The organism is Mesorhizobium sp. BR115XR7A (assembly GCF_020165315.1).
Lineage (GTDB): Bacteria > Pseudomonadota > Alphaproteobacteria > Rhizobiales > Rhizobiaceae > Mesorhizobium > Mesorhizobium australicum.
Genome location: NZ_JAIUHW010000001.1, coordinates 1 through 443,722, shown reverse-complemented (window position 1 = coordinate 443,722; position 443,722 = coordinate 1). Strand labels below are relative to the sequence as shown.

The following is a 443,722-nucleotide window of genomic DNA, read 5'->3' as shown; positions in this document are numbered from 1 at the left end:
CAATCTGAAGAAGCTGGTCGATCTCGGCTTCATCAATCACCAGCGCTCGCGCATCGACCGCCGTTCGGTCCGTGTCTCGCTGACGCCGAAAGGCAATGAAGTGGCAGACGTGGTTGCCGGTCTCTATGAGCGCCATGTCGGCTCGATCGAACAGGTCGGCGGCATCAACACCGACGAGTTCAAGCAGATGAACCGCGCTTTGCAGCGCCTCGACCGCTTCTGGAACGACACGATTGCCTACCGGATGTAAGAGCATCCTGGAAACGGAGCCCCGCCGCAGAAGCGTGGCCGAAACAGCGACCTCCAGTCTGGGCCGGTGCCGAAAAGCACCGGTCTTTTCTTTTCGCGCGTTCGGCCAAAGCAAATTACGGGCCAAGGCCACGTTGCCGCCATATTCCAATGGAACCGAGAGCGGCAGTGATGCTGTGGTGAAGACCATGCGTCCACCCGCAACCGTGTCGCGCCCCTTGCCTTGGTCGCCAATGTGATACGGACCATGGTTGGCTAATTGTTAAGATTGCCGATTTTAGAGTGCGGGCGAGATCGCGCGATGGTCGACGCAGCAAGTGATCGAACCGCTACAAGAATGTCTGGAACGTCCATGAGAACCAGCCGCCGCTTTTTCCTTTCCGGAGCCTCCGCGCTCGCCGCCGCCGTGATGGCTGGGCGTGCGAATGCGCAGGATGTGATCGGGGATATCCTGAAATCCTCGGCCCGCGGCAACTGGGACGATCAGTTCGATGCCCGCGCCAGCGAAGGCGGCAAGGTGGCCTCGACGCTGCCCATCTTCAGTCCCCAGACCGTCGCCTTCACCGAGCAGGCGGTCGCGCAGTATCAGAACATTGTCGGGCAGGGCGGTTGGACGGACGTTCCCGCGACCAAGAAGCTGCAACTCGGCGTCGACGATCCGGACGTGGTGCCGCTGCGCAAGCGCCTGATGGTTGCGGGCGACCTGTCGCAGAGCGCCGGCATTTCGACAGCGTTCGATTCCTATGTTGACTCGGCGGTCAAGCGTTTCCAGTTGCGCCACGGCCTGCCGGCTGACGGTTCGATGGGCAAATACACCTACGCCGCGATGAACGTTTCGGCGCAGATCCGGCTCGGCCAGTTGCAGACCAATCTGCAGCGGCTGAAGGAAAAGGCCGGCACGCTGGGCAGCCGTTACGTGTTGGTCGACATTCCGGCGGCGCAGATCGAAGCGGTCGAGAACGACCGCGTCGTGCTTCGCCACACCGCGATCGTCGGCAAGATCGATCGGCAGACGCCGATCGTCAATTCCAAGATCAACGAGATCATCGTCAATCCGTACTGGAACGCCCCGGTCTCGATTGTGCGCAAGGACATCATTCCGCTGATGCGGAAGGATCCCGATTATCTCAAGAACAGCCATATCCGCCTGTTCGCGCCCGATGGCAGCGAAGTCGATCCGATGAATGTGGACTGGTCGACGGACGATGCCGCCAAATACCGTTTCCGCCAGGATCCCGGTTCCGAAAACGCCATGGCGTCGGTCAAGATCAATTTCCCGAGCCCGGACGGCGTCTACATGCACGACACGCCGCAGCAGAGCCTGTTCGGCAAGATGATGCGCTTCGATTCCTCGGGCTGCGTGCGTGTCCAGAACGTGCGCGATCTCGTCACCTGGATCCTTCGCGACACGCCCGGCTGGGATCGCCAGCATTTCGAGGCGGCCATCAAGACCGGCCAGAACACGCCGATCCAGGTCACCAACCCGGTGCCGGTGCATTTCCTCTATCTCTCTGCCTGGTCGACAGGACCCGGCGTCGTCCAGTTCCGCGACGACGTCTATGCGCTCGACGGCAACAGCGAACTGCAGATCACGTCTTCGCTGTAACGAGCTGATATTTTTTCCAAAAAGCCGCTCTCAGGGGCGGCTTTTTTGTTGCGGACGCCGTCAGATCCACTCATTCGGCTGGCTGGACGAAGCTCAGGCGATTGGCGATGGTCGGCAAACAGCCGGGATCGTGCCATGGACGTCGCCATCTTCATTCTCGTCGTGCTCGTCTTCGTTGCGCTGTCGGGCGCGCTCGTCCGGCTGGTTCGGGTGCCGCTGCCGGTGCTGCAGATCGCCATCGGCGCGGCCCTTGCCTGGCCGGCCAAGGGCCTGCATGTCGAGATAGATCCGGAGCTTTTTCTGCTGGTGTTCATCCCGCCGCTCCTGTTCGGCGACGCCTTCGCGGCGCCCAAGCGCGAACTCGTCGCCTTGCGCGGACCCATACTCGATCTCGCCGTCGGGCTCGTCTTCTTCACCATTGTCGGCTTCGGCTATGCCTTGCATTGGCTGGTGCCGAGCATTCCGCTCGTCGTCGCATTCGCGCTGGCTGCCGTGCTGTCGCCGACCGACGCCGTGGCGGTGTCCGCGATCGTCGACAGGAATGTGGTTCCGTCCCGGCTGATGCACATATTGGAGGGCGAGTCGCTGCTCAACGACGCGTCGGGCCTGGTCATGTTCCGCTTTGCGGTGGCGGCGGCATTGACCGGCAGCTTCCCCTTCGCGGGAGCCTCGCTCAGCTTCCTCTACGCCGTCGCCGCCGGCATCCTGGCCGGTGTCGCGGCGCTGTTTATCGCCGCCAAGGCGCTGCAGCTGCTCAACCGCATCGGCGGCGTGCCAGCGGAGGCGCAGGTTCTCGTCATGATCCTGCTGCCTTTCGTCGCCTATCTCGGCGCCGAGCATGTCGGTGCTTCGGGCATCCTGGCGGCGGTCACTGCCGGCCTGTTGACCGGGGCTTCCGGCATGTACCGCTTCCTCGGTGTGTCGGCGCGCATGCAGACCCTGTCGCTTTGGGCGACGCTCACTTTCGTCTTCAATGGCGCTCTGTTCATCCTGCTCGGCCTGCAGCTTCCCGACATCATCCGCAAGGTCCCACCGGAACTGTCCAGCCGTCATTGGCTGATCGAGCCGGTGGCGACGGTGCTGATCCTGACGCTCTGCCTGATCGGACTGCGCTTCCTGTGGATCTGGGTCGGCGACATCGCCCAGGCGATCGCGGCGCGCATCGGCAAACGCGAGGCCGAGCCGTTCGGATTTCGCGTCCGGCTTGCCGGCTCCGTGGCCGGCGTGCGCGGCGCCATCACATTGGCGGGCATCCTGTCATTGCCGCTCGCTTTGCAGGACGGCTCTCCCTTTCCGGCACGCGATGTGGTGATCTTCCTTGCCGCCGGCGTCATCATCTGCTCGCTTCTGATCGCCAGCCTTGCCTTGCCCAGGGTCGCGCGGGGGCTGGTCGAGCCGGGCCAGGATCCGGCGGCGGCTGAAGAGCGCCGTGCGCGCGTCGGCGCCGCCAATGCGGCGATCGCCAGGATCGAGAGCATCGCCAATGAGGCGGGCGAGGGCGAAGCGGTCCAGGCTCGGCTGGCCGTCGCCGACAGCATCGTGGCAGGTTACCGTAGACGCATCGCGGCTTCGGACGAAGCCGACGAGGCCCGCGCCGAGGCTCGCGAGGCCGGCAGGCTGGAACTGGAACTCAGGGTGGCCGGCATCGAAGCCGAGCGCTCCGCGCTGCGCGCCATGTTCCGCAGCCAGGAGATCAACGATCACACGATGCGCGCGCTGTTTTCTGAAATCACCTTGACCGAGGCCTTGTTGAAGCAGCGGCGGGACAGGAAATAGCGATCCGCCGCGATCCGTTGGCGCAAACCGGCCAGCAAATTTCGCGCTGCAAACGTGGCGAGCCCAAAACAACTGTGTTAATGGCCCGGCGAACGCAATGCATGTCGCCCAAGGCCGTTGAGTGGTTCGGGACGACGGCGTGCACGAATTTGCCCTTCCAACCCTAGGGGAACTCAGGCCATGGCAACAGCAGCGGCGGCGTCCAACAAATTCGAATCCTTCTTCGAAACCACTTTGGAAGATGCCGATCCGGAGATCTTCGGCGCCATCCGCAACGAGCTCGGTCGCCAGCGCCACGAGATCGAACTGATCGCCTCCGAAAACATCGTCTCGCGCGCCGTGCTCGAGGCGCAGGGGTCGATCATGACCAACAAATATGCCGAGGGCTATCCGGGCAAGCGCTACTATGGCGGCTGCCAGTTCGTCGACGTGGCCGAGGAACTGGCCATCGAGCGTGCGAAAAAACTGTTCGGTTGTAACTTCGCCAACGTCCAGCCGAATTCCGGCAGCCAGATGAACCAGGCGGTGTTCCTGGCGCTGCTGCAGCCCGGCGACACTTTCATGGGCCTCGACCTCAATTCCGGCGGACATCTCACCCATGGCTCGCCGGTCAACATGAGCGGCAAGTGGTTCAAGGTCGTCTCCTATGGCGTGCGCAAGGACGACCATCTGCTTGACATGGACGCCATCGAAAAGACCGCGCACGAGACCAAGCCGAAGCTGATCCTGGCCGGCGGCACAGCCTATTCGCGCATCTGGGACTGGAAGCGTTTTCGCGAGATCGCCGACGCCGTCGGCGCCTATCTGATGGTCGACATGGCGCACATTGCGGGCCTCGTTGCCGGCGGTGTGCATCCCTCGCCCCTGCCGCACGCCCATGTGGTGACGACCACCACGCACAAATCGCTGCGCGGCCCGCGCGGCGGCATGATCCTGTGCAATGATGAGGATATCGCCAAGAAGATGAACTCGGCGGTGTTCCCCGGCCTGCAGGGCGGACCGCTGATGCATGTCATCGCCGCCAAGGCGGTAGCCTTCGGCGAAGCGTTGAAGCCGAGCTTCAAGGTCTATGCCGAAAGCGTCGCCGCCAATGCCAAGGCGCTTGCCTCCAGCCTCAAGGAAACGGGCCTCGACATCGTCTCCGGCGGCACCGACAACCACCTGATGCTGGTTGATCTCAGGCCCAAGAACGCCACCGGCAAGCGCGCCGAGGCGGCCCTTGGCCGCGCCAACATCACCTGCAACAAGAACGGCATCCCCTTCGATCCGGAGAAGCCCTTCGTTACCTCTGGCGTGCGGCTCGGCACGCCCGCCGGCACCACGCGCGGCTTCGGCCAGGCCGAGTTCCGAGAGATTGGCAAGCTGATCGCCGAGGTGCTGGATGGGCTCAAGGTCGCCAATTCCGACGAAGGCAATGCCGCGGTCGAGGCGGCGGTCAAGGCCAAGGTCGTCGCATTGACCGATCGATTCCCCCTCTATCCCTATCTCGGTTGATCGCTTATCTCGGTTGACCGGGCGCGAAGCGTCATCTTTTATCCACCGGCATCGCGTCACCCCTGATCGGGTGGCGCATCGAACCGGAGAATTGATGATGCGCAATTTCTGTCTTGCTTCTCTCGGCGCCTTCGGTTGGCTGGCCGCGTGCGGCCCCGTTTTGGCGCAGACGCAGCCCTCTGCGGACATGCCTGCCACCAGCACTTTCGGCCGGTGGACGACCATGGTCGATACGCTCGACACCGGCCAGGACGCGCACAAGACCTGCGCGGCTTCCACAGCCTTCTTCGATGCGAGTGGCAATTCGGGCACGCTGACATTGTCGATCTCGACCGGCGACGCGCTGCCGCCCGATGCTTATCCGGCAATCTTGATTACCATCGACAACAAGAGCCTGCTAACCGGCAAGAAGATCGCGGCGACTTTCGGCGATCCCGGCGTCAAGGTTTCGACGACTGTCTATTCCAATGACGCCGTCAACGGCCGTCCGAGCTGGACGATCGACAACCAGGCCAAGACCAGTCTTGCGCTGCTGCGGGCCATGCGCCAGGTTACCTCGCTCGATGTGGCTTTCGGCAAGCAGGCTGTCGCCAGCATTCCGATGGACGGTTTTACAAAGGCCTATCGCAATCTCGGCGCGTCTTGTGGCTTTCCAACCAAGGACGTGGCGCCATAGCGGGCTGGCCGGCGCAACTGCTTGCCGTGCTGGCAATCTTCCTCGCGCCTCGCTATCTCTGAGGTACGGCAGGCCGTGGAAAAGCGGAACTGCTTCAATCCGCACCGGAAAGGTTCTAAGCCTTTCACCCCACCAGATTCGCGAACCCAAGGCTCTCCATGCGCTGTCCCTATTGCCAGTCCGAAGATACGCAGGTGAAGGATTCGCGCCCCGCCGAGGATGGCGCGGCGATCCGCCGGCGGCGTGTCTGCCCCGATTGCGGCGGCCGTTTCACGACATTCGAGCGCGTGCAGTTGCGCGACCTCGTCGTGGTCAAGAAGTCGGGACGAAAAGTGCCGTTCGACCGCGACAAGCTGTTGCGCTCGGTCGAGATCGCGGTGCGCAAGCGCAATGTCGACCCCGAGCGCATCGATCGCGCGGTGACCGGGATCGTGCGCCAACTGGAAAGCTCCGGCGAAACGGAAGTGGCCTCGGGCGAGGTCGGCCGGCTGGTCATGGATGCGTTGAAATCGCTCGACGATGTCGCCTACGTGCGCTTCGCCTCGGTCTATCGCAATTTCCGTGAGGCCAAGGATTTCCACGAGCTACTCGGCGAGCTGAAGGGGGACGAGGAAAAGAGCGAAGAGGACGCCGGCTGAGCATGGCAGCACCGCAACGCAGCGAGGCCGAACAAGCGGCCCTTGACCGCCGTTTCATGGCCGCGGCCTTGCGGCTATCGCGCAAGAACGCCGGACGCACCTCGACCAACCCTTCCGTCGGCACGCTGATCGTGCGCGATGATGGGACCGGGCCGATGATCGTCGGAACCGGCGTCACCGCCGTCGGCGGCCGGCCGCACGCCGAGACCGAGGCGCTTGCCGAGGCCGGCGAACTCGCGCGTGGCGCCACCGCCTATGTCACGCTCGAGCCTTGCGCCCATCACGGCCGCACGCCGCCTTGCGCCAACGCGCTGGTCAGTGCCGGCATCGCGCGTGTCGTGGGTGCGGCCAGTGATCCCGATCCGCGGGTCTCCGGCAAGGGTTACGCCATCCTGCGCGAGGCCGGTGTCGAAGTGGTCGAAAAGGTCCTCGCCACGGAAGCTGCCGAACAGATGGCGGGCTATTTGATTCGCTCTCTGAGAAAGCGCCCGGAAGTAATTCTGAAGCTTGCGCTTTCCAGCGACGGCAAGATCGGCAGGGAAGGCGCCGGCCAGGTCGCGATAACAGGCGACATGGCGCGCCGCGAAGTCTACCTGATGCGCGCCGAGGCGGACGCCATCCTGGTCGGCATCGGCACGGCGCTGGAAGATGATCCGGCACTGACGGTGCGTTTGCCCGGACTGGAGAACCGGTCGCCGGCACGCATCGTGCTCGACCGCCAGATCAGGCTGCCGGAGGGCTCGAAGCTGGTGTCGGGCGTCGATCGGGTACCTCTTTATGTGGCGGCTCGCCTGGAGGCCGATCCGCAGCGCCGGGCCGCGCTCGAGCGCGCCGGCGTGCGCTTCATCGGTACGGAGACGCACGAGGGCGGCGTCGCATTACCGGAGCTGCTCGAGGATCTGGCGGCGCTTGGCATGGCAAGCGTGCTGGTCGAGGGCGGCGCCAAGGTGGCGAGCGCCTTCCTGGCCGACGGGCTGGTGGACCGCATCGTGCTGTTCCAGGGTCCGGAAGCGATCGGCCAAGATGGCATTGCATCGCCTGTCGACGCTGACCATGTCCCCGTGGGTTTTCGCAAGCTGCGCGAGATGCGGTTCGGCGAAGACGGTTACGCCGAATGGATCAGGGATTTTCAGGGATAGCGATCGATGTTTACCGGGATTGTCACCGATATCGGCACCGTGGCCGCCATCAAGCCGCTGCGGGAAGGGGTGGGACTGCGCATCGACACCGCCTATGATCCCGAGACCATCGCCATCGGCGCGTCGATTTCCTGCGGTGGCGTCTGCCTGACGGTCACGGCTTTGCCCGACAGCGGCTCGAACGCGCGCTGGTTCGAGGTCGAGGCCTGGGAGGAGGCGCTCAGGCTGACCACGGCGTCCGGTTGGAAGTCCGGCACCAGGATCAATCTGGAACGGGCGCTGAAGATCGGCGACGAGCTTGGCGGCCACATCGTTTCGGGCCATGTCGACGGTACCGCCGAGATCATTGAACGCCGGGATGAGGGCGATGCGGTGCGCTTCACACTGCAAGCGCCGCGCGATCTGGCGAAATTCATCGCGCCGAAAGGCTCCGTCGCGCTCGATGGCACCTCGCTCACGGTCAACAGGGTCGAGGGCACCCGCTTCGACGTGCTTCTGATCCATCATTCGCTGACCGTCACCACCTGGGGCGAGCGCAAGGCAGGCGACCGCGTCAATCTCGAGATAGACACCATGGCCCGCTACGCTGCCCGGCTGGCGGAGGCCGCGAAAGAGGGGCTTTGATCGCCTGCGGGACAGTCCGACCCACGGCAATCTGATACGCGTCGGGCAATCTTCCGCTTGCGATCAAACCGGCTTCGGCCTAAGTCACCGGCGACTCCGGAGACATCTATGGCTGGCACATCCCAACACGGCAAGGCGTTCATTCGTCCCAAGAAGAAGGCTCACCTCCTCGTCATCGAGGCGCGCTTTCACGACGATCTTGCCGACGCACTGCTCGATGGCGCGACAAGCGCGCTCGACGAAGCGGGCGCGACTTACGACGTCGTCACCGTTCCCGGTTCGCTTGAAATTCCCGCGGTGATCACCTTCGCGCTCGACGGCATGGCCGAAGGCGGGACGGGCTATGACGGCTTTGTCGCCCTCGGCACCATTATCCGTGGCGATACCTATCATTTCGACATCGTCGCCAATGAATCCAGCCGTGCGCTCATGGACCTGTCCGTGCAGGACTCGGTCTGCATCGGCAACGGTATCCTGACCACCGAGAACGATGTGCAGGCGTGGACGCGGGCCAAGCGCTCCGAAGGCGACAAGGGCGGCTTTGCCGCGCGCGCGGCGCTGACCATGATCGCGTTGAAGGAACAACTGGGAGCGCAATCGTGAGCGAACCCGCTTCGCCCGGACAGCCCGCGGCGCGCCACGCCAACAAGCGCGGCGCTGCCCGTCTGGCCGCCGTGCAGGCGCTCTATCAGATGGATGTCGCCGGCAGCGGCGTGTTCGAGATCACCGCCGAGTACGAGGCGTTCCGTCTCGGCAAGGAAGTCGACGGCGCGCTCTATCGCGAGGCGGACGCGCAGTGGTTTCGCGCCATCCTGACCGGGGTCGTCGAGAACCAGAAGACCATCGATCCGATCATCCGCCAGGCCCTGACCGACGACTGGCCGCTGTCGCGCCTCGATTCGACGCTGCGTGCCATTCTGCGCGCGGGCGTCTACGAACTGATGAAGCGCGAGGACGTTCCTGTCGCGGTCATCGTCACCGAATATGTCGACATCGCCAAGGCCTTCTACGAGGAAGACGAGCCGAAGCTGGTCAATGCCGTGCTCGACCGCGTGTCACGCCGGGTGCGTGGCGAGGGACGCGGCAAGGACGCTTCGTGACCGCCATCGCCGTCGAGGCGGGCAAGGAGGCGCGGCGCACCGCGCTGATCCTCGCCGCCTCGCAGGCGATCATCGGCTCGGCGGCTCCCATCGCCATTTCCATGGGCGCGCTGGCCGGGCAATATCTGCTCGGCGCCGACAAATCCCTGGCGACCGCGCCGATCACCGGCTTCAATCTCGGTGTGGCGCTAGGGGCCTTGCCCGCGGCCGCCATTATCCGCTGGCTGGGGCAGCGTGGCGGTTTCATGACCGGAACCGTGGTCACCGCGCTCGGTGGGCTGGTCGCCACCCTGGCTTTATTCCACGGCAGCTTTTGGCTGTTCGCGTTCGCGCTGCTCGTCATCGGTGTCGGCGGCGCCTTCGTCCAGCAGTTCCGTTTTGCCGCGGCCGACAACGCGCCGCCGGCGTTCAAGGCCCGCGCCATCTCCTTCGTGCTCGCCGGTGGCATCATCACCGCCATCCTCGGGCCGCAGATCGTCATCTTCACGCGCGAATTATTCGCACCAGTCATGTTTGCCGGTTCCTTCGCCTCGATCCTGCCGCTGGCGGTTGTCGGCGCCGTGATCCTGTCGTTCCTTCGTTTGCCGTCGAGGACCGCGAGCAAGGTGGACGTTGCCGACGGCGATGCCCGACCCCTTTCCGAAATCGTCACCAAGCCGCGTTTCGTCGCGGCGCTCTTCTGCGCCGTCGGCAGCTATGCGCTGATGAGTTTCGTCATGACCGGCGCGCCGCTCGCCATGGTGGGCTGCGGCCTGTCGGAGGACGATGCGACGCTGGGCATCTCCTGGCATGTCATGGCGATGTTCGGGCCGAGCTTCTTCACCGGCTCGCTGATCCATCGCTTTGGCGCCGAGCGCATTGTCGCCATCGGCCTGCTGTTGCTGATCGGCTGTGCCGTCGTTGCCTTGTCGGGCCTGGCGCTGTGGCAGTTCTGGACGGCGCTGATCCTGCTCGGCCTCGGCTGGAATTTCAGCTTCATCGGCGCCACCGCCATGGTGGCGGCCAGCTACCACCCTTCCGAAAAGGGCAAGGTGCAGGGCTTCCACGACTTCGTCCTGTTCGGCTCCGTCGCCTGTGCGTCGCTGATGTCGGGCATGGTCTACAACGCCTGGGGCTGGACCATGCTCAACTGGATGATCTTTCCCGTCGCCGCACTTTGCTTCGTGGCACTCGGCGCGCTGAAGATCACAAGCTTGCGGCCGGCTTGACGCGAATTTGAAAGCTATGCGTCCGGCGGCAGAACCTGAAGCACCCGCGCTATGAACATATGGAACTCAGCCATGTAATTGCGCAGGAAATCCTCAGTGGATTCAACCGTCACCTCGCCGTCATCCGTGATCAGTCCCGGCGTGAACTGGATATAGGCTTCGGGCGCATTCATCTGCGGTGAGTTGCAGAAACTCAGCACGCTGCGGAGGCTTTGTTGGGCGACAGCGGTCGCGATCGCGCCCGGCGATGTTCCGATGACGGCCGACGGTTTGCGCGCGAATGAATTCTTGCCGTAGGGGCGGCTGGCCCAGTCGATCGCGTTCTTCAGTCCGCCGGGGATCGAGCGATTATACTCCGGGGTGACGAACAGCACGGCCTGGACGGAGGCGATCGCCTTTTTGAAAGCCTGGGCGGCCGGCGGGAAATTGGCGTCGTAGTCGTAACTGTAGAGAGGCAGATCCTTGAAGCCGATTTCCGTCATTTCGAGCTCGGGAGGGGCAAGTTGAACAAGCGCCTTCGCGAGCTTGCGGTTGATGGATGCCTGGGCAAGGCTGCCGATGAGATAACCGACCTTGTGTATGGCCATGACACGCTCTCCGTGTTTGCCGCCACCCTCGTGGCATTATTCACCCGATAGCGGCCAATCGCCAGCCCGCTGTTGCCGCCAAGCCCAAATCGGCGCGTCCGGAACAAAAATATTGCGCTGGTCCCCCTTCTTATGAAACCGTGTGCCCCGACTGGCCGTTGAAGCCATGCTCATATGCGGCCACCGCATTCCGGTTTACAGCAAGGGGTTTCACAATGTTTTCAGTCAAGGTTCTGGCCAGCGCGGCGATGGCGCTCGCCATCACGGCGGCTTCCGCGAGCGCTCAGGTCGTCGTCTCCTCGAAGATTGACACCGAGGGTGGCGTGCTCGGCAACATTATCCAGCTCGTCCTCAACGCCAACAACATCAAGACCACGGACCGCATCCAGCTCGGCGGCACGCCCGTGGTGCGCAAGGCGATCACCGCCGGTGAGATCGACATCTATCCCGAATACACCGGCAACGCCGCCTTCTTCTTCGAGAAGGCCGATGATCCCGTGTGGAAGGATGCCGCCAAGGCCTATGAGACGGCCAAGAAGCTTGACTACGACGCCAACAAGATCGTCTGGCTGTCACCGGCGCCGGCCAACAACACCTGGGCGATCGCCCTGCGCAAGGAAGTGACGGACGAGAACAAGCTCGTCACGCTGTCGGACTTCGGCAAATATGTCGCTGGCGGCGGCAAGGTGGTCCTGGCGGCCTCCGCCGAGTTCGTCAATTCGGCGGCAGCCCTTCCGGCCTTCCAGACTACCTACGGCTTCACGTTGAAGCCGGACCAGCTGATCACCCTCTCTGGTGGCGATACGGCGGCAACCATCGCGGCCGCCGCCAACCAGACCAGCGGCGCCAATGCTGCCATGGTCTACGGCACCGACGGGGGCATCGCGCCATCGGGCCTCGTGGTGCTGACTGACGACAAAGGCGTGCAGCCGGTCTATCAGCCGGCGCCGATCATCCGCGAGGCGGTGCTGAAGGAGCATCCCGAGATCGAAACGCTGCTGAAGCCGGTCTTCGCCAAGCTCGATCTCGTCACGCTGCAGGAGCTGAACGGCCGCGTGCAGGTCGGCGGCGAGCCGGTCAAGGGCGTCGCCGAGGACTTTTTGAAGAAGAACGGGTTTTTGAAATAGCGACGCGTCGATAGCGACGTCAGGGCGAGGCGCCTTATGACCCCGCGTTTCGATAAGCTCGGCGTGGTCATCGCTGCACTCGCTGCTTACGCCGCGTTTCTCGCGCCATTCGCCACCTTCCGCGCCAACCGCATCGTTCCCGGCCAGGCACGCTCTATCGTCGAGACGCTGCCGCAGGCGATAGGGCCGTTGCTGCTCGCAATCGTTGTCGCGGCGGCAATCATCGCACTCCTCAAAACGCCGCTCGTCTTGCGCCTTGCAGCGAGCGTCGTGACGCTTGTCGCGCTGGCGCTGCTCATCGGCGTCGCCGGCACATTCCTCACTCCAGCCGGCAATACCTTTGCTCGGGTCTCGCCGGCATCCGGCTTCTGGATTCTCATCTTCGCCTTCACGCTTTTGCTCGCCGACGTGCTGACCCGGCTCAACCTGTCGCCCTCTGCGCGCGTCGGCGTGCTTGTCGTTGCGGCGCTGGCCATCGGCTTGCTGCTGATTTCGGGACGCTGGGACAGCCTCTCGATCCTCAAGGAATACTCCAACCGCGCCGACAGCTTTTGGGCCGAAGGCTCCAAGCATGTGACCCTTGCTCTCGGCTCGTTGCTTGCCGCCGTAATCGTCGGCCTGCCTCTCGGCATCCTGTGCCACCGTGTCGAGAGCCTGCGGGCCGGCGTCCTCAACGTCTTGAACATCATCCAGACCATTCCCTCGATCGCGCTGTTCGGGCTGCTGATCGCGCCGCTTGGCTGGGTCGCGGCCCACGTTCCGGGGGCCGCCGCGCTCGGTATCAGGGGCATCGGCACGGCGCCCGCCTTCGTCGCCCTGTTCCTCTATTCGCTGCTGCCGGTGGTGGCCAACACCGTGGTCGGCCTTGCCGGCGTGCCGCGTGCCGCCAATGACGCGGCGCGGGGCATGGGCATGACGGACCGCCAGCGCCTGTTCGGTGTGGAGTTTCCGCTGGCCTTTCCGGTGATCCTCACCGGCATCCGCATTGTGCTGGTGCAGAATATAGGCCTTGCCACCATCGCCGCGCTGATCGGCGGCGGCGGTTTCGGCGTGTTCGTCTTCCAGGGTGTCGGCCAGACGGCGATGGACCTGGTGCTGCTTGGCGCAGTGCCGACCGTGGCACTCGCCTTTGCCGCCGCCATCATCCTCGACGCCGTGATCGAAATGACCGCCACCAAGCGCAGGGTTGAAACGGCATGATCGAAATCGAAGGCATCACCAAGCGCTATGACGCGACCACTGTCGTCGACGACGTCTCGATGGTCGTCGAGCCGCGCACGGTCTGTGTCATTGTCGGCACCTCGGGCTCCGGCAAGACGACTCTGCTGCGCATGATCAACCGGCTGGTCGAACCAACCGCCGGCGTCATCAAGCTCGATGGTACCGACAATCGATCGGTGCCGGGGTACGAACTGCGCCGCAGCATCGGCTACGCCATCCAGGGCCACGGCCTGTTTCCGCATCGCACGGTGGCGCAGAACATCGCTACCGTGCCGGTGCTGCTTGGCTGGGACAACGCACGCATCAAGTCCCGCGTCGACGAGCTGATGACGCTCTACCAACTCGACCCCCAGGAATTTGGGCCGCGCTACCCGCATGAACTGTCCGGCGGCCAGCAGCAGCGCGTCGGCGTTGCCCGCGCGCTCGCCGCCGAACCCAACGTGCTGTTGATGGACGAGCCGTTCGGCGCACTCGACCCGATCATCCGTACCAAGGCGCAAGAAGATCTGCTGGCAATCCAGAAGCGCTTCGGCACCACCATCATCCTCGTCACTCATGACATGGAGGAGGCCGTGCACATGGGGGACAAGATCGCGGTGATGGATGCCGGCAAGCTCGTGCAATATGCAAGGCCGGCGGAGATCCTGGCGAACCCGGCCAGCAGCTTTGTCGAAACCCTGGTCGGAGCCAGCGAAAAACCATTCAGGCTGCTGTCGCTGGGGCGGGTACGCGATGCGGTGGAGCAGGGCGGTGCCGAAGGCGAGGCGATCCCCGGTGACGCCAGCCAGCGTGACGCGCTCGCGGAACTTCTCTGGTCCGGCAGGCCGGCGCTGCCGGTGAAGGGTGCCGACGGCCAGCCGATCGGCCGCGTCACCGTCGACGGACTGGTCAAGCGCGCGGCGAGGCCGGCATGAAGGCCTGGCTGCCGCTGCTGCTCAGGCTTGCGCTGGTGGTGTTGCTTGTTGCCTTCATCACCAGTCCGGGGTGGTTCGAGCCGTTGCTGAAGCCGCTGACCGAAAACAACGCTCCCGTAATCTACAATCAGGGCAGCCTGCTGACGCTGACGCTGCTGCATCTGCGCACCGTGTTGATCGCGACCGTCGCCGCCACCATCGTCGCGGTGGCGCTCGCCATCCTCGTCACCCGGCCGGCTGGCGCCGAATTTCTGCCGTTGTCGCGCAGCCTGGTCAACATCGGCCAGACCTTTCCGCCCGTGGCGGTGCTGGCGCTCGCCGTGCCGGCAGTCGGCTTCGGCGAGAAGCCGACGCTGATCGCGCTGTTTCTCTATGGACTGCTGCCGATCTTCGAGAACGCACTGACCGGGTTGACGACGCTGCCGGCTAACGTCGTCGAGGCGGCGCGTGGCGCCGGCATGACCGGCTGGCAAAGGCTCACCAAGGTCGAGTTGCCGCTCAGTGCACCGATCATCCTTGGCGGCATAAGGCTCTCCGTGGTGATCAGCCTGGCCACGGCCACCATCGGCTCGACGGTGGCCGCCAAGACACTCGGCGAGGTGATCATCGCCGGCCTGCTATCAAACAATCTCGCCTTCATCCTGCAGGGCGGCCTGATCGTGGCGGCCCTTGCCGTGCTGATCTATGACGGACTGTCGGCTGTAGAGCGCTATACGGCGCGCCGGATGGGCCGCGAAGCGGAATAATCCTTGGGGAGACCGGAGGTCTTGCCCTGGATGGTTCCCTAGCGCGATTCAATCGATCTAAATCGAAGGCTCTTTCGGCTCCGCCGTCGCGGTTTTTGTCTTTTGGGCGAAAGCCGGGCAAAAACCGAACAATATCTTGACGTTCGCGGCCCTGTTTCGCATACACCGATGCGAAGAGGCGGATTCCGCGCGCGGAATCCGGTCTTTGTCTCAACGGCCCAGGGAGGGGTTCTTTTGGGCCAACAATCGAGGAAAATTCGGCAATGACCATTATTTCCGCCGTCATCGCCTGCGGCCTGCTTTCAATCCTATACGCCATCTGGGCGACACGTTCGGTCCTCGCGGCCGATCAGGGCAATGCACGCATGCAGGAAATCTCCGCCGCCATCCGCGAAGGCGCCCAGGCCTATCTGGCGCGCCAATACACCACCATCGCCATCGTCGGCGTGGTCGTGCTCGTGCTCGCCTGGTGGCTGCTGTCAATCACCGCCGCCATCGGCTTCCTGATCGGTGCCGTTCTGTCGGGTGCCGCCGGCTTTATCGGCATGCATGTTTCGGTGCGGGCCAATGTACGCACCGCGCAAGCGGCTTCCAACAGCCTCGCCGCCGGCCTCGACATCGCTTTCAAGTCGGGCGCCATCACCGGCATGCTGGTGGCCGGCCTCGCTCTGCTGGGCGTTTCCATCTATTATCTCGTCCTGACCCATTTCATGGGTCTTCAGCCAAACGATCGTATCGTCATCGATTCGTTGGTCTCGCTCGGCTTCGGCGCCTCGCTGATCTCGATCTTCGCCCGTCTCGGCGGCGGCATCTTCACCAAGGGTGCCGATGTCGGCGGCGATCTGGTCGGCAAGGTCGAAGCCGGTATTCCGGAGGATGATCCGCGCAACCCGGCCACCATCGCCGACAATGTCGGCGACAATGTCGGCGATTGCGCCGGCATGGCCGCCGACCTGTTCGAAACCTATGCGGTGACGGTTGTCGCCACCATGGTTCTCGCCGCCATTTTCTTCGGTGGCACCGCTGTCCTCGGTGCGGCGATGCTGTATCCGCTCGCCATCTGCGGCGCCTGCATCCTGACCTCGATCGTCGGCACCTTCTTCGTCAAGCTCGGCTCCAACGGCTCGATCATGGGCGCGCTCTACAAGGGCCTGATCGTGACCGGCCTGCTGTCGATCGTCGGCCTCGGCGTCGCCACCTCGGCCACGCTCGGCTGGGGTGAGGTCGGCACCGTCGCCGGCATGACGATCACCGGCAAGAACCTGTTCATCTGTGGCCTGATCGGCCTCGTGGTGACCGGGTTGATCGTGGTGATCACCGAGTACTACACCGGCACCAACAAGCGCCCGGTCAACTCCATCGCCCAGGCGTCGGTGACCGGCCACGGCACCAACGTCATCCAGGGCCTCGCGGTCTCGCTGGAATCGACGGCGCTGCCGGCAATCGTCATCGTCGGCGGCATCATCGCCACCTACCAGCTCGGCGGCTTATTCGGCACGGCGATCGCCGTCACCACCATGCTCGGCCTCGCCGGCATGATCGTGGCGCTCGACGCCTTCGGCCCGGTCACCGACAATGCCGGCGGCATTGCCGAAATGGCGGGCCTTCCCAAGGAAGTGCGCCACTCCACCGATGCGCTCGACGCCGTCGGCAACACCACCAAGGCGGTGACCAAGGGCTACGCCATCGGTTCGGCTGGCCTCGGCGCGCTGGTGCTGTTCGCGGCCTACTCGAACGACCTGAAGTTCTTCGCCGCCAATGGCGACAAATATCCCTACTTCCAGGGCATGGGCGAAATCTCCTTCGATCTCTCCAACCCTTACGTCGTCGCCGGCCTGATCTTCGGTGGCTTGATCCCCTATCTGTTCGGCGGCATCGCCATGACGGCGGTCGGCCGCGCGGCGGGCGCCATCGTCGAGGAGGTGCGCAAGCAGTTCCGCGAGGATCCGGGCATCATGGCCGGCACGTCCAAGCCGAACTATGCGCGTGCGGTCGACCTCCTGACCAAGGCGGCGATCCGGGAGATGATCATCCCGTCGCTGCTGCCTGTGCTGGCGCCGCTCGTCGTCTATTTCGGCGTGCTGCTGATCTCGGGCTCGAAGGCGTCCGCCTTCGCCGCGCTCGGCGCCTCGCTGCTCGGCGTCATCGTCAATGGCCTGTTCGTCGCCATCTCGATGACCTCGGGCGGCGGCGCCTGGGACAACGCCAAGAAGTCGTTCGAGGACGGGTTCACCGACAAGGACGGCGTCAAGCACCTCAAGGGCTCCGAGGCACACAAGGCTTCGGTGACCGGCGACACCGTCGGTGATCCCTACAAGGACACCGCCGGCCCGGCGGTCAACCCGGCGATCAAGATCACCAACATCGTGGCGCTCCTGTTGCTGGCCGTGCTCGCGCACGGCTGAGCGGGAGCGGTTGAAAAAACCCGCGGGGAGCGATCCCCGCGGGTTTTTTCATGTCAGCTGACTGGTCGCTTGGTCCGGCATCTGGGCGCCGCGTGCGCGACAGCCGCTATTCTCCGGTTTCTTCCCGCTTGCTGCCTCTGCGGTACATAGCCAACAGATCATCCACGGTCGGCTCCCGTTCAGGCATGGGCGGCAGGCCGCGTACCTTTCGAAGCATGGAGACAAAAGCACCGCGTTGGTATTTGCGGCGAAACTCGACGGATCTCGGATGAATGCCGCATGCAGCCCAAACCCTTCGTTTCAGATAACTGGATTTCTTCAGGCGAGACGGCACCGCCGCCGCGGCAAGAACCTTGACACGCAGGTCGTCCGGTATGCGCATGCGGTCGATGAGTTCCTCCTGCTCCATTGCCGTGTCATCGAGATAACTGCCGCTGCGCTGGCCGGAGAAGATACTCAGCACCGTCAGGTGCGGCATGGTCGCGATCACGGCTCCCTTTCGCCAGGCCCGGAAGAGCCAGTCCTGCGAACTTTCGCATGAGCATTCGCTGGCAGGCCGCCAGGGGCCGAGCCAGTCCAGCGACGCCCGCCTGACCACCTGTGCCGATCCGTATCCGGCCGTGACGACGGGATCGTAAAAACCGTCTTTGCCCATTCCGTAAATCGAGGTCTTGAGAGCATCGTCTCTCGTCCGCACCGGTTCGATGATGGCGCCACGAGCGATGACGACATCCGCGCCGGTCGCATCGATCCATCCCGTGGTTGCCGCCAGATGATCCGGAAACCAGAGGTCGTCGTGATTGAGCACGGCGACAAGCCGGCCGCGCGCCCTGGCAAAACCGATATTGTTGGGGCCGGATTGCTCGCCGAAATTGACGGGCAGGTCGATATAGAAGATGCGCGGATCGGCGAATTCGGCGATGATCGCTGGTGTCTCAGGGCGACAGTCGTCGCCGATCACCAGAATTTCAAAATCCTGCAGTGTTTGGCGCAAGACGCTGAACAGCGTCTGTCGCAAGGCTGCGGGACGATTGTGGGTGGCGATCACCACCGAGACGAGCGGCACGCGCTGCCCTGTTGCATCGAACAAGCGCGATCCTTCCACGCTACACCAGCTTGTAGGGGATTTGTTCGGTGTCCGGTGGCAGGCGCCAATGGTCGGGCGCGTCGTAGGCATAGGCCTTGTCGACGAGATTGAGCAGCAGGGCGATCTCCGGCCCGAGCGCCGTCACGCCGTGCCACACGCCTGGCGGGATTATGACGATCGCCGGCCGCAACGCGCCGAGTATCTTGTGCCACACCGTGCCGAAACTGGGCGAAGCCTTCCGGCCGTCATAGAGCGATATGCGGACGCTGCCGGCACAGCAGAAGAGCCGATCCAGCGTCACCCTGTGCGCATGCCAGCCGGTTACCGCGCCTGGATACATCGTGCGTTGAAACACCTGGCCGACAGGCGATGGATCAAGTCCCCACTCATCCCGAAAGACCTCGGTCAGATAGCCGTTGGATGTAGCGACCGGCCTGATTTCCTTGATTGTGACGCCATCGATCGACGGCGGATCGATGGCAAGCCAGTCTGATGTCACCGTCTGCCGGTCGGGTGTCCCGGTCGCCATCCAGCCAACCGGCATCGCATGGTCGTCACTGCTCATGTCCAAATCCCCCAGCCTGACGGTTTGATATGGGTTTGCCCCATCACTGGCAAGCCGGGCCCCGTTAACAAAAACCCGTGGGATCGCTCCCACGGGTTTTTGGTCGCCTGAGACATTTCTGTTCCCCAAAGTCAGGGAAGCAGGATTCTAGGGATCAGGGGGTGCCGCCGCCGGGAATGCCGGGCGCCAGCTTGCTGGCGCCGTTGATGATCTGGCTGAGGAAGTTCTGGTCCTTGCCGCCGGTTGGCGTGGTGCGCGAAATGAAGTCGAAGATCTTGCCGTCCTTCAAGCCGTAATTGGCGATCTGGGTGACGCGGCTGTCCGGGCCGAAATAGACCGCCAGCACTTTCTGGTCGACCAGCCTCGGCTTGTCGAACGCGACGTAGCGCTTGCGCGTCTGCGAAATATAGTAAAACGCCTCATTGTCGAAAGTCGCCGTGGTCGACGGCGTGCCGAGTGCAAGGAGCACCTGCTCGCGGCTGGAACCGACCGGCACGGAATCGATCGCCTGCTGATCGAGGACATAGCCTTGCGTGAACGTCTCGCTCGGATTGAGGTCGCCGATCATCTTGTTGGTGTGGCATGCCGACAGCGCCGCTACGATAGCCAGCAGCGAGATCGCGCCGGCAGCCCTGGAATTGAAACTCGACTTGAAATTCAGCGCGCGCAACAACAATTCTCCATTATATCACCGCAACTTGCGCTGGGCCGCAAAACCGGTAAACCAGCTTGCTTGCCGATGCAACAAGGCCAATTCAACAAACGGTCCCCGGAGACCATCCCCATGTTCCAGCGCCTTTTTGGCCGCGAACGCCACGCCAACCGCGCCATCACCGACGCGCTTTACGCACAAATCGTGGCGGCGGCGCGGCAGACCGTTTTTTATTCCCACTGGAATGTGCCGGACACGCCGCTTGGCCGTTTCGAGATGCTTTCGCTGCACATGTTCCTGGTCCAGCACCGCTTGCGCGGAGAGGACGGCGTGGCGCAAGAGATCGCGCAGGTGCTGATCGACGAATTCTTTCTCGACGTCGATCATTCGCTGCGGGAACTGGGCATTGGTGACGTGGGTGTGCCAAAACGCATGAAGAAGCTGGCGAAGATGTTCTATGGCCGCACCGCCGCCTATGATGATGCGCTGGAACGAAACGACCATGACGGTCTGACCGCGGCACTTGCCCGCAATGTCCGTCCCGACGCCGGCGGCTGGCCGGAAGCGTCACGTTTGGCCGGGTATGTCGCCGACGCCAGCCGGCAACTGAGTGCGCAGCCGACCGAATCGATCGTTGCCGGCACTGTGGCGTTTCCCGTAGCCAACGGAGGCTGATCGATGAAAAACGTGGATATGCAAAGTCCGGTATCCTTTTTCGCCAATGTCGCGCGTCTGCCGCACAAAGGGCTGCCGGTTGTGATCGAGGCCGATGCCGCGCAGCGCGCGGCACTTGCCGAGGCCCATGGGCTGCTGTCGGTCGAAGCCTATCGCGCCGAACTGCTGGTTACGTCATGGAAGCGCAACGGCGTTAAGGTCAGCGGCCGTGTCGAGGCGGACATTACCCAGGCCTGCATCGTCACGCTCGACCCCATCGAAGCGCATGTTGAAGAGCCGTTCGAGGCGCTGCTCTTGCCCGAGGACTCCAAACTCGGACGGCAGGGATTCGAAGGTGGCGGCGAAATCCTGCTCGATGCCGACGGCCCCGACAGTCCCGAGACATTTTCGGGCGACACCATCGATGTCGGGGCACTTGCCGAACAGTTCTTCGGCTTGGCCATCGATCCGTATCCGCGCAAGCCCGGCGCCTCGATCGGCGCCGATGACGACACCGGACCGGCCGAGAATGAATTTCAGCAAAAACTGCGATCCTTGCTGCGAAAATCCTGAAAACCTCGCTCGCGACGGAAAAGTCGGTTGTGCGACAGCCTAAAACCGCTATTTTCGCCGAACCTTTGCGATCACTAAAACGACTTGCCGCCTAACCGTGAGATGAATACCGCGTGATCAGGATTTCCATCGATGCCATGGGCGGCGATCACGGACCAGCCGTGGTCATTCCGGCGCTCATGACGGTCGCGACCCGCCGTCCCGACATCCGCTTCGTCATCTACGGACGTGAGGAACTGGTGCGCCCGGAACTCGCCAAATTCCCCAAATTGTCCGAGGTCAGCGAGTTCTTCCACTGCGAGATCGCGGTCAGGATGGATGACAAGCCGAGCCAGGCGCTGCGCCATGGCCGCTGGAAATCGTCGATGTGGAAGGCGGTCGAGGCGGTGAAGTCGGGCGCTGCGGATGCATGCATCTCCGCCGGCAATACCGGTGCGCTGATGGCGATGTCTAAATTCTGCCTGCGCACCATGGCGACCATCGACCGCCCGGCGATCGCGGCATTATGGCCGACATTGCGCGGCGAAAGCGTGGTTCTGGACGTCGGCGCCACCATCGGCGCCGACGCGCACCAGCTCATTGATTTTGCCATTCTCGGCACCGGCATGGCGCGTTCCGTGTTCGGCATCGCCCGACCCACGGTTGGCCTGCTCAATGTCGGTGTGGAGGAGATCAAGGGCCAGGAAGAGGTCAAGGAGGCGGGACGCATGTTGCGCGAAGCCAATATGGCCTCGATGAATTACCATGGCTTTGTCGAAGGCGACGATATCGGCAAGGGTACGGTCGACGTCGTCGTGACGGAAGGCTTTGCCGGCAATATTGCTCTCAAGACGGCGGAAGGCACCGCGCGCCAGATAGCTGGCTATCTACGCGCCGCGATGAGCCGCACCCTGATGGCCAAGATCGGCTATGTCTTTGCCAAGGGCGCCTTCGACCGCCTGCGCGAAAAGATGGATGTCGGCCGCTCCAATGGCGGCGTCTTCCTGGGGCTGAACGGCATCGTCGTCAAAAGCCATGGCGGTGCCGACTCGGACGGTTTCGCCGCGGCGATCGAACTCGGCTATGACATGGTGCGCAACAATCTGCTTGATCGCATCGAGGCCGACCTCGACCTGTTTCATGCGCGCAACCCGCATGCCCTGACATCAAGGAAATCCGACGTCGTTACCGACGCAAGGGAATAGGAAAGAATTTTGATCAGATCAGTTGTGCGCGGCACGGGCGCCGCGCTGCCCCGCCGCATCATGAAGAATGCCGATTTTGAAGGTATGGTCGAGACCTCCGACGAGTGGATCGCTCAGCGCACCGGCATCCGCCAGCGCCATATCGCGGCTGATGACGAGACGACGGCTTCGCTGGGCGAGGCCGCGGCGCGTGCCGCCCTTGCCGATGCGGGATTGACCCCGGGCGACATCGATCTGGTCGTACTGGCGACCTCGACCCCCAACAACACGTTCCCGGCTACCGCGGTCGAGATCCAGAACCGGCTCGGCATGCAGCACGGTTTTGCCTTCGACATGCAGGCGGTATGCTCGGGTTTCGTCTATGCGGTGACGACAGCCGATCTCTACATCCGCGGTGGCCTTGCAAAGCGCGTGCTGGTGATAGGCTCGGAGACCTTCTCACGCATCCTCGACTGGAGCGATCGCTCGACCTGCGTGCTGTTCGGCGATGGCGCCGGTGCGGTCGTTCTGGAAGCCGGTGAGGGGGCCGGCACGATCGCCGATCGCGGCGTCCTGGCGGCCAGCCTGCGTTCCGACGGCTCGCACAAGGAAAAGCTTTTCGTCGACGGCGGACCGTCGACGACGGGCACGGTCGGTCATCTGCGCATGGAGGGACGCGAGGTCTTCAAGCACGCGGTCGGCATGATCACCGATGTCATCGAGGCGACCTTCTCGGCCGCCGGTATTACCGCCGACGATCTCGACTGGTTCGTGCCTCACCAGGCCAATAAACGGATTATTGACGCTTCAGCCAAAAAGCTCGGGATAGCTGAGCAAAAGGTGGTGGTGACCGTCGATTTGCACGGTAACACGTCGGCTGCTTCCGTACCGCTGGCGCTGTCGGTGGCCGTCGCCGACGGCCGCATCAAGAAGGGAGATCTGGTGCTCCTGGAGGCGATGGGCGGCGGCTTCACCTGGGGCGCCGTTCTGGTTCGCTGGTAAGTGCAGAACGGTCCGGTTTCGGTCCTTGACCTTGCCGGATCAATTACTTAGGCTCTGCCGTTGTTGTGCCGATTTTATGTTTGAGCTGATGGGACGGTCGCATGGGGGGAAAGACACTTACGCGCGCCGACCTTGCCGAGGCCGTCTACCGAAAGGTCGGTCTGTCGCGCACTGAATCCGCCGAACTCGTCGAGGCGGTGCTGGACGAAATCTGCGAAGCGATCGTGCGCGGCGAGACGGTGAAGCTGTCGTCTTTCGCGACATTTCATGTCCGCTCCAAGAATGAGCGGATCGGGCGCAATCCCAAGACCGGGGAGGAAGTACCGATCCTGCCGCGCCGGGTGATGACCTTCAAATCGTCCAACGTCCTGAAGAACCGCATCCTGCGTTCCCACCAGAACAGCAAGGCCAAGGGCGGCAAATAGCCTCCATTGCACGGTTGAAAACCGGCTCCGCGACAACGGCGGACTTGAATATTGCTTCACAAACCGCTGAAATAAGGCCCGATTCGGCAGCATGGCCGGATGGGTGTTCTGGCTTATGATCGATTCCGCACCTGCGGAACAAGCTCTTCTCATTGTTGAGCGGGATCTCGTCGGAGCACCGTTCCGGGCTACACGCCAGCGTGAGGATTTCGCCCATGGACAAGAGCCCTGACGCCTTCCGCACCATCAGCGAGGTCGCTGAAGATCTCGACCTGCCACAGCATGTGCTGCGTTTCTGGGAGACGCGCTTCAACCAGATCAAGCCGATGAAGCGTGGCGGCGGCCGCCGCTACTACCGGCCGCAGGATGTCGAACTGATCAAGGGCATCCGCCATATGCTCTATGACCAGGGCTACACCATCAAGGGCGTGCAAAAGCTGCTGCGGGAAAACGGCAATCATTTCCTGGTCGCCATCGGCAATGGCGACATGGCCGCCGTCGAGGCGATCTCGCAGCGCAAGCAGGCCGATCAGGTGCCGCTGACGCCGGCAGCCCAACCGCGCGGCGGAGATGACGAACTGGTTGGCCAGCCAAGGGTCAAGCCCAGCCGCCGCTTTTTCGGCCTGGGCAAGGGCGACGAGGAAGGTCCGGTTGCGCCGGACGCGTCGAAGCTCTCGCGTGACAACCGCGCGCTGCTGCAGGAAGCGCTGTTTGACCTCCTGGAATGCAAGCGCCTGCTCGACCAGGTGCGCTGACCGCCGCGAAGCGCTTTAAAGCCTCGAAACTGGAACTCGCTTTGGGGTGAGGCGTTACGTTTCCTTCTGCAAGACAAGGAAACGCATGATGGCATCATTTTCGACCCTTTCGGACATCGACCTCGAAAAGCAGGTCGCGGCTCTCTCGAGGGAACTCGCCGCGTTGCGCAAGGCAGTGTCGAAGCGGGGTGGCGCTTACTATGAAGACGGCCGTGATGCTGCTCTTGATACGTATTCGGATCTTGCGGAGCGTCTGCGCGATGCCATGCCGGCAATCCGCAAACAGGGCAGGGTGATCGAGAAATCGGCACGCGAACATCCGGCGGCGGCCGCAGCGGTCGGCCTTGTCGTACTCGGTCTGGTCGCCAGCCTGCTGTTCAGCCGGCGCTGACTGCTACCCAAGAATTTCCAGAGAGAAAATGGCGGCTCGCCCTTCGGGCGCGGCCGCTATTCCCATTGACGTCAGTCGTTTGCGATACCGCTCCGGAATCTGGCCGAAGCGCGTCGGCGTAGAGGCGCACGGCACCGCTGTGCTGCCGGTGCAGAAAGGCGGATCGATCGATCCGCCACAGCCGCTCGATTCCGAGCGATCGCCGGGTTTGTCCAGTAGTCCCGGCCTGGCATTGTGACCAGGAGAAAACCAGCCTTGGACAAGAAGCCAGGGCTGGTCTTCTCGTTGCGGTGCTTAGGCCTTGTTGCCCATCTTCTTCATGTGATGATGGTGGTGGCGATGATGGTGACGGTGATGATGGTGGTGACGATGGTGATGATGCTTTGCCATTGAGGCCGCGTCCGCGCTTGTCGCGCCGACCACCGGCACCGCGAAAGCGATTGCAGCTGCAAGCCCGAGGGCCGAGAGGAGGGATTTCTTCATTGGATCGTTTCCTTTTTCGCAAGCAGGTATCGATCGGGCCGATATCCCGACCGCCGCGAACGGAATTACGCTCCCGAATTTTTTCGTCAGTATTTCCCGATTGTAGAATCTTGTTTCTGAACTGTTTCCCAGGAACCGGCTTCCTGCCCCATGATTGCCAGGGCCGAAGCCGGCTGCTTTGGCTTACATGGGCGGGATCACACCATTGTTTCCGACCACGACGCGGCTGGAACTCAGCGTGCCGTCCGCCTCGCGCTGAGCGGTAACGAAGACCGTCGCACTTGGTTTGAGATCGGTCGGGGCGGCCGGCGCGAAAGTCACGACAGGCGTGCCGTCGGGGATCGAGATATTCTTCGTCTGCCCATTGTCATAGGTCAGCGTCACGGCACGCCCGTTTATGTCGGTGACGTCCGCGACGGTGCCGTTGGTCATGCGGCTGTTCGGCTCCAGGTCCCAGGGGCGATCACCCTCTCCAGTGCCTTTCAAGGCCGCTGGAAAGACCACCACTTCCAGCGCGCCGCTGCCGCCGTCAGCCTTGGAGACGGAGGCGATGCCGACGAAATCGCCCTGCTTGATGTCTTTTACCGATGCGTTGGCGACGCCTGAAAGCTTCCAGCCGTCTTTCAGCTTGATCGCGGCCGTGTCGCCTTGACGGGTTTTCACGGTCAGCAGCGACGGCTCGAAACTGACCACCGTGCCGCGCGCGCGCAATGTGTCCGCCGCGTGCGCGCTGGCTACACCGATGCCGGAAAGCATGGAAATGGTGCCGAGCACGAGGAGAGGTGTCTTGAGGTTCATTGGAGTATCCTTTTGGGAAAGGCTGGCCGGAAGGAATGGTTTCACGCCAGCGACGTCGAGATAACGAACGGGTGGGGCGAAACTGCCGGGCAAAACCCGCTCGCGCGTTCAAAACAACTTGATCGGGACAGGGCGTGGCAGCCCCATGGGCATCCGGGTCACGATGCCGTGACGGCCAGATTGGCGCTTGGCAAATCGCTGGCGAGAGGGCATCTTCCTGCTCGTCTCAGGCAACATCCCATTTTGATCAAACGCTTTCAGCCAACGGAGTTGCCAATGCCCAACAATGCAAAAAGCCACGCCCCCTCCGAACCATTAGCCAACGAGATCGGACCGGACTACAACGCCCTCAGGGCAATGCGGGAAACGCGCGGGTACAGCCTCGAAGCGCTTTCGCTGACCTGCGGCCTCTCGGTCGAAGAAATCGAGGATATCGAGAGCGGCCGGGCGGCCGACCCGGCGAAGCTGCGTCGTATTGCGTCCGCGCTTCGTCTGCCGCAGGAAGCTCCTATTGCTTCCGCCGTACCGACGCTGGCCGCACAAGGCCGGCCTCAGGCATAGAATCGGCGCCAGGCATGCGCGAGAAACCCGCCAAGGTCCGCTTGGCGGGCTTCTTGTGGATGCCATGGCGTTCGCCTGCAGGCCGGGCTTGCCGATTTGCAGAACTTGCCGATTTGCAGATTGCACGTGTCCATATGCGCGGCACCCATCCGCGCCAATCGCATCCGCCGTGCAGCGGGTCTGAACCGTGAGTTTTTCGACATGAGCCTGGATTCCGTCGGTGCCTTCTTCGCGGCTCGCGCGCCTGATATCGAGGTCGTCGTCACGCAATCAAGTTCGGCGACAGTGGCGCTGGCGGCAGAGGCGCATGGTGTGTTGCCGGCGCAGATCGCCAAGACGATCTGCCTTCGCGTCGGCGAGCGCACCATGCTGGTCGTGACCAGCGGCATCGCCAGGCTCGACAACCGCAAGTTCAAGGACCAGTTTGGCGGCAAGCCACGCATGCTGGACGCGCAAGAGGTTGTCGCTGCCACGAGCCATCCGGTCGGCGGCGTCTGCCCGTTCGGCCTGCCGTCGCCGCTGCCGGTTTATTGCGACGTCTCGCTGCGCCAATTCGACGAAGTCGTCCCCGCCGCCGGCGCCACCAATGCCGCTGTCCGGATTGTACCACAGCGCATGGCCGATCTTACCGGTGCCGAGTGGGTCGATGTGTGCCAAGCGTAGTAGCCGGAGCTTGAGCCGGACAAAGCGGGCGATTCGACAATCGAGTGATGCGGCAGGGCGGACTTTTGGGGACAAGTCCTGCTTCGAAATGGTCGGAGTGGCCGGATTCGAACCGACGACCCCTTGACCCCCAGTCAAGTGCGCTACCGGGCTGCGCTACACTCCGGACCGGTCGCGATGTATCGTGATAACCCGGCTCGGGTCAACCGAAATTCGGCGTTAATCGTACCGGTGCCGATGTGATGGCCGGTGGACCCGGCAATACCGGCCGCAATAGCCGCTGATGGCGGTATTCGAGCGCTATGGCGCCCCAGATTAAGCCGAGCAGCAGATACATATGGCGCCAGTGGTCGATGTCGATGAAGGTGCCGAGCCCGACATTGCCGATGAAGGCGACGTAGGCGCACAGGAGGTAAGGCTGCCACGGCCGGTCACGCAGCAGGATGCGAAATCCGGCTGAGATCGTCCAGACGACCAGCGTCAGGAACGAGACGAAGCCGAGCCAGCCATAGTCCATCAGCATCTTCAGCCAGATGTCGTGTGTGTCCTCGCCGAAGATCGTGCCGAAGACCAGCGGCCCGATGCCGAATGGGTGCTCCATCGCCATCTGGAAACCGAGCGTGTAGCGGGCGAAGCGGCCCAGGCGTGCGGTGTCGTAGCTCTGTTCCAGATGCGCGCGGCTGGAGAACATCTCCGACACACCGGGCAGTTGCAAGATGACGATGATGGCGATGGCCAGCAGCGACAGCGCGGCGATCGTCATGATCACCACCCGGAGCCGGAACATGCCGCTGGCGCTCTGCAGGAACAGGCAGCCGGTGAGCAGGATGGCCGAGACCGCGAACATGCCCCAGGCACCACGCGAGAAGGAGAAGAAAATGCCGGCGCTGATGATCAGCAGCGGCACAGCCAGCAGCGGCATGCGCGTGACTGGGCCCGTCAGCAGCAAATAAAGCAGATAGATGCCGGGCAGCACCAGGAACGGCCCGAACACATTCGGGTCCTGGAAGGCGCCGGCGGCGCGGTCGTATTTGGTGAAAATTTCGGCACCGGGGAAGGCGTGGAAATAGCCCGCTATGCCAAGCAGCGACGTCGCCACCGCTGAAACGACATAGGCATTGAAGATCAGCCGGTAGAGGTTCGGCTGCGTGGCCGTAACCGATGCGAAAAACACCGCGCTGAAAGCGAGAAACAGCGACACGGCAAGATAAAGCGGGGTGTTGGCGAGATCCGCCATCTGCGTCATGGAAATCATACCGCCGATGTTCATCGTCACCAGCAGCACCAGAAGCGGCATGGCCGCGCGCGATATCCTCAGGCCGAACAGCGCCCAGATGGCGATCAGCGCGGCCATGTAGATTTCGTAAGGCGCCGGCTCGCTGATGACGAAGCCGGACAGAAGAATGCCGAGCACGACCGCGCTCGAGGAGATCAGCGTGATCAGCTTGGCGTTGACCGCCGCACGCGGCAGATCATGGCTGATCGCGCTCAATAGGCGTTTTCCGTGTTCAAGAGCCGGACCGGCGTCAGGAACAGGATCCGCAGGTCGAAAAGCAGCGACCAGTTCTCGATGTAGTAGAGGTCGTATTCCGTCCGCATGCGGATCTTTTCATTGGTGTCCATCTCGCCGCGCCAGCCATTGATCTGCGCCCAGCCGGTGACCCCGGGCTTGACCTTGTGGCGCGCGAAATAGCCGTCGACCACCTCGTTGTAGAGCAGGTTGTGCGACTGCGCGGCAATGGCGTGCGGACGCGGACCGATGAGCGACAGTGAGCCCAGCAGCGAGTTGAAGAACTGCGGCAGTTCGTCGATAGAGGTCTTGCGGATGAAGCGGCCGACACGGGTGACGCGCGGATCGTTCTTGGTCACCGTCTGCTTGGCGGTCGGATCCGACCGGTCGGTGTACATGGAGCGGAACTTGTAGACCTCGATGATCTCGTTGTTGAAGCCATGCCGCTTCTGCTTGAACAGCACCGGTCCCTTGCTGTCGAGCTTGATGGCGATCGCGGCGGCCAGCATCACAGGCGAGAACACGACGATGCCGATGAGGCTGAAGATGATGTCGAAGGCGCGCTTGGCGACCGAATCCCAATCGTTGATCGGCTTGTCGAAGATGTCGAGCATCGGTACTGAACCGATGTAGGAGTAGGCGCGCGGACGGAATTGCAGCGCGTTGGAATGCGCCGACAGCCGGATGTCGACCGGCAGCACCCACAGTTTCTTCAGCAATTGCAGCACGCGCGATTCGGCGGTCAGCGGCAACGACACGATCAGCATGTCGATGCGGGCAATGCGGGCGAATTCGATCAGTTCCGAAATCGTGCCGAGCTTGGGATAACCGGCGACGAGGGATGGCGAACGCTTGTCGTTGCGATCGTCGAAGATGCCGCAGATGCGGATGTCGTTGTAAGGCTGCTTTTCCACCGAGCGGATGAGCACTTCCGCCGCCTTGCCGCCGCCGACGATGACGGCGCGCCGTTCCATGCTGCCATCGCGCGCCCAGCGCCGGATCAGCCTCGACATCACCAGCCTGAGACCGTAGAGGCAGATGAAGGCGACGACGAACCAGGTGCCGAACAGCAGGCGCGAATAGTCTTGCGACATCTTCATGGCGAATGCCGTCAGCGCCATCAGCGCGAAGGTGCCGGCCCAGACCAGCAGGATGCGCCCAAAATTGGCGAGCGGCCGCATCAGGGACACCACCTGGTAGCAGTCGGTGACATCGAGCAGCACCACGGCGAGGAACGATGCGGCGGCGATCGTCAGCGGATATTGCCAGGCGAGATAATTGAAGAATCCGACATAGTAGAAATAGACGCCGAGCCCCGAGACGAACAGCACCGCGAATTCGACCATGCGCAGCACGCCGCTGACCATGATCGGCGACATCGTATCGCGCCGGTATTGCGACGCGACCTGCCGGGCAACGTCGTTCATGCCGCCGGGCTTGTCGCCATCGGCAGGCCCGTCGAAGTGACGCACCGCTTCTGATGAAAAGCGGTGCGCGGGGTCGATCTCGTTCATGGAACAGTCCGCAAGCTTCCCAGGGTGATTAGCAAAAGAGAGCTAAGAAACCCTTGAAACAACCTGTGGCTTTGGACGGGCCTGAGCTAACTTTCGAGCGCGGCGAAGTAGGCCTTCTCGATTTCGGCGGCCATGACGTCGGCGCCGAAGCGCGCCCTGAGCGTGGATTCGTCAGGCATCAATCGGCGATAGGTGGCAAGGTCGCCCAGCGCCTGGCTCATTTTGTCGGCGAGCTCGGCCGGATCCGGGCGAATCAGGGCGGGGGAGCTTGAACCGAAAATCTCCGGTATGCCGCCGACCGAGGTCGCGATAACAGGTCTTGCCGCGGCAAGTGCCTCCAGCACGGTATAGGGCATGGCTTCCGCGCGCGAAGGAACGACGACGAGCGCCCCCAGCACAAAGGCCTCCCGGGCCGGCATTGGCGGCAGGAAACGGACATTGTCTTCAAGCCCGAGGCGTTTCACCTGCGCGCGGTAGCGGGGCAGGTCGTCGCCGTCGCCGACCATCACCGCACTCGGTGCGCGGCCGAGCCGGGGAGCGGCGGCGGCCAGGGCATCGATGAAGATATCTGGGCCCTTGAGGTCCCGCATCATGCCAATATAGAGCAAATCAGCCGCATCGGCCCTGGCGGCTACCGGCTCGAATTCGGTGGTGCGAAGTCCATTGTAGACCAGCGTGTTCGGGATCGGCGGTTCACCCACCTTCCTGCGGTAGGTCCGCCGCTCGTAGTCGGAGACGAACAGCAGGCAATCGGTGAAGCGCGCCATGAGATACTCGAGCGCGAAGAACAGCTTTCCGGTGGCTGTGTTCTCGTCATAGTGGAGAGAGCCGCCATGCGGCGAATAGAGGCGGGCTACGCGAGACCTTGATACCCGCAACAATGAGCCGAACAGACGGGCATAGGCGCCACCCTTGGCGCCATGTCCGTGCAGCACGTCCGGCCGCAATTCCTTGATGATCCTGTAGGTGCGCCGGGCCGAGGCGAGGTCGCCCGGGCCGACGTGACGCTGCATTGGCGTACGATGAACGCCGAGCGCCAGCATGTCCTTCATCTGCCCGAAAAGATGCTCCTCGAATTCACCGCCGGTGGTCGAGTCGCAGACGATGCCGACCATGTGGCCGGCGGCGACCTGCGCTTCCGCCAGGTCGCGCACGTGCCGGAAAATTCCTCCCACGGGTGAGCGAAAGCAGTGGACGATCCTGAGCTTGTCCGCCACGAGGTGTCTGTCAGAACAGACGTTCGCGGACGTAGACGGTATCTCCCGGCAGCAGGGGATCGGAGGTGACCACACGGCCAGTTATCACCTTGCCGTTGATATCGCGGGTGATGTCGACGCTCTCCTGGTTGGCGCGTGGCGTGAAGCCCCCGGCAATGGCGATGGCCTTCTGCACCGTCAGGCCGGGCACGTAGGAATACTGGCCGGCGGCGCCCACTTCGCCCATGACGAAGATCGGCCGGTAACGATCGATCTCGACCGAGACGTCGGGGTCGCGCAGATAGCCCTGCCGTAATTTGTCGGCGATCTCCTTTTCCATCTGCTGCGCGGTATGGCCCCGTGCCGGTATGGCGCCGACGAGCGGGAAGGAAATATAACCGGACTGGTCGACGCTGTAGCTGTTGGTCAGGCCCTCCTGTTCGAACACAGTGACGCGGACCCGGTCGCCTGCGCCGAGGCGATAGGGCTGTTCGAGGACCTCGTGGAAGGCGGCCGGCGTCGGCCGGTAACTGGAACAGCCGGCGAGCATCGAAACGGCAAGCAGTGCGCGAAACAGGGAAGCAGTGCTTTTCATGACCGGACAGGTACCTTCGACTGGCCGCTGCGATGTCGCAGCAAACATCTGGGATCGGGTCCGTTATCATCCTGTTAGGGTTAATGGCCGGTAAAGGAGCGCGCCAATAGCGTTTTAGCAGGCAAGGTTTTGCTATTTTATCGATTTTTTTGTCGGCCCCGGCAAAATCCTAACGGAAGCTTACCGTGATCTTAACGGCTGGGTTACCATAGTTGTTTACGGTGCATGCTGATCCAGTTTCGGAGTGGGATGCATGTCCGTTCAATCCGCGGCCGCAGACGTCGACGTTGATCTTAGGCAGCTCTTCGCCAGCCTGGGACGCAACTGGCTGCGGATTCTGGTCTTCGTTCTGGTGGTGACGGGGCTTGCCTTCGTGGCTGCGTCGTTCGCGACCCGCCATTACAAGGCCCAGACGCAGGTGGAGATCGCCCCGCGAGAATCGGTCTACACGCGGCCCGCCAGCAGCAATCCGGACAGCGACAAGCCGATCCTCGACGAGCAGGGCGTTGCCACCCAGGTCCAGATAATTTCGTCCAACGAGATCCTCAAGCAGGTCGCGCAGAAGCTCGGCCTGTCGCGACTGGCCGAGTTCGACGAGACGATCAACATGTCGTCGCTGAGCCGCGTGCTGATCCTGCTTGGCCTGAAGAACGACCCGATGGATGTTCCGGCCGACGAACGTGTCCTGAAGAAGATGCGCGAGAAGCTCAACGTCTACGGCGTTGAAAAGACTCGCATCATTGCCATCGAGTTCTCCTCGGAAGATCCGAAGCTCGCGGCCGCCATCCCCGATGCCATTGCCGCCGCGTACATTGCGGGGCAGGGCGCGGCTAAGAGCGAATCGAACACCGCCGCCGCCGACTTCCTGGCGCCCGAGATCGCCGACCTGTCCAAGCAGGTCAGGGATGCCGAAGCCAAGGTCGCGGCTTATCGCTCGCAGTCCGACCTCCTGATGGGCGGCAACAATTCCACCCTGGCCACCCAGCAATTGGCCGAACTGTCGACCGAGTTGTCGCGGGTGCGGGCCAACCGGGCCGCGGCCGAAGGCACGGCCGAGAGCGTGCGCAAGGCGCTGCAGAACGGCGGATCGCTGGATTCGCTGCCGGAAGTGCTGTCTTCCGATCTGATCCAGCGCTTGCGGGAGCGCCAGGTCGAGCTGCGCGCCAACATCGCCGATCTGTCGACGACGCTGCTCGACAATCATCCGCGTGTTCGCGCGGCCAAATCGCAACTGGCCGATCTCGACGCGCAGATCCGCAGCGAAGCCCAGAAGATCATGAAGGGCTTGGCGATGCAGGCCGATGCCGCCAAGGCGCGCGAAAGCCAGCTCGTCGCCGACGTCAACACGCTCAAGGCTGCTTCGGCGCAGGCCGGTGAGCAGCAGGTCGGTCTCGACGCGCTGCAGCGCGATGCCGCCGCCAAGCGCCAGCAGCTCGAACTCTACCTGACCAATTATCGCGAGGCGGCGTCGCGTCAGGATCGCAACTATATCCCGGTCGACGCCCGCATCGCCTCACCGGCTTCGGTCCCCGCAGAGCCATACTTCCCCAAGGTCGGGCCGATCGTCGGTGCTGCCGCCGCGGCTTCCCTTCTGCTGGCGGCCGTGTTCACGCTGCTGCGGGAGCTTTTCTCGGGCCGTGCCATGCGCCCAGCCAGGGGCGCGCGATTTGAGCCGATCGACGAGGTGACGATGCCGCCGGCCGCCTATCAGGAGCCGTCCACCCGCCTCGAACCGGCTGTCGCCACTGAGCGCGCCACTCGCACCGCCGACGTATCATGGCCCGAAACGGTCACGGAAACTCCGGCGCAGCCGCGGTCTGCCGCCGAGTTCGAGCCCGTCGCCAAAGCGGAGCCTATCGCCGAGCCTGAACCGTTGGCCAAATCCGAATCCTTGACCAAATCTGGACCCGTGGCAGAGCCTGAGCCCATGGCTGAGCCGGAACCCGTGGAGGTTCGGCGGCCGCGCTCCGTGCTCGGCGAGATCGACGTCGAGAAGGCAGCCGAGAAGCTGATCGCCAGCGGGGCCGCGCGCGCCATATTCGTTTCCCCCGAGGGCGATGAAGCGGCGGCGTCGGCGATCCTGGTGGCGCGCGAGGTTTCCGACGCCGGACTGCGCGTCCTGCTGCTCGACCTCACTGCCTCAGGGGCTGCCTCGCGCCCGATGCTGGACAGCGGGCTTTTCCCCGGCATCACCAATCTGCTGGCGTCGCAGGCGCAGTTCAGCGACGTGATCCATGGCGACCTCTATTCCGACTGCCATGTCATCCCCGTCGGCACCGCCGATCCGATCCGCGCCATGCGTGCCGCCGATCGGCTGCCGATCATCATGCAGTCGCTGACAACAGCCTACGATCTGGTGGTGGTCGAGTGCGGGCCGGCCGATGCACAAGGCATCAGCCGTCTGGGCGGTGAGGCCACCGAGGTGTTCTTGTCCATGCTTGAGGCCGACGACGAGGTGACGCAGGCCGCGGTCAAGCTGATCGAGAGCGGCTATCCCGACCTGACGCTGGTGACGCCGCTCGGCCACGAGCCGCCAGGCAATCCGGTGCCGGGGCGGCGTTCGGCTGCCTGAGATAACAGCTGTTCAGAGGCCCATCAGATCTATTCGAGTTCCTGCGTCGTCACATCGAATATCCTGTTGGCGTATTGAGGCTAGTTTTCGTCTTCCGTGGGCACGGGCGCTGTCTGTCCAACGGCCTTGCGGCGCAGTAGCTTGGTGAGCTTCCAGATTGTCGGGCTGCTCTTGACAAAGGCCTTCAGCCGCGCGCCCTGGCGAAGCACTTGTCCCAGCGCACGGCCCTTGAGCGTCAGCGGGACGAGGACCTCGAAATGCCGGGTTTCGATATCGCACCATAGCCGCTTGTAAGGTTCGTCTCCGACGGAGAAATCATAAACCGCGAACCCGCTCCGGCAGGCATCCTGGATGTTGTCGAAGAACAGGAAGTCGCCCGGGCTGGTGTGGGCAAGATCATCCTCGGCGATCGCTCCGAACTCGCAGATCAGCCGCCTGCCCGAGCGGCTCGCTCCAGTGACGGCGCGCAGCTTGCCGGCGACTTCCAGCCCGTGCAGCACGAAGCAAGGCTTGTCCTCGGCAAGTGCTTGCTTGAACAGCCCGCGGAAGAAGGCGCGTGTCCGGCCGTCACCGAAGACGTTGGCGATGCCCATCTTGCGGAAGCGCTGTTCCTTCATCTCGAAGAACGCGTCGAGCAGCCTCTCCACATCGCCGTCGCTGCTCGCCTCGACGCGCCGGTAGCTACCGACAGCCTCGAACTTGCGCGTCTGCGAACGATGCTTCTTGCGTTTGCGCTTGCCGCTGGCGCGCAGCAGCAGCGCATCGAATCCGCCGCTGAGATCGACGGCCAGTGAAAGATTGGGGCTGGCGAAGTGATCGAGCGATGCCAGCGGATTGGCGGTGCCGTCGAGATCGGGCAGCAATCTTTCCAGCGCGATGAGATCGATATCGGGCCGGAATCTGGCGATCGCCGCGAGCATCGACTGGATGGCTGTGAGGTCGCCGCTGGCCAGCCATTGCGGTTCGGCGGCGCAGAAATTGCCATTGGCGTGGCGGCCGCCCATGAACTGGGCGACCCGCAACGGGCCGCGCTTGACCACCTCCAACGCCAGTGCGAAGGCCGGCTTGCCCTCCAGTTCCAGCGTGGCAATGAGCAGATCGGGCCTGACCTCGGCGGCCCAGTTCAACACCCATGCCGCACTTTGCGCTGGAGCACAGAGCGCCGAACGACAGAACGTCGCATATGCCGCGAGCCCCTCGGCGGCGGCGATGGAAACCGACGGCCCCGCGGCATTTCTGGGTAGTGTGCGTGGCGTGGCCTGGCTCGCCGCGAGCCGCTTGCCGTCAAATGACGCGGTTGCGTCAACCATACCTCAATCCTTAAGGCGTATTGATCCCGATTTGGGGGGCGCTCGGGCGTATTCCGTGCTTGGTTAGCCTAGGCGCAAAAGGTGAATGAATGATCGACGGTGGGGAGGCAATCCGGAAACTGGCGCTCAACGTCGCCCGTTATACCGGCCTCGCACCGCTGGCCAGGCCGTTTGTCGGCGGCATTGGCGCCATCCTGATGCTGCATCGCGTGACGGCGACGCCCGAAAAGCCCGACAGCGTCAACCGGCACCTCAACATCGCGCCCAGTTTCCTCGATGCCGTGATCGCCGACATGAAAGCGGGCGGCTATGCCTTCGTTTCGATGGATGAAGCGGTGGAGCGTATCGAGGCAGGCGGCAAGGGCGGCCGGTTCGCCACCATCACCGCCGACGATGCCTATCGCGACAACATGACCGAGGCCCTGCCGGTGCTGGAAAAGCATGGCACGCCGCTCACCATCTATGTGGCGCCCGGGCTGATCGATGGCTCCGCCCACCTTTGGTGGGATGTGGTGGAGGATATCGTCAATGCATGCGACCGCCTGACTTTGGCCACATCGAACGGCCCTGCGGTGATCGATTGCGGGACCCCCGCCAGGAAACATCAGGCCATTGCCCGCTTGCATGCCTATTTCACCACCGAGGTCCGCGAGGAAGACCTGCGGACCGTGCTGCGCGGTCTCGCCGCGTCGCATGGTGTCGACGCCGACGCCCCGCGCCTGCGCACGCTGATGAACTGGGATGAGATCCGCGCCGTCGCCGCGCACCCTCTGGTGACGATAGGCGCCCACACGATCAACCACAGCAATCTGAAGCGGCTTTCCGAGGCCGATGCGCGGCGCGAGATCGGCGCCGTCAAGGACATGCTGCGGACCGGACTTGGCGAGGAGCCGCGCCATTTCGCCTATCCCTATGGCTATGCCAGCGCCGTCGGCTGCCGCGAAGTGGGCTTTGCGCGCGACGCCGGCTATGCCTCAGCCGTGACCACCCGCCACGGCGTGCTGCGCGCCGAACATGCCGGCTTCCTGCATGCCTTGCCGCGCATTTCGGTCAATGGCCGCTACCAGAGCCTCGCCCACATCCGCACCATGCTGTCGGGCGTGACGACCCCGCTCGCCAATGCCGGCAAGATGCTCGTTACTATCTGACATACGGCCTGGCCGGGCAGGGCTCAGCGCTTAGTCCGCGGCTCCAGCATCAGCCATTTGATGATGCCCATTGCCGGCAGCACCCAGAGCAGGCCGCTGACGAGGAAAAACAGGAATTGCACCAGTGCGCCCGATTCCGACAGGCGGGCGACGGCGAAGATCGAGGCGACCAGCGCGTAGATGATGACCAGCGCCAGCAGCAGGAACATTCCGATCAGTTTTTTCAGGCGAATGGGCATGTCTTAGCCTCGTTGATGGCTACCGCTTAGGCCGAACGCAAGGCACGCGCAACCCACGACACCGGGCGCGACGGCGTGCCGCGCTGCGCGGCCTTGCCAGCAGGAGTGCGATGGTTCACCAATCCGCGACATTCAACCTGCCGGGACATATCCATGGCCGCCATCACCGCCGCCGCGCCCTATCAGGCCCGCGACCGCGACCTGCACAACCGGGCACTCGTGCGCGGCTGGCTCTACGTCGTGCTCCTGGTGCTGTTCGCGCTGGTGCTGGTTGGCGGCGCCACGCGGTTGACCGAATCCGGCCTTTCGATCACCGAATGGCAGCCGATCCATGGCGTCGTCCCGCCGCTCAACGACACCGAGTGGCAGGAGGAATTCCAGCGCTATCAACAGATCCCGCAATACACCGAACTCAACAAGGGTATGAGCGTCGAGGCGTTCAAGTCGATCTTCTGGTGGGAATGGGCGCATCGCCTGCTGGCGCGCAGCGTCGGCCTGGTCTTTGCCTTGCCGCTGCTGGTCTTCTGGGCGACGCGTCGCATCGAGCGCGGCCTTGGGCCGAAATTGGTCGGCATCCTGCTTCTCGGCGGCCTGCAGGGGGCCATCGGCTGGTGGATGGTGGCGTCCGGCCTGGTCGACCGCGTGTCGGTGAGCCAGTACAGGCTGGCGACGCATCTCACGCTGGCGGCACTGATCTTCACCGCGACCATGGTCGTCGCGCGTGGCCTTGCGCCGCATTCCGAGCCCGCGGCCGATCGCTCGACGCAGCGGCTGGCTGGTTTCATCGTGCTTCTGGCGCTGATCCAGATCTATCTCGGCGGCCTGGTTGCCGGTCTCGACGCCGGCATGAGCTACAACACCTGGCCGCTGATGGACGGCCGGATCATTCCCGGCGATCTGCTCGTCCTCGAGCCGGCGTGGCGCAATTTCTTCGAAAGTCCGAAAACGGTGCAGTTCATCCATCGGCTTGGCGCCTATACGGTCTTCGCCGTCGCGCTCTGGCACATGATCGCCACGCGTCTGCGTCTGCCCGGCTCAACGCATGCGCGACGCGCGACACTGTTGTTCGGTCTGGTGCTGGTGCAGGCTTCGATCGGTATTGGTACGCTGCTGATGCAGGTGCCCCTGCACATGGCGCTGACCCATCAGGCTTTCGCGCTCGTTGTGCTGGGCTTTGCCGCCGCGCATTGGCGCGGCACCAAGGGCGCCTATCCCTTACCCAACGAGATTGCCGTCGGACGTTGAGTGCAGCCGATCACATCCAGAATTCGTTCGACTGGGTCGTCTTCTCGCCGTCGAATTCAGCCTGACGCAGTGCGGCGGCGGATGGTGCCGATTTGTCCTGGTCGGCCTGGCCGCCTGGTCCTGATTTGCCTTGGCAACCCTGTCAGCGGCCTTGAGCGCATCGAGCCTGGCCTAGGCGACGGCGATATGCACCTGGCGGTCTGGGGAGCCGTCCTCGAGCCGCACCTTCCAGATGCCGCTCGAAAAGGTCTCGGCCATGAGTTCCGGTTCGCTGACCTTCCAGCGCGCTGGAAAGGCTGGTGCATCCATCAGAGACCGAGCATCAGGTCCATGTTCTGGACGGCCGCACCCGAAGCGCCCTTGCCGAGATTGTCGTAGACCGCCAGCAGCAGCGCCTGGGCTCTGCTGTCGTTGGCAAAGACATAGACCTTCATACGGTTGGTGCCGTTGTAGATCTCCGGATCGATGTCAGGCACGCGTTCCAGATGCGTATAGGGCGCCACCTCGACCACGCCGCCCTGGATCGCGGCGAAATGGTCCGCAATGGCGGCGTGAAGTTCGGCACCCGTCGGCACGCGGTCGAGGCCACCGAGCTGCAACGGCACCACCGTAATCATGCCTTGCGCGAAATTGCCCACCGCCGGCTGCATGATCGGATCATGCGACAGCTTCGCATAGGCCCTCAATTCCGGCACGTGCTTGTGCTGCAGGGTCAGGCCATAGGGCAGGAATTCCGAAGCGTCCTCGCCCTTGGCGACATAATCCTCGATCATCGGGCGCCCACCGCCCGAATAGCCCGTAATGCCGTTGACCGCGATCGGGAAACTGGCCGGCAGCAGGCCTGCGGTGACCAGTGGCCTGAGCGTTGCGATCGGCCCCTGCGGCCAGCAGCCGGGATTGGCGACGCGCTTGGCCGTGGCGATCTTTTTCGCCTGCTCCTTGTCCAGTTCGGCGAAGCCATATTCCCAGCCTTCGGCCACGCGATGCGCGGTCGACGCATCGATGACCTTGGTGGTTTCGTTGGCGATCAGCGAGACGCTTTCCTTGGCCGCATCGTCGGGCAGGCATAGGATCGCGATATCGGCGGCGTTGAGGAATTCGGCGCGGGCGGCCGTTTCCTTGCGGCGCTCGACCGGGATGGAAATGATCTCCAGATCGCCGCGCTCGGCAAGCAGCGCCCGGATCTGGAGGCCGGTGGTGCCGTGCTCGCCATCGATGAAGATTTTCGGTTTCATTGCCTGATCAAATTCCCTGATATCTCGAAACTATATGCCGTTGCCATGATTGACCGTGGCGCCATTGTGGTTGCCGTTGTTCAGCTCCTCGAGCCGGGCCTTTCGCTCGGCCAGCAGACCGAGATATTGCATGGCCACCATCGAACCGGCGATCGCCGTTATATCGGCGTGATCGTAGGCCGGCGCAACCTCCACGACATCGGCCCCGACAATATCGACCTGGTTCAGCTGGCGCAGCGTCGACAGGATCTTCGCCGACGACGGGCCACCCGAAACCGGCGTGCCGGTTCCCGGCGCATAGGCCGGATCCAGGCAGTCGATGTCGAAGGTCAGATAGGTCTTCTTGCCACCGGTGCGATCGACGATCGCGTAGGCGATGTCGGAGGCGCGCATTTCCTCGATTTCATGACCATGGAGAATCTTGATGCCGAATGTGTCGGGCGCATGGGTGCGAATGCCGATCTGGATCGAGCGATCGGGATCGATGATGCCTTCCTTGACCGCGCGGCCGACGAAGGAACCATGGTCGATGCGCTTGCCGTCATCGGGCCATGTGTCCTGATGGGCGTCGAACTGCACCAAGGCCAGCGGTCCGTGGATGGCGGCGTGCGCCTTGAGCAGCGGCCAGGTGACGAAATGGTCGCCACCAAGCGTCAGCAGGAAGGCGCCCGATTTCAGGATCTTGGCCGCCTCGCGCTCGATCGTGCCGGGCGTCTTCTGATGGTTGCCCGAATCGAGCAGGCAATCGCCATAATCGACCACGGCAAGGTGTTCGAACAGATCGCGCGAGAACGGGTATTGCGGGTCGTTGTCGAGGATCGCGGAGGCGCGGCGGATCGCCTGCGGCCCAAACCGGGCGCCCGGTCGGTTAGTGACGGCGGCGTCGAAGGGAATGCCCCACACCACCGCATCCGCGCCCTTCACGTCCTTGGTGTATTTGCGCCGCATGAAAGACAGCGCGCCGGAGTAGGTCGGCTCGAGGGCACCACCCGTTTTGGAGCGGGCGGTGAAGGCATGGTCGATGGTGTTGGTCGCCATTACGGGTCCTCGTTTTCATCGGGGTGCAACAACTACAGAACCGGCATGGAAGATGCCAGTCACGGCTTGGGGAGACGAAAGCGCGCCGCCCGGGTGCCACGGCAAGACAGGACTTGTATCATCATGACGCAGACCGCGTTTCTTAATCCGTCGGATGCCGTGGTGTCGACCCACACCGGTACGATCGCCGGCGATCGGTTCCGGGTTCTCGATTCGTGGCGCGGCATTTGCGCGCTGCTGGTGGCGCTGTTTCATTTCCCGACCGCCTCGACGATCTCGCAGAGCAGCTTTATCGGTTCGTCCTATCTCTTCGTCGACTTCTTCTTCGTCCTTTCCGGCTTCGTCATCGCCTCCAGCTATGCCGATCGGCTCGGCCGCACTCAGGAGGTCTGCCGCTTCGCGCTGGTCCGTTTCGGCCGCATCTATCCGCTGCATCTGGTCATGATTGCCGCCTTTGCCGCCTTCGAGCTGTTGCGGCTCGTGCTACCGCAGCTGCATGGCACGGGCGCTGCTCCTTTCACCGGTGGCTTCGACCTCAAGAGCTTGGCTGCCAATCTCCTTTTGCTGCAAGGTGTCGGCTTCGAGGATCGGTTGACCTGGAACGCCCCGAGCTGGAGCATCTCGGCCGAGTTCTTTGCCTATCTCCTGTTTGCCGGGGCGGTCTTCGTCGCCGGCGCGCGGGCCTGGATATGGTTGGTCGCCGCCGCTGTCACCGCGCCGCTGTTCCTGCTCGGCTTCTCCACGCATCATATGGATGTGTCCTATGATTTCGGCTTCATCCGCTGCCTCTACGGCTTCTCGCTGGGCGCCCTGCTGGCCTGGTTTCAGCATGATTCCATTGCAGGAGCGCGACAGGTTCTGGCCGCAAACGGCCCGAGGATGAGCTGGACTGTTGCCGAAATCGTCATGGTGGTCGTCATCGCTCTCTTTGTCTCGCTGGCGGGCGACAATGACGCCGGCATCGCCGCGCCCCTGGTGTTCGCCTTGGCACTGTTTCTCTTCGCTCATGAAGGCGGCTGGATCAGCGCGTTGCTGAGGACGCCGTTCATGCTGACGCTCGGCGCGCTGTCCTATTCGATCTACATGGTCCACATCTTCGTTCAGGCGCGCCTGATCAATGTCGCCGGGCTGGTCGAGCGCAAACTCGGCCTCGGCCTGGTTGGCGACATCGTACTGCGTGGCGAGCCCGCGACCGGCTTTGGCGCTGGCTGGACGGGGTCCATGGCGATCGTCGTCATGCTCGCCGCCACCATCGCCGTGTCGTGGGTGACCTGGCGCCTGGTCGAAATGCCTGCGATGGCCTGGTTCCGCCGGCTGTCGAAGCGCATCTGACCCGCATCCAACCGCTAATGCATGTCGCCCAAAGTGAGCTCGGTTTGGGCAAGACGACATGCATAAAATCAGGAGCTTACAGCGGTCGGGCGAATCCGATTCGACGCGACGTGCTGTAAAGCGCGGCGCCTGAATCCGTTTCGATGCGACGCGCCTTAGCCGGCTTCGTTCACCGGGATGTCACCGATGTCGCCTATCCCCGGCTCGATCCGGCAAGGAGCGATTCTCGATGCGGACGATCTGGCTGAGCCTTCTGTTTTCCACGGCGCTTTCCGCCGCTTCCGGTCAAGCCTTGGCCGGCGAAACCCGCGCCAGGCAGATCCTCGACCGCTTCGAACATGCCAACCAGTGGCGCGACCATGTCATGGTGGCCGCCCATCGCGCCGGCAGCATGCAGGCCGGCAAGACGCTCTATGCGGAAAATTCGCTTGCCGCCGTGGAGGGCTCGATCGCGATCGGCGCCGAAATCGTCGAGGTCGACATCCGGCGCTCGAAGGACGGCGCGTTCATCGTCATGCATGACAGCTGGCTCGACCGCACGACGACCTGCAAGGGCGAGGTCATCAACTACACGCTGGCCGAGTTGAAGAGATGCCGGCTGGTGATCGAGGGCACCCATGCCGTCACCAACGAGACCGTCTCGACATTGCGCGAGATGCTGATGGCGACACGGGACAGAATCCTCATCAATCTCGACAACAAGCTCGAGGTCGGCGACCTCCCGGGCATGATCGCGGTGGCGCGCGACCTCGGCATGGCCGAGCAAGTCATCGTCAAGGAAAACCTTTGGAACCAGAACAGGATCAGCACGGTGAAGGCGGCCATGACTGCCGCAGGCGGGGGCTTCCAGTTCATGCCGATCATCGCCGATGACGCGGTCCATGATGCGGGCTTCGCCTCGACGGTCGACCACGCTTTCGCGCCGCGCGCGATCGAACTGATCAACTGGCGGGCGGGCGCCGAGACGCTGACCGAAACCGGCGGGCCGCTGTTCAGCACGCGCATGCGCGCCGAGGCGGTAAGGGGCGACTGGCATATCTGGGCCGACACCTATGCCATCGTCAACAAACCAGGCGGCTTCCTCGCCGGCGGCCGTGGCGACGAACTGGCGGTCCAGGCCAGCCTGCCGCGCGAAGTCTGGGGCTTCTGGGCCGATCGTGGCGCCACCATCATCCAGACCGACGAGCCGAAAGCGGCGATCGGCTGGCTGGCGGCGAATGGTTATCGGGTGCCCTATGCCGGCACGGGCGAACGCATCGAGCCAGCCGCGACCGCCAGCATCAATTGATCCGCCGCGTTCAAGCAAAAAGGCCGCACGGAGGCGGCCTTTTCGACTGTCCGAAAATTCGAAACGGTTAGCGCTTCGAGAACTGGAAGGAACGGCGGGCCTTCGCCTTGCCGTACTTCTTGCGCTCGACGACGCGGCTGTCGCGGGTCAGGAAGCCGCCCTTCTTGAGCACGGCGCGCAGCGCCGGCTCGTAATAGGTCAGCGCCTTCGAGATGCCGTGACGCACCGCGCCGGCCTGGCCGGAAAGTCCGCCGCCGACGACGGTGGCGATGATGTCGTATTGGCCCGAGCGGTTGGACGCGATGATCGGCTGGTTGAGGATCATCTGCAGGACCGGACGCGCGAAATAGGTCGCGAATTCCTTGTCGTTGACAACGATCTTGCCGGAACCCGGCTTCACCCAGACGCGCGCGATGGCGTTCTTGCGCTTGCCGGTGGCGTAGGCGCGGCCCGACTTGTCGAGCTTCTGGACGTGGACGGGGGCGGCGGCCTGCGTGTTGGTGTTGCCGGTGGCGGCGCCCAGTTCTGCGAGCGAGGAAAGCTCAGCCATCTTATGCGACCTTCTTGTTCTTGGAATTCAGCTTGGCCACGTCGAGGACTTCTGGCTGCTGGGCGACATGCGGATGCTCGGCACCTGCATAGACGCGCAGGTTCTTCATCTGGCGGCGGCCGAGCGGGCCACGCGGAACCATGCGCTCAACGGCCTTCTCGACGACACGCTCGGGGAAACGGCCCTCGAGCAGCTGACGCGCGGTGCGCTCCTTGATGCCGCCGGGGTGGCCGGTGTGCCAGTAATAGACCTTGTCGGTGAACTTCTTGCCGGTGAATACCACCTTGTCGGCATTGATGACGATGACATTGTCGCCGTCGTCGACATGCGGGGTGAAGGTCGGCTTGTGCTTGCCGCGAAGATGATTGGCGATGACAGTGGCGAGACGGCCGACGACGAGACCCTCGGCGTCGATCAGGATCCACTTCTTCACCACATCCGCAGGCTTCTGCGAAAAGGTTGTCATGTTTTCTGCTCTCGGTTCTGACCTTCGGGAGTGAAGGCGTTTCTTGTTGCTTGGATTGGCGAAAGACGCTTGTCATCAGCCAATAACAAAACGGCGGCCTTTGCGGGCCGCTGCTTCGTGAAGGCTTATAGGCGAGCGGAGTAACAGCGTCAAGGTAGCGGAAAAGTCCTGTAGCGCAGAAAAGGCTGTAGAAACAGCATGTTGGATTAAAGGTATTATTTTACCACATTGGCGGCGCTCTGCGGCGGGATCGAGTAGGTGCCCGTGGCATGCGCGATCGTGTGTCCTTCCGGGCCGGCGACGATGTCAATGTCGAACACCATCAGGCTCTTGCCGAGCTTCAGGATGCGGCAATGGCCATCGATCGGCCCGGCCTCGGCCTTGCGCACGAAATTGATGTTGAGGTTGGTGGTGACCGAGAGCGCATCCGGCCCGGCATGGCTGAGCACGCAGACATAGCCGCCAATGTCGGCCAGCGTGAACAGGGCAGGGCCGGACACCGTGCCGCCGGGACGCAAATGCCGTTCACCGGCATTGAGCCGTACGATGCAGCCGCCTGGAAACACATCGATCGCCTCGTAGGCGGCGGCACTCTCGTTGAGTTGGGGAAAGACCGTTTCCATCAACAAATTGATCTGCGCTGCGGTCAGCACCGGCTTGAGGTTGGTCTGGGCGGGCATCTCGGTCTCTCGTTCTGCGCCAAGCCTGTATGGGCGCAGCCGGGTGTTTCTGGCAACATATACATCATGCTGGCGCAAGCGATGGGTGTTGGACGAAACCCGATCCGATATTAGATACTCTGCCTGCACGACCGGAATCGCGGAGATCTTAGCCATGGCCGAAATCCTTGCCATCAAGCCTGCTGCCGCCGACGAGGGCCCGGTCACGACAAGACGGGAGAAGGGCGTGCTGCGCCTGACGCTCGCCAATCCGCCCGCCAATGCCCTGTCGCTTTCGGTGATGGCGGCGCTCGTGGCGGAGTTGGAACACGCCAAGGCGGACAAGGCCGTTCGCGTTATTGTGCTGTCGGCGGCCGGCAAGGTGTTCTGCGCCGGCCACGACCTCAAGGAAATGACCTCGCGGCGTGCCGATGCCGATCGCGGCAAGGCCTTCTTCGAAGAGACCTTTGCCGCTTGCGCCATGCTGATGCAGACGATCGTGCGCCATCCCTTGCCTGTCATCGCCGAGGTGGACGGCCTGGCGACAGCCGCCGGCCTGCAATTGGTCGCCAGCTGCGATCTGGCGATCGCCTCGCATGAGGCGACCTTCTGCACGCCGGGCGTCAACATCGGCCTGTTCTGCTCGACGCCGATGGTTGCGCTGTCGCGCAACGTCTCGCGCAAGCAGGCGATGGAGATGCTCTTGACCGGCGAGACGATCGACGCCGCGACCGCCAAGGAATTCGGCCTCGTGAACCGCGTCGTGCCGCGCGAGTACCTGAATCAGATTGTCACCAAATACGCGCAAACCATTGCTTCCAAATCCTCTTTGGTGATCAAGGCCGGCAAGGAAGCTTTTTACGCGCAGGCCGAGATGGGCTTGGCCGATGCCTATGCCTATACCGGCCGCGTCATGGTCGAGAACATGCTGGCGCGGGACGCGGAAGAGGGCATCGGCGCTTTCATTGGCAAGCGCAAGCCGGAATGGACGGACGAATAGGATCATGGAACCGCGCATTTCCATCATCACCATCGCCACCGAAGATCTGGATCGCGCCGTGCGCTTCTACGAGGCGATGGGTCTGAAGCGCCACGCGGGGATCACCGACGGTGTCGCCTTCTTCCAGATGGGCGGCGCCATCCTCGGCCTGTTCCCGCGCCCCAGCGCCGAGGAGGACTCCGGCATCACCTTCGCCCAGGCGCCCTCGGCCGTCTATCTCGCCTACAACACCCGCTCCGATGCCGAGGTCGACGAAGTGCTGGCGCAGGCGGAAAAGGCTGGCGGGCGCATCATCAAGCCGGCCGGCCGCGCCTTCTGGGGCGGCTGGTATGGGTACTTCGCCGATGCCGATGGGCATGTTTGGGAGGTGGCTCATAACCCGGCCTTTCCGATCGCGGACGACGGCACGATTTCGCTGCCTGATTGATGGCCTACCGCAAGCAACTGACACGGCTCAAGGCACCGTACCTCAAACGGATTTTGCTCGACCGGGAGCGGGTTACGGACTGGGAGAAGTATCCGTGGAACCTGCCGCTGTTTCGCGGCCACGCGTTCGAGCTCGAATTCACCACGCCCATCACCATCATCGTCGGCGAGAACGGCACCGGTAAATCCACGCTGCTCGAGGCGATCGGCGCGCTGGCCGGCTATGACGAAGCGGGCGGCGGCAAGGGCTACCGGCCGGTCGACCATTCCGGCGCCATCGACGAGAGTGGCGCCGCACTGGCCAACACATTCCGTGGCCACTGGTTGCCAAAAGTCACCGCCGGCTGGTTCTTTCGCGCCGAATCCTTCTACTCGGTGGCCCGCTACCTCGACCAGGCAGCGCTGGAAGATCCGTTCAAGCCACCGCCGCCGGATTTCCTGTCCTGGTCGCATGGCGAAGGCTTCATCCGCTTCTTCGAGGAGCGCTGCCGCAGGCAAGGCATCTATATCCTCGACGAGCCCGAGAGCGCGCTTTCGCCGACGCGCCAGATCGAATTGCTGAAGATGCTGCGGCGCATGGACCAATCGGGCACCGCGCAGGTGATCATGGCGACCCATTCGCCGCTGTTGATGGCCTGTCCCGGCGCGCAGCTGTTCCGCATCAGCCGCTTTGGGCTCGAGCTTGCCGACTTTCGCGATACGGACCACTTCCGCATGCTGCGCGATTTCAGCAATGACCCGGATGGTTTTCTCGCCGAGGCGTTGTATGAGGACGAGACATGAATCACGATAGCTACGACAACACCTATATCGGTGGCATCCTCAATTCGGTGAAGTCGATCGCCATGGTCGGGGCGTCGGCCAATGATGTCAGGCCGAGCTATTTCGTCCTGAAATACCTGCTGGCCAAGGGGTTTTCGGTGTTCCCGATCAATCCTGGCCAGGCCGGCAAGGAAATCCTCGGCCGAATGACCTATGCCAGGCTGGCCGACATACCGGGGCCGATCGACATGGTCGATATTTTCCGTAATGCCGCGGCGGTCCCAGGGATCGTCGACGAGGTGTTGCAACTCGATCCCTTGCCGAAAGTCATCTGGATGCAGCTTGGCGTGCGCCATGACGAGGCAGCCGCTCGCGCCGAAGCCGCCGGCATCAAGGTGGTGATGAACCGCTGCCCCAAGATCGAATATGGCAAGCTCTCCGGCGAGATCGGCTGGACCGGCGTCAATTCCGGCGTGCTGTCGTCCAAGAAGCCGCTGATGCGCCAGGGTTTTCAGAGTTTCGGCGTGCGCCAGAAATAGACGCGGCGTAGAGGCGCAAAATTATTCCGCGTATTGCCGCATTATCCTGCGGTGTGATCGAAGGATCGGCGCCGAAAGGTATTTTCTTCTTTGCATTCGCACGCCGCCTTCGCCAAGAATGCGCGGCCAATTTAGGAAGTTCAAAGGGAGGTTTCAGTGACCCGTTCGCCCGGTTTCAACACGCTCGCCGTCCATGCCGGCGCCAAGCCCGATCCTGCCACCGGCGCGCGCGCCACGCCGATCTACCAGACGACCTCCTTTGTTTTCGATGACGCCGACCACGCCGCTTCGCTGTTCGGGCTAAAAGCTTTCGGCAACATCTACACCCGCATCATGAACCCGACCCAGGCAGTGCTCGAAGAACGCGTCGCGGCCCTCGAGGGCGGCACGGCCGCCCTTGCGGTCGCTTCCGGCCATGCCGCGCAGGTCATCGTGTTCCACAATCTGATGCAGCCCGGTGACAATTTCGTCGCCGCCAACAAGCTTTACGGTGGTTCGATCAACCAGTTCGGCCATGCCTTCAAGAATTATGGCTGGGAGGTGCGCTGGGCCGAAACCAACGACATCTCGACCTTCGAGAGCCAGATCGACGACAGGACCAAGGCGATCTTCATCGAGAGCCTGGCCAATCCGGGCGGCACCTTCGTCGATATCGAGAAGATCGGCGACATCGCCCGCAAGCACGGCCTGCCGCTGATCGTCGACAACACGCTGGCCTCGCCCTATCTGATCCGGCCGATCGAGCATGGCGCCGACATCGTCGTCCACTCGCTGACCAAGTTCATGGGCGGCCACGGCAATTCGATTGGCGGCGTCATTGTCGACGGCGGCACCTTCGACTGGTCGAAGTCGGGCAAATACCCGATGCTGTCGGAACCGCGCCCCGAATATGGCGGCCTCGTGCTGCACGAGACCTTCGGCAATTTCGCTTTTGCCATCGCCGCGCGCGTGCTCGGCCTGCGCGATCTCGGCCCGGCGATCTCGCCGTTCAATGCCTTCCTTATCCTGACCGGCCTCGAGACCTTGCCGCTGCGCATGCAGCGTCATTGCGACAATGCGATCACCGTCGCCGGCTGGCTGTCCAACCACCCCAAGGTCGCCTGGGTGAATTATCCCGGCCTGCCCAGCGACAAGAACAGCGCGCTGCAGAAGAAATATTCGCCGCTGGGCTCCGGCGCCGTGTTCACCTTCGGCCTCAAGGGCGGCTACGAGGCGGGCATCAAATTCGTCGAGGCACTCGAACTGTTCTCGCACCTGGCCAATGTCGGCGACACCAAGTCGCTGGTCATCCACCCGGCATCGACCACGCACCGCCAGCTTTCCGACGAACAGAAAGTCAAGGCTGGTGCCGGGCCCGACACGGTGCGGCTGTCCATCGGCATCGAGGATGTCACCGACATCGTCGCCGACCTCGAACAGGCACTCGCCAAGGTGTGACCTGATATGACCGCGTTTCTTTCCGTCGACACCAAAGGCGTCGAACCCGAATCCGGCGCGCCGGCGCCGGATCGCCTGATCTCGGGCGATCCGAAATTCCGCACCTGGAATGTCGAGGATCGCGACAGCGGCCTCTATGCCGGCATCTGGGAATCGACCCCGGGCAAGTGGCGCATCGTCTATGAAGAATGGGAGTTCTGCCACATTCTCTCAGGTGTTTCGGTAATCGCCGAAGAGGGCGGCCAAGCGCGCACCGTCAAAGCCGGTGACAGCTTCGTGCTGCGGCCGGGCTTCAAGGGAAGCTGGGAAGTGCTTGAAACGACTCGCAAGGAGTATGTGATCAAGGTTTGAAGCTTGATCACATATCGAGAATCCGATCGGATTTCCGGGCAACTCGCTAGCTAAAAATCGACGGCAAGTCGTTCCAGCCCATGGAAATGGTAAGTGTCGCGGAAGCGTGGCTGTTCGGCGAGATGCAGTTGCGGGTGCCGCTCGAACAAGGTCCTCAGCGAAACCTGCAGTTCGAGGCGGGCCAGCGGCGCACCGATGCAGAAATGGATGCCGGCGCCGAATGATACATTCTTCTGGTCGGTGCGCTCCGGCCGGAAGGTCCGCGGTTCGGCGAAGGCGTGCGGATCATGATTGGCCATGCCAAGCAGAAGTCCGATCGTCTGGCCCGGCCCCACGACGATGCCGGGCGCGATTTGGATTTCCTCATAGGCATAGCGCATGAACATGTGCAGCGGCGCGTCGAAACGCAGGCATTCCTCGACCGTCGCCGCCGTCGCCTCTGGCGAGGTAAAGAAGCGGCGCGGGTCGCCGCCTTGTGCCAGGATGGAGTGGATGGCATTGCCGGTCTGGTGCACGGTTGCTTCGTGGCCGGCGTTGAGCAGCAGGATGGCCGAGGAGACCAGCTCGTCCTCTGACAGTTTCTGGCCGTCCTCCTGGGCTGAGATCAGCAGTGACAGCAGGTCATCGCCCGGCTTCTTGCGCCGCTCGGCGACGTAGCCGCGCAGGAAATCGGAAAATTCGCCCGCGGCACGGTTGGCCGTCTCCTCGGTCTCACGGGTGCGGCCGTGGATATACATGGCGACCATTTGATGCGACCAGTCGAGCAGTCGCGGCCCCATCTCCACCGGCACGCCAAGCATTTCGGCGATGATGGTGATTGGCAGCGGGGAGGCGAAGGCCGGCAGGAGGTCGACGGCCTTGCCAGGTTCGAAACGATCGATCAATTCGTTGGCGAGCGCCTCGACGCGCGGCCGTAACCGTTCGACCTGACGGGAGACGAAAGCCCGGTTGACCAGTGTTCTCAGCCGCGTATGGACCGGTGGCTCCAGCTCGAGCATCGAATTGGCTTCGATGCCGTCGAATGCCTTGAGATGGGTCCTGTCTTGTCCGACACCGCGGCTGTCGGGGATGCCGGCCGGGTTCTGGCGGCCGAAACGGCGGTCGCGCAACAGCCGGTTGACATCGCCGAAGCCGCCAAAGCACCAGAAGCCGAACTCTTCCCAGAAAAACGCATTCGAGGCTTCGTGCAGGAGGCCGTACGCCTCGTAAGGATTCAGGAAGAAAGCCGGTTCGCGCGGGTCGAGTCTGAGCCGGCGAGTGGCTGGATCAAAGGCCAGATAGGAGAGCGTCGATTTGGTCATGCCAGACCCATAGCGCGGCTTGCCAGCCCGGTTCCAGACCGTATGTTGCGTCCGGCAGCCCGATGCATTGAGCCAGCCAGCAGGGTTGCGGAAGGTCTGAACGGATGAATGTGATCGTTGTCGGCGCGGGTATCGCCGGTCTGTCCACGGCGTGGTCGCTGGTCAAGGCGGGCCACGCCGTGTCGGTTGTCGAGCAGGGGCCGATCCCCAATCCGCTGGCGGCATCGGGCGACCATCACCGCATCATCCGCCGCGCCTACCGCGCTGGAACCGGCTATGGGCTGCTGATCACTGAAGCCTACGAGGCCTGGGACGAGCTGTGGGCCGATCTCGGCGAGAACCACCTCGACGCGCGGGGCTTCGTCTGCGTTTCGCGCGAGCCCGGCGACGAGGCCGAGGAATACCGCGAGGGCCTGGAAGAGGGAAAATTCCCTTTCGAATTGCTGGGACCGGAGGCAGCCGTCGAGCGCTGGCCGTTCCTTGAGGCCGGCTCGTTCCGCTACGCCTATTTTTCGCCCGAGGGCGGCGCGCTGCATTGCCGCAAAATAGCGGCCGGGCTGGCCAAATGGCTGCGTGCCAATGGAGCCAACGTCTACGAGCACAGCAAGGTGACGGAGATCGATGGTGAGGCCGGCCATATCGTGCTCGAATCCGGCGAGACGATGCAGGCCGACCGCATCGTCGTTGCCGCTGGCGCCTGGGTGCTGAAACTATTCCCCGAACTCGGCGGCGAATTGAAGACCTTTCGCACCGCGCTCGCCTATGTCGAGCCGCCGGCCGATCTCAAGGCCGCTTGGGAGGCGGCGCCCGTCATTCTCGATGTCGGCGGCACGACCGACGGCTATATGATCCCGCTTACGCGGGGCGCCGGCATGAAATTCGGCTCGGGCCTGCACAAGGTGCCGACCAGCGACGCCGACTGGAACCGCGAGCCGGTGCCCGGCGAGGGCGAGGCGATCCGCAACCTGTTTTCGCCGCCGATCGCCCGCATCGAGGAGTACAAGGTGACCGAAGTGGTCACCTGCGCCTACACGTTCACCGATGACGAGAAATTCCTGGCGCATGAGACCGGCAAGTGCCTGGTCGTCTCGGCGTGCTCGGGTCACGGCTACAAGTTCGGCGCGGCGGTCGGGCGTCGTGTGGCCAAAGCCATTGGCGATGGCGATGTCGTCGGTCTTAAGGCCTGGCTGCGGGCCGAGGTGGCCTAAGCCTAGTCCTGGCAGTGCCTTGGAATATGCACCCGCCGCCAGCCGGATGAGCCTTCGCGCACCAGCAAGCGGCGCGGGACGGTCTGGTACGCGGCGGGAATATCGATGACGCGCCTTTGCTCGGGCCGCACCAGCACCTCCTCGGCGATACTGTCATATTGCGCCGGAATGACGACGCGCCGCGTGCGCTCGGGCTGGATCACCACCGTCTCGGCGACGCGTTCAAAGCGTGCCCTGCGCCAAACCTTGCACAGCACGCGGCGGCCGTGGATGACGCGCCATTCCCAGGAATAGCCGCCGCCATCGACTCTGACGGTGTGGTAGACGGTCCTGGTGGCCGCAGGCACCACTTCATACCGAATCTGGGCCGGCACAGTCACCACCACTCGCTCGCGCGTGCCATAGATCGGCGGATCATAGTCGACGATCTGCTGGCCGGGAGGGCTGACCATGACGTCTTCGTAGACCGTGTCGTAAACGGCCGGTGTGTGGACGGGCTCGTAGCATTCGACGGCGCGACCACCAGCCGCCGTTTGCGAAATCGAGCCGAGCATCGTTAGCCCTGCAATGGTGAAGCATGCGGTTTTCCCGGACATGGCACTCCCCGTCTGAACTGTAGGCACAAGTTCAACGTTGGATTGTAGGGGAAGCCGTTGCGGAGAAAAGCGGTTTTGGCGCATTTCGTTAAGTGACGAGGTTAAGAAACTGCTACCCTGGCGGAGCCGGTCGGTATTTGGGGTCGGCGTGGCATCAGCTGCTGCTAATTCTTGCCCGAAAGCTTGATTCGACTTACCCAGATGGCTAGGACGGGTCGGCCTTGCACAAGGATGAGCCGGCATCCTATTTACATCTTAACGATCCAGAACCGATTCTGCCCGAGCTGCCAGCCTGTCCGGCGCCGGAATCCCACCGCGAGACAAGAGATAACTGATGAAGAATCCCGTCGAAACCTACATGAACCTCGTTCCGATGGTGGTCGAACAGACCAATCGCGGCGAGCGGGCCTACGACATTTTCTCGCGCCTCCTCAAGGAGCGCATCATTTTCATCACCGGTCCGGTCGAGGACGGCATGGCGACGCTGGTCTGCGCGCAGCTCCTGTTCCTCGAAGCGGAGAACCCGAAGAAGGAAATCAACCTCTACATCAATTCGCCGGGCGGCGTCGTCACCTCGGGCATGGCGATCTACGACACCATGCAGTTCATCAAGCCGGCCGTGTCGACGCTGTGCATCGGCCAGGCGGCCTCGATGGGCTCGCTGCTGCTGACCGCCGGCCACAAGGACATGCGTTTCGCCACGCCCAACGCCCGCATCATGGTTCACCAGCCGTCCGGCGGCTTCCAGGGGCAGGCGTCCGATATCGAGCGTCACGCCCAGGACATCATCAAGCTGAAGCGTCGCCTCAACGAGGTCTATGTCAAGCACACCGGCAAGAGCTATGAGGACATCGAGAAGACGCTCGACCGCGACCATTTCATGACCGCCGACGAGGCCAAGGATTTCGGCCTGATCGACAAGGTCATTTCGTCGCGCGAGGCGGCCGAGGGGGCGTTGGCATAAAGGCTAGTTGGCAGTTGGATGGCACCATCACGCGCTTTTGGCGTGTCTTGCGTCATTTCGGCCACAATTGGCTGTTCCCTCGGAGGTCGGGATTGCCTACGTTAAGGCTATGTTGATTTTCGACGGCTTAGCTTTGCGTGGGGAAGCTGCGAATCATTGCCACGTTTTCTGATTTGTGTTTCGTACGGAATACGTTGCGGGAGCCGGAAGACTGGCGGCGGCGGATTCCCGCGATAAATAGAGTATGCGCCCTTTCAGCCAGACCATCGGCGGGCGGCCATGAAAGGACATGAAAATGAGCAAGGTCGGCAACAACAGCGGTGATTCCAAGAACACGCTTTATTGCTCGTTTTGCGGCAAGAGCCAGCACGAGGTGCGCAAGCTGATCGCCGGTCCGACGGTGTTCATCTGCGACGAGTGCGTCGAGCTGTGCATGGATATCATCCGCGAGGAGAACAAGACCTCGATGGTGAAGTCGCGCGAGGGCGTGCCGACCCCGCAGGAGATCCTCAAGGTTCTCGACGACTATGTCATCGGCCAGCCCTACGCCAAGCGCGTGCTGTCGGTGGCCGTCCACAACCACTACAAGCGCCTCGCGCATGCCGGCAAGAACAACGATGTCGAGCTGGCCAAGTCCAATATCCTGCTGATCGGCCCGACCGGCTGCGGCAAGACGCTGCTGGCACAGACGCTGGCCCGCATCATCGACGTACCCTTCACCATGGCCGACGCCACGACGCTGACCGAGGCCGGTTACGTCGGCGAGGACGTCGAGAACATCATCCTGAAGCTGTTGCAGTCGGCCGACTACAATGTCGAGCGCGCCCAGCGCGGCATCGTCTACATCGACGAGATCGACAAGATTTCACGCAAGTCCGACAATCCCTCGATCACCCGCGACGTGTCGGGCGAGGGCGTTCAGCAGGCGCTGCTCAAGATCATGGAAGGCACGGTCGCCTCCGTGCCGCCGCAGGGCGGCCGCAAGCACCCGCAGCAGGAGTTCCTGCAGGTCGACACCGCCAACATCCTGTTCATCTGCGGCGGCGCCTTCGCCGGGCTGGACAAGATCATTTCGGATCGCGGCAGGAAAACCTCGATCGGCTTCGGAGCTGTCGTCGCCTCGCCGGAGGATCGCCGCACGGGTGATGTTTTCCGCCTGGTCGAGCCCGAGGATCTGTTGAAGTTCGGCCTCATTCCGGAGTTTGTCGGCCGTCTGCCGGTCCTGGCGACGCTGGAGGATCTCGACGAGCCGGCACTGATCCAGATCCTGACCGAGCCGAAGAATGCGCTGGTCAAGCAGTACCAGCGCCTGTTCGAGATGGAAAATGTCGATCTGACCTTCCACGAGAACGCGCTTTCGGCGATCGCCAAGCGCGCCATTGAGCGCAAGACCGGCGCGCGCGGCCTGCGTTCGATCATGGAAGCGATCCTGCTCGACACGATGTTCGAACTGCCCGCGCTCGAAGGCGTGCGCGAGGTTGTGATTTCGGAAGAGGTGGTGACCGGCAGTGCCCGGCCGCTCTACATCTATTCCGAACAGAAGGAAAAGAAGGGCAATGTCAGCGCCTGATATGGCACTTGGCCCTATATTTTTATGGAACGGCGCCCCTGCGGCGCCGTTTTGCTGTGAGGAACCGGCACAGCGTCGCGATGGAGTGGATTGGGGACGATGTTAACTCTTGATCTTTGCCCTGCCTGCCTCCACCTAACACGAGAAGGCCGAGGTGCCCGATTTCTGTGCTGTAAAACTCCCGTCATAAACGGTGGTAGGCGGAACGATCCCCGGTCGTTAATATGAGATTCGCGGTTGGCCTGATGGTGGCCGCGACATGAAAGGTTGGACAATGGCCAAAATATCCAAGGCTCCCAGCGACGGCGTCTTCGCGGTCCTCCCACTGCGCGACATCGTGGTGTTCCCGCATATGATCGTTCCGCTCTTCGTCGGGCGCGAAAAGTCGATCAAGGCGCTGGAAGAGGTGATGGGTCAGGAAAAGCAGATCCTGCTTGCCACCCAGATGAATGCCGCCGATGACGATCCCGAGCCCGATGCGATCTTCGACATCGGCACGCTCGCCAATGTGCTGCAATTGCTGAAGCTGCCCGACGGCACCGTCAAGGTTCTGGTCGAAGGCGCCTCGCGTGCGAAAATCGTCTCCTTCACCGACCGTCCCGACTTCCACGAGGCCAAGGCCACGGCGCTGGTCGAACCGGAAGAGGAGGAGGTCGAGGTCGAGGCTCTGGCCCGCTCGGTCGTCACTGACTTCGAGAACTACGTCAAGCTGAACAAGAAGATCTCGCCCGAAGTGGTGGGTGCCGCTAGCCAGATAGACGACTATTCCAAGCTCGCCGACACGGTTGCCTCGCATCTTGCCATCAAGATCCCTGAAAAGCAGGAAATGCTGGCCACGCTTTCCGTCAAGGAGCGGCTGGAAAAGGCGATGGGCTTCATGGAAGCCGAAATCTCCGTCCTGCAGGTGGAGAAGCGCATCCGCTCGCGCGTCAAGCGCCAGATGGAGAAGACGCAGCGCGAATACTACCTCAACGAGCAGATGAAGGCGATCCAGAAGGAGCTCGGCGAGGGCGAGGACGGCCGCGACGAGGCCGCCGAGATCGAGGCTCGCATCAAGAAGACCAAGCTCTCCAAGGAGGCTCGCGAAAAGGCGGATGCCGAATTGAAGAAGCTCAGGACGATGTCGCCGATGTCGGCCGAATCGACTGTCGTGCGCAACTATCTCGATTGGCTGCTGTCGATCCCGTGGGGCAAGAACTCCAAGGTCAAGCAGGACCTGGCCTATGCGCAGAACGTGCTCGACACCGATCACTTCGGCCTCGACAAGGTCAAGGACCGCATCGTCGAGTATCTTGCCGTGCAGAGCCGCCAGAAGAAGCTGAAGGGGCCGATCCTGTGCCTCGTCGGCCCTCCCGGCGTCGGCAAGACCTCGCTCGGCAAGTCGATCGCCAAGGCGACCGGTCGCGAATTCATCCGCATGGCGCTTGGCGGCGTGCGTGACGAGGCCGAGATCCGTGGCCACCGGCGCACCTATATCGGCTCGATGCCCGGCAAGGTCATCCAGTCGATGAAGAAGGCCAAGAAGTCCAACCCGCTTTTCCTGCTCGACGAGATCGACAAGATGGGCCAGGACTTCCGTGGCGATCCGTCGTCCGCGCTGCTCGAGGTGCTCGACCCCGAACAGAACTCGACGTTCATGGACCACTACCTCGAGGTCGAATACGACCTGTCGAGCGTGATGTTCGTGACGACGGCGAACACGCTGAACATCCCTGCGCCCCTGATGGACCGCATGGAGATCATCCGTATCGCCGGCTACACCGAGGACGAGAAGATCGAAATCGCCAAGCGGCACCTGATGCCGAAGGTGATCCGCGATCACGCGCTGCAGCCAAAGGAGTTCTCCGTCGGCGAGGACGCGATCCGCACCATCATCCAGACCTACACCCGTGAAGCGGGCGTCAGAAGCCTGGAGCGCGAGCTGATGAAGCTCGGGCGCAAGGCGGTGACCGAGATCCTGAAGACGAAGAAGAAGACGGTGAGCATCACAGCGGCGAACCTCGCCGACTATCTCGGTGTTCAGCGCTACCGCTTCGGCCAGGTCGAGGCTGACGATCAGGTCGGTGTCGTCACCGGTCTTGCCTGGACGGAAGTCGGCGGCGAGCTGCTGACGGTCGAAGGCGTCATGATGCCCGGCAAGGGCCGCATGACGGTGACCGGCAATCTGCGCGACGTCATGAAGGAATCGATCTCGGCGGCGGCCTCCTATGTCCGCTCGCGCGCCATCGATTTCGGCATCGAGCCGCCGCTGTTCGACAAGCGCGACATCCACGTGCACTTGCCGGAAGGCGCCACGCCGAAGGACGGTCCGTCCGCCGGTGCCGCCATGGCCACGGCCATCGTGTCGGTGCTGACGGGTATTCCGGTGCGGGCGGATGTGGCGATGACTGGCGAGATAACGCTTCGCGGCCGCATCTTGCCGATCGGCGGCCTCAAGGAGAAGCTGCTCGCCGCACTGCGCGGCGGCATCAAGAAGGTGCTGATCCCGGAAGACAACGCCAAGGATCTGGCGGAGATCCCGGACAACGTGAAGAACGGCATGGAAATCATTCCGGTCTCACGCGTCGGTGAGGTGTTGCGCCACGCACTGGTCCGGATGCCGGAGCCGATCGAATGGGTCGAACCGGTCAATCCGCCGGCTTCCACGGACACGAGCGATGACGCTGGAAAGTCGCTTGCGCATTAGTTTTTTCTAAGGTTGCAGCGCACAAACAGAAAGCCGGGCCTCGCGCCCGGCTTTTTCATGTGAAAAACCCCGGAATTCCGGGCTTTTTCCGCTTTTTTCCTGCCTTTTCGACTTGGTTGCGGGAACGCTTCTTTCTAAAGTCCGTTTCCTGCCGGATGAGTCGTGAGTTCCGGTGTTCTCATGGAAGGGAATTTTTATGAACAAGAACGAACTGGTGTCCGCTGTCGCCGACGCCGCGAGCATTTCGAAGGGTGACGCGCAGTCTGCGGTCGATGCAGTGTTTTCTGTCATCTCCGGCGAACTGAAGAAGGGCGGCGATGTCCGGCTTGTCGGCTTTGGCAATTTCACCGTGTCAAAGCGCGCCGCATCCACCGGCCGCAACCCGCAGACCGGCGCCGAAGTGAAGATCCCGGCGCGCACCGTGCCGAAGTTCTCGGCCGGCAAAGGTCTCAAGGACGCCGTCAACTAAGCGTGTTTTTATTTTTGAAAAAACCAGAAAAGCCGGGCTTGCCCGGCTTTTCTTTTTCGGCGTATTGGGCCGGACGGTAGCTCCTCAAGCTGTCGGGGCGTCGGCGCGCATGAGGCCTTCGTTCTTGAGGTCGGCCCAGAGCGCTGCAGGGAGTTTGGCGTCCAGGAGCGAGCGGTTGCTCTCGACCTCTTCAGGCCGCTGACCGCCGGGGATGACCGAAACCACCGACGGGTGCAACAGCGGGAACTGCAGGGCGGCTTCGATCAACCTGACCCCATGGCGCTTGCAGACGGCCTCGATGCGCGCCACGCGATCGAGCACATCCTGCGGCGCCTCGGAATAATTGTAGTAAGCGCCGGGCTTCGGTCCGGTGGCCAGGATGCCGGAATTGTACGGGCCTCCGAGAACGATGCCGATGCCGCGTTTCTGGCATAGCGGCAGGAACGATGTCAGCGCCTCCTGTTCCAGCAGCGTATAGCGCCCGGCAAGCAGGAACAGGTCGAAATCGCCGCGCTCGGCCAGGGTCTGGGCCACCTGCCATTCGTTGATGCCGCCGCCGAACGCCTTGATGACGCGCTGGTCGCGCAAGGCGAGCAGGCCATAATAGCCCGAGCGCATGAACTCCTCGATGCGCCGGTCGGACGCCTCTTTGCTGCCGTGGGTGAAGATATCGACATCGTGTACGAACAGGATGTCGATGCGGTCGACGCCAAGCCGCTCCAGCGAGGCCTCGAACGAGCGCATGACGCCGTCATAGCTGTAATCGTAGACCTCCTTGCGCGACGGCGTTTCGAAGAACTTGCCGATGCCGGTGCGCTCTTCTGGCGGGCAGGCGCGCATGATGCGGCCGACTTTGCTCGACAGTACATAGTCGTCGCGCTTCCTGGAGCGCAGGAACGGGTTGAGACGTGTCTCCGACAGGCCGAGCCCATAGAGGGGCGCGGTGTCATAATAGCGGCAGCCGGTCGCCCAGGCGGCCTCCAGCGTCGCATTGGCATCCTCGTCGGAGACGGCGCGGTAAAGATTGCCGAGCGGCGCTGTACCGAAACCCAGCTCCGTGAAGGTGATGCCGCCATTGCCGATGCGGTCGAAATGCCGTGTCTTCATATCTTGAAATTTTCCCGGATTGATTTGTCTGACATGACACTATCACGCTCGTGGCTTGGCAAAAGCGCCGCTGAGCGTTGGACACGCATTTTCCCGGTTGCTAGCATGAACGAAATCAAGCTGTTCCGGGGAAAAGCGTGATCAGGAATTGCCAATCCAATTCGATTGCCGGCGCGCAGGCGCGGCCGTGAGCAACTCCAGCTCGGAGATGTTCAAGACCGCGCTCGACGAGCTTGGCGCGGTGCTGGCGCGCGTCGATGTCGATCGGATCGACGCCGCCTGTGGGATGCTGGTCGGTGCCAGACAGATCGTCGTCTTTGGCTGCGGCCGCGAGGCCTTGCAGGTGAAGGGCTTCGCCATGCGGCTCTATCATCTGGGCCTGCCGGTTTCGGTCGTCGGCGACATGACCACCCCGCCTGTAGGGCAGGGCAATGTCCTGCTTGTCAGTTCCGGACCCGGCGAAACCTCGACCGTACTCACCCTGATGCGCATCGCGCGCGAGGCAGGCGCCACCGTACTGCTCCTGACCGCCCAGGCAGGCGGCAGCGCCGCAGGGCTGGCCGATTTGACGCTGCTGATCCCGGCGCAGACCATGGCCGACGACCAGGGGCCGCAAAAGACGTCGGTGCTGCCGATGGGCTCGGTGTTCGAGGGCGCGTTGTTCGTGCTGTTCGAGATCATGGTGCTGAAACTCAGGGAGATGACCGCGGCGTCGCCGGAAGCCATGCGCGCCCGCCACACCAACATGGAATAGATCATGCGCTATGAACTGATGCTGCCGCACCAGATCCGAAAGGCAATCGCCCAGAATTGGCCGGTCGCGCTGCCGCTCGGCGTGCTGGAATACCATGGCGAGCACATGGCCGTCGGCATGGATACGCTGGCAGTCATCAAGACGCTGGAGCTGTTCGAAAAAGAGAGCGATGTCGTCATCCTGCCGCCCTTCTACTATGGCGCGGCGAGTTACGCGGTGGCACCGCCGGAAGGCAGCGGCTCCGTCCAGGTCGGCGGCAATCAACTGGCGCCATTCGGCGAGGCGCTGTTCTACAGCCTGCTGCGCATTGGGTTTCGCAACATCCACGCCATCATTCATCACCAGACCGAGAATTTCGCCGCCGGCATGCCGACGGATCTCGCCTTCAAGACCGCAGGCAGACAGGCGATCTTCCGCTTCCTCGAGAAGCAGCGTGGCGAGGGCTGGTGGGGTTCAGAGACGATGGCCGACTATTATGCCGGACATGCCGAGGGCGAAAACTTCTTCAACTGGGTGCAGGTGCACCCGCTGATGCCGACCGCCATGAACGGCAAATATCCGTTCGACCATGCCGGCATCGGCGAGACATCGCTGATGCTGGCGCTATGCCCGGAAGCGGTGGACGCCGCGCATTTCGCGGACAACAAAAGCTGGTATACGGCAACTGCGGCGGAAGCCTCGGCAGCACTTGGACAGAAGGGCGTCGCCATGATCATGGATCATCTGCGCGCGATCCTGAAGGCTTAGATTAGCGCGACCTTTCTCCGACCGAGGGGAGGTGAAGACGCCCGGTCACTTCACCGCGCCAGCGGTCATGCCCATGATCAGGTAGCGCTCCAGGGCGATGCCGATGACGGCAAGCGGCGCGATCGCGGCCGTGGCAAGCGCCGCCATCGACCACCAGTTGATGCCTTGCGAGCCCGTCTGGCTGGCGACCATGACGGGAATAGTCTTGGCGTCCGTCGAGGTCAAAAGGGCGGCGAAGAAGTACTCGTTCCAGCACAGCACCATCGCCAGGATGAAGGCGGCCACCATGCCCGGCAGCGCGATCGGCATGACGATACGGAAAAAGGCGCCCCAGATCGACAGGCCGTCGACGAGGGCTGCTTCCTCGAGTTCGACGGGGATGGAATTGAACTGGTCGCGCATGATCCAGATGACGATCGGCAGCACCATCAGCGTGTAGAGCAGGATCAGTCCGACGCGGGTATCGAGCAATCCGACTTCACGGTAGAGCACCAGGAAGGGCAGGGCCAGCACCACCGGCGGCAGGATGAGCTGCGACAGGAAGAAGAAGGAGATGTCCTCGTTCTTGAACCAGGCGAAATGGTAGCGGTAGCGGGTCAGGCCATAGGCGGCGAGGCTGCCGATGATGATCGCCAGGCTCGACGCGCCAACCGAGGTGATGACGGAATTCATGAAGCGCTTGAGGAATTCGTCGCGCACCGTCGATGTCTGCAAGATCGAGTCCGGCGACAGGCCGAGCGATCGCCAGCCTTTCCAATCCGGCTGGAAGTCGACGAACGGGATCAGGTGGCCCTGGGTGACATCCACCGCCGTCTTGAAGGATGTGGTGATGGTCCAATAGATCGGAAACAGGCAGATGAAGCCCCAGCAGGCGAGCGCACCATAGATGAAGACGCGGCTGGCGAGGAAGCTCGCCGGCGAGCGGATTTCGGATGCGACGTAGTCGGTGGTCTGAACGCTCATCTCTACCTAATTCACATTGCGCACGAAACGGCTGGCGAACTTCAACAGCCAGGTCACGAACACCACGATGATGACGAGATAGGCCATCGCCAGCATGGTGCCATAGCCAACATTCGAGCGGTCGCGGTACTCGCGGTAGATGAAGCTCGAGACCGAATCGGTGGCGCCGCCTGGACCGCCCGAGGTGACCGTGATGATGATGTCGGCAAGCTTCAGCTTGAAGATGATGCGCAGGATCACCGCCGTCACCGACACCGGCAGCATCAGCGGGAAAGTGACCTGCCAGAAGGTTTGCCAGGCCGTGGCGCCGTCGACCCGTGCCGCCTCCAGCACCTCACGCGACATCGCCTGCAGCCCCGCCAGCAGCATGATCATCATGAACGGAATGAAGGTCCAGGCGTCCAGCAGCATGATCGAGATGCGGGCGGTGATCGGGTTCGAGAAGAAGGCCGGGTCTTCCCAGCCGAGATGGCGCGCCAGCGTGGCAGCGGGTCCAAAGCGGTATTCCATCAGCGACTTGCCGATCATCCACGACACCGCGACCGGCGACAGCATGAGCGGCATCAGGAACACCACCCGGAAGAACTTTCGAGCCCGGATCTGCGCGTTGAGGAGCAGTGCCAGGCCAAAGGCGATGACATATTCGACCAGCACCGCCAGCACATAGAGTACCATGTTGAACAGGGCGTTGCGGTAGTAGGGGTCGGCGAGCATCTGCCAGAAATTGTCGAGCCCGTTGAACCTGCGGCCGCTGAAGGAGGAGAGGTTCCAATCGGTCAGCGCGATGTAGAAGCCGAACAGGGTCGGGAAGATCACCATCGCAATGGTGAACAAAAGGGCCGGCAGCAGGAACAGCGCGCGCTGGCCGTCCTCGCCGCGTGTCAGAACCTGGCCGATGCCGATCGCCACACCCCACAGCACATAGGCGTAGACCACGGGCCGCCATGTCTCGAAGCCGATCGTATCGACCTCGGTCTTGTAGAGGATCTGCACCACGATCGTTGCCAACAGGCCGAGCGTGGCAATCGCCATCAGCGCCCAGCCCAGACGCCTGCGGCCCGGCGGGATCAGATCATAGGGGGCGGCGTCTGCCGGCCACTGGGTCGCGGTCGAAGTCTGGTCAGTCACAAATCTCGCCCGTTTGGAAGGGAAGGCTGTGGCCCGGCGTTGCCGCCGGACCACGGTTCACAGGGCAGCCTACATGCCGAGCGAGGCCTTGTAGAGCTTGATCTGCTTGTCGCGGCCAATCTGGTCGGTCAGCTTCTCCCAGGCGGCTGCGATGGCATCGGCGCCTTCCTGCGCCTTCATCTTGCCGGCGAAGGTGTTGGCCAGGATATCCTCGGCGGCGCTGTAATACTGGAAGATGCCGGGGATGCGCGGCTCGATCGCCGCGTTGGGATGGTTGTAGCTGTCGCCTTCCGACTTCAGGTATGAGGTGATGAACGCCTCGTCGTAGCCGGCCGCCACCCACTCCGGAATGTCGAAGTGCGAATTGCGGTAGGGCTGGAAGCCCGACGGATACATCGCCGTCCAGATCGACAGGTCCTTGCCGCCGAGATGGGCGGCGGCCGACCATGCCGCCTTCTTCTTCTTTTCGTCGCTATCGACGCGGGCCATGACATAGACGCCCCAGCCGAGATAGGCGCAGTTGGGCGAATAGTTCGGGCCGCTGGCGAGCTTCTCCCACTTGCCGGTCTTGGAGTTGTAGACATCGTCGGAGCCCGGCAGGATCGAGAAGCCGGTGACATCGCCGATGACCGAGCTGTCATTGGTCTTGACGTTCGAGCCGACGTCGCCCCACCAGGGGATCATCGAGCCGGTGCCGGCCAGGAACTGCTGGAAGGCGGTGGTGTTCGGGTCGGCATTGATCTGGTCGGCCGGCTCCGACGGCAGGGCGTCGATGACGTCCTGGATGGCGCGTACCCAGGCCGGATTGTTGATGCGTGGCTTCATCGTGTCGGCGTCGAACAGCCAGGCCTTGTCGTCGGGATGCTTGGCGTAGGCGGTGGCACGGCTGCCCAGGAAATAGAAGCCGAACCCACCCCAGGGCTTGGGCGCGTCGAGGTAGCCGTAGACATCCTGGCCCTTGAACTTCTTGCCTTTCAGGAACTTGGTCACGGCCTGAACCTCTTGCCAGGTCTTAGGCACGCCCCATTCGCTCGTCGCCCCGCCATCCTTCCACTGCTTGGCGAGGTCGGCATCGGCAAACACGTCGGTGCGGTAGTTGAAATTGTGCGCGTCGCCGTCGATGGTGACCCGGTACTGCTTGCCATCCCACGTGCCGACGGGCGGCTTGAGGTAGTTGACGAGATCGTCGAAGTCGATCTGCTTCTTGACCCAGTCGGGCATCTCCGAAGTCAGGCCTTTGCCGCAGACGTCGCCCTCGAACGGCGCGCCCATCTCGATGATGTCGAAGTCGACGGTGCCGGTGGCGATCGACTGCTGCAGGCGGGCGTTGTAGTCGGCCTGCGCCAGGTCGATCCAGCTGATCTTGGCGCCCGTATAGGTCTCCCATGGCTTCAGGAAACCACGGAACAGCACATTGTGCAGGTTCTGGTTGTTGAGGCCCATGAAGGTGAGCTCGACGCCGGCGAACTCGCCTTCCTTGACATTGGCCTTGGTCGCCTCCAGGCAAAGCTCGCCGACCTTCTGGAAGTCGGCGTCTGTCGGCTGGCCTTTGCCAACCCCGGGGATCTGCAGGATTTTCGAGCGCAGTTCGCTTGCGGCGGAAGCCGGGCGCGTCAGCGCGCCAAGTCCGGCGCCGGATGCGGCGGCGATCGCGGCCATCGAGGCCGCGCCCTTCAATATGTCGCGCCTTGTGGCGCCGGCACGTACCAGTTTGTCGTAAAGACCTACTCGCATGGACTATTTCCTCCCAGAACGTTAGTCGTGAATCGAAAGTGCCAATCGTGCCGGGCGCTGGCCTTTTTAGAAGCGAAATCAGGACCCCGACCTGCGTCGCTTCGCGTTCCGTTTTTTCGGGTAGAGTACCGGCGTTCGGATTGGCGCTCGTCACTATTCTCACAACCAAACGCCGTGTCAACGAGGACGGGTTTTTATCTATAAGAGACCGACTTGCCCTGACCGGTCGCGTTGGTTAGCTTCTGCGCCTACGGCCAGTGGAGCCGATGGGGGAACGATGGCTCAAGTCGCGATCAGCAATGTGGCCAAGGCGTTTGGAACCGTCAAGGTTCTGCACGAAGTCAGCGTCGACATTGCCGATGGCCAGTTCGTCGTGCTTGTCGGCCCGTCCGGTTGCGGAAAGTCCACGCTGCTCAGGATGGTGGCGGGGCTGGAGACCGTCTCCGGCGGCACGATCGCCATCGGTGACCGTGTCGTCAATCACCTGCCGCCCGCAAAACGCGACATCGCCATGGTGTTCCAGAACTATGCGCTCTACCCGCACAAGACGGTCGAGCAGAACATGGCCTTCGCCCTCAAGCTGCGCAAGACCGATCCGGCCGTGGTTGCCGAGCGGGTCAAGCGCGCCGCCGACATCCTTGACCTCAGCCCCTATCTGAAGCGCTACCCGCGCCAGCTTTCCGGCGGCCAGCGTCAGCGCGTCGCCATGGGGCGCGCCATCGTGCGCAATCCGCAGGTATTCCTGTTCGACGAGCCGCTTTCGAATCTCGACGCCAAGCTGCGCGTCCAGATGCGCACCGAGATCAAGGAACTGCACCAGCGGCTGAAGACCACCACCATCTATGTCACCCACGATCAGATCGAAGCCATGACGATGGCCGACAAGATCGTCGTCATGCGCGATGGCCGCATCGAACAGGTCGGCGCGCCGCTGGAGCTTTTCGACCGGCCGGCGAACCTTTTCGTTGCCGGCTTCATCGGCTCGCCGTCGATGAACCTGCTCAAGGGTACCGGGCGCAAGGGCGGCGTCGAGATTGCCGGAACGCTATTCCCGGTCGCTCCGAACAACACCGTCGAGGAAGGGCGCTCCGTCGTCTATGGTGTGCGCCCCGAACATCTCGAAATCCATCCCGAAGGCGTGCCGGCGAAGATTTCCGTGGTCGAGCCGACCGGCTCGGAAACCCTGGTGTTCCTCCGCTTCGGCGACGGCGAGATGGTGGCGCTGTTTCGCGAGCGCCATGACTTCAAGCCCGGCGATACGCTGAAGCTCCGGCCAAGGCTCGACCATATCCATCTGTTCGACGCCGAGACCGGCAAGCGTCTCTGATCTCAAACGCACTCCACGAGGACCATCATGCTCAAAGGGATCGATCCGTTGCTCAATGCCGACGTGCTCCAGGCATTGCGGGCGATGGGGCATGGCGACGACCTGATCATCGCCGACACCAACTTCCCGTCCGATTCGGTGGCGCGCCAGACGGCGCTCGGTCGGGTGCTCCGCATCGATGCGCCGGCGGCGCAAGTGGTCAAGGCGGTGCTGTCGCTCTACCCGCTGGACACCTTCGTCGATGATTCCGCCGCCCGAATGGAGATCGTCGGAAAGCCGGACGAGATCCCAGCCGTGCAGAAGGAAGTGCAGAAAGAGATCGACGCCGCGGAGGGCAAGTCCTGGCCGATGGTGCCGGTCGAGCGTTACGCCTTCTACGAGCGCGCCAAGCAGGCCTATTGCGTCATCCAGACCGGCGAACGCCGCTTCTACGGCTGCTTTGCCTTCCGCAAGGGCGTCGTGCCGCCGGATGCGGAGTAGCGGCATGGCCTCGGGCAAGCCGGTCGTCATCCTCGGTGTGTTTGTCGCCGACACGGCCTACAGGGCCCAGCGCCAGCCGCGCATGGGCGAAACGATCCTTGGCAATTCCTTCAAGCTGGGGCCAGGCGGCAAGGGGTCGAACCAGGCCGTGGCCGCTGGCAAGCTGGGGGCCGACGTCGCGTTCCTGACCCGCCTCGGTGTCGATGCCTTCGCCGACATGGCCAAGCGGACCTGGAAGGATGCCGGCGTGAAGAGCGCCGCCATCGACACGCCGGACAGCTACACCGGTGCCGCCTACATCTTCGTCGAGGAGGGGAGCGGCAACAACGCCATCATCGTCAGCCCCGGCGCTGCCATGCTGATCACGCCCGAGGACATCGAAGCCAATGCCGACCTTATCAGGGGTGCCGGTGTTTTCGTGACGCAGCTCGAACAGCCGATCGATGCCGCGCTGCGGGCATTGGAGATCGCACGCGGGGCCGGGGTGACGACCATCCTCAACCCGGCACCGGCGGCAAAGCTACCCGACCGCATCTACGCGCTCTGCGACTATCTTACACCGAACGAGACAGAGACGGAGGAGTTGACCGGGCTGAAAGTTTCTTCGGTCGAGGAGGCTCGTGCCGCCGCCGGCAAGCTGCTCGAAAAGGGCGTCGGCACGGTCATCGTCACGCTGGGCGAAAAGGGCGCGCTCCTGCACACGAAGGATCGCTCCGAGCATGTTTCCGCCATCAGTGCCGGCCCTGTCGTCGAAACCACCGGCGCGGGGGACGCCTTCAACGGCGGCTTGGCCGCAGCACTTTCGCGCGGCGTGGAGCCGCTGGAGGCGGTGCGCTTCGCCTGCGCCGTGGCCGGCATTTCGGTGACCCGTCCAGGCACGGCACCGTCTATGCCGACATCGCAGGAGGTCGAGGCGTTGCTGGCCAAGCGCTGAGGCTGCTCAGGGTTCGCGGGGTCCCGGAGCCCAGACCGTTCTGGCCTCCGGGTCAGTGGGCGTTGAGAAGCTACTGCATGACGTAGCAGCGCTTTCCCTGGTCGGGAGCGGGATCGCCGAATGCATCGTTGTCGCATTGGACGCCATTGCGGAACACGTCCTGCGTGAACCGGCCGCGGGCGCCATACCTGACCACCTTGCGGCCATAGAAATCGCAGAATTCGCCTTCCTCGGCGCAGACCGCCCACTTCTCGCGGCGTGGCTGATCGTAGTCGTCGTTCGACTCGTCACGGTCGCGCTTCACGATGAAGCAGAACTTTTCCTTGCCCGGCGCGGGATCGCCGAAAACGCGGTTCGAACAGGGTACCGCGTTGCGCTCGATGTAACGCGAGGTCGTGCGGCCCCTGGCGCCGTAGACGACCTCGGCGGGATAGGGCAGGCGGCAGATCTCACCCTCGCGAGCGCATCGCTGCAGCCGGTCGGCCGACGCGGCGGCGGGAAAAAGGACGGATGCGGCCGTCGTCGCGCCACCCAGGCAAATCAGCGTGAATATCGTGCGCGTGGAAATGTTCGGTGCAATTGACATTACGTCCTCCATGCCATTCCGGCAGCATACTGCAATCTGGCTGCCTGCGGCATGAATCGAGCGTTTTGTGGGCGATTGCGCAAGCAGATTCGCAATGACCAAGTCGTCCGCTGTCCGCAGGGCCTCTTCGTCCGTTGCTTGGCGACCCACACGAATCGCGTCGTGGATTCCAAGGCATCGCTCATGCAAGAGTGATTTTGGAGCCGAGAAGAACCGGGCCGAAGAAGGTCTTCGGACGCTGTTCCTGGAGAGATCTTTGACAATTTTGTCGGCATTTCCCCGGAGCCAAGGATCATCATCCTTGAGGGGAAATGGCGCGAGTGACGGGGCTCGAACCCGCGACCTCCGGCGTGACAGGCCGGAAGATTGATGTTTTTCTTTAGCAAAAGTTTCAACTATCGCCGCGCCGTAACGCGCAGCAAAAACCCCGATAGTTGAAACCATAAAAGACGCCGGATCCAACCGGCGCCGCAACCCCATACGTTAACGGGAACACAAACCTTTGCAGATCCTGAGAATTACCCGCGAGCCGCCTGGCGGTTCGGGGAACACACTCGCGCGCTTTGATATCGCGTTGAACGACGACATTCGCCTATTCGGCTTGCGCATCACTGAGCGCTCCGCTGGCGGATATTCGGTTTACGGACCGAACGCTCACGGCACGCGCATCGTGACGTTTTCATACGAACTGGTTGATCAAATGGCCCGCGCTGCACTCGCTGCGCTTGAGGAGCAGAAGCCGAATGACAAAAGCGCAGCCTGAAGACACCCGTCGCGAACGCGCGTCCGAATATCAGCTAAAGTTCGGCGGCCACCTTGTCGAGCAGATGGACGGTGACTGGCTGGTCATCGGTTCGATTACGGCACTCGGCACGCCGCAGACGATCCGCTTCCACGTGGGCGGCTTGAATAGAGTTAAAATCGCAGCCGGCACCAAGTCCAAGCCTGTGGAAGCCAACGACAACCTGCCGATCGTCAATCCCGCCGAATGGCACGGCAAGCCAGTGCCTACACGCGAATGGTTTCTTGAAGGCCTAGTGCCGCGGCGCCAGGTCACCATCCTGAATGGCGATGGTGGCGTCGGAAAGTCGTTGCTCGCACTGCAGATTGCTGCCGCAAGCGCCTTAGGGTGCGAGACCCTTGGCCTTCGGCCATTGGCGGGCCGCGTGGTGTACTTGGGGGCCGAAGACGAGGCGGAAGAGTTCCACCGTCGACTTGCCGACATCACCTATCAGCATAGCCGTGAGCTTTCGGATCTTGACGACTTTCGGTTGATTCCCATGGCCGACCGCGACGCATTGCTAGCCGTTCCCGACAAGGCCGGCGTGATGCAGCCAACTGCCAACATGGCCGCGCTAATCAAACAGATGACCGACTTTCGGCCAGGATTGTTGGTGCTCGACACCTCCGCAGACTTGTTCGGTGGGGACGAAATCAAACGCAACCAGGTCCGCCAGTTCATTTCGATGCTGCGTAAGCAGGCCATCGAGTTTGACCTGGCTGTCATCTTGCTCAGTCACCCGTCAGTTGCCGGCATACAAAGCGGAACGGGCTCATCTGGCAGCACCGCATGGAACAACAGCGTGCGCAGCCGCCTCTACCTAACCAAGATGGAAGGCAAGGAAGACGTCGATCCTGACGGCCGTGTGCTGACCAACAAGAAATCTAACTACGGAAAGACCGGAGCCGAAATCCGACTGCGATGGGAGGACGGCGTGTTCGTATTGGATAACGGCAGGCCGTCGCCGACCGTTGGCGTGGCAAACATGCTGGCCGAGAAGGCGTTTAAGGACATCCTGTCCCTTTTCAATCGGACTGGGCAGCACGTGTCAGACGTTACAGGCACAAACTATGCGCCTGCCAAGATGGCCAAGCATCCAGACGCGAATGGTTTGACCAAGCGCAGTCTAGCCGATGCAATGCAGCGATTGCTCGATTCCGGCCAGGTAAGGATCATAATGGAAGGCCCGCCGTCTCGACAGCGGAAACGGCTCATTCTTGCGTCTGAAGACTACGGGCCGGAAAGAGGTGTGGCTTAGATTCCACCGTACGCTACCACCGCACTACCACCGCACTTCCACCGCCTACCACCGGGGTTAGCCACCACCCCCTTATACCCCCCCGTGCGGTGGTAGCACCGCTTGCCGGTGGAAACCGGCAGGCGCGACCACCCACCAAAAACCAACCAGAGGAGATATTACACAGAATGGAACTACCAGTGATTTCACTAGCCACCCAATTCGACGCCGTAAATCCCGACACAGGCAAGACCGTGAAGGTTGTCGGCATCGACATGACTAGCGCCTTCGGCCCTAAGTTAATCGTACTCGTCACGAGCGTGGACGGCACGCATGCCGAGCTATTGGATTACGTCGAGAACAAACGGGCCTGAGCAGCGCATGACAGCACTAGCACCCACCGACAGCGACAAACCATTCCGCGGCCGACGAATGAGTTGGGGCGAATTCGAACGGATCCTTGCCGACAATGACAACAGCCAGCCTGGACAACCTTTATCAGACGAGACGTTGGCGCACCCTACGGCGCAACCACATAACGGCGAACCCCTTGTGCGAGCAGTGCCTGCACGATGAGATCGTCCAGCCCGCCGTTGCCGTTTGCCTGGCCAGCGGCCACCACGACGGCAATGTCGACGCGTTCTGGGCAGGTCCGTTCGTGTCCCTCTGCAGTGGCTGCCGCTTCGAGCGACGCGAGGCGATGGTGCACCGCACAACGGCCGATGGTGCAGTGCGGTAGGGGGGGGCGGATCAAGGGCTTGCCGGAGCGCCGACTAAGGACCGCCGCGCCCCCACAGTAACCATCGGCCTTGCCCCCGTTCAAAATATATTCGGCCATCGTCTTGCCCAGCAAGGCTTTGCGGCCAGGAACATAGGAAAATCACCATATGAAAACCGGCGATAATCAACCGAAACCGCCCGCTCACCTGCGTGCAGCTACGAAAAGATGGTTCAAAAGTGTGCTGGATGAGTACTCGCTCGAGGGCCACCATATCAGACTGCTCACTCTGGCCGCGGAGGCTTGGGACCAAAGCCAAACCGCCCGCGAGGTGCTCGACAAGGACGGCTTGACCTTCCTAGATCGCTTCGGTCAGCCAAAGGAACGCCCGGAGTGCGGCATCCTTCAAAACGCCCGGATCGCGTTTGCTCGCCTTGTCCGCGAGCTTGCTTTGGACGTTGATGTACCCGATGCGCCGCGATCGGCTCGAACTCGAGACTACGGGAGCCGAGCCTGATGCCCGTCCGTCGTAAAGTAGACAGGCGCCGTGACGGCATGCCGGTCGACGATCTCCGTCGCGTCTGGTCGCTTTGGCACCGGCCGGACCTAACGAAGACGGAGGCCGATGAGTTGGCGCGTCTGATAGAAGAATGCGAGGCGGCCGGTTACGACCCACTGCTCGCATGGTGTTCGGAGCGACCCAATGCCGGTTAGAAAGCGACTCGACCGCCGCCGGAAACGCGAAATCCCAATCGAGGACGCGGACCTACTCATGCGTGGTGGTCGCGACTATTTCGAGGTGCTGCCAAGCTTCGGTTTCGATCCAGCGCCTCGGCCTGGGATGATCGAGGACGAGACGATGTTGGCGATTTGGGCTGACTATTCCGACGAGTTAGAGACGGTTTGGAAGGATCCGCGTTCGCCCTTTTACATGTGGCCGGAGCAATCGGAACCGCACATTTATCAGGTGCTGCGCGACCACGACATGCTGGCGACGAACGGCAAGCGACAGGCGGGCGCCCGACGACATTGACGACGCCAACCGCCGCGGCCTTCATGGCCTAGACTGGAATAAAACCGCTGTCTCTACTAGCTCTAGTGTTTGCAGGGCGCTTCGGCGCTAGATAATGCGAATGCCGCCTCAGGCGGCAGGCCGGGTGCCGAGGGGCGCCCCACGTAGACCTCCAAAATCGAGCTTCCATTGACACATAATATGCAGACCGCTTCGGCGGATGGCTCTATTGCGGCCAATGATAACCCTCGCTTTCGCGGCGGCTACCCGGCACTCAATTGGTTGGCAAACCAAGATAGGAGGGCGGCGCGTGCCGTCCTAGTTGAAGTTGGCAACTCGCGCCACCAAACACACTCTGCGGGGGCGCCAGCCGCCAACGTAGGCGACGACATAGAGGTGCATGATGTGCCCGCCGAAGAGTTGTCGTCAACAACCATGGCCGAGCCTACACAGGATGGGCCCGACGAGATATGGCCGGAGATGTTGCACGAGATTAAGCCTTCGGTTCACGCTCTGCTTCGCTCTGCGGGTGGCGTGGCCTGGCCATGGTGCGGCCGGCGCCGAAAGAAGGACGGCAAAGAAATCTGGAGTGGCGAGCCGTGGCAATATTTCTATTGCCTTCTGCCCCTATTCGGTGACGAACAAACTACGCTGCTGGGCGGCCTGACGTTCTACACAGAACCAAAGGCGTGCCGCGAGTCGGAAGGCGGCATGCTCGTCACCTACACTGATGCGACCGACAACGCGCACAGGCCGGAGTACAAGGCATCAAAGCCAAGAGGTGGCAAGCGTCCACGACGGACGAAGGCCGCCGCAGAGGAATACGTGCGCGGTAGGGCTGCCATCTCGTCACCACTACGCGTTGAAGGATATCAGCAGCCTTTGAGCGATGAGCCTACGCTGATACCCATGTTCACCCCGCAGCTACGCCGCGAGCCCGGCAAAGGTCTAGATATCTATGGACAGGTCGATAGGCTTGGCCGGTATGGTGTCGCTGAGGCGCGGGCAGAGATAGCTAAATGCATGGACGTCGCACCGCCGGCCACTCGCTGTCCCACCGTCATCGCCAAGGGTGCCTGGTTTATGGGCGGAATAAGCAGCAGCAAAGAGACGGCAAGCGTGCCTGCACCAAACTGGCAAGTCCCTGAAGCCAAACCATTGTCGCCAGCCCTTGAGGAGGCTGCCAGCCGCGGCGATCTGGCCGACATAGGGCGGGCGCTTGGCGACAAGACTACAAGGCAAGACAGACTCGGCAAGCGCGTGTTGCTGGCCGAGGCCCGTGCACTTGTGGCGGCAAACGACAATACTCTGAAGAAAGTTGCTGCCTAGCGTCCAAATCGTGCCCGCTCGGCGCGTATACAGTGAAGGCTGCAGAGCCAACGTTCATTCGGCCTTCGGGTTTTTGCTCGATTCCCGATCGCTAGCCGCACGATTCCCTCGTCGTTCGGCAACCCGCCATTGTGGAAGTACCGCAGGCGGGACCAATCGCTCGTGCGCTTCGGCGCACGGGCTTTTCTTAAACCCATCACACTTGCAATTCCAAACAATGAAAGGAGGCCAAATGCATGGCCACCCTTAACGCCAGCTTGCGATCGATCGATCAGCATTTGGGCTTTCCGCAGTCACGATCGCGCACCGTCGCACGCCGCCTTCAGGAACGGAATGCCATTCCTCTTGGCGCGCCAGGCGTCGCGCCTGAACTTGAGCCGCATCATGTCGTGTCGCTGATTGTCGCCCTTGCCGGCTACACCGTGCTGCATGAGGCGCCAGACGCCGTTCGGACCTATCGCGAACTGACGCCAGCCGGCGCCCCGATCGATGCCCTTCCGGCCAGCCTTCAATTCTCGGCGGGTAACTTCCTCGACGGGCTAGCCGACGAGCCTGAGAACGCACTCAAACTCAAGATCGAGTTCGTATCGTCCTGGCCCGAAATCGCAATCCACTCTGACGGCACCGTCCGACGCTTCGTTTTGCCTGGCTTTGATCCAAACCATTGGCAGCATTCTGGCCACCGTCGATCGACCACAATCAACGTCGCGGCCTTTGCCGACGTCATCACCGAGCTTTTTGGAGAACAATCATGACCACCACACCCTACCTGGCCATTGAGCACAAAGGCGGCGAACCGCTCGTTCTTTTCGGATCCGGCGCCCGCTTCACGGCCGCGGCCGATGGCATCTTGACTGTTCGGCCTGTCGGCGACGTGCCGGTCCCGGTTCGCTTCCTGAGCCGCGGGACCAACTTGCGGATGAATGGCGGCGAGTCGCTTTCCATCACCGTCGCCGCTGGCGATATCATCGAAATTTTCTGAGGAAATGCCAATGTCTAAAGCAACGCTCACCATCCCGCCCCTCACTATCGATGCCGAGTACAAGGACTTCGACGATCGCGAACTAGCGCTAAATAGTAGCATTAGATGCATCCGCGCTGAAAAAGCCGAGGTTGAGTCGGCAATTGCTGCGGAGCGCGTCACCGAAGGACCGCGGCTCCGCAGTTCTGTCGCGACGCTCGTCGGCGATGAGGACACAGCAGTCGTGGATCGCCGCAAAAAGCTGCAAGAATTGCGGCATGCCGAGCACGACCACGATGAAGCTTTGGTCGTTGTGCAGCGTCGAAAACACGCGCGGATTAGTCATGCGTCCCGTGTTGTGATTGCCGCAGTTCAGGGCGAGATTGATAAGCGCGTTGCCGCTGTTGTAGCCGGAACTGAGGCCGCACTTACCGCGCAAGCTGATCTTGAGTCGCTCATCCGCGACCTAGAGGCAGAAGGCGTCGAAGCGGACTCCCTGCGTTCGGGCGTTGTGCCTTTCTTCCTTACAAGCGGACAGGCAGCCCGGTATGTGGCTGAGCATGGTAGTAAAAATGGTTGAGCGTCGCGAGTATGAAACAGCTACCGGCGATACCCTTAACAAGCGCCGGAAGCTGGTGAGGATGCCTGGTGAGACGCGGCACAGGGAATGCTCCGACAGCGCCGAGGTTATTGCCCGCAAGATCCGCCTAGACAAAGCTGAAAGGCGCCTCAGGAGCCTAAAGTATGGCTGACCCATTTATCTCGGGATATGCGATACAATGGGGTAAGCCCGCCATCATTGGCGGGCTGTGGGAAGAGCGGTTTGCCAGGGGTTCCTTGGATAAGTCATTGCGTGATTATCCTGATGTTGTAGCGCTCTGGTCTCATGATCGAAGCAAACCACTCGGCCGCGTCGGCAATGGTACGCTTACGGTGAAAGCTGACAACATTGGTTTATGGTACGCACTCACACCAAACCCCGATTCACCGAATGGGCAGGAGGCGTTGGCGACAGTCGGTCGCGGCGATCTTGATGAGGTAAGCATTGGCTTTTTTTGTGAAGTCTCCGAATGGGACGACTCCGCAGAGATGCCAACCAGACTTGTCACTCAGGCGCAACTGATGGAACTGAGCCTGGTCACATGGGGCGCCTTTGGCAAGGACACGTCAGCCGTTTTGAGCTCCGACAACGCCGCCAGCGCTCGCCGCAGGGTGGTAGCAAAAGCCGAGGCGGCTATGCGGTTGCGGGGGATCTAAGGGCGTGTCGCCAAGTAGTCGCGGATATTCTTGAATGTGTCAGGGTCGTGAATCGCATTTTGAAGACGTTCGCTAAGTACCGCGTCGTCCTCGATCATGCGCAGCATATCTCGGATCAGCGAATGGGCGAATTCGCCAGTCCTACCAACAACTGGGCTGTCCAAAACAATAGCGCAAGCCAACTCGAGATCGTTGAATAGATCATAAAATGCAGCTTCGCGGGTGCTGTCGTCAACGGCTAGCACCGAGGAAATATGATCAACGCGAGACCGAACGCTCTCGTGGATGCCGACCACAGCCGATGCGGATCCGGCTAGCTTGTCCCTCCTTATTTGGAAGAACACTATCACCAGACCCGTAATAGCAACCGGAAAGCCGACTATCGTCACTACGTTTGCAGCATAGCTGATCACAGTCGCATCAAAGATGCTCACTCCTTTTTGCCGCCAGCAGCAGTTGAGTTGCCGCCACCACTCGCACCGGAATTGCCGCCCGTTGCGGCAGCGCCTCCTCCTGCCGAGGATGCCCCCGTGAGCTTCCCCTGGTAATGCGCAGTCGTGGCGGATTTCTGCGCCACATCAATGGTCACGGTCGTGATCGTCGATTGGCCTGAAGACTTCTCAGTCATTGTATGACCCTTTGGTTGTGATCTGAACAAAAACGGCGGGACATAGCCCGCCGCCAATCACGAAGCTACCTGCACTCAGGCAGCGCCAACAGATTATCGTTGTACGTCCCGTCCGCATGAGTGCGGACGTATTTCCCGTTCGGTCCGTTGACGACGCCTAAGTTCGCTCTCCTGCCACCAACCAGGGTATGGAAGGAGTGAGTGCCAGTCTCTATCCAACTGATGATATCAGCTCGGGGTGACTTGCCGTGCACACTCCCCAGATGGGTGATGCCCTCGTGTTTGTTCTCACGAGGAATTTTGTTGATACAGATTATCTCGATGTCTGCCATTAGAGTTGCTCCTTTCGAGCGCATTGGTGGAGCACTCGATCAGGCAGAGCAGCTTGGGAGGATGTCTAACCATTTCTAAGCTCCTGTGGCTTGTCAAAGCAGCCTCAGGACGCTAGTTCCGCACTTGTTCAGAGAGCAGACTCGCGGTCTTGGTCGTTCACTCGGCACCACAACAACCGCGAGTACGCAAAGACAGAGGCAGGTACGAATCAGTACCTGCCTCTTTTTTACGGAAAATCCATTCGCAAGTAAATCTGCGGTAACTATTTGTTAACCGCTAGAGATATGTCAACGTTACTGTCTTATTGGTGGTTGCCGGCGGCGTTCTCAGCTTGCGATTCTGATACTAAAAGTCGAACGCCAATTGGCGCGGCAAGGAACGAAAATGAGCACACACATGCTCAAGACGCCCAAGTCGGAAGCGGAGATAGGCCCGCACACTAACGACTCTAGACCTCAACGTTTTCATTGTTGACGCCATCCTTCTTGTTGAAACGGGAATAGGCCCGTCACTCCAGCCAAGCCTAAGCGCTTGACCGCACCTCGCATTGAATACGGCCGAAGCCGCTCAACTCAAAGGTTACCGCCGGCAACCACCGTTAGAGCTATCTGATTCAGATGCATTGCGCAGCCGACACGTGCGCCATGCCCGCTATTCACAGGATTCACAGACATGCCCACAAAACGCGCCTCGGCGCGGCGCATCCGTGCGCCAAAAATCAACAGAGACCAGGCGGCCATCGACGCCATCGAAAACGCCGTCGCCTCAGCCGCTATTACTGGGTTAGTGGACGCCTTACGCGCCGCAGCGTTCTCTGACGCGTACATAGCGGCAAGCCTGCTTGCCGGCGCTACCAGCCTGATACGCGTTATGCCGAATAGAGAGCCCTTCGCGGCACTCCTTGCCGGTATGGCGCAGGAGGTGACGCATGTCGGATAAGACCGATGATCTCCTCATATCGGTAAGCACCGACCTCAGCACCGTCAAACGGCAACTGCGCCAGCTTACGCAGGATATCGGGCAGACCACTTCTGGCATCCAGAAGCAATTCGATGGCCTCGGTAAAGGTATCGACCAGTCGCTTTCGCCAGTGCAGAAGCGCATTAACGCCATGGTTGGCCTGCCAGTCGGGCCGAAGTTGAAAGAGTGGCAGGGTGCACTTGCCAGTGTAGAGGCGACATCAAAACTAACCGCTAACCAGATGTTGAACCTGTCGCGGCAGGGCAATGATGTCGCGACCATGTTCGCGCTCGGGGCGCCGCCGATGCAGATATTTGCGTCGCAGGCTGGCCAGATTTTCGATGCACTAGAGAGCGGTCCTGGTGGTGCCCTGGCTTCGGTTAAGGCGCTTGGCGAGGGTGCGATTGGCCTCGCGACCAAATTCCCGCTGGTTACGGCTGCTATTGCCGCGGCCGGCGTTGCGTTTATCGCCTACGAGGCAGTCGGCGGGTCGCACCTCAAGACGCTAGATGAGATCACCAAGACGCATGAGGCCAACGTTAAGTTGCTTGGCGACGCTTGGGACGAGGCGGCAGGGAAAAAGAAAAACTATGCCGCCCTGGCGGTCAACTCTGTCAACGCCTTGAACGACAAGGATGTCCAGAATGCAAAGGATCTGCTTGCGACTCAGATCAAGGGCATTTTCGACCAAGTTTACCAGACGATCGGCGCTGGTGGCGGCGCACAGGGGCCGCTGCAAAAACTTCTCCAGTCGCAGTTCGAACCCTTCAAGCAGGCGCTTTCCGACCTGGCTAACACCAGTGACGTCAAGTCGTTCATCAGCCAGATCGACCAGATTGCCGAGGCCAACCCGAAGCTCTCATCTGCTCGCGATGAGCTCAAGGGGCTGGCACTGGAGGCGGCAAACACGGCTGCGGCCATTCCGGGGCTGGCGGAGAAAGCATCAGCACTCGGTGATTCTATTGACGCCTTCAACCGTGCGATGGCAGGGGTCGATTCAAAGCCGATCCAGAAGGAGATGCAGGACCTTTTTGATAAGGCGGCTGAGGGTCGCGAGCCAATCGACGCCATCCTCCAGTCGCTGGCCGCGCTTGAGCAGGCGAACCCAAGCTTCGCGGGCATCTTGGCTGGCTTTAAGAGCATCCTCGATGCGGCCGCAATGACCGATGCGGCGCTAGACAGGCTTGGAGCCAAATACTTCGCTAACGCGGGCACACCAACCAACGGCAGGCAAAAGCTGCCTGTCGGTCTGTTACCTGACTCGGTCGACGTGCTTCCCGAACACGTCAATAAGGAGGACTTGGGCGCCTCCTCGGACAAAGCGCACGCCAAGGCGGCCAGAGCCAACCGTTTCCATGCCCCCGCCAAAACTGCCGACGACAGGTTTTTCGAGGACATAGAAGCCATTCGTCAGCGGACGATTGCCCTGACTGAAGAGCAAAGCGTACTCGGCCTGTCGTTCGAAGCCCAAACCAAGCGCAAGGTTGCGTTTGATTTGGAAACCACCGCACTCAAGCAGGTCCGCGAGGAAGCCCGAAAGAAGGGCGATGCCGATTGGCAGAATGCGCAGCTAACGCCAGACCAGATCGCTAAGATCGATGCCGTTTCCGCTGCCTATGCGCGCCAGGCCGACGAACTGCGTAAGGCGCAGGAAATTCAAGCCTTGCAGCGCGACGTGCTGCAAACGGCGTTCGATGATCTGCGTTCTTCGCTTGAGCAGGGCCAGTTAAACTGGCAGACCTTCGGTAAAATCGCCGAAGACGTCCTAGACAAGATCATTGATAAGATCGAAGGTGATCTTATCGACTCCATCATGCAGGCGTCTTCTGCCGGCGGCGGTGGCGGCAGTTTGCTTGGCTCTGCGCTTGGCTGGTTGACTGGCGGTGGTGGTGGCGGCTCGTCCTTCGGCACGCCTGGCGGCTTCGCACAGATGCTGGATATCCCTGGCTATGCGGACGGCACCAACAACCATCCGGGCGGCCTGGCCATCGTTGGCGAAAGGGGGCCGGAGCTTCTCAACCTCCCGCGTGGCTCGCAGGTGATGCCGAATATGGCCAGCTTGCCGCGTTTGCAAGCGCCGGCAAACCAGAACAGCCCTGCCTACCAAGACAATCGAAAAATCTCGATCGACGCCCGCGGTGCGCAACAAGGCGTAGGCGAGGAAATCAAGCGCGCGCTGGCGGAATACGACAAGCAATCGGTGCCGCGCACTGTTGCGGCGCTGCGTCAGGCGAAAACGCTGGGGTATTCGTGATGGAAGCCACAACCCCCAACACGGCGCAACCACAACCCATTACGCAGGAAGAGGCGCTCGCAACGATCGAACGCACGCTTGCTGAGATTGTAGCACGGACTGCAGAACTTCGCGCCAGGCGCGCCAAAAAGTAAGGAATTCCCCATTGTCTATCTACACAACCGGCACCGTCACGGTGTCGAATGGCAGCGCTGCGTTCGTAGGTACGGGCACGGCTTGGGCTGTGGCTCTTGTCGCTGGCGGTACGCTCTACGTAGAGGCCCCTGGCAATCCGATGCCGATCGCCTCTATTACGGATGACACACACGGTACTAGTGCCGTTGTGTGGACAGGCACAAGCGGCACGTACAATTATGCAATCGACCGCGACACCTCGGGGGCGGCAAGCATGGTCGATGTCTACGACCGGATGTCGCGTATCCTTGTCACGCTCTCCTTGGCCGGTATCCATCCAGATGCTTCCGGCTCGCTTGCGGACCGCGCCGCCATTAGTCTTGGCGTTGGCGACAAGGGCTTCCTTTTCCTGCACGCAGAGATCAGTGTAGCCTTCGCCTTCTATCGTTGGACCGGTACTGCTTGGGAGGGACCTTTCCCGGTCACTGCCGGCGGCCTGAGCACTGTTGCGTCGGGCGTGGGAATTGACATCGATATCACGAACCCGTCGATCCCAGTTGTGAAGTTGGACGGCACTTTCCAGAAGCTTCAATATGACGCCACCCTCAGTGCGTTTGACGACACTCCGCTGTATCTCGAAAACCTCGACATGCAGACGGCGGTCGGCGATGCCGGCCAGCAGATGGTTGTCTATGGCGAAGCCCATAACCAGAGCGTGGTCAATGCAGATTTCCGGCTGATCCACCACGGCGTGACAGCGACGCTTATTGACAGTGGTGCGATGCGGGCTGTTGCCCAGCAGCTTGGCACATCGCTCGGCTTCACCGCGAATACACAAGCCGCGCATTTACGCGCCGGCGAATTTCAGGTGCTGCGCGGTGCCGGCGTCCCCGATGGCGGCAAGTCTTGGGCCGTGGAGATTGGGGTTCACTCGCAAGTTGCGCAGGCCAGCCCTTATACCAATATGGGCATCTATCTAGCATCCAGTCACACCGGCTGGTTGTCGAGTGGCGTTCGAAACGGGACTGGCATTCTCATCACGGGCGAGGACGGTTGGACCCACGCTCTGACCTATCTCGATGTCGATGGGACGACAGTTCTTTTCGACGTTGACCAGAACGGCGTTTTGCAAACCAAGGGGGCTTTGCTTCCTACGGTTTCTGGCGCTGCCGCGCTCGGTAGTGCCAGCAAGCCATGGTCCGACATTTACCTCAAAGGCAACGGTACGCTTAACTTCGGCAACGGCGACGTCCTGATAAGTGAGTTCGCCAATTCGTTGAATTTCACGGGCGCGGCCAATGGGTTTGCTTTTGAGACGGCTGTAATTCCAACCACGAATGGCGGTGCAATCCTTGGCTCACCTTCCCTTGCGTGGTCCAGTCTTGCCCTGGCATCGGGCGCTGTCATCGATTTGGGCAACTCCAACTACAAGCTCACGCACTCGGCTGGTGCGCTCTCAGCGAATGGCAAGTTCCTCGTCAATCTCAATGCTGCAGCGCTTCCGGCGCCATCGACCGGAACCGTGCTTCATCTGGCTGCAGTGGATGGCACCAGCACCCGGTTGACCATCGATAGTTTCGCCAATGCCGGCAACGTCGTCCAGCGCCGCGCCAACAACACTGCGGCTTCTCCGTCCGCGCTTGCCTTCGGCGATGCTATCGGCGGCCTAGTGGGCTTCGGGTATGGCGCGACGGGCTATTCCGCAGGTTCCCGCGTTGGCCTGACCCTGTATGCTGATGAGGCGTGGACCGACACCGCACATGGAACGCGTATCGACGTCATCACCACGCCGCACGGCTCGACAACACCGCGTGTCACGGCGAGCCATAAAAGCGACGGAACCTTCGACGTTCTCACAGCCCTGAGCGTCAATGGGACCAAGGTTGTCGGCGCTCGCGATACCGGCTGGACAGCCATGACCGGCAGCGCAGACAAGGCAACAGCCTATGCGACCAGCACCGTCACGCTGGCGCAACTCGCCGGCCGCGTCATGGCGTTGCAGGCCGCCCTCAACACGCACGGCCTCATTGGAGCATAGAGGAGCAAATATGGACTACACTTTGAAATTCACGCATCAGCAGATGCTACGGCGACTGGCCTGGCGTAGGCGGGACTGTAGGTTATAGAATGGGTAAAATGAACACGAGCGAGCAAACGCCTTAGCGATGCTCAGGACTGGCTCGAGCTGGCAAGAGGCGTCTGATGCAACGCGTGTCCCGATAACTCGGCTTCGGGAGATTTGAGCAAAGCGCCCCGCTTTATCAGGTCGCGCGCAAACTTGTTCATTGGTTTCTCGACAAGTCTCGTCACGAGAAAGGCTGCCAGCACGCTTGCCGACACACCGGCAGCAAACAGCCATATTGGCCCTAAACCGAGCGAATAGCCCACGCTCATCGTAATGCATCCCACAGGCAAGTGTAGGAGGTAAAGAGCGTAGCTGATGTCAGCAAAGAAGGACAAGATCGGATGCACAGATCGGAAGCCCGCGCGCATGAACGCATAGAACACGACGATGGCGAAGAGATAGGTCCAGATAGCCTCGGTCGGCCCTTCTAGCAGAAGACCTGGAAACCTAAACTCATACATGAGCGCGAATACCAGGAGGTTCGCAGCCAGCAGCGTAACCGCTTCTCGCCCCGCAATCTGCTTGGCGTGATCCAGATAGAAGATGCGACCCACCACGAAGAGCGGCAGATAGATCGAGAAATAACCCAGATATGACAGGTCGGCACTCGCTTTGAATGGCAGTACTAGAACCAGTTCCGCAGCCGTCAGCACCCACGTCGCCGCGACCGGTCGGGTTTTGATAAGTGGGATCACTGCCACCACCAAAGCGTAGAACAAGACCTCTGCCCAAAGGCTCCAGGTAATCGCCAGGGCAAGCGGGCGGCGATCTACCGGGAAGTTGAGCATGATCGCGCTCATGAGATAGTCGCGCAGACTTTTGGCCTCATCGCCAAGCATCGGCACTAGCCCAAAACGGGACGCAGCGGCGGTGCCGATGGCCATGGCACCGGAGGCGATGAACAGTGTCGGCAACAGCCGAAACGCGCGTTTGATGACGAACTCACGCCGCGATTCGGACTGCGCTACATGACTGATGATGTAGCCACTGACCAGGAAAAAGATCGAAACGCCAAAATGCGCGCCACCCTGTTTCAGCCGAAAGCCGTCCACAATGGCGGACTGGTAGACTGTCCACGGAGCGAACGAGATACCCCGTTCCATGAACCACCAACCGCCAAGATGACACCACATCACCAGAAGCGGGGCCGCGCCCCTGAGCACGTGAATGAAGGGGATCAGGTGTTTGTCCTGAATTTCTGTTGCAGGCCGGCGACCGCCGCCTAAAGCAAAAACGAACAAAGGCAATCTCCCATCATCGATGTGAGACAGGAGGATTATCGCATCGGTCCGCAATCTTCAATCACCCGAATCGGTAAGACAGATCTGAATATGCAGACCACTCCTTGCCGACGATCGCGAGTGCGTAATGGGTCGGGATGCTGCTGTACGGTTACATCGCATTTGAGGAAAGTAAGGCGAGGTACGAGGGAAGACTGCCCGCCGGCTTCGGTCGGCGGGGCTTTTTGCGTTTAAGGCGTCAGCTCAAGCTTGGTCATCGCGTCCTGCCTTTCATACTTGCCCTCAAAGCTTCCCGCGCCTACTGTTCTCCCATGAACTGGATATCTCCACCTGTCCATGTAAGGGACATCAATAGCGCCGGTTTGACCATTATTTGGGTGAATTCGGTAGAGCGCTGTATCGAGGTGCTCCAGACTTGGTCTGTAAACCCCAGCCCCCCACCCAAAATGCTCAGGGCCCGTGAGGTCTGCTACGGCGCCGCCGAAGATCCACCCACATACTCGGCCGAGCAGGCACGAGAGGCTTTCGAGGCCGCCGCAAAAGAGGCGAAGGTGCTGTTCTAAAGCCAGTCGGCGTTTCTTCTACCTATGCTTTGATGCTCGGCCCGCATTTCTATATCGAATAACAGACCCTTATTGGATCGTGTATCTCATCCGCGATGATGTCCCCGACATCAGGCACAAAGCCAAATCGGTCAATCTCGCAGGTTCTGGCAAGTTGAAACTCACCATCCATCCAGAATGGGCTCGCCGTTCATTTTTTGCCCGTCTCTTTATCCTTGGTTGAAGCAAGTCGCTGCTCACGCTCCTTGCGGAGCATCTCTTTGCGCTCGAATGTCCAGTAAGCAGGATCGCGGTTGGTGCGGTCCAGGTCGGCAAGCGTTTCTGTTGGATGCGTTACGCGTGATGGCTCCACACTCAACCACAATCGAAGGTCAGCTTTATAGATTTCCATCAGCGACTCATCGAGATCGTCGCGATAATCGGGCTCGACCTCTTTAACTATTAGGAGCCAAACCAAGAGTTCGTTATTGGTCGCTTCCTCAATGTAATCGAGAAAATATCGCTCGACGACCTCTACGATGGACGTGCCGGCGCCATCGATCAGTAGGGCTATGCGATCCCCGAACACCGGAACAGTGTTACGAAACGACTCCAGAGGGATCGTGTCTCTCAAGCTGAACTTCCCGTCATTGCCACGCTCTAAGAGAATCACGCTGTCAGCAACGTCGTACCCCATGAGCTACGACCGCAGCAACGCATGGCAGGATCCCAGTAGCATTTCGATCATGGTAGCCAGCATAGCAAAGACGCTGCCAGAGTTCAAACTAGGCGTTTACACAATTTTACTTTTCTAGAACTTGCGTAAACGCCTATAGACTCCGCGTTTGCTGATGATATCGTAGCGACCGGCTCGCGGAGATCGGGTGGGCTGGCTCGGATGGCCGGCTGCGTCGCTTCGCGGTCAGGGCGCGCCCTGAACTTGATAATAGGGGCGCGCCTTTTTCTATTCGGCTTTTGGCAGGAAGCCTTTGGCCTCGAGATCAGCAACAATCAGGATCTCTACGTATGAGGCCACGGTCCGCCGGTCGGCCTTGGCGGCGCGCTCTAGTGCCTCCTTTACGGCCGGCTCGATCCTTAGTCCGAGTGGGGCGGTTCTGGCCATTTCGCTTCCTGTTTGCAATTGTTAGCAGATGCTAGTTGACACTCAACTTGCATTGTTTTACCACTGCTAACATCAACTAGCAACGAGGAGTCGCCCACATGCTTAACATCACCGACACTGAAGAGCATTTCCAAACCGCGCGGAGCATGTTGCGTGCCATTATGATGTCGGCCAGCACGATCGTTATCGACCCGCGCGACGGTGTGATGCTCACCGACCTCACATGCGCAATCGACACCGAGCTCGACGCTATCGAAACGGCCCTTCAGTTTGCGGCCTGAACTGGAGAAATTGCGGTCTGGACAATACATATCCGAGCGCAAGAATTGGGGAGGAACAATGAAAGCCGCCAACGACAACCGTCCGCACGGAGCATCCGTCCGCTTCGTGGTGAATCCTCGCCTCGTGCCTCTTGCCAAGGCGGCTCGTCGCCTTCATCTCACTCCCGCAGAGTTCGAAGCCAAGCTGACGGCCTTTCATCGCCACGGCTTCCCGTTGCCCTGTCCGCTAACCGGCCACTACGATTTGGTCGCGATGGATGTCTGGCTCGACAGGATGCACGGTGTCTCCCACCACGAGAACAGACCGCCGTGTCCGACCGGCGCGGCTAGCCTTGTAGACGCGAGGCTTGCGGCAATTGGCTGAAATCAAGTTGAAGCACTATCACGTTCGCAAGGGGCGCGGTTACTGGCTCGTGACGCCAAAGATGCGCGCCCATGGCTTCGACAACGTGCGCTGCGGGGCAGACGGACCGCAGGCGTGGGCGGTCGCGCAGGAGTGGGAAGGTCGTTGGCAGCGTGCTCGCAAAGGCCTGGAGGCGTCTTTACGCAAGGTCTATCCGCGAAACAGTGTAGGTCATGCCTTCGAGCGGTTCCGCCTTACCAATGAATGGGCACGAAAGCCCGTACGCACACGTGAGGATTGGGACCGCGGCTGGCGATACATTGAGCCGGTTTTCGGCGACCTCAACCCGTCCGTCATCACTCTAGAAATGCTAGACAGGTGGTATTCGAAGTGGACGTCGGTGAAGGGCGTTGGTGAGGCTGGCCGCGCGATGAAGACTTGGCGCGCGCTGTACAACGTCATGGCGGCGATGAAGCTATGCCCAGCCCAGCAGGATCCCTCCCTAGCGATTCGCAAAACCTCAGTGCCCGGCCGGAGAGAGACTTGGACCGAAGGCGAGGCCGTTCGCATCGTCAAAGGCGCCTGGCGCGCGGGATACAGAGGGCTGGCGTGCATCGTGGCGGTTGCTTGGGATACGAGCTTCTCGCCGGTCGACGCGCGCACCTTGACGCCAGGCCATGCCTTTGAGGCCGGTGGAGATTGGGTCTTTAAGATCCAGCGCGGGAAGACGGGGGAAGAGGCTTTCGGTTTCTTGTCCGCTCGCACTCAGCGATTGGTGGAGTCGTATCTAGCGAGTCTGGACTATGAATTGCACGATGCCGCTCCGATATTTCGCACAAAGGGTTTTGCGCCGAAAGAAAGGGGAGGGCGTCCGAGGATTGCCGTTCCCTATCAAAAGAACTCGCTGGTTGATGATTTTGCTGAGGTCCGAAGGCTTGTTTTCGGACCTAGCGAAAAGCGCCGTTTGATGGATATGCGTCGCACAGGAGCCGTGGAGGCCAACGCCGGCGGCGCCAGCGTCGAATCGATCGCTGCAAAAATGGGAAACAGCATTGATCAGAACAAGACGCTTCAGCGAACATATATGCCGGTCAACTCAGCGGCCGTAAGGGCAGCCGATGAATCGCGGAAGATAGGGCGCCGCAAGCTCGGATCGGAACAGAACGAGTTCAAAAAGTTGAAACTCGCTTCGGAAAAAAGTTGAAACGTATTCATCGCGATAAGCGCCAAGTCCATGAAAAGACTTGGCGCGAGTGACGGGGCTCGAACCCGCGACCTCCGGCGTGACAGGCCGGCACTCTAACCAACTGAGCTACACCCGCGCATTGACGAGCACGTGTCAGCCGTGTTCGTCGTTGGGGCGCTGGATAAGGGGTTCGCTACCGGGTGTCAAGCGCACCAAACCATCATAACGCCAAACAGGAGAAGGTTTTTTGACAGCCGGCATTTTGTTCGCAAATCCGGCCTGCGAACAGGGCATCCCGCACTCATTTGGCCTTGCGAAGCAGGTCCCGACCGCTTAAAGGTCCGGCCCGGAGCGGGCGATTAGCTCAGTTGGTAGAGCGCTTCGTTTACACCGAAGATGTCGGCGGTTCGAGCCCGTCATCGCCCACCATTCAAACTCACATTTCAAGTCAGCTGAGAGCCGGCCGCTGGCGCGTCGCGGTATCACGGCGGCACCATACGGAAATCCTTCCCCTCGGGCAGCAACTGTCCGCCATCGACGACAATGGTCGTGCCGGTGATGTAGCTGGCGTCGTCCGAGGCGAGGAACAGGAAGGCGTTGGCCACGTCGCGTGGGCTGCCGAGCCGGCCGAGCGGGATCGAATCTTCCATGTTCTTGATATAGGCGGCGCCGCGATGCTCCTGGATGGCTTCGGTGAGGATATTGCCGGGTTCGACGCCGTTGACGGTGATGCCGTAGCCGGAGAATTCCAGCGCTGCGGCGCGAATGAAGCCGTTGATGCCTGCTTTCGTCGCCGAATAGTGGCCATGGCCGGGGCTGGTGACATGCGGGCCGGTGATGGAGGAGGTGTAGAGCATGCGGCCAAAGCGCTGCGCCTTCATCGGCACCAGGGCCGCGCGGCTGGCGTTGAAGGTGCCGCGCAAATTGACCGCCATGACGCGGTCCCAGTCGTCGGCGCTGGTGTTCTCGATCAACTGCCAGGGATAGATGCCGGCATTCTGGACGATGACGTCGAGGCGGCCATGGTGTTTCAGCGAAAGCGCCACGGCGGCCTCGGCGTCGCTCATTTGCGAGATGTCGGTGCGGATGAAGGGGACGCCAAGCTCATCCGCACTTGCCCGCCCGGCCTCGGTCTCGGAGTCGGCGAGCACCAGCCTTGCACCTTCCTCGGCGAAGCGCAGCGCGATGCCCTTGCCGATGCCGCGCGCGCCGCCGACGATCAGCGCCACCTTGCCTTCCAGTCGTCCTGTCATGCGAGCCGTCCTGTCACGCCAATCCCCGTCTCACGCCAATCTTTGGCGAATGGTTTGCTTGAATGCATCGAGCAGCACGGCCGCCAGCACCAGCAGGCCATGGATGACCTGGGTGAAGTTGGCGGGCAGGCCCATCAGGTTAATCGCCGTGTTGATGGCCGAAAGCAGGAGCACGCCGGCGTACACGCCGGGCAAGGTGCCGACGCCGCCCTTCAGGCTGACGCCGCCGATAACCACGGCCGCGAAGGCGTTGAACAGAAGGCCGACGCCCAGATTGGCGGTGGCGCCCGAGGTGCGGATCGCCAGCAGCCAGCCGGCCAGCCCTGCGATGGCGCCGGCGAGTACGAAGGCGATGATCAGGTTGCGGTTCACCCGGATGCCGGCACGGAAGGTCGCGGTTTCATTGCCGCCGATCATCACCAGGTGCCTGCCGAACGGGGTCTTGGCCATGATCAGCGAGAACACGACGAAACAGGCCACCGCGATCCAGGCGGTAAGCGGCAGACCGATCAGGCGCTGGATGCCGAACCAGCGGATGGCGGGTGCCAGATCCTGCGCCGAGCGGCCGCCCGAAATGACCAGCACCAGGCCGCGCACCCAGATGTAGGAGGCGAGCGTGATGATAAAGGCGCTCATCTTGACCTTGACCACGAGATAGCCGTTGAAGGCGCCGATGAGGCCGCCGACGGCCAGCGCCAGCAGCAGCGAGACCGGAACCATCAGCCATCCCGGGTGCAACTGCACGCCGAGGCCAATGCCCGAGGAACAAAACAGGATGCCCACCGCCATGGCGCTGAGAGCGGCGACGGATTCGACCGACAGGTCCATGTGCCCGGCAATGATGACCAGCGCCAGGCCGATCGACATCACGCCGAGCACGCTCGACGCCTCGATGATGTTTGCGAAGATGCCGAGCTGGAAATAGTTCGGGATGAACAGCGAGAAGACGACCAGGACAAAAAGCAGCATGAACCAGACGAGGTTGTCGAGGACGAACTCCAGGGCGTGGCGTGTGCGAGGGTTCATGTGTCGATCCGGTTGGCGTGCGGGATCAAGGCCGCGGCAGGTTGCCTGCGTCTCGTTTCATGCGGGCAGGGCAGGGCTCCGGGCCTGGTATGGCCCGGAGCGGTCGGGCCGCCTGTCTATTCGACCGGCTTGACGGTATCCGTCGGCGGCTTCTGGTTGCCCCAGAAAGCCGGGTTGTCGACGTTTTCCTTGGTGATGGCGGCACCCGGGATCTTGATGTTGGGGCCCCAGGCTTCCTTGGTGAGGGTCGATTTCAGGCCAAGCACATCGTATTCGCCGGGCTTGATCTCTTCCTTCTTGACGACCTTGTCCATGAACATGGCGACGGCGGCGGCCTGTGCGTAAAGCGGCTGCTCGACCTCGACGTTGAGCCAGCCCTTGCGGATCAGGTCGAGGCCGACCGGTGCGCCGTTCGAGCTCATCAGCATGACGTCGCCCGGCTTCTTGCCGGCGGCCTCGAGCGAGGCGACGGCGGCGACCGACAGGTGTGCGGCATGGCTGAAGATCAGGTCGATGTCGGGATTGGCCAGCATCTGGTCGGCAACGATGGTGCCGGCGTTGCTGGCCTCCCACTGCATGGCCGGCAGCGAGATGATCTTGACGTCCGGGAACGCCTTCATCTTCTCCTCGAAACCCTTCTGGATGTCGAGCGTGTAGGGATCGCCGGGATCGCCAAGTACCTGCAGGACCTTGCCCTTCACCGAGCCGTTCTTGGCTTTCAAAAGCTTTTCGGCCTGCTCGGCGGCGACGTAGCCGATCTCGACGGTGCCCGCGACCGACGTGAAGTCGGACGGTGTTGATGTGATCTGGCGGTCGAACTCAACCACCGGAATGCCGGCGGCGCGCGCGGCCTCGATCGATGGTTTCAGCGCATTGAAATCGACGGCGGCCAGGATGATCGCCGCCGGCTTCAGCGCGATGACGTCGTTCATCTGCGACTGCTGCGCGTCGGTCTTGTTGTCGGCGTTCAGCGTCTTCATCTCGTAGCCGGTCTGTTTCAGGAACAGCTCCAGCGCGCTCACCGAGCCGGTCTGGAACTCGTCGAGCAATGTCGGCACCATGTAGTAGACAATACCCTTGGACTGGGCGAATGCCGGCGTGAGCGTGGCAAAGGCCAGTGCCAGGATACCGAAGACAGCAAGAAGTATTCGCTTCATGTCGTTGGCTCCCTGTTAAGCCGGACCCCTCTTTGTCCCTCAGCCCGCCGGTCCGGCACCGGCAAGCGTCTCTCCGGTGATCATGTTGATCACCGCATCGGGACTTGTCTTGTTGCGGGCGACATCGCCCGCCACGACGCCTTGCCGGATGACCACGATCCGGTCGGCGACCTGAAAAGCCTGCTGCATGATATGGGTGATGATGACGACGCCGATGCCCTGGCTCGCCACCTGGCGGATCATTTCGAGACCGCGCCGGGTTTGCTCGACGCCAAGTGCGGCGAACGGCTCGTCGAGAAGCACCAGCTTGCCGCCCCAATGCACGAAGCGGTTCAGCTCGATGGCCTGCCGCTGGCCGCCCGAGAGATGCTCGACATTGGTGCGCAGTGAAGGAATGCGGGTCCCGGCGCTGGCCAGCGCCTTGCCGACGACGGCTTCCATGGCGCGCTCGTCGAGCACCGGAATGCCGAGCACCTTTCTGGTGATCTCGCGGCCCATGAAGAAATTGGCCACCACATCGACATTGGTGCACAGCGATAGGTCCTGGTAGACGGTCTCGATGCCTGCCGCCTTGGCTTCCGCCGGGGACCGGGCCAGGAATTCCTTGCCCTCGAACAGCATGCGGCCGGAGGTCGGTTCGAGACCGCCAGCTATGATCTTGACCAGCGTCGACTTGCCGGCGCCGTTGTCGCCGAGCAGCGCCACCACTTCGCCCTTGCCGACGGAAAAGCTGATCCCCTTCAGCGCTTCGATCGCGCCGTAGTTCTTGGTCACGTTGTCGAGCACCAGCAGGGGTTCGCTCATGCGGCAATCTCCCTGCCCGAAAGTATGTCGCGGCCGCGCTCGCGTTCGGCGGCGAACATCTGCCCGAAGCGTGGCGACAACACCCCTGAAACGGCGAGCGCCGCCGCGCCGCGCAGCACGGCATGCTGGCCGCCGCTGGCGACGATGACGCGCGGCGTCTTGCGGTCCGCGCGGGCCGAAACCGAATTGTGCAGCGGTTCGGCCGCGTCCGCCAGGCGCTCGAGCAGTTCCGATGCCGCCAGGCCGCCGAGCACGACCGTCTCTGGATCGAAGAGGTTTTCGATGATGGCGATGGTGTTGCGGAAGATCGGGCCGACTTGCGCTACCCAATCGGCGTCGCTGCCGGCCCGGCGGCCCCGCGCCTCAAGCGAGAGATAGCGCTCGAGGCAGCCTCGGTTGCCGCAGGGGCAAAGCTCGCCATCGGGGACCACGGGAATGTGGCCGATCTCGCCCGCGTTGCCCCAGGCGCCGCGCAGAACGCTGCCGTCATGCATCATCGCGCCGCCAAGCCCGACGCCGAAATAGAGATAGTAATAGTCGGAATGGCGGGCTCCGATGCCATAGAGCCGCTCGCCCATCGCGGCCGCGGCCATGTCGCTCTCGAAGAACGCCGGCAATCCTGTCGCGGCCGTCAGCCGCTCACGCAGCGCCACATGCTTCCAGCCGGTCATCGTGGTCGGGCCGACAAAGCTCATGGAGTCCACATCGAACGGGCCGGGAAGCGCCATGCCGACGCCGATGACGCGGCCGCCGGGCCGCTTGCCCGTCAGGTCGCGGACCATGGCGCCGATCTGGTCGAACGCGTGATCGGGCGTCGCGTTGGACGCTTCGCGGCGTGAACTCTCGATAACGTCGCCGCTGAGATTGATCAGCGCGGCGTCTATTCCAAGCGGCGTCAGGTGGATGCCGACGGCATAGCCGCCTTCCGGGTTGATGCGCAGCGTTGCCGGTGGCAGGCCACGTCCCTTCGGCTCTTCGCGCACGGACAGGATGTAGCCCTGTTCCTCCAGTTCGCGAACGATGGTCGACACGGTCTGCACGGTGAGCCCGACGTGCCTGGCGATGTCGCCTCGTGCAATCGGGCCATGACGGCGGATGGACTCAAGCACGATGCGCCGATTGTATGGCCGCCCGAACTCCTGATTGGTCCCCCGCAATGCCATGCCTTGCGCCCCCACTTGACGTAAGGTTCGCATCAAATATTTATTCAGTCAAATGGAATTCAAAAATAATCCGGAAGCTGAGGAGCCGCGATCCTATGGCGGTTTACGGCGTGCGGGATATCGCATGACGGGGAGAGGTGTGCTCGACCGGGACCGACGGCTCCGGATTCAGCAAGCGAGCGGCTGATCTTGCTAGAGATACTGGGCGACTTTCTTGCCGACGGTCAGGAAGCGCAGCGGATCGATCGCCTCGCCATTGTGACGCACTTCATAGTGCAGATGCGGGCCGGTCGAGCGCCCACTGCTGCCGGTCTTGCCGATGACGGCGCCGGCGTCCACTTTCTCGCCTACCGTCACGTCGATCTCGCTGAGATGTCCGTAACGCGTGGCAAAGCCATTGCCATGGTCGATCTCGACCATGCGGCCATAGCCGCCATTCCAGCCGGCCTTGGTGACGATGCCGGGCGCGGTGACCTTGGCCGCCATGCCGATCGGCGCCCTGAAATCCATGCCCGAATGCAACGCGGCCGTGCCGAGAATGGGATCGGTGCGCACGCCGAACGGACTGGTGACGGAGTGGCCAGGGGCAGGGTTTGCAAGCGGTAACCGACGCGCTTCCTTCTTGAGATGATCGAGCGTATCCAGCGCCTCGTCCAGTTCCTTGACCTTGCTGTCGAAGATCATCGACGAGTCGAGCGGAATCAGCGGTCCGCCGACATCGCTTTCGTTCTTGCCGAAATCACTGTCGACCGGCAGTCCGGCCGTCTGCAGCGCCTGCTGGATGGCATCGGCGCTTTTGTAGGCATTGTCCGCGAGCGTGTTGATGCGGCTGAGCTGTTCATTCTCGATGGATTTCAGCGACTGGTTGATCGAGACGAACAGCCTGTCCGCGCGATCGGCGGCTGAGTCGCTGGGCAGCGGATCGGTGCGGGTCGACCACAAGGAGAAGGGCCTTGTATCGGCGGTGCCGAGGTCCGCGCCCAGGCTGGCAACCGCGTAGTTCCGCGCTGGCTGGCTGATGCTGCCGGTCACCTCGGCGCGCTTGTCCGGCTTGGCGGCCGCGGCCGGATCTTCGGCGGGCACCGTTCCGATATCACCTTCGGCGCGTTCGAGCAGTGGGCCGAGACGGCCATGCCGCTGGCTGAGCTGCGTCTGGCGCTCAAGCAGTTCGCTGACTTTGGTCTCCATCAGTTGCTGGTCGAGCAACTGCCTGCTGGTGATGCGGTCGACCTGGGCGCGAAGCGCCGAAATGCGGTCCTCGTAGGCCTGCTGCATGCGCGCCTGGCGCGCCGTGGTGGCGCCGATCAGGTCGTCGCGTAGCACGAGATAGGATGTGGCCAGGAGGTAGCCGATGACAATGGCGGCGAGTGCTGAACCGATGAATGCCGCCAGCCAGGGGCGGATCGTGAAGTGCCTGATCTCGTTGCCCCGGGCGATGATGATCGTGTGCGGTTCCTTGCGCCTGCCGAAGACTGCGGACTGACCGGTTGCGTTCACGGGACCAAGCTTTCGTTACGACACCACGACCGCCTGATTACACATTATTAGGGTTAACAAAGGCTTGCCGTATCGGCAGCGCGACGCCGAATGCACGCAATGCAGGCGAGAGGTTGCATGGAAATCGCCAGCTACGGCCGCTACGTCGCGAAATCGTTGGCGAGGAGCACCAATGTTCCGCCAGCAGCGGTCAGTCACGCGCTGAGCAAGCTCCAGGTTTCTTAACTGTATTCGATTGCATTTAATTGACTCTTTTCGAGTAAAGACCTGCTGGTATTTCGGATTCACCGTGGCGGTAGGAATGCTGGACGACCTGGTTGGCAAGATCCTCGACAAGATTTCGGGCACCAGTCTGCTGGCGACCGGGCTTTTGCTGCTGACGGCCCTTGTCAGCGCGCTCGTGGCCTATTGGCGCACGGTCGAGGAGAAGAGCTGGAAAGAATTTTTCGAGTTCGTCGTCCCCCATGAGGTCATCACCCATCCCTCCGCGAAGGCCGACCTGCTGTTCTGGGTCACCAGGAAGGCCCTGATGCCTTTCCTGATGCTGCCCGCCGGAATTGTCTTCGTCACGGCGGTGGGCTACGGGACCAACTGGCTGTTTTCGACACTGTTCCAGTTTCAGCCGCCTCTGATCGAGGGGCCGGCAGGACCGGTGACGGTGCTGATCTTCACCATCAGCATGCTGCTCGCCTACGACATTTCCTATTATCTCTATCACGTCGCCCAGCATCGCTACCCCCTGCTTTGGGAACTGCACAAGGTGCATCACTCGGCCGAGGTGCTGGTCGGGATCACCAAGGACCGGGTCCATCCGCTCGACGAGTTGATGAACCGAGCCTGGGACGGGCTCATCGTGGGGCTGTGCTTCGGCATTTGGTCGCTGATTTCGCTGAACCTTGTCGAACTGACCGTCTTTGGCGTCAACGTCTATGTCATGCGGAACATCCTGATGATGGATTTCGTCAGGCACACGCATTTCAAGATCTCGTTCGGCCCGCTCAACAACTTGATCCTGTGTCCTCATTGGCACCAGCTGCATCACAGCGTCGATCCGCGCCACTACGACAAGAATTTCGGGCTGCTCTTCTCGTTCTGGGACCGGCTCTTCGGAACATTGTGCGTGCCGAGGCCCGACGAGGACTTCAAGTTCGGACTGGTCGACCGCGATGTGCGCGACTACCAGTCGCTCGCCGGCCTTTATGTCATGCCGCTGAAGCGGATGTGGGGTCATGTTGCCAGGCGCATCCGGCCTGGAAAGCGACAGCCACGGACTGCGCGACCATCGGAAGGGACACGGCCATGAACGCTCCCGTCACGCTCTCCGTCCCGCGGACACGCACCTTCGAAATCGTGACATCGGCGGTGCGCCTGGCCGAGATCGCACCGGCCTGGAGCGCGCTCTGGCAGCGGGCTGGCGGGCTTGTCTTCCAGCATCCCGACTGGATCGCGGCCTGGTGGCGCACCACCCCGCATCAGGAGCGGCGCGCCCTCAGGATTGGGCTTGCCTGGAACGGCGACCGGCTCGAGGGCGTGATAGCGCTCGCGACCTTCAGGCGCTCCGGCATCCGCATGCTCGAATGGGCGGCGAAGGATCACAGTGACTATGGCGACGCGCTGGTTGCACCCGACAGCGACCCGCAGGCGATCTCCCGCCTTTGGCAGCATGTTTTCGATCAGGGCGGCTTCGACCTGATCTACCTCAATCGTCTGCTGCCGGATGCCGGTGTTCATGCCCTGCAGTGCCCGACCCATGGCAAAGCGCTTCGGCCCAACCACCGCGGTGAAATCAGCTATCGTGTCACTGGTCCCTGGCAGAGTGGGGCGGAATGGTTCGAGACGTTGTCGAAAAAGGGTCGGCAGAACTATCGTCGTGGCCGCAAGTTCATGGAAGAGAGCGGCGCATTGCGTTTCCGCTTGCTGGATGCGGATGACCCGCGCGAGCCGGTGCTCGAGCGGGTCGCGACGCTGAAGCGGCTCTGGCTCGTTCGGCATGGCCGCGCTTCGGATCTGTTCGATGAGGGCTCGCCGGTTCTTGCCGCGCTTATTTCCGTGCTGGCCGACCTCGGGCTGTTGCGCATTTTCGTGCTGGAGCTTGACGACACGATCATCGCGGTCTCGATCAACTTCGAGCAGCACGGCACGATGATGGCTTTCGTCACCACCTACGATCCCGAACACGAGCGCGCCTCGCCGGGTATGGTGCTGATGATGGACTATATCCAGTGGTCGCTCGACCGTGGCCTTGCCACGATTGATTTTCTCTGCGGCGGCGAGGATTTCAAGCGCCGCTTCGCCACGCAATCAGTCGCGCTGTCGTCGATGATGGGTGCGCGCGGCTTGCGCGGTCATCTCGCCGCACTGGCCGATCATGTGGACCATGTTTCGAAATCCTGGAAGACCCGGCGGCAGCCGAAAGCCGACGCGGTGCCTGACGAATAGCGCCACGTTCGTCGTTTGCGTCGTGGGCTTTGGCGACGCTCAAAGCGCGCGAACGGCTTCCAGAACGGCCTCGGCATGGCCCTTGACCCGGACCTTGCGCCAGATCTTGGCGATCCGTCCGTCACGGCCGATCAAGAATGTCGCGCGCTCGACGCCCATGTATTTGCGGCCATACATCGATTTCTCGACCCACAGGCGGTAGGCCTCGATCACCTTGCGCTCCTCGTCGGCGGCAAGATCGATGGTTAGATCGTATTTCGATTTGAACTTGTCGTGTTTCTTGGCGCTGTCGGGCGACAGGCCGATGACGACAGCGCCGGCCTTCTCGAATTCCGGCTTCAGCCGCGAGAAGCTGATCGCCTCTTGCGTGCAGCTTGTCGTGTCATCCTGAGGATAGAAATAGAGCACGACTGGCTTGCCGGCGGATGCGGCCAGGCTGAGCGATCCGCCGCCGTCCCGCGGCAGATCGAATTGCGGCGCGGGATCGCCTACTTCGAGGTCAGCCATATCGATGCCCTTGTTTGAGGTTACGCGCGAAGCCACACCGATATAGTGTCGACCGGGGATTCGTCCACGAGCGAGTTTGTACAACGGAAGATTGCGTGGATCAGGAGCAACCGCAGCACGAGAAGATCCGGTTCAGGCGGGACGAAATCACCGACCTGGGCGCCCTGCCGTCCGCGTGCCGCGTCCCGCCTCTTGGCCAGGCGGCGATCGGCCGCGGCTTTCGCATCCTTTCGCGCGTGTTTGCCGGCTTGGTCGCGTTCATGCTGCTGGCCGCGACGGCGGTCTATCTCATCGGCCTTTCCGGCATTGGTTCTGACCGGCTGCGCGTCGAGGCGGAGAGCGCCATCGAGAGGCTGGCGGGCCTCGACGTCAATGTCGCTGTCGGGCCCGCCCGCATCACGCTCGACAGTTCGAGCTTCGTGGCGCTGCAGGTGAGCGATGTCAGCCTGAAGACATCGGACGGCAAACCCATGGCCGATGCCGGGCGTGTGCGCTTCGGCATCCGCCTGGTGCCGCTTTTGTGGGGCGAGGTGCGGCTGACCAGCGCCAGGATCTCCGATGCCCGCATCGTCATGGCGGCGATGCCGTCCGGCGGCGACTGGACGGCGGCACTGCGCAACGAGAACGGCCTCGTCGATCCGGAGAAGCTGTCGGACGCCGTGTTCGGCTACATCCATCGTGCGCTCGACGCCGTGCGGGAAGATTCGATGCGCCGGATCGATCTCAGCAATGTCGAGTTCGTGTTGCCCGACGCTGGATCGATCAAGCTGGTCAAGATCGCCGACGCCACCGTGGTTCAGTCGGGGCCGGGCGGCATGGAGTTCACCTCCGACGCCGACATCGACGGCAGGACAGTCACCGTTGTAGCTTCCGCCACCCGTAACATCGCGGCGCACCGGGTGACGGCGTTGGATGCCAACATCAATCTGGCGGATGCCGGCGCCACCGCCGCCGGCTCCGGCAAGCTTGGTGCCGTCGCGCTGAAGTTGACAGGATCGGAAGGGTCAGGTGCCACCGCATCACGCTTGACCGCCGCCCTTTCGTCCACCGGGTCCGTGCTGGATCTTGGCACACGCGGGCTGCTGCCGGCGGATGCCGATCTCAATGCGACGCTTGTCTATGGCTCCAACAAGATCCAGGTCGACAGGCTGCTCTTGAAAACCGGCAGGTCTTCATTCGATTTCGGCGGCTCGATCGGGCCAAAACCAGCAACCGGGGTGGCTGGTGAGGAACCCTCCTACCGTTACGATCTGACCAGCGACGGTTCGACCCTGGCGCCATCGGAATCGCCTGAGCCTGCGCTGATGTTCCTGGCGCGCATCGCCGGCGTCTACCAGCCGCAAAGCCATAAACTGGTGGCCGAGCAGATCGCGGTTCGGTCCGCCGGGAGCAGCGAGGTGCTTGGCACCGCGGCTGTGGAATTCGTCGAGGGCAAGGCTCCCGGGATCAATCTGGCGCTCAACATCCATGACATGCCGGTCTCGCACGTCAAACAGCTGTGGCCGTGGTTTTCGGCGCGCAATGCGCGGCTCTGGGTGCTGAACAATCTGTTCGGCGGCCGCGTGGTCGATGCCAGCCTCCAGTTCCAGGTGGTGCCGGATCGCCTCGGCAATGGCGTGCCGCTTTCCGCCGACGAGGTCTTCGGCCGCTTCCAGATCGAAGGCGCGCGTTTCGACACTGCCGGCCGCATCCCGCCGATCCGCGACGCGGTGGGCGTGGTCGGATTCCACGGCAACGACGTCGACGTTTCCTTGTCGTCGGGCACCGTCTTCATGCCGAGCGGCCGCACGGTGGCGGCCAGCAACGGCACGCTGACGGTCAAGGCCGCCAACCGTCCGCCGGTCATCGGCGCACTTGACATCGATGTCGAGGGGGAGGCGCCGGCCGTCGCCGAGCTTGCCTCCTACGAACCGATCAACGCGATGCGCCATGTCGGCATCCTGCCTGAGGATCTTTCCGGCAGCGTCACCGGCCACGTCAAGGCGGATATTCCGCTGCAGTCGGGCGTCGATACGGCGAAGCTCGATTGGCTGGTGTCGCTCGACTACACCGGCCTGTCCCTGGCCAAGCCGTTCGAGGGGCAGGCCGTGACTGACGCGGACGGCTCGATCACGGTCGACCCGCAAAAGGCTGTCATTTCGGCCAAGGCATCGCTGAACGGCATTCCGGCCGAACTCGATCTCGTCGAGCCGTTGGTGGATGACGGGCCGGCGCGCAGCCGCAAAGTCGCCCTTGTGCTCGACGACAAGATCCGCGCCGCCGCCATGCCCGGCCTGACGCCGCTGCTTGGTGGAACGGTGAAGGTCGCGATCGACAAGAGTGGTAGCGGCAACCAGAACGTTTCGGTCGACCTGACCAATGCCAGGCTGGACATTCCCTGGGCCGGCTGGAGCAAGGGGGCGGGGGTTCCCGCCAGCGCCACCTTCGTCATGACCAAGGCCGGCGACACCACGACGCTGTCCGACTTCGACCTCGGTGGCAAGACATTCTCCATCGATGGCAGCATCGTGCTGGTCAACGGCGCGCTGTCGTCGGCCAAATTCAGCAGGGTCACCCTGAACCGGGGCGATGACGTTTCCGTGTCGGTGAAGCGATCGGGCAAGGGCTATGCGGTCGGCATCAATGGCAATGCGCTTGATGCTCGTTCGTTGATCAAGCAGTTCACGTCCGATGTGGACACCGCGACCAAAACGACAGGAACAGACAATATTTCAGTCAGTGCGGACGTCAATCAGCTCACCGGTTTCCACGACGAGCAGCTCTCCAACCTGAAGCTCGACTACAGTGCGGCCGGTTCGCGGGTGAACGGACTGAAGGTCAGCGCGACGGCGAGTTCGGGTGCCGCCATCGCCATCAGCAACACCACCGGCGACGGCAGGCGTTCGCTCAATGTGCAGTCGGCGGACGCCGGCGCCATCCTGCGGTTCCTCAACATCTATGAGCACATGGAAGGCGGATCGATCACGCTGGCGCTGACCGGGGGCAGCGACGGGCCGATGAAGGGCAAGGTCGACACCAGCAACTTCTTCATCGTCAACGAACCCAAGCTCGCCTCCATCGTCTCGACCACGCCGGCCGGCGACAGCCGCAGCCTCAACCAGGCGGTGAAGGGCAAGCTCGACACGTCGCGGGTGAAGTTCGAGCGCGGCTACGCCGAAATCGACAAGGGCAGCGGTTATCTCCGGCTGACCAATGGCGTGCTGCGCGGTCCGCGCATCGGCACGACCTTCCAGGGCATCCTCTACGACCAGAACAACAATATGGATATGACCGGCACCTTCATGCCGGCCTACGGCCTCAACCGCATCTTTGGCGAACTGCCCATCGTCGGCGCGCTTCTGGGCAATGGCCGCGACCGCGGCCTGATCGGCGTCACCTACCGCCTCAGGGGCAATGCCAACAAGCCCGTGCTCGACGTCAATCCGCTGTCGGTGATCGCTCCGGGGATATTCAGGTCGATCTTCGAGTACCGCTAGAGCGAAACGGTTTTCCGCCCGGAATTGCCTCAAGACACATAGTTGGAGCCGTTTCCGGGAAACGGCTCCAAGGGCCTTAGGCCGGCCTGACCAGGATGTGTTTTTTCCTGCCCAATGAAAGCTTTATGACGTTTTCCGGACTCAAATCCTGAAGCGTCACCAGCCGGCGGTCGTCGCTGACCGCCTGGTCGTTCAGGCGCACGGCGCCGCCCTGGATGTGCCGCCGTGCCTCGCCATTGGATGATGCCAGCCCGGCGCTGACCAACAGCGACAGGATGCCGACACCGGCTTCGAGCGCGGCCTTGTCCGCCTCGACGGCCGGCAAAGTGTCGGCGAGAGCGCCTTCCTCGAAAGTCTTTCGCGCCGTCTCGCTGGCCTGTTCGGCGGCCGCGCGGCCATGCAGATGGGCGGTAATCTCGGTCGCGAGGATCTTCTTTGCCTCGTTGATCTCGGAGCCGCCCAGCCGCTCGAGCCGTGCGACCTCGTCCAGCGGCAATGTGGTGTAGAGTTTCAGGAACCGGGCAACGTCGGCATCCTCAGTGTTGCGCCAGTACTGCCAGAACTCGTAAGGGCTCAGCATCTGCGGATCGAGCCAGACCGCACCCGACGCCGACTTGCCCATCTTGGCGCCGGACGAGGTGGTCAGCAGCGGCGTGGTCAGCGCATAGAGTTGCGCATCTTCCATACGGCGGCCGAGATCGATGCCGTTGATGATGTTGCCCCATTGGTCGGAGCCGCCCATCTGCAGGCGGCAGCCGAGGCGCTTGTAGAGTTCGACGAAATCATAGGCCTGCAGGATCATGTAATTGAATTCGAGGAACGAAAGCGATTGCTCGCGATCGAGCCGCAACTTGACGGAATCGAACGCAAGCATGCGGTTGACGGAAAAGTGCCGGCCGACATCGCGCAGGAAATTGACGTAGTTGATCTCCATCAGCCAGTCGGCATTGTTGACCATGACCGCGTCATTCGGGCCACTGCCGAATTTGAGGTAGGGCATGAAGTTGCGGCGGATGCCGGCAAGATTGTCGTCGATGTCTTGCGGCGTCAGCAGCTTGCGCGCCTCGTCCTTGAAGGAGGGGTCGCCGATCATCGAGGTACCGCCGCCCATCAGCGCGATCGGCCGATGGCCGGTCTGCTGCAGCCAGTGCAGCATCATGATCTGGATCAGCGAGCCGGCATGCAGGCTCCTGGCGGTGGCGTCGAAGCCGATATAGGCCGTCACCGTCTCCTTGGCGAAGAGTTGATCGAGACCGGCATCATCCGAGGTCTGGTGGATGAAACCGCGCTCGCTCATCGTGCGCAGGAAATCGGATTTGAAGGCAGGCATGGTTTTTTCCCGAAAGCGTGTGCCCGTCCAGCGCGAGCAATGTGAACGCGCGCGTTTAGCACCCAAGGGCGATCAGCAAAAGTGGAATCCGGTTTTGCGCCTGATCGCGCGCCAACAAGGAGTCCGCGATCAGCAAAAGTGGATCCGGTTTTGCGGCCGGCGCGGATGGCATTTGCGAATCCTTGCCTCATCCATGCCGCTGGCGTAATGAGGCGCCGCGCAAGGGCAGCGCCCGCACGCCGCGACGGGGTCGTCCCGCAGATCAGATCCGGAAAGCTCCCGCGATGAACAGAAACTACCTCTTCCTCTTTCTGTTCAGCTTGGTCATGAGTTTCAGCGGCTTGGCGAGCCTTCCGCCGATCGACCGCGACGAGTCCCGCTTTGTCCAGGCGACCAAGCAGATGGTCGAAACCGGCGACTATATCGACATCCGCTTCCAGGATGTCTCGCGCTACAAGAAGCCGATCGGCATCTACTGGCTGCAATCGGCTGCCGTCGCATTGAGCGGCGAGGGCGCGGCCGCACCGATCTGGGTGTACCGCCTTGTCTCGATGCTCGGAATCGCGCTCGCTGTCCTGGGCATCGGCTGGACGGGCACAAAATTGTTCGGCGCCAATGCCGGCCTTGCCGCCGGCCTGATGATGGCGGCGATCTTCGCAACCGCCTTCGAGGGCCGCGACGCCAAAACCGACGCCATGCTTCTGGCCTGCTGCGTGGCCGCGCAGGGCGCGCTGGCGCAAGTCTACCTGGCGTCGCGCCGCAACGAGCCGGTGGCCGGCCATCTGCCGTGGATATTCTGGTTCGCGCAAGGCGTCGGGATCCTCATCAAGGGACCCGTGGCCCCGCTTCTGTCACTGCTGACGGCGGCCGCGCTGTTTGCTTTCGAACGCGACTGGCGCTGGCTTTTGAAGCTGAAGCTCGTGCGCGGCGTCGCGCTCGTTTTGCTCATCGTGCTGCCCTGGGTCGCTTTTATCGGCTGGAAGAGCGGCGGCGCCTTTTTTCAGGAAGCCGTCGGCAAGGATATGCTGAACAAGGTCGCATCCGGAGAGGAATCGCACGGCCTGCCGCCCGGCTTCTACATGCTGACCTATTCGCTGTTCATGTGGCCGTTCGGCCTGATCGCGGTCGGCGCCGGCCTGCAGGCCCTCAATCGTGTGCGCGACGATTTCAGGCTGCGCTTTTGCCTGGCATGGTACATTCCGTTCTGGCTGGTGTTCGAACTCATCCCGACCAAACTGCCGCATTACGTCCTGCCGGCCTATCCCGGCATGGCGCTGCTGATCGGCTGGCTGCTGACGTTGTCGCCGCAGGAGGCCAATGCGCCGCTCAAGCGCTGGCAGCAGTGGTTGTGGTGGTCGACCGCGTTCGGCCTGGTGGTGGTCAGCCTCGGGCTGGCGGCGGTCTGTATCGGGGCGCCGATCTACCTTACACACAGTTTCTCGTGGTGGAGCATTCCTGCGGCAGCGTCGGCGCTGGGCGCCGGCTATCTCGCATTCTCCAGGCAGTTGCAGGTGCCGCTGCCTCGCATTGGAGCCACCGCCGCCTGCGCGGGCATCACCTATGCCTTGCTGTTCGGGGTCATCGCGCCATCGCTGAAGCCGATGTGGCTGAGCCCGGCGATCAGGCAAGCCGTGCTTGCCAACCAGGCATGCGACACAACGGTGCTGGCCTCGGCGCGGTATCAGGAGCCGAGCCTGGTGTTTCTGGTCGGTACGAAAACGGTGCTGACCGATGTCGGAGGCGTGGCGGAGCATCTGCTCGCCGATCCTGCCTGTGCCTTGGGGCTGGCCCCGATCGGGGATGAGCAGAAGCTGAATGGCATGCTGTCGGCCCGAGGCAAATCGGTGAGCCGCGTCGCTGAAATCGATGGCCTCAACTATTCGTCGGGAGACAAACTGTCGCTCGGCCTTTATCGTGTGGCCCAATGACGGCTGGGTCGATGACAGAGTCCAGTTTCCAATGCTCGTGAAATCACGCCCACCGGTTACCAACTCCCTCCTCGGGATAGGACGCCGGTCCCTCGACAATTTTCGCGACACCCTGCGGATCGCAAGGCGGCGCCTCGCCGTTCGGCCCGCTCGCTATCCCAACATCTCATGGTGGGCGTGGGGACTGGTCTGGGTCTTTCTGACGGCAGCCGCCTTTGTTCGTCTCGATACGCCGGCGGGGGTAGCCCATGGCCAATGGTCGGCGGGTGCCGCCAGGCTTGCCGAATTCTTCACGCAGTTCGGACTGGGCGGCTGGTATCTCATCCCGTCCGCGCTTCTGCTTGTCGCGGCCAATCTGACGGATTGGCGAAGCCTTTCGCGGCGCGCGCTGATGCTGGTCTACAGTTGGACTTGTCTGGCTTTTCTGGTGCTGAGCGCCGTTGGCCTGTCGGGCCTGACCGTCAATGTGCTGAAATATGCCATTGGCAGGGCGCGCCCGCTCTACTTCCAGGATTTTGGCGTCCTTGCACTGCACCCGTTTGCCTTCGATGCGCGCTTTGCCGGCTTTCCGTCAGGCCACGCCACGACGATGGGCGCCGTCTTCGGTATCCTGCTGCTTTTGTTTCCGCGGCGTTGGTATATCGCCCTGGTGGTCACCGGCTGCATCGCCTCGACCAGGATATTCGTCGGCGCGCACTATCCGAGCGACACCGTCGCCGGCTTCGGCCTCGGCTGTGCCTTCGCGGTGGCGTGCGGACTGGTCTTTGCCAGGCTCGGTTTCATCTTCCGGCCGGCAGCTTCAGGATTGCCGGTCCGCAAATCATCGTTCCGGCTTATCGCCCCGGAAAAATAAGCTGCCGGACCGTACCGCAGCATATGGCGAGGCGGACATTGCCCGCCCGCCCATAGCCCCGCGAACACGCCTGGCCAGATGTCTCAACGCAGCCGCTTCGGCCTCGGATCGGACAATTCTCCCGCCAGCCGCCGATCGAGGTAATCGGAGCATTCCTCGATCAAGAGATCGGCGTCGTTGGCGAAAAAGTGGTTGGCGCCGGGCAGGGTCTTCTGCGTGATGGTGATGCCCTTCTGCGTATGCAGCTTGTCGACCAGGCCCTGCACATCCTTCGGCGGCGCCACCTTGTCGGCGTCGCCATGAATGATCAGGCCCGAAGACGGGCAGGGCGCCAGGAAGGAAAAATCATAGGTGTTGGGCTGCGGTGCGATCGAGATGAAGCCCTCGATCTCGGGCCGGCGCATCAGCAGCTGCATGCCGATCCACGAACCGAAGGAATAGCCGGCGACCCAGCAGCTCTTGGAATCCGGATGCAGCGACTGCACCCAGTCGAGTGCCGCCGCCGCGTCCGACAACTCGCCGGTTCCATGGTCGAACTCGCCCTGGCTGCGGCCGATGCCGCGAAAATTGAAGCGCAGCGTGGTGAAATCACGCTTCTGGAACATGTAGAAGAGGTCGTAGACGATCTTGTTGTTCATCGTGCCGCCGAACTGCGGGTGCGGATGCAACACGATGGCAATTGGCGCGCTCTTTTCCCGCGAGGGCTGGTAGCGTCCCTCCAGGCGGCCGGCCGGACCGGTGAAAATGACCTCAGGCATGAAATACTCCACGTGACATACAAGTGCGCGGTGCCCGGAAAACTGTTCCTCTGGCCCCGCTTCCACAGACCTTGACGCAGGGCGAGCGTCTTCATAGAAGCTAGTTTAGAATTGTTCAAAACTGGGTGGCCGAAACGCAATCGCCCGGTCGCCCTCGCCGCAAGCCGCGTAAATAGGACGGCTTGCCTTGGAATTTCAAGGAAATAACGCCATACGTCGGCGGAATGGCTTCTGACGGGAAGAACTGGACAAAAATGGCCGCGAGACGCGCCTATCTCGACTATAATGCCAGTGCGCCGCTGCTTTCATCGGCGCGCGAGGCCATGGTCGCGGCGTTTGATGCGGCCAACCCTTCTTCGGTCCATGCCGAGGGGCGCGCCGCGCGTAGGCTCGTCGACAATGCCAGGCGCGACGTGGCGGCACTGGTCAACGGCAAGGCCGAACATGTCGTCTTCACTTCGGGTGCGACCGAGGCCGCCTCGGCGCTTCTGACGCCGGACTGGCGGATGGGGCGCGGCGCCATTCGCATGAGCCGGCTCTACGTGTGCGAGGCCGACCATCCGTGCCTGCTGAATGGCGGACGTTTCCCGGCAAGCCAGGTAACGCGGATCGGTGTCGACGCCGATGGCATCGTCAACCTCGACGCCTTGACCGCGGCGCTCGCCGGCCACGACAAGGCCGACGGCCTGCCGCTGGTGGCGATCCACGCCGCCAACAACGAAACCGGCGTCATCCAGCCGATCGATCGCATTGCCGAAATCGTCAAGGCGGCGGGCGGCATTCTTGTCGTCGATGCCGTACAGGCCGCTGGCCGCGTCTCGATCGACATGGCCGCTGGATACGCCGACTATGCAATTCTATCCTCACACAAGATCGGCGGCCCCCAGGGCGCCGGTGCCATCGTCGCCGCGGCCGACCTGATGATGCCGACGCCGCTGATCAATGGCGGCGGCCAGGAAAAAGGCCACCGTGGCGGCACCGAGAACCTGCCTGGCATTGCCGGGTTTGGCGCCGCTGCACGAGAAGCCCTGGCCGGACTGAAGGCCGTCGGTGCCGTGCGGCAGCGTCGCGATGAGGCCGAAGCCATCCTGAAGACGCTGGTGCCGGACGTGGAAATCTTCGGAACGGGCGCGCCAAGGCTTGCCAACACGACATTCTTCGCTATTCCCGGCATCAAAGCCGAAACCGCTCAGATCGCCTTCGATCTGGCAGGCGTGGCGCTTTCCGCCGGATCCGCCTGCTCGTCGGGCAAGGTCGGGCCGAGCCATGTGCTGAAGGCCATGGGGCACGGCGACAGCCTTGGTGCCCTGCGCGTCTCGGTCGGTGCCGCGACCGCCGCCGAGGACATCGAACTGTTCCGCGCCGCGCTGGCAAGCATTGCCGCGCGTCGGGCGGGTAGAGAGAAGGCCGCCTAGCGGTTGGAGCAATCGGACCGGAGAATCCGATGCTTGAGAAAAACGGATTTGGGCCTTTCGGCCTGGTAGAGCCGTGCGTTTCATGCTGGCCGGGTGAATTTCCGGTGGAGGCGCACTATATTGAACTTACGCTGCCGCGGATGCTGCTCGGGCGTCCATTTGGCGGTGCCATAGTTTGAAAACTGTCGGGCCTTGACCCCGGCGTGGATGGAGAACGCTTATGCCTGCTGTGCAGGACACGATCGATCGGGTCCGAAAGATCGACGTCGACCAATACAAATACGGATTCCAGACCGAGATCGCCGTCGACAAGGCTCCCAAGGGCCTGAGCGAAGACATTATCCGTTTCATCTCGGCCAAGAAGGACGAACCGTCCTGGATGCTGGAATGGCGCCTCGAAGCCTATCGGCGCTGGCTGACGCTGGAAGAGCCGACCTGGGCGCGCGTCAACTACCCCAAGATCGACTTCCAGGACATCTACTATTACGCGGCGCCCAAGAGCACGCCCGGACCGACTTCGCTCAGCGACGTCGATCCTGAGATCTTGAAAGTCTACGAGAAACTCGGCATTCCGTTGAAGGAGCAGGAGATCCTCGCAGGCGTCCAGAAGACCGACGCCTCGGAGTTCGAGGAAGCCAGCGACAACGTCTACAAGTCGGGCCGCGTCGCCGTCGACGCCGTGTTCGATTCCGTGTCCGTCGTCACCACCTTCAAAAAGGAACTGGCGCAGGCCGGAGTCATCTTCTGCTCGATCTCGGAAGCTATCCGCGAGCATCCCGAACTGGTGAAGAAATATCTCGGCTCGGTCGTGCCGACCTCCGACAATTACTACGCCACACTGAATTCGGCCGTATTCACGGACGGGTCCTTCGTCTTCGTGCCGAAGGGGGTGCGCTGCCCGATGGAGCTGTCGACCTATTTCCGCATGAACGAGAAGAACACCGGACAGTTCGAGCGCACGCTGATCATCGCCGAGGAGGGGGCCTACGTCTCCTATCTCGAGGGCTGCACGGCGCCGCAACGCGACGAGAACCAGCTTCATGCGGCGGTGGTCGAACTGGTCGCGCTCGACGATGCCGAGATCAAATATTCGACGGTACAGAACTGGTACCCCGGCGACGCCGAGGGCAAGGGCGGCATCTACAATTTCGTCACCAAGCGCGGCGACTGCCGAGGCCACCGATCGAAGATTTCGTGGACGCAGGTCGAGACCGGCTCGGCCATTACCTGGAAATATCCAAGCTGCATCCTGCGCGGCGACGATTCCGCGGGCGAATTCTATTCGATCGCCGTGTCGAACGGCTATCAGCAGGTCGACAGCGGCACCAAGATGATCCATCTCGGCAAGAACACGTCGAGCCGCATCATCTCCAAGGGCATCGCCGCCGGCTTCTCGCAGAACACCTATCGCGGCCAGGTCTCGGCGCACCGCAAGGCGACCAATGCCCGCAACTTCACCAACTGCGACAGCCTGCTGATCGGCGACCAGTGCGGCGCCCACACCGTGCCTTATATGGAAGCCAAGAACTCCACGGCGCAGTTCGAGCATGAGGCGACCACGTCGAAGATTTCCGAGGACCAGAAATTCTATGTCATGCAGCGCGGCATTCCCGAGGAGGAAGCCATCGCGCTGATCGTCAACGGCTTCGTCAAGGACGTCATCCAGCAACTGCCGATGGAGTTCGCGGTCGAGGCGCAGAAGCTGATCGGCATCTCGTTGGAAGGCTCGGTGGGCTGACCAGCCCAGATAAATATTCAGGAAACAAAGAATGCTTGAGATCAAGAACCTGCACGCCCGCATCGTCGATGACGGCACCGAGATCATCCGCGGCCTGAACCTGACGGTGAAAGCCGGCGAGGTCGCCGCGATCATGGGCCCGAATGGCTCTGGCAAGTCGACCCTGTCCTACATCCTTGCCGGCCGCGAGGACTATGAGGTGACCGAAGGCGACATCCTCTACAACGGCCAGTCGATCCTCGAAATGGATCCGGCCGAGCGCGCTACGTCAGGAATTTTCCTCGCTTTCCAGTATCCGATGGAGATACCGGGCGTCGCGACCATGGAATTTCTCAAGGTGGCCATGAACGAGCAGCGCAAAGCGCGTGGTGAAGAGCCGCTGAAAATCCCGGAATTCCTCAAGCGCGTGAAGGAAGCCGCCGCCTCGCTCAGCATGGACATGGCGATGCTGAAGCGGCCGCTCAATGTCGGTTTTTCCGGTGGCGAGAAGAAGCGTGCCGAGATCCTGCAGATGAAGCTTCTGGAGCCGAAACTCTGCGTGCTCGACGAGACCGATTCCGGCCTCGACATCGATGCGTTGAAGATCGTCTCCGACGGCGTCAACGCGCTGCGGGCGCCGGACCGGGCATTCCTGGTCATCACCCACTATCAGCGCCTGCTCGAGCACATCGTGCCCGACAGCGTGCACGTGCTCTACAAGGGCCAGGTCATCAAGTCGGGCGACAAGTCCCTGGCGCTCGACCTTGAAGCCAATGGCTATGCCGGTGTGATCGGCGAAGCCGCGTGAGATGCCAGGTCATTTTGTGCCAAAAGACGGGGCAAAGCTGATGAATATGCACACACAACCGCAGCGCACACCGGCCGAGACCGCGTTGATCGACGCGTTCGGCGACCGGCTGTCGCTGTTGCCGGGCGACGGCGCGGTGATGCTGAAGCGCGACGATGCCATCGAAGCGATCAAGCACGGCTTGCCGACGCGACGCATCGAATCCTGGCATTATACCGACCTGCGCCGTCTTTTGAACGCGGTGCCGGAGTTCGACCCGGCCGCCGCGGCGAAAGCCATCGCGCCAATCGTCGACGGTTCGACGGTTCTGAGCCTGTTGAACGGCGCATCGAGCGCCAAGGCGCCGATTGTCGAGGGTGTCAGCGTCCAGCGCCTGTCGGAAAAGCTGATTGACGGCAGCATCGCGCCGGGCCTCGATCCCTATGGCAATGACGATGCCATCGGTGCGCTGAACACGGCTTTCGTTGCCGACGGCTACTTTGTCGACATCGCCGATGGCGCCGAACTGGAAAAGCCGGTCGAGCTGCAGAATTTGCAGGCCGGCGGCCAGACCCATGTGCGCTTGGCCGCTCGCGTCGGCGCCGGCGCCAAGGCCGTTATCGTCGAGCGTCAGGCGGGCGAGGGCGCGGCGCTGACCAGTTCGGTCAGCCAACTCGTGCTCGGCGAAGGTGCTGAGGTAACGTGGCTGATCGTGCAGGAGCAGCCGGAGACGGCGACGCATCTGGCACAGTTCAAGGCCCATATCGGCAAGAACGCGAAACTGACGCTGTTCGTCATGAACGCCGGCGGCAAGCTTGTGCGCCAGGAGATCATGGTCAGGACGACAGGTGAGGGCGCCGACTTTCAATTGCGCGGCATCAACCTGCTCGCCGGCGACACCCACACCGACGTCACCATGGTGCTCGACCACGCCGTGCCGCACACGACCTCGACGGAGATCGTCCGCAACGTGGTGACGGGCAAGGCGCGTGGCGTCTTCCAGGGCCGCATCAACGTCCATCAATATGCGCAGAAGACCAACGCCAAGATGGCGTGCAACACGCTGTTGCTGTCGGATGACGGCGAGTTCTCGACCAAGCCCGAGCTCGAAATTTTCGCCGACGATGTCGTCTGCGGCCACGGCGCGACGGTGACCGAGATCGACCACGACCATCTGTTCTACCTGATGGCGCGCGGCGTCGACGAAAAGAGCGCGCGCGGTCTGCTGGTCAAGGCTTTCGTCGCCGAGGTGATCGAGGAACTGGACGACGAGACGATTGTCGAGGCGCTGGAAGCGAAGCTCGACGAGTGGTTCGTGACGCACGGGTGAAGCTGATGAACGCACCGGGCAAGATTGGAGATTTCTACGACGTCGAGGCGATCCGCCGCGATTTCCCGATCCTGTCGCGCGAAGTCTACGGCAAGCCGCTGGTCTATCTCGACAATGGTGCCTCGGCGCAGAAGCCGCGGGTGGTGCTGGACACGATCCAGCACGCCTACAGCCAGGAATACGCGAACGTCCATCGTGGCCTGCATTTTCTGTCCAATGCCGCCACCGACGCTTACGAAAAGGCGCGGGAAACGGTGCGCCGTTTCCTCAACGCGCCAAGCACCGACAACATCGTCTTCACCTCCAACACGACGTCGGCCATCAACACCGTCGCCTATGGCTATGGCATGCCCAATATCGGCGAGGGCGACGAGATCGTGCTGTCGATCATGGAGCACCACTCCAACATCGTGCCCTGGCACTTCATCCGCGAGCGGCAGGGCGCCAAGCTGGTCTGGGTGCCGGTCGACGATCTCGGCGTCTTTCACATCGAGGAATTCGAAAAGCGGCTGTCCGATCGCACTAAACTCGTGGCCATCACGCAGATGTCGAACGCGCTGGGCACGGTGACACCGATCAAGGAGATCGTGCGCATCGCGCATTCGCGTGGAATTCCGGTGCTTGTCGACGGCAGCCAGAGCGCGGTGCACATGCCGATCGACGTGCAGGATCTCGATTGCGATTTCTTCGTCTTCACCGGCCACAAGGTCTACGGTCCCTCGGGCATCGGTGTGCTCTACGGCAAGAAGGATAGTCTCGCCGGCATGCGGCCCTTCATGGGCGGCGGCGAGATGATCGAGGAGGTGACGGAAGACATCGTCACCTACAACGAGCCGCCGCATCGCTTCGAGGCCGGCACGCCGCCGATCGTCCAGGCGATCGGACTGGGCGCCGCGCTCGACTACATGGACTCTGTCGGCCGCGAGCGCATCGCCGCGCATGAGGAAGACTTGAAGACCTACGCCCACGAGCGCCTGCGCGCCATCAACTCGCTGCGCATCTTCGGCGATGCGCCCGGCAAGGGCGCCATCATCTCCTTCGAGCTGCAAGGCATTCATGCCCATGACGTGTCGATGGTGATAGACAGGCAAGGCGTGGCGGTCCGTGCCGGCACCCATTGCGCCCAGCCGCTGTTGAAACGTTTCGGCGTAACCTCCACATGCAGGGCATCGTTCGGCATGTATAATACCAGGGCCGAAGTCGACGCTTTGGCCGAGGCGCTTGAAAAAGCGCGCAAATTCTTCGGATGACGATTTTTTTCGGGTGACGACCATGGATGATGTGAGCACCACCACCGAAGCTACGCCGGAAGCCGCCGGCAACAGCGTCGTTTCCGCCTCGGCAATTCCCGCTGATGAGCTGGCGCGGTTGACCGACGACATCGTCTCGGCGCTGAAGACGGTCTACGACCCGGAAATCCCGGCCGACATCTACGAGCTTGGCCTCGTCTACAAGATCGACGTCGAGGACGACCGCTCGGTCAAGATCGACATGACGCTGACCGCGCCTGGCTGCCCGGTGGCCGGCGAAATGCCCGGCTGGGTTGAAAATGCCGTCGGCGCGGTCGAGGGCGTCTCCGGCGTCGAGGTCAACATGACTTTCGATCCGCCCTGGACGCCCGACCGCATGTCCGAAGAGGCGCAGGTGGCGGTGGGCTGGTACTAGCGCCGCACCTGGCACACTTGCGCCGGTGGTAAAACTTCACCATTTTAGGTGAGGAATCATTCGGCAGGCCTTGAACCTGCATGGAATGGAGAAGGAAAAACATGGGACGCTTTGCCGTCATCACGATGACCGATAAGGCCGCCGACCGGGTGCGCGAGATCGTCGCCACGCGCGAAAACGCGCATGGCATCCGCCTTGGCATCAAGAAGGGCGGCTGCGCCGGCATGGAATACACGGTCGATCTGGTGACCGAGCCCAACACCAAGGACGACCATATCGAGCGCGACGGCGCGCATGTCTATGTCGCGCCGGAAGCCGCCCTGTTTCTGTTCGGCACCGAGATGGATTTCGAGCAGACGACGCTGCGCACCGGTTTCACCTTCCACAACCCGAACCAGAGTTCGGCCTGCGGCTGTGGCGAATCGGTCGAACTGAAGCCGGCCGATCTCAAGGCGCTGGCCGAGGCACGCGCTTCAGCCTGATCTTTCTTCGCCCCGGAGACGGGGCGAAGAAAGCTACTCCACCCACATACCCGTCCGCTTGTGCCAGTCCGCGATCGATTCCTGGGGATAGACGTCGAACGTCTTGTCGCCTTTGCCGATCTCAGGCTCGACCCAGTTCGCCTTGTATTTCAGCATCAGATGCACTTTTTCGGGTGGTTTCGGCAGGTCGCTGTCGATCGCCGAGGCGAAGGGATGCACCAGCTCCGGCCAGGTTGGGTCGTAGAGCCAGAGCGCCGACCCGCATTTGCGGCAAAAATTGCGCTCCCCGGTCGATATCTCGCAGTGGGGATGCTCGTCATCCTCGATCTCGGCGCGATAGACGCCGAGATTGCTCTTGCCCCTGATGTTCAGCGTCTCGTAGGCGGCGCCGAGATTGATGGCGAAACCGCCGCCGCCCTGCTGCTTACGGCAGATCGAGCAGTAGCACAGCATGAACGGCACGGGCGTGTGGCTTTCCACCTCGAAACGCACGGCGTTGCAGCGACAGGACCCCTTGAGCAGCACAGGCATGGCAAAAACTCCGACAGGATAGCCACAACCTGTCAGCATGATTTTGGTTGCGGCGATGACAAGGCCAAATGCCGGTGACATGATCGCGGCATGGACAATGAGCGCATCGCGGAACTGTTCGAGGGCCTCGGTCCGGTCTGCATCCGAAAACTATTCGGCGGCAAGGGCATCTATTTCGACGGCGTCATCGTCGCCATCGTGCTGCGCGGCGAATTGCTGCTGAAAGCCGACGAGCAGAGCGCATCGGAGTTCGAAGCCGCGGGCTGCCGGCAATGGACCTACACCGGCTCTCGCCACGGCAAGCTTGTCGCCATGCCCTATTGGAGCATTCCCGACAGCGCTTTCGACGATCCCGACGAAATGACGGTGTGGGCGCGACGCGCCTACGAAGCTGGGCGGCGGGCGGGGAAGTAGGCTCCCGCCAGCGCGAGGCCACCCCTCATCCGGCCGCTTCGCGGCCGCCTTCTCCCCGGCGGGGAGAAGAGGTTTGCGTTGAGGCCGCAAGTTCCTCTCCCCTCGGGGAGAGGTCGGATTGCCCCGAATTGCTCTTTGCAATTCGGTCTTGGTAATCCGGGTGAGGGGGACTCTCTTGGCAGTCCCTACAGCGCCTTGGCGATCTCAGCCGCCAGCCTTGCATTGTTCTCGACCAGCGCGATGTTGGTCTTCAGGCTGCGGCCGCCGGTGAGTTCGAGGATTTTTCCCAGCAGGAACGGCGTCACGGCCTTGCCGGTGACGTTGAGGGCTTCGGCCGCCTTTTGCGCGGCTTCGATGTAGCCCGCCATTTCTTCAGCGGGGATTTCGTGGGATTCCGGCACGGGATTGGCAATCAGCATGCCGCCGCCCAAGCCCAGAGCCAGGCGTGTCCGGTAGAAATGCGCGATATCTTCCGGTCCGTGCAAGGTCAAGGGCGCCCGGAACGGTGACTGCCGCGACCAGAAGGCCGGCATCGTCTCGCAGCCATGGCCGACCACGGGCACGCCGCGCGTCTCCAGCACTTCCAGCGTCTTTTCGATATCGAGGATCGCCTTGGCGCCGGCCGAGACGACGATCACCGGTGTACGCGCCAATTCATCGAGGTCGGCCGAGATGTCGAAGCTCTTTTCCGCCCCCTTGTGCACGCCGCCAATGCCGCCGGTGGCGAACACCTTTATCCCGACCATGTCAGCCGCGATCATGGTGGCGGCGACCGTGGTGCCACCGGTGCGGCCCTGCGCGACGGCGAAGCCGAGATCGGCGCGCGACAGCTTCATGGCGTCACCGGTCATCGCCAGCGATTCGCGTTCGCCGTCCGAAAGCCCGATCTTGATGCGGCCGTTGACCACCGCGATGGTTGCCGGCACGGCGCCGCCGTCAGCGATGATCTTTTCGACGTTGGCCGCCATGGCGCCATTGTCGGGATAGGGCATGCCATGGGTGATGATGGTGCTTTCGAGCGCCACCACCGGGCGCCCGGCGGCCAGGGCCTGCGCCACCGGTGCGTGGATATCGATGAAGGGGCGGGCGGTCTCTGGCGTCATCTCTGATCTCCAATCCGGAGTGCGGCGCATCCATCAGGAAAGCGTAGCTTCACCGCGCGTTATGAACTTGCCGGGTCTCATGCCACTTCCCTGGCATCCGGCACAAGGGCCAGCGCTTCCGCGAAGCTCGCCGCGGTGAATTCGGGCACCGCGTCGGCGCTTTCGATGGCCAGCGTTGCCGCGGCGACGCCCTCGCGCACGGCGTGGCGCAGCGGCTGGCCCCGCAGCAGTGCTGCGACCGTCGCACCTGCCAGCGCGTCGCCGGCGCCGGTGACATCGGCGACTTTTCTGGGGGCAGGCGGCAGGATCGAAAAGGCGCCTGTCTCATCGAAACCCAGCACAGGGCCGCTGCCTGCCGTGACCACGCCGCTGGCAAGGCCGCTGCACCGCAACCCGTCGACCATTTCCCGCTCGGCGGCCGCTGCATTGACACCGGCCAGCACGACGGCCTCTCGCCGGTTCATGAAGAGCTGGGCCAGCCCGCCGAGAACCGGTATCAGCCGCGTTACCTTCGCCGGCGAAATCGCGATGGCGAAAACCGGTTTACCGGCGGCGAGCGACAGCAGCCGCTCCAGGGCGGCCGACGGCAGATTGGCGTCGCACAGGATGGCATCGGCGGCGGCCACCTCCTGGCGTATCTTGGAACGCCTGATCTGCTTGGGAAAAGCCAGGTCGTACAGTGCCATGTCGGCAAAGCCGACGATCAATTCGCCCTCGCGATCGATCAATGCCGTGTAGCTCGGCGTGGTACGGTCGAGGAACACCGCCGAAAGATCGGCGATGCCTGCCTCGGCGATGGCCCGTGAAACCGTATCGGCCGACGCATCGCCGCCCCGCATCGACACCAGGGAGGCCGACACGCCGCGCCGCACCATGCTGCGCAACGCATTGAAGACGCCCCCGCCGACATCCTCGCGCATCGTGCCGGGATTGGAGGCTGCCGGCACATAGGGACCGTACACCTGGCCACGCCGGTCGATATGGGCGCCGCCCACGGCCAGGATCTTCGGGGATTCCACCATGGTGGCGATATGACCTTTGTTGTTGCGGCCGCACAAGCGCTAGAGTGCGCGACAGAGCTTCGCATGCTGGTCGGCGATTCGGTCGAGCGATACGATCGAGCCGTCTGGCCCAATGCGGAGCCCGTTCGTGCCAGGGTTTGCGAGACAAAAAAAGAACAAACCGCGATATCGCTTGTTTTTCAGTTGGTTGTCACCCCTTGCCAAATGAGAACAAAAAAGGTACAAAATGGCAGGGATCACGGATTGTCCGGCCTTCATTGACGACCAAGGGGTGATGTATCATGGCTCAGAATTCTTTGCGGCTGGTAGAGGATAAGGCAGTGGACAAATCAAAGGCTCTGGATGCGGCGCTGTCGCAAATCGAGCGGGCTTTCGGCAAGGGCTCGATCATGCGGCTCGGCGCCAACGAGCAGGTCGTCGAGATCGAAACGGTGCCGACCGGCTCGCTCGGCCTCGACATCGCGCTCGGCGTCGGTGGCTTGCCGCGCGGCCGTATCATCGAGATCTATGGGCCGGAAAGCTCCGGTAAGACGACCCTGGCCCTGCACACCGTGGCTGAAGCCCAGAAGAAGGGCGGCATCTGCGCCTTCGTCGATGCCGAACACGCGCTCGATCCGGTCTACGCCCGCAAGCTCGGCGTCGATCTTGAAAACCTGCTGATCTCGCAGCCCGACACCGGCGAGCAGGCGCTCGAGATTTGCGACACGCTGGTGCGTTCCGGCGCCATCGACGTGCTGGTGGTCGATTCGGTGGCGGCGCTGACGCCGCGTGCCGAGATCGAGGGCGAGATGGGCGATTCGCTGCCGGGCCTGCAGGCCCGCCTGATGAGCCAGGCGCTGCGCAAGCTGACCGCGTCGATCTCGCGCTCCAACACCATGGTCATCTTCATCAACCAGATCCGCATGAAGATCGGCGTCATGTTCGGTTCGCCCGAAACCACGACCGGCGGCAACGCGCTGAAATTCTACGCTTCGGTTCGCCTCGACATCCGCCGTATCGGCTCGGTCAAGGATCGTGACGAGGTCGTCGGCAACCAGACCCGCGTCAAGGTGGTCAAGAACAAGTTGGCGCCGCCCTTCAAGGTGGTCGAGTTCGACATCATGTATGGCGAGGGCGTCTCCAAGACCGGCGAACTGGTCGACCTCGGCGTCAAGGCCGGCGTGGTCGAGAAATCGGGCGCCTGGTTCTCCTATAATTCGCAGCGTCTCGGCCAGGGCCGCGAGAATGCGAAACTGTTCCTGCGCGACAATCCCGATACCGCGCGCGAGATCGAGCTAGCGCTCAGGCAGAATGCCGGATTGATCGCCGAAAAGTTTCTCGAAAATGGTGGCTCCGAGGGCAATGGCGACGACGGTTTTGAGGACGAAGCCGGCGCGATGTAGGCAACGGTCAGAATTTGGCCATAAATCCAGACTATTAGTCAATGCTTAAGTAACAGAGTTCTGTAGTACCGCGTTCCAAACCGCCGGCCTTCGCGCCGGCGGTTTTCGTTTGGGCGGCCCCGCAAGTGCCGGTGCAAAGCGCGAATTGGCCCAATTCCGTGTTTCTGGACAGGGTCAAGAGCTACGGCTAAAAGGCCAGCTCCATCTTCTAGAAAATACAGAGCCATCTCCCGCCGGTCCGGCCGGCGGCTCTCTTGAAAAGGCAGTATCCATGAGTGGCGTCAACGAGATCCGGTCGACCTTTCTCGACTATTTCCGCAAGGAGGGCCACGAGGTCGTGGCCTCAAGCCCGCTCGTGCCGCGCAACGATCCGACATTGATGTTCACCAATGCCGGCATGGTGCAGTTCAAGAATGTCTTCACCGGTTTGGAGAAGCGGCCCTATTCGCGCGCCACCACAGCCCAGAAAAGCGTCCGCGCCGGCGGCAAGCACAACGATCTCGACAATGTCGGCTATACCGCGCGCCACCTGACCTTTTTCGAGATGCTCGGCAATTTCTCCTTCGGTGACTATTTCAAGGAGCGCGCCATCGAGCTTGCCTGGAACCTCATCACCAGGGAGTTCGGGCTGAAGAAGGACAAGCTGCTGGTCACCGTCTATCACACGGACGACGAGGCGGCTGGCTTCTGGAAGAAGATCGCCGGTTTCTCCGACGATCGCATCATCCGCATCCCGACCTCGGACAATTTCTGGGCGATGGGCGACACCGGTCCTTGCGGACCATGCTCGGAAATCTTCATCGATCGTGGCGAGCACATCTGGGGTGGACCTCCCGGCAGTCCCGAGGAAGACGGCGATCGCTTCCTCGAATTCTGGAACCTGGTGTTCATGCAGTATGAGCAGGTGACGAAAGAGGAGCGCGTCGACCTGCCGCGCCCGTCGATCGACACCGGCATGGGCCTGGAGCGCATGGCGTCCATCCTGCAAGGGGTGGAGAGCGTCTTCGAGACCGACCTGTTCCGTCATCTGATCGATGCGGCGTCCTCGGCACTTGGGCGCGCGCCCGACGCCGAAACGGTTGCGTCCTATCGCGTCATTGCCGATCATCTGCGCTCGTCCTCCTTCCTGGTCGCCGACGGCGTGCTGCCGTCGAACGAAGGCCGCGGCTATGTGCTGCGCCGCATCATGCGCCGCGCCATGCGTCATGCGCAGTTGCTGGGGGCGAACGAGCCGCTGATGTGGAAGCTGGTGCCGGCGCTGGTGCGCGAGATGGGCCAGGCCTATCCCGAACTGGCACGCGGCGAAACGATGATCGCCGAGACCCTGAAACTCGAGGAGACCCGTTTCCGCAAGACGCTGGTGCGCGGCCTCGGGCTGCTGTCCGAGGCGACGGAGAAGCTCGGCGCCGGCGACATGCTCGATGGCGAAACGGCATTCAAGCTCTACGACACCTATGGCTTCCCGCTCGACCTGACGCAGGACGCGCTGCGGCAGCGCAGCATCTCGGTCGACCTTGCCGGCTTCACCAATGCGATGGAGCAGCAGAAGGCGGAGGCGCGCAAGCACTGGGCCGGGTCCGGCGAGGCCGCCACCGAGACGGTTTGGTTCTCCGTGCGTGAAAAGACCGGCGCCACCGAATTCCTCGGCTACGAAACCGAGCAGGCGGAAGGCCTCATCGAGGCGCTGGTCAAGGACGGCAAGACCGTCGACAGCGCCGGCAAGGGCGATGCGGTCGCCGTGGTCGTCAACCAGACGCCGTTCTACGGCGAGTCCGGCGGCCAGATGGGTGACACCGGCATAATCTCGGGCGAGGGCTTCTCGATCGAGATTTCCGACACGCAGAAGAAGGCCGATGGCCTCTTCGTGCATCTCGGCAAGGTGGTCGCCGGCACGGTCAGGCCGGGTGCCGCGGTCGAACTTAAGGTCGATCATGCCAGGCGCTCCCGGCTGCGCGCCAACCACTCGGCGACGCACCTGATCCACGAGGCGTTGCGCGAGGTGCTGGGCACCCATGTCGCGCAGAAGGGTTCGCTGGTCGCACCCGAGCGTCTGCGCTTCGACATCTCGCACAACAAGCCGATCTCCGCGCAGGAGCTCGAAGAGGTCGAGCGCATGGCCAACGAGATCGTCGTGCAGAACGGCCCGGTGACCACGCGCCTGATGTCGGTCGACGACGCCATTGCCGAGGGCGCGATGGCGCTGTTCGGAGAGAAATATGGCGATGAGGTGCGCGTGGTGTCGATGGGCACGGGCTTGCATGGCGCCAAGGCCAACCGGCCTTATTCGGTCGAGCTCTGCGGCGGCACGCATGTCAGGGCGACCGGCGATATCGGCCTGGTGCGCATCGTCTCGGATGGTGCTGTCGCCGCCGGCGTGCGCCGCATCGAGGCGTTGACCGGCGAGGCCGCGCGCAGGCATCTCGATGAGCAGGACCGACGCCTGAAGACCACGGCGGCAACGCTTAAGATTTCGCCCGCAGATGTGCCAGCGCGCGTCGAAGCGCTGCTCGAAGAGCGCAAAAAGCTCGAGAAGGACCTGGCCGAAGCGCGCAAGAAATTGGCGCTGGGCGGCGGGTCGCCTGCCGATGCTCCTGCCGCCAACGAGATCGTCGCTGGCGTCGGCTTTCTCGGCAAGGCGGTGTCAGGTGTCTCGCCAAAGGACCTGAAGCCGCTGGCCGATGCCGGCAAGACTTCGTTGGGTTCTGGCGTCGTCGTGTTCGTTGGCGCCGGAGAAGACAACAAGGCGAGCGTCGTGGTCGCTGTCACCGATGATCTCGTCGGCCGTTTCAGCGCCGTCGACCTTGTTCGCGTGGCCTCCGCAGCATTGGGCGGGCAGGGCGGCGGCGGCCGCCCCGACATGGCGCAGGCCGGCGGCCCGGATGCGTCGAAGGCCGATGATGCGATCGCGGCAGTGAGGGCGGCGCTCGAAGCAGCGTAGCTACCATGCGTGGGGCCAGGCGGGATCCTTTCTCTTGGGGCAGCGCTGCCCCTCATCTGGCTGCCGCCATTTTCTCCCCGTAGAACGGGGAGAAGGGCGCTTTCGTCGCGCCCTTCGCCAATCGCCCTCGTTGCAGAAGAGCGCCGGCAACGCGAGCAGCCTCTTTCTCCCCGTTCACGGGGAGAAATGCCCGCCAGGGCAGGGGCGGCGCGACGTCGAGGAAGCTCACCTCAAGTTATACGCTTTTTCGGTACGCACGAAGCTCGGGCGGCCAGCCATTCGCAAATACAAATCCCAGATGCCTGCAAACTGCGTCAGCAAGTTGCGCCCTTCTGGCACTTTGACGAAGTAGGCGATGATCGGCGCCGCGTGCAGATCGGCCAGGGTCAGCTGGTCGCCGAGCAGCCAGGGTCCATCTTGCTTCAGCGAGGTCAATACCTTCAGCACCGTCTCTGCCTGCCGCAGGCCATCCACGATCAAGCTCTCGTCGGGCACTTCCTTCTCCAGACGCTCGACCGCGACATCCCAGACCATCGCACGGTAGGCGTAGGCGTCGAGCATGCCGATGATCTGGTTCATCCTTGCGCGGGCGCGCGGATCCTTCGGCTGCAAGGGTGGACCGTCGAAAGCGTCGTCGATATAGCGCGCGATCGCACTCGCCTCGAACAGGCGGAACCCCTCATGCTCGAAGGCCGGGATGCGGCCGAAGGGATGGTGCTTGCCGTACCATGCCGGCGCGCCACCTTCTGCAAAGATGTCGACCGGCACGAGATCGTAGGCGATGCCTTTCTCCTCGAGCGCAAGCCGGACGATGCGTACATAGACGCTGTAATCCGCGCCGTAGACGACCGGCTTGCCCATTTGTCCGCGAGGCGGTTACGCCATCGCCTTCTGCAAATTCTCGTCGATCTTGTCGAGGAAGCCGGTGGTCGAGAGCCAGGGCTGGTCGGGGCCGATCAAGAGCGACAGGTCCTTGGTCATGAAGCCGCTCTCGACAGTCTGGATGCAGACCTTTTCGAGCGTCTCGGAAAAACGCTTCAGTTCGGCGTTGTCGTCGAGCTTGGCGCGGTGCGCGAGGCCTCGCGTCCAGGCGAAGATCGACGCGATCGAATTGGTCGAGGTTTCCTCGCCCTTCTGATGCTGACGATAGTGGCGGGTCACGGTGCCGTGCGCGGCTTCCGCTTCGACGGTCTTGCCGTCCGGCGTCATCAGCACCGAGGTCATCAGGCCGAGCGAACCGAACCCTTGCGCCACCGTGTCGGACTGGACGTCGCCGTCATAGTTCTTGCAGGCCCAGACATAGCCACCCGACCATTTCAGGCTCGACGCCACCATGTCGTCGATCAGGCGGTGCTCGTACCAAAGCTTCTTCGACTTGAACTCGGCCTCGAATTCAGCCTCGTAGACTTCCTGGAAAATATCCTTGAAGCGGCCGTCATAGGCCTTGAGAATGGTGTTCTTGGTCGACAGGTAGACCGGATAGTTGCGCAGCAGGCCGTAGTTCAGCGACGCCCGGGCGAATTCGCGGATGGACTCGTCGAGATTGTACATGGCCATGGCGACACCGGCGCCGGGCGCGTCGAACACGTCGTGCTCGATGACCTGGCCGTCCTCGCCGACGAACTTGATCGTCAGCTTGCCCTTGCCGGGAAAGCGGAAATCGGTGGCGCGATACTGGTCGCCGAAGGCGTGGCGGCCGACGATGATCGGCTTGGTCCAGCCGGGCACCAGGCGCGGCACGTTCTTCATGATGATCGGCTCGCGAAAGATGGTGCCGCCCAAAATATTGCGGATGGTGCCGTTCGGCGATTTCCACATCTTCTTCAGCTTGAATTCCTCGACGCGCTGTTCGTCGGGGGTGATGGTCGCGCATTTCACGCCGACACCGTATTTCTTGATGGCGTTGGCCGAATCGATGGTCACCTGGTCGTTGGTGGCGTCGCGATGCTCGATGCCCAGGTCGTAATATTCGAGCTTGAGGTCGAGATAAGGGTGGATCAGCTTGTCCTTGATGAACTGCCAGATGATGCGGGTCATCTCGTCGCCGTCGAGTTCGACGACCGGGTTCGCCACCTTGATCTTCGCCATGGAAAGAATGCCTCGTTGCTGGGAATGGGACGGCCTTGCCCGCGTGGCGTCGGCCGGGGATGCCGCCCGTATATCAAAGCGCTTTTGGCCACGCAAACGGCGATCGGTCACGAATGTGAGCCCACGGCGCCGTCATTTGCGAATGCTTCATTTTCGCGGCCGAATATGGCAGGGGACGCTGAAATGCCGCAAACAGCAGTTCATTGACAATCATGCCCATTACCAAAGATCCCGATAACACCGCAGCCGGCCCGGCGATCATCCTTGTCGAGCCGCAGCTCGGCGAGAATATCGGCATGGTCGCCCGCGCGATGGCCAATTTCGGGCTGTCGGAGCTGCGTCTGGTCAATCCGCGCGATGGCTGGCCGAGCGAGAAGGCGCGTGCCGCCGCCAGCCGTGCCGACCACGTCATCGATGCCGTCAAGGTTTTCGACGATCTGGCCTCGGCACTTGCCGACCTGAACTTCGTCTTCGCCACCACCGCAAGGCAGCGCGACGGCTTCAAATCCGTGCGCGGACCGGTGGAGGCGGGCAGGATGCTGCGCGCCCGTCACGCAATGGGGCAACGCACCGGCATCCTGTTCGGTCGCGAGCGCTTCGGCCTCTACAATGACGAGGTCGGCCTCGCCGACGAGATCGTCACTTTCCCGGTCGATCCTGATTTCTCCTCGCTCAACATCGCCCAGGCGGCCTTGCTGATGTCCTACGAGTGGATGAAGTCGGGCCTGGAGGACGAGACCAGGACCAATTTTTCGGGGCCGGAGATGAAGCCTGCAAGCAAGGAAGAATTGCACGGCCTGTTCACCTATCTCGAAGGCGCGCTCGAGGCGCGCGGCTATTTCAGGCCGGCGCCGAAGAAGCCGAAAATGGTCGACAACCTCCGCGCCGTGCTGACGCGGGCAGGCTTTGCCGAGCCGGAGCTCAAGGTGCTGCGCGGCATCATCTCTTCGCTTGACCGGTTCTCGCCGGCGATGCCGCGCGGCGATGGGTCACCTGGCGATGACCCGAGGCGTTTGCCCGCGGCGGCGGCGCGCGCCCGCAAGGCGGAGGCGACTGGTCGGGCGCCGGACGCTAGCGGCGACGACACGGACACGCCACTGCTCGGCGGCAAGGGAACCGACAATGACTGACCAGCCGATCCTGATGTTCGATTCCGGCGTCGGCGGTCTGACCGTGTTGCGCGAGGCACGCGTCCTGATGCCCGACCGGCGCTTTATCTATGTCGCCGACGATGCCGCTTTTCCTTTTGGCGCCTGGGAGGAGCCGGCCCTAAGGGAGCATATACTAGGATTATTCGCCAAACTGCTCGACCGCTTCGCGCCGGCCATCTCGGTTATCGCCTGCAACACCGCCTCGACACTGGTGATCGACGCGCTGCGCGAAAGATTTCCCGGCCATCCCTTCGTCGGCACGGTGCCGGCGGTTAAGCCGGCGGCCGAGCGCACGCGCTCCGGGCTGGTCTCGGTGCTGGCGACGCCGGGCACGGTGAAGCGCCAGTACACGCGCGACCTGATCAGCAAATGGGCGCAGAAATGCCATGTCCGCCTGGTCGGCAGCGACAGGCTGGCTGGCCTGTCCGAAGCCTATATGCGCCAGGGCTTCGTCGACGAAGAGGCCGTGCGAGCCGAGATCGGGCCATGCTTCATCGAGCGGGATGGCATGCGCACCGACATCGTCGTGCTGGCCTGCACGCACTATCCCTTTCTGGTCAATCGCATGCGCAAGACCGCCCCCTGGCCGGTCGACTGGATCGATCCGGCCGAGGCGATCGCACGGCGCGCCCTTTCGCTGCTGCCGCCCATCGATGGGGCGCTGCCGCAAGCCGAGCCTGATATCGCGGTTTTCACCTCGGGCAAGGCGGACTTCGCCGTCAGCCGCCTGATGCAGGGGTTCGGGCTGACCGTTCACTTGGACAGCGGCAAAGCCGCCCGCCACTCAAACAGGTTCGAAGACGATGCTGCGTTGATCCGGATCGGCCAGGACTAGCCTTAGCGTCAGACCATCACCCTGTCTGAGCCCCGAGGCCTTCACGGTGGCAACGACAGCCATGTCGGCAAGCTGAATGCGCACGCCATGGTCGACGAAGTCGGTGACGACGGCTTTGAACGTCTCGCCCTCGCGCCCCTCCAGCATTACCGCCTCGGCAAGGTCGATGGCCGCGTGGTTGATCTGCGAAGCGCGGCTATCCGCGCGTCCCATCGCCTTCGGCAACCTGGCAAACGCGTCGGTAACAGCCTGGGGCACGGGCTGGCCGTTGGCGATAGCCAGCGCGCAGCGCACGACATAACGATCGGCAAGGCGCCTCAGTGGGGCGGTTGCATGGGCATAGGTCGCGGCCATCGCCTCATGCCATGGGACAACGCCGTCCTGATACGGTTGATAGGATGCGCCGGGGCTTGCATGGCGGATTTCCAGCATCAGCGCCGCCTGATGCGGATCGGTCGGATCGAGGGTTCGCTGATAGTCCCGCAAGCTGGTCGAGGCCGGCCAGGACAGTCCGAGAGCCTGTGCCGCGTTGCGCAGCCTTTGAACCTTGAAGGCATCCGGCCCCGACATCACCCGAAAAAGGCCGGTATGATGCGCAAGCATGGCATCGGCGATCGCCATGTTGGCGGCCAGCGAAAGCGCGGCGTTGTCCTGCTCGGATTGCAGAAGCGGCCTGAACGAAAGCCGGAATGTGCCGTCGGCAAGCCTTTCCACCTCCTGCTCGGGTGGGTCGACGCGGGAAGCCCCACGGCGCCGCTCATTCGCCGCCATGCGCCGCGCCGTTTCGGCGAAGCCGGCCGGGACATCGGAGGCCTTCACGCTGTCATAGGCGAGCTTCGCGCGGCTTTGAATGATTGCCCGCTCCGCGCCGTCCAACTTCGTCGCGCCGTCCTGCGCAACCCGAACCGTGAAGATAGCAGCTGGACGGGGTCCATCCGGCAACAGGCTCGCCGCACCCTCGGCAATTACCGGCGGATAGAGCCCGGCCTTGCCGTCCGGCAAGTAAAGCGTCTCGCCCCGCGTCCAGGCTTCGCGATCGATCGCATCGCCGTCCTCGACGAACCAGGCCACGTCGGCGATGGCGTAATGAAGCAGAAGATCGCCACCGCTGGCCTCGATCGAGAACGCCTGATCGAGATCGGTGGAAGCAGCCGGATCGAGCGTGACGAACGGCATATCAGTTCGATCGGCATGCTGGTTGGGCACACGTTTGGCCGCCGCCTCCGCCGCGGCAAGCACATCGGCCGGAAATCCGTCCGGCACGTGGAATTCGGCGCGGATTTTCGCCAGTCCCGCGGAGAGAACCTGTGAGGGATCGGTCAGGGATTTCATTCAGCCGTCCTACACTGGGGTTCCGGACACGGGAAGGCTGCCGACGAAAATCGCCGAGCGCGGCCAAGGGTTGGCACCAGGCGGACCGGGAGCCGCGCCACCGGCGCTGGAACCGGCGCCGAAGCGTGGCGTTTCTCCTGACAGCAAAGGAGACCCGCCATGCCAGCCACTTCTAAAGCCCAGCAGAAAGCCGCCGGCGCCGCACTCTCCGCCAAACGCGGCGAGACCAAGAAAAGCGAACTCAAGGGCGCCTCCAAGGGCATGTATGAATCGATGAATGAAAAGCAGCTCGAGGAATTCGCCGAGACGAAGCGCAAGGGATTGCCGGAGAAAAAATCCTAAGGATTGAGCGCTCGAGCCAGACTACCTTGGAATGAAAAAGGGCCAGCGACGTTCGCTGGCCCGGGAATTGTGGCGTTGAACAGTCTTACCAGCGGCAGCGCCGTACTCTCTCGACGATCACCCTGCGATGGCCATGCCGCCACACCACTCGCTTCTTCACGACGATGCGGCAGACCTGCTTGTGGCCGTGCCAATGACGCGCCATGGCCGGCTCAGGGGCCACCGCCATCGACCCGGCAAGCACCGCGGCCCCTGCCAGGGTAAGGAAAAACTTCTTCATGCAATTAAGCTCCTCTAGCTCCAGTCCCTTCCTGGTGCCGCTGGCGCAAACCTCCCGCCACATCGGCATCGCATCAACGCCTTGGACGCTATACGGTTGCGTTGCGCCGCGCCACTCACAAGCTTGACACCGGTTAAATCTCGGTTTAACCAGCCGCCAACGCCGGGCAGCGATGTCCGGTGTTTGTTTTATATACGCAAGATCTGTCACGACAATCGTTTCCGATCTTGTTTGAACTGACGTGTCCCGTGGGTTTTCCGCCGCGTTGCGTGGGAAAACCCTGTCAGGTCTCGAAAACGGAGGCCAGAGGAGGGCGCGTTTCCTTCACCCGGACCAAGAGGTGCCGGGTGTGTTGTCTTTGAAAGGGAATGCGATGAGCAAGCGCGAATCCGCGAAATACAAGATCGACCGCCGTCTCGGCGAAAATATCTGGGGCCGCCCTAAGTCCCCGGTCAACAAGCGTGAATACGGCCCCGGCCAGCATGGCCAGCGCCGCAAGGGCAAGCTTTCCGACTTCGGCCTGCAGCTCCGTGCCAAGCAGAAGCTGAAGGGCCACTACGGCGACGTGTCGGAAAAGCAGTTCCGCAAGGTCTATGAAGAGGCCGATCGCCGCAAGGGCGACACCTCGGAGAACCTGATCGGCCTGCTCGAATCGCGTCTCGACGCGGTTGTCTACCGCTCCAAGTTCGTGCCGACCATTTTCGCCGCCCGTCAGTTCGTCAACCACGGCCACGTCAACGTCAACGGCAAGCGCGTCAACATCGGCTCGTATCGCTGCAAGCCGGGCGATGTCGTCGAAGTGCGCGAAAAGTCGAAGCAGCTGGTGATCGTCCTGGAATCGGTTGGCCTCGCCGAGCGCGACGTGCCCGACTACATCGAAGCCGATCACAACAAGATGACCGCGACCTTCTCGCGCATCCCGGGCCTGGCGGACGTTCCGTTCGCCGTGCAGATGGAACCGAACCTGGTCGTCGAATTCTACTCGCGCTAAGCGAACGCTTTTTTTGCGATACCGGAAAGGCCGCCCTCGAGGCGGCCTTTTTTGTTTCGGGCACCCGTTTTGCGGCGTGTCGCTAAAATCAATTTCGATTTTCCAGACAATGCGCTAAGCCGGGCGGAAGTCACATCCGGGGCCGTCGCGCCATGAACATGCAGCCAGACATCGAAACACTAGAACCGGCCGCCGAAGGCGGCTCTCACCCGCTGTTCGCCGATGTACCGTCCTCGGTCGAGTTCAACAAGCTGCGCAAGCGACTGCTACGGCTGACCCGCCAGGCGATCGAGGATTTTTCGATGGTGAAGCCGGGCGAGCGCTGGCTGGTCGCGCTATCGGGCGGCAAGGATTCCTACGGTCTGCTGGCCATGTTGCTTGATCTCAAATGGCGCGGGATGCTGCCAGTCGAGTTGCTGGCCTGCAATCTCGACCAGGGCCAGCCGAATTTCCCCAAACATATCCTGCCCGACTATCTCGACACCAACGGCATAGCGCACCGTATCGAATACCGGGACACCTATTCGGTCGTCACCGACAAGCTCCCCGAAGGCAGCACCTATTGCTCACTCTGCTCGCGGCTGCGGCGCGGCCATCTCTACAGGATCGCGCGCGAGGAAGGCTGCTCGGCCCTGGTCCTCGGCCATCATCGCGAGGACATCCTCGAAACCTTCTTCATGAACCTGTTCCACGGCGGGCGGCTTGCCGCCATGCCGCCAAAACTGCTCAACGACGAAGGCGACGTCATGGTGTTGCGGCCGCTGAGCTACTGTGCCGAAATCGATCTGGAGAAATTCGCTGCCGCGATGCGGTTCCCGATCATCCCTTGCGATCTCTGCGGCAGCCAGGAAGGGCTGCAGCGCAACGCCATGAAAGCGATGCTCGAGGACATCGAAAAGCGCATGCCCGGCCGCAAGGACACCATGATTCGCGCTCTGTCCAACACCAGGCCGTCGCATTTGCTCGACCGAAAGCTGTTCGATTTCGCCGCCCTCAATGAAACCCTCGCGATCAGGCAAGACATTTCCGATGACATTTGACGACACCGCGATCGACTGGCTGGCCGGCATTCTGGCCGAGGCAGCCCAAGCCGAAATCATGCCGCGCTTTCGCCGACTGGGCGAGGGCGACGTCAGGCAGAAGACTTCCGCCGCCGACCTGGTGACGGAGGCCGATGTCAACGCCGAGCGGCTAATCGCCGCCAGGCTGCGCGAGCGCTATCCCTCTGCCATGGTGGTGGGCGAGGAGGCCTGCTCCGAAAATCCGGCGCTGCTCGACGGCTTGGGCGATGCCGAACTGGCGTTCACCGTCGATCCGGTGGACGGCACCTTCAATTTCGCGTCCGGCGTGCCGCTGTTCGGCGTCATGCTGGCGGTCGTGGTCAGGGGGGAGACGGTCGCGGGCATCATCCATGATCCGGTGGGCAAGGACTGGCTCATCGCCGCCAGGGGTGCCGGCAGTCATATCAGGCATGCCCATGGCAGCCTGGAGAAAGTGCGTGTGGCGGCGCCAGTGCCGATCTCGCAGATGACCGGCGCGGTGTCCTGGCAATATCTCGACGAACCGGAGCGCTCACGCTTGGCGCGCAACCAGACCAAGGCACTGTCGCAGTTCGCCTATCGCTGCGCTGCTCACGAATATCGCCTGCTGGCGAGCGGGCATGCGCATTTTGTCGTCTACAACAAGCTGATGCCCTGGGATCATCTGCCCGGCGTGCTGATCCATCAGGAGGCCGGCGGCCATGCCGCTCGGATCGACGGCAGCGCCTATCTGCCTTCGCATGTCGATGGCGGCCTGCTTGTCGCGCCGGACCAGGACAGCTGGCAGGAACTGCGCCGCGAGCTGTGGGCGGAATAGGACCAATTCCTGTGGCTTGAACCGTTGTATGATCGAGTCGGGCGTTTTGGCGGAGGCTCTCGGATGAAACCTCGGTTCGCAATTTTTGCGGCGGCTCTTGCCGTGGTGCCGTTTGCGAACGCGGCAATCGCGCAAGAACGCCCCTGTCACAGTCCCGATCCTATCGACACCATCAAGGAGATGTCGGACGCTATCTATGCCTGCTGGAAGCCGCCACCCGGAACCGCGGGCATGTCCTTGACCATCCAGTTCTCGCTTCGTCGCAACGGGACGCTGATCGGGACGCCTCGCGCCACCTATTCCGATCTGGGGGTCGATCCGCGGCTCAGCCGAGCCTTCGTGGCGTCCATTCTCAAGGCGCTCGACGACGCTCTTCCATTGCCCTTTTCAAATGGCATGGGCGGAGCGATCGCGGGGCGGATGCTCTCTCCTCGCTTCACGGCGGCGCTTGAACGCGCATCCTGACGCCACCAGCAGACGACAATCAATGCAGGTCGGTGACGTGGCCTGAAACGGGGGCGTTCTGCGGCTGGAACATCTTGCCGCGTTCCGCAAACAGGATCATCAGCAGCGCGGCCACCGAGACGCTGCAGAAACCGGCGGCTAGCGGCGTCACCGTGCCGTTGAAAGCCTGACCGATCAGCGTGCCGAGAATGCCGCCGAGAAAAGTCTGCATGAAACCCAGGATGGACGACGCCGTGCCGGCCAGCTGGCCAAGCGGCTCCATGGCCAACGCATTGAAATTGGCTCCAAGACAGCCAAACGGCAGCATGGCACTGGCAAAGAAGGTGATGAACAGCCAGAGCGGCATCTTCGTTTCCAGTGAAACCACCAGCCAAGCCAGGCTGATCACCAGAAACAGCAACAGCGCGCTTTGCGACAGGCGGCGCATGCCGACGCGGCCGACGAGGCGCGAGTTCAGATAGTTGGAGAAGGCGAGTACGCCCGCGACACCGGCGAAAATGACGGGAAACATCTCGCCGACGTCGAAGATGTTGACGTAGATTTGCTGCGCCGAGGCGATGAAGCCGAACATGGCGCCGAAGATGAAGGTGCTGGCGAAGGCATAGCAGAGCGCGATGCGGTTGGTGAGCACGATGCGGAAGCCGCCGAGGATGGATGAAACCGTCAGTGGCCGGCGATATTCGGGATGCAGCGTCTCGGGCAGGCGCAGCAGCGACCACGCCGAGACGATCATAGCTCCGACGGCCATGGTGACGAATATCCAATGCCAGGTCGCGAACAGCATGATGAACTGACCGATGCCTGGGGCCACGACCGGTATTGCCATGAACACCATGAAGATCAGCGACATGACTTCGGCCATACGCCGGCCGTCGAATGTATCACGCACGATCGAAACCGCTATGACGCGCGTGGCAGCCGCGCCAAGACCTTGCACGGCGCGGCATATTAAGAGCGTTTCGAAGCTCGGCGCGATGGCGGCCGCCGCGGCCGCCGCCACATAGATGATCAGGCCGCCGACGAGCGGCGAGCGGCGCCCGAACCGGTCCGAGATCGGCCCGAAGAACAGTTGGCCGCCGCCGAAACCCAGTATGTAGGCGGTGACCACATATTGCCGATGATTTTCGTTCTCGACCCCCAGCGAGGCACCGATCTGCTGCAGCGCCGGCAGCATGATGTCGATGGCCAGCGAATTGAGCGCCATCAGTGCCGCGCAGAGCGCGATGAACTCCCAGCGCGGAATCGGCAATTGGCTTGCCCGGGACACGGTGCTTGCCCCTTGCGGCGCTGATTTCTGCTGGTCCACGGCAAGTCCGATCTCTCAAACGAAAACGCGCCGGCGGGCCGGCGCATTTGGCTCGTCTTGGTCCCGGGATCCGGGCTTGTAAAATTGCCGAGGTGGGGCCGCCCCGGTGGCTTGGGCATGTCGATACCGACACGCCCAAAACGGAAGTCAGGCGGCGCCTTTGACGCTCACGCCCTTCTCGACCAGAAAGGTCTGCAATTCGCCGGCCTGGAACATTTCGCGGATGATATCGCAGCCGCCGACGAATTCGCCCTTGACGTAGAGCTGCGGGATCGTCGGCCAGTTGGAATAGTCCTTGATGCCCTGGCGCAGTTCGGCGGAGTCCAGAACGTTCACGCCTTTGTAGTCGGCGCCGATATAGTCGAGGATCTGGACGACCTGGCCGGAAAATCCGCATTGCGGGAAGCCGGGCGTGCCCTTCATGAAAAGGACGACGTCGTTGCCCTTCACTTCATTGTCGATGTAGTCGTTGATGCCGCTCATGGAATATCCTTTCACGCCTGTGGGAGTCAGGCTCGAAGCATGTCCCTCAAATAAACCCATAGGTTGCCCGAAACAAGACTTTAGCCATGCCATCACCCGAATGGCGCAAAGAACGGGCGGTTTTGGGCCAAGCGTGTCGGGTGGAAACGCCTCAGTCGGGAACGCTGGTCTGCAGCGCCAGCGCGTGCAGCACGCCGCCCATATTGCCCTTCAGCGCGTCATAGACCATCTGATGCTGCTGGACGCGGCTTTTTCCGCGAAAGCTCTCGGCCACGACCTCAGCGGCGTAATGGTCGCCGTCACCGGCGAGGTCGCGAATCGTCACACGGGCATCCGGTATGCCGTCCTTGATCAGTTTTTCGATGTCGTGGGCGTCCATTGCCATGCGGAAATTCCTGTTTCGGAAGGGCGGCGGCGCGGCGGCCCATGTGATGAGAGTCGGGCAAGCCTAAAGCCTTTCCAATCCGGATTGAAGCGGTTCTGTCCAGTGTCCGTTCTGTTGGTGTTCAGGCGATGGGTTCACCCGGCCCCTGCGCCGGCTCATCCTCGCGCATCGAGAAGGCGCGGCCAAGGCTGAAGACCAGCACGTAGAGCGGGAGGTTGATCGCCATGTTGGCGATCGGCAGATAGCTGGTCATTCGCCAGGCGGGCGAGAAGAACGGCTGGCCGTAACCATCGCAGACAAGCGAAGAGCCGTACTCCCACAAGGCCCCCAAGACGGCCGAGACGGCGAAAAGCTTGATGCAGGTGACGACGTGTCTTGTCCGCGCCTGGTCCGGCAGAAGCCGGTTCCAAAGCAGCAGGCAGACGATCGGAACCGCATAGATGAGGTTCTGCAGGACAAGCATGGGAAGCGTGCCGTTGGCCGCGGCGAGGAATTCTCCGCGCGTTTCCAGCCTGGGGCAAACCTCGCTCGATGTCGTCGAGAGCAGGAAGAAGACGAACGGCCCGAGGCACCAGAAGAAGAACAGCGACGGCCAGAAGACGACTGCAAGCAGCGCCCGGACGGCCAGTTTCTTATGATTGAGCAGGATCTCTGGACAAAACGGTTTTCCCTTCGTCCAAGAAAACCGGTTTTCACCTTTCGGGATCATGCCCTGGTCAACTGGCCTGATCCATGAAGCGCGGGAACCAGCCTTCATGGGCGGCGGTCAAGTCGCTGACCGGGATTGCCCTGGTATCGCCGAGCTTCAACGCGGCGCCGCCGGTCGAGCCGATCCAGGGCGCGAAAATGCCGAGTTCGCCCTGCTGCTTGCGGATGGCGTCCCATTCATCGCCATGCGGATCGATCGACAACGTCAGGAGATAGCGGCCCTGGTCTTCGCCGAACCAGACCGGGATCGGATCGGTACCGACAAGCCCGGGAACGGTCGCGCCGATGCCCGACGCCATCGCCATTTCGGCCAGCGCCACCGCAATGCCGCCATCTGAGACGTCATGCGCGGCCGTGACGATGCCGGCAGCGATCAACGAGCGTACGTGGTCGCCAACGCGCTTCTCGTGTTCGAGGTCGACCGGCGGCGGCGGGCCGTCGCTGCGGCCGTGGATATCCCTGAAATAGACGGACTGGCCAAGATGCGTTCCCCAGGAAGCCGGTGCGCCGACCAGCAGGATCATCTGGCCTTCCGCGGCGAAACCGATCCGCGCCATCTTCGACCAGTCTGATATCAGGCCGACGCCGCCGATGGTCGGTGTCGGCAGGATGCCCTGGCCGTTGGTCTCGTTGTAGAGCGAGACATTGCCCGACACGATCGGGAAACCAAGCGCCCGGCAGGCGTCGCCGATGCCTTTCACCGCGCCCACCAACTGGCCCATGATCTCAGGCCGTTCGGGATTGCCGAAATTGAGATTGTCGGTGGCGGCGAGCGGCAGCGCGCCGGTGGCGGTCAGGTTGCGCCAGCATTCGGCCACCGCCTGCTTGCCGCCCTCGTAGGGGTCGGCTTCGCAATAGCGCGGCGTCACATCGGAGGAGAAGGCCAGCGCCTTGGTCGGATGGCCCTCGACCCGCACCACGCCGGCGTCACCGCCCGGAAGCTGCAGCGAATTGCCCTGGATCAGCGTGTCGTACTGTTCCCACACCCAGCGGCGCGAAGACAGGTCCGGTCCGCCAAGCAGCTTCAGCAGCGCATCGGCGAGGTCGGCCTGCGGGATATCGTTGGCGGCAAGCGGCGCCGGCTTCTTCGGCTCGACCCAAGGGCGATCGTATTCGGGAGCCTTGTCACCGAGATCCTTGATCGGCAGGTTGGCGACCTCGTTCCCCTGGTGCCGCACGCGGAAGCGCAGATCGTCGGTGGTCTTGCCGACGATGGCGAAGTCGAGGCCCCATTTGTGAAAGATCGCCTCGGCCTCCTTCTCTTTTTCAGGGCGCAGCACCATCAGCATGCGCTCCTGGCTTTCCGACAGCATCATCTCGTAGGCGCTCATGCGCTCCTCGCGCACCGGCACCTTGTCGAGGTCGAGTTCGATGCCGAGGTCGCCCTTGGCGCCCATTTCGACCGCCGAACAGGTGAGGCCGGCAGCACCCATGTCCTGGATGGCGATCACGGCGCCCGAAGCCATCAGTTCGAGAGAGGCCTCCAGCAGGCATTTTTCGGTGAAGGGATCGCCGACCTGCACGGTCGGGCGCTTCTCGTCGATCTTGTCGTCGAATTCGGCCGAGGCCATGGTGGCGCCGCCGACGCCGTCGCGGCCGGTCTTGGCGCCCAGATAGACGACCGGCAGGCCGACGCCCTTAGCCTCGGACAGGAAGATGGCATCGGTCTTGGCAAGGCCCGCGGCAAAGGCATTGACCAGGATGTTGCCGTTGTAGCGGGCGTCGAAATTGACCTCGCCGCCGACCGTCGGCACGCCGAAGGCATTGCCGTAGCCGCCGACGCCGGAAACCACGCCCGCGACCAGATGCCTGGTCTTGGGATGGTCGGGCGCGCCGAAGCGCAGCGCGTTCATCGCCGCGATCGGCCGCGCGCCCATGGTGAAGACGTCGCGCAAGATGCCGCCGACGCCCGTCGCCGCACCCTGGTAGGGCTCGATGAAGGAGGGATGGTTGTGGCTTTCCATCTTGAAGACGACGCAGTCGCCGTCACCGATGTCGACCACGCCGGCATTCTCGCCCGGGCCCTGGATGACTTGCGGGCCGGTGGTCGGCAAGGTGCGCAGCCATTTCTTCGAGGATTTGTAGGAGCAGTGCTCGTTCCACATCGCCGAGAAGATGCCGAGTTCGGTGAAGCTCGGCTCGCGACCGACCAGGTCCAATATGCGCTGATACTCATCGGGCTTCAGCCCATGCGAGGCGATGAGGTCTGATGTGATCGGGACGGAATTGGAAGTGGTCATGGGCGGCGATTTATGTCCATGGAGCAGGGATTTTGAGTCTCCTCTTATCGCAAGCCTTGCGGTCGATACACCCGTCGGCTGAGGAAAAAGGCAGAAAGCAACAGGGCGATAGATCGCGGCAGGCCTTTTGGTGAGCAGCGAAAGGCGTCCACCCAGCTTTCAAGTCCCCGCAAAACCAAAATGGGGAACGCTCCGATGCCCCGGTCGTTAGGTCCCTATCACCGAGGAGACAGAATCATGGCTACCAAGCAAGGCAAGAACGACAATCGCCTCTCGGACAAGGAAGCTCTCCATATCGCGGAGACCACCGACGTTTCGCCGCGGCAGGCCAAGGAATTGGCTGAGAAGCACGGCAAGGAAAAAGCCGAGAAGGAAGCCAAGAACTTCAAGGCCGAAGGTTGATCCGGGTCTGGTTCTGACAAGTCCAGTGTCGCAAGTCGACGTCTCGAGGCAGCAGGGCGGGTGGCCGCGAACGGTTCAGGAAAAACTGTCGTAGCCCGCGCGGCCCTCGTCCAGCAGCCGCCTGATCACCGCGACGCCGCCGGCAACATCCTCGCGCCCGCTCGGCTGCGAAACACCGAAGCGCACCCCATGGAAAACCCGCTCCGAGCGCCCCGCCTTGAATTCATCCTCATCGTCGATCAGCACGCCATGCTCCAGGCAGGCATTCTTGAACGTGCCGGAAAGCCAGGGATCGGGCAGGGTGAGCCAGACGAACGGCACCTTGTCGTGCGATCTGAATGAGAAGCCCGCCAAACTTTCGCGCACTATGAACATGCGGGCGCTGATCTCCGCGATGCTGCGCTTGCGGATTTCGCTGGCCTGGCCGGAAAGCACCAGCCGGGCATTCACCTCCGCCAGCAGGAATGGCATGCCGCCGGTCATCATCTTGTGGGCGACCCGGATGCGATGGCGATAGGCGGGCGGGCAGGAGAGCCAGCCGCCGCGCAGTCCGGCGGCGACCGACTTCGACAGGCCGCCGGCGATGATGGTGCGCTCGGGCGCGAATTCGGCAAGCAGCGGTGTCGGGTCGTCGGTCAAATGGCCGTAGAGGTCATCCTCGATCAGGATGACGTTGTAATCACGGGCGATACGCGCGATCGCCTCGCGTCGAGCCGACGACAAGGTCACCAAGGTCGGATTCTGCGCCGTCGGTATCAGGAAGATCATCTTGGGGTGCTTTTGCGCGCAGACGCGTTCGAAATCCGCCGGATCGAGGCCTTCATCGTCCGATGCAACCAGCGCGGTGCGCCGGCCGATCAGGCCAGCGCTGCGGGAAATCTGGGAGTAGGTGAGGTGCTCGAAGGCGACATAGTCGCCGGGCGTGGTCAGGGCCGCGATCGCGGCCATCACCGCGGCGTGGGTACCGAGGGTAGGCACGATTGTATCGATCGTTGGCTGGAAGGCATTCCGGGACAGCCAACGGGCGCCGGCTTCGTACCAGCGATCCGGGAAGTCGCGCGTGTAACTTGAGATCTCATGCGGATGGTCCTGTGCGGTGCGCGACAGGACGTCGGCTACAACGGCGCCCTGGCCGATATCAGGGGCTGCCGTGCTGTCGAACCGCAACTTGCCCTTGGGGGCATCGACATAGCGCGTGCCCTCCACGCTGGTGTCGGGCGCCTCCGGCTTCGTAACCCCGATGTTCTGGCTAAGCACATAGGTCCCGCGTCCGACTTCGCCGCTGACGAGACCGCGCTCGCGCAGCAATTGATAGGCCCGCCCGACGGTGCCGACCGTGGCACCGATGTCGTAGGCAAGGTCGCGCTGTGGCGGCAGTTTTGCCCCCGCGCCGATCACTCCTCGGTCGATATCCGCCTCGATGGAATCCGCGAGACGCTGATACAGCGGGCCTGAGCCGGTGAGATCTGGAACCCAATTTGTCATGGTGACAATTTTCTATATTGCACCGTTTTGGGAGTCAATACACATCGGCAGTGCACCAACCAAGGGTGCAATTGACATTTGGCAGAAAGAAAATGAATACAATCGGAACATTCCGCCACTCGGCAACCCAATTGCTCGGTCAGCCTGCTCGCCCGTCCGGGCAGCGCGGCTTCGCCGGCCGAATTGTGCATGTGGTCAGTTCGCTGGCGAAATGGATCGACCGCCTGCTGGAGCGCCGGCGCGGCCGACTGGCGCTGCTGGAGATGACCGACGATCAACTCAAGGACATCGGCATCTCACGCTGCGACGCTCACCGCGAAGGCATCAAGCCGCTCTGGGAATAGCGGCCCGTCTACCGGGTGCCTTTGCTCCCGAGGCGCCCGATAGCGTGGTCGACGAAAACGGCGACGACGCATATCACCAGGAAAAGTGTGGTTATGGCGAGCGCGGCCACGGCGACGCTCTCAACGCCGTTCCTGGCGACATCGAGGAAGGGATAGGGCACTTCGCCCGCCAGCGGCGCGCGCGCCAGCGCATAGGCCAGATAGGCGATGGGATAGAGCACCCACCAGGAGATGTCGCTCCATCGCGTCCTGCCATCGGCGCCCGATATCAGCCACCACAGCACGAACAGCACCGGCGTCACATAGTGCAGCAGGATGTCGCAGAGCAGGAACAGGCCTTGCGGCTGCCAGAGCCGCGCCAGAACCGTGGCATAGACGATGAACACCAGGGTGATCGAAGCCGCGACGCCCGCGCGCATCCGCGGTCCGGCAAAGGCCTGCAGCCATGCATAGAAGCTGGATGACAACAGCGAAGCGTGGATCAGCACGGCGCCAACGTTGGTCAGGATGGTGAAGAAGCTGAAATAGAACACGATCGAGCCGAGCAGGCCGCGGCCCGCTACCATCGAAGCCGGAATGGTGATCGAGAACTGCAAAGCGAGCGCTATCAGGCCAACAAACAATCCCGCGATCTGCAGGAACCGGCCCATGGCAGGCTCAGGCGGTGGCCGCACAGGCCGGATTGCCCGCCTGCCAGCGCGCGACATCAGAGCTGATGCGTGCGCCGAGCGGGTCGTTCATCAACGGTCCGAAGACGTCGACACGGCTTGAATTACCCTGTGCCTGCACGACCAGCAACGGTTTGCCGCCATAGTGCTTGGCCGGTACCAGAAGGAAGCGCGGCGTGCCGCTGAACGAGTTCAGTTCATTGGCCATCTGATACTGCCTGAAGGCCGGATCCTTGCTGGCGATCCAGCATTTGTGGGCCGATATCGCCACCTGTTCCATGGAGAGCAGCGCGGCGCTCTTGCCCGACGGCACGGGCGTGCTCTTGGGGCTCGATTGGCAAGATGCCAAGGCAAAGCCTGACGCGGCGATCAGGGCGATCGTCCTGTTCTTGATCAAGCGGCACCCATTTCGAGTTCGGACAGAGAGATCTTCAGGCCGTCGGTCATCTCGCCCCACACCCTGGACAATGCCGGATGCTGCGAAGCGATCTGCTCATAGGCATCGAATCTGGGATAGGCGTCGAGCAGGTCGTGGCGGCCGGTCATGGCGCGGAAATTGTTGAAGATGAACCGCGTCGGCGTCAGCCAGGCATCGGCGAAACTGATGTCGCTGCCGAGCGCGAAGGGGCCTTGCGCCATGCGTGCCTCGATGGCGGCCAGCCCATGGTGCAGACGGGCGAATTGGGCGTCGATCTCGGCAGTGTCGCGCTTCGGCACGAAATGCAGTTCGAAAAGCTTCATCGTCGGTGTGAGTACGTCGAGATCGACGATGCGGGCAAACATGCGCACCAGCGCGCGGTCCTTCGAATCGGGCGGCAACAGAGCCGGTTCGGGAAACCGTTCCTCGAGATATTCGGCGATCACCACCGATTCGACGATCGTTTCGCCCGAGCCGGTGATCAGAACCGGAATCCGGTTCATCGGCGAGATGGCGCGAAACGCCTCGGGGATCGGAAAACCGGGCGGCGGCGCGATGATCTTGATCGGCACGTCCTTGATATAGGCCAGCGCCCGCACGATCGAAGAGTAGGGCGACAACGGCCGCGAATAGAGTTTCATGACCGTCTCTCCCTCACGCTATGATCTTGAATTGCCGCAATTCTTAAGGTTGCGGTTGCAAACTTCAAGCGGCAATGCCCAAGGCGCCTTCGAACAGCGCTCTGCCGTCATTGCCGCCATGCGCTGCTTCTATCAGATTCTCGGGATGCGGCATCAGGCCGAGTACATTGCCTTGTTTGTTGACGATGCCGGCAATGTCGTTGATCGAGCCGTTCGGGTTGGTGCCTTCGGCATAGCGGAACACCACCTGGCCTTCGCCCTCGAGACGGGCAAGTGTGTCGGCGTCGGCAAAGTAATTCCCGTCGTGATGCGCCACCGGCGAGCGGATGATCTGGCCCGGCTGGTAGCGACGCGTGAACATGGTGTTGGCGTTGGCGATCTCGAGCTTGACCTGCCGGCAGACGAATTTCAGCGAGGTGTTGCGCATCAGCGCACCTGGCAGCAGACCGGCCTCGACGAGAATCTGGAAACCGTTGCAAACGCCGATGACCATGACGCCCTTGGCCGCCCTTTCGGCGACCGCCCGCATGACCGGCATGCGTGCCGCGATCGCGCCGCAGCGCAAATAGTCGCCAAAGGAAAAACCGCCTGGGATGGCGATCAGGTCGACATCGGGAATTTCGGTGTCGGTCTGCCAGACGGTTGCCGGCGCCTGTCCGGAAATCTTGGTCAGCGCCGCGATCATGTCGCGGTCGCGGTTGAGGCCAGGGAGAAGGACGACGGCTGATTTCATTTTGGTTCGTAAGGCCTTTGTGCTTCGGCAAGTTCGCGCGGGTCGAGACGGCGCTCGATATGTTCTAGCCAATCATCCCGGCGAGCGAGCACGCCATAGATGTTCTTCACGTCACTCTCGGTGGCTATCAGATGACCGCGGATGGAGCCAAGCTCGGATTTTACCTCTCCGAGCGTCAAATCCATCCTGTCCAACCGTGATTGAATGGACTTGAGGCCTTCAAATATCAAGCTTCCATCGCTCTCGGCCATCAGTTCCTCCGGCACAACTTCAGGTAAGCGTCACACTATAATTCTCAATTACAGTGTTCGCCAGCAGCTTGTCGCACATGGCCTTGAGATCGGCCTCGGCCTTGCCCTTGTCGCTTTCCGAAAGCTCGACGTCGAACACCTTGCCCTGCCGCACTTGGCCGACGCCATCGAAGCCCAGCCCCGACAGCGCGTGTTCGATCGCCTTGCCTTGCGGGTCGAGCACACCATTCTTGAGGGTGACGGTAATGCGGGCCTTGATCACGCTGGACATGCTCCTGTTCTGAACGTTGGGCGCAAGCCGCTGTCAGTGCGGCTTGCCTTTGAGGCCGTCGGTCGAGGCGACAAGCACCGGACCGGTAGGACGCGGCGGCTCGTTCTCGTTCATGATGCCGAGGCGGCGGGCGACTTCCTGATAGGCCTCGACGAGGCCGCCCATGTCGCGGCGGAAACGGTCCTTATCGAGCTTGTCCTGCGTCGCCACGTCCCACAGGCGGCAGGAGTCCGGCGAAATCTCGTCGGCCACGACGATGCGCATCATGTCGCCCTCGAACAGGCGACCGCACTCGATCTTGAAGTCGACGAGCTGGATGCCGACCCCCATGAACAGGCCGGAGAGGAAATCGTTGACGCGGATGGCCAGCGCCATGACGTCGTCGATCTCCTGCGGGCTTGCCCAGCCGAACGCCGTGATGTGCTCTTCCGAAACCATCGGATCGTCGAGCGCGTCGGCCTTGTAATAGAATTCGATGATCGAGCGCGGCAGGACGGTGCCTTCCTCGATGCCGAGGCGCTTGGACAGCGAACCGGCGGCGACATTGCGCACCACCACCTCGAGCGGGATGATCTCGACTTCCTTGATCAGCTGCTCGCGCATGTTGAGCCGGCGGATGAAGTGGGTCGGGATGCCCATGCGGTTCAAATGATTGAAGATGTATTCGGAAATGCGGTTGTTGAGTACACCCTTGCCGTCGATGACCTCGTGCTTCTTCTTGTTGAACGCGGTTGCGTCGTCCTTGAAGAACTGGATCAGCGTGCCCGGCTCGGGTCCCTCATAGAGGATCTTGGCCTTGCCTTCATAAATGCGGCGGCGATTTTTCATTTGAATTTTTCTCTGGATTTGCGGACAGGCGGCAAGCGACCACTTCCTGTCCGTCCGCCTGAATTAATGCGGCGACGGTGACGTTCAATGCCGGGTCTATCCCAATCACACCGTTTGCTCAATCGGCAAATCCTTTCAATCAACCGCTTTCGGGACTGAAATGCCGCAGCGCAGCATATGACGAAGCATATTGACCGGCCCGCGACCTTTTGGTTTGTGCTTCGGCAACACACATATCCATTGCCAACGAATCGGATTTGACCGGAGGGACGCCATGAGCAGCATGAAAGACCGCGAAGAGGGCTTCGAGCGCAAATTCGCATTCGACGAGGAGCTTCGGTTCAAGGCTTCGGCGCGGCGCAACAAGGCGCTTGGTCTGTGGGCAGCCGAAAAGCTCGGAAAATCCGGTGCCGATGCCGACGCCTACGCCAAGGAAGTCGTTGTTTCCGACATAGAGGAAGCCGGCGACCACGACGTGTTCCGCAAGATCCGCAAGGATTTCGATGCCGCCGGCGTCGAGCAGTCCGATCACCAGATCCGCCGCACCATGGACGAAATGATGGCGCAGGCGATCGAGCAGATCAAGAACACCTGATCCGGCCGCTTTCTGGCCCAATCCACCGCCCGGCCGATCCGGGCGGTTTTTCTTTGCCTTTGCGGCGGTTTCCGGCTGAAACTGCCGACGTTAACGAGGAAAGAGATTAGATGTCCCTGAAGTCCCGACTTGCCGCAGATGAAACGCTGGTAACCGCCTGGTCGGGCGTGCCGGATGCCTTGACCGTGGAGATCCTCGCCAGGCAGGACTTCGATGCCGTCACACTCGACATGCAGCATGGCGGCCATCACGAGGACAGCGTCCTGCGCGGCCTGGCACCCGTGCTGGCCCTGGGCAAGCCGGCGCTGGTGCGCATTCCCGTTGGCCGTTTCGACATGGCCAGCCGCGCTCTCGATTTCGGCGCCGAGGCGGTCATTGCGCCGATGGTCAACTCGGTGGCCGATGCAAAGCTGTTCGCCGCGGCCATGAAATACCCCCCGCTCGGCGAGCGCTCGTGGGGTCCGACCTATGCCTTTCCCCGCCATGGCAAGGGCGACTATGCCGAATGGCTGCGCGACACCAATCAGCGCACCATGGCTTTTGCCATGGTCGAGACGCGCGCCGCGCTCGATGCGCTCGACGGCATCCTCGACACGCCGGGCATCGACGGCATTTTCCTCGGGCCGTCCGACTTCTCGATCGCCTGGACCAACGGCACCACGGTCAATTCGACGCTGGAAAGCATGATGGAGACGGTGGCTTCGGTTGCCGAGCGCACCCGCAAGGCCGGCAAGCATGCGGCGATCTATGTCGTCGAACCGGCTATCGCCGGCCGCGTCGTGTCGATGGGCTATCGCCTGCTCGCCACGGGGTCCGAGCACGCGCTGATTTCATTGGGAGCAAGGACCTTGCTCAAGGACATGCGGGACTCGATCGGATCCTGAACCAGCGGACTGCTGTCGCCAGCGTGTTGCTCAGGCCTTTGCACCGCGAGCGCCGTGGCGGCCGATCCGCCGCGTCTGATCCTGTCGAACAAAGCGCCGAGCGCCTGGACCCACCAGTTGTTGAAAGCCATCAGCGGCAATGCCGCGAGGATCGACCCAGATATCGCGGCGGCAGCGCCGAGTGCGGCGGAGTCGCTTGCCAACAGCGCCCATGATCCCAACGAGCAGATAACGGGTACATGCACGAGGTAGAGCGGGAAAGACAGGTCGCCCAGGAAACGTGCGGCCTTGCCTGAGAGCCATGACGGTGGGTCATCCATGCTCAGCACGGCGTAAACCAGCATGATGCTTGCCGGGATGGCCACGCAAGCTTGCCGCAAACCGATATCGGAAGCTGCAATATCGAGCACGGCGAAGGGCCGGTATATTCCGACAGCATCTCCTGCATAACCCAGCAGCACCAGCGAAATAATCGCCATGGCCCCTCTCACCCATCGATTCGGGCGAAATCCCATGGCGAGAAGCGGATAGAGTAGGAGGCTGGCCGGAAAGGCACAAAAAAAGAAGCTGACTTGCACCGCCAAGAATACGCCTGTTGCTATGCAAAGCCAGGACAATAGAGCCCAGCGGCCTTGGAAGAAAAAGACGATCGGGGCGAGGGCGAAGGTCAGCATGCTGCCCCAGAACTCGATTGTCATGGTCCACAGGCTGCTGTCGTAATATTTGTCGCCGTAAATGAATGTCCGCCACGCTCCTTGCAGGAATGCGTCGGAGAAACTCGCTGTCTCCCGCGACAGTACCTTTGAAGCATTGCCGAATCTGCCGAGCCACTCAGATTGAGCGACCGCCGCTGCATCCTCGAAGAAATACAGATCGAGCTTGAAGATGACACAGGACGATAGAACCACAACAAGCACGGGTCCAGCCAGACGAGGCAAACGTTTGATCGCACCCAGCCGAAGGTCTTGTGCGTCGCGGGACTGGAAATAGCGCTTCACAAGCACATAGGAAGAGAGGACGAAAAACAAGTAGACGGCAGAGCCGCCATTGAAAGCGATGAAAGCCAGACTTGTCTTGAGCGATTGCGCGGCCTCCTCTTCGCCCGCCGCGGACGGCGCAAAAGCACACAAGATATGCCAATTGAGAACGATAAGCGCTGCGGCACCTCTCAAGAATTCGAGTGAAGCGTCCTTGCGCAAGCATTGACCTCTGTTTCAAGGGCGAAGAATTGGCAGCCCGGTTCAAGCACGGATGATCATCCAGAAAGCAATTTCCACTGCTTCTGAATAGTTAACGCTGGCCCTCTTAAATTATTATTTATTCGAGTCCTGCAGTTTGATCGAATGCCATCGTGCGTTGATTTTGGCGCGCCTCAGAGATCCGTCAGGAACTTGGCGAAGGTCATCGATCCCTCGGGCCAGGGGCCAAAGCCTGAATCCTCGCTGAGATGGCCGGTTTCTCCGGCATCGATGAACAGCGAGCCCCAGGCGCCGGCGATGTCCTCGGCGACATCGAAAGGGCAGAAGGGGTCGTTGCGGCTGGCGATCACGATGGAGGGAAACGGCAGCGGTTCGCGAGGATAAGGGCCGAAGGTCATCAGATGTCTTGGCTTGATCTTGGGATTCGCGACGTCCGGCGGTGCCACGAAGAAGGCGCCGGCGACCGGCTTCCGGAACTGCGGAATGGCTTGTACGGCCGCGGCCACTCCAAGTGAGTGAGCGACGAGAACGACAGGTCTCTCGGCCTCGTTGACCGCCTTGGCCACACTTGCCGTCCAGTCCTCGCGCACCGGCTTCGACCATTCCGCTTGCTCGACGCGGCGCGCCGTGGACAGTTTCGATTGCCAGCGGGTCTGCCAATGCTCAGGCCCCGAATTGGTGTATCCGGGAATGATCAGAATATCTGCGTCCTTGACTTTCATGGCGCTCAGATAGCGAGCGCGATTGCCTCATGCAACCGTTGATGGGCAGGCTTCTGGTCGTAACGGTGAACACCATGTTCGCTTTTCGCTGTCTTGTGTGAACGATGAAGATCGACGATCTCTGTCGGGAGAGAAACAGCCGTGGAGGACCGGGACTTTGGCGCTGACACGACGTAGAATGATCGGCGCCGCCGGCTCGTGGCTTTGGGAGCTTCGCCAGACGTCGCCGCAACGGAGACAATGATGAGCGAATTGCCATTTGCCGCCACCACGCCGGTGAGCGTCGCCCGCGTCGGCCTGAAGGCGCGTGATGCCGAGAGTCTTGCCGCCTATTATCGTAAAGTCGTCGGACTGCAGGAATTGAGCCGCGCCGACGGCGCGATCACGCTCGGCGCCGGCAGCCGTCCGCTGATGGTCCTTGAGCCGGACAGCTCCGCCAAACCGGACGATCCGCGCAGCGCCGGCCTGTTCCATACGGCTTTCCTGCTGCCCAGCCGTGCCGATCTCGGACGCTGGATCAACCACGCCATCTCAGACAAGATCACTATCGAGGGCGCTTCGGACCATCTGGTGAGCGAAGCGCTCTACCTGACCGACCCCGAGGGCAACGGCATCGAAATTTATGCCGACCGCCGCCCGCAGGATTGGAAATGGAACGGCGACAAGATCGCCATGGCGACCGAGCGGATGAACATTCCGTCTGTCGTTGCCGAAGTGCCGGCCGGCGATGCGGGATGGCAAGGCGCGCCGGAAAACAGCATTGTCGGCCATGTCCACCTGCGCGTCGGCAGGCCGGAAGAGGCCGAAGCCTGGTGGAACCAGGAATTCGGCTTCGACACGGTCGCCAAATATGGCGGCCAGGCGGTGTTCCTGTCGTCGGGGCATTATCACCACCACATCGGCGCCAACGCCTGGCAAAGCGCCGGCGCCGGCCGCCGCGACCCCTCCCGCTCGGGCCTTGCCTGGGTCGAGATGCGTTCGGACAATGTGAGCAGCGAAACGAGCCGTGAAGATCCTTGGGGCACGGTGATCAGGACCGTGCCGGGTAAGGCTTGATTGGCGGAAGCGTTTTTCTCCCGTACGGTGACGGGAGAAGGAAGCTAACTCACCCCTCCGAACACCCGCTTGAAGATCGTGTCGACGTGCTTGGTGTGGTAGCCCAGGTCGAATTTCTCGCGGATTTGCGCCTCCGGCAGCGCGGCTGTCACTTCCTTGTCGGCCAGAAGTTCCTCAAGAAAATCAGCGCCTTGTTCCCACACCTTCATGGCGTTGCGCTGCACCAGCCGGTAGGAATCCTCGCGTGACAGGCCGGCCTGCGTCAGCGCCAGCATGACGCGTTGCGAATGCACAAGGCCGCGAAACTTGTTCATGTTGTTCAGCATGTTGTCGGGATAGACGACCAGCTTGTCGACGACGCTGGTCAGGCGTGACAGCGCGAAATCGAGCGTCACGGTGGCGTCCGGGCCGATCATGCGCTCGACCGAGGAGTGCGAGATGTCGCGCTCATGCCAGAGCGCAACGTTCTCCATCGCCGGCAGCGCCATGGAACGCACCATGCGGGCAAGGCCGGTGAGGTTTTCGGTCAGCACCGGGTTGCGCTTGTGCGGCATCGCCGACGAGCCCTTCTGGCCCGGCGAAAAATACTCTTCCGCTTCCAGCACTTCGGTGCGCTGCAGATGCCGGACCTCGATCGCCAGCCGCTCGATCGAGGAGGCGATGACGCCGAGGGTCGCGAAGAACATGGCGTGGCGGTCGCGCGGAATCACCTGAGTCGACACCGGTTCCGGCTTCAGTCCGAGCTTTGCCGCCACATGTTCCTCGACATAGGGCTCGATGTTGGCGAAGGTGCCGACCGCGCCCGAAATCGCACAGGTGGCAATGTCTTCGCGCGCGTGCACCAGCCGCTCGCGGCAGCGGGAGAATTCGGCATAAGCCTGCGCCAGCTTTATGCCGAAGGTCGTCGGCTCGGCATGGATACCGTGGCTGCGGCCGATGGTGACGGTGTCCTTGTGCTCGAAGGCGCGGCGCTTGAGCGCTGCAAGCAACGTATCGATGTCGGCCAGCAGAATGTCACTGGCGCGGGTGAGTTGCACCGCAAAGCAGGTGTCGAGCACGTCCGAAGACGTCATGCCCTGATGGATGAAGCGTGCATCGGGCCCGACGAATTCGGCAAGATGGGTAAGGAAGGCGATAACGTCATGCTTGGTGACGCGCTCGATCGCGTCGATCTTCTCGACGTCGAATTCGGCCGCGCTTCCCTTTTCCCAAATGGTTTTGGCCGCCTCCTTGGGGATGACGCCCAGTTCGGCCAGCGCGTCGCAGGCATGGGCTTCGATTTCGAACCAGATGCGAAACCGGGTTTCGGGCGACCAGATGGCGACCATTTCCGGCCGGGAATAGCGAGGGATCATCGGTCATTCCTGATGTGTCGGAGGGATTTGTCCGCGTCCTAACAGAGGCGGACCAAATGCTCAACGCTGCTGCCGTGCAAACCAGAGGCTGACGGCGAACAAGGCGACGAAACCAAGCGGGAAATAGAGCCGGATGCCCAGCACCACGAACTGGTAGGACGCCACCGCCATCGTGAAGGCGAGCTGAAAGCCCCAGGTGAGGGTGAATACGGGCGCATGCCATTCGGCATAGTAGGAGCGGTATTGCAGGGCATACAGCAGGGCGGTGAGGCCGATCGTTGCGGCCGCAAGCCCTACGAATGTTGCCGCGAAGGCGACCTCCCGGCCCCTTTCGAGCGAAACCAGCCGTGCGGCAAACAGGCCAACCGGAAAGGCCAGGGCGCCTCCGACGGCAAACAGCAGGGACACGGTGCGGATCTTGCCCGGCGTCACCCAATTGTCCAGCAACAGGTTGACGAGTGCGCTGGCGCCCATCATGGCGGCCCAGAGCAGCGCACCGAGAAGCGCTGCACGCAGTGTCGGCATGGCGCCGCGAAGGTGGTGCAGGGCGCGATCGCGCCTGACGGGTTGGGCAAGCTCTGTCACAGGCGGCCGGTCACGGCGATCCAGCGAAAGTCCGGCCCTTCGAAGCCATACTGGCGCACCGCGATCAGCACCGCATAAGCGCTGAGGCTGTCCATCGAGAACGTCTGCACCGCGCCGATGCGGTAGCCGTTCGGGCAGCCCCGGCTCTTGGGGATCGCTTTGTCCTCGTGCAGCAATCTGGTGGTGCCGCCATCCCGCGCCTCGATACGCAGCAGCCGGAAGCCATTGATCTCGCCCTGGCTGGCGCAGCCTTCGGTGTCATTCATGCCGACCTCGTCGAGCCGGAACTCGAGCGGCTGGTCGACAGGGGAGAAGATCGGCCGCGGATTGACCACTATGCGATGTGGATCGGCCGAAAGCTCGGTCACCGGGTTGGAGCCGGCGGTGATGCCGCGGTTGGCACTCAGCTCGGCCTGGCTGACAATGGCCTCGCCCTCTTGCCGGGCCTGAAGGCGGGCAGCGTCGAGCGTTGCGTTCTCATCGTCGAGCCGGACCCTGACCGGCGTGCCCTTGAGAAAGCTGTCGTTGCTCGTGTCGATGTAATAGCGGTTGGCATAGGGAAAACCCGATCCGTCCTGGATGCCATATTCCTCGAAGGCGAACACGCCGCCATCCCGGGTGAAGCCCAGGATTTCAAGCTCCGCGACGTCGCCGGCCTGGGCGATCGACGCCGCGAACTGCGCGGCCAGGCAAACGGCAAACAGGAAAAGCGTGCGCATTCTTATCGCTCCTTCGGCCTGATCGCTTCAATCCCTAGCACGACGAGATCAAAACGTCGTGCGGACCAAGGCCGATGCATCCAAACCGCTCGTCATTTGTTATTGTCGGCAGTCCCATGGAGACCCACCCCGATGGAGAAGCTAACATGACCGACACCAGCAAAATTCGTGAGCACATGGAAGTCGTCGGCGCCGATGGCGTGCATATCGGCACCGTCGACAAGGTCGATGGCCAGCGCATCAAGCTGACCAAGGCCGACAGCGGCGAGGGGGCTCACAAGGGCCATCACCACTATATTTCCCTGGCCCTGGTTGCCGAGGTCGATGGCAAGAAGGTGTGGCTGTCCGCGAATTCCGACGTCGCGGTGACGTTCGAGGAAGAAAAATCCGATCCGGTTTGATCAAAGCTTTAGCCAGCCTAGCGACGTGACGACCAGACGGGAAACAGGTCGTCGTCGGCTGGCGCCGCGGCAAACACGCCACGGCTGATGGCGCGCGCCATAGTGGCGCCGGCGGCGGCGTAGAGGTCGATTGCCGCGTCGGCGGTCAGTTCGACCCCGCTCTTGCCGGTGGCCAGCGCGAACACCAGGTCGCCGTCGGCCGGCGTATGGGTCGGCCAGATGGCGCGTACGAAGCCGTCATGCGCCGAAATTGCCAGGCGTTTGGCGGCGGCCTTGGTGAGAACCGCGTCCGTGGCAATGACCGCGATGGTCGTGTTGCCGCCGCTGTCCATCTGCCGTCCGTGATCCTTGTCCCGGTATTTCAGCAAAATCCGCTTCGCGTCCTCGGGCATGGGCGAGGGATAACCAAGCCCGCCGAATTCATCGCCGATTTCGAAGGGTGCCGCCCAGAAATGGCGGGTGCGGCCGACGGTCACCGAGCCGGTCGGGTTGACGGCGGCCAGCGCGCCGATGGTGATCCCATTGTCCAGCAGTGTCGAGGCCGAACCCAGGCCACCCTTCAGCCCCGACGTCAGGGCACCGGTCCCGGCGCCGGCCGTGCCAAATTGGAAATCGACAGCGGCAGCCTGCACCGACTCGTAGCCGAGGTCGCGATAAGGGGAATAGCGGCCCCAGTCCTTGTCGCCGCCATTGCGCAGGTCGAAGAGGATCGCCGCCGGGACGATTGGTACGCGGAAGCCGCCAACCTCGAAGCCGATGCCGCGTTCGCGCAGTGCGGCCTGCACGCCGGAGGCAGCATCGAGGCCGAAAGCAGAACCGCCCGACAGCACCACGGCATGGATCGTCTCCACCAAATTATGCGGTTCCAGCAGATCCGTCTCGCGGGTGCCGGGCGCGCCGCCAAGAATCTGGACTCCCGCGACCGCCGACTCGTCGCAAAGGACAGTCGTCACGCCGGACTTCAGCCTGGCGTCGGAAGCATTGCCGACGCGCAGGCCCATGACATCGGTGATGAGATTGCGTGGACCGGTGCGGAACATCAGTTGTTTTCCAAAGGCACGAAGCGGGTGCCGTCGAAGCGGAAGACACGGTAGAGGCTCTGGCTGAGGTCGCCCTTGTCGTCGAAGCGGACCGGTCCGATCGCCGTGGTGAAATCATGCCCGGTGAGTGCCTCGGCCAGCGGCCCGCCGGAGCCTGCTGCGTCCGACGATGCCGCCTTGGCGATCTCGACCGCCGTATAAGCCGGCAGGGCGTAGCCGTCCGGCACGATCTTGTGCGCGGAAAAGTTTTCCAGCACTTTGGGATCCGCGACATCGGCCCATTCGGGTGGCGCGATCATCAGCGTGCCGGTCGCGTAAGGCACGTCGCCGGGCGGCGTGCGCAGGTTCTCGCCGCCGGCAAGGACGATGCCCGTCTGGAGCTGGGCGGCATCGCGCCCCATAATGGCGATGTCGTCGCCGTCGCCGCCGGCAAAGACATGCGTGGCGCCGGCCTTTTTCAGCCGTCCGACCAGGCCGATCTGGTTGTCGAGCTGCGGCCGGAACGTGTCGACGAAGACCGGTTTCAGTGCCGCCTGCTCGGCAGCAGCACGAAATGTCTCCGCCATCTCGCGGCCATAGATGGTGCCGTCGTCAATGATCGCGAATAGCTCGTTCTGCCATAGCCGGGTGAGGTTAGCGGCAACGGCGTTGCGCTCGTCGTCGCCGCGCGGGCCGAGGCGATAAACCGGCCAGCCGGTCTTGGCGCGGCGGTCGGTCAGGCTTTCGGTTCGCACACCAACGGTGATGACAGGAATATTGGCGTCCTTGAGGACAGGCATCGCCGCCTCGATCGCCTCCGTGCAGAGGAAGCCGATCACGACATTGACCTTGGCTGCCACGAATTCCCTGGCCGCCGCGGCTCCGCCATCGCCGGTGCAGGCGTCATCAACGGTCTTGAGTTGGATGCCGTCCACCTCTGCCGCGAGCCCGGCGCCAGCCTCGATCTGCCTGCCGAGGATGGCCGATGGTCCCGACAGGGGTGCTGCGACACCAATCGTGAGCGTCTGTGCGCTGGCGGCGCCGGCCATGAACAGCCAGGCCAGCGCTGCGGTTATGGTTGCCCCGGATCGCATGCTGCCGAAGAATTCCTCCAAGCCCGCGATGTCGCGCTGGCGTCAAATTCCCGCCAAGACCTAAAGGCTGCCCGGCCTTGGTGCAACACGCGAATTCGGGATATGGGCCAAGCACTTCGCTTGTGGCATGTGATGTCTGGCCATATATGTCAGGTGAACAATGGCCATGGAATCTTCCAGTGCTGAAGAAGAACGATATTGGACCGCAGGCCTATCGCGACGCGATGAGTCATTTTGCCGGTCATGTCCATGTGGTGACCACCGACGGACCCGCCGGAAAGCGGGGGACGACGGTGATCGCGGCATGTTCTGTGTCGGATACGCCGCCGACCATCCTGGTCTGCCTCAATCGTGAAAATGCCAAGAATGAGCTGTTCGTGAAGAACGGCAAATTTGCCCTGAACACGCTGGCTTCGCACCAGGAGCCGCTGTCGATTGGATTTTCCGGCATGACTGGCCTGCCGGTCGAAGAGCGCTTCGCGCTCGGCGAATGGGATGTGATTTCCACCGGCGCGCCGACGCTAAAGGGCGCGCTCGCCGTGTTCGACTGTGAACTGATCGACACCAAGGACCTGGCCACCCATCGTGTGCTTTTTGGCAAGGTGACAGGCCTGCGTATGGGCGATAATTTGCGGCCGCTGATCTATCACGCCCGCGGCTACCACGTCCTGGAAAGTGGGGCCGCCGCACCCACGGAGAAGGAATGAGCGACTTGAACCCGCGCCCCGTGCCGCGGACGATCGACGAAACGCTCGATCTCCTGACCGGCGCGGACTATGTCGCGGACCGGTCGCTGGCAACGGTGCTTTTCCTGTCTCTGCGCATGAGACGGCCGCTTTTCCTCGAAGGCGAGGCCGGCGTCGGCAAGACCGAGATCGCCAAGGTGTTGGCCGAGGCGCTTGGCCGCCGGCTGATCCGTCTGCAGTGTTATGAGGGGCTCGACGTCTCCTCGGCCGTTTATGAGTGGAATTACGCCGCGCAGATGATCGAAATCCGCATGGAGGAGGCAGCCGGCAAGGTCGACCGCTCCGCCATGGAGCGTAACGTTTTCTCCGAAAAGTACCTGATCCGCCGGCCGGTGCTCGATGCGCTGACGGGCAAGGCGGGCGCAGCCCCGGTTTTCCTGATCGACGAGCTCGACCGCACCGACGAAGCCTTCGAAGCCTTCCTGCTCGAAATCCTCTCCGACTTCCAGGTGACTGTGCCTGAACTCGGCACGATCAAGGCGGAAGAGCCGCCGATCGTCATCATCACCACCAACCGCACCCGCGAAATCCACGATGCGCTGAAGCGGCGCTGCCTTTATCACTGGGTCGACTATCCCAGTGCCGAGCGCGAACTGGAGATCGTGCGCCGCAAGGTGCCTCGGGCCAACCAGCGGCTTTCGGCCGAAGTGGTGTCCTTCATCCAGAAGCTGCGCCAGATCGAGCTGTTCAAGGTGCCGGGCGTTGCCGAAACCATCGACTGGGCCGGCGCGCTGACCGAACTCGACAAGGTGGCGCTCGATCCGGAGACCGTGTCCGACACGATCGGGGTGCTGCTGAAATACCAGGACGACATTGCCCGCATCGGCGCGGGCGAGGGCCGGCGCATCCTCGACGAGGTCAAGACCGAGCTCGCGGCGGCGGAGTAGGGTGGTGAAGGCGTCCCGACCCGACCCTGGAGAGGCGACGGCGGACGGCCGGATCGCAGACAACATAGTCTATTTCGCCCGCACCTTGCGCAAGGCCGGCATGCGGGTCGGGCCCGCTTCGGTCAAGGACGCGATCGAGGCGGTGCTCGTCGCCGGCATCGGCTCGCGTGATGACTTTTACTGGACCCTGCACGCCGTTCTGGTCTCGCGGCATGAGGATCATGCCACCTTCGACGAAGCTTTCCGACTGTTCTGGAAATCGCGCGAATTGATCGAGAAGCTGCTGGCGATGTTTTCGCCGGTGGCGCCTGACGTCAGGCAGAAGCAGAAACCGCGCGCGGCTGAAAATCGCGTCAGCCAGGCGATGTTCGAGGGTCATCAGAAAAACCAGACGCCTCAGGAAATCCCTGAGATCGAGGTCGACGCCCGCTTCACCTTTTCCGGCAACGAGCTGTTGCGGGGCAAGGACTTCGCGCAGATGAACGCAGTCGAGATGGCTGACGCCAGGAAGGCGATCGCGGCGTTGCGGCTGCCTGTCGACATGGTGCGGACCAGACGCTTCAAGGCCGATGCGCATGGCCGCCGCATCGATCCACGTGCCATGATGCGCTCGGCGGCGCGCACCGGCGGTGAATTGATCCTGCCGAAATTCCGCTCGGTCCGCGAAGTTCATCCGCCCCTGGTGGTGCTGGCCGATATTTCCGGTTCGATGAGCCAATACACGCGCATCTTCCTGCATTTCCTGCATGCGCTGACGGAAAAGCGCCGGCGCGTGCACACTTTCGTCTTCGGCACGCGGCTGACCAACCTGACCCGACAGATGCGCCACCGCGATCCCGATGCCGCCCTTGCCGATTGCTCGGCGGCGGTCAAGGACTGGTCGGGTGGCACGCGCATCGGCGATACGCTAGCCGAGTTCAACCTTGTATGGTCGCGACGTGTGCTGGGACAGGGCGCGGTGGTGCTTCTGATCACCGACGGGCTGGAGCGCGACGATATAAGGGGCTTGGCGGAAGAAATGGAACGGCTGCACAAATCCTGCCGGCGGCTGATCTGGCTCAATCCGTTGTTGCGCTTCGATGGTTTTCAGGCGCGCGCCCGCGGCGTCAAGGCGATGCTGCCGCATGTCGACGAATTCCGCTCGGTGCACAATCTCGACGCGCTCGCCGATCTCTGCGCCTCGCTGGACAAGAAATCGGTTCTTTCCGTCGATCCACGGCGGTGGATGGATGCTGGCGCAAGGCGCGCCGCATAGCCATATATTTCCCGGCTTTTGGAAAAACAGACCCTGAGAGAAGCAACGATGAGTGACAGTCTTTATCTCGATGAGGCCCGCGACCCGCTGATCATCGCGGAAGCCTGGATGAAGGACGGCAAGGATGTCGCTGTCGCGACCGTGGTCGAGACCTGGGGTTCGGCGCCGCGCCCGGTCGGCAGCCACCTTGTCATCGATGCCCATGGCAATTTCCACGGCTCTGTTTCGGGCGGTTGCGTCGAGGGCGCTGTCGTGACCGAGGCGGTCGACGTCATCGGCTCCGGCAAAGCCAGGATGCTGGAGTTCGGTGTTGCCGATGAGACCGCCTGGCAAGTCGGCCTGTCCTGCGGCGGCCGCATCAAGGTTTATGTTGAGCGATTGGGCTGACCTCCGATGGATCCTTATGCGCTGAAGACGCTCAATGCCGAGCGGCGCGCCCGCCGCGCGGCGATCCTCGTCACTGATCTCGGTGATGGTCGCGATCGTATCGTGCGGGAGGGCGATCAGGTCGCCGGCGATCTCGGTGCGGCGATCGCCAAGGCGTTTCGATCCGGCAATTCGGGGTCCGTCGAGGCGGAAGGGCGGACCTTCTTCCTCAATGCGCATCTGCCGCGGCCGCGTCTGGTGGTGATCGGCGCCGTGCATATCAGTCAGGCGCTCGCGCCGATGGCACGGATCGCAGGCTATCCCTTGGAGATCATCGATCCGCGCACCGCCTTTGCCACATCGGACCGCTTTCCCGATGTCGCCTTGCATGCCGACTGGCCGCAGGACGTGCTGGAACGCCAGCCGCTCGACGCTTACACCGCGCTCGCCGCCGTTACCCATGACCCGAAGATCGACGATTTCGCGCTGAAGGCGGCACTCGACGCCAACTGTTTCTATGTCGGAGCGCTCGGCAGCCGAAAGACGCATGCCAGGCGCGTCGAGCGCCTGCTGGCGCTGGGCGCGAGTGCGGACCAGATCGCGCGTATCCACGCGCCGATCGGGCTGGACATCGGGGCGGCAAGCCCCGCCGAGATCGCCGTCGCCATTCTCGCGCAGACCATTCTTGCCTTCCGCTCACGCGGCCTCGATGCGAAGGGCGCGGCGGCGTGAAATTCGGTCCGATCCCGATCGACGCGGCCGAAGGGGCGGTGCTGGCGCATGCGACCGCGGCCGGCGAAAAGCGATTTCGCAAGGCGCACAGGCTGAGCGCCGAAGATGTCTCAACGCTCAAGAGGGCAGGTGTTTCGCAGGTCGTTGCGGCCGTGCTGGCGCCGGACGATCTCGGCGAGGACGCCGCGGCGCAAAAAATTGCCGAAAGCATGACCCTCGGCGGCATCGAGGCGAAGCCCGCCGCTACCGGCCGGGTCAATCTCCACGCCAAGGCGGCTGGCATCTTCACCGTCAATGCCGCTGTCATCGATGCGATCAATGCGGTCGATCCCGCTATCACCATCGCCACGCTTGGCCAGCACGCGCCGGTCGAAAAGGGCCAGATGGTCGCGACGGTGAAGATCATCCCCTTCGCGGTCTCTTCCTCGTTGGTGGCCGCCGTGACGGAAATCTGTGCCAGCGGCGAAATTTTTGCCGTCAACGCCTATCGGCCGATGCGTGTCGGCGTCGTCCAGACGGTGCTGCCGGGCACCAAACCAACCGTGCTCGACAAGACGCTACGCGTCACCGAAGCCCGGCTGGCGCGCTCCGGCGGCAGGCTGACGGCGGAGCGCCGTACGCCGCATGAGATCGCCCCTGTCGCCGAGGCTGCCATCGCGCTTGCGCGCGACAACGACATGGTGGTGATCTTCGGGGCTTCCGCCATGAGCGATTTCGCCGACGTCGTTCCGGCGGCGATCGAGAGGGCGGGCGGTACCGTCATCCGCGCGGGCATGCCGGTCGATCCCGGCAATCTGCTGGTGCTCGGCACACTCGGCGGCAAGCGCATCATCGGCGCGCCTGGCTGCGCCCGCAGCCCCAAGGAGAACGGCTTCGACTGGGTGCTCGACCGATTGATTGCCGGCCTGGACGTCACCGCGCGCGACATCGCCGGCATGGGCGTCGGCGGCCTGCTGATGGAGATACCGACGCGGCCGCAGCCGCGCGAGCCGCTGCCGGCCAAAAGTCGGCTCAAGGTCGGGATCGTGCTTCTGGCGGCGGGCCGGTCGAGCCGCATGGGCGGGCCGAACAAGCTGATGGCGCTGTTCGACGGCCAGCCGCTGGTGCGCCGCACCGCCGAACGCGCGCTCGCCTCGAAGGCTTCGGGCACGATCGTCGTCACCGGTCATCAGCGCGAGCGGGTGCGCGCGGCATTGTCGGGCCTCGACGTCACCTTCGCCGACAATCCCGATTTTGCCGATGGTCTGTCGACCTCGCTTAAGGCCGGCACTGCCTATCTGCCCGAAGACGCCGCTGGTGCGATGATCGTTCTGGGAGACATGCCGGGTGTCGCATCCGACGACCTCGACAGGCTTATCGATGCCTTCCGCAGGGCCGGCGGCAACTCGGTGGTCCGTGCCACGCACCAAGGCAAACGCGGCAACCCGGTGCTTTTGCCGCGCTCGTTATTCGCGGCAATCGCCCATCTCGAAGGCGACACCGGCGCTCGCCATCTGGTCGAGGCCGAAGGGCTCGATGTCATCGATGTCGAGATCGGGGAGGGCGCGTCCGTCGATGTCGACACCCGAGAGGCACTGGAAGGCGCAGGCGGCGTGCTGCAGGATTGACAAACAGAAGCGGCATTAGCATGCCTGCGGTATGGCTATTCGTACCGTCGCGTGCCGCGCTTTCGTCACGGCAATGCTTTTCTTGTTTTCCTCGGCCGCCAGTGCCGACACATTGTCCCTGAAACCTTTCAAGGACGATCTCTTCGCCTATCCGGCGACGCTCTCGTCCGACAGCAACGGCGCATACACGGTCCTCGACTACCGCGAGATGCGCGACATCAACCAGCGCGACGAGGTGCCGGAAAAGCGCGTGCATGCCCAGTACACCGACACCGGCGTGCGCAAGGTGCAGCAGGATCTGATGCTGAAGACCGACGCGGGCGATGTCAGGCATGTCGCCGTCGGTAGGACGAAAGGAGCCGCCATCATCGTGCTTTACCTGCACGGGCAGGGCGGCAGCCGCAAGCAAGGCGTCGACGATTTCACCTTCGGCGGCAATTTCAACCGGCTTAAGAACCTGATGGCCGGCAATGGCGGGCTCTATATTTCTCCGGATTTTCCTGATTTCGGCGACAAGGGCGCGGCACTGGTCGCGGCCCTGATCGACCATTATGCCGAACAGTCTCCGGGCGCGAAAATCTTCGTCGCCTGCGGCTCGATGGGCGGCGCGCTGTGCTGGAAACTTGCCGCACGCAGGGATACTGGTGGCCGCGTGAATGGACTGCTGCTGCTCGGATCGCTGTGGGACGAGGGCTTTCTTGCAAGTCCCGCCTTCAAGCGTCGCGTGCCAGTGTTCTTCGGCCAGGGCAGCCACGACGTGGTCTTTCCGGTGGCCAACCAGGAAGCGTTCTTCCGCTCCATCCTTGCCAAATCAAAAAACTATCCGACCCGCTTCGTGCGCTTCGAGACCGGCACGCACGGCACGCCGATCCGCATGGTAGACTGGCGCGGCACGCTCGACTGGATGCTGTCGAAGGCACCATAAGCCTGATGCGCTAGAGGATCTAAGGCGCGGTGTTGTAGTCGACGACCGTCTGCGGGTTCTCCTCGCCGTCATAGGACGCGTCGACGTCATACTGGACCAGCGAGAAATCGCCGTTCCGGAACAGATATGTCCCGGCATCCGAAGCATCGCCGACGCCGCGCCATTTGTTGAACGTGGTGATGGTGTGAGCGTTCTGGTCATAGTCGGAATTGACCGCCCACCCTGTGGTCCGGAAGCCGACCACCGTTACACTCAACAGCTTGCCGTCGCTGTCGTTGTTCTCGTAGCGTATATCGGTCTCCGGCTCGGCGAACTCCAATTGCCTGACACCGTCCACCTCGTCGGTCATGTAGTAGACCGAGCTTTCATTGTAGGCGGCGGCCGAGCAGGAGAAGTGGAACAGCCGGGTCTCCTTGTCAGGATCGTTCGGCTGAGCATTCCAGTCCTTGTATTTGATCGAAAAGACCTCTGGCTCATTGGCCAGGCGGTCCTTGTCGCATTGGTCGCCATAGGTCGCCAGGAAGGCCTTCTTGGCCTGTTCCAGTGCGGTGTCCTTTTTCGGCGGCGGCGGACCGTCGCCGCAGCTTGGCGGCAAAGCCTCCCCGAAGTCGGCTGTGGAGGGCTTCAGCGCTCCCTTGTCGATGAAGATAGGCTGGAACGGCGGCGCCTGGATCTGGGCGTTGACCTGGCGCAGCGTATAGCAGCCGGCGAAAACCTTCGCCTCGCCCTTCTTGTCGGTTGCCTGGATGGCGACCGGGACGTTGTAATAGATGCTGCCCGCCGCGCCCTCGTCCGAAATCGGACCGGTCTTGACCTCCACCTTGTCGGTGCCGTCATAGCCTTTGACGAATGTGTCGAAATCCTTTGCCGGCTTTGTATCACCGAAGTAGCCCCAGGCGCGGGCGAATTCATGCCGGTTGATGGCGCTGTAGAGTGAATGCACGACCGCATCCGCGCTCGACCGATCATCGACGTAAGGCGCTTCGGGCCTATCGGCTGCGGCCAACGCCGCGTGGCCTGTCGTGGCAAGGGAGAGAAGGGCAGTCGCTGCGAAAAGGGCGCGTCTCATCGGGAATCTCCGCTCGATAACGAAGATTCTACCACGGCGATTGCGGCGACGTGGTGACGCCATGCGCCCGCCGCTTGAAGAATCGCGCCTGAGAGCGCTACGTCCTCCCGCCGGCGTTCCTGCCGGACAGGAGATCCGACGTGACGATATCGATGTATGAGGCATCCGTGCCCGTGTTTTCAGCCAGGCTGAAAGCACTTTCCAGTGTGCTGGCTGCAGCCGAACAGAATGCGCTTGACCGCAAGATCGACCCGCAGGTGTTTTTGACGGCGCGGCTGGCGCCCGACATGTTCGCACTTGCCAGGCAGGTGCAGATCGCAACCGACCATGCCAAGGGCGCGCCTTCACGGCTGGCCGGCCGCGAAGTGCCTAAATATGAGGACAATGAAGCAAGCTTCGCCGATCTCGAAGCGAGGCTCGCCAAGACGGTCGCCTACCTGGCGACTTTTTCCGCAGCCGATATCGACGGGTCGGATGACCGGATGATCGAACTAAAGCTGGGGGGCCGGGAAACGACGCTGAGCGGCATGCAATATCTGCTGCATGTGGCCATGCCCAATTTCTATTTCCACCTGACCACCGCCTACGACATCCTGCGCCACAATGGCGTGCCGTTGGGCAAGGCGACATTCCTCGGATCGCGTTGAGAAATCGGACTTTGAGATGTCCCGGGTCGATCCGGGACATCTCGCAACCTGCTTAGCGGATGGACATTTCGCGGGCGATGCGTGGGAAATCGGCGGGCTTGATGCCGATGTCGGCGCGCTCGGCATTGCTCATCGAATAAAGGAGCGCGAGCGCCGCGCGATATCTCAGATGTTCCTGCGGGCGCGGCCGGGCGAACATTTCCGTGAAGAAACCCATAATTCAGGCTCCTGGTTGGTCCTCCACATCAGGCAATATAGATGAATCGTGAAGATTGTGCAGTGCAGCATATGCATGCCTGCCATGTCCGGATGTTTTTTTGAAATTTTTTTGCAGCAAGGTGAAACTCTTGCGCCGCGCCCAACGTAGGCTTCGAAGCTGGTACATGGCCAGTTTTCCTCGCCACTCCTGGCGAATTTCCGGACTGCATGAACATGCAGTCCGGCTTTTGCCTGCGCCTGCGGTAACGATCCCCTGAATGGAAATTAGTTAAGACCGGCGGTATTTATTTTTAACGAGCTGGTTCTATGGTCTGAAACTCGAACTGTCGGGCATGGGGGAGGCTGATATCGCTACCGGCGCCAAGCGGGATTTTGCGTCACTGCTCGACGACCTCTTCGTTGCCACCGACAAGGGCAACGGCGGTGAGGGCGTAGAGACCGGCGCGCGCCCATCCATCCCGTTCGACTATCTCTCGGTCGCCGATGAACTCCATTCCGGCCGCATCAAGGTATCCGCCGCGGAATATCGCGAGGCCGGCGCTGATCTGGCCAGCGAATTTGCCGCCGTGCTTGAACAGGCAAGGCTGGCGCTGGCTGGCGAAGAGCCGAAGCCGGAAGAAACATTGCCGCCAATCGATCCTGAATCGATCGCGGTCGAACTGGGTCTGGAGCAGTCCAAGAGCGCCGCCGACTTCGGCCGCATGCGCCGCAGCTTTGCTTTCGCCAACCATCCCGATCGCGTCGCCCCGCATTTGCGCCAGCGCGCCATGATCCGCATGCAGGTGGCCAACATGCTGATCGACGAGGCCAAGCGCCGCGCCGTGGCCGCCGCACGACGCTAACCCCGCTTTGCTCACGCAAAAGTCGGCCTGGCAAGGCTTGGAGAGCGCTTCCGCTTTTCCTATAAGATGCGAACTCCTCCCCGCGCAGCCGCGCATACATGCCCTCCGGAGCAGAATTCCATGCACAAACGCCGTCTCGGTCGGACCGATCTTCTTGTTACCCAGATCTGCCTTGGTTCGATGACCTGGGGCCAGCAGAACACCGAGGCCGAGGGCCATGCCCAGATGGACCTGGCCTTCTCGCGCGGCGTCAATTTCATCGACACCGCCGAACTCTATCCGATCCCGCCCAAGGCGGAGACGCAAGGACGGACCGAGAAGATCATCGGCAGTTGGATGAAGGCCAAGGGCAACCGCGACAAGGTGATCCTGGCCTCCAAGGTCGTCGGCCGCACGGCCAACAGCTGGTTTCGCGGAGACCGGCCCTCGCAATTGGTGCGGGCCGATATCTTCGATGCCATCGACAAGTCGCTGGCCAAGCTTGGCACGGATTATCTCGACCTTTATCAGATCCATTGGCCGGAGCGGGACATCCCCTGGGGCGCCAACCCGACGCGCGTCGGCGCCGTGGCGCGGCGTGCCGATTCTGTCGGCGCACCGGTCGGTGAAACGCCGATCGCCGAAACGCTCGCGGTGTTCGATGACCTGGTGAAGGCAGGAAAAATCCGCCATTTCGGCCTGTCCAACGAGAGTTCCTGGGGCGTGATGCGCTTCCTTGCAGAGGCCGATAAAGGGATTGGCCCCCGCGTCGCTTCGATCCAGAACGCCTACAATCTCGTCAACCGTACTTTTGAGGTGAACCTCGCCGAAGTCTGCGAGCGCGAAGGGGTGTCGCTGCTTGCCTATTCGCCGTTGGCCCAGGGTTATCTGACCGGCAAATACGATCATGGCGCCCGCCCGCAGGGCTCGCGCTCGCAGCTGTTCAACCGCGGCCAGCGTTACGAGACGCCCAATGCCGCCGAAGCGCAGCTCGAATACAATGAGCTGGCGCGCTCTTTCGGCCTGGAGCCGGCGCTGTTTGCCAATGCCTATGTCTCGAGCCGGTCCTTCGTGACCTCCAACATCATCGGTGCGACAACCATTTCCCAACTGGAGATGGCGCTGTCTTCGGTGGATGTCGTCTGGACTGAAGAAATGCAGAAGGCGGTGGATGCCGTTCACCAGAGGGTCGGCAATCCCTGCCCGTGACCGAGCCCGGAATTGTCGTGTAGCAGCAAAGGGATGGAGACGATGGTGGATTTTTCGATCGAGGCCGTGCGTGGAAAATTCCCCGCTCTCTCACTGACAGACAACGGACGCCGGCGCATCTATCTCGACAATCCTGCCGGCACGCAGGTGCCGCAGGCCGTGGCCGACGCGGTGTCGCGCTGCCTGCTTACGACCAACGCCAATCTCGGCGGTTATTTTGAAACGACGATCGCGGCGCAGCAGGTCGTTGACGAGGCGCACCTGGCGATGGCCGACTTCCTCGGCGCGGCGAGCCCGCACGAGATTGTCATCGGCGCCAACATGACGACGTTGACCTATCATATGTCACGCACGCTCGGCCGCACGATGAAATCAGGCGACGAGATCATTCTCACCCGCATGGATCATGAGGGCAATGTGTCGCCCTGGCTGCAACTGGCCGAGGACCTCGGCCTCGTCGTGCGCTGGCTGCCGTTCGACGAAAGGACCTGGCAGATCGAGGAGGCGACGCTCGCCGGTCTGCTGTCCGGGAAGACAAGGCTGGTGGCATTGAACTACGCCAGCAATCTCACCGGCTCGATCAACCGGGTCAGGTCCTTGACCCAACTTGCAAAACGGGCCGGCGCGCTGGTTTATGTCGATGCGGTGCAATTCGCACCGCATGGGCTGATCGATGTGCAGGAACTCGGCTGCGATTTCCTGATCTGCTCGGCCTATAAATTCTTCGGTCCGCATATGGGTATCTTGTGGGGCCGGCGCGACGTCATCGACGGTCTGCAAGCCTATAAGTGCCGTTGCTCCTCGAACGGCTTGCCCGAGCGGTTCGAACTCGGCACGCCGCAGATCGAACTGATGGCCGGCTTGACCGCCGCGGTCGACTATTTCGCCGAGCTCGGCGCGGCGGCAGGTGAGGGTGGTTCAAGAAGGCAGAAGATCGCCAGGGCGTTCCAGATCTCCATTGCCCATGAAAACCCGCTGGCGCAAAAGCTGATCGATGGCCTGTCCGACATTTCCGGGCTGACGGTCCGAGGCATCACCGATCCGAAACGGCTCGGCGATCGTGTGCCGACCGTCTCCTTCACCGTCGATGGCATTGTCCCCGAAACGATCGTGCGGCAGATGAACGCCGAGAACATCTTCGTGTGGTCGGGCCACAACTATGCCTGGGAGATCGTCCATCAGCTCGGCATTCCGGCCGAGCAAGGCGTCGTGCGCATCGGCATCGCGCATTACAACACCGCGTCCGAAATCGACGAGACGCTGGAAAGCGTGCACCGGGTGATTGCCATGCTCAGGCAGCAACGCCACTGACTTGGGCTTGAACTCTCACCGCGCCTTGCCGCCAAAGCCGGTGAGGAATGCGGTGAGATTGTCGCCGAGCGCGTCGCAGAGATAGCCGCCTTCCTGGACGATGACCGTCGGCAGGCCGAGCCCGGCGATGGCCTCGCCGATGCGCGAGAAGCCCGGCGTCGTCACCGAAAGCCCGCCGAACGGATCGCCCTCGAACGCGTCGAGGCCGAGCGCCACGACCAGCGCATCGGGGGCGAAGGCGCGGATACGCTGGAACGCCACGCCGAGCCCTTCCAGAAACGCCGCATCCGCGGATTTGCGCGGCAGCGGCAGGTTGAAATTATAGCCAAGCCCGGGACCTTCGCCGCGCTCGTCGGCATGGCCCCAGAAGAACGGGTAGAACCGCACCGGATCGGCGTGCAGCGACACCGTCAGCACGTCAGGTCGCGCATAGAAAATGCCTTGCGTCCCGTTGCCGTGATGCAGGTCGACATCGAGGATCGCCACGCGGGCCGCCTGCCTGCGCAGCACTTGCGCCGCCACGGCTGAGTTGTTGATGAAGCAGAAGCCGCCGGCGACATCGGCGAAGGCGTGGTGGCCGGGCGGGCGGCACAGCGCATAGGCGGCCGACGCTCCGGCCATGACGGTTTCGGCGGCCTCGACCGCGCTCCAGGCGCTCCACAGCGCGCTCTGCCATGTCTCGCCCGAGATCGGGCAGGCGGTGTCGGCCATGTGGTAGCCGGCTTGGCCCACTGCTGAGGCCGGATAGGAGCCGTTGCGGGCGATCGGGTGGATGTTGGGAATGACCTCGGCCGACGCCCCTTCGATCCGTTGCCAGCGTTCGAAAATATGTTCGAGGAAGTCGAGATACTCGGGTGTGTGCACCGCCGAGATCGGACCGAGGCCGTGATCGCGCGGTCGCTCGACCGTGCAACCAGCTGATTTTGCGCCGGCTAACAATCTTTCGACGCGCTCCGGCTGTTCAGGGTTGGGCTGCGCCGCGCCACTGGAAAGAAAGGCCCTGGGATCGTGGCGCTTCTGCTCCTGCGCATAGAAGGCCTTCATTGCTGCTCCCCATTTTCCGGCGCGTCGGCGAAGGCGAAAAATGCCTCACCGATGATTTTCTGCGTCTGCTCGTAGCTCGACCAGGCAATGCCCAGCCGTTCGTAAAAGGACTTGGCACCCTCATTGTCGGTGTCGACCGAGAGCCTCAGATACACGCCGCCCTCTTTGCGGCACTCGGCAGCCACGCGTCGCAGCAGGCGTTCGCCGATCTTGCGGCCGCGAAACCGGTCCTCGACATAGAGGTCCTGCACATAGACGCCAGGCCGTCCCATCCAGGTCGAGAAGATCGGGAAATGCAGGCACAGCCCGGCGAATTCGCCGTCGACTTCTGCGATGAGGGTCGAGAAGGCGGGTTTTTCGCCAAAGCCCCAGCTTCTGAGATCGTCCGCCGTCGAGATGATTTCCTCGGGCGCCCCGATATGAGTGCCAAGCTTCAGGATCGCCGCGTGAATGGTTTCGACGTCATCGATGGTGCCGGGGCGAAGGATGATCGCACGCGTGACAGGTACAGTGGCAGGACCGGGCGCTGTCATCTCGTCAAAAAGCCACCCTGTCGCCGCCCTTGAGCGCCAGCATGTCGCGCGCTTCGGCCGGCGTGGCGACCTCCAGCGACAGTCCATCGAGAATGCCACGGATGCGCCGCACCTGGTCGGCGTTGGACTTCGCCAGCTGGCGGCCATCATAGAGGCTGTCCTCCAGTCCGACCCGGACATTGCCGCCCATGGCTGCGGCGATCGAGATCAGCGGCATCTGGTTGCGGCCGGCGGCCAGCACCGAAAACTGGTAGCTGTCGCCGAACAACTTGTCGGCGATGCGCTTCATATGGATGAGGTTGTCCGGGTCGGCGCCGATGCCGCCCAGGATGCCCAGCACGAATTGGATGAACAGCGGCCCCGAAACCAGCCCCCGGTCGCGGAAATGCGCCAGCGAATAGAGATGGCCGACATCGTAGCACTCGAACTCGAAGCGGGTGCCGCAGCCCTTGCCCAGCCGCTCGATCACGCCTTCCATGTCGGCGAAGGTGTTCTTGAAGATAGTGTCGCGGGTGGCTTCGAGCAGCTTCGGTTCCCACTCGTGCTGCCAGTCCCTTGGCTTGTCGAGCATCGGGAACAGCGCGAAATTCATCGAGCCCATATTGAGCGAGCACATTTCGGGCTGAGCCCGAAGCGGCGCCGCCAGCCGCTGGTCCAGCGTCATCAGCGAGGAGCCGCCTGTCGTGATGTTGATCACCGCATCGGTCGCCTGCTTGATGCGCGGCAGGAACTGCATGAACACTTCGGGGTCGGCGGTCGGGCGGCCATCCCGGGGATCGCGGGCGTGCAGATGCAGGATCGAGGCGCCGGCCTCGGCCGCGGCAATAGCGTCCGCGGCGATCTGGTCCGGCGTCACCGGCAGATAGGGCGACATCGACGGCGTGTGTACCGAGCCTGTAACGGCGCAGGTGATGATGACTTTTCGCGGCGCCATTTCCGCTACCCCCGACCTTCGACCGGCAGGTCGAATTCGCCCGCCAGAACCTCAAGCGAGTCGCCGATGATGGAGATGATCTCGCCGACCTGCTCGCCGGTGACGATCATCGGCGGCGCGACCATGAAATTGTCGCCGTCGACGCCGCCCTTGACCCTGCGGCCATAGATGATCAGCCCGCGCTCATAGGCGAGATCGAGCAGGCGCTGCGTGGCTTTCTTGCCCTGCTCGATCGGTTTCAGCGTATCGGGATCGGCGACCATTTCGGCGCCCGTAAGCAGCCCCTTGCCACGCACATCGGCAATGAACGGGAACCGCTTCGCAAGTGCCTTCAATCCGTCCATCAGCACGTCGCCCATGGCAGCCGCATTGGCAATCAGGTCGAGCCGGTCCATTTCGCCCAACACCGCAAGCCCTGCGGCGCAGGCGAGCGGATTGCCGGCATAGGTGTGGCCATGCTGGAAGCCGCCGGAAGCGAGCAGCGGCTCGACCAGTCGCATCGGTGCGGCCAGCGCGCCGAGCGGCGCATAGCCCGACCCCAGGCCCTTCGACAGCGCGACGATGTCAGGCTTGCAGTTCCAGTGGTCGCCGCCGAGGAATTTGCCGGTGCGGCCGGCACCGCTCATCACCTCGTCGTGGATGAGCAGGATGCCGTAGCGATCGCAGATTTCGCGGATGCGCGCATAATAGCTGTCGGGTGCCACCAGGGCCGCGGTTGCAGCACCCCCGATCGGCTCCATGATGAAGGCGACGACGCTTTCGGGATCTTCGGCGAGGATCTTATCCTCCAGCATGTCGGCGTAGCGGACGCCACGCTGCTCCATCGAGAGATTGTCGCGGTCGCGCCAGGCGGTCGGTGCCGGCACGGTCGGCATCACCCGCATCATCGGCGTAAAAGTTTCGGCCAACGCGTCGTCGCCGGTGATCGAAAGCGAACCGAGCGTGCCGCCGTGGTAGGAAGGAAACCGCGTGATCACCTTCCAGCGGCTGGCCTGGCCGGTGGCCACAGCCCATTGCCGCGCCAGCTTGATGCAGGATTCCGTCGCTTCCGAGCCGCCGGACACGAAAAAGATGCGGTCCATGCCTTCCGGCAACTTTCCAGCCAGTTGGCGCGCCAGTTCTTCCGCCGGCTCGTTCTCGAAATGCAGCCGATAAGCGAAGGTGGCGCGGTCCATCTGCCGCTTCATCGCATCGAGCACATTGCGGTTGGAATGGCCGATATTGGCGACCATTGGGCCGCTCGATCCGTCGATGAAACGGCGGCCGTCCTGCGTCCACATGTAAATGCCTTCGGCGCGGTCGATCAGCGGCCGGCGCAGGCTGGAGAGGTAGAACAAATGCGATTGGCGCCGGGCATCAGTGTCTTGAACGGCGGTCTGGGCTTTCGACATGTCAGGACTTTCCGATATAGCGGTCGAGGACATTCTGAGTGACCCGTTCGACCATCGGGTCTTGTCTTAGCAGGCCGGCGACCCATTCGCAGCTTCCGGCATGGAACACCTCGCCCTTGCCGCGCGGGAAGTTGACGATCATGCCATTGCCGCGTTTGACCTTTTCGAGATTGGCGTCGCTTGCCTCGCCAAACAAGGTCTCGGCGGTGAAGCGGCCATCCTCGTCGGTTAGGAACTGGTCCTCGATCGGAATGTCGGCGCTTTCCTCGACCTGGCTAGCCATGCCGACGGCCAGCACTTGCAGGCCGTCAGGCGCGCCGCTGTCTGGCGTGGGGTAGGGCAGCCCGCCACGGATCTCGAAATCGAGCCCGTCGACCTCATAGCCATAGACATGGCTGTCGGCGCCCAGCAGGTCACCATAGTAGATGCCGGTGCCGGCAAAGGCCCAGTGCTCCGGCCGATAGACCGGAAAGCCGCGTACGCCACGTGGCGCGCAGCCACCCCAGCCGGCATAGACGCCCCGTGTCGCATTGAGCCCGAAGGTCGCCGAACCCGGCCGGCCGATTTCCGGTGCTTCCCAGGAATTGGTGGCGCGGGTCACGTCGCCGCCGCGATAGGCCGGGTCCTCGGTGCGGGCGCGATATTTGTAGCAGACCTGCCGGCGGCCCTCATCTTCCAGCCGCGTCTGCCACATGAAATTGCCGGCAAAACGCGCCGCATGGCCGCCGCGTTCGACATAGAAGTCGACCGCGTCGCGCATCTCCCAAGTCCAGTATTCGTCATGGCCGACGAAGACCGCGCAGTCATAACCGTCGAGAATCTCGGGCGAGAAGTGGAGGTCATGCTGACTGGCGAGGTCGACGCCGTAGCCTGATCGTTCGGCGAAGCGAAAAAAATGACTGTCGTAGCTGGCCCAGCCCGACGAGGCGTATTTCTTCGAATGGCCGGTGGCGAGCGCCCATTCCATGTGCGGATAACGCGGCACGGTCTTCGGCGGCACCGCCACCTCCAACGGCACGCGCGGTGCATCCCCGGGCAACACGACGAAGCCGCGGCACCAGGGGCGCTGCGTTGACACGATGGGCGAGTACTGGTCGCGGTCGGGCCCGGTGATGCCCTGATAATGGTTGGAGCCGCCCCAGGTGTTGTAGGCAAGCCAGGTGCCCGTCGCCGCCACCTGCAGCACACGGCCAGGTTTCTTGCCGGGCTGGGGAGAGACGATGAAAATGTGGTGACTTTGGATCGGCTTGCCGTCGCGTCCGTCGGCGGTCAGCGTTATCAGGTAGGCGCCGGAGGGCCAGTCGCTCTCCACGCGAAATTCGAAGGAGGCTTCCCAGCCGCAGCCTTCGACCGAGCATTGCTCCGGACTCTCCTGCCAGCGCGCCGCAATGTCCGATTTCTCGAATACTCTCGTTTCGGTGCCGCCATCGCGGATGATCCTCATGCCGAAGGACGGAGCGGTCGAGCTGACATGCAGCGTAACTGTCTCGCCGGCGCGATAGGAAAACCGGTCGCTGTAGCACCAGATTTCGCCGCGCTCGCCATCCATGCCCGGCCACTCGTAATAGTGGCCGCGCACCGCGTGGCGGCGCTGCTCGGCTGTCAGCCCGAAATCGGGAAATTCGGTCGGCGGATTGATCATGAAGCCCTGGCCCATCTGAGGCGCCATTTCGGCGATCCGCCCGCCAGGCGTCAAATGGAAACGATCATGCCAGCATTCGTTAGCCGCACCCTTGGCCGCCTTCGCCAAACCGACTATCTCAGGAAGACGGCGGCAGTTCCGCCATGGGGACAGGGCATGCTCAGGGTTCAACAGGTCAAGGTCGACGACATCTACGTGCCCACGGCGCGGAAGAAGACGCTGCACCCCGAGACCGTCCGGCATCTGGCCGAGGACATACTCGAGAACGGCATGAAGACGCCGATCCAGGTCCGCCACGATGGCAAGCGGCACATACTTGTCGAAGGCCTGCACCGGCTCGAAGCCGCCAAATGGCTGGGCGAGACCGTAATCGACGCCTACCTGGTGCAAGCCAAGCGCCACTGACACGCGCTCCGCTCGCGGTTTTCAGCCTGCGTTTCCAGAATTTTTCGCGGGCGATGTCGGTTTGCTTTACGTCGGCTCGTCCTTGGGACGGAAGCCAGATCAAACCGAGGAGACCACCGTGGCCACCAAGCTCGACATCGCCCCCGCCGACGACCGTGAACTGGTTCTCGCCCGCATCATCGATGCACCGCGCGGGGACGTCTATCGCTGCTGGACCGAACCGAAATTGATCACGCAATGGTTCGCGCCAAAGCCGTGGACGACGCCACGTGCCGAGATGGATGTGCGCACCGGTGGCAACAGCCTGGTCGTCATGGCAGGGCCCGACGGCAACGAGTTCCCCAACCCCGGCGTCTTCCTCGAGGTCGTTCCCGGCGAGAAGATCGTCTTGACCGATGCTTATACCCAGTCATGGGTGCCATCGGAAAAACCGTTCATGACAGTCGTACTGACCTTCGAGGACGAGGGCGAGGGCAAGACCCGCTACATCGCGCGCGTCCGGCACTGGAGCGTCGCCGACCGCGAGCAGCACGAGGCCATGGGCTTTCACGCCGGTTGGGGCCAGTGCGCCGATCAGCTCGAAGATCTCGCCAGGACGCTCTGACAGAGCCACACCGGAGGAGTTCGATATGTCCAAAGTTCTGATTTTTGCCATTTTTGCCTCGGCCGCTGCGTTTCTCGCTTGCCTGGGCACCATCAATGCAGAGGAGACAAAGCCTGCCATGACGACCGAAACGAAAACACTGCCGAAGCGACAAAAGTCCGGCCTGCTGCCGATCAATGGCGTGAATTACTATTACGCCGTCTATGGCAAGGGTGAGCCGCTGCTTCTGCTGCATGGCGGCCTCGGCTCCACCGACATGTTCGCGCCGATCCTCCCCAAGCTTGCCGAAAACCGCACCGTCATCGGCGTCGACCTGCAGGGGCATGGCCGCACCGCCCTTGGCGACCGGCCATTCAGCCTGCAGGCGATCGGCGACGACATGGCTGGTATCGTCAATACACTCGGCTACGACAAGGTCGACGTTATGGGCTATTCGCTGGGCGGCGGCGTTGCCTTCCGCATGGCGGTCCAGCATCCCGAGGCCGTGCGCCGGCTGGTCCTTGTTTCGACCGGTTATGCCGCCGACGGCTTCTACGACGAGATGCGTCCGCAGCAGGCACAGGTGAGTGCCGCCGCCGCGACGTACATGAAAGACACGCCGATGTACAAATCCTACGTCGCCGTCGCCCCGCATCCGGAGGACTTCCCGAAACTGCTCGACGCGCTCGGCAATTTCATGCGCCAGAACTACGACTTCTCGGCCGACGTTCCCAAGCTGAAGATGCCCGTGATGCTCGCCTATGGCGACAGCGACATGTACAAGCCCGAGCACGAGATCAAGTTCTACCAGATGCTCGGCGGCGGCCTGAAGGATGCCGGCTGGATGCGCGAGAACCTGTCGCGGAACCGGCTGGCCATCCTGCCCAACCGCACCCACTACGATGTCTTCTTCGCTCCGGAACTGACGGCCGCCGCACTGCCGTTCCTCGATGGCGAGACCAGGGTGAAGAGCTGGGACGAGGTGGTCGGCGAAGCCGAATGACCCCTGCCATCTCCGCCGGCCGTCTCCTGCGAGACAGCCGGCGTGCTGTTCAGGAAGCCTTGGCCCGGCGCGGCTGCCTCAGATGCTTGATGCCGCTCATTTCGACGAAGTTCGTCGCTGACTCCCAGAGATAGTCGCCGTAAAGAAACGGCGCGAAGGGTTCGGCGCCGTCCAGCGGTAAAGGCGAGATTTCCGCGTCGACGCGTGGCTCGTGGAAGAACGGGATCGAGAACCGCACCGTTTTTGGCGCAATAACCCGGTGCCGTGTCGCCCGCACGCGGCCGCCGGTCCAGCGTTCCAGCAATTGGCCGAAATTGACCGCCAGCGTGCCATCGGCTGGAGGCACGTCGATCCATTCGCCGGCGAGGTTCTTCGCCTGCAAGCCCTCGACGCCGTCCTGCGCCAGCAAGGTGACGAAGCCTGAATCGGCATGTTCGCGGCCTATGATGGTGCGCGTCTCGCCTTTGTGGGTCACCGAAAACTCGGGCCCACTGGTATCGACGCCCGCACTGGCGTCGCGCAGCGGATAGCGGATCAGGCGCAGCGTCGAGATGCCACCGTCGAAATAGGCATCGAAGGTCATCTCGGGCAGGCCAAGCCCGCGGGCGATCGACCGCATCAGCATGGTGCCGACCGTTCCCATCACGCGATAGTAGTCGGCTGCCGCAGCGCGCCAGCCGGGCAGGGCATTCTCGTCCGGCAACGGTGTGGGCTCGCACAAAGGATCGTCGGAAGCCGTGACTCGCGCCGCATCGGCAAGGTCCGGCCCCATGTCGATACCTTCCTTGTAGGAAACGGCTTGCGGCTGCAGCGGAAACCAGCCGCGGTAGAAATTTTTCTTGGTGTGATCGAAATTCCAGCGCAGCAATTCCTGCTTCTCGGCGTCAGGAAGCGCGAAGATGCGCAGCAATTGCGCGCGCTTGTCGGGCGTCAGCCAGTCATCGCCGGGAAAATCCCGGACCGCCAGGAAGCCGATGCCGGCCGCCGCGGCCATGATCCCAGCGTCGGCACGGTCGCGCGCGGACGAGGGCGACCCGAACAGGGCCGCGATGCCGATCGTTTCGATGTCGGGTGTCATGACAATCCTGCTGCATCACGATAATCGATGACCTTGTATCAAAGCTTTTCAATTGACCCAATCGGCCTCACCGTTACTTTTGCCGCCTGTTCACTCCACCAATGGATCCAGGCGATGGCAAAATACGAGGGCGGATGCCTGTGCAGGGCCGTGCGCTATCGCACCGATGCCGCGCCCATCAACGAGCGCATCTGCCATTGCCGGCTTTGCCAGAAGGCGATCGGCGCGGCGTTCAATGCGCGTGTTCTTTTCCGCATCGACGATGTGACGGTCGAGGGCCCGTTGGCCACGGTCAACACCTCGCCGGACCTCAAGCGCGGGTTTTGTCCGGCCTGCGGCACGACGCTGTTTTCGCGGCGCGATTCCGTCGGCATCATCGGCGTGACGACCGGTTCGCTTGACGACCCGTCGCTGTTCAGGCCCCAGATGCACATCTGGACCGTCTCGAAACAGCCCTGGGTGATGCTGGATGACGGCCTGCCGCAATTTGAAGGCGCTCCGCCGGCCTAGCTTCCTTCTTCCCCGCGAAGGGAAAGGACGTGCCCCAGGATGACCAAAAATTAATCCAAAGAGACACGTGATAGCCGGCAAAGCGTCATTGGCGGGCCATCTTTGTCTCCCTATCTAAGCGTCGCGGGCCCGGCATTCGAGGAGACGACGGATGAACGACAGCATCAGCACCCTGGACGAGCTTTTGAGCGATCCTATGGTCCTGCTCGTGATGGAACGTGACCGTGTGCGCCCGGAACAGGTGCGCATGCTGCTCGAGCGGGCTCGCCGGCCCTCCACGGAGGAGCCTGTCGTGCCGGCCGCCCATGTTATTGCCAGGACCTGCCAGAAACTTTGGCTCTGCCCATAATCGTCTTGCCAACCTCCAGCCATGGGAGCATCGCCGGCCCTTCGGGCCGGTTTGAACCGTGCGCGTCCGACGCGGCGGTGCCAGCTTACAAATCCGTAAATTGATTATCCGCCGCATGACGGTATGCCTTGCCGGGGCACCGATCTCCTCCGATGGTGCCTTCGCAACTCCGATCTCTCCCGGATGGAACCCGACATGGCTGATATCTGCACGCAAGGCGTCGACACGGGCTTTGTCGGCCTTGGATTTGCCAAGGTCGCATTCCTCGGCCTGGTGCAAGGCATAACCGAACTGCTGCCGATTTCCTCGACCGCCCATATGCGCATCGTGCCGGCGGTGCTTGGCTGGCAGGATCCGGGTTCCGCCTTCTCCGCCGCCATGCAGCTTGCCGCCCTTGCCGCCGTGGTCAGCTATTTCTGGGGCGATGTCAGGGATCTCCTGTTCGGTTCGATCGACGCTCTCACACGGCGCGATTTCGCCGATCGGCATTTCCAACTGGCTTCCTGGATCGTGCTGGCGACAATCCCGATTGTGATCGCCGGCGTGGCACTTTCGGGTGTTCTCAACACCTGCAATTCGCCGTTGCGCAGCTTGAGCGTGATTGGCTGGGCCTGCATAGGCATGGCTATCCTGCTGGCCCTGGCCGAGATTTTCGCCCGCCACAAGCGCACCATCGGCGAAGCGTCGCTCGCCGACGCGCTTCTTGTCGGTGTCGCCCAGGTCGGCGCGCTGATCCCGGGCGTCTCTCGCTCCGGTTCGACGCTGACGGCGGCACTGGGGCTCGGCTTCAAGCGGGCCGAGGCGGCACGCTTCTCGTTCCTGCTCGGGCTGCCGGCCATCGCGCTCGCCGGCCTCAAGGAATTGTGGGAACTGCACAAGGTGCATCTCGATGCCCATGGATGGTCGGTTCTTGGCCTGGGGCTGCTCGTCGCCTCGATTTCGGCCTTCTTCGCCATTTGGGGCCTGATGCGTGTGCTGGAACGCTTCTCCGCCTGGCCCTTTGTCATCTACCGTGGCCTGCTTGGCGTCGTCCTGCTGCTGGGGGTGGCGATGGGATGGCTCGCCTAGCTCCCTAGCCCGAACCTCGGTGTTGCGCTGCTGCAACCCTCGAAGGGGCATGCGGCGTCCCTCCAAGATGTGATCGGCCGGTTTGGTTGACTTCGGGATACAACCGCCCTTAACGTTCTGTTAACAAAACAGATGGGCGGGGCCGGATGGCATCCTCGATGGGTTGGCGCCGGAAGGCGAAGGGGCTGGGGCTTGCGATTGCCCTGATTGCTTTCTGTTCGGCGGCGAATTCCGCTTACACGGCTCCCGTTTCCATGGCTATCGGCGGCTCGACGTCCCAGCCGATTGGCCACTATGATTTTTGCAAGATTCATGCCGCCGAGTGCTCGATCCGTTCATCCGACAGCGAGCCGGAACAGATGACTGGCAAGCTGTTGCGGGAGATCAGCGCCGTAAACCTCTCGGTCAACGCGCGCGTCAAGCCGATGAGCGACATGGACAATTACGGCAAGGAGGAATGGTGGGCCTATCCGGACAATGGCTTCGGCGATTGCGAGGATTACGCGCTGGAAAAGCGGCGTGAGCTCAACAGCCTGGGCATCGCCATAGCCAATCTCCTGATGACGGTGGTTCGCAAGCCGGACGGCGAAGGCCATGCCGTGCTGACGGTGCGCACCGACAAGGGCGACTTCATCCTCGACAATCTCGTCGACAAGGTTCGCCTCTGGAACCAGACCCCGTATCGCTATCTCAAAAGACAGGCGAGCGACAATACCGGGCGCTGGGTCTCCATTCTTGCCGGCGAGGAGAAGCTGGTCAGCGCGGTCAAATAATCGCTGCCCGAAGTCCGGGTTATAATCCATACTTCTTTCAGCAAATCCTTCATCGTGCCGGCAAGCGGTGCTATCCACGACAGTTCGTTGGAATGGCAATCCGGAACGCGCATGGATTTTTTGACCGTCCTTTATTCGGCGCCCTTGCTGCTGAGCTTGTTCAAGGCCGCGTTGCCGTACGCGGTCGCCACGACAGCGGCATTCGGCCAGTGGTTCGCTTCGGTGCCGCCGTGCCGCGACGTCTCCTTCGAGGCTACGAGCTTCCTCGTCTGCGAGGTCGATCCGAAGCTCTATTCGATCGAACTGTTCTGGAAAGACCCGGCAGGCAAGCCTTTTCAGTCGCTGCACAATCTCGACAACGCCCAGCGCATGGCGGGCCGGACCATGCTGTTTGCCATCAATGCCGGCATGTACCACCCCGATCTCAGGCCGGTCGGCCTTTACGTCGAACGCGGCCAGGAAATGGCCGGTGTGAAAACGGGATCGGGAAGCGGCAATTTTTCGCTGCAGCCGAATGGCATTTTCTATATCAGCCGCGGCAAGGCCGTGGTGCGGGCGACCAAGGACTTCGTCAGGCAGCGGCCAGCCACCGACTATGCGACACAATCAGGGCCAATGCTGGTAATCGACGGCCAGCTTCACCCGAAATTCCAGGCCGACGGCACCTCGCGCAAGAGCCGCGACGGCGTCGGAGTGCGAAAGGACGGTGTTGCCGTCTTTGCCATCTCGAACGGCACGGTGACGTTCCATGCCTTCGCCCGCCTGTTTCGCGACGCGCTCGGCTGCGACAACGCGCTCTTTCTCGACGGCACGATATCGAGCCTGCTCGCTCCGGCCATCGGTCGCAACGACGACTACTGGAATCTGGGGCCGATGATCGGCGTCTTCAGGAAGCGCGGCGGCTGATGCAAGGCGCCTTCAATCGCGAGACGCACTCCCTGCATTGCGCCTGCCACGCAGTCTGACGACAAGCACGGCGACGATGATCGCCACCACCATGGCCGCGATCACCGCCAGGCCGAACAGGCTGGTCGCGTCGAGTTCGGGCAGATTGTCGGCTCCTTTCGCCACCAGCCATCCAGGCGACAGCACGACCGGCGCCCAGATGATCGCCGACAGGATGTTGGCGGCCTGGAAGCGCCGCCTGTTCATGCCCATCATGCCGGCGACCAGCGGCACGGTGGCACGCACCGGACCGAAGAAGCGGCCGACGAAAACGGCGGCGACACCGTAGCGGTGGAAGAACAGGCGCGCCCTGGCGATCTCGCGGCGATAGCGGTTGAGCGGCCATTTGTGGACGACGCCACGCCCCAGCCATTTGCCCAGAAAATAGGAGATGGTATCGCCAAGCGCCGCGCCGAGCATCGCGGCGAGGAGAACGGGCAGGGGCTGGACGATACCGGCGCCCACCAGCCCGCCGACGATGATCAGCACCGTGGTGCCAGGCAACAGGATGCCGACCAGCACCAGCGACTCGCCGAAGGCCAGCAACCCGACCACGAGACCCGCCCAGGCCTGATGGTTCTCGATGAAACATACGCTCTGGTCGATGAACGACTGCACGCAAGCTCCGTGTTGAAAGTGTTCCTCAGCTGCCCTGTCGAGCAAGCTCCTGAGTTCGTCGAGCTTGCCGTCGAGGAGCCAGCCGTAATAATTCTCGACCGGCAGCTTGCGGCCCTTGGCGCGGGCAGGGCCGCCGCGCCGCACCCCGTTCTCAACAGCCACATCATGGCCCTGTCAAGGCTTGGCCGGGCCGCTGCCGACGACTGTCAGAACGCGGCCACAGCTATGGTAAAAAACTTGATTCAAACTTTATTGGTAATTTCTCGTTCATAACTCGTCTGGTTGTCCGTCGGCCGTCGCCTTCGGTCTGTTGTGTTCGAGTACAGGTCCAGATGCGGTTACCAGGCGTCGTGAGTTTCGTGATCGCATCGCTCTGCCTTGCCGGCTGTTCGTCGACATCGGGCATGGATGCGCTCGACATGCAGAAGCCGTCCAATGAAGTCACCAGTTCGGTGGTGCGTCCAAGCGCGCCGATCGCGTCCGTTCCGGTGGCCAGGGCAAACGCGGCGCGCAAGCGGATTGAGGCTGCGGCAGAGGATACCACCGCTCGGCCTTATGGCCTTGCCGAGGAAGAGACGGTGGCGTTTCCCGCACCCGAACTGCCCGACAGCGTCGAGCCGCCGATCGAGGAGGCCGCCCTGGTATCGCCGCCGAAGCTGTTGTCGCGGGCGGCACCGTCCATGCTGGCCGGCCCGGTCACGCGTTATGGCTTCCGCGATGCCAAGCCGATCAATTTCGGCCGCTCGTCGCCCCGTCACCTTGCCGTGCACGGGGTGGACGTGTCGCGCTGGCAAGGCAACGTCAACTGGGAGAAGCTGCGCGCCCAGGGCGCCAACTTCGCCTACATCAAGGCGACCGACGGCGGCGACCACCTCGACCCCCTGTTTATGAAGAACTGGCGTGATGCCGACGCGGCGGGCCTGAAGCGCGGTGCCTATCATTTCTTCTACTGGTGCCGCACCGCCGGCGAGCAGGCCGACTGGTTCATCCGCAACGTGCCGAAGGTCGACGGCGCGCTGCCGCCGGTGATCGACGTCGAGTGGAACGGCGACTCCAGCTGCCAGCGGCGCCCGTCGCGCGAAAAGGTCCTGGAGAAGATGCAGGTGTTCATGGACAAGCTGGAGCGCCATTACGGCCAGCGGCCGATCATCTACACGGCGCCCGATTTCTATCGCGACAACCTTCAGGGCGCATTCCCGGATTACCCGTTCTGGCTGCGCGCCGTGGCCCGGCATCCGTCAAAGGTCTATCCCGATCGCAAATGGCTGTTCTGGCAGTATTCCGGCTCCGGCCTGTCGCATGGCGTAACCGGCCGCATCGATCTCAACGTCTTCCATGGCGATGAGCGGCAATGGCGCGCCTGGGCCGGCGGCGGAGGTCGGGCCATGATGGCCGACGCGGATTAGAACCGATGGTTTCGCGTCGGCGCTCGCCCTGTCCACCTATTGGAACTGGTTGCTCCCGCCGTTCTTTTCCTCGCTCAACCGCAGCCGCGCCCTCAAGCCCATGATCTCGGCGATCGCGGCATCGATCATGGCGAGAAGGGTCAACGTGTCGTGCTGGGTCGGATCGGCCCTGACATAGGCGAGCTGGTTCAGTATATCGGTGTCATCTTCGGTTTGTTCGCTCATGCGCATCGTCCCGGCTGTTGCCTCCTGGATCTCCGTCCGATCGGATCGATCGTCCTTTTATCACGTCATCGTGCGGATGGCCCGCCGCATTGGCCACCAGTTCCTGGCGCGGTTCCCACCGTGCTTCGGACACGTCCTCGGAGGCAAGATGGAGAACATCGGTGTGAGGCTTCGGCTCGGTGGGGCACTGGTCTGCCTGATGACTTTGCTGTTGCCCGCGAGCCCGATGGCCGCGGGTCTGAAAGACGCCACCGCCGATACGCTCGACCGCTGCCTGGATGATCCAGCCAATGGCTCTACAGCAGGCCAAACCGACTGCGAGGCGACGGCATCAAGCGACTACGATCGCCGCATGAATGCCGCTTATGCTACACTCCTGCGCAAATTACCGCGCCAGGCAGCGCAAAATCTTCGTCTGTCACAACGCGCCTGGCTGGCCTTCCGCGACAGCGAGGCGAAGACACGGGGCGCTCTCTATGAAACAAGGCAAGGCACGATGTACGTGCCCATGCAGGCTGCCGACGCCACCAACATCATCCGGGATCGCGCCCTTCAGCTGGAGGGCTATGTTCGTGTCATGGCAATAGAGGATGCCGAATAGCGGCTGGTCGCCGCTCCCATGGCCACGCGACAGCATTGAACCTTGCCGGCGGTCATTTCCTGATCTTGCGAATAGACAAGACATTGCCCTCGCCATGCTGTCTATATGCGTGCTGCTGTACTCTAGTCGTCGGGGGGACGAGTTGGAGCTCAAGTTTCTGTTGGTCGGCTTTGCCTGCGCGGTCGCTGGCATGCTGTCGATCGTCACCTTCCTGAAATGGCTCGAGGTCAAGGCGGCCAGCCGCTGGTTGCCGACGCCTGGAAAGATCGTCTCGTCGCGCGTCGAGGCGCGCGAGGTGACAAGCTCGGGTACCGGCTCGGAGAGCAGCACCTCGACCGAAATCCGCAACTTTCCGGCCATCACCTATGAGTACAAGGTGGGCGGCAAGACATTTCAAAGTTCGCACTACAGCGTGCAGGAGAACCTCGGAAATTTCGAAGTCGCGGAAACCCTTGCGCGGTTTCCGCGTGGCGCGGCGGTAACCGTGTTCTATGACCCGTCCAGCCCGGGCAAGGCCGTGATCGAGCGCACCATGCCGGACGGCGCCTTCAAGTTCATGGTCCAGCTTTCGGCGGGGCTCGTGGTTGGTGCGCTGGTGTTGGTGTTTTCGGTCGGTGGCGTGCTGGAGGCTATCGGGCCGCATCTGCCCAAGCCGCGGAACCTCGGTGCGGCGGCATTCCTGCTGTTCATGGGGCTTTTTGTGCTGCGCATGGGCTTTGCCCAAAGATCGATGGCCGGACAAGCGGCAACATGGCCGACCGCTGCCGGCCGTATCGATACGTCCGGCCTGCAGGCAATCAAGACCCGCGACCGGTTTGAGGGCGGTGGGTACCGGCCTTGGCGCACGGTGTTCAAATCCCGCATCGTCTACAGCTATGGTGTCGCCGGACAGCGCTACAGCGCCGATCGCGTCGCTTTCGGCGCCAGCGTGACGGCCTCGCTGCCCGGCCTCGTCGGCGGTCAGGCGCGGCGCTATGTCGAGGGCAGCAAGGTCGACGTTCGCTATGACCCCGCCAACCCCGCCTCGGCGGTGCTCGAATGCCGGGTGCGTGGGCTATGGCTGCTGTGGGTCTGCTCGGCAGGCTTTCTCGGCGGCGCGGCCTTGCTGGTCGGGTTGGTCTGAGTGTCACCGCCTTGAGCAGCGCACGAGAGGTCCGCTGTCGAATCCGCGCCAGCTCAACCGCACCGTCGCGCCGTCGATTTTGATATGGATGGTGCGAGAAAATGGCTCGTCGAGCGATGGGTCCGCGCCGTAGCACTGGCTGGCACGAACCACCCAGCCGATGGCGGTTTTGCGAAAGATCGCGTGCTCGCAGCCGAGGTTGGGAAACGACAGGGCCGACTGATCCACAGTGAAGACAGTCTGGCGCTGGACGTCGGCGGTCGCATGGCAGTTCAACCTGTCGCTGGACCACGTCCCGACATAGGGTGCTGCCGCTACGGCCGGCACAATCGCAGTTGCGGAGATCGCTATGATCAGTGCCAAACGCTGCATCTTTTGTCTCCTGGGCCGCTGCGTTCGATCATACAGATTGCGGGTTTGTGTGGGGCAAGTTTTCGATCGAGGGACGATAAACGCAGCGGTTCCGGATTTCGTTTATGGTTTTGTACCGATGATGCGACTGTGCGGCCCGGCACGCAGCCGGCCTTGCTTCACAACACATTGCCCGAGATTTCGATGATCATTCGCAAACTGGCCTTCGTTGCCCTGGGTTCGCTCGGGCTCATGCAAGCGGCGGGCGCCAAGGAATGCCTCCTGAGCCACGCCACCTATCAGGAGCCACGCTCGGGCGCGGTCATGCAATTCCGGCCGCTGGGCAACGAACCGGCGGCACTGACGACGCAGGTGTTCTCGCTGGCCGTGCCTCATACCGGCATAAGCCTGCCGGCCGATATTACCTGGACCAACGGCAAGAATTCGTTTCCGCTCGGTACGATCCGCCATCCCTGCACCGACGACGACCGCGAAGCGGGTCTGCAAGACGACAGCGGGCTTTGCCGGATATGGGACGGGCAGGTTTATGCCCTGACCGGAGGCGGCGCCGAGCAGTTGAACTCTCGCGATGCGACACCGGCGCCGAAAGGGCTGTTGCTGCCGGATTTCGGTGCGACGTTCAGCGAATGGCCCGATTTCGCCAATGCTAATCCGGATGGCTCGGCCTGGGATGCCTTCACTTTGACAGGACGCAGCAATGAATAGCACCATGAGATCGATCGTCTGGACCTGCGCCCTGTTCGCGTCCGTGACGATATCTGCCGGGGCGCGTGCGGAGGAGCCGGTACCATCGCGGCCGCCGATCGACAAATGCGTCTGGGAAAAACTGGCCGACAAGGCGATCGGTCTGGCCGCTTGGGCGCAGCGCTGCGATTTCGGCTTTCGCCAGATCCATTTCGAGTTTGTCGGCAATGCGCTCGCCATCAAATACAGCGATGGCGGTGCGCCAGATCCGCTTGTCGAGATGTTCGACATCCAGCCTGGCGAAACCGCGGAGGCTGCCATGCGGCGCCTGTTCCTGGAAAAGACCGACAAGGCCGTCAACGCCCGCTGCGTGCTCGCGCCTTACACGGAGGGCACCGTGCCCGCCGGCGTCAAACGCTACACATTCAGTCCCGACGCCGCCTATGCGAAAGAGCTGAAGGCGCAGGCCGACCCTGACGAGGTCCCCGAACCGCCCTGCGGCGACTGGGGCGAAATGCCGGATAGCATCCAGTATTTCGAGGTGCCGGCAGGTGAGGGACACAAGCTGCTGTTCGTCCGCGTGGGCCAGGATGAGCCGTTGTTTGATGAGCAGACGCTGCGGGTGTTGCCGTAGCGGTAGGCGCTGGGAGCCCGATTAATTTCAAAGAAACTATATATAATATTTGTTGGCGTCTTTTATGGCTATCCTTGCTGCAGCTATGGAAATTCCAGCGTCGGAGGCTAGTTTCTTTGGGTCAGAGTATTTTTTTGATATAGACTGCGGAGCTAAAATATACGCAGCAAATCTTTTTGCTTGATATTCCGAGCTGTGCATTCCTGTGGCTTGGGCAATTCGCTTTTCGGAATGTTCGGATCTGTGCATATTGAACTTAGAATTGAAGAAATCTGAATGAAGTAAAACGTGGCCAAGCTCGTGCGCTATCGTCATGCGGGAGCGGTCATCGCCTTCGCACGCTGCGATATACACGCTTTCTGACACGACTATACTTACAGGATTATAATCCGTGTAAGCCGGTGTGGTCATCTCTTTGTCTGATTTTACAACAAAGCTATAATCTTTTATGATTTTAGGCAGCTCAAGTTCAACGATATCTATTACGTCGACCCATGTTTTATCTGCTACTCCAAATTTGGCCCGCACCGCATCTGCGATGCGGGCCAAAGCTGAGGCACTTAGGGCTCTTCCGACGTAGAATTCGTCAGCCATCTGCGATCCTTGTATCGCATGAGAAAGACGACATTCGTCAAATCGACCGCCAATGGGTTCGATACCGAGCCCGAAGCAGGCGGCTCGACTCGTTTGCGTCTGTCCCGCTCATCCTGCTCATACCAATGCATGAGGAAGTCGAGGTTGCCACCGAAAAACTGTGCCATGGCCTCGATCTGGGGAATTGTAGCAACACTCTCCCCGTTTTCCACACTGCAGAGTTCGGATGGCGACATTTGAAGCTTGTATGCTGCCTCATAAAGCCTGAGCCCTGCTTCAGCTCGGCAATCTCTGCAAAATTTGGCAATTCGACTCATCGCGGCAGCCCTCGATACGCCTTCAGTCCTCAGCTGCACCCGCTCGTAGCACCGCAAGTGTCGCACTTTTCACACGTCCCGTTCCGCACCATCGTGAAGTTCTGGCACTCGGAGCAGGAATTGCCGGTGTAGCCCTGCAGCAGCGACTTGGCGCGGCGGTCGGCGGCGAGTTTCTTCGCTTCGGCCGCTTCATGGGCCGCCGTGTCGGTGAACAGCGCCGCGGTGGTATCGGTCGAGGCATCGGAGGCCGCTTCCTCGAAGGCGATGTCTTCCGCCAATTCCCTAGCCCGCTCCTCGTAGTCGCGCTTGTAGGCGACCGCCTCGTCGGTTGCAGGCTTCAGCGCCAGCACGTTGGAGCCGGAGAAGGCTGTCGGCGCCGAGCGGGCAGGGGTGCCGGAGCCGGCAAAGCCCTTCGGCTCGCCTGCCCTCGACACCAGCTTCACCGGGGAACCGCGGGTCAGGCCCTTGGAGACGGCGTCGGTCTTGCCTTCGCTGATGCCACGGCCGAGTGCGGTGTTGGAGAAATCCGACTGGTCGACATGGGCGAGATCGTTGCGGCCGAGATACGAAATGGCCAGCTCACGGAACACATAGTCGAGGATCGACGTCGCGCTCTTGATGGCATCGTTGCCGATGACCATGCCGGCCGGCTCGAACTTGGTGAAGGTGAAGGCGTGCACATATTCGTCGAGCGGCACGCCATACTGCAGGCCGAGCGAAATCGCGATGGCGAAGTTGTTGAGAAGGCCACGCAGGGTGGCACCCTCCTTGTTCATGTCGATGAAGATCTCGCCGAGACGCCCATCGTCATATTCGCCGGTGCGCAGGAAGATGGTGTTGCCGCCGATCTTGGCCTTCTGCGTATAACCCTTGCGGCGGCCGGGCAGCTTTTCCTGCTCGCGCGACACGCGTTCGATGATGCGTTCGACGATGCGCTCGGTGATCTGCGCGGCGCGCGCCGCCGCCGGTGCCTGGATCAGCTGCTCGACCGCCTCGTCCTCGTCCTCCTCGCCATCGGCGAGCAGCGACGCATTGAGCGGCTGCGACAGCTTCGAGCCGTCGCGGTAGAGCGCGTTGGCTTTCAGCGCCAGCTTCCACGACAGCATGTAGGCGCTCTTGGCATCCTCCACCGTCGCGTCGTTCGGCATGTTGATGGTCTTGGAGATGGCGCCGGAAATGAAGGGCTGTGCCGCCGCCATCATCTGGATGTGGCTGTTGATCGACAGCGAGCGCTTGCCGATCTTGCCGCAGGGGCTGGCGCAGTCGAACACGGGGAGGTGTTCGGCCTTGAGGAAGGGCGCGCCCTCCAGCGTCATCGCACCGCAGACATGGATGTTGGCGGCCTCGATGTCCTTCCTGGAGAACCCCAGCGCCGGCAGCATTTCGAACGAGAAGTCGTTGAGCTGCTCGTCGGTGAAACCGAAGGTCTCCTTCACCCAGTCGGCGCCGAGCGTCCACTGGTTGAAGACGAACTTGATGTCGAAGGCCGACTTCAGCGCCGCGTTGAGCGCCGCGATCTTGTCGTCGGTGAAGCCCTTGGCCTTGAGCGAGCCGGGGTTGACGGCCGGCGCCTGGTTGAGATTGCCGTGGCCGACGGCATAGGCCTCGATCTCGGCGATCTGGCTCTCGGAATAGCCCAGCGTGCGAAGCGCTTCCGGCACGGCGCGGTTGATGATCTTGAAATAGCCGCCGCCGGCGAGCTTCTTGAACTTCACCAGGGCGAAGTCGGGCTCGATACCGGTGGTGTCGCAATCCATAACCAGGCCGATCGTGCCGGTCGGCGCGATCACGGTTGCCTGTGCGTTGCGGTAGCCATGCTCCTCGCCGAGTTCGATGGCGCGGTCCCAAGCGGCCTTGGCGTGGATGGCCAGATCCTGCTGCTTCAGGTCCGATGCGACGAGAGGCACAGGATTGACGGCCAGCTTCTCGTAGCCGTCCTTGTCGCCATAGGCGGCGCGGCGATGATTGCGCATGACGCGCAGCATGTTCTGGGCGTTGCGGTCATAGTCCGGGAAGGCGCCGAGCTCGGAGGCCATCTCGGCCGAGGTGGAGTAGGCGACGCCGGTCATGATGGCGGTCAGCGCGGCACAGATGGCGCGGCCCTCGTCGGAATCGTAGGGAATGCCCGAGGTCATCAGCAGGCCGCCAATATTGGCATAGCCGAGGCCCAGCGTGCGGTAGTCGTAGGAGAGCTTGGCGATCTCCTTCGACGGGAACTGCGCCATCATGACCGAGATTTCCAGCACCATGGTCCACAGCCGCACGGTGTGCTCGTAGGCTGCGATATCGACCGTGCCGTCGGCATTGCGGTAGGGCAGCAGGTTGATCGAGGCGAGATTGCAAGCCGTGTCGTCGAGGAACATGTATTCCGAGCACGGGTTGGAGGCCCGGATCGCACCGGCCGAAGCGCAGGTGTGCCAGTCGTTCATCGTGGTGTTGAAGTGCAGGCCGGGATCAGCCGACGCCCAGGCGGCGTAGCCGATCTTTTCCCAGAGGTCCCGCGCCTTCAGTGTCTTCAAGACCTTGCCGTCCTTGCGGGCGGTCAGGTGCCAGTCTGCGTCCTCTTCAACGGCGCGCAGGAAATTGTCCTTCAGCGACACCGAATTGTTGGAGTTCTGGCCCGAAACGGTGAGATAAGCGTCAGAATCCCAGTCGGTGTCGTAGGTCTTGAACGCCATCGAGGTGTAGCCCTGCTTGGCGAACTGGATGACGCGGTAGATGTAGTTTTCCGGCACAGCCGATTTCTTGGCCAACTTGATTTCGCGCTTCAGCGCCGTGTTGATGGCCGGATCGAAGCAGTCGTTGTCATGGCCTTCGCAGTTCACGCAGGCCTTCATGATCGCTTCGAGATGCTTCTTGACGATCTTGGAGCCGGTCACCAGCGAGGCGACCTTCTGCTCTTCATTGACCTTCCAGTCGATGAATTCCTCGATATCGGGGTGGTCGGCGTCGACGATGACCATTTTCGCCGCACGGCGCGTCGTACCGCCCGACTTGATGGCGCCGGCGGCGCGGTCGCCGATCTTGAGGAAGCTCATCAGGCCGGACGAGCGGCCGCCGCCGGACAGCTTTTCGCCTTCGCCGCGCAGCAGCGAGAAGTTCGAGCCGGTGCCGGAGCCATATTTGAACAGGCGCGCCTCGCGCACCCACAGATCCATGATGCCGCCCTCGTTGACGAGGTCGTCCTGCACGCCCTGGATGAAGCAGGCATGCGGCTGCGGATGCTCGTAGGAGGATTTCGACTTGGTCAGCTTGCCGGTGAACGGGTCGACATAGAAGTGACCCTGGCTAGGACCGTCGATGCCATAGGCCCAGTGCAGGCCGGTGTTGAACCATTGCGGCGAGTTCGGCGCGACGCGCTGGGTCGCCAGCATATAGGCAAGCTCGTCGCGGAAGGCGCGCGCGTCTTCCTCCGACGCCTTGAAGTAGCCGCCCTTCCAGCCCCAATAGGTCCAGGTGCCGGCCAGCCGGTCGAAGACCTGGCGGGCGTCGATCTCGGAGCCGTAGCGCTCGGCCTCGGGAAGCTTGGCGAGTTCGGCTTCGTCGGCGACGGAACGCCACAGGAAGGAGGGGACGTCGTTCTCCTCGACCTTCTTCAGGCGCGCGGGAACGCCGGCCTTGCGGAAATATTTCTGAGCCAGGATGTCGGCGGCGACCTGGGAAAACTGCGCAGGCACATCGATGTTGTCCAGGCGGAACACCACCGAGCCATCCGGATTCTTGATCTCGGAAAGCGCCTTGCGGAATTCGATCTCCGCATAAGCGGCCCCTTCTTGGCCTGCATGTCCTGGCTTGGTGAAACGACGCTCGATGCGCATTGGTCCGGTCCCTTTTGTCTACATATAGCGCTTTCATCAGGGGATTTCTGCCCCAAAAGACGAAACGCGCAGTCCGCCGTTTGCCGGCATTGGGAACAATGCCGGCATCTCCTCTTCGCAGGCTCGGCCACGCACACGACAATCGCCTTGCCAGGCATCTGCCGAGGCTGCCAACCGGCCCGCGGGCCCCTCAAAACTGAATTTTTCGATTCCCTCACTCGAGGGAAATTCACACTATCTAGCGTCGAACTTAGCTGCAAACACTAAATATAGTATTAACAGACAATTTATTCCAGTCCGACAATTCTCCCTTTCGTCGCCCACCCAACCCACGATCCCAACGCTTCCGCCGGCCTCGTAAACAGGCGGAAATGCGGGCAAAACGCACATAATCCGGGAAAAAGACCGGGCTCAGAACTTTCCGGTCGCGCTCTCAACAGGAGCGCATGGCCTATAAAAGGCGACTCGTTTCGAGCCGTCAAGGATTCGTTTGCGTAGCTTTTGTGACCCCAACATCTTGTGTGTCACACATGTGGATAACGGGGATAGAATCGACCCGCCGTCGGCCATCTGCCCGGCGGCAAGCCGGTGCGATCGTTGGCCAGCGGCACGGGCGCTGCGAAACATTTGCTGGGATGCCGCAAAAAGCCAGCCAAGCCGGTGGGCCGGGCCTCAGCCGTAGTGTAGCTTCGGCTTGGGTTCGGTCCCGTTGAACTGTACGCCGATCCGGTCGCTGCGGCGCCAGCGGACCTCGCAGCGATAGGCGACGCCGTCGAGCGGTATGTAGAGAAGGAAATGATCGGGAACCCTGGCTTCGGCCGGTAATTTCAGTTCGGCGCCGCCCGCATGCTGGTTGCGCACCATACAGGCGACTTCGGAATTCTGGATCCCCGTGATGACTGTTCCACCTTTGAGCACGCGCGGGCGATGCTCGCGCTGCGGCTCGCCGGGGTCGTGCTGAAGTGGGTCTGCGGGATTCGCCATCGATCAAACGCCAGGAACGATCGATCCTAACCACCAAAAATTAGCAAACCCTTGCGGCACAAGGTTGTGCGTCTGCCGCGAAAGGCGCCGATCAGGAGAACCTGCGTGGGTCGGCACAGAAATAGGCGATGATCTGGCAAAGGTCGGGTTCATTGACCATGCGCACGGCTTCGCTGGAGCTGACCCATTTGCGGGTGCGGGAGTGCTTTTCCTTCCAGCGGTCCGCGATCTTGTCGACGTGCAGTGGGAACACCAGAACCTCGCAAGGCACTTCTTCGCCCGAAGCCAGCACCTTGGCATAGAAATAGCGGCCGGCTTCAAGATGAGAGATGTTTCCGCGCAAACCGGCTTCCTCGGCGGCCTCGCGGGCGGCCGCTTCGCAGAGCGGCTCCCTGGCTTCCGGCCAGCCTTTTGGAAGCACCCAGCGGCCAGTATCACGGCTGGTGATCAACATGACCTCGACGCCGTTCCCGACATCGCGCCAGGGCAGGGCGGCAACCTGCAGACGGCACGGCGCCGTGCCGAAGAGTCGCCTGACCCTTTCAGCAAGGTGGTTGTGCGTCGTTGGCCGTGTCAACATCGGAGAAGCTAGCCCCAGCCTCCAGAATCGTTTGCCGTCTCATGAATCTTACGGCTAATTGTGACCAATAAAAGTAAAAACTTCGGTCACGCTGGCTGATTTCCGCCAACAAGGGTCGATTTCACAGGATATCTTGGCGGCGGGTGCCTCCGCGCAAGCAAATATTGGCCGTCGGCGCTGGCTTGATTGGAAAAAAGCAGCTTGCCGCGAATCAGCCGGCGTGATCGTCGGCGATTGGCTTCTGATAGGTGAAACCCATGTCCCAAGGGAAATAGATCCAGGTGTCCTGGCTGACCTCGGTGACGAACGTATCGACCAGCGGCCGGCCTTTCGGCTTGGCGTAAACGGTCGCGAAATGGGCCTTCGGCATCATTGCCCGCACGATGCCGGCGGTCTTGCCGGTGTCGGTTAGGTCGTCGACGATCAGCACGCCGGCGCCGTCGTCGGCCAGCAAGGCCGGTGTGATCTCCTTCAGCACCTGCAACTGCCCTTGGCTGGTGTAGTCGTGATAAGAGGCGACACAGACCGTCTCGATCACGCGGATGCCGAGTTCGCGCGAAATGATCGCCGCCGGGACCAGGCCACCACGTGTGATGCACACGATAGCCTTCCACTGACCTTTGCTAGTGCCGGCAAGCCGCCAGGCAAGTGCGCGCGCATCGCGATGGAACTGGTCCCAGGAGACCGGGAAGGCTTTTTCGGGAAGGGACATGTCTCGCGCACTCCACGGCACGCGGCGGCCGCGTGCAAGAAACAGGGGAATGCGCGCGGAATTAACTGGAAACCCCCGGACTTGGCAAGGGTGGCCGGCAGCAATCGCTGTGGACTTATCGCGACAGGAAGGCCGCGACCTGCGACGAGCGCAGCACCGTGCGTGTTACCCCGCCGAACAGCAGCTGGCGCAGCCAGGAGTGGCTGTAGGCGCCAAGCACCAGCAGATCGGCGCCGGTCTCGGTGATCCTGTTCTGGATTATGTCGTCGACCGAGGTACCGCCCGATTTCTGCACCGAGACGCTAACGGTGGCGCCGTGGCGCGACAGGGCCGACGCGATTTCGGCGCCCGCGGCCTCCGGGCGCTCGTCGAGCGTATCGGGCGGATCGATGACCAGTATGTCGGTTTTCTCGGCCTCGATGATGAAAGGCAAGGCATCGAAGGCGGCGCGCGCGGCCTCCTTGCTGCCGTTCCAGGCAAGCAGCACGCGTTTGAAGGTGGTGACCAGCGGACCCCCACTCGGCACCACCAGCACCGGCCGGCCGGCGTCGTAGACAAGCGTATCGACGTCGGCGCTCGGATCGCCGCCGGTCTCGCGTTGGGCGGCGATGATGAGATCGGCGGCGCGCACGCTTGAAATGCCGGTCAGTGCGCTGTCGCCGGAGAAGCTCTCCAGGCTGCGCCATTCGAAGGAAAGGCCGGAATCCTCGATCCGCTTCAGGAAGACAGCCTGGAGTTTGTCGGCCCGCTCCCGGTTCATGTCGGCGGAAACCTGCAGGAACTCCGTATCGGGAAAGCCCGTCGCCGACGTGTAGGGCACCGGGAGCGCCTCGGCATGGATGCCGATCAGATGGCTCTCGAAGCGGCTGGCAAGCGGAATGGCGCAGTCGAGCACCCGCTCGGCGTCCTGCTCGTTCTGCAGAATGGCAACGATCGTCTTGAAACGCATGATGACCCCTCGATCGTGCGAGCGACGAGCCTCGCGCCAGGGAAACGTCGTAGCGTCGTTCTTGGTTCCGGTTTGCAGCGGATCAGCTCGCCTTATCCGCGAAGCCTGCCACCATGGCCTCGACGTCGGCGCGCGCGGCTTCGAGCGCCTCCGCGCTGCGGGCACGAACGACCAGTTCGGTCCAGAACTTGCCGTCGCCATACTTCGGGTAGGAGCCGATGATCGTATCCGGATGGGCTTTCTGGATCTCGCCCAATGGCCCGCCGACAAGGCCCTCGCCGAACGGACAGTGCACCGTGGCCGACAGCATTTTGGTGCCGGCTCTCAAGGTCGGCACGACATTGTCGAGCATGGCCTGGAAGATCGAGGGCACGCCGGCCATGACATGGACGTTGCCAATGCGGAATCCGGGCGCCACGGAGACGGGGTTGTCGATATGGTCGGCGCCGCGCGGCATCCGCGCCATGCGCTTGCGTGCCTCCGTGTATTCGATGCCGCGCGCGGCATAGCTCGCCTCCAGCAGGGCATAGGCCTTGGCATCGTATTCGCAAGGCACGCCGAACGCCTTGGCGATCGAATCGGCTGTGATGTCGTCATGCGTCGGGCCGATGCCGCCGGTGGTGAAGACATAGGTGTAGCGTGCGCGCACGGCATTCACCGCCGCGACGATCTCGTCTTCCTCGTCGGGAACAATGCGCACCTCCTTCAGGTCGATGCCGATCGCCGTCATGATATCGGCGAGATGGCCGATGTTCTTGTCCTTGGTGCGGCCGGACAGAATCTCATCGCCGATGACGAGCATGGCGGCAGTGACGATTTCAGGCATGGAAGGCTCCGGCAGGACGGGTCGCCTGAAATAGCGCGGCGGATGGGCGGCGGCAATGCCGTCCAAAGGCGAACGATCCGACACGTCCACCAGATATCACCTGCATTGCAGTACCAAGCGCGGCTTGACCAGGATGGGAACAAGCCCTTCCGGATTGTCCTCGGTCGCGGAGGGCGACCAGGGCCGAGGTGGTGCCGCAATCCGTCGCGCCCGAACAGGTCACAGCCTTCGAGCGCATGGCGGCACGCGCTTTTGTCACCCGACATCACCGCCACTTCACGAGAATTTCAGGGAACCATTCGGCTGACGGTCAGGTTTACCCCGTGTCGCATCCCAAGGCGGCCAAGATCAAGATACGGAGTAAAATCAATGTACAGGAAACTTTTCGCAGCATCCGTCCTGACGATCGGTCTCGCCACATCGGCGATGGCCCAATCGTCGGACGCTACCTATTCCAACCATCACAATTGGTGGCTGTTCGGCAATGAGGATTCCTCGGCCATCGACCAGAGCACCACTGGCAGCATCAACGCCGACGGCTCTGGATTGAGCACCCTTGGCAACCCCGGCCCGGCCGGGCCTTGTGCCTCAAGCACGCCAGGCCCCGATGCGAACGCTCAGGGCAACGTCAACGATCAGTATTGCGGCAAGTAAATAGGTAGCCGCGTATTGCCTGCCGCGGGACGCCGTCTCTCCTGGCGTCCGCGGCTGGCGCAGGGCTGGATCAATCCGAGATTTCAGTCTGGGGCCGATCGCGGCCGTCGGCCAGTTCCTCGTGCCATTTGCCCTCGGCGTCCTCATACTGGATACCATCGGTGGAACCCGCCACCTGCTGTTCGGCCGAAGCGATCTCGGCGGCACGCAATGCATCCTGATGGGTGGGAAATGTCTCCGAGAAGGTCGCACCGACCTTGTAGGCCCAGCCACCGTCATGCTCGACGATCTTGTAAGTCAGCTTCGCCATCAAAACCTCCAGTTAAAAGGTCCGCCTGCTCAATGCAGCCGGTCGTCGGGCAGCTTGTCGTCGGGCACCAGCACTTCCGATTCCCTGGCCGCCTCGATCAGTGCCCGGCGCGCTTCCGCTGTCGAACGATAACCTTCCAGCACTTTGAGGCAAGTGTCGAGGGCATCACGATGACGAGGCCCGCGATTGAGCGGCCACACCGTCATCAAGCACTCGGCCGCCTCCTGGGTCGAGCGGATATGGCGATATTTGCCGACATGGCCAAGCTCGACCACGACCGGCGTTTCAAAGGGTTTGTTGTCCATCATCATGGCCGCAACGCAAACCAGCCAATTTGGTTGCAAAAGTGGCCTTCGGCCTGCGCCCAAAGGTCGCGACGCCGTTGCGCAAGCGCGCCGGCGTCGGGAGAAAGGGCGATCAGCCGGCGGCCTTCATCCAATGTTCCATCGTCGTCACCGAGCGGGCGAGCTGCGGCGCCGGATGAATCTTTTCGCTGAACGTGGCGGCCGCACGCCATCCCCAGCGCGGATCGGCGAGGAAGGCTCGCGCCAGCGCCACCATGTCGGCGCGACCCTCGGCGATAACAGCCTCGGCCTGTTTCGGGTCGTCGATCAGGCCGACCGCCCGGGTCGGGATGCCCGCGCCCTTGCGCACGGCTTCGGCCAGATGCACCTGATAGCCGGGGCCGGTGGGTAATTTCTGCAATGGCGAATTGCCGCCGCTCGAGCAGCAGAGATAGGCGACGCCTTCGGCCTTCAGCGCTTTCGCCACCTCGACCGCGTCCGCGACGTCAAAGCCGCCATCGACCCAGTCCTTCACCGACAGCCGTGCGCCGAGCATCAGTTTCGGCGCGGCTTTCTTCACCGCCCTGGCGATCTCGACGACGAGACGCATCCGGTTTTGCAGCGAGCCACCCCAGCGATCCGTGCGCTGGTTGGACAGCGGCGACAGGAATTGGAAGATGAGGTAGCCATGCGCCGCATGCAGTTCGATGAAGTCGAAGCCGGCACGGTCGGCCCGCCTTGCGGCGTCCGCGAACCGCTCGACGAGCTGCAGGATTTCCTCATCGTCCAGGGCGCGCGGCACGTTCCAGCCGGCGTCGTAGGCGAGGGCCGAGGCCGACACGGTCTGCCAGGGATCCTCGTTTGGCTGCAACGGGCCGCCGCCTTCCCAAGGCTTGCGGTTCGAGGCCTTGCGGCCGGCATGCGCCAGCTGCGTGCCGAACTTAGTGCCGGGTGCGGCCACGCGCTTGGCCGCATCCAGCGCGCGCCGCGCGGCGGCTTCATTGTCTTCGGAATAGAGGCCGAGACAGCCATGGCTGATGCGCCCGCGCCGCTCGACGTCGGTCATCTCCACCGTGACCATGCCGGCACCGGACATGGCAAGGTTCATCCAGTGGTAAAGATGCCAGTCGCTGGCCGAGCCGTCCTCGGCGGAATACTGGCACATCGGCGCCACGGCGATGCGGTTGGGGAAGGTGAGCCCATCGAGGGTGATCGGCTGGAAAAGCGATGTCGTCATGGAAAAACTCCGGGAAGGGGAATGCGCTATCTAGGCGACGGCACTCGTCCATACCACACACGAGACGGTGAAGCGCGCGCTGGCCCAATCGCCGGATTGCGCCTGTTCCGCTTCGCGGCTACGCCTGCGTCCGCCAGCCAGCATCGAGGTGTCATATGGAAGACCGCGTTCGTATCCGCTCGGAAGAGGTTCTCTCCGACGACTGGGCGGTCCTGAAAAAGACCGTGCTCGACTATCGCCGGCGTGACGGTCAATGGGAGACGCAGGTCCGCCAGACCTATGATCGCGGCGACGGCGCGGTGATCCTGCCCTATGACCCCCAGCGTTCGACCGTGCTTCTGGTGCGCCAGTTCCGTTATCCCGCTTATGTCACCGGCCACCGCGAGCCGCTGATCGAGGCCTGCGCCGGCTTGCTGGACGAAAACGATCCGGAAACCGCCATCCGCAAGGAAGCCGAGGAAGAACTGGGTTACCGGTTGAAGGACATCGAGCGGCTGTTTTCGCCTTATATGAGCCCGGGCAGCGTCACCGAGCGGCTCTGGTTCTTCGTCGCGCGCTACTCGCCCGCCGACCGCATCTCGGCCGGCGGCGGCGCTCCGGAGGAGGGCGAGGACATCGAGGTCCTGGAAATGCCGCTCGACGAAGCGCTGGCCGGCATCGCCGATGGCCGCATTGTCGATGCCAAGACCATCATCCTGATCCAGCACCTGAAGCTGAATCCGGTGACGGCTTGATCAGAGACCGAGCGATCTCAATTCAGCCCGCGTGACCCAACAGTCGGGTGGTGGCCGCGTCACGATGATGTTCGGAATTAACGCGATCGACGCCTTCGACGGTTATGGCGAACGTGCCGTTTTCCGTCCTGGCTATCCAGCCCTTTGCTTTCAGATACCAGAGGTGAAACTCGAGGTGCTCTTGCGGACAGCCGGACATTCGTTCGAGTTCTTCATCGCCTATCCCGGGATGATTGACGTCCTGTCGGCGTTTTACATACAGCAGTGACAGCACTTTGGCTTGAATGACGGAATCTCGATCGAAGCCCTTTGTGTTGCTCGCCTCATCGGTCAGCTCGGCCCGGTGGTTCAAATGCGCCTTGTACTGAATGTCGTACTGCGCACGCTTGACCGGATCCTTGAGCGTGTTGTGAGCCTCAAGAATATCGCTGAAGCGTGACTCGTTGCCGGTGACTTGGTTGTCGGGGTGGTAGCGCATGGCAAAATGCCGAAAAATGCGTTCTATCGTCTCCGAATTGGCATTCGGACTGATTTCCAGCATTTCGTAGAAGTCGATGAACATACCTGGCTTCCCCATGCCATTTTCGCCGTCTGTGTCTCAGCGTCAGGTGACAATTTTGGCGACGACCATAGAGTATATATTTCACGATTTACTAATGTGCCGAGCGTACAAAGGGTCAGATACACGAATTAAGCGAAAACGTCAGACCTTTGCGTCCTGAGCTGCAGACCTTGGTCTGGTAGCATTTCGCTCGTCGGAGGCGGCTTGCCATGACCGATAAACCTTCTGAACCTCCAGTAGAGCGTCGAACGCACTTACGCGAGGTGGTTTTGAAGGAGGCGTTCATAATCACGCAGGATGGCGAAATAGGCTGCGCCGTCAGAAACCAGCATGAGCATGGCGCCGAGTTGCGTGTCGCTGTGGGGGTTGAAGTGCCAAATACCTTCCGGCTGCGCGTGCCGTTGGACGGTGCGACTTATCGAGCGGAAGTGCGCTGGAGAAAGGGCGAGCGACTGGGCATCCAGATCCACGGCAATTTCTCGCTGAAGGTCACCTAAAGGCGGTAAGTCGGTTGACACGAGGGCACCCAGCACTGCGTTGCCGGTGGCTTTCGTCGTCTCGCATCCCGCCGCCATCTCATCAATCCTGACGTTGTCGCCGATCGCTTGCTATATATTAGAGCGAGCGCATATTATGCCTTGGGGACCAGGGCGGGGAATTGAGAATGTGCTACACCTGTGATGGCAAAGCGGTCGACCGGAGGGATTTCCTCAAAGTCGGCGCGGGGCTCGTTGCGTTCGGCGTTGGTGGGGCCACATGGTCGGCGCGCGCGGCCCAAGGTGCGGTGACCGCGCTGAGCCTCGATGACGCGCTCGCCGCACTGAAATCCGGCAACGAACGCTACGTCGGTCACCCGGAACTCTGCTCGATAGACCTTGCCGCGCAGCGGAATGCTGTTGCCGCACACCAGGCGCCCTGGGCCACGATCATCAGTTGCGCCGACAGTCGCGTTCCGCCTGAACTGATCTTCGGCGGTCACGGCGTTGGAGAGCTGTTCGTCGCCCGGAATGCTGGCAACCTCGTCGACACTGCCACGCTCGGCACGGTCGAATACGGGGCAGCGGTGCTCGGCTCGCCCTTGATCGTTGTTCTCGCGCACACAAACTGCGGCGCCGTCAAGGCGGCGTGCGACGTGGTGACCAAGAACGCGACCTATCCTGGCGCGATCGGTCCGATGATCGAACCGATCCTGCCCGCGGCGATAGCAGCGCGGAGCGAAGCGGGTGATTTCGTCGACAACACCGCCAAGGAAAGCGCACGGAGGACCGCGAGGCGACTGGCCGCCTCGAGCAAGGTGCTGGCCGGCCTCATCAAGGCGGGGAAGCTGAAGATAGTCGCGGCAATCTATGACTTGCAAACGGGTGCGGTGACTTACATCGAATGATACACCCGTCATCGAGATCGAAGGCTCTGGGGGCCTCGTCGGCGTCTGGTTTGGCTTGCCTTCCGTGGGGCGGTGACGGCCACCTATCTCGGCTACAAGGGGCGCGGCAGGCGTTCGGCAGGGCGCAAGGACGCGCCGGAATAGTGATGGCGGTCATCAACTGACGCCTTGCCATTGCCAATCGGAATGAGCGGCATGCGCGAAGCTTTCATCGCAGTGGTAATCTTCCTATGCCTGACGGTGGCCGCGCTCGCCAGCACGGCGATATGGCCAAAATTGCCAGCCAAACATCGTGATGACGACACGAACACCGTGGTTCGGCACGCCGCGAACCTGTTCGGGGTCATGACCTCGCTGATGCTCGGCCTGATGATCAACTCGGCCAGGAACACCTTCGAATCGATCGACCGCAACGTGCACGCCTATGCGACCGAATTGATCCTTCTCGACAGGACCTTGCGCCAGTATGGCCCGCAAACCGACACGGTACGCCAGCCGCTGGTCGTCTATGTGCAGCGTGTGGCGGGTGATTCTTCGCCCACCAGCGAGACGCTGGTCGCCGCCAACCGGCTCTCTGAGCAGTTGCTGGCGGAAATCGGCACCCGGCTGAGTGCGCTGGCGCCGACCGACGATGCGCATGGCTTCATTGTGCAGGACGCCCGCCAGCATTTGCAGAAAGTGCTGGAGTTGCGCTGGGTGCTGATCGAGCAGTCGGAGGGCACGATCCCGGTGCCTCTGATCACGCTCCTGGTTACCTGGCTGGTGCTGATCTTCGCCAGCTTCGGCTTCAGGGCGCCACGCAATACGATCACCATTTCGACCTACGCGGCATCGGCGGCTTTGGTTGCCGGGGCGATCTACCTGATCTTCGACATGGACGTGGCTTTTTCCGGCCCGATCCAGATTTCAATGGCCCCGATGCAGAGGGCGCTGTCCGAGTTACAGCAGTGATCCGCAGCAGTGGCACGCCGACTAAACGACGCTGCGGCGGTTCAACAGAGAAAATCCAAATTTGAAAACTTTTTTGGTGCGGACGACGGGAATCGAACCCGTACGATCAGAGATCGAGGGATTTTAAGTCCCTTGCGTCTACCAATTCCGCCACGTCCGCAGGCACGTCCTTTTCAGATGCCAGACACAGCCCGTCAAGTCGTGTTCTGCGGTGGCCGAACGCGCACCCAGAGGAGGTGGCATAACGATACTGGCGCGATCGCGGAATTATGCGCGCCGCGGGGCATCGGTAAATATCTGCGTGGCGGATCTGATCCGCCTAGGCCGGCGCCTCTCAGGCCAACCCATCCCCCCGCCCACTTGGGGGCGCCGGCCGCCCCCTTTCCAGCAAGTAGCCGCCGCCGTTGTAAACCTGGGCCGTAAACGTCACCCGTGGAACTACGTTCAGAATTTGTAGCTGAGATTGATGCCGACCGTGTTCAGTTTCACGCTCTGATCGCGGTCGTTGAAGGGGGCTGGCGCCTCGTGGTTCTCTGAGCCGAAGTCGTAGTAGCGATATTGCGCGCCGACGACGAACTTGTCGGTCAGCGCGTAGTCGACGCCTGCGCCCACGGTCCAGCCGACATTTGTGCCCGTGTTGTCGAACCCTGGCCCCGAGGTCTGCGACGTCTCGATGCCGGCAAAGGCAATGCCGCCGATGCCATAGACCAGCAGGCGGTCCATGGCGAAGCCGGCCTTGGCGTTGACCGACCCGAACCATTTGATGTCGGCGCCGAATGTATCTCCCAGGCCCGATTGCGCCGTGCCGTCGACCGAGGAATAGTTGAGGTCCGCCTCGGCGCCCAGCACTGCCTGATCAAACTGCCAGAGGCCGGCGACATGGCCGCCGACGAACCCGCCACCGACGTCCGGCGTGATGGAAAACGGCGCGCCTTCCGTCGTGGTGATCTCGGAGCGGCCCCAGCCATATCCTGCCTGCAGGCCCGCATAGTAGCCGGTCCAGTCGAAGCCAGGCGCGGTCATCGGCACATCGACTGTCGTGTCGGCAGCAAATGCCGGCAAGGACAGGGCAAGAAGACCGGCACTTGCGACCATCAGGCGATGCATCGAACTCCCCGAGAAGAGTCATAGATCCCAGGTCGGAGCCTAACCTGATTTCCGGCAAAACGGAATCGGATTTCTGCAAACGCGGTTAGCGTCCTCGCGGGTCTCAAGGAGTCGGCGGGTAGCGTCCTGCCGCGATTGCGGTGGCGCGCGCCTCGTGCGAAACAGACCGCCGCCCAAAGGAGGATCCTTCATGCGCATCTTGTTCCGCTTGGTCGCGGCCGTCGCGGCGGTGGTGCTGGTCGGTCAGGCCGCGGTGGCCGAACCACTGACGCTCATCATTGCCAAGGCCGTGGCCGTTCCCGATTCAGTTTCGGGGCAGGCCAAGCTTAGCCTGAAGCTCACTCCCGTGAAACCCGGGTAATCCGGCAATCTCCAGGCAAATCCATTCTTCCTCGCTGGCCAAAACGCCGTCGGCTTGGCACAGTCGGACAAACAGGAGTCTTTGATGATCAGGAAGCCGCCCGTCCGCGCGACGAAACCCAAACCGTGGACCGAAATGGCGACCGATCTGGTCGATGTCGCGATGGGCCGCAAACCCGCCGATCTGGTCATCCGCAACGGGCGCTGGGTGAACGTCCATTCGGGCGAGATCATCGCCGGCACCGACATCGCCATATCGGGCGGCCGCTTCGCCTATTGCGGGCCGAATGCCAGCCACACGATCGGGCAGGGCACCAAGGTGGCCGACGCCGGCGGCCGCTACCTCGTGCCCGGCCTTTGTGATGCCCACATGCATGTCGAGAGCAGCATGGTCACAGTCACCGAATTCTGCCGCGCCGTCATCCCGCACGGCACCACCTCGATGTTCATCGATCCGCATGAGATCGCCAATGTGCTGGGCCTGCCGGGCGTGCGGCTGATGCATGACGAGGCGGTGGCGATGCCCATCAACGTGCATGTGCAGATGCCGTCCTGCGTGCCGTCGGCACCGGGGCTGGAGCATGCCGGCGCCGAGCTGACGGTCGCCGATGTCGCGGAAGCAATGACCTGGGAAAACATCATCGGGCTCGGCGAAGTGATGAATTTCCCCGGCGTCGCCGCCAACGATCCCGTCATGTCGGGCGAGATCGCCGCCACGGTTCAGGCTGGCAAGACGGTTGGCGGCCACTATGCCTCGCGTGACCTTGGCTTGCCGTTCCATGGCTACGTCGCCGGCGGCCCAGAGGACGACCACGAAGGCACGCGGGCCGAGGATGCCATCGCGCGCGTGCGCCAGGGCATGAAGGCGATGCTGCGGCTGGGCTCGGCATGGTACGACGTTGCCTCTCAGATCAAGGCGGTGACGGAGAGCGGCATTGATCCGCGCAATTTCATCCTCTGCACCGACGACAGCCACTCCGGCACTCTTGTCCAGGACGGCCACATGGACCGGGTGGTGCGCCACGCCATCCAGCAGGGGCTGAAGCCGGTGACCGCGATCCAGATGGCAACGCTCAACACCGCTCAGCATTTCAAACTGGAACGCGAGATCGGTTCGATCGCGCCGGGGCGGTTGGCCGACCTGCTGGTCGTCTCCGATCTCGCCGCAATGAGCATCGACGAGGTCTATGCGCGCGGCGTCAGGCTGGCCAAGGGCGGCAAGCTGGACATCGATATCCCGGCCTATGATTATCCGAAGACGGCGAAGAACACCGTCAAGTTGGGCAAGAAACTGAAGGCCGGCGATTTCGATATCGCGGCACCCAAGGGCGCCAACGAGGTGCGGGTGCGGGTGATCGGCGTCATCGAGAACCAGGCACCGACGCGGGCCCTGGAGGCCGATCTGCCGGTCGAGGACGGGCTGGTCGCGATGGACCGCCGCAACGACGTCTGTCAGATCGCGTTGGTCGAACGGCACAGGGGCACGGGTGGCGTCACCAATGCCTTCGTCTCCGGTTTCGGTTACATGGCCGACTGCGCCATGGCCTCCAGCGTCGCCCATGACGCCCATCACATCATCTGCGTTGGCACCAACAAGCAGGACATGGCGCTGGCCGTGAACCGACTGGGCGAAGTCGGCGGCGGGGTCGTGCTGTTCTCCAGGGGCAAGGAACTGGCGCTGGTCGAAATGCCGATCGCCGGACTGATGTCGGACGAGCGGGCCGAGATCGTCGCCGCCAAGGCCGAGAAACTGACCGAGGCGATGCGCAAGATGGGTTGTTCCCTGAACAATGCCTACATGCAGCACTCGCTGCTGGCGCTGGTGGTCATTCCCGAGCTCAGGATTTCCGACGTCGGCCTGATCGACGTGACGACGTTCCAGAAGGTCGATCTGTTCGTCTGAGACCAGCCGTCCGCTCGTGGCTGCTCAGCCGCCGGTGGCGATGGTCAGCACCTTGAACGGCGTCGTGATGATGACTTCGGCGGCGGAGCCGACGACCTTCCCCAGGCCCTGACCGATATTGGCGAGCTGTGCGGGGTTCTCGTCCGCGGCGAGCCCGGCCGGCGTGCGCAGCCGGTCGCCCAGCAATTGCACCAGGAACGGGTTGTCGGCGAATTTCGCGTGGTTGAGACCGCCGTCACCGCCTTTCGTTTTGGTCAGATCGACCACCGACACGCCATAGGAGGCGAGATCGGCGGCATCGCCATAGTCGCCGACGCGCGGTTTGTCGCCGGAGATGAACGAGGACAATTTGAGCGCCCGGTCGTCGCCCGAAAGCAGCACGGCGAACGGCTTGTTGGGTTTGCCATAACGGATCATCTGCTTCTTGAACACGTCGACATCGATGTCCGGTGAGGCAAGGATGACATAACCCAGTTTGCCGCCGAGATCGCGGTCGCCGGTGATGGCAAGTTGGCGCAGCGCCTCCATCGTCAGCCAGGTTCCCATCGAATGGGCGATGATGTCGATGCTCTTGACGCGCGTCTTGGCGAGCATCCTGAGCGTTGCCTCGAGATCGTCACGGGCGGCGGTGGAACTGTCCTTGTCGTAGATGTAGCCCGTCGTCTTGGCGCTCGATGCCCATGAGAACAGCACCGGAGTGCCCGGATATTTGGTGTCGTGGGCGATCTGCGTCAGCCGGTAGATGCCGTCGTCGAAACCATTGTTGAAGCCATGCACGAAAACCAGCGCCCGGTCGCCGCGCATGGCGATGTCGGAGCCGACCGCCTTGGCGAATTGCGGCGCGCCTTCGTAGAGGGTGACGTCCGTGGCCGCAAAATCCTTGGCCGGATTGCTGTTGGCGGAACCCTTGGCGCGCTCGATGTTGCCGACCTGATGGCTCTTCGGAACCGTGACATCGACCCGCGCGAAACTGGTGGTCAGGGAACGGTCGCCGTCGAAGACCTGTCGCGGGTCCTTCACCGCTTTCTGGCGGGTGGTGGCGACAAATATCTCATGGGTGGCCGCAATATCGGATGCCGGTACGGTGACCGTCGTCTTGTTGAGCAAATCATGCGTATTTCCGGCGCAGCCAGCGACCAGCAGTGCGAACGCGACGACACCGAAACTCTTCAAGCGCAAGGCCACGCGTCGGCTCCCGCATAGGGGGACGTCAAACGCATGACGTCGCTCGATACTCCGATAAGGCCAGAGGCGGGCGCGGTCCAGTTCAAAGTGAGCCAATCGTTCGGCGATTCTGAACGGGCACGGCGAAATCCGCTGCGCCGCATCTACTGTCCAAGCAGGCTGATGCGGTCGGTCACGTCCCGGTCGCTGGCGAAACCATCGTCCTCGCGCAGCCGCTGGCCGATCATCTTCACCAGTGCCGGATTGTCGGCGAATTTCGTGTGGTTGAAGCTGTCGCTGCCCTTGACCTTGGAGAGATCGACGACCGTCACGCCATAGGAGGCAAGGTCCGCGGCATCCTTGTAGTCGCCGACGCGTGGGCGCGAGCCGGCGATCAGGCCGGACAATCTCAGCGCGCGATCGTCATCAGACAACAGCAGGATGAACGGCTTGTCCGGCTTGCCATAGCGGCGCATCTGGCTCTTGAACACATCGACGTCTATGTCGGGAGAGGCGAGCACCACATCGCCGAGCTTGCCGCCGAGGTCGCGGTCACCGGTGATGGCGAGTTGACGCAGTGTCTCCATCGTCACCCAGGTTCCCATCGAATGGGCGACGATGTCGATGCGCCGCGCGCCGCTCTGCGCCAGCATGCGCAACGTCACTTCGAGCTGGTCGCGGGCGGCACTGGCACTTTCCTTGTCATAGACATAGTCGGTGGTCTTGGCTCCCGAGGCCCACGAGAAAAGCACCGGCGTTCCCGGATAACCGGAATCGTGGACGATCTGGGTCAAGCGGTAGACGGCGTCGTCGAAGCCGGTGTTGTAGCCGTGGACGAAGACCATGACGCGGCCGCCGCGTGCCGCTATGTCGGCGCTGAGCGCGCTGGCGAATTTCGGCTGCGTGTCGTAGCCGACGACTTCGGAAGCCATGAAATACTTGGCCGGATCGTTCGATTTGCCGCGTGAGCGCCGCTCGATCTGCCCGGTCTGGTGGAGACCGGGAACGGTGACGTTGACGCGGGCGTAGTTCAGCGTCGCCGAGCGTTCGCCGTCGAAAACCTTGTTTGGATCGTCGGAGGCCTTACGGGTCGTGGCAATGAAGATCGAGTGGTTGCCTGCGATTTCCGTTACCGGCGCGGACATGACCGCGCTGCCGAGCAGTTCCTCGGTTTTGCGGCCGCCGCAGCCCGCCACCAGCAGCGCAAGCGCAAGAATGCAAATCGTCTTCAAATGCACGTCAAAAATCCACTCGAGCCCAAAAAGGGCCAATCCACCCTCCGCGATATCTCCCCAGCAGGCGAAGTGCGGCGGAAGTAAGTCGTGTCCAGCCAAAATGCGGTCGGCGCCTCGCGACCGCGGGCGCAGTGTTGCGCGAAAGCCAAAGCGGGTGGCAAGGCCGGAACGTCGCACAAGTCAGGCACCTGCAACTGGCCGGATGTCGAACTTCCGCGTCCACCAATGCGCGGCTCAGCGCGACGAAGAGGCATGAACAAACGTCCCCAAGTGCTTGCTAGCATTTCGGGAAGGCGCCGTTGCGGGCACGGGCTCGACCGGGCAATGGTCTTGCGGGGCCGGATGTGTAATAGGGTTCTCCTCTAACTCGCCCGCGGGCGATCCCGGGATGATCTTGCCATGACCAGCTTTTCCTCGCGCGTCGCCACCGCCGCCTCCGCGATCCGCCAGATCTTCCCGGAAACGCCGCTGCAGGAAAATGACTATCTGTCGAAGAAGACCGGCGCGCGGGTGCTGCTGAAGCGCGAGGATTTGAGCCCCGTGCGCTCCTACAAGATCCGTGGCGCCTTCAACTTCTTCCGCAAGGCGCTTGGCGAAGGCAACCAGGCCGAGCTGTTTGTCTGTGCGTCCGCCGGCAACCACGCGCAGGGCTTCGCCTTCGTCTGCCGCCATTTCGGCAAGAAGGGCGTGGTATTCATGCCGGTGACGACGCCGCAGCAGAAGATCGACAAGACCAGGCTGTTTGGCGGCGATTTCGTCGAGATCAGGCTGGTCGGCGATTTCTTTGACGACTGCTACCGCGCCGCCTTCGAATTCACCGAAAGATCCGGTGCCCACATGGTGCCGCCCTTCGATCACAAGGATATCATCGAGGGTCAGGCGACGGTCGCCTACGAGATCGCGGACCAGATGCCGGGCGGGCGCATGCCCGACATCGTCATGCTGCCGGTGGGTGGCGGCGGGCTCGCCGCCGGGGTGACGCACTATTTCGCCGATCAGGGCCGCGAGGCGCGTTTCGTCTTCTGCGAGCCGGCCGGCGCGCCGAGCCTGCGCGAGAGCCTCGCCGCGGGAAAACGGCTGAAGCTCGCCAAGGTCGACAACTTCGTCGACGGCGCGGCGGTCGCCGAGATCGGCCGCGAACCTTTGCGCTATCTCAAGGAGTTTGCCGCCGACAGCGTGCGGCTCATCCCGGAAAACCGGCTCTGCGCGACCATGATCGAGATGCTCAACATCGAAGGCGTGGTCCTGGAGCCCGCCGGCGCGCTGGCGATCGACGCGCTGAAGGATTTTTCCAGGAAGGAGATCAGGGGCAAGACCATCGTCGCCGTGGTGTCTGGGGGCAATTTCGATTTCGAGCGGCTGCCGGACGTCAAGGAAAGGGCGCTGCGCTTCGAGGGCCTGAAGAAATACTTCATCATCCGTTTTCCGCAGCGGCCGGGCGCGCTGCGCGACTTCCTCGACATGCTGGGTCCCGACGACGACATCGCCCGCTTCGAATATCTGAAGAAGTCGGCGCGCAATTTCGGCTCGGTGCTGATCGGCATCGAAACCAAGGATCGGCGCAATTTCGATCTCCTTGAGGCAAATTTCGAGGCCGAGGGCGTCCAGTATCAGGACATCACCGAAAACGAGACATTGGCCGGGTTCATCATATGAGCGGAAAGATCTTCATCGCCCTGTTTTCCGGCATCAATGTCGGCGGCAACCGCATCGTCAAGATGGCGGAGTTGCGGGCCTTCTTCGAGGATCTCGGCTTTTCCGATGTCGCCACCTATGTGCAGAGCGGCAATGTCGTGTTCCGGGCCGACAAGGGTGATGCGGCCGCGCTGACCAAACGGATCGAGGCGGCCTTCGAGACAAAATGGGGTTTCCATTCGCGCATCATGGTGCGCGATTTCAAATGGTTCGAAAGGCTGGTGCGCGAAAATCCATATCCGGAAGCGGCCGCCGACCACACAAAGCTCCACGCCTATGCGCTGGAGCGTGAGCCGACCGCCGACGAGGTGGCGCGGTTGGCGGAAAAGTGCACTGGTCCCGAGCGTTTCGAGGTCAAGGGCGACGTGCTCTACCTCAGCGCGCCGGACGGGCTCGGCAAATCGGTGTTCGCCAACCTCATTTCGCGCACGTTGAAAGTGCCGGGCACGGCACGCAATTGGCGTTCGGTGCTGGCGCTGCTGGAGATGGCGGGCAAGTCCGGCAGCGATTGATCCGTGCGTCTCGCCGGAAATGCGGGGCGGCGACACGCATGAACGAACTACGCCGCCTCGGCGCGTTTCCACTCGAAGGCCAGTTCTTCGCGGAACGCAAAGCGCTTGATGTGGTCGGCAACGACGCTTTCGAGGCGCTCGATCGAAGCGGGCTCGTCGGTCGATACCGTGATGTGCAGCGCTGCCCCGTCGGCGTTCATGACCGTACGGCCGAGTGAAAGGTCGATGATGCCGTGGTTGGGGTCGAATTCGACTGGAAACTTGTGCGCCCAATGCTTGCACAGCTGTTGCAGATAGCGGCTTGCATGGGCCGTGGCGACATTGGCATGGCTTGTCGGCATGAAGGTTCTCCGAAGCTCAATCTCATGACGAGGCGCCGCTCTTCCGGGCAGGCGCCATGGCTGCATAGATAGGCACAACTTCGCCAAACACCATCGAGTAGCCGCCGGCCACTCGAAAAGGTGATCGATTACCAGCTTCCGGTATTCGCCATCGATGCCCACGGCTCGGCCTTGGCCTTCGCTGGGCCTTTTTGCAGAAGCTCGATGGAGATGCCGTCAGGCGACTTGATGAAAGCCATGTTGCCGTCGCGCGGCGGCCGGTTGATGGTGACGCCATTGTCCATCAGATGCTGGCAAGTGGCGTAGATATCGTCAACCTCATAGGCGAGGTGACCGAAATTGCGCCCGCCCTTGTAGTCTTCCGGATCCCAATTGTAGGTGAGTTCGACCAGCGGCGCCTTCTCGTTGATGCCGCTCTGCTCGTCTTCCGAAGCGGCCAGGAAGATCAGCGTGAAGCGGCCCTGCTCGTTTTCATAGCGGCGAACTTCCTTCAGGCCGAGCTTGTTGCAGTAGAAATCGAGTGAGGCATCGACATCGGCGACGCGGACCATGGTGTGCAGATAGCGCATGTGTTTTCCTCGATCTGTTGGGTTGCGGCGCAACATAGGGTCGGCCCGGTCAAAGGGCAATCGTGAGGCGGCAAGCGGTGCCGGCAAAGAACAAATCCGGTATTCCCGCAATGAACCGTGAAAAAAGGCACGTCAGGTCTTGCACACACCGGAAGCCGCGGTGTTAATCTGGTGTCAAGAATCAGTTGCGGTGTTCTTGAATAAAGGGGGCATTCTTATGGGGGAAAAGGCCTCTTTGACGGGGCGGGCCAATACCCTTGGCGACGCTTTGTCTCACGACGAAGGCGGCGATGCCGACCTGGCCGAGATTGCCGGCGCCATCAAATGGTTCGATGTGGCCAAGGGCTATGGCTTTATCCTTCCCGATGACGGTGTTTCGGGCGATATCCTCCTCCATGTGACTTGCCTTCGACGGGACGGCTTCCAGACTGCCCTGGAAGGCGCGCGCGTGGTCTGCCTTGTCAAGCAGGGTGAGCGCGGGCTGCAGGCGTTCCGTGTGCTTTCCATGGATGTCACCACCGCCGTCCATCCCGCGGAAATGCAGGAACAGCGCACCCACGTCTCGGTGACTCCGGAGAGCGGGCTCGAACGCGCTTTGGTCAAATGGTTCAACCGCACCAAGGGGTTTGGTTTTCTGACGCGCGGCGAGGGCACCGAGGACATTTTCGTCCATATGGAAACCTTGCGGCGCTACGGCATCACCGAGCTTCGGCCAGGGCAGGTCGTGCTTGTCCGTTTCGGCCGCGGTGACAAAGGCCTTATGGCCGCCGAAATTCACCCCGATATGGGCACCTTGCCGGTCTCGCATTAGGGCGATCCGGCCGAGGATTTCATATGACACACAGGAACGGGCTGACGGCGGGCGTGATGTGCGCTGTGGCTGCCGTCATGGTCGCCGCCGCCGCATTCTTCTATTTCCAGGTACCCAGCGCGGCCGATGGCCGGGCCATGATCCTTCCCGTCGATCCCGCGCCGCTGGTTGTGGCGACGAAAAGCGGAGATCGCTCGTTTTCCATTGAAGTCGCCGACACCGACGCGGAGCGGGAGGCCGGGCTGATGTATCGCCAGGAGATGGCGGACGACCATGGCATGCTGTTCGTTTTTCCGATCCAGCAACAGGTCGGCTTCTGGATGAAGAACACGCCGATGCCGCTTGACCTGATCTTTATTGGTCAGGACGGCAAGATCCGGGCTGTCAAACAGGGCGTACCGCAGTCCGAGGCCGTCATTTCACCTGGCGTACCCGTGCGTTTCGTACTTGAACTCAAGGCCGGCACGGCCGCCAGGAACGGCATCGAATATGGCAATCTGTTGAGCCATCCGGCCATCGGCACGGTCTCCGGTCCGAGCTCGCCGCCGGCGGACAAGGGCGATGCGCCAAGTGGCGGCGGCTGAATGCCGATGGTGGTGTAGCCGATGCAGTTTTTCTCTCATGACGGGTTCGATCTAGCCTTCCTCGACCGCCAGCCGGCATCTGGCGAGGGCGATCCGGTGCTCATGATCCACGGCTTTGCATCGAGCCATTATGTCAACTGGGTGTCGCCCGGCTGGTTCAAGACGCTCAACGATGCCGGCTACCGCGCCATTGCCTTCGACAATCGCGGCCACGGCTCGTCATCCAAGAGCTATGAGGAGGCCGACTATACACCGGCGAAAATGGCTTCGGACGCGGCAGCCCTGCTCGGTCATCTCGGCATCGAGCGCGCCCATGTCATGGGTTATTCGATGGGCGCGCGCATCGCGGCCTTCCTGGCACTGTCCGACCCGGACAAGGTGGCGACGCTGGTTTTTGGTGGCCTCGGCATCGGCATGATCGATGGAGTAGGCGATTGGGATCCGATCGCGGCCGCCCTTCTGGCCGAGGATCCGGCCGCGACCACCCATCCGCGCGGTCGCTCTTTTCGCGCCTTCGCCGACCAGACCCGCAGCGACCGCCGGGCGCTTGCCGCCTGCATCGTCACCTCACGGGAACTGCTTGATGAGCAGGATATTGCCCGCATCGCCCAGCCGACGCTGATCGCGGTCGGTACCACCGACGACATTGGCGGATCGCCGGACGAGCTTGCGGCGCTGATGCCGAACGCCAGGGCCTTCCACATCGAGGGCAGGGACCATATGCTGGCCGTCGGGGACAAGACCTTCAAGCAGCGCGTGCTGGAGTTTTACGCCGAAAATCCGCTCTGAGGCTCCGGAGTTTGGGGACGAGCATCTCGGGTCGCGAAATGATCTAAATCAGGTCAAGGCCTGCAGCGACCGCGCCATGTTCCGCCTTGCCTGCGGCTCGAACCGCTGCCGGAACTCCTGCGTGTGAAAAATATGCGGGCGGGCAAGGAAGCTTTTCAGCACCGCGCCGCGGCCGGCACGCCACATCGGCTCTTCCACCCAGCCATATTCGTGGCGAACCGCGCGTTCATAGGCGTCGAATGCATCCGGCGCGGCACCCAGGATCGAAAGATCCATGTCGAGGAACAAGCTGGCGTCGCGCGTCGCCGCAACGTCGTCGAACAGCGGCAACTGGTGCGTGGCGGTGGCGAGTATCATTGCGCTGACGCGGCTCAGGCGCCCGGCATCGATGCGGCCGGCGAGCTTTTGCTCGGCAAGGGCGGCACTTTGCGCTTCGTTGTCCTTGGCCCTGCTGTCATACACGGCGTCATGGAACCAGATCGCCGCTTCGACGGCCTCGGGGTCGTCCAGAAGCGTTCGATGGTCATCGGCCAGCTCCAGCATCGCTTCGATATGGGTGAGGTTGTGATAGTGGCGATCGCCGGCCTTGTAGAGGACCGAAAGCTCGGTTTTCAGGGCATCGTCGATCAAGGGTTCGTTTTCCATGGCTGCTTGAATTCCCGCGAACCAAATCCATTTGACACAGCACTAAGGAAAATTGAGTTCAATCATGCTATGAACTGGCTTATATGTGTGGCCAGATGGCAGGCAGACTAGCAGGACGCAGGACGAGACGTCGATGAACAGCATCAGCATTTCCCGCCAAAGCGCGTTGCAGCCGGTCGATCCGATCTGGCGTTCGATCCGCGACGAAGCGATGGAAGCGGTCAACCGCGACCCCTTGCTGGCCGCGTTCCTCTATTCCACGATCCTTAACCAGGAGAGTCTGGAAGAGGCTGTCATCCATAGGATCGCGGAGCGGCTTGCTCATCAGGATATCGGCTCCGATCTCATCCGCCAAACCTTCAAGTCGATGCTCGCCGACGACAAGGACTGGCCGACCACGGTACGCGTCGACATCCAGGCTTATTATGACCGCGACCCGGCTTGCGACCGGTTCATCATGCCAGTGCTCTATTTCAAGGGCTTTCATGCCATCCAGACCCACCGGCTGGCGCACTGGCTGTGGAACCACGGCCGCAAGGATTTCGCGCTCTACCTGCAGAGCCGCTCGTCCGCGGTCTTCCAGACCGACATCAATCCGGCCGCGCGCATCGGCAAGGGCATCTTCATCGATCACGCCACCGGCCTCGTCGTCGGCGAGACCGCGGTTATCGAGGACGACGTGTCGATCCTGCATGGCGTGACGCTGGGCGGCACCGGCAAGGCCGGCGGCGACCGCCATCCCAAGATCCGCCACGGCGTGCTGATTGGCGCCGGCGCCAAGATTCTCGGTAACATCGAGATCGGCCATTGCTCCAAGATTGCCGCCGGATCGGTGGTGCTGTCGCCTGTGCCGCACAACAAGACGGTAGCCGGCGTACCGGCCCGCGTGGTTGGCGAGACCGGCTGCGACCAGCCTTCGCGCCAGATGGACCAGCTTCTGCCGTCGCAGAAGATGGACCATGTCATCAGTTTCGATATCTGATTTGCCGGCAGTTGCCCCGGATGAATGCCCGGCAGCGCTGCCGCTTCCGGTGCAATAAGGCCGGCTTGCCTTTACATCGCCATTGTCGACGTGCCAGAAGCGCCGTTCAAACGAGCAAGCCGATGATCGGAGAAGACTGTTGAAGCCGGACGAAATCAGAAAGCTGGACGCCTATTTCAAGCGCGTCTTCCAGAACCCCAAGCTTGAGGTCAAGGCACGGCCGCGCAAGGAAGATTCGGCCGAGGTCTATGTCGGTGACGAATTCCTCGGCATCGTCTTCAAGGACGAGGACGACGGCGACTACAATTTCTCGATGGCGATCCTGGACATCGACCTGGCCTGAGCCCGCAATGCCACGGCAGGCCGCATCGAGCGCGGCCGGTCTCTTCTGCCTGTCAATGTCCGGTCTTTAGGATTCGCCCCGCCTTGGCCGTGATTGCCGCGTCTAGCGTCTGCCAGTCGTCAAGGAATTCCCTTGGGAAGCGATAGGTAAGGCTGAGATCGTCCCCGACATGGATATCCCGCTCGCAGGGCGCCAGCGATTCGCCGGCGCTCGGCCCGCTGAGGCAGCGGGCCACGAAAGGGTCGGTGCCCGCGCGCTTGCCGACGACCAGCACCTCGTTCAGGTAGCCTGATTTCTCATTGAACCCGTAGACCGTCGTGCCGCCGGGGCCTGGTATGCCGGGCTGGATGATGAGCGCGCTGTAGATCGGCCCGAACCGGCCGCTCATGTCGCGCGACATCATCTGCTGCTCGAAGGACAGGAAAATGATGTTCCTGTTGGCTCCGGCGTGATTGAAATCATCGCGCGACGCCTCGCTGTAGCCGTCCATCTGGGGATAGCGCATATAAAGGTCGAGGCGCGTGGCGACGCCGTCGCGCCGGGCCTGCTCGAACCGGATGAAATTGGCCGGCACGGTGATGACGTTCTTGCCGATCACCACTTCGCGCACGGTCGCGTCGTCGGTGTAGCCGGCCATGGCAATGGAACGGCCGAACCATTTGCCGCCAAGGCTGATGGCTATCGACAGCAAGGCCAGAGCCGCGAACGCGTAGAATATCCGCTTCATCAGCATGGAATCGACCACGGTCAGTTTCGGGCCGTCGGCGATCGCTGCCTGCTTCATCTCGGTCCTCGTTCCACCGCCAAACGGCCATCCGTGTGTCCGCGGTCCAAGTGTCCCTTGACGGCACACTTCGCACGGCATGGCCCTTGCAGACTTCCTGAAACGACTGTGCGATTGCATGGTAAATGGAGGGTTAATGTGGCCCAGATGGAACTCTTGCTGTTCGCTTTTGTCGTCGGCTTGACGGTTTGCGGTCTGGCGGGCTCGACAATGGAGCTGGTATCGGGTCGCAAGGTCGCCTTCACCGAACCCTATGTGTCGCCCGCCCATGTGCTGCGCTCGCTGGCTGTGACCGCGGGCGCCGGGCCGTTCATGCTGGTCAACGATGCCCTTGACGCCAGGCGGGCGAACCGCATCTCGACAGTGGCGCTCCTGTCATGCGGCTGCACCGCTATTGCCTGGTCGTTGGCGCTGGGCATCGTCGTACTGGCCATTGCTTCCTGGGCCGTCGGTCTCCTAGGGTTTCCAGCCTGAGGCGATTCGGAGACCGACAATGCCGCTTTATGCGATCGATGGAACGGAGCCGAGCTTCGCCGACGCGGACTCGAACTGGATCGCGCCCGATGCGACGCTGATCGGCGACATCAGGATCGGCCGCAATGCCGGCTTCTGGTTCGGCGCCGTCATCAGGGGTGACAACGAGCCCATCGTCATCGGCGCCGACACCAATGTGCAGGAACATACCGTCATGCACACCGATCCCGGCTTTCCGGTGACCGTCGGCGAGGGCTGTACGATCGGCCATCGCGCCATGCTGCATGGCTGCACGATTGGTGACAACAGCCTGATCGGCATGGGCGCCATCGTGCTCAACGGCGCCAGGATCGGCAAGAATTCACTCGTCGGCGCCGGCGCGCTGGTCACCGAAGGCAAGGAATTTCCGGACAATTCGCTGATCGTCGGATCGCCGGCCAAGGCGATCCGGGTGCTGGACGACGCGGCGGTCGAGCGGCTGCGGGCCTCGGCCGCGCACTACGTCGCCAACGCCAGGCGCTTCAAGGTCGGGTTGAAGAAGGTCTGAGGTCTCGGCCGGCATGCCGTCGGCCATCGGCGCCTATCAATCCCGGTTGCCGGTTGCGCGCTCCGCAAGGGCTGTCCGCAGCAGCGACGCGCCCACCTCGAACCCTGCAATCTCTGCTTCTTCCAGCGCTGTCGTGCAGTGGTCGATGCGAGTCCTCAAAGAGGGATCCGCGCCGGCGGCAAGAAGCAGGCGGATCGCCTCGGCGTCTCGCATGGCCACGGCGTAATGGAGCGGCGTCCAGTCGTTGACACCTCGCATGTCTGCACCGGCGCCGTGATCGATGAGGATGCGGATTATGTCGAGCTTGTCCGCGCGTTCGGTGGACAGCGCCGCGATGATCGATGGAAATCCGGCGTGATCGTCGTAGTTCGGGCTCGACCCGGCGTCGAGCAGCGCCGCGACGAAGGCAAGCGGGCTCCAGTAAATCGCGTATTCGAGCGGATAGCCAAGGCCGAGCTCAAACGGCATGCGCTCGTCAAACCAGCGGGGCGAACGGCCCAGGACTGTGCCGAGGGCCTCGAAGTCGCCAGCCTTGAAGGCATCGTCGATCGCCCTGAACAGACGATGGCGTTCGCATCGATCTTCCGGAATTTCCTGCATCGGCTGCGGTCCAGAAGGCGGAGTTGCCGACTGATAATATCTCGATCTTCCGCCTGTGGAAATTTATACCACAATGTACTGATGTCTTCCCAGAAATGGCGGAGCCGGCCCGGGGACGGGGCCGGCTCCTTTGACCCGGTCGTTGGGGACGGGGAGGGTGGGGACTCGACCGGGTTTCTCGTTAAGCGCGTCGTGCAACGCGCCTGATCTCATTGGCGTCCTCAGCGGACGCTGGCGACCGCGTCGGAACGGCCGTCGTTGATCGTCACCCAAACGCCGGAATTCTCCGTCGATTGACGCTTGAGATAGGTGTAGTCGGTGTCCGTCCAGGACAGCACCTTGGTTTCAAGATTGTCGAGGATGAACTCGCCGAGGCTGGTGCGCACGGTCAGCACCGCGTGGCCGTCGCCATTCGGCTGGCGCGCAACCGTCATCAAGAGGTCACCGGCCGGCACGCCCGCATCCATCAACTCGCGGCGCTTTTCCAGCGCGTAGTCCTCGCAATCGCCATAGCCATTGTCCGGGTAGGCCCAGTATTCCTCGGCACCGTAGTTTTCCATGTCGGTGCGCGGCTTGATGCGGGTGTTGACCGAATTGTTGATGCTCACGATCGTCGCCCAGAGCTTGCGGCTCAGGTCGACAGGCGCCCCCTTGGCGGTCTTCTCGTTGCATTCGCCGGGGATGCGTTGGCAGAATTCATAGTGGCCAACAGGCTGCGTCGTGCGTCCGCCGGTATGCATATAGGCCGGTCCCGCGGCATATGCTGATCCCCAGGCGGAAAGCTGCATCGCCATTGCCATCAGCAACAGCTTGCCCCTCGTTTTTTTCATTGTTCAGTCTCCCCGTTCGAAGGAGACAGTGCCACATCTGGATTTATTCGACGCAAAGGTCCGAAGTAGATTTTAAGTAAAACGTCTATAGAATAAACATAAAATTTGAATCATTTTAGTATTGAATTGGTTGGATTGCTGCGCTGGGGTTTCGGCAAATTCGGCCTCCCGCGGACCATTTCCGACTATGGCGACCTGCCATCCAAGACCTATCAATCGCCGCACCCCGAAATCGAAAAAGCCGGCCGCGAGGCCGGCTTGACGGGCATGCTTTGCGGCCCGATCAGGCGCGCGGCGTGTTGAATTCGGAATCGAGCGTCTCGGGGCGCTGGATGACGGCGAATTCGATGGCGACGCCATCTTCGAAATGCCGGACGATCTGACCCCGCATCGTGCCGAGCATGACCTGGACGCCGATCGCCGGTTTCACGTCGATCTCGATCGCGGCGCCCGACAGCGACAGATCGATGATCCGGCACTGATACTGGCGGCCGTCGGTGAGCTGCAGCACGCTCGTCGGGTTGCGGGGCGAGACGCGCTCGTGGCGGCGGTCTTCCGGCAGGTCGAGTTCGTGCTTGTTGGCAAGCCATGTCAACTGCGCGGCGAGTTTGTCCTTCTTGCGGTCGGACGCGATCACCGTCATTGCGAAGCCATCCGGCAGCGTGCGTGTCAGCACACCCTCGATGCGGCCGATATGGTCGATATAGGCGATGACTTTCTCGCCGGGCATGCCAATGCGGTCGGTGCGAAGCGCCACGTTGCCGGGCGACATGTCCACCACCTGGCATGGGTGCTCGGTGCGGTCCTCCAGCATGAAACGTCCGTAGATTTTGACCCGGACGCGCTGAAAGTTACGCCTTTCAGCTTGGGACGGCGCGTAGTCGACCGCCGCTGACCTCATGACTGCCTACACCCCGTTTGGCATTCCCGCGCGTGGATGCGAGGAATTTCAGCAGAGAACTACAACAAATCGGGTTAACAAAGGGGAAAAACGAGCCTGCAAGACCATGCGATCGTCAACTATTCGTCCCGCCCGCCATCGAAAACGACGAGATGGCGGATGCGGCGGGCACGACCGAGCGCGGAGATCGTTTCGGGCGCCTCGATCTCGTCGGGAACGAGCGAGGGAACGTTGATCGCCGGACGGCTGTTCAGCAGTTCCTTCTCCGGGTCGATGACGCGGATGGAATCGATCAAGGCGTCGGTGATCGGATCCGCGCCCAGCCAGAACGGCTTCTCCACGGCGCTGATCACGCCGAGGCAGCGTGGATTTTCGATGCCGCCGTCGAGCGGCAAGGCGAGCAATTCGAACTTGTTGGAGCGGCCGTTGCGGCTGAAGCCCTCGAAAATGATCAGCACGACCGATTTCTGTTCGAAAACCCCGTGAATGAGCCGCGAAACCAGCCTCTGGTCCTTCTCCCGCCACAGCGACGGGAAGGAAAATCCCTTGAGTTCGCGGCCGTAGGAGGCACAGAGCCTGGTGCCGGCCAGGCGAAATACAGGTTGCCCACGCGTGTCCTTTTCGAGGATGAACGTATCGGCCAGCAGCGACTTGATATCGGCCGGCTCGACTTCCGATCGCTTCGGAGCGGGGCGTCCGTCACGCAGGCGGTTCCAATAGTGGAACAGCGTGATCGATCCGTTTTGGTTCATACTACAAAGCTCCGCGCATTCTGTCGTCTGATGTCCCATCGGTGAACAGAAGGGCGCCCTCCGATGACCTACATGCGTTGGGGAGCAGGAAGCGTGCCAGCGTCGTTAACACTTGTTCACGGGTCGGGGCCGTTAAGGTTAACAACTGGTTTACGTTGCGCCCTGGGCCGCCGCGTGGCACACCAAAACCACTCCAGAAGCGGTCGTTTCGCGACGATCGGCAGCACTTCAGTCAAGAGTTTTAGGGGAGCAGGGGCTCGACCGGCCGTTCAGGGGAAACCTTGGACGGCTTCTTTTTTGATTCGCCCCTTTTGATTCGGAGCGGGACGATTCGCCGTTTGCGGTTCCATCGGCGGTGATCTAGATGCTCGCCAGACCGAACCAGCCCAGTCGAACCAGCCCAGTCGAACCAGCCCAGTCGAACCAGCATCGAGTGCGATTGCAGATGAGCGAACAGCAAAATCCGTCCGAGCCCGAACCGGCCGAGACCATGCCGCCACCGGTGCGTGAGCCGGTGTTCAATCTGCCGCCGATCGTGCTGGCGGTGATCGGCATCTGCGCGGTCGTCTACCTGCTGCAGCAATATGCGCTGAACGACGCCCAGCAGATGACGCTGCTCTATGACGGAGCTTTCATTCCCGTCCTCTATACCGGCCGGTACGGGTTCGACTGGTTTCTCTTCACGCGGCCTTTCACCTATGCCTTCATGCATGGCGGCTTTGCCCATATCGCCATCAACATGGTCTGGCTTGCCGCCTTCGGCTCGCCGCTGGCCAATCGGCTCGGCGCGCTTCGGTTCGCGTTGTTCTTTGCTGCCACGGGATTGGCTTCGGTGGCACTCTTCTGGGCGATGCATCCGTATGGAGAAGCGCCGCTGGTCGGCGCATCGGGCGCCATATCGGGCATGATGGGGGCTGCGGCGCGCTTTGGCTTCCGCACCGACCGCTCGGCCGGCAAGGCTGCTTTCGCCGGCCCGGTGCTGCCGGTCGGGGTCGTGCTGCGCTCGCGCGGCGTCGTCATCTTCCTGGCCATGTGGATGATCATCAATCTGGCCACCGGCCTTCTCGGCTTTGCGCCCGGCGTGGACGGCCAAGTCGCCTGGGAGGCCCATATCGGCGGCTTTGTCGCGGGCTTCTTCGGCCTGCGCTGGTTCGACGGGATATGGCAAGCGCCCGAATGGGAGACCTCCGACCGGGCTTGAAATGCAACCGATCACGGCGCACGATGTTCACTCTTATGTGAAAGCCGGTCAGGGCAGGAACCGGTTGGCAAAGTAGAGGAGGACGCCATGACGGTTAAGGCCATTCTCGAGCAAAAAGGCCATGACGTGTTGACGCTCGGGCCGAACGAAAAACTGAGCGAAGCCATCCGCATCCTTGCCGAGCACAGGATCGGCGCGCTGGTCATCACCAATGGCGATCGCAAGATCGTCGGCATCCTTTCGGAGCGCGACATCGTGCGCGTGGTAGCCAGGGAAGGCGGTGCCGCGCTCGATATAGCTGTGCGCTCGGCGATGACGCCGAAGGTGAAGATCTGCAACGAAAACCACACCGTCAACGAGGTGATGGAGATCATGACCAGGGGCCGCTTCCGCCATCTCCCGGTGGAAAAGGACGGCCTGCTCGATGGCATCGTATCCATCGGCGACGTGGTCAAGCGCCGCATCGAGGACGTCGAGCGCGAGGCCGAGGAAATCCGGGCCTACATCGCCACCGCCTGAGCGGTCGGCAACCGCCGGCCGGGTGCCGGCCGGCGGCACCAAGGCTACCTGTTGTCGAGTTCGGAGCGAACGAGTTCGAGCCCGAGCCTCGTGATGCGGTAGGGCCCGCCGCCGGACGACGAAACCGCCTTCTTGCGTTTCAATTTTCGAAACAGGTCGAGATCGACGCCGGGGTAATGCCAGCCGTCGCGGGTCAGGCATTTGACCGATCCGTTTCTTGTCGTTCCTTTCGATTTCAATGCGTCCGCCCTGCGCGAGCAGGTGCAGGATGCGCTGTTCAATGCGCGAAATATCCATGTGAAGAGTTCCCGGAAAACGAAAAATACCGCCGCCGCGAAGCTTCGCGGCACGGGGTTCAGGTTTTCTGCCCTGCCTCGCTACGAGGTCAGGGCCTCACCGGGACTGCGCGTAAGTGGACATCCACTCTCCATTGAGACGAACGGATACAGGCGAAAGCGGTCGAAGAGGCCAGCCAACGGCTTTGCGCCCGCGGCTTTGCGCTTGTCTCTTTTGGCGGTTTGCACTAGCGAAGTTGCATTAATGCACTTCAGTCCGTAGGCCACAATGAGCATCATCGACACTCGCACCCCTGACGCAAAACGCCTGATATCCGGCGCCACCGGCGACTGGGAGATCATCATCGGCCTCGAGGTGCACGCACAGGTCATCTCGGAAGCAAAGCTGTTCTCCGGCGCTTCGACCGCTTTCGGTGCCGCGCCCAATGCCAATGTCAGCCTTGTCGATGCGGCGATGCCAGGCATGCTGCCCGTCATCAACGAGGAATGCGTCAAGCAGGCGATCCGCACCGGCCTGGGGTTGAAGGCGGCGATCAACCACAAGTCGGTCTTCGACCGGAAGAATTATTTCTATCCGGACCTGCCGCAGGGCTACCAGATCTCGCAGTTCAAGCAGCCGATCGTCGGCGAGGGCACGGTCATCGTCTCTGTCGGCCCCGACCGCCAGGGCGAGTTCGAGGACATCGAGGTTGGCATCGAGCGCCTGCACCTGGAGCAGGATGCCGGCAAGTCGATCCACGACCAGCACCCGACCATGTCCTATGTCGACCTCAACCGCTCCGGCGTGGCGTTGATGGAGATCGTGTCGAAACCTGACATGCGCTCCGGCGATGAGGCCAAGGCCTATGTGACCAAGCTGCGGACCATAATGCGCTATCTCGGCACCTGCGACGGCAACATGGACGAAGGCTCGTTGCGCGCCGACGTCAATGTCTCTGTACGCCGGCCAGGTGGCGAATTCGGCACGCGCTGCGAAATCAAGAACATGAACTCGATCCGCTTCATCGGCCAGGCCATCGACTACGAGGCGCGCCGGCAGATCGCCATCATCGAGGACGGCGGCAAGATCGACCAGGAAACGCGGCTGTTCGACGCCGTCAAGGGCGAGACGCGCTCGATGCGCTCCAAGGAAGAGGCGCACGACTATCGCTACTTCCCCGATCCCGACCTTCTGCCGCTGGAATTCGACCAGGCCTATGTCGATAGGCTGGCCAAGGAATTGCCGGAACTGCCCGATGACAAGAAGCTGCGGCTGATTTCCTCGCTCGGCCTCTCGACCTACGACGCCGCGATCCTGGTATCGGAAAAGCCGATCGCCGATTATTTCGAGAAGGTGGCGGCCGGTCGCGACGGCAAGCTCGCCGCCAACTGGGTCATCAACGATCTGCTGGGTGCTCTCAACAAGGCCGGCAAGGACATTGAATCCGCTCCGGTTTCGCCAGACCAGCTTGGCGCTGTCATCGATCTGATCAAGGAAGGCACCATCTCCGGCAAGATCGCCAAGGACCTGTTCGAGATCGTCTGGAACGAGGGTGGGGATCCGCGCCAGCTGGTCGAAAGCCGTGGCATGAAGCAGGTCACCGATACCGGGGCCATCGAGAAGGCGGTCGACGAGGTGATCGCGGCCAATCCCGACAAGGTCGAGCAGGCTCGCGCCAAGCCCACCATGGCCGGCTGGTTCGTCGGCCAGGTGATGAAGGCGACTGGCGGCAAGGCCAATCCGCAGGCCGTCAACGACCTCGTCAAGGCCAAGCTGGGCATCGAGTAAAAGCATGTTCGTTCGCACCGCCGGGGATCGCGACCTCGCAGCCGTCCGGGCGTTGCTGGTCGAGACCTGGCATGCGACGTATGACGCCATCTATGGCGCGGAACGGGTCACCGAAATCACCAATGAATGGCACTCCATCGCCTCATTGAAAGCCAGGCTGGTAAAGCCGAGCAGCGAGTTCCTCGTTGCCGATGACGGCAAGCGCATTGGCGGCATGGCGTTTGCCGACAGCGTCGATGGCGGCGGCGTGGTCATGCTCAGGCAGCTCTATGTGCTTCCCTTGCTGCAGGGTCGTGGTATCGGCGGCATGCTCCTCGACGAGATCATCGAGAGTTTTCCGGAAGCTCACCGCATTCGGCTCGAAGTGGAAGAGAAGAACACCCGCGCCGTTGCCTTTTATCAGGCCAACGGCTTCGTCCAGATCGGCCGCACCGAGAATTGCGGCTCCGCCAGCTCTGCCATCCCGGCGCTGATCTATGAACGGGTACTTGCCGCCTGAGCACCGTGGCGGCGTGATCACCTTCGCGCGAGCGCGCGTCGCGGGATCTGTTTTCGTTTGACGGCCCTGGTGTCCGGCACCAAAGCTGCCTAGGCCGACCCGCGTAAAGCCGGAATAAACCGACACACGCGGGATGGCTTTGGGGGGAACCATGCCAAGTCTGCCGGAACTGATGCCGACCGAGGTGTCGGACGAAACCTTTGGTGGCGTCACCTATCACATAGCGGGCGAACTGGTGCCCGTGCTTTCCGTCGATGTGACGCGGATGCCTGTCTATTTCGAGCACCACATCCTGCTGTGGAAGAATTCCACAATCACCATCGGCCTGAAATCGCTGAAGGGCGCGCTGAAGCGCATGATGGCCGGCATGCAGATCTTCGTCACCGAGGCGTCGGGGGCGGGCATCATCGCCTTCAGCCGTGATGGGCCGGGTCACATCGTGCCGATTCACCTGCAGCGAGGCGAGGAGATCCAGGTCCGCGAGCACCAGTTTCTGGCCGCCACCAGCAATGTCGACTACACGTTCGAGCGTGTACGCGGCCTGGCGACGATGCTGTTCGGCCAGAGCGGCTTCTTCATCGACCGGTTTCGCGGCGATACCGGTGACGGCATCGTCTGGCTGCACGGCTATGGCAACGTTTTTGAAAAGACGCTCGCTCCGGGCGAGATCATAGACATCGAGCCCGGCGGCTGGCTGTTCAAGGATGCCTCGGTCAGGATGGAGACCAAGATCGACCGGCTGTCGAGCGGCTTCTTCGGTGCCAACTTGAATTTCATCGTCAACCGCTTCACCGGGCCGGGCAGGGTCGGCATCCAGTCGATGTACCTGCATATGCCGACCGAGGAATAGGTTGGGAGCCAGAAGCCAGACGGATGAAAGCCTGGCCAGCGCGAACGCGGCGGTGACTTATCAGCGGATCGGCTCCCCGTGCCATGGCATCGGCAGGGCGAGCCTTCGACCTTGATTGAGAATGCCAACGCCGATCAGGCGGCGGGAACTTCCACATTGTCGATCAGCCTGGTTTTTCCCAGCCAGGCGGCGGCGAGAACGCGGCCCGCGCGGTCGCGCCGCCATGGCGTGAGTGTCAGGCTTTCGCGGGCCTCGACATAATCCACCTTCTGGAAGCCGGTCGCGACCAAGACGCGGCTTGCTTCGGCGATCGTTTCCTCCTGTCCTGCGCCCGCCGCCAGCGCAGCAGCTGCCTTGCGCAGAATGACGTTGAATTGGCGAGCGATCTGGAGGTCGGCTTCATCGAGATAGGCGTTGCGTGACGACATGGCGAGGCCATGCGCGTCGCGTATGGTCGGCGCGCCGATGATCTCGACGGGCAGGTCTAGGTCGCGGCAAAGCTGCCTGACGACGCAAAGCTGCTGGTAATCCTTTTCGCCAAAGATGGCGAAGTCGGGCGCGGCCTGCAGGAGAAGCTTGGCCACCACCGTGGCGACGCCGTCGAAAAAGGTGGGGCGAAAGTCCGTTTCGAGCCCGGCTGACGGGCCGCCTACCGAGATCTTCGTGGCAAAGCCTGCGCGATACATCTCGCTGACACCGGGCGTGAAGGCAAGGTCGGCTTTGACCGCGGCCAGCATGTCGAGGTCGCGGGCCAACTGGCGCGGGTACTTGTCGAGATCCTCGGTCGGTGCGAACTGCGTCGGGTTGACGAAGATCGACACCACGCAACGATCAGCCCTTTCGAGGGCGATCTTGACCAGCGAAAGATGCCCGTTATGCAAGGCGCCCATGGTCGGCACCATGGCGATGCGTTGTCCGTCGCGCCGCCAGTCGCGGATTCGCGCGCGAAGCGCGGCAACGCTGTCGACGACGTGGGGCCGGCTCACGCGTCATCCCCGCCGTTGGTTTTTGAAAAGACGTGGGCGGGCCCGGGGAAAACGCGATCCCGCACCTCCGATGCGTAGCGCTCCGCGGCATGCGTGATCACGCTGCGCAGGTCGGCGTATTGCTTGACGAATTTCGGCACGCGGTCGACCGTCAGCCCGACCATGTCGTCGACGACCAGGATCTGGCCGTCGCAATCGTCGCTGGCGCCGATGCCGATGGTTGGAATGGCTATGCGGCGGGTGATGTCGGCGGCGACCGTCTCGATCGTGCCTTCGATGACCACCGAGAACGCGCCGGCCTTCTCGACCGCCAGCGCGTCGGCGATCAGGGCGGCTACAGTCTCGTCCGTGCGGCCCTTGATCTTGTAGCCGCCATCCTTTTTCACCGATTGAGGCTGCAGGCCGATATGGCCCATGACCGGGATATCGGCGGCCACGATCGCGGCAATCTGACGAGCCATGTCGACGCCGCCTTCGAGCTTCACCGCCTGGCAGCCGGTCTCGCCGACGATGCGCCGTGCCGAGGCCAGGGCTTGCACGGCGGACCCCTCATAGCTGCCGGCCGGCATGTCGACGACCACGCAGGCCCGGGCCGAGCCCCTCATCACGGCTTGGCCGTGCGCGATCATCATCTCCAGCGAGGCGCCCAGCGTCGTCTCGTGGCCATGCACGACCATGGCGACGCTGTCGCCGACCAGGAGCAGGTCGACATGGGGATCGAGCAGGCGGGCGATCGGATAGGTGTAGGCGGTGAGGCAGACGATCGGCGTGCCGCCCTTGCGGCGGCGAATCAGGTCGGCGCCGACGCGAATATCGGTGGTCGGCAATTGCGTGGCCAATCGTCGCCTCCTTCAGCCCCAGCGGGACAGGATTTTCGCATGGGCGCGCAGAGCTTTAGAAAGAGCGGCAAGGCTTGGCAAGCGCGCATCCGGTCACCCCCGGGGATCACAGGCTGGTGTCGGGCCCCTGGCGCGCCATTTGCGCGCTCCTCGTGGCAAAACCCTTGCCTTCCCGAAGGCCTGACGCCATAAGCAGGAAACGGGCGCCGCCAGCGCGAGGGTTCTGAGATGAAGACTTTCCTGACGCAGTTTTTCACCTGGTGGAACAGCCAGACGCTGGGAACGCGCCTGCACACATGGCGCTACGGCAAGAGGGTCGGCCAGGACGAGGCCGGCAATGTCTATTACGAAGGCGGTATCGATTCGGAAGGCCGCACGCGTCGCTGGGTCATCTACCGCAACTATTCGGAAGCTTCGGCCATTCCGCCGGGCTGGCACGGCTGGATTCACCATCGTGTCGATATCGCTCCCCCCAGCGATGACTACCGGCCGCGCGACTGGCAAAAGCCGCATTTACCCAATCTGACCGGCACGCCATCGGCCTATCGTCCGAAAGGCTCGGTGCTGACCAATCAACACCGCCCGCAGGTCACCGGCGACTACGACGCCTGGACGCCGGGCTCGTAACGGCGCGAGTTGCACAGGTAAGGTGCAGGCCGGTCCTTTATCGCCACAATTGGTGTTTAGCTGCTTGCTGATCAGAAAACGGCGACTAGCCTTGGCGATCGACGGAATCACCTGGGCGCGAACCACCGGTACCTTTGCATGAGCTTTTTCAACCCGATATTGACGGGCGGCCTGACGTTAGCAGCCAGCCTCGCCGTCAGCACCATCGCCTTTGCGGCTTCACCCGCACCCGCCGCCCCGGCGCCGGCGGCGCCCGCGGGATCGGATCGCATCACCAACCCGGTCGCCGAGTTCGCCGGCATCGACAAGATCACCGGCCGCATCATCACCTTCGATGTTTATATCGACGAGACGGTGCAGTTCGGCGCCCTGCAGGTCACGCCGCGCGTCTGCTATTCCCGGCCGCAGAACGAACAGCCGAAAACCGATTCTTTCGTCGAGGTCGACGAGATCACGCTCGACCGCAAGATCCGCCGTATCTTTACCGGTTGGATGTTTGCGGAAAGTCCGGGGCTCAACGCCGTCGAACATGCCGTCTATGACGTCTGGCTGAAGGAATGCAAGCAGAAGTCGGATGTGCCGGCGCCCGATGCTGGCAAGAGTGGCGCGACCAAGGCCGATGGGGCGAAAGCCGACGCGTCGAAGCCAGCCGCGACCAAGCCAGCCGCGACCAAGCCAACGCCCTCGGTCGCTCCGGACGCGGCACAGCCCGACGACGCCGTGGAACCGGATACGACGGACACCAACTGATCTCTTGGAACCGCCATGGCTGGCGCGCGTTGGACCATCACCACGCGCGTTGAGGATACGCCAATGTCGGACAGCAAGCGGATCATGGCCAACAAGGCCGAGTTGCTGGAGCTGGAAAAGGGATTCTGGACGGGCGACACTGCCTACTACGCTGCCAATGTCGACACCGAATGCCTTGTGGCATTTCCGCAGATGGCACAGGCCATGGACAATGCCGATCTGGCCAAGACCGCAGCCAAACCCAACCGCTGGCGCGACCTCGACATCGAACTCAAGGGAATAATCGAACCCGGCAGCGATATCGTCATGCTGACCTATGAAGCGCGTGCGACGCGCGAAAATGGCGAGCCCTATGCGGCGCTGGTCAGCACCGGCTACGTCCATCGCGTCAACGGCTGGAAGATGATGTTCCATGCACAGACGCCGATCGAGGCGCCGCCCAAGTAGGGCCTGATCCTACGGAAAAAAGATCGCTTCGCCTTTCAGCGCGTCTGCCAGCATCTTTTCATATTTGCCGCGCGGCACGTCGACCGCGCCGAAACGCTTGAGGTGCTCTGTCGTGAACTGCGTATCGAGCAGCGCGAAGCCGCGTGCCTTCAGGCGCTCGACGAGATGCACCAGGCAGGTCTTCGACGCGTCCGTCTCTTTGGAAAACATGCTTTCGCCGAAGAACACCCGCCCGAGCGAGACGCCATAGAGGCCGCCGACCATACGCCCCTCGCGCCAGGCCTCGACCGAGTGGCAATGACCCATGCGGTGCAGTTGCACATAGGCTTCGCGGATCGGCGCATTGATCCAGGTAGAGCGGCGCTCCTCGCGCTTTTCGGCGCAGCCATCGATCGTCGCCTCGAAATCGAAATCGAAACGGATTTCGAACGGGTGCCTGCGGATCGTCTTCTTCAGGCTTTTGGGTGTGTGAAAATCGTCGAGCGGAATGATGCCGCGCGTCTCCGGCCGCACCCAGAAGACCTCCGGGTCACCAGCACTTTCGGCCATGGGGAAGACGCCCGAGGCGTATGCCTTGAGCAGAAGGTCGGTTGGGATGCGATAGCCTGGCGCGTAGGGACGGGTCATCGCGTCATTATAGCGGCAAGTTGAGGCTATTCGCCCTTGGCCAGATATTTTTCCAGCCAGTGGATGTCGTAGTCGCCATTGGCGATGTCGGCATTGCCGACGAGATCGCGAAACAGCGGCAACGTCGTCTTGATCCCGTCGACGACGAATTCGTCGAGCGCCCGCCGCAGCCGCATCATGCATTCGACGCGGTTGCGGCCATGCACGATCAGCTTGCCGATCAGGCTGTCATAGTAGGGTGGGATCTTGTAGCCCGAATAGACGCCGGAATCGACGCGGATGCCGAGGCCGCCTGGCGTGTGAAAATGCGTGATCGTGCCGGGCGAGGGGGTGAAAGTGCGGGGATCCTCGGCGTTGATACGGCATTCGATGGCGTGGCCGTTGAACTTGATGTCTTCCTGCTTGACCGAAAGGCCGCCGCCGGACGCGACGCGGATCTGCTCGTGGACCAGATCGATGCCGGTGATCGCCTCCGTCACCGGATGCTCGACCTGCAGGCGCGTGTTCATCTCGATGAAATAGAACTCGCCGTTCTCGTACAGGAACTCGATGGTGCCGGCGCCCGAATAGCCGAGATCGGCGATCGCCTTGGCGCAGATACCGCCGATGCGGGACCGCTCCTCGGCGTTGAGCGCCGGCGAATTGGCTTCTTCCCAGACTTTCTGGTGGCGCCGCTGCAGCGAGCAGTCGCGCTCGCCGAAATGCACGCCGCCGCCGAAGCCGTCGCCAAACACCTGCACCTCGATGTGGCGCGGTTTCTCCAGGTATTTCTCGATGTAGACCGCGTCGTCGCCGAAGGCCGCGCCCGCTTCCGAGCGTGCCGTCTGCAGTGCGATTTCGAGGTCTGCCTCCGTATGCGCTACTTTCATGCCGCGTCCGCCGCCGCCGGCCGACGCCTTGATGATGACGGGATAGCCAATCTCGGCGGCGATGCGCCTGGCTTCTTTTTCCTCGGTCACCGCACCGTCGGAACCGGGCACAACCGGAATGCCGAGGCGTTTTGCCGTGCGCTTGGCCTCGATCTTGTCGCCCATGATGCGGATGTGGTCGCCGGACGGGCCGATGAAGGTGATGTTGTGCGCCGCCAAAATGTCGGCGAACTTGGCGTTCTCCGACAGGAAGCCATAGCCCGGATGCACGGCGTCGGCGCCGGTGATCTCACAGGCCGCGACGATCTGGTGGATGTTGAGATAGCTGTCGCGCGACGGCGGCGGACCGATGCACACGCTTTCGTCGGCGAGCCTGACATGCATGGCGTCAGCGTCGGCGGTCGAATGCACCACCACCGTCTGGATGCCAAGTTCCTTGCAGGCGCGCAGCACCCGGAGCGCGATTTCGCCGCGATTGGCGATGAGGATCTTCTGGAACATCAGGTCCGCTCTACTCGATCACGACGAGCGGCATGCCGTATTCCACCGGCGTCGCGTCCTCGAACAGGATCGCCGTCACCGTGCCCGCGCGCGGCGAGGGGATTTGGTTCATCGTCTTCATCGCCTCGATGATCAGCAGCGTCTGGCCTTCCTTGATCTTCTGGCCGACCTCGATGAACGGCTTTGCGTCCGGCGACGGCGCCAGATAGGCGGTGCCGACCATGGGCGAGGTCACCGCGTTTTTCGACACGTCGACCGCCGCCGGGGCGGCCGCGGGCTGGGTTGCCGTTGGTGTATAGGTGGGCTGCGGGGCCGCAATCGCGTGAACGGCGGGCGCCTGCCGCGACACCCGTACCTTCAGGTCGCCGAGTTCCACCTCGATCTCTGTCAGGTTGGTGTCGTTCAGTATGCCCGCCAGATCGCGGATCAGTTGCTGGTCAACACCGGTCTTCTTTATCGACATTTTCGAGCCTTCTGTTTGTTGGCCGGTCATAGGCGTGCGGCCAGCGCTTGCAGCGCCAGCGTGTAGCCGAGCGGCCCAAAGCCACAGATCATGCCGACAGCGACCGGCGCGACCATGGAGACGTGGCGGAACGGTTCCCGCGCGTGGATGTTGGAAAGGTGAACTTCGGCGACCGGCAATGGCGCGACCGAACGGATGGCGTCGTGGATCGCGATCGAGGTATGGCTATAGGCGCCTGGGTTGATGACGATGCCGGCGGCTTTGTCGCCGGCCTCCTGGATCCAGTCGACAAGATCGCCCTCATGGTTCGACTGACGGAAATCGATCTCGATCCCAAGCGACGCACCTGCCTGCTTGCAGTCGTCGGCGATCGCGGCAAGCGTCTTGCCGCCATAGATGCCCGGCTCGCGCTTGCCGAGCGCGTTGAGATTGGGACCGTTCAGGACAAAAACCGTTTTCAAAAAAACCGACCTTTTCCGGCGCCGGCGTCAAGCCGGCGCGCTGGGCCTCTATACCGGGCATAGTCGCCCGCGGAAAGAGCGCAAGTGCGTTCTTTCACTGTCCACAACAGGCCGAAATGCGCCCGTGAAGAAAACCGCTTGCCGCTCAAAGCGCGGCTTTCGCCGCCTCGATCTTTTCGGCAAGCACTTCCTGCCCGAGCGCCCCGAACACGACCTCGTTGCCGACGACGTAGGACGGGGTTCCGGTGATCTGCAGTTTGTTGGCAAGATCGTAAGTTTTGGTGAAGGCCTCGGTGATCGATGGGTCCTTCATCTTATCGTGCAATGTCGCCTCGTCGGCGCCGAGCGAAAGCGCGATCTTGATCGCGGTTGCCTCGGTGGCGCGCCCCTGACCGCCGAGCAGCGCATTGTGGAACTCGCCGTATTTCTCCGGCATCATCAGGTGAAACGCCATCGAGACGACGCTCGCCTTCTGCGAATCCGGGCCGAGGATCGGGAATTCCTTGAGCACGAAACGCAGGTCCGGATCGGACTTGGTAAGCGCCCGCATGTCCTCGATGGCGCGTTTGCAGAAGCCGCAATTGTAGTCGTAGAACTCGACGATCGTGACCTTGCCGTTCGGGTTGCCGACAACGCCGTCGAAGGTGGAATTGAAGATCTGGTCCTTGGCGTTCTTGATGACGCCCAGTGCCGCGAGCCGCTGTTCCTCCTTCTGCTTGGCCTCGAGCGCGTCCTGCACTTCCAGCAGCACTTCCGGATTCTTCAGGAGATAGTCGCGGATGATTCCCTCGACCTCGGTGCGGTCGATTTTGGTATCGGCCGCCGTCTGGACAGGCTGAGCCGTCTGGACAGGCTGAGCCGTCTGGACAGCCTGTGCCGTTCCGGCCTTCGCAACCTGCGGACTGCCGGCCACGAAACCGAAAGCCAGCATGGCAAGGGCGACCGCAACCCCCGTGGTGCCCAGCAGCAGTGCCTTTTTCATCGTTGTCGTTCCTTCTGCCTGTTTTCCGGTCCGGCTGTGTCGCAGCACGCGGCCGGAAGGTTCATGAGATTACTGGCTCTTGCCTGACGATTTGTAGTTTATGATGTCCTGGGCGCGTATCCAGCGCGGCTCGCCGCGCTTCATCTGCTGTTGCGCCCGCATGGCGAAGATCTTGGCATCCTTGTAGTTGCCGGAATAGAAATGGCCTTCGGCGGTGGCAAGCTCCGCGCCCGGTATGTCTCCCAGCTCCCCATAAGCCTGCGCCAGATAGCGATATCCGGTGGAGTTTTCCTTGTCGCGGCCCAGGCCATTGTTGATCTGCACGACAGCTTTCTTGAGCGAGTCGGGCGTGCCGACCGCCATCAGCGCCTGGCCAAGCGAGACAGGCAGCAGGCCGGACCGTGCCGGGTCGAGGCTGACCGCCTTGGAATAAGCGTCGGCCGCATCCGCGGGCTTGTTGGCTTTCATAAGAATATCGCCGCGCAGCTCCTGGAAGTAGGCATTCTTGGGCTGCGCCTTGATCAGGGCGTTGGTCTTGGTGAGCGCCGCGGCGATGTTGCCGTAGAGATAGGCCGACTGGGCATCGCCGTACAGCGCCGCCATGCTGCCCCGCATCTTTTGCATCAGCCGCGTCGCGGCGGCCTGGCCTTCCATGTAGACGGCAATCTTCACCCGCATCATGTCGTGGCGCTGCTGCAGTGCCGGCGCGTCGATCTTGTCGACATTGGGGCTCTGTTTGACCAGCACCTCGAGGTTGGCGATGCGGTCCTGCGGCATCGGGTGGCTGATCCGGTAGGGATCGACCTGCGCGCCCGACAGCGATAGCGCGGTCTGGAAGCGGTGGAAGGTCTTCAGCATGCCCATGCCGGACTGGCCGGTGGCATTGAGATAGGTGATGGCCGAGCGGTCGGCCGTGATTTCCTCGGTGCGCTGGTAAGCGAGGATGCTGCGCTGCGCCATCTCGCCGCCGCCGGCCGCCACGCCCATGCCGGCGCCGGCAAGGCCGCGGCTGTTCGTGGTCGCACCGGCAACGATCGCGCCGGCACCGAGCAAGGTGGCGATGATGGCCATGGTCTTGGCGCGTTCGAGCTGGTCGCGCAGCTTCTGCTGGTGGCCGCCGGCGATATGCCCGGCTTCGTGTGCGATGACGCCGATGATTTCGTTCGGCGTCTCAGCCGTCATCAACGCGCCGGTGTTGATGAACAACCGGCGCCCGGTGACGAAGGCGTTGAAGCTGGAATCGTTGACCAGCACGATGTCGATGCCGTCATTCGCCAGCCCGGCGGCCCTGAAGATCGGCCGTGCATAATCGCGCACCAGGGCTTCGATCTCGGCGTCGCGGACCACTGGCACGCCTTGGGCGCAGGCGGTCTGCGAACCGGCAACCGCAACCGCGGCGGCAAGCGAAACCGTTGCGAAGACACGCGCTGCCCGGGCAATCGTCGATCTGGGTCGGCTCAACATAATGTGTCCACTGGTAGACGAGCGGGCGAAAGATGAAAAGTCGGCGCCTGAAAACTTCCTCAACTTGTGATCCTCACATCAATCGGGCATTTGTGCGGCGCATGCGTCAGGACCTGGCGCGCTCAATCCTCGGGACAGGGGTAAAAATGGTCGTTTCGCTCTCCCATCGCGGCAATGTCGAGCCGTTCCACGCCATGGATGTGCTGGCCGAAGCGAACCGGCTGAAGGTCCTGGGCATACCGGTGATTTCCATGGCGGTCGGCCAGCCATCCGATCCAGCGCCCGTACGGGTTCGCGCCGCCGCCGCCAAGGCGCTGGAGGTTGGACGCATAGGCTATACCGACACCTTGGGTCTGGCCCCGCTGCGCAAGGCGATCGCCGGGCATTACGCGGATCATTATGGCCTCGATGTCGACCCCGGCCGGATCGCGGTGACCACCGGATCGTCGGCGGCCTTCAATCTCGCCTTCCTGGCGATGTTCGACCCGGGCGACCGTGTCGCCATCGCCGCACCCGGCTACCCCGCCTATCGCAACATCATGGCAGCCCTTGGCATCGACGTGGTCGAAATCGAGCTCGGCGACGCGGCTTATCTGCATGCTGGCCATCTGGAAGCCGCGCATCGCGAGGCGCCGCTGAAGGGTGTGCTGTTTGCAAGTCCGGCCAATCCGACGGGCGCCGTCATCCCAGTCGACGAACTGGCGACGCTGGTCGCCACGGCGGAATCGCTCGGCATCGCCGTCATTTCCGATGAGATCTACCATCGGCTGGCCTATGGCGCCCCCGACACCACGGCACTCGCCTTCAGCGGCAGCGTGACGGTTATCAACTCCTTCTCGAAATACTACTGCATGACCGGCTGGCGCATCGGCTGGATGGTTTTGCCGGAAGAACTCGTGCGGCCGGTCGAGCGCATCGCCCAGAGCCTCTACATCTCGCCGCCGGAGCTGTCGCAGATTGCGGCGATCGAGGCTTTTGCCGCAACCGAGGAACTGGAGGCGGTGAAGGGACGCTATGCCTGGAATCGCGAGCTCTTGATTAAGCGTTTGCCGGAGCTGGGTTTTCCCCTGGCGGCGCCCATGGATGGCGCCTTCTATGCCTTTTGCGATGTCACCCGGCACAGCAATGACAGCATGGTCTTCGCCCGCAGGATGCTGGCCGAGGCGCATGTTGCAGCGACACCCGGCCGCGATTTCGACACCAGGGCGGGGCATCGCACGATGCGGTTTTCCTACGCCGGCAGCCACGACGACATGGTCGAGGCGATGGCGCGCATCGAACGCTGGTTGAGGTAGCGTCATGCCGGAAGTCGAACAGGCCCCCAAACTTGATCAAGCATTGGCGGAAGTCGCGGCGGAAATGGCGGAACGCACCGATCGCGGCGATGTCGCGACCTATATTCCCCAACTGGGCAAGGTCGACCCGAAGAAATTCGGCATCGCGGCCGTTACCAATGATGGCCGCACGCTCGTGGCCGGCGATGCCGACCAGGCGTTTTCGATCCAGAGCATCTCGAAGGTGTTCACGCTGACGCTGGCGCTCGGCAATGTCGGCGATGCGCTGTGGAAGCGGGTGGGGCGCGAGCCCTCCGGCAACCCGTTCAACTCGATTGTCCAGCTCGAGCATGAGAACGGCATTCCGCGCAATCCGTTCATCAATGCCGGTGCCATCGTCATTTCCGACATCCTGCTTGCCGGTCACCAGCCGCGCGAGGCGATCGGCGAGATACTGCGCTTCATCCAGTTCCTCGCCGACGACGAGACGATCATCATCGATCGCGAGGTCGCGGCTTCCGAACGTGCCACTGGTTACCGCAATTTCGCGCTCGCCAACTACATGAAATCCTTCGGCAATCTCCATCATGCGCCGGAACTGGCGCTGGGCGTCTACTTCCACCATTGCGCCATTGCCATGAGCTGCCGGCAATTGGCAATGGCCGGCCGCTTCCTCGCCAATGGCGGCAAGAACCCGGCGACCGGGCATTCCGTGGTGTCGGCGGAGCGGGCGCGGCGCATCGGCGCCATGATGCTGACCTGCGGCCACTATGACGGCTCTGGCGATTTTGCTTTCCGCGTCGGCATCCCCGGCAAGAGCGGCGTCGGCGGCGGCATATTGGGCATCGTGCCGGGTGTCGCCTCGCTCGCCGTCTGGTCGCCCGGCCTCAACGCCAACGGCAATTCCAAGCTGGGGTCGATCGCGCTGGAAAAGCTCGCCAGGATGATGAACTGGTCGATCTTCGCGCCGTAGAAACGTGACCTGCCGATAAGAAAAATCCCGCGCCGTTCATTTCGATCGGCGCGGGATTTTTTGTCAAAGATTCAATTCAACGATTTGAAAAGCTTAGAAAAAGCCTTTCCGCTGCCACCAGCCGGCACGCTTCGGCTTTTCTTCGGTCTTGACTTCAGGCTCATCGGCGACGGTCGAGGAAACCACCGGTACGACAGGCGTATCAGCGGCTGCCGCCTTGCGGCGGGATGGCCGAGCCTTCGGCGTCTCCTCGGCGGCCGCTGCCTCGTCCGATGCCGTGGCTGGCGTTTCGGCGGGTGCCTGCACGGCCAGTTCCGCGGTCGGCTCCTCGGCGACGGCTTCGGCGACCGCCTTCTTCGGCTTGGCTGCGCGACGCGGCTTCTTGGGCTTCTCGGTGCTTGGCACCTCGTCGCTCACGGTAGCCGCGGGTTGTTCGACGGCGGTGGCAGCCACCGGCTCGATCGACGCAGGCTCGCTTAGCGAAGCATCAGCTTCGGCGGGCTCGGTCGTTTCGCCGGCTTCCGCCTCGGTCTCGCCTTCACCGTCTTCGCGACGGTTGCGCTTGCCGCCGCGCTTGCCGCGCCGACGCTTCTTGCCCTGGCCATCGTCGGACGCTTCCGCCGTTTCGACGGTCCCGGTTGCGGCGACCGCAGCCTCGTCGTCTGCCTCGGCATCGCCATGGTCCGCCGCGCCTTCCGACGCGGAGAAACCGTCATCGGACGTGGCGAGGGAAGCGCCGTCGGTCGGGGCGCCATGCTCGCGGTCGCGGTCCTTGCCGCCACGCCGCCTGCGGCGCTTACGGCGTTTGCGATCGCGGCCTTCGCCGTCCTCGCCGGATTTGGGCTGCTGATGCTGCGGCTGTTGGGCGTGGCGCGGCTGTTCGGCCTGGGCCGGCGCCTCGTCCTCCTCCTCGGCGACGATGATCTCGTCCTCGGGCTCTTCCGGCTCGACATAGGCCGGCAGGCTGCGCACCTCGACGAAACCTTCCGGCTTTTCGGCCAGCGCGCCGCGGAAGATCGCGTAGTGCTGGGCACCGACAGCGTCGTCTGCCTCGATGGTGATCGTCAGGCCGAAGCGGCTTTCCAGTTCCACCAGCGTGCCGCGCTTGTGATTGAGCACGTAGAGCGCGGTCGCGGCCGGCGTGCGCACCGTGATGTGGCTTCGCGAATCCTTGAGCAGGAACTCCTCGATTGCCCGTACCACCATCAGCGCCACCGACGAATCGGACCTGACATGGCCGGTGCCGCCGCAATGCGGGCACGGCTTCATGGTCGATTCCAGCACGCTGGCGCGGATGCGCTGACGCGACATCTCCATCAGGCCGAAATGCGAGATACGGCCGACCTGGATGCGAGCACGATCGTTCTTGAGGTGATCCTTCAGCCGCTTCTCGACGGAGCGGTTGTTGCGGTTCTCCTCCATGTCGATGAAGTCGATGACGATCAGGCCGGCAAGGTCGCGCAGCCTGAGCTGGCGGGCGACTTCCTCGGCCGCTTCCAGATTGGTGTGGAGCGCGGTGTCCTCGATCGAGTGCTCCTTGGTGGAACGGCCCGAATTGACGTCGATGGCGACCAGCGCTTCGGTCTGGTTGATGATGATGTAGCCGCCGCTCTTCAGCGTCACTTGCGGCTGCAGCATGCGGTCGAGCTGCGCTTCGATGCCGTTGCGCACGAAGATCGGCGTCGTGTCGCGGAACGGCTGAACCACCTTGGCGTGGCTCGGCATCAGCATGCGCATGAAATCCTTGGCCTCGCGATAGCCCTCTTCGCCGGAGACGAGAATCTCGTCGATGTCCTTGTTGTAGAGGTCGCGCACCGAGCGCTTGATCAGGCTTCCTTCCTCATAGACGAGAGCAGGGGCCGTGGACTGGAGCGTGAGATTGCGCACGTTCTCCCACAGCCGCATCAGATATTCGTAGTCGCGCTTGATCTCAGCCTTGGTGCGGCTCTCGCCGGCGGTGCGCAGGATGACCCCCATGCCTTGCGGCACTTCGAGATCGGCGACGACCTCCTTGAGGCGCTTGCGGTCGACCGCGCTGGTGATCTTGCGCGAAATACCGCCGCCGCGCGCAGTGTTCGGCATCAGAACGGAATAGCGGCCGGCGAGCGACAGATAGGTGGTGAGCGCCGCGCCCTTGTTGCCGCGCTCTTCCTTGACGACCTGCACCAGCAGGATCTGCCGGCGCTTGATCACTTCCTGGATCTTGTACTGGCGGCGCACCGGCTTGCGGCGATTGCGCACTTCCTCGAGCGCGTCCTCGGCGCCGACCGATTCGATCTCATGATCGTCCGGATGGGAAGAGGATACTTCCTCCAGCATGCCGCGATCATTGTCGGTGGAGGTGGCTTCGCTGCCCTGTTCGGCATGCGGGATGGGCTCGGAAATCACATCGCCTTCGACGGAGGCGGCGATCGACTTGGGAGGGCCGTCGTTGGTCTCGCCTTTATCCTGTTCGGAAGAAACCTCGTCCTGTTCGGGTGCGTCGGCGTATTCCGAGGCGTCGGATGCGTGTTCCGTGGTCCCGGAAATGTTGGCCATGTTCTCGGCGACAACATCCGGGCCATTGTCATCTGGCCCATTGTCGTTGTTTTCGTCTGCCTCGCCGGCGGCTTCGCTTGCCTCGCCGGATTCGGCCGTGCCGGCATCGCGCCTGTTTTCACCACGGTCGCGGGGCTTGCCGCCGCGCCGGCGACCGCGCCGTCCACGATCCCGGCTCTGGCGATCATCGCCTTCGCCGTCCTCGTTCTCTTCGTCCTCGGCCTCCTGCGCTTCCGCGCGCAGCAGTGCCTGACGGTCGGCGACCGGAATCTGGTAGTAATCGGGGTGTATTTCACTGAAGGCGAGAAAACCGTGACGGTTGCCGCCATATTCGACAAAGGCTGCCTGAAGGGAAGGTTCGACGCGCGTTACACGGGCGAGATAGATATTTCCTTTGAGCTGCTTCTTGTCCTGGGATTCAAAGTCGAATTCTTCGATACGGTTACCGCGTACGACGACTACGCGTGTTTCCTCCGGGTGGGAGGCGTCTATCAGCATTTTGTTGGGCATTATTTCGTTTCCTCCCGGCAGCCGTCAGCCGCAGCTTGCAAGGCAAAGCCCGCTGCTGCGTTTCTGGTGTGTGGGTGCCGGATGTCTGAATGTCCGCCGGACGCTGCCTGCGTGTCATGGCGGTGCCGCCCGCAGCCATATTGGCGCGGTTTGATGCGGACCTTTCCATGATTGCGCTTGAAGCCATCGTCACCAGCAGAACCTTTTGAACCAAAGCCCGGAAACCGGACCAGCTTGTTTGCTCATACAGAGCCGGCGCGGGAACAAACCCGGGCCGTTTTCCTCACGCAGGCGATTCCCCCGCCACGGGAGCACACCTGCGAAATTCGTCGCAATCACCTGAAGCCTTTTCGCGTGAAGCGAAAGGAGCCGCCTTTCATCTGACCCTGTAGCAGGAAGCTGCGGAGGAGGGCGGTTCCAGGATTGCAGTGATCCACCATCGCTTTTATGATTTGGCGGGTTGGAAGGCAACCCCGATTTCCGATGCCGGCAAAAAGCAGTTCCGTAGCGTAAGCCTGGCCCCGTCCTTGCGTGAAAAGGCTTGGTTAACCTTCTCTGGATACCAATCGTTAATCGAGCTCGCGGCCTAACCGGCATGTTGACGAAACGAACCGGCGCCTGGCGCCAAACCGGGAGCGACTGGAAGAAAGATGGGACTGGCGGACTTCACAGACAAGGGATGTCGTGTTGGCGGCCAGGTTCTCCGTGCCTTCTGTCTCCTGCTGCTGGTGGCGATTTCCCAAGTCTTTTCCCCTGTAGCCTTTTCCATGGTTGCCAATGCGGCCGACGCTCCGCTCATGGCCAAGGGCTACAAAATGGCCGGCGATGCCACCAAGATGCGCATCGTCATGGATTTCGATCGCGAGCCTGACATCAAATGGTTCCTGCTGCTCGGACCCAATCGCCTTGTCATCGATCTTGCGAACACCCGATTTGCCATCGATGCCAAGGATCTGAAGCCGCGTGGCCTGGTCAAGGGCGTGCGGCTCGGCGAGCTCGGCGAGGGCGTCTCGCGACTGATCCTCACCGGCAAGGGGCCGTTCGCCGTCGACAAGCTCGATGTGCTCAAGAACGAGGACGGAACCGGCTACCGCCTTGCCGTCGACATGTCGGCGGCCTCCGAACGTGAGTTCGACGCCGCTCTTGCCAATCAGGCGCTGACCACCGGTTCCACGGTTTCGACCGACAAGGGCGGCCGGGTCGGAACCGGGCCTGTCTCCAATCCAGGCCACCGATTCACCGTCGTTATCGACCCCGGCCACGGCGGCATAGACGGCGGTGCCGAAGGTTTGAACGGCACCATCGAGAAGAACGTCACGCTGGCCTTTGCCGCGGAGCTGCGCGACAAACTCGCGGCCGCCGGCCGATACGATGTCTTCATGACCCGGGATACCGACGAATATCTGCGCCTCGACGACCGCGTCCGCATTGCCCGCCAGCATGAGGCCGATCTGCTGATTTCGATTCATGCCGACACGATCAGCGTCAAGGGCATCCGCGGCGCCACCGTCTATACCGTTTCCGACAAGGCCTCCGATCCGGAAGCGCAGGCGCTGGCCGACCGTGAAAACCTGTCCGACCAGTTCGCCGGCATGGTCATCAAGAACGACAGCAAGGAAGTGACCGACATCCTGATCGACCTGATCCGGCGCGAGACGCACACCTTCTCGATGAGTTTTGCCCACACATTGGTCGGTCAGCTGTCGACCAGCGTCGGTCTTATCAACAATCCGCAGCGTTCGGCCGGGTTCAAGGTGCTGAAGGCCCCCGACGTGCCTTCCGTGCTGGTCGAGCTCGGCTATCTCTCCAATGCCAAGGACGAGGCGCAACTGCTTGACGCCGAGTGGCGCGGCAAGGCAGCGCAAAGCATCACCAATGCCGTGGCATTGTTCGCTTCCGCGCGTGCCGGGGCTGGAACCGGAGGTTGACAATGCCCGGCGGCGCCTGCAACCAGAGGCGGCGTTGCGCGATGACAACACCCTGCGCTTTTATTTCGGGCTTGCGGCTGCGAAATCAGGCCTTGCCGTATTTTGTCCACATGGTGGCGACATGGGTTTTCGATTACGGGTTGGGACCGGCTCGAAAGCTTGCGTGAAAGGCGGCTTCGTTTAGGAAATTCCCGAACCAAGGACTGGAGCGGGTATGATTCGTCTCATTGGCTATTTCTTCGGCATAGGCACGACGCTGGCCCTCCTGGCCGCGGCGGGCGTTGCCCTCTACATCGGCCATGTAGCGAAGGATCTGCCTGACTACGAAGTGCTGGCAAAGTACGAGCCTCCGGTGACCACCCGCATCCATGCCTCGGATGGCGCGCTGATGGCCGAGTACGCGCGGGAACGGCGCCTGTATTTGCCGATCCAGGCTATCCCGGATCGCGTCAAGGCTGCCTTCCTGTCGGCTGAGGACAAGAACTTCTACAGCCACCCCGGTGTCGATATAACGGGATTGGGCAGAGCGGTTATCACTTACGTTTCGGGTGGCCCCATGCAGGGCGGCTCGACGATCACCCAGCAGGTTGCCAAGAACTTCCTGCTCACCAACGAGCGTTCCCTGGAACGCAAGGTCAAGGAGGCCATCCTCTCGTTCCGCATCGAACAGGCCTATTCCAAGGATCGAATCCTCGAGCTCTATCTCAACGAGATTTTCTTTGGCTTCAACGCCTATGGCGTTGCCGGTGCGGCACTGACCTACTTCGATAAATCGGTGAACGAGCTGACCGTGGCCGAGGCCGCCTATCTGGCATCGCTCCCGAAAGGTCCGGCCAACTACAATCCCTTCAAGCACGCCGACCGCGCAATTGAACGGCGAAACTGGGTCATCGGCCAGATGGTCGAGAACGGTTACGTGACGCCTGAAGAGGGCGCAAAGGCGAAGGCCGAGCCGCTTGGCGTTGCTCCGCGCCGCAGCGGCTCCTACCTTTTCGCCGGCGAGTATTTCACGGAAGAGGTTCGTCGGCAGATCATCGCCCGCTATGGCGAGAACGCGCTCTATGAGGGCGGGCTGTCGATTCGCACCACCCTTGACCCGAAGGTCCAGCTCATCGCCCGCAAGGCGATGCAGAATGGATTGATGAAATACGATACTTTGCGTGGCTATCGCGGGCCGTTGAAGACGATCGACGTCTCCGGCGATTGGGGTGTGCCGTTGGGCGCAGTCAAGGGGCTGGAAGACGTTCCCGAGTGGTCGCTGGCCGTCGTGCTCGACAGTTCGGCGTCCGGGCTGTCGATCGGCCTGCAGCCCGCACGCCAGGCGTCGGGCGATATCGTGAAGGAACGCGTCGAAGGCACCGTCAGCAAGGAAGACATGGGCTTTGCCATGCGCCATGTGGTCGAGGGCAAGACAGTCAAGGCCAAGTCGCCGGCCGACGTGCTGAAGCCGGGCGATGTCATCTTCGTCCAGAAGAACGACGGCTCCGACAATACCTACAGCTTGCGCCAGGTTCCCGAGGTGGAAGGCGGCCTGATCGCGATGGATCCGCACACCGGCCGCGTGCTGGCCATGGTCGGCGGCTTCTCCTATTCGCAGTCCGAATTCAACCGCGCCACCCAGGCGATGCGCCAGCCGGGTTCGTCATTCAAGCCCATCGTCTATTCGGCCGCACTCGACAATGGCTATACTCCGGCCTCGGTGATCATGGACGGACCGATCACCATCCAGAGCGGCAACACCACCTGGACGCCGAAGAACTATGACGGCACCGTCGCCGGGCCGGCAACGCTCCGCTCCGGCATCGAGAAGTCGCGCAACCTGATGACGGTGCGGCTTGCCAACGACATGGGCATGAAGCTGGTCGTCGAATATGCCGAGCGCTTCGGCGTCTATGATCATCTGGCGCCATATCTGCCGATGGCGCTGGGTTCGGGCGAGACGACCGTCATGCGCATGGTTTCGGCCTATTCGATCATGGCCAATGGCGGCAAGTCGATCAAACCGTCGCTGATCGATCGTATCCAGGACCGCTACGGCAAGACCGTGTTCAAGCAGGACGAGCGTGGCTGCGAAGGCTGCAACGCTCCTGAATGGAAAAACCAGCCCGAGCCGGAACTGGTCGACAATTCCGAGCAGGTGCTCGATCCGATGACCGCCTACCAGATCACCTCGATGATGGAAGGCGTCGTCCAGCGCGGCACCGGCGCCACAATCGGGGAACTTGGCCGCCACATCGCCGGCAAGACCGGCACCACCAACGACGAGAAGGACGCATGGTTCATCGGTTATACGCCGAACCTCGTGGTTGGTCTCTACATGGGCTACGACACGCCGCGCGGCCTCGGCCACGGCGCCACCGGCGGCGGTCTTGCCGCCCCGATCTTCAAGGACTTCATGCGTGTGGCGCTGGACGGCACGCCCAATGTCGACTTCAAGGTGCCTGACGGCATGAACCTGATCGCCATCAACCGCAAGACCGGCATGCGCTCCTCCTCGGGCGATGCGGGCACCATCATCGAGGCTTTCAAGCCGGGGACCGGCCCCGCCGACAGCTACTGGGTGATCGGCATGGGTGCCGATGGCTCCAACGCCTCGGGCGGCGCGCTGTCGCCGCAGGCCAACCAGGCCATCCAGGACGGCGGCGGCGGCCTTTACTGACGAATTCACGCGTCCAGTTGGGCCAGCCTCCGGCTGACCCATTTCGCTTTACACATGGCGGCACCGTCCCTATGTATCGCGCCGACCGAAGCGTCATTTCAGCAACAGGACAAAACATCAGGCCATGCGCGCGGAAACGCAGAATATCGTCGACGAGATCAGGCAGGCGATAACCCTGCTGAGGAGGCATCTTTGACTGGGATCAGGCCATAAAGCGGCTTGAATACCTGAACGTGCGGGCCGAGGACGCCAGTCTCTGGAACGAACCGCTGGAAGCGCAGAAGCTGATGCGCGAGCGCCAGGGCCTCGAGGAAGGCATCGCGGCGGTCAAGGGCCTGACCCAGGCGCTGGAAGACAATATCAGTCTCATCGAGCTCGGCGAGGAAGAGGGCGACGAAGGCGTCGTCGCCGAAGCCGAAGCCGCGATCCGTTCGATGCAGGGCGAGGCCAAGGCCCGACAGGTGGAAACGCTGCTCTCGGGCGAAGCGGACGCCAACGACACCTATCTCGAAATCCATGCCGGCGCCGGCGGCACCGAGAGCCAGGATTGGGCCTCGATGCTGTTGCGCATGTACACACGCTGGGCCGAGCGCCGCCGCTTCAAGGTCGAGGTGCTTGAAGTGCATGACGGCGAAGAGGCGGGCATCAAGTCCGCGACCTTGCTGATCAAGGGCCACAATGCCTATGGCTGGATGAAGACCGAATCCGGCGTCCACCGCCTGGTGCGCATCTCACCCTATGACAGCAATGCGCGCCGTCATACGTCCTTCTCCAGCGTCTGGGTCTATCCTGTGGTCGACGACAGGATAGAGATCGACGTCTCCGAATCCGACGTGCGCATCGATACCTATCGTTCATCGGGTTCGGGCGGCCAGCACGTCAACACCACCGATTCGGCTGTGCGCATCACCCATATCGCCACCGGCATCGCGGTCGCCTGTCAGGCAGAACGCTCGCAGCACAAGAACAAGGCCAAGGCCTGGGAAATGCTGCGCTCGCGCCTCTACGAGGAAGAGCTGAAGAAGCGCGAAGCGGTGGCCAATGCCACTGAGGCATCGAAGAGCGACATCGGCTGGGGTCACCAGATACGCTCCTACGTGCTGCAGCCCTATCAGCTGGTCAAGGATCTGCGCACCGGTGTCGAAAGCACCAGCCCCTCGAGCGTGCTCGACGGCGACCTCGACGACTTCATGGAAGCTTCGCTATCGCAACGCATCGAGGGTGGCGCGGGCGAAGCTGTGGCGGACCTGGACTAGGCTGCTTGCGCGGGCAATGATCGCGAGCCGGTCGCAAAAGCGGACGTATTGTCGTGCGGCGCCCGGTGTTGGTCTCAAGTGTTCGCCGGTGCGGCGCGACAAGTTCGCGGTGATTGCAGGGTCCCGACTCGGCATATCGCTCTGGTGCGGGAAGGGGCTTTTCTTCCTCCCAAAGCGGGCGCGGCGCATGTTCGCCGTTCGGCCGGCTGCTCATACCTTCTTCGGCTGCAGGGTGGCTGATTCTCCTTTGCGGACGATCGTCGGCACTGTCACCGGCAATCAAGAGCATGTGATTGGATTTGAGCGGCTGGAACCACTCCGGGCCAATCCCGTTGTTTGCATGCCCCGCCTGCCGGGAACTTACCTGGCTTGAATCTCGTCAGCGGTAGCAGTGTGTTATGGCGTGCGCCCATATCTGGCGCAGCGGCTTCTTGCGCCGACCAAGGAATCAGCCCAGCATCCGAATGCTGGGAGACAAAAAGCATTTATGGCCGGACGCGGCATATCTGCGACTGATGATCCGGCCACTGGGAAGACACGTTCCGGGAACGGGCAGGCGAAATGCTTGACGCTCGAAAGGAACGTCCCATGTCTGCTGCCACGCCCAGATCGGCCCGAGCCGTTCAACCGGTCGGCCGACTTATGTTTTCTCTGTTTGCCGTCGCGATGTTCGCGCCTGCGGCCTTTGCTCATGATGCCAAGCCCACGGCAGCAAAGCCGCAGGGTTGGAGCTATCCGTTCGCCTGCTGCGCCAACTATGACTGTCGTGCCACGCACACCGGCGAAGTGCTGGAAAAGCCCGAAGGCTACGTGATTGCCGGTACCGGCGAAGTCGTTCCGATGACGGACAAGCGCGTCAAGGACAGCCCTGACGGCGAATTTCACTGGTGCGCGCATCAGGCCGGTCTCGATGCCGGCAAGACTATATGCCTGTTCGTGCCGCCGCGCTCATTTTGAGACGCGCCGACAGTTGAAGTGCATTGGCGCAAAGGCTGCTGACGGCCAGTTGTCAGGATCGCTTCTTTATGGTGCCTTGCCGCTTGGGCGGCGGACAATGGAGAGGTGATATTCATGGCCATCAAGGGAAGCTGCCACTGCAAGGCGACGATGTTCGAGGTGTCGGAAGCGCCGCAGACGGTGACGCAATGCACCTGTTCGTTCTGCTCGAAACGCGGCTCGCTTTGGGCCTACTATACCCCATCGCAGTTCAAGCTCGTCACGCCGCTGAAGAATGTTTCCTTTTATCAGTGGGGCTCAAAAACCGTAAAGCATGGTTTTTGCGCAACCTGCGGCTGCGGCACCTTCACCGAAACGCCGGACTGGTCGACCGGCGAGCCGGATTTCGACAATCCGAAGATCAGCGTCAACGCGCGGCTGTTCGATGATTTCGATCTCGATAAAGTCGAAGTGGTGGTCATTGACGGCAAGAATCTCTGGTAGCCACACCGGGCGGCCAACTGGATAATCGGCAGGCGCTTTTCCCGTTCCGTTTTTCGCCGCATTTCATGCTACAAGTCGCGGCAAGGGCTGATTTGGCGCCATCGTAAGGCGTGACTTGGAGAGGGACCATCCTATGAAGAAGACCGTGCTCGTCGTTATGGCGACGGCTCTGCTCGTGACCGCGTGCACCACCACCGATCCGTATACGGGCGACCAGAAGATTTCGAACACGGCGGCGGGCGCGGGCCTTGGCGCTCTGGCCGGTGCCAGCCTTGGTCTGCTTGCCGGCGGCAATGATCGTCGCAATGCGCTGATCGGCGCCGGCATCGGCGCCCTGGCCGGCGGCGCCATTGGCGCCACTATGGACCAGAACGAGGCGGAACTGCGCCGGCAGCTCGAGGGCACCGGCGTCAGCGTCACCCGCAGCGGCGACCAGATCATCCTCAACATGCCGTCCGACATCACCTTCAACACCGACCAGGACGCGGTGAAGCCCGGCTTCTACCAGGTGCTGAATTCGGTGGCGCTGGTGCTGAAGAGGTTCAAGCAGACCACGGTCGACGTTTTCGGCCACACCGATTCGACCGGTGGCGACCAGCACAATTTCGACCTGTCGCAGCGCCGTGCCCTGGCGGTCGCCAATTATCTGTCCGGCCAGGGCGTTGACCAGCGCCGCTTCGCCGTCACCGGATTTGGCAAGACGAGGCCCGTCGCCTCCAACGCCACGGCCGAGGGCCGGGCCCAGAACCGACGCGTCGAGATTCAGCTTTCGCCGCTCACCTGAGCAGGGCCGTGTTTGTCACGCTAAACGGCCCCCAATGGGGGCCGTTTTCATCCAGGCGTATACTGGCGGTGCCAGTTTCGTGACAGCAGTCAAATAAAATTAGCAATATCTAATAAGTTCTTTTCCGCAGCCGTGGAAAGGATTAGCATTGCCGCGTTCCAAAGGGGATGGGGCGGTTTAATCGGCCGCGCAATCAACGACTTTGCCGCCGCCTCGGTCTTGCACGGCCAGATCAGAAATCTGGGAGGAATGCATGACAAGAACAGCCAGCCTTGGGCGCTGCGGCGTCCTCGCTTTGACAGGTGTTGTAGGTGCATGGTTGGGCCTCGCCACGGCTCATGCCGAGGACGCCAACAAGGCCGACATGGACGCGTTGAAAAAATCGCTCGCCAAATATCAGGACTACACCGCCGCCGTCCGCGATCTCTATCTCTCGACGGTCGGCTGCGTCTACTACAGCGGAGAAAAGATACCCGGCTCCATGGACTATCCGAAAGGCGCCATGGGCATCCACTTCGTCAACGTTCCAAGCGTCGGCCAGAAACTCGACCCGATGAAGCCAAACGTCCTGATCTACGAGCCGACCAAGAAAGGCCTGAAGTTGGTCGGCGTGGAATGGCTGGTGCCGCTAACCCCGGACATCAAGGCGCCGCCGAAGCTGTTCGGTCAAACCTTCATGGGCCCGATGGAGGGACATTATCCGCTCATCCCGAAGGAGTTCGTCCACTACGATCTTCACGCCTGGCTCGATGACAATCCGAACGGCATGTTCAGTCCGACGAACCCGAAGGTGAAATGCAACAAGGCCGAGTTTCCGATGCTGGAAAAACCGACCAAGATGATGTCCGGGCCGATGTGAACTGGAGCGGATCAGCGTTCGCCTGAATCGCCCCACCTGCTTGTTTCCACGCAATTCGCGACGGAAGAGCGCTACGCGGCTTTTCCTCGAATTGCTGTCGGCTGCAGGGCAAAAAAGAAGGCAAGCCGGCTAGGCGGCTTGCTGGCTGGAATCAGACCTTGGCGACGATGCGCATGAAGGCCGGCACGTCGTCGCCGAAGCCGACCGTGGCGTCGTTGTCTTCCTGATGGTGGCGGGCAGGGCGGTTGTTGCTGCGCTGCGGCCTGGTGTCGCCGCGCTCAGGGGCGCGCGGCTCATTGCGGTCGGACGATTTGCGCTCGGTATTTTCCGAGCGGATTGCATCCTTGCGGGCGCGCCGTTCGACAATATCGGCCGTCTCGGCCACATCGGGCTGCTCCTGCGGCTGAGCAACCACGGCCGAGGCATCTTCCTCGCTGTGTCTGCCGCGACGCTCGCCGCTCTTCTTGCGCCCGCCCCTGTCGTTGCGGTCCTCGTCCTTGCGGCCGGCGCGGCGTGGCGCACCTTTGCCGCGGCGCGGAGCATCGTCCTCGCCTTCGCTGGCAACCACCGTCGACAGGTCGCCGTCATGCCACTCGATCTTGGTCCCGATCAGCCGTTCGATGGCGTCGATATACTTGGTGTCGGACTTGGTCGCGATGGTGAAGGACTTGCCGGAGCGTCCGGCACGGCCGGTGCGGCCGATGCGGTGGACATAGTCCTCGGCATGGATCGGCACGTCGTAGTTGAAGACATGGCTGACATCGGGAATGTCGAGGCCGCGCGCGGCGACATCCGAGGCGACGAGATAGCGCAGCTTGCCGTCACGGAAATTGGCCAGCATCTGCATGCGCGCGCGCTGGTCCATGTCGCCATGCAGCGCACCGGCATCGAAATCATATTTCAGCAGCGAGCGGAACAGCTCCGAAACCTCGATCTTGCGGTTGCAGAAGATGATCGCGTTCTTCAGCTCCGCATCCTCGGCCTTGATCAGGTTGCGCAGCGTTTCACGCTTGTCCCAAGGCTTCGAGCCCGATTTGACCAACCGCTGGATGATGTTGGTGGCCGCCGAAGCGGCCTTGGAGACCTCGACGCGCACCGGCGCATGCAGGAATTTTTCCGTCAGCTTGGTGATCTCTGGCGGCATGGTCGCCGAAAAGAACAGCGTCTGCCGGGTGAACGGGATCATCTCGCAGATACGCTCGATATCGGGAATGAAACCCATGTCGAGCATACGGTCCGCCTCGTCGATGACGAGGATCTCGACGCCGTTGAGCAGCAGCTTGCCGCGCTCGCGATGGTCGAGAAGACGGCCAGGCGTAGCGATCAGCACATCGGCGCCGCGCTCCAGCTTTTTGTCCTGTTCGTCGAACGACACCCCGCCGATCAGCAGCGCGATGTTGAGCTTGTGGTTCTTGCCGTATTTGACGAAGTTTTCTTCGACCTGCGCGGCAAGCTCACGCGTCGGCTCCAGGATCAGCGTGCGCGGCATGCGGGCGCGGGCACGGCCCTTTTCCAGCCGGGTCAGCATCGGCAGCACGAAGGATGCGGTCTTGCCAGTGCCGGTCTGGGCAATGCCCAGCACGTCCTTGCCGAGCAAGGCGTGCGGGATCGCACCAGCCTGGATCGGCGTCGGCTGGAGATAGCCGGCATCGGTGACTGCGGAAAGCACCTTCGGCGACAGGCCGAGGTCTGAAAAGGTCAACGCTTCTTGAGCGATCGTCGTGTCTGAGGACAAGTGTTGCTGTCTTTGGCTGGTTCGGGGAAGCGCAACGTCATTCGTCGCGGCAAGCGCCACGCGCCTGCAAGATTGGTATTGCGATTAGGCGCAAGCCCGCGATTTGTCAACAGAAACGGGTAGGATTGGCGCGATTGTGAAGTTGTAACCTTAATCGCGATGCTTAATCCGGCCTCGTGTCACTGTGCCGGCTCAGTAACGGAACTGTTCGGCCAGGATGCGTTCGTTCCAGGAGTGGTTGGGATCGAACAGCAGAGTCGCGGTGGCCGTTGGCGATTCCCGTACCGTGACCGAGGTCACCGCCTTGACCTCCGTGTGGTCGGCCGCCGCGTTCACCGGCCGCTTTTCCGACTCCAGAATGTCGAAGCGCACGGTCGCCTTGTTGGAAAGCAATGCGCCGCGCCAGCGTCGCGGACGAAACGGGCTGACCGGCGTGAGCGCCAAAAGCGGCGCGTCGAGAGGCAGGATCGGGCCGTGCGCGGAAAGATTATACGCGGTCGATCCGGCCGGCGTCGCGATCATGACGCCGTCGCAGTTCAGTTCCTCGAGCCGTATTTGGTCATCGATGCTGATGCGGATCTTGGCCGTCTGGTAGGATTGGCGCCACAGCGCCACTTCGTTGATCGCCAGTGCCGTGACGTGTTCGCCATCCGAGGTGGTTGCCAGCATCTCCAGCGGGCGGATCGTTTCGGCGACCGCCGCCGCGATGCGCTCGGTGAGCCCCCCGGACCGGTATTCGTTCATCAGGAAGCCGATGGTGCCACGGTTCATGCCGTAGACCTTTTTTCCCGTACCCATCGTGTCGCGCAATGTTTGCAGCAGAAAGCCGTCGCCGCCCAGCGCCACCACGACGGTCGCCTCGGCGACCGAACATTGGCCATAGCGCGCCGACAGGCTATCCAGCGCCGCCTTGGCGTCTGCTGTGTCGGACGAGACGAAGGCGATGCTGTTGGTGGCTGTGCTCATGGCTCCCCGATCGCGACCGATTGGCGCCGGCAGGTTCTGGCGCGCCAGCGCCGAGGTAGCATGGGGCATGCAGGTCTGCAAAGAGAGCCTCTGTCAGCCCATGAGACGAGGGTGCGGCAGTGCCGCCGCACCAGCCGGTCGCGGTTGATGTCACGGCGCGAGCGAATGTGATGGTTAAGGCAGGGCTTAAGCTCTCGTAAAGCCGGGTCGATCATGTTAGCCGGCATGGGGTGGCGTGGGGCGCCCGCAGCACTACCTTGCCACTTCGGGACGCAAAGGACGCTGCGGCAGTTCAGATATGCGTGCATGAACCCGCGGTTCTCGATGCCAGGGGATATGCGCCAGCCAGACGAGGCCGACATATTGCCGGTAGCACGCCTGATCATCGTCTTTCTCATGTTGGGAAGTTTCGCGCTTGTCTTCGCAGAACTGGTGCGCCAGTCGGAAGAAACGAGCGCCAGGCCGATCCCCACGGCGTCGCGTTGCGGCGATGCCGCCGGCATGCCTTGCCCGCAAAGGGCGCTATAGGTCAAACACCGCATCGATCCGCACCAGGGGATCCGGCGTACTTTCGAATGGTTCAGGAAGCGGATAGCCGCCGATGGCAAATCCGCCGGCGACGACCTGAAAACCGGAGATTTGCGGCTTCAGAACCCGGCCCGTCATGTCGAACGCGAGACGGAATCGAGCCGACCGGCGAAATAGGGCTCGAGCACGGTTTCGAAGACCTTAAGGGCGGCGCCGATCGCCTGATGCATATCGAGATAGCGGTAGGTTCCCAACCGTCCCCCGAGGTGCAGGTTTTTCTCCGCACCCGCCCGGTCGAGATAGCGGCGATAGACCGCCTGATCCTTGCGCGTGTCGATCGGATAATAAGGCTCGTCGGCGCGGCCTGCGAAACGGGAATACTCGCGGCCGATGAGCGTCTTGGCGCTCCCGTGCTGGCGCTCCGGGTTGAAATGCCGGAATTCGACCACGCGGGTATAAGGCACGGCCTCGTCCGCGTAGTTCATGATCGCCGTGCCCTGATGGTCCGGCGTGTCCATGACCTCCAGATCGATATCAATGGTTCGCCAGCCGAGTTCACCTTCGCTATAGTCGAAGTAGCGGTCGATCGGCCCGGTGTAGACGACCGGCAGGTCCTTCGGCAGCAAGGACTTGATGTCGAAGAAGTCGATGCCAAGCCGTGTTTCGATAAGCTCCTGCGCCAGCATCTTTTCGAAGATCGCCGTGTAGCCGTCCACAGGCTGGCCCTGGAACCGGTCGTTGAAATAGCCGTCCTCGAATGTGTAGCGAACCGGCAGGCGCGCGATGATCTGCGCCGGCAGTTCGCGCGGATCCGTCTGCCATTGCTTGGCGGTGTAACCCTTGATCAAGGCCTCGTAGAGAGGGCGGCCGACCAGGGAGATCGCCTTCTCCTCAAGATTGGCCGGCGGACGGTCGCCAAGTTCCGTCGCCTGCTCGGCAATCATATCGCGTGCCTCGTCCGGACTTAGCCGCCTGCCGAAGAAGTGGGAGATCGTGGCAAGGTTGATCGGCAGCGGATAGACCTTGTCGCGATATGTCGAGAATGCACGATGGCGATAGGCGGTAAAACCGGTGAAGGCACGCAGGTAATTCCAGACCTCCTCGTTGGATGTATGGAACAGATGCGGCCCGTAGCGATGGATCTCCACACCGGTGACAGGATCTTGTTCGGTGTAGGCATTGCCGCCGATGTGCCGGCGCCGGTCGATTACCAGCACGCGTCGCCCGAGTTGCGTGGCGATGCGCTCGGCAAGCGTTGCACCATAAAAACCAGCGCCGACAATGAGGATTTCGGCCTTGCCCAGCAGGGTCCTGTCCATTCGCGTATCCGAACCTTAGGGCTTGAGAATTATTTGGGACAGGTCGACGGACTTGGAATACTGCCTGCGCAGAAGGCGCCATAACAATTCCATCAATCGATTCGCCTGGCGAAAGGCTTTCCTGTCCAAGAGATAATCGGCCACCATACGCAGGCCGATCATCGATTTCGACCGCCAGCGCCGGCCTTTTCGATCGACGGCCTCATAGGACAATGGAAAAAGCTCGCCAAATCCATATTGCGACGCCAATTGGCGATATTCCTTGTCGGGCGTTCTTCCTGACTCGAGCATCGCTGTTTTCAGGTGAGCTCCCACCGGCCGGGTGTGGCGGACCGGCAAGGCGTCGAACACGGCAGATGTTCCACGGTTTTCTTCGGCAAGCCTGGTCCACAACAAGTCCAGACCAAAACCGCTCATGGAGTGTTTGAACAGAGGCAGCATCTTGGCCGCTACATCGGCTCTCAGGCAGGGGGCCATGATCTCGATCGTGTCTACCAGGCGAAACTCGAAGCTCCTGCAGCGGAGGAACGGGAGGTGGGAATAATAGCTGTCCAGCGTCAGTGACGGCTGGCCGATATGGAGGCCAAGCCGGCGCATGTTGGCGAACATCGCCTCGATGGTCGCCCGGTCTGCTTCCAGATCGTCGTCCGGCAGCCAGACATACTGGTAGCGGTCAAGAAGTTCGGGCTGTTGGCTCAGCAGAGCATGGATGCCATCCCATTTGCCGCCCTTGTAGTCGACTCGGTTTTCAAGCGGCAGCCGAAACGCAGATGGATCACTTCCGAAGTAGCTGACGATCAAATCAAATTCACAATTGGGATCGTCCGCCCCCCATCCACGATGGAGAGATTTGTCGCCTGCCCTGACTATCACGAGATTGCGGTGTGTGGTGTTCGTCAAAGTCCTGCTTCCGACACTCATACCCTCAATCCGGGTCCTCGGCGAGCCCTACACGAAAGCAAGTTGAATGCGAAGGGCATGAGGAAGATCTCCTGGCGTTACCTGAGCACGATGTCTTGCCGGCATAACGGGTGTATTTAAACGTCATGACGATTCGTCGTGTTTTGAGGCGAATCCAATGGGGCAGGGGCCTGTCATGTCAACAGCTATTGCCCGAACGAGCGTTCTGATAATCAAGATTCGCTGATGTACGGGACTCTGATTTTACAGGAACCAGGAATTCTATGAAACTGATCGTTGTCACCCCGGCCGGTCGTGAGAAATATCTGCGTCTGCTTGGCCATCATGTTTTGAAAAACCTCGATGTGCATGAGTGGCACCTCTGGGACAACTGTCGCAACGAGGCTGACCGGGCCTATCTACAAAGATTGGCGGCCTCCGATCCGCGTTGCAAGATCAAGCGGCTTCCACATGCCGATGGCGGGATCAACGTCATCGGCGATTTCTATCGCTTTTGCGACGATCCCGGTGCTTTCTACCTACGCCTCGACGACGATGTAGTTTTTGTCGAGGACGGCTTCTTTCGAAAATTCATGGCAAGGGTCATGGCCGAAAGGGGATCGGCCATCTGGTACGCTCCGTTGATCGTCAACAACGCAATCTGCAATTCGCTGATCAAGCAGCTTTCCAGGGTGCGGGTGGATGGCCCGCTTACCTGTCAGGCGTCATGCGAATTCTCCTGGGCGCATGCGACCTTTCCGCAGGCCCTACACCCGGTGTTCATTGAAGCTGTGCGCTCCAATCAGCTCCAGGATTTTCGCGTGCCGGACCGGGAGATCAGGCTGTCACGCTTTTCGATCAACGCAATCGGTTTTTTCGGATCGGACATTGTCGATCTCGGAGAGCACTTTCAACCGCGCGGCGACGAGGAAGAGTGGTTGTCGGCGACGCTTCCGGCCAAGCTGGACCGGCCGGGCAAGATTTTCGGTGACCTGCTCGTCGCGCATTTCAGCTTCTATACACAGGAACGCCAGTTACTGCGCACCAACATTCTCGAAGGTTATTATGAGCTCGCCGGCCTGGCTCCCCCTGTCTACGAAAAACCGCCAGTCGGCTGGAGGGAGCAGCTGAGGCAATGGAGGAGACGCCGCAGGGGATCGGCGCCACCGCGCTATACAATCTCGCTTCCGGCACCCATTCCCGAGTGACGCACTGGCTACGGCCGGTTCGTGTCGCGAGCCGGTCGCCCACTGTGTCACCATCAGCGCACTGCGAGGGGTGGTGACGGGCTCGTGCCGCCCAGGCCTTCCCACGCCATTTCGACTTGATGCCGTAACTCAGCCCTCAAGGGCGCTGCCGCAGATGGCAGCCGGCCTGACGTTTCTGTTCGAGATATTCGTCGATCAACTGGCGGTAGCGCACCTTGCCGAAGCTCGAGAAATGGCCGCCATGGACGACCGAGACGTCGAGATCGCGCATGGCGAGCAGCGTCGCCATGTAATCTGGTATGTCCGAGTGGTAGACATCATCGATCAGCGGGCCATCATAGATGATGTCGCCGGACAAGAGGATGCCGGTCTTCTTCTCGTAGAGCGCAATGCCGCCCGGCGAATGGCCTGGCGTGTGGACGACCTCGAAGGCCCGGTCGCCGAGATCGATGATGTCGCCATGCGCGAGCATACGGTCGGCCGGCGCGGGCTGGATGCGATAGCGCGCCGTGTCCCAGCCCCGCGGCATGCCATCGAACATTTCTTCGGTCGCATAGGTGCCGGCAGCGGTCCATTCGTTGCGCGGATCGGCCAGGATTGCCGCTTCGGCCGAATGCACGGAGCGATCGGAAAACTCATGGTGGCAGCCGATATGGTCGAAATGCGTGTGGCTGGCAACGCAGGTCAGCTTGCGCTCGCTCACCAGGGACACATGGGTGCGCAGGCTGAAATGACCGAGGCCGGTGTCGAACAGGAGATCGCGGTCGCGTCCGCGCACATGCCACATATTGCAGCGGAAGAACGGTTTTATCCATGGCTCGTGAATTAGCGTGATGCCGTCGGCCATGCGGATTGTTTCGTACCAGTCCGGTGCGTCGATGACCGCAAGCGTGCTCATGTTCAATCCGTCAGCAAGATGATCTGGTCGGTATCACAGGAAATCGCGACCCTGTCGCCCGCATGGACGATGGAGGTCGCCGGCAGCTTGGCGATGAACCGCAGGGAAGGCTCTTCGACGGAGGTCGCCAGCACGCGCTTGAAACTGCCCTGGAAAACGACGTCGCTCACAGCAGCCTCGCCGAGCTTCGTGCCAGCCGACGCAGCGCCAAGCACAAGGTGCTCAGGGCGTATCGCCAGTGCGGCAGTAGACCCCAACGGCAAGGCACTGGATAAGGAAACCGGTCCGACCGGTGTCGTGACGGTGCTCGTCCTGTCACTGGACTCGATGACAGTGCCGGCAAGAATCGTGCTCTCGCCCATGAAGGTCGCGGAAAAACGCGTCGCCGGCCTCGCATAGACGCGCTCGGGCGGCCCCTCGTCCTCGATGCGGCCGTCATTCATCACCACGCAATGGTCGGCCAGCGCCATCGCTTCTTCCTGGTCGTGAGTGACATGGATGAAGGCGGTGCCGACCCGCTTCTGGATCGCCTTCAGTTCGTCCTGCATCTGGCGGCGCAGTTTCAGGTCGAGCGCCCCGAGCGGCTCGTCTAGCAGAAGCACCGCCGGCTCGATCACCAGGGCGCGCGCCAGCGCCACGCGTTGGCGCTGGCCGCCGGAAAGCTGGTGCGGCTTCTTGTCGAAGGCGGCGGCGAGGCCCACCAGGGCCAGCGCATCGCGCGCTTTTGCCGCCCGCGTCGCTCCGTCGACACCTTGCATGCGCAGCCCAAAACCGACATTGCCGCCGACGCTCATATGCGGGAACAGCGCATAATCCTGGAACACCGTCGTCGTCGGGCGTTTGGCCGGCGGCACCGAGGTGCAGTCCTGGCCGCGGATGAGAACCTTGCCTTCGCTCGGATTGACGAAACCGCCGAGAATGGAGAGCAGCGTCGTCTTGCCGGAACCGGATGGTCCAAGCAGGATCGTATAGCTGCCGGCCGCTATCGTCAGCGAGACGTTCTTCAGCACGGGATGCTGGCCGAAGCGGTGCGAGATGTCGCGGATATCGACCAGGGGCGCGTTCATGCCGGTTTCCTCCGCAGCAAGGTCAGTTCGAAGAACACCACCAGCACGATCGAGACGGCAAAGACCAGCGAACCGACCGCATTGGTCTTGGGGTTGAGGCCGGAGCGCAGCAGGTTCCAGATTTCCACCGGCAGCGTGGTATCGAAGCGCGTCAGCAGGAAGGAGATCACGAACTCGTCCCAGGAGAACGTCATCGACAGGAAGAAGCCGGCGAAAATGGCCGGCGCCATGACTGGCACGGTGATCAACAGCAGCACCTTCCATTCCGGCGCGCCGAGGTCGCGCGCGGCGCGCTCGATGTTGATCTGGTGGTCGCCTAACTGGCTGTAGATGATGGCGAAGCACAGCGGCAGGTTGATCACCACATGGCCGATCCCGGCGGCAAGCAGAGATTTCGGCACGCCGGCCCAGTTGAACAGCACCAGCAGCCCCATGCCGATGATGAGATAGCTGACGGTGAGCGGCAAGGTGATCAAACCGCGCAGCAGGCCCGAGCCTGGCAGGACGAAGCGCGCGAACCCCCAGGCCGACAGGAAGCCGAGCATGACGGCTGCGGCCGAGGAAAGAACCGCGACCAGCAGCGAATTGGCCAGCGCCGAAGTCAGCCGGTTATCGGAAAGAACCGCCTCGTACCAGCGCAGCGATGGGCCTGTGAACGGGGGGATGGGGAAGGACGTCGACTGCAGCGAGAACAGCACCAGCACGACGACCGGCAGGAAGATGAAGCCGTAGACGGCAAGCGCGTAAATCCAGGAAGCGATGCGGCCAATGCTGCGCATGATCAGGTCCGCTCGATCTTTAGCCAGCGGGCGCAGGCGAGATAGGCGATGGTCACGACCGCCATCAGGATGATCGACAGCGCCGAGGCCAATGGAAAATCGCCGCGCCGGCCGATCTGCATCATCACCAGCTGCGGCATCAGAAGCTCGTTGTTCCCGCCGAGGATCTGCGGCGTGATGTAGTCGCCGATGCACAGCACGAAAGTGAGAAAAGCGCCGACCATGATGCCGGGCAAGGTCAATGGCAGGATGACATGCAGGAAGGTGCGCACCGGTCCGGCGCCGAGATCGGCGGCGGCCTTGCGGTAACTGGGGCTGAGCTGCTTCAGATTGGCGAAGATGGTCAGCGTCAAAAGCATGACGAAGAAATGCACGAAGCCTGTGACGGTGGCCAGGCGCGTATTGGCGAGCTGCAGCGGTTCGGAGACCACGCCAATGCCAGTCAGTGCCCGGTTGATGACGCCGTTCTGCGCCAGCACCAGCAGCCAGGAGTAGGAGCGCACGACATAGGAGGTCCAGAACGGCAGCACGGCCAGCATCAGCGCCAGCCGCTGCCAGCGTTCAGGAACCTGTTCGGCCAGAATCCAGGCGAAGGGATAGGCAAGCAGCACGGAAACCACGGTGACGATGGCGGTGACCTGCAGCGAGTTCACCATCGCCTGCCAGTAGGCGGGGTTGGTGAAGAATTGGCTGTAGTTGGACAGGGTGCCCCCGCCGCCCTCCTGCGCGGTGAAGCTCGAAAGCCCCATGGCGACGAAGGGCAGCACGAAGAAGAGAAGCGTCCAGCCAAGTGCCGGTGTGACCAGCGCCCAGGGAAGGGCACGGCCTGTCCGCGCGCCCTCACTGTTTCCCGCGGCGCTCATCAGCGTATCGGCTCACTTGGCCTGCAGCATTTCGGTCCACATATCCTGCATCTTCTTGTCGAGGTCGGCGCTCGGCGCCGGATAGGCCTGCGCACGGGCGAGGAAGCCGGGCTGCTCGTCGAAGCGCAGGACCTTTTTCTGGTCGTCGGTCAATGCGGCCTTGGTGTTGGACGGCATGCCCCAGTAACAGGACGAGGTGGCGAGCCGTGCCTGGCCCTCGGGGCTCAGTATGTACTGGATGAATTTCAGCGCCATGTCCTTGTTCCTGGAATCCTTGAACATGGCGAGCGACTGCGACCACAGCACCGCACCTTCTTTTGGAATGGAAAAGTCCAGCGCCGGGTTTTCCTTGGCCAGCCCTGCCGTCACCCATTCGCCGCCGCCGACCAATATGTCGACCTCGCCGGTCGCCAGCGCCGTCTGGCTGGCGGTGACTTCACCGACCAGCTTGGCATTGGCCTTCATCTTGAGCAGCTCTTCCTTGAGCGCGGGCAGGTCGGCTTCCGTGAGATCGGCCGTCTTCTTGCCGATGGCCAATGCCGCCATGCCGATGACGGGGAGATAATAATCGTAGATGGCGACCTTGCCCTTGTACTTGTCTGATGTCAGCGACGCCAAGGATTGCATGTCCGCCGGATCGACCTTTGTCTTGTTGAAGCCGATCGTGTTGTAACCGAACTTTTCGGTGATGCCGTAGCGCTTGCCGCCGACAATGGTCGAGCCGTCCATCTTCACCTGCGGGAAGAGATCGGCGAACGGCAGCTTGTCTTCCGGCAGCGGCTCGAACAGGCCTTTCTCGACGCCGCGCGGCACGTCGATGCTATCGATCACCATCACATCCCAGTCGCCGGGCTGCGACTGCTCGACGATGGCCAGCCCAGCCCCGGTGCCTTCGAATTCCTTGACGTTGACCTTGACGTTGTTGGCCTCCTCGAAAGGCTGCAGCAGCGCCGGATCGGAATGGTCGCACCAGATCAGCGCGTTGAGATCGGCGGCTTCGGCGAGGCTGCCCGCCGCAAGCAGCAATGCCGTGGCGGCACATGCAGCGTGCATCTGGCGCTTCAGGACGGAAAGCGGATTGCCGGATTTGACGGACATCGAGTGTTCTCCCTTGCCTTTGTGGCTTCTTGCAAAAAACTGAACCAATTCTAAAATTGAGTCAATTCTGTTTTTGTGACAAGAGGCTGATATGAGCGGATTGCGGGCAAGGCAAAAGGCGGATCGCCACCGGCGTATCATCGAGGCGGCGGCGGCGCTTTTCCGCGAGGCCGGGTATGAGGGCGCCAAGATCGAGACGATCGCCGCGCAAGCCGAAGTCTCGATCGGCACCATCTACAATTACTACCAGAACAAAGGCGATATTCTCGGCGCCATCGTCTCGATGGAAGTCGACGAGGTGCTCAATGCCGGGCGCGGCGTGGTCGCCCGGCCGCCCGCCAATGTCGGCGACGCCCTGGACACGCTGATCGGCATCTATATCGAGCACTCGCTGCACTATCTCAGCAAGGAGATGTGGCGGCAGGCGATGGCGATCTCGACGCAACTGCCCGACAGCCCGTTCGGCCAGGCTTATACTGGCCTCGACCGCTCGCTCACCGAACAGATCCGCGCGCTGATCGCCCGCCTTCAGGAGATCGGCCTGGTGCGGCAGGATATCGACGGCACGGCACTCGGCGAATTGATCTTCAACAACATGAACATGATGTTCATCGAATTCGTGAAGCGGGATGAAGCCAGGATACCGGAGTTGAGGGCCGCGATACGGCGGCAGAACCGGATATTGGTGGCGGCGATCGGAGTGTGAGGGCGTCAGGAGCAGGCAGGAGAAGTTGTCGCTTCGGCATCGGACGGCGTCTTACGCGATGATTGGCTCTTGAGTTGAGTTTGAAATCTGCTACAACTTATAGGGGTATAAAAAGGGGGAAGGGTAAATGGGGACGTTTTCCATCTGGCATTGGGCGATCGTGCTGCTGCTGATCGGCGTGCCTGTTTTCTTTGCTGTCCGGTCAGCCGCGAAGCCGTCGCAGAATCCTGAGTCACTTGTGGGCTTCGGTGGCTGGCTGATGCTGCTGGCTATCGGTCAGACATTGTCACCGCTGCGCACGCTCGCCGATTTCGGCAATTCCGCCGACGGCTACCAGCAACTCATGACCCTCCCAAACGGCTCTCTGGCTGTGTATGTCGAGGTTGCCCTCAATCTGGCATTTCTGGCGCTTCAGCTGGTGGTGCTGGTTTCAATGCTGCGGCGAAGCCGTCGATTCCCGCAATTGTTTCTCTGCCAATGGTTTGCGATTCCTGTTGTGTTTATCCTGGATACGATCTGGATTTCGTCAATCCTGGGCGTTCCGGTAAACAAGGTGCTCGCAGGCGACGCGCTGGCGGCACCCATGGCTTCGTTTGTGGTGACCAGCATCTGGGCCGCTTATGTCTACAAGTCTGTGAGGGTGAGGAATACGTTCACCAGGACGAACGTGTCGGCCCAAATCGCGAGCGCTTCGTAAATGGTGGTGGCGACGTAATCGCCCTACAAGGGGGTCGGAGGACACTCCTGCGTCTACGGGCTTGGGGTGGCCTGCCACCCGGAGCTCAAAGAGCGTAGGGTGGTGCCCCCGGACGGAATCGAACCGCCGACCTTCGGTTTACAAAACCGCTGCTCTACCAGCTGAGCTACAAGGGCACGGCGCTCCGGTTAGCATATTTGTTGCGCCAGTAAAGACAAAACTCCGTTTTTGGGCATCAGCCGTGGTGGAGGATGCCCACGCGTCCGCATGCTGAAATCCGCGAACGCGCTTCCTACATCAGGGTAAGTGAAATGCGCTGAACGGAGTGTCGCATGATCAGGCTCGTCATCATTCTCCCTATCGTCGTCGTGGCGTGGATGCTGCTGGTGAAGCTCATCAGCGATGTGAAGAAGGCCAATGTCGACTGGACAGGCGTCACCACCTTCATCGGCTTTATCGCGCTCGCCTTCTGGCTTCGGCATATCACCGGCATGGGCTGAGTGGGGAGTGGGGAGTGGTGAGTAGTGAGTAGTGAGTAGTGAGCAATTGCTGCCGGTCATGGCGCGAGCCGGTGCTGCCTACTCAGTTTCGCCAACAGTGCGCCAAAAAAATCTCCAGATCTGTCGAACCTTTCGCCGCGGCGCGCCGACTGATCCTCAGAGGCGAATGGTCGCCTCGATCAGAGATCCAGGAGATCATCATGTTCAAGCGCAGTTTCGTTTCCAGCATCGTCGCCATCGTCGTTGCAACCGGCGCGCTCGCCGGCACCGTTCAGTCTTCGTCGGCTCACGGCATGCATCATCATCATCGTCATTTCGACGACTACCTCTACTACCAGGATTACCCGGACTATCCGGATTACTGGTGGGTCTATGGCCATCACCATCATCGTCATCACCACCACCGCCACATCATCCTCTACTGAGCGCAGCCTGGCGGCTTGATTGAAACCTCCAGCAAAGGGCGGCTTCGGCCGCCCTTTTCTCATCGAACGCGGCGCTTCCAGTCGCCGTCACGGACGATGACCGATCGGCGCAAGGTGCCTGAAGTGCCGGAATGGAAGATCAACGTCGGCGAGGGTCGCCACGCCTTTTCAGCTAGCGAATTCCTGCTCTTCGAAAAAAATCAAAACCCCGTCGAACCTTTTTCCTTGCCGCAACGACAGATCATCAAGAGGCGGATGGCTCGCCTCTCCAAACGAAGCAAGGAGATCATCATGTTCAAGCGCACACTCGTTTCCGGCCTCATCGCCACCACCGTCGCCGCCACCGCTTTGGTCGGCACCGTCCAGCCCTCTGCTGCCCACTCGCATCACCACGGCCTCGGCATCGGCATCGCCGCCGGCGTCGGCGGTTTCGTTCTCGGCAGCCTGCTTGCCCAGCAGCAGCCGCGCACCGTCTATGTCGAGGAAGATGGCGGTTCCTGGCACGTCCGCCGCTGCTTCGATCGCTACTCCAGCTACGATCCGGACTCCGACACCTATATCGGCCGTGACGGCTACAGCCATTACTGCCGGCTCTGAGTGGCGGCGGGCGACTGGAAAGAGGCGTTGCGAGGCAGCCCCTCTTCGTCGTTTGAAGACCGTCTTTCTAGAGGTGCATCTTCGGGTCGAGGATCGGCAGACCGGCCGCGCGGCAGGTGCCGCCAATCTGAAGCCGGGCAGCCTCGGTCTCGTCGCCCATCGCGACCAGTTCGAAGTGGCTTGCGGCGTCCGGGTAGACCTTGGCGATGAATGGCTTGTCGCCGACGCCGGACGAGGCATTGACGGTGCCGCAAACCACGATCTCCTGGCGGCCATCAAGCATTCGCTCGCCTGCTAACATGGTTCCGAAACTGGCGGAGGCTGAATCCGGCAGCCGCTGGCGGATACCGGCCGTGATGATCTCCTCCAGCGCGAGCGAGATCGGGATGGGATTGACCCGCTGGTCGCCGGTATCGGGTCGTGGTGCCGCCGCCACACATCCGCACAGCGAAACGGCAAGCAGAAGCTGAACCACTTTCCTCATGCGCGCCCTTTCGCATGCATTCGAACGCGACGGCAAGACGGTCAAATCCCATGCAGCCGGCGGCATGCAGCGATTTCGGCGCGTCTAGTCTATCCCTTGATCAGCCTGCCTTCGAGCCGCCGATCATTTTCGTCACTTCGGCCGCCGCGTCGCGCACCAGCGGGCCGATCTCGGCCAGCCGCTCGGGCGTGACCCGCACCGTCGGCCCGGACACGGAAACGCCGCCGATCGGCTCGCCATACTCGTTGAAGATGGCGGCGGCCACGCATCGCATGCCGGGATGGCGCTCCTCGTCGTCGACCGACCAGCCGCGATGCTTGATGACGGCCAGATCGTGCGCGAGGGCGGAGATGTCGGAAAGGGTCTTGTCCGTATAGCGCTGCAGGCCCGCCTTGCGCAGGATGGTTCCGACGCGCTCCGGTTCGAGATGTGCCAGCACCGCCTTGCCGATTCCCGAGGCATGGAAAGGGCTGCGCGTACCCGGCCGGAAGAAGGCGCGGATCGCCTGGTGCGTCTCGACCTGGTTGACGAAGACCACGCAATCGTCTTCCGCGACGCCGAGATTGGCGGTCTCGCCGGTCTTCTCCATCAGTTCCTGCATGACGATACGGGCGCGGTCGACCAGCTTGCGGCGGCGCAGGAACGCCGCGCCCATGCGGTAGGTCTCGACGCCGATCGACCAGAGCTGGTCCGATGTATCGAACTCGACCATGCCGTGATTTTCGAGTGTCGTCAGCATGCGGTAGGCGGTGGAGGCGGCAAGCCCGCTCTGCGCAGATATCTCGCTCAGCGACAGGCCGCTGCCTTCCGCGACAATGGCCAGGATACGCAAGGCCCGGTCGAGCGACTGCACCGAGGCAGCTTCGGCCGGACCATTGAAGGCGCGCGGGCGGCCACGCTGACGTTTTTCGCTCGTTTCCATGGCTGGCATTCTCGACCGTTTCTCCCAAGATGCAATGAAAAAGTTTTTCATGAAATTCTCGGTGCAAATCCTGGAAAAGGGAAAAGGAAACAAAATCAGTTGGTAAGAGCCGTTTATTAGAAATGAAAAAATATTCTGAAAAAATTGAAAAAGCGCCCGCCCGGTGACATCCTTAGCCATCCAACAATCATCTCGTGGAGGCTGGAAATGGCCAGGATGCGCGCTGTCGATGCCGCTGTTCTCGTTCTCGAAAAGGAAGGCATGTCCTGTGCCTTCGGCGTGCCGGGTGCGGCGATCAATCCGCTGTACTCGGCATTGAAGGCGAGGGGCACGATCCGCCATGTCCTTGCCCGCCACGTCGAGGGCGCCTCGCATATGGCCGAAGGCTATACCCGAGCCAAGGCGGGCAATATCGGCCTCTGCATCGGCACGTCGGGGCCGGCCGGCACCGATATGATCACCGGGCTCTATTCGGCCGCGGCCGATTCCATTCCGATCCTGTGCATCACCGGCCAGGCGCCGCGCGCGCGGCTGAACAAGGAGGATTTCCAGGCTGTCGACATCGCCGCGATCGCTGCGCCCGTCGCCAAATGGGCGGTGACGGTGATGGAGCCCTATCTGGTGCCGATGGCGCTGCAAAAAGCGTTCCATTTGATGCGCTCATCGCGGCCGGGTCCGGTGCTGATCGACCTGCCGGTCGACGTCCAACTGGCCGAGATCGAGTTCGACATCGATGCCTATGAGCCGCTGACACCATTCAAGCCGGCGATGACGCGCGCCCAGGCCGAAAAGGCGCTTGCGATGCTCAACGCGGCCGAGAAGCCGCTGATCGTTGCCGGCGGCGGCATCATCAATGCCGACGCGTCCGACCTGTTGATCGAGTTTGCCGAGATCACGGGCGTTCCGGTCATTCCGACGCTGATGGGTTGGGGGGCGATTCCTGACGATCACCGGCTGATGGCCGGCATGTGCGGGCTGCAGACCTCGCACCGCTACGGCAACGCCACCATGCTGGAAGCCGATTTTGTCTTCGGCATCGGCAACCGCTGGGCCAACCGTCACACCGGTTCGGTGGACGTCTACACCAAGGGCAAGAAATTCATCCATGTCGACATCGAGCCCACACAGATCGGCCGTGTCTTCGCCCCCGATCTCGGCGTCGTTTCGGATGCCGGCGCTGCACTGAAGATGCTGCTCGACGTCGCCACCGAGTGGAAGACGTCGGGCAGGCTGCGCGATTGGTCGGGCTGGGCCAGGGAATGCCAGGGCCGCAAGAAGACGATGAAGCGCAAAACCCACTTCGAACAGGTGCCGCTGAAGCCGCAGCGTGTCTACGAGGAGATGAACAAGGCGTTCGGCCGTGACGTCACCTATGTCACCACCATCGGCCTGTCGCAAATCGCCGGCGCGCAGTTCCTGCATGTCTACAAACCGCGCAACTGGATCAATTGCGGCCAGGCCGGCCCGCTCGGCTGGACGCTGCCGGCCGCACTCGGCGTGCGCGCCGCCGATCCCGAGCGCACCATCGTGGCGCTGTCGGGCGACTACGACTTCCAGTTCATGATCGAGGAACTGGCGGTCGGTGCGCAGCACAAGCTGCCCTATATCCACGTCGTCGTGAACAATGCCTATCTCGGCCTCATCCGCCAGGCGCAGCGCGGCTTTTCGATGGACTATGAGGTCAGCCTTGCTTTCGAGAACATCAACCGGGCCGACGATCCGGAGGCGGGCTATGGCGTCGACCATGTCGCCGTCGCCGAGGCAATGGGCTGCAAGGCGGTCAGGGTGCGCAAGCCGGAGGAATTCGCCGGCGCCTTCAAGCAAGCGCAGCGGTTGCTGAAGGAACACCAGGTTCCGGTCGTGCTCGAATTCATTCTCGAACGGGTCACCAACATCTCGATGGGGACCGAGATCGACAAGATCACCGAATTCGAAGACCTTGCCGAACATCAGGAAGACGCGCCCACCGCGATCGTGATGCTGGACTAAGCCATGCTGATATTCAGGTGAGGCCGGCCTGCAAACGGCGGCTTCCTGCGCTTCCGGTGCTCACGTACGAAAAGTACGCTCCGCTCCGGTTCTCGGAAACCACCATTTTCGACTCGGCCTGACCTGAATCTCAACACGGCTTTGGCTCCAGGCAAGAAAAGGAGAAAAAGAATGCCGCGTTTTTCAGCCAATCTGTCGATGCTCTTTGGCGAGCATGATTTCCTCGACCGTTTCGATGCCGCCGCCCGCGCCGGCTTCAAGGGGGTCGAATATATCGGCCCTTACGATCATGCGCCCGAGGTGGTCGCCGCCCGACTGAAGAAGAATGGCCTGACGCAGGTGCTGTTCAACCTGCCGGCGGGCGACTGGGCCAGGGGCGAGCGTGGCATCGCCGTGCTGCCGGACCGCGTGCCGGAATTCCGCCAGGGCATTGCCAGGGCGATCGCCTACGCGCAGGCACTTGGCTGCGGGCAGGTCAACTGCCTGGCCGGCATCGCGCCAGCCAGCGTCGACCGCAAGGTGCTGGAGGATGTCTTTGCCGAGAACCTGGCTTTCGCGGCGGAGAAACTCGACCAAGCCGGCATCAAGCTGCTGATCGAGCCGATCAACACCCGCGATATCCCGGGCTTCTTCCTCAACTATTCCGACCAGGCGCTGGCGCTGATCGACCGCGTCGGCTCGAAGAACCTGTTCCTGCAATATGACATCTACCACATGCAGATCATGGAAGGGGATCTCGCCCGTAAGATCGAGGCAAACCTCGGCCGCATCGCGCATATCCAGCTTGCGGACAATCCCGGCCGTCACGAGCCGGGGACGGGCGAGATCAACTATCCCTTCCTCTACGAACATATCGACCGGATTGGTTATGCCGGCTGGATTGGCGCGGAGTACAAGCCGAAGGCAGGGACGGAGGCCGGTCTGGGGTGGTTCAGGGAACTGACCGGGCAGGGAAGTGCTGCCGCTTAGCTGCCAAGAATCTTGCAATTCAGGTCGCGTTCTGTTGCGCCCCCTCTGGGCGTGAAGGAACGCGATCTGACAAAAACGGAGAGAAGCAATGGAAACCATCGGCTTCATCGGGCTGGGCATCATGGGCGCGCCGATGGCGGGGCATCTGCTGGCGGCCGGCTACAGCGTCATCGTCAGCGACCACCGCTCAAAACCGCCGGCCGATCTCGTCGCCAAGGGTCTGAAGTCGGTCGCCGGCCATGCCGCCGTCGCGAGGGCCGCCGAGATCATCATCCTGATGGTTCCCGACACACCGCAGGTGGCCGATGTGCTGTTCGGCGACAACGGAGTCGCGTCCGGCCTGGCCAAGGGCAAGCTGGTGATCGACATGAGTTCGATCTCGCCGATCGAGACAAAGGACTTCGCGAAAAGGATCAACGATCTCGGTTGCGACTATCTCGACGCGCCGGTTTCCGGCGGCGAGATCGGTGCCAGGGCGGCTTCGCTTACCATCATGGTCGGTGGTGAGGAACCGGCCTTCGAGCGCGCAAAACCCGTGTTCGAGAAAATGGGCAAGAACATCACTTTGGTCGGACCCAATGGTGTCGGCCAGACCACCAAGGTCGCCAACCAGATCGTCGTCGCGCTGACCATTGAAGCGGTCGCCGAAGCGCTTGTTTTTGCCTCAAAAGCTGGGGCCGACCCAGCCAAGGTCAGGCAGGCGCTGATGGGCGGGCTGGCCGCCTCGCGCATTCTCGAAGTACATGGCGAGCGCATGGTCAAGCGCACCTTCGCGCCGGGCTTTCGCATCGAACTGCACCAGAAGGATCTCAACCTGGCGCTGGAGGGTGCGAAGGCGCTTGGTGTGTCGCTGCCCAACACCTCGACCGCCCAGCAACTGTTCAATTCCTGCGCCGCCAATGGCGGCGCGAAGGAAGATCATTCCGCGCTGGTGAGGGCGCTGGAGCGGATGGCGAATTTCGAAATCGGCAAGGAGGCAAGGGAAATCAAAGCGGCATAGGTCGGAAGAGGGCGGCGTAACGTTCCCAGGCCGTCAACTTCCGTCTTAACCCAGCAACGGGTTCCGGCAAGCATCGCCGGGACCCGTTTTGATTTCTGGCGGGAGGCTTGCCGCTTCCAGTCAGCCGCGCTTCAGAAATGCCCGCGCCGCATAAAGGCTCACCGCCGCCGCGTTCGACACATTGAGCGAGCGGATGGCGCCGGGCATGTCGAGCCTGGCCAGCGTCGTCACCGTCTCGCGCGTCTTCTGCCGCAGGCCCTTGCCCTCGGCGCCGAGCACCAAAGCGATCCTGTCGCCGGCAAAGCTGGTTTCAAGCTCAGCCGGCCCGTCCGAATCGAGCCCGATGGTCTGGAAGCCCGCTTCGTGCAACTGGCCGAGCGCATCGGCGAGGTTCTTCACCTCGACCTGGTCGATATGCTCAAGCGCACCGGAGGCGGATTTTGCCAGCACGCCTGATTCCTGCGGGCTGTGGCGCGCCGTGGTGATCAGCGCGCCAGCGCCGAAAGCGACCGCCGAACGCAGGATGGCGCCGACATTGTGCGGGTCGGTGACCTGGTCGAGCACCAGCACCAGCCTTGTGTCGCCAAGTGCGTCGAGGCGCTTGGGCTTCAGCGGCTCGGCCTCGATCAGCACCCCCTGGTGCACAGCGTCCGATCCGGTAATCTTGTCGATGTCCCTGGGTTCGACCAGTTCAGCCTTGAAGGGCAGGGCGGCGAGATCGGCGATCTCGAGCCGTTCGGCCGCATTGCGCGTCACCAGCATTTTCTTGATCCGGCGGCGCGGATTGTCGAGTGCCGCGCGCACCGTATGCAGGCCATAGAGCCGCACCAGCCCGTCGGCTGCGTTTTCGCCTGGTGGCACTGGTTGCCGTGGCTTGAACGCCGGCGCGCCGCCGCTCTTCTCGTCGCGGAAGGCGCGGCGCAGCTTGGCGTAATGGGTGTCTTTGGGAGTGTTGGAATTGTTGCTCATGGCCGGCTTCTATAGCCGTGTCCTCCGGCCAAGGATATGCCCTGTCGCCGCAGCCGGCGAACAACATCGAAAAACCGTGGCCGCGCGGTTGACACCCAATGGGCTTGCCGCCATAAGGCGCTTCGCTGGTTTCGGAGAAGACATCTATCTCGGGTCCGGATCGGCAAGAATGCCTCGTTGCATGGCTCCGGCGGCAGACTGGAGAGGTGCCCGAGTGGTTAAAGGGGACGGACTGTAAATCCGTTGGCTTAGCCTACGTTGGTTCGAATCCAACCCTCTCCACCACTGCCGGCCCGGAAGCCTGAAACGTGAAAGCATCGGAGGCGAAAAGCGCATGGCGCTTTTCCGGGAAATCCGATACTTCAGTGCAAGGCGCGGGTATAGCTCAGTGGTAGAGCAGCAGCCTTCCAAGCTGAATATGCGGGTTCGATTCCCGCTACCCGCTCCAAATTTTCAGCGAAACAACCGGCAAGCCGAAACACTGCGCGGCAGGCGCGCAGCGCTTCAGGCATTGGTGGGCGCCGCGTCAGCTGTTGAAGGCGGAGGCGACCTGGTGCTGTTGCGGTACCTGGCCGTTCGGGGTCAGCTTGTCGACGATGCCGGGCAAGGCGGCCGATAGCTGCTTGAGCAGCTCCTGCTCGTCGAGCCCCGTCCTTTGGGCGATCTCGCGAATGACCTGCGGTCCGATCGCGTTGCCCAACTCATTGGCCCCGATTGACTGGTTCTGCCCGGTGCCGACCCAGGAGTCGGCGACATTGCCATGGCCGGCGTTCTTGAGCTTGTCGAGCAGCCCGCCCAGTCCGCCGAGCAGCCCACCGTCACCGGACGCGGTTCCGACAGGCGTGGGATCGGCGGGCGCCGGCGCCTGAGCCTGGTCCGGCTGTTCGGCGCTTCTGCCGCTCAGCATCTTCCCAACCAGCAGCGCACCGAGCGCGATCATCAGCGGTTTGGTGATATTGCCGCCGGGAACGGCGTTGTCAAAAAGTCCCATAGTGGATCCTCCATTTCAACCAAGCCCAGCCCGTCTTCAACAATGGCGCATTCGGGCGGAATTTCAAGCTGGCTTGAGCTTTTGACAATCATATGAAAATGTCTGGTTGGCGGAGGAATGGAGAGGAAAAAATGGGTATCATCAGCTGGATCATTCTCGGCGTCATTGCCGGGTTCATTGGCAGTAAGATCGTCAACAAGACCGGTCAGGGCATGATCATGGATATCGTGCTCGGCATTGTCGGCGCCATCGTCGGCGGGCTGATCTTCAGCGCCTTCGGTGCTTCGGGTGTGACCGGCCTCAACATCTATAGCCTGATCGTCGCCGTCGTGGGTGCCGTCGTGGTGCTGTGGGCCTATCATCAGTTCGCTGGCAAGCGGACCATCTAGACGCAATCGGCGGATTATCAGCTGCCGAATTCTGAATTGCGATGATCCGCCGTCGGTGCTGACCGCGCTCACGGTATCGGAAACTATTATGCCGGTGCGTAGCCGCGGATCAGGCAACCACGGCCAGCCGACGCTTGCGCTGGTCCAGCGACACGATGGTCAGCCCACTGGCGACAACCAGCAGGATGCCGCAGACCGCCAGTGCATTGGGGAATTGCCCGAACACCAGCAGGCCCGAAATGACGGCCCAGACCGTGAAGCAGTAATAGAACGGCGCCACCGCGCCGGTCGGCCCGACGCGATAGGCCATGAAGATGAAGAAGTGGCCGAAGATCAGGAAGAAACCGGCTCCCGCCATCAGCATCAGGTGGTGCGCCTCCGGCGCCACCCAGCGCTCGGAAACCAGATGCGCGGCGCCTGCTCCGATCAGGACCACGACGACCGCCGAGATCGCCACGATCATTCCTGGCACTTCGGCGGCGATCTTGCGGCCGGCCAGATCGCGCGCGGCGGCGAACGTCGCGTTGCCGAGCGCCAGCAAGGCATAGACCGAAATGCCTTGCATGGTCGGCTGCGCCACCATCAGCGCGCCGATGAAGCCCAGCCCGATCAGCGCCATGCGTTGGCCGCCGATGCGCTCGCCAAACAGGATCGAGGAGCCGACCAGCATCAGCAGCGGCGTGATCTGCCCCAACGCGGTGGAATCGGCGATCTGCATGTTGGCGAGCGCGACGACGTAACAGAGGATCGCCGCCAGTTCGAGGAGGTTCCTGCGCAGCACCCGCCTGTCGAAGATCAGCGGGATCTGCTTGCCGTAGCCGAGCGCAAACAACAGCGGAAAGCCCCACAGCGTTGCCGCGGCACCACGCAGGAAGAGCACTTCGTAGGAGGGCAAACCCGACGTGGCGAGCTTCATCATCGTGTCGTTGACCAGATACGACCCGGTCGAGACGATCATGAACAGCGGGCCGCGAACGGCAGTCGGGATGAAATGCATCGGCGCAGGAAATCAGACGCGGATCGCTGCCGCAATGGGCCATGAACCGCCGATAAATCCGACAGCGACTGACGTGGAGACCTAAGCAATCCTCGCTTTGCTCCCTCGGTTTTCGCCCATTCCATTTTCTACGGCGGATCCCCATATCAGCGCCACATCCCCGCAATCGGATCATGGGTTCTGGCCGAGTGAGATGGCGCCCGGGCAAAAGACGCTTGTGTTTTTTGGCCTTTATCGCTAATCGCCCCGCATTCGACTGAACTGAAGGTCCAGGCCGTCCAAGGAAAGAGACTATGGCAAAAGGTAAATTCGAGCGCACCAAGCCTCATGTGAACATCGGCACGATTGGTCACGTCGACCATGGCAAGACGTCGCTGACGGCGGCGATCACCAAGTATTTTGGCGAATACAAGCGCTACGACCAGATCGATGCGGCGCCTGAAGAGAAGGCGCGCGGCATCACGATCTCGACGGCTCACGTCGAATACGAGACCGCCAACCGCCACTATGCCCACGTCGACTGCCCCGGCCACGCCGACTATGTGAAGAACATGATCACCGGTGCCGCGCAGATGGACGGCGCGATCCTGGTCGTGTCGGCCGCCGACGGCCCGATGCCGCAGACCCGCGAGCATATTCTGCTGGCCCGTCAGGTCGGCGTGCCGTCGATCGTGGTGTTCCTGAACAAGGTCGACCAGGTCGACGACGCCGAGCTGCTCGAACTGGTCGAGCTCGAGGTTCGCGAACTGCTGTCGAAGAACGAATTCCCCGGCGACGACATTCCGATCGTCAAGGGTTCGGCGCTGGCTGCACTGGAAGATTCGGACAAGAAGATCGGCGAGGACGCGATCCGCGAGCTGATGGCTGCGGTCGACGCCTACATCCCGACGCCGGTTCGTCCGCTGGACAAGCCGTTCCTGATGCCGATCGAGGACGTGTTCTCGATCTCGGGCCGCGGCACGGTCGTCACCGGCCGCGTCGAGCGCGGCGTGGTCAAGGTCGGCGAGGAACTGGAGATCATCGGCATCCGTCCGACGACCAAGACGACCTGCACGGGCGTCGAAATGTTCCGCAAGCTGCTCGACCAGGGCCAGGCTGGCGACAACATCGGCGCGCTGCTGCGCGGCGTTGATCGTGAAGGTGTCGAGCGCGGCCAGGTTCTGGCCAAGCCGGGCACGGTGAAGCCGCACAAGAAGTTCGTGGCCGAAGCCTACATCCTGACCAAGGACGAAGGTGGCCGTCACACGCCGTTCTTCACCAACTACCGTCCGCAGTTCTACTTCCGCACGACCGACGTGACCGGCATCGTGTCGCTGCCGGAAGGCACCGAGATGGTGATGCCCGGCGACAACATCACGGTCGATGTCGAGCTGATCGTGCCGATCGCCATGGAAGAGAAGCTGCGCTTCGCCATCCGTGAAGGCGGCCGCACCGTCGGTGCCGGCATCGTCGTCACCATCAAAGAGTAATCGATCCGGCTGCTGCCGGTCTCGAAAACGAAAGGGCGGTCTTCGGGCCGCCCTTTTTCGTTTCAGACGCCTCGCAACGCAAGCATTGCGCGTTTGTTTCAAAGCTGTTGCAAGCGCCATGGCTGCAACTAGTATAGGTTGCACTGAGGGGAGCTTTGCCGACAGTGGTTCCAAGGCACCGTTTCGATGAGAAGGTATGGCGGTTATGGGCACTAGTTTGCCTCGCCGTCGCCATGGCTCTGCCCGTTTTGACAGCGCGAGCGGAGGATGGGCCTCTCGACATCCCGCCCATGCGCTTCGTCGTCGTGCGCAGCAACGCTCCGGGATGCGAACCCAATTGTCCTGAATGGATATCGGCGGACGGCACCATCGACGCGGGCACGCCGTCGCTCCTCAAGCGCACGCTCAAGGCGCTCAAGGGAAGGCAATTGCCAGTCGTCGTCAATTCGCCCGGCGGCAACGTCGACGCCGCGCTGGCACTCGGCCGTATGATCCGCAAGAACAAGCTCGATATCGCCGTCGGCGTGACGGTTTTTTCCGATTGCCAACCGCAAACAAAAAACTGCGGGGACAACAAGGGCAAGAGTGCCGATTATTTCGGTACGGCCTATGACGACGGAGCCATGTGCAATTCGGCCTGTCCGCTAATGTTTTCCGGCGGTGTTCGCCGCTTCGTCGGAGATTTCGGCTATCTCGGCGTCCACCAGATCACCACCACATACCAGCGGGAGAAGCTGCTCTACCGGACCACGTACCGGATCGTGAACGGCAGGAAGAAGATCATCAGCACCAAGGTGGTCAGCCGCAAAAACGCTGGGAGCTACAAAACCTACGAAATGAGCAGGACCGTCGAGAAGACGCTTTCGGCGTACCTGAAGGAAATGGGGATAGCAGACGGCGTACTGGAAATCATGAAGGCCACGCCGGCCAGTGAGATTCGTCAGATTCCCCTCGACGACATGGTGAGGATGAAGTTGGTCACCAGCCGGGACGCAGTGGATCTGTTGACCGCCGCCAGCCTCTGCGGCCTGGCCCAGCCGGCCACGAACTGCCGGCAAATAGCTGGACCCGCAAGCAAGACGACGCCATCGGCCGCAGCCAGGCTTATGGCTGCCGTTCAACGGGATACCGCGAGGGCCGGCGGGGACATGCGGTTTGTCGTCGTTCGCGGCAGCAATCCGCTGTGCGATCCCGATTGTCCGGAATGGATATCGGCCGAAGGCGCGATCACGAACCAGGCGCCGCGGAAGCTGCGGCAGTTGCTGGTCACGCTTGGCGATCGGCGGCTGCCTGTCGTCATCAGCTCACGCGGAGGCGACCTGCCCAGCGCTCTCGCAATGGGGCGGCTTATCCATGAAAGAAAGCTCGACATCGCCGTTGCCCGGACCGATTTCGTCGACTGTGACCCCGGCGCGTGGAACTGCCTGGCCACGGAAGGAGCCTATGCCGGATTGAGCATCGATGCGGGGGTGGAGTGTGATTCCGCCTGTGCGTTAGTGGTCGCTGGCGGCGCCAGACGGCTAGTCGGTCCCCGGGCGCGGCTCAGCCTGTATCCGATGGGACAGAAGCTGGTGGTCAAGGCCTACCTCGACGAGATGGCGATCAGTCCCGCTCTGTTCGCAACAATCGAACGACGCCCGACCGAGAGGGAACTTGGCCCAGACACCATGCTCAAGCTTGGACTGACAACGGGACGGCAATCGGTCGACGCGCTGACCGGCTCCACGATTTGCAAGGCTGTTGCCAAGCCCGCCAATTGCCCGGGCCTGCCAGCCGCCAATGCACAGGCCGACGCGCCCGCCAGGCTGTAGAGCACGGCGATGTCAGGGGAACTGCCCATCGAGGCAGGTTGAGCCATATCCGATTTCCGCTATCGTCGCGACGGCGGGGCCGGCGAAGGATCGAGAATGAGCCAGGACGTTCCGACACTCTACGAATGGGCCGGAGGCGGCGAGGCGCTGAACCGGCTGACGCAAACCTTCTACGACAAGGTGGCACGAGATCCGGTCGTTGGCCCGGTGTTCAAGCACATGTCGCCGGACCACCCCGCCCATGTCGCGGCCTTCATCGGCGAGGTCTTCGGCGGACCGAAAACCTACAGCGAAACCTTTGGCGGCCACCGCGAAATGGTCATGCATCATCTGGGCAAGCATTTGACCGAGGAGCAGCGCCGCCGCTGGATCAATCTTCTCGCCGACGCGGCGGATGAGGTCGGTCTGCCGGACGATCCGGAATTCCGTTCAGCATTCATGGGCTACGTCGAATGGGGATCGCGGCTGGCCAAGATGAATTCCAATCTCGGCGAGACCTGCGATCCCGAGACCGAACCGATGCCGGCCTGGGGCTGGGGCGTGCCTGGCGGTCCGTATCGGGTGCCGGACGCAAAATAGCTTCGGCTGCCGGCGATACCTCTATGAATCGCGCGCCAGCCACTTCAGGCGGGAGCTGGAGATCGATGCCGAGGGGCTGGTCGCCGACCATCTCGATTTCTGGCGCAGGGGTTAAGCACGTTTGCCTGCAAACCGCTCTTTACAGAGCGCGCGGAAGCTTTTAGGAAGCGCCTGCGCCGAAGCGCGCGTGTACGGGCATAGCTCAGTTGGTAGAGCGGCGGTCTCCAAAACCGCAGGTCGTAGGTTCGAGCCCTGCTGCCCGTGCCATTTCCTAAGACTGGCATCAAAACGATATTTCGCGGGCTGCCTTTGAAAATCGGCGAGCCGCTTGCCATATTAGCCCGATTGGGGCATAAGGGCGCCATAGCCGGGACGGAACGACTGGATGGTTCCGAGGCGGCGTTTGGTCATAAAGCGGGCACTTGCCACTTGCGTGGATCAAGAATCGGTTTTATGTAGACGAAACAGACACGCGACGCGTGGAGCTGGGAAGCCGGCTTTACGCGTCTGATTTGCATGGGCGAAATGATCGCGCTGATTCGGCGCGAGATTGGGCTCAGGCGGCACGTCCCGGCCAGCGGGATCATCCAGGGGACCCGGCCAACGGGTCTTGAAGACAGGCGGCATATGGCTTCGAAAACCACAAATCCTTTCGTCTTTCTCCAGCAGGTGCGCGCGGAGACAGCCAAGGTGACTTGGCCGTCGCGCCGCGAGACGATGATCTCGACGGTCATGGTTCTGGCCTTTGCTGTGATTGCGATGATCTTCTTCTTCACCGCCGATCAGCTCATGGGCCTCGCGGTCGAGCAGATTCTGGGCATTGGACGCTAAGTCCGGCGATTAGGAGAAGTCGAAAAAATGGCTACGCGCTGGTACATCGTCCACGCCTATTCGAACTTCGAGAAGAAGGTCGCCGAGGACATCGAGAACAAGGCCAAGCAGAAGGGCCTGTCCGCCGATATCGAGCAGATCGTGGTGCCGACCGAGAAGGTGGTCGAGGTTCGTCGCGGCCGCAAGGTCGACGCCGAGCGCAAGTTCTTCCCGGGCTACGTGCTCTTGAAGGCCAACTTGACCGACGCCGTGTTCTCGCTGGTCAAGAACACGCCGAAAGTCACAGGTTTTCTCGGCGACTCCAAGCCGGTGCCGATCACCGAGGCCGAAGCCCAGCGCATCCTGAACCAGGTGCAGGAAGGCGTCGAGCGGCCGAAGCCCTCGGTCACTTTCGAGATCGGCGAGGCGATCCGCGTTTCGGATGGTCCCTTCGCGTCGTTCAACGGTTTCGTCCAGGAAGTGGACGAGGAGCGGGCGCGGCTCAAGGTGGAAGTTTCGATCTTCGGGCGCGCCGTGCCCGTCGATCTGGAATTCGGACAGGTCGAAAAGGGCTGATCCGAAATCCCTGATGCCGGTCCGGCGATCAGGGGAGGCGGCGCGGCAACGCGTGGCTTGAGAACGGTGGGAGGCGAAGGCGGCTTTAGCCGGCCGCAAGAACCGCACCACCAGACTGCAACCGCCGGTGTTTCCCAGATCGTGGGGCCGGCATTAGACAAAGGCAGGAAAAGAGATGGCTAAGAAAATTGCAGGCCAGCTCAAGCTCCAGGTCTCCGCGGGATCGGCCACGCCGTCTCCCCCGATCGGCCCGGCACTTGGTCAGCGTGGCATCAACATCATGGAGTTCTGCAAGGCGTTCAACGCGCAGACCCAGGAAATGGAAAAGGGATCGCCGGTTCCGGTCGTCATCACCTATTACCAGGACAAGTCGTTCACCTTCGTCATGAAGACGCCCCCGGTGAGCTACTTCCTGAAGAAGGCTGCGAACCTGAAGTCGGGCTCGAAGGAGCCGGGCAAGGTCAAGGCTGGCACGGTTTCGCGCGACAAGGTTCGCGAAATCGCGACCGCCAAGATGAAGGATCTGAACGCGAACGACGTCGAAGCGGCCATGCGCATGGTCGAGGGCTCCGCCCGCTCGATGGGTCTGGAAGTGGTGGGCTAAGATCATGGCAAAGATTGCAAAGCGTGTATCGAAGACCCGTGAAGGCATCGATCCCAACAAGGCTTACGCGCTCGGTGATGCGCTGAAGCTGCTCAAGGATCGTTCCTCGGTCAAGTTCGACGAGACCATCGAAGTGGCCATGAACCTCGGCGTAGACCCGCGTCATGCCGACCAGATGGTTCGCGGCGTGGTCAACCTGCCGAACGGCACCGGCCGCTCGGTCCGTGTCGCCGTGTTCGCCCGTGGCGACAAGGCCGAAGAGGCCAAGGCCGCCGGTGCCGACATCGTCGGTGCCGAGGATCTGGTCGACATCGTCCAGAAGGGCACGATCGATTTCGATCGCTGCATCGCCACGCCGGACATGATGCCGCTCGTCGGCCGTCTCGGTAAGGTGCTCGGCCCGCGCGGCATGATGCCGAACCCGAAGGTCGGCACCGTCACCACCGATGTCGCCGCGGCCGTCAAGGCTTCGAAGGGCGGCGCGGTCGAGTTCCGTGTCGAGAAGGCCGGCATCGTTCATGCCGGTGTCGGCAAGGTCTCTTTCGACGTCAAGGCGCTGGAAGAGAACGTCCGTGCCTTCGCCGATGCGGTGACCAAGGCAAAGCCGGCTGGCGCCAAGGGCAACTACGTCAAGAAGGTGTCTGTCACCTCGACGATGGGCCCGGGCCTCAAGCTCGACGTCGCGACGCTCGCCGCGTCCTGATTGGATTTGGATTGGCCTTTCGAAGGCTGATCCGTGACTGAATTCCGGGCCTTGGATTTATCCTGGGCCCGGTACCGGAAGCCGGAAGGCTTCCGGACATCCTGTCCGAGATTGCGGGCGGCCCGAACCTTGATTCAAGAGGAGGGCCTTAATTCATGTGGGCCTGCATGAGACGGGTGAAAACCGGACAACGGAGCAACAAGCTCCAATGAAAGGTTCGAACCGTGTTTGCCTTTTGTCTGCGCATCGCCGGCTTTGCCGTCGATGTGGCGAAAGGGGGCAGGATCCTCGATCGTCGTTCGGGAGATCCGTTACTGGATGGCCCGGCCGGCAAAAGGCAACCCGACGCCTGTCCTCGAAATGGGAATGTTCCCATTGGCAGGACTGGGGTCAACTGGAGATAGGCAGTGGACAGAGCGGAAAAACGCGAACTCGTCACGGGCCTGAATGATGCGTTTTCGGGCGCGGGTTCAGTAGTCGTGGCCCACTATGCCGGTATCACCGTCGCGCAAATGAACGACCTTCGGTCGAAGATGCGCGCTGCCGGTGGCACCGTTAAAGTCGCGAAGAACCGTCTCGCCAAAATCGCTCTTCAGGGCACGGACTCCGCATCGATCATCGAGCTGTTCAAGGGACAGACGCTGATCGCGTATTCGGAGGATCCGATTGCGGCGCCGAAGGTCGCGTCCGATTTCGCCAAGGGGAATGACAAGCTCGTCATTCTCGGCGGCGCAATGGGCACCACCTCGCTCAACGCCGACGGTGTGAAGGCACTCGCCACACTTCCGTCGCTCGATGAGCTGCGCGCCAGGCTGGTTGGCATGATCGCCACGCCGGCAACCCGGATCGCCCAGATCGTCAATGCGCCAGCGGCCTCGGTCGCGCGCGTCATCGGCGCTTACGCCCGGAAGGACGAGGCGGCATGAGGCCGTTCCTCGCTATCAAAAACACACGTTCGAACCTAACGAAGGAACACAACAATGGCTGATCTGGCAAAGATCGTAGACGACCTTTCGAAGCTGACCGTCCTCGAGGCGGCTGAGCTGTCGAAGCTTCTGGAAGAAAAGTGGGGCGTTTCGGCTGCTGCTCCGGTGGCGGTTGCCGCTGCTGGCGGTGCTGCCGCTGCTGCTGCTCCGGTCGAGGAAAAGACGGAATTCGACGTCGTTCTCACCGAGGCCGGCGCTCAGAAGATCAACGTCATCAAGGAAGTCCGCGCCATCACTGGTCTTGGCCTCAAGGAAGCCAAGGACCTGGTCGAAGCGGCTCCGAAGCCGGTCAAGGAAGGCGTTTCCAAGGCCGACGCTGACAAGTTCAAGGCCCAGCTGGAAGCAGCCGGCGCCAAGGTCGACCTGAAGTAAGCGTAAAAAGCGGCGGGCGGCCTCGCGCCGTCCGCCACTCCCTTGGGTGATCAGGGGAGGCTGCGTGACGCGAGATGTACGAGAACCTCTTTCTTGAGGGCCGTAACCCGGCCTTCAGGAAACGGGTTTTCTCCCGTTTTAGCCGGTAACCGCCAAGCAATTGGAGAGGCGGCCGGAGAACAGACAGAGAGCCGCCGCCCAGGTGGCTCAGTATGCAAGACGAACCGCGGCGAGGTTCGTCCCGAGTTTAGAGCTAAGGAGCGACGATGGCCCAGACCCAGACTTTCAATGGCCGCAGACGCGTACGCAAGTTCTTCGGGAAGATCCCGGAAGTTGCGGAGATGCCGAACCTTATCGAGGTTCAGAAGGCATCCTATGACCAGTTCCTGATGGTGGACGAGCCCAAGGGCGGACGTCCCGACGAAGGACTGCAGGCTGTTTTCAAGTCGGTCTTCCCGATCTCCGATTTTTCCGGCTCCTCCATGCTGGAGTTCGTGAAGTACGAGTTCGAAGGACCGAAATTCGACGTTGACGAATGCCGTCAGCGCGACCTGACCTATGCCGCGCCGCTGAAGGTGACGCTGCGCCTCATCGTGTTCGATATCGACGAGGATACCGGTGCCAAGTCGATCAAGGACATCAAGGAGCAGGACGTCTACATGGGCGACATGCCGCTCATGACCTTGAACGGCACCTTTATCGTCAATGGCACCGAGCGCGTCATCGTCTCGCAGATGCACCGCTCGCCGGGCGTCTTCTTCGACCACGACAAGGGCAAGTCGCACTCGTCGGGCAAGCTTCTTTTTGCCGCCCGTGTGATCCCCTATCGTGGCTCGTGGCTCGACATCGAGTTCGATTCCAAGGACGTCGTGCACGCCCGCATCGACCGTCGCCGCAAGATTCCGGTGACGTCGCTGCTGATGGCGCTTGGCATGGACGGCGAGGAGATCCTGTCGACCTTCTACAACAAGATCACCTACAAGCGCGCCGGTGACCATTGGCGCATTCCCTTCAACGTCGAGCGTTTCCGCGGCCTCAAGGCCGTCGGCGACCTGGTCGATGCCGACACCGGCGAGATCGTCGTCGAGGCGGGCAAGAAGATCACCGCTCGCCAGGCACGCCAGCTCGGCGAAAAGGGTCTCAAGGCGATCAAGGCGACCGACGAGGATCTGCTCGGCAACTACCTGGCCGAGGACATCGTCAACTACGCCACCGGCGAGATTTTCCTCGAGGCCGGCGACGAGATCGACGACAAGACGCTCAAGGTGCTGCTCGGCACCGGCGAGCAGGAGATCCAGGTCCTCGACATCGACCATGTCAATGTCGGCGCCTATATCCGCAACACGCTCGCCGTCGACAAGAACGAGAGCCGCCAGGACGCGCTGTTCGACATCTACCGTGTCATGCGCCCGGGCGAGCCGCCGACGCTCGAGACCGCCGAAGCCATGTTCAACTCGCTGTTCTTCGACAGCGAGCGCTACGACCTGTCCGCCGTCGGCCGCGTCAAGATGAACATGCGCCTCGAGCTCAAGGCCGAGGACACCGTGCGCGTTCTGCGCAAGGACGACATCCTGGCCGTGGTCAGGACGCTGGTCGAACTGCGTGATGGCAAGGGCGAGATCGACGACATCGACAATCTCGGCAACCGCCGCGTGCGTTCGGTCGGCGAGCTGATGGAGAACCAGTACCGCGTCGGCCTGCTGCGCATGGAGCGCGCGATCAAGGAACGCATGTCCTCGATCGAGATCGACACGGTCATGCCGCAGGACCTGATCAACGCCAAGCCGGCGGCCGCCGCCGTGCGCGAGTTCTTCGGTTCCTCGCAGCTGTCGCAGTTCATGGACCAGACCAACCCGCTGTCGGAGATCACCCACAAGCGTCGTCTCTCGGCGCTTGGACCGGGCGGTCTGACCCGCGAGCGTGCCGGCTTCGAAGTGCGCGACGTGCACCCGACGCATTACGGCCGTATCTGCCCGATCGAGACGCCGGAAGGCCCGAATATCGGTCTGATCAACTCGCTGGCGACCTTCGCGCGCGTCAACAAGTACGGCTTCATCGAAAGCCCGTACCGCAAGATCGTCGACGGCAAGCTGACCAATGACGTCGTCTATCTCTCGGCGATGGAAGAGGCCAAGCACCATGTCGCGCAGGCCAACGCCGAGCTCGACAAGAATGGCGGCTTCGTCGACGAGTTCGTCATTTGCCGCAGCGCCGGCGAAGTGATGATGGCGCCGCGCGAAAACGTCGACCTGATGGACGTGTCGCCCAAGCAGATGGTGTCTGTTGCCGCGGCGCTCATCCCGTTCCTCGAGAACGACGACGCCAACCGCGCTCTGATGGGCTCGAACATGCAGCGCCAGGCCGTGCCGCTGGTGCGCGCCGAGGCGCCGTTCGTCGGTACCGGCATGGAGCCGATCGTCGCCCGTGACTCAGGCGCCGCCATCGGCGCGCGTCGTGGCGGCATCGTCGACCAGGTGGACGCCACGCGTATCGTTATCCGCGCCACCGAGGATCTCGATCCGGGCAAGTCCGGCGTCGACATCTACCGGCTGATGAAGTTCCAGCGCTCGAACCAGAACACCTGCATCAACCAGCGTCCGCTGGTGCGCATGGGTGACCGGGTCAACAAGGGCGACATCATCGCCGACGGTCCCTCGACCGAACTCGGTGATCTGGCACTCGGCCGCAACGTGCTGGTCGCGTTCATGCCGTGGAATGGCTATAACTACGAGGACTCGATCCTGCTCTCCGAGCGTATCGTGGCCGACGACGTCTTCACCTCGATCCACATCGAGGAGTTCGAGGTCATGGCGCGCGATACCAAGCTTGGTCCGGAGGAAATCACGCGCGATATTCCAAACGTCTCGGAAGAAGCGCTGAAGAACCTCGACGAAGCCGGCATCGTCTATATCGGTGCGGAAGTGCAGCCGGGCGACATCCTGGTCGGCAAGATCACGCCGAAGGGCGAGAGCCCGATGACGCCGGAAGAGAAGCTTCTGCGCGCCATCTTCGGCGAAAAGGCTTCCGACGTGCGCGACACTTCGATGCGCATGCCTCCGGGCACTTTCGGCACCGTCGTCGAGGTGCGCGTGTTCAATCGCCACGGTGTGGAGAAGGACGAGCGCGCCATGGCGATCGAGCGCGAGGAGATCGAACGCCTCGCCAAGGATCGCGACGACGAGCAGGCCATTCTGGACCGTAACGTCTATGCGCGTCTTTCCGACGTTCTCGTCGGCAAGGAAGCGATCGCTGGACCGAAGGGCTTCAAGAAGGGCTCGACGCTGTCCAAGGACACGCTCGACGAGTATCCGCGTTCGCAGTGGTGGCAGTTTGCGGTGGAGAACGAAAAGCTCCAGAGCGAACTGGAAGCCCTGCGTGGCCAGTACGACGATTCCAAGAAGGCGCTCGAACAGCGCTTCATGGACAAGGTCGAGAAGGTGCAGCGCGGCGACGAAATGCCTCCGGGCGTCATGAAGATGGTCAAGGTCTTCGTGGCGGTGAAGCGCAAGATGCAGCCCGGCGACAAGATGGCCGGCCGTCACGGCAACAAGGGTGTCGTGTCGCGTATCGTTCCGGTCGAGGACATGCCTTTCCTCGAGGACGGCACGCATGCCGATATCGTGCTCAACCCGCTGGGTGTGCCGAGCCGCATGAATGTCGGCCAGATCCTGGAAACGCATCTGGGCTGGGCCTGCGCTGGCATGGGCAGGAAGATCGGCGAGCTTATCGATGCGTACAAGACAGCCGGCGACATCAAGCCGCTGCGCAAGACGCTCGAGAGCTTCATGCCGGCCAACGACCGCAACGAGCCGGTTCGCGAATATGACGACGAGAGCATCGTTCGCCTGAGCGAGCAGATGCGCCGAGGCGTCTCCATCGCGACCCCGGTGTTCGACGGCGCGCATGAGGCTGACATCAACATCATGCTGGAGCAGGCGGGCCTGCACACCAGCGGTCAGTCGCAGCTCTATGACGGACGCACCGGCGAGCCGTTCGATCGCAAGGTGACGATGGGCTATATCTACATGCTCAAGCTTCACCACCTCGTGGACGACAAGATCCACGCGCGTTCGATCGGTCCGTACTCGCTCGTCACCCAGCAGCCGCTGGGCGGCAAGGCGCAGTTCGGGGGCCAGCGCTTCGGCGAGATGGAGGTCTGGGCACTGGAAGCCTACGGCGCCGCTTACACGCTGCAGGAAATGCTGACGGTGAAGTCGGACGACGTCGCCGGCCGCACCAAGGTCTACGAGGCGATCGTGCGTGGCGACGACACGTTCGAGGCAGGCATTCCCGAGAGCTTCAACGTGCTCGTCAAGGAAATGCGGTCTCTCGGCCTCAATGTCGAGCTCGAGAACACCAAGCTCGACGACAACCCGATCCGGCTGCCCGATGCTGCCGAATAGGGGCGCGGCCGAGTAAACAAGACATCCGGGCGCGGGAGAGGGCTCTCGCGACCGGATGCACCAATTCTTCGGCCGGTGGGCCGACCACTCAGCGGGCATTCGGCCCGCGTTAGATGCAAGGGGTTTTCGAGGACCCCGAAAAGGAGAACGGCATGAACCAAGAGGTCATGAATCTCTTCAATCCGCAGGCGCCTGCGCAGGTGTTCGATTCCATCCGGATTTCGCTTGCCAGCCCTGAGAAGATTCTGTCCTGGTCGTTCGGCGAGATCAAGAAGCCGGAGACCATCAACTACCGCACCTTCAAGCCGGAGCGTGACGGTCTGTTCTGCGCGCGCATTTTTGGCCCGATCAAGGACTATGAATGCCTGTGCGGCAAGTACAAGCGCATGAAGTACAAGGGCGTGATCTGCGAGAAGTGCGGCGTCGAAGTCACGCTGTCGCGCGTCCGCCGCGAGCGCATGGGCCATATCGAGCTGGCGGCTCCCGTCGCTCACATCTGGTTCCTGAAGTCGCTGCCCTCGCGCATCGGCACGCTGCTCGACATGACGCTGAAGGACATCGAGCGCGTCCTCTACTTCGAGAACTACATCGTCACCGAGCCCGGCCTCACCGCGCTGAAGGAGCACCAGCTGCTCAGCGAGGAAGAGTACATGATCGCCGTCGACGAATATGGCGAGGATAGTTTCACCGCCATGATCGGCGCCGAGGCCATTCATGACCTTCTGGCAGGCATGGACCTGGAGAAGATCGCCGGCGACCTGCGTTCGGAACTGGCGTCGACCACGTCCGAGCTGAAGCAGAAGAAGTATCTGAAGCGGCTCAAGGTCGTCGAGAACTTCATGGAATCCGGCAACCGTCCGGAATGGATGATCATGAAGGTGGTTCCGGTGATCCCGCCGGACCTGCGCCCGCTCGTCCCGCTGGACGGCGGTCGTTTCGCGACGTCCGACCTGAACGATCTCTACCGCCGCGTCATCAACCGCAACAACCGCCTGAAGCGGCTGATCGAGCTGCGGGCGCCGGGCATCATCGTGCGCAATGAAAAGCGCATGCTGCAGGAAGCCGTCGATGCGCTGTTCGACAACGGCCGTCGCGGCCGCGTCATCACCGGCGCCAACAAGCGTCCGCTGAAGTCGCTGTCCGACATGCTCAAGGGCAAGCAGGGCCGGTTCCGTCAGAACCTGCTCGGCAAGCGCGTCGACTATTCCGGCCGCTCGGTCATCGTCACCGGTCCGGAGCTCAAGCTGCACCAGTGCGGCCTGCCGAAGAAGATGGCGCTCGAACTGTTCAAGCCCTTCATCTACGCCCGTCTCGACGCCAAGGGTTACTCCTCGACCGTCAAGCAGGCCAAGAAGCTGGTCGAGAAGGAGCGTCCGGAAGTCTGGGATATCCTCGATGAGGTCATCCGCGAGCATCCGGTGCTGCTCAACCGCGCGCCGACGCTGCACCGCCTGGGCATCCAGGCGTTCGAGCCGATCCTGATCGAAGGCAAGGCGATCCAGCTTCACCCGCTGGTCTGCACGGCCTTCAACGCCGACTTCGACGGCGACCAGATGGCCGTTCACGTGCCGCTGTCGCTGGAAGCGCAGTTGGAAGCCCGCGTGCTGATGATGTCGACCAACAACATCCTGCACCCGGCTTCCGGCGCGCCGATCATCGTGCCGTCGCAGGACATGGTCCTGGGTCTCTACTACCTCTCGATCGTCAACCAGAACGAGCCGGGCGAAGGCATGGTGTTTGCCGACATGGGCGAACTCCAGCACGCGCTCGAGACCAAGGCCGTGACCCTGCATGCCAAGATCAAGGGCCGCTTCCGCACGGTCGACGCCGAAGGCAAGGTCGTGTCGAAGATCCATGACACCACGCCTGGCCGCATGATCATCGGCGAGCTTCTGCCGAAGAACGTCAACGTGCCCTATGAGACCGCCAACCAGGAGATGACCAAGAAGAACATCTCCAAGATGATCGACACCGTCTACCGCCATTGCGGTCAGAAGGAGACGGTCATTTTCTGCGACCGCATCATGGCGCTCGGCTTTGCCCATGCCTGCCGTGCCGGCATTTCGTTCGGCAAGGACGATATGCTGATCCCGGACACCAAGATCAAGCTGGTGTCGGACACCGAGGCTTTGGCCAAGGAGTACGAGCAGCAGTACAATGACGGCCTGATCACGCAGGGCGAGAAGTACAACAAGGTCGTCGACGCCTGGGCCAAGTGCTCGGAAAAGGTCGCCGACGAAATGATGGCCCGCATCAAGGCGGTCGAGTTCGAGGACAACGGCCGTCAGAAGCCGATGAACTCGATCTACATGATGTCGCACTCCGGTGCGCGCGGCTCGCCCACCCAGATGCGCCAGCTCGCTGGCATGCGCGGCCTGATGGCCAAGCCGTCGGGTGAAATCATCGAGACGCCGATCATCTCGAACTTCAAGGAAGGCCTGACCGTGCTCGAGTACTTCAACTCGACCCACGGCGCCCGCAAGGGTCTGGCCGATACCGCCTTGAAGACGGCGAACTCGGGTTACCTCACCCGTCGTCTGGTCGACGTGGCGCAGGACTGCATCGTCAACTCCGTGGATTGCGGCACCGACAAGGGCCTCACCATGCAGCCGATCGTCGATGCCGGTCAGGTCGTTGCTTCGGTTGGCCAGCGCGTACTGGGCCGTACATCGCTCGACGACATCACCCATCCGGTGTCGGGCGAGGTTCTGGTCAAGGCCGGAACGCTGATGGACGAGCGTGACGTCGAGCAGATCGAAAAGGCCGGCGTGCAGTCGGTCCGCATCCGCTCGGCCCTGACCTGCGAAGTCAGGATCGGCGTCTGCGCGGTCTGCTACGGACGCGATCTGGCCCGCGGCACCCCGGTCAACCAGGGCGAAGCCGTCGGCGTCATCGCGGCGCAGTCGATCGGCGAGCCGGGCACGCAGCTCACCATGCGTACCTTCCACATGGGCGGTACGGCGCAGGTGGTGGATAGCTCGTTCCTTGAAGCCTCCTATGAGGGCAAGGTCGAGATCCGCAACCGCAACGTGGTGCGCAACTCGGACGGCCAGCAGATGGTCATGGGCCGCAACATGGCGGTTCTGATCCTCGACGAAGCCGGCAAGGAGCGCGCCACGCACCGTGTCACCTATGGTTCGCGCATCTTCGTGGACGATGGCGACAAGGTGAAGCGCGGTCAGCGTATCGCCGAGTGGGATCCCTATACCCGTCCTGTCCTCACTGAAATCGAGGGCAAGGTGTCGTATGAGGATCTGGTCGACGGCATTTCCGTTCAGGAAACGGCCGACGAGTCGACCGGCATCACCAAGCGTGAGGTCATCGACTGGCGTTCGACGCCGCGTGGCAACGACCTCAAGCCCGCGATTGCCATCCTGGACACCAAGGGCAAGGTCGGCAAGCTGTCGAAGGGTGGCGACGCCCGCTTCCTGCTCTCGGTCGAGGCCATTCTCTCGGTCGAGCCGGGTGCTCAGGTTCGCCCCGGCGACGTGCTGGCGCGTATCCCGATGGAAAGCGCCAAGACCAAGGACATCACCGGCGGTCTGCCGCGTGTTGCCGAACTGTTCGAGGCACGTCGTCCGAAGGATCACGCCATCATCGCCGAGATCGATGGCACGATCCGCTTCGGCCGCGACTATAAGAACAAGCGCCGTATTATCATCGAGCCGCATGACTCGACGCTCGAGCCGGTCGAGTACCTGATCCCGAAGGGCAAGCCGTTCCATCTCCAGGACGGCGACGTCATCGAGAAGGGCGACTACATCCTCGACGGCAATCCGGCGCCGCACGACATCCTGGCGATCAAGGGCGTGGAGGCACTTGCTTCCTACCTCGTCAACGAGATCCAGGAAGTCTACCGCCTGCAGGGCGTCTCGATCAACGACAAGCACATCGAGGTGATCGTTCGCCAGATGCTGCAGAAGGTCGAGATCACGGTGCAGGGCGACTCGACCTATATCCCGGGCGACCACGTCGACGTGATCGAACTGGAAGAGGTCAACGAGCGCCTGGTCGAGGACGGCAAGAAGCCGGCCGAAGGCCAGCCGGTGCTCTTGGGCATCACCAAGGCGTCGCTGCAGACGCCGTCCTTCATCTCGGCCGCCTCCTTCCAGGAGACGACCAGGGTGCTGACGGAAGCCGCGGTTGCCGGCAAGACCGACATGCTGCAGGGCTTGAAGGAAAACGTCATCGTCGGCCGGCTGATCCCCGCCGGCACCGGCGGCACGATGAGCCAGATCCGGCGCATCGCCACCTCGCGCGACGAACTGATCATCGACGAGCGCCGCAAGGCCTCCGGTGTGGAAGTCGCCGAGCCGATGCTGGCGGACATGACAACCGCCGCGCAGTAGGCGCGGCGGCAAAAATCTCAGGCAACAGAAGCCGTCGGGGCAACCCGGCGGCTTTTTCATTTTTGCGATCGGAGGAAAGCGGATGAACACGAAGACCTGGACGGCTGTCGATGACTACATCGTTTCTTCTCTCTTCGAGGCGGATCCCGTTCTCGACGCGGTTCTGGCGGCCAACCGCCGCCAGGGCCTGCCGGCGATCGACGTCTCGGCGGCGCAAGGAAAGCTGCTCTCGCTGCTGGTGCGCATCAGCGGCGCGAAGAAGGTGCTCGAGATCGGCACGCTGGGTGGCTATTCGACCATCTGGATGGCGCGGGGATTGCCTGCTGACGGCAAGGTCGTGACACTCGAACTCGATCCGCACCATGCCAAGGTCGCGCGTTCGAATTTGGAGCGGGCAGGGGTTGCGGACCGTGTGGAACTGCGTGTCGGTTCGGCGCTCCAGTCGCTCACAGAACTGGGCGGCGAGAATGCCGGCCCGTTCGATCTCGTCTTCATCGACGCGGACAAGCCGAACAACCCGAACTATCTGGCCTGCGCCTTGCGGCTGTCGCGGTCAGGAACGGTCATCGTCTGCGACAACGTCATCCGCGATGGTGCCGTTCTGGATGAAGATGGACGCGATGCCAATGTCGAGGGCGCCCGCGCGGCATTTTCATTCATCGGTGGCGACAAACGGCTGGACGGCACCGCCATCCAGACGGTGGGCGCCAAGGGCTATGACGGGTTTGCGATTGCGGTTGTCGACTGATGCCAAGGCGGCCCGGCGACCTCAGTCGAAAAACGCCTCGACCACGTTGCGCTTGCCGAGCATGAAGGCGTCGGCAACGTGCTGGAGCGGCGCAAGGTCCACATCTGACGTCTCGGCGTGCACGATTTCGGCGAAGCGCCGGTAGAGCATCGGATATTCCGCTTCCGGCTCCTCGTGTACGATATTGCCATCGACGGCGAGCTTCGAGCCGCCACCCGAGAGCACCATCTGTCCGGCATCCGTATCGGCCAGGATGTCCCAACTCTGCGGTCCGGTCTGCAACCAGTCGAGATCCATCGTCACATCCGATCCGTTCGCTGCCCGGAACGCGACCTGGGCCGCGATCGGCGCGTCACGGTTCACCGGAAAGTCGAGCACGGCCGAAGTGATGTACATGGCCGGCAGGATGTAGGTTGCGATCGACAGCGCGTTGATGCCGGGATCGAAGACGCCGAAGCCGCCAGGCTGCCAGATCCAGTCCTGGTTTGGGTGCCAGCGGCGTACATCTTCCTTCCAGACGATCGCCGCCGATTTGATGTTGGTCGAAGCGAGGAATATCCGCGCCGCTTCGACCGCCGGCGCGTAGCGCGAATGCCAGCTTGCGAACAGTGAGACGCCTTGTTTCGCCGCGAGCGCCTTCAGGTCCTCGACCTCGCTGACCGTGGCACCGGGCGGCTTTTCCAGGAAAACGTGCTTTCCAGCCTCGAGCGCCTTGCGCGCGGCTTCATAGCGGAACTGCGGCGGCATGCACAGCGACACAGCATCGAGTTCGGGGACCACGCCAAGCATCGTCTCGATGTCGGGGAAATTCACAATGCCATCGACCTTGCCGTGCCGGCTGGCCGCCGCGATCAGCTGGTAATCCCGATCCTTGGCCAGGGCGGGAAGGTGTTGGTCGCGGACGATCTTGCCGACGCCGACAATGCCGATTCTGATGGGCGAGATGGATGAGGACATGAGGCTCCGCCGGGATTGGACGACTGCGCGTCTCTTAGCAGATCGGCCATGACGGGCAAGCGTCGGCCGTGCCGGCTATCCAAACGAATCGCGTCACGGCAAGCACGGCAAGGAAGGACACCGCGCCCATGACACGCCCATGATCAGATCGGCGCGTCGAAGGTGACGATCGACACTTCGCCTTCGAGGGCGCCCTGGTAGGCCGACAGATGCGGCTCGTCGTCGGGCACCCCGTCCATATCGCCGATCTGGTCCAGCTCGGCCTCGGCGTAACCTTCCGCCGCCAGCGATTCGAGGGCGCGTCGCACCGCCGAATCGTCGTCAGGAGCGACCAGCATGACATGCACGCCTTCCACCTTGCCGCCTTTGCGCTTCCACACCCGGCCGGTGATGATGGTGACCGGGCGTTCTTCATTGTCGTTCACGGCTGATTCCTCCTGGCAAGCGCGGGCGAGGGGATGTTGAGTGCTCAGGCCGCCTTTTCGCATAGAGAAAGGGCGCGCAAAAGCCAAAAGCCGGTCACTTTCTTCCTCGGCATTGCAAAATTGCGAAAGAAAATTACATGCGGTTTTCGCATGGCTGCCAAGTCCCGGCTTCGATGCAATATTTGCCACTGCGGGCTTGACGGTTCGCGGGCTTACGAGTAGAAGCCGCCCAGTCAGAACCGATGTGAGGCTCTCCCTTCCGAAGCGACACGCTTTGGAGTTTGCCTCAAACAGGGTTCGTTTTACGAGCGAAAAGACATTTCCGGCGTGCACGAAGCGGTTTCCGCTTCCTCTGCGATTTGTTCGGGCAAGACCGCGAGGCGCGGTTTGTGGCCCGAATTTGCGTATGGAAATGACGCTTTGAGCGAGCCTTGACCGGCACGAGACACGGAATTGAGAGACAAGAGGGTTTAATGCCTACCGTCAACCAGCTGATCCGCAAGCCGCGCATTGCGCCGGTGAAGCGCAACAAGGTCCCGGCCATGCAGCAGAACCCGCAGAAGCGGGGCGTCTGCACGCGCGTCTATACAACGACGCCGAAGAAGCCGAACTCGGCGCTGCGCAAGGTGGCCAAGATCCGCCTGACCAATGGTTTTGAAGTGATCGGTTACATCCCCGGCGAAGGTCACAACCTTCAGGAGCACTCCGTGGTCATGATCCGCGGCGGCCGCGTCAAGGATCTTCCGGGCGTGCGCTACCACATTATCCGCGGCGTGCTCGACACGCAGGGCGTGAAGAACCGCAAGCAGCGCCGTTCGAAGTACGGCGCCAAGCGTCCGAAGTAAGGCGTCCGAAGTAAGATTTTCGGCCTTGGTGCTGCTTGAATGCGCCGGGCTACGAGATTGAGAGACAAAAGCCATGTCGCGTCGTCACAGTGCAGAAAAGCGTGAGATCAACCCGGATCCCAAGTTCGGCGATCTGATCGTCACCAAGTTCATGAATGCCGTCATGTATGACGGCAAGAAGTCGGTCGCCGAGACCATCGTCTACGGCGCGCTGGACCAGGTCCAGTCGAAGACCAAGCAGGAGCCGGTCACCGTCTTCCACCAGGCGCTCGACAATGTCGCGCCGCATGTGGAAGTGCGTTCGCGTCGCGTCGGCGGCGCCACCTACCAGGTTCCGGTCGACGTGCGTCCCGAGCGCCGCCAGGCGCTGGCGATCCGTTGGCTGATCGCCGCGGCCCGCAACCGCAACGAGACCACCATGGTCGACCGCCTCTCCGGCGAGCTGATGGACGCGGCCAACAACCGCGGCACCGCCGTGAAGAAGCGTGAAGACACCCACAAGATGGCAGAAGCCAACCGCGCTTTCGCGCACTACCGCTGGTAAAGCGCGAACGAGACTGAGAGGCAGCTACGATGGCCCGCGAATACAAAATCGAAGACTACCGCAATTTCGGTATCATGGCGCATATTGACGCCGGCAAGACGACGACCACCGAGCGCGTCCTCTATTACACGGGCAAGTCGCACAAGATCGGCGAAGTGCACGACGGCGCTGCCACCATGGATTGGATGGAGCAGGAGCAGGAGCGCGGCATCACCATCACGTCCGCCGCGACCACGACCTTCTGGAAGGCTCGTGACGGCAAGATGCACCGCTTCAACATCATCGACACCCCCGGACACGTCGACTTCACCATCGAAGTCGAGCGTTCGCTGCGCGTGCTCGACGGCGCCATTGCGCTGCTCGATGCCAACGCCGGTGTCGAGCCGCAGACAGAAACCGTCTGGCGCCAGGCGGACAAGTACCGCGTTCCGCGCATGATCTTCTGCAACAAGATGGACAAGATCGGCGCCGACTTCTACCGCTCGGTCGAAATGATCGGTTCGCGCCTCGGCGCGCATGCCGTCGTCATGCAGCTGCCGATCGGCGCCGAGACCGAATTCAAGGGCGTCGTCGACCTGGTCGAGATGAACGCGCTGGTCTGGCGCGACGAGACGCTGGGCGCTGCCTGGGACGTCGTCGAGATCCCGGCCGACCTTCAGGCTCGTGCGGAAGAATATCGCGAGAAGATGATCGAAGCCGCCGTCGAAATGGACGAGACGGCGCTTGAGAATTACCTCGAAGGCAAGATGCCGTCGAATGACGAGATCCGCGCGCTGATCCGCAAGGGCACCATCGCGGTGAAGTTCTACCCGATGTTCTGCGGCTCGGCCTTCAAGAACAAGGGCGTGCAGCCGCTGCTCGACGCCGTCGTCGAATACCTGCCGTCGCCGGCCGATGTTCCGGCCATCAAGGGCGTCGATGCCAAGACCGATGCCGAGATCGAGCGTCACGCCGACGACAACGAGCCGCTTTCGATGCTCGCCTTCAAGATCATGAACGACCCGTTCGTCGGTTCGTTGACCTTTGCCCGTATCTACTCGGGCAAGCTCACCAAGGGCATCTCGGTTGACAACACCGTGAAGGGCAAGAAGGAGCGCATTGGCCGCATGCTTCAGATGCATGCGAACTCGCGCGCCGACGTCGAAGAGGCTTTTGCCGGCGACATCGTCGCCCTGGCCGGCCTCAAGGACACCACCACCGGCGATACGCTGAGCGATCCGCTGCACCCGGTCATCCTCGAGCGCATGGAATTCCCCGATCCGGTCATCCAGATCGCCATCGAGCCGAAGACCAAGAACGACCAGGAAAAGATGGGCCTGGCCCTTCATCGCCTGGCCGCCGAGGACCCCTCCTTCCGCGTCAAGACCGACGAGGAATCAGGCCAGACCATCATTTCTGGCATGGGCGAGCTTCACCTCGACATCATCGTCGACCGCATGCGCCGCGAGTTCAAGGTTGAAGCCAACGTCGGTGCGCCGCAGGTGGCTTACCGTGAAACGATCACTCGCAAGCACGAGCAGGACTACACGCACAAGAAGCAGACCGGCGGTACCGGTCAGTTCGCCCGCGTCAAGATCCTGTTCGAGCCGAACCCGGAAAGCCCCGAGTTCGAGTTCGATACCAAGATCGTCGGCGGTGCGGTTCCGAAGGAATACATCCCGGGTGTCGAAAAGGGCATCAACAGCGTCATGTCGTCGGGTCCGTTCGCGGGCTTCCCGATGATCGGTGTCAAGGCGACGCTCATCGACGGCGCATACCACGACGTCGACTCCTCGGTGCTCGCCTTCGAAATCGCCGGCCGTGCCTGCTTCCGTGAAGCCGCGCCCAAGCTCGGCGTGCAGCTGCTCGAGCCGATCATGAAGGTCGAGGTCGTCACGCCGGAAGATTACGTCGGCAGCGTCATCGGTGACCTGAACGGCCGTCGCGGCCAGATCCAGGGCCAGGAAGCACGTGGCGTCGCGGTGGTTATCAACGCGATGGTGCCGCTCGCCAACATGTTCAAGTATGTCGACAACCTGCGCTCGATGAGCCAGGGCCGCGCGGCCTACACGATGCAGTTCGATCACTACGAGCCTGTGCCGACCGCGGTCGCCCAGGAAGTCCAGAAGAAATACGCGTAACCCCGACGGGTTGCAGCAGTAACTTAAATCAAGGCCCGCACGGGCGAGCAGGATTGGAGACATCACATGGCAAAAGGTAAATTCGAGCGCACCAAGCCTCATGTGAACATCGGCACGATTGGTCACGTCGACCATGGCAAGACGTCGCTGACGGCGGCGATCACCAAGTATTTTGGCGAATACAAGCGCTACGACCAGATCGATGCGGCGCCTGAAGAGAAGGCGCGCGGCATCACGATCTCGACGGCTCACGTCGAATACGAGACCGCCAACCGCCACTATGCCCACGTCGACTGCCCCGGCCACGCCGACTATGTGAAGAACATGATCACCGGTGCCGCGCAGATGGACGGCGCGATCCTGGTCGTGTCGGCCGCCGACGGCCCGATGCCGCAGACCCGCGAGCATATTCTGCTGGCCCGTCAGGTCGGCGTGCCGTCGATCGTGGTGTTCCTGAACAAGGTCGACCAGGTCGACGACGCCGAGCTGCTCGAACTGGTCGAGCTCGAGGTTCGCGAACTGCTGTCGAAGAACGAATTCCCCGGCGACGACATTCCGATCGTCAAGGGTTCGGCGCTGGCTGCACTGGAAGATTCGGACAAGAAGATCGGCGAGGACGCGATCCGCGAGCTGATGGCTGCGGTCGACGCCTACATCCCGACGCCGGTTCGTCCGCTGGACAAGCCGTTCCTGATGCCGATCGAGGACGTGTTCTCGATCTCGGGCCGCGGCACGGTCGTCACCGGCCGCGTCGAGCGCGGCGTGGTCAAGGTCGGCGAGGAACTGGAGATCATCGGCATCCGTCCGACGACCAAGACGACCTGCACGGGCGTCGAAATGTTCCGCAAGCTGCTCGACCAGGGCCAGGCTGGCGACAACATCGGCGCGCTGCTGCGCGGCGTTGATCGTGAAGGTGTCGAGCGCGGCCAGGTTCTGGCCAAGCCGGGCACGGTGAAGCCGCACAAGAAGTTCGTGGCCGAAGCCTACATCCTGACCAAGGACGAAGGTGGCCGTCACACGCCGTTCTTCACCAACTACCGTCCGCAGTTCTACTTCCGCACGACCGACGTGACCGGCATCGTGTCGCTGCCGGAAGGCACCGAGATGGTGATGCCCGGCGACAACATCACGGTCGATGTCGAGCTGATCGTGCCGATCGCCATGGAAGAGAAGCTGCGCTTCGCCATCCGTGAAGGCGGCCGCACCGTCGGTGCCGGCATCGTCGTCACCATCAAAGAGTAATTTGGACTTAAACCGATCTGTCGCGGGCGCCGGAGTAGCCCGCGCCGCGCCAGAACAAGGAAGTGACGCATGAACGGACAGAATATCCGCATCCGCCTGAAGGCGTTTGATCACCGCGTGCTCGACGCCTCGACGAAGGAAATCGTGTCGACGGCCAAGCGCACCGGGGCAAACGTCCGCGGCCCCATTCCGCTGCCGACGCGGATCGAAAAGTTCACGGTCAACCGGTCGCCCCACGTCGACAAGAAGAGCCGCGAGCAGTTCGAGATGCGCACGCACAAGCGTCTGCTCGACATCGTCGATCCGACCCCGCAGACGGTCGATGCTTTGATGAAGCTCGATCTGGCCGCCGGCGTCGACGTCGAGATCAAGCTCTAAGGGAATGAGAGCGCGGTAAGGGGCGGTGCCCCTGGCCCGGAACTCTAAAGGAATTGAACCGATGCGTTCAGGTGTGATTGCAAAGAAGGTGGGAATGACCCGCATCTATAATGATGCCGGGGAACATGTTCCCGTCACCGTTCTCCAGATGGAGAACTGCCAGGTCGTGGCACAGCGCACGCAGGAGAAGAATGGCTACACCGCCGTTCAGCTCGGCGTTGGCCTCGCCAAGGTGAAGAACACGTCGAAGGCGATGCGCGGCCATTTCGCGACCGCCTCCGTCGAGCCGAAGGCGAAGGTCGCCGAGTTCCGCGTCTCTGCCGACAACATGATCGACGTCGGCGCCGAGATCACCGTCGACCATTTTGTCGCCGGCCAGAAGGTCGATGTGACGGGCACGACGATCGGCAAGGGTTTCCAGGGCGTCATCAAGCGCCACCATATGGGTGGTGGCCGCGCGACCCACGGTAACTCGGTCTCGCACCGTACACATGGCTCGACCGGTCAGCGCCAGGACCCGGGCAAGGTGTTCAAGGGCAAGCATATGGCTGGTCACATGGGCGACACCCGCGTGACGACACAGAATGTCGAGGTCGTTTCGACCGATGCCGACCGCGGCCTGATCCTGATCCGCGGCGCGGTTCCCGGATCGAAGGGCGCCTGGATCCTGGTCCGCGACGCGGCCAAGGTGGCACTGCCGGCCAATGCGCCGAAGCCCGCCGCGATCCGCGCCGTTGCGGCAGCTGCTAAGAACGAGGCTCCGGCCACAGAGGGAGCGGAATAATGGATCTCAAGATCACAACGCTCGGCGGCAAAGACGCCGGCAAGGTGGAACTTTCCGACGGAATTTTCGGCCTTGATCCGCGCGAGGACATCCTGCAGCGCGTCGTGCGCTGGCAGCTTGCCAAGAAGCAGCAGGGCACGCACAAGGCCAAGGGCCGCGCCGAAATCGCGCGCACCGGTGCCAAGATGTACAAGCAGAAGGGTACGGGCCGCGCCCGTCACCACTCGGCACGCGCTCCGCAGTTCCGCGGCGGCGGCAAGGCCCACGGCCCGGTCGTTCGCAGCCATGAGCATGAACTGCCCAAGAAGGTTCGTGCGCTCGGCCTCAAGCATGCCCTTTCGGCCAAGGCCAAGAGCGCGTCGATCATCATCATCGACGAGCTGAAGCTGACCGAGGCCAAGACCAAGGCGCTGATCGCGAATTTCGCGACGCTGGGCCTGACCAACGCCCTGGTGATTGGCGGCGCCGAGCTTGACAAGAACTTCAAGCTGGCAGCCACCAACATCCCCAACATCGACGTGCTGCCCATCCAGGGCATCAACGTCTACGACATTCTGCGCCGCGGCACGCTGGTCCTTTCGAAGGCCGCCGTCGAGGCTCTCGAGGAGCGCTTTAAATGACCGACCTTCGTCACTACGACGTGATCGTCTCGCCGGCGATCACTGAAAAGTCGACCATGGCCTCCGAGCAGAACCAGGTCGTCTTCAACGTCGCCAAGAAGGCGTCGAAGCCCGAAATCAAGGCCGCCGTCGAAGCGCTGTTCGGCGTCAAGGTGATGGCCGTGAACACGCTTGTCCGCAAGGGCAAGATCAAGCGCTTCCGCGGCACGATCGGCCGCCAGAGCGACGTCAAGAAGGCGATCGTGACGCTGGCCGACGGCCAGTCGATCGACGTCGCGACGGGTCTCTGAGCAAGGCCGCGAGGACAACAACAATGGCACTGAAAAAATTCAACCCGGTAACGCCGAGCACCCGCCAGCTGGTCATCGTCGACCGCTCGGGCCTCTACAAGGGCAAGCCCGTGAAGGGCCTGACCGAGGGTCTGACCAAGTCGGGCGGCCGCAACAACCACGGCCGTATCACCGCCCGCTTCATCGGTGGTGGCCACAAGCGTTCGTACCGCATCATCGACTTCAAGCGTCGCAAGTTCGACGTTGTCGGCACGGTCGAGCGCATTGAATACGATCCGAACCGCACGGCCTTCATCGCACTGATCAAGTATGATGATGGTGAGCTGTCCTACATCATCGCTCCGCAGCGTCTGGCTCCCGGCGACAAGATCGTGGCTGGCGAAGCGGTCGACGTTAAGCCGGGCAATGCGATGCCGCTGGCCTCGATGCCGGTCGGCACCATCGTCCACAACATCGAGCTGAAGCCGGGCAAGGGCGCCCAGGTCGCCCGGTCGGCAGGTGGTTACGGCCAGTTGGTCGGCCGTGACCAGGGCATGGCGATCCTGCGCCTCAACTCGGGCGAGCAGCGTGTCGTTCACGGCTCCTGCATGGCCACCGTCGGTGCCGTGTCCAATCCGGACCACGGCAACATCAACGACGGCAAGGCCGGCCGCACGGTTTGGCGTGGCAAGCGTCCGCACAATCGCGGCGTGACCATGAACCCGGTCGACCACCCGCATGGCGGTGGTGAAGGCCGCACCTCCGGTGGCCGTCATCCGGTCAGCCCGTGGGGCAAGCCGACCAAGGGCAAGAAGACGCGGTCCAACAAGGCGACCGACAAGTTCATCCTGCGCTCGCGCCATCAGCGCAAGAGCTAAGAAGAGGTAACGCCAAGTGACTCGTTCTATTTGGAAAGGCCCCTTCATCGACGGCTACCTTCTCAAGAAGGTGGACAAGGTTCGTGAAGGCGGTCGCAATGAGGTGATCAAGATGTGGAGCCGTCGCTCCACCATCCTGCCGCAGTTCGTCGGCCTCACCTTCGGTGTCTACAACGGCCAGAAGCATGTTCCCGTTTCGGTGAACGAGGACATGGTCGGTCACAAGTTCGGTGAATTCGCTCCGACCCGGACCTATTACGGTCACGGCGCGGATAAGAAGGCGAAGAGGAAATAATCATGGGCAAGGCCAAAGCTCCGCGCAGGCTTGCTGACAACGAAGCGCGCGCCGTGTTGCGCACGATCCGTATCAGCCCGCAGAAGCTGAACCTGGTTGCCGCGCTGATCCGCGGCAAGAAGGTCGCGACAGCGCTTTCCGATCTCGAATTCTCGGCCAAGCGGATTTCCGGCACGGTCAAGAAGACGCTGGAATCGGCAATCGCCAACGCGGAAAACAACCACGACCTCGATGTCGATGCGCTGGTGGTGGCGGAAGCCTATGTCGGCAAGTCGATCGTCATGAAGCGGTTCCACGCTCGTGGCCGTGGTCGCGCCAGCCGTATCGAGAAGCCGTTCTCGCACCTCACGATCGTCGTTCGTGAAGTCGAAGAAAAAGGGGAGGCCGCATAATGGGCCAGAAAGTCAATCCGATCGGTCTTCGCCTCGGCATCAACCGCACCTGGGATTCGCGCTGGTTCGCGAACACCGGCGAGTACGGCAAGCTGCTGCATGAGGACATCAAGATCCGCAAGTATCTTGAGAAGGAACTCAAGCAGGCCGCGATCTCGAAGGTCGTGATCGAGCGTCCGCACAAGAAGTGCCGCGTCACCATCCATGCCGCGCGCCCGGGTCTGATCATCGGCAAGAAGGGCGCCGACATCGAGAAGCTTCGCAAGAAGCTGATGGAGATGACGAAGTCCGAGACGCACCTCAACATCGTTGAAGTGCGCAAGCCGGAAATCGACGCGACCCTGGTCGCCCAGTCGATCGCCCAGCAGCTCGAGCGCCGTATCGCGTTCCGCCGCGCCATGAAGCGTGCCGTGCAGTCGGCCATGCGCCTCGGTGCCGAAGGCATCCGCATCAACTGCGCCGGCCGTCTTGGCGGCGCCGAGATCGCGCGCATGGAATGGTACCGTGAAGGTCGCGTGCCGCTGCATACGCTGCGCGCCGATGTCGATTACGGTACGGCCGAGGCGAACACGGCGTATGGCATCTGCGGCGTCAAGGTCTGGGTATTCAAGGGCGAGATCCTCGAGCACGATCCGATGGCTTCGGAACGCCGCGCGACCGAGGGTGATGCCGCGCATGGCGGTGGTGGTGATCGCGAACGCGGTCGTCGTCGCGAAAACGCCTGAGACATTTAGGAATTTGGAGTTAGAACGATGCTGCAGCCAAAGCGCACAAAGTTCCGCAAGCAGTTCAAGGGCCGTATCCATGGTACCGCAAAGGGCGGCACCAACCTGGATTTCGGTGGTTTCGGGCTGAAGGCGCTTGAGCCGAACCGCGTCACCGCGCGTGAGATCGAGGCGGCCCGCCGCGCGATCACTCGCGAAATGAAGCGTGCCGGCCGCGTCTGGATCCGCATTTTCCCGGACGTGCCGGTCACTTCGAAGCCGACCGAAGTCCGCATGGGCAAGGGCAAGGGCGCGGTCGATTACTGGGCGGCGCGCGTCAAGCCGGGCCGCATCATGTTCGAGATCGACGGCGTCAATGAAGAAACCGCCCGTGAGGCGCTGCGTCTCGGCGCGGCCAAGCTCTCGGTCAGGACGCGCTTCGTACAGCGCATCGCAGAATAAGGACGGGCTGATCATGAAAGCCGAAGACATCCGGACCAAGACCCAGGACCAGCTGACCGACGACCTGGCCAGCCTGAAGAAGGAGCAGTTCAACCTGCGCTTCCAGAAGGCCACCGGCCAGCTCGAGAAGACCGCGCGCGTGAGGCAGGTCCGCAAGGACATTGCGCGTATCAAGACCATCGCTGCGGAAAAGTCCGCGGCCAAGAAGGCTTAAGGACGAAAACCATGCCAAAGCGCATTCTGCAGGGCACCGTCGTCAGCGACAAGAACGAGAAGACGGTTGTCGTCAAGGTCGAACGGCGCTTCACGCATCCCGTGATGAAGAAGACCGTGCGCATGACCAAGAAGTACAAGGCGCACGACGAGAACAACGCCCACAAGGTCGGCGATCAGGTGTTCATCCAGGAATCGAAGCCGATTTCCAAGGATAAGCGCTGGATCGTCGTATCCTCGGATCAGGCGTAAACAAACGAATTTTGGACAGACCGGGGAGGGGCTTCGAGCCCATCCCGTTAGAAAAGAAGAAGGCGGCCAGTCATGATTCAGATGCAAACAAACCTCGACGTGGCGGATAATTCCGGCGCGCGTCGTGTCATGTGCATCAAGGTGCTGGGCGGCTCGAAGCGGAAATACGCTTCCGTGGGCGACATCATCGTGGTGTCGATCAAGGAAGCCATTCCGCGCGGCCGCGTTAAGAAGGGCGATGTGATGAAGGCGGTCGTGGTTCGCACGGCCAAGGACATCCGCCGCCCGGACGGCAGCGTGATCCGTTTCGACAAGAACGCGGCTGTTCTCGTCGACAACAAGAAAGAGCCGATCGGCACGCGTATCTTCGGACCGGTTCCGCGCGAACTTCGCGCCAAGAACCATATGAAGATCATCTCGCTCGCGCCTGAAGTGCTGTAAGGAGCCGGACCAATGCAAAAGATTAGAAAAGGCGACAAGGTCATCGTGCTGGCCGGCAAGGACAAGGGCCGTTCGGGCGAAGTCCTCTCGGTTCAGCCGAAGGATGACACCGCGCTGGTGCGCGGCGTCAACATGATCCGTCGTCACCAGAAGCAGTCCCAGTCCCAAGAGGGCGGGATCATCACCAAGGAAGCGCCGATCCAGCTGTCGAACATCGCGCTGGCCGACCCGAAGGATGGCAAGCCGACCCGCGTCGGTTTCGTCTTCCAGAAGGACGGCAAGAAGGTGCGCGTCGCCAAGCGCTCGGGAGAAGTCATCAATGGCTAAGGCTCAAACCAAGCAGGCGACTGCCAACAACACGCCGCGTCTCAAGCAGGTCTACAACGAGACCATCCGCAAGGCGCTGCAGGAGCAGTTCGGCTACGATAACGAGATGCAGGTTCCGCGCCTCGACAAGATCGTGCTGAACATGGGTGTGGGCGAAGCGACCGCCGATTCGAAGAAGCCTTCGGTCGCGGCCGAGGACCTGGCGATGATCGCCGGCCAGAAGGCCGTCGTCACCCGCGCCCGCAATTCGATCGCGGGCTTCAAGGTTCGCGAGAAGATGCCGATCGGCGCCAAGGTCACGCTGCGCAAGGAACGCATGTACGAGTTCCTCGACCGCCTCGTGAACATCGCGCTGCCGCGCGTCCGCGACTTCCGCGGACTGAACCCCAAGAGCTTCGATGGCCGTGGCAACTACGCCATGGGCATCAAGGAGCACATCGTGTTCCCGGAGATCAACTACGACAAGGTTGATCAGATCTGGGGCATGGACGTCATCGTTTGTACGACTGCGAAGACGGACGACGAAGCCAGGGCTTTGCTCAAGGCTTTCAACTTCCCCTTCCGCCAGTAACGGCAGCGAGAAAAGGAAAAATCTGAAATGGCAAAGACCAGCTCAGTCGAGAAGAACAACAGGCGCCGCAAACTTGCAGACCAGTACGGTCCCAAGCGCGCTGCGCTCAAGGCGATCATCATGGATCAATCCAAGCCGATGGAAGAGCGCTTCCGCGCTCAGCTCAAGCTTGCCGCCATGCCGCGCAACTCGGCCAAAATCCGCATCCGCAACCGCTGCGAAGTCACCGGCCGTCCGCGCGCCTACTATCGCAAGCTCAAAGTATCGCGCATCGCGCTTCGGGACCTCGGCAATAACGGCCAGATCCCGGGCCTGGTCAAGTCGAGCTGGTAAGGAGGACATAACATGTCATTGAGCGATCCTCTCGGCGATATGCTGACCCGCATCCGCAACGCCTATGGCCGCAAGAAGTCGAGTGTCTCGACGCCGGCCTCGCGTCTGCGCACCCGCGTCCTCGATGTGCTGAAGGCTGAAGGCTATATCCGCGACTACAGCCAGACCGATTTCGACAACGGCAAGTCCGAGATCGAAATCGAGCTGAAGTATTTCGACGGTGCCCCGGTCGTGCGCGAAATCGCCCGCGTTTCGAAGCCCGGCCGCCGCGTTTACGTCTCGGCCAAGTCGATCCCGCACGTTGCCAACGGCCTCGGCATTGCCATCCTTTCGACACCGAAGGGCGTGATGGCCGACCATGAAGCACGCGAACAGAACGTCGGCGGCGAGATCCTCTGCCAGATCTTCTGATCCGGCAGCTTACCGCACGTGGAATTCGGTCTTCGGATCGTTCCCGAAGACAGAGATCTGAAACAAGAGAAGTGACGAGGACAACCTGATGTCTCGTATTGGAAAGAAACCCGTTTCGCTGCCGCAGGGCGTGACCGCGACCGTCAATGGCCAGACCGTGACGGCGAAGGGCCCCAAGGGCGAGCTGAAGTTCGTGGTGAACGACGAAGTCCTGGTCAAGATGGAAGGCAGCGAAATCGCTGTCCAGCCGCGCGACCAGACCAAGACCGCCCGCTCCAAGTGGGGCATGTCGCGCACGCAGATCGTCAACATCCTGCAGGGCGTGAAGGACGGTTTCGAGAAGAAGCTCGAGATCACCGGCGTCGGCTATCGCGCCGCCTTGCAGGGCAAGAACCTGCAACTGGCCCTTGGCTTCAGCCATGATGTCGTCTACGAGACGCCGGCCGGCATCACGATCACCGTGCCGAAGCCGACCGAAATCACCGTGGCCGGCATCGACAAGCAGCAGGTCGGCCAGGTCGCGGCGGAGATCCGCGAATACCGCGGTCCCGAGCCCTACAAGGGCAAGGGCGTCCGCTACGCTGGCGAGAAGATCGTCCGCAAGGAAGGCAAGAAGAAGTAATCGGCTTGGTCCTGAAAAGTTGCAGACTTTTCGGACAGGGACCAAGCCACGGAAGTTAACGCCGCGGGGAGCGGTCGCGGGAGGCGCTTCGCCTACCGCATATGGCGGCCCCCGTTTTTTGAAGGCAAGGAACTGTCATGGCTATCAAGGAATCCATCCAGCGCCGCGCGCAGCGCGTGCGCCGTCAGATCAAGAAAGTCGCCGGCGAGCGTCCGCGTCTGTCGGTTCATCGCACGTCGAAGAACATCTACGTTCAGGTCATCGACGACGCCAAGGGCCACACCATTGCCGCCGCCTCGACGCTCGAGAAGGACCTCAAGGGGTCGCTCAAGACCGGCGCTGACACTGCTGCTGCCGCTGCGATCGGCAAGCTGATCGCCGAGCGCGCCACCAAGGCCGGCGTCAAGGAAGTCGTCTTCGATCGCGGCGCCTACATCTATCACGGCCGCGTCAAGGCGCTGGCTGAAGCGGCCCGCGAAGGCGGTCTCAGCTTCTAAGCATGACCCCGAAAAGTTGCAGACTTTTCGGATAAGATCATGCAAGGGAAGAAATGATTTTCACCGTCGGCGACCCAAAGCGGCGCCGGCAATCAGCAACCCGTGCTTCCGGAAAAGAACAAGGAACAGGATATGGCACAGGAACGTAGGGATGGCGGCCGCGGCCGCGATCGTGAAGAACGCGATGACGGCATGGTGGACAAGCTCGTCCACATCAACCGCGTCGCCAAGGTCGTCAAGGGCGGCCGTCGCTTTGGTTTTGCCGCGCTCGTCGTCGTCGGCGACCAGAAGGGCCGCGTTGGCTTTGGTCACGGCAAGGCGCGCGAAGTGCCGGAAGCTATCCGCAAGGCAACCGAATCCGCAAAGCGCGACATGATCTTCGTGCCGTTGCGCTCGGGCCGCACGCTGCACCATGACGTCGAGGGACGTTGGGGCGCTGGCCGCGTTCTGCTGCGCGCTGCCAAGCAGGGTACTGGCATCATCGCCGGCGGCCCGATGCGCGCCGTCTTCGAGACGCTCGGCATGCACGACGTGGTTGCCAAGTCGATGGGTTCGTCGAACCCGTACAACATGGTTCGCGCCACCTTCGACGCGCTGAAGAGCCAGATGCATCCCAAGGATGTGGCTGCCGCGCGTGGCATCAAGTATTCGACCCTTCAGGCCCGCCGCGGCACCGCCGTTGCGGCTGAAGAATAGTCGATCTGACCAGGGATTTTGACCATGGCCAAGAAAGCAACCAAAACCATCACCGTTGAGCAGATCGGTTCGCCGATCCGCCGCCCGAAGGAACAGCGCGCAACGCTGGTCGGCCTCGGCCTCAACAAGATGCACAAGCAGCGCACGCTGGAAGATACGCCTTCCGTGCGCGGCATGATCGCTGCCGTCCAGCATCTCGTCCGCGTCGTGGACGAGGGCTGAGCAAGAGCGCAGGAGAACCCAGATGAAACTCAATGATCTGCGTGACAAGGACGGCGCGACGCACTCCAAGAAGCGTCTCGGCCGCGGCATCGGCTCCGGCTCGGGCAAGACCGCCGGTCGCGGCGTCAAGGGCCAGAAGGCGCGCTCCGGCGTCGCAGTCAACGGCTTCGAGGGTGGCCAGATGCCGCTCTACAGGCGTCTGCCGAAGCGTGGCTTCAACAACATCTTCGCCAAGAGCTTCACCGTCGTGTCGCTGGCCCGTATCCAGGAAGCCGTCGATGCCAAGAAGCTTGACGTCAAGGCGACCGTGACGGCCGAGGCGCTTGTCGCCGCCGGCGTCATCCGTCGCGTCAAGGATGGCGTGCGCGTGCTGTCCGATGGCGAACTCAAAGCCAAGCTCGCCTTCGACGTCGCCGGCGCCTCCAAGGCCGCGATCGAGAAGATCGAAAAGGCCGGCGGTTCGGTCAAGCTGCCGGAAAAGGCAGCCGCCGAGTAACGGCAATTTGAAGAGCGGTCGGCAAGAGTGGTATCCGTTTTTGCTTGAGATCGCGCTTTGACCTGCTCAATTTAGCGGCCGCGTCGACGCGGCCGCTTGCATGTTTACAGCCCGGAGCTTATCTCGTGAGCTTCGGTGAAACGCACCGCCTGACCTCACGGGCCATCAAGCGTTACCAAGCGGAGAATCAGGCATGGCTTCGGCTGCTGAACAACTAGCCTCGAATCTGAATTTCTCGGCCTTCGCCAAGGCGGAGGATCTTAAGAAACGCATCTGGTTCACCATCGGCGCGTTGCTCGTCTATCGTCTCGGCACCTACATCCCGCTTCCCGGCATCAATCCCGACGCTTTCGCCCAGGCCTTCTCCTCGCAGAGCAAGGGCGTGCTCGGCATGTTCAACATGTTCGCCGGCGGTGCCGTGCAGCGCATGGCGATCTTTGCACTCGGCATCATGCCCTACATCTCCGCTTCCATCATCATGCAGCTGATGACCTCGGTCATTCCCTCGCTGGAAGCGCTGAAGAAGGAAGGCGAGCAGGGCCGCAAGGTCATCAACCAGTACACGCGCTACGGCACCGTGCTCCTGGCGCTGGTGCAGGCCTATGGCATTTCGGTGGGACTGGAGAACGGCAACGGCATCGTCAGCGATCCCGGCATGTTCTTCCGCATCTCCACCGTCGTCACGCTGGTCGGCGGCACCATGTTCCTGATGTGGCTGGGCGAGCAGATCACCGCGCGCGGCATCGGCAACGGCATTTCGCTGATCATCTTCTCCGGCATCGTCGCCGGCTTGCCGCATGCCATTTCCGGCACACTGGAACTCGGCCGTACCGGCGCCCTGTCGACCGGCCTGATCCTGGCGATCATCGTGCTGGCCATCGTCGTCATAGCGCTTATCGTGTTCTTCGAGCGCGCCCAGCGCCGCCTGCTGATCCAGTATCCGAAGCGCCAGGTCGGCAACCGCATGTTCCAGGGCGATACCTCGCATCTGCCGCTTAAGCTCAACACCTCGGGGGTCATCCCGCCGATCTTCGCGTCGTCGCTGCTTCTACTGCCGGCCACCGTCGCCGGCTTCTCGCAGACCACCAACATGCCGGCCTGGGCCAGCACCATCCTGGCCTCGCTTGGCCACGGCCAGCCGCTCTACATGGCATTCTATGCGGCGATGATCGTGTTCTTCGCCTTCTTCTACACAGCGATCGTGTTCAACCCGAAGGATACCGCCGACCAGCTCAAGAAGCATTCGGGGTTCATCCCTGGCTATCGTCCGGGCGAGCGCACCGCCGATTACATCGACTACGTTCTCACCCGCATCACCGTCGTCGGCGCCATCTACCTGGTGCTGGTGTGCCTGCTGCCGGAGTTCCTGATCTCGGCGACTGGCGTACCATTCTACCTCGGTGGCACATCGCTTCTGATCGTGGTCAGTGTCACGCTCGATACGGTTGCGCAGATTCAGGGTCACCTGATCGCGCACCAGTATGAAGGCCTGATCAAGAAGTCGAAGCTGCGCGGGGGGAAGAAAGCCAGATGAGGTTGATTTTGCTTGGGCCGCCAGGAGCGGGCAAGGGGACACAAGCACAAAGACTGGTAGAAAAACACGGCATACCCCAGCTCTCGACGGGTGATATGCTGCGTGCCGCCGTTCAGGCCGGTACCGAGGTCGGCAAGCGTGCCAAGGCGGTGATGGATGCCGGCGAGCTGGTGTCCGACGCCATCGTCAACGCCATCGTCGCCGAGCGTATCGATCAGGCTGACTGCGCCAAGGGTTTTATCCTCGACGGCTATCCGCGCACGCTGGTGCAGGCGGATGCGGTTGAATCGATGCTTTCAGAGCGTGGCATTGGTCTCGACACCGTCATCGAACTGGTTGTCGACGACAGGGCCCTGGTTGGTCGAATCGTCAAGCGCGCCGATGATGCAAAGGCCGCCGGCCAGCCGGTGCGCAAGGACGACAATCCCGCCGTGTTCGAAGAGCGGCTGCGGGAGTACTACAAGAAGACCGCTCCGCTGACCGGCTACTATTACGCCAAAGGCAAGCTCAAGACTGTGGACGGCATGGCCAGCATCGACGCCGTAACGGCCGAGATTGAAGCCGTGCTCGCCGCGGCCGATAAGGCGCGGTAAGGGAATTTAAAGATTAAGCTTGACGGAGACGGCTTGCTGCGGTATGGCGGCCCGTCTTCCTATCAGATGCGCGCTTTGCCTGTCCGCAAGGGCAGGGCAGTCGCTTTGAACTGGAAACTCCCGCAAGGGCCGGCCTCCACCGGACGCGGGGCAATCTGAATAATGCCGGCTTGTCCGGCCCACATGGAGAAGAGAAGAACATGGCTCGTATAGCCGGCGTCAACATTCCGACCAACAAGCGCGTCGTCATCGCGCTTCAGTACATTCACGGCATTGGCAAGAAGTTCGCCCAGGAGATCGTCGACAAGGTCGGCATCCCGGCCGAGCGCCGCGTCAACCAGCTGACCGATGCGGAGGTGCTGCAGATCCGCGAGACCATCGACCGCGACTATCAGGTCGAAGGCGACCTGCGCCGCGAAGTGTCGATGAACATCAAGCGGCTCATGGACCTTGGCTGCTACCGCGGCCTGCGTCACCGCCGCTCGCTGCCGGTTCGCGGCCAGCGCACGCACACCAATGCACGTACCCGCAAGGGCCCGGCCAAGTCGATCGCCGGCAAGAAGAAGTAATAAGAGTGAGTGGTTGGTAGTGGGTGGTGAGGACGTCATCGCTACTCACTAATTCACTATTCACTTTTCCAGGTGGAGCCGCTGGCATTACGGCGGTGTAGAGATCAACTGAAAGGACTATCATGGCCAAGGAAGCCGCTCGTGTTCGCCGTCGCGAACGCAAGAACATTTCGTCGGGCGTTGCCCACGTCAATTCGACCTTCAACAACACGATGATCACCATCACCGACGCGCAGGGCAATTCGATTGCCTGGTCGTCGGCCGGTGCCCAGGGCTTCAAGGGTTCGCGCAAGTCGACCCCGTTCGCCGCCCAGATGGCTGCCGAGGACGTTGCCAAGAAGGCCCAGGAACACGGCATGCGCATGCTCGAAGTCGAGGTCTGCGGACCGGGCTCCGGTCGTGAATCGGCGCTGCGCGCCCTGCAGGCGGCCGGCTTCACCATCACCTCGATTCGTGATGTGACGCCGATCCCGCACAATGGCTGCCGCCCGCGCAAGAAGCGCCGCGTCTAAGCAATTTATCGAACGCCGCGTGAGCGCCCAAGGGCGTTCCTCCACGGTATTCCAGGTCGCCCGCCACGATTGGATGGTGGCGGGTCAACGGAAGGAAAGCATCATGATCCAGAAAAATTGGCAGGAACTGATCAAGCCGAACAAGATCGAGTTCTCGTCGAAGAAGAAGACGCTGACCACGCTGGTCGCCGAGCCGCTCGAGCGTGGCTTTGGCCTGACGCTTGGCAACGCGCTGCGCCGCGTGCTTCTGTCTTCGCTGCGCGGGGCGGCCGTCACCGCCGTGCAGATCGACGGTGTTCTGCATGAATTCTCGTCCATCGCCGGCGTGCGCGAGGACGTGACCGACATCGTCCTGAACATCAAGGAAATCGCGATTCGCATGGAAGGCGATGGCCCCAAGCGCATGGTCGTTCGCAAGCAGGGCCCGGGTGCGGTTCTTGCCGGCGACATCCAGACGGTTGGCGACGTCGAGATCCTCAACCCCGACCACGTCATCTGCACGCTGGACGAAGGCGCTGAAATCCGCATGGAATTCACCGTCGACACCGGCAAGGGCTACGTGCCTGCCGAGCGCAACCGCGCCGAGGACGCGCCGATCGGCCTGATCCCGGTCGACAGCCTCTATTCGCCGGTGAAGAAGGTCTCCTACAAGGTCGAGAACACCCGCGAGGGCCAGGTTCTCGACTATGACAAGCTGACCATGACCATCGAGACCGACGGTTCGATCTCGGGCGAGGACGCGGTGGCTTTCGCCGCCCGCATCCTGCAGGACCAGCTTGGCCTGTTCGTCAACTTCGACGAGCCGCAGAAGGAAGTCGCCGCCGAAGCCGTTACCGAGCTCGCCTTCAACCCGGCGCTGCTCAAGAAGGTCGACGAACTCGAGCTTTCGGTGCGTTCGGCCAACTGCCTGAAGAACGACAACATCGTCTATATCGGCGATCTCATCCAGAAGACCGAAGCCGAGATGCTGCGCACCCCGAACTTCGGCCGCAAGTCGCTGAACGAGATCAAGGAAGTGCTGGCGGCGATGGGCCTGCACCTCGGCATGGAAGTGCCGGACTGGCCGCCGGAAAACATCGAAGACCTCGCCAAGCGTTACGAAGACCAATATTGAGCATGAATTCCAAGGATCGGCGGCGTGAGCCGCTCGATCCGACGGTCATGCGGAAAACCCTCGGAGGCCGTGGCCTCTTGAACAACTGAAGAAGGAAAAGAGCCATGCGCCACGGTTTCAAAGGCCGCCGCTTCGCCCGCAGCATAAGCCACCGCAAGTCGATGTTCGCCAACCTGGCGGTGTCGCTGCTCGAGCACGAGCAGATCGTCACCACCTTGCCGAAGGCGAAGGACCTGCGTCCGATCGTCGAGAAGCTGGTGACGCTCGGCAAGCGCGGCGACCTGCACGCGCGCCGCCAGGTGATCGCGCAGATCGGCAATGAGGGCGTCGTCAAGCGCCTGTTCGACACCATCGCCCCGCGCTATGCCACCCGCAACGGCGGCTATCTGCGCATCATGAAGGCCGGCTTCCGTCACGGCGACAATGCCGCGATGGCGGTCATCGAGTTCGTCGATCGCGACACCTCGGCCAAGGGCGCCGGCGACCGCGCCCGCATCGAAGCCGAAGCCACCGACGCGGATGCCGCGGCCGCATAAGGCTCGGTCTTTCCGAATTGAATTGAAGGGGCCTGCGGGCCCCTTTTTGCGTCTGCCGATGTTTTACCGTCCGCTGGCAAGCGCCAGATACTGGCTTCCACTCAACAGCTTCCAATTGAATGCGCCCGGTACCTCTTCAGTCTTCGGGCTGGGGTAAGAATAGATACTGTCGAGGACGGCCCGAGAATCGATCTCCCTCATCGATTGCGACGTGGAGGACGCGCCCAAATACGCTTCGGTGTCCTGATCGCCGATGAAGTCAGTAGCCACATGAAAATGAATCTGAATCAGTCCGGCGCAGATATTCATCCCGATGTCATGGCCAGACGTAGCGTAGAAAACTTTAGCCTGATCTGGAAGCCAAAGGCCGGCCCCCAGGAACTCTGATGGCTTTGTCTTTCCGCTGAGCCCATCTAGAGCAAGCGCAAAGCAATCGGTGACAGTCTCCGACTGGCCTTTGAGATAACCGGCCTCTTCGATTTGAAACCAGTTCATCTGGTGCGGTGGCTCGATATCAAAGGAAATTTCGAGCTTTCCGAACGTCCAATAGTCCGGGTCAGCATGCTCAGGCGTGCCGAGCACCTCGACAATCTTGGCCATTGTCATGTCGGGGCGGATCGGCCCCAAGCTGCCGGTCTTCAAAAAGTCACGGAATGACAGGAGTTGTTTTTTCATGTGAGCTGACGAGGTTTTCGGCTTCAGGTTCAGCTTTAGCTGCTTTTACTGCTTAAAAAATCGGATTTCAGCGGCTTAGCCTTTCATTTTGCACATTCGTCGGGACAATGCGCCCGAACTCGCTTGGAGGATTCGCAATGCGCGCCAAAAGACTGTCCCTTGTTCTGCTCTGCGCCTTCATTGTGTTCGCAGCCGCACCGGCAGTTCGGCAGGCGCAGGCCGAAGACGTCGCCAAGCCCGCCGATCCAGGCCTCTCCGATGTGTTGACGGACTTGCTGCATGGCGTCGAAGGCGAGAATGCCACTTCAGGTCCGGACAAGCGCGTACCTTTCGGCCGCGAGGAGGTCCAGCTTTCATTCGCGCCGCTGGTCAAGCAAACGGCACCCGCGGTGGTCAACGTCTATGCCTCGCAGACCGCCAAGGTGACATCGCCTTTCGAAGGCGATCCGTTCTTCGAGGAATTCTTCGGCCGTGCCCAGCCGCGTGCGCAGTCTTCGCTCGGCTCGGGCGTGCTCGTCGATCCGAGCGGTGTCATCGTCACCAATTTCCACGTCATCAAGGATGCCGACGAGGTCAAGGTAGCGACCGCCGACGGCCGCGAATTCACCAGCAAGGTGATGCTGAAGGACGAAACGCTCGATCTTGCCGTGCTCAAGATCGAGTCCGACAAGCCGTTCCCGGTCATCGCCATCGGGGATTCCGACGCGCTCGAGGTTGGCGACCTGGTGCTGGCCATCGGCAACCCGTTCGGTGTTGGCCAGACCACCACCAGCGGCATCGTTTCCGCGCTTGCCCGCAGCCATATCGGCGTTTCGGATTCGGGTTATTTCATCCAGACAGACGCCGCCATCAACCCCGGCAATTCCGGCGGCGCGCTGATCAACATGGGCGGCCAACTGGTCGGCATCAACACCGCCATCTACAGCCGCAGCGGCGGCTCGATCGGCATCGGGTTCGCCATCCCCGCCAATATGGTGCGGGCTTTCGCCGATGCCGCCAAGGCCGGTCTCGATTTCTTCGAGCGGCCCTATATCGGCGCCGAATTCGAAGCGGTGACGCCGCAGATCGCCGAATCGCTGGGCATGGAAAAGCCGACCGGGGCGCTGGTCTCCTCGGTCGACGCGACGGGTCCCGCCGGCAAGGCAGGGCTGAAGCCGGGCGATGTCGTGCTGCAGATCAATGGCAAGCCGGTCGAGAGCATTGAGGCGCTCGACTACCGCATGGCGACGCTGTCGATCGGCACCAAGGCGAATTTCGCGATCCTGACCAAGGGCCAGCAAGCGGCGATGGACATTGCGCTGGAGCGCGCGCCGGAGGGGGCAAAAGCCTCGGAAGTGACGCTGCATGGCCGCAGCCCGTTCTCGGGCGCGAAGGTCTCGGAACTGTCGCCGCGGCTTGCCCAGAAGCTTGGCTTGCGTACCGACCTCAAGGGTGTGACGGTGATCGATATCAATCGCGATTCGCCGGCCGCCGATTTCGGCTTTCAGCCAGGCGACATCGTGCGCGAGGTCAACGGCACCACCATCGACACCGCCGCAGTGCTGGCGCAGGTAGCCCAGCAGGATACGCGCTGGTGGCGCTTTACCGTCGAGCGCGGCGGGCAGATACTGCGCCAGGTTTTGCGTTACTGAGTTCGACCCTGAAGGGATCGCGCTCCAAACTTGGAGCAGGTCGGCGTTTCACCAAAACGCCGACCTGCCCTATATCCTTGTTTTGACGCAATCCCGGACGGAAAACCGCTTCACACTTTTCCTGGAATTGCTCTGAGGAAGTGCATGGCCGATCTGTTCAGCGTTGACGAACCGGAAAAGGTGCCGCCCGGACGGCCGCTGGCCGACAGGCTGCGTCCGAGGAATCTTGGGGAGGTCGTTGGCCAGGAACATCTGACGGGACCCGATGGCGCGCTGACTCGGCTGATCGGCTCCGGTTCGCTGGGATCGATGATCTTCTGGGGGCCGCCAGGCACCGGCAAGACCACGGTGGCGAGGCTGCTTGCCGGCGAGACCAGCCTTGCATTCGAGCAGATATCGGCGGTCTTTTCCGGCGTCGCCGACCTGAAGAAAGTGTTCGAGGCGGCCAAGCTGCGCCGTGCCAACGGCCGCCAGACGTTGCTTTTCGTCGACGAGATTCATCGCTTCAACCGCGCTCAGCAGGATTCATTCCTCCCCGTCATGGAGGATGGGACGGTCGTGCTGGTGGGCGCCACCACCGAAAACCCGTCCTTCGAACTCAACGCGGCCTTGTTGTCGCGCGCGCGGGTCATGGTCTTTCATTCGCTGGGTGAGGACAGCATCGCCAAGCTGATGACGCGGGCGGAAGAGGCGGAGGGCAGGGCGCTGCCGCTTGATGATGAAGCACGCACGATGCTCATTCGTATGAGCGATGGCGACGGACGCGCATCGCTGACCCTGGCGGAAGAGGTCTGGCGCGCGGCCAAGCCGGGCGAGATGTTCGATCCCGAAGGGCTTCAGCGCATCGTCCAGCGCCGTGCGCCGATCTACGACAAGGGCCAGGACGGCCATTACAACCTGATCTCGGCCCTGCACAAGTCGGTGCGCGGCTCGGATCCCGATGCCGCCCTCTACTATCTCGCGCGCATGTTCGATGCCGGGGAGGATCCGCTCTATCTCGGCCGCCGGCTGGTTCGCATGGCGATGGAGGACATTGGTCTGGCCGATCCGCAGGCCCTGGTCGTCGCCAACGCGGCCAAGGATGCCTATGACTATCTCGGCTCTCCGGAGGGCGAACTCGCCTTTGCCGAGGCCACCGTCTATCTCGCCACCGCGCCCAAATCCAATGCCGTTTACACTGCCTTCAAGGCTGCCACGCGGGCCGCCAAGGAACATGGCTCGCTGCTGCCGCCGAAGCACATTCTCAACGCGCCGACCAAGCTGATGAAGGAAGAGGATTACGGCGCCGGCTACCGCTACGACCATGATGAGCCAGATGCCTTTTCAGGCCAGGATTATTTTCCGGAAAAGATGGGCCGCCAGACCTTCTACGATCCGCCCGAGCGTGGTTTCGAGCGCGACATCAGGAAGCGGCTCGACTACTGGGCAAAGCTGCGCAAAGAGCGGGAATAGCCGGCTTGCGGAGCCCGGTGGCCTTGTCAGTGCGAAACGAGGCCTCGCCCTGGGGGATTTCCACTTCGGTTCTCCTGCATGGGCTGCTCGCCGCCAGCGTTATGTTGTTACCATCGCCGAAGCGCTCGAGCGGGCCAGAGGAGGAGCGCGTGTCGGTCGCCATCCTGACGCCACAGCAATTCGAGGTTTCGACAAGGCCGCCCGCACCTCCCATCGAGGAGGCACCCCGCGCACCCATGCCCGAGGCACCGGCGCCTGCTCCAAGCGCTCCTCGATTTCCCGCCACGCCCGCCATGATCCGCCCAACGCGGATGCTGTCGGCCAAGACCCTCGCCGATCCGCGCAGCAAGCAGGCCCGCGCCGATCTCAAGACCTTCGCATCCGATGAGCGCATGGTGCAGCTTTGCAATCTGGAGGCCATGGACCAAATCCGCCAATGGCATGCGGATTTCCAGCCGGAGCGGGTGGTGCCCTACGCGACCGCGGAGGAGAAGATCACCGGCACGACGATCGCCGCTAATGGTGCGGCCTTTCGCAGCCGTAAAAACTGGTACAGTCTGAAGTTCAAATGCCAGCTCGCCAAGGACGGCGAAAGCGTCATTGGCTTTGAATTCCTGGTCGGCGATCCCGTGGCCAGGGACAAATGGGACGAGCTTGGCTTGCCGGCAGTGCATTGACGCCCGGCAAACTCCACCAGGCAACCAGCCCGGCCAGACACCATGGCCGTTGTGCGGTGACCCAAAAAACCTTATCAAGGCGCACGGTCGGGCGGTGGCCGTTGCCATGATTGGGCACCTCATTCGCAACAGGATCGCGCTTCGCGCGTGGAAAAATGACAAAAACCCTTCGCAAATCCCTTCGCAAATTCGCCATTGCCATCCCGCTTCTCGCCCTTGGCTTCTATTTCATCCCGATCCTGACGACGATCTTCATCGTCTGTGGTCTGATCGACGTGTTGCGCAACGACAGGAAGGATTTGGCGTTGTTCAGCGGCTACTTCCTTGGCAACGGGCTCTTCACCTGGTTGCTGTCGCCCTTCAACCTGCTGGTCGATCTCCTGTGCTACAGAAATCCGGGCGTGTGGAAGCTGGAGCAGTTTCCCGCCGACTATCAGCGCGAGGTCAATGAGGTCCTTGATGTCTTCAAGGCGCGCAAGGATGAGATCATCGCCGACATCGACGCCAATTTCGGCGCCGGCCGGCGCGGCATGTATGTCTACCAGTGGTACGGCAAGCACAGGATCGACAACGTCGAGGAATTCAACAAGGATTTCAAATACATCAAGACGATTGCCGTTTCCGTCTTCAGCAAGCGCGAATCGACCTCCTGGCATTTCGGACCGCTGCGGCTCAGCCTGCGCATCCTCTACAATCTGATCCCGGTGAAAGCGGAGATTTTCGTCGAATGCGGCAACGTCAAGAACTACTGGTACGACAATCCGCAGTTCATTTTCGACGACACGCTGCTGCATCGCTCGGTCAACGAGTATGATGGCCGCCGCTACTGCGTGTTCATGGATATTATCAGGCCATCCCCGGTGCCCCGCCTGATCGCTGGCATGCTTGCGGTCGTCTCGGTAAGCGTCGAGCGCATCAACTCGATGTTCTACAAGAACTGGAAGATGATTGGCTCGACAAAGCCGAAGAAGGTCGAAACCACCTAAGTTGAAGATCTGTCGATACTGCCGGCAGAGCCGGCAGTATCCTGAATGCGTCACGGCAGTGATTGCGCTACGTGAGTTGGAAGCCCGGTTCTTGATAGGTCGACTATCTCTGCCATTCCCCGAAGCTGCGTCACCCCGCTCAAGGGATTGACGCCGGCGTCCTCGCGGGGGCAGTAAAGTTCTATGTTCAATCTGCTTCTCGTAGCCGTCGGCGGCGGCATCGGCGCCGGCATCCGCCATCTGACCAGCATGGGCGCGCTGCGCCTCGTCGGTCCCAATTATCCCTGGAGCACGATGGCGATCAACATCGTCGGCTCGTTTGCGATGGGGCTGTTCATCGCCATCCTTGCGCGTCGCGGCGGGTCCAATGAGGTCAGGCTGTTCGTTGCTACCGGCATTCTCGGGGGCTTCACCACCTTCTCCGCCTTTTCGCTCGATTTCGCGGCTCTGTGGGAACGCGGCTCGACACTGCCGGCGTTCGGATATGCGCTTGCCAGCGTCGTTGGCGCGATCATTGCCCTGTTTCTGGGACTTTGGCTCGCAAGAACCGTTTCATAATGTTATTGCCGCGCCAAGCGCAGGCCAAGAGCCCTGCTCGGGAATCGGATAAGCGAAGAAGACATGGCAGGCGTTGAACAGATCACTGTGGAGGCCGGCGAGGCGGGCATGCGGCTCGATCGCTGGTTCAAGACGCATTTCCCGGGCCTTGGCTTCGGCCATCTACAGAAGCTGCTGCGCTCCGGCCAGATCCGCGTCGATGGCGGCCGGGTCAAGGCCGACACCCGCGTCGAGCCGGGGCAGATGGTCCGCGTTCCGCCGCTCGAGGTGGACAAGAAGGGCGAGAGCGCGCTCACCGGCCACTCGATCCGCAACCAGGGCGACGCCGATGTGCTCGCCAAGATGCTGATCCACGAGGACCCAAAGGTCTTCGTCTTCAACAAGCCGGCGGGCCTCGCCGTTCAGGGCGGCTCCGGCGTTACCCGCAATGTCGACGACATGCTGGAAGCCTGGCGCAGCCAGAAAGGCGAGAAGCCGCGGCTGGTGCACCGGCTCGACCGCGACACGTCGGGCGTGCTGGTGGTGGCCCGCACCAGGCTGGCCGCGATGAAGCTTTCAGAGGCGTTCCGGGCGCGGGAAACCAAGAAGACCTACTGGGCGCTGGTCAAGGGCGTGCCGCCCAAGCGCGAGGACAAGATCTCGACCTGGCTGATCAAGGAGGCTACGCCGGACGGCGACCGCGTGCGCATTGCCGCGCATGGCGAAAAAGGCGCCGACCATGCCGTGTCCTATTATCGCATTATCGAGCAGGCGGCGCAGACCATGACCTGGCTGGAGATGGAACCTTATACCGGCCGCACACACCAGCTTCGCGTCCATGCCGCCCATATCGGCTGCCCGATCATCGGCGACCCGAAATACTTCGAGGCCGACACCAACTGGGATTTTCCTGGCGGCATTCAAAACCGCCTGCATCTGCACGCGCGCCGCATCATTATCCCGCACCCGGACAAGGGCGTCATCGATGTCACCGCTCCGATGCCGCCGCATATGCGCCAGAGCTGGAACCTGATCGGCTTCGACGACGCCAGCGCGGAGGACTAACCGTGAGCGGCGCCACCGATGCGCTCGATCGGCGCGACGCGGTCGACATGGCCGCAGCCGCCATCATGGTCGGCCTGACCTTTTCCTGGGGGCTGAACTACGTCGCCGCCAAGATCTCCTATGCAGGCTATGATCCCGTCTTCCTATCGATCGCGCGTTCGGTCATCGGTGGTTTCTGCGTCTTTCTCTGGTGCCGCTGGCGCGGCATTGCGCTGTTCAGCAGGGATGGGACATTGCCGGCGGGCATTGCGGTCGGCGTGCTTTTCGGCGTTGAGTTCCTTTGTCTCTACGTTGGCCTGGAGCATACGACCGTGGCGCGCAATACGCTGCTGGTCAACTCAATGCCGTTCTGGATGCTGATCGGCGGCCATTTCCTGCTCGGCGAACAGATCACCATGCGCAACTCCCTCGGCCTGCTGTTGGCCTTCGCCGGTCTTGCCACGGTCTTTTCCGACAAGCTCGGCGGTAGCGGAGACATGCTGTTCGGTGATCTCCTGAGCCTCGGTTCGGGGTTTTTCTGGGCCCTGACCAATATCCTTATCAAACGATCAAAACTGGTCGAGGCGAGTGCGGAAAAACTGCTGCTCTATCAACTCGCCGGCGCGGCGATCGTTGGCATGATGGTGCTACCTCTTGCCGGCCCACCGGTGCGCGATCCGTCCCTGTTGCCGACATTGGCGCTGCTTTTCCAGGCGGTCTATATCGTCGCTTTCACCTATGTGCTCTGGTTCTGGCTGCTGCGCCGCTATCCGGCTTCAGGCTTGTCCAGCTTCACCTTCCTGTCGCCGGTCTTCGGTGTCCTGTGCGGTGCGATCATCTTGAACGAGCCGCTGACCATTCGCATTTTTCTTGCACTTGGATTGATTGCGGCCGGCCTGATCATCGTCAACCGGCCGGCACGCAAGCTGATACCGGTGTAAGAAAGGCACTTCATGCGTGATATCCTCAACGACCTCGAAGCGGGCAAGTATCTTTCCGATCCGGATCCGGTGCGTCGCGCCCAGATCCAGATGAAGACGCCGCTGCCCAAGCGCTTCTATAAGGAGGTCTCGGTCGCGTCGGCGGAAGGTGGCTTTGCCGTCCGTCTCGACGGCAAGCCGGTGCGCACGCCGGGCAAGGCAATGCTGGCGCTGCCGACCGAGGCGGCCGCGACGCTGGTTGCCGGCGAGTTCGCGGAACAGGGCGAGACGATCAATCCGATGACGATGCCGGTGATGCGGCTGGTCAACACCGCAATCGATGGCGTGGCCAGCGATCCGCAGGCGGTGCTGGAAGACATTCTGCGTTTTGCCTCGTCGGATCTGCTCTGTTATCGCGCCGATGCACCGCAAGAGCTGGTCGAGCGCCAGAACGAGCGGTGGGATCCCGTCATCGACTGGGCCCGCGCGGCACTTGGGGCCCGTTTCAAGCTTGCCGAGGGCATCATCCATGTCGAGCAGCCACGCGAAACCATTGCCGTGCTGGGCAGCCATCTGGCGCAACGCGCCGAACCGCTGCGCCTTGCCGCCATCCATGTCATGACATCGTTGACCGGCTCGGCATTGCTGGCGTTGGCGGTCGATTTCGGCGAGCTCGACGGCGAGGAGGCCTGGGCCGCCGGCCATGTCGATGAGGACTGGCAGATCGCACAGTGGGGACAGGACGCCGAAGCCGTCGCGCGCCGCGCCGCTCGCAAATGGGACATGATGGCCGCCGTCAGCTTGCTCGAAGCGCTGCGGGCCTGAGGGCTTCGCTCCGCCTTCGCACTGCACCTAATACGAAAGTCATAATCCCATCGTCGCGGTGCCCTTTCCCCGCCCTTTCTGCCATTTTTCCTGTGTTGGCTGCGTCTTTGAGTCCGCGTTCGGAGGAGAACGCGGACGTCGGCGCACAGCATCGAAGTCTCACGGGAGGATAGCTCTATGGCAATGGCATCGACCGCCGGCGGAACGAGCCGCGGCATGACGCGGGAGGAGAAGAAAGTCATCTTCGCTTCCTCGCTCGGCACTGTTTTCGAATGGTACGATTTCTATCTCTACGGCTCACTGGCGGCTTTCATCGGCTCGACCTTTTTCAGTCCGACCATTCCCGAGGCAACGCGCAACATCTTCGCGCTGCTGGCCTTTGCCGCAGGCTTCCTGGTTCGCCCGTTCGGCGCGCTGCTGTTCGGTCGCATCGGCGACCTCGTCGGCCGCAAATACACGTTCCTGGTCACAATGACGATCATGGGCCTGTCGACCTTCCTGGTCGGTCTGCTGCCCGGCTATGCAACCTTGGGCATCGCGGCTCCGGTGATCCTTATCGTCCTGCGCATGCTGCAGGGTTTGGCGCTGGGCGGCGAATATGGCGGCGCGGCGACCTATGTCGCCGAACATGCACCCGATGACCGCCGTGGCTTCTACACCTCATGGATCCAGACAACAGCGACGCTCGGCCTGTTCCTGTCGCTGATCGTCATCCTGATCGTGCAGGGATCGCTGAGCAAGGAGACCTACGCCGCCTGGGGCTGGCGCATTCCGTTCATCGTCTCTTTCCTGCTGCTCGCCGTTTCGATCTGGATCCGGTTGTCACTCTCGGAGTCTCCGACCTTCCAGAAGATGAAGGACGAAGGCAAGGGCTCAAAGGCGCCGCTCTCGGAAGCCTTTGGTCAGTGGAAGAACGCCAAGATCGCGCTCCTGGCGCTGCTCGGCCTCACCGCCGGTCAGGCCGTGGTTTGGTACAATGGCCAGTTCTACGCGCTGTTCTTCCTGCAGAACGTGCTGAAGGTCGACGCGCAGTCGGTCAACATCATGATCGCCATCGCGCTGGCTATCGGCTCGATCTTCTTCGTCGTCTTCGGCTGGCTCTCCGACAAGATCGGCCGCAAGCCGATCATCATGGCTGGCCTTGCGCTGGCCATCGTCTGTACCTTCCCGCTGTTCAAGGCGTTGACCTGGGCCGCCAATCCGGCGCTCGCCAAGGCTCAGCAGAGCACTCGGGCAACGGTGACGGCAGCTCCCGGCGACTGCAAGTTCCAGTTCAATCCGGTCGGCACGGCGAAGTTCACGACGTCCTGCGACATCGCGACTTCGTTCCTGACCAAGAACTCGGTTCCCTATGAAGTGGTGTCGACGGCAGCGGCCGGGACGCCTGCGTCAGTCAAGATCGGTACAGAGACAGTGGCGTCCTACGATGCGGTCGCCGCCGGCGATCAGGCCAAGGCCAAGGACGCCGCCTTCGTCAAGGCAGTCAACATGTCCTTGCAGGACGGCGGCTATCCGTTGAAGCGAGCGGCGATCAAGGTCGCGGACCAGAAACTTGATGCCTTCATCGCAGCCAATCCTGAACTTAAGCTCGACGCAGCCGCCATCCGCGGCGGCGAAAAGGCAGCGGTGCCGACCGACCAGGCGGTTAAGGACAAGCTCTTGACCGCCGATGAGGCAGCGGGCGCACCCGAGGTCACCGTCTACAACATACCGGGCGGCGGCGCCTTTGCCATGTTCGCCGATCCGGCGGCGGTTAACTGGCCGATGACGATCGGCATCCTGTTCATCCTGGTCCTGTTCGTGACCATGGTCTATGGGCCGATCGCGGCGATCCTTGTCGAGATGTTCCCGACTCGCATTCGCTACACGGGCATGTCATTGCCCTACCACATCGGCAATGGCTGGTTCGGCGGCCTGCTGCCGGCGACGGTGTTCGCGCTCAGCGCCTACAAGGGCGACATCTACTACGGCCTTTGGTATCCGGTGGTCATCGCGGCGATGACGCTGATCATCGGCATGATCTTCGTCAAGGACACGCTCGGCACCGACCTGCACGCCAAGGAATAGTCGGTAGGCCAGAACGAAAAGCCCGGCGCGAGCGATCGCGCCGGGCTTTTTTATCAAGATCGACGTGGAAGGGTTCAGCCCTTCCGCTGCGGGTCTTCTTCCTCGACGGCGGCCTCGTGGTACCAGCCATCGAAATCGGCATGCTCGCCGCGAAGCGCGGCAAGCTCTGCCGCGAATTTGGCCTTGGCGCCTAAATTTAAGGCAGTCCTGCGAGCTGCCAGCGGGAACATCAGGATTTTCGCCGACGGACGCGATTGCGTGACTTGCATTGCCGGTCTCCCCGTTTTTTCAGGCGCTCGTTGATTCAGCTTTCACCAAAATAGGTCCTGCGATTCATTTAGGCAATATGCCTATGAAAAGATCATGATTTGCCTATGATTTAAGCAATATTGCTGCCGGATCATCCGCATGCATTGCTGAGGCGGCTCATTAAAATAATCGCCTGGGCACGATCGTTTTTGCCGCACCTTGCGAGCGCCGAGTGGCACACGAATTGCTTTTTATCCATCGGCAGGCCGGCCTGTTTCGGCCATGCATCGACATCCGCCTGCTTGCGGTGTCCAAGCAACGAGAGGCTCTAGAATGACCAAATACAAGCTCGAGTATATCTGGCTCGATGGATACACCCCGGTCCCGAATCTTCGCGGCAAGACGCAGATCAAGGAATTCGCTGAGTTCCCGACGCTCGAGCAGCTGCCGCTGTGGGGTTTCGACGGATCCTCGACGCAGCAGGCCGAGGGCCACAGCTCCGATTGCGTGCTGAAGCCGGTCGCGGTCTATCCCGATCCGGCCCGCACCAACGGCGTGCTCGTCATGTGCGAAGTCATGATGCCCGACGGTGTTACGCCGCATGCATCCAACAAGCGCGCCACCGTCCTCGACGACGAAGGCGCCTGGTTCGGCTTCGAGCAGGAATATTTCTTCTACAAGGACGGGCGTCCGCTCGGCTTCCCCGAGAGCGGCTATCCCGCACCACAGGGGCCGTACTATACCGGCGTCGGCTACTCGAATGTCGGCTCCGTTGCGCGCCAGATCGTCGAGGAACATCTTGATCTCTGCCTCGCGGCCGGCATCAACCATGAAGGCATCAACGCCGAAGTGGCGAAGGGGCAGTGGGAATTCCAGATATTCGGCAAGGGTTCCAAAAAGGCCGCCGACCAGATGTGGATGGCCCGCTATCTGATGCAGCGCTTGACCGAAAAATACGGCATCGACATCGAATACCACTGCAAGCCCCTCGGCGACACCGACTGGAACGGCTCGGGCATGCATGCCAATTTCTCGACCACCTATATGCGTGAAGTCGGCGGCAAGGCCTATTTCGAAGCGCTGATGGCGGCTTTCGACAAGAACCTGATGGACCACATCGCCGTCTACGGCCCGGACAACGACAAGCGTCTGACCGGCAAGCACGAGACCGCGCCGTGGAACAGGTTCAGCTATGGCATCGCCGATCGCGGCGCCTCGATCCGCGTCCCGCATTCGTTCGTCAAGAACGATTACAAGGGCTATCTGGAGGACCGCCGTCCGAACTCGCAGGGCGACCCCTACCAGATCGCCTCGCAGATCCTGAAGACGATCGCTTCGGTGCCGGCGAGCGCAGAGATTTCGGCCGCCGCCTGATCCGTTTTGCGGGCGCTTCAATGCGCGGCAGATGGATGTTCTTGCAATACTGGCCTGGGCGGAAGCGCCCGGGCCTTTCTTTTTACCGACCCGACATGACGCCACGCGCGGTCAGCGTCGTCACCGACTGCCCTGGAGCGGCGAATTCCCCCAAAAAAAGTCAGGTTGAAAAACAACGAGCGGTTTCACCGAAACGAGCGGCTTTGGCTGACGCTCCTTGCCGCTACTCGTCTCGTGCGGTTCCAAGTTTTCATTGAAAAAGCCCGGAAAACAGCCTGTTTCAGCTCGGTTCATGCGCGGCGGTCCTTTATATAAGCCACTGTTCATACATTGAAATCGGCGATTTATGCCTCCGTGTGGCGGCGTTGACAGGCTACGCCGCGGCATGCGTATTCGTGGCCTTGGGGTTACGCCAAGCGATGCTGTTCGAACGGGGCGGGGGTTTCGTGAACGACGGCATTGGCGGGGGCGCCGGACGAGCGGGCATTGCAGCCTGAGGCAGTGTGCCGCTCGCTCCTGGCGATTGATTGCGTCCCCCAAAAAAGCAAGTTGACCATCGTTGCGTGGCTGGCCGCACGCAATCCATCGATGAGCCTTTGGATCAGCAAAAAGCCCTTGAAGGGGGAAAACCTTCAAGGGCCTTGAAACATTATTCGAGCGGAATCCTAGACCGAATAGTACATGTCGTACTCGACCGGATGCGGGGTCATTTCGAAGCGCATCACTTCGGCCATCTTGAGCTCGATATAGCTATCGATCTGGTCGTCGTCGAAGACGCCGCCGGCCTTCAGGAAGCCGCGGTCCTTGTCGAGGCTCTGGAGCGCTTCGCGCAGCGAACCGCAGACGGTCGGGATCTTCTTCAGTTCCTTCGGCGGCAGGTCGTAGAGATCCTTGTCCATCGGCTGTCCCGGATGGATCTTGTTCTTGATGCCGTCGAGACCTGCCATCAGCATGGCGGCGAAAGCGAGGTAGGGGTTCGCGCCCGGATCGGGGAAGCGGACTTCGACGCGCTTGGCCTTTGGTGAGCTGCCGAACGGGATGCGGCAGGAAGCCGAACGGTTGCGCGCCGAATAGGCGAGCAGCACCGGCGCCTCGTAGCCCGGCACCAGGCGCTTGTAGGAGTTGGTCAGCGGGTTGGTGAAGGCGTTGATCGCCTTGGCATGCTTGATGATGCCGCCGATGTAGAACAGGCAGCTCTCCGAAAGACCGGCATATTCATTGCCGGCGAAAGTCGGCTTGCCGCCTTTCCAGATCGACTGGTGAACGTGCATGCCCGAGCCGTTATCGCCGAAGATCGGCTTCGGCATGAAGGTGGCCGTCTTACCATAGGCATTGGCGACCTGGTGCACGACGTACTTGTAGATCAGCATCTTGTCGGCGTTGCGGACAAGCGTGTCGAACTTGATGCCGAGCTCGTGCTGGGCGGCTGCCACCTCGTGGTGGTGCTTTTCGACGCGCACGCCCATTTCGGCGAGTACGGTCAGCATTTCGGAGCGCATGTCCTGCGCCGAATCGATCGGCGGCACCGGGAAATAGCCGCCCTTGATGCGCGGGCGGTGGCCGAGGTTGCCGGTCTCGTAATCGGTGTCGTCGTTCGACGGCAGTTCCGTCGAATCGAGCTTGAAGCCGGTGTTATACGGATCGGCCTTGTATTTCACGTCGTCGAACACGAAGAACTCGGCTTCCGGGCCGACATAGATGGTGTCGCCGATGCCTTCCGACTTCATGTAGGCCTCGGCCTTCTTGGCGGTGCCGCGCGGGTCGCGGTTGTAGGATTCGCCCGAGACCGGATCGAGAATGTCGCACAGGATGACCATGGTCGACTGCGCGAAGAACGGATCCATGTGGACGGTGTCCGGATCGGGCATCAGCACCATGTCGGATTCGTTGATGGCCTTCCAGCCGGCGATCGAGGAGCCGTCGAACATGACACCGTCGGCGAACATGTCTTCCTCGACCTCGACGACATCCATGGTGACGTGCTGCAGCTTGCCCTTCGGGTCGGTGAAGCGCAGGTCGACGAATTTCACGTCGTTGTCCTTGATCTGCTTCATGATGTCTTTGGCTGTCGTCATGTCATGTAATCCCTGTGTGCTGACGTTTTTTGATAGATGACGTTTCTTAGAGGATGGCCGGCTCGGATCAAACCGCGTCCATTCCGGTTTCGCCGGTGCGGATGCGCACCACTTCCTCGATGTTGGAGACGAAGATCTTGCCGTCGCCGATGCGGCCGGTCTGGGCCGCCTTGCGGATTGCCTCGATCGCGCCTTCCACGGCATCGTCGCCAAGGACGACCTCGATTTTCACCTTGGGCAGGAAATCGACGACATATTCAGCGCCGCGGTAGAGTTCGGTATGACCCTTCTGGCGGCCGAAGCCTTTGGCCTCGGTCACCGTAATGCCTTGCAGTCCGGCCTCCTGAAGCGCTTCCTTCACTTCGTCCAGCTTGAATGGCTTGATGATCGCTTCGATCTTTTTCATGTAAAAAGTGGCCTCCACTGCCAAAAAAACGGGTTGTGAGCCCCCGCTTGCGCCTCAATCAAGCACGAACTGTGCCAGTCGGAGGGAACAGAAGCGGTGTCATACGATTTCAAAGTCATGTCACGCCCATATGCAAATTCGCGTCATTCGCTGCATCGGAAGCGGCATAGATGGCTGCAGCCTACCCGGCACGACTGTGCATGTCTGCCCAATATTCGGGCAAATTGCTCATCCTGCGGGCAGATCGGTGCCTGCAATCCTCGCGCCGATCGACGTGCTCATGACAGCGCCAACTCCTCCCCGTTTGCGTCGAGCCGAAAACTGGACAATGCTTGATCGAATGCGGATCGGCAATCCATGAGCCACGAACTTCTTACCTCCGCCGAGATGGGCGAGGCGGATCGGCTGACAATTGCAGCAGGTCCAACCGACGGCGTTGGATTGATGCGCCGTGCCGGGCAGGCCGTCGCGACCGAAGTGCTCAGCCGCTATCCCTCGGCAGCGCATGTCCATGTGTTATGCGGTCCGGGCAACAATGGCGGCGACGGTTATGTCGTCGCTCGCATTCTGGCCGGCAGCGGTGTCGCCAGCACGGTCTGGACGTCTGGCCCGCCGAGGCCGGGTAGCGACGCGGCAGTCGCCGCCGCGGAATGCCCCATCAAGCCCCGACCGCTATCGGACTTTGATCCCGGTCCCCGCTCGATCGTGGTCGATGCGCTTTATGGGGCAGGGCTGTCCAAGCCGCTGTCCGGCGAAGCCGCCAGGGCGGTCAATCTGGCCGCCAAGCTGCATTTGCGGGTTGTCGCCGTCGACCTGCCTTCCGGCATTTCCGGTGACAGCGGCAAAGTGCTCGGAACGTCGTTTTCAGCAGACCTCACAGTGACCTTCGCGCGCAAGAAACCCGGCCATCTGCTGCTGCCGGGCCGGGAAAGATGCGGCGAGATCGTGCTTGCCGATATCGGCATAGTGGCGGAGATCATCGCAAGGCTGCAGCCCCGCACGTTCGAGAACGGACCAGCGCTTTGGTTGCGCGATTTACCGGTGCCGGCAATCGATGCCCACAAATACAAGCGCGGTCATGTCGGCGTCTTTTCCGGCGGGCCGAACGCCACCGGCGCGGCGCGGCTCTCAGCCCTTGCCGCTGCCCGAAGCGGGGCAGGGGCGGTGACGGTTCTGTCGCCGGGCAACGCCATGCAGGTCAATGCCGCGCACCTGACCTCGATCATGCTGCGCAAGGCCGACGAAGCTGCCGACATAGAAGCATTCGTCGGGGAGCGCCGGCCATCGGCCTTCGTTCTCGGGCCCGGCTTTGGCATCGGCGAAAAAACCCGGGCGTTCGCACTTGCGCTACTCGCGTCGGGCAAGCCGGCCGCGTCCACCGGAATTGACGGCCTGGTCTTCGACGCCGACGCGATCACCTCGTTTCGTGAGGCGCCGGATGTCTTGTTCGAAGCCGCCCGCAGGCCGGACGCGCCCGCGCTGGTGATGACACCGCACGAAGGCGAATTCGCCAGGCTGTTCGCAGATATCGCCGATGACAATGTCTCGTCCAAGCTGGACAAGGCACGCGCGGCGGCAGCGCGCGCCAATGCCGTCATCGTCTACAAGGGCGCCGACACGGTGGTCGCCGCTCCCGATGGCAGGGCGGCGATCAATTCCAACGGCGCGGCCTGGCTTGCCACCGCAGGATCGGGCGATGTGTTGTCCGGCATCACGACCGGACTGCTTGCCCAAGGCATGCCGGCTTTCGAAGCGGCCTGCGCGGCGGTCTGGATCCATGCCGAGACCGGCAGAAGGTTCGGACCGGGGTTGATCGCCGAGGATTTGCCGCTGGCGATGGTGCCGGTGCTGCGCGAACTGGTGGCTGCCGGAGGAGGGCGCTGTTCAACCGCACTTGAGCGATGACCTCGATGCCGTTCACAGCGGGATGTTGTCGTGCTTCTTCCAGGGGTTCTGGATATCCTTGTTGCGCAGCATGCGAAGCGCCCGGGCCATGCGGCGGCGGGTCGAATGCGGCATGATCACCTCGTCGACATAGCCGCGCTCGGCGGCCACGAAAGGCGACAGGAAGCGGTCCTCGTAAGCCTTTGTATGAGCCGCGATCTTTTCGGCATCGCCGATGTCCTTGCGGTAGATGATCTCGACCGCGCCTCTCGCCCCCATGACGGCGATCTGCGCCGTCGGCCAGGCATAGTTCATGTCGCCGCGCAGATGTTTTGACGCCATCACATCATAGGCGCCGCCATAGGCCTTGCGGGTGATCACGGTGATCTTCGGCACGGTCGCCTCGGCATAGGCGAAAAGCAGCTTGGCGCCGTGCTTGATCAGCCCGCCATATTCCTGCGCCGTGCCCGGCAAAAAGCCTGGAACATCGACGAAGGTGACGATGGGAATAGAAAAACAGTCGCAGAAGCGCACGAAGCGCGCCGCCTTGCGGCTGGCGTCGGAATCGAGCACGCCGGCCAGCACCATCGGCTGGTTGGCGACAAAGCCGACGGTCCGGCCTTCGACCCGGCCGAAACCGGTCACGATGTTCTTGGCAAAACTCTGCTGGATCTCGAAGAAATCGCCCTCGTCGGCGACCTTCAGGATCAATTCCTTGATGTCGTAAGGCTTGTTGGCGTTGTCGGGGATCAGCCGGTCGAGCGACATGTCATGGTCGGTGACCGACTGGTAGCATTCGATCTCGGGGATCTCCGACGTGTTGGAAGCCGGCAACAGGTCGATCAGCCGCCGCATCTGCAAGAGCGCCTCGACGTCATTGTCATAGGCGCCGTCGGCGATCGAGGACTTCGTCGTGTGCACCGACGCGCCGCCGAGGCTCTCGGCGGTCACCGTCTCATTGGTCACGGTCTTCACCACGTCCGGTCCGGTGACGAACATGTAGGAGGTGTCGCGCACCATGAAGATGAAGTCGGTCATGGCGGGCGAATAGACGTCACCGCCGGCGCATGGGCCCATGATGACCGAAATCTGCGGAATGACGCCGGACGCAAGCACGTTGCGCTGAAAGATCTCGGCATAGCCGCCGAGGGCTGCCACGCCCTCCTGGATACGCGCCCCGCCGGCATCGTAGAGGCCGATGATTGGCGCACGGTTGCGCAGCGCCATCTCCTGCACCTTGATGACCTTCTCGGCATGGGCTTCCGACAGCGAACCGCCGAACACGGTAAAATCCTTGGCGAAGAGGTAAACGGGACGGCCATTGACCGTGCCCCAGCCGGTGACGACGCCGTCGCCGGCGATCTTGGTCTTCTCCATGCCGAAATCGGTCGAGCGGTGCTCGACATACATGTCGAATTCTTCGAACGAGCCTTCGTCCAGAAACACCTCGATGCGTTCGCGCGCGGTGAGCTTGCCCTTCTTGTGCTGCGCATCGATGCGGGCCTGGCCGCCACCCATGCGGGCGATGTCGCGCCGCCGCTCGAGTTCCTTCAGCACGTCCTTCATCGTTCGATCCCCAAAATCGGAAGCTGCGTTTGTGGTAATGATGCCAGTCGGGGAGTGCAAGCGTCTGCTTCCGGCTGGTTTTTGCTGCACCGCAACATCGCGCCCCTTGCATTCCGGGGCGAACTCAGCCATATGCAGCCCATAGGCGCTTGGGCCGGGAGATTCCGGCCTTCTCGACAAATGAGACTGGTTGCGTCTGTTTTCCCTCTTTCCGGTATATCGGCCCCTCTTCCGGTACATCACAAAGTGGCGAAAAAGCCCCGTGGCATGATGCCTGCGGGCACGACAGCGCAGCCGAGTGGACGCACGCGTCCGCCCGCCTTGTCGTTTCATATCAAATTTTCGACGGCAGGTTGCGCCCTGCCGCCATTGACGTTTGCGGCCAGAGGCCGCGTGAAAGAAGATTATTTTGACCAACGAAAACACATTGCCCGGCAACGACACCGCGGAACTCTCCGGTTTCGCGGCGCTGGGAATTACCGGTGCGCTGCTCAAGGCCACCCACAATGCCGGCTTCGCCGAACCGAAGCCGATCCAGATGCAGGCGATCCCGCCGCAGCTGGAAGGCCGTGACATTTTCGGCATCGCCCAGACCGGCTCCGGCAAGACCGCTGCCTTCGCGCTGCCGATCCTGTCGAAGATCATCGCACTCGGCACCAAGCGGCGCGCCAAGACGACCCGCGCGCTCATCCTGGCGCCGACCCGCGAACTCGCGGTGCAGATCGAGGACACCATCAAGATCCTCGCCAAGGGCGCGCATGTCTCGACGGCACTCGTGCTGGGCGGTGTCTCGCGCTTCAGCCAGGTGAAGAAGGTTGCTCCCGGCGTCGATATCCTTATCGCCACGCCCGGCCGGTTGACCGACCTGGTGCGCGAGGGCGACCTCATCCTCTCCGACACCAAATGGCTGGTGCTGGACGAGGGCGACCGCATGCTCGACATGGGCTTCATCAACGACGTCAAGCGCATCGCCAAGGCGACCGCGCCCGATCGTCAGACGGCGCTATTCTCGGCCACCATGCCGGACGAGATCGCCGAACTCGCCAAGGGCCTCCTGAAGAACCCGGTCCGCATCGAGGTCTCGCCGCAAAGCACCGCGGCGGCAGAGATCGTCCAGGGCGTCGTCTTCGCCCGCACCAAGCAGAAGCGCCAGGTGCTGTCGACGATGCTCGCCGACGAAGCGATGAAGTCCGTCATCATCTTCTCGCGCACCAAGCATGGCGCGGACCGGGTGACCAAGGACCTGGAACGCGACGGCTTCAAGGCCGCCGTCATTCATGGCAACAAGTCGCAGAATGCCCGTCAGAAGGCACTGAATGATTTCCGTGATGGATCGGTGCGCATTCTGGTCGCGACCGACATCGCCGCGCGCGGCATCGACGTGCCCGGCATCAGCCATGTCGTGAATTTCGACCTGCCGGACGAAGCCGAAAGCTATGTCCACCGTATCGGCCGCACCGGCCGCAACGGTATGGATGGCATCGCGATCACGCTCTGCGATCCTTCGGAGAACAGCAAGCTGCGTCAGGTCGAGCGCATCATCCGCACGAAGCTGCCAATCGTTGCCGACCATCTCGGCAGCCCCGATCCCGCACGCAATCCTGCGGAAAAGAACGAGCGCTTCGAACCTGCCAACGATCGCGACCGCAATGGCCGTCGCGACGGCAGGCGGCCGGGCGGCGAGAAGAAGCCGAACAACGGCTTCGGCAAGAAGCGTTTCGGCGACAAGCCGGCCTTTGCCGGTGAGCGCAAGCCGGAAGGTGCAAAACCCTTCAAGGGCAACAACAAGCGCCGCTTCGGCGGCAAGCGTCCGGCCGCACGGGCTGCCTAACGAAACCTCGCGGCAACCGGCCAGTTCCTAACGGTTGCCTGGTGCCGACTACGAATGAAACGGCGGCTGAACATTGCTTCAGCCGCCGTTTTGTCTTCGAACCTCACTTCGCCACCGCTTCGATCCAGACGGCAATCCGTTGCGCCAGGAATGCGGTGGTGGATGGCGATAGCGCGTCGCCGGCAATGACATGGTTGTCTGGATCGCCAGTGCTTTCGATGGGCACCAGCTCATGCGCGGCACCCCAGCGCGCGGCGATCTCACGCGTGCGGTCGGGTCGCACGACCTTGTCTATATCCGAGAAGATGAACAGGGCGGGAATGGTCGCCTTCTCCACCGGCGCGCCATAGGCAAGGTCGGTCAGCGCCTGCATCGGCATCGTCGCGGCGATCGGATATCTGGTGGTCCAGAATTTCTCATGCAGCGCGTTGCGCGGCGCGAAGCTGCGTTCCTTGCCGGCGACGAGTTCGGCGATCTGCTTGCCCCAGGGCATGGTCAGGATCTCGGCGCCGGATGCTTTCACGCCGAAATTGGGCGAGATGAATGCAATGGCCGCCACACCCTCGGATGCCCCGGGCTGCGTCGCTGCCCAGGCCGCCAGCGCGCCGCCGGTCGACGTCGAGATGACGATCACCTTGTCGCCGATTGCCCGGCCGATGGCGAGCGCCTCCTCATAGTCGTTGATCCAGGCGTTGACGCTGCCTTGCGTCATCGCCGCGCCGTCCTGCCCGTGGCCGGTGAGGCGGGTGTAGAACAGGTTGGCGTCGAGCTGGTCGGCCACGTCGTCGGGCAAGGGTCGGATCTCGCCCTTCGATGCGGAAAAGCCGTGGATGTAGACGATCGACAGCGGCGTCTTTGCGTGCACCATCGGGTTGGCCCAGACGATCTCCTTCTCCAGCCCGTCGCGGATACCGGGTACGGCAGCCTCCACTTTTGCCACATAGGCCTGTGGGTCGTCGCCGATGGCGGAAGGATCGAAATGGATCGTGGTGTCGACGGGTACGCGTGGACCCAGTAGGAAGGTCAGTGCAAGGACGGCGATCAGGCCCAGCACAGCAAGCACGATCCGTCGCCCCATCGCAGACTCCACGCAACAACATTCAAACTATGGTGGTGGCCATGAACAGGCAACGGCCGTTCAGGCGGCCAAGCCACCAATCCTGTGGGCATTATTTGTTGGGCGGTTTGCGCTCATAATGCAGCGGGCGCGCTTTCCAGCTGGTCGTCAGGCTGATCACCCATCGGCATAGCGGCCTTGGCAGCATGCCGAGAATTTTCAACGGCCAGCTCGTTCTGTACGGGAACGTCACTTCGAAGCCGCCGGATTTGATTCCCCGCACCATGCGGCGCGTCGCGCGGCCGACCGGCATCAGGCCAGGCATCGGCAGCATGTTCTTTTCGGTCAATGGCGTGTCGACAAAACCGGGGTTAATCACCTGGACGCGGATGTTCATCTTGTCGAAATCATATTTCAGCGACTCGGCCAGAATGTTGATAGCCGCCTTGGTACCGCCATAGGCCGCCGTGGTCGGCCAGCCGAAATAGGCGGTCACCGAGCCGACCAGAACGACATGCCCACGCGCGCGCACCCGCATATGCTCGACGACAGGCACCAGCCCATTGATGATGCCGAAATAGTTGACTTCGAAGGAGCGGCGGAAATCCTTGACGACGAGGGACTCTCCGGGTGTCGAGATGTAATTTCCGGCATTGAAGATAGCGAGCACGATCGGCCCGAGGCCGTTCTCGATCGCCGCCACCGTTCTTGCCATGCGCGGCTCGTCGGTGACGTCGCAGGGAAAGGACACGACCTTGCCCGGCATCTGCGCGGTCTCGACGATGAGCGTGTCGATCGGATCGTCGTCCAGCGCTGTCACCGCCACCGCATAGCCTTGTGACGCCAGATCCCTGGCCAGCGAGCGGCCAATGCCGCTGCTGCCGCCGGTGACCCAGGCTACGCCGTGGTTCGGATCGGCCCGATAGAGTGTCATGCTGCGCCTGCCGAGTTGTTGATGTCTTGCTCTAGCGGTGGAGAAATCGAATGAAAAGAGTGCTTCTCGACGCCGGGTGCAAATGAACTGTCCGGTGTCCACCGGTCCCCAGCGACATCCATACACCGCAGCGCCGGAAATGCGACTGGACCAGACGAATTCTTGCCTTGAAACCGAAGCGTTGGGTTTCTAGGGTTTCGGCGCACGCATACAAGGAATCCCGAATGCCCCGTTCAGTGATCGACGCGATCGGCAACACGCCCCTGATCCGCCTCAACAAGGCTTCCGAAGAAACCGGCTGCGAGATCCTGGGCAAGGCCGAGTTCATGAATCCGGGGCAGTCGGTTAAGGATCGCGCCGGCCTGTTCATCATCCGTGATGCCGAACAACGCGGCCTGTTGCTGCCGGGCGGTGTCATCGTCGAGGGAACCGCCGGCAACACCGGCATTGGGCTGACGCTCGTCGCCAAGGCGCTGGGCTATCGCACTGTCATCGTCATTCCGGATACGCAGAGCCAGGAAAAGAAGGACACGATCAGGCTGCTGGGCGCCGAGCTGATCGAAGTGCCGGCCGTGCCTTACAGGAATCCCAACAACTACGTGAAACTGTCGGGACGGCTGGCGGAGCAGATGGCCAGGAGCGAACCGAACGGCGCGATCTGGGCCAACCAGTTCGACAATGTCGCCAACCGCGATGGCCATATCCGCACCACGGCCGAGGAAATCTGGGCCCAGACCGGCGGCAAGGTCGACGGTTTTGTCTCGGCGGTGGGGTCGGGCGGAACGCTGGCCGGTGTCGGGCTCGGATTGAAGGCCAAGAGCAAGAACGTCAAGATCGCGCTCGCCGACCCTCTCGGCGCCGCGCTCTACAGTTTCTACACCAGCGGCGAGCTGAAGTCAGAAGGCAGTTCGATTACCGAAGGCATCGGGCAGGGGCGCATCACCGCCAACCTCGAAGGCTTCACGCCTGACTTCTCCTACCAGATCAGGGATGAGGACGCGCTGCCGATCGTCTTTGACCTGATCCAGGAGGAAGGCCTGTGCGTCGGCGGCTCGACCGGCATCAACATCGCCGGCGCGGTGCGGCTGGCTGCGGAATTGGGTCCGGGCCACACCATCGTGACGATCCTTTGCGACTACGGGACGCGCTACCAGTCGAAGCTATTCAACCCCGAATTCCTGCGCGAAAAGCAACTGCCGGTACCAGGCTGGATGGAATTGCAGAGCAAGATTTCAGTGCCCTTCGAGAAGGTCACGTGATGGCGCACCGGACCGAAGCGCTGTTTCGCGACGACGCCTATCTCCGCACGGCGGATGCCACGGTCGTCGCCATCAATGAGCGCGGCGGCATCATCCTCGACCGGACGATCTTCTATGCCACTTCCGGCGGCCAGCCGGGCGATAGCGGCACGTTGGAGCGTGCCGACGGCAGCCGCGTCGCAATTGCCGCCACGATCACTGGCGAGACCAAGGACGAGATCATCCATGTGCCGTCACCGGAGCAGGCCTTGCCGGAGGTGGGCGAGACGGTGAAGCTCGCCATCGACTGGGAGCGCCGGCATCTGCTGATGCGCATGCACGCGGCTTGCCACCTGCTCACCGTTGTCTGCCCGTTCCCGATCACCGGGGCGGCGGTTTCCGAGGACGACAGCCGTGTCGATTTTGACATTCCAGACGCCAGCTTCACCAAGGAAGAGGTGACCGCCGGCATGATGGATCTGGTGCGGGCCGATCATCCCATCTTCACCAGGCTGATCAGCGACGAGGAATTGGCCGCGAATCCTGGCTTGGTGAAGTCCAAGAACGTCCGACCGCCTGTTGGCACCGGCAAGATCCGTCTGGTCTGCATCGGTGACAATGCCTCGGTGGACAGCCAGCCCTGCGGCGGCACCCATGTGAGGAGCACCGGCGAAATCGGCGAAATCCACATCGGCAAGATCGAAAAGAAGGGCCGGGAGAACAGGCGCTTCCGCATCCGCTTCGGCCCGATGCCGGCGAACTGACAGACACCATCAAAAGGCGGCAGGAGAAAAGAATGGCCGAAGACAGTCCTTTTACCGTCGATGCGGACTGGCTGCAGGAACGCCTCGGCCAGCCGGGCCTGACGATCATTGACGCCTCCTGGTATCTGCCTGCACAAAAGCGCGACGCGCGCGCCGAGTATGATGCGGCTCACATTCCTGGCGCCCGCTTCCTGGACCAGGACGCGGTTTCGGATCCTGACGCTGCCTTGCCGCATACACTGCCATCCCCGCAGCATTTCGCCCAATATGTCGGCGCGATGGGCGTTTCGGCCGATGACACCATCGTCGTCTATGATGGCCCGGGCTTTTTCTCCGCACCGCGGGCATGGTGGATGTTCCGGATCATGGGTGTCTTCCAGACCTATATTCTGGACGGCGGCTTTGATGGCTGGAAGGCGACCGGCCGGCCGGTAACGACCGAGCCGACGAAGATCGCGCCAAGCGTCTTTCATGCCGATTTCGACGCCGGTCGCGTCGTCGGTCTGGCCGATATGCGCCGGATTGTCGATACAAAGGCAGGCCAGATTGCCGATGCCCGTGGGCCGGGCCGCTTCACCGGTAGCGAACCCGAGCCCCGCGCTAGCATCCGCTCCGGCCACATGCCGGGCGCGCGCAATGTGCCGTACTCCGCATTGTCGGAAAACGGCAGGCTGCTGCCGAAGGACCGTTTGCGCAAGGTGATAGAGGACGCCGGTATCGACCTATCCAAGCCCGTGGTCACATCCTGCGGCTCCGGCGTCACCGCCGCGGTGGTCACGCTGGCGCTGGAGACGCTTGGCCATACCGACAACAGGCTTTATGACGGCTCATGGACCGAATGGGGCGGATTGTCCGATACACCAGTCGTGACCGGCCCAGCGACCACTGGCCCTACAACGACCGGCCCAGCAACGACTGGCCTAGCAACGACTGGCCCAGCAACGACCGGCAAGGAATGAATTGATGGAAAACGGCGTGCTGCAGGATATTGAGGTCACGGTGACTTTTCTCGAAATGCATGCCCCACCGCCCGTCTCGCCACCGGTACCCTACAACCGCCAGGTCGCGCTGCTGAAAACCACGGACATTCCCTTGCATTTCTATCGCTACCTGATGGACCGGGTGGGACGCAAATGGCACTGGGTGAATGTTCTGAGGCTGAATGACGATGAGCTGTCAGCCGGAATCCACCGCGAGGATCGCGACATCAGGGTGCTCTATCTCGACGGTGCGCCGGCCGGCTTCTTCGATCTCAAGCCGCATCTGCCCGAGGAAGTCGAACTCGCCTATTTCGGCATGATGGAACATGCCACCGGTCAAGGCATCGGTCGCTGGTTCCTTGGTTCGGCGATTGCCGCGGCATGGTCGTATGGGCCGAAAAGGGTGACGGTGCAGACCTGCACGCTCGACCACCCGGCCGCGCTACCGCTCTACCAGAAGCTCGGTTTCAAGCCGGTGGCGCAGAAGAAGGAAGTCGTGCATCCCCTGCCTTTCGCCGAGCGCTCGGCCAGCGTCATGCGGCCGTAAGTTCAGCCGGAATCCGCCGCCGCTTCGATGATTCATCAAGGATTGTCGAACTGATTAGCCGATTAACGATTTCGGTGGCCTTCCCGGAGATCGAAGGGAGGATCCGACATCGGATCGGCTCATGCACGCTTGGCAGGAATCGGGTGGGAAGCACGGCGGCGAGCGCATAGTTTCCGGTCGCCAGTACCGGAGATCTTACGATGACCATCCAATTCACAGCTCTGCCGAGCGAAAATGTCAGGGCGCTGCAGCGCGGCGGCCCCGATGCCTATGGCCGTACGCCCGAGCGGAAAATCTCTGACGGCGACGGGATGCCTTGCCGTCATTGTCTCAGGAATATCGCCGTCGGCGATGTCTATCTCATCCTCGCCTACCGGCCATTTCCAGACCCTCAGCCCTATGCAGAAACCGGGCCGATCTTCCTGCATGCCCAGGAATGCGAGCGTGCCGTCGGGACAAGGGAGCCGCCGGAGATCCTCGACAGCCCGGACTATATCGTGCGCGGCTATGGCGGCGATGATCGCATCGTCTACGGCAGCGGTGGCATCATCCCGACCGGAGCAATTGCCGCACGAGCCGAGACTTTGTTGGAGCGTGAGGACATTGCCTATGTGCATGTCCGCTCGGCGCGCAACAATTGCTATCAGTGCCGCATCGAGCGCGCATAAGATCAAGGGATTGGCGGCAGAAAGTCTCTGTCGCACTGCTGTCGCATAGACGCGCTAGAAAGCCAGTGTCGATCGATTGGCCGACCGCGGATGAACCGGCGGCAATCTCGATATCGAGGAAGCGGGGCTTTGGCTCCGCTTTTTTGTTTTCTCCCAAGTCTTCACCGCGCAAAGAAAAAAGCCCACCGGCATGGCCGACGGGCTTCGACTGTTTGCCTGGAGGGCTACTTAGTTGAACTTGTACTTCGCGCCGACACGCACGGTCTGGAACGAGGGGGTATCTTCCAAGAAGCCGCCCGAGCCGAAATCTTCCTTCTGATACTGCGAATAGCGGTATTCGAGGCCGACGGTCATGTTGTTGGAAACGGCTGTTTCCAGGCCGCCGCCGATGGAGAAGCCGCTGGAACCCCAGTCGTAGATGTCGCCGCTCGGGCCCCCGGGCGCAGAGGCATGCAGGTTGAAGTGCTGCCAGCTATAGCCGCCGATCACATAGGCGAGGGTGGCGTCGTTGACCTTGGCACCAACCCGGGCGAGGGCATCGAAGCCATAGTCTGCGTCACCCTTGATCGTTCCACCAAAAATGTCGAGCTTGGATCGGATGCCCGAGTAGCGCCCGTCGAGCTGAACACCTGCCACCCAGCTGCCGAAATCGTGGTCATAGCCAACACTGGCTTCGCCAAACACGCCTTCGCCGCCGATGCCGTTTAACTCGAGGGCACCAAGGAGCGTCAGATCATGCACCATCGTGCCCGCACCGAGTGCGCCGCCGACGTAGAAACCTGTCCAGTTGTAGGTTGGGCCTTCAAATGACGCGCCGACACCATTCTGGGCACCGAAGCGATAGTTGGCGGCGATGTGGAAGGTGTGCGTCGAAGGCTGTACGTTCAACGACCCGCTTCCGAAATCGAGAACCGACTTGTCGCCGTAATCAGCGTAACGATATTCGGTTTTCAAGGTCCAGTTGCCACGCAGCACGGTTTCCATGCCGACCCCGAGCATATAGCCGCTACGGTTCTGCGTGAAATCAATGTCGGCAAAGCCCGATCCATCGAGCTTGAAATGCTGCCAGCTATAGCCGCCGAGCACGTAGCCGAGCGTGCTAGGGTTCAGAAGATAGCCAGCGCGCAGGCCAACGTCGAAACCGTATGAATTCGTGAGATCGATGTCGGCGCCCGGAGCGCTGATCGATGGACCGATATTGCCGATATTTGCGTCGATGAAGCCGCCGAGCAGGAAGCGTTCGTTGACCATATAGTCATAGCCGGCGGTCAGTTCGCCGAAGACGCCGTTACCACCGATGCCGTTGAAATCGACGATTGGAGGCACGCTGAACTTGTGCACGCTGGCGCCGAAGCCGCCGCCGATGCCGACATAAGCTCCGCTCCAGTTAAAACCGGACGCTTCCACCGGCTGCACGACGTCGGCGGCATGGGCCGCCGAAATCAAGGCCACAGCAGAAACAGCACCAAGAAGAATAGATTTCGCTGAAACGCGAAGAAACATAGCCCGTACCCCTAATCAATAAGCCCAAGATGTACCTAGCAGGGAGTCGGCCAAGAGGGTATGACAAAAATGCAACAATAGGGCGTAAAGTGCCCTTACGGCACACGCTTCGATGGTCCTCTGGGAAGCGGGTTGGCGCATCATTGCCCAAAGCAAAAAGCCCGCCGGAGCGAACCGGCGGGCAAGGGTTTGAGTTGACTTTTTCTGGGTATATTCCGGGTATATTAAGCCGCCAGCACTGCTTTCGGCTCGACCAGTTCGTAGCCGAGCGCTTCGGCGACCGCGCGGTTGGTGATCTTGCCCTTGTGGACATTGAGGCCGTTGCGCAGGTGATGGTCATCGACCAGAGCCTTCAGGCCCTTGTCCGCGAGTTGCAGACCATAGTGCAGTGTCGCGTTGTTGAGCGCGTGGGCCGAAGTGACCGGCACGGCACCCGGCATGTTGGCGACGCAGTAGTGGATGACACCGTCGACTTCGTAGGTCGGCTCGGCGTGGGTGGTGGCATGCGAGGTCTCGAAGCAGCCGCCCTGGTCGATCGCGACATCGACAAGTACCGAGCCTTTCTTCATGCCGGACAGCATTTCGCGGCTGACGAGCTTCGGTGCGGCGGCGCCCGGGATGAGCACGGCGCCGACGACGATGTCGGCCGAGAAGCATTCTTCCTCGAGCGCCTCGACGGTCGAGTAACGGGTGTGGACCCGGCCGGCGAAGAGGTCGTCAAGCTGGCGCAGGCGCGGGATCGAGCGGTCGATGATGGTGACATCGGCGCCGAGACCGGCTGCCATGCGGGCCGCATGCAGGCCGACGACGCCGCCGCCAAGGACCGTAACCTTGCCGGGCAGCACGCCAGGTACGCCGCCGAGCAGCACGCCGCGGCCGCCATTGGCCTTCTGTAGCGCCGTGGCGCCGGCCTGGATCGACAAACGGCCGGCGACTTCCGACATCGGCGCCAGCAGCGGCAGGCCGCCACGATCGTCGGTCACGGTTTCGTAGGCGATCGCCGTCACGCCCGAAGCGAGCAGGCCCTTGGTCTGCTCCGGATCCGGAGCCAAATGGAGATAGGTGTACAGGATCTGGCCTTCGCGCAGCTGTGCCCATTCATTGGGCTGCGGCTCCTTGACCTTGACGATCATGTCCGACTTGGCGAACACGTCGGCGGCCGTCTTGGCGATGACGGCGCCGGCGGCGCGGTAGGCGTTGTCATCGGCACCGATGCCGGCGCCCGCGCCGGTCTCGACCAGCACTTCGTGGCCATGGGCGACATATTCGCGGACCGAGCCCGGCGTCAGGCCGACACGGTATTCGTGGTTCTTGATTTCCTTGGGGCAGCCGATGCGCATTTTCTTCTCCTGATCCGGGCCCTTTTGGGCTCACTCCCTGTAGTGCTGGAGTGAACCATGAATCGGCGTGCAGGTGTTTGCGAATGCGCTTGCGTGGAGAGGCCGGTTTCGATACTCGTTGCAAAAAATAAACGGATTTTCGCAGGAATCACGAAAAATGCCGCTCGACAGGATTGATATCGCCATTCTTGAGACTTTGCAGAAGGACGGGCGGATGCCGAACGCGGCCCTTGCCGAGAAGGTTGGCCTGTCGCAGTCGGCCTGCTCGCGGCGGCTCGACAATTTGGAGAAGTCCGGAACCATCCGCGGCTATCACGCCCGGCTGTCCAACGCGGCCCTTGGCCATCAGATGACGGCGATCGTCCACATATCGCTCTCCGGCCAGTTCGAAAAGACGCTGTCGGATTTCGAGGCGGCGATCAAACGCTGCCCCAACGTGCTGTCGTGCCACCTGATGTCGGGCGAGTACGACTATATCCTGAGGATCGCGGCCAAGGATCTCGTCGACTACGAGCGCATCCACAAGGAATGGCTGTCGGCGATGCCGCATGTGACGAAGATCAATTCGTCCTTCGCCCTGCGCGAAATCGTCGACCGGACGGCAATGGGTCTGAAGCCGGAGATGGCCTAGAGCCCTATACTGTGGCCGCCTCCGTCACGATCCGATCCATCGGGATGTCGTGCGGCTGCGGATAAATGGTGGCGATGCGTTGCAATTCGTAGCCGACACCGATGACCAGCGGCTTGAACGGCATGGCGGCCAGCGTACGGTCGAAGAAGCCGCCGCCATAGCCCAGGCGATAGCTTGCCGGATCAATGCCGACAATGGGCGAGATGACGATGTCCGGCAGCACCGGATCACCCTCTGCCGGAATCGGGATGTTCCAGACGCCCTTTTCCAACCGGTCGCCCGGTTTGTAGGCGCGGAATATCAGCGGTTGCCCTTTCTCGACCACGATGGGCAGCGCGGTGCGGCCGCCACGCTCATTGACGGACGCCATCCAGGGCCGCAGATCCGGCTCGCCGCGAAACGGCCAGTAAAGGCTGACCATACGGCCCGCGATCTCGCCGACAAGTGCATCCAGCCCGCCGGCGATGCGTTGCGACATTGCTGTTCGGGCGTCGGCTGAAACTTCAAGTCGGGCGGCGATTAGCCTTTCGCGCTCGGCTTTGCGCCAACGCCGCACGTCGGTCCAGTCGCTGAGTGGTGCCTGGAACGCAGGGTCGAGCTCGTGCATGAAGCAGGGCGGCGAAGAGTATTGCGCCGGGCCCTCGTTGTCATGATCGTTAGCCATGCCTCACCTCATCTCATGTTCGACGATGCTATACCTCGCGATACGATAGAACATGTGCATTCACGACATGGAACGACGAGTCTCAGGCGCTGTCGTGCCATTGTTGCATTGCACAAGATACCTACATCTAGGCAGGCAATCTTGCCCATCAGGGGTGAATGAAATGAGCGATGCCAGACATCATGTCGTCGTCGTCGGTGCCGGGTTCGGCGGTCTCGAATTCACCCGCGCACTGGCCGGGGCACCGGTGCGCATCACCATGATCGATAAGCGCAACCATCATCTGTTCCAGCCGCTGCTCTATCAGGTGGCAACCACGGCGCTGGCAACCTCGGAGGTTGCCTGGCCGATCCGCCATCTCCTGCGCAAGCGCAAGGATGTGACGACACTGCTCGCCAATGTCACGGGTGTCGACCGGTCCGGCAAACGCGTTCTGCTCGACGACGGCAGCGCCGTCGCCTACGACACGCTGGTGCTCGCCACCGGCGCGCGCCATGCCTATTTCGGCCATGACGAATGGGAGCCTTTCGCGCCGGGCCTGAAGACTTTGGAGGATGCCACCACCATTCGGCGCCGCATTCTTCTGGCCTTCGAGCAGGCGGAGCGGGAATCTGACCCTGCCAGGCGCCAAGCGCTGCTGACCATTGTCATCGTCGGCGGCGGGCCGACCGGGGTCGAACTCGCCGGAACCATTGCCGAACTGGCACATGACACGCTGCGCGGCGAATTCCGCAACATCGATACGCGCCAGACGCGGGTGGTGCTGATCGAGGCCGGCGACCGCATTCTGGCCAATTTCGCGCCAAAGCTCTCCGACTACGCCGGGAAGGCGCTGGAACGGCTTGGCGTTTCGGTCGAGCTCGGCCGGGCCGTTACGCGCTGCGATGCCGACGGCGTGGTTTTTGGCGACACGATTCTGCCGGCCCGCACGATCCTGTGGGCAGCCGGCGTTGCCGCTTCGCCAGCCGCCGAATGGCTGGAAGCGAAGGCGGATCGGGCGGGCAGGGTGTTGGTCGAGCCTGACCTCAGCGTGCCCGGCAGCCCGGAGATCTTTGTCATCGGCGACGCCGCCCACGTGCTGCGGCCCGACGGGCGGCCCGTGCCCGGCGTCGCGCCTTCCGCCAAGCAGGAGGGACGGCATGTTGCCGCGACCGTCAAGGCCAGGCTTGCCGGCGACACCAGCCCGCGGCCTTTCCACTACAAGCACGCCGGCGATCTGGCGACGATCGGCAAGCGCGCCGCCGCCATTGATTTCGGCTGGATCAAGCTCACCGGTTGGCTTGCGTGGTGGCTTTGGGGCATTGCACATATCTATTTCCTGATCGGTTTTCGCAACCGGCTTGCGGTTTCGCTGAGCTGGCTATGGATCTACGTCACAGGCCAGCGCAGCGCCCGGCTGATCACCCAGGGCGACGACGACAAGACCTGACTTTCTTCACCGCGCCTTTCATCCGGCCGTCATCTGTTGCTGATGGATTGGCGTGCCGATGCACGCGACTTCTTGAGTGGACTTGAGCTGATTTCAGCGCGAAGTTCGCTTCGGGGCAGGACTCGTCAGGTCGTTGAAGAAGGAGAAAACATGTCGCAACTGCTCCATCCCGTCTCTCGCCGTGGTCTCCTAGCCGGGGCCGCCGCCACAGGGGCGCTGATCGTGCTTCATCCCTTCTCCGCCCGGGCGCAGGCCAACCAGGCGCATCTAAGGATCATGGAAACCACCGATATCCATGTGAACGTGCTGCCTTATGACTACTACGCCGACAAAGCCAATGACACGATGGGCCTGTCGCGCACGGCCTTCCTCATCGACGCGGTGCGCAAGGAAGCCGCCAATTCGATGCTGATCGACAATGGCGACCTTTTGCAGGGCAACCCGATGGGCGACTACATCGCCTATGAGAAGGGCCTGAAGGAGGGCGATCTCCATCCGATCATGAAAGGCATGAACCTGCTCGGCTACGAGTGTTCGACACTGGGCAATCACGAATTCAACTATGGCCTGTCCTTTTTGGACAAGGTGCTGGCCGGCGCCAATTTCCCGTTCGTCTGCGCCAACCTGATCCGGGGTACCGAGCTTGCCGCCAACCCGCGCTACGACAAGCTCTACCTCAAGCCTTACGTAATCCTGGACAAGAAGATCAAGGACGGGTCAGGCTCGGAACAGCCGATCAGGGTCGGCATCATCGGTTTCGTGCCGCCGCAGATCATGGTCTGGGACCTCAAGAACCTCGAAGGAAACGTCAAGACACGCGACATTGTCGAAGCGGCGAGGGCGTGGGTGCCGCGGATGAAGGAGGAGGGCGCCGACATCGTCATCGCGCTCTCGCATTCCGGCATCGACGTCAAGCAGGGTGACATGATGGAGAATGCCTCGTTCTTCGTCGCCGGCGTCGAAGGCATCGACGCGGTCTTCACCGGCCACCAGCATCTGGTCTTCCCCGGCAAGAAAGATTTCCAGGCGCTCGAGGGCGTCGACGCACAGAAGGGGACGCTGCAAGGCAAGCCCGCCGTCATGGGCGGTTTCTGGGGTTCACATATGGGCCTGATCGACCTGATGCTGGAGCGCGACGGGTCGAAGTGGAAAGTGGTCTCGGCGACATCGGAGGCGCGGCCCATCTTCGAGCGTGTCGACAACAAGAACAAGCCGACCGTCCCGGACGACAAGCGCATCATCGCCGCTCTCGAGCAGGACCATCAGGCGACGCTCGCCTATGTGCGCCGCCCTGTCGGAAAGACGTCCGCGCCGCTCTATTCCTATTTCGCGCTGGTCGCTGACGACCCGTCGGTGCAGGTCGTCAGCCAGGCGCAAACCTGGTACCTGAAGGACATATTGAAAAGCACACAGTGGAAGGACGTGCCGTTGCTGTCGGCGGCGGCCCCGTTCAAAGCCGGTGGACGCAACGGCGCCGATTACTATACCTATGTGCCGGCGGGCGACATCGCCATCAAGAACGTCGCCGACCTCTACCTCTATCCCAACACGGTGCGCGCCGTGGAAATCACCGGGGCTCAGGTCAAGGAATGGCTGGAAATGTCGGCCGGCATCTTCAACAAGATCGAGGCGGGGAAGGCTGACCAGGTCCTGATCAACACTGATTTTCCGTCCTACAATTTCGACGTCATCGACGGCGTCACCTATAGGATAGATCTGTCGCAGCCGCCGAAATACGATGCCAAGGGCGGCGTCGCCAATGCCGGTTCCAATCGCATTGTTGAGCTTATGTTCGACGGAAAACCGATTGATCCGGCAGCGAAATTCGTCGTCGCGACCAACAATTACCGGGCTGGCGGCGGTGGCAATTTCCCCGACATCAATGCCGCGAAGATCATCTACGAGGCGCCGGACACCAACCGCGACGTCATCGTCCGCTACATCGTCAGCCAGGGCACCATCAACCCGTCGGCCGACGACAACTGGTCGTTCGCGCCGTTGCCGGGAACCAGCGTCGTCTTCGACACCGGCGTCAAGGCAAAGGACTTCATCGCCGATGTGAAGTCGCTGAAGATCGAACCTGCCGGCGAGGGTGAAGCTGGCTTTGCCAGATATCGCATCCTTCTCTGATCAGGCCGTCAAAGCTGGATGCGGTCAGCCTTGGAGGGGACGGCGGCACGAATCGCCCGGCATGACAAGATCCAGCGCATCGATGGAAATGCCGCCCGCAAAAGGAAGTCGACGTGCGTACCCAGCTACGCCTTGTAGACCACCTGGCGCACATCGATGTAGCTGGCTCGGAAGCCGGCTTCGCAATAGTGCAGGTAGAACTCCCAGAGTTTCTTGAAACGATCGTCGAAACCGAGCGGTACGATTTTCTCCCACGACCCTCGGAAGCGCTGGCGCCATTCGGCAAGCGTACGGGCATAGTCTTCGGGGAAAACGCGTTCGCGCAGATGAGCAAGGCCGTGCGCGGCGCCAAGTGATTTCAAGATGGACGGCGTCGGCAGCATGCCGCCCGGGAAGACGTAGCGCTGGATGAAATCCGGCCTTGCGCGATAGGTGTCGTAGGCGGCTTCGTTGATGGTGATGATCTGCAGTCCAGCCATGCCGCCGGGCTTCAAGCAGTCCTTCATCTTGGAGAAGAACACCGGCCAGTATTTCTCGCCGACCGCCTCGAACATCTCGATCGAGGCGATGCGATCGTAGGTGCCCGTTTCGTCGCGGTAATCCTGCAACTTGATGTCGACCTTTTCGGCAAGGCCGGCCTTGGCGATGCGCGCCTTGGCGAAGTCGTGCTGCTCGCGGCTGATGGTCAATCCGGTAACCCGGCAACCGATTTCGCGTGCCGCGAATTCGGCAAAGCCGCCCCAGCCGCAGCCTATCTCCAGCACATGATCCTTCCCGCCTATGCCGGTATCCCTGGCCAGCGCCTGGTATTTGGCGGCCTGGGCGCTCTCGAGATCGTTGACGCCATTGGCGTAAAGCGCCGAGGAATAGGTCATGCTCGGGTCAAGCCATTCCTTGTAGAAGGCGTTGCCGAGATCGTAGTGCGCGGAGATATTGCGCTTCGATCCCGCGCGTGTGTTCTCGTTGAACCAGTGACGGATGCGCTGGACTGTGTTGATGAGCCAGCTGGCGCCGCCGGCAACCCTCTCACCGAAGGCGGAGTTGACCACGAATAATTCCAGGAAGCTGGTGACGTCAGGGCTTTCCCAATCGCCGTCCATATAGGATTCGGCAACACCAATTGTGCCGCCGGAAAAGGCGCGGCCCGGCAGGCGCCAGTTCTTGAGCACCAGTTCGGCATCGGGCCCCGGCGCCTTGCCGCCGACGAGAACGGCGCGGCCGTCCGGCATCCAGACTTTCAGCGAACCGCGCGGCAGGTTCATCGCCGCCGACAGCACCATGCGCGCCTTGGCCGGCAGGCCCTTGACGATCTCGGCGAAATTGAACTCGTCGAGCCTGACCGCGTCGCCCGGCGCTATGCCATGATGTTCCCCGTGTGCCATTCCAAGCCCCTGGATGTCCGTGGTGCCGGCGCGATCGCCGAGCCGCGGTTCTCTTGGTTCATTCGCCGGGTTCGAACGCCGTTGCCTGGTCCCGGTAGCTTGCGGATCCGGCGACAGGCGGGCTCGAACGAAGCGCTTCCCGATGAATGCCTGCGCCAATCTTCCACGCCATGAGGCGGAACTTCAAGAGGCATGCCAAGAGCTGGACTGTGCCACGCGGGCGGCTGGCATCCGCCGCCATGCGGCAGGCTGCTGCCCGAAATCGAAAACGTCTATGGCAGCCGCGGCGCTAGTGCGATAGCTTTAGCCATGCGTTATGTGATTGTCATTGCCGCCATCGCGTTCTTCCTGATCTGGGACGGTCTCTACAATCAGGGCCGGTATCTCGACGTCACGGTCAGGGAACTCTCCCATGTCGTGCGCTACGTCACCGGAAAAGCCTGATATCCCCTCTTGAGATAGCAGCCTGGCGCCTCATTTGAGGTGCTCACCGGTGTGAGACGAGGTCCAGCCCGATCGAGGCGCGTCGCAAGGACGCGTGGCGCCATGACCGGTTGACGCAAAGAGACCGCCGTCACAAAAGACCCCGACATTTCAGATCGAGGAGGCGGGATTGATCCGGCATATCGTTTTCTTCAGCGCGCGCCGCAAGGAAGATGTGGAAGCAGTTCGCACCGGACTGCTGGCGCTTGGGGACATTCCTCATTCCAGTCTCTTCGAGGTCACGTTGAACACCAAGGTCGACCCGCTGTCGGATGAAGTCGATGTCGTCGTCTACGCGGAATTTGCCGATGACGCGGCGCTGGCAGCCTACAAGTCGCATCCGCTCTATGCGCAGACCACCAGCAAGGTCAAACCATTGCGCGAGCTGCGCTATTCCGCCGATGTCGTGGCTGGAAGCTGATCCCGTGCCGGGATAGCCTCATGTCAAGTCCAGTTGCGGCGGAAGGGAAAGTCCACGACTGTTTCAGGTGGTTGTTGCGGGGGCCGCCGCCGGCGGCATTGCGATCAAGTCTTGAACCGATCTTCCGAATGATGCACATCGCGCTTCCATGACCCCGTCAGGCATTCATCCGCTCGATCATCTGGTTCTGCCGACGCAGAGCCTCGATGTGGCGCGTGCCCGGCTCAACGCCCTTGGCTTCGTCGTCGCTCCGACCGGCATCCATCCGTTTGGCACGGAAAACTGCTGCGTTTTCCTCGCCGATGGCACCTATCTGGAGCCGCTTGCGATCGGCCGTGAACAGGCTGCGACAGAGGCGGCTGCCGAGGGCAATGTCTTCGTTGCGCGCGATCGCCTCTATCGCGAAAGTCGTGGCAACGAGGGATTTTCCGCGGTGGTGCTTGGCACGGACAATGCCGATGACGACCATGAACGCTATGTCGAAGCGGGTCTGTCGGCGGGAGACAAGCTGAGCTTCTCCCGAGCCTTCACCGACACGGCGGGCAAAAGCGATACGGCGTCATTCAAGCTCGCCTTTGCCGCGGCTCCCGGCCAAACGGACGCATTTCTTTTTGCCTGTCAGCGCATCAACGCGCCGAGAGTAGACCGAGGAGCCTTGCAGGCTCACCCCAATGGGGTCGACGGAATTGTCGAGGTGGTTGCAATCAGCAGCGCTTCCGCCGAGCAGCATCGGCTGATTTCAGTGGCGGTCAATGATCAGGCCGCCGATGCGCACGACGGCGTTTTTCATCTGCCGAACGCGGTCTTGACCGTGCTGGAGGCCTCCGCTTTCACGGCGCGCTTCGGCATACCGGCCGGTACGCTATCAGAATTGCACTTCGCCGCCGTGGTTTTTTCGATCCGCGACATTGGCGCCACCGCAGGCCTGCTTGCGGCCAATGCCGTCCAGCACGATATGTCGGGCAATGACATCATCGTGCGGCCGGCATCCGGGCAGGGCGCGGCTTTCATCTTTCGGGAGATCCCATGAGCAACCCCCTGGCGCCCAATTCGTCGGTAACCATCGGCAACGTCGTCTTCGACAATGCGGGACCCCTGGCGCTGATCGCCGGCCCTTGCCAGTTCGAATCGCGCCAGCATGCCTTCGACATGGCCGGCACGCTGAAGGAGCTGACCGGCAGGCTCGGCATCGGCCTCGTCTACAAGACGAGTTACGACAAGGCCAATCGCACCTCGTTATCGGCAACGCGGGGTGCCGGCATGGATGCCGCGCTTCCCGTCTTCGACGAGTTGCGCAAGGAATTCTCGCTTCCCGTCCTGACCGATGTCCACACCGAGGAACAGTGCGCGATCGTGGCGCCGCATGTCGACGTGCTGCAGATTCCGGCCTTCCTGTCGCGCCAGACCGATATGCTGGTCGCCGCCGCGAGGACGGGCAAGGTCATTAATGTGAAGAAGGGGCAATTCCTCGCGCCCTGGGACATGAAGAACGTCGTCGCCAAGATCACCGGCTCCGGCAATGCCAATGTGCTGACCACCGAGCGCGGCGCTTCTTTCGGCTACAACACGCTGGTGTCGGATATGCGGGCGCTGCCTGTCATGGCCGAGATCGGCGCCCCGGTGATCTTCGACGCCACCCATTCGGTGCAGCAGCCGGGCGGGCAGGGCGGATCGTCTGGCGGGGAGCGCCGCTTTGTCGAGACGCTGGCCCGCGCGGCCGTTGCCGTCGGCGTTGCCGGCGTCTTCATCGAGACCCACCAGGACCCCGACAATTCGACTTCCTCCGACGGTCCCAACATGCTGCCGCTAAAGGATATGCCGGCACTGCTGGAAAGGCTGATGGCCTTCGACAGGATTGCAAAGGGCTGAAAAGCCAATGTCGTAGCGGATAAGCCCCGGTTGTAGGCTCGTCCGGCAAATGAGCGCTTTGGCAAGAGGAAACCAATGTCCGTCGCCCGCGTCACCGAAATCACCTCGTCGTCCAGGAAAAGCTTTCAAGACGCCATCGAGAAGGGAATTGCGCGCGCCGCGAAGACCCTGAAGAACGTCGAAGGCGCCTGGATCCAGGACCAGAAGATCGTCGTCGAGGATGGCAAGATCGCGGCCTATCGCGTCAATATGAAGGTGACTTTCATCCTCGCGGAGTGATTGGGCAGCCGCCAAAAAAGTCGGGAACTTTCGCCCGCGCCCCTCATTGTCAAAGTGCGGATTAACGACAACGAGGAGCAAACAATGACGACGCAAACAGGCCACACCGAAGCCATTGCCGCTTCGCGAGTCATCGGCACGACCGTCTACAACACCCAAGGCGACAGCATCGGCAGCATCGAGGACGTCATGCTCGACAAGACGTCGAACGGCATCATGTTCGCGGTGATTGGATTTGGCGGCTTTCTCGGCATTGGCGAGAAGTACCACGCCATCCCCTGGGCAAGCCTCGAGTATGATGAGGCAAGGGGCGGCTATGTCATACCCTTCTCCAAGGAACAGCTGAAGGCAGCGCCTGCCCATTCCATCAACGAACTGGCCGGCGCGGATGGCGAGAGCGCGCGCGACGAGTCATACGAATATTACAAGGTCGCGCCCTACTGGCATTGACGCCACAATCGAAAAAGGGGGTCGTTTCCACGGCCCCCTTTTTGATTCAAATGCAACGCTACTCGCTGATGTGCAAAGCCGGCAAAGACGCAATAGCCTTTGGCGGCGACTGCTGGTTGTCGCATGACGTCAGGAACGCCGCGGCGATCAGGAACAGACTGACAATACCGCTCAACTCAGACATGGCGAACCCCTCCTGTTTCGCCCCGCGATAACATTCCTAACCCGAAATGCGCGTCCGGTGGCATGACTTATGATGACAGGAAATTGCGCTTCGTGAATCGGGCGGGCGGCACTATTCGATCAGGCCCCGATTGCCTTTTGCGTCGCTTTGGCTAAGACGGGCGCGACGTTTTCTCCAGATCAATCGAGGACATCGCAATGACCGCCATCATCGACATTGTCGGGCGTGAAATCCTGGACAGCCGTGGAAACCCGACCGTCGAGGTCGATGTTGTTCTCGAAGATGGTTCGATGGGCCGCGCCGCGGTGCCGTCGGGTGCCTCCACCGGCGCCCACGAAGCCGTCGAGCTTCGCGACGGCGGCGCCCGCTACCTTGGCAAGGGCGTGCTCAGGGCCGTCGAGGCGGTCAATGGCGAATTGTTCGAGGCGATCGGCGGCATGGAAGCCGAAAACCAGATCCATATCGATCAGACCATGATTGAGCTTGATGGCACGCCCAACAAGAGCCGGCTCGGCGCCAACGCCATCTTGGGCGTTTCGCTGGCGGTCGCGAAGGCCGCGGCCGATGCAGCCGGGCTGCCGCTCTACCGCTATGTCGGCGGCACCAAGGCGCATGTCCTGCCCGTGCCGATGATGAACATCATCAATGGTGGCGCGCATGCCGACAATCCGATCGACTTCCAGGAATTCATGATCCTGCCGGTCGGTGCGCCGACGCTGCGCGAAGGCGTGCGCTGGGGCTCGGAAATCTTCCACACGCTGCGCAAGAAGCTGAAGGATGCCGGCCACAACACCAATGTCGGCGACGAGGGCGGCTTCGCCCCGAACCTGAAGAGCGCGCCGGTGGCGCTCGACTTCATCATGGAATCGATCGAGAAGGCCGGATTCAAACCAGGTGAAGAGATCGCGCTCGGCCTCGATTGCGCCGCGACCGAGTTCTTCAAGGACGGCAACTATGTCTATGAGGGCGAGAAGAAGACGCGCGATCCCAAGGCGCAAGCCAAGTACCTCGCCAAGCTCGCGGCCGACTATCCGATCATCTCGATCGAGGATGGCCTTGCCGAGGACGATTGGGAAGGCTGGAAGTACCTGACCGACCTGATCGGCAAGAAGACGCAGCTCGTTGGTGACGATCTCTTCGTCACCAACACGGCGCGCCTGCGCGACGGCATCCGCATGGGCGTCGCCAACTCGATCCTGGTCAAGGTCAACCAGATCGGCTCGCTGACCGAGACGCTGGATGCGGTCGAGACCGCGCACAAGGCTGCCTACACCGCCGTCATGTCGCACCGTTCGGGCGAAACCGAGGATTCGACCATCGCCGATCTCGCCGTCGCCACCAATTGCGGGCAGATCAAGACCGGCTCGCTGTCGCGCTCCGACCGCATGGCCAAATACAACCAGCTGATCCGCATCGAGGAAGAACTCGGCAAGCAGGCGCATTATGCCGGCAAGTCCGTGATCAAGGGCTGATCCGGCCGCACATCGTTGATACGGAGAGGGCGGGACATCCCGCCCTTTTTCATTTCAGGCCGGCATGGCGGTCTCCCGTAACCGTCCGTTAAGCACAATCAGGCGAAAAAGACTTCGAGCCGTTTGAGTTCGCGGCACGGGGAATCGGTTATGTGGACGCGTCAGCACAAGCAGAGAAACACCGGCCGGCTGATTATTCCCTCGCTGTGCGTGCTGTTCCTGGCTTATTTCGGCTTCCACGCCTATCACGGTGAATTCGGCATCAATTCGAAATACAAGCTTGAGGCCGAGACGGTTGCGTTGCAGGGTCAGCTCGATGCGATCAAGGCACGCAGGATGGAACTCGAGCGGCGCGTCAAGCTCATGCATGACGGCACGCTGGAGAAGGACATGCTCGACGAGCAGGTGCGCAAGGCACTCAATCTGTCGCAGGCCGACGAGATCACCATCATGCTGCCGGCTCCGGCGAAGTAACCAATTTCAGGTTAATCGCCAATATTTTCAATGATTTTAATTGCTTAGGCGCATGCCAGCTATGCAATTTCGACATGGCGGAACGCCTTTCTACGTGTTAGCCTCCCATAAATCGAAGGGGAGGGCGATCTCCCCGGAGCAGTTTGATCTTGCTCCAGTGTCCGCAAAGAGACGCCAACAGGGAGTGATGCATGGCCACCGCAGCCAGAAAAGCGCCTGCCAAATCGAAATCCGACGGCAAATCCGGTCTATCAGCACCCAAGCCTGTTGACTTCACCAAGGACGAAGAGCTTGCCGCCTACCGGCACATGCTGCTCATCCGCCGCTTCGAGGAGAAGGCCGGCCAGCTCTACGGCATGGGCTTCATTGGCGGCTTCTGTCACCTCTATATCGGCCAGGAAGCGGTCGTCACCGGCATGAAGATGGCGCTGATCGACGGCGATCAGATGATCACGGCCTATCGCGATCACGGCCACATGCTGGCGATGGAGCTGTCGCCGCGTGGCGTGATGGCCGAGCTGACCGGACGCCGCGGCGGCTTGTCCAGAGGCAAGGGCGGTTCCATGCACATGTTCTCCAAGGAGAAGCATTTCTATGGCGGTCACGGCATTGTCGGTGCGCAGGTGTCGCTTGGAACAGGTCTGGCCTTTGCCAACCGCTACCGCGACAACAACAATGTCTCGCTGACCTATTTCGGCGACGGCGCCGCCAACCAGGGCCAGGTCTACGAAAGCTTCAACATGGCCTCGCTGTGGAAGCTGCCGGTGATCTACATCATCGAGAACAACCGCTACGCCATGGGCACCTCGGTGTCGCGCTCTTCGGCGGAAACCAATTTTTCGCATCGTGGCGCGTCGTTCAAGATTCCGGGCATCCAGGTCGACGGCATGGATGTGCGTGCGGTGAAGGCGGCTGGCGATCTGGCTACCGAGTGGTGCCGTGCCGGCAACGGGCCGATCATTCTCGAAATGCAGACTTATCGCTATCGCGGCCACTCGATGTCCGACCCGGCGAAATACCGCTCCAAGGAAGAAGTCCAGAAGATGCGCTCCGACCATGATCCGATCGAGCAGGTCAAGGCGCGGCTCATCGAGAAGAAGTGGGCGACCGAGGACGAACTCAAAACCGTCGACAAGGAGGTTCGCGACATCGTCGCCGACGCCGCCGAATTTGCCCAGCACGACGCGGAGCCGGATCCGTCCGAGCTCTGGACCGATATCGTATTGTAAGGGAGGGCCAGGACATGCCGATCGAAATTCTCATGCCCGCCCTCTCGCCGACCATGGAAGAGGGCAATCTTTCCAAGTGGTTGAAGAACGAGGGCGACAAGGTCGTCGCCGGCGACGTCATTGCCGAGATCGAAACCGACAAGGCGACGATGGAAGTCGAAGCCGTCGACGAAGGTACGCTGGGCAAGATCCTGATCGCTGCCGGCACCGAAGGCGTCAAGGTCAACACGCCGATCGCCGTTCTGCTGCAGGATGGCGAAAGTTCTGGCGACATTGACAAGGCCTCCAAGGCGGCTCCCGCCTCGACGCAAGACGCGGTGTCAACTGGTGGGCAGCGCGCCGACGCGGCCGAGGAAGGCTCGCAACGGGCGCCGCAGGATGCTGGAGAGGCGCCGAAAGCCTCCGTCCCCGCCGCCCCGGTGGTCAACCTCGCTGCCGATCCGGACATTCCTGCCGGCACCGAAATGGTCTCGACCACGGTGCGCGAGGCGCTGCGTGATGCCATGGCCGAGGAAATGCGCCGCGACGGCGATGTCTTCGTCATGGGTGAGGAAGTCGCCGAATACCAGGGCGCCTACAAGATCACACAGGGCTTGCTGCAGGAATTTGGGCCGCGGCGCGTCGTTGACACGCCGATTACCGAGCATGGTTTTGCCGGCGTTGGTGTCGGCGCGGCGATGGCTGGGCTGAAGCCGATCGTCGAGTTCATGACCTTCAACTTCGCCATGCAGGCGATTGACCAGATCATCAACTCCGCCGCCAAGACGCTTTATATGTCGGGCGGCCAGATGGGCGCGCCGATCGTGTTCCGCGGGCCAAATGGCGCGGCGGCCCGCGTCGCGGCGCAGCACTCGCAGTGCTATGCCGCCTGGTACAGCCACATTCCAGGCCTGAAGGTCGTTATGCCGTATACGGCCGCCGACGCAAAGGGCTTGCTCAAGGCAGCGATCCGCGATCCGAACCCGGTCATCTTCCTCGAGAATGAAATCCTCTACGGCCAGTCCTTCGACGTTCCGAAGCTGGACGACTTCGTGCTGCCGATCGGCAAGGCGCGCATCCACAAGGCAGGCAAGGATGTCACCATCGTCTCCTTCGGCATTGGCATGACCTATGCGGTCAAGGCTGAAGCCGAGCTGCGCGGCATGGGGATCGACGCCGAGATCATCGACCTCAGGACTATCCGTCCGCTCGATCTCGACACCGTCATCGCCTCGGTCAAGAAGACCAACCGGCTGGTCGTGGTCGAAGAAGGCTACCCGCAGAATTCGGTTGGCGACCACATCGCCAACCAGGTCTCGCAGCGCGCCTTCGATTTCCTCGACGCACCGGTCATCACCATTGCCGGCAAGGACGTGCCGATGCCTTATGCGGCGAACCTCGAAAAACTGGCTTTGCCGAATGTCGGCGAGGTCATCGAGGCCGTCAAAGCCGTCGCATATCGCTGAACCGGGTGGGAGGACAATATGCCAATCAACATCACCATGCCGGCGCTCTCGCCCACTATGGAAGAGGGCAATCTTTCCAAGTGGCTGGTCAAGGAGGGCGACAAGGTTTCGCCCGGCGACGTGATCGCCGAGATCGAAACCGACAAGGCGACGATGGAGGTCGAAGCCGTCGATGAGGGCACGGTTGCCAAGCTCGTCGTGCCGGCCGGAACCGAAGGGGTCAAGGTCAACGCGCTGATCGCGGTGCTTGCGGCGGAAGGCGAAGATGCCGGCGCCGCGGCGAAAAGCGGCGGCGCCACACCGGCGAAAGCCGAAGCTCCGAAAGCGGATGCGCCTAAAGCCGAAGCGCCGAATGCTGAAGCGCCAAAGGCGGAGGCCGAGGCCGAGGCCCCAAAGGCGCAGGCGGCTCCGGCCGCCAATGGCAACGCGGCTGGCGACCGCACCTTTGCATCGCCGCTTGCCCGCCGTATCGCCAAGGACGCCGGCGTCGACGTCTCTGCGGTCACCGGCACCGGCCCGCACGGCCGCGTGGTCAAGGCTGACGTAGATGCCGCGATTGCCGGTGGTGGCGCCAAGGCGGCACCGGCTGCCAAGGCTCCGGCCGGCGCGCCTGCCACCGCCCCGGCGGTAAAGGCGATGTCGGACGAGCAGGTGCTGAAACTGTTCGAGGAAGGCTCCTACGAACTCGTTCCGCACGACAATATGCGCAAGACCATCGCGCGGCGCCTGGTCGAAGCAAAAACCACCATCCCGCATTTCTATCTGACGCTCGACTGCGAACTCGACGCGCTGCTGGCTTTACGCACTCAGCTCAATGCCGCGGCACCGGTGAAAAAGACCGACAAGGGTGAGGCGCCCGTCTACAAGCTGTCGGTCAACGACATGGTCATCAAGGCGATGGCGATGGCCTTGAAGGCGGTGCCGGATGCCAATGCCTCATGGACCGAGAGCGCCATGGTCAAGCACAGGCATGCCGATGTCGGCGTCGCCGTTTCGATCCCCGGTGGCCTGATCACGCCGATCATCCGGCATGCCGATGAAAAGACGCTGTCGGTCATCTCCAACGAGATGAAGGACCTGGCCAGCCGCGCGCGCAGCCGCAAGCTGAAGCCGGAGGAATATCAAGGCGGCACGACCGCCGTCTCCAATCTCGGCATGTTCGGCATCAAGGACTTTGCCGCCGTCATCAACCCGCCGCATGCGACGATCCTGGCGGTCGGCGCCGGCGAGGAGCGGGCGGTGGTCAGGAACGGCGAGATCAGAATAGCCACCGTGATGTCGGTGACGCTGTCGACTGACCATCGTGCGGTTGATGGCGCGCTGGGAGCCGAACTGCTGGTCGCCTTCAAGAAGCTGATCGAGAATCCGATGGGCATGCTGGTCTAGGAAAGGGAAAGGCTGTGCGGATATTCTTCACCAGCCTTTTCGCCTTTTTGATTTCCGGCTTGGCCGGCGGCCTTATCGCGCAATGGTTGGCTGTCGCCACCGGCGCCGAGGAAGAATACATCATCGTCTTCATGTTCTCGGTGCTGGTGACTTTTGTCGCCACCTTCATCTTCTTCGTTGCGCAATTGACGAACGATCCGGTCGCGGCCGTTGCCAGGGCGGGCAAGTGGACGCTGATTGCCTTTGTGGCGCTTCTCGTCCTGCTGGTCGCGCTGATCCTCTACAGCGACAGCAGCGCCGCGGTGGTCAGGGAAGACATACCGATGGTTGCCGGTCTCGGTCTGCCGGGCCTGGTGACGATCGTCATCCATTGGTTGTTCGTACGCTGGCGCGTGAAGCGCGGCGTGGCCGACACAAAGGCAGGTTGAACGGATGAAGACGGTGCTTTGTTACGGCGACTCGCTGACCTGGGGCTACAATGCCGAGGGCGGCCGTCATGGGCTCGGGGATCGCTGGCCAAGCGTCCTGCAAGCAGGCCTCGGCGGAGGCGTTCAAGTCGTCGCCGAGGGGCTCAATGGCCGCACCACCGCCTTCGACGATCATCTGGCCGGAGCCGATCGCAACGGCGCGCGGCTGCTGCCGACAGTGTTGACGACGCATGCGCCGATCGACCTGATCGTCATCATGCTCGGCGCCAATGACATGAAGCCATGGATCCATGGCAACCCAGTTGCCGCCAAGCAAGGCATCCAGCGGCTTATCGATATCGTGCGTGGCCACGACTACCCGTTCGACTGGCCGGCGCCACAGATACTGATCGTTTCGCCGCCTCTTGTCAGCCGCACCGAAAATACCGACTTCAGGGAGATGTTCGCCGGCGGCGATGAGGCCTCGAAGCAGCTTGCGCCGCAATACGCCGCACTCGCCGACGAGGTCGGCTGCGGCTTCTTCGACGCTGGCACGGTGGCGCAAACAACACCTCTCGATGGCGTCCACCTCGATGCCGAGAATACGCGAAACATTGGCGAGGCGCTGACGCCGGTCGTGCGCGTCATGCTGGAATTGTGATTGAAGGAGAAACCCGTGGCTGAGAACTATGACGTCATCATCATCGGCTCCGGCCCCGGCGGCTATGTCACCGCGGTGCGCTCCGCCCAGCTCGGCTTCAAGACGGCGATCGTCGAGCGCGAGCATCTAGGCGGCATCTGTCTGAATTGGGGCTGTATTCCGACCAAGGCGCTGCTGCGGTCGGCCGAGATCATGCATTATTCCGATCATCTGAAGGATTACGGCCTGAAGCTCGATGGCGGCAAGATCAGTGCCGATACCGCTGCCGTCGTCGATCGGTCGCGAAAAGTGTCGCTCAGGCTCAATGGCGGCGTCGCCTTCCTGATGAAGAAGAACAAGGTCGACGTCATCTGGGGTGAGGCCAAGCTGACAAAACCAGGCGAGATCGTCGTCTCCAAGACGGCCAAGAAGCCGATGGAGCCGCAGCCGCCGGTGCCGAAAGGCGTCAAGGGCGAGGGCACCTACACCGCCAAGCACATCATCCTGGCGACCGGCGCCCGGCCGCGCGCTCTGCCCGGCATAGAGCCGGACGGCAAGCTGATCTGGACTTATTTCGAAGCCATGGTGCCGAAGGAGATGCCGAAGTCGCTGCTGGTGATGGGCTCAGGCGCCATCGGCATCGAATTCGCCTCCTTCTATCGCACAATGGGCGCCGACGTCACGGTCGTCGAGCTGCTGCCGGCGGTGATGCCGGTCGAGGATGCCGAAGTCTCGAAATTCGCGCAAAAGCAGTTCGAGAAGCAAGGCATGAAGATCATCCTCGAGGCCAAGGTAACCAAGGTCGAGAAGGGGACGAACTCGATTACCGCGCATGTCGAGATGAAAGACGGCAAGGTCGAGAAGATCACCGCCGATCGCATGATCTCGGCCGTTGGCGTCCAGGGCAATATCGAGAACCTCGGCCTTGAAGCACTCGGTGTTAAGACCGAGCGCGGTTGCGTGGTCATAGACGGTTATGGCAAGACCAATGTGCCTGGTATCTACGCCATCGGCGATGTCGCCGGTCCGCCCATGCTTGCTCACAAGGCCGAGCACGAGGGGGTCGTGTGCGTCGAGAAGATCGCGAATTTCCCCGGTGTTCATGCCACGGACAAGCTCAAGATCCCCGGCTGCACCTACTGCAATCCGCAGGTCGCCTCGGTTGGACTGACGGAAGCAAAAGCCAAGGCCGAGGGCAAGGATATCCGCGTCGGCCGCTTCCAGTTCGGGGCCAACGGCAAGGCCATCGCGCTTGGCGAAGACCAAGGCTTCATCAAGACCATCTTCGACAAGAAGACCGGTCAGTTGCTCGGCGCACACATGGTCGGCGCCGAAGTCACGGAACTGATCCAGGGTTTTGTCGTGGCGATGAACCTCGAAACCACCGAGGAAGAGCTGATGCACACCATCTTCCCGCATCCGACGCTATCCGAGATGATGAAGGAAAGCGTGCTAGACGCCTATGGCCGCGCCTTGAACGCATGATAGATTCCCCGCGGGAGACTCAGCTGTCAAAGCCGTGGGATCTCGACGGCGAGGCAGTTCGTTTCCCAATGCATTTTTACTGGCGCAAGGAGAAGGCATATGCACTTGAACGGCGTGGGCTGGATCGCAGCAATCATCATCGGCGGCCTGGCAGGCTGGTTGGCCGAAATGGTCATGAAGAGCAACACCGGCATATTCATGAACATTATCATGGGCATCGTTGGCGCGGTGGTGCTGAATGCAGTCCTGCAGGCCCTCAACATCGGCGTATTCGGCGTCGGCTGGACCGCTTATCTGATCACCGGATTCATCGGTGCCTGCCTGCTGATCTGGGTAGGTCGCCTGGTGCGCCGTTAGTCGATATCGTTTTCGGCTATGCGAAAACGGTTGTAGCGGCATGCGCCGCTGCAGCCTTTTTCTTTGTCCCGAAAAGTCCTAGATGACGTTAAAGTGACGATCGCCGACGGGCGGTCGCAAGAAAGGCCAGGGTTCAGATGGTCACTGTCCTCGACACGATCGCCAACGCGCCGCGGCTGCGGCATCCCGAGAAGGCCCACAAGCCCGACCAGGAGGTATTGCGCAAGCCGGACTGGATCCGCGTCAAGGCGCCGGTGTCGAAGGGATATGCCGAGACACGTGAGATCGTGAAATCGCACAAGCTGGTGACCGTATGCGAAGAGGCCGGTTGCCCGAACATCGGCGAGTGCTGGGAAAAGAAGCACGCCACCTTCATGATCATGGGCGAGATCTGCACGCGCGCCTGCGCCTTCTGCAATGTCGCCACTGGCATCCCGACCGCACTCGACTCCGACGAGCCCGCGCGTGTCGCGCATGCCGTCAAGCAAATGGGCCTCAGCCACGTCGTCATCACCTCCGTTGACCGCGACGATCTCGACGATGGCGGTGCGCAGCACTTCGCCGATGTCATCCGTGCGATCCGGGCGGCAACGCCTCTGACGACGATCGAAATCCTGACGCCCGATTTCCTGCGCAAGGAAGGCGCGCTGGAGATCGTCGTGGCGGCCAGGCCCGATGTCTTCAACCACAACCTCGAAACCGTGCCGTCGAATTATCTCAAGGTCCGGCCGGGCGCCCGCTATTTCCACTCGATCCGGCTGCTGCAGCGGGTCAAGGAACTCGATCCGTCGATTTTCACCAAGTCCGGCATCATGGTCGGCCTTGGCGAGGAGCGGAACGAAATCCTGCAATTAATGGACGATCTGCGTTCGGCCACTGTCGACTTCATGACCATCGGCCAATACCTGCAGCCGTCGAAGAAGCACCACCCGGTGATCCGCTTCGTCACGCCGGAGGAATTCAAGTCCTTCGAGACGATCGGCAAGACAAAGGGTTTCCTGCTGGTGGCATCGAGCCCGCTGACACGCTCTTCGCACCATGCCGGCGACGATTTCGCCCGGCTGCGCGCCGCGCGCGAAGCGCAGCTCCAGAAATTGATCTAACGCCGGTTTCATGCCGAAATTCGAAGCCACCCGACGCGTCGCCCACACGCCTGAGCAGATGTTCGCGCTGGTCGCCGACATCGAAACTTACCCGCAATTCCTGCCGCTTTGCGAAGCGTTGGCGGTCCGCTCGCGCAAGGAGCGTGACGGCCGCACCATCCTCGTGGCCGACATGAGCATCGGCTATAAGGCGATCCGGGAGACTTTCACGACGCAGGTACTGCTCAAGCCCGACGAACACGCCATCGACGTGAAGTATATCGACGGCCCGTTCAAATATCTGAGCAATGTCTGGCGGTTCGAGCCGGATGGTGCCGGTTGTGCCGTGCGCTTCTTCATCGACTATGAATTCAAGAGCCGCATCCTGGGTGCGCTGATGGGCACGATGTTCGATCGTGCCTTCCGCATGTTCGCCGAAGCTTTTGAAAAGCGCGCCGACATCATCTACGGCAAGAAACCGGCGGCCTGACTCTCGCCAAGCGCCTGCAAGCCGATCTCAAGTGCATGATGGACCGTTTCCCGGCGGATGAAGTCACGGCCATTGTCGGCAAACAGCTTGCGTTCAGCCGTCACGGGTCGGCCGTTCACCGCAACGCCAAACCAGACCAGCCCGACCGGCTTTTCCCTGGAACCGCCACCCGGACCGGCAATGCCGGTGACGGCCAGCGCCAGCCCGGCACGCGAACGGGCGAGCGCTCCGGCGGCCATCTCGATGGCTGTCTCGCGGGAGACCGCACCATGCACGTCGAGCGTGGCGGCGCGAACGCCGAGCATGTCCATCTTGGCTTCATTGGAATAGGTGATGAAGCCGCGATCGACCACGGCGGAAGAACCGGCAATGTCGGTCAGCGCGGCGATGATCATCCCGCCGGTACAGCTTTCCGCGGTCGCCAGCATGATGCCGCGCTCCCGGCACGCCTCAAACAGGGCGGTTGCCAGTTCGCTGTTGGTCATTCCGGAACCTCGCCTGGAAACACCACACTGGCGGTGGCGATCGCCGCGATACCTTCCTCGCGGCCGACAAAGCCGAGCTTCTCGTTGGTTGTCGCCTTGACCGAGATGCGGTCGGCGGAAATGCCCAGCATCTGCGAAAGGACTGATGTCATCGCCTCGCGGTGCGGGCCGACGCGCGGCGCCTCGCAGATCAGCGTGATATCGGCATTGGCGATGCGTCCGCCGCGCTCGCGCACCAGTCTTGCCGCATGTTCGACGAATATCCGCGATGCAGCGCCTTTCCACTGCGGATCGGATGGAGGAAAGTGCGTGCCGATATCGCCGGCCCCGCAGGTCGCCAGCAGCGCGTCGGTCAGGGCGTGCAGGCCGACATCCGCGTCGGAATGGCCCGACAATTTCCTGTCATGCGGGATGGCGACGCCACAAAGCGTAACATGGTCGCCGGGCTCGAAGGCGTGGACATCGTAGCCATTGCCGGTGCGGATGTCGGGAAAGTGTGTCCGCTCGCTAGAAAGTCGCTGGTGCGCCATGGCGATATCCCGTGCCCATGTGAGTTTGACATTGTCGGGCGATCCAGGAACGAGCTTCACCGGCATTTGCATCCATTCGGCGATCGACGCGTCGTCGGTAAAGTCGGATTTGCCGCTGTCATAGGCTTGCTCATGCATCGTCATGATCGCGAGGAAGGGAAAGCCTTGCGGCGTTTGCGCCGCGTGCAGCCCGCTCCTTGGCACCGTTTCGCCGACCATGCCGGTCGCCGATTCGCGTTTCAGCGTGTCGGCGACCGGCAGGGCGGGAAGCGCGCCTTCACGTTCGCCGATGGCCGCGATTGTGCGGTCGATCAGATCCATGTCTACAAAGGGGCGCGCGGCGTCGTGGATGAGGACCTTGTCCGGCGCGTAGCTTCTCAGCGCCTGCAGCCCGAGCCGAACCGAATCCTGCCTGGTCGCGCCTCCGGCAATTGCCGTTACCCGATCCGCATCGGTTCCGACCGCTTGCTGAAAAAGCTCGCGGTCCTCGGCATGGATGGCCACGACGATCCGGCCGATGAGTGGGTGCGCCAGAAAAATGTCTATCACACGAGCGATAACGGCGCGTCCGCCAATTCGTTGATATTGCTTCGGACCATCGGTTTGTCCGGCGCGCGCGCCGCGACCGGCCGCGACGATAACCACCGCGACTTTGCCACCCGGATCCGGAGCCTGATTTTCGGTTGCGCCAGTCATGCAGTCCGGTCCTAGTCGCGGCCAAGGCCGAAGGCCAGCATTTTCCCAATTGCGCCTTAATGTGGCGTCATTCCGCGTTGCACATTTCTCTCGATCTGGCTAGAGAATGTGCAACGAATGGACGTGCTTGGTTTTTGTGCATGGTTAACTTGACCGGATTGGCCCAGCCTCTCGACGTCGGCGGCGTCAGAATACGCAACCGCGTCTTCCTCGCGCCAATGTCGGGGATCACGGACGAGGCGTTCAGGCAGCGCGCCCATGGGCATGGCGCAGGCCTGGTCGTGTCCGAAATGGTGGCCAGCGGCGAGCTCGCCAAGGGCAGGGCGGGTTGTGGCCTGCGGATACGCCATTCCGGACTGCCCGTCCATATGGTGCAGCTTGCCGGGCGCGAGGCCAAGCATATGGCCGAAGGCGCGCGGATCGCCGCCGGCGAGGGCGCCGACATCATCGACATCAACATGGGCTGCCCGGCCAAGAAGGTCACCGGTGGCTATGCCGGTTCGGCATTGATGCTGGATTTAGACCACGCGCTCTCGCTGATCGAGGCCGTGGTAGGCGTGGTCCAGGTGCCGGTGACGGTCAAGATGCGGCTGGGTTGGGACGAAGGCGTGCTCAACGCTCCTATCCTGGCGCGCCGGGCCGAGCAGGCGGGCGTCAGGATGGTCACGGTCCATGGCCGCACACGCTGTCAGTTCTACCAGGGCAAGGCGGACTGGCGCGCCATCGCTCGCGTCAAGGAGGCTGTTTCCATTCCGGTCGTCGCCAATGGCGATGTCTGCTCCCCAAGCGAGGCAGCCGCCGTTCTCGAACAGTCCGGCGCCGATGCGTTGATGGTCGGCCGCGCCCATTATGGCGCGCCGTGGGTCGCCGGCGGCATCGCTGCGGCTGCCGCCGGGACATTTTCGCCCGGCATTCCCCAGACCCCGCAAGCGCTTACCGATTATATCGTCGCCCACTACGAGGACATGCTGGCGCTTTACGGCATCGAGAGCGGCCTGCGCCAAGCGCGCAAGCATCTGGGCTGGTATCTCGACCGACTTGCCGAGGGTGTCGCTGGCGAGAGTAGGAAAGCGATATTGACCGCGTCCGAACCGGCCCGCGTCATTGCCTTGCTGCGTGACGTGTTTTCGCGCGATCCGCAAACCTTGAACCTGCGGAGCGCCGCATGACCGCAACCCCTGGCCAAGGCGTTGAAATGGCGGATGCTGCCCAGATCGTGCTAAACACGATCCGCCGCCCGGTGATCATGATCAGCGAGGAAGGCTTCATCACCTTCGCCAATGCCGATGCCGAGGACTTCTTTCGCTCCAGCGCGACCATGCTGGCGCGCAACACCCTGTCCAAGCTCATACCCTTCGGCAGTCCGCTGCTGACACTGGTCGACCAGGTGCGCGAGCGCCGCGCGCCCGTCAACGAATATCGGGTCGACGTTTCGTCGCCGCGCCTCGGCATCGAAAAGGTCGTCGATCTCTATGTCGCGCCGGTACCGGAGTTTCCGGGCTCCGTCGTGGTCATGTTCCAGGAGCGGTCGATGGCCGACAAGATCGACCGGCAGATGACGCATCGCGGCGCCGCGCGCTCGGTGACCGGTCTGGCGGCGATGCTGGCGCATGAGATCAAGAACCCGCTCTCCGGTATCAGGGGGGCGGCTCAGCTGCTCGAGCTGTCCGCTTCCGATGAGGATCGCGCGCTGACGCGGCTGATCACCGATGAGACGGACCGTATCGTGTCGCTGGTCGACCGCATGGAGGTGTTTTCCGACGAGCGGCCGATCGACCGCTATCCCGTCAATATCCATGTGGTGCTCGATCACGTGAAAGCGATCGCAAAGAACGGTTTCGCTAGGAAAATCAAGATACTGGAGGACTATGATCCATCATTGCCTCCGGTGTTTGCCAATCGTGATCAGCTGATCCAGGTGTTCCTTAATCTGATCAAGAACGCCGCCGAGGCAATCGGTAGCGACCCCCAGGGCGAGATCGTGCTGTCCACCGCCTTCCGGCCCGGTATTCGCGTTTCGGTTCCGGGGACGCAGGACCGCGTGTCGCTGCCGCTGGAGTTCTGCGTGCGCGACAATGGTTCCGGCGTGTCGGAGGATATCCTGCCGATCCTGTTCGATCCCTTCATCACCACCAAGCCGAACGGCTCGGGGCTCGGGCTGGCGCTGGTCGCCAAGATCGTCGGTGAACATGGCGGCATCATCGAATGCGATTCGACGCCGCGCGCGACAACATTCCGGGTCCTGATGCCGGCCTGGAAGGAAACGGCGCTTGGCGCTGATCAAGACGGTGAAGGAGACCGCAAATGACCGTTCGCGGCAATATTCTGGTCGCCGACGACGATGCTGCGATCCGCACCGTTCTCAATCAGGCCCTGTCGCGTGTCGGTCACGAGGTGCGCGTCACCTCCAACGCGTCGACCCTGTGGCGCTGGGTCGCGGCCGGCGAGGGTGATCTCGTCATCACCGACGTCGTGATGCCGGACGAGAACGCTTTCGACATGCTGCCGCGCATCAAGAAGGCGCGGCCGGAACTGCCTGTCATCGTCATGAGCGCCCAGAATACCTTCATGACGGCGATCCGCGCTTCCGAAACGGGCGCCTATGAATATCTGCCGAAGCCTTTCGATCTGACCGAACTCCTCAACATCGTCAACCGCGCTTTGTCCGAGCCCCGGCGGCCGAAGATCGATGCCAGGCAAGAAGAGCCGCCCGAAACGATGCCGCTGGTCGGCCGTTCGACGGCCATGCAGGACATCTACCGCATGCTGGCGCGCATGATGCAGACCGACCTGACGGTGATGATTTCGGGCGAATCGGGCACCGGCAAGGAACTGGTGGCACGAGCGCTGCATGAATATGGGCGCCGTCGTGGCGGCCCGTTCGTTGCCATTAACATGGCGGCTATCCCGCGCGACCTCATCGAATCGGAACTGTTCGGTCACGAGAAGGGCGCCTTCACCGGCGCGCAGAGCCGCTCGACCGGTCGCTTCGAGCAGGCGGAGGGCGGCACGCTGTTCCTCGACGAGATCGGCGACATGCCGATGGAGGCGCAGACGCGCTTGCTGCGCGTCCTGCAGCAGGGCGAGTACACGACTGTCGGCGGCCGCACGCCGATCAAGACCGATGTGCGCATTGTCGCCGCCACCAACAAGGACCTGCGTACGCTGATCAACCAGGGCCTCTTCCGCGAGGATCTTTTCTACCGTCTCAATGTCGTGCCGCTCAGGTTGCCGGCCCTGCGCGAACGCTCCGAGGATGTGCCCGATCTGGTGCGCCATTTCTTCAAGCTCGGCGAAATGGAGGGGCTGCAGACCAAGCGCATCTCTTCCGGCGGCATCGAACTGATGAAGCGCTATCCCTGGCCAGGCAATGTGCGCGAGCTGGAAAACCTGGTCCGCAGGCTCGCCGCGCTTTATTCGCAGGACGAGATTTCCGCCGAGATCATCGAGACGGAGCTCAAGACAGGCGAACGCCCCGTGGTACCAGGCGGCGGCAACCTCATTCCCGACGATCTTTCCATCGGGCAGGCGGTGGAGCACTTCCTGCAGCGCTATTTCGCCTCCTTTGCGGGCGAATTGCCGCCTGCCGGTCTGTACGAGCGTATCCTGTCCGAAGTCGAATATCCGCTGGTGCTGGCTTCGATGACGGCAACCCGCGGCAACCAGATCAAGGCCGCGGAGCTCCTGGGACTCAACCGCAACACCCTGCGCAAGAAGATTCGCGAATTGGGCGTCAACGTTTACAAGTCCTCCCGCCAGACCTGAGCCCGCGCTGCATACAGGATCTTTTCAGGGGACCGACCGGGGAAAGAGTCCTGTAGTTGTCACACTTGTTGCATAATCGCCACAATGCGTTGCATAGATCGGACGCAATCACTGGCTCTAGACGGCGACATGGCTCCGCAGACACCTGTACTCAACAAACCGCTCTTCAGCGAACCTGGCGCGCGCGACGGGCGCCGGCTGCTGGCACTCCCCGGCGTGGTGGCGGTCGTCGGTGCCTTGGTCATGGCGGCTATTTCGTTCGCCATCCTGGTCGGTGCGACACCGATTGCGCCTGACGCCAAAACGACCTGGGCGCTGATCGCTCTCAACGCCGCCTTCGTGCTCTTCCTCATCGCGCTGGTTGGACGCGAGGTGCATCGCATCGTCATGGCGCGCCGGCATGGCAAAGCGGCTTCTCGGCTGCATGTGCGCATCGTTGCCATGTTCGCTCTCGTTGCCGCCATTCCCGCCATCATGGTGGCGATCATCGCCTCGATCACGCTCGATATCGGCCTTGATCGCTGGTTCGAAATTCGCACCAAGACGATCGTCAATTCGTCCCTGTCGATCGCCGACGCCTATGTGCAGGAGAACGCGCGCAACCTGCAGGGTACGACGTTGTCGATGGCCTACGATCTCGATGCGTCGCGAACGCTCTACGGCCTCGATCGCACCGGCTTTCTCGATCTCATGAACAAGGAAGCCGTGGGCCGCTCGCTGGCGCATGCCGCGCTGATCAAGCCCGATGGCTCCTTCGTCATGAGCGCCAAGACCGATGCCGATTTCGCCATGCCGGAACCCCCGGAAGGAGCGGTGGCCACCGCCACCGACGGCAAGCCGGTGCTGATCGAGCCGCGCACGCGCAACATCATGGGCGCCATCGTCAAGCTGCGCGAGATCGATGGCCTCTATCTCTACACCATCCGTCTGGTCGACCCCGAGGTGATCAAGGCGCGGCAGATCGTCAGGTCCAACACCGACGAGTATCGCAATCTCGAGGATAACAGGCGTACCTCGCAAGTGGCGTTTGCGCTGCCCTATCTGTCGCTGACCCTGATCATCATCCTGTCGGCAATCTGGACCGGCATAGCTGTTGCCGACCGGCTCGTGCGGCCGATCCGTCAGCTGATCGGCGCTGCCGACGAAGTCGCGACCGGCAATCTCGACGTCGCGGTGCCGGTGCGGCCATCCGATGGCGATGTCGCCTCGCTCGGCGACACGTTCAACAAGATGCTGCTGGAGCTCAAATCGCAGCGCAACGAGATCCTGTCAGCGAAGGACCTGATCGATGAGAGGCGGCGTTTTTCCGAAGCCGTGCTTGCCGGCGTCACCGCCGGCGTCATCGGCGTCGACCCTTACGGCATCATCACCATCGTCAATCGTTCTGCCGAATCGATGCTGGCCGTTTCCGCCAGCGCGGCACTTGGGCAGAATCTTTCCGCAATCCTGCCGCATGTCGGCCGCGTCTTCGAGATCGGTCGTAAATCCGGCAAGCCGGTCTACCGCGAACAGGTGACCTTCTATCGCGCCGGCGCCGAGCGGACCTTCAATGTGCAGGTCACCATCGAGGCAGGCGATGACGGCTCGGAGGAAAAATCCTATGTCGTGACCGTCGATGACATCACCGATCTGGTTCAGGCCCAGCGCTCATCCGCTTGGGCCGACGTGGCGCGGCGCATTGCCCACGAGATCAAGAATCCGCTGACGCCGATCCAGCTTTCCGCCGAACGCATCAAGCGTCGCTACGGCAAGGTCATCACCGAAGACCGCGAGGTTTTCGACCAATGCACCGACACCATCATCCGCCAGGTGGAGGATATCGGCCGCATGGTCGACGAGTTCTCGGCTTTCGCGCGCATGCCAAAGCCCGAGATGAAGGCCATCGACCTGCGCGAATCGCTGCGCGAGGCTTCCTTCCTGGTCGAAGTCAGCCGCGCCGACATCACCTTCGAGCGGATATTCGGGAACGAGCCGCTCAAGGGCACGTTCGACAGCCGGCTGATGGCCCAGGCTTTCGGCAATGTGATCAAGAATGCCGCCGAGGCGATCGACGGACTGGAACATAAGGACGGTTCGCACGGCATAATCCGGATTCAAGCCGGCCGTCAGAATGGCGCGATTCGCATCGATGTCATCGACAATGGCAAAGGCCTGCCGCGCGAGAATCGCCAACGGTTGCTGGAGCCCTATATGACCACGCGTGAAAAGGGCACCGGGCTTGGTCTCGCTATCGTCAAGAAGATCGTGGAGGACCATGGCGGCAGGCTGGAACTCCATGACGCGCCTGCGGATTTCCACGGCGGGCGCGGCGCGATGATCAGCATCATCCTGCCGCCTGCAACCAGCGCGCTGCCGCGCGGCGAAACCAAGGCGGACCACGAAAGAGAAACTGAAAAGGTCGATAATGGCGTCTGATATTCTCATCGTCGATGACGAGGAAGACATCCGCGAACTCGTCGCGGGCATCCTGAGTGACGAGGGTCACGAAACCCGCACGGCATTCGATGCCGACAGCGCACTGGCGGCCATCGCCGACCGAGCACCGAGGCTGATCTTCCTTGATATCTGGCTGCAGGGTTCGCGTCTGGACGGCTTGGCGCTGCTCGACGAGATCAAGACCATGCACCCGAACCTGCCGGTAGTGATGATTTCAGGCCACGGCAACATCGAAACGGCGGTTTCCGCCATCCGTCGCGGCGCCTATGATTTCATCGAAAAGCCGTTCAAGGCCGACAGGCTGATCCTCATTGCCGAACGCGCACTCGAGACCTCGAAACTGCGCCGCGAAGTTTCCGACCTCAAGCTGCGCAGCGGCGAGACTTTCGATTTGATCGGCATGTCCTCGGCGATGAGCCAGTTGCGCCAGACCATCGAGCGTGTCGCGCCGACCAACAGCCGGGTGATGATCGTTGGCCCTTCCGGATCGGGCAAGGAACTGGCCGCCCGCGCCATTCATACGCTGTCGGCGCGCAAGGGCGGGCCGTTCGTGACGCTGAGTGCCGCCAATATCACGCCTGAACGCATGGAGATCGAACTGTTCGGCACCGAATCGAACGGGGTCGAACGTAAGGTGGGGGCGCTGGAGGAGGCCCATCGCGGCATTCTATACATCGACGAAGTGGCCGACATGCCGCGCGAGACGCAGAACAAGATTTTGCGCGTGCTGGTCGAACAGCAATTCGAGCGGGTGGGCGGTACTAAGCGGGTCAAGGTCGACGTCCGCATCATTTCCTCGACCTCGCAGAACCTTGAGGCGATGATCGCCGACGGGCGTTTCCGCGAGGATCTCTATCACCGGCTCGCCGTGGTTCCGGTCATGGTGCCGGGACTGGCCGAGCGGCGCGAGGACATTCCCTATCTCGTCGACAACTTCATGAAGCAGATCGCCCGCCAGGCTGGCATCAAGCCACGCCGTATCGGCGACGACGCGCTGGCCGTGCTGCAGGCGCACAACTGGCCGGGCAACGTGCGCCAGTTGCGCAACAACGTCGAGCGACTGATGATCCTGGCGCGCGGCGAGGACGTGGACGCGCCGATCACCGCGGATCTGCTGCCGTCCGAAATCGGCGATGTCATGCCGCGCACGCCCAACCAGTCGGACCAGCATATAATGGCGCTGCCGCTGCGCGAGGCACGCGAACAGTTCGAAAAGGACTATCTGATCGCCCAGATCAACCGGTTCGGCGGCAACATTTCGAAGACAGCCGAGTTCATCGGCATGGAGCGTTCCGCCTTGCACCGCAAGCTGAAGTCGCTGGGCGTCTGACCCAATCCTCGGTGGCCCACGCGATTGTCCGTTACCTGCACGGCGGAATCGCCTAAACAGGCCGAACCAAATCTCCCGAGGTGACCATGCCGCGCATTGCCTATGTGAACGGGCGCTACATCACTCATGCCGATGCCGCCGTGCATATCGAGGATCGCGGCTACCAGTTCGCCGACGGCGTCTACGAGGTCTGCGAGGTGGCGCGCGGCTTCATCGTCGACATGCCGCGCCACCTTGCCCGGCTGAACCGCTCGCTGACCGAACTGTCGATCGCCTGGCCGGTGACACGCAATGTGTTGCCGCTGATCCTGCGCGAAGTGGTCAACCGCAATCATGTCGTCAACGGCCTGGTCTATGTTCAGGTGACGCGCGGTGTCGCCAGCCGGGAATTTGTCTTCCCATCGGCGAACGTCAAGCCCGCGCTGGTGGTGACAGCCAGGAAGGCCGACCCTGCCGCGGGAGCCAAGCGAGCCGAGACCGGTATCGCCGTCATCACCGTGCCGGAGAACCGGTGGGACCGCGTCGACATCAAGACCGTCGGGCTGCTGCCCAATGTATTGGCCAAGCAGAAGGCCAAGGAAGCGGGCGCACAGGAGGCGTGGTTCGTGGATGCCGACGGCAACGTCAAGGAGGGCGGTTCGTCGAATGCCTGGATCGTTACCAGGGATGGCGTACTGGTCACCCGGCCGGCCGAACATGGCATTCTGCGCGGCATCACGCGCACCACCATGTTCGAAGTCGCGGCAAGGCTCGGCCTGAAGATCGAGGAACGGGAATTTTCCGTCGCCGAGGCCAAAGCGGCCCGCGAAGCATTCATCAGTTCCGCGACGACTATTGCCATGCCGATCGTGGCCATTGACGGCGATCCCATAGCCAATGGCCACCCCGGCTCAATAACACTTTCGTTGCGGCATGCCTTTTTTGACATTGCGGAAAAAAGTCCAGCCTGATAACCGCACAGGTGGAATGAACATCAATATATCTCGTTCTGCTTGTCGTTACTGACGGCAAGAGGGTGTTTGCGCGCTTGACATGTGCCCGCTAATTTGGCGCATTGGCTGCAAACCGAAGGGGATCGGCGAAAGACAAAAACAATGGCGGAACGATCGCAAAACCTTCAGGACCTGTTCCTGAATTCAGTTCGCAAGAGCAAGAACCCACTCACCATCTTTCTTATCAACGGCGTGAAGCTGACCGGCGTGGTCACTTCTTTCGATAATTTCTGCGTCCTGCTGCGCCGCGACGGTCACTCCCAACTCGTCTACAAGCACGCCATTTCCACGATCATGCCGAGCCAGCCGGTTCAGATGTTCGATGGCGAGGAAAGCCAGGGCGCCTGATTGGCACGTGAGAAGGACGCGGACGGCACGGTTCGCGGAAAACCAGCGCATCATCCCGGGACGGAAGCCAAGGGTCCGACCCGGGCTGTTGTCATTGTGCCTGTGCTTACGCGCCAACCGCGTAACGACGATGACACGAACCGTCCGCGGCTGACGCGCTCGGCCGAGGCGCGCCACGACGAAGCAGTCGGCCTTGCCCGCGCCATCGACCTTGATCTGATCCATACGGCGGTCGTGACCGTCAACGACCCGCGCCCGGCGACGTTGCTGGGCAGCGGCAAGGTCGAGGAGTTCGCCGGGATCGTCAGGGAAGGGCACGCGGAAGTGGTCATCGTCGACCATCCGCTGACGCCGGTGCAACAGCGCAATCTCGAGAAGCAATTCAACGCCAAGGTGCTGGATCGCACCGGGCTGATCCTGGAGATTTTCGGCGAGCGCGCGCGCACCAAGGAAGGCACGCTGCAGGTCGAGCTTGCCCATCTCAACTACCAGAAGGGCCGCCTGGTGCGCAGCTGGACCCACCTGGAGCGTCAGCGTGGCGGTGCAGGCTTCCTCGGTGGCCCCGGTGAAACGCAGATCGAATCCGATCGGCGGCAGTTGCAGGAAAAGATCATAAAGCTGAAGCACGAGCTGGAAACCGTGCGCCGCACCCGCGACCTGCACCGCGCCAAGCGCAAGAAGGTGCCGTTTCCAGTGGTGGCGATCGTCGGCTACACCAACGCTGGCAAGTCGACGCTGTTCAACAAGCTGACCGGAGCAGGGGTGCTGGCGCAGGACATGCTGTTCGCCACGCTGGATCCGACACTGCGCCGCGTGCGGCTGCCGCATGGCACGCCGATCATTCTTTCCGACACGGTGGGCTTCATTTCGGACCTGCCGACGCATCTGATCGCAGCGTTCCGGGCGACCTTGGAAGAGGTGGTCGAGGCCGATCTCGTCATCCATCTGCGCGACATTTCCGATCCCGACACGGCGGCGCAGGCCGAGGATGTCGAGCGCATCCTCGCCGATCTCGGCGTCGACGCCAGCGACACCAGGCGCGTGATCGAAGTCTGGAACAAGATCGACCTGCTGGACGAAGGCAACAGGCAGCGGCTGCTCGCCGATAGCACCGACGGTTCCAAGGAGCCGCCGATTGCCGTATCGGCGGTGTCAGGCGAAGGCATCGATGCGCTGAAAGCGGTTATCGAAACGCGGATGGCCGGCGAACTGCAAGACCTGACAGTGACGATCGAGCCGGCACAATTCGGCCTGGTCGACTGGCTTTATCGCAATGGCGATGTCGTTTCGCGAACCGACAATGACGATGGCAGCGCCACCGTTTCGCTGAAGGCCACGCAAAGCGCCCGAGAAGAGATTGAAAGCCGATTGCGACGCAAAAACAACGGCTAACGCGCAGAAATTCCAGGATAAGTATCGCGCTTTCCGTCCGGAATTGCCGGAGCTATAGGCTTACCTTGCAGTCTTTGCTTCCTGCCAGAGCGCTTCCATCTCCTCCAGGCTAGCTTCCTCCAGCGAGCCGCCTGATTTTTCCAGGGCCTGCTCGACATAGTGGAAGCGTGAGCGGAATTTCTCGTTGGTGCCGCTGAGCGCCGCCTCCGAATCGAGCTTCAGGTGACGGCCGAGATTGACGACGGCAAACAACATGTCGCCGAACTCGTCCTTGATCGAGGCCGTCTCACCCCTGGCCAAAGCCTCGCGCAACTCCCCGATCTCTTCCTCGATCTTGTCCAGGATGGGAGCAGCCTCGCTCCAGTCGAAGCCGACGCGGGCGGCTTTTTCCTGAAGCTTCAGCGCTCGCGTCAAGGCGGGCAGGGCGACCGGAACGCTGTCCAGGAACCCCTTGCCGTTGTCCTCCGGGTCAAGACCGCGCGCGAGCCGGGCTTGTCGCTTCTCGGCCTTCTCCTGCGCCTTGATCTTCTCCCACATGCCCTTGGCCATGCCGGCGCTGCGGGCCTTCTCGTCGCCAAACACGTGCGGATGGCGGCGGATCATCTTGGTGGTGATGGCCTGGACAACGTCAGGGAAGGCGAATTCGCCGGCTTCCTGCGCCATCTGGGCATGGTAGACGACCTGCAGCAGGAGGTCACCGAGTTCGTCGCGCAAATCGTCGAGATCGCCGCGCGCGATGGCATCCGCCACCTCGTAGGCCTCCTCGATCGTGTAGGGCGCGATGGTGGAGAAGTCCTGCTCGATGTCCCACGGGCAGCCGGTCTTCGGCGCGCGCAACGCCGCCATGATCTCGATCAGGCGTGAAATGTCTTTCGATGGCGTCATGGTGCGGATGCTATCGCGCGAACCGCCACTCGGCCAACGCTGTCAGCCGGCGAGGGGACCTTGTCCACAGGCGCACCGTACCCGCCTCGTCAGTCCAGCACGGAAACGATCGCCTTGGCGAGGTCATCCATGCCGTCCTCGGGCAGGCCGGCGACGTTGATGCGGCTGTCGCCGACCATGTAGACGGCGTGCTCGGCGCGCAGCCTTTCGACCTGCGCTTCCGTGAGGCCGAGCCGCGAGAACATGCCACGATGGCTGGCAACGAAGTCGAAGCGGTCGGAATTGGATTGCCGGCGCAGCGCCTCGGCGAATGCGACCCTAAGCCTCAGCATACGAAGACGCATCTCTTCCAGTTCTGCTTCCCAGTCGGCACGCAGCGCGGCGTCTTCCAGGACGATGCGCACTGCCGCGGCGCCATGGTCGGGCGGCATAGAATACATGGCGCGCGCCGCCGACAGCATCTGGCTCATCGCGACGTCGGCCTGCGCGCCGTCCCTGGCCAGGATCATCGCCGCGCCGACCCGGTCGCGGTACACCGCGAAATTCTTCGAGCAGCTCGACGCGACAACCATTTCCGGAACTTTCGCGGCCAGCAGCCGCAAGCCGAGGGCATCGGCCTCCAGGCCGTCGCCAAAGCCTTGATAGGCGATGTCGACAAATGGCAGCAGGCCGCGCTCGACGACCAGATCGGCGATGGCCTCCCACTGGGCCGCATCCAGATTGGCGCCGGTCGGATTGTGGCAGCAGCCATGCAGCAGCACCACGTCGCCGCTGTTGGCCGACCGCAGCGCCGCCAGCATGTCGTCGAAACGAACCGCTCCCGAGGCCGCATCGAAATAGGGATATTCGCGAATCTGCAGGCCGGCGGAACGCATCACTGGCATATGGTTCGGCCAGGTCGGGTCGGAGACCCAGACCGTGGCATCCGAACGCGTCCGCTTGAGCAGTTCTGCCACCAACCGCAGCGCGCCGGAGCCACCGGGCGCCTGTGCCGCCCGGATGCGCGACAGGTCCGCGCCCGGACCGAAGGCGAGCTTGGCCATCACAGTGTTGAACCCGGTATCGCCGGCAAGGCCGAGATAGGTCTTGGTATCCTGGCCCTGCAGCAGCCGCTTCTCGGCCTCGCGCACGGCCCGCATAACCGGCGTCTTGCCGTCGCGATCCTTGTAGACGCCGACACCGAGATCGACCTTGCCAGGGCGTGGATCGGCGCGATAGAGGCCGATCAGCGCAAGAATCTTGTCGGCGGGAGCTGGCTGCAGGTCTTCGAACATCATTATGGTTCCGTTGGCGCGGCGGAGTGATACGCAAATTGGCCACGTTTCACCAGCGGTTTTGGATCGCGCCGGCGCGAAAGGCGGCACCTGCCGGTGCTGCTTTTCAACCACTTCAGAGAAGGCATGCCATGCTCGTCCGTCTGACCATGATCTGCGCCGGTGCCACGGCGGCGACCCGGAAAGGGCGGTTTCCCTCGGATGAACCGCTGGAGCCACGATCGCTGACATTGGCAAAGGCGATGCGCGGGACGCTGCGTCGCGCCGACCGTGTGTGGACAGCGCCGGCGCTTCGCGCCTGTCAGACCGCCGAGGCCCTGTCGCTGAACGCGTCCGTCGATCCGATGCTGGCCGACCAGAATAACGGACGATGGGCAGGCAAGAGCTTTGAAGAGGTGCAGGCGCGACAGCCTGAAGAAATCGCCGCATGGCTTACGGATCCGAATGCGGTCCCGCATGGTGGTGAGTCGCTGGCCGATGTTGCCCGACGGACCGCTGGATTGATGGATCGATTGATCGCCGAACGTGGCCATACCATCGCCGTGACCCATGCCAGCGTCATCCGCGCCGCGATCCTGCATGTTCTCGGGGCGCCGCTTGCCGCCAGCTCAAAGATCGACGTCGAGCCACTGAGCATCACCGATTTTCGCAGCGACGGCCGCCGGTGGGTGTTGCGCGCCTGCGGTGTCACGGTTCCCAAACCGGCAAAACCACTTGGACCTAAGGGCGTTCACGGAACCTAGGCGAGACGAGATACCTGCAACCGATATTTTCGCGCGAAGAAAAATCGGCAGGGCCGGGATTAAAATCCCCACATGCTCCGTAAACAGGGCATGAAACGGTCGATGCCACGCTTTGACATCCTAGGACAGCTCGGGTCGCTGCGGCGCTACGCCCGTTCGCTGACGCGCGACGGCGTCGAGGCCGAGGATCTCGTCCACGACGCGCTGGTGCGCGCCTATGAGCGGCGCGGCACGTTCCGCTCGGGCGGAAACCTGCGCGCCTGGCTGCTGTCGATCGTCCACAACACCTTCATCGACCGTCTGCGCTCGCGCCGCTCGGAAGCCGCTCGCCTCGAACAGGCCCGATATCTGGCCGACGGCAGCACCCCGGCGCCGCAGGACCATTCCGTGCGCCTGGCGCAGGTTCGCGAAGCCTTTTTCAGCCTGCCGGAAGAGCAGCGCTCGGCACTGCATCTAGTCGCCATCGAAGGGCTCTCTTACCAGCAGGCCGCCAACGCCAGCGGCGTGCCGCTGGGCACGCTCATGTCGCGTATCGGCAGGGCGCGCGCCGCCCTGCGCCAGATGGAAGAGGCGCCGGCACGCGGAAAAAATCATCTCAGGATCGTGGGAGGTGACTCATGACCGCTCTTGTCGACCCGGTTACGGAAGCCGATCTCGACGCCTATGTCGACGACCAGCTCGACGTTAGCCGCCGCATCGAGGTCGAAGCCTTCCTGTCGGCGCGTCCGGACACGGCCGCGCGTGTGATGTCGGATCTGCGCACCCGCGATGAATTGCGCGTGGCGCTGGCCGGCTCCGAAGGCATGGCGCGGCCGGCGACGGCCGATGCCGCGCGGCGGCTGGAGAGGGGGCTTGGCCGGGGCCGCATCTTCGGTGTGCTGCAACGCGCGGCAGCGGTCGCCGCTTTCGTTGCCGCCGGTTGGTTGGCCAACGGCATCGTCGGGCCGATGTCGGTGACCAAGGTCGTCGCTTCACCGCAGCCGCCCGCCTATGTCGACGAGGCGGTACAGGCACACAGGACGACGCTGCTGCGCGAAAACATGCCCTCGCAGACCGAGACGCCTAATTACAATGCCGGTGAGATCCGCGCCGCCACCGCCATCGTCATGCCGGCACTGCCGAAGGACTGGAAGGTCCGCGACGTGCAGATCTATCCGTCGCGCTTCGGCCCGAGTGTCGAGATTGCGGTCGACACCAAGGAGATGGGCCTGGTTTCGCTGTTTGCGATCCGGCCGGGCACTTTCGATGTGGTCAAGCCGACCGTGGCGCCCTCGGGCGACATCTCCTCGGCCTATTTCCAGATCGGCGATGTCGCCTACGCTGTCGTCGCCAAGAGCGAGGTTCATGATCTCGACCGCGCTGCCGAAACGCTCGCCAGAACGCTTTATTGACCAATCCACAAAGGAGACCTCGAATGAATACGCCCAATCTTGGATACCGCGTGGGCACAGGCGCCCGGACTGGAGCCGTCTATGACGAGGGCCTGCGCCAGCACATGCTGCGCGTCTACAATTATATGGGCCTTGGCCTGGTGGTTACCGGCCTTGTCGCCTTCCTGGTGTCGTCGACGCCGGCGCTTTATGTGCCGATCTTTTCCAGCCCGCTGAAATGGGTGGTGATGCTGGCGCCGCTCGCCTTCGTGCTCCTGTTCTCGTTCAAGATGCAGACCATGTCCGCGGCAAGCGCGCAGGCGATGTTTTGGGCCTTCTGTGCCGTCATGGGCCTGTCGCTGGCTTCGGTGTTCCTCGTCTTCACCGGCACCAGCATCGCCCGCACCTTCTTCATCGCCGCCACCATGTTCGGCGCCACCAGCCTCTACGGCTACACGACAAGGCGCGACCTGACGCAGTTCTCGTCCTTCCTGATCATGGGCCTGATCGGCGTGGTGATCGCCAGCATCGTCAACATCTTCCTCGGCTCGACCGCGCTGCAGTTCGCCATCTCGGTCATCGGCATCGCCGTGTTCATCGGCCTGACGGCCTGGGACACGCAGACGATCAAGGAGCAATACGCGGAGAATTTCGATGCGGAGTCGCGCCAGAAGCTCGCCGTCTTCGGTGCCTTCTCGCTCTACCTGAACTTCATCAACATCTTCCAGCTGCTGCTGAATTTTACCGGCGAGCGGGAATAGTCCGGACCGTAGCAGGCAACAGCTTTGAGTCTTGGCTGGCCGGAGGGAAACCTCCGGCCATCTTCTTTCGAAAGGGGCGCCTGGCCCACCATCAAGGTTCATCGCGATCGCGTGAAATGCAAATGCCGTCCGCCACCTTGAGTTCACGCCCGGCCATTTGCTAGCCTGCCGGCCACGCCGGACGAACCGCGAGGACATATGGAACAGGACAGTCTGACGCTTCATGGCGATGGCATATCGGCAACCATCATCGCCCACGGCGCAGAGTTGGTTTCCCTGCGGGATGCACGAGGATTTGAGTTCCTGTGGCAGGCTGGACCGGCCTGGCGGCGCCATTCGCCGGTGCTGTTTCCGATCGTCGGCCGGCTGAAGGGCGATCACCTGCACCATCGCGGCCAGACCTATCCGATGACGCAGCACGGCTTCGCCCGCGACAAGCCTTTTATGTGGGCGGAGAGGGGGCCTCGATCCTGCACGCTGGTGCTCACCGACGACGCGGAAACCCGAACGCACTATCCTTTCCCATTTCGACTGGCCGTGACCTATACGCTGGGCGAGGCGCAACTCGACATAGAATTCGAGATTACCAACCCGGGCGACGAACCGATGCCGGCGTCGATCGGGGCGCATCCGGCGTTCAACTGGCCGGTTCTGCCCGATATGGCCAAGGACGCCTATCGCCTGACGTTTGCCCAGGCAGAGCCAGCGCCGATCCGCCGGCTGAAGGATGGCCTGCTCATCGCAACGCCGCAGCCGACGCCGGTCAAAGGCACTGTGATCGAGCTGTCCGAACGGCTGTTTGACGACGACGCTGTGATCCTGGACCGGCCGGCCAGCAACAGCGTTCGCTATGGCGCCGATGACGGTCCGGCGATCGAGGTCTCATGGCAGGGATTTCAGGAAGTGGGCATCTGGTCCAAACCCGGCGGCGCACCGTTCCTGTGCATCGAGCCCTGGCACGGCATTGCCAGTCCGTTGGATTTCGATGGCGAGTTCACCGACAAGCCCGGCCTGATGCTGATCGCGCCGGGCGCGAAGCGTTCGCTGAGTTACCGGATCAGCCTGGAGCAGGGGCCTCGGTAAAAGGTTTCCTGTAAGCCATGAAGCGGGCGCAAAGGCGGACCGGGGCCGTATTCCACCTCAGGTCGGGTCTCAGACTTGCCTGACCAGGGCGCCGATAACATTGACAAGAAGGCGCGCGGCGGTGAGCGCCGACAGGCCGTCAATGTCGGCTGGCGGATAGAGCTCCACAAGATCGAATCCGGCAATCCTCGCTCGCTTGCCCAGGCCCGCGATGAGATCGATGACCTGCGTATAGGTAAGGCCGCCGGGCGTACGCGCGGCCACGCCCGGCATGATGCCGGGGTCGAGACTGTCGCAGTCGAGGGTAACGACGACTCGCGCGCCTTCCGGAATATGGCCGAGCGCCGCTTCGACACCCAGGGCGTGGACCTCGCGGGCGGTGACGAAACGGCTGCCATAGCGCCGCGCCGCTTCGATTTCCGTGAGGCGTGCGCTGCCGACGCTGCGCAGTCCGACCTGCACCATGCCGGCGACATGCGCCATCTCGCTCGCGCGGCGCATCGGGCTGGAGTAGCCGTGGCGTTCGCCATGCACCTCGTCTCGCCAGTCGATATGGGCGTCGATCTGCAGGATCCAGACAGGCCCGTGATCCGCGAAGCCGGCGAGGAAGGGACTGACCACGGAATCGTCGCCGCCGAGCAGGATGGGCACGGCCGGCAAGGACAGGACCTCGCGCGTCTTCGCCTCGATCCGGGCGCGGTTGCCGGCATTGTCATGCATGATGGTCAGGATGTCGCCGGCGTCGACGCAGCAGACCGGCTTGCCGTCGAACAGCGGGCCGCCGAGATCGAAATCCCAATGCTCGACGAGCGCGGCATCACCCTGGCTCGCAACGCGGATGGCATCGGCGGCCAAGGCATGACCGCTGCTGTCCTTGCCGGGATAGGTGCTGCCGTGCCCGGCGCCGAAGATCACCGCGCGGGGGGCCGTGTCATCGGCGAGGCGATCGGGCAAGCCGAGAAAGGAAGATCGTGTGGTCATTCTTGATAAGCCTTTGAGTCCAGCCGAGGCGTGATGGATTGAAGCTAGCGTAGTTGCTGGGATGGTCGAATTCCATTGCCGAATCGCCGTCCAGAAGTTCCGTCGGTTCCAAGCTGGAGGCGGCCCTGAGACGGGGACATTGAGCTTGCTAAAGTGGGTAAACGTTGCAGATTACTGGAACTGCGATAAAGCGAATGGACCGGCCGAGGAAAATCCGCATGATCTATCTTTGTTGTCGAGTGCCGCGGTTCTTATGGCTGAACGCATCCGCATAGATGTGGTTGATGGGGAAGGGAATGACATTGCCAAAGTTCTCATGGCAGGCAGGTCTCCTTTTCGGCCTATGCGCTACTCCCGTTGCCTTCCTGCTGGCACTCTTTTCGGCCGGAGCTGGGCATGGCGACTATGTGCTAGCCCGCATTCTCTATCCAATCCCCATGTTGGCAACTCTTTTGACCGACAACACGATTACCAGCCTTTCCCTAGGGTTGGCTGTGGCACAGTTTCCTGCCTATGGGGCATTTGTTGCTCAAGCCGGCCGCGCCGGTTGGTTGGCGCTTGGCCTCGTCCACGTCATTGCAATAGCAACTGCTTTCAGCGGGGTGCTCGACTATTTTTAGGAACGCCTACGACGCCTCGCTGCCGCTACGCGCAACGGGACCAGCCAGCAGATAGCGCTGCGCTGGCAGCTATGCCTATTTGCGCGAAAGACAGCCGCCGACTCTCATCGCCTGGGGACCGGAAGATGGCTACATGCCGGCGCAGTGAAAGGCGCCGGCCACTGGCTTCTGGAAACCCATTTCGATAGCGCGCTTCCGCTGGTGCGAGACTTCCTGACGCGCGTCCATGGCTCAGCACAAGGATTTGAAGAGGTGCAAAAGGAGAAAGATCGATGACGACAACGCCGACCATCGCACGCATCTGGCGCGGCCGTACCCGGGCTGACGTAGGCGACGCTTACGAAGTCTATTTGAGAGCCGAAGGTATTCCGCCGCTTGAGAAGACCGCCCTGGGCGTCCAGCTGTTTCGCGAGGATCGCGAAGGGGAAAGCTGGTTCACCACCATCTCGTACTGGCCCGACCACGAATCGATGACGGCTTTCACCAAGGGTGAGCCAACCAAGGTCCACCATCTCGACCGCGACCCGGAGTTCCTGATCGAATTACCGGAGCGAATCCAGATCCACCGCATCCTGCTCGACCACCGGAGGCTGCCCTGATGCGACCGGTCGCGATGTAGGAACACATGGAAAGCGTCGCGCGCCGCCGCCGCGTCATCTGGCATGATATGCTCGGTACGGGCGTCCGCCAAACCGGACGCGATGTCTCGAGCGACGTGCCGGTGTCGGCGGCGCCGGGTCAGGAGGTCGGGTGAAAATCTATAGTCCGCGTGTAGTGGAGGGACAGGAATGGGTTCTTCCCCAACAAGCCGAGGACTACCAGCTATTCGCGAGCCTCGGCGACCTGGGCCAGAAGCGATGGCGTCCGCCGCGGATGAAATTCCTGCGCGAGCAAGAAGATGGAACACCCCGGCTATATTCCGATTTTCCTTGGCTCGGCGAGCACGTGCTCATTCTGAGGAGCACGGCGTTGAAGTTGCTAAGGCCGATTCTAGAACCGTATGGTGACTTCCTGTCGCTTCGTGCTGACGAACCCATATCGCTGTTCAACGTCACCAATGTGGTCGATGCGATGGACGAAGAACGTTCAAGAACCGTCCGGTTTGACGATGGCGGTATCATGATGATCGAAAATCTCGTCCTTCGGCCGGAGGCCATCGGCGGGGCCGAGATATTCAAGTTGCCGGAGCGGCCCGATGGCGTGCGACTATCCGATATCTATCTGCAAGAGACTATCGTGCGTCAGATCGGCGAGCTCGGATTCAAAGGCATCGCCTTTGAATTGGTCTGGAATGACGAAGCGGTCGGTCGCGACAGGATCGAATACCGCGGCATGGAGCGGCGTGCGCCAGTTTCATTCGCGAGTTTGAGACGCTTTTGGTCCGGTCTGCTTCGGAAGCCCGGGCTGTGAAGCAGGGCTGTGAGATGGATTCGAGATGCTTTTTACGCCGTGATAAAAGTCGCATAAGATAGATTATGGAACCTACGCACGTAGCGCGGCCGGGGAATTGCTGCGGTTCCGACCGCTCTCGGCAAACATTATGAATGGGCGCCACCGGCACTTCACGACCTCGAACCCATGGTCGAGCGTTCAAACGACGACTTGAAACGCCAACTGAGCAGCAGCCTCTACCGGTTTGACTCGTATGGGATTTCGATCACCATGCCATCATAGGCTGGTTCGACATTATCGGGCGTCTCAGCCATCACGGCGATGTAATCGAGCGGCCCGTGCATGTGCGTCAGCACGGCGCTCCCAGGCGAAAGCGCCTTGATCCAGTCGAGCGCCTGGCCAAGCGAAAGATGGCTTGGATGCGTGTTGTACTGCAAAGCGTCAATGACCAGCGTGTCGAGACCTCGCAGCCGTTCTGCGGTGGTCTTGGGAAAGTCGCTGACATCGGGACAGTAGGCGAGCCCACCGATGCGGAAACCCAGCGAAATGATGTCGCCATGGATCTGGGGCAGCGGCTCGAAGGTGAGGGCACCCCCCTCTCCTTCAATCACGACCGGCCTGGTATGATCGATGATGTGGGCGTCGACGATCGGCGGATAGGAACTGCCTGCCGGCGTCTGGAAGCAATAGCCGAACGCCTCGCGCAGCCGCTGCATGGTCGGCTCGTCGGCATGGATGCCGATGCGATGCCGTTGTTCCAGCACATAGCCGCGCAGGTCATCGATGCCGTGGATGTGGTCGGCATGCGGATGCGTGTAGATCACCCCGTCGATGCGCCTAACTGAAGCCATCAGCATCTGCTCGCGGAAATCGGGGCCGGTGTCGATGACGACCGTGGTGCGGCCGCCATTGGCGGCAATGCGCTCGACAAGCGCCGCCGTGCGCATGCGCCGGTTCCTGGGATTGGTGGGATCGCAATTGCCCCAGTCGCCGGTGATGCGCGGCGTGCCTGGGGATGACCCGCAGCCGAGAATTGTCAGGCGCAGCCGGTCGCTCATGTCTCGAGCGCCTGCTGGCGAGGCATTTTTCCAAACAGCCGAAAGAAATTATCGGTCGTCACCGCCGCGATCTCAGCCTCGCTGACGCCGATTGTCTCGGCCAGCACCTTGGCGGTTTGCGCGACGTAAGCCGGCTCGTTGCGCTTGCCGCGGAACGGCACCGGCGCCAGATATGGCGCGTCGGTCTCGACCAGCAGCCGGTCACGCGGCAGATCGGCGGCGATGGCGCGCAATTCGACGGACTTCTTGAAGGTCAGGATACCCGAGAACGACACATAGCCGCCTAACGACACGCCGACCTCGGCGAGCCGCCGTCCCGACGAAAAGCAATGCAGGATGAACGGGAAGGCGCCCTTCCCTGTCTCATCCTCGAGAATGGCGGCCATGTCGTCGTCGGCATCGCGTGAATGGATGACGAGAGGCAGCCCGGTCTCGCGGGCGGCGGCGATATGAGCGCGAAAACCCTGCGCCTGCGCATCGCGCGGTGCCTTGTCGTAGAAATAATCGAGACCTGCTTCACCGATCGCCACCACCTTTGGGTGAGTGGACAGGCGGACAAGGTTGGCGGTGGTGACGTCGAGCTCCTCGGCGGCATTGTGCGGGTGAGTGCCGACCGAGCAATAGACTTCGTCGAAAGTCTCCGCGATCTCAAGAACTTGCTGAAACCGCTTCACGCGCGTGGAGATCGTCACCATGCGGCCGATTCCGGCCGCCTTAGCGCGGGCGACAATGGCCGCCCGCTCCTCGGCGAAGTCCGGAAAGTCCAGATGACAATGGCTGTCGACGAGCATCAGGCGTTCGCGTCCGTCTGTTCGACATAGCGCGGAAACACGCCCTCCGGCGCAGGCAGCGCCGTCCCGGAAACAAGCGCGTGGTCGGCGTGGACATGCACGAAATCGCGATTGTCCGCCGGCACCGCCAGCAGGTCGAGCAGCTTGCCGGCCGAGCCCGGAATGAAGGGCTGGCATAGAACCGCCACGCGCCGGACCACTTCGGCCGTAGTCCACAGCACCGTTTCCATGCGCTCGGGATTGGTTTTCTTGAGCGCCCAGGGTTCCTGTCCGGCGAAATACCGGTCGGCTTCCGCAACCACGCCGAAGATCGCCGCCAGTGCCAGATGGATGCCCTGTTCGGCCATTGCCTTGCGCGCGGTGGCGAGAGCGTCGATCGCTTGATCCAGGATCACCTTGTCGGCTTCCGCCAGGTCGCCGCGCTTCGGTACCACGCCGCCGCAATTCTTGGCGATCATCGACAGCGAGCGCTGCGCCAGATTGCCGAGACCGTTGGCCAGATCGGCGTTGGTGCGATTGACGATCGCTTCATGGCTGTAGCTGCCGTCCTGGCCGAACGGCACTTCGCGCAGGAAGAAGTAGCGTACCTGGTCGAGGCCATAATGCTCGATCATGGTGAACGGGTCGATGACGTTGCCGACCGATTTCGACATCTTCTCGCCGCGGTTGAACAGAAAGCCGTGGCCGAAGACGCGCTTCGGCAGCGGGATGCCGGCCGACATCAGGAAGGCCGGCCAATAAACCGCGTGGAAGCGCACGATGTCCTTGCCGATGATGTGCGCATCGGCTGGCCAGAACTTCCATTTCTCATCTTTTTCATCGGGATAGCCGACGCCGGTGATGTAGTTGGTCAGCGCGTCGACCCACACATACATGACATGCTTTTCGTCGCCGGGTACCGGCACGCCCCAGTCAAATGTGGTGCGCGAGATCGACAGGTCCTTCAGTCCCGACTTGACGAAGCTCATCACCTCGTTGCGGCGCTCGGCCGGACCTATGAAGTCGGGCTGGCCTTCATAAATCGCGACGAGCTTGTCCTGATAGGCCGACAGGCGGAAGAAGTAGCTCTCTTCCTCGACCCATTCGACCGGCGTTCCCTGCGGCCCGTAGCGGACATTGTCGGGACGGACCTCGGTCTCCTCCTCGCCGTAATAGGCTTCGTCGCGCACCGAGTACCAGCCGGCATAGCCGCCCTTATAGACGTCGCCATTGGCGGCCATCGCCTTCCAGATCGCCTGCGAAGCAGCGTAATGGCGCTCCTCCGTGGTGCGGATGAAATCGTCGTTGGAGGCGTTGAGCGCGGTCGCCATGCGCTTGAACTCGGCTGAATTGCGATCGGCCAGTTCGCGCGCAGAAATGCCTTCGCGCTTGGCTGTCTGCAGCATCTTGATGCCGTGCTCGTCGGTGCCGGTAAGGAAGAAGACCTGCTTGCCGTCGAGCCGCTGGAAGCGGGCAAGAGCATCGGTGGCGATCAGCTCGTAGGCATGGCCGATATGCGGCTTGCCGTTCGGATAGGAAATCGCGGTCGTGATGTAGAATGTGTCGCGTGACATGAATGAACCGTCATGAATGTCTGAATGGAGGCCGTGGCGGTGGATATCGCATCGGAATGGCGATTGCCATCCCGAGACCAGTGCATGCCGCCCAAAAGTGGCCCCGGTTTAAGGGGCAACGGCATGCACCAAAAAAGGCCCGTCACATTCGCATTGCAGAATTCAGGCGGTCGATCATGGTCAGGGCGTGCTGCTTTTTATCGAGATTGTAGGTGTCCGTCTCAGATATAGCGTCCAGCGCCTCATGCCAACTGTCCGACAGCGTTTTGGCCCGCTTGAGATCGCCAGCCCGCGCCGCCTGGCTTGCCGCATCCGACAGAAGGTCCAGCGCCCGGCGATTGAAGATGTCGAACTGTATCGCCTGGTCCTTGCCCGCGACCGCCTCGGCCAGGCGATAGGCGCCGCCAATATCGCTCTTTCCCGTCGCCACCAGTCCATCCAGCGTCCGCGCGATCTCCAGCCCGCCATACTGCGTCAACAGGATCGCGTTGCGGGCGCTGCCCCCTGCCCGCTCGACCAATGCAGCCCTCGCGGCCGGATCGTCCGGCGGCGGCGGCTCCGCTGTCTCCAGCACCGCCATCAGTTCGTTGGCGTCGAGCGGTGTCAGCCGCACCACCTGGCAGCGCGAGCGGATCGTCGGCAGCAGACTGCCGGGTGCATGGACGATGAGAATGAACAGGGTCCGTGCCGGTGGTTCCTCGAGATTCTTCAGCAAGGCATTGGCCGCATTGGCATTCATGTCGTCGGCCGGATCGACGATCACCACCCGGTAGCTGCCGTCATGCGAAGTCAGCGACAGAAAGCGGCTGACCTTGCGGATTTCGTCGACGGTGACGACGGTCTTGAAACTCTTGGTCTTGTCGTTCAACGGGCGGGTCAGATGCAGTACGCCGGGATGCGCGCCGGTTGCGATCTGGCGAAACAGCGGCGAGGCCGGATCGGGAACCGCTAGGTTGCCAGGCGCCTGGTCGAAGGCCGGATGCTTCAAAAGGTGGTGGGCGAGATGGAAGGCGAGCGTCGCCTTGCCGATCCCGACCGGACCGGCGAAGATAAGCGCATGCGGCAGCTTTCCCGCACGATAGGCGGCGGCAAGCATGGTGACGGCCTGCCCGTGTCCGACCAGACGCGGTGTTTCGGAGGGTTCCGGCACGCCGTCCAGCGTATCATGCTGTTCCGGCGCGATGCGTTCGAAGATCATACGGGTGCGACCTGCCTGTTGCGCTCGGACGCCCTTGCCTCCAGTGCCGCGAACACGGTCGCCGTGACGACATCCTCCACCGTGTCCGGATCGGCGGACGCATCGACGATGATGCAGCGTTCCGGCTCTGCCGCGGCGATCGCCAGGAACGCTTCGCGGCGGGCCTGGTGGATGGCCAGCGTCTCTTTTTCGAAGCGGTCGGCTGTGGCATCGCTGCCACGCCGCAATGCCGCGCGCTTCAAACCCTCGGCCGGGTCGATATCGAAGATCAGCGTCATGTCGGGCATCATGCCGTTGATGGCGACCTGTTCCAGCATGGCCATGAATGCCGGGTCGATCCCACCCGTAACGCCCTGATAGACACGCGAGGAATCCAGGAAGCGGTCACAAAGCACGATGGAGCCGCGTTCGACCGCCGGACGGATGACCTGCTCGACGTGGTCGGAACGCGCGGCTGCGAAGAGCAGCGCTTCCATCTTGGGCCCGAACGGTTCGGCGGCACCCGAAAGCAGCACATGCCTGACCGCTTCGGCGCCCGGCGAGCCGCCCGGCTCGCGTGTCCGTACGACATCATACTTCTTGGCGCGCATCTTGGTGGCCAGCCGCTCGATCTGTGTCGACTTGCCTGCGCCTTCGCCGCCTTCGAAGGTGATGAAAAAACCGCGCGCCAACCGAGGGCCTTTGTTCGTGTTCGAGTGGATTGTTGGGCTGTAGATAGTCCGCGTTCGGGAAAACGTCCATGCCGTCGGCGCTATCGAAGCCAGCCGATCGCCAGTTCCTTGACGGCATCGAGAGCGCGTTGCGGCAACGTGCCGACGCTGATCGACTCGGCGGCGAACAACGGTGTCTCCTGGCTCAGCGTGTCGCCGATCCAGACGCGCAGTGCGCCCACCGGCTGCCCCTCCTCCACCGGTGCCGCGACCGGGCCGGTGTAGATGATCCTGGCCGTCAGCTTGTCGCGGTTGGTGATCGGCAGGAAGATGTCGATCGGACCTTTTGCCTTGAGCGTCACGCCGGATTTCATGCCGCCAAAAACCTGGGCCTCTCCGACCACCTCGTCCTTGGCGAAGATTTCGGTCTTCTCGAACGAGCGAACGCCCCAATCGAGCAGTTTGCGTGCCTCTTCTGCGCGCTCCTTGTCATTTGCCAGCCCGCTCATCGCCGCGATCACCCTCGTGCCGTTGTGGCTGGCCGAAGCCACGATGCCGAAACCGGATGTCTCGCTTGCGCCGACAGCCAGGCCGTCGGCGCCGATGTCCATCGCCAGCAACGGGTTGCGGTTCCTCTGCGAGATCTTGTTCCAGGTGAAATCCTTCAACCCGTAATACCGGTAGAAATCGGGGTATTCGCGCCATAGATGCAGGGCGAGCTGCGCCAATTCGCGCACGTTTGTCTGTTGGCCGTCGGCCGGCAGGCCAGTGGAGTTCACGAAAGTCGACGTCTTGAGGCCGATCTGGCGCGCACGTTCGGTCATCTCTCCGGCAAAATTGTCCTCGGATCCGGCCATGCCTTCGGCGATGACGATACAGCCGTCATTAGCGGCCTGCACGGTCACCCCCTGGATCAGGTCCTCGAGCCGGATCGCCGATTTGAGCTTGGCGAACATCGTCGAGGTTCCCGACGGCGCGCCACCTTTGCGCCAGGCGTTTTCGCTGACCACGAACGTATCGTCGAGTTTGAGGCGTCCGGATTTGAGGGCGTTGAAAACCACTTCCATCGTCATCAGCTTGGCCATCGAAGCCGGCGGAATGGGTTTATCGGCATCTTTCGAAAACAGCACCGTGCCGGTATCGGCATCGATCATGAAGGCTTGCGCGGCCTTGGTCTCGAAAAGCTGCGCTTGGGCCGGCGAAAGCGTAAGCAGGAGGCTGAGGAGAAAAAAAACGGCGAAAGGCTGTAGCAAGCGAAACTGCATGAAAATCGACCCGTTGGCCGGCCCCTCCGGCGTCCCGAAACTATCGGGCTTTTTCGGTGAGGGATCAACTGCCGGGCGCAAACCGGCGCTGGATCAGTCGCGCACGACCAGCGCGTCGGGCGCGCCATGAGACCACGCCGCCTTCAGCAACTCGTCCAGACCGCCATGGCCGTCCGGATAGAGGTTGACCGCATACCAGTCATTGCCGTCGAGATCGGAGCGCTGGATTTCTATTCTGCCGAAGGGCTTTAGTGCCGAGGCCACACGTGTGGCTTCGGTGGCGTCGTCGAACGTACCGGCGGCGACATGGTCGGCACTGGATGGCGCCGCTTGGCGGCCGGTGTTTTTCCACGACCGCAGGATGTCTGCGGGCGACATGCCGCTGTCGTCCAGAGCGGCAAAGACATCCGCGCGATGGACGCGTTCATCCGCATAGGACAGCGATGCCATGGCGAACGGCGATTGCGGCGGCAGGCTGATCTGCGGCCGTTCCGGCACGATCGGTCCAAAATCGGGCAGCGCCGGATCGCCGAAGGCCGGCTGCGCGGCCATCCGTCCCTGCATCGGTGCCGCGGCATCGGTCAGCTGACCTGGAAACGGCACGGCGGCCGCGCTGACCGGAAGGCTCGGCGAAGGCCCGTTCATGGCCACCATGACGCCGGTCGGCAGGCCGTCCGATGGGTCCGGTATGCGGTTGCCTGGATGGTAAGAGGCCATCAGGTACTGGTCGTCATTGCCGTCGAGCGGCGCGCGGCCGACATATTCGACCTTCACCTTCGCGGTGCCGACCTTGTCGTAGTCCAGCATCTGCGCGGCTCGCTCCGAGACGTCGATGATGCGGCCCTCATGGTAGGGGCCGCGGTCATTGACGCGCACGATGACCGAACTGCCGGTTTCGAGGTTGGTGACGCGGGCATAGCTGGGCAGCGGCATGGTCGGATGCGCCGCCGTCAGATGCGCCATGTCGTAGACTTCGCCATTGGCGGTCAGCCGGCCATGGAAGGCGTCGCCATACCATGATGCCAGACCCACCTTGGCGTACTTCTTGTCTTCCTTGGGATAATACCACTTGCCGCGCACCTGATAGGGCTTGCCAAGCTGGTCGCGACCGCCGCCGCGCCGCATGAAGGCAGCGCGCGGACTGGCCTTCACCCCATATTCGGTCTCGGCGAAATATTCCTTGGAGCGGGTCTTCTTGTAGACCATCCCTTTCGGCTCGGGCTGCGACGCGCAAGCGGCGAGCAATGCAGCAGACGCTGCAAACAACGCAACCGTGGCAACGCGACAAAGACGCGGGTGCGTCACAGCCTGCATTCTTGATTGCCCCCTAAATCTCATGAAGACGTCGCATCCGACCATCAGAGGAGCCAAAGCACTCACTCGACAATGCCAACGACGCCTCGAACCCCGATCCTTTGTGCGCAGGAATTGTTTATCACGGTATTAACCGATTATGGCCGGAACCGGGCAAGATTGTGACGCTGGCTGTCCTAACCCTTAGGCTCAGGCGAGCGAGCTGTTCATGCAAGCCGGTTGACAGGCCTTTGCCGGGCACACTAGAGCAGTGGCCGGCAGTAGCTGGAGGGATGGCCGAGCGGTTTAAGGCACCGGTCTTGAAAACCGGCGTGGGCGCAAGTTCACCGTGGGTTCGAATCCCACTCCCTCCGCCATAACGTCTATGAATCAGATAGGGACCCCACCGCTATCCCCAGCCCGCTTGGCTGCGGTGGTGCCGCAACATCTTCACAAAATCATCCGCGGGTGCCATGGTCGAGTTCGAGACGGGCATCTGGGGCGACCGAGTTGAGAGCCGATAAGGGGTGACTGCAAGCGCCGTAAAGCGTCTCGCAGTTACCATTCACGATGATTTTGGGCATGGTGGGCATAGGGAACCGCTAGCTATCCACCGCGTTCTCTCGATATGCTCAAGAAAATCGCCTTTGCCGCCGTGCTGGTTCAAGTTGCAGCCTTGTCAGCCCTCCTGACGCAAACATTCCTCCTTGCATCCACGCCTACCCAAGCGGCCAGTGTGCAAGGCGAGCCCGTGGTGGCCGTTACGGCATCGGAATGCGCCAAGGCGACATGGCCTAATATTCCCGTTCAGTGCCTTGAGAGGGTTGAGGCGAGAGCGCAATAAAACTGGAGAAACGCAAGCCGGCGGGCCGCCTCTGACACACGGAATTGTTCCATTGCGTCCAAGGCGATCATTGCCATCGTCGAAAGCTATAGATTACTGCTGACGCCCGACCGGCGAAACTGTCACGATTAACGAATCATTGACCGCGCTGTCCTATTCTGAGACAGCGCGGTCAAATCCCAACCGGACTGCGCAGGCGGCTCCGGCAACCCAGCCCCCGCCGCACTGTCGGAGCCGCCACCATACAATGGAATAAATACCAGCAATGGTTGAATCAACCGTTACTGCAGTTGTTGCAACTAGAACGAACGACATCCACCGTTCCGCACCATTCCACCTAGCGCTCCCGGTTCAAAAAACCGCAGGACGTCATAGGAGCCAAAAAAGCCCGCCGGGCGGAGCCAGTCCGCTCAGCGTGACAAACAGGAGACTGATAGCGAATCCGTTTCGATTTATGCTCTGAGCATGGAATGCGCCGCCTTCGATGACATCGCCAGCGCCCTGGCAGCCCGCAAACGGCAAACCGCAATGGGAAGCGCTATAGCAGCGAGTCCTGCTCTAGCTCCCTCTCGCAAGGCGTGGGCCGTGCCACAGCCGGCTGACACTCTACAGAAGAGCCGAGCAGTCTACCTGATCGCGCATCGAGGCTAGATCGTCGCGAACGAGCCATTCCGAGTAAGCCCTCAGTCGCCTGAGGCCAGCGGTCTTGGCGTCTCGCTCCGTTCGCTCGGCTTCCAGCGTTGCTGACGCTGGAAGCCACGCGATGCATTTAGGCTTCGGATGGTACCGAAGTGATCCGACAATTTGATCCTTCACCGGCCATTCCCCTCGTACGCCCTGTGAAGCTTTCACATGTGGCGGGGTAAGTCGTCCGTCATTGTGATGATGCACGGCCAACTGCTATGCGTTAGCAATCGCTTGTTCCCTCTGGACTATCGCCGTGCCGACCGCGTTGTTTCCCGGCTGGTTCCAATGGCGGCACCTCCCAGCTGCGCGGGTGCAAAAAAGCCTTCGGCCGGGGCAGGAGGCAGTTCAAAGGGGCGAACCGATAACAGGGAAGCGGACCAGTTCCGAGCCTTCATGACCGGCACATATTTTTCAACCCACCAGCAAAAGGCCCGCCAGGTGGGAACCGGCGGGCAAGTTCTGGAGTGCTGGGATCAACCAGCATAGGTCAACGATGGGCGGCGAAGTTGGTTGCGGGGCGACCCAACCGTAGACGGCTATTTCGACTCCACGCCCGGCTCAGGCTGAATGTCGATCGTGTCGCCATCTCCATGCACGGCATCACGGTCCCAATCATTGGCCTTGTCAGGTGTTTTGGCAATCGCTTTTCGGGTGTCCCTTCCTCGGTCCTTGCGGGGTTCTGGACCTGGCAGTTCGCGTGATGACTTCGGCTCCACATGCGCCTCCTGTTCTCTACCAAAACAAAGTCGGGGGGCTCGGGTTCCAACAAAGCAAAGCCCGCCGCCTCCGGGAGGAGCGCAGCGGGCCATTCGGCTAGGAGTTGAGGGGACATCTCCACGCTGCCAAAACAACAGATCGGCAGCGGATTGGTTCCCTGAGACGGGACCGTGAGATAGCGTGTTAGCCCAACAGCCGCCGCAACCGCTCCGCCCGGCAAACGATCGGCGTTTGCTATTTGGCTTTTAGCCGGAGACATGTCAGCCAGATTTTTTGGCTCGGTCGCTTTTCGCTGCGCGTTCGTCTGGTGGCCCCGACGCTTGGTGCAACCCGACCGTCTCCCGCCGTTTGAATGATGCCGTTTCTGGAAGCTGGCGTATTAACGGTCAAGCTGGCGGGTAATCATCCCAACCCAACACCGCTGGTCAGGCCCGGCGGCGTCCCACCCCTCCTCGCCGGGCCGCCCGCATGTTGCACAAAGGCGAAGGTCGCCACCTTGCTCAGTCGGACTGCTGTGTGCGCTCCGCGATGGCAAACGCCTGCAGGTTCCTGGCCTTGCCGATGTCCCGGTCGGCGTTCGCGATGATCGAAAAGAAGGCTGCTCTGGCGATATCCTTCTTGGAGGCCTTGGGGTGCGCTTTCCGGGCAGCCTTGACGAGCTGCTTGGGAGACATCTCGGGCGTGACGATCCTCATGAGGGTATCGCCGATCGCACTCATTTCGCTTGCATCCATGATGGGCGTCCCTGCTGACCGCAATGCCACAATAGCAAGGACAACTCGCGACCGACAATATGGTTCTGAAAATGAGAAACCCCGCCGGCAGGGACCGGAGGGGTTAGTCCTGGAAGGACGCGCGTTGCGCTGCGTTCGACAAGCGCGCATTGTCCAGATATCGCGCGGTTGCGACACCGATGTGACACAAGGACAGATGGCTGCGTACGCCCTTCGCAAGGACGATCGGTACGCGTCTCGCGGTCTTGCGACATCGGTGGCGATCACATGCCGGCCATAAGCATTATCGGAGATCCCTTCAGCCTTTGGAAAGGGAGATGTGGTTCTGCTGAGGAGTTGAAGCGCTGGCGGCGTGCCGGCGACAGGCTGGGCGATAGATGGACATCTTTGGCATCAAGGCGCTTTTGATCTGTGCGCTGATCTTCATTCCGTTCGAACATCTGTTTGCCGAGCAGCCGCAGAAGGTCCTCCGCAAAGGCTTGGATGTCGATCTGATTTATGTGCTGTTCAACACCTTCGTCATAAAGGCAGCCATGGCCATGATGGCGCTCGGCACCCTCGAAGCCGCCGCGATCCTTGTCCCGCAATCGGCAACGCGGGCCGTCAGCGGCCAGCCCATCTGGCTGCAGGTTGCGGAAATGATCCTGATCACCGATATCGGCGTCTATTGGGCGCATCGGGCCTTCCATAAAATCCCCGCTCTCTGGAAATTCCATGCGATACACCATGGCATTGAGGAGCTGGACTGGCTCGGCGCTTTCCATTCCCACCCGGTCGACGCGATCGTCACAAAGGCAATATCGTTGACGCCGATCTACCTCCTTGGCTTCTCCGACGCCTCACTCGCCGTCTTTTCGCTTATCTACTTCGGCCACACGATGCTTGTTCATTCAAACCTGCGGATTGCGTTCGGCCCCTTCAAGTGGTTGATCGCCAGCCCGCAGTTCCATCGCTGGCACCATGCCAACCAGCGCACAGCCTACGACAAGAACTTCGCCGGCCAATTGCCGTTCCTCGACGTGATATTCGGCACCTACAATGCCACCGGCAACAAGCTGCCCGAGAAATACGGCGTCGATGATCCCATCCCCTCCAGCTATTTCGGCCAGCTCGGCTATCCGTTCTTGCCTCACAGGAAGCCGTCGAAACGGGCAGCGCCGAGCGTCGAAGCAGGCTGGTTGCCGGACACGCCGGGCATCGAGCATGTCGACAGATGAGTTCGGGGCCACGGTGCCGAGGCCTTTCATGGCGAATCGGCTAAGCCTCGAGGCATGAACGAGACCTCACTCTACGCGCCGGTGAAGCGCTTCCTCGAAAACCTCGACTTCGTCGTGAAAGGGGAAATCGGCGGTTGCGACATCGTCGCGCTGCGCGAGGGAGAGCCGCCGATCGTCGTCATCTGCGAGCTGAAGCTGCAGTTCAATCTCGAACTGGTTCTGCAGGGCGTCGACCGTGCGGCTGCTTGCGATGAAGTTTGGCTGGCAGCGCGCATGTCGGCGCGGGGCAAGGGGCGCGAAAGCGATGCCAGGTTCCGCAATCTCTGCCGTCGGCTTGGCTTCGGCCTGCTCGCGGTGACCGCCAATGACAGGGTCGAAGTGCTTCTCAGTCCGGTCGCCCAGGCACCGCGCAAAAATGCGCGACGGCGTTCTCGCCTTGTCGATGAGCATCAGCGCCGCCGCGGCGATCCTGTCGCTGGCGGCGGATCGCGCACTCCGATCATGACCGCCTACCGGCAGAGCGCCCTCGCCTGCGCCGCCGCGCTTGCGGACGGCCCCAAACGGCCGCGCGATCTGAAAGCCTTGACGTCGATCGCGCCGAAGATTCTTCAGCACAATGTCTATGGCTGGTTCGCAAGGGTCGAGCGTGGTCTCTATGATCTCACGGATGCCGGCCGAGCTTCGCTGGTTCGTTGGCCGCAGGTCGCGCACGATGAAGCCCGACACGAGATTTTGATTGCGCCGGACCTCTGAATGCCGGGGTTTGCCGAGCATGAACCGCCGCTATTGGTTGATTTTTCAGACAAAACATGTTGCTTGTCCCGCCCATGAAGACACTCTGCATGATGGCCATTGCGTCCCTGACGCTGGCCTTTCCGGCCAGTGCGATGGACAACGCTTTGCGCGCCGGGCTGATGAAACTTGATCCGCAAACCCGCCTCGAACAGCGTTGCGATGCCGAAATCCTGGACCGGATCACCCACGATGATCGCAAGTTCAAGGCCGACCGCGTCGTCGCTTACGCCTTCGCGACGCCGGAGATGAGCGCCGACGCAATCCGGAGTCCCGGTGCGGCGTTCCGCAGCAAGGGGCAATGGTACCGGCTGAAATTCAAATGCCAGACGGGACCGGACCATATGGAAGTTCTCCAGCTCCGCTATCGGATCGGGGACGAGATTCCGGAAGCCGACTGGGCGAAATACAATCTCTACGATTAGGTTCTCGCGGGCTTGCGCCCGCCTCCGGCTTGTGCCGGCGGCTGTCGAGAACCTCCCGCAATTCCACCGCCACGAAAATGGTTTTCCAGCGTTGCCCGTTGCCGCACTTGACGCCAGCGGACCATGCCTTTAGGCCCGTTCGGACGATCGACGACGAACACTCGACGAAGGGCTTCCAGGTCGATGGAAATATTTACCGCCGCGGGCTTTTCGGCTCTCCTTCAGGTCATCGCCATCGACCTTGCGCTCGCGGGCGACAATGCCATCGTTATCGGCCTTGCCGCTGCCGGCCTGCCGGCCAGCCAGCGCCAGCGAGCCATTCTTGTCGGCATCGCGGCGGCCACCGTTCTTCGCATTTTCTTCGCCCTGATCACGCAATGGCTGCTGACCATTGGTCCCATGCTGCTTATCGGCGGCGGCCTGCTTTTGCTGTGGGTTTGCTGGAAGATGTGGCGCGAATTGCGTGTCAGCCACGACGATGAGCGCGACGCCACCGAAGCGCTGTCGAACGGCGACTTCGACAAGGATGGCGTCATTGGCGGCAAGGGGCCGAGCAAAACCTTCTCGCAGGCCGCCTGGCAGATCGTCATTGCCGACGTCTCGATGTCGCTCGACAATGTTCTGGCCGTCGCGGGAGCGGCTATGAACCATCCGACGGTGCTGATTGTCGGGCTGGCGCTGTCGATCGCTTTGATGGGCTTTGCCGCGTCATTCGTCGCGCGCTTGCTGCACAAATACCGCTGGATTGCCTATATCGGCCTGGTCATCATCCTCTATGTCGCGGTCAAGATGCTGCTGGACGGAGCCGTGCAGCAATTCCCCGATCATTTCGCCTTCCTGTCACCCTGGTTCGGGTCAAGCGGGCACTGACGCAAATGTCGGGCCGCAGGGCTCCGTTTGCCTGATTGAGGAAGCCGTGCTATTGCGCCGCCCAAATTGAGCTCCTGCCAGGAGCCATGCAAGCCATCATATGTTGAGACTGCGGGCCGGATCGGTGTTTCCGGTTCGCGTCCATTGGAAAATTGCCCATGTCCGCCCCACGCGTCAGCTTCGTCAGTCTCGGATGTCCCAAAGCCCTTGTCGATTCCGAGCGCATCATCACGCGTCTGCGGGCCGAGGGCTACGAGATCGCCCGCAAGCATGACGGCGCCGATCTCGTTGTCGTCAACACCTGTGGCTTTCTCGACTCCGCCCGCGACGAGTCGCTCAACGCCATTGGCTCGGCACTGTCGGAAAACGGCAGGGTCATCGTCACCGGCTGTCTGGGCGCCGAGCCGGACGTGATCCGCGAGAAGCACCCCAACGTGCTGGCGATCACCGGCCCGCAGGCCTATGAGAGCGTGATGGCCGCGGTCCATGAGGCCGCCCCTCCCGCACACGATCCCTACATCGACCTGCTGCCGCCGCAAGGCGTCAAGCTGACGCCGCGCCATTATGCCTATTTGAAGATTTCGGAAGGCTGCAACAACCGTTGCACCTTCTGCATCATTCCGGCACTGCGCGGCGATCTCGTCTCGCGGCCGGCCGCCGATGTGCTGCGCGAAGCCGAGAAACTGGCCAAGGCCGGCGTCAAGGAACTGCTCGTCATCTCGCAGGATACCAGCGCCTACGGCATCGACATCAAGTACCAGACGTCCATGTTCGGCGACCGCGAAGTGCGGGCGAAATTCCTCGATCTCTCGGAGGAATTGGGCAAGCTCGGCATCTGGGTGCGCATGCATTATGTCTACCCCTATCCGCACGTCGCCGACGTCATCCCGCTGATGGCCGAAGGAAAAATCCTTCCCTACCTGGACATCCCCTTCCAGCATGCCTCGCCACAGGTGCTGAAGAACATGCGCCGGCCCGCCCATGGCGAAAAGACGCTGGAGCGCATTCGCGGCTGGCGCGACGTGTGCCCGGATCTCGCCATCCGCTCGACCTTCATCGTCGGCTTCCCCGGCGAAACGGATGACGACTTCGAGATGCTGCTCGATTGGCTGGATGAAGCGAAAATCGATCGCGCCGGCTGCTTCAAATACGAGCCGGTCAGAGGCGCCCGCTCCAACGAGCTCGGGCTTGAGCAAGTGCCGCAGGAGATCAAGGAAGCGCGCTGGCATCGTTTCATGCAGCGCCAGCAGAAGATCTCGGCAGCGCAGCTGGCCAGGAAGGTCGGCAAGCGTCTGCCGGTGCTGATCGACGAGGCGCACGGCACTTCGGCAAAGGGTCGCACCAAATATGATGCGCCCGAGATCGATGGTTCGGTCCACATCCAGTCGCGCCGCCCGATGCGCGCCGGCGACATCGTCACCGTCAAAATCGAGCGCGCGGACGCTTACGATCTCTACGGCTCGGCTGTCTGAGCCTTCCGTCAAGTTCACCATCCAAATGAAAAAGGGCGCCTCGCGGCGCCCTTCCCATAGAGACGTGGCGTGCTGCTTATTGCGGCAACTTGTCGTCGATGCCCTTGACGTAGAAATTCATGCCGAGCAGCGTGCCGTCGTCGGCGACCTCGCCGTCCTTCAGCCATGCCGAGCCGTCCTGCTTGGCGATCGGCCCGGTGAAGGGGTTCCAGCCTCCGGCGATCTTCTTTTCGGTCGCTTCGGCCATCGCCTTCACGTCGTCGGGCATGTTGGTGTAGGGCGCGAGCTTGACCGCGCCGTCCTTGATGCCGAGCCAGACATTGTCCGGCTTCCAGGTGCCGTCGATGGCCGCCTGCACGCGGCTGATATAGTACGGACCCCATTCGTCCGTCAGCGAGGTCAGCTGCGCGTTGGGCGCGAACTTGATCATGTCGGACGACTGGCCGAAGCCGTGCAGCTTGCGCTCCTCGGCCACCTGCAGGGCCGCGGTCGAGTCGGTGTGCTGGACGATGATGTCGGCGCCCTGGTCGAACAGCGCCTTGGCGGCGTCGGCTTCCTTGCCCGGATCGAACCACGAATTGACCCAGACGATCTTGGCCTTGAAGTTCGGATTGATCGACTGCGCGCCGAGCATGAAGGAGTTGATCCCCATCACCACTTCCGGGATCGGGAAGGAGACGATGTAGCCGGCGACGCCGGACTTCGATTCCTTGGCGGCGATCTGGCCGAGCACATAGCGGCCTTCATAGAAGCGGGCATTGTAGATGCCGAGATTGTCCCCGGTCTTGTAGCCGGTGGCGTGCTCGAACATCACCTTGGGAAACTTCTTGGCGACCTTCACTTCGGCGTCCATGAAGCCGAACGAGGTGCCGAAGATGATCTTGCAGCCTTCGCGCGCCAGGCGCTCGAAAGCGCGGTCGGCATCGGGGCCTTCGGAGACGTTTTCCAGGTAAGCAGTCTCGACCTTGTCGCCGAGCGCCTTCTCCACCTCAAGGCGGCCCTGGTCGTGCTGGTAGGAATAGCCGAAATCGCCGATCGGGCCGGTGTAGACCCAGCAGGCCTTCAACTTGTCGGCGGCCTCCGCGGACGCGGCCAGCGACAAAGCCGCTGTCGTCGTCATCAGGGCAATAAGCAGTTTTTTCATTGTGTTACCTCTCTGAGTTAAGCCTTGGAGCTTCCCGTCTTGTTCTTGTTGTCAACGATCCGGAACGAATGGCTGCCCCAGGGATGCCGGCGTGTTCATCATCGTCAGACGCTTGTTGCGCGAGATTAGAACGAGAACCACGACGGTTGCCAGATAGGGTAGAGAAGAAAGCATCTGCGAGGGCACTGGAATGCCAAAAGCCTGTGCATGAAGCTGGCCGATCCACACCGCGCCGAAGATGTAGGCGCCGGCCAGTACCCGCCATGGCCGCCAGGACGCGAACACCACCAGTGCGAGCGCGATCCAGCCTCGGCCCGCGGACATGTTCTCGACCCACTGTGGCGTATAGACGAGCGACAGATGCCCACCGGCAAGACCGGCGCAGGCACCGCCGAAGATGACCGAGAGATAGCGGTAACGGATGACCTTGATGCCGAGCGCATGCGCCGACGTGTGGCTGTCGCCGATCGAGCGCAGCGTGAGGCCGGTACGCGTCTTGAACAGGAACCACATCACCGCCGCCGTCAGCGCGATCGAAATGTAGAAGATCGGATCCTGGCCAAAAAGAAGCCTGCCCACGACCGGTATGGAACTGAGGCCGGGAATATCGAGATTGGGCAGCCTGACGCCGGGCTGGCCGACGAAGCTTGTTCCCATCATGCCGGAAAGGCCGAGACCAAGCAGCGTCAGTGACAGGCCTGTTGCCACCTGGTTGGTGGCCAGCGACAGCGTCATCACGGCAAAAAGCAAGGAGAACAGCGCGCCCACGACGATCGCCGCCAGAAGGCCGATCCAGGGCGATCCCGTCAGATAGCCGGCCCCGAAGCCGCCGACGGCGCCCATGACCATCATGCCTTCGACACCGAGGTTGAGCACGCCGGAACGTTCGACCACCAGTTCGCCAATCGCCGCGATCAAAAGCGGCGTCGCCGCCGTGGCGATGGTCAGGAGGATGTTGACGGTGATGTCCATCAGCGGGCTTCCTTCAACTTTGGCGCGGCCTCGAGCTTCGCGGGCGTTTCCTGTTTCGTCAGCGCCAGACCGATCAAGCGGATGCGGTAATGAATGAGCGTGTCGCAGCCGAGCACGAAGAACAGCAGCATGCCCTGGAACACCCTCGCCACCTTGTCGGAAATGCCGAGTGCGCTTTGCACGGCCTCGCCGCCGAGATAGGTCAGGGCCAGCACCAGGCCCGCGGCGACGATGCCGAGCGGGTTGAGGCGGCCGAGGAACGCCACGATGATGGCCGTGAAGCCATACCCGGGCGAAATCACGGGCTGAAGTTGCCCGATGGCGCCGGAAACTTCGGAGATGCCGGCAAGGCCGGCCAGCGCTCCCGATAGCAGGAAGGCAAAGAACACCATCCGGTTGAGGCCGAAGCCGGCGAAGCGCCCTGCCCTTGGGCTGGAGCCCAGCACGCGGACCTCGAAGCCCTTGAGCATGCGGCCCATCAGGATCCAGATCAGCACCGCGGCCACCAGGGCGAACACAAACCCCCAATTGGCGCGCCCGGCATCGGGCATCAGTTCCGGCAGCACGGCCGCGTCGCCGAACTGGATCGTCTGCGGAAAGCCGTGGCCCTGCGGATCGCGCCAGGGACCCCGCACCAGCCAGTCGAGGAAGAGCTGCGCGACATAGACCAGCATGAGGCTGGTCAGGATCTCGTTGGTATTGAACCGGGTCTTCAGCAAGGCCGGGATCGCCGCGTAGGCCGCACCGCCGACCATGCCGAGCAGAAGCATCAGCGGCAGCACCAGCGGGCCATCGAATTGCGGGAACAGCACGGGAATGATCGAGCCGAAGATTGCGCCGAAGATGAACTGGCCTTCGGCGCCGATGTTCCAGATGTTGGCCTTGTAGCAGACCGACAGGCCGACAGCGATCAGGATCAGCGGCGCTGCCTTGATCGCCAGCTCGTGCAACTGCCAGACCTGGCTTATCGGCTCGATGAAATAGATATGGAAGGCATTCAGCGGGTTGACGCCGAGCAGCGCGAACAGAACCGCGCCGGCAATGATGGTCAGCGCGAAGGCGATGAACGGCGACAGCATCGAAAACAGCGCCGAGCGCTGCGGGCGTTTGACAAGTTCGAGGCGCATCATGCCGTCTCCAGCGTATGTTCGGCGTGGCCGGGCTCGGCGCCACCCATCAGCAAGCCGACCTTCTCGAAAGTCGCTTCGGCGATCGGCATCGGCCTGGACAATTCTCCATTGTGCATGACGGCGATCGCGTCCGATATTTCGAACAGCTCGTCGAGATCCTGGCTGATCACCAGCACCGCCGATCCGCTGCGAGAGAGCTCGATCAAGGCCTGACGGATGTGCGCTGCGGCTCCGGCGTCGACACCCCAGGTCGGCTGGTTCACCACCATCACGCTTGGCCGGCGGTCGAGCTCGCGGCCGACGATGAATTTTTGCAGATTGCCGCCCGAAAGTGCTGCCGCTTCAGGATCCGGGGCGCTCTTGCGCACATCCATCGCCTCGATGATGCGCTGCGAGGCGGCATAGACGGCGCCGCTTTTGACCATGCCGCCGCTGCCGACAAAAGCCTTGCCGTCCGTGGCATGGCGCGACAGCAGGAGGTTTTCCGAGAGCTTCATGCGCGGCGCGGCGCCATGGCCGAGACGCTCCTCCGGCACGAACGCGGCCCCCAACAGGCGCCGCCCGGTAATGGTGAGGCTGCCGGCGTTCTTGCCGCGGATGCGCACCGAAGCGGCATCCTGCTGCAAAACCTCGCCGGAGACGGATTCGAAGAACTCGCCTTGGCCGTTGCCGGCGACACCGGCAATGCCGATCACCTCGCCAGCGCGGACATTGAGGCTGATGTTCTTGAGCGGAATGGAAAACGGCGTTGCCGGCTTGCGGTTGAGGTTGAGGATTTCGAGCAGCGGCTGCGCGGTTTCGATCCCCTCGACCGGCGCCCGCACCACAGCTTGCACTTCGTTGCCGACCATCATGCGGGCGAGCGATGAGGCTGTCTCCTCGCGCGGGTTGCAGTGACCGACCACCTTGCCGTGCCGCAACACCGTGGCGCGGTCGCAGATGCGTTTGACCTCTTCAAGCCGGTGCGAAATGTAGAGGATCGATTTGCCTTCCGCGCGCAAGCGCTCCAGCGTCTCGAACAGCTTGTCCGCTTCCTGCGGCGTCAGCACCGATGTCGGCTCGTCCAGGATGATGAGCTGCGGCGTCTGCAGCAGGCAGCGGATGATCTCGATGCGCTGGCGCTCGCCGACGGACAGATCGCCGACCAGCGATTCCGGATCGAGCGGCAGGCCGTAGCTGTAGGAAAGCGCCCTCGCCTTGGCCGCGATGCTGCCGATCGGCGAGCCGTCATCCAGCGACAGCGCGATGTTCTCGGCGGCCGTCAGGGCTTCGAACAGGGAAAAATGCTGGAAAACCATGCCGATGCCGAGCTTTTTGGCAACGCCTGGGCTGGTGATCCGCACTGCCTGGCCGTTCCAGAAAATCTCGCCGGAATTGGGTTCCAGCGAGCCGAACAGCATCTTGACCAGCGTCGATTTGCCAGCGCCGTTCTCGCCGAGCAAAGCGTGGATTTCACCTTTGGCGATGTTGAGATCGATATGATCGCACGCTGTCAGCGTGCCGAATATCTTGGTCAGGCCACGAACCTCGAGCAGGTTCGCCCCATCATGATTTGCACTCACAGTGCCTCCCATCCGGATTACCGGACATGTTCTGTGTTCCCGCAAGCATCGTATGCGCGGCCGGCTCTCGTGCGAAAGCAGCACCCAACTTGAAAGAGCTTCAAGAATTTCAGCGGAAACTCAAGGGCAAAGATCAGCCTTCCTTCGCACAAGCATATGGCGGGCCGGCTTTTCGGGCAAACCATGCTCGCGGCTGCGGCAGCGCGCTGAAAACCCAGGCAGATTGCCGTCAGGGAACCAGGATGGTCGTACCTGTCGTTCTGCGGCCTTCAAGGTCCGCATGTGCCTTGCCGGCATCTTTCAGCGCATAGCGCTGATTGATCTTGATCTCGACGGCGCCGCTGAGCACGACCTCGAACAGTGCGGCGGCGGAGGCATCGAGGTCCTCACGTCTGGCATTGTAGACGAACAGCGTCGGCCTGGTTGCGAACAGCGAGCCCTTCTGCGCCAGCAGCGACATCGAGAACGGCGGGATGGGTCCCGAGGACTGGCCGAAGCTGACGAACATGCCGAGCGGCTTCAGGCAGTCGAGCGAGGCCGGAAATGTGTCGTTACCCACCGAATCGTAGACGACATCGCACTTCTTGCCGCCGGTGATGGCGGCTACGCCGGCGACGAAATCCTGCTCCTTGTAGTTGATGACATGGTCGAAGCCGTGCGCCTTGGCGAGTTCGATCTTGTCGGTGGAACTGGCGGTGCCGATGACCGTCGCGCCGAGATGCTTCGCCCATTGGCCGAGGATCAGGCCGACCCCGCCGGCCGCGGCATGAAACAGGATGGTGTCGCCCGCCTTCACCTTGAAGGTGCGGCGCAGAAGATATTCCGCGGTCATGCCTTTCAGCATCATGGCGGCGGCCTGCTCGTCGCTGATGCCGTCCGGTACCTTGACGACCTTGCTGGCATCGATGACGCGCTCTTGCGCGTAAGCGCCCGTCGTCACGGCATAGGCTATCCGGTCGCCCGGCTTCAGCCAGTCGATGCCCCCGCCGACTTCCAGCACCACGCCGGCGGCTTCGCTGCCCGGAATGAGCGGAAATCCGCCGGGCGGCGGATAAAGACCCGAGCGATGATAGACATCGATGAAATTGAGACCGATCGCGGTATGCCTGATCAGGATCTGCCCCGAACCCGGCTGGCCAGGATCGGCGTCCTCATGGATCAGGACTTCCGGACCGCCATTGGCGTGGATGCGGATGGCTTTGGACATGGAGAGGATTCCTTGAAGAGCGGCTGGTCAGGCCTTTTTGGCGCCGAGGTTCGGAAAGAACTGCATGAGGCCACCAATGGTTGCGAGATAGAGCCCGGTAACGGTGATTCCGATCTTGGTGAAAGTGCCGACTTGCTCGCCCAGCACGCCGATCTGGTCGTAGAAAGCGGCGAGTGCGGCCTGCGCAAGCGCGAGCGCGCCGAAAGCACACCACAACAGCGTCATGCCGAGATTGATCGGCCGCAGCCGCTTCACCCGCACCGGATGGATGAAGTTTATTGGGACAAAAGTCAGAATGCCGGCCACCACCACCACCGCGAACGAGACCCATTGTCCCGGTTCGATGACAAACAGCGTGAACACGACCATGTTCCAGACCACCGGGAATCCCTTGAAGAAATTCTCCTTCGTCTTCATGCCGGTGTCGGCATAGTAGATCGCGCTGGAGACGACGATGATCGCCGCCGAAAGGAACGACAGGCCTTCGCCCATGAAGCCCCGTTGGTAGAGCGCGAAGGCCGGGATCAGCACGTAGGTCACGTAGTCGATGATGTTGTCGAGGAGTTCGCCGGACCAGGTCGGCAGGATTTCCTTGACCTCCAGCTTTCGGGCGATCGGCCCGTCGATGCCATCGACGAACAGCGCCAGGCCTAGCCACCAGAACATGGCCGTCCAGCGCTCCTCGCTCGCCGCCACCAGCGACAGGAAAGCCAGGAACGAACCGGAGGCGGTCAGCAGATGCACCGAAAACGCACGCGCCTGCGGCCAGGTGACCTTCTTCTTCGGCCGTGGAATCCGGTCGGTGATCTTCCCGGCGATCTTGCGGGCTTTTGTGTTCTTGCTCACGGGCCCCGCCAATCAAGCTTGCAGATCTCGGCCGAGCGGCCGGCGAAATTCCAGTTGCGGCCAAAGGCGCGCATCTTGCTCTTGTCGGACCTTGCCACGATGATCTCCGGCGCGATCCAGTACTCCGAGTTCGTGATCACCGTATCCTTGTCGCGGTCCTTGCCCGCGATTGGCGTGACCGCCCCGTCGATGATCTTCGGAATCTGGAAGATACGCGTCTTGTCCCGTGTCTCGTAGGTGATCGGCACCTGTTCTACGCCCAGGAATTTGCCGACGAGGATCGAGAGCAGCGACGTGGTCCCGCCGGCCTTGCCGGTGAAGATCTTGGTCAACGCCTTGACCGCGTAAACCGAGGCTCTGATGTCGATGAACAGGCCCGCGGTCCAATTGCCGCGGCTCATGTAACCGGGGATTTCCATGATCAGCCCAAGGTTGAGGCCGGAGAGGTCGACTTCGCCGAAGTGACCCGCATCGATACGGAAACCCGCCCATGTCTGGCAATAGCCTTCTGTTGGTGGGTGGGTGCCGAGCGACAAGACGCAAGGGCAAAAAACCGTGCAATTGCAGGAGAGTACGAGCTCTCCTTTCATTGCCCAGCCCGGGTCAGTCATCGAATTCCCCCCAATCACAGTGAGACTACTAGCAGCACGGCTGCCCAGACAAGCAGTATCGCACCGGCCAGCCGGGTTGGAAGACTGCCCATCGTTTGTTTTTCAATTAGGGTGAACACGCCGATCAGCGCCATCCAGAAGACGTTCATGACGCCGACGGCGAACATCACCAGCATCAATGCCCAGCAGCATCCCAGGCACCAGATACCTTGCACGATGCCCAGCCGAAAGATGCGGAAGGTCTCGGCACTCCAGTTTGAAAACAAGGTCGAGAATGGGTTCCGGCATTTCGTCAGGCAGGCCTCCTTGAGGCCGCTGAACTGGTAGAGGCCGGCAACCAGCAAGGCCAGCCCACCAGCAACGCCAAGCACCGGATCGAATACCCCCGCGGACGCGGCGACTGCGTGGACGGCGAGTGTCAGTGCCGCAAACAGCAGCGATGCGGCGAGCCAGGCGCAGAGGTAGCCGGCAACCAGCACCAGCGGATGGACGACCGGCGCCCGCTTGATCCGCGCCGTATCGGCGATCTCGCAATAGGTGCGGATCATCGGTGCCGCCGACGGCAGCATCGCGGCGATCGCCATCAGGAACCACATGAGGATGAGTGCCAAAGCACGCGGGCCGATGCTTGCGTCCAGCGGCGCTGGCGAAAGGCAAAGAACGAAAAAATGGTCCAGGAAATCGGGCAGCGGCAGCTGTGGCAGGTTGCGCAGGAGAGCGTCACCCGGCGCGCTGATCCGCGCCTCGGCGCCGCGTATCGCCATCGCGGCAAGCAGCAGCCAGGCCAACGCGATGCTTGCACAGACGACGACGTTGACCGTCAAACGCGGGTCGCGCGCGACATTTGCCGTGGCGCGGCCGGCGCGGTCGAGATGGCTGAAGTCGTCCTGTTGGCCGGTCATGACATCCGAATGGGCCGAATCGCCGCGTTGATCAAGCCGCATGATCTGCCCTATATGCCTCTTTCGACTGGCGGGTCTGGTGGCCGCCTCTCAACTGCAGACCGGAAGCCGATCTTGGAGCATCAGGAAACAGCGCGGATACTGATTGCGGGCACGGGGCCGGCGGGGTTGATCGCCGCGCTTGCCTTCGCCGATGCCGGCTTTCCGGTGACGATTGCCGGGCCGGAAACCTCGGCTCCCGACGGTCGCACCACGGCGCTCATGACGCCTGCCCTGAAGATGCTGGAACGGCTGGGCGTGATCGAGGACATCAGGCCCAAGGGCGCGCCGTTGAAGGTGATGCGCATTGTCGATGCGACCGGCCGGCTGGTCCGCAGCCCCGTCGTCACCTTCCGCGCCAGCGAGATCGGCGAGGAACAGTTCGGCCTGAACCTGCCCAACGGCGTCCTTGGCCCGGCGCTTGCCGGCAAGGTGGCCGCGCATTCCGGCATCGAATGGCGCAGATCCATAGTGAAGGCATGGCATCTTGGCGCCGTCAAAGCGCATGCCGCGCTGGCTGATGGCAGCGAGATCGATGCGTCCCTTGCGGTCGCCGCCGACGGCCGCCTGTCGCCGGCCCGCGAGGCCGCGGGCATCTCGACGGCGGCGCGCGCCTATCCTCAGGCGGCGCTTGTCCTCAATTTCCGCCACAACCGCGAACATGGCTTCACCTCGACGGAATTCCATACAGAGACCGGCCCGTTCACGCAGGTTCCACTGCCGGGCAATCGCTCCAGCCTTGTCTGGGTGGTCAAGCCAGAGACCGCCAAGGAGCTTGCCGCTTTGGACGATGCAACGCTCTCGCTCCGCGTCGAGCAAAAGATGCAATCGATGCTGGGCCGGGTATCCGTCGAGCCGGGTCGCCAGATTTATCCATTGTCGACGGTGACCCCCCTGCGTTTCGCCGCGCGACGGGTGGCGCTTGTCGGCGAGGCGGCGCACGTGTTCCCGCCAATCGGCGCGCAAGGCCTCAACCTAGGCATCAGGGATATTGACGATCTGGTTGGAATCGCGCGTGAAAATCGTGAGGATCCGGGGGCTGTTGCGGCCCTTGCTGCATACGATTTCAAGCGCCGGCCCGATATTCTGGCGCGCAGCAGCGCAGTCAATCTGCTCAACATGTCGCTGCTTTCGGACATGTTGCCGGCGCAGATGGCGCGTGGCGTTGGCCTGGGTGTACTTGGCGGCTTTACGCCGCTGCGCGCCTTCTTCATGCGGGAAGGGCTTCGCCCGGGCAGCGGCTTTGCGGCAGTTGCGGGCGGCCTTCGGAAGCCGGCTCGGCAGCGGTAGCGATTTTGCGGACTTTGCCGCGGTATCGCGACGTTCATCAAAACCTTTGTTGCGCATACCGCGTATCTTGAAGGCGCTCAGACGCTCGGGATTGAATTGATGCGGAGTCTGCGCCAAATAAAGCCAAGGAATTCAGTGGTGAGTGCGATGAAAACGGCCAAATTCGCGATCGGACAGGTGGTTCGCCACCGGCTGTTCCCGTTCCGAGGCATCATTTTCGACGTCGATCCGCAATTCGCCAACACCGACGAATGGTACGAGGCCATCCCCGCCGACGTACGGCCGCGCAAGGACCAACCATTCTACCACCTGCTCGCCGAGAATTCGGAAACCGAATACATCGCCTATGTGTCCGAGCAGAATTTGCTCGAGGACCAATCGGGAGAACCTGTCCGCCATCCGCAAATCAAGGAAATGTTCGACAAGAAGCCGGATGGGCGCTATGCGCCGAAACGGCAGTCCAGGCACTGACTTCCGGCATGCTGAGTATGGCCAGAAATGAAAAAAGCGGGGCATGACCCCGCTTTTTTGACTCGCTATATTCCCGACGCCGGATCAGTTGGCGGTCTTCGCCTTGTCCTGCTCGTCCTTGAGCTTCTTGGCGAAATCCTGGTTGTTCTTGGCGACGAAGTCCTGAAGCTTCTTCTGCCGGTCCTCGATGTCCGACTGCTGCAGCGGCGGGCCGTCATAGGCGCCGCTGAAGCCCTGCAGCGCGATCTTGATCGGGTTGGCCTGGTTCTGGAAATTGATCGAGGTCAGCGTGATCCCCTGACCCTTCTTGAACGAAGCGACAAGCTGATCGGTCAGCGGCACTTCCGCCACGCAACGATCCGGGAAGCAGATGACATAGTCGAGCTTCTGCGCCTTGCCGGTGTCGATCTGCAGGCCGATGCCGGGAGGCACGAGGCGGCCGGTCGGGACCGTCACCTGGAACACTTTGCGGTTCACCTTGCCCTTGAGCTCGATCAGGCTGACGCCGGTGACGAGTTGGCCATTGCCAGCGGTGACGATGTTCTGGACATTGCAGATGTCGACGTCTTCCTGCTTGGTGCAGGCCTTGAACCAGCCCTGCGGAATCTGCGGCTGCTGCTGCGCGGAAGCAGAGGGAAGTCCTGCGCCGAGAAAGCCAACCACGCCTGCGGCCATGACCGACAGGCGGTACGCGTTGCTGTTCAGGCTCGTCATGTCGTGCACTTCCTCTCAATGATCCCGGGACCGGCTTCTTCGCGCCGTGTGGTCCAGCTACCTGTTGCCAAAATGAGGCAACAGAATGACTTCGGACGGCGTGTTACACTGCAAGCGGCGTCGAATCCAGCCCGCCGACCGGTAATTCTTGACGACGCCATTGGCCGCCACGCAGGTGCCCCATGCTAGGGTGCGGACCGAATCATCAAGCCGACCTGTTAAGGAGACGGTCATGGGCCGCGTTCTTGTTTGGCTGGTCACCGCATTATCGTTTTTCAGCCTGTCGTCGCCTCCGGCGCTGTCGGAGCCGAAACACGCGATTGCGATGCAGGGCGAACCGGCCCTGCCGCCGGACTACACCCATTTCAGCTACGTCAATCCCGACGCGCCGAAGGGTGGCAGCATTACCTATTGCGTCGTCGGCAGCTTCGACAATCTCAACCCTTTCATCCTGAAAAGCCTGCGCACGACCGCGCGCGGCATGATGGACACGATTTACGGCAATCTGGTCTTCGAGCCGCTGATGCAGCGCAGTGCCGACGAGGCCTTTACCCTTTATGGGCTTCTGGCCGACACCGCCGACATGGATCCCGAGCGCAAGACCATCGAATTCCATCTCAACCCGAATGCCAAATGGTCGGATGGTCAGCCAGTGACGCCGGAAGACGTGCTGTTCACCTACGATGCCTATACGCAGAAAGGCCGTCCGCCCTACAGCGACCGCATGGCCAGGATCGCCAAGCTCGAAAAGACGGGCGACCATAGCGTGCGCTTTACCTTCAATGACAAGGCCGATCGTGAGTTTCCGCTGATCATCGCGCTGACACCGATCATCCCCAAGCACGCTTTCGACATCGACACTTTCGACAGGACGACGCTGAAGCCGTTGATCGGCAGCGGTCCCTACAGGATCGCGCAGGTGACGCCCGGCCAGCGCATCGTCTTCAAGCGCAACCCCGACTATTGGGGCAAGAACGTTCCCGCCAAGCGCGGTTTCGACAATTACGACCAGATCACCATCGAGTATTTTCTCAACGCCAACGCCAAGCTCGAAGCTTTCAAGAAGGGTCTTTGCGCCATCGACGACGACAGCGATCCGGTGAAACGCGAGCGCGATCTCGACTTTCCGGCGTTTCATAGGGGAGACGTTGTCTCAGAAACCTTCGATACCGGCATTCCACCCGTCGTGACGGGTTTTCTGTTCAACACGAGGCTGCCGAAGTTTTCCAACCCCGTGGTTCGGCGCGCGCTCGGCATGCTTTATGATTTCGAATGGGCCAACAAGAACCTGTTCGGCGGCAAGTACACCCGCACGATGAGCTACTGGCAGAACTCGGAGCTTTCCGCGCTCGGCCATCCGGCTGATGACAGGGAAAAGGCGCTGCTGGCGCCCTATCCCGGCCGCGTGCCGGCCGACGTCATGGACGGCACCTGGAAACCGCCGGTGACGGACGGTTCGGGCCAGGACCGCAAGGTGCTGAAGACCGCTTTCGATCTTCTGAAAAGCATCGGCTACCATGTGCAGGACGGCACGATGATCGATCCCGACGGTAAACCTTTCGGCTTCGAGATTCTGACCGCCTCGCAGGATGAAGAACGTCTGGCCGGCATCTATCAGCGCACGCTTGAGAAGATCGGCATCAATGTCAGCATCCGCAGCCTGGACGGCGACCAGATCCAGTCGCGCAAGCAGCGTTTCGATTTCGAGGTCCTGATCGGCTCCAGCGGCTTCAACAATTCGTTGTCCCCTGGCATTGAGCAGATCGGGCGCTGGTCGTCCGCCGCGGCCAGGACCGAGGGATCGTTCAACCTCGCCGGCGTCGCCGATCCGGCGATCGATGCGGCCATCGACGCAATGCTGCGAGCCCGTTCGAAAGAGGATTACGTCGCGGCGGTTCGCGTTCTCGATCGGCTGCTGATCTCCGGCAATTACATGGTGCCGATGCAGTACAATACGCAGCAGTGGCTTGCTTACTGGAATTATCTGGAACATCCGCGCAAGACGCCCATATTCGGTTATCAGCTGCCAACATGGTGGCGCAAACCGAACTGAAGTCCGGAGATCGAGATGAGCGAAGCGAACGCCATAACCGTCGACGTGGTGTCGGACGTCGTCTGCCCGTGGTGCTTCATCGGTCAGAAGCGGCTGGACAAGGCGATCGCCGCGGCCGGCGATGTCGAAGTGCATATACGCTGGCGGCCGTTCCAACTCGATCCAACCATTCCGCCGCAAGGCAAGGACCGCCACGACTACATGCTGGCCAAGTTCGGCAGCGACGAGCGCATTCGCGAAATTCATGCTCGCATCGAACCGCTTGGCGAAGCTGAAGGCATTTCCTTTGCCTTCGACGCTATCAAGGTGGCGCCGAACACACTCGACGCGCATCGGCTGATCCGCTGGGCCGGTGCCGCCGGCGAGGACGTCCAGAACCGACTGGTGCGCCACCTATTCCAGCTGAATTTCGAGGAAGGCGCCAATATCGGCGACCACACCGTCTTGGTCGAAGCTGCCCGCGAGGCCGGCATGGACGCCGCTGTTGTCGAAACGCTCTTGCCGAGTGACGCTGATGTCGAGGCGGTTCGCACGGAAATCGCCACCGCGTCGCGCATGGGCATCACAGGCGTGCCGTGCTTCCTGCTCGAGGACAAATATGCCGTGATGGGTGCGCAGGATGCCGACACGTTGGCCGATGCGATCCGTCAGGTCGCGGCGGCCAAGGCGCGTGGCGAGTTGGAGAAAACCGGCTGAGGCCAGGGGACGCCACTTCTCCTCCATTTTGACGTAGCTGATGAAAGAGCCGCTTGCCATTGGGCCGGTGCGGATCCCCCATTTGGTTGACGAATGGGCAAGAGAACGATCCTGCACTCCCGCTGTTCCGATGCGATATTGGCGACTTCGCCGCGGCAAGGAAGCGGCGTCGACCCCGGCCCTCATGATTTTTTGAGTCACGAAACCGTGTACCAGGTTTCCCCAGGGGAAGATCGACAAAAGCCCCGTTCGCCGCGTCCAAGCTGCTGAAACCAATCAAAATTTCCTGATCGCTGCCCACCGTTTTGCTGGCGATTCGATCTTCAATCTGTTGCTTCAGTGCAACGGCCGCGAAAGCAATCCCACAGGCCTGGTTTAAAAATTAATGGAAAATGATCAATTGGTGTTACCATCCGTAACAAAACAAAAAAGGTTTGGGCGGGATCGTGATTCGGATCGGCAGGCGATCGCAAGAGTCAGTACCGGATGGACTACGCAGCGACGCCGCAGGGCGGTCGCATTTGACGCCGGTATCCTCGATGCGCAATTTCTGGGGGCTCGTGCGAGCCTACTGGATCTCGGACCGCTGGAAGGAAGCCTGGGCGCTGACGCTGGTGATAGCCCTGCTCACCGCGCTGTCCAGCAAGGCCAGCGTGTGGTTCGCCATGGCGTCGGGCGAATTGGTGAATTCGATCGCCTTCCTGCACGATGCCGCCAACACCAGGCCCTTGGAGACAATCCTGACCAACGCCGGCATACTGGTGCTGCTGGTCATGCTCAAGGACGTCGGCTTCACCGGCGTGCGCAATCTCGTCTCGGCAACCTTGCACCGCAAATGGCGCGGCTGGCTGAACGACCAATTCAACCAGGCCTTGCTCGACGGCAACCATACTCATTTTCACGCTCAACATGGTTCCGCGGACGGCGGCATCGTTGCGCCCGACAATGTCGACCAGCGCATCCAGGAATCGATCAAGGACATGACCGGCGGTGCGATCGGCCTCGCCATGGGCGTGCTGGGGCTGGCGACTTCGCTCTACTTTATAGGCCAGAACCTGTTGCAGTCGTCAGTGGAGGTCAAAGGCCTGGAGTTCCTTGGCAGCTATGGCAGCGCTGTTCTCGCCCTTCTCGCGGTTGCCACTTACGTCCCCCTCAACACCTGGATCGCCGTCAAGCTCGGCAGCCTGCTGGAACGTCTCAACATTCGCATGCAGAAGGCCGAGGGAAGTTATCGTAGCGAACTGACGACGTTCCTGCGCCGCAGCTTCCATGTCGCCGCCTCGCATGGCGAGGGCGTGCAGAAGAGGATGCACGACCGGCTCTATGTCGACATCGATCGCACCTGGGGGCGGCTGAATGTCGTCAACACCAGCTATATGTCGTTCGAGCTGATCTACAACTTCGTCGGCGCCCGTATCGTCGCCTATGCTCCAGGCCTTGTGCCGTTCATCCACAGCCGCTTGGACTATAAAGGCTACATCACCGGCTCCGAAATGGTCGCCCAGCTCATCAGCCAGTGTTCCTGGTTCATTCATGTCATGCCCGCCATCGCGACGCTGCGCGCCAACAGCCAGCGCGTGACGGAGCTCGCCAACGCGATCGAGAAAGTCCAGCACCCGCAGGAATTCTACAGCCAGAGCGGCCGTTCCGACTTCCACTACGCCAGCCAGAATCCGGTCTTCGGTCTGACCATCCAGAAGCTGGAGCTGGCGCATCAGGGTGAGGATGCGACACCATTCCTCAGTTCCGCCAACCTGCGCTTCCGGCGCGGCGAATGGACCTTCCTGAAAGGCGAATCCGGGTGCGGCAAGACCTCGCTGATCAAGGCGATCAACGGCCTGTGGCCTTATGGCCGCGGCACCATCGTCTTCCCCGAGGGCGTCAAGAGCTTCTATGCCGCCCAGGAGGTCAAGCTGCCGCAGGTGTCGCTGAAACAGCTGGTCTGCCTACCAGGCTCGGAAGGCGACCACGGCGATACCCAGGTCGCGTCGGCACTGCACAAGGCTGGCCTTGGCGATTTCATCGAACACATGGCCAATGAAAGCCGCGAGGGCAAGAGCTGGGATCAGGTCCTGTCGGGCGGCCAGAAGCAGAAGCTGGTGGTGGCTCGTATCATCCTGCAGCAACCGGGCCTGCTGTTCCTCGACGAGGCGACCGGGGCTCTCGACCCTGATGGCAAGATTGCCTTCCACCAAGCCATCAAGGACAACTGCCCTGATGTGACGGTGATCAGTGTCATGCACGAAGCCGTGGCACCGAGATCTGCTGCCGGGACCGAGTTCTACCACTCGATGGTCCTGATTGCCGACGGCGTCGCCACGAAGAAGCCGCTTGCCCCAAGCCTGCCGCTGGAACTCACCACGATCCTGGCCCAGCCACGGCCGGTCGAGGACAAATGGACGCGTTTCTCGCGCCGGCTGAAGCAGAAATAATGCTGATGTCCCCGTGGCTTGCCACGGTGAACGGTCCACGGTGATCACAGTCTCGCGATCCGGGCCGTTCGGCACTGTTTTCCTTCCTCACGGCGATTGACTCGGCAAGGCGCGCTCCTATGTTGCGCCGGCTTGCAGCAGTCAAAAGCGAACCCGCAAGCAGAAAGGTCACCGCGCCATGCCTGGCGACAGTCACAGTCGAACGCAACGGCCGTCCGCCTAGACGTGACCTGAATGGTTCATGTCCTGCCGGACGGCAAGGAGTGAGCCATGAACGATTTTTTCCCCGTAGCGGACGACGAGGCCGTCGCTATCGCCCGCATCCTTGCCAATGATCACGTCGCCGACCTTGTCGAGGCGCTCAACCATGAATCGCGCGAAACCGCGACGGAGCTGCTTTGCGCCGTACCCTTCGAACGGCTGGTCGAGATTTTCGACCAGCCTGAGCTCGAAGGCGCGCCCGAACTGGCGGAGGCCCTGCCCCGTCCCAAGGCGAGCAAGCTGCTCACCGCCATGTCCGTCGACCGCGCGGCCGACATCCTGCGCGAGCTCGACGAGCCGGCACGCTCCGAGCTGCTCGGTGCGCTGGCGCCGCCGCTGCGCGCCACCCTGCTTTCCATTCTGGGCTATCCCGAAGGCAGCGCCGCCTCGATCATGACCACGGAGTTCGTCAGCGTGCCCTCCGACTGGACCGTCGGACGCACGCTCGACTACATCCGCAAGGTCGAACGGACGCGCGAGACCGTCTATGCAATCTACATTGTCGATCCGCGGACAAATCTCCTGGTGCGGTCGACGGGCTTGCGTCGGCTCATCACCGGTGAACCGGACGACCCGATCCTGTCGGTAGCGCCGGACCGCCTGCCGGTGACAGTCACTCCGCTGACGGATCGTGAACACCTGGCGCAGACGATCTCCAAATACGATTTGCTCGCCGTCCCGGTCGTCGACAACGGCAAGATCCTCGGCATCGTCACCATCGACGACATCATCGACACGATGATCGAGGAGACGACCGAAGACGTGCATCGCTTTGGCGGCATGGAGGCTTTGGACGAGCCGTATATGAAGATGAGCTTTCTCGCCATGATCAAGAAGCGCGGTGGTTGGCTCTGTGCGCTGTTCATCAGCGAGATGCTGACGGCCAATGCCATGCAAAGCTATGAGGGCGAGCTGGAGAAGGCGATCGTGCTGACGCTGTTCATCCCGCTGATCATGAGTTCCGGCGGCAATTCCGGCTCGCAGGCGACCTCGCTGGTCATCCGCGCGCTGGCGCTGCGCGAAATCGGCCTTCGTGACTGGTGGCGGGTGGCGCTGCGCGAACTGCCTACCGGTCTCGTGCTCGGCGCCATGCTGGGCGTGGTCGGCGTCTGCCGCATCGCGCTCTGGCAATATATGGGCTTCTATGACTATGGCCCGCACTGGCCGCTGATTGCCGCAACCGTTGGTGCCGCACTGGTCGGCATCGTCACCTTCGGTTCGCTGTCGGGGTCGATGCTGCCTTTCGCCCTGAAACGGATCGGTTTCGACCCCGCCAGTGCATCCGCACCGTTCGTCGCCACGCTGGTCGATGTCACCGGACTGGTGATCTATTTCTCGGTGGCGCTCGTCATCCTGCGCGGCACTTTGCTGTAGCGGTTCGACTGCCGCCGCCGGCCGTGGCTGGCGGCGGCAGCGCCGCGTCAAGCGACGTCAGACGCGCTCGCCGTCCTTCACTCGATAGGTCGGCTTGTACATGGTGACGAGCTCTTCGGAGGCGGTCGGGTGCACGGCCATCGTGCGGTCGAAGTCGTCCTTGGTCAGTCCGGCCTTCAGGGGGATGCCGAGCAGCTGTGCCATTTCGCCGGCATCCGGCCCCAATATGTGGGCGCCGAGAACCCTGCGCGAAGCGCCATCAACGACCAGCTTTATCAGCATCTTTTCGTCACGGCCCGACAGCGTGTGCCGCATCGGCCGGAAGCTGGCGCGGTAGATTTCGATATCGGCGAAGCGCTTGACGGCTTCGTCTTCCGACAGGCCGACCGTGCCGATTTCCGGTTGCGAGAAGACAGCCGTCGCGATCGTGTCGTGGTCGGGCGCCGTCGGGTTGTCCTTGAATGCCGTCTCGACGAAGCACATGGCTTCGTGAATCGCCACCGGGGTCAGCTGCACGCGGTTGGTGACATCGCCGATCGCCCAGATATTGTCGATGTTGGTGCGGGAATACGGGTCGACCTTGATCGCACCGGTCGCGGCGGTCATCTCGATGCCTATGCCTTCCAGGCCCATATTCTCGGTGTTGGGAAGGCGGCCGATGGCCAGCATCACCTGATCGACCGTCAGCACCTGCCCTCCGATGAGCTGCGCGTCGAGCCGTCCGTCCGGCCGCTTGCTGACCGATTCGGAGACAGAATGGCAAAGGATCTTTATCCCCTTCTTCTCCATCGTCTCATGCAGCGTGCGCCGCAGGTCCATGTCGAAGCGGCCGAGGATTTCCTTGCCGCGATAGACCAGCGTGGTGTCTACGCCGAGACCATGGAAGATGTTGGCGAACTCGACCGCGATATAGCCGCCGCCCTCGATCATGATCGCCTTTGGCAGGTCCTTGAGGTCGAAAGCCTCATTGGAAAAGATGCAGTGTTCGTGGCCGGGCAGCGCCGGATGCGCCGCCGGACGGCCGCCGGTGGCGATCAGTATCTGATCGGCGGTGACGGTGCGGTCCTCGCTCAGCAGGTGGATCACGTGCGGGTCGACGATCATCGCCCGCGTGTGAAACGTCTCGCCACCCGAACCCTCGACATTCTTCTTGTAGATCGCTTCCAGCCGGCTGATCTCGCGGTCCTTGTTGGCGACCAGCGTCTGCCAGTCGAAACTGGCTTCCGGCACTGTCCAGCCATAGCCGGCGGCGTCGGCGAAATGCTCGGGAAATTGCGAGGCATAGACATAGAGCTTCTTCGGCACGCAGCCCCTGATGACGCAGGTGCCACCGAAACGATATTCTTCGGCAATGCCAACGCGCTTGCCGAGCGCTGCCGCGACCCGCGCCGCCCTCACCCCTCCGGAGCCGCCGCCGATGACGAAGAGGTCGTAGTCATAACCGGCCATGAAGCGGCTCCTTGAACGCCAAAATGCGACTGACAGGTAGGCCGCAAACCGTCAAAAGAAAAGCCCGGACAAGCCGGGCTTCACAGATGGCCGCAAGGCCGTCGGAAAGATCACGATCAGTTCTGCGTGCCGTCCGCCGGCGCAGAACCGTCGGCGGGGGCCGCGCCATCCGCCGGAGCAGCACCGTCCGCCGGCGCGGTTGCATCGGCGGGTGCGGCCGGCGCCTTGGCTTTTGCCGCCGCTGCCAGAGTCTCGCCGACTTGCTGGGCGAGATCGCGCGCGACGCCGTTCTGCCAGATGTCGGCGGCCTTGACGAGGTCACGCGTCACGGTCGGGCCGCTGTCGAGCAGCTTCTTGCCGGACTCGGAGCTGTAGAAAGCCGCGATGTCGGAGAGTTCCTTTTCGGAAAACACCTTCGCATAGGCAAGAGCCGCTTCCTTCTCGAGATCCGCACGGCGTGAGGCCATCGCCAGCGCCTTCTCGTTGATCGTCTTGCCGATCAGTTCCTGCATGTCCGGGTTCTTCTGGATAAGCTGCGATTCGAGCGCCGCGGCGGCCTGCGGCAGGATGTTGTCGAACGGGTCGGTCGCGTGGATCGCGGCGACCGCGGCGCGTGCGGCCTTCAGATGCGATTCCGTGACGTCCTGCGCGAAGACAGGCGAGGAGAACGCGAAGACGGCCGATGCCGCCACAAGGACGGAAAGACGGCGAACCCGGTTATGCAACATCATGATCGGTAGAACTCCCTGGTTTTCGGGCGGCATGGACAGTTTGGATACCGTCGCCGCCGGCGATGATGGCCGCTGACGCCAGCCCGATGAAAAGACCATGCTCGACCACGCCAGGAATGGCGTGGAGAGCATTCGAAAGCGCTCTTGTATCCGGAATGCGGCCAAAAGATGCATCGAGGATAAAATGGCCGCCGTCTGTAACAAAAGGCTGGCGTCCCGTCATCCTCAATGTCACCGGACCCGAAAGGCCGAGATTTCCAGCCGCCATGACCACGGCGATCTCGGTCGCGCGCAGGCCGAACTGGTTGACTTCGATTGGAAGCGGAAACCGGCCGAGTGTCTCGACCATCTTCGATCGGTCTGCGATGACGATCATGCGCTGCGAGGCCGCGGCCACGATCTTCTCGCGCAGCAGCGCCCCGCCGCCGCCCTTGATCAATGTCAGCTCCGGGTCGACCTCGTCGGCACCGTCGACGGTGAGATCGAGCTCAGGCGTTTCCTCCAGCGTCGACAGCGGCACGCCGAGTTCGCGGCACAGCGCAGCAGTGCGTTCAGAGGTCGGCACGCCTGTTATGGTCATGCCGGTGGCGACCTTGTCGGCAAGCAGCCGCACGAACTCCTCGGCAGTGGTGCCGGTGCCGATGCCGAGCCGCATGCCGTCGCTGACATGGGCAAGGGCCGCCCGCGCGGCCTCGACCTTCAATTGCCTCGCATCCATGCTGCTTTGCTGCCCCGAAACCGAATGCATGTCGCCCAAAATGACCTCGGCTTTGGGAAAACGACATGCATGAAAGAAAGACCTGAAGCGCGCCGCATGAGTCTGTTTCGACGCGACGCGCTTTAGCGTTTTCGGCTCCTAGCATTTTTGCAGGCCGGGTCAAAGCCCTTGGCAGCCGCCCCGCCGGTCTGCTTGCCTTAACGCGTCGCAGCCGTTATCGCCTGCCATGCACAAACCTGCGCAGGATGGATCATGACTCGCCCGATCATCGTGTTCGACCTCGATGGAACGCTGATTGACACGGCGCCGGACCTGCTCGACAGCCTCAACCACAGCCTGGCGGCCAGCGAACTATCGGCCGTCGACGAAGCCGGCTTCAAACGCTTCGTCGGCCATGGCGGCCGGGTGATGATCGAACGGGCGCATGCCGCGCAGCAACGATCCCTCAAGGTCGAGGAGCACGACCGGCTGCTGAAACTGTTCCTCGATCACTACACCGACAACATTCCGGGCAAATCCCGCCCCTACCCCGGCGTGACCGAGGCGATTGCCCGTTTTGAGAAGGCCGGCTATCTGCTGGCAATCTGCACGAACAAATACCAGGCCAATTCGCTGGCGCTGATCGAAGCACTCGGCTTGACCAGGCATTTCGCGGCAATTGCCGGGCAGGACACGTTCGCGTTCCGCAAGCCCGATCCGCGCCACCTGATCGAGACCATCAAAATCGCCGGCGGTGATCCGCACCGCGCCTTGATGGTCGGCGATTCGCAAACCGATATCGACACCGCCAAGGCGGCCGGCATTCCTGTCGTCGCCGTCGATTTCGGCTACACCGACCGTCATGTGCGCGAGTTCGAGCCCTCGGCGGTGATCTCGCATTTCGATGCGTTGACGCTCGATCTGGCGCAAAGGCTGATCGGCGCCGCCGCATACTGAGCGCCGACGATGAAAATCTCTGCGGAACCGGCCTTGGCGAGACCGCAAATCCGATCTGTGTGACAACACCAGACGCTGCCTTGACTTAATGGGTCGGCCTCCCTTATATCGCGGCTCGCTTGGCCTTCGGGCAACGAGCGGGCGATTAGCTCAGCGGGAGAGCACACCCTTCACACGGGTGGGGTCGCAGGTTCAATCCCTGCATCGCCCACCATCTGTTTGCTGAACATCACATCGGCAGCTACAGCCCGCCTTCCCCTTTGGCGCTCTGCCTTTCCGCACAGGCGCTGAACGCCGGAACACCCACATGCGGAACAAACCTGCATGACAGCGAGTTTCCTTGCGTCGAAACTTGAGGGAAAACCATGTCCAGATTTCTGCTTGCGGCCTCCGTCGTCGTTCTTTTCGCCGCCGGACCCGCCTTTGCCGCGGATGAAACTGCACTGCCGCCACCCAATGCCAAGAAGCTGTCGGAGATCATCGCCAAGGTCGAGCAGCGTGACGGGTTTCGCTACGTGAAGGAGGTCGACTGGGACAAGGACGGCTACACCGTCACCTACTATACCTCGGACAAGGCAAAGGTCGAAATCGTCTTCGATCCTGTGACGGCCGAACCAAAATAAGGTTCGCGGACATCACGTCGCGAATGCGCTGCGTCTGCGTGTTCTCAACGACAAAACGAGCGTCAAAATTGTCCATCCTGGCGTATGTTAGGCTGGGCGCGGGGCCGCGCCTTCGGCAATCCTGTTGGCTTGGGGGCCATGATGCGATGTTTCGTTAGACCCTATCTTCTGTCTGTATTCGCCATCGTCTCAGCCGGCGGCTTCCTTGCCGTTTCTCCGGCATTGGCGGACGGGCCGTCCTTCGACTGCGGCAAGGCAAACCTGCCGGCGGAAAAGGCGATCTGCGCCGACCCGCAGTTGTCGGCGATCGATCTGCTGGTTTCGAAGGCCTATAAGGAATTCGAGCCGGCGTTCGGCGGCGACAAGCGCAAGATTGCCCGCGGGCTGATCGCCGATCGCAATGCTTGCAAGAGCGATACCCCCTGTATCGTCAGCGCGCTCGACAACGCCTTGCAGACCTATGGAAATGCGCCGTCCTGGGTGCAGGACTACACCATCGCGCTGATCGGCAAGAAGGCGCTGGACGCCGCTGCACGGAACCCCGGCAATAAGGACCAGCCCCTGCCCTCGGCGATCGGCCAATGCGCGTCGACGCATATCGAGACGCTGACCACGCGGCTTGGCGACGATCCGCTGGAAACGGCTACTCCCGAAGCGGGTAGCGCGGCCACATTCACCAATGGCGGCGGCGCCGTATCCTATAATCGCGAGGCTGGCCTTGCCGCCTCGAAGGTCGGCGAACCCGTCGTCATGTGCTTGATCTCCATTCCCAGGGACTGCCCCAAGGACGACGACCGTGGCCGGGTTTATTATTCCGTCGACCTGGTCGCGAAAGGCTCCTGGGCTCTCCCGGATTCGCAGCATATGTGCGGCGGCGCCTGAGCTGCGGGATTTTCACCAGCGAGCCCAGGAGTGCTCCGTCTCCCCTTGCGTCAATTCGCCATTGATGGCTGATTGTGGAAGGATCAGGCTTCACCGGGGGGTGGACATGTCAACTGCGAAGCACTTGATGAAGCGCGTCCTCATGATGCTGGCCGGCTATCTCGTCGCCATACTGGTTGGTCTGATCGCCGTCGTGGCGATCTATGCCGCGCTGAGTTCCCTGCCCAACGCGCCAGCCTATTTCGACCTCATGGGGGTCTCGCCGATCGCGGCCTTTGTGGTACCGCCGCTCGGCATGTTCATCTATTTCCTGACCATCGTGGTAACCGCGCCCCAGACGCTGATTTTTGCGCTGATCGCCGAATTCTTCTCTCTTCGCAACGCTATGCTGCACATGGTCTTCGGCGCCGCGGCTGCGGCCGGAGGTTTCTTCCTGATCTGGCCGGGCGCGGCGGAGGACGTGGATCTGGAGCGCTGGGCCGACATCGGCATCATAGCCGCCGCCGGTCTGGTTGCCGGGCTGGTCTATTGGCTGATCGCCGGGCGCGACGCCGGTTTCAGACGCTCGCTGTCGGAGCGATAAACGACTAGCTCGAGGGTGAGCGCACCGCCTCGGTTGCGTCCAGGGCCTGCTTCAGCCGGGAATCGCGATCGTAGACGTCGCTGAAATACTCGACCTTGCCGGACATGTCGGGCCAGGCGGTGAAATAAGCGACATAGACTGGGATCGTGCGTGTCACATCCTCGGTCGAGTGTCCGTGCTTCAGCTTCTCCGCGATATAATCGACCGAGGTGCCTAGCACTGCCGCCGCCATGCCGCGCGGATCCTGCAGGCGCACGCAGCCATGGCTGAGCGCGCGCATATCCTGCTTGAAGAACGATTTCTGCGGCGTGTCGTGCATGTAGATCGCGTGCTTGTTGGGGAACAGGATCTTCAGTTCGCCCAGAGCATTGGCCTCGCTCGGCTGCTGGCGCACATTATAGGGAATGTTGGCGCCATAAGCGCCCCAGTTCACCGCCGACGAAGGGATGCGCTTGCCGCGTGAATCCGTCACCTCGTAGCCGGCCCGGTCAAGATAGCCGGGATCGCCGCGCAACCTCGGCAGCATTTCGTTGACGATGATCGACTGCGGCACGCCCCAGTAGGGGTGGAAATCGACCTGCTTGATCTGGTCGTAGAAGAAGGCGGTCTGGTTGGTGACACGGCCGACGACGGCGCGCGTCTTCAATTTTTCCTGGCCGTCGTCGATATAGCTCGCGGTGAAGGCAGGCTGGTTAATGAAAACACGCGGGCTGCCGAGATCGGAGGGCAGCCAGCGCAGTTCTTCCAGCGCCACCTCCACCTTCAGCAGCCTGTCGGCCTTCGACGTCCCGGCCAGCGTGGCGACCGTGCGTGGACCGATGACGCCATCGCCCTTCATGCCTTCCTTCTGCTGCACCGCCTTGATCAGCGGCACCAGCTCGGGAACGTAGACTTCGCTGGTTGCCAGCCGCGACAGGACCTCGCCATAGGTGCCGCCCATTTCGTCATCGAGATTACGCGCGATCAGCGACAGCAGCTTCGGCAATTCGGGGCTGGTTTCGCCTGGCTTCAGCAGCAGCTTGGGATCGACGACGATTTCGTTCTCGGCGCTCGCCTGCAGCGCTTCCAGTTCGACGCGCAGCGCCTGATATTCCGCATTCTGCGGATGGCGCGATTCCAGATAGGTGCGAACCTCCTGGGTATGCGCCAGAGTCTTCAGCACGCCCATCATGTCGAGCGGCTTGGCCGGGAAATCGTAGTAGCCGGTCATGCGGTTGGGCTCGACACGGCCATTCTGGGCGTCATGGGCATAGCGCAGGACACGTGCCGACAGCGCCATCTCGAACCGCACGAGCTCCTTCAGCTTGGCTGCCTCGTCCGCCGAGGACGAACTGGCGGCAGGCACATCGACCGTGTAGTCGGCAGGCGTGAGGCCGTAGCTTGCAGCCTCGCCAAGCACCCGCACGGCATCCTGGGCGCGGTTGTTCGGGGTGGTTCCGGTCACCCAGATGAAATCCGGGTTGGCCGAGTAATAGGCGATCAGCGCCTTGGCTATGTCGGGCTCGGCATAGAGTTCATAGTCGGCGAGCCCGGCAATGGCTTCATGGAAGGCAGCACCCGTGGCCGAAGGCACGAAAGCGGCATCTTGCGGTGTAGCCGGCTGCGGCGCCGTCGCCAGCGTCGAGAAGTCGACACGCACCAGCTTGTCGGCCTTGTAAGTATAGTAGGACGGACTGCTGATCTTCACGCCACCGCCGGCCGGAGCGTTCGGCTTGGGTTTGTGCTTCGGCGGAGGAGGCGGAAACTCGCCTTTCGGCTCATGCCTTATGCCACCGCCGAACAGCATGTCGAAAAATCCCTGGGCCCCTGCTTGAGGCATGCCGAAAGCCAGCGTCGCCGTAACCGCCACCAGCAGCATCACGGTTGCTTTTTTACCGACGAATTTCATGGATCACCCGCTCCGGTCGCAACCGGTTCCCGTTCCGCACGCTAGACCGTCCCGCTCACCGCATGGCGGATGTAAGGCGCGACTATACCGATTCATACCGATTTCGTTAAGCTTTCATAAATTTCGGCAGGGCTGTTGCAGAACGGTTTCACAACATCGTGACGGCCGGCGCGACCGAACTGTCGCGCCGGCCCGGGAATCCCTGTGGCTTACGCGTTTGCGCCTCCATCGATGGTCAGCGCGGCTCCGGTGACGAACCTGCCCTCCGGTCCGGCGAGCCAGGCAACCATGCCGGCGATATCGTCAGCTTCGCCGAATCGCGGGGTGGCCATCTTCTGGCGCTGATGCTCGGCATGCGGGCCGTCGGCCGGGTTCATGGCGGTGTCGGTCGAACCGGGATGGACGACATTGGCGGTGATGCCGCGTGACCCGAGGTCCCGGGCCAATGCCTTGGTCAGGCCGACCAGCGCCGCCTTGCTGGCCGAGTAGGCGCCCAGGCTGGTGTCGGTGACCCGCTCGGCCAGATTGCTGCCGATCGAGATGATCCTGCCGCCCTCGCCCATGTGCCTTGCCGCCGCTTTCGAGGCGATGAACGGCGCTCTCAGATTGATCGACATGGTTTCGTCGAAATCGGCAAGCGACAGCGCATCGATCGCCGCGGCGCGCCAGATGCCGGCACTGTTGACCAGGATGTCGAGCCGGCCGAAGGCAGTCACAGCATCGGCCACCGCCTGGTCTATGGCCTCGGAGTCACGGTTGTCGGCTTTAATGGCGATGGCGCGACCGCCCTTGGTCTCTATCTCGGCGACGACGGACCGAGCCTGCTCCTCGCCATGCACATAGGTCAGCGCCACATCGGCCCCCTCCGCCGCCAACCTTCGTGCAATGGCCGCGCCGATACCGCGGCTGCCTCCGGTGACGAGTGCTGCCTTGCCGTTCAAATTTCCTGATGACATCGGTTTCTCCATTTATGTAGCGATTGATACATAAATACCTGCCAGCCTTGCCTGGCCGCGTCAACTCATTTATGTATCGATCAACACAGAAAAGAGCATCATGTCGGAAAGAGGCCGTCCCCGAACCTTCGATCGAACCGCGGCCTTGCGGCGCGCGATGGACGTGTTTTGGGCCAAGGGCTATGAAGGCGCATCGATCAGCGATCTCGCCGTGGCAATGGGCATAAATTCGCCGAGCCTCTACGCCGCCTATGGCAGCAAGGAGGCCCTGTTCCTCGAGGCGACCGATCTCTATTCCCGCGTTGAGGGCGCCGACATCTGGCTCGCGCTGGAAGAGGCGCCAACGGCGCGGCTTGCGATCGAGCGGTTCTTGCGCCGGACCGCGAAGGCCTATTCGCAAAGCGATCGTCCGCAGGGCTGCCTGATTACGCTGGGTGCGCTGCACGAAGACTCGAGCCGGGGCCCGATCTGCGCGGATTTGCGGCGCCGGCGCGCCGAGAATCTTGCCGCGCTGAAGAAACGTCTGGAGCGCGGCGTGGCCGAGGGTGAATTGCCTGCCGACTTCGATTGCCGTGCAGCCGCGACCTTTTTCGCAACGGTCCAGCATGGCATGTCGATTCAGGCGCGTGACGGCGCTTCCCGCGCCGCCCTGATGGCAACGGTAGCCGGGGCAATGGCTGCTTGGAAGGCCATGGCCGGCACCATCGAGGCGTGACAAACACCATCCGTTGTGCTCGAAATCCGACTTGCCAGCAAACTTGCGGCCGGAGGGAACCACGTGAAAAAAGGGTATCGCGAACTGCTGGATGAAGCCAATGCCGAGATCGAAGTGGTTTCGCCCGAGGAAGCGGCAGGGCTGCTCGAGGACGAAGACACCATTTTCGTCGATCTGCGCGATCCTCGTGAAATCGAACGCGACGGCAGAATTCCCGGCGCCAAGCACGTCACGCGTGGCATGCTGGAGTTCTGGATCGATCCCGAAAGCCCCTACCACAAGCCTTTCTTCGCTTCCGGAAAAAGCTTCGTCTTCTTCTGCGCCGGCGGCTGGCGTTCAGCGCTGGCCACCAAGACGGCGCAGGACATGGGTCTTTCCCCGGTCAAACACATCCTCGGCGGCTACACGGCCTGGAAGGCTGCCGGACTGCCTGTAGAGCCCGGAGACAAGAAGAAATAGCCTGAGTGCCGCTCAGTGGAGCAGCGACGGGTTCTGCTGCATGGTCACGAAGCCGACGGCGCGTTCAACCACGCCCTTGTCGGCCAGAATGCGGCGATGGCCGAGCCCGTCGGCCCAGTGCAGCCGTACATGGTCGCCGGCGCCGGCATAGCGTCGCGCATGTTCAGCCGGCACCTCCCGGTCGTCGGGCGCGTGGATGACCAACGTCGGCACGGGCGCCTGGGCGAGCTGCCGGTCACCGGTGAATTCGTGCAACGGCCGGCCGGAGAGATATTCGACGCGGTCAGCCATGGCGACCTGCGAGCGGGGACCGACATTGAGCATGCGGCTGAAGTCGGCGAAGATTGCCGGCAGCGAGCTTGGTGCCGCGATCAGCACAAGACGTGCGGCCGACAGCGGCGGGATGTCCTTGACGGAGCCGGCGATGGCATTGGCGGCAACGGCACCTCCGAAGGAATGGCCGACGGCAGCCACGAACGGCCCAAACCATTCGCCGGCCACTCTTGCGGCTTCGACGGCATTGACCATGTTCAGGTGCCTGCCCTGCGAATGGCCATGACCGGGAAGATCGAGTGAGACGACCTTGTAGCCGGCGGCGCGAAAACCTTCGATCAGCACGCGCATATATTCGGTACGCGAGCGCCAGCCATGGATGACTAGGACGGTGCCGGCGGACTCGCGGCCCGGCTCGGGGCGGAATTCATGAACCATGACGCAGCCGGTCGCGGTCTTCAGCCGGTGATGCCGCGCCTCGGCCATGAACTCCGCGGCGCGGTCGATGGCGCGGCGCTCGCCGTCGGTCAGTGTCCTGGTGCTTGGCGTACGGCAGAACAATTCGAAAGCCGCACGCCCGGTGATGCGCGGCGCGACATGTTCGGCCGCACCAAACACACCTCGGATGACCTTCAGCCGGAATGATGCCATAGTCAGAATCCATCCATACGTTCAAGCATGAACATAATAGTTCAAAGATGAACAATAAACAAGAGCTACCCTGGGACAACCCGCGTTTTCGCAACTGGGTCGCGGTGGCGCGCGCCTGCCATGTGCTGGAGCGCACGCTGGCGGTGAAACTTGCGCCGCTCGACCTTAAGCCGGCGCAGCTCGACGTGCTGATGAATCTCTACCGCCACCCGGGCATGTCGCAGCACGACCTCGCCCGCAAGCTGCTCGTCGGCCGCTCCAACATCACCATGCTGTTGCCGCAGTTGGAGACGCGTGGCCTGCTGCGGCGCGAAGGCGACGAGAAGGACAAGCGCATCTTGCGGCTTACGCTGACCGAAACCGGCGAGGCGCTGCTGATGCGGGCGCTGAAAGTGCATATGGCGCTGATCGAGAAGGCGATGAGCCAGTCGACGCCGGAACAATGCGACATGATCGGCGAGCAGATGCGCAAGATCTATGACGTGCTGAACGAGGCGTGATCGCCCTTTCAGGCGATCACCACATCGATTTCTTCGCCCGCTCCGGCCACTCCCTGTCGTAGGTTTCGCCGTCGATATTCTTGCGGCTGGTGATCTCTAAAATCTTTCCGGGTGTCGGCAGCGACTTCGGGTCGACATGCTTGGCAGGGTTCCACAGTTCCGACCGCACGATGGCGCGAGCGCACTGGAAATAGACCGAATCGACATCGATCACGGTGACCGAACGCGCAGGCTTGCCGTCGACCATGAACGACGCGCACAGCGCTGGGTCCGTGGTGATATGGGCTCGGCCGTTGATGCGCAGCGTCGTGCCGGAGCCCGGCACCAGGAACAAAAGGCCGACGCGCGGATCCCTGATGATGTTCTTCAGCGAATCGGCACGGTTGTTGCCGCGCCGGTCCGGCATCATCAGCGTTTTCACATCGACGATGCGCACGAAGCCCGCGAGATCGCCGCGGGGCGAACAATCCAGCCCCTCCGGGCCATTGGTGGCTAGCGCGACAAAGGGCGAGGCTTCGATAAAGGCGGCGTATTCGGGAATGACATGGTCGAGTTCCTTGACCACCGAGGCCTCGCCCGGCAATCCGTAAAGGGCTTCGAGTTGTTCGACTGTGGTGATGACCGACATTTTTTTCCGTCTCCCGTTCCGCCGCCCTACTCCCGATCGGTGACGTTTTGACGACGCAATGGCGGCTAACGATCGCGGCTCAGGCCCTTCTCGGCGAGTTCCGCGAGATAGGCATTCCAGCGCGCATCCTTCTCATGGCCGAGCGTGTGCAGGTAATTCCAGGTGAAGATGCCGGTGTCATGGAAGTCGTCGAAGGTGATTCGCACCGCATAGTTGCCGACCGGCTCGATCTTCAGGATGGCCACATCGCGTTTGCCGGGAACCGTCACCCGCTGTTCGGGCGAATGGCCCTGCACTTCCGCCGACGGTGAGGCGACGCGCAGCAGCTCGGCCGGCAACTCGAACGGCTGGTGGCCGGGAAAGGTCACGGTGAGCAGCTTGCGGTCCTTGGAGACCCTCAGTTCTTTCGGAGCCGTCATGATCGATCCTGCCTGAATTTGCCCTTCCCTACGCTGCTTCGCGCCAAGCGAAAAGGTATGGGATCGTGCCGACACGCAATGTCGGTCGCGGAATGTTACCAAAGATCGAGGTCGGCTATCTTGAATGGCGGGCTGGATCGTATCACATAGCTGTATATAACGGCGCCGTTAACGGCCACGGAAACGCTCGAACATGAACATGATCGACCCCTTCGGTCGCACGATCAGCTATCTTAGAGTGTCGGTCACCGACCGCTGCGATTTCCGCTGCACCTATTGCATGGCCGAGGATATGGCCTTCCTGCCCAAGAAAGACCTGCTGTCGCTGGAAGAACTCGACCGGCTCTGCACCGTGTTCATTGAAAAGGGTGTCAAACGGTTGCGCCTCACCGGCGGTGAGCCGCTGGTGCGCAAGAACATCATGCATCTGGTGCGCCAGCTTTCCCGGCACCTTGACAGCGGCGCACTGGAAGAACTGACGCTGACCACCAACGGTTCGCAGCTTTCGCGCTTCGCCGCCGAGCTCGCCGATTGCGGCGTCAAGCGCATCAATGTTTCGCTCGACACGCTTGATGCCGACAAGTTCCACGCCATCACCCGCTGGGGTCATCTCGGCAAGGTCATGGCCGGCATCGACGCTGCCCAGGCGGCTGGCTTGAAAGTCAAGCTCAACGCGGTGGCGCTGAAGGATTTCAACGACGCCGAACTGCCCGAAATGATGCGCTGGGCGCATGGTCGCGGCATGGACCTTACCGTCATCGAAACCATGCCGATGGGCGAGATCGACGCCGATCGCACCGACCAGTACTTGCCGCTGTCGCTGCTGCGCGCATCACTCGAGCGCCAGTTCACGCTGACCGACATTCCGTTCAAGACCGGTGGCCCGGCCCGCTATGTCCAAGTCGCCGAGACCGGCGGAAAACTCGGCTTCATCACGCCGATGACGCATAATTTCTGCGAAAGCTGCAACCGGGTCAGGCTGACTTGCACGGGCACGCTCTATATGTGCCTTGGCCAGGAAGACGCGGCCGACCTGCGCGCTCCGTTGCGCGCGTCCGAAGGCAATGAACTGGTTGCCGACGCTATAGACGAAGCCATCGGCCGCAAGCCGAAGGGCCATGACTTCATCATCGACCGCCGTACCAGCCGTCCGTCGGTGTCTCGGCATATGAGTGTCACGGGCGGCTGACCTTGTCTCCTGTCCGTGCGAGAATGCCGTGCAATCATCGGCTTCGGGGCAAGGCATGCGACGGCTCTACTCAATCATCATATCTCTTGCCGCGGTCTCGGCGAATACCGCGTTTGCCGCGCAATCGACCTACGTGAACGAGCGCTTCGGCACCGTTTGCACCTTCCCCGACGATATCTTCACCGATCGCCAGCCCGAGCCTGAGAATGGCGACGGTCAGGTATGGCTGAGCGCGGACGGCGCCAGCCTGACATGCTCCGGCATCCTCAACATCGACCATGAGACGCCGAAAGACTTTGTCGTCGGCGAAAAGACGAGCAATGAGCCTGGCTACAAGGTCGCCTACGGCAAAGCCGGCAAGGATTGGGCGGTGCTGTCGGGCGTGAAGGACGGAAAGATTTTTTACGAGCGGCGGCTGTTTGGCGGGGATGGCGTCATCCGCACGATCTGGATCGACTATCCGCCGGCGCTGAAATCGAAATATGACCCGCTGGTCGGCGCCATCGCTGGCAGCCTCAAGGGGCCATGAACCGTTCGAGCCAAGAGTATTTTAGCCACACCGCAAACAAATCTCTGTCGGCAAATGTCGGTCTGATTTACTGGTCATGGTTTCCCGCCTACCCTCCGTTCCGTAGCGATTCATCGCATTTTCGGGGGATTACATCATGCGCAAACTTCTTCTCGCTTTCGCCTTGCTCGGCTTGGCTGCCCTGCCGGCGGCTGCCCAGTCGATCGGCGGCACTTACACCGTTGCCGGCACCAATTTCGACGGTTCGTCCTATGGCGGCGAAGCCACCATCACGCTGACCAGCGGCACCACCTGCACGATCCACTGGGAGACCGGCGGTTCTTCTTCCGATGGCATCTGCATGCGCAACGACAACGCATTCTCCGCTGGCTACGAAATGGGCAAGGATATCGGCCTCGTCGTCTACAAGGTCGAGGATGACGGGTCGCTGCATGGTCTGTGGACCATCGCCGGCAAGGAGGGGAACGGCACCGAGGTGCTGACACCCAAGAAGTAGACAATCCCTCGTCCGCACCGTGTCGGGAGGCGTTGCCGCCTTCCGACAGAATTCATACCTCGTCCGGGTGGTTTCATGCCGGCGAAGATGGATATCGGGTCCTGGCCCAGCCCTTTGCCGTTGCTGTCTCGTGGCGGGCTGTTACAGCCTTGCTTGCCAAAGCAACCGGTAGATGTCTTGCCCCTTTCCCCAAATCTTCGCGGCGCGTTGTTCATGGTGGTAGCGATGGTTGGCTTCACGCTCAACGACGCCATCACCAAATACTCTTCGGAGTCGATGAATATGGCGCAGGTCATGTTGATCAGAGGGGCGTTCGCCTCGCTGTTTGTCGGTCTGCTGGCTTGGCAACGTGGCGCACTTTTTCAGCCGCGCCTGATGCTGCAGCCGCTGGTGGCGGTCCGTGTCCTGGGCGAGGCGGGCGCTACGGTGTCCTTCCTGGTCGCGCTCGCCCATTTGCCGATCGGCAGCGTTTCGGCCGTTCTGCAAGCGCTGCCGCTGGCGGTGACGATGGGCGCGGCGCTGTTTTTCGGTGAAGCGGTCGGCTGGCGGCGCTGGCTGGCGATCGCCATCGGGTTTGCCGGGGTCATCATCATCGTGCGGCCGGGTTTCGAGGGCTTCAGCATTTACTCGCTGGTGGCGCTGGCATCCGTCGCCTGCTGCACGGTGCGGGACCTTGCCACCAAGCGCATCCCCCAGGCCATCCCGACGATGCTGGTCTCGACCGCCACCGCGCTGGCCATGACCGTAGTCGGTGCGTTTTTGTTGACGCCGATGGGTGGCTGGACACCGATGACCGGCAAAAGCACGGCGCTGCTGGCGCTGGCCGCGGTGCTGGTGCTCATCGGCTACCAATTCATCATCATGGCGATGCGATCGGGTGAGATCTCCTTCATCGCCCCGTTCCGCTACACGGCGCTCCTCTGGTCGATACTGCTTGGCTTGATTATTTTCGGTGACATACCGGACGTGCCGATGATTGCCGGCGCGGCAATAGTTGTTGGCTCGGGTCTCTATACGCTTTATCGCGAGCGGATGGTCGGCCGGCGAAAGATCGTCGCCGAAAGCACCGGCCCGGCCATGGCGCCGGAAGGACTCTAGCACCCCCTTGAAGCCGCTTGCGATTTCCCGCGGCTGGCGTACAGGCTGGATAGCATGAAGCGGGATATCGCGGGGATCATCCTGGCAGGTGGCCAGTCGAGGCGGATGGGCGGTGGCGACAAGGCGTTGCTGCCGCTGGGCGGCGGCTGCGTGCTCGACCAGGTGCTGTCGCGATTTGGCCCGCAGCTCGAGACCCTGGCGCTCAGCGCCAATGGCGATCCGGCGCGGTTCGCCCGGTTCGGGCTGCCGGTGCTTGCCGATACCATCGAAGGCTTTGCCGGGCCGCTTGCCGGAATCCTGACCGGCCTGGAATGGGCCGCCGCCGGCACGCCTTGCAGGGCGATCGTCACAGCGGCCGGCGACACGCCTTTCCTGCCGCCGGATCTCGTTGATCGTCTTGCGGCGGCGGCGCATCAACACCCCGGTTCGATCGCCGTCGCCTCTTCGGCGGGCCGGCGGCATCCGACCTTCGCGCTGTGGCCAACCGGATGCCGCGAAGCCTTGCGGCATTTCCTGGTCGATGAGGACAACAGGCGCGTTTCGGCCTTTATCGAACAACACGGCCATGTCGACGTGGAATTCCCTGTCCCGCAATCCGTCGGAATCGATCCTTTCTTCAACATCAATGTGCCGGACGATCTTGCCCAGGCTGAACAGCTGTTGCAGAGCATGTCGCCATGAACAGACGCATCTTCGGCATCACCGGCTGGAAAAACTCCGGCAAGACCACACTGACGGAAAGGCTGGTCGCGGAGCTTGTGCGGCGCGGCTGGAAAGTCTCGACGGTCAAACATGCTCATCATCATTTCGACATCGACAAGCCCGGCGCGGACAGCTTCCGCCACCGGCAGGCGGGTGCTACCGAGGTTGCGATCGTATCGGGCAATCGCTGGGCGCTGATGCACGAATTGCGTGGCGAGCAAGAGCCGCCGCTGGACGCCATCCTGTCGCGGCTCGCCCCCTGCGACATCGTGCTGGTCGAAGGCTACAAGCGCGAATCCCACCGCAAGATCGAAACGAGGCGGCTGGAAGCGAAGGACCGGACGCCGCTTGCGGTGGGTGATCCCAATATTGTCGCCGTCGCCGCGGATTTCGCCATCGCCGACCGGAGCCTGCCGGTGTTCGACCTCGACGACGCAAAATCCATAGCCGACTTCATCGAGCGTACGACCGGCCTCGTTGCTTGAGAAGTAACGTAACGGTAGAAGCCCATTACCGATTTCGGCGGTTTTGCGGTTGCTTTTTTCTTGGAAAGAGTGGGAGTATCGGCCTAGCGGGCGGTCAAAAAGCACCGCCCCACAGAGCCGTTTCGGAACGACGGCCGGGACCATAAAGAGAGGACTATCATGCGTATTGCACTGCGTATCGCGCTCGCCGCATCGGCTGCGCTGCTGACGCTCGGCGTAGCCCAGGCCCAGGAGAAGACCCTGCGGATCGGCACCGAAGGCGCCTACCCCCCCTTCAACAACCTCACCGCCGATGGCCAGCTTGTCGGCTTCGACATCGATATCGCCAAGGCACTTTGCGATGAGATGAAGGTCAAGTGCACCTTCGTCGCCCAGGATTGGGACGGCATCATCCCCGCACTTCAGGCCGGCAAGTTCGACGCCATCGTGGCCTCGATGTCGATCACGCCGGAGAGGCAGCAGAAGGTCGACTTCTCGCACAAATACTACAACACCCCGTCGGCGATCGCCGTGCCGAAGGATTCGCCGCTCAAGGGAGTGACCAAGGAAGACCTCGCCGGAAAGAATATCGGCGTCGCCACCACCACCACCCATTTCAACTATGCCTCGAAGACCTACACGGACAGCACCATTAAGGGCTATCCGAGCAGCCCCGAGGAACAGGCTGACCTCGCCAATGGCCGTCTCGACGCCATCGAGGACGATATTGTCGTGCTGCAGCAGTTTCTGGATTCGCCTGAAGGCGCCTGCTGCAAGATTCTCGGCCAGCCCTCGCCGCAACCTGTCGAAATTTTCGGACCTGGCGCCGGCATCGCCGTTCGAAAGGGCGATACCGACCTGGTCAACAAGCTGAATTCCGCCATCGACGCCATCCGCGCCAACGGAAAATACAAGGAAATCAACGACAAGTACTTCAAGTTCGACGTCTACGGCGCCGAGTCCTGATCATCATCGCCAAGGCGGCGGGGTTTCCCTGCCGCCTTGTTCATCTCGGGAGCGCCGTGGGGTAAGGCCAGTCAATGCCAGTCCAAAGCATATGGACACTGCTCAGTTGGGGACCGGAGGGCTGGAGTGACGATATTGCCTATGGTGCGTTGGTCACCATCGCGCTCGCGCTTGCAACGCTGCCGATCGGCCTGACGATCGGCTTTTTCGTAGCCTGGGCCAAGCAGTCCGAAGAACCGTCGCTGCGGCTGGCCGCCAACATCTACACCACCATGTTTCGCGGCCTGCCGGAATTGGTGACGCTGTTCCTGTTCTTCTTCGGCATGCCCATCTTGCTGCAATACGTCATCCGCCTCTTCAAGCGGGAGGCAACGATCGATGTCGACAGCTTCATCGCCGGCATGATCGTGCTGTCGCTGATCTTTTCTTCCTACGCCAGCGAGGTATTCCTCTCCGCCTTTCGCGCCATTCCGAAGGGCCAGTATGAAGGCGGCTATGCAATCGGCCTGTCGAAATGGCTTACCATGCGCAAGGTGATCCTGCCGCAGCTGCTGCGCATCGCCTTTCCCGGCCTTGAGAATTGCTGGCTGAGCCTGCTCAAGGACACCGCCCTCGTCTCGGTCGTCAACCTCGCTGAAACCCTGCGCAATGCCGGCGTGGCGGCACGTGTCACCAAGCATTCCTTCCTGTTCTACAGCGTCGCCGCACTGGTTTTCCTCGTCCTGGCGATCCTGTCGTCGATCGCGACCGGGTTCATCTTGCGCTCGCTGGGGCGGAGGGAGGCACGATGAGCGTCACGGAAGCGATCTCGATCGACCGCCCGCCGCCGCGGGCACGCGGCTGGCCGCGCACCCGCATCGTCGGTTACGCACTCGTCGGCCTCTGGATCCTCTTCGGCCTCGGTATCCTCGCCTATCTCGTCTACGCCTGGAATGGCGAGTTCTTTGCCAGATATGCACCCGCCTATCTGCAGGGACTGTGGACCACGCTGTCGCTCGTGGCGATCTCGATGGTTGCCGGCGCGATCTTTTCGCTGCCCGTCACCTATGGCCGCATGTCGAAGAACCGGTTCTTGTCCGGCCTTGCCTATTGCTATGTCTATTTCTTCCGCGGCACACCGCTGCTCGTCCAAGTCTACCTCGTTTACTATGGCTTGGGCTCTTTCCGGCTGCAGCTCGAGTCCATCGGGCTGTGGTGGTTCTTCCGCGAGGCCTTCAACTGCGGGGTGTTCGCCTTTGCGCTCAACACCGCGGCCTACCAGGCCGAAATCCTTCGCGGCGCCATCGAGAGCGTGCCCAGGGGCCAATGGGAAGGTGCTGCCTCGCTCGGCCTGCACAAGCTGCAGACGCTGCGCAAGGTCATCCTGCCGCAGGCGTTCATCGTGGCCTTGCGGCCCTACGGCAATGAACTGGTTCTGATGATCAAGGCCTCGGCGATCGTCGCCATCATCACGGTCTACGACTTGATGGGCAATGCGAAACTTGCCTACGCCAAATCCTTCGATTTCCAGGCCTATGTCTGGGTCGCCATCGTCTATCTGGTGATGGTCGAAATCCTGCGCCATGGCGTCGAATGGATCGAGCGCAGGATTACGATCCACCTCAATCGCTGAGCCGCTCCGGATCGGCCTGTGCCAGTCGATGCCGCAGCGCGCGCCTTGACGAATTCGTCGCATGGCCTAGAGCTTCCGCAGCTGAAATCTCTGTTTCGCCGGAAGGACAAGGCATGGCATCGGTGGCATTTCTCGGTCTTGGCGTCATGGGCTATCCCATGGCCGGACACCTGAAGAACAAGGGTGGCCACGACGTGACCGTCTACAACCGCACCCAAGCCAAAGCTGAGCAGTGGGTCGCCCAACATGGCGGCGGCTTTGTCGCGACGCCGGCCCAGGCCGCCGAGGGCAAGGATTTCGTTTTTTCCTGCGTCGGCAACGATGACGACCTGCGTTCTGTGACCACGGGCCCCGCGGGCGCCTTCAAGGCGATGAAGAAAGGCTCGGTCTTCATCGACAACACCACGGCTTCGGCTGAAGTCGCGCGCGAACTGGCCGAAGCCGCGCAATCGGGCGGCTTCTCATTTCTCGACGCGCCCGTCTCCGGTGGCCAGGCCGGCGCCGAGAACGGCGTGCTGACCGTGATGGTCGGCGGCGATGAGGCCGCCTTCGACAGGGCCAGGCCAGTTATCGACGCTTTTGCCCGCATGGTTGGACTGATGGGATCGGCGGGCGCCGGACAGCTCACCAAGATGATCAACCAGATCTGTATCGCCGGGCTGGTGCAGGGGCTTTCGGAAGGCATTCATTTCGGCAAGAAGGCAGGTCTCGACATTGAGAAGGTCATCGAGGTGATTTCCAAGGGCGCGGCCGGTTCCTGGCAGATGGAAAACCGGCACAAGACCATGAATGCTGGCAAATATGACTTCGGTTTCGCCGTCGACTGGATGCGCAAGGATCTCGGCATCTGCCTTGAAGAGGCCGATCGCAATGGCGCCAGGCTGCCGGTGACCGCGCTGGTCGACCAGTTCTACAAGGACGTGCAGGCGATGGGCGGCAAGCGCTGGGACACGTCCTCGCTGCTGGCGCGGCTGGAGAAGTAGGCGCAGTGTCCCTGCCCGTTCCAGGCTGGACCGCGCAGGACATCGTCGCTCATCTGCATTCGATCGGAACCGAGGAAGTCCGCGCCGGCATGGGGCGGTTCGGTATCAACACCGCGACCGCGCTCGGTGTCGCCAATGCGGATTTGCGGCCTTTGGCGCGCAAGCTGAAGCGCGACCACAAGCGATCCCTGGCGCTGTGGGACAGCGGCGTTCGCGAAGCACGGCTGATGGCGGCCTTCACCGGCGAGCCGAAAAGGATTACCATTGAAGAATGCCGCCGCTGGGCCGGCGATTTCGATTCTTGGGAGATCGTCGACACCGTCTCGGATCTGTTCGTGGATACGCTGTTCTGGCGCCAGCTGGTCGAGGAGTTTGCCGCCGACGAGCGCGAATTCGTTCGCCGCACGGCCTTCGCGATGCTGGCATGGGCGTCAGTGCATTTGAAAAAGGAGCCGGACGCGACGTTTCTGTCCTACCTGCCGCTAGTCGAGGCTCATTCCCGCGACGAGCGCAATTTCGTCAGGAAAGCGGTCAACTGGGCGCTGCGGCAAATCGGCAAACGGTCGGTGGGTTTGCATGGCCCTGCCCTTGCCCTGGCGCAGGAACTTGCCAACTCCGCGAACAGGACGGCGCGCTGGATCGGCAAGGATGCGGTGAAAGAACTCTCGCATGCCAAAACCCACGAACGCCTCGCCACCAGAAAGACCTGACAAGGCGAGGATTGCCGCGGCCGGTTCTCGCCGACATGTGACGCGGCTCGAGCATTGACGCCACCGACAGCGGCGTCTTTACTCGCCGCAAAGGATGCGACCATGAACCATTTCAAAGCGATCCTGGCGCTTGCGGCCGCGCTTGCACTCTCCACTGCGGGCGCTTCGGCCGAGACCACGCACATCTTCTGGAAGGATCTGCGCCCGGCGACGCAGGCCATCGCCGAAGACGCCGGCTTGCCGATGATCGCGGCGAAACTGCCGGATCATGGCGAGACGCTCTCAGTCGCCCTGCACGACAAGACCATACAATTAGCCGGCTATGCATTGCCGGTGGATCGCGACGGAGATCTCGTCTATCAGTTCCTGCTGGTGCCATGGACGGGTGCGTGCAGCCACATGCCGACGCCTCCGCCCAACCAGATCGTGCTGGTCACACCAGCCCATCCCTACAAAATGTCCGAGGCCTACCAGTCGGTTGCCGTCACCGGCGTCCTGAAGCCGGATATGGAGAAGAGCCAGCTGTTCATTCTCGACGGCGTCAGCGTCATCCAGTCCGGCTATAGCGTGCGCAAGGCAGATGTCGTGGCCGTCGACACGGTTCCGGACTCCGTTGTGTTGCCGGTGAACTCGCCCTGGAGCTTCCTCAACAAGAAGAAGAATTGAACGGCGGGCTCAGGCTGCGTTCGCGCCCGACTCCTTGTCCAGCACCATATAGTCGAGCGGGATTTCGGTCGTGTACTTGATCTGCTCCATGGCGAAGGACGACGACACGTCCCGGATCTCGATCTTGGCGATTAGCCGTTTGTAGAAGGCGTCGTAGGCGGCAATGTCGGGCACCACGACGCGCAAGAGGTAATCGACGTCGCCACTCATGCGATAGAATTCGACCACCTCGGGAAATTCCTGGATGACCTCGGAAAACCGGCGCAGCCATTCATGACTATGCGAATTGGTGCGGATCGACACGAAGACGGTGACCCGCACATTGACCTTCTCGTGGTCGAGAATGGCGACGCGCCGCTTGATGACGCCCTCCTCCTCCAGCTTCTGGATGCGCCGCCAGCACGGCGTGGTCGACAGGCCGACTTTCTTGGCGACATCGGCGACCGCGAGCGTCGCGTCCTCCTGCAGCAGGCGGAGAATTTTTCGGTCGAGGCGATCCATCGGAGGCTCCTGGTGGAATAGTTTCGCTATATTCCCTTTTGTTTGGGCCATTCACAAGAAAAAAATTCTGCCGCTTGTGACGAAAGCGAGTGTTTTCTTGCTCAATGCCTAACCGAGGCGATAGCGGATTTCCGAGCGCAGGAAAGGCAGCAAATCCATTTCAAACCACGGATTCTGCTTCAACCAGCCTGTGTTGCGCCAGGATGGATGTGGCAGCGGCAGCACTTTGGGGCCGACGGAATTCTCCCAGATGGCGCGCCAGTCCATCACCGTTTCCGTCAGCGAGGCGCGCCGCGCCGCGCCCATATGCCAGGTCTGCGCGTAGATGCCGATCGTCAGCACCAGGTCGATCCGCGGCATCAGCGCCATCAAGGGCGCGCGCCAGGCCGGGGCGCATTCGCGCCTCGGCGGCAGGTCGCCGCCCTTGGCGTCCTGTCCGGGAAAGCAGAAGCCCATCGGCACGATGGCGAATTTCTCGATGTCGTAGAATTCGTCGCTGGTCACACCAAGCCAAGTCCGCAAACGGTCGCCCGAAGCATCGGTGAAGGGCATGCCCGACAGATGCACCTTGGTTCCCGGTGCTTGGCTGGCGATCAGGATGCGGGCGCTGGAAGAGGGTCGCAGCACCGGACGCGGCTCATGCGCCAGCGGCTTGCCGATGGGATCGTCCGCGCAGATGCGGCAAGCGCGGACCGTCGTGGCGAAGCTGTCCAGTTCCACGCTCAAGCAGCGGCACTCGGCCGGCTGGAGATTGCCTGATGCCAACGCGACACATTGGTGCATTCCTCCGGCACCTTGATGCGTGCCGGCTTCATGAAGTCGATCGCGATCAGCCCTGTGATGTCGGCAATGGAATAGCTGTCGCCGGCGACGAATTCACGGCTGCCGAGTTCAGCATCGAGCAGCATGAGAAACTCCACCGCCTTCGGCTTGTTGGCCTCACCCCATTCAGGGATCTGCGGAATTTCCCATTCCTTCATGGCGGGATGGATATGGCGGAAAGCCTGCGTGACGCTGCTGAGCAGGTTGAACTCCATCCGCCTCTGCCACATCTCGACCTTTGCCTTGCCAAGCGCGTCGTTTCCGAACAATGCCGGCTCGGGATGGAGTTCCTCGAAATAGCGGCAGATGGCGACGGATTCGGTGAGGATGGTGCCGTCATCGAGTTCCAGCACCGGCAGGCGCCGCAGCGGGTTGCGCGAGCTTACCGGCTGCTGTTTGTGCTCCAGCGCGCCCATGTCGACGGGCACCAACGGAACCGCGATCCCCTTCTCGGCGAGAAAAATCCGAACCCGCCGAGGGTTGGGTGCCCGGCCGCCGTCGAACAGCTTCATTTCGATCCTCCTTTTCCTTCCGCCAGACACGCTTCACCAGAAGCGAAAGATCTCGCGCGCCGCGTCGCCGATCGACGCCAGTGTGCCATGTTTTCGCTCGACGACCTCGCCGTGGTGACTATCGCGCCAGTCCTGCGGCAGGTCGAACGTGCCCGCCCAGATGCCAACCCTGGCCGCGCGGGCCGTTGCTTCATCGCCTTCGAAAGCGCCGTAGGCAACGGCCCAGCCGGCCTCGACCTGGGCGCGGTTTAGGTCGGTGCCGCCGGCCTTGCAGTCGCCGAGCAACCGGCCATAGCGGTCGCGCTGCCAGCCGCTGCAGGTGACCGGCCTGCCGGCGATCAGCCGTACCAGCGACTGGCGCGCCAGCGTGCCACAGGCATAATCGGCGCCGTTCTTGTGGCAAGTCTGGGTGTATTCCGGGGCGTCGATGCCGCGCATGCGGATGCGCTCGGCGCCGAGCGTGATCGAATCGCCGTCATTGATGATGGCTGTACCTTGCGTCTTGCGTGTCTCCACTCGATCGAGACGCGCCGCAAGCAGGATCAGCAGCCCCAGAATGATGACGGTCAGCCCGTAATCCAGCAGCTTTCGCCACGGACTTCTCGGGCGCGCTGCCGCGTACCTCGGGCGCGACCTTGGCGACCACGAACGGCTCATATGGCAAACGGTTGGTTAATCATTCGCACGTAGCTTAACACCTTGAAATCGCTGCGCGCATAAATTGAAGCTTTTGATGCCCTTGCAACGCTCGAACACGGCGGACAAGTTCATTGTGGACCGCAGGAAACGGCATCGCAACAGCGATGTCGCGCGCGCGGTTCGCAAGACGCGCGACCGTCTTTCGCAGCAGGCCGGCAATCTCGATTTCGACCGCGAGCTGCTGAAGCTCCATGCCCAGGCGATGACCAGCGGTGCCGTCGTCATCCCGATGCTCGTCCTGGCGATCGCCGCGGCCGGTCGTCTGGCCGGTGTCGGCAATGAGATCGGGCTCTGGGCGTTGTTTACGCTGACCTCTTATACGATCGTCGTTTTCATGGCGCGGCGCATCGAGCGCACGGAAGCTTCCGAACTTAACGCCTTGCAAACGCGAAGGGAATTCCTGGTCGGCCACTTCCTTTGTGGTCTGGGCTGGGCCTGGTTCGTCTGGCTGGGCTGCGGGGCCTGCGAGGTCGACCAGTTCCAGGCGGTCAAGGCGGTGGTGCTGCTGTTTGCCATGGCAGGGACGGCGCTCATGGCCTCGTCCCTGGGCGGAGCACTGCTGGCGACCTTCGCGGTTCCAGTGGCGCTCTACGCCTATGCCGCGACCAAGTCCTGGATGCCGGTCGGGGCCACCATGGCTGCGCTGCTTGTCCTGTCGCTGCCTTTCTTCGCCTATATTGCCAGTCACCTCAATCGTTTTTCCCTGCTGCTGTTGTCGTTCCGCTCCGAAAAGGACGCGCTGATCGCCGAAGTGGAGACGGCGAAGTCGATGTCGGACGAGGCGCGGCGGCGGGCTGAGGACGCCAACCTGGCAAAATCGCGTTTCCTCGCTTCGATGAGCCACGAATTGCGCACGCCGCTCAACGCCATTCTCGGCTTTTCCGAGGTGATGGCGAACGAAGTCCTCGGGCCGATGAGCAATCCCACCTATCGTGACTACGCCCACGACGTGCATGACTCAGGCCAGCATCTGCTCGACCTGATCAACGAGATCCTCGACCTATCGCGCATCGAGGCCGGCCGCTACCAGCTCAACGAGGAGCCGGTCATGTTGCTCAACATCGTCGAGGATTGCTGCCACATGATGGAGTTGAAGGCGCGCAACAAGGACATCCGCGTCATCCAGGATTTCGAACAGACATTGCCGCGGCTGTTCGCCGACGAGCGCGCCGTGCGCCAGATCACGCTCAACCTTCTGTCCAATGCCATCAAGTTCACCGCCACCGGCGGCGAAATCCGCGTCCGGGTCGGCTGGACGGCGGGCGGCGGACAATACATTTCGATCAAGGACAACGGTCCGGGCATTCCCGAAGACGAGATTCCGGTCGTGCTTTCAGCCTTCGGCCAGGGTTCGATCGCCATCAAGAGCGCCGAGCAAGGCACCGGGCTTGGCCTGCCGATCGTCCAAGGGCTGCTCGCCATGCATGGCGGCGAGTTCGAGCTTCATTCCAAGCTGCGCGAAGGCACCGAGGCGATCGCTATTTTCCCGCTGAGCCGGGTGATGGAAGAACTGCCGGCGCTGCCGACCGCGGCGGTGGCCGCGCGACGGCGGTAAGGACCCCGTAAACGCTGGTGCCGCGTGGTCAACCCCGCACAGCCGCCGCCATGCCCGAACTGGTCAGTGCCGCCGCCTTGACCAGCCCAGCCGCCAGAGCGGCTCCCGCCCCTTCGCCGTGGCCGATCCCCAGATCGAGCAGCGGAGGCAGCCCGAGGTGCTCGGCCGCCCTTGCATGCGCGGGCTCCGGCGACAGGCTGGCGAGAAGACAATGATCAAGGGCTGCGGGGTTCGCTGCATGCAGCACCGCCGCGGCTGCCGTTGCCGCGAAGCCATCGAGCAGTACCGGTATCCGCTGCATCCGCGCGGCAAGGATTGCGCCGGCTATCGCCGCGAACTCGCGGCCGCCCACCCGGCGCAGCGCCTCAAGCGGATCTTCTAGATGGCGGCCATGAAAAGCCAGCGCCGCATCGACCACCTCTGCCTTGCGAGCCCGCATCGCCGCGTCGGCGCCGGATCCCGGGCCAACCGAGTCGGCACCCCTGCCCCCCAAAAGCGCGGCGAGCAGGGCGGCGGCGACGGTGGAATTGCCGACGCCGAGATCGCCGAGGCAAAGCAGGTCGGTGCCGCCGGCAATCGCCTCCATGCCGAAGGCCATGGTGGCGGCGCAACCGCGCTCATCGAGCGCGGCGTCCTCGGTGATGTCGCCGGTCGGGATGTGCAGGGCAAGATCGAACACCTTCAGACCGAGGTCGTTGGCAATGCAGATCTGGTTGATCGCCGCACCGCCGGCCGCGCAAAGCTCGACCGCGTTAGCGGTCGCCGCCACGGGCCTCGGCGAAATGCCTTGCCTGGCAACGCCATGGTTGCCGGCAAAGACAGCCATCAGGGGCCTAGTCACGGCAGGCGGAGCGCGACCGCTCCAGGCTGCGAGCCAGGCGGCGATGTCCTCGACGCGGCCAAGCGAATTCTCAGGCTTATCGGCCTTGGCAAACAGTGTGCGCACGCGCGCTTCAGCTTTGAGGTCGGCCAATGGCAGATTGCCGAGCAGGTCGCGGAAATCATCGAAAGGCAGTGCACTGGTCATGTCGCGAACAATCGTTCCTGGAGCAGAGGAGCGGAATAGCTGTCTTGCGTGACCGGCACAACCTCCTCGATCGTCCTTCCTGATTTGCCGCAAAGGCGGCCACGGAAGGCGCGATCGGGAGGGCTTGCATTGGCTTTGCCGTTGCACCATGTGGAGGTGGAAGAGCGGATTCCGGACCGGGTCCACCGAGAGAAAGTCATGACGGCCATCGAATCTCCCTGCATCCTGGTCTGTTCGATCGATATGAAAACCGGCTTCTGCTTCGGTTGCGGCCGCACGCGCGAGGAGATCGGCGCCTGGATAGGGATGACGCCCGAGACGCGCCGCAGCGTGATGGCCGAACTGCCAGCCCGGCTCGAAACCGTCGAGCGCCGGCCGCGCCGTGAAACGCGCCGCACCCGCATGGCACGCGAACGCGACGCACTCTAGCGAGGGACGAGTGAGCAGCCGGCTGTTCTGGGTTGTGATGGCGGTGATCGGTGTAGGGGCAGCCCTGCTCATGCTCAACGATTCCGCCGGCAGCACGTTCGGCGTCGAGAATTACGATTTTGGCCGGCTGATCTGGCTTGGGGCTTTCGGCGCCCTTATCAGCGCCGGCTTGCTGCGGTCCGCTCCGCTGGGTGTAATGGCCCGCAATCTCGGCGCCTGGGCGGCTATCGTGCTCGCGCTGATCGCCGGCTATCAATATCGCTACGAGCTGCAGGACGTCGCCAGCCGGGTGACCGCCGGCCTCGTTCCCGGCAGCCCGCTGGCGCTCGGTGTCGAAGACGGCCACGCCACCGTGACCTTGGACAAGGCCGACAATGGCCATTTCGAAGCGCGCATCCTGGTCAACGGCAACCCGGTTCGCGCCGTTGTCGACACCGGCGCCACCAGCACGGTGCTGAGTTCGGAGGACGCCCAGGCCGCAGGCTTCAATCCCGCGGCGCTCAACTACACGATACCGGTTTCGACCGCCAATGGCATGGCGCGCGCCGCGGCGGTCAAAACCGACGAACTGGCGATCGGCGGCATCGTGCGCAAGGATATGCCGGTGATGATCGCCGCTCCCGGCATGCTGAGCCAAAGCCTGCTTGGCATGAACTTCATCGGTTCGCTGTCGGGCTTCGACGTGCGTGGCGACCGGATGATCCTCAGGGACTGAGCTCAGGCCGCTTCGGCGGCCGCTCCACCGAGTTCGACAGCCGCGAAAGCAGTCTTCAGCATATCCGCCCCGGCCCCGGGTCGGGTCGCGTCGGTGGACAGGATCTGACGGTAGCGGCGCGCGCCGGGCAGCCCGTGAAACAGCCCGACCATATGGCGGGTGACATGGCCGAGCCGGCCGCCTTGTTCGATATGGTGCGCCGCATAGTCCGCCATCGCATCGATCAGTGCCGCGAAATCGAACGCTTCCGACCGCGCACCGTAGAAGGCGGCGTCAACACCGGCCAGAATGCCTGGTGTGTGGTACGCGGCGCGGCCGAGCATGGCTCCGTCGACATGATCGAGATGCAGCCGCGCCTCGTCAAGAGACTGAATGCCGCCATTGATGCCAATGAATTTGTTTTGTTTTCCAGCCTTCAACCGATAAACCCTGTTATAGTCGAGCGGCGGGATGTCGCGATTTTCCTTGGGGCTCAGCCCTTCCAGCCACGCCTTGCGAGCATGCACCCACAAGGCATCGGCGCCGGCATCGAAAACCCCATTCGCCAGCGCATCGAGCGCCGGCTCCGGATCCTGTTCGTCGACGCCGATGCGGCACTTGACCGTGACTGGCACCGTCACCGCCGCCTTCATCGCCGCGACGCAGGTTGCGACGAGGTCGGGCACTTTCATCAAGCAGGCGCCGAACGTGCCCGACTGGACGCGGTCGGACGGGCAGCCGACATTGAGATTGATCTCGTCATAACCGAAGGCTTCGCCAACGCGCGCCGCTTCAGCAAGTTTTGCCGGATCGGAGCCGCCAAGTTGCAGGGCGACGGGATGTTCCACCTCATCGAAGCCAAGCAGCCGCTCGCGCGCGCCGTGGATGACCGCGTCGGCCACAACCATTTCGGTATAAAGCAGCGCATATGTCGTCAGCTGGCGATGGAAGAACCGGCAATGCCGGTCCGTCCAGTCCATCATGGGTGCGATAGCCAGTCTATATTGTTGATTTTTCAGCATTTTCTTTAACATTCAAAACGCTAGACCCTGCCGAGTGCACACGAATTTACGCCAAGTCGATCATGGTGAGACGCTGACAAAGTCCCGTATAGCGCGCCTGAAGCCCTTCGGCGAATTCATCGACCTTCATATCGACGACATGTGCGATGTAGGCAAGTCCCTCTCCGATCTGTGTCGTAAGCACATGAGTTGTCCGGATTAGGTAGCAGATGAGTTGTCCGGGTTTATCGCCCGCCAAAAGAGGCTTGGGATGACACGGACAGCATGGCTGAGCACCAGCCTCCAAATCCAACTGCACGAATTTTTCCAAAGCAGGAACATAGAAGCATTGTGCGAGTTAGGCACGGACGCCTGCTCGCGTTCCACGATCTGCCAGGGTTCTCTTTGATGTTCGAACGAATGCCCAAGACAATGTATCGCTGTCAGCTTTTCGTATCTGCCTTTGGTTTGTTGTTGCTGATGGGCGACCTGCTCCACGATGACAGGGCCATGGCGCAGCAGGCTTGTCCGGCCGATCACGATAGGCTGCTTACAGTCCTCAAAGCCAATGTGAAGGCAAGCGGCGGACCAGCGAATGGCGGCTTTGAAACCAACGAATGGGGCGCGATCGTTGCCCGCGATGGCACTGTCTGCGCGATTGCGTTCAGCGGCCCCGCAGTCGATTCGCAATGGCCGGGCAGTCGGCTCATCGCAGCGGAGAAAGCCAACACCGCCAACGGTCTCAGCCTGGCTCAAATGGCCCTGTCGACGGCCAATCTCTACGCCGGCGTGCAACCGGGTGGGCCGCTGTTCGGGCTGCAGGCGACCAACCCCGTCAACCAAACCGCGGCTTATGCGGGCGATCCCAAAACCTTCGGCAGCGCCAACGATCCGTTGGTCGGCAAGCCTATCGGCGGCGTCGTCGTGTTTGGCGGGGGCTTGGCCCTTTACGACGGCAAAACGATCGTCGGCGCGCTTGGCGTCAGTGGCGATTCCTCTTGCGCCGACCACAATGTCGCCTGGCGCGTTCGCGCGGCTCTCGGCCTCGACAAGGTCCCGGCAGGCGTCAATCCCAACCGCAAGGATGCCATCATCTATGATCTCGATCCCGGCGGAAAAAGCGCCTCCGGCTGGGGTCACCCGCTATGCTCGGGCACCGAGGCCGACATCGCAGCGGAAATCGGTTCAGGCGTCGGAGGCGCGACACCGAAATGAAGCAAGCAGCGCGGTGTGCAACACCCTGCGTTGACGCGGTACGCACGAACCGCCCGGCGGCAGCTAGAAAACGTCTCCAGAGCTTCCTTGCGGGGTTGCTGCTGGCTTGCACTCCTCTGCTGACGGGCGCTTCCGAAGCTCCGCCACCGTCAGCGATCTCGCCGCCGGCTTCCGCCGCACCGCGCGACGATGGGCAATGGACGATGCCGGCCAAGAACTACGCGTCGACCCGCTACAGTGAGCTCACGGAAATCAACGAAGGCAATGTCAAGAACCTGCAGGTGGCCTTCACCTTCTCCACCGGAGTCAACAAAGGCCAGGAAGCGGCGCCGCTGGTCGTCGGCGGCACCATGTACATCGTGACCCCCTTCCCCAACATGGTCTACGCGCTCGACCTCACCAAGCCAGGCGCGCCGATGAAATGGAAGTTCGAACCCAATCCCGAACCCGCGGCGCAAGGGGTTGCCTGTTGCGACGTCGTGAATCGCGGCGCGGCTTTCGCGGACGGGCGCATCTTCTTCAACACACTGGACGGTCACACCATCGCACTCGATGCGAACACCGGTCAGCCGATCTGGAACTCCCATATCGGCAACATCAACATAGGCGAGACCATCACCATGGCGCCGTTGGTGGTGAAAGGCAAAGTGCTGGTCGGCAATTCAGGCGGCGAGATGGGCGTCCGCGGCTGGGTCAAGGCGCTTGACGCCGGCGACGGTCATGTCGTCTGGACGGCCTACGGCACGGGACCGGACAAGGACGTGCTGATCGGCCCCGATTTCAAGCCGCATTACGACATGGACAAGGGCAAGGACCTTGGCGTCACGACATGGCCGCCGGAAGCCTGGAAAATCGGCGGCGGCAACATGTGGGGCTGGATTTCCTACGACCCGGATCTCAACCTGATCTTCCACGGCACCGGCAACCCCGGACCGTGGAACCCGGATCTGCGGCCCGGCGACAACAAATGGACGTCAGGGATTTTCGCCCGCGACCCTGATACCGGAGCGGCGAAATGGTTCTACCAGTGGAGCCCGCATGACCTTCATGACTATGACGGGATCAACGAGCAGGTCCTGCTCGACATGAACTGGCAGGGCAAGCCGCGCATGGTGCTGGTCCGGCCCGAGCGCAACGGCTATCTCTACATTCTCGACCGGACCACCGGCGAAGTGCTGTCCGCGAAGCCCTACGGCCCCGTCAATTCCAGCAAGGGTGTCGACCTCGACAGCGGCCGTCTGATCGAGAACCCGGACAAGAAGACCGGTACCGGCAAGGTCGTCCGCGACATCTGCCCGACCGCATCGGGGCTCAAGGACTGGCAGCCTTCCGCCTTTTCGCCGAAGACCGGGCTGCTCTACATCCCGCATAACAATCTGTGCATGGACGAAGAAGGCGTCGAGGTGAACTACATCGCCGGCACGCCCTATGTCGGCATGAACGTGCGCATGATCCCCGGGCCTGGTGGGAACCGGGGCGCCTTCACCGCTTGGGACATCGCCGCGGAGAAGCCCGCCTGGAGCCTCAAGGAGAACTTCCCGGTGTGGAGCGGCGCGGTCGTGACCGCCGGCGATGTCGTCTTCTACGGAACCATGGAGGGTTGGTTCAAGGCGGTCAGCGCCAAGACCGGCGAGCTGCTTTGGCAATTCAAGACGTCGTCCGGCATCATCGGCCAGCCCATCACATATCGCGGCCCCGACGGACACCAATATGTGGCGATCCTGTCGGGTGTAGGCGGCTGGGCCGGCGCCATCGTGTCCGGCGATCTCGATCCGCGCGACGCCACCGCTGCCCTCGGTTTCGTCAACGCGATGAAGGATCTCAAGGACGCGACAACGGCGGGAGGCACGCTCTATGTGTTCCGGCTCCCCTGAGGCACTCGAGCGGCCCTCGCGCCAGGTGCGAAAGGCGCTCCAGCGGATGGCAACCGGCATGGCCGCCCTCGCCTTGCTGCTCTTGCCGGCGACAGCGAATGTGCGTGAACTGAGGGTCTGCGCCGACCCGAACAACATGCCCTTCTCCAACGCCGCCGGTCAGGGCTTCGAGAACAGGATCGCTGAGATCGTGGCCGCCGATCTCGGCGCCAAACTGACCTACACTTGGTGGGCACAGCGCCGGGGCTTCGTGCGCAATACGCTGAAGGCCGGCCTTTGCGATCTCGTGCCCGGCACACCGGCCAATCTCGAAATGCTGCGCACCACCACCCCCTATTATCGGTCGTCCTATGTTTTCGTCACCCGCCAGGACGGTCCGGATGTGGCATCCTTCAACGATCCGCGGCTGCGCGCCATGCGGATCGGCGTGCAACTCATCGGCGACGACGGGGCCAATTCGCCTCCCGTCCAGGCGCTCGGCCGCCGCGGCATCGTCGGGCATCTCGTCGGCTATCCCGTCTATGGCGACTACTCCGCACCCAACCCTCCGGCGCGCATCGTCGAAGCAGTGGCGACCGGAGACATCGATCTTGCCGTCGTCTGGGGCCCGCTCGCCGGCTACTTCGCCGCCAAGCAGAAAGTGCCTCTCCGCGTCACGCCCGTCACGCCTCGCATCGACGGGCCGCAATTGCCCATGATCTACGACATCTCGATGGGCGTTCGGCGCGAGGACGATGCGCTGCGTGGCGATGTGAACAGCGCGCTGGCCAGGCACAAGGCCGAGATCGACGCATTGCTGTCGCAATATGGCGTGCCGCGCCTCGATGGCCCGGGGAGCCCAGTGCGATGAAGCACGGTGCCGCCATGCTCTTGTTTACGGCCCTAGCGCTTACGGCATGCCAGCGCGAGGAGCGTGACACGCGCCCGCAATCCTCGCTCGGATCGGGTGAGCAGCCGGCGCCTGTGACCACATTGGAACCCGGTGGACAGCGGCCTTCGGCCAGCGACAACAAGGCAGCCAGCTTCGAGGCCAATGCCTTCCACCTCAGCGAGGGCAAGCGCCTGTTCAGCTGGTTCAACTGTTCGGGCTGTCATGCCAATGGCGGCGGCGGCATGGGGCCGGCCTTGATGGACCAGAAATGGCTTTACGGCAGTTCGATCGAAAGCATCCACGCCACCATCCGCGATGGGCGGCCAAAAGGCATGCCGAGCTTCCGCGACAAGATACCCGATGACCAGATTTGGGAGCTTGCCGCCTTCGTTCGCTCGCTGAGTGGCAACGCACCCTCGTCCGCCGCGCCGCAACGCAATGACGACATGATGCCGCATCCGTCGGAAAACCGCATGCCAGATGCAGCCACGCTGGGGAAATCACCGTGAAGCGCCTTGCGTCGACCGGGTTCGGCACGGCCTGCGTCTTGTTTCTGCAGGGATGCGCGGGATGGCAATCAGCGCTCGACCCGAAAGGGCCAGCTGCCAGTGAGCTGGCATGGCTCATCTGGTTTTTCACCGCGCTTTGCGCGGTGATCTGGGTCCTGGTGATGATCGCTCTTGCCACACCGTTGATGATGCGGTCGCGGGACGGCGCCGAGCCGCTCGTGCTCGACGCCGGCGCCGACCATCGAAAGTTGCGCGTTGTCGTGATCGCCGTCGGGCTGACCGCAGTGATCGTGGTCGGACTGACCTTGCTGAGCTTCTTCGCCAACAGGACACTTGCGGCGATCGGCTCCGACGCCGCGCTCACCATTCGCGTCACGGGCCACCAATGGTGGTGGGAAGTCCGCTACGAAGACGCCACGCCGAGCCGCATCCTGACCACGGCGAACGAGATTCACATCCCCGCCGGGGAGCCCGTACGGCTTCTGCTGACATCGACGGACGTGATCCATTCCTTCTGGGTGCCGAGCCTTTCCGGCAAGCTCGACCTCATCCCCGGCCATATCAATGTGCTCGACATCAAGGCCGACAAGCCTGGCGTATATCGCGGCCAGTGCGCCGAGTTCTGCGGTGCGCAGCATGCGAACATGGGTACCTTCATCATCGCTGAGCCGAAGGAAAAGTTCGACGCTTGGTGGAACGACCAGTTGCAGCCGTCTGGCCCTCCGGCGAGCGACGAGGCCAAGGCTGGCGAGGACCTGTTCCTCAAGCGTCCCTGCGTGATGTGCCACAGGATCGGGGGCACTCCAGCGGGAGGAACCGTCGCGCCGGATCTGACGCATATTGCCAGCCGGCGCACGCTCGCCGCCGGCACGTTGACGATGAGCCGAGGCAATATCGCTGCCTGGATAGCGGACCCCCAAGGCGTGAAGCCCGGTTCCCACATGCCTGTGGTGGAGCTCAACGGCGACGAACTCAACGCCATCGTCGCCTACCTTGAGGGTCTGAAATGAGCAGCGCGGATCTGATCAGCGAACGCGACCTGCCGCCGAAACGCGAGACCGCCACCAAGGGCGACCTGGCTCCCGAGCATGACGGACCGCGCGATACTGGCATGGACGATGCCAGCCTGCACCACTGGCTCACGCGGGCATGGCGCACGCCGCCCGGCATCATCGGAGCATTGTCGAGCGTCGACCACAAGGTCATCGCAAGGCGCTATCTGATCACGGCCTTCATCTTCCTGTGCCTTGGCGGGCTGAACGCGGTCGCCATGCGAATCCAACTCTCCGGGCCGCAGCGCGGGCTGATCGGGCCGGACCTCTACAACCAGCTGTTCACGATGCATGGCGTCACCATGATGTTCCTGTTCGCTGTGCCCATCGTTCAGGCAACGGGAATCTATCTGGTGCCGCTGATGGTCGGCACCCGTAACATCGCCTTCCCGCGGCTCAATGCATTCGGCTACTGGATCTACGTCTCGGGCGGCGCCTTTGCCTGGATCTCATTCCTCCTCAACATGGCGCCGGACGTCGGCTGGTTCGCCTATGTGCCCCTATCCGGACCGGAATTCTCTCCTGGCAAGCGCGCTGACGTCTGGGCGCAAATGATCACCTATACCGAAGTGTCGTCGCTTGCGGTCGCCGTCGCCACCATCGTCACCGTGTTCAAGCAACGCGCGCCCGGCATGTCGCTGGACAAGATACCGCTTTATGTGTGGGCACTGCTGGTCACTTCCTTCGTCGTCGTCTTCGCGATGCCAGCGGTCATGATCACCTCGACCTTCCTCATTCTCGACCGGCTTGTCGGAACCCACATTTTCAACCCCGCGGAGGGCGGCGACGCCCTGCTGTTTCAGCATCTGTTCTGGTTCTTCGGTCATCCCGAGGTCTACATCATCTTCCTGCCGGCGACGGGCATGGTCTCCTCCATCATTCCCGCTTTTGCCCGGCGACCGACGTTCGGCCATTTAGGGCTGGTCCTGTCGCTGATCGCGGTGGGTTTCCTGTCGTTCGGCCTCTGGGTGCATCATATGTTTGCAACAGGATTGCCGAAGCTCGGGGCGAGCTTCTTCACGGCGTCCAGCATGCTGATCGCCATCCCCAATGGCGTGCAGATCTTCTGCTGGCTGGCGACCTTGTGGGATGGCAGACCGGTGATCCGCACGCCGCTGCTGTTCGTCTTCGGCTTCTTCTTCATCTTCGTCATCGGCGGGCTAACCGGCGTCATGCTCGCCTCGGTGCCGCTCGACCTTCAGGTGCACGACACCTACTTCGTCGTCGCCCACTTCCACTATGTGCTGATCGGCGGATCGGTATTCCCGCTGCTGGGCGCGGCCTATTTCTGGTTCCCCAAGATCACCGGGCGCATGATGAGCGAACGTCTCGGACGCTGGCATTTCGGGCTGGCCTTCATCGGCTTCAACGCGGCCTTCTTCCCGATGCATCTCGTGGGCCTGTGGGGCATGCCGCGCAGGGTCTATACCTATCCGGCGGAGCTTGGCTGGGGCAACATCAACCTGTTCATCAGCGCCGGCGCGGTGCTGTTCTTCCTGAGTTTCGTGCTGTTCACCTTCAACCTGATACATGGCGCATTGAAAGGGGCTCCGGCCGGCGATAACCCCTGGGATGCCGGCACCCTGGAATGGGCCACGTCGTCCCCGCCTCCAAGTTACAATTTCTCGCGCATTCCGATCGTGACGAATGTCGAGCCGCTGTGGGCCGAACGAGAGGCGCTTCCCGTCGCAACTGGACTCCGCGTCGATGTCCGCGAGTTGCTCATCTCGACGGTGGCGGAGGCCTACCCCGACATCCGCGAGAAATCGGCGACGCCGTCGATCTGGCCGCTGCTGGCGGCGATCGCCGTGGGCGGCACGTTCCTCTACTCGATCTTCACGCCGTGGGCGATCGTCTGGGGCGCCATGCCGATCGCGCTCACGCTGCTCGGCTGGTTCTGGCCCAAGGGCGATCCGGAGGACGAGGAATGAACCAGCGGCCCGTCACCGACCTTTCCGCCCTCCCTACGTTTGGCCATGGTCCGCGCAGCCCAACCTGGTGGGGCACGCTCGGCTTCATGGCATTGGAAGGGACGGGCTTCGCGCTGGCGGCCGGCGCCTATCTCTATCTGGCGATGTCATGGCCCAACTGGCGTCTGAGCGCCCCGGAACCTAACCATTGGCCGGGAACGATCGTCACCCTGTTGCTGATCGCCAGCCTGGTGCCAAACCACATCCTCAATCGCTACGCCGAGCATTGCGCCATCGTACCGGTGCGGATCGGCATGGTCGTGATGTCGCTGTTCGGTGTCGCCCCGCTCGTGGTGCGCTGGTTCGAGTTCCCGGCATTGAATATCTTTTGGGACACAAACGCCTACGGCTCGATGCTTTGGGTGTTGCTTGGACTGCACACCACGCATCTGATCACCGACGTGGGCGACACGATCGTGCTGACGGTGCTGATGTTCACACGCCATGGGTATAGCGGCCGGCGCTTCGGCGATGTGGGCGACAACGTCTTCTACTGGGATTTCGTGGTGCTCACCTGGATCCCGATCTACCTGCTCATCTACTGGGTACCGAGGCTAGGCTGATGCGCGCGCTGCGGTTGGGAATGTCCTGGGGTGGTCTTTTGTCGGGGCCTTTGGCTTGGGCAATCTCGACGCAGCTGAACTACGCGCTTGTTCCGTGGCAGTGCAATCGCCAGGTTCCGGTCGTGCTTCCGATCGCATTGCTGCTGGCCTTCCTTTCACTTCTCGGCGGCATGCTTTCTTGGCGGGCACGGCGGCAAGGGGGCGCGGCTTTCAAGCCGGAGCGCACGCGCGGCACCGAGAAATTCGTCGCCGATCTCGGCATTCTTGCGGCTTTGCTTTTTGCCCTCGTCATCGTCATGCAGGGCAGCGCCGCACTCATTCTCGACGAGTGCCTGCGATGAGCTTCGAGGCCTTCTTCTCAACCTCGATCTGCTATGGCGCCGGCGCGCCCGAAGCGGGATGGACGCTTGCGTTTCCCATCACGCTCCCTTTGGCCGCAATCGCGCTCATCTATGCGCTCGGAGCGAGCCGGCTATGGCTCCGCAGCAGCCGGGGCCGCTCCGAGCGGACGCGGCAAGTTCTGTTGTTCACCGCCGGCTGGGGCGTGCTGACCGGAGCGCTGGTCAGCCCAATCCATGCGCTTGGCGAACGGGTGTTTGCCGCCCACATGATCGAGCATGAACTGCTGATGGCGGTAGCGGCGCCGCTCCTTGTCGCCGCCTGCCCCGGCGCAGCCCT

477 protein-coding genes, 10 tRNA genes and 1 pseudogene (1 of these 488 cut by a window edge) are annotated in these 443,722 nt (G+C 62.2%); 304 read left to right on the top strand and 184 right to left on the bottom strand.

Annotation, left to right across the window (positions count from 1 at the left end; translation table 11 throughout):
• The 11 genes from ldtR to LB557_RS02390 form a co-directional block, all read left to right on the top strand.
• Positions 1–250, top strand: partial view of a transcriptional regulator LdtR gene (ldtR, locus tag LB557_RS02440; RefSeq protein WP_013896002.1) — the final stretch only. The gene continues 266 nt to the left of window position 1, outside the view; only the last 250 of its 516 coding nucleotides appear in the window; its start codon lies off the left edge, out of view; it ends in the stop codon at positions 248–250.
• A 351-nt stretch (positions 251–601) separates the two neighbouring features.
• Entirely contained in the window at positions 602–1,855 is a 1,254-nt protein-coding gene (locus tag LB557_RS02435) for a murein L,D-transpeptidase (RefSeq protein WP_015318251.1), read from the top strand.
• A 135-nt stretch (positions 1,856–1,990) separates the two neighbouring features.
• On the top strand, positions 1,991–3,631 hold the full coding sequence (locus tag LB557_RS02430) for a Na+/H+ antiporter (protein ID WP_224642271.1): 1,641 nt from the start codon (positions 1,991–1,993) through the stop codon (positions 3,629–3,631).
• Between the two features lie 180 nt (positions 3,632–3,811).
• Entirely contained in the window at positions 3,812–5,125 is a 1,314-nt protein-coding gene (gene glyA, locus LB557_RS02425) for a serine hydroxymethyltransferase (protein ID WP_015318249.1), read from the top strand.
• Between the two features lie 97 nt (positions 5,126–5,222).
• A complete protein-coding gene (locus LB557_RS02420; protein WP_181177835.1) occupies positions 5,223–5,801 on the top strand; it encodes a hypothetical protein in 579 nt (192 codons plus the stop codon).
• 158 nt (positions 5,802–5,959) lie between these two features.
• The gene (nrdR, locus tag LB557_RS02415; RefSeq protein ID WP_015318247.1) at positions 5,960–6,439 is read left to right on the top strand and encodes a transcriptional regulator NrdR; all 480 of its coding nucleotides are present in this window, start codon (positions 5,960–5,962) and stop codon (positions 6,437–6,439) included.
• A gap of 2 nt (positions 6,440–6,441) precedes the next feature.
• On the top strand, positions 6,442–7,578 hold the full coding sequence (ribD, locus tag LB557_RS02410; RefSeq protein ID WP_224642274.1) for a bifunctional diaminohydroxyphosphoribosylaminopyrimidine deaminase/5-amino-6-(5-phosphoribosylamino)uracil reductase RibD: 1,137 nt from the start codon (positions 6,442–6,444) through the stop codon (positions 7,576–7,578).
• 6 nt (positions 7,579–7,584) lie between these two features.
• The gene (locus LB557_RS02405; RefSeq protein WP_224642275.1) at positions 7,585–8,202 is read left to right on the top strand and encodes a riboflavin synthase; all 618 of its coding nucleotides are present in this window, start codon (positions 7,585–7,587) and stop codon (positions 8,200–8,202) included.
• A 108-nt stretch (positions 8,203–8,310) separates the two neighbouring features.
• Positions 8,311–8,805 (top strand): 6,7-dimethyl-8-ribityllumazine synthase, encoded by a 495-nt coding sequence (gene ribH / locus LB557_RS02400; protein WP_140617055.1) that lies wholly within the window; start codon positions 8,311–8,313, stop codon positions 8,803–8,805.
• Entirely contained in the window at positions 8,802–9,302 is a 501-nt protein-coding gene (gene nusB, locus LB557_RS02395; protein ID WP_224642276.1) for a transcription antitermination factor NusB, read from the top strand. Before ribH ends, nusB begins: the two co-directional genes overlap by 4 nt.
• Positions 9,299–10,510 carry an MFS transporter gene (locus LB557_RS02390; protein WP_015318242.1) on the top strand — a complete coding sequence of 404 codons (1,212 nt, stop codon included), beginning with the start codon at positions 9,299–9,301 and terminating at the stop codon, positions 10,508–10,510. Before nusB ends, LB557_RS02390 begins: the two co-directional genes overlap by 4 nt.
• 14 nt (positions 10,511–10,524) lie before the next feature.
• Here LB557_RS02390 and LB557_RS02385 read toward each other — a convergent pair whose 3' ends face one another.
• A complete protein-coding gene (locus LB557_RS02385; protein ID WP_023773263.1) occupies positions 10,525–11,097 on the bottom strand; it encodes an NADPH-dependent FMN reductase in 573 nt (190 codons plus the stop codon).
• 215 nt (positions 11,098–11,312) lie between these two features.
• On the opposite strand from LB557_RS02385, the gene LB557_RS02380 reads away from it, so the two are divergent.
• From LB557_RS02380 to LB557_RS02360, 5 genes are all read left to right on the top strand, one after another.
• Positions 11,313–12,224: an ABC transporter substrate-binding protein gene (locus LB557_RS02380; RefSeq protein ID WP_015318240.1), complete on the top strand. Its 912-nt coding sequence runs from the start codon at positions 11,313–11,315 to the stop codon at positions 12,222–12,224.
• Between the two features lie 36 nt (positions 12,225–12,260).
• Positions 12,261–13,424 carry an ABC transporter permease gene (locus LB557_RS02375; RefSeq protein ID WP_224642277.1) on the top strand — a complete coding sequence of 388 codons (1,164 nt, stop codon included), beginning with the start codon at positions 12,261–12,263 and terminating at the stop codon, positions 13,422–13,424.
• Positions 13,421–14,359 (top strand): ABC transporter ATP-binding protein, encoded by a 939-nt coding sequence (locus LB557_RS02370; RefSeq protein WP_224642278.1) that lies wholly within the window; start codon positions 13,421–13,423, stop codon positions 14,357–14,359. The genes LB557_RS02375 and LB557_RS02370 overlap by 4 nt, the downstream gene beginning before the upstream one ends.
• Positions 14,356–15,105, top strand: a complete 750-nt coding sequence (locus LB557_RS02365; RefSeq protein ID WP_140874287.1) for an ABC transporter permease — start codon at positions 14,356–14,358, stop codon at positions 15,103–15,105. The genes LB557_RS02370 and LB557_RS02365 overlap by 4 nt, the downstream gene beginning before the upstream one ends.
• Positions 15,106–15,368: 263 nt before the next feature.
• The gene (locus LB557_RS02360) at positions 15,369–17,510 is read left to right on the top strand and encodes a sodium-translocating pyrophosphatase (protein ID WP_015318236.1); all 2,142 of its coding nucleotides are present in this window, start codon (positions 15,369–15,371) and stop codon (positions 17,508–17,510) included.
• Between the two features lie 106 nt (positions 17,511–17,616).
• Here the strand turns inward: LB557_RS02360 and LB557_RS02355 are convergent, their stop codons facing one another.
• The 3 genes from LB557_RS02355 to LB557_RS02345 form a co-directional block, all read right to left on the bottom strand.
• Positions 17,617–18,576 carry a glycosyltransferase family 2 protein gene (locus LB557_RS02355; RefSeq protein WP_224713002.1) on the bottom strand — a complete coding sequence of 320 codons (960 nt, stop codon included), beginning with the start codon at positions 18,574–18,576 and terminating at the stop codon, positions 17,617–17,619.
• A gap of 40 nt (positions 18,577–18,616) precedes the next feature.
• Entirely contained in the window at positions 18,617–19,162 is a 546-nt protein-coding gene (locus tag LB557_RS02350) for a dTDP-4-dehydrorhamnose 3,5-epimerase family protein (RefSeq protein WP_015318234.1), read from the bottom strand.
• 154 nt (positions 19,163–19,316) lie between these two features.
• Positions 19,317–19,832, bottom strand: coding sequence for an outer membrane protein assembly factor BamE (locus LB557_RS02345; protein WP_140617049.1), 516 nt, complete (start codon positions 19,830–19,832; stop codon positions 19,317–19,319).
• A gap of 114 nt (positions 19,833–19,946) precedes the next feature.
• Between LB557_RS02345 and LB557_RS02340 the strand changes: the two genes are divergently transcribed.
• The 8 genes from LB557_RS02340 to LB557_RS02305 all read left to right on the top strand — a co-directional run bounded on the left by LB557_RS02340 (position 19,947) and on the right by LB557_RS02305 (position 25,170).
• Positions 19,947–20,489, top strand: coding sequence for a ubiquinol-cytochrome C chaperone family protein (locus LB557_RS02340; protein ID WP_015318232.1), 543 nt, complete (start codon positions 19,947–19,949; stop codon positions 20,487–20,489).
• A 3-nt stretch (positions 20,490–20,492) separates the two neighbouring features.
• Positions 20,493–21,041 carry a YceD family protein gene (locus LB557_RS02335; protein ID WP_140617048.1) on the top strand — a complete coding sequence of 183 codons (549 nt, stop codon included), beginning with the start codon at positions 20,493–20,495 and terminating at the stop codon, positions 21,039–21,041.
• Positions 21,042–21,154: 113 nt separating this feature from the next.
• A complete protein-coding gene (gene plsX / locus LB557_RS02330) occupies positions 21,155–22,225 on the top strand; it encodes a phosphate acyltransferase PlsX (RefSeq protein WP_140617047.1) in 1,071 nt (356 codons plus the stop codon).
• 9 nt (positions 22,226–22,234) lie between these two features.
• Positions 22,235–23,206 carry a beta-ketoacyl-ACP synthase III gene (locus tag LB557_RS02325; protein WP_015318229.1) on the top strand — a complete coding sequence of 324 codons (972 nt, stop codon included), beginning with the start codon at positions 22,235–22,237 and terminating at the stop codon, positions 23,204–23,206.
• Between the two features lie 101 nt (positions 23,207–23,307).
• Positions 23,308–23,631: an integration host factor subunit alpha gene (locus tag LB557_RS02320; protein WP_010915609.1), complete on the top strand. Its 324-nt coding sequence runs from the start codon at positions 23,308–23,310 to the stop codon at positions 23,629–23,631.
• A 215-nt stretch (positions 23,632–23,846) separates the two neighbouring features.
• The gene (locus LB557_RS02315) at positions 23,847–24,386 is read left to right on the top strand and encodes a MerR family transcriptional regulator (protein ID WP_015318228.1); all 540 of its coding nucleotides are present in this window, start codon (positions 23,847–23,849) and stop codon (positions 24,384–24,386) included.
• Positions 24,387–24,474: 88 nt separating this feature from the next.
• Positions 24,475–24,777, top strand: a complete 303-nt coding sequence (locus LB557_RS02310; RefSeq protein ID WP_015318227.1) for a hypothetical protein — start codon at positions 24,475–24,477, stop codon at positions 24,775–24,777.
• Between the two features lie 255 nt (positions 24,778–25,032).
• Positions 25,033–25,170, top strand: coding sequence for a hypothetical protein (locus LB557_RS02305; protein WP_157163662.1), 138 nt, complete (start codon positions 25,033–25,035; stop codon positions 25,168–25,170).
• 273 nt (positions 25,171–25,443) lie between these two features.
• Here the strand turns inward: LB557_RS02305 and LB557_RS02300 are convergent, their stop codons facing one another.
• Positions 25,444–26,058 (bottom strand): hypothetical protein, encoded by a 615-nt coding sequence (locus tag LB557_RS02300; protein ID WP_224642300.1) that lies wholly within the window; start codon positions 26,056–26,058, stop codon positions 25,444–25,446.
• 276 nt (positions 26,059–26,334) lie between these two features.
• Between LB557_RS02300 and LB557_RS02295 the strand changes: the two genes are divergently transcribed.
• Positions 26,335–26,619, top strand: coding sequence for a helix-turn-helix domain-containing protein (locus tag LB557_RS02295; RefSeq protein ID WP_015318224.1), 285 nt, complete (start codon positions 26,335–26,337; stop codon positions 26,617–26,619).
• A 201-nt stretch (positions 26,620–26,820) separates the two neighbouring features.
• A complete protein-coding gene (locus tag LB557_RS02290) occupies positions 26,821–27,282 on the top strand; it encodes a YbaK/EbsC family protein (protein WP_140617044.1) in 462 nt (153 codons plus the stop codon).
• A gap of 89 nt (positions 27,283–27,371) precedes the next feature.
• Here the strand turns inward: LB557_RS02290 and LB557_RS02285 are convergent.
• The 5 genes from LB557_RS02285 to LB557_RS02265 all read right to left on the bottom strand — a co-directional run bounded on the left by LB557_RS02285 (position 27,372) and on the right by LB557_RS02265 (position 32,097).
• Positions 27,372–27,448: transfer RNA gene (locus LB557_RS02285), tRNA-Pro, on the bottom strand.
• Positions 27,449–27,484: 36 nt separating this feature from the next.
• Entirely contained in the window at positions 27,485–28,774 is a 1,290-nt protein-coding gene (locus tag LB557_RS02280) for an O-antigen ligase family protein (protein ID WP_224642279.1), read from the bottom strand.
• Complete coding sequence (locus tag LB557_RS02275; protein WP_140617042.1) at positions 28,771–30,306, bottom strand: undecaprenyl-phosphate glucose phosphotransferase; 1,536 nt, start codon at positions 30,304–30,306, stop codon at positions 28,771–28,773. Before LB557_RS02275 ends, LB557_RS02280 begins: the two co-directional genes overlap by 4 nt.
• 86 nt (positions 30,307–30,392) lie before the next feature.
• Positions 30,393–31,523, bottom strand: a complete 1,131-nt coding sequence (locus LB557_RS02270) for a glycosyltransferase (RefSeq protein ID WP_140617041.1) — start codon at positions 31,521–31,523, stop codon at positions 30,393–30,395.
• Between the two features lie 10 nt (positions 31,524–31,533).
• A complete protein-coding gene (locus tag LB557_RS02265; protein WP_041163468.1) occupies positions 31,534–32,097 on the bottom strand; it encodes a polysaccharide biosynthesis/export family protein in 564 nt (187 codons plus the stop codon).
• A 253-nt stretch (positions 32,098–32,350) separates the two neighbouring features.
• On the opposite strand from LB557_RS02265, the gene LB557_RS02260 reads away from it, so the two are divergent.
• Positions 32,351–34,669, top strand: a complete 2,319-nt coding sequence (locus LB557_RS02260) for a GumC family protein (protein ID WP_224642280.1) — start codon at positions 32,351–32,353, stop codon at positions 34,667–34,669.
• 80 nt (positions 34,670–34,749) lie between these two features.
• Here LB557_RS02260 and LB557_RS02255 read toward each other — a convergent pair whose 3' ends face one another.
• Positions 34,750–35,979 (bottom strand): GNAT family N-acetyltransferase, encoded by a 1,230-nt coding sequence (locus LB557_RS02255; protein ID WP_224642281.1) that lies wholly within the window; start codon positions 35,977–35,979, stop codon positions 34,750–34,752.
• Positions 35,980–36,068: 89 nt separating this feature from the next.
• Here LB557_RS02255 and LB557_RS02250 point away from each other — a divergent pair, with 89 nt between their 5' ends.
• Positions 36,069–37,127, top strand: a complete 1,059-nt coding sequence (locus LB557_RS02250) for a polysaccharide deacetylase family protein (RefSeq protein WP_224642282.1) — start codon at positions 36,069–36,071, stop codon at positions 37,125–37,127.
• A 23-nt stretch (positions 37,128–37,150) separates the two neighbouring features.
• On the opposite strand, the gene LB557_RS02245 is transcribed toward LB557_RS02250, so the two are convergent.
• Positions 37,151–37,366 carry a DUF2842 domain-containing protein gene (locus LB557_RS02245; RefSeq protein ID WP_015318215.1) on the bottom strand — a complete coding sequence of 72 codons (216 nt, stop codon included), beginning with the start codon at positions 37,364–37,366 and terminating at the stop codon, positions 37,151–37,153.
• A 153-nt stretch (positions 37,367–37,519) separates the two neighbouring features.
• Between LB557_RS02245 and LB557_RS02240 the strand changes: the two genes are divergently transcribed.
• Positions 37,520–38,611 carry a COX15/CtaA family protein gene (locus LB557_RS02240; RefSeq protein WP_224642283.1) on the top strand — a complete coding sequence of 364 codons (1,092 nt, stop codon included), beginning with the start codon at positions 37,520–37,522 and terminating at the stop codon, positions 38,609–38,611.
• A 171-nt stretch (positions 38,612–38,782) separates the two neighbouring features.
• Here LB557_RS02240 and LB557_RS02235 read toward each other — a convergent pair whose 3' ends face one another.
• The 3 genes from LB557_RS02235 to speB are packed head-to-tail and all read right to left on the bottom strand — an operon-like array spanning position 38,783 to position 40,884.
• On the bottom strand, positions 38,783–38,920 hold the full coding sequence (locus tag LB557_RS02235; RefSeq protein ID WP_411970512.1) for a hypothetical protein: 138 nt from the start codon (positions 38,918–38,920) through the stop codon (positions 38,783–38,785).
• Entirely contained in the window at positions 38,920–39,846 is a 927-nt protein-coding gene (gene argC, locus LB557_RS02230; protein ID WP_224642286.1) for an N-acetyl-gamma-glutamyl-phosphate reductase, read from the bottom strand. The genes LB557_RS02235 and argC overlap by 1 nt, the downstream gene beginning before the upstream one ends.
• Before the next feature lie 30 nt (positions 39,847–39,876).
• Positions 39,877–40,884, bottom strand: a complete 1,008-nt coding sequence (gene speB, locus LB557_RS02225) for an agmatinase (protein WP_015318212.1) — start codon at positions 40,882–40,884, stop codon at positions 39,877–39,879.
• Between the two features lie 123 nt (positions 40,885–41,007).
• Here speB and LB557_RS02220 point away from each other — a divergent pair, with 123 nt between their 5' ends.
• A complete protein-coding gene (locus tag LB557_RS02220) occupies positions 41,008–42,216 on the top strand; it encodes an acyltransferase family protein (RefSeq protein WP_224642288.1) in 1,209 nt (402 codons plus the stop codon).
• Positions 42,217–42,445: 229 nt separating this feature from the next.
• Complete coding sequence (locus LB557_RS02215) at positions 42,446–43,504, top strand: glycerophosphodiester phosphodiesterase family protein (protein WP_224642290.1); 1,059 nt, start codon at positions 42,446–42,448, stop codon at positions 43,502–43,504.
• A gap of 67 nt (positions 43,505–43,571) precedes the next feature.
• On the opposite strand, the gene rpsI is transcribed toward LB557_RS02215, so the two are convergent.
• From rpsI to LB557_RS02200, 3 genes are all read right to left on the bottom strand, one after another.
• Positions 43,572–44,054, bottom strand: a complete 483-nt coding sequence (gene rpsI / locus LB557_RS02210) for a 30S ribosomal protein S9 (protein ID WP_015318209.1) — start codon at positions 44,052–44,054, stop codon at positions 43,572–43,574.
• A gap of 1 nt (position 44,055) precedes the next feature.
• Positions 44,056–44,520 carry a 50S ribosomal protein L13 gene (gene rplM, locus LB557_RS02205; protein WP_010915638.1) on the bottom strand — a complete coding sequence of 155 codons (465 nt, stop codon included), beginning with the start codon at positions 44,518–44,520 and terminating at the stop codon, positions 44,056–44,058.
• A gap of 215 nt (positions 44,521–44,735) precedes the next feature.
• On the bottom strand, positions 44,736–45,200 hold the full coding sequence (locus tag LB557_RS02200) for a PaaI family thioesterase (RefSeq protein ID WP_015318208.1): 465 nt from the start codon (positions 45,198–45,200) through the stop codon (positions 44,736–44,738).
• 154 nt (positions 45,201–45,354) lie between these two features.
• Here LB557_RS02200 and LB557_RS02195 point away from each other — a divergent pair, with 154 nt between their 5' ends.
• The 6 genes from LB557_RS02195 (at position 45,355) to LB557_RS02170 (ending at position 49,694) form a co-directional block, all read left to right on the top strand.
• Positions 45,355–46,179 (top strand): enoyl-CoA hydratase, encoded by an 825-nt coding sequence (locus LB557_RS02195; RefSeq protein WP_224642292.1) that lies wholly within the window; start codon positions 45,355–45,357, stop codon positions 46,177–46,179.
• A 4-nt stretch (positions 46,180–46,183) separates the two neighbouring features.
• On the top strand, positions 46,184–46,606 hold the full coding sequence (locus LB557_RS02190; RefSeq protein WP_140717524.1) for a VOC family protein: 423 nt from the start codon (positions 46,184–46,186) through the stop codon (positions 46,604–46,606).
• Entirely contained in the window at positions 46,606–47,388 is a 783-nt protein-coding gene (locus tag LB557_RS02185) for an AAA family ATPase (RefSeq protein WP_140617030.1), read from the top strand. The genes LB557_RS02190 and LB557_RS02185 overlap by 1 nt, the downstream gene beginning before the upstream one ends.
• The gene (locus LB557_RS02180; RefSeq protein WP_224642294.1) at positions 47,385–47,906 is read left to right on the top strand and encodes a CoA-binding protein; all 522 of its coding nucleotides are present in this window, start codon (positions 47,385–47,387) and stop codon (positions 47,904–47,906) included. Before LB557_RS02185 ends, LB557_RS02180 begins: the two co-directional genes overlap by 4 nt.
• Before the next feature lie 156 nt (positions 47,907–48,062).
• On the top strand, positions 48,063–49,343 hold the full coding sequence (locus LB557_RS02175) for an O-acetylhomoserine aminocarboxypropyltransferase (protein ID WP_224713001.1): 1,281 nt from the start codon (positions 48,063–48,065) through the stop codon (positions 49,341–49,343).
• Between the two features lie 6 nt (positions 49,344–49,349).
• Entirely contained in the window at positions 49,350–49,694 is a 345-nt protein-coding gene (locus LB557_RS02170) for a cupin domain-containing protein (RefSeq protein ID WP_224644230.1), read from the top strand.
• A 50-nt stretch (positions 49,695–49,744) separates the two neighbouring features.
• Here the strand turns inward: LB557_RS02170 and LB557_RS02165 are convergent, their stop codons facing one another.
• Positions 49,745–50,995 (bottom strand): cytochrome P450, encoded by a 1,251-nt coding sequence (locus tag LB557_RS02165; RefSeq protein WP_224644231.1) that lies wholly within the window; start codon positions 50,993–50,995, stop codon positions 49,745–49,747.
• Positions 50,996–51,099: 104 nt separating this feature from the next.
• Here LB557_RS02165 and LB557_RS02160 point away from each other — a divergent pair, with 104 nt between their 5' ends.
• Positions 51,100–52,203: an NAD(P)/FAD-dependent oxidoreductase gene (locus LB557_RS02160; RefSeq protein WP_224644233.1), complete on the top strand. Its 1,104-nt coding sequence runs from the start codon at positions 51,100–51,102 to the stop codon at positions 52,201–52,203.
• A 2-nt stretch (positions 52,204–52,205) separates the two neighbouring features.
• Here LB557_RS02160 and LB557_RS02155 read toward each other — a convergent pair whose 3' ends face one another.
• The gene (locus LB557_RS02155; RefSeq protein ID WP_224644234.1) at positions 52,206–52,799 is read right to left on the bottom strand and encodes a hypothetical protein; all 594 of its coding nucleotides are present in this window, start codon (positions 52,797–52,799) and stop codon (positions 52,206–52,208) included.
• 334 nt (positions 52,800–53,133) lie between these two features.
• Here LB557_RS02155 and clpP point away from each other — a divergent pair, with 334 nt between their 5' ends.
• The 4 genes from clpP (at position 53,134) to LB557_RS02135 (ending at position 58,488) form a co-directional block, all read left to right on the top strand.
• Positions 53,134–53,763, top strand: coding sequence for an ATP-dependent Clp endopeptidase proteolytic subunit ClpP (gene clpP, locus LB557_RS02150; protein ID WP_015318198.1), 630 nt, complete (start codon positions 53,134–53,136; stop codon positions 53,761–53,763).
• Positions 53,764–54,058: 295 nt separating this feature from the next.
• The gene (gene clpX, locus LB557_RS02145) at positions 54,059–55,333 is read left to right on the top strand and encodes an ATP-dependent Clp protease ATP-binding subunit ClpX (protein ID WP_013532190.1); all 1,275 of its coding nucleotides are present in this window, start codon (positions 54,059–54,061) and stop codon (positions 55,331–55,333) included.
• A gap of 274 nt (positions 55,334–55,607) precedes the next feature.
• On the top strand, positions 55,608–58,019 hold the full coding sequence (lon, locus tag LB557_RS02140) for an endopeptidase La (RefSeq protein WP_224644236.1): 2,412 nt from the start codon (positions 55,608–55,610) through the stop codon (positions 58,017–58,019).
• A gap of 196 nt (positions 58,020–58,215) precedes the next feature.
• Positions 58,216–58,488 (top strand): HU family DNA-binding protein, encoded by a 273-nt coding sequence (locus LB557_RS02135; protein WP_015318196.1) that lies wholly within the window; start codon positions 58,216–58,218, stop codon positions 58,486–58,488.
• 84 nt (positions 58,489–58,572) lie between these two features.
• On the opposite strand, the gene LB557_RS02130 is transcribed toward LB557_RS02135, so the two are convergent.
• Entirely contained in the window at positions 58,573–59,595 is a 1,023-nt protein-coding gene (locus LB557_RS02130; RefSeq protein WP_224643750.1) for an aldo/keto reductase, read from the bottom strand.
• Positions 59,596–59,803: 208 nt separating this feature from the next.
• On the opposite strand from LB557_RS02130, the gene LB557_RS02125 reads away from it, so the two are divergent.
• Both LB557_RS02125 and LB557_RS02120 read left to right on the top strand, forming a co-directional pair.
• Positions 59,804–60,349: an SIS domain-containing protein gene (locus tag LB557_RS02125; RefSeq protein WP_263496666.1), complete on the top strand. Its 546-nt coding sequence runs from the start codon at positions 59,804–59,806 to the stop codon at positions 60,347–60,349.
• A gap of 3 nt (positions 60,350–60,352) precedes the next feature.
• Positions 60,353–61,096 carry a creatininase family protein gene (locus LB557_RS02120; RefSeq protein ID WP_140617022.1) on the top strand — a complete coding sequence of 248 codons (744 nt, stop codon included), beginning with the start codon at positions 60,353–60,355 and terminating at the stop codon, positions 61,094–61,096.
• A gap of 45 nt (positions 61,097–61,141) precedes the next feature.
• Here the strand turns inward: LB557_RS02120 and LB557_RS02115 are convergent, their stop codons facing one another.
• The 3 genes from LB557_RS02115 to LB557_RS02105 form a co-directional block, all read right to left on the bottom strand.
• Positions 61,142–62,059, bottom strand: a complete 918-nt coding sequence (locus LB557_RS02115; RefSeq protein ID WP_015318192.1) for a carbohydrate ABC transporter permease — start codon at positions 62,057–62,059, stop codon at positions 61,142–61,144.
• 6 nt (positions 62,060–62,065) lie between these two features.
• A complete protein-coding gene (locus LB557_RS02110) occupies positions 62,066–63,187 on the bottom strand; it encodes a carbohydrate ABC transporter permease (RefSeq protein ID WP_224643752.1) in 1,122 nt (373 codons plus the stop codon).
• A gap of 69 nt (positions 63,188–63,256) precedes the next feature.
• A complete protein-coding gene (locus LB557_RS02105) occupies positions 63,257–64,921 on the bottom strand; it encodes an ABC transporter substrate-binding protein (RefSeq protein ID WP_015318190.1) in 1,665 nt (554 codons plus the stop codon).
• A gap of 277 nt (positions 64,922–65,198) precedes the next feature.
• Here LB557_RS02105 and LB557_RS02100 point away from each other — a divergent pair, with 277 nt between their 5' ends.
• Genes LB557_RS02100 through rbsK form a run of 3 tightly spaced genes read left to right on the top strand, consistent with a single transcriptional unit; the run spans position 65,199 to position 67,662 of the window.
• Positions 65,199–66,248, top strand: a complete 1,050-nt coding sequence (locus LB557_RS02100; RefSeq protein ID WP_140717504.1) for an ABC transporter ATP-binding protein — start codon at positions 65,199–65,201, stop codon at positions 66,246–66,248.
• A gap of 27 nt (positions 66,249–66,275) precedes the next feature.
• Positions 66,276–66,728 (top strand): RbsD/FucU family protein, encoded by a 453-nt coding sequence (locus LB557_RS02095; protein ID WP_140617019.1) that lies wholly within the window; start codon positions 66,276–66,278, stop codon positions 66,726–66,728.
• Between the two features lie 4 nt (positions 66,729–66,732).
• Positions 66,733–67,662 (top strand): ribokinase, encoded by a 930-nt coding sequence (gene rbsK / locus LB557_RS02090; RefSeq protein ID WP_015318187.1) that lies wholly within the window; start codon positions 66,733–66,735, stop codon positions 67,660–67,662.
• A 70-nt stretch (positions 67,663–67,732) separates the two neighbouring features.
• On the opposite strand, the gene LB557_RS02085 is transcribed toward rbsK, so the two are convergent.
• Positions 67,733–68,248 carry a hypothetical protein gene (locus LB557_RS02085; RefSeq protein WP_015318186.1) on the bottom strand — a complete coding sequence of 172 codons (516 nt, stop codon included), beginning with the start codon at positions 68,246–68,248 and terminating at the stop codon, positions 67,733–67,735.
• 502 nt (positions 68,249–68,750) lie between these two features.
• On the opposite strand from LB557_RS02085, the gene LB557_RS02080 reads away from it, so the two are divergent.
• The 3 genes from LB557_RS02080 to LB557_RS02070 all read left to right on the top strand — a co-directional run bounded on the left by LB557_RS02080 (position 68,751) and on the right by LB557_RS02070 (position 70,640).
• Positions 68,751–69,011 (top strand): hypothetical protein, encoded by a 261-nt coding sequence (locus LB557_RS02080; RefSeq protein WP_224643753.1) that lies wholly within the window; start codon positions 68,751–68,753, stop codon positions 69,009–69,011.
• On the top strand, positions 68,992–70,287 hold the full coding sequence (locus tag LB557_RS02075; protein ID WP_224643754.1) for an AAA family ATPase: 1,296 nt from the start codon (positions 68,992–68,994) through the stop codon (positions 70,285–70,287). Before LB557_RS02080 ends, LB557_RS02075 begins: the two co-directional genes overlap by 20 nt.
• A 167-nt stretch (positions 70,288–70,454) precedes the next feature.
• Positions 70,455–70,640 (top strand): hypothetical protein, encoded by a 186-nt coding sequence (locus tag LB557_RS02070; RefSeq protein WP_224643755.1) that lies wholly within the window; start codon positions 70,455–70,457, stop codon positions 70,638–70,640.
• A gap of 146 nt (positions 70,641–70,786) precedes the next feature.
• Here the strand turns inward: LB557_RS02070 and LB557_RS02065 are convergent, their stop codons facing one another.
• Positions 70,787–71,104, bottom strand: coding sequence for a hypothetical protein (locus tag LB557_RS02065; protein WP_224713000.1), 318 nt, complete (start codon positions 71,102–71,104; stop codon positions 70,787–70,789).
• Positions 71,105–71,153: 49 nt separating this feature from the next.
• Between LB557_RS02065 and LB557_RS02060 the strand changes: the two genes are divergently transcribed.
• From LB557_RS02060 to LB557_RS02030, 7 genes are all read left to right on the top strand, one after another.
• A complete protein-coding gene (locus tag LB557_RS02060; protein ID WP_224643757.1) occupies positions 71,154–71,501 on the top strand; it encodes a hypothetical protein in 348 nt (115 codons plus the stop codon).
• A 255-nt stretch (positions 71,502–71,756) separates the two neighbouring features.
• Positions 71,757–72,017 carry a hypothetical protein gene (locus tag LB557_RS02055; RefSeq protein ID WP_224643758.1) on the top strand — a complete coding sequence of 87 codons (261 nt, stop codon included), beginning with the start codon at positions 71,757–71,759 and terminating at the stop codon, positions 72,015–72,017.
• Between the two features lie 180 nt (positions 72,018–72,197).
• On the top strand, positions 72,198–73,325 hold the full coding sequence (locus tag LB557_RS02050) for a hypothetical protein (RefSeq protein ID WP_224643759.1): 1,128 nt from the start codon (positions 72,198–72,200) through the stop codon (positions 73,323–73,325).
• Positions 73,326–73,714: 389 nt separating this feature from the next.
• A complete protein-coding gene (locus LB557_RS02045; RefSeq protein WP_224712999.1) occupies positions 73,715–74,080 on the top strand; it encodes a hypothetical protein in 366 nt (121 codons plus the stop codon).
• The gene (locus tag LB557_RS02040) at positions 74,077–74,307 is read left to right on the top strand and encodes a hypothetical protein (RefSeq protein ID WP_224643761.1); all 231 of its coding nucleotides are present in this window, start codon (positions 74,077–74,079) and stop codon (positions 74,305–74,307) included. The genes LB557_RS02045 and LB557_RS02040 overlap by 4 nt, the downstream gene beginning before the upstream one ends.
• A 10-nt stretch (positions 74,308–74,317) precedes the next feature.
• Positions 74,318–74,866, top strand: coding sequence for a hypothetical protein (locus LB557_RS02035; RefSeq protein WP_224643762.1), 549 nt, complete (start codon positions 74,318–74,320; stop codon positions 74,864–74,866).
• 164 nt (positions 74,867–75,030) lie between these two features.
• Positions 75,031–75,543: an HK97 family phage prohead protease gene (locus LB557_RS02030; protein WP_224643763.1), complete on the top strand. Its 513-nt coding sequence runs from the start codon at positions 75,031–75,033 to the stop codon at positions 75,541–75,543.
• On the opposite strand, the gene LB557_RS02025 is transcribed toward LB557_RS02030, so the two are convergent.
• The 3 genes from LB557_RS02025 to LB557_RS02015 form a co-directional block, all read right to left on the bottom strand.
• Entirely contained in the window at positions 75,540–75,977 is a 438-nt protein-coding gene (locus LB557_RS02025; RefSeq protein WP_224643764.1) for a hypothetical protein, read from the bottom strand. The genes LB557_RS02030 and LB557_RS02025 overlap by 4 nt on opposite strands.
• Positions 75,974–76,171, bottom strand: coding sequence for a hypothetical protein (locus tag LB557_RS02020; RefSeq protein ID WP_224643765.1), 198 nt, complete (start codon positions 76,169–76,171; stop codon positions 75,974–75,976). Before LB557_RS02020 ends, LB557_RS02025 begins: the two co-directional genes overlap by 4 nt.
• A gap of 65 nt (positions 76,172–76,236) precedes the next feature.
• Positions 76,237–76,503: a DUF3892 domain-containing protein gene (locus LB557_RS02015; RefSeq protein ID WP_224643766.1), complete on the bottom strand. Its 267-nt coding sequence runs from the start codon at positions 76,501–76,503 to the stop codon at positions 76,237–76,239.
• A 673-nt stretch (positions 76,504–77,176) separates the two neighbouring features.
• Here LB557_RS02015 and LB557_RS02010 point away from each other — a divergent pair.
• The 3 genes from LB557_RS02010 to LB557_RS02000 all read left to right on the top strand — a co-directional run bounded on the left by LB557_RS02010 (position 77,177) and on the right by LB557_RS02000 (position 81,870).
• Positions 77,177–77,443, top strand: coding sequence for a hypothetical protein (locus LB557_RS02010; protein ID WP_224643767.1), 267 nt, complete (start codon positions 77,177–77,179; stop codon positions 77,441–77,443).
• Complete coding sequence (locus LB557_RS02005) at positions 77,433–79,718, top strand: phage tail length tape measure family protein (protein WP_224643768.1); 2,286 nt, start codon at positions 77,433–77,435, stop codon at positions 79,716–79,718. The genes LB557_RS02010 and LB557_RS02005 overlap by 11 nt, the downstream gene beginning before the upstream one ends.
• A 145-nt stretch (positions 79,719–79,863) precedes the next feature.
• Positions 79,864–81,870, top strand: a complete 2,007-nt coding sequence (locus tag LB557_RS02000) for a hypothetical protein (RefSeq protein ID WP_224643769.1) — start codon at positions 79,864–79,866, stop codon at positions 81,868–81,870.
• Between the two features lie 131 nt (positions 81,871–82,001).
• Here the strand turns inward: LB557_RS02000 and LB557_RS01995 are convergent, their stop codons facing one another.
• The 3 genes from LB557_RS01995 to LB557_RS01980 all read right to left on the bottom strand — a co-directional run bounded on the left by LB557_RS01995 (position 82,002) and on the right by LB557_RS01980 (position 84,863).
• Positions 82,002–83,198, bottom strand: coding sequence for an acyltransferase family protein (locus LB557_RS01995; protein ID WP_224643770.1), 1,197 nt, complete (start codon positions 83,196–83,198; stop codon positions 82,002–82,004).
• Between the two features lie 753 nt (positions 83,199–83,951).
• On the bottom strand, positions 83,952–84,437 hold the full coding sequence (locus LB557_RS01985; RefSeq protein WP_224643771.1) for a hypothetical protein: 486 nt from the start codon (positions 84,435–84,437) through the stop codon (positions 83,952–83,954).
• Between the two features lie 267 nt (positions 84,438–84,704).
• The gene (locus tag LB557_RS01980) at positions 84,705–84,863 is read right to left on the bottom strand and encodes a DUF1778 domain-containing protein (protein WP_224643772.1); all 159 of its coding nucleotides are present in this window, start codon (positions 84,861–84,863) and stop codon (positions 84,705–84,707) included.
• 98 nt (positions 84,864–84,961) lie between these two features.
• Between LB557_RS01980 and LB557_RS01975 the strand changes: the two genes are divergently transcribed.
• The 3 genes from LB557_RS01975 to LB557_RS01965 are packed head-to-tail and all read left to right on the top strand — an operon-like array spanning position 84,962 to position 86,691.
• Positions 84,962–85,144, top strand: coding sequence for a hypothetical protein (locus LB557_RS01975; RefSeq protein WP_224643773.1), 183 nt, complete (start codon positions 84,962–84,964; stop codon positions 85,142–85,144).
• A 58-nt stretch (positions 85,145–85,202) separates the two neighbouring features.
• The gene (locus LB557_RS01970) at positions 85,203–85,508 is read left to right on the top strand and encodes a hypothetical protein (protein WP_224643774.1); all 306 of its coding nucleotides are present in this window, start codon (positions 85,203–85,205) and stop codon (positions 85,506–85,508) included.
• Positions 85,501–86,691 (top strand): hypothetical protein, encoded by a 1,191-nt coding sequence (locus LB557_RS01965; RefSeq protein ID WP_224643775.1) that lies wholly within the window; start codon positions 85,501–85,503, stop codon positions 86,689–86,691. The genes LB557_RS01970 and LB557_RS01965 overlap by 8 nt, the downstream gene beginning before the upstream one ends.
• 41 nt (positions 86,692–86,732) lie before the next feature.
• Here LB557_RS01965 and LB557_RS01960 read toward each other — a convergent pair.
• Positions 86,733–86,809 (bottom strand) — tRNA-Asp (locus tag LB557_RS01960).
• A 217-nt stretch (positions 86,810–87,026) separates the two neighbouring features.
• Here LB557_RS01960 and LB557_RS01955 point away from each other — a divergent pair.
• Positions 87,027–87,102 (top strand) — tRNA-Val (locus LB557_RS01955).
• A 53-nt stretch (positions 87,103–87,155) separates the two neighbouring features.
• Here the strand turns inward: LB557_RS01955 and LB557_RS01950 are convergent.
• The 6 genes from LB557_RS01950 to LB557_RS01925 form a co-directional block, all read right to left on the bottom strand.
• Entirely contained in the window at positions 87,156–87,926 is a 771-nt protein-coding gene (locus LB557_RS01950; protein ID WP_140720685.1) for an SDR family NAD(P)-dependent oxidoreductase, read from the bottom strand.
• 30 nt (positions 87,927–87,956) lie between these two features.
• The gene (locus LB557_RS01945) at positions 87,957–88,952 is read right to left on the bottom strand and encodes an ABC transporter permease (protein WP_140617016.1); all 996 of its coding nucleotides are present in this window, start codon (positions 88,950–88,952) and stop codon (positions 87,957–87,959) included.
• Between the two features lie 116 nt (positions 88,953–89,068).
• The gene (locus LB557_RS01940) at positions 89,069–90,109 is read right to left on the bottom strand and encodes a sugar ABC transporter substrate-binding protein (RefSeq protein WP_015318183.1); all 1,041 of its coding nucleotides are present in this window, start codon (positions 90,107–90,109) and stop codon (positions 89,069–89,071) included.
• A 39-nt stretch (positions 90,110–90,148) separates the two neighbouring features.
• Positions 90,149–90,913, bottom strand: coding sequence for an ATP-binding cassette domain-containing protein (locus LB557_RS01935; RefSeq protein ID WP_224644140.1), 765 nt, complete (start codon positions 90,911–90,913; stop codon positions 90,149–90,151).
• Positions 90,910–92,076: an ROK family transcriptional regulator gene (locus LB557_RS01930; protein WP_140717488.1), complete on the bottom strand. Its 1,167-nt coding sequence runs from the start codon at positions 92,074–92,076 to the stop codon at positions 90,910–90,912. The genes LB557_RS01935 and LB557_RS01930 overlap by 4 nt, the downstream gene beginning before the upstream one ends.
• A gap of 192 nt (positions 92,077–92,268) precedes the next feature.
• Positions 92,269–93,573, bottom strand: coding sequence for a M23 family metallopeptidase (locus LB557_RS01925; protein WP_015318180.1), 1,305 nt, complete (start codon positions 93,571–93,573; stop codon positions 92,269–92,271).
• A 301-nt stretch (positions 93,574–93,874) separates the two neighbouring features.
• Between LB557_RS01925 and LB557_RS01920 the strand changes: the two genes are divergently transcribed.
• Together LB557_RS01920 and LB557_RS01915 are read left to right on the top strand one after the other, a co-directional pair.
• Complete coding sequence (locus LB557_RS01920) at positions 93,875–94,876, top strand: sterol desaturase family protein (RefSeq protein ID WP_140717484.1); 1,002 nt, start codon at positions 93,875–93,877, stop codon at positions 94,874–94,876.
• A complete protein-coding gene (locus LB557_RS01915; RefSeq protein ID WP_224644139.1) occupies positions 94,873–96,012 on the top strand; it encodes a GNAT family N-acetyltransferase in 1,140 nt (379 codons plus the stop codon). Before LB557_RS01920 ends, LB557_RS01915 begins: the two co-directional genes overlap by 4 nt.
• Positions 96,013–96,051: 39 nt before the next feature.
• Here LB557_RS01915 and LB557_RS01910 read toward each other — a convergent pair whose 3' ends face one another.
• A complete protein-coding gene (locus LB557_RS01910; RefSeq protein ID WP_015318177.1) occupies positions 96,052–96,519 on the bottom strand; it encodes a peroxiredoxin in 468 nt (155 codons plus the stop codon).
• Between the two features lie 95 nt (positions 96,520–96,614).
• On the opposite strand from LB557_RS01910, the gene LB557_RS01905 reads away from it, so the two are divergent.
• Positions 96,615–99,995, top strand: coding sequence for a DUF3971 domain-containing protein (locus LB557_RS01905; protein ID WP_224644138.1), 3,381 nt, complete (start codon positions 96,615–96,617; stop codon positions 99,993–99,995).
• A 76-nt stretch (positions 99,996–100,071) separates the two neighbouring features.
• Here the strand turns inward: LB557_RS01905 and tyrS are convergent, their stop codons facing one another.
• Entirely contained in the window at positions 100,072–101,325 is a 1,254-nt protein-coding gene (tyrS, locus tag LB557_RS01900) for a tyrosine--tRNA ligase (RefSeq protein ID WP_224583011.1), read from the bottom strand.
• Positions 101,326–101,609: 284 nt separating this feature from the next.
• Here tyrS and LB557_RS01895 point away from each other — a divergent pair, with 284 nt between their 5' ends.
• A complete protein-coding gene (locus LB557_RS01895) occupies positions 101,610–103,253 on the top strand; it encodes an ArnT family glycosyltransferase (protein WP_224644137.1) in 1,644 nt (547 codons plus the stop codon).
• Between the two features lie 31 nt (positions 103,254–103,284).
• Positions 103,285–104,106 (top strand): phosphatase PAP2 family protein, encoded by an 822-nt coding sequence (locus LB557_RS01890; protein ID WP_224644136.1) that lies wholly within the window; start codon positions 103,285–103,287, stop codon positions 104,104–104,106.
• Positions 104,107–104,189: 83 nt separating this feature from the next.
• Here the strand turns inward: LB557_RS01890 and LB557_RS01885 are convergent, their stop codons facing one another.
• Positions 104,190–104,864: an alpha/beta hydrolase gene (locus LB557_RS01885; protein WP_015318172.1), complete on the bottom strand. Its 675-nt coding sequence runs from the start codon at positions 104,862–104,864 to the stop codon at positions 104,190–104,192.
• A 254-nt stretch (positions 104,865–105,118) separates the two neighbouring features.
• Here LB557_RS01885 and LB557_RS01880 point away from each other — a divergent pair, with 254 nt between their 5' ends.
• Genes LB557_RS01880 through sufC form a run of 4 tightly spaced genes read left to right on the top strand, consistent with a single transcriptional unit; the run spans position 105,119 to position 108,804 of the window.
• Positions 105,119–106,279, top strand: a complete 1,161-nt coding sequence (locus tag LB557_RS01880) for a cysteine desulfurase family protein (RefSeq protein WP_224644271.1) — start codon at positions 105,119–105,121, stop codon at positions 106,277–106,279.
• A gap of 29 nt (positions 106,280–106,308) precedes the next feature.
• Entirely contained in the window at positions 106,309–106,458 is a 150-nt protein-coding gene (locus LB557_RS01875; RefSeq protein WP_181171053.1) for a hypothetical protein, read from the top strand.
• 41 nt (positions 106,459–106,499) lie between these two features.
• The gene (gene sufB, locus LB557_RS01870; protein ID WP_224644269.1) at positions 106,500–108,017 is read left to right on the top strand and encodes a Fe-S cluster assembly protein SufB; all 1,518 of its coding nucleotides are present in this window, start codon (positions 106,500–106,502) and stop codon (positions 108,015–108,017) included.
• Between the two features lie 31 nt (positions 108,018–108,048).
• Positions 108,049–108,804: a Fe-S cluster assembly ATPase SufC gene (sufC, locus tag LB557_RS01865; protein ID WP_015318168.1), complete on the top strand. Its 756-nt coding sequence runs from the start codon at positions 108,049–108,051 to the stop codon at positions 108,802–108,804.
• Between the two features lie 9 nt (positions 108,805–108,813).
• On the opposite strand, the gene LB557_RS31815 is transcribed toward sufC, so the two are convergent.
• Positions 108,814–109,002 (bottom strand): hypothetical protein, encoded by a 189-nt coding sequence (locus LB557_RS31815; protein WP_224644267.1) that lies wholly within the window; start codon positions 109,000–109,002, stop codon positions 108,814–108,816.
• A 12-nt stretch (positions 109,003–109,014) separates the two neighbouring features.
• A complete protein-coding gene (locus tag LB557_RS31810; RefSeq protein ID WP_411970519.1) occupies positions 109,015–109,083 on the bottom strand; it encodes a hypothetical protein in 69 nt (22 codons plus the stop codon).
• Between the two features lie 37 nt (positions 109,084–109,120).
• On the opposite strand from LB557_RS31810, the gene sufD reads away from it, so the two are divergent.
• From sufD to sufA, 4 genes are all read left to right on the top strand, one after another.
• Positions 109,121–110,113 (top strand): Fe-S cluster assembly protein SufD, encoded by a 993-nt coding sequence (gene sufD, locus LB557_RS01850; RefSeq protein WP_224644264.1) that lies wholly within the window; start codon positions 109,121–109,123, stop codon positions 110,111–110,113.
• 5 nt (positions 110,114–110,118) lie between these two features.
• Positions 110,119–111,363, top strand: coding sequence for a cysteine desulfurase (locus LB557_RS01845; RefSeq protein ID WP_015318166.1), 1,245 nt, complete (start codon positions 110,119–110,121; stop codon positions 111,361–111,363).
• Positions 111,364–111,385: 22 nt separating this feature from the next.
• A complete protein-coding gene (locus tag LB557_RS01840; protein ID WP_023773197.1) occupies positions 111,386–111,778 on the top strand; it encodes an SUF system Fe-S cluster assembly protein in 393 nt (130 codons plus the stop codon).
• Between the two features lie 101 nt (positions 111,779–111,879).
• Complete coding sequence (gene sufA / locus LB557_RS01835; RefSeq protein WP_140874124.1) at positions 111,880–112,260, top strand: Fe-S cluster assembly scaffold SufA; 381 nt, start codon at positions 111,880–111,882, stop codon at positions 112,258–112,260.
• Between the two features lie 33 nt (positions 112,261–112,293).
• Here sufA and LB557_RS01830 read toward each other — a convergent pair whose 3' ends face one another.
• A complete protein-coding gene (locus LB557_RS01830) occupies positions 112,294–112,791 on the bottom strand; it encodes a GFA family protein (RefSeq protein WP_140874123.1) in 498 nt (165 codons plus the stop codon).
• 90 nt (positions 112,792–112,881) lie between these two features.
• Here LB557_RS01830 and LB557_RS01825 point away from each other — a divergent pair, with 90 nt between their 5' ends.
• Entirely contained in the window at positions 112,882–113,205 is a 324-nt protein-coding gene (locus LB557_RS01825) for a TfoX/Sxy family protein (protein ID WP_224644262.1), read from the top strand.
• Between the two features lie 185 nt (positions 113,206–113,390).
• Here LB557_RS01825 and LB557_RS01820 read toward each other — a convergent pair whose 3' ends face one another.
• Together LB557_RS01820 and LB557_RS01815 are read right to left on the bottom strand one after the other, a co-directional pair.
• Positions 113,391–114,308 carry a pseudouridine-5'-phosphate glycosidase gene (locus tag LB557_RS01820; protein ID WP_140662019.1) on the bottom strand — a complete coding sequence of 306 codons (918 nt, stop codon included), beginning with the start codon at positions 114,306–114,308 and terminating at the stop codon, positions 113,391–113,393.
• Positions 114,309–114,385: 77 nt separating this feature from the next.
• Entirely contained in the window at positions 114,386–115,330 is a 945-nt protein-coding gene (locus LB557_RS01815; protein ID WP_015318160.1) for a carbohydrate kinase family protein, read from the bottom strand.
• 281 nt (positions 115,331–115,611) lie between these two features.
• On the opposite strand from LB557_RS01815, the gene recA reads away from it, so the two are divergent.
• Entirely contained in the window at positions 115,612–116,712 is a 1,101-nt protein-coding gene (recA, locus tag LB557_RS01810; protein ID WP_013895892.1) for a recombinase RecA, read from the top strand.
• A gap of 271 nt (positions 116,713–116,983) precedes the next feature.
• Positions 116,984–119,650, top strand: a complete 2,667-nt coding sequence (gene alaS, locus LB557_RS01805; protein ID WP_224643335.1) for an alanine--tRNA ligase — start codon at positions 116,984–116,986, stop codon at positions 119,648–119,650.
• Between the two features lie 225 nt (positions 119,651–119,875).
• On the opposite strand, the gene LB557_RS01800 is transcribed toward alaS, so the two are convergent.
• Complete coding sequence (locus LB557_RS01800) at positions 119,876–120,511, bottom strand: glutathione S-transferase family protein (RefSeq protein ID WP_224643334.1); 636 nt, start codon at positions 120,509–120,511, stop codon at positions 119,876–119,878.
• A gap of 15 nt (positions 120,512–120,526) precedes the next feature.
• Entirely contained in the window at positions 120,527–121,738 is a 1,212-nt protein-coding gene (locus LB557_RS01795; protein WP_140617002.1) for an NADP-dependent isocitrate dehydrogenase, read from the bottom strand.
• Between the two features lie 212 nt (positions 121,739–121,950).
• On the opposite strand from LB557_RS01795, the gene LB557_RS01790 reads away from it, so the two are divergent.
• Both LB557_RS01790 and murI read left to right on the top strand, forming a co-directional pair.
• Positions 121,951–122,868, top strand: a complete 918-nt coding sequence (locus LB557_RS01790; RefSeq protein WP_140617001.1) for an RNA methyltransferase — start codon at positions 121,951–121,953, stop codon at positions 122,866–122,868.
• Entirely contained in the window at positions 122,861–123,724 is an 864-nt protein-coding gene (gene murI / locus LB557_RS01785) for a glutamate racemase (RefSeq protein ID WP_224643333.1), read from the top strand. The genes LB557_RS01790 and murI overlap by 8 nt, the downstream gene beginning before the upstream one ends.
• On the opposite strand, the gene LB557_RS01780 is transcribed toward murI, so the two are convergent.
• Positions 123,674–125,056 (bottom strand): RNB domain-containing ribonuclease, encoded by a 1,383-nt coding sequence (locus LB557_RS01780; protein WP_224643332.1) that lies wholly within the window; start codon positions 125,054–125,056, stop codon positions 123,674–123,676. The genes murI and LB557_RS01780 overlap by 51 nt on opposite strands.
• A gap of 159 nt (positions 125,057–125,215) precedes the next feature.
• Between LB557_RS01780 and LB557_RS01775 the strand changes: the two genes are divergently transcribed.
• Entirely contained in the window at positions 125,216–125,398 is a 183-nt protein-coding gene (locus LB557_RS01775; RefSeq protein WP_015318153.1) for a DUF3008 family protein, read from the top strand.
• An 85-nt stretch (positions 125,399–125,483) separates the two neighbouring features.
• On the opposite strand, the gene LB557_RS01770 is transcribed toward LB557_RS01775, so the two are convergent.
• Positions 125,484–125,678, bottom strand: coding sequence for a hypothetical protein (locus LB557_RS01770; RefSeq protein WP_041163853.1), 195 nt, complete (start codon positions 125,676–125,678; stop codon positions 125,484–125,486).
• A 373-nt stretch (positions 125,679–126,051) separates the two neighbouring features.
• Here LB557_RS01770 and rpsD point away from each other — a divergent pair, with 373 nt between their 5' ends.
• From rpsD to LB557_RS01750, 4 genes are all read left to right on the top strand, one after another.
• Complete coding sequence (gene rpsD / locus LB557_RS01765) at positions 126,052–126,669, top strand: 30S ribosomal protein S4 (RefSeq protein ID WP_015318151.1); 618 nt, start codon at positions 126,052–126,054, stop codon at positions 126,667–126,669.
• 152 nt (positions 126,670–126,821) lie between these two features.
• Entirely contained in the window at positions 126,822–127,709 is an 888-nt protein-coding gene (gene ttcA, locus LB557_RS01760) for a tRNA 2-thiocytidine(32) synthetase TtcA (RefSeq protein WP_140662024.1), read from the top strand.
• Positions 127,699–128,526, top strand: a complete 828-nt coding sequence (locus tag LB557_RS01755; RefSeq protein ID WP_224643331.1) for an inositol monophosphatase family protein — start codon at positions 127,699–127,701, stop codon at positions 128,524–128,526. The genes ttcA and LB557_RS01755 overlap by 11 nt, the downstream gene beginning before the upstream one ends.
• A 231-nt stretch (positions 128,527–128,757) precedes the next feature.
• Positions 128,758–128,991 carry a hypothetical protein gene (locus tag LB557_RS01750; RefSeq protein ID WP_224582991.1) on the top strand — a complete coding sequence of 78 codons (234 nt, stop codon included), beginning with the start codon at positions 128,758–128,760 and terminating at the stop codon, positions 128,989–128,991.
• Between the two features lie 19 nt (positions 128,992–129,010).
• On the opposite strand, the gene LB557_RS01745 is transcribed toward LB557_RS01750, so the two are convergent.
• The 5 genes from LB557_RS01745 to purL all read right to left on the bottom strand — a co-directional run bounded on the left by LB557_RS01745 (position 129,011) and on the right by purL (position 134,113).
• On the bottom strand, positions 129,011–130,297 hold the full coding sequence (locus LB557_RS01745; protein ID WP_411908815.1) for a multidrug effflux MFS transporter: 1,287 nt from the start codon (positions 130,295–130,297) through the stop codon (positions 129,011–129,013).
• 147 nt (positions 130,298–130,444) lie between these two features.
• The gene (gene grxD, locus LB557_RS01740; RefSeq protein ID WP_013895877.1) at positions 130,445–130,780 is read right to left on the bottom strand and encodes a Grx4 family monothiol glutaredoxin; all 336 of its coding nucleotides are present in this window, start codon (positions 130,778–130,780) and stop codon (positions 130,445–130,447) included.
• Between the two features lie 151 nt (positions 130,781–130,931).
• Positions 130,932–131,165 (bottom strand): BolA/IbaG family iron-sulfur metabolism protein, encoded by a 234-nt coding sequence (locus tag LB557_RS01735; protein ID WP_015318146.1) that lies wholly within the window; start codon positions 131,163–131,165, stop codon positions 130,932–130,934.
• A 121-nt stretch (positions 131,166–131,286) separates the two neighbouring features.
• Positions 131,287–131,874 carry a hypothetical protein gene (locus LB557_RS01730; RefSeq protein WP_224643330.1) on the bottom strand — a complete coding sequence of 196 codons (588 nt, stop codon included), beginning with the start codon at positions 131,872–131,874 and terminating at the stop codon, positions 131,287–131,289.
• Positions 131,875–131,881: 7 nt separating this feature from the next.
• The gene (gene purL / locus LB557_RS01725; protein ID WP_140717448.1) at positions 131,882–134,113 is read right to left on the bottom strand and encodes a phosphoribosylformylglycinamidine synthase subunit PurL; all 2,232 of its coding nucleotides are present in this window, start codon (positions 134,111–134,113) and stop codon (positions 131,882–131,884) included.
• A gap of 237 nt (positions 134,114–134,350) precedes the next feature.
• Here purL and LB557_RS01720 point away from each other — a divergent pair, with 237 nt between their 5' ends.
• A complete protein-coding gene (locus tag LB557_RS01720) occupies positions 134,351–134,515 on the top strand; it encodes a hypothetical protein (RefSeq protein WP_015318143.1) in 165 nt (54 codons plus the stop codon).
• Between the two features lie 75 nt (positions 134,516–134,590).
• Here the strand turns inward: LB557_RS01720 and LB557_RS01715 are convergent, their stop codons facing one another.
• The gene (locus tag LB557_RS01715; protein ID WP_224643329.1) at positions 134,591–136,000 is read right to left on the bottom strand and encodes a PLP-dependent aminotransferase family protein; all 1,410 of its coding nucleotides are present in this window, start codon (positions 135,998–136,000) and stop codon (positions 134,591–134,593) included.
• Between the two features lie 92 nt (positions 136,001–136,092).
• Between LB557_RS01715 and LB557_RS01710 the strand changes: the two genes are divergently transcribed.
• Positions 136,093–136,344, top strand: coding sequence for a DUF1127 domain-containing protein (locus tag LB557_RS01710; RefSeq protein ID WP_140717444.1), 252 nt, complete (start codon positions 136,093–136,095; stop codon positions 136,342–136,344).
• A gap of 8 nt (positions 136,345–136,352) precedes the next feature.
• Here LB557_RS01710 and LB557_RS01705 read toward each other — a convergent pair whose 3' ends face one another.
• From LB557_RS01705 to purC, 7 genes are all read right to left on the bottom strand, one after another.
• Positions 136,353–136,994: a Pr6Pr family membrane protein gene (locus LB557_RS01705; protein ID WP_224643328.1), complete on the bottom strand. Its 642-nt coding sequence runs from the start codon at positions 136,992–136,994 to the stop codon at positions 136,353–136,355.
• 7 nt (positions 136,995–137,001) lie between these two features.
• Complete coding sequence (locus tag LB557_RS01700) at positions 137,002–137,409, bottom strand: hypothetical protein (protein ID WP_224643327.1); 408 nt, start codon at positions 137,407–137,409, stop codon at positions 137,002–137,004.
• Positions 137,406–138,071 (bottom strand): glutathione S-transferase family protein, encoded by a 666-nt coding sequence (locus LB557_RS01695; protein ID WP_015318138.1) that lies wholly within the window; start codon positions 138,069–138,071, stop codon positions 137,406–137,408. Before LB557_RS01695 ends, LB557_RS01700 begins: the two co-directional genes overlap by 4 nt.
• A gap of 64 nt (positions 138,072–138,135) precedes the next feature.
• Positions 138,136–138,804 carry a phosphoribosylformylglycinamidine synthase subunit PurQ gene (gene purQ / locus LB557_RS01690; RefSeq protein ID WP_224643326.1) on the bottom strand — a complete coding sequence of 223 codons (669 nt, stop codon included), beginning with the start codon at positions 138,802–138,804 and terminating at the stop codon, positions 138,136–138,138.
• Positions 138,801–139,055 (bottom strand): hypothetical protein, encoded by a 255-nt coding sequence (locus LB557_RS01685; RefSeq protein ID WP_140616989.1) that lies wholly within the window; start codon positions 139,053–139,055, stop codon positions 138,801–138,803. The genes purQ and LB557_RS01685 overlap by 4 nt, the downstream gene beginning before the upstream one ends.
• 19 nt (positions 139,056–139,074) lie before the next feature.
• Positions 139,075–139,317 (bottom strand): phosphoribosylformylglycinamidine synthase subunit PurS, encoded by a 243-nt coding sequence (gene purS / locus LB557_RS01680; protein WP_015318135.1) that lies wholly within the window; start codon positions 139,315–139,317, stop codon positions 139,075–139,077.
• A gap of 42 nt (positions 139,318–139,359) precedes the next feature.
• A complete protein-coding gene (gene purC / locus LB557_RS01675) occupies positions 139,360–140,154 on the bottom strand; it encodes a phosphoribosylaminoimidazolesuccinocarboxamide synthase (protein ID WP_013532127.1) in 795 nt (264 codons plus the stop codon).
• 274 nt (positions 140,155–140,428) lie between these two features.
• Between purC and LB557_RS01670 the strand changes: the two genes are divergently transcribed.
• Positions 140,429–140,749: a DUF1476 domain-containing protein gene (locus tag LB557_RS01670; protein WP_015318134.1), complete on the top strand. Its 321-nt coding sequence runs from the start codon at positions 140,429–140,431 to the stop codon at positions 140,747–140,749.
• A 110-nt stretch (positions 140,750–140,859) separates the two neighbouring features.
• On the top strand, positions 140,860–141,633 hold the full coding sequence (locus LB557_RS01665) for an HpcH/HpaI aldolase family protein (RefSeq protein ID WP_140717434.1): 774 nt from the start codon (positions 140,860–140,862) through the stop codon (positions 141,631–141,633).
• Here the strand turns inward: LB557_RS01665 and LB557_RS01660 are convergent.
• Together LB557_RS01660 and LB557_RS01655 are read right to left on the bottom strand one after the other, a co-directional pair.
• Positions 141,540–142,832 (bottom strand): acyltransferase family protein, encoded by a 1,293-nt coding sequence (locus LB557_RS01660; RefSeq protein WP_224643325.1) that lies wholly within the window; start codon positions 142,830–142,832, stop codon positions 141,540–141,542. The two genes, LB557_RS01665 and LB557_RS01660, sit on opposite strands and share 94 nt — an antisense overlap.
• Positions 142,833–143,005: 173 nt before the next feature.
• Positions 143,006–143,554: an RBBP9/YdeN family alpha/beta hydrolase gene (locus LB557_RS01655; protein WP_140616988.1), complete on the bottom strand. Its 549-nt coding sequence runs from the start codon at positions 143,552–143,554 to the stop codon at positions 143,006–143,008.
• A 243-nt stretch (positions 143,555–143,797) separates the two neighbouring features.
• Between LB557_RS01655 and LB557_RS01650 the strand changes: the two genes are divergently transcribed.
• On the top strand, positions 143,798–144,610 hold the full coding sequence (locus LB557_RS01650) for a VOC family protein (protein WP_224643324.1): 813 nt from the start codon (positions 143,798–143,800) through the stop codon (positions 144,608–144,610).
• 44 nt (positions 144,611–144,654) lie between these two features.
• On the opposite strand, the gene purB is transcribed toward LB557_RS01650, so the two are convergent.
• Genes purB through LB557_RS01635 form a run of 3 tightly spaced genes read right to left on the bottom strand, consistent with a single transcriptional unit; the run spans position 144,655 to position 147,269 of the window.
• Positions 144,655–145,965, bottom strand: coding sequence for an adenylosuccinate lyase (gene purB / locus LB557_RS01645; RefSeq protein ID WP_224643323.1), 1,311 nt, complete (start codon positions 145,963–145,965; stop codon positions 144,655–144,657).
• A gap of 60 nt (positions 145,966–146,025) precedes the next feature.
• Positions 146,026–146,490 (bottom strand): hypothetical protein, encoded by a 465-nt coding sequence (locus LB557_RS01640; RefSeq protein WP_224643336.1) that lies wholly within the window; start codon positions 146,488–146,490, stop codon positions 146,026–146,028.
• A 56-nt stretch (positions 146,491–146,546) separates the two neighbouring features.
• Entirely contained in the window at positions 146,547–147,269 is a 723-nt protein-coding gene (locus LB557_RS01635; protein WP_224643322.1) for a DUF2259 domain-containing protein, read from the bottom strand.
• Between the two features lie 146 nt (positions 147,270–147,415).
• On the opposite strand from LB557_RS01635, the gene LB557_RS01630 reads away from it, so the two are divergent.
• A complete protein-coding gene (locus tag LB557_RS01630) occupies positions 147,416–147,670 on the top strand; it encodes a DUF2171 domain-containing protein (RefSeq protein ID WP_023773164.1) in 255 nt (84 codons plus the stop codon).
• 17 nt (positions 147,671–147,687) lie between these two features.
• Here the strand turns inward: LB557_RS01630 and LB557_RS01625 are convergent, their stop codons facing one another.
• Both LB557_RS01625 and LB557_RS01620 read right to left on the bottom strand, forming a co-directional pair.
• Positions 147,688–148,710 (bottom strand): P1 family peptidase, encoded by a 1,023-nt coding sequence (locus LB557_RS01625; protein ID WP_224643321.1) that lies wholly within the window; start codon positions 148,708–148,710, stop codon positions 147,688–147,690.
• Complete coding sequence (locus LB557_RS01620) at positions 148,710–149,783, bottom strand: branched-chain amino acid ABC transporter substrate-binding protein (protein ID WP_224643320.1); 1,074 nt, start codon at positions 149,781–149,783, stop codon at positions 148,710–148,712. The genes LB557_RS01625 and LB557_RS01620 overlap by 1 nt, the downstream gene beginning before the upstream one ends.
• Positions 149,784–149,962: 179 nt before the next feature.
• Between LB557_RS01620 and LB557_RS01615 the strand changes: the two genes are divergently transcribed.
• The 7 genes from LB557_RS01615 to LB557_RS01585 all read left to right on the top strand — a co-directional run bounded on the left by LB557_RS01615 (position 149,963) and on the right by LB557_RS01585 (position 156,301).
• A complete protein-coding gene (locus tag LB557_RS01615; protein ID WP_140662039.1) occupies positions 149,963–150,490 on the top strand; it encodes a flavin reductase in 528 nt (175 codons plus the stop codon).
• Entirely contained in the window at positions 150,487–151,416 is a 930-nt protein-coding gene (locus tag LB557_RS01610; RefSeq protein ID WP_224643319.1) for an AAA family ATPase, read from the top strand. Before LB557_RS01615 ends, LB557_RS01610 begins: the two co-directional genes overlap by 4 nt.
• Positions 151,417–151,420: 4 nt before the next feature.
• Positions 151,421–152,671, top strand: coding sequence for a vWA domain-containing protein (locus tag LB557_RS01605; protein WP_224643318.1), 1,251 nt, complete (start codon positions 151,421–151,423; stop codon positions 152,669–152,671).
• A 48-nt stretch (positions 152,672–152,719) separates the two neighbouring features.
• Positions 152,720–153,058, top strand: coding sequence for an XdhC family protein (locus tag LB557_RS01600; protein WP_140823611.1), 339 nt, complete (start codon positions 152,720–152,722; stop codon positions 153,056–153,058).
• Positions 153,059–153,064: 6 nt separating this feature from the next.
• Complete coding sequence (locus LB557_RS01595) at positions 153,065–153,769, top strand: XdhC family protein (protein WP_140717416.1); 705 nt, start codon at positions 153,065–153,067, stop codon at positions 153,767–153,769.
• On the top strand, positions 153,766–155,376 hold the full coding sequence (locus tag LB557_RS01590) for an NTP transferase domain-containing protein (RefSeq protein ID WP_224531150.1): 1,611 nt from the start codon (positions 153,766–153,768) through the stop codon (positions 155,374–155,376). The genes LB557_RS01595 and LB557_RS01590 overlap by 4 nt, the downstream gene beginning before the upstream one ends.
• 73 nt (positions 155,377–155,449) lie before the next feature.
• Positions 155,450–156,301, top strand: a complete 852-nt coding sequence (locus LB557_RS01585; RefSeq protein WP_411970518.1) for an alpha/beta hydrolase — start codon at positions 155,450–155,452, stop codon at positions 156,299–156,301.
• Between the two features lie 19 nt (positions 156,302–156,320).
• Here the strand turns inward: LB557_RS01585 and LB557_RS01580 are convergent, their stop codons facing one another.
• Positions 156,321–157,370 carry a DUF1176 domain-containing protein gene (locus LB557_RS01580; protein WP_224643316.1) on the bottom strand — a complete coding sequence of 350 codons (1,050 nt, stop codon included), beginning with the start codon at positions 157,368–157,370 and terminating at the stop codon, positions 156,321–156,323.
• Positions 157,371–157,510: 140 nt separating this feature from the next.
• Between LB557_RS01580 and LB557_RS01575 the strand changes: the two genes are divergently transcribed.
• Positions 157,511–158,017 carry a DUF1993 family protein gene (locus tag LB557_RS01575; RefSeq protein ID WP_015318115.1) on the top strand — a complete coding sequence of 169 codons (507 nt, stop codon included), beginning with the start codon at positions 157,511–157,513 and terminating at the stop codon, positions 158,015–158,017.
• Between the two features lie 52 nt (positions 158,018–158,069).
• On the opposite strand, the gene LB557_RS01570 is transcribed toward LB557_RS01575, so the two are convergent.
• The gene (locus LB557_RS01570) at positions 158,070–158,234 is read right to left on the bottom strand and encodes a hypothetical protein (RefSeq protein WP_015318114.1); all 165 of its coding nucleotides are present in this window, start codon (positions 158,232–158,234) and stop codon (positions 158,070–158,072) included.
• A 334-nt stretch (positions 158,235–158,568) separates the two neighbouring features.
• Here LB557_RS01570 and LB557_RS01565 point away from each other — a divergent pair, with 334 nt between their 5' ends.
• The 3 genes from LB557_RS01565 to LB557_RS01555 all read left to right on the top strand — a co-directional run bounded on the left by LB557_RS01565 (position 158,569) and on the right by LB557_RS01555 (position 161,577).
• Positions 158,569–159,078 (top strand): hypothetical protein, encoded by a 510-nt coding sequence (locus LB557_RS01565; protein WP_015318113.1) that lies wholly within the window; start codon positions 158,569–158,571, stop codon positions 159,076–159,078.
• Between the two features lie 120 nt (positions 159,079–159,198).
• The gene (locus tag LB557_RS01560; RefSeq protein WP_140616974.1) at positions 159,199–160,266 is read left to right on the top strand and encodes an aldo/keto reductase; all 1,068 of its coding nucleotides are present in this window, start codon (positions 159,199–159,201) and stop codon (positions 160,264–160,266) included.
• A gap of 42 nt (positions 160,267–160,308) precedes the next feature.
• On the top strand, positions 160,309–161,577 hold the full coding sequence (locus LB557_RS01555; RefSeq protein WP_224643315.1) for a cysteine desulfurase-like protein: 1,269 nt from the start codon (positions 160,309–160,311) through the stop codon (positions 161,575–161,577).
• Positions 161,578–161,592: 15 nt separating this feature from the next.
• Here LB557_RS01555 and LB557_RS01550 read toward each other — a convergent pair whose 3' ends face one another.
• From LB557_RS01550 to LB557_RS01530, 5 genes are read right to left on the bottom strand one after another with little or no spacing between them, the layout of a single operon-like run.
• Positions 161,593–162,621 carry a histone deacetylase family protein gene (locus tag LB557_RS01550; protein WP_224712998.1) on the bottom strand — a complete coding sequence of 343 codons (1,029 nt, stop codon included), beginning with the start codon at positions 162,619–162,621 and terminating at the stop codon, positions 161,593–161,595.
• Positions 162,618–163,154, bottom strand: coding sequence for a GNAT family N-acetyltransferase (locus LB557_RS01545; protein WP_140662047.1), 537 nt, complete (start codon positions 163,152–163,154; stop codon positions 162,618–162,620). The genes LB557_RS01550 and LB557_RS01545 overlap by 4 nt, the downstream gene beginning before the upstream one ends.
• Positions 163,155–163,158: 4 nt before the next feature.
• Positions 163,159–164,088 (bottom strand): 3-keto-5-aminohexanoate cleavage protein, encoded by a 930-nt coding sequence (locus LB557_RS01540; protein ID WP_224643701.1) that lies wholly within the window; start codon positions 164,086–164,088, stop codon positions 163,159–163,161.
• Between the two features lie 5 nt (positions 164,089–164,093).
• Positions 164,094–165,479 (bottom strand): aspartate aminotransferase family protein, encoded by a 1,386-nt coding sequence (locus LB557_RS01535; protein ID WP_224643700.1) that lies wholly within the window; start codon positions 165,477–165,479, stop codon positions 164,094–164,096.
• Between the two features lies 1 nt (position 165,480).
• The gene (locus LB557_RS01530; protein ID WP_140720995.1) at positions 165,481–167,121 is read right to left on the bottom strand and encodes a N,N-dimethylformamidase beta subunit family domain-containing protein; all 1,641 of its coding nucleotides are present in this window, start codon (positions 167,119–167,121) and stop codon (positions 165,481–165,483) included.
• 156 nt (positions 167,122–167,277) lie between these two features.
• Between LB557_RS01530 and LB557_RS01525 the strand changes: the two genes are divergently transcribed.
• The 3 genes from LB557_RS01525 (at position 167,278) to LB557_RS01515 (ending at position 169,112) form a co-directional block, all read left to right on the top strand.
• Positions 167,278–167,526 (top strand): ParB N-terminal domain-containing protein, encoded by a 249-nt coding sequence (locus LB557_RS01525; protein ID WP_140617245.1) that lies wholly within the window; start codon positions 167,278–167,280, stop codon positions 167,524–167,526.
• 118 nt (positions 167,527–167,644) lie between these two features.
• On the top strand, positions 167,645–168,130 hold the full coding sequence (locus tag LB557_RS01520) for an SRPBCC family protein (RefSeq protein WP_224643699.1): 486 nt from the start codon (positions 167,645–167,647) through the stop codon (positions 168,128–168,130).
• A gap of 25 nt (positions 168,131–168,155) precedes the next feature.
• A complete protein-coding gene (locus LB557_RS01515; protein WP_224643698.1) occupies positions 168,156–169,112 on the top strand; it encodes an alpha/beta fold hydrolase in 957 nt (318 codons plus the stop codon).
• Positions 169,113–169,161: 49 nt separating this feature from the next.
• On the opposite strand, the gene LB557_RS01510 is transcribed toward LB557_RS01515, so the two are convergent.
• On the bottom strand, positions 169,162–170,190 hold the full coding sequence (locus tag LB557_RS01510) for an isopenicillin N synthase family dioxygenase (RefSeq protein WP_224643697.1): 1,029 nt from the start codon (positions 170,188–170,190) through the stop codon (positions 169,162–169,164).
• A 114-nt stretch (positions 170,191–170,304) separates the two neighbouring features.
• Between LB557_RS01510 and LB557_RS01505 the strand changes: the two genes are divergently transcribed.
• The 5 genes from LB557_RS01505 (at position 170,305) to LB557_RS01485 (ending at position 173,796) form a co-directional block, all read left to right on the top strand.
• The gene (locus LB557_RS01505; RefSeq protein WP_224643696.1) at positions 170,305–170,700 is read left to right on the top strand and encodes a GFA family protein; all 396 of its coding nucleotides are present in this window, start codon (positions 170,305–170,307) and stop codon (positions 170,698–170,700) included.
• Between the two features lie 151 nt (positions 170,701–170,851).
• Positions 170,852–171,049, top strand: coding sequence for a hypothetical protein (locus LB557_RS01500; RefSeq protein ID WP_224643695.1), 198 nt, complete (start codon positions 170,852–170,854; stop codon positions 171,047–171,049).
• 195 nt (positions 171,050–171,244) lie between these two features.
• Complete coding sequence (locus tag LB557_RS01495) at positions 171,245–172,117, top strand: undecaprenyl-diphosphate phosphatase (protein ID WP_224643694.1); 873 nt, start codon at positions 171,245–171,247, stop codon at positions 172,115–172,117.
• A 146-nt stretch (positions 172,118–172,263) separates the two neighbouring features.
• Positions 172,264–172,890, top strand: a complete 627-nt coding sequence (locus LB557_RS01490; RefSeq protein WP_015318098.1) for a transglutaminase-like cysteine peptidase — start codon at positions 172,264–172,266, stop codon at positions 172,888–172,890.
• A gap of 111 nt (positions 172,891–173,001) precedes the next feature.
• Entirely contained in the window at positions 173,002–173,796 is a 795-nt protein-coding gene (locus LB557_RS01485) for a phosphodiester glycosidase family protein (RefSeq protein WP_140787491.1), read from the top strand.
• 12 nt (positions 173,797–173,808) lie between these two features.
• Here LB557_RS01485 and LB557_RS01480 read toward each other — a convergent pair whose 3' ends face one another.
• Complete coding sequence (locus tag LB557_RS01480) at positions 173,809–174,453, bottom strand: DedA family protein (protein ID WP_318011724.1); 645 nt, start codon at positions 174,451–174,453, stop codon at positions 173,809–173,811.
• Between the two features lie 332 nt (positions 174,454–174,785).
• Here LB557_RS01480 and LB557_RS01475 point away from each other — a divergent pair, with 332 nt between their 5' ends.
• Positions 174,786–175,859: a GH25 family lysozyme gene (locus LB557_RS01475; protein ID WP_140720606.1), complete on the top strand. Its 1,074-nt coding sequence runs from the start codon at positions 174,786–174,788 to the stop codon at positions 175,857–175,859.
• 36 nt (positions 175,860–175,895) lie between these two features.
• Here the strand turns inward: LB557_RS01475 and LB557_RS01470 are convergent, their stop codons facing one another.
• A complete protein-coding gene (locus tag LB557_RS01470; RefSeq protein ID WP_140662059.1) occupies positions 175,896–176,084 on the bottom strand; it encodes a hypothetical protein in 189 nt (62 codons plus the stop codon).
• A 148-nt stretch (positions 176,085–176,232) separates the two neighbouring features.
• On the opposite strand from LB557_RS01470, the gene LB557_RS01465 reads away from it, so the two are divergent.
• Positions 176,233–176,685, top strand: a complete 453-nt coding sequence (locus LB557_RS01465) for a lysozyme inhibitor LprI family protein (protein WP_140717400.1) — start codon at positions 176,233–176,235, stop codon at positions 176,683–176,685.
• Between the two features lie 142 nt (positions 176,686–176,827).
• Positions 176,828–177,808 (top strand): DUF3592 domain-containing protein, encoded by a 981-nt coding sequence (locus LB557_RS01460; protein ID WP_224643693.1) that lies wholly within the window; start codon positions 176,828–176,830, stop codon positions 177,806–177,808.
• A gap of 3 nt (positions 177,809–177,811) precedes the next feature.
• Here the strand turns inward: LB557_RS01460 and LB557_RS01455 are convergent, their stop codons facing one another.
• Positions 177,812–178,180: a hypothetical protein gene (locus LB557_RS01455; protein WP_140717398.1), complete on the bottom strand. Its 369-nt coding sequence runs from the start codon at positions 178,178–178,180 to the stop codon at positions 177,812–177,814.
• 183 nt (positions 178,181–178,363) lie between these two features.
• Between LB557_RS01455 and LB557_RS01450 the strand changes: the two genes are divergently transcribed.
• Both LB557_RS01450 and LB557_RS01445 read left to right on the top strand, forming a co-directional pair.
• The gene (locus tag LB557_RS01450; RefSeq protein WP_224712997.1) at positions 178,364–178,885 is read left to right on the top strand and encodes a hypothetical protein; all 522 of its coding nucleotides are present in this window, start codon (positions 178,364–178,366) and stop codon (positions 178,883–178,885) included.
• Complete coding sequence (locus LB557_RS01445; protein WP_140717394.1) at positions 178,878–179,498, top strand: hypothetical protein; 621 nt, start codon at positions 178,878–178,880, stop codon at positions 179,496–179,498. Before LB557_RS01450 ends, LB557_RS01445 begins: the two co-directional genes overlap by 8 nt.
• 36 nt (positions 179,499–179,534) lie before the next feature.
• Here LB557_RS01445 and LB557_RS01440 read toward each other — a convergent pair whose 3' ends face one another.
• From LB557_RS01440 to LB557_RS01405, 8 genes are all read right to left on the bottom strand, one after another.
• Positions 179,535–180,092 (bottom strand): ImmA/IrrE family metallo-endopeptidase, encoded by a 558-nt coding sequence (locus LB557_RS01440; protein WP_224643691.1) that lies wholly within the window; start codon positions 180,090–180,092, stop codon positions 179,535–179,537.
• Positions 180,059–180,409, bottom strand: a complete 351-nt coding sequence (locus LB557_RS31805) for a helix-turn-helix domain-containing protein (protein WP_140717390.1) — start codon at positions 180,407–180,409, stop codon at positions 180,059–180,061. The genes LB557_RS01440 and LB557_RS31805 overlap by 34 nt, the downstream gene beginning before the upstream one ends.
• A 29-nt stretch (positions 180,410–180,438) precedes the next feature.
• Positions 180,439–184,227, bottom strand: a complete 3,789-nt coding sequence (locus LB557_RS01430; protein WP_224643690.1) for a vitamin B12-dependent ribonucleotide reductase — start codon at positions 184,225–184,227, stop codon at positions 180,439–180,441.
• A 672-nt stretch (positions 184,228–184,899) separates the two neighbouring features.
• On the bottom strand, positions 184,900–185,211 hold the full coding sequence (locus LB557_RS01425; protein WP_140616952.1) for a PilZ domain-containing protein: 312 nt from the start codon (positions 185,209–185,211) through the stop codon (positions 184,900–184,902).
• 91 nt (positions 185,212–185,302) lie between these two features.
• Entirely contained in the window at positions 185,303–185,791 is a 489-nt protein-coding gene (locus LB557_RS01420) for an NUDIX hydrolase (RefSeq protein WP_015318085.1), read from the bottom strand.
• A 211-nt stretch (positions 185,792–186,002) separates the two neighbouring features.
• Positions 186,003–186,503 carry a xanthine phosphoribosyltransferase gene (gene gpt, locus LB557_RS01415; protein ID WP_015318084.1) on the bottom strand — a complete coding sequence of 167 codons (501 nt, stop codon included), beginning with the start codon at positions 186,501–186,503 and terminating at the stop codon, positions 186,003–186,005.
• Positions 186,504–186,618: 115 nt separating this feature from the next.
• The gene (locus tag LB557_RS01410; RefSeq protein ID WP_224643689.1) at positions 186,619–187,452 is read right to left on the bottom strand and encodes a universal stress protein; all 834 of its coding nucleotides are present in this window, start codon (positions 187,450–187,452) and stop codon (positions 186,619–186,621) included.
• 82 nt (positions 187,453–187,534) lie between these two features.
• Positions 187,535–188,278, bottom strand: a complete 744-nt coding sequence (locus LB557_RS01405; protein ID WP_224643688.1) for a competence/damage-inducible protein A — start codon at positions 188,276–188,278, stop codon at positions 187,535–187,537.
• Positions 188,279–188,647: 369 nt separating this feature from the next.
• Between LB557_RS01405 and LB557_RS01400 the strand changes: the two genes are divergently transcribed.
• A complete protein-coding gene (locus tag LB557_RS01400) occupies positions 188,648–188,932 on the top strand; it encodes a hypothetical protein (RefSeq protein ID WP_015318081.1) in 285 nt (94 codons plus the stop codon).
• Between the two features lie 70 nt (positions 188,933–189,002).
• Here the strand turns inward: LB557_RS01400 and LB557_RS01395 are convergent, their stop codons facing one another.
• The 3 genes from LB557_RS01395 to LB557_RS01385 all read right to left on the bottom strand — a co-directional run bounded on the left by LB557_RS01395 (position 189,003) and on the right by LB557_RS01385 (position 190,763).
• The gene (locus LB557_RS01395; protein ID WP_015318080.1) at positions 189,003–189,242 is read right to left on the bottom strand and encodes a DUF2188 domain-containing protein; all 240 of its coding nucleotides are present in this window, start codon (positions 189,240–189,242) and stop codon (positions 189,003–189,005) included.
• Positions 189,243–189,271: 29 nt separating this feature from the next.
• On the bottom strand, positions 189,272–189,550 hold the full coding sequence (locus LB557_RS01390; protein ID WP_032935880.1) for a DUF982 domain-containing protein: 279 nt from the start codon (positions 189,548–189,550) through the stop codon (positions 189,272–189,274).
• A 109-nt stretch (positions 189,551–189,659) separates the two neighbouring features.
• Complete coding sequence (locus LB557_RS01385) at positions 189,660–190,763, bottom strand: NADH:flavin oxidoreductase/NADH oxidase (RefSeq protein WP_224643687.1); 1,104 nt, start codon at positions 190,761–190,763, stop codon at positions 189,660–189,662.
• Between the two features lie 155 nt (positions 190,764–190,918).
• On the opposite strand from LB557_RS01385, the gene LB557_RS01380 reads away from it, so the two are divergent.
• The gene (locus LB557_RS01380; RefSeq protein WP_023773121.1) at positions 190,919–191,497 is read left to right on the top strand and encodes an NUDIX domain-containing protein; all 579 of its coding nucleotides are present in this window, start codon (positions 190,919–190,921) and stop codon (positions 191,495–191,497) included.
• Between the two features lie 22 nt (positions 191,498–191,519).
• Here the strand turns inward: LB557_RS01380 and LB557_RS01375 are convergent, their stop codons facing one another.
• Positions 191,520–192,059 carry a J domain-containing protein gene (locus LB557_RS01375; protein ID WP_015318076.1) on the bottom strand — a complete coding sequence of 180 codons (540 nt, stop codon included), beginning with the start codon at positions 192,057–192,059 and terminating at the stop codon, positions 191,520–191,522.
• 209 nt (positions 192,060–192,268) lie between these two features.
• Here LB557_RS01375 and LB557_RS01370 point away from each other — a divergent pair, with 209 nt between their 5' ends.
• From LB557_RS01370 to LB557_RS01360, 3 genes are all read left to right on the top strand, one after another.
• Positions 192,269–192,556: a PilZ domain-containing protein gene (locus LB557_RS01370; protein ID WP_140720594.1), complete on the top strand. Its 288-nt coding sequence runs from the start codon at positions 192,269–192,271 to the stop codon at positions 192,554–192,556.
• Positions 192,557–192,843: 287 nt separating this feature from the next.
• Positions 192,844–193,443, top strand: coding sequence for a carbonic anhydrase (locus LB557_RS01365; protein WP_224643686.1), 600 nt, complete (start codon positions 192,844–192,846; stop codon positions 193,441–193,443).
• A 195-nt stretch (positions 193,444–193,638) separates the two neighbouring features.
• Positions 193,639–194,394 carry a DUF4239 domain-containing protein gene (locus tag LB557_RS01360; RefSeq protein WP_224643685.1) on the top strand — a complete coding sequence of 252 codons (756 nt, stop codon included), beginning with the start codon at positions 193,639–193,641 and terminating at the stop codon, positions 194,392–194,394.
• Positions 194,395–194,468: 74 nt separating this feature from the next.
• Here the strand turns inward: LB557_RS01360 and LB557_RS01355 are convergent.
• Both LB557_RS01355 and LB557_RS01350 read right to left on the bottom strand, forming a co-directional pair.
• A tRNA-Leu gene (locus LB557_RS01355) sits at positions 194,469–194,554 on the bottom strand.
• 284 nt (positions 194,555–194,838) lie between these two features.
• Positions 194,839–195,501, bottom strand: a complete 663-nt coding sequence (locus LB557_RS01350; RefSeq protein WP_224712996.1) for an outer membrane protein — start codon at positions 195,499–195,501, stop codon at positions 194,839–194,841.
• Positions 195,502–195,691: 190 nt separating this feature from the next.
• Here LB557_RS01350 and LB557_RS01345 point away from each other — a divergent pair, with 190 nt between their 5' ends.
• Both LB557_RS01345 and ade read left to right on the top strand, forming a co-directional pair.
• Positions 195,692–195,862: a hypothetical protein gene (locus tag LB557_RS01345; protein WP_181171038.1), complete on the top strand. Its 171-nt coding sequence runs from the start codon at positions 195,692–195,694 to the stop codon at positions 195,860–195,862.
• 84 nt (positions 195,863–195,946) lie between these two features.
• Positions 195,947–197,764, top strand: a complete 1,818-nt coding sequence (gene ade, locus LB557_RS01340) for an adenine deaminase (protein ID WP_015318071.1) — start codon at positions 195,947–195,949, stop codon at positions 197,762–197,764.
• Between the two features lie 24 nt (positions 197,765–197,788).
• On the opposite strand, the gene LB557_RS01335 is transcribed toward ade, so the two are convergent.
• Both LB557_RS01335 and LB557_RS01330 read right to left on the bottom strand, forming a co-directional pair.
• Positions 197,789–198,949, bottom strand: a complete 1,161-nt coding sequence (locus LB557_RS01335; RefSeq protein ID WP_224644333.1) for an alpha/beta hydrolase — start codon at positions 198,947–198,949, stop codon at positions 197,789–197,791.
• Between the two features lie 143 nt (positions 198,950–199,092).
• Complete coding sequence (locus LB557_RS01330; protein WP_083883249.1) at positions 199,093–200,166, bottom strand: alpha/beta hydrolase; 1,074 nt, start codon at positions 200,164–200,166, stop codon at positions 199,093–199,095.
• A gap of 396 nt (positions 200,167–200,562) precedes the next feature.
• Here LB557_RS01330 and ilvA point away from each other — a divergent pair, with 396 nt between their 5' ends.
• Together ilvA and LB557_RS01320 are read left to right on the top strand one after the other, a co-directional pair.
• Positions 200,563–201,819 carry a threonine ammonia-lyase IlvA gene (gene ilvA / locus LB557_RS01325; RefSeq protein WP_140665554.1) on the top strand — a complete coding sequence of 419 codons (1,257 nt, stop codon included), beginning with the start codon at positions 200,563–200,565 and terminating at the stop codon, positions 201,817–201,819.
• Entirely contained in the window at positions 201,816–202,370 is a 555-nt protein-coding gene (locus LB557_RS01320; protein ID WP_224644290.1) for a DUF1697 domain-containing protein, read from the top strand. The genes ilvA and LB557_RS01320 overlap by 4 nt, the downstream gene beginning before the upstream one ends.
• A gap of 47 nt (positions 202,371–202,417) precedes the next feature.
• Here LB557_RS01320 and LB557_RS01315 read toward each other — a convergent pair whose 3' ends face one another.
• Positions 202,418–202,711 carry a DUF2218 domain-containing protein gene (locus tag LB557_RS01315; protein WP_140787455.1) on the bottom strand — a complete coding sequence of 98 codons (294 nt, stop codon included), beginning with the start codon at positions 202,709–202,711 and terminating at the stop codon, positions 202,418–202,420.
• A 128-nt stretch (positions 202,712–202,839) separates the two neighbouring features.
• Entirely contained in the window at positions 202,840–203,280 is a 441-nt protein-coding gene (gloA, locus tag LB557_RS01310; RefSeq protein ID WP_015318065.1) for a lactoylglutathione lyase, read from the bottom strand.
• Between the two features lie 217 nt (positions 203,281–203,497).
• On the opposite strand from gloA, the gene LB557_RS01305 reads away from it, so the two are divergent.
• The 3 genes from LB557_RS01305 to LB557_RS01295 are packed head-to-tail and all read left to right on the top strand — an operon-like array spanning position 203,498 to position 205,464.
• On the top strand, positions 203,498–204,091 hold the full coding sequence (locus LB557_RS01305) for a cold-shock protein (RefSeq protein ID WP_015318064.1): 594 nt from the start codon (positions 203,498–203,500) through the stop codon (positions 204,089–204,091).
• Positions 204,092–204,114: 23 nt separating this feature from the next.
• Complete coding sequence (locus LB557_RS01300; protein ID WP_140665546.1) at positions 204,115–204,675, top strand: DUF192 domain-containing protein; 561 nt, start codon at positions 204,115–204,117, stop codon at positions 204,673–204,675.
• 21 nt (positions 204,676–204,696) lie between these two features.
• On the top strand, positions 204,697–205,464 hold the full coding sequence (locus tag LB557_RS01295) for an alpha/beta fold hydrolase (RefSeq protein WP_015318062.1): 768 nt from the start codon (positions 204,697–204,699) through the stop codon (positions 205,462–205,464).
• Between the two features lie 48 nt (positions 205,465–205,512).
• Here LB557_RS01295 and LB557_RS01290 read toward each other — a convergent pair whose 3' ends face one another.
• On the bottom strand, positions 205,513–206,109 hold the full coding sequence (locus LB557_RS01290; protein ID WP_224644289.1) for a hypothetical protein: 597 nt from the start codon (positions 206,107–206,109) through the stop codon (positions 205,513–205,515).
• A gap of 133 nt (positions 206,110–206,242) precedes the next feature.
• Between LB557_RS01290 and cysE the strand changes: the two genes are divergently transcribed.
• Together cysE and LB557_RS01280 are read left to right on the top strand one after the other, a co-directional pair.
• Entirely contained in the window at positions 206,243–207,091 is an 849-nt protein-coding gene (gene cysE / locus LB557_RS01285) for a serine O-acetyltransferase (protein ID WP_015318060.1), read from the top strand.
• Between the two features lie 139 nt (positions 207,092–207,230).
• Positions 207,231–207,434 (top strand): DUF3126 family protein, encoded by a 204-nt coding sequence (locus LB557_RS01280; protein WP_006200852.1) that lies wholly within the window; start codon positions 207,231–207,233, stop codon positions 207,432–207,434.
• 52 nt (positions 207,435–207,486) lie between these two features.
• On the opposite strand, the gene LB557_RS01275 is transcribed toward LB557_RS01280, so the two are convergent.
• Positions 207,487–208,218: a hypothetical protein gene (locus LB557_RS01275; protein WP_224644288.1), complete on the bottom strand. Its 732-nt coding sequence runs from the start codon at positions 208,216–208,218 to the stop codon at positions 207,487–207,489.
• A 147-nt stretch (positions 208,219–208,365) separates the two neighbouring features.
• On the opposite strand from LB557_RS01275, the gene LB557_RS01270 reads away from it, so the two are divergent.
• Complete coding sequence (locus tag LB557_RS01270) at positions 208,366–208,692, top strand: DUF6949 family protein (protein WP_263485710.1); 327 nt, start codon at positions 208,366–208,368, stop codon at positions 208,690–208,692.
• A gap of 19 nt (positions 208,693–208,711) precedes the next feature.
• Positions 208,712–209,239, top strand: a complete 528-nt coding sequence (locus tag LB557_RS01265; protein ID WP_224644287.1) for a gamma carbonic anhydrase family protein — start codon at positions 208,712–208,714, stop codon at positions 209,237–209,239.
• Positions 209,240–209,275: 36 nt separating this feature from the next.
• Here the strand turns inward: LB557_RS01265 and LB557_RS01260 are convergent, their stop codons facing one another.
• From LB557_RS01260 to LB557_RS01245, 4 genes are all read right to left on the bottom strand, one after another.
• Positions 209,276–209,839 (bottom strand): ankyrin repeat domain-containing protein, encoded by a 564-nt coding sequence (locus LB557_RS01260; protein WP_224644286.1) that lies wholly within the window; start codon positions 209,837–209,839, stop codon positions 209,276–209,278.
• Positions 209,840–210,060: 221 nt separating this feature from the next.
• On the bottom strand, positions 210,061–210,669 hold the full coding sequence (locus tag LB557_RS01255; RefSeq protein WP_140720580.1) for a transglutaminase-like cysteine peptidase: 609 nt from the start codon (positions 210,667–210,669) through the stop codon (positions 210,061–210,063).
• Between the two features lie 283 nt (positions 210,670–210,952).
• Positions 210,953–211,570 (bottom strand): PilZ domain-containing protein, encoded by a 618-nt coding sequence (locus tag LB557_RS01250; RefSeq protein ID WP_015318053.1) that lies wholly within the window; start codon positions 211,568–211,570, stop codon positions 210,953–210,955.
• 119 nt (positions 211,571–211,689) lie between these two features.
• On the bottom strand, positions 211,690–212,322 hold the full coding sequence (locus tag LB557_RS01245) for a PAS domain-containing protein (RefSeq protein ID WP_015318052.1): 633 nt from the start codon (positions 212,320–212,322) through the stop codon (positions 211,690–211,692).
• 445 nt (positions 212,323–212,767) lie between these two features.
• On the opposite strand from LB557_RS01245, the gene LB557_RS01240 reads away from it, so the two are divergent.
• Together LB557_RS01240 and LB557_RS01235 are read left to right on the top strand one after the other, a co-directional pair.
• Positions 212,768–213,523, top strand: a complete 756-nt coding sequence (locus tag LB557_RS01240; protein ID WP_140665519.1) for a rhomboid family intramembrane serine protease — start codon at positions 212,768–212,770, stop codon at positions 213,521–213,523.
• Positions 213,524–213,610: 87 nt separating this feature from the next.
• Complete coding sequence (locus LB557_RS01235) at positions 213,611–214,042, top strand: CBS domain-containing protein (protein ID WP_015318050.1); 432 nt, start codon at positions 213,611–213,613, stop codon at positions 214,040–214,042.
• A gap of 44 nt (positions 214,043–214,086) precedes the next feature.
• Here the strand turns inward: LB557_RS01235 and LB557_RS01230 are convergent.
• A pseudogene (locus tag LB557_RS01230) lies at positions 214,087–214,339 on the bottom strand (YjhX family toxin).
• Between the two features lie 267 nt (positions 214,340–214,606).
• Here LB557_RS01230 and gatB point away from each other — a divergent pair.
• From gatB to LB557_RS01215, 3 genes are all read left to right on the top strand, one after another.
• Positions 214,607–216,106, top strand: coding sequence for an Asp-tRNA(Asn)/Glu-tRNA(Gln) amidotransferase subunit GatB (gatB, locus tag LB557_RS01225; RefSeq protein WP_224644241.1), 1,500 nt, complete (start codon positions 214,607–214,609; stop codon positions 216,104–216,106).
• Between the two features lie 4 nt (positions 216,107–216,110).
• Positions 216,111–216,605 carry a GNAT family N-acetyltransferase gene (locus LB557_RS01220; RefSeq protein WP_224644243.1) on the top strand — a complete coding sequence of 165 codons (495 nt, stop codon included), beginning with the start codon at positions 216,111–216,113 and terminating at the stop codon, positions 216,603–216,605.
• A 151-nt stretch (positions 216,606–216,756) separates the two neighbouring features.
• A complete protein-coding gene (locus tag LB557_RS01215) occupies positions 216,757–217,455 on the top strand; it encodes an AIM24 family protein (protein ID WP_224644245.1) in 699 nt (232 codons plus the stop codon).
• A gap of 134 nt (positions 217,456–217,589) precedes the next feature.
• Here the strand turns inward: LB557_RS01215 and panC are convergent, their stop codons facing one another.
• Both panC and panB read right to left on the bottom strand, forming a co-directional pair.
• Positions 217,590–218,441, bottom strand: a complete 852-nt coding sequence (gene panC / locus LB557_RS01210; RefSeq protein ID WP_224644246.1) for a pantoate--beta-alanine ligase — start codon at positions 218,439–218,441, stop codon at positions 217,590–217,592.
• Positions 218,438–219,280, bottom strand: a complete 843-nt coding sequence (gene panB / locus LB557_RS01205; RefSeq protein WP_015318044.1) for a 3-methyl-2-oxobutanoate hydroxymethyltransferase — start codon at positions 219,278–219,280, stop codon at positions 218,438–218,440. The genes panC and panB overlap by 4 nt, the downstream gene beginning before the upstream one ends.
• Positions 219,281–219,508: 228 nt before the next feature.
• Here panB and LB557_RS01200 point away from each other — a divergent pair, with 228 nt between their 5' ends.
• The 3 genes from LB557_RS01200 to LB557_RS01190 all read left to right on the top strand — a co-directional run bounded on the left by LB557_RS01200 (position 219,509) and on the right by LB557_RS01190 (position 221,104).
• Complete coding sequence (locus tag LB557_RS01200; RefSeq protein WP_015318043.1) at positions 219,509–219,907, top strand: NADH:ubiquinone oxidoreductase subunit NDUFA12; 399 nt, start codon at positions 219,509–219,511, stop codon at positions 219,905–219,907.
• 138 nt (positions 219,908–220,045) lie between these two features.
• Positions 220,046–220,657 carry a DUF2155 domain-containing protein gene (locus LB557_RS01195; protein ID WP_224712995.1) on the top strand — a complete coding sequence of 204 codons (612 nt, stop codon included), beginning with the start codon at positions 220,046–220,048 and terminating at the stop codon, positions 220,655–220,657.
• Positions 220,658–220,720: 63 nt separating this feature from the next.
• The gene (locus tag LB557_RS01190) at positions 220,721–221,104 is read left to right on the top strand and encodes a hypothetical protein (RefSeq protein ID WP_015318041.1); all 384 of its coding nucleotides are present in this window, start codon (positions 220,721–220,723) and stop codon (positions 221,102–221,104) included.
• Positions 221,105–221,113: 9 nt separating this feature from the next.
• Here the strand turns inward: LB557_RS01190 and aat are convergent, their stop codons facing one another.
• From aat to LB557_RS01160, 6 genes are all read right to left on the bottom strand, one after another.
• A complete protein-coding gene (gene aat / locus LB557_RS01185) occupies positions 221,114–221,731 on the bottom strand; it encodes a leucyl/phenylalanyl-tRNA--protein transferase (RefSeq protein WP_224643747.1) in 618 nt (205 codons plus the stop codon).
• Between the two features lie 26 nt (positions 221,732–221,757).
• Entirely contained in the window at positions 221,758–223,101 is a 1,344-nt protein-coding gene (gene accC, locus LB557_RS01180; protein ID WP_015318039.1) for an acetyl-CoA carboxylase biotin carboxylase subunit, read from the bottom strand.
• A 10-nt stretch (positions 223,102–223,111) separates the two neighbouring features.
• Positions 223,112–223,564, bottom strand: a complete 453-nt coding sequence (accB, locus tag LB557_RS01175) for an acetyl-CoA carboxylase biotin carboxyl carrier protein (RefSeq protein ID WP_224643749.1) — start codon at positions 223,562–223,564, stop codon at positions 223,112–223,114.
• Positions 223,565–223,590: 26 nt separating this feature from the next.
• A complete protein-coding gene (gene aroQ, locus LB557_RS01170; RefSeq protein ID WP_013895760.1) occupies positions 223,591–224,025 on the bottom strand; it encodes a type II 3-dehydroquinate dehydratase in 435 nt (144 codons plus the stop codon).
• 145 nt (positions 224,026–224,170) lie between these two features.
• A complete protein-coding gene (locus tag LB557_RS01165; RefSeq protein WP_224643746.1) occupies positions 224,171–225,007 on the bottom strand; it encodes a DsbA family protein in 837 nt (278 codons plus the stop codon).
• A gap of 69 nt (positions 225,008–225,076) precedes the next feature.
• The gene (locus LB557_RS01160) at positions 225,077–226,471 is read right to left on the bottom strand and encodes a M48 family metalloprotease (protein ID WP_224643745.1); all 1,395 of its coding nucleotides are present in this window, start codon (positions 226,469–226,471) and stop codon (positions 225,077–225,079) included.
• A gap of 146 nt (positions 226,472–226,617) precedes the next feature.
• On the opposite strand from LB557_RS01160, the gene LB557_RS01155 reads away from it, so the two are divergent.
• Positions 226,618–227,766 (top strand): pyridoxal phosphate-dependent aminotransferase, encoded by a 1,149-nt coding sequence (locus LB557_RS01155; RefSeq protein ID WP_224643744.1) that lies wholly within the window; start codon positions 226,618–226,620, stop codon positions 227,764–227,766.
• Positions 227,767–227,770: 4 nt separating this feature from the next.
• Positions 227,771–228,718 carry a glutaminase gene (locus LB557_RS01150; RefSeq protein WP_015318033.1) on the top strand — a complete coding sequence of 316 codons (948 nt, stop codon included), beginning with the start codon at positions 227,771–227,773 and terminating at the stop codon, positions 228,716–228,718.
• Positions 228,719–228,811: 93 nt separating this feature from the next.
• On the opposite strand, the gene LB557_RS01145 is transcribed toward LB557_RS01150, so the two are convergent.
• On the bottom strand, positions 228,812–231,766 hold the full coding sequence (locus tag LB557_RS01145) for a ribonuclease E/G (protein ID WP_224643743.1): 2,955 nt from the start codon (positions 231,764–231,766) through the stop codon (positions 228,812–228,814).
• Positions 231,767–232,416: 650 nt separating this feature from the next.
• Here LB557_RS01145 and LB557_RS01140 point away from each other — a divergent pair.
• The 7 genes from LB557_RS01140 to LB557_RS01110 all read left to right on the top strand — a co-directional run bounded on the left by LB557_RS01140 (position 232,417) and on the right by LB557_RS01110 (position 240,692).
• Positions 232,417–233,694 carry an N-acetylmuramoyl-L-alanine amidase gene (locus LB557_RS01140; RefSeq protein WP_224712994.1) on the top strand — a complete coding sequence of 426 codons (1,278 nt, stop codon included), beginning with the start codon at positions 232,417–232,419 and terminating at the stop codon, positions 233,692–233,694.
• 214 nt (positions 233,695–233,908) lie between these two features.
• The gene (locus LB557_RS01135; RefSeq protein ID WP_140720555.1) at positions 233,909–236,353 is read left to right on the top strand and encodes a penicillin-binding protein 1A; all 2,445 of its coding nucleotides are present in this window, start codon (positions 233,909–233,911) and stop codon (positions 236,351–236,353) included.
• 124 nt (positions 236,354–236,477) lie between these two features.
• Positions 236,478–237,609 (top strand): peptide chain release factor 2 gene (prfB, locus tag LB557_RS01130; protein WP_224643741.1). Its coding sequence is split into 2 segments (ribosomal slippage): positions 236,478–236,543 and positions 236,545–237,609, totalling 1,131 coding nucleotides; the frame shifts between segments, so codons are not numbered across the junction.
• 588 nt (positions 237,610–238,197) lie between these two features.
• Entirely contained in the window at positions 238,198–238,566 is a 369-nt protein-coding gene (locus tag LB557_RS01125) for a hypothetical protein (RefSeq protein WP_015318027.1), read from the top strand.
• A gap of 114 nt (positions 238,567–238,680) precedes the next feature.
• Positions 238,681–239,049 carry a GFA family protein gene (locus LB557_RS01120; RefSeq protein WP_015318026.1) on the top strand — a complete coding sequence of 123 codons (369 nt, stop codon included), beginning with the start codon at positions 238,681–238,683 and terminating at the stop codon, positions 239,047–239,049.
• A gap of 133 nt (positions 239,050–239,182) precedes the next feature.
• Positions 239,183–239,833: an OmpA family protein gene (locus tag LB557_RS01115; protein ID WP_224643740.1), complete on the top strand. Its 651-nt coding sequence runs from the start codon at positions 239,183–239,185 to the stop codon at positions 239,831–239,833.
• Between the two features lie 253 nt (positions 239,834–240,086).
• Complete coding sequence (locus LB557_RS01110) at positions 240,087–240,692, top strand: hypothetical protein (RefSeq protein WP_015318024.1); 606 nt, start codon at positions 240,087–240,089, stop codon at positions 240,690–240,692.
• A gap of 151 nt (positions 240,693–240,843) precedes the next feature.
• Here the strand turns inward: LB557_RS01110 and LB557_RS01105 are convergent, their stop codons facing one another.
• Both LB557_RS01105 and LB557_RS01100 read right to left on the bottom strand, forming a co-directional pair.
• Complete coding sequence (locus LB557_RS01105) at positions 240,844–242,427, bottom strand: DEAD/DEAH box helicase (protein ID WP_224643739.1); 1,584 nt, start codon at positions 242,425–242,427, stop codon at positions 240,844–240,846.
• Positions 242,428–242,619: 192 nt separating this feature from the next.
• Complete coding sequence (locus LB557_RS01100; protein WP_041163462.1) at positions 242,620–243,393, bottom strand: NAD kinase; 774 nt, start codon at positions 243,391–243,393, stop codon at positions 242,620–242,622.
• A gap of 306 nt (positions 243,394–243,699) precedes the next feature.
• Between LB557_RS01100 and LB557_RS01095 the strand changes: the two genes are divergently transcribed.
• Positions 243,700–243,921: a hypothetical protein gene (locus tag LB557_RS01095; RefSeq protein ID WP_083883050.1), complete on the top strand. Its 222-nt coding sequence runs from the start codon at positions 243,700–243,702 to the stop codon at positions 243,919–243,921.
• On the opposite strand, the gene LB557_RS01090 is transcribed toward LB557_RS01095, so the two are convergent.
• The 3 genes from LB557_RS01090 to LB557_RS01080 are packed head-to-tail and all read right to left on the bottom strand — an operon-like array spanning position 243,916 to position 246,140.
• Positions 243,916–244,059 (bottom strand): hypothetical protein, encoded by a 144-nt coding sequence (locus tag LB557_RS01090; protein WP_224643738.1) that lies wholly within the window; start codon positions 244,057–244,059, stop codon positions 243,916–243,918. The two genes, LB557_RS01095 and LB557_RS01090, sit on opposite strands and share 6 nt — an antisense overlap.
• Entirely contained in the window at positions 244,056–245,240 is a 1,185-nt protein-coding gene (gene glf, locus LB557_RS01085) for a UDP-galactopyranose mutase (RefSeq protein ID WP_181177947.1), read from the bottom strand. The genes LB557_RS01090 and glf overlap by 4 nt, the downstream gene beginning before the upstream one ends.
• A gap of 15 nt (positions 245,241–245,255) precedes the next feature.
• Complete coding sequence (locus tag LB557_RS01080; protein ID WP_140665493.1) at positions 245,256–246,140, bottom strand: hypothetical protein; 885 nt, start codon at positions 246,138–246,140, stop codon at positions 245,256–245,258.
• Between the two features lie 284 nt (positions 246,141–246,424).
• Between LB557_RS01080 and LB557_RS01075 the strand changes: the two genes are divergently transcribed.
• The gene (locus LB557_RS01075; protein ID WP_140665490.1) at positions 246,425–247,348 is read left to right on the top strand and encodes a hypothetical protein; all 924 of its coding nucleotides are present in this window, start codon (positions 246,425–246,427) and stop codon (positions 247,346–247,348) included.
• A 136-nt stretch (positions 247,349–247,484) separates the two neighbouring features.
• On the opposite strand, the gene LB557_RS01070 is transcribed toward LB557_RS01075, so the two are convergent.
• The 5 genes from LB557_RS01070 to LB557_RS01050 are packed head-to-tail and all read right to left on the bottom strand — an operon-like array spanning position 247,485 to position 252,053.
• Complete coding sequence (locus LB557_RS01070) at positions 247,485–248,246, bottom strand: MBL fold metallo-hydrolase (RefSeq protein WP_015318017.1); 762 nt, start codon at positions 248,244–248,246, stop codon at positions 247,485–247,487.
• Between the two features lie 2 nt (positions 248,247–248,248).
• Positions 248,249–249,313: an ABC transporter ATP-binding protein gene (locus tag LB557_RS01065; protein ID WP_224643737.1), complete on the bottom strand. Its 1,065-nt coding sequence runs from the start codon at positions 249,311–249,313 to the stop codon at positions 248,249–248,251.
• Positions 249,310–250,092, bottom strand: a complete 783-nt coding sequence (locus LB557_RS01060) for an ABC transporter permease (protein WP_015318015.1) — start codon at positions 250,090–250,092, stop codon at positions 249,310–249,312. Before LB557_RS01060 ends, LB557_RS01065 begins: the two co-directional genes overlap by 4 nt.
• Before the next feature lie 2 nt (positions 250,093–250,094).
• Positions 250,095–250,955: an ABC transporter permease gene (locus LB557_RS01055; protein ID WP_140616913.1), complete on the bottom strand. Its 861-nt coding sequence runs from the start codon at positions 250,953–250,955 to the stop codon at positions 250,095–250,097.
• Positions 250,956–250,967: 12 nt separating this feature from the next.
• Positions 250,968–252,053, bottom strand: coding sequence for a spermidine/putrescine ABC transporter substrate-binding protein (locus tag LB557_RS01050; protein ID WP_140616912.1), 1,086 nt, complete (start codon positions 252,051–252,053; stop codon positions 250,968–250,970).
• Positions 252,054–252,144: 91 nt separating this feature from the next.
• Between LB557_RS01050 and LB557_RS01045 the strand changes: the two genes are divergently transcribed.
• Both LB557_RS01045 and LB557_RS01040 read left to right on the top strand, forming a co-directional pair.
• Positions 252,145–252,759, top strand: a complete 615-nt coding sequence (locus LB557_RS01045) for a TetR/AcrR family transcriptional regulator (protein ID WP_140616911.1) — start codon at positions 252,145–252,147, stop codon at positions 252,757–252,759.
• 127 nt (positions 252,760–252,886) lie between these two features.
• On the top strand, positions 252,887–253,456 hold the full coding sequence (locus LB557_RS01040; protein WP_140665484.1) for a DUF2569 family protein: 570 nt from the start codon (positions 252,887–252,889) through the stop codon (positions 253,454–253,456).
• A gap of 100 nt (positions 253,457–253,556) precedes the next feature.
• On the opposite strand, the gene LB557_RS01035 is transcribed toward LB557_RS01040, so the two are convergent.
• Positions 253,557–253,632: transfer RNA gene (locus tag LB557_RS01035), tRNA-Thr, on the bottom strand.
• 156 nt (positions 253,633–253,788) lie between these two features.
• Here LB557_RS01035 and LB557_RS01030 point away from each other — a divergent pair.
• The 3 genes from LB557_RS01030 (at position 253,789) to LB557_RS01020 (ending at position 254,978) form a co-directional block, all read left to right on the top strand.
• A complete protein-coding gene (locus tag LB557_RS01030; RefSeq protein WP_015318010.1) occupies positions 253,789–253,956 on the top strand; it encodes a hypothetical protein in 168 nt (55 codons plus the stop codon).
• Positions 253,957–254,156: 200 nt separating this feature from the next.
• On the top strand, positions 254,157–254,381 hold the full coding sequence (locus LB557_RS01025; RefSeq protein WP_015318009.1) for a hypothetical protein: 225 nt from the start codon (positions 254,157–254,159) through the stop codon (positions 254,379–254,381).
• A 291-nt stretch (positions 254,382–254,672) separates the two neighbouring features.
• Entirely contained in the window at positions 254,673–254,978 is a 306-nt protein-coding gene (locus tag LB557_RS01020; protein ID WP_140720544.1) for a BA14K family protein, read from the top strand.
• Between the two features lie 67 nt (positions 254,979–255,045).
• On the opposite strand, the gene LB557_RS01015 is transcribed toward LB557_RS01020, so the two are convergent.
• Positions 255,046–255,462: a hypothetical protein gene (locus LB557_RS01015; protein WP_224642892.1), complete on the bottom strand. Its 417-nt coding sequence runs from the start codon at positions 255,460–255,462 to the stop codon at positions 255,046–255,048.
• Between the two features lie 100 nt (positions 255,463–255,562).
• Positions 255,563–256,384, bottom strand: a complete 822-nt coding sequence (bhcR, locus tag LB557_RS01010; RefSeq protein WP_023773060.1) for an HTH-type transcriptional regulator BhcR — start codon at positions 256,382–256,384, stop codon at positions 255,563–255,565.
• 207 nt (positions 256,385–256,591) lie between these two features.
• Between bhcR and gcl the strand changes: the two genes are divergently transcribed.
• The 3 genes from gcl to LB557_RS00995 all read left to right on the top strand — a co-directional run bounded on the left by gcl (position 256,592) and on the right by LB557_RS00995 (position 260,342).
• Complete coding sequence (gene gcl / locus LB557_RS01005) at positions 256,592–258,373, top strand: glyoxylate carboligase (RefSeq protein ID WP_224642891.1); 1,782 nt, start codon at positions 256,592–256,594, stop codon at positions 258,371–258,373.
• Positions 258,374–258,544: 171 nt separating this feature from the next.
• Positions 258,545–259,342: a 2-oxo-tetronate isomerase gene (otnI, locus tag LB557_RS01000; protein WP_224642890.1), complete on the top strand. Its 798-nt coding sequence runs from the start codon at positions 258,545–258,547 to the stop codon at positions 259,340–259,342.
• 88 nt (positions 259,343–259,430) lie between these two features.
• Positions 259,431–260,342 carry a 2-hydroxy-3-oxopropionate reductase gene (locus LB557_RS00995; RefSeq protein WP_224642889.1) on the top strand — a complete coding sequence of 304 codons (912 nt, stop codon included), beginning with the start codon at positions 259,431–259,433 and terminating at the stop codon, positions 260,340–260,342.
• 120 nt (positions 260,343–260,462) lie between these two features.
• Here the strand turns inward: LB557_RS00995 and LB557_RS00990 are convergent, their stop codons facing one another.
• The gene (locus LB557_RS00990; protein ID WP_140823557.1) at positions 260,463–261,311 is read right to left on the bottom strand and encodes a TrmH family RNA methyltransferase; all 849 of its coding nucleotides are present in this window, start codon (positions 261,309–261,311) and stop codon (positions 260,463–260,465) included.
• Between the two features lie 200 nt (positions 261,312–261,511).
• Here LB557_RS00990 and LB557_RS00985 point away from each other — a divergent pair.
• Together LB557_RS00985 and LB557_RS00980 are read left to right on the top strand one after the other, a co-directional pair.
• A tRNA-Tyr gene (locus LB557_RS00985) sits at positions 261,512–261,596 on the top strand.
• Positions 261,597–261,685: 89 nt separating this feature from the next.
• Positions 261,686–261,759, top strand: a tRNA-Gly gene (locus LB557_RS00980).
• 78 nt (positions 261,760–261,837) lie between these two features.
• Here the strand turns inward: LB557_RS00980 and LB557_RS00975 are convergent.
• A complete protein-coding gene (locus LB557_RS00975) occupies positions 261,838–262,302 on the bottom strand; it encodes a YidB family protein (protein ID WP_015318001.1) in 465 nt (154 codons plus the stop codon).
• 131 nt (positions 262,303–262,433) lie between these two features.
• On the opposite strand from LB557_RS00975, the gene LB557_RS00970 reads away from it, so the two are divergent.
• Complete coding sequence (locus tag LB557_RS00970) at positions 262,434–262,691, top strand: GlsB/YeaQ/YmgE family stress response membrane protein (protein WP_015318000.1); 258 nt, start codon at positions 262,434–262,436, stop codon at positions 262,689–262,691.
• A 109-nt stretch (positions 262,692–262,800) separates the two neighbouring features.
• On the opposite strand, the gene LB557_RS00965 is transcribed toward LB557_RS00970, so the two are convergent.
• Entirely contained in the window at positions 262,801–263,688 is an 888-nt protein-coding gene (locus tag LB557_RS00965; protein WP_224642888.1) for a DMT family transporter, read from the bottom strand.
• A 293-nt stretch (positions 263,689–263,981) separates the two neighbouring features.
• On the opposite strand from LB557_RS00965, the gene tuf (LB557_RS00960) reads away from it, so the two are divergent.
• The 13 genes from tuf (LB557_RS00960) (at position 263,982) to LB557_RS00900 (ending at position 281,098) form a co-directional block, all read left to right on the top strand.
• On the top strand, positions 263,982–265,157 hold the full coding sequence (tuf, locus tag LB557_RS00960; protein ID WP_015317986.1) for an elongation factor Tu: 1,176 nt from the start codon (positions 263,982–263,984) through the stop codon (positions 265,155–265,157).
• 164 nt (positions 265,158–265,321) lie between these two features.
• Entirely contained in the window at positions 265,322–266,968 is a 1,647-nt protein-coding gene (locus tag LB557_RS00955) for a hypothetical protein (RefSeq protein ID WP_411970517.1), read from the top strand.
• A 96-nt stretch (positions 266,969–267,064) separates the two neighbouring features.
• Positions 267,065–267,547: a group II truncated hemoglobin gene (locus tag LB557_RS00950; protein WP_140720536.1), complete on the top strand. Its 483-nt coding sequence runs from the start codon at positions 267,065–267,067 to the stop codon at positions 267,545–267,547.
• Between the two features lie 191 nt (positions 267,548–267,738).
• A tRNA-Trp gene (locus tag LB557_RS00945) sits at positions 267,739–267,814 on the top strand.
• Between the two features lie 360 nt (positions 267,815–268,174).
• A complete protein-coding gene (gene secE / locus LB557_RS00940) occupies positions 268,175–268,378 on the top strand; it encodes a preprotein translocase subunit SecE (protein ID WP_013531408.1) in 204 nt (67 codons plus the stop codon).
• Positions 268,379–268,405: 27 nt separating this feature from the next.
• The gene (gene nusG / locus LB557_RS00935) at positions 268,406–268,933 is read left to right on the top strand and encodes a transcription termination/antitermination protein NusG (RefSeq protein WP_015317996.1); all 528 of its coding nucleotides are present in this window, start codon (positions 268,406–268,408) and stop codon (positions 268,931–268,933) included.
• 175 nt (positions 268,934–269,108) lie between these two features.
• The gene (gene rplK / locus LB557_RS00930; RefSeq protein WP_010909262.1) at positions 269,109–269,537 is read left to right on the top strand and encodes a 50S ribosomal protein L11; all 429 of its coding nucleotides are present in this window, start codon (positions 269,109–269,111) and stop codon (positions 269,535–269,537) included.
• A gap of 4 nt (positions 269,538–269,541) precedes the next feature.
• On the top strand, positions 269,542–270,240 hold the full coding sequence (rplA, locus tag LB557_RS00925; RefSeq protein WP_140620687.1) for a 50S ribosomal protein L1: 699 nt from the start codon (positions 269,542–269,544) through the stop codon (positions 270,238–270,240).
• Positions 270,241–270,647: 407 nt separating this feature from the next.
• Positions 270,648–271,166: a 50S ribosomal protein L10 gene (rplJ, locus tag LB557_RS00920; protein ID WP_015317994.1), complete on the top strand. Its 519-nt coding sequence runs from the start codon at positions 270,648–270,650 to the stop codon at positions 271,164–271,166.
• Between the two features lie 54 nt (positions 271,167–271,220).
• A complete protein-coding gene (rplL, locus tag LB557_RS00915) occupies positions 271,221–271,598 on the top strand; it encodes a 50S ribosomal protein L7/L12 (protein WP_015317993.1) in 378 nt (125 codons plus the stop codon).
• 266 nt (positions 271,599–271,864) lie between these two features.
• Positions 271,865–276,001 carry a DNA-directed RNA polymerase subunit beta gene (rpoB, locus tag LB557_RS00910; RefSeq protein ID WP_015317992.1) on the top strand — a complete coding sequence of 1,379 codons (4,137 nt, stop codon included), beginning with the start codon at positions 271,865–271,867 and terminating at the stop codon, positions 275,999–276,001.
• Between the two features lie 152 nt (positions 276,002–276,153).
• Positions 276,154–280,350 (top strand): DNA-directed RNA polymerase subunit beta', encoded by a 4,197-nt coding sequence (gene rpoC / locus LB557_RS00905; protein WP_015317991.1) that lies wholly within the window; start codon positions 276,154–276,156, stop codon positions 280,348–280,350.
• A gap of 82 nt (positions 280,351–280,432) precedes the next feature.
• A complete protein-coding gene (locus tag LB557_RS00900) occupies positions 280,433–281,098 on the top strand; it encodes an O-methyltransferase (protein ID WP_015317990.1) in 666 nt (221 codons plus the stop codon).
• Positions 281,099–281,119: 21 nt separating this feature from the next.
• On the opposite strand, the gene LB557_RS00895 is transcribed toward LB557_RS00900, so the two are convergent.
• Positions 281,120–282,043 (bottom strand): Gfo/Idh/MocA family protein, encoded by a 924-nt coding sequence (locus tag LB557_RS00895; protein WP_041163842.1) that lies wholly within the window; start codon positions 282,041–282,043, stop codon positions 281,120–281,122.
• Between the two features lie 155 nt (positions 282,044–282,198).
• The gene (locus tag LB557_RS00890) at positions 282,199–282,480 is read right to left on the bottom strand and encodes a hypothetical protein (protein WP_015317988.1); all 282 of its coding nucleotides are present in this window, start codon (positions 282,478–282,480) and stop codon (positions 282,199–282,201) included.
• Between the two features lie 473 nt (positions 282,481–282,953).
• Here LB557_RS00890 and rpsL point away from each other — a divergent pair, with 473 nt between their 5' ends.
• From rpsL to rplQ, 31 genes are all read left to right on the top strand, one after another.
• Positions 282,954–283,325: a 30S ribosomal protein S12 gene (rpsL, locus tag LB557_RS00885; protein ID WP_006333356.1), complete on the top strand. Its 372-nt coding sequence runs from the start codon at positions 282,954–282,956 to the stop codon at positions 283,323–283,325.
• A 73-nt stretch (positions 283,326–283,398) separates the two neighbouring features.
• A complete protein-coding gene (gene rpsG / locus LB557_RS00880; protein WP_008875664.1) occupies positions 283,399–283,869 on the top strand; it encodes a 30S ribosomal protein S7 in 471 nt (156 codons plus the stop codon).
• Between the two features lie 29 nt (positions 283,870–283,898).
• Positions 283,899–285,989 carry an elongation factor G gene (gene fusA / locus LB557_RS00875; RefSeq protein WP_015317987.1) on the top strand — a complete coding sequence of 697 codons (2,091 nt, stop codon included), beginning with the start codon at positions 283,899–283,901 and terminating at the stop codon, positions 285,987–285,989.
• A gap of 66 nt (positions 285,990–286,055) precedes the next feature.
• Positions 286,056–287,231 (top strand): elongation factor Tu, encoded by a 1,176-nt coding sequence (tuf, locus tag LB557_RS00870; protein WP_015317986.1) that lies wholly within the window; start codon positions 286,056–286,058, stop codon positions 287,229–287,231.
• A gap of 69 nt (positions 287,232–287,300) precedes the next feature.
• Entirely contained in the window at positions 287,301–287,609 is a 309-nt protein-coding gene (gene rpsJ / locus LB557_RS00865; RefSeq protein WP_010909272.1) for a 30S ribosomal protein S10, read from the top strand.
• Positions 287,610–287,670: 61 nt separating this feature from the next.
• Positions 287,671–288,393 carry a 50S ribosomal protein L3 gene (gene rplC, locus LB557_RS00860; RefSeq protein ID WP_015317985.1) on the top strand — a complete coding sequence of 241 codons (723 nt, stop codon included), beginning with the start codon at positions 287,671–287,673 and terminating at the stop codon, positions 288,391–288,393.
• Positions 288,393–289,013, top strand: a complete 621-nt coding sequence (rplD, locus tag LB557_RS00855; RefSeq protein WP_015317984.1) for a 50S ribosomal protein L4 — start codon at positions 288,393–288,395, stop codon at positions 289,011–289,013. Before rplC ends, rplD begins: the two co-directional genes overlap by 1 nt.
• Complete coding sequence (locus LB557_RS00850) at positions 289,010–289,303, top strand: 50S ribosomal protein L23 (RefSeq protein ID WP_010909275.1); 294 nt, start codon at positions 289,010–289,012, stop codon at positions 289,301–289,303. The genes rplD and LB557_RS00850 overlap by 4 nt, the downstream gene beginning before the upstream one ends.
• A gap of 23 nt (positions 289,304–289,326) precedes the next feature.
• On the top strand, positions 289,327–290,160 hold the full coding sequence (rplB, locus tag LB557_RS00845) for a 50S ribosomal protein L2 (RefSeq protein ID WP_015317983.1): 834 nt from the start codon (positions 289,327–289,329) through the stop codon (positions 290,158–290,160).
• A gap of 16 nt (positions 290,161–290,176) precedes the next feature.
• Positions 290,177–290,455 carry a 30S ribosomal protein S19 gene (rpsS, locus tag LB557_RS00840; protein ID WP_015317982.1) on the top strand — a complete coding sequence of 93 codons (279 nt, stop codon included), beginning with the start codon at positions 290,177–290,179 and terminating at the stop codon, positions 290,453–290,455.
• A gap of 2 nt (positions 290,456–290,457) precedes the next feature.
• Positions 290,458–290,847 (top strand): 50S ribosomal protein L22, encoded by a 390-nt coding sequence (gene rplV, locus LB557_RS00835; protein WP_010909277.1) that lies wholly within the window; start codon positions 290,458–290,460, stop codon positions 290,845–290,847.
• Positions 290,847–291,572: a 30S ribosomal protein S3 gene (rpsC, locus tag LB557_RS00830; RefSeq protein WP_013895697.1), complete on the top strand. Its 726-nt coding sequence runs from the start codon at positions 290,847–290,849 to the stop codon at positions 291,570–291,572. The genes rplV and rpsC overlap by 1 nt, the downstream gene beginning before the upstream one ends.
• 27 nt (positions 291,573–291,599) lie before the next feature.
• Positions 291,600–292,013: a 50S ribosomal protein L16 gene (gene rplP, locus LB557_RS00825; RefSeq protein WP_006205460.1), complete on the top strand. Its 414-nt coding sequence runs from the start codon at positions 291,600–291,602 to the stop codon at positions 292,011–292,013.
• 13 nt (positions 292,014–292,026) lie between these two features.
• The gene (gene rpmC / locus LB557_RS00820) at positions 292,027–292,227 is read left to right on the top strand and encodes a 50S ribosomal protein L29 (protein WP_006205459.1); all 201 of its coding nucleotides are present in this window, start codon (positions 292,027–292,029) and stop codon (positions 292,225–292,227) included.
• Positions 292,228–292,238: 11 nt separating this feature from the next.
• Positions 292,239–292,478, top strand: a complete 240-nt coding sequence (gene rpsQ / locus LB557_RS00815; protein WP_010909280.1) for a 30S ribosomal protein S17 — start codon at positions 292,239–292,241, stop codon at positions 292,476–292,478.
• A 72-nt stretch (positions 292,479–292,550) separates the two neighbouring features.
• Positions 292,551–292,919, top strand: coding sequence for a 50S ribosomal protein L14 (gene rplN / locus LB557_RS00810; RefSeq protein ID WP_006205457.1), 369 nt, complete (start codon positions 292,551–292,553; stop codon positions 292,917–292,919).
• A gap of 12 nt (positions 292,920–292,931) precedes the next feature.
• Positions 292,932–293,246 carry a 50S ribosomal protein L24 gene (rplX, locus tag LB557_RS00805; RefSeq protein WP_224642886.1) on the top strand — a complete coding sequence of 105 codons (315 nt, stop codon included), beginning with the start codon at positions 292,932–292,934 and terminating at the stop codon, positions 293,244–293,246.
• Positions 293,239–293,817 (top strand): 50S ribosomal protein L5, encoded by a 579-nt coding sequence (rplE, locus tag LB557_RS00800; protein WP_023773630.1) that lies wholly within the window; start codon positions 293,239–293,241, stop codon positions 293,815–293,817. The genes rplX and rplE overlap by 8 nt, the downstream gene beginning before the upstream one ends.
• 27 nt (positions 293,818–293,844) lie before the next feature.
• Entirely contained in the window at positions 293,845–294,150 is a 306-nt protein-coding gene (gene rpsN, locus LB557_RS00795) for a 30S ribosomal protein S14 (protein WP_013895695.1), read from the top strand.
• Positions 294,151–294,162: 12 nt separating this feature from the next.
• Positions 294,163–294,561: a 30S ribosomal protein S8 gene (gene rpsH / locus LB557_RS00790; protein ID WP_006205453.1), complete on the top strand. Its 399-nt coding sequence runs from the start codon at positions 294,163–294,165 to the stop codon at positions 294,559–294,561.
• Between the two features lie 88 nt (positions 294,562–294,649).
• Positions 294,650–295,183 (top strand): 50S ribosomal protein L6, encoded by a 534-nt coding sequence (gene rplF, locus LB557_RS00785; protein ID WP_013895694.1) that lies wholly within the window; start codon positions 294,650–294,652, stop codon positions 295,181–295,183.
• Positions 295,184–295,320: 137 nt separating this feature from the next.
• Positions 295,321–295,680: a 50S ribosomal protein L18 gene (gene rplR, locus LB557_RS00780; RefSeq protein WP_015317978.1), complete on the top strand. Its 360-nt coding sequence runs from the start codon at positions 295,321–295,323 to the stop codon at positions 295,678–295,680.
• A 132-nt stretch (positions 295,681–295,812) separates the two neighbouring features.
• On the top strand, positions 295,813–296,376 hold the full coding sequence (gene rpsE, locus LB557_RS00775) for a 30S ribosomal protein S5 (RefSeq protein WP_006333394.1): 564 nt from the start codon (positions 295,813–295,815) through the stop codon (positions 296,374–296,376).
• Positions 296,377–296,400: 24 nt separating this feature from the next.
• Complete coding sequence (gene rpmD, locus LB557_RS00770) at positions 296,401–296,598, top strand: 50S ribosomal protein L30 (RefSeq protein ID WP_006205449.1); 198 nt, start codon at positions 296,401–296,403, stop codon at positions 296,596–296,598.
• 22 nt (positions 296,599–296,620) lie between these two features.
• Positions 296,621–297,094, top strand: a complete 474-nt coding sequence (rplO, locus tag LB557_RS00765; RefSeq protein WP_015317977.1) for a 50S ribosomal protein L15 — start codon at positions 296,621–296,623, stop codon at positions 297,092–297,094.
• Between the two features lie 193 nt (positions 297,095–297,287).
• On the top strand, positions 297,288–298,628 hold the full coding sequence (gene secY / locus LB557_RS00760) for a preprotein translocase subunit SecY (RefSeq protein WP_015317976.1): 1,341 nt from the start codon (positions 297,288–297,290) through the stop codon (positions 298,626–298,628).
• Positions 298,625–299,221: an adenylate kinase gene (locus LB557_RS00755; protein ID WP_140873994.1), complete on the top strand. Its 597-nt coding sequence runs from the start codon at positions 298,625–298,627 to the stop codon at positions 299,219–299,221. The genes secY and LB557_RS00755 overlap by 4 nt, the downstream gene beginning before the upstream one ends.
• Positions 299,222–299,421: 200 nt before the next feature.
• The gene (rpsM, locus tag LB557_RS00750; RefSeq protein WP_006205445.1) at positions 299,422–299,790 is read left to right on the top strand and encodes a 30S ribosomal protein S13; all 369 of its coding nucleotides are present in this window, start codon (positions 299,422–299,424) and stop codon (positions 299,788–299,790) included.
• A 122-nt stretch (positions 299,791–299,912) separates the two neighbouring features.
• Positions 299,913–300,302, top strand: coding sequence for a 30S ribosomal protein S11 (gene rpsK, locus LB557_RS00745; protein WP_006205444.1), 390 nt, complete (start codon positions 299,913–299,915; stop codon positions 300,300–300,302).
• Between the two features lie 103 nt (positions 300,303–300,405).
• Positions 300,406–301,416: a DNA-directed RNA polymerase subunit alpha gene (locus LB557_RS00740; RefSeq protein ID WP_006205443.1), complete on the top strand. Its 1,011-nt coding sequence runs from the start codon at positions 300,406–300,408 to the stop codon at positions 301,414–301,416.
• 104 nt (positions 301,417–301,520) lie between these two features.
• Positions 301,521–301,952 carry a 50S ribosomal protein L17 gene (rplQ, locus tag LB557_RS00735; RefSeq protein WP_015317974.1) on the top strand — a complete coding sequence of 144 codons (432 nt, stop codon included), beginning with the start codon at positions 301,521–301,523 and terminating at the stop codon, positions 301,950–301,952.
• 63 nt (positions 301,953–302,015) lie between these two features.
• Here rplQ and LB557_RS00730 read toward each other — a convergent pair whose 3' ends face one another.
• The gene (locus LB557_RS00730; RefSeq protein WP_224642885.1) at positions 302,016–302,627 is read right to left on the bottom strand and encodes a hypothetical protein; all 612 of its coding nucleotides are present in this window, start codon (positions 302,625–302,627) and stop codon (positions 302,016–302,018) included.
• Positions 302,628–302,764: 137 nt separating this feature from the next.
• Here LB557_RS00730 and LB557_RS00725 point away from each other — a divergent pair, with 137 nt between their 5' ends.
• The 9 genes from LB557_RS00725 (at position 302,765) to LB557_RS00685 (ending at position 312,766) form a co-directional block, all read left to right on the top strand.
• Complete coding sequence (locus tag LB557_RS00725; RefSeq protein ID WP_140619541.1) at positions 302,765–304,258, top strand: DegQ family serine endoprotease; 1,494 nt, start codon at positions 302,765–302,767, stop codon at positions 304,256–304,258.
• Positions 304,259–304,402: 144 nt separating this feature from the next.
• A complete protein-coding gene (locus tag LB557_RS00720; RefSeq protein WP_224642884.1) occupies positions 304,403–305,710 on the top strand; it encodes a replication-associated recombination protein A in 1,308 nt (435 codons plus the stop codon).
• Positions 305,711–305,739: 29 nt separating this feature from the next.
• Positions 305,740–306,387 carry a DUF930 domain-containing protein gene (locus LB557_RS00715; RefSeq protein WP_411970516.1) on the top strand — a complete coding sequence of 216 codons (648 nt, stop codon included), beginning with the start codon at positions 305,740–305,742 and terminating at the stop codon, positions 306,385–306,387.
• 155 nt (positions 306,388–306,542) lie between these two features.
• The gene (locus LB557_RS00710; RefSeq protein ID WP_015317969.1) at positions 306,543–307,373 is read left to right on the top strand and encodes an aspartyl/asparaginyl beta-hydroxylase domain-containing protein; all 831 of its coding nucleotides are present in this window, start codon (positions 306,543–306,545) and stop codon (positions 307,371–307,373) included.
• Positions 307,374–307,556: 183 nt separating this feature from the next.
• Positions 307,557–307,931 carry a fluoride efflux transporter CrcB gene (gene crcB, locus LB557_RS00705; RefSeq protein WP_224642882.1) on the top strand — a complete coding sequence of 125 codons (375 nt, stop codon included), beginning with the start codon at positions 307,557–307,559 and terminating at the stop codon, positions 307,929–307,931.
• Positions 307,932–307,994: 63 nt separating this feature from the next.
• Positions 307,995–308,975 (top strand): RluA family pseudouridine synthase, encoded by a 981-nt coding sequence (locus tag LB557_RS00700; protein WP_015317967.1) that lies wholly within the window; start codon positions 307,995–307,997, stop codon positions 308,973–308,975.
• 47 nt (positions 308,976–309,022) lie between these two features.
• Positions 309,023–309,895 carry a DMT family transporter gene (locus tag LB557_RS00695; protein ID WP_224642893.1) on the top strand — a complete coding sequence of 291 codons (873 nt, stop codon included), beginning with the start codon at positions 309,023–309,025 and terminating at the stop codon, positions 309,893–309,895.
• A gap of 12 nt (positions 309,896–309,907) precedes the next feature.
• Entirely contained in the window at positions 309,908–310,699 is a 792-nt protein-coding gene (locus LB557_RS00690) for an ATP12 family chaperone protein (RefSeq protein WP_224642881.1), read from the top strand.
• A 177-nt stretch (positions 310,700–310,876) separates the two neighbouring features.
• Complete coding sequence (locus LB557_RS00685; RefSeq protein WP_140717269.1) at positions 310,877–312,766, top strand: MFS transporter; 1,890 nt, start codon at positions 310,877–310,879, stop codon at positions 312,764–312,766.
• A 74-nt stretch (positions 312,767–312,840) separates the two neighbouring features.
• Here the strand turns inward: LB557_RS00685 and LB557_RS00680 are convergent, their stop codons facing one another.
• Together LB557_RS00680 and LB557_RS00675 are read right to left on the bottom strand one after the other, a co-directional pair.
• Positions 312,841–313,035, bottom strand: a complete 195-nt coding sequence (locus tag LB557_RS00680; RefSeq protein ID WP_140823554.1) for a DUF2735 domain-containing protein — start codon at positions 313,033–313,035, stop codon at positions 312,841–312,843.
• A 131-nt stretch (positions 313,036–313,166) separates the two neighbouring features.
• Positions 313,167–313,334, bottom strand: coding sequence for a hypothetical protein (locus LB557_RS00675; protein ID WP_224642880.1), 168 nt, complete (start codon positions 313,332–313,334; stop codon positions 313,167–313,169).
• Between the two features lie 14 nt (positions 313,335–313,348).
• On the opposite strand from LB557_RS00675, the gene LB557_RS00670 reads away from it, so the two are divergent.
• Complete coding sequence (locus tag LB557_RS00670; RefSeq protein WP_140823553.1) at positions 313,349–314,389, top strand: glutamine synthetase beta-grasp domain-containing protein; 1,041 nt, start codon at positions 313,349–313,351, stop codon at positions 314,387–314,389.
• A 665-nt stretch (positions 314,390–315,054) separates the two neighbouring features.
• Here LB557_RS00670 and glnA read toward each other — a convergent pair.
• Positions 315,055–316,464 carry a type I glutamate--ammonia ligase gene (glnA, locus tag LB557_RS00665; protein ID WP_015317961.1) on the bottom strand — a complete coding sequence of 470 codons (1,410 nt, stop codon included), beginning with the start codon at positions 316,462–316,464 and terminating at the stop codon, positions 315,055–315,057.
• Positions 316,465–316,531: 67 nt separating this feature from the next.
• Positions 316,532–316,870 (bottom strand): P-II family nitrogen regulator, encoded by a 339-nt coding sequence (locus LB557_RS00660; RefSeq protein WP_006205430.1) that lies wholly within the window; start codon positions 316,868–316,870, stop codon positions 316,532–316,534.
• A 357-nt stretch (positions 316,871–317,227) separates the two neighbouring features.
• Here LB557_RS00660 and LB557_RS00655 point away from each other — a divergent pair, with 357 nt between their 5' ends.
• The gene (locus tag LB557_RS00655; RefSeq protein WP_224642879.1) at positions 317,228–318,775 is read left to right on the top strand and encodes an NAD(P)H-hydrate dehydratase; all 1,548 of its coding nucleotides are present in this window, start codon (positions 317,228–317,230) and stop codon (positions 318,773–318,775) included.
• Between the two features lie 12 nt (positions 318,776–318,787).
• Here LB557_RS00655 and LB557_RS00650 read toward each other — a convergent pair whose 3' ends face one another.
• Complete coding sequence (locus LB557_RS00650; protein ID WP_015317959.1) at positions 318,788–320,320, bottom strand: acyl-CoA carboxylase subunit beta; 1,533 nt, start codon at positions 320,318–320,320, stop codon at positions 318,788–318,790.
• A 409-nt stretch (positions 320,321–320,729) separates the two neighbouring features.
• Between LB557_RS00650 and LB557_RS00645 the strand changes: the two genes are divergently transcribed.
• On the top strand, positions 320,730–322,151 hold the full coding sequence (locus tag LB557_RS00645) for a DEAD/DEAH box helicase (RefSeq protein WP_015317958.1): 1,422 nt from the start codon (positions 320,730–320,732) through the stop codon (positions 322,149–322,151).
• 103 nt (positions 322,152–322,254) lie between these two features.
• On the opposite strand, the gene LB557_RS00640 is transcribed toward LB557_RS00645, so the two are convergent.
• The gene (locus LB557_RS00640; RefSeq protein WP_224530752.1) at positions 322,255–323,229 is read right to left on the bottom strand and encodes an alpha/beta hydrolase; all 975 of its coding nucleotides are present in this window, start codon (positions 323,227–323,229) and stop codon (positions 322,255–322,257) included.
• A gap of 91 nt (positions 323,230–323,320) precedes the next feature.
• On the bottom strand, positions 323,321–324,142 hold the full coding sequence (locus LB557_RS00635) for an SDR family oxidoreductase (protein ID WP_224644361.1): 822 nt from the start codon (positions 324,140–324,142) through the stop codon (positions 323,321–323,323).
• 224 nt (positions 324,143–324,366) lie between these two features.
• On the opposite strand from LB557_RS00635, the gene LB557_RS00630 reads away from it, so the two are divergent.
• From LB557_RS00630 to LB557_RS00610, 5 genes are all read left to right on the top strand, one after another.
• Complete coding sequence (locus LB557_RS00630) at positions 324,367–325,401, top strand: cysteine synthase A (protein WP_015317955.1); 1,035 nt, start codon at positions 324,367–324,369, stop codon at positions 325,399–325,401.
• Complete coding sequence (locus tag LB557_RS00625; RefSeq protein WP_140664369.1) at positions 325,401–326,144, top strand: alanyl-tRNA editing protein; 744 nt, start codon at positions 325,401–325,403, stop codon at positions 326,142–326,144. The genes LB557_RS00630 and LB557_RS00625 overlap by 1 nt, the downstream gene beginning before the upstream one ends.
• A gap of 32 nt (positions 326,145–326,176) precedes the next feature.
• Complete coding sequence (gene sseA / locus LB557_RS00620) at positions 326,177–327,103, top strand: 3-mercaptopyruvate sulfurtransferase (RefSeq protein WP_224643993.1); 927 nt, start codon at positions 326,177–326,179, stop codon at positions 327,101–327,103.
• A 4-nt stretch (positions 327,104–327,107) separates the two neighbouring features.
• Complete coding sequence (locus LB557_RS00615) at positions 327,108–327,671, top strand: GNAT family N-acetyltransferase (RefSeq protein WP_224643994.1); 564 nt, start codon at positions 327,108–327,110, stop codon at positions 327,669–327,671.
• A gap of 200 nt (positions 327,672–327,871) precedes the next feature.
• The gene (locus LB557_RS00610) at positions 327,872–328,339 is read left to right on the top strand and encodes a DUF1203 domain-containing protein (protein WP_224643995.1); all 468 of its coding nucleotides are present in this window, start codon (positions 327,872–327,874) and stop codon (positions 328,337–328,339) included.
• 228 nt (positions 328,340–328,567) lie between these two features.
• On the opposite strand, the gene LB557_RS00605 is transcribed toward LB557_RS00610, so the two are convergent.
• Together LB557_RS00605 and ald are read right to left on the bottom strand one after the other, a co-directional pair.
• Positions 328,568–329,842: an outer membrane protein gene (locus tag LB557_RS00605; RefSeq protein WP_224643996.1), complete on the bottom strand. Its 1,275-nt coding sequence runs from the start codon at positions 329,840–329,842 to the stop codon at positions 328,568–328,570.
• Between the two features lie 224 nt (positions 329,843–330,066).
• On the bottom strand, positions 330,067–331,182 hold the full coding sequence (gene ald, locus LB557_RS00600) for an alanine dehydrogenase (protein ID WP_140793731.1): 1,116 nt from the start codon (positions 331,180–331,182) through the stop codon (positions 330,067–330,069).
• Between the two features lie 157 nt (positions 331,183–331,339).
• Here ald and LB557_RS00595 point away from each other — a divergent pair, with 157 nt between their 5' ends.
• The gene (locus LB557_RS00595) at positions 331,340–331,813 is read left to right on the top strand and encodes an Lrp/AsnC family transcriptional regulator (protein WP_015317948.1); all 474 of its coding nucleotides are present in this window, start codon (positions 331,340–331,342) and stop codon (positions 331,811–331,813) included.
• 4 nt (positions 331,814–331,817) lie between these two features.
• Here the strand turns inward: LB557_RS00595 and LB557_RS00590 are convergent, their stop codons facing one another.
• On the bottom strand, positions 331,818–332,477 hold the full coding sequence (locus tag LB557_RS00590; protein ID WP_224643997.1) for a 5-formyltetrahydrofolate cyclo-ligase: 660 nt from the start codon (positions 332,475–332,477) through the stop codon (positions 331,818–331,820).
• 163 nt (positions 332,478–332,640) lie between these two features.
• Between LB557_RS00590 and LB557_RS00585 the strand changes: the two genes are divergently transcribed.
• A complete protein-coding gene (locus LB557_RS00585) occupies positions 332,641–333,906 on the top strand; it encodes an NAD(P)/FAD-dependent oxidoreductase (RefSeq protein ID WP_224643998.1) in 1,266 nt (421 codons plus the stop codon).
• A gap of 150 nt (positions 333,907–334,056) precedes the next feature.
• Positions 334,057–336,036: a bifunctional 2',3'-cyclic-nucleotide 2'-phosphodiesterase/3'-nucleotidase gene (locus LB557_RS00580; protein WP_224643999.1), complete on the top strand. Its 1,980-nt coding sequence runs from the start codon at positions 334,057–334,059 to the stop codon at positions 336,034–336,036.
• 125 nt (positions 336,037–336,161) lie between these two features.
• Here the strand turns inward: LB557_RS00580 and LB557_RS00575 are convergent, their stop codons facing one another.
• Positions 336,162–337,418, bottom strand: a complete 1,257-nt coding sequence (locus tag LB557_RS00575) for an SAM-dependent methyltransferase (protein ID WP_224644000.1) — start codon at positions 337,416–337,418, stop codon at positions 336,162–336,164.
• A 309-nt stretch (positions 337,419–337,727) separates the two neighbouring features.
• On the opposite strand from LB557_RS00575, the gene LB557_RS31505 reads away from it, so the two are divergent.
• The 6 genes from LB557_RS31505 to LB557_RS00550 all read left to right on the top strand — a co-directional run bounded on the left by LB557_RS31505 (position 337,728) and on the right by LB557_RS00550 (position 340,920).
• Positions 337,728–337,862 carry a hypothetical protein gene (locus LB557_RS31505; RefSeq protein ID WP_023773660.1) on the top strand — a complete coding sequence of 45 codons (135 nt, stop codon included), beginning with the start codon at positions 337,728–337,730 and terminating at the stop codon, positions 337,860–337,862.
• Positions 337,863–338,031: 169 nt separating this feature from the next.
• Positions 338,032–338,322 carry a Dabb family protein gene (locus LB557_RS00570; RefSeq protein WP_015317942.1) on the top strand — a complete coding sequence of 97 codons (291 nt, stop codon included), beginning with the start codon at positions 338,032–338,034 and terminating at the stop codon, positions 338,320–338,322.
• Positions 338,323–338,470: 148 nt separating this feature from the next.
• Entirely contained in the window at positions 338,471–339,352 is an 882-nt protein-coding gene (locus LB557_RS00565; RefSeq protein ID WP_224644001.1) for a VOC family protein, read from the top strand.
• Positions 339,349–340,191, top strand: a complete 843-nt coding sequence (gene kdsA, locus LB557_RS00560) for a 3-deoxy-8-phosphooctulonate synthase (RefSeq protein WP_224644002.1) — start codon at positions 339,349–339,351, stop codon at positions 340,189–340,191. The genes LB557_RS00565 and kdsA overlap by 4 nt, the downstream gene beginning before the upstream one ends.
• Before the next feature lie 75 nt (positions 340,192–340,266).
• Positions 340,267–340,470, top strand: a complete 204-nt coding sequence (locus tag LB557_RS00555; protein WP_015317939.1) for a dodecin family protein — start codon at positions 340,267–340,269, stop codon at positions 340,468–340,470.
• An 84-nt stretch (positions 340,471–340,554) separates the two neighbouring features.
• Positions 340,555–340,920 (top strand): PRC-barrel domain-containing protein, encoded by a 366-nt coding sequence (locus tag LB557_RS00550; RefSeq protein WP_224644003.1) that lies wholly within the window; start codon positions 340,555–340,557, stop codon positions 340,918–340,920.
• A gap of 58 nt (positions 340,921–340,978) precedes the next feature.
• On the opposite strand, the gene LB557_RS31500 is transcribed toward LB557_RS00550, so the two are convergent.
• The gene (locus LB557_RS31500) at positions 340,979–341,104 is read right to left on the bottom strand and encodes a hypothetical protein (RefSeq protein ID WP_140619584.1); all 126 of its coding nucleotides are present in this window, start codon (positions 341,102–341,104) and stop codon (positions 340,979–340,981) included.
• A gap of 197 nt (positions 341,105–341,301) precedes the next feature.
• Between LB557_RS31500 and eno the strand changes: the two genes are divergently transcribed.
• From eno to LB557_RS00495, 11 genes are all read left to right on the top strand, one after another.
• The gene (eno, locus tag LB557_RS00545; protein ID WP_015317936.1) at positions 341,302–342,576 is read left to right on the top strand and encodes a phosphopyruvate hydratase; all 1,275 of its coding nucleotides are present in this window, start codon (positions 341,302–341,304) and stop codon (positions 342,574–342,576) included.
• Between the two features lie 150 nt (positions 342,577–342,726).
• Entirely contained in the window at positions 342,727–343,050 is a 324-nt protein-coding gene (locus tag LB557_RS00540) for an FtsB family cell division protein (protein ID WP_015317935.1), read from the top strand.
• Between the two features lie 191 nt (positions 343,051–343,241).
• Entirely contained in the window at positions 343,242–344,279 is a 1,038-nt protein-coding gene (gene pdhA / locus LB557_RS00535; RefSeq protein ID WP_140619590.1) for a pyruvate dehydrogenase (acetyl-transferring) E1 component subunit alpha, read from the top strand.
• 14 nt (positions 344,280–344,293) lie between these two features.
• Positions 344,294–345,724, top strand: coding sequence for a pyruvate dehydrogenase complex E1 component subunit beta (locus LB557_RS00530; RefSeq protein WP_015317933.1), 1,431 nt, complete (start codon positions 344,294–344,296; stop codon positions 345,722–345,724).
• Between the two features lie 18 nt (positions 345,725–345,742).
• On the top strand, positions 345,743–347,110 hold the full coding sequence (locus LB557_RS00525; protein ID WP_224712993.1) for a pyruvate dehydrogenase complex dihydrolipoamide acetyltransferase: 1,368 nt from the start codon (positions 345,743–345,745) through the stop codon (positions 347,108–347,110).
• Positions 347,111–347,124: 14 nt separating this feature from the next.
• The gene (locus LB557_RS00520; protein ID WP_224644350.1) at positions 347,125–347,538 is read left to right on the top strand and encodes a hypothetical protein; all 414 of its coding nucleotides are present in this window, start codon (positions 347,125–347,127) and stop codon (positions 347,536–347,538) included.
• Positions 347,539–347,542: 4 nt separating this feature from the next.
• Positions 347,543–348,178, top strand: coding sequence for an SGNH/GDSL hydrolase family protein (locus LB557_RS00515; RefSeq protein ID WP_140664399.1), 636 nt, complete (start codon positions 347,543–347,545; stop codon positions 348,176–348,178).
• Positions 348,179–348,193: 15 nt separating this feature from the next.
• The gene (gene lpdA, locus LB557_RS00510; RefSeq protein ID WP_140664402.1) at positions 348,194–349,642 is read left to right on the top strand and encodes a dihydrolipoyl dehydrogenase; all 1,449 of its coding nucleotides are present in this window, start codon (positions 348,194–348,196) and stop codon (positions 349,640–349,642) included.
• A gap of 99 nt (positions 349,643–349,741) precedes the next feature.
• Positions 349,742–349,999, top strand: coding sequence for a GlsB/YeaQ/YmgE family stress response membrane protein (locus LB557_RS00505; protein WP_140619600.1), 258 nt, complete (start codon positions 349,742–349,744; stop codon positions 349,997–349,999).
• 137 nt (positions 350,000–350,136) lie between these two features.
• Positions 350,137–351,102 carry a lipoyl synthase gene (gene lipA, locus LB557_RS00500; RefSeq protein ID WP_224712992.1) on the top strand — a complete coding sequence of 322 codons (966 nt, stop codon included), beginning with the start codon at positions 350,137–350,139 and terminating at the stop codon, positions 351,100–351,102.
• Between the two features lie 10 nt (positions 351,103–351,112).
• Positions 351,113–351,571, top strand: a complete 459-nt coding sequence (locus tag LB557_RS00495) for a type II toxin-antitoxin system RatA family toxin (RefSeq protein ID WP_015317926.1) — start codon at positions 351,113–351,115, stop codon at positions 351,569–351,571.
• Here the strand turns inward: LB557_RS00495 and LB557_RS00490 are convergent.
• Together LB557_RS00490 and LB557_RS00485 are read right to left on the bottom strand one after the other, a co-directional pair.
• Positions 351,547–352,056, bottom strand: a complete 510-nt coding sequence (locus LB557_RS00490; RefSeq protein WP_140717236.1) for a CinA family protein — start codon at positions 352,054–352,056, stop codon at positions 351,547–351,549. The two genes, LB557_RS00495 and LB557_RS00490, sit on opposite strands and share 25 nt — an antisense overlap.
• Entirely contained in the window at positions 352,053–353,282 is a 1,230-nt protein-coding gene (locus tag LB557_RS00485; protein ID WP_140717234.1) for a bifunctional 2-C-methyl-D-erythritol 4-phosphate cytidylyltransferase/2-C-methyl-D-erythritol 2,4-cyclodiphosphate synthase, read from the bottom strand. The genes LB557_RS00490 and LB557_RS00485 overlap by 4 nt, the downstream gene beginning before the upstream one ends.
• A 140-nt stretch (positions 353,283–353,422) precedes the next feature.
• Between LB557_RS00485 and dusB the strand changes: the two genes are divergently transcribed.
• The 8 genes from dusB to hflX all read left to right on the top strand — a co-directional run bounded on the left by dusB (position 353,423) and on the right by hflX (position 363,545).
• Positions 353,423–354,451, top strand: a complete 1,029-nt coding sequence (gene dusB / locus LB557_RS00480) for a tRNA dihydrouridine synthase DusB (RefSeq protein WP_224644310.1) — start codon at positions 353,423–353,425, stop codon at positions 354,449–354,451.
• Positions 354,448–355,590, top strand: a complete 1,143-nt coding sequence (locus LB557_RS00475; protein ID WP_140619608.1) for a two-component system sensor histidine kinase NtrB — start codon at positions 354,448–354,450, stop codon at positions 355,588–355,590. The genes dusB and LB557_RS00475 overlap by 4 nt, the downstream gene beginning before the upstream one ends.
• A complete protein-coding gene (gene ntrC, locus LB557_RS00470; protein WP_224712991.1) occupies positions 355,587–357,047 on the top strand; it encodes a nitrogen regulation protein NR(I) in 1,461 nt (486 codons plus the stop codon). The genes LB557_RS00475 and ntrC overlap by 4 nt, the downstream gene beginning before the upstream one ends.
• An 84-nt stretch (positions 357,048–357,131) precedes the next feature.
• The gene (locus LB557_RS00465; RefSeq protein ID WP_411970511.1) at positions 357,132–359,462 is read left to right on the top strand and encodes an ATP-binding protein; all 2,331 of its coding nucleotides are present in this window, start codon (positions 357,132–357,134) and stop codon (positions 359,460–359,462) included.
• A complete protein-coding gene (locus LB557_RS00460) occupies positions 359,452–360,813 on the top strand; it encodes a sigma-54-dependent transcriptional regulator (protein ID WP_140792888.1) in 1,362 nt (453 codons plus the stop codon). The genes LB557_RS00465 and LB557_RS00460 overlap by 11 nt, the downstream gene beginning before the upstream one ends.
• Positions 360,814–360,899: 86 nt before the next feature.
• Entirely contained in the window at positions 360,900–361,763 is an 864-nt protein-coding gene (locus LB557_RS00455; RefSeq protein WP_140664418.1) for a D-amino-acid transaminase, read from the top strand.
• A gap of 144 nt (positions 361,764–361,907) precedes the next feature.
• A complete protein-coding gene (gene hfq / locus LB557_RS00450) occupies positions 361,908–362,153 on the top strand; it encodes an RNA chaperone Hfq (RefSeq protein ID WP_006202172.1) in 246 nt (81 codons plus the stop codon).
• Positions 362,154–363,545 carry a GTPase HflX gene (gene hflX, locus LB557_RS00445; RefSeq protein WP_015317917.1) on the top strand — a complete coding sequence of 464 codons (1,392 nt, stop codon included), beginning with the start codon at positions 362,154–362,156 and terminating at the stop codon, positions 363,543–363,545.
• 60 nt (positions 363,546–363,605) lie between these two features.
• On the opposite strand, the gene mazG is transcribed toward hflX, so the two are convergent.
• Entirely contained in the window at positions 363,606–364,430 is an 825-nt protein-coding gene (gene mazG / locus LB557_RS00440) for a nucleoside triphosphate pyrophosphohydrolase (RefSeq protein ID WP_015317916.1), read from the bottom strand.
• 89 nt (positions 364,431–364,519) lie between these two features.
• Positions 364,520–365,704: an aromatic amino acid transaminase gene (locus tag LB557_RS00435; RefSeq protein WP_224643226.1), complete on the bottom strand. Its 1,185-nt coding sequence runs from the start codon at positions 365,702–365,704 to the stop codon at positions 364,520–364,522.
• A 131-nt stretch (positions 365,705–365,835) separates the two neighbouring features.
• Between LB557_RS00435 and LB557_RS00430 the strand changes: the two genes are divergently transcribed.
• The 5 genes from LB557_RS00430 to LB557_RS00410 all read left to right on the top strand — a co-directional run bounded on the left by LB557_RS00430 (position 365,836) and on the right by LB557_RS00410 (position 369,661).
• Positions 365,836–366,447, top strand: a complete 612-nt coding sequence (locus LB557_RS00430) for a histidine phosphatase family protein (protein WP_224643224.1) — start codon at positions 365,836–365,838, stop codon at positions 366,445–366,447.
• Between the two features lie 90 nt (positions 366,448–366,537).
• On the top strand, positions 366,538–367,068 hold the full coding sequence (locus LB557_RS00425; protein WP_411970515.1) for a sigma-70 family RNA polymerase sigma factor: 531 nt from the start codon (positions 366,538–366,540) through the stop codon (positions 367,066–367,068).
• A complete protein-coding gene (locus LB557_RS00420) occupies positions 367,065–367,838 on the top strand; it encodes an anti-sigma factor family protein (protein ID WP_224712990.1) in 774 nt (257 codons plus the stop codon). Before LB557_RS00425 ends, LB557_RS00420 begins: the two co-directional genes overlap by 4 nt.
• A gap of 23 nt (positions 367,839–367,861) precedes the next feature.
• Positions 367,862–368,578 carry a Bax inhibitor-1/YccA family protein gene (locus tag LB557_RS00415; protein ID WP_015317911.1) on the top strand — a complete coding sequence of 239 codons (717 nt, stop codon included), beginning with the start codon at positions 367,862–367,864 and terminating at the stop codon, positions 368,576–368,578.
• A gap of 198 nt (positions 368,579–368,776) precedes the next feature.
• The gene (locus LB557_RS00410) at positions 368,777–369,661 is read left to right on the top strand and encodes an aldose 1-epimerase family protein (RefSeq protein WP_224643221.1); all 885 of its coding nucleotides are present in this window, start codon (positions 368,777–368,779) and stop codon (positions 369,659–369,661) included.
• Between the two features lie 69 nt (positions 369,662–369,730).
• On the opposite strand, the gene LB557_RS00405 is transcribed toward LB557_RS00410, so the two are convergent.
• A complete protein-coding gene (locus LB557_RS00405; protein WP_224643220.1) occupies positions 369,731–370,642 on the bottom strand; it encodes an agmatinase in 912 nt (303 codons plus the stop codon).
• A gap of 296 nt (positions 370,643–370,938) precedes the next feature.
• On the opposite strand from LB557_RS00405, the gene LB557_RS00400 reads away from it, so the two are divergent.
• From LB557_RS00400 to LB557_RS00385, 3 genes are all read left to right on the top strand, one after another.
• Complete coding sequence (locus LB557_RS00400) at positions 370,939–371,262, top strand: hypothetical protein (protein ID WP_140720482.1); 324 nt, start codon at positions 370,939–370,941, stop codon at positions 371,260–371,262.
• A 272-nt stretch (positions 371,263–371,534) separates the two neighbouring features.
• Positions 371,535–371,861, top strand: coding sequence for a hypothetical protein (locus LB557_RS00390; protein WP_140717220.1), 327 nt, complete (start codon positions 371,535–371,537; stop codon positions 371,859–371,861).
• A gap of 151 nt (positions 371,862–372,012) precedes the next feature.
• Entirely contained in the window at positions 372,013–372,672 is a 660-nt protein-coding gene (locus LB557_RS00385; protein WP_224643219.1) for an imm11 family protein, read from the top strand.
• A 218-nt stretch (positions 372,673–372,890) separates the two neighbouring features.
• Here LB557_RS00385 and LB557_RS00380 read toward each other — a convergent pair whose 3' ends face one another.
• From LB557_RS00380 to LB557_RS00350, 7 genes are all read right to left on the bottom strand, one after another.
• On the bottom strand, positions 372,891–373,712 hold the full coding sequence (locus LB557_RS00380; protein ID WP_224643218.1) for an MBL fold metallo-hydrolase: 822 nt from the start codon (positions 373,710–373,712) through the stop codon (positions 372,891–372,893).
• On the bottom strand, positions 373,709–374,503 hold the full coding sequence (locus LB557_RS00375; protein ID WP_224643217.1) for a TatD family hydrolase: 795 nt from the start codon (positions 374,501–374,503) through the stop codon (positions 373,709–373,711). Before LB557_RS00375 ends, LB557_RS00380 begins: the two co-directional genes overlap by 4 nt.
• Complete coding sequence (metG, locus tag LB557_RS00370; protein WP_224643216.1) at positions 374,503–376,056, bottom strand: methionine--tRNA ligase; 1,554 nt, start codon at positions 376,054–376,056, stop codon at positions 374,503–374,505. Before metG ends, LB557_RS00375 begins: the two co-directional genes overlap by 1 nt.
• Positions 376,057–376,198: 142 nt before the next feature.
• Positions 376,199–377,254 carry a DNA polymerase III subunit delta' gene (locus LB557_RS00365; protein ID WP_140792876.1) on the bottom strand — a complete coding sequence of 352 codons (1,056 nt, stop codon included), beginning with the start codon at positions 377,252–377,254 and terminating at the stop codon, positions 376,199–376,201.
• Complete coding sequence (gene tmk / locus LB557_RS00360) at positions 377,251–377,925, bottom strand: dTMP kinase (protein ID WP_140792874.1); 675 nt, start codon at positions 377,923–377,925, stop codon at positions 377,251–377,253. The genes LB557_RS00365 and tmk overlap by 4 nt, the downstream gene beginning before the upstream one ends.
• Before the next feature lie 80 nt (positions 377,926–378,005).
• Complete coding sequence (locus LB557_RS00355) at positions 378,006–379,169, bottom strand: D-alanyl-D-alanine carboxypeptidase family protein (RefSeq protein WP_015317899.1); 1,164 nt, start codon at positions 379,167–379,169, stop codon at positions 378,006–378,008.
• A gap of 93 nt (positions 379,170–379,262) precedes the next feature.
• A complete protein-coding gene (locus LB557_RS00350) occupies positions 379,263–380,483 on the bottom strand; it encodes a septal ring lytic transglycosylase RlpA family protein (protein ID WP_224643215.1) in 1,221 nt (406 codons plus the stop codon).
• Between the two features lie 266 nt (positions 380,484–380,749).
• Here LB557_RS00350 and LB557_RS00345 point away from each other — a divergent pair.
• Positions 380,750–380,839, top strand: a tRNA-Ser gene (locus tag LB557_RS00345).
• A 2,371-nt stretch (positions 380,840–383,210) separates the two neighbouring features.
• On the opposite strand, the gene LB557_RS00340 is transcribed toward LB557_RS00345, so the two are convergent.
• Entirely contained in the window at positions 383,211–383,444 is a 234-nt protein-coding gene (locus LB557_RS00340; protein ID WP_224643214.1) for a hypothetical protein, read from the bottom strand.
• 377 nt (positions 383,445–383,821) lie between these two features.
• Here LB557_RS00340 and LB557_RS00335 point away from each other — a divergent pair, with 377 nt between their 5' ends.
• The 5 genes from LB557_RS00335 (at position 383,822) to rimO (ending at position 388,220) form a co-directional block, all read left to right on the top strand.
• Positions 383,822–384,661, top strand: a complete 840-nt coding sequence (locus tag LB557_RS00335; RefSeq protein ID WP_224643213.1) for a sterol desaturase family protein — start codon at positions 383,822–383,824, stop codon at positions 384,659–384,661.
• 54 nt (positions 384,662–384,715) lie between these two features.
• Positions 384,716–385,414 carry a DUF2161 domain-containing phosphodiesterase gene (locus tag LB557_RS00330; protein ID WP_015317895.1) on the top strand — a complete coding sequence of 233 codons (699 nt, stop codon included), beginning with the start codon at positions 384,716–384,718 and terminating at the stop codon, positions 385,412–385,414.
• 56 nt (positions 385,415–385,470) lie between these two features.
• Positions 385,471–385,878 carry a DUF930 domain-containing protein gene (locus tag LB557_RS00325; protein WP_041163455.1) on the top strand — a complete coding sequence of 136 codons (408 nt, stop codon included), beginning with the start codon at positions 385,471–385,473 and terminating at the stop codon, positions 385,876–385,878.
• 183 nt (positions 385,879–386,061) lie between these two features.
• The gene (locus LB557_RS00320; protein ID WP_023773709.1) at positions 386,062–386,748 is read left to right on the top strand and encodes a TerC family protein; all 687 of its coding nucleotides are present in this window, start codon (positions 386,062–386,064) and stop codon (positions 386,746–386,748) included.
• Between the two features lie 158 nt (positions 386,749–386,906).
• Positions 386,907–388,220 (top strand): 30S ribosomal protein S12 methylthiotransferase RimO, encoded by a 1,314-nt coding sequence (gene rimO / locus LB557_RS00315; protein WP_015317892.1) that lies wholly within the window; start codon positions 386,907–386,909, stop codon positions 388,218–388,220.
• A gap of 76 nt (positions 388,221–388,296) precedes the next feature.
• Here the strand turns inward: rimO and LB557_RS00310 are convergent, their stop codons facing one another.
• The 8 genes from LB557_RS00310 to LB557_RS00275 all read right to left on the bottom strand — a co-directional run bounded on the left by LB557_RS00310 (position 388,297) and on the right by LB557_RS00275 (position 396,636).
• On the bottom strand, positions 388,297–389,364 hold the full coding sequence (locus LB557_RS00310; protein WP_224643212.1) for a BMP family ABC transporter substrate-binding protein: 1,068 nt from the start codon (positions 389,362–389,364) through the stop codon (positions 388,297–388,299).
• Between the two features lie 51 nt (positions 389,365–389,415).
• Positions 389,416–390,336, bottom strand: a complete 921-nt coding sequence (locus tag LB557_RS00305; RefSeq protein WP_140824440.1) for an ABC transporter permease — start codon at positions 390,334–390,336, stop codon at positions 389,416–389,418.
• Positions 390,336–391,466, bottom strand: coding sequence for an ABC transporter permease (locus LB557_RS00300; RefSeq protein WP_140824441.1), 1,131 nt, complete (start codon positions 391,464–391,466; stop codon positions 390,336–390,338). Before LB557_RS00300 ends, LB557_RS00305 begins: the two co-directional genes overlap by 1 nt.
• Positions 391,463–393,040 carry an ABC transporter ATP-binding protein gene (locus tag LB557_RS00295; protein ID WP_041163454.1) on the bottom strand — a complete coding sequence of 526 codons (1,578 nt, stop codon included), beginning with the start codon at positions 393,038–393,040 and terminating at the stop codon, positions 391,463–391,465. The genes LB557_RS00300 and LB557_RS00295 overlap by 4 nt, the downstream gene beginning before the upstream one ends.
• Positions 393,041–393,257: 217 nt before the next feature.
• A complete protein-coding gene (locus LB557_RS00290) occupies positions 393,258–394,235 on the bottom strand; it encodes a quinone oxidoreductase family protein (RefSeq protein WP_140824442.1) in 978 nt (325 codons plus the stop codon).
• A gap of 27 nt (positions 394,236–394,262) precedes the next feature.
• Positions 394,263–395,030, bottom strand: coding sequence for a phosphatidylcholine synthase (gene pcsA, locus LB557_RS00285; protein WP_224587278.1), 768 nt, complete (start codon positions 395,028–395,030; stop codon positions 394,263–394,265).
• Positions 395,031–395,077: 47 nt separating this feature from the next.
• Positions 395,078–395,692: a DUF1326 domain-containing protein gene (locus LB557_RS00280; protein WP_140718168.1), complete on the bottom strand. Its 615-nt coding sequence runs from the start codon at positions 395,690–395,692 to the stop codon at positions 395,078–395,080.
• Positions 395,693–395,706: 14 nt separating this feature from the next.
• On the bottom strand, positions 395,707–396,636 hold the full coding sequence (locus tag LB557_RS00275) for a DUF2182 domain-containing protein (protein ID WP_140619648.1): 930 nt from the start codon (positions 396,634–396,636) through the stop codon (positions 395,707–395,709).
• A gap of 72 nt (positions 396,637–396,708) precedes the next feature.
• On the opposite strand from LB557_RS00275, the gene LB557_RS00270 reads away from it, so the two are divergent.
• Positions 396,709–397,923, top strand: coding sequence for a UbiH/UbiF family hydroxylase (locus tag LB557_RS00270; protein ID WP_224643211.1), 1,215 nt, complete (start codon positions 396,709–396,711; stop codon positions 397,921–397,923).
• A 147-nt stretch (positions 397,924–398,070) separates the two neighbouring features.
• Positions 398,071–398,394: a heat shock protein HspQ gene (gene hspQ, locus LB557_RS00265; RefSeq protein ID WP_027142695.1), complete on the top strand. Its 324-nt coding sequence runs from the start codon at positions 398,071–398,073 to the stop codon at positions 398,392–398,394.
• 84 nt (positions 398,395–398,478) lie between these two features.
• Here hspQ and LB557_RS00260 read toward each other — a convergent pair whose 3' ends face one another.
• Positions 398,479–399,108 carry an invasion associated locus B family protein gene (locus LB557_RS00260; protein ID WP_015317881.1) on the bottom strand — a complete coding sequence of 210 codons (630 nt, stop codon included), beginning with the start codon at positions 399,106–399,108 and terminating at the stop codon, positions 398,479–398,481.
• Between the two features lie 232 nt (positions 399,109–399,340).
• Here LB557_RS00260 and LB557_RS00255 point away from each other — a divergent pair, with 232 nt between their 5' ends.
• From LB557_RS00255 to mgtE, 4 genes are all read left to right on the top strand, one after another.
• Positions 399,341–401,161 carry an extracellular solute-binding protein gene (locus LB557_RS00255; RefSeq protein WP_140619652.1) on the top strand — a complete coding sequence of 607 codons (1,821 nt, stop codon included), beginning with the start codon at positions 399,341–399,343 and terminating at the stop codon, positions 401,159–401,161.
• Positions 401,162–401,176: 15 nt separating this feature from the next.
• Positions 401,177–401,857: a DsbA family oxidoreductase gene (locus tag LB557_RS00250; protein ID WP_015317879.1), complete on the top strand. Its 681-nt coding sequence runs from the start codon at positions 401,177–401,179 to the stop codon at positions 401,855–401,857.
• A gap of 539 nt (positions 401,858–402,396) precedes the next feature.
• Entirely contained in the window at positions 402,397–404,289 is a 1,893-nt protein-coding gene (locus tag LB557_RS00245) for an ABC transporter ATP-binding protein/permease (RefSeq protein ID WP_015317878.1), read from the top strand.
• Between the two features lie 270 nt (positions 404,290–404,559).
• Positions 404,560–405,924: a magnesium transporter gene (mgtE, locus tag LB557_RS00240; RefSeq protein WP_140619658.1), complete on the top strand. Its 1,365-nt coding sequence runs from the start codon at positions 404,560–404,562 to the stop codon at positions 405,922–405,924.
• Between the two features lie 57 nt (positions 405,925–405,981).
• Here the strand turns inward: mgtE and gor are convergent, their stop codons facing one another.
• From gor to rpiA, 3 genes are all read right to left on the bottom strand, one after another.
• Positions 405,982–407,373, bottom strand: a complete 1,392-nt coding sequence (gor, locus tag LB557_RS00235) for a glutathione-disulfide reductase (RefSeq protein WP_224643210.1) — start codon at positions 407,371–407,373, stop codon at positions 405,982–405,984.
• Positions 407,374–407,489: 116 nt separating this feature from the next.
• A complete protein-coding gene (locus tag LB557_RS00230) occupies positions 407,490–408,104 on the bottom strand; it encodes a DUF2059 domain-containing protein (protein ID WP_224643209.1) in 615 nt (204 codons plus the stop codon).
• Complete coding sequence (gene rpiA / locus LB557_RS00225; protein ID WP_015317874.1) at positions 408,091–408,822, bottom strand: ribose-5-phosphate isomerase RpiA; 732 nt, start codon at positions 408,820–408,822, stop codon at positions 408,091–408,093. The genes LB557_RS00230 and rpiA overlap by 14 nt, the downstream gene beginning before the upstream one ends.
• 252 nt (positions 408,823–409,074) lie before the next feature.
• On the opposite strand from rpiA, the gene LB557_RS00220 reads away from it, so the two are divergent.
• The 5 genes from LB557_RS00220 (at position 409,075) to LB557_RS00200 (ending at position 411,846) form a co-directional block, all read left to right on the top strand.
• Positions 409,075–409,758 (top strand): phosphoglycolate phosphatase, encoded by a 684-nt coding sequence (locus tag LB557_RS00220; protein WP_224643208.1) that lies wholly within the window; start codon positions 409,075–409,077, stop codon positions 409,756–409,758.
• Between the two features lie 139 nt (positions 409,759–409,897).
• Positions 409,898–409,972 (top strand) — tRNA-Val (locus tag LB557_RS00215).
• A gap of 151 nt (positions 409,973–410,123) precedes the next feature.
• A complete protein-coding gene (locus LB557_RS00210; protein WP_015317872.1) occupies positions 410,124–410,381 on the top strand; it encodes a PepSY domain-containing protein in 258 nt (85 codons plus the stop codon).
• 141 nt (positions 410,382–410,522) lie between these two features.
• On the top strand, positions 410,523–411,263 hold the full coding sequence (locus LB557_RS00205; protein WP_224712989.1) for a lysozyme inhibitor LprI family protein: 741 nt from the start codon (positions 410,523–410,525) through the stop codon (positions 411,261–411,263).
• 106 nt (positions 411,264–411,369) lie between these two features.
• Entirely contained in the window at positions 411,370–411,846 is a 477-nt protein-coding gene (locus tag LB557_RS00200) for a hypothetical protein (RefSeq protein ID WP_224530866.1), read from the top strand.
• A 4-nt stretch (positions 411,847–411,850) separates the two neighbouring features.
• Here LB557_RS00200 and LB557_RS00195 read toward each other — a convergent pair whose 3' ends face one another.
• Entirely contained in the window at positions 411,851–413,734 is a 1,884-nt protein-coding gene (locus tag LB557_RS00195; RefSeq protein ID WP_224643206.1) for a murein L,D-transpeptidase, read from the bottom strand.
• A gap of 209 nt (positions 413,735–413,943) precedes the next feature.
• The gene (locus LB557_RS00190; protein ID WP_224644390.1) at positions 413,944–414,690 is read right to left on the bottom strand and encodes a 3-oxoacyl-ACP reductase family protein; all 747 of its coding nucleotides are present in this window, start codon (positions 414,688–414,690) and stop codon (positions 413,944–413,946) included.
• Positions 414,691–414,790: 100 nt separating this feature from the next.
• Here LB557_RS00190 and LB557_RS00185 point away from each other — a divergent pair, with 100 nt between their 5' ends.
• Positions 414,791–415,405 (top strand): TetR/AcrR family transcriptional regulator, encoded by a 615-nt coding sequence (locus LB557_RS00185; protein WP_224644389.1) that lies wholly within the window; start codon positions 414,791–414,793, stop codon positions 415,403–415,405.
• A gap of 63 nt (positions 415,406–415,468) precedes the next feature.
• Positions 415,469–415,864, top strand: a complete 396-nt coding sequence (locus LB557_RS00180) for a rhodanese-like domain-containing protein (protein WP_015317866.1) — start codon at positions 415,469–415,471, stop codon at positions 415,862–415,864.
• 12 nt (positions 415,865–415,876) lie between these two features.
• Here the strand turns inward: LB557_RS00180 and LB557_RS00175 are convergent, their stop codons facing one another.
• Complete coding sequence (locus tag LB557_RS00175) at positions 415,877–416,788, bottom strand: alpha/beta hydrolase (protein ID WP_224643820.1); 912 nt, start codon at positions 416,786–416,788, stop codon at positions 415,877–415,879.
• A 47-nt stretch (positions 416,789–416,835) separates the two neighbouring features.
• Between LB557_RS00175 and LB557_RS00170 the strand changes: the two genes are divergently transcribed.
• Positions 416,836–417,288 (top strand): MarR family winged helix-turn-helix transcriptional regulator, encoded by a 453-nt coding sequence (locus LB557_RS00170; protein ID WP_023773737.1) that lies wholly within the window; start codon positions 416,836–416,838, stop codon positions 417,286–417,288.
• A gap of 16 nt (positions 417,289–417,304) precedes the next feature.
• Here LB557_RS00170 and LB557_RS00165 read toward each other — a convergent pair whose 3' ends face one another.
• Both LB557_RS00165 and LB557_RS00160 read right to left on the bottom strand, forming a co-directional pair.
• Entirely contained in the window at positions 417,305–417,916 is a 612-nt protein-coding gene (locus LB557_RS00165) for a pyridoxamine 5'-phosphate oxidase family protein (protein ID WP_140664523.1), read from the bottom strand.
• A 65-nt stretch (positions 417,917–417,981) separates the two neighbouring features.
• Positions 417,982–418,335 carry a gamma-butyrobetaine hydroxylase-like domain-containing protein gene (locus LB557_RS00160; protein ID WP_140619676.1) on the bottom strand — a complete coding sequence of 118 codons (354 nt, stop codon included), beginning with the start codon at positions 418,333–418,335 and terminating at the stop codon, positions 417,982–417,984.
• Positions 418,336–418,528: 193 nt separating this feature from the next.
• On the opposite strand from LB557_RS00160, the gene moaA reads away from it, so the two are divergent.
• The 12 genes from moaA (at position 418,529) to LB557_RS00100 (ending at position 427,750) form a co-directional block, all read left to right on the top strand.
• Complete coding sequence (gene moaA, locus LB557_RS00155; RefSeq protein WP_140664526.1) at positions 418,529–419,524, top strand: GTP 3',8-cyclase MoaA; 996 nt, start codon at positions 418,529–418,531, stop codon at positions 419,522–419,524.
• 55 nt (positions 419,525–419,579) lie between these two features.
• Positions 419,580–420,053: a hypothetical protein gene (locus LB557_RS00150; protein WP_224643821.1), complete on the top strand. Its 474-nt coding sequence runs from the start codon at positions 419,580–419,582 to the stop codon at positions 420,051–420,053.
• 136 nt (positions 420,054–420,189) lie between these two features.
• Positions 420,190–420,549, top strand: a complete 360-nt coding sequence (locus LB557_RS00145; RefSeq protein WP_224643822.1) for a hypothetical protein — start codon at positions 420,190–420,192, stop codon at positions 420,547–420,549.
• A gap of 177 nt (positions 420,550–420,726) precedes the next feature.
• On the top strand, positions 420,727–421,647 hold the full coding sequence (locus tag LB557_RS00140) for a DMT family transporter (protein WP_015317858.1): 921 nt from the start codon (positions 420,727–420,729) through the stop codon (positions 421,645–421,647).
• 54 nt (positions 421,648–421,701) lie between these two features.
• Positions 421,702–422,328, top strand: a complete 627-nt coding sequence (gene mobA / locus LB557_RS00135) for a molybdenum cofactor guanylyltransferase MobA (protein WP_224643823.1) — start codon at positions 421,702–421,704, stop codon at positions 422,326–422,328.
• Positions 422,325–422,834, top strand: coding sequence for a molybdopterin-guanine dinucleotide biosynthesis protein B (mobB, locus tag LB557_RS00130; RefSeq protein WP_224643824.1), 510 nt, complete (start codon positions 422,325–422,327; stop codon positions 422,832–422,834). Before mobA ends, mobB begins: the two co-directional genes overlap by 4 nt.
• Before the next feature lie 159 nt (positions 422,835–422,993).
• On the top strand, positions 422,994–423,779 hold the full coding sequence (locus LB557_RS00125) for an ABC transporter substrate-binding protein (protein WP_015317855.1): 786 nt from the start codon (positions 422,994–422,996) through the stop codon (positions 423,777–423,779).
• Between the two features lie 74 nt (positions 423,780–423,853).
• Complete coding sequence (locus LB557_RS00120; protein ID WP_224643825.1) at positions 423,854–424,570, top strand: ABC transporter permease; 717 nt, start codon at positions 423,854–423,856, stop codon at positions 424,568–424,570.
• On the top strand, positions 424,567–425,391 hold the full coding sequence (locus LB557_RS00115; protein ID WP_224643826.1) for an ABC transporter permease: 825 nt from the start codon (positions 424,567–424,569) through the stop codon (positions 425,389–425,391). Before LB557_RS00120 ends, LB557_RS00115 begins: the two co-directional genes overlap by 4 nt.
• 113 nt (positions 425,392–425,504) lie before the next feature.
• Complete coding sequence (locus tag LB557_RS00110; protein ID WP_015317852.1) at positions 425,505–426,374, top strand: NAD(P)-dependent oxidoreductase; 870 nt, start codon at positions 425,505–425,507, stop codon at positions 426,372–426,374.
• Between the two features lie 5 nt (positions 426,375–426,379).
• The gene (locus LB557_RS00105) at positions 426,380–427,084 is read left to right on the top strand and encodes a DNA alkylation repair protein (protein WP_224643827.1); all 705 of its coding nucleotides are present in this window, start codon (positions 426,380–426,382) and stop codon (positions 427,082–427,084) included.
• A 102-nt stretch (positions 427,085–427,186) separates the two neighbouring features.
• Positions 427,187–427,750: a DUF3299 domain-containing protein gene (locus tag LB557_RS00100; protein WP_140664540.1), complete on the top strand. Its 564-nt coding sequence runs from the start codon at positions 427,187–427,189 to the stop codon at positions 427,748–427,750.
• Positions 427,751–427,759: 9 nt separating this feature from the next.
• Here LB557_RS00100 and LB557_RS00095 read toward each other — a convergent pair whose 3' ends face one another.
• The 4 genes from LB557_RS00095 to LB557_RS00080 all read right to left on the bottom strand — a co-directional run bounded on the left by LB557_RS00095 (position 427,760) and on the right by LB557_RS00080 (position 430,242).
• On the bottom strand, positions 427,760–428,251 hold the full coding sequence (locus LB557_RS00095) for an Lrp/AsnC family transcriptional regulator (protein ID WP_006205209.1): 492 nt from the start codon (positions 428,249–428,251) through the stop codon (positions 427,760–427,762).
• A gap of 108 nt (positions 428,252–428,359) precedes the next feature.
• Entirely contained in the window at positions 428,360–429,034 is a 675-nt protein-coding gene (locus LB557_RS00090) for a uracil-DNA glycosylase family protein (RefSeq protein ID WP_224643828.1), read from the bottom strand.
• A complete protein-coding gene (locus tag LB557_RS00085) occupies positions 428,974–429,585 on the bottom strand; it encodes a glutathione S-transferase (protein WP_140824456.1) in 612 nt (203 codons plus the stop codon). Before LB557_RS00085 ends, LB557_RS00090 begins: the two co-directional genes overlap by 61 nt.
• A gap of 33 nt (positions 429,586–429,618) precedes the next feature.
• Positions 429,619–430,242, bottom strand: a complete 624-nt coding sequence (locus LB557_RS00080; protein WP_140619697.1) for a thermonuclease family protein — start codon at positions 430,240–430,242, stop codon at positions 429,619–429,621.
• Between the two features lie 76 nt (positions 430,243–430,318).
• On the opposite strand from LB557_RS00080, the gene LB557_RS00075 reads away from it, so the two are divergent.
• A complete protein-coding gene (locus tag LB557_RS00075) occupies positions 430,319–431,839 on the top strand; it encodes a sensor histidine kinase (protein ID WP_140619699.1) in 1,521 nt (506 codons plus the stop codon).
• Between the two features lie 28 nt (positions 431,840–431,867).
• On the opposite strand, the gene LB557_RS00070 is transcribed toward LB557_RS00075, so the two are convergent.
• Positions 431,868–432,866: a nicotinate-nucleotide--dimethylbenzimidazole phosphoribosyltransferase gene (locus LB557_RS00070; RefSeq protein WP_224643829.1), complete on the bottom strand. Its 999-nt coding sequence runs from the start codon at positions 432,864–432,866 to the stop codon at positions 431,868–431,870.
• A 198-nt stretch (positions 432,867–433,064) separates the two neighbouring features.
• On the opposite strand from LB557_RS00070, the gene LB557_RS00065 reads away from it, so the two are divergent.
• Positions 433,065–433,295, top strand: a complete 231-nt coding sequence (locus LB557_RS00065; protein WP_041163452.1) for a DUF1289 domain-containing protein — start codon at positions 433,065–433,067, stop codon at positions 433,293–433,295.
• A 10-nt stretch (positions 433,296–433,305) separates the two neighbouring features.
• The gene (locus LB557_RS00060; protein WP_224643830.1) at positions 433,306–434,010 is read left to right on the top strand and encodes a TIGR02281 family clan AA aspartic protease; all 705 of its coding nucleotides are present in this window, start codon (positions 433,306–433,308) and stop codon (positions 434,008–434,010) included.
• Between the two features lie 2 nt (positions 434,011–434,012).
• Here the strand turns inward: LB557_RS00060 and dusA are convergent, their stop codons facing one another.
• On the bottom strand, positions 434,013–435,011 hold the full coding sequence (gene dusA, locus LB557_RS00055) for a tRNA dihydrouridine(20/20a) synthase DusA (RefSeq protein WP_224643831.1): 999 nt from the start codon (positions 435,009–435,011) through the stop codon (positions 434,013–434,015).
• Positions 435,012–435,057: 46 nt separating this feature from the next.
• Positions 435,058–435,195, bottom strand: a complete 138-nt coding sequence (locus tag LB557_RS00050; RefSeq protein ID WP_157163660.1) for a hypothetical protein — start codon at positions 435,193–435,195, stop codon at positions 435,058–435,060.
• Between the two features lie 275 nt (positions 435,196–435,470).
• Between LB557_RS00050 and LB557_RS00045 the strand changes: the two genes are divergently transcribed.
• The 9 genes from LB557_RS00045 to LB557_RS00005 form a co-directional block, all read left to right on the top strand.
• On the top strand, positions 435,471–436,205 hold the full coding sequence (locus tag LB557_RS00045) for a heme-binding protein (protein WP_224712988.1): 735 nt from the start codon (positions 435,471–435,473) through the stop codon (positions 436,203–436,205).
• Entirely contained in the window at positions 436,202–438,079 is a 1,878-nt protein-coding gene (locus LB557_RS00040; protein ID WP_224643832.1) for a methanol/ethanol family PQQ-dependent dehydrogenase, read from the top strand. Before LB557_RS00045 ends, LB557_RS00040 begins: the two co-directional genes overlap by 4 nt.
• Complete coding sequence (locus LB557_RS00035; RefSeq protein WP_015317838.1) at positions 438,060–438,929, top strand: substrate-binding domain-containing protein; 870 nt, start codon at positions 438,060–438,062, stop codon at positions 438,927–438,929. Before LB557_RS00040 ends, LB557_RS00035 begins: the two co-directional genes overlap by 20 nt.
• Positions 438,926–439,459 carry a c-type cytochrome gene (locus LB557_RS00030; protein WP_140720414.1) on the top strand — a complete coding sequence of 178 codons (534 nt, stop codon included), beginning with the start codon at positions 438,926–438,928 and terminating at the stop codon, positions 439,457–439,459. Before LB557_RS00035 ends, LB557_RS00030 begins: the two co-directional genes overlap by 4 nt.
• Positions 439,456–440,469, top strand: coding sequence for a cytochrome c oxidase subunit II (gene coxB / locus LB557_RS00025; protein ID WP_015317836.1), 1,014 nt, complete (start codon positions 439,456–439,458; stop codon positions 440,467–440,469). Before LB557_RS00030 ends, coxB begins: the two co-directional genes overlap by 4 nt.
• Positions 440,466–442,442, top strand: coding sequence for a cytochrome c oxidase subunit I (gene ctaD, locus LB557_RS00020; RefSeq protein ID WP_140619713.1), 1,977 nt, complete (start codon positions 440,466–440,468; stop codon positions 442,440–442,442). The genes coxB and ctaD overlap by 4 nt, the downstream gene beginning before the upstream one ends.
• A complete protein-coding gene (locus LB557_RS00015) occupies positions 442,439–443,044 on the top strand; it encodes a heme-copper oxidase subunit III (RefSeq protein ID WP_140619715.1) in 606 nt (201 codons plus the stop codon). The genes ctaD and LB557_RS00015 overlap by 4 nt, the downstream gene beginning before the upstream one ends.
• On the top strand, positions 443,044–443,385 hold the full coding sequence (locus LB557_RS00010) for a hypothetical protein (RefSeq protein ID WP_140720409.1): 342 nt from the start codon (positions 443,044–443,046) through the stop codon (positions 443,383–443,385). Before LB557_RS00015 ends, LB557_RS00010 begins: the two co-directional genes overlap by 1 nt.
• A partial coding sequence (locus LB557_RS00005) for a cytochrome c oxidase assembly protein (protein WP_224643833.1) occupies positions 443,382–443,722 on the top strand: 341 nt, incomplete at its 3' end. The genes LB557_RS00010 and LB557_RS00005, both read left to right, overlap by 4 nt.

Bases quoted from the DNA above. Each gene is read 5' to 3' on its own strand.
- LB557_RS02435 (WP_015318251.1), top strand. From the start codon at position 602: ATGAGAACCAGCCGCCGCTTTTTCCTTTCCGGAGCCTCCGCGCTCGCC.
- LB557_RS02430 (WP_224642271.1), top strand. From the start codon at position 1,991: ATGGACGTCGCCATCTTCATTCTCGTCGTGCTCGTCTTCGTTGCGCTG.
- glyA (WP_015318249.1), top strand. From the start codon at position 3,812: ATGGCAACAGCAGCGGCGGCGTCCAACAAATTCGAATCCTTCTTCGAA.
- LB557_RS02420 (WP_181177835.1), top strand. From the start codon at position 5,223: ATGCGCAATTTCTGTCTTGCTTCTCTCGGCGCCTTCGGTTGGCTGGCC.
- nrdR (WP_015318247.1), top strand. From the start codon at position 5,960: ATGCGCTGTCCCTATTGCCAGTCCGAAGATACGCAGGTGAAGGATTCG.
- ribD (WP_224642274.1), top strand. From the start codon at position 6,442: ATGGCAGCACCGCAACGCAGCGAGGCCGAACAAGCGGCCCTTGACCGC.
- LB557_RS02405 (WP_224642275.1), top strand. From the start codon at position 7,585: ATGTTTACCGGGATTGTCACCGATATCGGCACCGTGGCCGCCATCAAG.
- ribH (WP_140617055.1), top strand. From the start codon at position 8,311: ATGGCTGGCACATCCCAACACGGCAAGGCGTTCATTCGTCCCAAGAAG.
- LB557_RS02385 (WP_023773263.1), bottom strand. From the start codon at position 11,097: ATGGCCATACACAAGGTCGGTTATCTCATCGGCAGCCTTGCCCAGGCA.
- LB557_RS02380 (WP_015318240.1), top strand. From the start codon at position 11,313: ATGTTTTCAGTCAAGGTTCTGGCCAGCGCGGCGATGGCGCTCGCCATC.
- LB557_RS02375 (WP_224642277.1), top strand. From the start codon at position 12,261: ATGACCCCGCGTTTCGATAAGCTCGGCGTGGTCATCGCTGCACTCGCT.
- LB557_RS02370 (WP_224642278.1), top strand. From the start codon at position 13,421: ATGATCGAAATCGAAGGCATCACCAAGCGCTATGACGCGACCACTGTC.
- LB557_RS02365 (WP_140874287.1), top strand. From the start codon at position 14,356: ATGAAGGCCTGGCTGCCGCTGCTGCTCAGGCTTGCGCTGGTGGTGTTG.
- LB557_RS02360 (WP_015318236.1), top strand. From the start codon at position 15,369: ATGACCATTATTTCCGCCGTCATCGCCTGCGGCCTGCTTTCAATCCTA.
- LB557_RS02350 (WP_015318234.1), bottom strand. From the start codon at position 19,162: ATGAGCAGTGACGACCATGCGATGCCGGTTGGCTGGATGGCGACCGGG.
- LB557_RS02340 (WP_015318232.1), top strand. From the start codon at position 19,947: ATGTTCCAGCGCCTTTTTGGCCGCGAACGCCACGCCAACCGCGCCATC.
- LB557_RS02335 (WP_140617048.1), top strand. From the start codon at position 20,493: ATGAAAAACGTGGATATGCAAAGTCCGGTATCCTTTTTCGCCAATGTC.
- LB557_RS02320 (WP_010915609.1), top strand. From the start codon at position 23,308: ATGGGGGGAAAGACACTTACGCGCGCCGACCTTGCCGAGGCCGTCTAC.
- LB557_RS02315 (WP_015318228.1), top strand. From the start codon at position 23,847: ATGGACAAGAGCCCTGACGCCTTCCGCACCATCAGCGAGGTCGCTGAA.
- LB557_RS02310 (WP_015318227.1), top strand. From the start codon at position 24,475: ATGGCATCATTTTCGACCCTTTCGGACATCGACCTCGAAAAGCAGGTC.
- LB557_RS02300 (WP_224642300.1), bottom strand. From the start codon at position 26,058: ATGAACCTCAAGACACCTCTCCTCGTGCTCGGCACCATTTCCATGCTT.
- LB557_RS02295 (WP_015318224.1), top strand. From the start codon at position 26,335: ATGCCCAACAATGCAAAAAGCCACGCCCCCTCCGAACCATTAGCCAAC.
- LB557_RS02290 (WP_140617044.1), top strand. From the start codon at position 26,821: ATGAGCCTGGATTCCGTCGGTGCCTTCTTCGCGGCTCGCGCGCCTGAT.
- LB557_RS02275 (WP_140617042.1), bottom strand. From the start codon at position 30,306: ATGAACGAGATCGACCCCGCGCACCGCTTTTCATCAGAAGCGGTGCGT.
- LB557_RS02265 (WP_041163468.1), bottom strand. From the start codon at position 32,097: ATGAAAAGCACTGCTTCCCTGTTTCGCGCACTGCTTGCCGTTTCGATG.
- LB557_RS02260 (WP_224642280.1), top strand. From the start codon at position 32,351: ATGTCCGTTCAATCCGCGGCCGCAGACGTCGACGTTGATCTTAGGCAG.
- LB557_RS02255 (WP_224642281.1), bottom strand. From the start codon at position 35,979: ATGGTTGACGCAACCGCGTCATTTGACGGCAAGCGGCTCGCGGCGAGC.
- LB557_RS02250 (WP_224642282.1), top strand. From the start codon at position 36,069: ATGATCGACGGTGGGGAGGCAATCCGGAAACTGGCGCTCAACGTCGCC.
- LB557_RS02245 (WP_015318215.1), bottom strand. From the start codon at position 37,366: ATGCCCATTCGCCTGAAAAAACTGATCGGAATGTTCCTGCTGCTGGCG.
- LB557_RS02240 (WP_224642283.1), top strand. From the start codon at position 37,520: ATGGCCGCCATCACCGCCGCCGCGCCCTATCAGGCCCGCGACCGCGAC.
- LB557_RS02235 (WP_411970512.1), bottom strand. From the start codon at position 38,920: ATGGATGCACCAGCCTTTCCAGCGCGCTGGAAGGTCAGCGAACCGGAA.
- argC (WP_224642286.1), bottom strand. From the start codon at position 39,846: ATGAAACCGAAAATCTTCATCGATGGCGAGCACGGCACCACCGGCCTC.
- speB (WP_015318212.1), bottom strand. From the start codon at position 40,884: ATGGCGACCAACACCATCGACCATGCCTTCACCGCCCGCTCCAAAACG.
- LB557_RS02220 (WP_224642288.1), top strand. From the start codon at position 41,008: ATGACGCAGACCGCGTTTCTTAATCCGTCGGATGCCGTGGTGTCGACC.
- LB557_RS02215 (WP_224642290.1), top strand. From the start codon at position 42,446: ATGCGGACGATCTGGCTGAGCCTTCTGTTTTCCACGGCGCTTTCCGCC.
- rpsI (WP_015318209.1), bottom strand. From the start codon at position 44,054: ATGGCTGAGCTTTCCTCGCTCGCAGAACTGGGCGCCGCCACCGGCAAC.
- rplM (WP_010915638.1), bottom strand. From the start codon at position 44,520: ATGACAACCTTTTCGCAGAAGCCTGCGGATGTGGTGAAGAAGTGGATC.
- LB557_RS02200 (WP_015318208.1), bottom strand. From the start codon at position 45,200: ATGCCCGCCCAGACCAACCTCAAGCCGGTGCTGACCGCAGCGCAGATC.
- LB557_RS02195 (WP_224642292.1), top strand. From the start codon at position 45,355: ATGGCCGAAATCCTTGCCATCAAGCCTGCTGCCGCCGACGAGGGCCCG.
- LB557_RS02190 (WP_140717524.1), top strand. From the start codon at position 46,184: ATGGAACCGCGCATTTCCATCATCACCATCGCCACCGAAGATCTGGAT.
- LB557_RS02185 (WP_140617030.1), top strand. From the start codon at position 46,606: ATGGCCTACCGCAAGCAACTGACACGGCTCAAGGCACCGTACCTCAAA.
- LB557_RS02180 (WP_224642294.1), top strand. From the start codon at position 47,385: ATGAATCACGATAGCTACGACAACACCTATATCGGTGGCATCCTCAAT.
- LB557_RS02170 (WP_224644230.1), top strand. From the start codon at position 49,350: ATGACCGCGTTTCTTTCCGTCGACACCAAAGGCGTCGAACCCGAATCC.
- LB557_RS02165 (WP_224644231.1), bottom strand. From the start codon at position 50,995: ATGACCAAATCGACGCTCTCCTATCTGGCCTTTGATCCAGCCACTCGC.
- LB557_RS02160 (WP_224644233.1), top strand. From the start codon at position 51,100: ATGAATGTGATCGTTGTCGGCGCGGGTATCGCCGGTCTGTCCACGGCG.
- LB557_RS02155 (WP_224644234.1), bottom strand. From the start codon at position 52,799: ATGTCCGGGAAAACCGCATGCTTCACCATTGCAGGGCTAACGATGCTC.
- clpP (WP_015318198.1), top strand. From the start codon at position 53,134: ATGAAGAATCCCGTCGAAACCTACATGAACCTCGTTCCGATGGTGGTC.
- clpX (WP_013532190.1), top strand. From the start codon at position 54,059: ATGAGCAAGGTCGGCAACAACAGCGGTGATTCCAAGAACACGCTTTAT.
- lon (WP_224644236.1), top strand. From the start codon at position 55,608: ATGGCCAAAATATCCAAGGCTCCCAGCGACGGCGTCTTCGCGGTCCTC.
- LB557_RS02135 (WP_015318196.1), top strand. From the start codon at position 58,216: ATGAACAAGAACGAACTGGTGTCCGCTGTCGCCGACGCCGCGAGCATT.
- LB557_RS02130 (WP_224643750.1), bottom strand. From the start codon at position 59,595: ATGAAGACACGGCATTTCGACCGCATCGGCAATGGCGGCATCACCTTC.
- LB557_RS02125 (WP_263496666.1), top strand. From the start codon at position 59,804: ATGTTCAAGACCGCGCTCGACGAGCTTGGCGCGGTGCTGGCGCGCGTC.
- LB557_RS02120 (WP_140617022.1), top strand. From the start codon at position 60,353: ATGCGCTATGAACTGATGCTGCCGCACCAGATCCGAAAGGCAATCGCC.
- LB557_RS02115 (WP_015318192.1), bottom strand. From the start codon at position 62,059: ATGAGCGTTCAGACCACCGACTACGTCGCATCCGAAATCCGCTCGCCG.
- LB557_RS02105 (WP_015318190.1), bottom strand. From the start codon at position 64,921: ATGCGAGTAGGTCTTTACGACAAACTGGTACGTGCCGGCGCCACAAGG.
- LB557_RS02100 (WP_140717504.1), top strand. From the start codon at position 65,199: ATGGCTCAAGTCGCGATCAGCAATGTGGCCAAGGCGTTTGGAACCGTC.
- LB557_RS02095 (WP_140617019.1), top strand. From the start codon at position 66,276: ATGCTCAAAGGGATCGATCCGTTGCTCAATGCCGACGTGCTCCAGGCA.
- rbsK (WP_015318187.1), top strand. From the start codon at position 66,733: ATGGCCTCGGGCAAGCCGGTCGTCATCCTCGGTGTGTTTGTCGCCGAC.
- LB557_RS02085 (WP_015318186.1), bottom strand. From the start codon at position 68,248: ATGTCAATTGCACCGAACATTTCCACGCGCACGATATTCACGCTGATT.
- LB557_RS02075 (WP_224643754.1), top strand. From the start codon at position 68,992: ATGACAAAAGCGCAGCCTGAAGACACCCGTCGCGAACGCGCGTCCGAA.
- LB557_RS02070 (WP_224643755.1), top strand. From the start codon at position 70,455: ATGGAACTACCAGTGATTTCACTAGCCACCCAATTCGACGCCGTAAAT.
- LB557_RS02065 (WP_224713000.1), bottom strand. From the start codon at position 71,104: ATGGCCGAATATATTTTGAACGGGGGCAAGGCCGATGGTTACTGTGGG.
- LB557_RS02060 (WP_224643757.1), top strand. From the start codon at position 71,154: ATGAAAACCGGCGATAATCAACCGAAACCGCCCGCTCACCTGCGTGCA.
- LB557_RS02055 (WP_224643758.1), top strand. From the start codon at position 71,757: ATGCGTGGTGGTCGCGACTATTTCGAGGTGCTGCCAAGCTTCGGTTTC.
- LB557_RS02050 (WP_224643759.1), top strand. From the start codon at position 72,198: ATGCAGACCGCTTCGGCGGATGGCTCTATTGCGGCCAATGATAACCCT.
- LB557_RS02040 (WP_224643761.1), top strand. From the start codon at position 74,077: ATGACCACCACACCCTACCTGGCCATTGAGCACAAAGGCGGCGAACCG.
- LB557_RS02035 (WP_224643762.1), top strand. From the start codon at position 74,318: ATGTCTAAAGCAACGCTCACCATCCCGCCCCTCACTATCGATGCCGAG.
- LB557_RS02030 (WP_224643763.1), top strand. From the start codon at position 75,031: ATGGCTGACCCATTTATCTCGGGATATGCGATACAATGGGGTAAGCCC.
- LB557_RS02020 (WP_224643765.1), bottom strand. From the start codon at position 76,171: ATGACTGAGAAGTCTTCAGGCCAATCGACGATCACGACCGTGACCATT.
- LB557_RS02015 (WP_224643766.1), bottom strand. From the start codon at position 76,503: ATGGCAGACATCGAGATAATCTGTATCAACAAAATTCCTCGTGAGAAC.
- LB557_RS02010 (WP_224643767.1), top strand. From the start codon at position 77,177: ATGCCCACAAAACGCGCCTCGGCGCGGCGCATCCGTGCGCCAAAAATC.
- LB557_RS02005 (WP_224643768.1), top strand. From the start codon at position 77,433: ATGTCGGATAAGACCGATGATCTCCTCATATCGGTAAGCACCGACCTC.
- LB557_RS01985 (WP_224643771.1), bottom strand. From the start codon at position 84,437: ATGGGGTACGACGTTGCTGACAGCGTGATTCTCTTAGAGCGTGGCAAT.
- LB557_RS01980 (WP_224643772.1), bottom strand. From the start codon at position 84,863: ATGGCCAGAACCGCCCCACTCGGACTAAGGATCGAGCCGGCCGTAAAG.
- LB557_RS01975 (WP_224643773.1), top strand. From the start codon at position 84,962: ATGCTTAACATCACCGACACTGAAGAGCATTTCCAAACCGCGCGGAGC.
- LB557_RS01970 (WP_224643774.1), top strand. From the start codon at position 85,203: ATGAAAGCCGCCAACGACAACCGTCCGCACGGAGCATCCGTCCGCTTC.
- LB557_RS01950 (WP_140720685.1), bottom strand. From the start codon at position 87,926: ATGACAGGACGACTGGAAGGCAAGGTGGCGCTGATCGTCGGCGGCGCG.
- LB557_RS01945 (WP_140617016.1), bottom strand. From the start codon at position 88,952: ATGAACCCTCGCACACGCCACGCCCTGGAGTTCGTCCTCGACAACCTC.
- LB557_RS01940 (WP_015318183.1), bottom strand. From the start codon at position 90,109: ATGAAGCGAATACTTCTTGCTGTCTTCGGTATCCTGGCACTGGCCTTT.
- LB557_RS01935 (WP_224644140.1), bottom strand. From the start codon at position 90,913: ATGAGCGAACCCCTGCTGGTGCTCGACAACGTGACCAAGAACTACGGC.
- LB557_RS01930 (WP_140717488.1), bottom strand. From the start codon at position 92,076: ATGGCATTGCGGGGGACCAATCAGGAGTTCGGGCGGCCATACAATCGG.
- LB557_RS01920 (WP_140717484.1), top strand. From the start codon at position 93,875: ATGCTGGACGACCTGGTTGGCAAGATCCTCGACAAGATTTCGGGCACC.
- LB557_RS01915 (WP_224644139.1), top strand. From the start codon at position 94,873: ATGAACGCTCCCGTCACGCTCTCCGTCCCGCGGACACGCACCTTCGAA.
- LB557_RS01910 (WP_015318177.1), bottom strand. From the start codon at position 96,519: ATGGCTGACCTCGAAGTAGGCGATCCCGCGCCGCAATTCGATCTGCCG.
- tyrS (WP_224583011.1), bottom strand. From the start codon at position 101,325: ATGCCTGCCTTCAAATCCGATTTCCTGCGCACGATGAGCGAGCGCGGT.
- LB557_RS01895 (WP_224644137.1), top strand. From the start codon at position 101,610: ATGAACAGAAACTACCTCTTCCTCTTTCTGTTCAGCTTGGTCATGAGT.
- LB557_RS01890 (WP_224644136.1), top strand. From the start codon at position 103,285: ATGCTCGTGAAATCACGCCCACCGGTTACCAACTCCCTCCTCGGGATA.
- LB557_RS01885 (WP_015318172.1), bottom strand. From the start codon at position 104,864: ATGCCTGAGGTCATTTTCACCGGTCCGGCCGGCCGCCTGGAGGGACGC.
- LB557_RS01880 (WP_224644271.1), top strand. From the start codon at position 105,119: ATGGCCGCGAGACGCGCCTATCTCGACTATAATGCCAGTGCGCCGCTG.
- LB557_RS01875 (WP_181171053.1), top strand. From the start codon at position 106,309: ATGCTTGAGAAAAACGGATTTGGGCCTTTCGGCCTGGTAGAGCCGTGC.
- sufB (WP_224644269.1), top strand. From the start codon at position 106,500: ATGCCTGCTGTGCAGGACACGATCGATCGGGTCCGAAAGATCGACGTC.
- sufC (WP_015318168.1), top strand. From the start codon at position 108,049: ATGCTTGAGATCAAGAACCTGCACGCCCGCATCGTCGATGACGGCACC.
- LB557_RS31815 (WP_224644267.1), bottom strand. From the start codon at position 109,002: ATGCGTCGCGTCGGCAAGCCGTGCTTGATCGCTTCGATGGCATCGTCG.
- LB557_RS01845 (WP_015318166.1), top strand. From the start codon at position 110,119: ATGAACGCACCGGGCAAGATTGGAGATTTCTACGACGTCGAGGCGATC.
- LB557_RS01840 (WP_023773197.1), top strand. From the start codon at position 111,386: ATGGATGATGTGAGCACCACCACCGAAGCTACGCCGGAAGCCGCCGGC.
- sufA (WP_140874124.1), top strand. From the start codon at position 111,880: ATGGGACGCTTTGCCGTCATCACGATGACCGATAAGGCCGCCGACCGG.
- LB557_RS01830 (WP_140874123.1), bottom strand. From the start codon at position 112,791: ATGCCTGTGCTGCTCAAGGGGTCCTGTCGCTGCAACGCCGTGCGTTTC.
- LB557_RS01825 (WP_224644262.1), top strand. From the start codon at position 112,882: ATGGACAATGAGCGCATCGCGGAACTGTTCGAGGGCCTCGGTCCGGTC.
- LB557_RS01820 (WP_140662019.1), bottom strand. From the start codon at position 114,308: ATGACGCCAGAGACCGCCCGCCCCTTCATCGATATCCACGCACCGGTG.
- LB557_RS01815 (WP_015318160.1), bottom strand. From the start codon at position 115,330: ATGGTGGAATCCCCGAAGATCCTGGCCGTGGGCGGCGCCCATATCGAC.
- recA (WP_013895892.1), top strand. From the start codon at position 115,612: ATGGCTCAGAATTCTTTGCGGCTGGTAGAGGATAAGGCAGTGGACAAA.
- alaS (WP_224643335.1), top strand. From the start codon at position 116,984: ATGAGTGGCGTCAACGAGATCCGGTCGACCTTTCTCGACTATTTCCGC.
- LB557_RS01800 (WP_224643334.1), bottom strand. From the start codon at position 120,511: ATGGGCAAGCCGGTCGTCTACGGCGCGGATTACAGCGTCTATGTACGC.
- LB557_RS01795 (WP_140617002.1), bottom strand. From the start codon at position 121,738: ATGGCGAAGATCAAGGTGGCGAACCCGGTCGTCGAACTCGACGGCGAC.
- LB557_RS01790 (WP_140617001.1), top strand. From the start codon at position 121,951: ATGCCCATTACCAAAGATCCCGATAACACCGCAGCCGGCCCGGCGATC.
- murI (WP_224643333.1), top strand. From the start codon at position 122,861: ATGACTGACCAGCCGATCCTGATGTTCGATTCCGGCGTCGGCGGTCTG.
- LB557_RS01780 (WP_224643332.1), bottom strand. From the start codon at position 125,056: ATGAAATCCCTGACCGATCCCTCACAGGTTCTCTCCGCGGGACTGGCG.
- LB557_RS01775 (WP_015318153.1), top strand. From the start codon at position 125,216: ATGCCAGCCACTTCTAAAGCCCAGCAGAAAGCCGCCGGCGCCGCACTC.
- LB557_RS01770 (WP_041163853.1), bottom strand. From the start codon at position 125,678: ATGAAGAAGTTTTTCCTTACCCTGGCAGGGGCCGCGGTGCTTGCCGGG.
- rpsD (WP_015318151.1), top strand. From the start codon at position 126,052: ATGAGCAAGCGCGAATCCGCGAAATACAAGATCGACCGCCGTCTCGGC.
- ttcA (WP_140662024.1), top strand. From the start codon at position 126,822: ATGAACATGCAGCCAGACATCGAAACACTAGAACCGGCCGCCGAAGGC.
- LB557_RS01755 (WP_224643331.1), top strand. From the start codon at position 127,699: ATGACATTTGACGACACCGCGATCGACTGGCTGGCCGGCATTCTGGCC.
- LB557_RS01750 (WP_224582991.1), top strand. From the start codon at position 128,758: ATGTCCTTGACCATCCAGTTCTCGCTTCGTCGCAACGGGACGCTGATC.
- grxD (WP_013895877.1), bottom strand. From the start codon at position 130,780: ATGAGCGGCATCAACGACTACATCGACAATGAAGTGAAGGGCAACGAC.
- LB557_RS01735 (WP_015318146.1), bottom strand. From the start codon at position 131,165: ATGGCAATGGACGCCCACGACATCGAAAAACTGATCAAGGACGGCATA.
- LB557_RS01730 (WP_224643330.1), bottom strand. From the start codon at position 131,874: ATGATCCCGAAAGGTGAAAACCGGTTTTCTTGGACGAAGGGAAAACCG.
- purL (WP_140717448.1), bottom strand. From the start codon at position 134,113: ATGACCACTTCCAATTCCGTCCCGATCACATCAGACCTCATCGCCTCG.
- LB557_RS01720 (WP_015318143.1), top strand. From the start codon at position 134,351: ATGGCTACCAAGCAAGGCAAGAACGACAATCGCCTCTCGGACAAGGAA.
- LB557_RS01715 (WP_224643329.1), bottom strand. From the start codon at position 136,000: ATGACAAATTGGGTTCCAGATCTCACCGGCTCAGGCCCGCTGTATCAG.
- LB557_RS01710 (WP_140717444.1), top strand. From the start codon at position 136,093: ATGAATACAATCGGAACATTCCGCCACTCGGCAACCCAATTGCTCGGT.
- LB557_RS01705 (WP_224643328.1), bottom strand. From the start codon at position 136,994: ATGGGCCGGTTCCTGCAGATCGCGGGATTGTTTGTTGGCCTGATAGCG.
- LB557_RS01695 (WP_015318138.1), bottom strand. From the start codon at position 138,071: ATGAAACTCTATTCGCGGCCGTTGTCGCCCTACTCTTCGATCGTGCGG.
- purQ (WP_224643326.1), bottom strand. From the start codon at position 138,804: ATGAAATCAGCCGTCGTCCTTCTCCCTGGCCTCAACCGCGACCGCGAC.
- LB557_RS01685 (WP_140616989.1), bottom strand. From the start codon at position 139,055: ATGGCCGAGAGCGATGGAAGCTTGATATTTGAAGGCCTCAAGTCCATT.
- purC (WP_013532127.1), bottom strand. From the start codon at position 140,154: ATGAAAAATCGCCGCCGCATTTATGAAGGCAAGGCCAAGATCCTCTAT.
- LB557_RS01670 (WP_015318134.1), top strand. From the start codon at position 140,429: ATGAGCAGCATGAAAGACCGCGAAGAGGGCTTCGAGCGCAAATTCGCA.
- LB557_RS01665 (WP_140717434.1), top strand. From the start codon at position 140,860: ATGTCCCTGAAGTCCCGACTTGCCGCAGATGAAACGCTGGTAACCGCC.
- LB557_RS01655 (WP_140616988.1), bottom strand. From the start codon at position 143,554: ATGAAAGTCAAGGACGCAGATATTCTGATCATTCCCGGATACACCAAT.
- LB557_RS01650 (WP_224643324.1), top strand. From the start codon at position 143,798: ATGAGCGAATTGCCATTTGCCGCCACCACGCCGGTGAGCGTCGCCCGC.
- purB (WP_224643323.1), bottom strand. From the start codon at position 145,965: ATGATCCCTCGCTATTCCCGGCCGGAAATGGTCGCCATCTGGTCGCCC.
- LB557_RS01640 (WP_224643336.1), bottom strand. From the start codon at position 146,490: ATGCCGACACTGCGTGCAGCGCTTCTCGGTGCGCTGCTCTGGGCCGCC.
- LB557_RS01635 (WP_224643322.1), bottom strand. From the start codon at position 147,269: ATGCGCACGCTTTTCCTGTTTGCCGTTTGCCTGGCCGCGCAGTTCGCG.
- LB557_RS01630 (WP_023773164.1), top strand. From the start codon at position 147,416: ATGACCGACACCAGCAAAATTCGTGAGCACATGGAAGTCGTCGGCGCC.
- LB557_RS01625 (WP_224643321.1), bottom strand. From the start codon at position 148,710: ATGTTCCGCACCGGTCCACGCAATCTCATCACCGATGTCATGGGCCTG.
- LB557_RS01620 (WP_224643320.1), bottom strand. From the start codon at position 149,783: ATGCGATCCGGGGCAACCATAACCGCAGCGCTGGCCTGGCTGTTCATG.
- LB557_RS01610 (WP_224643319.1), top strand. From the start codon at position 150,487: ATGAGCGACTTGAACCCGCGCCCCGTGCCGCGGACGATCGACGAAACG.
- LB557_RS01600 (WP_140823611.1), top strand. From the start codon at position 152,720: ATGAGTGACAGTCTTTATCTCGATGAGGCCCGCGACCCGCTGATCATC.
- LB557_RS01595 (WP_140717416.1), top strand. From the start codon at position 153,065: ATGGATCCTTATGCGCTGAAGACGCTCAATGCCGAGCGGCGCGCCCGC.
- LB557_RS01585 (WP_411970518.1), top strand. From the start codon at position 155,450: ATGCTTTTCTTGTTTTCCTCGGCCGCCAGTGCCGACACATTGTCCCTG.
- LB557_RS01580 (WP_224643316.1), bottom strand. From the start codon at position 157,370: ATGAGACGCGCCCTTTTCGCAGCGACTGCCCTTCTCTCCCTTGCCACG.
- LB557_RS01570 (WP_015318114.1), bottom strand. From the start codon at position 158,234: ATGGGTTTCTTCACGGAAATGTTCGCCCGGCCGCGCCCGCAGGAACAT.
- LB557_RS01565 (WP_015318113.1), top strand. From the start codon at position 158,569: ATGGGGGAGGCTGATATCGCTACCGGCGCCAAGCGGGATTTTGCGTCA.
- LB557_RS01560 (WP_140616974.1), top strand. From the start codon at position 159,199: ATGCACAAACGCCGTCTCGGTCGGACCGATCTTCTTGTTACCCAGATC.
- LB557_RS01555 (WP_224643315.1), top strand. From the start codon at position 160,309: ATGGTGGATTTTTCGATCGAGGCCGTGCGTGGAAAATTCCCCGCTCTC.
- LB557_RS01550 (WP_224712998.1), bottom strand. From the start codon at position 162,621: ATGAAGGCCTTCTATGCGCAGGAGCAGAAGCGCCACGATCCCAGGGCC.
- LB557_RS01545 (WP_140662047.1), bottom strand. From the start codon at position 163,154: ATGACAGCGCCCGGTCCTGCCACTGTACCTGTCACGCGTGCGATCATC.
- LB557_RS01540 (WP_224643701.1), bottom strand. From the start codon at position 164,088: ATGGCGCCGCGAAAAGTCATCATCACCTGCGCCGTTACAGGCTCGGTA.
- LB557_RS01535 (WP_224643700.1), bottom strand. From the start codon at position 165,479: ATGTCGAAAGCCCAGACCGCCGTTCAAGACACTGATGCCCGGCGCCAA.
- LB557_RS01530 (WP_140720995.1), bottom strand. From the start codon at position 167,121: ATGATCAATCCGCCGACCGAATTTCCCGATTTCGGGCTGACAGCCGAG.
- LB557_RS01525 (WP_140617245.1), top strand. From the start codon at position 167,278: ATGCTCAGGGTTCAACAGGTCAAGGTCGACGACATCTACGTGCCCACG.
- LB557_RS01515 (WP_224643698.1), top strand. From the start codon at position 168,156: ATGTCCAAAGTTCTGATTTTTGCCATTTTTGCCTCGGCCGCTGCGTTT.
- LB557_RS01510 (WP_224643697.1), bottom strand. From the start codon at position 170,190: ATGACACCCGACATCGAAACGATCGGCATCGCGGCCCTGTTCGGGTCG.
- LB557_RS01505 (WP_224643696.1), top strand. From the start codon at position 170,305: ATGGCAAAATACGAGGGCGGATGCCTGTGCAGGGCCGTGCGCTATCGC.
- LB557_RS01500 (WP_224643695.1), top strand. From the start codon at position 170,852: ATGAACGACAGCATCAGCACCCTGGACGAGCTTTTGAGCGATCCTATG.
- LB557_RS01495 (WP_224643694.1), top strand. From the start codon at position 171,245: ATGGCTGATATCTGCACGCAAGGCGTCGACACGGGCTTTGTCGGCCTT.
- LB557_RS01490 (WP_015318098.1), top strand. From the start codon at position 172,264: ATGGCATCCTCGATGGGTTGGCGCCGGAAGGCGAAGGGGCTGGGGCTT.
- LB557_RS01485 (WP_140787491.1), top strand. From the start codon at position 173,002: ATGGATTTTTTGACCGTCCTTTATTCGGCGCCCTTGCTGCTGAGCTTG.
- LB557_RS01475 (WP_140720606.1), top strand. From the start codon at position 174,786: ATGCGGTTACCAGGCGTCGTGAGTTTCGTGATCGCATCGCTCTGCCTT.
- LB557_RS01470 (WP_140662059.1), bottom strand. From the start codon at position 176,084: ATGAGCGAACAAACCGAAGATGACACCGATATACTGAACCAGCTCGCC.
- LB557_RS01465 (WP_140717400.1), top strand. From the start codon at position 176,233: ATGGAGAACATCGGTGTGAGGCTTCGGCTCGGTGGGGCACTGGTCTGC.
- LB557_RS01455 (WP_140717398.1), bottom strand. From the start codon at position 178,180: ATGCAGCGTTTGGCACTGATCATAGCGATCTCCGCAACTGCGATTGTG.
- LB557_RS01450 (WP_224712997.1), top strand. From the start codon at position 178,364: ATGATCATTCGCAAACTGGCCTTCGTTGCCCTGGGTTCGCTCGGGCTC.
- LB557_RS01445 (WP_140717394.1), top strand. From the start codon at position 178,878: ATGAATAGCACCATGAGATCGATCGTCTGGACCTGCGCCCTGTTCGCG.
- LB557_RS01440 (WP_224643691.1), bottom strand. From the start codon at position 180,092: ATGGCTGACGAATTCTACGTCGGAAGAGCCCTAAGTGCCTCAGCTTTG.
- LB557_RS31805 (WP_140717390.1), bottom strand. From the start codon at position 180,409: ATGAGTCGAATTGCCAAATTTTGCAGAGATTGCCGAGCTGAAGCAGGG.
- LB557_RS01430 (WP_224643690.1), bottom strand. From the start codon at position 184,227: ATGCGCATCGAGCGTCGTTTCACCAAGCCAGGACATGCAGGCCAAGAA.
- LB557_RS01425 (WP_140616952.1), bottom strand. From the start codon at position 185,211: ATGGCGAATCCCGCAGACCCACTTCAGCACGACCCCGGCGAGCCGCAG.
- LB557_RS01420 (WP_015318085.1), bottom strand. From the start codon at position 185,791: ATGTTGACACGGCCAACGACGCACAACCACCTTGCTGAAAGGGTCAGG.
- gpt (WP_015318084.1), bottom strand. From the start codon at position 186,503: ATGTCCCTTCCCGAAAAAGCCTTCCCGGTCTCCTGGGACCAGTTCCAT.
- LB557_RS01410 (WP_224643689.1), bottom strand. From the start codon at position 187,452: ATGCGTTTCAAGACGATCGTTGCCATTCTGCAGAACGAGCAGGACGCC.
- LB557_RS01405 (WP_224643688.1), bottom strand. From the start codon at position 188,278: ATGCCTGAAATCGTCACTGCCGCCATGCTCGTCATCGGCGATGAGATT.
- LB557_RS01400 (WP_015318081.1), top strand. From the start codon at position 188,648: ATGTACAGGAAACTTTTCGCAGCATCCGTCCTGACGATCGGTCTCGCC.
- LB557_RS01395 (WP_015318080.1), bottom strand. From the start codon at position 189,242: ATGGCGAAGCTGACTTACAAGATCGTCGAGCATGACGGTGGCTGGGCC.
- LB557_RS01390 (WP_032935880.1), bottom strand. From the start codon at position 189,550: ATGATGGACAACAAACCCTTTGAAACGCCGGTCGTGGTCGAGCTTGGC.
- LB557_RS01385 (WP_224643687.1), bottom strand. From the start codon at position 190,763: ATGACGACATCGCTTTTCCAGCCGATCACCCTCGATGGGCTCACCTTC.
- LB557_RS01380 (WP_023773121.1), top strand. From the start codon at position 190,919: ATGGAAGACCGCGTTCGTATCCGCTCGGAAGAGGTTCTCTCCGACGAC.
- LB557_RS01375 (WP_015318076.1), bottom strand. From the start codon at position 192,059: ATGTTCATCGACTTCTACGAAATGCTGGAAATCAGTCCGAATGCCAAT.
- LB557_RS01370 (WP_140720594.1), top strand. From the start codon at position 192,269: ATGACCGATAAACCTTCTGAACCTCCAGTAGAGCGTCGAACGCACTTA.
- LB557_RS01360 (WP_224643685.1), top strand. From the start codon at position 193,639: ATGCGCGAAGCTTTCATCGCAGTGGTAATCTTCCTATGCCTGACGGTG.
- LB557_RS01350 (WP_224712996.1), bottom strand. From the start codon at position 195,501: ATGCATCGCCTGATGGTCGCAAGTGCCGGTCTTCTTGCCCTGTCCTTG.
- LB557_RS01345 (WP_181171038.1), top strand. From the start codon at position 195,692: ATGCGCATCTTGTTCCGCTTGGTCGCGGCCGTCGCGGCGGTGGTGCTG.
- ade (WP_015318071.1), top strand. From the start codon at position 195,947: ATGATCAGGAAGCCGCCCGTCCGCGCGACGAAACCCAAACCGTGGACC.
- ilvA (WP_140665554.1), top strand. From the start codon at position 200,563: ATGACCAGCTTTTCCTCGCGCGTCGCCACCGCCGCCTCCGCGATCCGC.
- LB557_RS01320 (WP_224644290.1), top strand. From the start codon at position 201,816: ATGAGCGGAAAGATCTTCATCGCCCTGTTTTCCGGCATCAATGTCGGC.
- LB557_RS01315 (WP_140787455.1), bottom strand. From the start codon at position 202,711: ATGCCGACAAGCCATGCCAATGTCGCCACGGCCCATGCAAGCCGCTAT.
- gloA (WP_015318065.1), bottom strand. From the start codon at position 203,280: ATGCGCTATCTGCACACCATGGTCCGCGTCGCCGATGTCGATGCCTCA.
- LB557_RS01305 (WP_015318064.1), top strand. From the start codon at position 203,498: ATGGGGGAAAAGGCCTCTTTGACGGGGCGGGCCAATACCCTTGGCGAC.
- LB557_RS01300 (WP_140665546.1), top strand. From the start codon at position 204,115: ATGACACACAGGAACGGGCTGACGGCGGGCGTGATGTGCGCTGTGGCT.
- LB557_RS01295 (WP_015318062.1), top strand. From the start codon at position 204,697: ATGCAGTTTTTCTCTCATGACGGGTTCGATCTAGCCTTCCTCGACCGC.
- LB557_RS01290 (WP_224644289.1), bottom strand. From the start codon at position 206,109: ATGGAAAACGAACCCTTGATCGACGATGCCCTGAAAACCGAGCTTTCG.
- cysE (WP_015318060.1), top strand. From the start codon at position 206,243: ATGAACAGCATCAGCATTTCCCGCCAAAGCGCGTTGCAGCCGGTCGAT.
- LB557_RS01275 (WP_224644288.1), bottom strand. From the start codon at position 208,218: ATGAAGCAGGCAGCGATCGCCGACGGCCCGAAACTGACCGTGGTCGAT.
- LB557_RS01270 (WP_263485710.1), top strand. From the start codon at position 208,366: ATGGAACTCTTGCTGTTCGCTTTTGTCGTCGGCTTGACGGTTTGCGGT.
- LB557_RS01265 (WP_224644287.1), top strand. From the start codon at position 208,712: ATGCCGCTTTATGCGATCGATGGAACGGAGCCGAGCTTCGCCGACGCG.
- LB557_RS01260 (WP_224644286.1), bottom strand. From the start codon at position 209,839: ATGCAGGAAATTCCGGAAGATCGATGCGAACGCCATCGTCTGTTCAGG.
- LB557_RS01255 (WP_140720580.1), bottom strand. From the start codon at position 210,669: ATGAAAAAAACGAGGGGCAAGCTGTTGCTGATGGCAATGGCGATGCAG.
- LB557_RS01250 (WP_015318053.1), bottom strand. From the start codon at position 211,570: ATGAGGTCAGCGGCGGTCGACTACGCGCCGTCCCAAGCTGAAAGGCGT.
- LB557_RS01245 (WP_015318052.1), bottom strand. From the start codon at position 212,322: ATGAACCAAAACGGATCGATCACGCTGTTCCACTATTGGAACCGCCTG.
- LB557_RS01240 (WP_140665519.1), top strand. From the start codon at position 212,768: ATGAGCGAACAGCAAAATCCGTCCGAGCCCGAACCGGCCGAGACCATG.
- LB557_RS01235 (WP_015318050.1), top strand. From the start codon at position 213,611: ATGACGGTTAAGGCCATTCTCGAGCAAAAAGGCCATGACGTGTTGACG.
- gatB (WP_224644241.1), top strand. From the start codon at position 214,607: ATGAGCATCATCGACACTCGCACCCCTGACGCAAAACGCCTGATATCC.
- LB557_RS01220 (WP_224644243.1), top strand. From the start codon at position 216,111: ATGTTCGTTCGCACCGCCGGGGATCGCGACCTCGCAGCCGTCCGGGCG.
- LB557_RS01215 (WP_224644245.1), top strand. From the start codon at position 216,757: ATGCCAAGTCTGCCGGAACTGATGCCGACCGAGGTGTCGGACGAAACC.
- LB557_RS01200 (WP_015318043.1), top strand. From the start codon at position 219,509: ATGAAGACTTTCCTGACGCAGTTTTTCACCTGGTGGAACAGCCAGACG.
- LB557_RS01195 (WP_224712995.1), top strand. From the start codon at position 220,046: ATGAGCTTTTTCAACCCGATATTGACGGGCGGCCTGACGTTAGCAGCC.
- LB557_RS01190 (WP_015318041.1), top strand. From the start codon at position 220,721: ATGTCGGACAGCAAGCGGATCATGGCCAACAAGGCCGAGTTGCTGGAG.
- aat (WP_224643747.1), bottom strand. From the start codon at position 221,731: ATGACCCGTCCCTACGCGCCAGGCTATCGCATCCCAACCGACCTTCTG.
- accC (WP_015318039.1), bottom strand. From the start codon at position 223,101: ATGTTCCAGAAGATCCTCATCGCCAATCGCGGCGAAATCGCGCTCCGG.
- accB (WP_224643749.1), bottom strand. From the start codon at position 223,564: ATGTCGATAAAGAAGACCGGTGTTGACCAGCAACTGATCCGCGATCTG.
- LB557_RS01165 (WP_224643746.1), bottom strand. From the start codon at position 225,007: ATGAAAAAGGCACTGCTGCTGGGCACCACGGGGGTTGCGGTCGCCCTT.
- LB557_RS01160 (WP_224643745.1), bottom strand. From the start codon at position 226,471: ATGTTGAGCCGACCCAGATCGACGATTGCCCGGGCAGCGCGTGTCTTC.
- LB557_RS01155 (WP_224643744.1), top strand. From the start codon at position 226,618: ATGGTCGTTTCGCTCTCCCATCGCGGCAATGTCGAGCCGTTCCACGCC.
- LB557_RS01150 (WP_015318033.1), top strand. From the start codon at position 227,771: ATGCCGGAAGTCGAACAGGCCCCCAAACTTGATCAAGCATTGGCGGAA.
- LB557_RS01145 (WP_224643743.1), bottom strand. From the start codon at position 231,766: ATGCCCAACAAAATGCTGATAGACGCCTCCCACCCGGAGGAAACACGC.
- LB557_RS01140 (WP_224712994.1), top strand. From the start codon at position 232,417: ATGGGACTGGCGGACTTCACAGACAAGGGATGTCGTGTTGGCGGCCAG.
- LB557_RS01135 (WP_140720555.1), top strand. From the start codon at position 233,909: ATGATTCGTCTCATTGGCTATTTCTTCGGCATAGGCACGACGCTGGCC.
- LB557_RS01125 (WP_015318027.1), top strand. From the start codon at position 238,198: ATGTCTGCTGCCACGCCCAGATCGGCCCGAGCCGTTCAACCGGTCGGC.
- LB557_RS01120 (WP_015318026.1), top strand. From the start codon at position 238,681: ATGGCCATCAAGGGAAGCTGCCACTGCAAGGCGACGATGTTCGAGGTG.
- LB557_RS01115 (WP_224643740.1), top strand. From the start codon at position 239,183: ATGAAGAAGACCGTGCTCGTCGTTATGGCGACGGCTCTGCTCGTGACC.
- LB557_RS01110 (WP_015318024.1), top strand. From the start codon at position 240,087: ATGACAAGAACAGCCAGCCTTGGGCGCTGCGGCGTCCTCGCTTTGACA.
- LB557_RS01100 (WP_041163462.1), bottom strand. From the start codon at position 243,393: ATGAGCACAGCCACCAACAGCATCGCCTTCGTCTCGTCCGACACAGCA.
- LB557_RS01095 (WP_083883050.1), top strand. From the start codon at position 243,700: ATGAACCCGCGGTTCTCGATGCCAGGGGATATGCGCCAGCCAGACGAG.
- LB557_RS01090 (WP_224643738.1), bottom strand. From the start codon at position 244,059: ATGACGGGCCGGGTTCTGAAGCCGCAAATCTCCGGTTTTCAGGTCGTC.
- glf (WP_181177947.1), bottom strand. From the start codon at position 245,240: ATGGACAGGACCCTGCTGGGCAAGGCCGAAATCCTCATTGTCGGCGCT.
- LB557_RS01075 (WP_140665490.1), top strand. From the start codon at position 246,425: ATGAAACTGATCGTTGTCACCCCGGCCGGTCGTGAGAAATATCTGCGT.
- LB557_RS01070 (WP_015318017.1), bottom strand. From the start codon at position 248,246: ATGAGCACGCTTGCGGTCATCGACGCACCGGACTGGTACGAAACAATC.
- LB557_RS01065 (WP_224643737.1), bottom strand. From the start codon at position 249,313: ATGAACGCGCCCCTGGTCGATATCCGCGACATCTCGCACCGCTTCGGC.
- LB557_RS01060 (WP_015318015.1), bottom strand. From the start codon at position 250,092: ATGCGCAGCATTGGCCGCATCGCTTCCTGGATTTACGCGCTTGCCGTC.
- LB557_RS01055 (WP_140616913.1), bottom strand. From the start codon at position 250,955: ATGAGCGCCGCGGGAAACAGTGAGGGCGCGCGGACAGGCCGTGCCCTT.
- LB557_RS01050 (WP_140616912.1), bottom strand. From the start codon at position 252,053: ATGTCCGTCAAATCCGGCAATCCGCTTTCCGTCCTGAAGCGCCAGATG.
- LB557_RS01045 (WP_140616911.1), top strand. From the start codon at position 252,145: ATGAGCGGATTGCGGGCAAGGCAAAAGGCGGATCGCCACCGGCGTATC.
- LB557_RS01040 (WP_140665484.1), top strand. From the start codon at position 252,887: ATGGGGACGTTTTCCATCTGGCATTGGGCGATCGTGCTGCTGCTGATC.
- LB557_RS01030 (WP_015318010.1), top strand. From the start codon at position 253,789: ATGATCAGGCTCGTCATCATTCTCCCTATCGTCGTCGTGGCGTGGATG.
- LB557_RS01025 (WP_015318009.1), top strand. From the start codon at position 254,157: ATGTTCAAGCGCAGTTTCGTTTCCAGCATCGTCGCCATCGTCGTTGCA.
- LB557_RS01020 (WP_140720544.1), top strand. From the start codon at position 254,673: ATGTTCAAGCGCACACTCGTTTCCGGCCTCATCGCCACCACCGTCGCC.
- LB557_RS01015 (WP_224642892.1), bottom strand. From the start codon at position 255,462: ATGAGGAAAGTGGTTCAGCTTCTGCTTGCCGTTTCGCTGTGCGGATGT.
- bhcR (WP_023773060.1), bottom strand. From the start codon at position 256,384: ATGGAAACGAGCGAAAAACGTCAGCGTGGCCGCCCGCGCGCCTTCAAT.
- gcl (WP_224642891.1), top strand. From the start codon at position 256,592: ATGGCCAGGATGCGCGCTGTCGATGCCGCTGTTCTCGTTCTCGAAAAG.
- otnI (WP_224642890.1), top strand. From the start codon at position 258,545: ATGCCGCGTTTTTCAGCCAATCTGTCGATGCTCTTTGGCGAGCATGAT.
- LB557_RS00995 (WP_224642889.1), top strand. From the start codon at position 259,431: ATGGAAACCATCGGCTTCATCGGGCTGGGCATCATGGGCGCGCCGATG.
- LB557_RS00990 (WP_140823557.1), bottom strand. From the start codon at position 261,311: ATGAGCAACAATTCCAACACTCCCAAAGACACCCATTACGCCAAGCTG.
- LB557_RS00975 (WP_015318001.1), bottom strand. From the start codon at position 262,302: ATGGGACTTTTTGACAACGCCGTTCCCGGCGGCAATATCACCAAACCG.
- LB557_RS00970 (WP_015318000.1), top strand. From the start codon at position 262,434: ATGGGTATCATCAGCTGGATCATTCTCGGCGTCATTGCCGGGTTCATT.
- LB557_RS00965 (WP_224642888.1), bottom strand. From the start codon at position 263,688: ATGCATTTCATCCCGACTGCCGTTCGCGGCCCGCTGTTCATGATCGTC.
- tuf (WP_015317986.1), top strand. From the start codon at position 263,982: ATGGCAAAAGGTAAATTCGAGCGCACCAAGCCTCATGTGAACATCGGC.
- LB557_RS00950 (WP_140720536.1), top strand. From the start codon at position 267,065: ATGAGCCAGGACGTTCCGACACTCTACGAATGGGCCGGAGGCGGCGAG.
- secE (WP_013531408.1), top strand. From the start codon at position 268,175: ATGGCTTCGAAAACCACAAATCCTTTCGTCTTTCTCCAGCAGGTGCGC.
- nusG (WP_015317996.1), top strand. From the start codon at position 268,406: ATGGCTACGCGCTGGTACATCGTCCACGCCTATTCGAACTTCGAGAAG.
- rplK (WP_010909262.1), top strand. From the start codon at position 269,109: ATGGCTAAGAAAATTGCAGGCCAGCTCAAGCTCCAGGTCTCCGCGGGA.
- rplA (WP_140620687.1), top strand. From the start codon at position 269,542: ATGGCAAAGATTGCAAAGCGTGTATCGAAGACCCGTGAAGGCATCGAT.
- rplL (WP_015317993.1), top strand. From the start codon at position 271,221: ATGGCTGATCTGGCAAAGATCGTAGACGACCTTTCGAAGCTGACCGTC.
- rpoB (WP_015317992.1), top strand. From the start codon at position 271,865: ATGGCCCAGACCCAGACTTTCAATGGCCGCAGACGCGTACGCAAGTTC.
- rpoC (WP_015317991.1), top strand. From the start codon at position 276,154: ATGAACCAAGAGGTCATGAATCTCTTCAATCCGCAGGCGCCTGCGCAG.
- LB557_RS00900 (WP_015317990.1), top strand. From the start codon at position 280,433: ATGAACACGAAGACCTGGACGGCTGTCGATGACTACATCGTTTCTTCT.
- rpsL (WP_006333356.1), top strand. From the start codon at position 282,954: ATGCCTACCGTCAACCAGCTGATCCGCAAGCCGCGCATTGCGCCGGTG.
- rpsG (WP_008875664.1), top strand. From the start codon at position 283,399: ATGTCGCGTCGTCACAGTGCAGAAAAGCGTGAGATCAACCCGGATCCC.
- fusA (WP_015317987.1), top strand. From the start codon at position 283,899: ATGGCCCGCGAATACAAAATCGAAGACTACCGCAATTTCGGTATCATG.
- tuf (WP_015317986.1), top strand. From the start codon at position 286,056: ATGGCAAAAGGTAAATTCGAGCGCACCAAGCCTCATGTGAACATCGGC.
- rpsJ (WP_010909272.1), top strand. From the start codon at position 287,301: ATGAACGGACAGAATATCCGCATCCGCCTGAAGGCGTTTGATCACCGC.
- rplC (WP_015317985.1), top strand. From the start codon at position 287,671: ATGCGTTCAGGTGTGATTGCAAAGAAGGTGGGAATGACCCGCATCTAT.
- rplD (WP_015317984.1), top strand. From the start codon at position 288,393: ATGGATCTCAAGATCACAACGCTCGGCGGCAAAGACGCCGGCAAGGTG.
- LB557_RS00850 (WP_010909275.1), top strand. From the start codon at position 289,010: ATGACCGACCTTCGTCACTACGACGTGATCGTCTCGCCGGCGATCACT.
- rplB (WP_015317983.1), top strand. From the start codon at position 289,327: ATGGCACTGAAAAAATTCAACCCGGTAACGCCGAGCACCCGCCAGCTG.
- rplV (WP_010909277.1), top strand. From the start codon at position 290,458: ATGGGCAAGGCCAAAGCTCCGCGCAGGCTTGCTGACAACGAAGCGCGC.
- rpsC (WP_013895697.1), top strand. From the start codon at position 290,847: ATGGGCCAGAAAGTCAATCCGATCGGTCTTCGCCTCGGCATCAACCGC.
- rplP (WP_006205460.1), top strand. From the start codon at position 291,600: ATGCTGCAGCCAAAGCGCACAAAGTTCCGCAAGCAGTTCAAGGGCCGT.
- rpmC (WP_006205459.1), top strand. From the start codon at position 292,027: ATGAAAGCCGAAGACATCCGGACCAAGACCCAGGACCAGCTGACCGAC.
- rpsQ (WP_010909280.1), top strand. From the start codon at position 292,239: ATGCCAAAGCGCATTCTGCAGGGCACCGTCGTCAGCGACAAGAACGAG.
- rplN (WP_006205457.1), top strand. From the start codon at position 292,551: ATGATTCAGATGCAAACAAACCTCGACGTGGCGGATAATTCCGGCGCG.
- rplX (WP_224642886.1), top strand. From the start codon at position 292,932: ATGCAAAAGATTAGAAAAGGCGACAAGGTCATCGTGCTGGCCGGCAAG.
- rplE (WP_023773630.1), top strand. From the start codon at position 293,239: ATGGCTAAGGCTCAAACCAAGCAGGCGACTGCCAACAACACGCCGCGT.
- rpsN (WP_013895695.1), top strand. From the start codon at position 293,845: ATGGCAAAGACCAGCTCAGTCGAGAAGAACAACAGGCGCCGCAAACTT.
- rpsH (WP_006205453.1), top strand. From the start codon at position 294,163: ATGTCATTGAGCGATCCTCTCGGCGATATGCTGACCCGCATCCGCAAC.
- rplF (WP_013895694.1), top strand. From the start codon at position 294,650: ATGTCTCGTATTGGAAAGAAACCCGTTTCGCTGCCGCAGGGCGTGACC.
- rplR (WP_015317978.1), top strand. From the start codon at position 295,321: ATGGCTATCAAGGAATCCATCCAGCGCCGCGCGCAGCGCGTGCGCCGT.
- rpsE (WP_006333394.1), top strand. From the start codon at position 295,813: ATGGCACAGGAACGTAGGGATGGCGGCCGCGGCCGCGATCGTGAAGAA.
- rpmD (WP_006205449.1), top strand. From the start codon at position 296,401: ATGGCCAAGAAAGCAACCAAAACCATCACCGTTGAGCAGATCGGTTCG.
- rplO (WP_015317977.1), top strand. From the start codon at position 296,621: ATGAAACTCAATGATCTGCGTGACAAGGACGGCGCGACGCACTCCAAG.
- secY (WP_015317976.1), top strand. From the start codon at position 297,288: ATGGCTTCGGCTGCTGAACAACTAGCCTCGAATCTGAATTTCTCGGCC.
- LB557_RS00755 (WP_140873994.1), top strand. From the start codon at position 298,625: ATGAGGTTGATTTTGCTTGGGCCGCCAGGAGCGGGCAAGGGGACACAA.
- rpsM (WP_006205445.1), top strand. From the start codon at position 299,422: ATGGCTCGTATAGCCGGCGTCAACATTCCGACCAACAAGCGCGTCGTC.
- rpsK (WP_006205444.1), top strand. From the start codon at position 299,913: ATGGCCAAGGAAGCCGCTCGTGTTCGCCGTCGCGAACGCAAGAACATT.
- LB557_RS00740 (WP_006205443.1), top strand. From the start codon at position 300,406: ATGATCCAGAAAAATTGGCAGGAACTGATCAAGCCGAACAAGATCGAG.
- rplQ (WP_015317974.1), top strand. From the start codon at position 301,521: ATGCGCCACGGTTTCAAAGGCCGCCGCTTCGCCCGCAGCATAAGCCAC.
- LB557_RS00730 (WP_224642885.1), bottom strand. From the start codon at position 302,627: ATGAAAAAACAACTCCTGTCATTCCGTGACTTTTTGAAGACCGGCAGC.
- LB557_RS00725 (WP_140619541.1), top strand. From the start codon at position 302,765: ATGCGCGCCAAAAGACTGTCCCTTGTTCTGCTCTGCGCCTTCATTGTG.
- LB557_RS00720 (WP_224642884.1), top strand. From the start codon at position 304,403: ATGGCCGATCTGTTCAGCGTTGACGAACCGGAAAAGGTGCCGCCCGGA.
- LB557_RS00710 (WP_015317969.1), top strand. From the start codon at position 306,543: ATGACAAAAACCCTTCGCAAATCCCTTCGCAAATTCGCCATTGCCATC.
- crcB (WP_224642882.1), top strand. From the start codon at position 307,557: ATGTTCAATCTGCTTCTCGTAGCCGTCGGCGGCGGCATCGGCGCCGGC.
- LB557_RS00700 (WP_015317967.1), top strand. From the start codon at position 307,995: ATGGCAGGCGTTGAACAGATCACTGTGGAGGCCGGCGAGGCGGGCATG.
- LB557_RS00695 (WP_224642893.1), top strand. From the start codon at position 309,023: ATGGCCGCAGCCGCCATCATGGTCGGCCTGACCTTTTCCTGGGGGCTG.
- LB557_RS00690 (WP_224642881.1), top strand. From the start codon at position 309,908: ATGCGTGATATCCTCAACGACCTCGAAGCGGGCAAGTATCTTTCCGAT.
- LB557_RS00685 (WP_140717269.1), top strand. From the start codon at position 310,877: ATGGCAATGGCATCGACCGCCGGCGGAACGAGCCGCGGCATGACGCGG.
- LB557_RS00680 (WP_140823554.1), bottom strand. From the start codon at position 313,035: ATGCAAGTCACGCAATCGCGTCCGTCGGCGAAAATCCTGATGTTCCCG.
- LB557_RS00670 (WP_140823553.1), top strand. From the start codon at position 313,349: ATGACCAAATACAAGCTCGAGTATATCTGGCTCGATGGATACACCCCG.
- glnA (WP_015317961.1), bottom strand. From the start codon at position 316,464: ATGACGACAGCCAAAGACATCATGAAGCAGATCAAGGACAACGACGTG.
- LB557_RS00660 (WP_006205430.1), bottom strand. From the start codon at position 316,870: ATGAAAAAGATCGAAGCGATCATCAAGCCATTCAAGCTGGACGAAGTG.
- LB557_RS00655 (WP_224642879.1), top strand. From the start codon at position 317,228: ATGAGCCACGAACTTCTTACCTCCGCCGAGATGGGCGAGGCGGATCGG.
- LB557_RS00650 (WP_015317959.1), bottom strand. From the start codon at position 320,320: ATGAAGGACGTGCTGAAGGAACTCGAGCGGCGGCGCGACATCGCCCGC.
- LB557_RS00640 (WP_224530752.1), bottom strand. From the start codon at position 323,229: ATGGGGCGACGGATCGTGCTTGCTGTGCTGGGCCTGATCGCCGTCCTT.
- LB557_RS00635 (WP_224644361.1), bottom strand. From the start codon at position 324,142: ATGACACTCTATCGGGCCGATCCGAACCACGGCGTAGCCTGGGTCACC.
- LB557_RS00630 (WP_015317955.1), top strand. From the start codon at position 324,367: ATGCCCCGTTCAGTGATCGACGCGATCGGCAACACGCCCCTGATCCGC.
- LB557_RS00625 (WP_140664369.1), top strand. From the start codon at position 325,401: ATGGCGCACCGGACCGAAGCGCTGTTTCGCGACGACGCCTATCTCCGC.
- sseA (WP_224643993.1), top strand. From the start codon at position 326,177: ATGGCCGAAGACAGTCCTTTTACCGTCGATGCGGACTGGCTGCAGGAA.
- LB557_RS00615 (WP_224643994.1), top strand. From the start codon at position 327,108: ATGGAAAACGGCGTGCTGCAGGATATTGAGGTCACGGTGACTTTTCTC.
- LB557_RS00610 (WP_224643995.1), top strand. From the start codon at position 327,872: ATGACCATCCAATTCACAGCTCTGCCGAGCGAAAATGTCAGGGCGCTG.
- LB557_RS00605 (WP_224643996.1), bottom strand. From the start codon at position 329,842: ATGTTTCTTCGCGTTTCAGCGAAATCTATTCTTCTTGGTGCTGTTTCT.
- ald (WP_140793731.1), bottom strand. From the start codon at position 331,182: ATGCGCATCGGCTGCCCCAAGGAAATCAAGAACCACGAATACCGTGTC.
- LB557_RS00595 (WP_015317948.1), top strand. From the start codon at position 331,340: ATGCCGCTCGACAGGATTGATATCGCCATTCTTGAGACTTTGCAGAAG.
- LB557_RS00590 (WP_224643997.1), bottom strand. From the start codon at position 332,477: ATGGCTAACGATCATGACAACGAGGGCCCGGCGCAATACTCTTCGCCG.
- LB557_RS00585 (WP_224643998.1), top strand. From the start codon at position 332,641: ATGAGCGATGCCAGACATCATGTCGTCGTCGTCGGTGCCGGGTTCGGC.
- LB557_RS00580 (WP_224643999.1), top strand. From the start codon at position 334,057: ATGTCGCAACTGCTCCATCCCGTCTCTCGCCGTGGTCTCCTAGCCGGG.
- LB557_RS00575 (WP_224644000.1), bottom strand. From the start codon at position 337,418: ATGGCACACGGGGAACATCATGGCATAGCGCCGGGCGACGCGGTCAGG.
- LB557_RS31505 (WP_023773660.1), top strand. From the start codon at position 337,728: ATGCGTTATGTGATTGTCATTGCCGCCATCGCGTTCTTCCTGATCTGG.
- LB557_RS00565 (WP_224644001.1), top strand. From the start codon at position 338,471: ATGACCCCGTCAGGCATTCATCCGCTCGATCATCTGGTTCTGCCGACG.
- kdsA (WP_224644002.1), top strand. From the start codon at position 339,349: ATGAGCAACCCCCTGGCGCCCAATTCGTCGGTAACCATCGGCAACGTC.
- LB557_RS00555 (WP_015317939.1), top strand. From the start codon at position 340,267: ATGTCCGTCGCCCGCGTCACCGAAATCACCTCGTCGTCCAGGAAAAGC.
- LB557_RS00550 (WP_224644003.1), top strand. From the start codon at position 340,555: ATGACGACGCAAACAGGCCACACCGAAGCCATTGCCGCTTCGCGAGTC.
- LB557_RS31500 (WP_140619584.1), bottom strand. From the start codon at position 341,104: ATGTCTGAGTTGAGCGGTATTGTCAGTCTGTTCCTGATCGCCGCGGCG.
- eno (WP_015317936.1), top strand. From the start codon at position 341,302: ATGACCGCCATCATCGACATTGTCGGGCGTGAAATCCTGGACAGCCGT.
- LB557_RS00540 (WP_015317935.1), top strand. From the start codon at position 342,727: ATGTGGACGCGTCAGCACAAGCAGAGAAACACCGGCCGGCTGATTATT.
- pdhA (WP_140619590.1), top strand. From the start codon at position 343,242: ATGGCCACCGCAGCCAGAAAAGCGCCTGCCAAATCGAAATCCGACGGC.
- LB557_RS00530 (WP_015317933.1), top strand. From the start codon at position 344,294: ATGCCGATCGAAATTCTCATGCCCGCCCTCTCGCCGACCATGGAAGAG.
- LB557_RS00525 (WP_224712993.1), top strand. From the start codon at position 345,743: ATGCCAATCAACATCACCATGCCGGCGCTCTCGCCCACTATGGAAGAG.
- LB557_RS00515 (WP_140664399.1), top strand. From the start codon at position 347,543: ATGAAGACGGTGCTTTGTTACGGCGACTCGCTGACCTGGGGCTACAAT.
- LB557_RS00505 (WP_140619600.1), top strand. From the start codon at position 349,742: ATGCACTTGAACGGCGTGGGCTGGATCGCAGCAATCATCATCGGCGGC.
- lipA (WP_224712992.1), top strand. From the start codon at position 350,137: ATGGTCACTGTCCTCGACACGATCGCCAACGCGCCGCGGCTGCGGCAT.
- LB557_RS00495 (WP_015317926.1), top strand. From the start codon at position 351,113: ATGCCGAAATTCGAAGCCACCCGACGCGTCGCCCACACGCCTGAGCAG.
- LB557_RS00490 (WP_140717236.1), bottom strand. From the start codon at position 352,056: ATGACCAACAGCGAACTGGCAACCGCCCTGTTTGAGGCGTGCCGGGAG.
- LB557_RS00485 (WP_140717234.1), bottom strand. From the start codon at position 353,282: ATGACTGGCGCAACCGAAAATCAGGCTCCGGATCCGGGTGGCAAAGTC.
- dusB (WP_224644310.1), top strand. From the start codon at position 353,423: ATGGTTAACTTGACCGGATTGGCCCAGCCTCTCGACGTCGGCGGCGTC.
- LB557_RS00475 (WP_140619608.1), top strand. From the start codon at position 354,448: ATGACCGCAACCCCTGGCCAAGGCGTTGAAATGGCGGATGCTGCCCAG.
- ntrC (WP_224712991.1), top strand. From the start codon at position 355,587: ATGACCGTTCGCGGCAATATTCTGGTCGCCGACGACGATGCTGCGATC.
- LB557_RS00465 (WP_411970511.1), top strand. From the start codon at position 357,132: ATGCGTTGCATAGATCGGACGCAATCACTGGCTCTAGACGGCGACATG.
- LB557_RS00460 (WP_140792888.1), top strand. From the start codon at position 359,452: ATGGCGTCTGATATTCTCATCGTCGATGACGAGGAAGACATCCGCGAA.
- LB557_RS00455 (WP_140664418.1), top strand. From the start codon at position 360,900: ATGCCGCGCATTGCCTATGTGAACGGGCGCTACATCACTCATGCCGAT.
- hfq (WP_006202172.1), top strand. From the start codon at position 361,908: ATGGCGGAACGATCGCAAAACCTTCAGGACCTGTTCCTGAATTCAGTT.
- mazG (WP_015317916.1), bottom strand. From the start codon at position 364,430: ATGACGCCATCGAAAGACATTTCACGCCTGATCGAGATCATGGCGGCG.
- LB557_RS00435 (WP_224643226.1), bottom strand. From the start codon at position 365,704: ATGTTCGAAGACCTGCAGCCAGCTCCCGCCGACAAGATTCTTGCGCTG.
- LB557_RS00430 (WP_224643224.1), top strand. From the start codon at position 365,836: ATGCTCGTCCGTCTGACCATGATCTGCGCCGGTGCCACGGCGGCGACC.
- LB557_RS00425 (WP_411970515.1), top strand. From the start codon at position 366,538: ATGAAACGGTCGATGCCACGCTTTGACATCCTAGGACAGCTCGGGTCG.
- LB557_RS00420 (WP_224712990.1), top strand. From the start codon at position 367,065: ATGACCGCTCTTGTCGACCCGGTTACGGAAGCCGATCTCGACGCCTAT.
- LB557_RS00415 (WP_015317911.1), top strand. From the start codon at position 367,862: ATGAATACGCCCAATCTTGGATACCGCGTGGGCACAGGCGCCCGGACT.
- LB557_RS00410 (WP_224643221.1), top strand. From the start codon at position 368,777: ATGGAACAGGACAGTCTGACGCTTCATGGCGATGGCATATCGGCAACC.
- LB557_RS00405 (WP_224643220.1), bottom strand. From the start codon at position 370,642: ATGACCACACGATCTTCCTTTCTCGGCTTGCCCGATCGCCTCGCCGAT.
- LB557_RS00400 (WP_140720482.1), top strand. From the start codon at position 370,939: ATGACATTGCCAAAGTTCTCATGGCAGGCAGGTCTCCTTTTCGGCCTA.
- LB557_RS00390 (WP_140717220.1), top strand. From the start codon at position 371,535: ATGACGACAACGCCGACCATCGCACGCATCTGGCGCGGCCGTACCCGG.
- LB557_RS00380 (WP_224643218.1), bottom strand. From the start codon at position 373,712: ATGAGCGACCGGCTGCGCCTGACAATTCTCGGCTGCGGGTCATCCCCA.
- LB557_RS00375 (WP_224643217.1), bottom strand. From the start codon at position 374,503: ATGCTCGTCGACAGCCATTGTCATCTGGACTTTCCGGACTTCGCCGAG.
- metG (WP_224643216.1), bottom strand. From the start codon at position 376,056: ATGTCACGCGACACATTCTACATCACGACCGCGATTTCCTATCCGAAC.
- LB557_RS00365 (WP_140792876.1), bottom strand. From the start codon at position 377,254: ATGATCTTCGAACGCATCGCGCCGGAACAGCATGATACGCTGGACGGC.
- LB557_RS00355 (WP_015317899.1), bottom strand. From the start codon at position 379,169: ATGCAGTTTCGCTTGCTACAGCCTTTCGCCGTTTTTTTTCTCCTCAGC.
- LB557_RS00350 (WP_224643215.1), bottom strand. From the start codon at position 380,483: ATGCAGGCTGTGACGCACCCGCGTCTTTGTCGCGTTGCCACGGTTGCG.
- LB557_RS00340 (WP_224643214.1), bottom strand. From the start codon at position 383,444: ATGGATGCAAGCGAAATGAGTGCGATCGGCGATACCCTCATGAGGATC.
- LB557_RS00335 (WP_224643213.1), top strand. From the start codon at position 383,822: ATGGACATCTTTGGCATCAAGGCGCTTTTGATCTGTGCGCTGATCTTC.
- LB557_RS00330 (WP_015317895.1), top strand. From the start codon at position 384,716: ATGAACGAGACCTCACTCTACGCGCCGGTGAAGCGCTTCCTCGAAAAC.
- LB557_RS00325 (WP_041163455.1), top strand. From the start codon at position 385,471: ATGTTGCTTGTCCCGCCCATGAAGACACTCTGCATGATGGCCATTGCG.
- LB557_RS00320 (WP_023773709.1), top strand. From the start codon at position 386,062: ATGGAAATATTTACCGCCGCGGGCTTTTCGGCTCTCCTTCAGGTCATC.
- rimO (WP_015317892.1), top strand. From the start codon at position 386,907: ATGTCCGCCCCACGCGTCAGCTTCGTCAGTCTCGGATGTCCCAAAGCC.
- LB557_RS00310 (WP_224643212.1), bottom strand. From the start codon at position 389,364: ATGAAAAAACTGCTTATTGCCCTGATGACGACGACAGCGGCTTTGTCG.
- LB557_RS00305 (WP_140824440.1), bottom strand. From the start codon at position 390,336: ATGGACATCACCGTCAACATCCTCCTGACCATCGCCACGGCGGCGACG.
- LB557_RS00300 (WP_140824441.1), bottom strand. From the start codon at position 391,466: ATGATGCGCCTCGAACTTGTCAAACGCCCGCAGCGCTCGGCGCTGTTT.
- LB557_RS00295 (WP_041163454.1), bottom strand. From the start codon at position 393,040: ATGGGAGGCACTGTGAGTGCAAATCATGATGGGGCGAACCTGCTCGAG.
- LB557_RS00290 (WP_140824442.1), bottom strand. From the start codon at position 394,235: ATGTCCAAAGCCATCCGCATCCACGCCAATGGCGGTCCGGAAGTCCTG.
- LB557_RS00280 (WP_140718168.1), bottom strand. From the start codon at position 395,692: ATGACTGACCCGGGCTGGGCAATGAAAGGAGAGCTCGTACTCTCCTGC.
- LB557_RS00275 (WP_140619648.1), bottom strand. From the start codon at position 396,636: ATGCGGCTTGATCAACGCGGCGATTCGGCCCATTCGGATGTCATGACC.
- hspQ (WP_027142695.1), top strand. From the start codon at position 398,071: ATGAAAACGGCCAAATTCGCGATCGGACAGGTGGTTCGCCACCGGCTG.
- LB557_RS00260 (WP_015317881.1), bottom strand. From the start codon at position 399,108: ATGACGAGCCTGAACAGCAACGCGTACCGCCTGTCGGTCATGGCCGCA.
- LB557_RS00255 (WP_140619652.1), top strand. From the start codon at position 399,341: ATGGGCCGCGTTCTTGTTTGGCTGGTCACCGCATTATCGTTTTTCAGC.
- LB557_RS00250 (WP_015317879.1), top strand. From the start codon at position 401,177: ATGAGCGAAGCGAACGCCATAACCGTCGACGTGGTGTCGGACGTCGTC.
- LB557_RS00245 (WP_015317878.1), top strand. From the start codon at position 402,397: ATGCGCAATTTCTGGGGGCTCGTGCGAGCCTACTGGATCTCGGACCGC.
- mgtE (WP_140619658.1), top strand. From the start codon at position 404,560: ATGAACGATTTTTTCCCCGTAGCGGACGACGAGGCCGTCGCTATCGCC.
- gor (WP_224643210.1), bottom strand. From the start codon at position 407,373: ATGGCCGGTTATGACTACGACCTCTTCGTCATCGGCGGCGGCTCCGGA.
- LB557_RS00230 (WP_224643209.1), bottom strand. From the start codon at position 408,104: ATGATGTTGCATAACCGGGTTCGCCGTCTTTCCGTCCTTGTGGCGGCA.
- rpiA (WP_015317874.1), bottom strand. From the start codon at position 408,822: ATGGATGCGAGGCAATTGAAGGTCGAGGCCGCGCGGGCGGCCCTTGCC.
- LB557_RS00220 (WP_224643208.1), top strand. From the start codon at position 409,075: ATGACTCGCCCGATCATCGTGTTCGACCTCGATGGAACGCTGATTGAC.
- LB557_RS00210 (WP_015317872.1), top strand. From the start codon at position 410,124: ATGTCCAGATTTCTGCTTGCGGCCTCCGTCGTCGTTCTTTTCGCCGCC.
- LB557_RS00205 (WP_224712989.1), top strand. From the start codon at position 410,523: ATGCGATGTTTCGTTAGACCCTATCTTCTGTCTGTATTCGCCATCGTC.
- LB557_RS00200 (WP_224530866.1), top strand. From the start codon at position 411,370: ATGTCAACTGCGAAGCACTTGATGAAGCGCGTCCTCATGATGCTGGCC.
- LB557_RS00195 (WP_224643206.1), bottom strand. From the start codon at position 413,734: ATGAAATTCGTCGGTAAAAAAGCAACCGTGATGCTGCTGGTGGCGGTT.
- LB557_RS00190 (WP_224644390.1), bottom strand. From the start codon at position 414,690: ATGTCATCAGGAAATTTGAACGGCAAGGCAGCACTCGTCACCGGAGGC.
- LB557_RS00185 (WP_224644389.1), top strand. From the start codon at position 414,791: ATGTCGGAAAGAGGCCGTCCCCGAACCTTCGATCGAACCGCGGCCTTG.
- LB557_RS00175 (WP_224643820.1), bottom strand. From the start codon at position 416,788: ATGGCATCATTCCGGCTGAAGGTCATCCGAGGTGTGTTTGGTGCGGCC.
- LB557_RS00170 (WP_023773737.1), top strand. From the start codon at position 416,836: ATGAACAATAAACAAGAGCTACCCTGGGACAACCCGCGTTTTCGCAAC.
- LB557_RS00165 (WP_140664523.1), bottom strand. From the start codon at position 417,916: ATGTCGGTCATCACCACAGTCGAACAACTCGAAGCCCTTTACGGATTG.
- LB557_RS00160 (WP_140619676.1), bottom strand. From the start codon at position 418,335: ATGACGGCTCCGAAAGAACTGAGGGTCTCCAAGGACCGCAAGCTGCTC.
- moaA (WP_140664526.1), top strand. From the start codon at position 418,529: ATGAACATGATCGACCCCTTCGGTCGCACGATCAGCTATCTTAGAGTG.
- LB557_RS00150 (WP_224643821.1), top strand. From the start codon at position 419,580: ATGCGACGGCTCTACTCAATCATCATATCTCTTGCCGCGGTCTCGGCG.
- LB557_RS00145 (WP_224643822.1), top strand. From the start codon at position 420,190: ATGCGCAAACTTCTTCTCGCTTTCGCCTTGCTCGGCTTGGCTGCCCTG.
- mobA (WP_224643823.1), top strand. From the start codon at position 421,702: ATGAAGCGGGATATCGCGGGGATCATCCTGGCAGGTGGCCAGTCGAGG.
- mobB (WP_224643824.1), top strand. From the start codon at position 422,325: ATGAACAGACGCATCTTCGGCATCACCGGCTGGAAAAACTCCGGCAAG.
- LB557_RS00125 (WP_015317855.1), top strand. From the start codon at position 422,994: ATGCGTATTGCACTGCGTATCGCGCTCGCCGCATCGGCTGCGCTGCTG.
- LB557_RS00120 (WP_224643825.1), top strand. From the start codon at position 423,854: ATGCCAGTCCAAAGCATATGGACACTGCTCAGTTGGGGACCGGAGGGC.
- LB557_RS00115 (WP_224643826.1), top strand. From the start codon at position 424,567: ATGAGCGTCACGGAAGCGATCTCGATCGACCGCCCGCCGCCGCGGGCA.
- LB557_RS00110 (WP_015317852.1), top strand. From the start codon at position 425,505: ATGGCATCGGTGGCATTTCTCGGTCTTGGCGTCATGGGCTATCCCATG.
- LB557_RS00100 (WP_140664540.1), top strand. From the start codon at position 427,187: ATGAACCATTTCAAAGCGATCCTGGCGCTTGCGGCCGCGCTTGCACTC.
- LB557_RS00095 (WP_006205209.1), bottom strand. From the start codon at position 428,251: ATGGATCGCCTCGACCGAAAAATTCTCCGCCTGCTGCAGGAGGACGCG.
- LB557_RS00090 (WP_224643828.1), bottom strand. From the start codon at position 429,034: ATGCACCAATGTGTCGCGTTGGCATCAGGCAATCTCCAGCCGGCCGAG.
- LB557_RS00085 (WP_140824456.1), bottom strand. From the start codon at position 429,585: ATGAAGCTGTTCGACGGCGGCCGGGCACCCAACCCTCGGCGGGTTCGG.
- LB557_RS00080 (WP_140619697.1), bottom strand. From the start codon at position 430,242: ATGAGCCGTTCGTGGTCGCCAAGGTCGCGCCCGAGGTACGCGGCAGCG.
- LB557_RS00075 (WP_140619699.1), top strand. From the start codon at position 430,319: ATGCCCTTGCAACGCTCGAACACGGCGGACAAGTTCATTGTGGACCGC.
- LB557_RS00070 (WP_224643829.1), bottom strand. From the start codon at position 432,866: ATGACCAGTGCACTGCCTTTCGATGATTTCCGCGACCTGCTCGGCAAT.
- LB557_RS00065 (WP_041163452.1), top strand. From the start codon at position 433,065: ATGACGGCCATCGAATCTCCCTGCATCCTGGTCTGTTCGATCGATATG.
- dusA (WP_224643831.1), bottom strand. From the start codon at position 435,011: ATGCTGAAAAATCAACAATATAGACTGGCTATCGCACCCATGATGGAC.
- LB557_RS00045 (WP_224712988.1), top strand. From the start codon at position 435,471: ATGGGCGACCTGCTCCACGATGACAGGGCCATGGCGCAGCAGGCTTGT.
- LB557_RS00040 (WP_224643832.1), top strand. From the start codon at position 436,202: ATGAAGCAAGCAGCGCGGTGTGCAACACCCTGCGTTGACGCGGTACGC.
- LB557_RS00035 (WP_015317838.1), top strand. From the start codon at position 438,060: ATGTGTTCCGGCTCCCCTGAGGCACTCGAGCGGCCCTCGCGCCAGGTG.
- LB557_RS00030 (WP_140720414.1), top strand. From the start codon at position 438,926: ATGAAGCACGGTGCCGCCATGCTCTTGTTTACGGCCCTAGCGCTTACG.
- ctaD (WP_140619713.1), top strand. From the start codon at position 440,466: ATGAGCAGCGCGGATCTGATCAGCGAACGCGACCTGCCGCCGAAACGC.
- LB557_RS00015 (WP_140619715.1), top strand. From the start codon at position 442,439: ATGAACCAGCGGCCCGTCACCGACCTTTCCGCCCTCCCTACGTTTGGC.
- LB557_RS00010 (WP_140720409.1), top strand. From the start codon at position 443,044: ATGCGCGCGCTGCGGTTGGGAATGTCCTGGGGTGGTCTTTTGTCGGGG.